The following is a 461373-nucleotide window of genomic DNA, read 5'->3' as shown; positions in this document are numbered from 1 at the left end:
AACGTTTAAAGGATAGAGAAATTGAGATTAAGGAAGTTGAAGAAAGTCTTAAAACAGCTATTGTAGAAGCTTCTAACAATCATACAAAAGCACTTCAAAAGAAAAAAGAAGTAGAAGATAAGCTAGAGACGGAATATGCTTTATTAAAACAAGCACGTCAAGCTTTAGAAGAAGTAGCAGATAAGCAATCAACAGATTATTCTGATGCTTTAAGTAAAGTAACCACTTTAGAACAAAAAGTTGAAGAATTAGAAGGTCTTAAAAATGCGTACACAACGTTAGCGGCTTCTAAAGATAGTTTTGTGCACAAGCATAACCTTACGATTAAAGTATTAACCTCTTTACGTAGTAATTTACAAACCCATCGTGCCAAATTAAAATCTGATACTGATGAGCGTCTTAAATATTACGATGGTTATGTTGTGGCTTTAAAAGCACGTACAGATCAAGAATTTGCGGCGATCTTAGAACATTTAGGTGTTAAAACCGATGAGCATATTGGAGAAACTTTAGCGGCAATGCATACGGCAAGTGCTCGTGCACGTCAAGAAATGATGGATAATATTCCAGTGCACGAAAAAGTTATGCAGGGCGTTTACGGAAGTTATGCTGAAGCTTTAAGTGAGATTCGGGAAAAGGATAAGTCTATTCAAAAGAATTTTGCTGAGCGCTATGGTATCGATATGAAAGAAATTTTTGAAGATTACTACGCAGCAGATGCAAATGCACCAACTGGTGATGGAGGAGGAGAGCCAGCAGGTGAACCAAAGCCAGATGCTGGAGATGATGATTTGTTAGGATAATTAAATGATGGCGTGTCCTACTTTTGCTTTTATTGACAAAAGTAGGTCAGGCTTTCTACTATATTTTTTTTTAGAAAAAAAAGGATGCCGTTTCAACCCTTAATACAAAAAAAACAATTTTTACTTATTTTCATTTAGTTATAGCTAAGTGTTTCAATGGAAGACTTTTTAAGAAGAATAAAATTAATTGATACTTTCTCGACTACCTTGAATGTTTCTAGGTCTGAATTTATTTCAGCTTTACGTCATAATATAGATGAAGGGGATATAGACGGTGTTTTTTCAGGCGCTTTTGAAGCTTTTACTTCGAGTAAAAATCGATATATAGGCTCTGTAGATTATCATAGTTTTAGAATTAGATTAAGAAAACGTGCTTTTCAAAGAAACTTTAGAACAATCGCATCTGGAGAACTAAAAGAAGAAGGAGATTTCTTAGTAATTAACACCAAAATCAATGCTTGGAGAAATGATTTATATGTCCTTATGGCTTTTATGGTGATATTCTATTTGTCTTTATTTACTTTTTTAATATGGAAAGGTTTTTTGAACAATTTGGGTTTCGGAATTTTTATTATGATGTTAATAATAATGCATGCTTTCTTTGTATTTGTCGTCCCATTTTTAGTGTTGCAAAAAAGTGTTAGAATGATGAAAATAGAGTTAGAAAGAGAATTTCATTATATAATAAGTAAATCTAGTTCCCTTAAATGATAGTTACACCTTTAGACTCAGCAATATTAGATTCCAAAGAACAGTATGTGTTCTATCACAAAATGATAGACTTCGCTCTAAAAGAACTTATTGTTGCTGTTCAACAAAAACAAATTCTGAGCCAACAAGAAGTGCTTCTATTTAAACAATACAGTGATTTATTATTGTATTCTATTGAAGCCATGCGTGTAAAATATATGTATGACGATGAAGAAAACATGAAGGTGGATTTAACCGATTCTAGTTTTCCTAATTATTTAGAATTCCGCTATTTATTTAATGATCTTGCCTTACGTGAAGATTATTTAGGTAAACTCACAGATGTAGATACTCTAAAAGAAGAATTTCTAGATACATTAATGCGAAAGAAAGAACCTATTACTAAGCGTAAGCTTTTTCAAGCAGCATCAATAGTATATTACACTTCAGCAAAGAAAGAATATATCTTTAATCGTTTTGTTCAAGGTAAAATTATAGCAGCACCAGAAGGTTCTGTGGCGGAGTATCTGGTAAGTTGGAGCTTTTATGATGTATCTCATAATAGGCCATTTATATGCTACATGTATTTTGATTACGACGGAAAAGATCCGTTAAAAGATCGAAGTGAAATTTATAGCGCTTTAAAAACTATTGCAGATAGAGAAATGTCATTAGACACCATGGCTTATGGCATTGATAAACGATTGCCAAAACTATTACCAAAGCTTATTAAACGTGTGGATTTAGGTCCAATTCATAATGTGTTTGCTAAAGACGAAAATAAAGTGACGCATGCGATTTTACAGAGTATAGCAAATAAAGAAATTCCGTTAGAATCCTATGCTATTTCATTTAAAATAGATGAATTACAATCCGGAAGTGAATTTAAAGAAGGTGGTTTTTTTAATAAACAAACCTACCAACGATGGGATGCGATGTTCAGACAGCGATATATTTTTGCACCACATAGAATTATACAAATGCTATACAATAAAACACCTGAAATTATGAATAAGTTGGCCCAAAGTCCTATTCAAATTTCGGAATTAAAAATCAATGCATAAAAGTAACTTTTCATAAAAAATAAATAACTACCTGTGAGCGCTTTAAGAAAACCAATTCCATTAATTAATGTGAATAAAAAATTTATTCTCTATACTAATGCAAAATGTGGTGGTACTACTTTAAAAACTTGGTTTGTTGATTCTTTAGATTTAGAGAATACCTTTTCTAATACAAACCAAATGCTTAAAAACTATGGCTTTAAATTTGGTTTTAAATGGTATAAGTCTCGCTTCTTAAATCATGATTTAGATAGAATAAAATCAACTAATTCACTCTTAAGGAAATTTATTAAGATTTATAGGAAATGTACACAAGATAAAATTAGTAATCACCTTAGAGATTCTTCATTTTATAAAATAGCAGTGATAAGAAACCCTTACGATCGTTTGGTTAGTAGCTTTGTTGATGAGTTTTGCAAAGAAGATCTTCACAGAGGTTGGGTACAAGATGTTTTAAAAGAACTCAACTCCAAGGATTCTGATGGGAATTATCAAATAACATTTTCTCAATTTGTTGATTATTTACTGAAAAAAGATTTAAGCGAGGCAAATCCACATTGGAGACATCAAACTTATATTTTAAAAGATGTTGAACTTAATGAGGTTATTCATTTAAAAGATTTGTCCGCCAAATTACCAGAACTTAGTAAAAAGTTAGGGGTTGAAACTAGTATAAATTTTTCGAAACCTAGACAGTCTAATAGTTATGCTAAAGATAAAAACTCTGAAGCCTTAAAGGAAGTCTATGATATAACTAATAATGATTTAATTGCAAATTATGAAGCCAATGGTATTTTCCCAAATAAAAAGATGTTTTATACCGACACTATAAAACAGAAAGTACATTCAATCTATAAAGAGGACTTTGAGTTTTTTAACTTTAACTAATGGCTTTTAATTTTTAATACGATTCAAGTATAATTTTGAATTATAAATAATATTATGGAACACAATTCAACATTCCCAATAAAACAAAATGAATTAGATATGCTTCGCGACGAAGCAACAACGTATCTTAAATCAATCCAATGGGAGCAAAGTCAACGTGCTAAAAACAAAGATAGTGATGCTAAAGATGAATCCATTTTATTGTATTTATCTAGAGCCAATAATGGAAGTAACGTTAATGTTACATCCGTTTCTAAAACGATATTGGCTTTAAAAAAGCGTTTATTACCAGAATCAGTAGCTCTGCCTATTTATTTAAATCAGACGTTGTACGCTGTTCAAGAAGGAATGACGTTGGGCATCTGGATTAAAGATTCGTATTATGATGCTTCAGGTTTATCGAGTTTAAGCGAGAATAAATCAGCCCTAGATAATTCAGGAAGACGCGAGTACGAAAGTAAAATGCACACATCAACAGCGTTTATGTTATTTGCGACGGCTTATAAAATTTTGCACGATTTAAAACCACATGCTTCTGATGATTTATCTGTGATGAAGCAAAAGTTTGCAGGTATTCCGGAAGTGTCGTTATTAACACCTTTAAAAGGAATTTCTTGTCAGTTGTTTTATTACGACAAATATTTAGGGCATCCTGAAATCATTAAATCAGACAAAGATGTTATCGATTTTACAGTGGTTTATTTTGAAGCTTTAATAGATGAAATTCAATTACGTAAAAGCAATTTAGAATATACAGAATCTATTGTAGATAGAACCTATAAATTAGAAAACTCGGACTTTGCTGTTTCAGGTTGGGAGAATGCTTTTTCAGGAAGTGCAAAAAGTATTGAATTCAATAAAATACAGTTCGAACAAATTGTAGGAAATAAAGATGCTAAGCATTTTGGTCGTCGTTTAACAGAGCGTTTGTTGAGTTATGATATTGAAGCCAAGAAGAATCCGTTTCAAGAATTAGGTGGATTTATGCCAGTATTTATGGGCTACGGAATTCCAGGAACAGGTAAAAGTATGCTTATTGCTGCTATTGCAACTAGACTAAAAGAACATTCCGATAATCTCGATATTCCGTTTTTATTCCATCCCATGCCAGATACGTTAATATCTACTTTTCAAGGTGGTTCTGCCGAAAAAATGGTAGAGTGGATGAAGCCTTTACAAGACCCTACTAAATTGATTTTTGCACCAATTGATGATGCCGAAAATAATTTACAAGAACGTACCGCACAAGGTGTTTCTGCAGGTGTAAAAGAAGTGATTGGTGTATTTTTAAGATATACAGAAGGAGCTTATGCTGTAAATTACGGTAACAGTTCTATTGGTTTATTTACCAATTTACCTGAAATGTTAGATAAGGCCGTAATCTCTAGAGTTCAAGGTCGATTTAAAATTGATGGAGCACGCTCCGAGCACGATTTTGTGGATCAAGATTATATTTGGTGGAAAAAGTTGCAAGACACCATGCCAGATTTTGTAAACATGAATGATCCTGAAGTCTATAAATATTTATCAGATCAAGGTTTAGCAAAGACAATGGGTGATATTCTAAATACTATAGAAAAACCAAGTGAAGCACGTGTTCACGATACATTTGAGAAGGTTGAAAAACTACATCAGAATAACGATCACATGTTCTATGCTGCATTGTATAAAGAGATTCAGAAAATATTTCCGTTTTTCTCTTCAAGAGATGTACGAAATATTCAATCTGCCATTTCATTACGATTAACCGATTTTGATTTAGAAAAAGATTGGTTTGACAATCCTGAAACGTATTTTAAAAAGGATTATGACACGAAGTTTAATATGCTTCAAGAGTTAATGAAATCGAATATGAAAGGTTTAAACTTTTCAGATATAAGACGACAAGAAGTGATTCGTTATTTGGATAATGTAGCAACGATAGCTGATACAGACTTTAAACGAAAAGTAGATTCTAGAGTGAATCAGATGAATATTGAAACAGAGGCGCGAGAGCAATTTGGGAAATAAATTTAAAAGTTAAACAGTGTAAAGTAAAACGTGTGTCGTGTTTGTCATTTCGACAGAGCGAGGCAATAGCGACGAGGAATCTCATGAACAACCTAAAAAACATAACAAAAACAACTCTTTCTCACGATTGGGCAAAATTAGATCGCATAGATTACGATTATCAATTCAGTAATGGAAAATGGAAACGTTTATCACGCGAATGTTATAATCGTGGGAATGGTGCAGCCATATTGTTATATAATCCTGAAAAACAAACGGTAATTTTAACCAAACAATTCCGAATGCCATCTTATGAGAATAATCCAGAAGAAGGTATGTCTATTGAAGCTTGTGCTGGAGCCATTGATAATAACGATGAGCCTTTAGAAACAATAATTAGAGAAACGGAAGAAGAAGTAGGTTACAAAATAAGTAATGCAAAACAAGTACTCACAGCTTATACATCACCAGGAGCGTTGACAGAGAAAATGTTTTTGTTTGTAGCAGAATATAACGATGCACAAAAAATTAATGATGGTGGTGGCTTAGAAAGTGAAGATGAAGAAATAGAAGTTTTAGAGTTGTCATTTTCTAAAGCTATAGAAATGATGAATAACGAAACCATTATTGATGCAAAAACAATTATGTTGTTGCAGTATGCACATATAAATAATTTGTTAGATTAAGATGCAAAAATTAAAGCAAGCCAACCTATATAGAAGTGATCTTATTCCCATAAGCGGAAAACTCGTTGAGCGTTATAACAAGTGCTTAAAAACCTTAGGTTTTTCAGAAACCAAGTTGACGTCGTTTTTTATTGATGGCATTGGGTGGAGTCCAGATATTGCAGAAGAAAAGAACAATATGCATTACCTTAATCATGGAGATGCAAATCCAAATGGCATTATTATTACTCCGTTACAAAAAGGAAAGCCTGTGTATTTACCGTTTCATTCTTTTGATAGAGAAATGATGCAATATGTATTTAGAACCCATGGTCAAAAAATTAATGATATTACCAGAGATTCTGCTATTTGTATCGATTTTGATCAAGATATAGATGTCTTTTATGAGCCTTTAGATGTTTTAAAATATGATAAAGTTAATATCACATTCAAGCTTATTGATAACTTAGAACAGGTTCAAAAAGAGCAATTAAGACTGGTTGATAAATTTAATACAGGCAATAATTTTATAGATGAAGGTATTCATCAACAATTACTAGATTCAGCAAAAACTTATGGGGATTTAAGAGATCGGGATCTAAGCTTGCATCCCTTACAATTTGCAACAGATTCATTTTATACAAGAGCGTTTGATGGTGTGTATTTGCTTCGCGATTTCATAAAACCAATTGTCATTTTTGAAAGTAGAGAACATTATAAGGAAGCTATAAAAGATACGATTCACGATGTTTTGATTTATCATATTGAGCAACCAGAACTCATCGATAAGTTAAAAGATCATATCATTATTGAGTGCGATTTAGAGCAGATAATAAAAACACCAAACTACGATCGCGTTAAAAAGTATGAATTAGCACAGTTTTTAAAAGAAACTGAACATCCAATTGCAGCCATTTTGAATGATAAAGTGTTATTCAAGAGTTACTTAAACAAAATAGACATCAAGGCCAGAAAGCAGGTAATGAGTGTTGAAATATATCTCGAAAAATTAGAACGCAGTAATGCCTATAAAATTGAAGATATTGTAGATCAAGATTTTTATTTCGCGTTGCATCAACCTCATTCGTCGTTATCGGCTAGACATCGCGATTTAATTCATAAGTTACTCATTAATATTGAACCAAAAGATGTATTATTCTTGTATTGGTACGATAAAGAGCAGTTTTATATTAATTATTTGACTTGGGAAGATTCCTTTAAAGATTGGGTAATTGAGCGGATTCGTAACAATATATAGAGGGTTGTAAGTTGGAAGCTTGAAGCACGAAGTTTGTTACAGGAAAATATTAAATTTATTCTAAAATTTGTAGTTATGAAATTTAAATTTGAAGGACTCTTAATTTGGCAAAAAGGAATGGATTTAGGCGAAAGCATGAATGAATTAGCTGATACTTTTCCTCAGAAAGAAATTTATAATTTATCTTCACAAGTGCGAAGAGCATCAGATTCTGTGGCTTTAAATATTTCTGAAGGATCAATTTTACAATCTGGACCTGAGTATAGAAAATTTCTCGGATATTCTATTCGTTCAGTTGCAGAAGTTGTAACTTGTTTACATAAAGCCAAAAGAAGAAAATATATAGATGAAACAACTTTTGAAAAATATTATAAAGACTGTTTCGACATAATGAACATGACAATTGCATTTAGAAATAAGATTAAATAAAAACTAAAATTTTAATTAAAGTAGTAAGTAAACTTCATGCTTCAAGCTTCGTGCTTCGTGCTTAGTTGCTTCCAACTTCTAACTTTTACAACCATGGGAATTGAACTCGTCATTTTTATAGCTGCTATTTTATTCGGAATCTTTCTGTACTGGAGAGAATCGAATAGTAATAATGTCTATCGCTTTTTAAATAAAATTGTGAATAGCAAAGAGCTACAAATGAGTCCAGATAATCCAAAAGGATTTGTTTACAAACAATCACTTTTGCCACGTATTATTTTTGTGGTAAGCTTGGTTTTAGTTTCCGCTTTAATTGTAGAGTTTTTAACACCGATTGCTGTTTTTAGCAGTTATAATGGCGTTTCGGCTTTTGCATCTTTTGCAGTTGGAACGCTCATAGGAACCTATGTGGCTGGTTTTGTCATTAAGTCCACTGAAGTTATCGAAGAACAAAGCGAATCTTTAGAAGACAAATTTGATGATGTCGTGGATAAAGGAAAAGATTTTATTGAAGACTTAAGAACTAAAGAACCAAAAGTGGTTGAGGAAGCTAAAAAAGAAATTGAAAGAGAGCCTGAAGTTGAGAAGCAAAGTGCAAGAGATCGTTTGAAAGATAAAGGATTGATGTAATCCTAAATGTCATACTGAGCGCAGTCGAAGTATCTCATTAACATTTAAATATTTATAATAATAAAGAATAGATTGCCACAGCTGACAAAAAAGTCAACTTCGCAATGATAAATAATTACCATGATAAAATCATATTGGAACAAAGGAGGTAAACAAAAACGAATCACAGTCTTCGTTATATTACTATTATTAGTGTTGTTGTTCTTTTTTAGGGACGATTATCAACCTGTTTTGCTATTTCTACGAAAGTATATTTTCGTTTTATTAGTTAGTGCATTAGTATTATTTTTCGGTTTACGAAAATTCAGAAATTCCGCTAAAGTAGGAAGTCGACTTGGAGTTTTAGCCTTACTCATTATCTTCTTTGGGGCATTGTATGTTGTGGGTTGGCATTATAAAATGTACGACTACATGAAAACATATAATGTATTCAATAGCCTTAACAAGGTTGAAATAGACGAATTGCCATTAACACAAAACGAGCGTATTCAACCTTTAAGAAACATCTTTTCAATGGCCAATGAAAGTGTAGGAGAAACTAAAGATGTATCCTTACCGCATTTAGTAAGAGTTGATGGTCAGAATAAATGGACCATGGCCATTCAACCTAGTGAAAAGTACGTTATGCAACGTATTAGTGATAATACGGAAGAAGTGTTTTCGGTAAGTAGTACCACACCATTTCCTCGATTTTCTAACGAGAATCGTATTGATGTGACCTTTTCAATTGGTGAATCATTAAAATTTAGTAGGAACACGTACAATGCCGTTGTGCAGCGTTTTAATCCTTGGATGTTGTTCAATCATGAACCTAGTGATACGTTTTACATGAAGAATGATAAAAACGAATGGGTTCAGGTCGTAAGTCTAATTAAATGGAAAGGTTTCTTTTTTCCGTATCCAAGTTTTGGTGGTGTGATGATTATAGAAAATGGAGAACACGATTTTAATGATTATATGGAGCGTATCTTAATTGGAAAAGGAACGTATGTAAGTCCTGATGACATAAAGAATTATCCGTTTTTAATGAAGCAAAATACCTTATCTGAAAAGGTGTCTCAACTTGAGGCCGAATCTTTAAAATTCTTAGGTGGCTTTAGTGATCCATTACCTTGGAACATGAAAACGGCTGTTAAAATTCCTGTGATGCCAAAAGATCAGAATCAACAACCTTATGTTACTGATTTTAATTTTTCGGGTTCTAATAGTGATGCTTACAATGGCTTATATCATTGGTTTGGACTAGAGCCAGTAGGAGATGAGCGCACCAGTTTAAGTTATAGTGTGTTTGTGCCTGCTGATGGAACTGACAAATTATATTATTATGATCATGCTACTCGAAAGCAAGGTTATGCAGGTGTTTCTGCGATGCCATTAAAAGTAAAAGAATCTAAAAAAGAATACGATTGGACAGCAAGTACACCAGTAGAATTTAGACCTTATATTAAAGATATTGCAGGAAGAAAACGTATGTTTTTCTTAGGAACGATATCTTCTATCAGTTCAACAGATGCACAGCAATTTGATGGTTCTGCAACACCAGATTTGGTCTTGATTGATAGTGAATACAGAGATGTCATTTGGATAGATGTAAAACATCCAAGTACTTGGGATCAAGAAGTTTATAATCAATTAAATGAAGCTTGGAGATCTAGTGAAGGTATTGGGTATTTTTATAATGAAAAGCCAAAAGATGAAGATATTGTGGAACAAGAAATAGATTCGTTAATGCGTATTCCAAAGGTTGAAGATAATACGGATAAGATTAATGCTTTGCAGCGTCAGCTGGATTCGTTGAAGGCTGTTGGCATTTAGAATGAAATGGTTTAAACCGGTATATATAGTATTCATTTTTGTTACCATTATATTTTTAACGTTCTTAGTTAATAGTCTTAAAGTATTTCTAATTATCTACAACTTTGAAGATTTAGCTACAACTTTTTGGATTCTAACATATAAGAGCGTTTTTACAAGTTTTTGCATTGCTTTGTTTCCGATGTTTGCAGTGTTTTTTAAACATAAAATCAGCTGGTTTACGATCTTATTATATTTTTATTTTTTAGCAGCATTTCTATTTTATATTCTTGCTTATTATTTAACACTAAATAGTTCTTTAAACATTGAAGATTCACTAATAATCATAGGTGCTTTTAGTATACCAATGATTTCAATTTATATTCTGAATAGAGCAGATACATTTTTAAAAGTGTATGCTATTAAAAGGGAAAAGCTAAGTCTTTATAACTTGATAGCATTTATTCTAGGTTGTGGTATAAGTGTAATTGTGTATATTATGCACAATCGTGGATATTATGATATATTCTAACCATTAAATCATCGATAAAAAAAATGCTATTTTCATTTTTTAATAAATCATCAAAAGAAGAACGGTTTTGGAATTGGGTTTTAAAAAATAAAACAAAACTTGAATCTTTTATTCATTCCGACTTTGAAGATTATACCGTTTATAATGGATTGAGCAACGCACTTAAAAAGTACAATCTATTATTGTTTCCTGAGATGACACTTTCTGAAAACAAAGTAGTTCTTATCATTACACCAGATGGTATGAAGGACGGGGTTCTTCCAACGCAAAAACTTTATGACTCCAAACCAAATTTAGACAATTGGATTGTTAAAAAATTTAGGCATCCAAATGACGAGATAGGGTTAAATTTTGACGGTGTAGAATATCCCAGTTCAGATATAACAATACGAACACAACTTAATGAGGAGGAAGAGAAAGTTGATTTAGAGGTTTATATTAAAAACATGAATTCGTATCCAAATAAGTCTAAGACATTAGCTTTTTTATATCTCGATCATATTTTAGGCGAGTTTAATACAATTACTAAAGTTGGATCCATTGATTTTAAACATTGGAATGATGAACTGCGTATTGATGACGGTATTTCAATTTTAGAGCTGAGAAAATTGATAGAAAAGGAATTGTATTAATAACTAATTATAGACCTGTTAGGTTTTAATAACCTGACAGGTCTTTTTATGTTTTTACATCATAATATTGTAACAAAACCTTCAGATTTCAGACCTATACTATAAAGACAATAGTATGGGTTACATGGGTTTGGGTTTGCAAAAATGGATTTACGGGATGCGTCCACGTCAACCATTTTCTATGCAGCGAAAAGGCTCATTTACTGCGGTTCCAACCTATCATAGAAAATTTAAACTTCAATACTCAAATAATAAAGGAAGCTATAATTTTGGAATCATTTTGTTTTTCGTAATGGTTTTGATAACTGCTTTATCAATTCCACGTTGGATAGAAGATTCTAGGTTACGACACAAAGAAGAATTAGCTTGGGTGATTAAAAAAGATAATATGGCATTTAACTTTTTACTAAAATCTGGTAAACAGAGATTAAACAAAGGAAGAATCTCTGGAGCATATTCAGAATTCAAACTGGCCCATGCTATTAAATCAGATAATAAAGAATTGAACGCGTTACTTTTAGAAACCTTAGAAATTCTTTGTTTAGATTGTAATAGACATTGTGATGACTTATTAAAACTAGAGTAGAAGTGTTTATTTCTTATTTCGTCTATTATAATTTTTATCACCTCTCGTTTTTGGCTTCTTGTATTTCGCGGCAATTTTAAATTTATAAGAACCACCTAAATTTTCTTTAGAGTTCTTTTCAGATTTCTCATGAAATGCTGGTCCAGGAGCATCTTCATCACGACGTTTAGTCGGATTGTTTCGCTCGCGTATTTGCGGACGCTCTTCTTCAATTAATTCAGTTGAAATTGTAACATCCTCAGGAATCTCAAGGGTTTCAATTTTCATTTGCATTAATTCCTCAATACGTTCTAGTCCTTCTTGTTCGCTTTCAGTAGAAAATAAAATAGTGTGTCCTTCTTTTTCAGCACGACCAGTTCTACCGATTCTGTGCATATAGTTTTCAGGATAATCCGGAGTGTCAAAGTTAATAACATGAGATACTCCTTCAATATCTAAACCTCTCGCCATGACGTCTGTAGCCACTAATAAGCGATTTTCACCTTCTCTAAATTGCTCAATACTACGCAACCTGTAGTTTTGGGTTTTATTTGAGTGTATAACACAGGTTTCATTAGGAAATAATTCTTCTAACTGTTCAAAAAGGCGATCTGCCATCTTCTTGTAAGCCACAAAAATTAAGACTCTTGAAAACTCGTCTTTATCGCGAAGTAAATGTTCTAATAGATTTACTTTGGTATAAAAATTAGGAACATCAAAACGTTCTTGTTTTATGTTTTCTAATGGAGTACCAGAAACTGCGATTGATATTTTTGTAGGACTTTTAAAGAAGTCTGTAATTAAATCATCAACATCTTTAGTCATCGTTGCCGAGTACATGATGTTTTGACGACGCGGAGGTAAAATATCAAATATATTAAGTAGTTGATGTCTAAAACCTAAATCTAGCATTACATCAACCTCATCAATCACTAATTTTTGAATCGATTTTAATTGTAAAACTCTACTTACTGCTAAATCATATAATCGTCCTGGAGTTGCAACAATAATATCTTGTCCTTGTGCAACGGCCTGTTTTTGTGTATTGATGTTGGTTCCACCATAAACTCCTAACACACGATTGTTAATGTATTTGGAAAGCTTTTCAATCTCACTAACCACTTGTACTACTAATTCTCGTGTGGGCACTAAAATTAATACTCTTGGATTTTCTTGCTGAGAAAACGAAAGATTTTTAAGTATAGGTAGCATGTAAGCAAAAGTCTTACCTGTACCGGTTTGTGCAATACCAACTACATCTTTACCAGCAGCCACTACATTGAAAGATTCTGCTTGGATTGGAGTAGGAGTTGTAAATCCTAAATCATCTAAAGCGTTATATAATGGTGTATTTAAATTAAGGTCGTTAAAAGTCACGTGTCTGTTTTAAGGTGCAAAGATAGTTGTAATTAGATAACTATTTCTACAACTCTAAAAAATCTGTAATTAGAGTCTCTATTTTAGTCTTCCAGTCATCGTCATATTCATCCCAATACGTATAAGAGCTATACATTGTAAATTCAGTGTTTTGATCTATTTTTTTCAGTGGTCCGACGATACCGATGTACGAAACATTTTCATTTGGATCTTCATCTATATAGTCGAATTTAACAGCGTAAAACTCTGAATCATTCTTCTTAATTTTTTTCAAAATCTTAATTTCATCCGGATAACCTCCATCTTCACCAACATAGTTGTAGAAGGAAAGCTTAGCGAATGCTTCTACTTTAAGATATTTTTTATCTACATCTTGAAGTCTGTCGATTTTATGATAAGCTTCTATGATTTCAAACCTGAAATAGAAATCTTCTAAATAGGGATTTAGTATAGCTTCCGAAATAGAATAATTGTTAAATATACGCGAAGTAATAGCTAATAATCGCAACCATCTGTCATCATCTCTGCTTAAAAGTTTAGAGGTGAAAGCATTGCTTGTACTATCGTCATATTTCACTGTATTGAGGCTATTTAAATAAGCCACCATTAAATTATAATACGTGTAGTCATAATCTTCATCGTACTCATCGCTAGGTGGAGGTATGTTGAAAAATACCTCAGCGTCAGTCGTTAAATAATTTAGAATCTTATTGTAATTTGACTTTACAATGTCATTTGTATCTAAGTCGGAGTTATGAATATCATTAGATAAATATATAATGTCATTTCTGTATTGTCTTACAGACATAAGCGATAGTAGTTTACTGTAATTTTCTATCGCATAATTTAATGAGTCATTAAAAGGTTGAAATACACTATAGTCATATGAATCCTCTTCAGTTGGTGGATTAGAAAAGAACAGTTTGCTATAAAGCGGTAAAGACTGCTCTGATTCAATAATAGGAATAGCAATAAGGATAGCCGTTTTTAAGACATCTGATGTTGATGATTTGTTGTAAAATGACTCCAAAGTTTCCAAAGATGTTTCATCATTTATTAAACTATATTCATTTATTAAACTAGCCTTAATCACATCGTTAGTGTCTTCTGAAAAACTATAGTTAAGTGCATCGTCTAAAATTGGCAAATCATCTTTATCAAATTCGTAATATTCAAAAGCTTTTAAGGCTCTATTATATACAATGGAATCAGTAGATTTTAAATCTTCAATAATGTATTTCGCTTTTGATTCGTAAACATTAATATCAGACGTAACCGGTTTTTCATTTATTGAATTAAATATTTGATCAACAATGCCAGTATTTAATTCTTCCTCATTTATAATGGCTTTAGCAATATGCATTCTGTAATTTTTATACCAAATCTGGTGGACCGTCACGCGTTGTGTATCTTCGAATAATTTATTTTTGACTGTAAACTGAATTAATGAATCACCATCTTTAACTAAAATGCGTTCATTTACAATACTATCATTATATTCTAGTGAGCCATTTTTATAGTCATCGAGAAATTTCTTGTGTGTTGGAATTCTGAAGTATTTGCCAATATTGTTATAACCATACTGGTAAATGTTACCCGTTTTAGGGTTTATGGTGGTATAATCATACGAATCAATAACATTAGAATCATTGCTATCTAGTGTGTCGATATCTTCAGTTACCCGTTCAAATAATTTTATTTTAAAATCTTTATTGGGTGATTCATAATCGGAAAGTTGAGATTCTTGGTAAGGCAGTAACTTAAAACTTTTAAAAAACAGATCGTCTACGCTCACTTTCTCTTTTTCATTAAGTTTTTGTTTCATCAAAAGGTATGTTCGGTTTCCTCTGAAATAAGCACGTACGATACAATGATATTTGTTATTTAGTAATATTTCATATTCTCGTCCTTGAATGTTATCTAAATAAATAACTTTCGGTTCTGCTAGTAATTCTGACGTTTGTGTTAATCCGTTTTCAGTTTCTTTAAATGCAATTTCAGGATTTTGAAGAAAATAGCCCATGGGTTGGTCGTTATACCGAATCAAATAATTATTTAAATTTTCAGTATCTGTAGCCATATAAAGATTAAGAAAATAAGGTTCACCTTCAGCATCAATAGGGTTGGGGTGTTCTCTAGAGACTTCCTTTGCATCCACAGGTATTTGAAGGGTAAAAGCTCCCGTTTCGCTTTTAAACTCTCGCCAACCTTTAGTTTTAATAATAGGTTCTATACCATCAATTGTAATGGAATTAAAATAACGATCAATATAATTTTCATTGATTTGTTCTTGTGGCGTTTCGACTGAGAAATAATAAAAATGGTTATGTTTAACAACAAATCTAGCTTTTACCATAACATTATTAGGCAGTTTAGCTATAATATCGTAGCCAAATTTATCGGTATCCGGAAGTTGTTCTCGACTAATAATTTCACCTTCTCTTTTTTCAATGACATTAGATACCATGTTTTCCATTAAGGTGTCAATTTGAGATTGTGTTAGCGCATAACCTGTATCAAAACCCGTAAAGAGGTAACTCGTCTTAGTAGGTATATCTCCATAACCATGAATAATAAACTTGTCGAAATCTTGTTTAATATTTGGAGATTTTGGTAATTGGAGATTAAACCCTAAATCGGTATCTGTATAGTTATACCAAATCCCTTTTGAGTTGTCTATTTTATAAGTGTCAGCTACTCCTGTAAATTTTGCTTCAACAACGCTAACGTCGTAGCCTTCGTTTATTAATAATTCAATAACATTGTTCTCACCCACTAAGTGAGCAGCACCAACTCCAGCAAACAGACTCCCTTTTTTCATGATGTCTATAATGCTGTTTTTCATTACATTATTTCTAGCAATCATAGTGCTATCAATAACATCATAATTATTTATAAACTCAGCGATTTTATTTAAATCACCTGTAGCATATAGTTTGGTCATTATTTCTTTAGTTCTATTAATGCTATCCACATCAATATCTAAATGGCTAAGAATTTCTTTTGTTTTCTTTTCATCAGAAAGATTGTCAAAATAATTCATTTGGTCTTTTACATCTTCTAAGCCAACAATCGTTTTATTCATAGTACGCGCTTGACCTAAAAGATAGAAATCAACAAATGTAGATTTGTCATCGTCCTTTTGAATATCTGGAATAAGCATACTGACTACCTGATCTGGACTCATTATTTCTGAATCTTCTAGAGAAAATTCGTTAACTTCTTCAAATCGTTTTAAAAGTCGTTTATAATCCTTAGGTTTTAGTAACGTTTTATAGTATTCACTCGCTGTAATATCATATGTCTTGCCTGTAATTGCTGTCATTAGAGAATCTGCATTAACCTCCAAAGCAAAATACTCTACACTTTCTATGGCTGGCATAACAGCATCACTAAAGTTAAATACTCTAGCGTCATCTATATGCATGGTTCCAAATAGATAAGAGGTAGACTCTAAGTTGTTTCCTTCTATTTTCCAAAGTAAACCGTACTTGTCTTTGTCTTGAGCAAATGAAAATTGCGTTAAAAAAGTAAGACATAGAAGTAGGTAAAAAGAGATGTGTTCCTTGAAGATTTGGTGGCTCATAATATGATTAATTATAATTATTGAAGCAAAATAGTATACTTTTTATATAATATGACACTTTGTGAATATAAAATGAAAACATCTATAATATTGTATACTTAAGTTTAATAAATATTGATTATAAATGGTTATGATCAATTTCAATGCTATAACTAGCGTTAAAAACAGAGTCAGATGCCAAACTTAGAATACCTTCTTTAGTTTCAATCTTTTGATCTGTAGTTTCGTGATCAGCAAAACCCAACCAAGGTTCAATACAGACATATGGTGCATTAGGTTTTGCCCAAATCCCTAAATGTTTAAAATCTTTAAAATTTACAGTTAACACATTTCCTTTGGTATTGTGTTTTAAACTTACAATTCTCGATTTTAAATCCTTGAAAACTAAAGCATCCTCATTAAATAGATCTGGACGTAAATGAATTTTGTTTCCTTCTGAAAATGCAGGTTTGGTGTCATTGGTTAACAAACCATTAGCCATATTTAATAAATATGATTGACTGTCTTCTTCTTTTTCAAATTCTAAATAATAATCGGTATAATTTTCATCTTCTGAAAGCGGACAATTAAAAGCAGGATGACCTCCTAAAGAGAAGTAAAGTGTCTTATCATCTAAATTTGTAATCGTATGAGTCACCATTAGCTTATTTTTTGAAAGTGTATAAGTAATTTCAAATTCAAATAAGAAAGGGTAATAAGAATACAGTTTTTCATTAGAAACTAGTGAAAACGTTATGCTAGAATCTGACTGATTTTTAATAGTGAAATTATCATTGTGTCTCACAAAACCATGCTTTGGCATTTGGTATGTCTTGTTATTGTAGATGTAGTGGTCATCTTTCATACACCCAATAATTGGAAATAAGTTTGGAGCATGACTTCCCCAAAACTCAGGATTAGCCTGCCACATAAATTCGGTTTTATGTTTTGCTGAAGTTATATTACATAACTCAGCTCCTTTAGATTTTATATGGATTTGTAATAGGTCGTTTTTTAAACTATACATGCGTTTTATTTTTTTTGAAATATACAATTCTAATTATTTATTCTGCAAGGTTTTTTTATTTGTAACCATGAGATTGTCCCCTTGAGGGGATTTTAGGGGTGTAATTCTAAATTTTGAACCTCCAACAAATAAAATCTACACTAAAGAAATAATTTTATTTCGGTAACTTGCAGCAATTATTTTTCTATTGAGAACAACACATCTTCACCATCCTAATAATATTGAAAACTTTAAGCAAAACCTTTTGCTTTGGAGTCAGCAATTTGATGATATCGTTTGGTTAGATTCTAATAAGCATAAGAATCAGTATAGCAATTATGATGCTGTGTTGGCTGTTGATGCTTTTACAACCATACGAACCGATTATTTTGATGCTTTTGAACGCTTGAAAGAGTATCAGACCATAACGGACGACTGGATTTTCGGTTACCTCACTTACGATCTAAAAAACACTACTGAACAGTTAAAATCTAATAATTATGATGGATTAAATTTTCCTGATTTGTATTTCTTTCAACCGAAAAAACTCTTTTTAATTAAAGGTAATCAGGTTGAAATCAAGTACCTAAAAATGGTTGATGATGAGATTGAGGATGATTTAGAAATTATAAGAAATGGTATTTCGAGTGAAAGCGAGAAATCCCCTAACGATAATTCAATAAAAATAAAACTAAGAATTCATAAAGACGACTACTTCGAGAAAGTTAATAAAATGTTAGCTCATATTCAAAGAGGCGATATTTATGAGGCTAATTTTTGTCAAGAATTTTATGCAGAAGACAGTGTTATAAATCCGGTTGAAACCTTTAACAAGCTTAATGCCATTTCAAAACCACCTTTTGCTAGCTTTTTAAAATTCGAAAACAATTATATGATGTCTGCGTCACCAGAACGTTATATTAAAAAAGATGGAACTACTGTAATTTCTCAACCTATTAAAGGAACAGCTAAACGATCTGAAAATCAAGCTGAAGATCTGAAATTAGCGGAAGACTTATCAAAAGACCAAAAAGAACGTAGTGAGAACATCATGATTGTAGATTTGGTAAGGAACGATCTATCACATACAGCCATAAAAGGTAGTGTAGAAGTAAAGGAGCTATGCAAAGTGTATTCGTTTTTGCAAGTGCATCAAATGATTTCTACGATTCAATCTGAAGTAAAATCAGAAACCAATCCTGTAGAGATTATAAAAACAACATTCCCTATGGGAAGTATGACAGGTGTTCCAAAACTCTCGGCTCTAAAAATTATTGAAAATCTCGAAGAAACCAAACGTGGTTTATACTCTGGGTCAATTGGTTATTTCACGCCACATGGTGATTTTGATTTTAATGTGATTATTAGAAGTATTCTATATAACCAATCAAAACAATACATTTCATATTCTGTAGGTGGAGCCATTACAGCAAAGAGCGATCCCTTAAAAGAATATGAAGAGTGCTTAGTTAAAGCAAAAGCTATGCGAGAAGCGTTGGAAGGATAACGTTCATTCTCAGTGAGCGGTTTCTCAAATTATATAACCTTCTATTCCAGAAATCATTTAAAATAAACGCTCTGCGCATCTTTGTGCCTTCTTTGTGCAACTTTGTGTATTAGTTTATTTATCCCAACAACCAACAACTACTACTCAATATGCCGTCTAAAAGTACGCTTAACCTTATCAAAAATATCGACCACACGTTTCTCTTCTAGTTTTTTGATTTTTGCAATCGATTCAAAATCTAACTTACCAAAAATGTACAAATCCATAATGTTAGACACATTAAAAGGTAACCAGTTATATAGTTTATCAAATACTTTTGGGGATTGTTTGGTAGATAAATCCTCAACTTCAAAAGCAGTTAAAATCGACGTTTCTTTGTCTGAATATAATTGTAACGTTTCATTTTCATTTTGATGATAAGAGATATCGTTAAGTTCTGTGTTTAAGATAAAATCAAAGTCACCATCAACAGTATAGTCTTCAGTAAGCTTAGATAATTCTTTTTTAAGTATCGCATCTGTACTAATCGTTTCTTTGTGATAAGCTTCGTTTTTAAATAGTAGATTCATATAATTATCCACTATTTTAAACAGTTCAAGTTTTATAGCTAATGGTTCTGCTTCAACGTCAAAATCAGTATCATAAAGTAAGATAATACTCTCGTCAATAATTCCGTTAGACGAAAACATATTTTTTGGTAAAATGCCTGTAGTTTCAGCAATATAGATTCTGTGTTTTACATAAGGATGTAAATGTGGTATGGCAGAAAGCACCTTTTTTTCAAAGGCATTTCGTGTCGTTTCTGATGTTAATTTTTCTGTTACACTCATGACCTAATAATTTTAAATTCTTTTAAAGTTAATTAAAAAGAATACACATCAATATGATAAAAGTCATTTTAACACCGGAGAATAAAGTTCAGTTACCCTAAAAGTTTGAGTATATGTACTTCTGAAGGAATGAATAATTTCAATACCTTTGAGTTGTGCAAAAAGACTTCAATAATCACATCGATAAAAACCTTTCTATTTTAAAAGAGGGTAGGTTACTCATTGCTATTTCGGGTGGAATAGATAGTGTTGTATTGGCATATTTATGTAAAAATTTAAATCTGAATTTTTCGCTCGCACATTGTAATTTTAATTTAAGAGCAGAAGAAAGTAATAAAGATGAAGATTTTGTACTAGAATTGGCCGAAGCGTTAGATGTCGAAGTTTTTATTCAGAATTTTGATACGCAAGCTTATGCTGATGAAAATAAGCGTTCTATTCAGATGGCTGCACGCGAATTGCGTTATGATTGGTTTAAAGAATTGGCACAACAATTAAAATTCGATTATATTTTAACTGCACATCACGCAGATGATAACCTCGAAACCTTTCTCATTAATTTTACAAGAGGAACGGGTTTAAATGGATTAACGGGTATTCCGATGGTAAATGGGAACGTGGTGAGACCTTTATTACCGTTTTCGAGATTACAAATTGAAGCGTTTGCAAAAGAACAGCAAATCAATTGGAGAGAAGATGCTAGCAATGCGTCTCGTAAATATCTGAGGAATAAGCTAAGACACGAAGTCGTGCCGATTTTAAAAGAAATCAATCCGCAATTATTAGATAGTTTTCAAAATACGTTAAGCCATCTTAATGATACCGCATTAATCTTAGACGAGCAATTAAGTGAGTTTAAAAAGCGTGCCATTGTCTCTGATGATCATTTAGGGACAACCTTTAGAGTTTCAGAATTTAAAAACACAACGAATCCTAAAGCGTATATATTCGAAACCTTCAAACATTACGGCTTTAATGAATGGAATGATATTCTCGATTTATTAGATGCAGAATCAGGCAAATTGGTAAAGTCTAATTCACATCGCTTAATCAAACATCGCGACCATTTAATCTTAGCAACGTTATCTCATGCTGAGCAAAGTGAAGTCTCTCTATATATAAAGGAATGTGACACGGCTATAAACACACCTTTTGGTAATTTGGTTATTAGCGAAGTTGATGCGATTTCTGAAACACCGAACCACATTATTTATGTTGATAAAAATCGCTTAAAATTTCCGTTAGAATTAAGACTTTGGAAAACAGAAGACCTGTTTCAGCCCTTAGGGATGACAGGTAAAAAGAAGGTCGGTAAATACCTTAAAGACGAAAAAACCTCTTTAGTAGAAAAAGAAAATACTTGGGTTTTAACTTCAGATAATAACGTAATTTGGGTTGTTGGTAAACGCGGAGATGAGCGTTTTAAAGTGAAAGCTAATACTAAAAGTATACTTAAATTTACTGTTTAAGTATTTTTATTTAAGTATTTGATAAAAGATAATATAGGTTATTAATTTATCTATTTTAATAATAAAAATAAATTGAGAAGTTTGAAAATAAAAGGAAACATTGTAGATATTGAGAATCGTAAAATCTTTAAAGGAGAAATTACAATTAAAGCTGGGAAAATTGAATCTATCGTAGAGAAAGATTGCGACGAAAATCATTTCATCTTACCTGGTTTTGTAGATGCACATATTCATATAGAAAGCTCAATGTTAGTACCAAGTGAGTTTGCTAAGATAGCTGTAAAACATGGTACAGTTTCTACAGTTTCAGATCCACATGAGATTGCCAATGTTCTTGGTGTTGCAGGTGTAGAGTTCATGATTAATAATGGAAAACAAACACCATTCAAATTTAATTTCGGTGCACCATCTTGTGTGCCAGCGACAAGTTTTGAGTCGGCAGGTGCTGTTATTGATTCGGACGCTATTAAAACCTTAATGGAGAATCCAGATATTAAGTATTTGGCTGAAATGATGAATTATCCTGGAGTCATTTACGATGATGCGGAAGTCTTAAAGAAAATAGAATGGGCAAAACATTATAATAAACCCGTCGATGGTCATGCACCAGGTTTAAGAGGTGAGGATTTGACCAAGTATATTTCGGCAGGGATTTCTACAGATCACGAGTGTTTTTCTTATGACGAAGGTTTAGAAAAACTACAAAAAGGAATGAAGGTGATTATCCGAGAGGGTAGTGCCGCCAAAAACTTTGAAGCCTTAATTGACTTGTTGGATCAACATTATGAAAATATGATGTTTTGTAGCGATGACAAACATCCAGACGATTTATTGTTAGGACACATTAATCAATTGTGTGCAAGAGCTGTTGCTAAAGGAATTGATGTATTTAAAGTTTTGCAGTCGGCTTGTGTAAACCCAGTGAAACATTACAATTTAGATGTGGGTTTGCTCAATGTAGGAGATGATGCAGATTGTATCGTTGTTGAAGATTTAAAAGATTTTAAAACGCTTGAAACTTATATTAATGGTGAGTTGGTATTTGCTAATGGAGTTTCGCATGTGAAGCATGTAGAATTTGAGAATTTAAATAATTTCAACACCGATAAAAAATACGTTTCAGATTTTAGATTTGAATCTGACGCCAAGAAAATTAGAGTGATTGAGTGTTTGGATGGGGAATTAGTAACCAATGAAATTATCGTAGATTCTAAGATTGAAAATGGGAATCTGGTGTCTAATACTGAAACAGATGTTTTAAAAATGACGGTTGTTAATCGTTATAAAAATGATAAACCTGCCATTGCATTCATTAAAAATTATGGACTGAAAGAAGGAGCTATTGCAAGTTCTGTAGGTCACGATTCTCATAATATAATTGCTATTGGTGTTTCGGACGAAGCGATTTGTAAAGCGGTAAATTTATTAGTAGAAAATGAAGGGGGAATTTGTGCAGTTAGTGATACAGAAGAAAAAGTAGTTGCACTGCCTGTTGCAGGAATAATGAGTGATAAAAATGCCGAAGTTATTGGGAAACAATATTCAGAACTCGATAAAATGGCCAAACAATTGGGAAGTAAACTTCATGCACCTTATATGAGTTTATCATTTATGGCTTTGTTGGTTATTCCGGCTTTAAAATTAAGTGATAAAGGCTTGTTTGATGGAGGAAAGTTTAAATTTACCTCAGTTGAAGCCTCTTAAATTTTAACAATTTTACCTTATTTAAGTTATTAAATTGCGCCAAAATCATCAATCATGAAACATATTCTTTTAATCATTGCCTTGTTATGTGCAGCTATTAGCAACGCACAACTAAGGACTACAAGTTACGTCACTGTCGGTGGTACTGGTGACTATACGAATCAACCGTATGTACCACAAGCAAAATTTTCGCGTACGCAGACCATTTATTATCCAGAGCAAATTAAATTTAATGGTGAGATTACTGGATTACGGTTTTTTACCGCGTTTTCAAACACAACGACGTCACCAACGCCAAATACCAATTTGATTTTTAAAATTGGTCATACAACCAAAGAAGAATTTGAATCTGGAGATGGATTTATTCCTGATGAAGATTTAACCGAAATCGGAATTACAACGTATTACGCTAATGCTTATGAGTTTATTCTCATTTTTGATGAGTCTTTTAACTACAATGGCATCGATAATTTAGTAATTGATGTTGAGGATGTAAATCCTGGACAATCTTCGAGTGCTTTATTTGGGTGGCAAGGCACGGAAAATTTTAATAATCCACCAACCCGAAGTAGAGTTAGTATTACAGAAGCTTTTGACGATGGTTCTACATCAACCTCAGTGTTGTATCAAAATTCATTCGCAAAAACGCGTTTCGATGGTAACTTGCAAGTCTGTCAAACCAGTTCTGTTGCAAGTATAGACAACGTTACAAATACCACGGCAGAATTCACGCTTAACGAAAATACAGAAGCAAATCATTACAGATATGTCATTACTGAAGCTGGTGAGGATATTCCTGAATCGTATACTGTAACCAATGATCTTACATTTTCAGTGTCTGACCTGTTGCCTTCACAAGATTATTATGTCAATGTAAAAACAGACTGTGATGCTTTTGGTGTGACGTCAGGTTACCGTAGTTATTATTTTAAAACCAGACCAAATGCCTTAAGTTTACCGTATACTATTGATTTTGAATCTGATTTTGCACGCGATTATTCAATACCGAATTACGGAGTAGAGATTAATGCAGAAGCTGCCAATGAGAGTAGTTTGGGATTAATGCTCAATGGTCCTGGTTATCCACAATTTCTGAACTATGTTGATTACGGTGATCCGTTTGAAGAAAATCAAGATTTTATCAGAACGTTTTCAATAGATGTCGATCTTACTCAAAATGCAATCCATCCTATACTTAAATTTGATATTAATCAAACTGCTGAAGCGTATTTACGCGTAAAAATAAAAGCCTATGCCGATGATAATGTTTACACAGGTGTTGCGGAAGATTTTATTTATAATGCAGCTTATGATGATAATGATTTTAAAACCGCTTCAATAGATTTGTCCCAATTTGTTGGCGAACTGATTACTATTAAGCTTGAAAATGTAAGTAAATCTACAACTAGAAAAACGTATTTAGATAATATTCAAGTATTAGAAAATGATTGCGAAGTCATCACTAATATAGCATCAGTAAGTAGTAATAATAGTATTGCGTTAAATTGGGATGCCACTGCTGTTGGCGCCTATGAAGTGGTTGCCGCAGAATTTGAAGAAAATCCCAGTGTAGATTATATGCCTGCGGATACGGAAAGCTATATGTTTTCAGAATTACCAGCAGCGACATCGTATAAGCTTTTTGTTCGTAATAGTTGTGAGACGTCCCATTCACCTTGGTCAAAAATATATGCGTCCACTGATCCTGAATATTTAGAACCAGGTTACGATAATTATTTTAATGATGAAGCCGTATTAGAAACTAACTTGTTTTCTGTAATGCATAGCGAATCTTCTAAATTAGAATTTGTAAATTATTCTGTTTATGATCGATTAGTGCTTCATCAACGCGACTCAAATGCAGAGTGGGTTGGAGGAGATGCTACAACGGAAACTCAAGCATGGAATGAGAATAAGGATTTTTTAACAGGTTTAAAGTTTAAAATCGATGGAGCTCATCTTTCCGACGGTAATGTAGATATTACATTCAATCAATTACATCATTATAGTTCTACCCCTTCAAATTCATGGTTTAGAATCCTCATTAATGGAGAACAATATGGTCCTAGTTATAATCCTACTACAAGATATCAAGATCCTTTAACTACGGTGAGTGTGGATTTAGATTCGTATTTGGGAGGTGATATAACCTTTGAGCTGCAACATGTTGGACGCACTAAAGATTATTTTTCATTCACGCCAATTGGAGGTGATGGTGCAGTAATTAATAGAATAGTGTTTACGGGAAATGCCTTGTCTATTGACGATTCAGAATATCTTTCAGTAAAGTTATATCCTAATCCTGCAACATCAGAAGTTCTTATTGAAGGATTGCAACACCATAGCGAACTTACTATTGTAGATGTAAATGGAAGAGCGCTTACATCGTTTACCTCGCGCGACACTTTTGCTTCATTAGATGTATCTGAATATAATTCGGGTTTATATTTTGTTGAAATTAAATCAGGAGAGCAATTACAAACATTAAAATTTATTAAACAATAACTAGTTGAAGTTGACATACTGGTTTGGTATAGAGTCGTTTTTTTTAAGTCATCTTTTAACCTTTAAATTATTAAACATATGATTAAGCATTGTCTTTTTATCGTCTTATTTGTCGTAGGATTATCTAGCTGTAGTGAAACCAAGCATCAAGCGATTGCAACTTCAGAAGTTGATCAATCTGAAGAGACATTTGCAAAAGATAATTATACCAAAAAAGAAGTGATGATTGGCATGCGCGATGGTATAAAACTGCACACCACCATTTATACTCCAAAAGATACCACAAAAACGTATCCAATGCTAATGATGCGAACGCCATACAGCTCTAGGCCTTACGGGGAAAATGAATTCAAAACCAAAATAGGTCCCAATAAATACCTGATGGAAGAAGGAAATATTATGGTGTATCAAGATGTGCGAGGTCGTTGGAATAGTGAAGGGGTTTACGATAACATGCGTGCATACATTCCGAATAAAACAGGAAAACAATTTGATGAGGCTAGTGATACTTACGATACTATTGAATGGTTAGTAAATAATGTAGCGCATAATAATGGTAATGTTGGGACTTACGGAATTTCGTACCCAGGATTCTATGCCACTTATTCGCTTTTAGATGCGCATCCTGCTTTAAAAGCGGTTTCGCCACAAGCCTGTATTGGCGATTTCTTTTTTGATGATTTTATTCATAATGGTGCATACATGTTAAGCTATTGGAGAGCAACCGGTTTATTTGGTAATATGAAAACGGAGCCAACTACAGAATCATGGTATACGTTACCTGATTTTGAAACCGAAGATCAACATCAGTTTTTCTTAGATCACATGCCATTAAGTAAATTAGATAAGTACTACGATAGTACCAATGTGTTTATGGAGCAACTGAAAACACATGTGACTTATGATGAATTTTGGCAATCTAGAGGCATTATTCAACATTTAAAAGACATTAAGCCAGCCACTATGATTGTCGGAGGATTATTTGATGCTGAAGATTTATATGGACCATTTAATACTTATAAAAGTATTGAAGCTAATAGCGATAATTACAATACGGTTGTATTTGGACCTTGGAGTCATGGGGATTGGGCTAGAAATAACGACAGACAAGTGGTAGGAAACATTCATTTTGGTGATAGTATTTCAGATTATTTTCAAAAAAATATTGAAACCAAATTCTTTAATCATTATTTAAAAGGTGAAGCTAATGGTGATACTAGTTTAGCTGAAGCACACATGTTTAATACAGGTACAAAAGAATGGCAGTCGTTTGAAACTTGGCCACCAGAAAACACAACAAAAGAAGATTTCTTTATGCAACCATACGAACGTTTAACAAAACAAGCGAATCGTATGCTGGCAACGTCAGATTTTATTAGCGACCCAATGAAACCAGTGCCATATACGGAAGATATAGGTGTTGGATTTACACCACGTAAATTCATGACAGACGATCAACGTTTTGCCTCAAGACGTCCAGATGTGTTAACCTTTGAAACTGAAATATTAGACGGAGATATCACGTTAACTGGTGATATTTTAGCAAAATTGAAGGTGTCAACAACAGGAACAGCAGCCGATTGGATTGTAAAAGTGATTGATGTATTTCCTGCAGATACTGAAAACACAGACGATGTTCAAGATCACTTAAAACTAAGCAATTACCACATGATGGTGCGAAGTGAAGTGCTACGAGGACGTTTTAGAAATAGTATGTCAGAACCAGAACCTTTTGTGCCAAATCAAAAAACAGCGATTAACTTAAAGTTGCAAGATGTGTTTCATACCTTTAAAAAAGGTCATAAAATTCAGGTACAAGTACAGAGTACATTCTTCCCGTATATCGATGCGAATCCACAGACGTACGTAGAGAATATTTTTGAAGCGAAGGCAAGTGATTTTCAAAAGCAAACCCATAAAGTGTATAATGACTCATCTATTGAGTTTACTGTGCTTAAATAATATATAACAATCACATCAGAGTTGTCACTTCGAGTGATTTCGAAGCATGAGAAATTGTATCGAGAAGTTTTTAGTAATTAATGCTTTAAAAAGTTCTCGATACAAAATTGAAAAAAATCAATTTCACTCGAACTGACGTTTAACATGATTACCCGATTAAAAAACTAAATACAGAATACTGAAAATGCCAGTAATAGAATCCACCTACAAACCACCATTCTGGGCAAAAAAAAGTTTTGTGTCCACCGTTTTTTCTGGTTTAGCTCGAAAAGTTGACGGAGTAGAGCAAACTAGAGAACGAATTACGCTACCAGATATCGACTTCTTAGATTTAGATTGGAGCTACGCGAAACAAAAATCGAATAAAATCATTATTCTTCTTCATGGTTTAGAAGGTAATGCGCAACGACCTTATATAACAGGAACAGCAAAAAACTTTAATAACAATGGCATCGATGCTGTTGCGGTAAATTTTAGAGGCTGTAGTGGTGATCCCAATTTGTTATTTCGGAGTTATCATTCTGGTGCAACTGAAGATTTAGATGCTACGGTAAAGCATGTGTTATCAAAAGGACAATATGATGAAATCTATATTAAAGGCATAAGCTTAGGGGCTAATATGGTTTTGAAATATGTGGGTGAAGGAAGGGAGCTTCCAACGGAATTAAAGTCTGTTATTGCGGTGTCTACACCTTGTGATTTAAAAGGATCATGTGGTGAATTATTAAGTTTAAAAAACAAACATTACGCTATTCGATTTTTAGCGCATTTAAAAGATAAGTTGAAACCGAAATTAGAGCAATTCCCTAATAATATATCAGTTGCAGACTTTGATTCAATTAAAACTTTAATAGATTTTGATCATGTATATACGTCAAAAGCACATGGATTTAAGGATGCTTTTGATTATTATGAGAAAGCGAGTTGTCTACAATTTCTTCCAAATATTAAAGTACCTTCTTTAATTATCAACGCACTTAATGATTCCTTTTTATCGGCAGAATGTTATCCTGTAAAAGAAGCGAAGCATAATCCTAACCTGTTTTTAGAAATGCCGAAGTATGGAGGTCATGTTGGGTTTATTGGGAAGGGGAATGTGTATTATAATGAACAGCGTGCTTTGGATTTTGTAGGAAATGTTAAAAAGTGTTAATTTGCCGATTATAAATTTATAATCTAGTATATGAAACAGGTTTACGTTACGGTTATTTTGGTTTTTTGTTTGCAGTTTGGCTTTGGGCAGATTGGGTTTGAGGAAATTATGATTGACGATAATTCTAATGCTATTGAACAACCTTATTCTTTAGTTTCAGCAGATATTAATGGTGATGGAAATTTGGATATGATTTCTTCATCCTATTTAGGCGAAGTTTCATGGTTTATGAACATCAACAATGACTTTCAGTTAAAAACAACTATTCTAAATTATGAAGGAGGTTCTGATCGTACATGTCTAAGCGTTAAAGATATAGATGGAGATGGAGATAGTGATTTAGTTGTTTCGTCGAGGAATAATGCTACAATTTCTTGGTACGAAAACACTGATGGTCTTGGTAGTTTTGGAAGTCAGCAGACTGTTAGTTCAGCACCTAATGTAAAATTGCTTTATACGTTTGATATAGATGATGATGGTGACGCTGATATAATCTCTGCATCTTCATCAAACGGTAAACTTAGTTGGTATGAAAATATTAATGGACTAGGTGAATTTGGATCTGAGCAAATTATTTCGATTAATTCTGGTAATGTAACTTCAATATTCTTTAGTGATATAGATAGTGATAACGATTTTGATGTTTTAACATCTTCGTCTTTAGATAATTCAATATCTTGGTATGAAAACACCAATGGTCTAGGATTATTTGGAAGTCAAAATATAATTTCAAGCAACACAAGTGCTGTTAGTTCGGTTTATGCTGCAGATATTAATAGTGATGGATTTATAGATATAGTATCAGCCTCAGAGTTTGATGATAAGTTAGCTTGGTTTGAAGGACTTGATGGTGAAGGTGATTTTGGAGATGAAATAATAATCACAAATGAAGCTGATGGCGCGATATCAGTATGTGTTATCGATGTAGATAGTGATAACGATATGGATATTTTATTGGCTACGAAAAATGATAGTAATATTTTATTATTAAAAAATATTGACGGTAATGGAATTTTTTCTTATCCGCAAATTGTTTCAGAGAATTTGACCAACATATCGCATATTGGTGTTTCTGATATTGATGACGATGGAGATTTAGACGTCTTTTCAATATCGTCAAATAAACTTTCTTGGAATGAAAATTTAAATAATTTAGAAAACTTTAGTGATGAACATTTAATTGGTGATGCATTCATTGAAACTTTTGAAAGCGAAGTATACGTTGAAGATATAAATGACGATGGTTTTTTAGATGTTGTATGTGAATATTACGGTTCTATATATTGGTACCAAAACTCAAATGGTGAGTTCTTAGGAGAGCAGAATTTTATATTTCAATTAGGTAGTACTTCTACGGAATATGATTTTGTCTTTGGCGATGTTGATACCGATGGCGATTCTGATTTAATTATTTCTCACCACAATAAAATTATTCTATTAGAAAATATTGATGGTCAAGGTACATTTGAAAATGAATCAATTATTTACACACAACAATATCACGCTGCGACATCTGTCGATTTAGCAGACTTGGATAATGATGGTGATTTAGATGTTCTTGCTAGTTTTAATAATGGTACAACTTTAAGTGGAGGTCGAAATGTATCTTGGTTCGAAAACTTAAATGCTGTCGGTACATTTGGTCCACAGCAAATTATAGGTGCATCAGATAATTATGATGGGTTCTCATTTGTATTAGCCTTTGATATAAATGGTGATGGTTATAAAGATGTTGTTTCATGTAAAGAAAATGAAATATTAGTATCTTACAATTATGAGGGAGAATTTTTGTTTTTTAATGGACCTGTTATTGAGGATTTAGATAACGATTGTAAAAATTTTGAAATTAACGATATGGATAACGATGGTGATATGGATATCATATTAGGGGATTTAAATCCTATTTGGTTAGAGAATAATTCTAATCAACCATTTTTTTGGGCAATTCATGAAATCTCTCAAGAAGGTAACAACGTAACACGTTCTATAACATCAGGGGATTTTGATAATGATGGTGATATTGATGTAGCGCTTTTAGCTGGCAACCCTTCCAATTTTGGTTGGTATGAAAATATCGATACTCAAGGAGTTTTTGGTGTGTTTCAACCAATAACAGAGAGTTTCAGTAATATTGCTTTAAGCTCCGATTTTAATAATGATGGAAATTTAGACATTTTTGTACAAGGGCATGAAAAATTCTTTTGGTTGAAGAATAATGGTTTTACAGCAAATGAAATAAACGGTTCCATGCAAATGGATGCAAATTCAGATGGTTGTTCGGAAGAGGATTCTTTTCTTAAGAATATACTTATTTCTTCATCAAGCAATGCTGAGATACTTGCAACATTTACTATTGACAACGGAAATTATCAATTGTTTCCAAGTGAGGGAGAGTATATTACTGAAGTTGCTTCAACGTTACCTAATTACTACATTTCGAATCCTGTTTCACAAGTTTCAAACTTTATAAATGTCGGCAACACTGAAATTATTAATTTCTGTATTGAACCAATTGGTGCAGTCAGCGACTTGAACATCACAATTTACCCATCACAAAACGATCCAAGACCAGGCTTCAACACCACCTACCAAATAGTTTACAATAACATAGGTACAACCCAACTAAGCGGTTCAGTTTCATTTGAGTTCGATAATTCAAAATTAAATCTCTTAAACGCAAGCGAAACCATAGAATCCCAAACAGCAAACACATTAACTTTTGATTTTAATAACCTAAATCCTTTTGAGACAAGAACCATAGATTTAGAATTCAATATTTTTGCACTACCAACCACAAACATAAATGATATACTTGTGGCAACAGCAACCATAAACCCAGTTTCTGGCGACGAAACAGAAGAAGATAATATATTCACTTTAGAGCAAACCGTTATTGGTTCTTACGATCCCAACGACATCACAGTTTTAGAAGGGGAAGAAATTACTATTGAAGAAGCAGACAAATATTTACACTATTTAATTCGTTTTCAAAATACAGGAACCGCAAGTGCTATTAATGCAAGAGTAGATCATGTATTAGATCCTAAATTAGATTGGACAACCATGCAATTGGAGAGTTTAAGTCATACAGGTCGTGTAGAGATTATGAACGAAACCGATGTGAGTTTTATATTCAATAACATTAACTTAGCAGATAGCACTAATGATGAGCCCAACTCTCATGGTTACATCGCTTACAAAATCAAGCCTAAAAGTGATGTAGAAGTTGGAGACATCATAAGTGGAACAGCAGATATATTCTTCGATTTTAATCCTGCCATAATAACAAATACAGTAAGTACGGAAATTGTAGAATCTTTAAGTGTAGATGAGTTTAATGCGCAAGCTATTCAGGTATTTCCAAATCCTGTAAAAAATAAATTAGAAATTACAGCTAGTCAAATCATTGATTTTCTGACTGTCGTAGATATTAATGGTAGAATCTTGAAAGAAATTAAATTGTCTAATTTGGAATATAGCTTAGATGTTTCAAGTTTAACTAAAGGAGTTTATTTCTTGGAAATTCAAAATGGCGATTTGAAATCGACTAAAAAGTTTATAAAGAACTAGTCTGTCATTTAGAGCACAGCGAATAATTTCATTCTCAATCAGAAAACCTTTCAAAGTTAAATTTTGAAAGGTTTTCTGTTTTATTTTAAATTAATAGACCTCAGGAGTATTTAATATCTTCGATGATGGGTATTGAAGTTTGTAATAGATAATATTTATAGTAGTTTTGAGATTCTTAAAAATCCGTTATGAAATCAAAATTACTTTTTACTGTGCTAATATTATTTAGTACATATAGTTATGCACAGTTAAACATTATTATTGATGACACATTCGGGGCTGAAAATCCATCAAAAGTGCTTGCGGCTGATTTGGATGGTGATGGATTTAAAGATGTTATTTCTTTAGCAGATGGTGTGCATTGGTATAAGAATATTGATGGTCAAGGGAAATTTGATAAGCCTCTATTAATTGAATACGTTGATATTTCTGATTTAGAATTCGATATAGATGCTGCAGATATCGATGGTGATAATGATATTGATTTAGTTTATTTTATTAAAAATCCAGCAGATCTCAATGAGCCAATTTTGGTTTGGTCAGAAAACATAGATGGCCAAGGTAATTTTGCGGCGAGTCAAACTTTAAGAGTTTTAGATAATGTATCGCGATTAAAAGTTGACCTTCTAGACGTAGATAACGATGGAGATATCGATGTCACGTATTCAGATTATACCGAAATAGGATGGCTAGAGAACACAGACGGACATGCTAATTTTACAGATCACGTTTTGTTGACATCTTCTATCAATTATGATGGGTATAGTTTTTCGAATCTTAATGGAGACAATCTAATGGATATCGTGGTAGATTACCAGAATACTCTCGATTTTTATGTGCACAATACTAATAATACGGTTACACTTACACAGAATTTAGATACTTCTTCTACTGGTAAATATGTGGTAACAGCAGATATTGATGGTGATAATGATAAAGATGTTGCTACAATCTTATTGGATGGAGCTAACAGTCAGGTTTTATGGTACGAGAACACAAATGGATTAGGGGTGTTTTCATCTAGAGTTACAATTACTAGTCTTCCTGATATGGTAGGTGCAGATATTGATAGTCTAAATGATATAGCATTTGAAGATTTGGATGGTGATAGTAATTTAGATTTACTCTTTTGCTATCAACCTACAGATATGATAGGTCTTATTTGGAGTTCTAATCCAACGAATAAAATGACTTGGTATAAAAATTTAGGTTCAGGAAATTTTGGTGCTGAACAAATAATATCGTCTTCATTATTGGGCATAAAATCATTTTTCGCAACGGATATTAATAATGATGCTAATATTGATGTGATCACATCTTCAGTTTACGATCAGCAAGTTGCTTGGTTTAAAAATGTAGATGGTCAAGGCACATTTGGTGAGCAAGAGTTAATATCGAATGCTTTATTTGGAATTCGCGGTTTAGATAAAGGAGATTTAGATAGAGATGGTGACCTAGATGTTGTCACTGTTTCGGTAGATGGAAAATTATCTCTTTTTGAAAACACGTATGGTCAAGGTAATTTTGAGGAAGGCCAAGTCATTGTTAAGAGTGTATTACAAACTCAGGGTATTGATGCTATAAATGACCTTAATGTTTCAATAAGTGATGTCGATGGAGATGAGGATTTAGATATTGTCGTTTGGGTGTTTGAAGAATTAGATTTCGTAGAAGGCAGGTTACATTTATTTACGAATGACGGAAATTTGAATTTTACTGAAAGTCTTCCAATAGAATATGAAGGTTTTAGAAACTACATAGCATATGAAGATATTGATGGTGATTACGATTTAGACATTATAGGTGTTATGGGTGATTTTTACTCTACTATTTTTTATCATAAAAACAATGGCGATGGTACTTTTGAGGCTGCACAGTCACTAGGTGATGGCTTTAATTTTGTTAGAGCATTAGATTTAGGTGATATTGATAATGATGGAGATTTAGATCTTGTCATTGCAGAAACAGGTGGTGATATATCTTGGTTTTACAACGATGGTTTAGGGAATTTTGTGCTTTCTCAAACCATAACAGACAATGGTCATTATATAACTGAAGTTACAATAGAGAATATAACAAATGATAAAAATAGAGATATTACTTTTGTTGCTAATAATAATAGTAACACTTTAAGAGAAGTAGGTTTGCTAAAAAACAATGATGGATTAGGAGCTTTTAATACTAAAGAAATTCTATTGTCTACTGATGATTATATTGATAATGTAACATTTATGGATTATGATAATGATAGAGACAAGGATATTTTAGCTGGAAGATCTAATAATTTTGGTGTAAATGATTTAGTATGGTATGAAAATATAGGTGTAATCACAAGCAATGTGTTTATCTATAATCCTTACATTACAATTTTACAAAACAGAAGGCCAAACCAATTAAATCTCTTTGATATTGATGATAATGAGACTATTGATATCGTTGGAGCTTTTACGGATAATAGTGTGATGTGGTTTGAAAATTCCTCACTCGAATGGAATGAAATGGTCGGATCCATAACATTTGCAGATGATGTACCGTGTGATGAAGATAATCCACCTTTTCAAAATATTATGGTCGTTGCGGATAGTGGTGAAAATGAATACGCTACCTTCTCACAGATTGATGGAGCGTATCAATTACTCATTGAAGAACCAGGAATATATTCAACCACACCAATAATTCCTTTTTCCGGATCTTTTACGGTTTCACCAGAAATGTATGTCTCGGATTTTGAAGACTTAGGCATTACTGAAAACCAAAGTTTTTGTGTCGTGCCCAATGGAGCATATAATGACTTAGAGCTTTCTATTTTCCCAATCACTGAAGATCCAAGACCCGGTTTTGATGCGCTTTATAGAGTTGTATTTACAAATGTTGGACCGCAAATAGAGAATGGAACTATAACATTTGAATATGATGGGACAATGATGTCATATCTTTCGGCTTCAGAAGATATCCAAAGTGTAACGTCACAAGAAGTTGTTTTTAATTTTCAGGATTTAGCACCTTTACAATCTCAATTTATTGACATCACCTTCACAATTTTACCTCCACCAACAGTAAATGGAGGTGACCTTTTAGACTTCTTTGCAACCGTTGATGGTGGAAATGAAGACCTGACTCCTTTTAATAATTCCCATGGTATAAAACAAATCGTGGTTAATTCTTATGACCCTAATGATATAAGGGTGATGGAAGGAGATGAAATTACAATTGAAGATGCAGATAAATATTTACATTATTTAATTCGTTTTCAAAATACAGGATCTGCAAGTGCTATAAATATTAACATAGAGCATGAGCTAGATGAAAAACTAGATTGGGAAACCATGAGGCTAGAGGATTTAAGCCATCCTGGTAGAGTTGAAATCATTGATGGTTCAATGGTTAATTTTATTTTCGATGATATTCATTTACCAGATAGTAACTCAAACGAGCCAGGGTCTCATGGACATATTGCATATAAAATAAAACCAAAATCAGATGTTGAAGTAGGAGATGTGTTTAGTGCAGTAGCCGATATTTATTTTGATTTTAATCCTCCAATAATAACGAATACGGCAACTACAGAAATTGTTGAGCCATTAGGTGTAGCTGAATTTGATAAGCAATCAATTAAGCTATATCCAAATCCTACAAATTATAAACTAAAAATCACATCGAATCACATAATTGATAGATTATCAGTTATAGACCTTAATGGGAGGTTATTGAATGAAATAATTGTTTCAAGTTTAGACTATGATTTAGATGTTTCAAGTTTAACTAAGGGAGTTTACTTTTTGGAAATTCAATCTGGTATCACTAAAACTGTTAAACGGTTTATTAAGAGTTGATTAGCAGGTGTAGTCATAATTAAAACCTTTCAATTTTAGTATTGAAAGGTTTTTTTGTTATATATTTTAGCATTTATTTAACAGTTTTACGACTTTGGCAGTAGTGCTGTCGTATGAATGTGAGCTCTAATTGACCTATTAAACCAATCAAATGAAGTTTTACCCATCCCTTTTTACAATACTTTTATGTATTGCAGTAACATCATTGTCATTTTCTCAAAATGTAACCATTCCTGATGCAAATTTTAAAACCGCACTTTTAAATCATGATCCTATTATTGATACTAATAGCGATGGTGAAATTCAAGTTTCCGAGGCTGAGGCTTATGCAGGAAGTTTAAATCTGGCATCATCTGATATCGCAGAACTTACAGGTATTGAGAGTTTTCTATATATTACAGCGTTAAATTGCAGTAATAATGAAATTACAGCAGTTGATTTAACTCAAAATATTGCTTTAGAAAAAATAGAAATTGCAGCCAATGAGTTGAGTGTTTTAGATATTTCTCAGAATAGTAATTTAAAGGAATTGGCTTGTAATGGTAATGATCTTGTTGAACTTTATACCGCATCAAATTTAAATTTAGAGATTTTAAATGTTTCTGCAAATTCCATTAGTGATTTAGATATCGCTTCTAATACAGCGCTAAAATCAATTGAAATAAATTTAAATCCTATTGAAAATATAGACATTTCGAATAATGTCAACCTCGAGTTATTTAGTGCCACCTATTGTTATAATTTAAATACCGTTGATTTTTCAAATAATAACACACTCGAAAATATTTTATTATGGTATACTAATCAGGAGGAGATTAATGTGTCTAATATGCCTAATTTGAGTAGTTTATATCTGCGTAATTTAAATTTAACGAGTTTAGATGTTTCAAACAACCCTAACTTATATAATTTATATGTCACGGATAATAATATTTCAGAGTTAGATGTTAGTTCTAACAGTGATTTAGCGTATTTATCAGTTGACGCTTTGTATGTGTCTACTATAGATGTTTCCAACAATCCTAATCTAGAATGGTTAGATCTTAGTGGGTTTTTGTTAGAAACTGTAAATGCTAAAAATGGTAATAATACAATTTTCACCTATTTCAATATAGATAATGCCTCGTCTTTAAGTAGTATTTGTGTGGATGATGTGACTTATGCCGATGCTAATTTTACAATACCCTCTACGAGTTATTTTACCGAAATTTGTAACCCAAATGATTGTGATGCTTTAGTAGTAAATGATACACAAGGTTTTGAAACCACTGTACAGCCACATATAGATGGTTGTTGGAGAAAATCACCGCTTAGCTCATCAACGTATTACTATGTAAAAACAATTGGTTCTGCACATACGGGTAATAATGCCGTTGGAATGCGTGTGTCGTCTAACAATGAAGCGTTTTTAATTACACCAGAATTATCAGGTTTTGATAGCTCTAAACGCGTGTCGTTTTGGTTGTATTCGCCAATTGCGAGTGGTTTAAACGTAGGGACGATTTTAGATCCCGATGATATTACAACATTTGAACCTTACCGAGATATAATTATAAATGATGGAGAGGGTTATCAATGGAGAGAAGTTCATGTCGATTTTGAAAATTACACAGGTTCAGCAAGTCATGTGGCTTTTAGAGTAAGTGGAGGGTATGCAATATCTTATATTGATGATTTTATTTATGAAGATTCACCAAATTGTATAACTCCTATAGATGTTGAAACTATAACGTATGCTACAGAAGCGTCAATAGATTGGACAAGTTTAGGTAATGCTACAAGTTGGGATATTGAATATGGTCTAGAAGACTTTACGCTTGGTACAGGTGTATTAGTGAATGCAACTTCAAAACCATTTATACTAGAGGGCTTAGAGAGTGATACTGAATATGATTTCTACATACGATCTAATTGTGGTGGAAGTGAAACTAGTGATTGGTCTCATTCAAATGAATTTACAACCGCATGTCCTGCAATTGTTGCAGATTATTCTTATGATTTTGAAGATGGATACGGTGGAGAATTTTATAGTTGTTGGGAAGCTTTAGGTAGTGGTTTTATTACACAAGATGGTAATACGACGGCATCAACAGGTGCTATTAAAATTTCAAATTACAATGAAGGAGCTGTTGTTACCCCTGAATTATTTGAGCTAAATAGTTCTAAGCGTATAAAATTTTGGTTAAAAAATGAAGAAGGTGATTCTGACCTTATCGTTGGAACACTTGCGGTTCAAAATGATATGTCAACGTTTACACCATATCAAACGATTTCTTCTGCAAATATGGAAGAAGGAATATGGGAACAAATCATTATAAATTTTGAAAATTACACTGGTAATGATCGTTTTGTGGCATTTAATCAAGTACAAATAGATAATTATGCAGATTTCTTTATCGATGAATTTGTATACCAAAACACGCCAGATTGTTTAGAACCCCAGAACTTCCATGTCACAGCACTATCAGATACTTCAACAGATTTACTTTGGACAAACACAAATGGCGTAACCGATTGGGAAATACAATACGGTGCACTTAATTTTGAATTGGGTTCTGGTACTATAATCAGTGGAACAGGAGATAGTACTACGATAAATAACCTTTACCCAGATTCAACTTACGATATTTATATCCGATCAAATTGTGGCGGAGGTAGTTACAGCGATTGGTTTAAGCTTCAGAATATTCACACAGATTGTGGGCCATTTTATGATTCATATACTCAGAATTTTGACGATAGTGAATTTGCTAATTGTTGGTCGAGATTACCTAGTGTAGATCCAGAGGTGTATAATACAAATATTGTAGATGTGTCTTATTCATATCCACTTGGAGGTAGTGGAAATACCATTAAATTCAATGATTACCAGCAAAATGGTGAGCTCTTTTTAGTGTCACCAGAGTTTAGTGATTTAAGTAATGGCAGTAAGCGTATAAAGTTTTGGCTACATCCTAGGTATAATAATGCAAACATGGTGGTTGGTACAATGACCGACCCCACTGATGCAAATACGTTCACAGTTAAAGAAACAATAGCCTATGAGGATATGATTTATAGGGACTGGAAACAGTTTACAATGAACTTCGATGATTATTCAGGGTCGGATACCTATATCGCATTCAATATGCAAATTGAAGAAAATCCAATAGGAGGGTCGTCAATCATTTATTTAGATCGTTTTGAGTATTCAGATATTCCAACCTGTCAAACACCAACCGATTTTTCAAATACCTCAATTTCAAATGGTGAAATTGAATTGTCTTGGAACGATGAGAATAATGCCTCACAATGGGAAATTCTATATGGTGAAGAAGGCTTTTGGTTTGATGATGGTACGGTTATTCAGGTAAATTCTAATCCTTTTAGTGTTTCAGATTTACCAACGGAAATCGTATACGATTTTTACGTCAGAGCTGTTTGTGATGCTAACAATAGTAGCGACTGGTCAGAAAAAATTACGGTAGATATTGGGTGTGGACAATCGTATGCAGCAGGTTACACGTATGATTTTAATAGCTCTACATTAGATGCCTGTTGGATGGCTTATGAATATTCGTCTAATAGTTATACGACCAGTTTTGAAATGGTTATCGATAATAATTTTGGTGACGATGGTTATTCGGCATATATGGAAGATACAAGTTCGTATTCTAGTTATGGTGTTATGATGGTTTCACCATTACTTACCGATTTGTCTAACGATAAAAAAATTGAATTTTACATCAGTAATTATGATGGAGGATTAAAAGTAGGAACAATCACGGATCCAGAAGATTATTCAACCTTTGAAACTTTAGAAACTATTGATGGAAGTGTAGAAGGCAATGCTTGGGAAAAGTACACCGTATTCTTAAATAATTATAATGGAACGGATAAATATATAGCCTTTAAATATCAAAGAGCGAGCTCTAATAACGGCAGCCAAGTGGTTATTGATGATTTTTCCTATCTACAATCAGTGTTGTGTGAAGTGCCTTCGGATTTAACTTTAGAGCAAGTATATGATAATAGTGTAGACTTAAGTTGGGGTGTTGGCGAGTCTAATATAGAATGGGAGCTCGAGTTTGAGAAGCTTAATACCTATAATTCTGAAGAAACGGTTATAGTTACCTCAAATAATTTCACCCTCGAGAATTTACTTGAAGGTACCGAATACGGCATAAGAGTTAGGGCTAAATGTGATGAAGGCGGATTGTATTCAGATTGGTCAGAAGCCATTACGTTTTTTACGACGTGTATGCCAGTTGAGGCTTATTACTTTGAATCTTTTGAATTTGAAAATGCAATTAGTCCATGTTGGACAAAAATCGTAGAGACGGATAATACCATTATTAATATTTATGCAGTAGAAGATTTTAATGTTAATTATAATGGTGTAAACAGAACAGTATATCCATTTACAGGAAATCAGTTTATTCGATTTTCTAATAGTTTTGATAATGCAGGAGGCGGAGCCGATAATCTAATGTTGGTTTCGAGAGAAATTTTAGATATTGATAATGAAAAAAGAATCCGACTTCAGTTAATTTCTCGTCAAGGGTCTTCAGGTTCAGATTACAATAGGTCTAGCTTACATATCGGTACAATGTCCGATCCCAATGATAGTAGCACCTTTAGTTTGGTGCAAACCATTACATCAGAAGAAATGAATGAATACAAAAGCTATGAAGAAGATGTGGTAGCATGGAAAGAGCATACTATTTATTTCAATAATTATACGGGTACTGATCATTATATTGCCATTAAGCATGGCGACGAATTTGTTGGAGGTGAATTTTTCGTAGATGATTTTACCTATGAAAGTATTCCAGATTGTACAGAGCCACTTTATCCAATAGTGTTAGATGAGCGTTATGATGCTGTAGACGTAAGTTGGGAGTCTTATGAAAATTCAAACCCTACATCATGGGAGATTGAATATGGGTTTTCTGGTTTTGAAATTGGAACCGGAACCGTTATAACGGCAAATGATAGTTCTTTTACTACGATTTCTAATCTAGTGGAAGATACAGACTATGACTATTATGTACGAGCAAATTGTGGATCAGGTTATAGTGACTGGTCAGTTAAGCAAGTGTTTACAACAAAATGTGCGGGATTCGAGGTCGGCTATCAAGAAGGTTTCGAAAATCATCCAACTGGCTTTTTAGAGCATTGTTGGACAGGATTATTGCCACAAGTAGGATCGTCTTATTGGGATGAAATAGGGCTAATTAGAGTGTATAATAATGGTGCTTATAGTACGCCAGATGCCCATACCGGTGAGCAAGCAGTTTGGTTCTTAAATGAAACAAACCATCCATTGCACGATGAGTTTTCAGAACAAAGCATTTTGGTATCACCAAGGCTCATAGATTTAGATAACTATAAAAGAGTATCCTTTTGGATGTATCCAATTTCTAGCGTGTATGCCTCACCAACCGAGATTGTTATTGGTACCATGACAGATCCAGATGATTATACAACATTTACACCGTATTATACCATTACAAATGCTGCTGAGAATGAAGATACTTGGACACAATATGAAATCGATTTGTCAAACTTCTATTTAGAGGATGAATATATAGGAATAAGGCAAGCCGCTATTAATGAGCGTCAAGTCATACTTTTTGATGATTTTGAATATAAGGAAGCTGATTGTTTAACGCCAACCAATCTTGAGGCTACGCAAACAGGGGATGGAGACATCACGTTAGTATGGCAAGATAATAATACACAGCAAGCACCTCAACATTGGGAAATTGAATATGGTTCTATAGGTTTTGAAACCGGAAGTGGAACGCTTGTGGAAGCAGATTCAAACCCGTTTATTATTAGTAATTTACCATCGTTTTCAGATTACGAATATCGAGTTAGGGCTTACTGTAGTGAAGCCTTTGGGTATAGTGACTGGAGTGTGCCTTATGCATTTACGATGACTTGTGCAGTTCAAGCTCCTTTTTATGAGAATTTTGATCAATATGATGCGGAGTACCAATACTCGTATTATCAAAATATTCCTAACTTTTGTTGGACAAGAAACGATAAGCAAGTTGCAGGGATTTTTGATTCCGAAGGCCTTGTCGTTAGTCCTAGCTCATCACCCAATGTTGGTTTTATAAACTATTACGGCTCAGAAACCTCACCGTTACCTGGTGTTATGGTGTCTCCTTATTTATCGGATTTTGATGCGAATAAAATTCTGAAAATTTGGGTTAGAAATGAAACTACGGGATCTGTTTATAATCAATCAGGAATTATTATCGGAACCATGACAAATCCATTGGATAATGAAACGTTTGTGCCGTTTACAACCATTTGGGCCGATGAGATTCCATTATTTGGAAAGGAATTTCTAATCGATTTTGCAACTTATACAGGAGATGCACACCATATTGCCATAAAGCATAATGAAGAAAATGATTATTCTTTTGTGATGTTTGATGATATAGAGTATAAAGAACGACCTAATTGCTTAGAACCTATAAGTGTCGATTTCTTATCCGTTTCAGATACAAGTGTTGTGCTTTCTTGGGAGAATTCAGATGTAGATGCCACCTTTGATGTGGAATATGGTACAGTAGGGTTTACTTTAGGAACAGGAGAGGCAGCAAGTTCTGCTACCAATCAGATAACAATTAGTGGCTTAAATACCGAAACTACTTATGAGTTTTATGTGAGAACAAATTGTAATACGTCAGGTACAAGTGAATGGGTAGGTCCAATTAACACTACTACGGCTTGTAATGTACAAAGTGTGCCATGGATCGAAAACTTTGATACTATGGATGCGTATGGACAAGGAATCTTGCCAGAGTGTTTTCAAGGTGATGATGTTTGGGTTTCTAGTAATTCTAATTTAAGCGCTTATCAAGTTGGTGATGGAGATACCGATTATCTATATGCTATTTTTGACGAATATGGTATTGAGGCGTATATGATAACTCCAATGTTTAGTATGGAAGCTGGTACAACGTATACCCTTGCTTTTAAAATAAGAAAAGAACAAGGCGACTACAGTTCTCAAAGTGTTAAGGTATGGACTGGTCAAGGAAATTCAACAGAAGCCTTAGATAATTACATTAATTATTTTTCAGAATTTAGTTATGGTTTTTATAGTTATTTCACCATTGAAACCACCTTTACGCCTGTTGTAAATGGAGATTATTCGTTTTTATTAGATTTTGGCTATTCGTCTATCATTAGTACGATTTCGGTTGATTCTTTTAGTCTAGAAGGAGAATATGAAGAACGCGTTGAGGTGCCTAATGGTTCTACAGTAAGTTATGATTTTAGTAATGATGATAATGAAGGATTAATTTTAGAGGAAACAGAAAACACACAATGTAGAATTGTAGATGACAATGGAGACAATGTCGTTATGATGACAGGTGGTTTAGATGTTGCAGCTTGGTCTAACACCGGAAACTCAGATTTAAACTGGATAGAAAATCAAAACTTCATATCTAAGGTGAATTTTGAAGTTGATGCTACTAGTATTTCAGAATTGTTCATGAACTTCGATTTAAGACAAACGTTTGTAGATTCTAGTACAGAGTCTGTATTTAGAGTTGTCGTTAATGGAGATGCATTGGTGAGTATTAATGCAGATAATGCTGATGATTATCAGAATGTAGAAGTTAATCTGTCCGCTTATGCGGGAAATACATTAAGAGTATCGTTGCAGCAACTCGGTAAAAACAGGAATGATAGTGCCTATTTAGATAATCTTTCGTTTGGAGAAGAGACGTCATTGGGTGTAGATGAGCATTTATTTTCTCAATTTTCATTCCGTCCAAATCCAGTGAATAATCAATTGTTTTTGAATAATTCTACAGCTATAGATCGTGTTTCAATTATGGATGTCACGGGTAGATTATTAAAAACCATAAATATTAATAATGAAAGTGCGACCATAGATATGGCTTATTTGCCATCAGCCATGTATTTTGTTGAGGTTGAAATAGGTGAAGCTACTAAAACTATTAAAGTTTTAAAGGACTAGATTTTATTATTTAAAGTATGAAAGCCTTTCAAGATTATATTTTGAAAGGCTTTTTTTATTACCTTGTTGGGAATTCGGTCTACACGATGTCGAATGATTTAGAAATAATTGCTTGGGTAGTATTTTGTTTTTAGTAAACCGTTAATGAAGTGTTGAAGTATTAAAGTATTCATTAACCTGTGTTCAAACCTTTGTAATCCAAATACCTTTTGTCGGGTTTTAGAGTTTAAATTAATGTTTTACTGATATATTTATAGAATTAGCAGCCTTAGAGGTTGCATCCTTTAATTCATTAAATAACCTTAGCTTTTTTAGCCTATTCTGCTCTTTTGTTTGTTTTTTATTATAAGAACTAATTAAAATCCATCCTAGAGTTACGCCAATAACACTAATTAAAAATGCTATTAATAATCCGCTTTTTTCAAAAATGTTGTAATAGTTATATTTAAAATTCAAGACAATAATCAGTGATATAATTATTGAAAAAATTATTGATGACCAACCGAAAACTTTTGAGAAGGAATCAATTTTATTTTCTTCGATTTTAGCATACTTTAAATTTTCATCTAATGATTTAATAAATTCATTCATTGAAATTATTTTCTCAATAACTAATTGAGATTTATCATTTGCATCTAATTCTATCAAGGCTTTAGATATTTCGTCTAATTTTGAAATTGCTCGATAATATTGTTGAATTAAGTAAATTGTTTCTTGTGCATCAATAAGACCATCAGTTTTTGCTTCCTTGACTAATTGAAAATAAGCCATATAAATATTTTGAGCAGAATTAAAAGTCGCTAATTTTCCCTTAATGACAAATGTTGTAATAAGTTTATCTAAAAGGTTATCATAATTACGACCACCAGAACCAGCACCAAGATGTGTATTTGTAGCACGATTAGAACCGACTCGCCTATATGGTGTAGAATGCGCATCTCCTAACAAGTGATTACTTACAGCCTTACCATAATTCCGGCCTATTTCTCTGACAAATGCTTTTGTTAAATCTTCTACCATATTTTAAATATTTAATCAGCTCGAAAGTAACTAAAAAGAAAATAAGTTGATTACGGTAATCCTTAATTTATAAATATGAATAAGGTTCTAAAAAATATTGTCCATTATTTCAAGTGAAATACTAAAATCTCAATAAAATTTAGATATTATAATCTATGTAGTTTTATTAATTACAATATATTTTGGAAATGAACAGCTACATATAAATTGGTTTTGTCATTTTAGTATTCAATATAAATACAAATTTTTAAGGCTTAATAAAATTAAAATTATAAAGGTCTTAAAAGACTAAATTACACTACATATAATATGAAAGCCTTTCAATATTAAATTTGAAAGGTTTTTTTATTGCCTTGGTTTTCTTACATTTAGAAAAACTAATCATTCATGCTTAAAAAAGTATTCGCAAGTGCTGTTTTCGGAGTGGAAGCGTCAACAATTACCGTTGAGGTTAATATTGACAAAGGTGTCGGTTATCATTTAGTAGGATTGCCAGACAATGCCATTAAGGAAAGTAACTACCGTATTGCGGCAGCACTTCAAAACAATGGTTACCGAATTCCGGGTAAAAAGATCACCATTAATATGGCACCTGCTGATTTGCGTAAAGAAGGTTCGGCTTACGATTTAACTTTGGCTGTTGGTATTTTAGCGGCATCCAATCAAATTAAAGCAGAAAACCTAGAGGATTACCTCATTATGGGAGAATTGTCTTTAGACGGCAGCTTACAGCCTTTTAAAGGAGCCTTGCCAATTGCTGTTAAAGCACGAGAGGAAGGTTTTAAAAATATCATTCTACCCATTCAAAATAGTAAAGAAGCGGCTATTGTTGATAATATCAAAGTTTTTGGAGTCGAAAACATAATGCAAGTCATTAATCATTTTGATAAGGATGAACCGCTTGAGCAAACCATCATCAATACAAGAGAAGAATTTTATAAAAGTTTAGATTTCCCGGAATTTGATTTCGCCGATGTCAAAGGGCAGGAATCCATTAAGCGCTGTATGGAAATCGCTGCTGCAGGTGGTCATAATATTATTCTCATTGGTCCTCCGGGATCCGGGAAAACCATGTTAGCAAAGCGTTTGCCGAGTATTTTGCCACCCATGACATTGCATGAAGCTTTGGAGACGACCAAAATACATTCCGTAGTTGGTCGCGTAAAAGAACATACGGGTTTAATGGCGCAACGGCCTTTTAGAAGTCCCCATCACACAATTTCAAATGTAGCCCTTGTAGGCGGTGGAAGTTACCCGCAACCAGGCGAAATTTCTCTATCGCATAATGGAGTGTTGTTTTTAGATGAATTACCAGAATTTAAACGCGAAGTTTTAGAGGTGATGCGTCAGCCTTTGGAGGATAGAGAAGTGACGATTTCTAGAGCAAAATTTACAGTAACGTATCCTTCGTCTTTTATGCTAGTGGCAAGTATGAATCCAAGTCCTAGCGGTTATTTTAACGATCCGGATGCTCCAATAACATCATCGCCTGCAGAAATGCAACGTTATATGGGAAAGATTTCCGGACCACTTTTAGATCGTATAGATATTCATATTGAAGTGACGCCTGTGCCTTTTGAAAAATTAGCAGATGAGCGGAATGGTGAATCATCAGTAGAGATTAGAAAACGAGTCACTAAAGCCAGGGAAAGGCAAACCGAGCGTTTTAAGGATTTAGAAAACATCCATTACAATGCGCAAATGAATACGAAGCAAATCCGAAAATATTGCAAATTAGATGAACCTTCAATGTTACTTTTGAAATCTGCAATGGAACGTTTAAATTTATCAGCTAGAGCTTATGATAGAATTTTAAAAGTTGGGAGAACAATCGCTGATTTAGAGGGGTCTGATAATGTTTTAGGTGCTCATATTAGTGAGGCTATTCAGTATCGTAGTTTGGATCGAGAAGGATGGTTAGGGTAATTTTTATAATAATTGTTACTGGTTTAAATACAGTAATTTAATTGCTGTTAGTTAATATTTTAATTTAAATAATAGTTTAGATATATAAATGAAAAAACAATACTTTTTAATAGTGCTTTTATTGGTTTTTAATTGTAAAAACAGCGAAGAAAAACAAGTTGAAATAAAGCGTGATGTTGTAGCCGTTGAGGTTGTTCAGCCTCCGATTCTAAATCTGGAGCAAGCTAATCGTTTAGCAAAATTACCTTTGCATTGTATGACTACCGAGTATCCAAATAAGCTAAATCAAACCATAGGTGGTGCTTCTGATTTAAAAACACCAAAAGAGTTACATCCAGCATTTTATGGTTGTTTCGATTGGCATTCTGCCGTTCATGGCCATTGGAGTTTGGTGTCGTTATTGAAAGAATTTCCTGATTTGGATAATAGAGCTGAAATCGGACAAAAACTACTTCAGAATATTTCTAAAGAAAACATAGAACAAGAATTGCTTTACTTTGAAGGTGAGTATAATACGTCTTTTGAGCGGACTTATGGCTGGGCTTGGTTGTTAAAGTTAGCGGAAGAATTACATACTTGGGATAATGATATTGCAAGAAGGCTAGAGGCTAATCTTCTCCCATTAACCAATTTAATTATTGAAAAATACTTAGAGTTTTTGCCGAAGTTAAATTATCCAATAAGAGTAGGAGAACATCCCAATACGGCTTTCGGATTAAGTTTTGCCTATGATTATGCGGTTGCAGTAGAGCATTCAGAATTAATGACCTTAATTGAAAATAGGGCTAAGGATTTTTACGAAAACGATCAAGATTGTCCATTAGAATGGGAGCCAAGCGGTTTCGATTTTCTATCTCCATGCTTAGAGGAAGCGGCTTTAATGAAACGTGTCCTGTCTGTTGAAGACTTTAAAGTATGGGTAAATGATTTTATACCAGAATTAATAAATGATGATTTTGATATCGCTGTTGGTGAGGTGTCTGATAGAACTGACGGAAAGCTGGTGCATCTTGATGGTGTCAACTTTTCTAGAGCATGGAGTCTCAATTATATTGCTCAAGATTTGCCAGAATATAAACACCTTCAAAATTTAGCCAATAAGCATATCAATTATTCGTTGCCAAGTATTGTTGGAGATAGCTACGAAGGTGGACATTGGTTAGGGAGTTTCGCTATTTATGCGTTGAATTCGATAGATAACGAATGAAGAAATTCTTCAAGAATATTGGGCCGGGACCTTTAGTTGCAGCCGCTTTTATTGGTCCTGGAACAGTGACGGTTTGCACTTTAGCGGGAGTCAATTTTGGATTCACATTATTGTGGGCCATGGCATTATCTATTTTTGCAACCGTTATATTGCAAGAAATGGCAGCGCGATTAGGAATCGTATCGCAAAAAGGCTTGTCTGAAATTATTAGAGAAGAAATAAAACACCCAATTGTAAAAGCTATTGCTGTACTTCTAATTATCAGTGCTATCGTCATTGGAAATGCAGCTTACGAAGCCGGAAACATTAGTGGCGGTGCTTTAGGAATGGAAGCCATTGTTGGAAATGTGATTTGGGAAGTCGGTCAGCTAAAACTCAATATAATGAGTTTAATCATTGGAGCAATTGCTTTTGTTTTGCTTTATATCGGAAATTATAAAGTCTTAGAAAAAACCTTTGTGTTTCTAGTGATTCTTATGAGTTTCGCTTTTATAACGACAGCGATTCTAACAAAGCCTAATCTTTTGGAAATTCTAAAAGGAATAGTGACTCCTGTAGCTCCTGAAGGTAGTATTTTAACAATTATAGCGTTGATTGGTACAACCGTTGTGCCATACAATCTCTTTTTGCATGCGTCTTTAGCGAAGACCAAATGGAAATCTAAGGATGACCTACCAATAGCTAAGAAAGACACCTTTGTTGCTGTGATTTTAGGAGGAACAGTGTCTATGTGTATCATAATTGCGGCATCAGCGATTCAAAAACAACCTATTACTAATACTTCGGATTTGGCTTTAGGATTAGAGCCTTTATTTGGGAGTTTTGCAAAATACTTTTTAGCCATCGGTTTGTTTGCTGCGGGAATTACGAGTGCGATTACGGCGCCTTTGGCTGCTGCATTTGTAGCTAGTGGGTGTTTAGGTTGGGAATCGGATTTGAAATCTAAAAAGTTTAAATCGGTTTGGATGATCATCGTGGTATTGGGCGTTGTGTTTTCAAGTATTGGGTTTAAATCTATTGAAATCATAAAATTTGCTCAAGTAGCTAATGGCTTGCTATTACCAGTTATTGCTGGGTTTTTATTGTGGGTAATGAATAAATATTCTGTTTTAGGAACGTATGTAAATTCGAAACTTCAAAATGTTTTAGGTCTTATTATTTTAGTAATCACTATCTTTTTGGGGATGAAAGGGATTTTAAGCGTTTTTAATGTCATATAAAATGGAAGATGTTGTTTGTGTAGATATTAATGCTGATGTTGGTGAGGGGGTCGGTAATGAATTGGATCTCATGCCTTTTTTGTCATCTTGTAATATTGCTTGTGGTGGACATGCTGGTGATTTCGTGAGCATGAAAACAGTAGTTAGGCTTGCTAAGAAGAATAATGTAAAAATCGGTGCCCATCCTTCGTTTCCTGATAAATTGAATTTTGGAAGAGAAATCATGAATCTCACCGATGTAGATTTATACGCGAGTTTAAAACATCAAATAGGAACCTTGCAATCGGTTTTGCACAATGAAAGTGTGTTTTTGAATCATATAAAACCTCATGGAGCACTATATAATTTGGCTGCTAAAGATGAAAAGACAGCACGAGTTGTTATTGAAGTAGTAAAGAGCCTTTCATCTCCAATTAAATTATATGCACCTTTTAATTCCGTTGTCGCCAACATTGCGAAGCAAGAAGCTGTTGAAGTCGTGTTTGAAGCATTCGCAGACCGAAATTATAATGACGATTTATCTTTAGTTTCTCGAAAAAATAAAGACGCAATTTTGCATGAAAAAGAAGCTGTTTTAAGTCATGTTTTGACTATGGTAAAACAACAAAAAGTGACGTCAATAAGTGGGGTAGATGTTCCGATAAAAGCAACGACAATTTGTGTGCATGGGGACACTGATAATGCACTTGAAATTTTGAAGTATTTATCTGGTAATTTGAAGAAAAACAATATTCAAATTCAATAAAAAATTATGAGCTATAAGCTTCGGTTTTCACAATACAATGAACGTTCAATTTTAATAGAATGGCCAGCGGATATTGATGAAAATATACTCCAAGATGTCTTAGTTTTTAAAGAAGTGATTGAAAATAATAGTCCTAAACAATCAGTTCAATTGATTTCTTCATATAGCTCAATATTAATTACTTACATAATAACTATTGACAATATCAATGATAGAATTTTGGACTTAAAGAAACTATATTCAATTCAAAGAGATGTCAAAAAAACAAATTCTAAAACATTTAGAATACCTGTTTGTTATGATGAAGAATTTGCAATGGATTTGGATGGTTTTTCTAAAGTAAAAAACCTTTCAAAAGATGCTATTGTGAGGTTGCATTCCGAGACGATTTACACAGTGTATTTCATAGGGTTTTTACCTGGGTTTTTATATTTAGGAGGACTTAATGTAGACTTACATTTAGATCGAAAAACAACACCAAATCTCAATGTAAAAAAAGGGTCTGTAGGCATCGGTGGAAAACAAACCGGAATCTATCCACAAGACAGTCCAGGTGGTTGGCATATTATTGGAAATTCCCCTATCGAATTATTCAATCCTAAACAACATCCACCATGTTTTATCAATGCAGGAGATAAGGTGAAATTTTATCCAGTTTCAAAATCAGAATTTCAAAACATTAAATCTGCAGTCAACAATTCAAATTTCGATTTCAAAACGTTAGTATTACATGATTAAGGTTTTAAAAACAGGGTTCTATTCCACGATTCAAGATCAAGGTCGTTTAGGATATTTGGATTATGGTGTTCCGTGTTCTGGTGCTATGGATTCTTATTCTAGTCAATTTGCAAATGCGCTTCTCGGAAATGATGGAGATGCTGCAGTTTTGGAAATGACAATGACAGGTGCTAATTTACTATTTTTAGAAGCCACAACGATAGCTGTTACTGGTGCTAATATGCGTCCTAAATTGAATGGTAAACCCATCGTAATGTTTAAATCTATTATTGTGAATTCGAATGATATGCTGACTTTTGGAAAATTAACTAATGGTTTTAGAACGTATTTGGCTGTAAAAGGCGGTGTTTTATCCGAAATGGCGCTAGGTAGTAGAAGTATGCTAAAAGGGATAACAGATAACTTCCGAATTCAAAAAGGGGACTATTTAGAAATCAGTAATGCTTCAAATGTTATAATTCCTAAAAACGCAAAGCTAAAGTTTGATAACTTGTATTTGGATGAGGACACTTTTGATGTTATGAAAGGTCCAGAGTTTGATCAACTCACTAAATATCAGCAAAATATACTTTTTAGTAGTACGTTTCAAGTTTCAAAATATAACAATCGTATGGCATATCAGCTAGAGCCTTTGGTTCATAATGATTTAGAATCTATATTGACATCTCCTGTATTGCCAGGAACGGTGCAGCTAACTCCATCAGGACAACTTATCGTTTTAATGCGAGATTGTCAAACCACTGGAGGTTATCCTAGAGTGTTGCAATTAACTGAAAAATCGGTCAATACGCTTAGTCAGAAAACTACTGGTAATAACCTAATACTAAGACGAAGTGGTTTCTAAAGTGTGAAAACGTTTGATATAAATTTTTTATGTTAGATAAAAGTAATAATTTACAGCCACTATTAACAAAATCAACTAATTATCATGAAAAAATTCGGATCACTTATTCTAGGGATTTTATTAGGAGCACTAGCTATGTATTATTATTTTAACAATAACCAAGATATGACAACAGAACCACCGACAATTAAGCCACCATCAGGTATAATTACACCCGAGGAAATTAAGACTTTAGACCAAGCTTACAATGAGCGTTATGAGATTATAAATGATTCGTTATTTAAAGATTCTAAAACAGGAGATAACAGGTCATCTTGGTATAAATTAGAAGACATAGAGAATTATTTAGCCTACGCTAAGCAGCAAGCTAAAGAAAATGGAAATACATTAGATGGATTACGTTTGTATTTAGGTGCGCATCCGGATACGAAAGAAGAAGAAGGTTTAACAACACTGCTTTTTGTGCCTACAGGCTACAAGAACACTTCTGAAGGAAGTTTTATATCTATGCAAGGTGGTGGGAATGACTTAGAGGATTCTGATGGTTTAAATGCAGGCAATGAAGGCATGCCACCACGCGCCAATTACCCTCAATAATATTTTTTATGGATGATTTTCTAAAAGAAAATTATAGTTTAATTACTTCTTTCGTAGAGCTATTTGCCGCAATTGTTGGTGTAATTACTTATAAGTCATACAAATTCACACCAGTTAAGTACATCATTTATTTTTTAGTGTATGCATTTTTTGTAGATTTAATTGGCGGTTATCCAAGTTACTTAAAGGATATAGGTTATTTCCATCTCATTGAAGGTACTTTGATTGAAAGTAATTATTGGTGGTACACTTTATTTTGGTGGATTGGCTTATCTAGTTTTATGTTTTCTGTTAATTATAAAATCGTTAAAACGGTTCGGTTAAAACAAATTCTGAAATATGGATATTATATCTATCTGTTACAAGTTGTATTGTATATCATATTTAAATTTGAAAATTTATTTATTTCCAATGAATTTATAAGCATTTCGAGCTTATGGATCGTGATTTTATCCATAATCATTTACTTTTTTGAGACCTTAGCATCGGAGAAAATAGTTTTGTTCTATAAATCCATGTATTTTTATTTTAATGCTACTTTTTTTATTTGGATTCTAATAATTATCCCGTTAGAGTTTTTTGAATTATACTATATAGAAGACGATTGGGATTTTGTACTTTTAAAATGGAAAATTTTCTTATCATTAAATATATTTCTTTATATAACGTTATCAGCTGCGTTACTATTTTGCAAGCCGAAGGCCCAGTAATTAGTACTCAGGCAGAACGGAATTTAATAATATATATGATTATTGTACTAATCATTATATGTTCGTTGGTTATTCTCTTTTTTGTCTTTTACCAAAAACGTAAAAATCAGCTTTTATTAAGAAATGTTGAGCAACAACAAAAATTTGATGAAGAGTTGTTAAAGACGCAACAAGAAATTCAGGAAGAAACTTTAAAACATGTCGGTAGAGAATTGCATGATAATGTTGGACAGATGTTAGTTTTGGCAACAATGCAAATGAGTGCCGTTGCAAGCAGTATTAGTGGCGAAGCTAAATCTGGTGTAGAGAATGCAGCTAAGGCTTTAAAGGATTCTTTAGAAGAAGTGAGAGCGCTATCTAAATCTCTAAATAGCGACGTCATTTTTAATTTAGGTTTTGAGGCGACCTTAAAAAATGAAGTGGCGCGTTTAAATAAGTCAGGACTGATTGATTCTACGTTATCAATAACAGGTGAGAAGGTAAATTTTGAGAATAGAAAAGATGAAATTATTTTATTTAGGATTCTTCAAGAATTTTTTTCAAATACCTTGAAGTATGCTGAAGCTGAGCATCTAAACGTTACTTTAGCTTACCAAGAACAATTATTAATAATAAAAATTGAAGATGATGGTATCGGCTACGACATTGAATCTGTAGCAAAAAGCTCTGGATTAATTAACATGAAAAAAAGAGCAGAACTGTTAAGTGCTAATTATAACCTAGAATCTCAAAAGCATAAAGGCACGACACTTACGTTGGAATATCCGTATAAAACAATTTAAATATTGCAAGCATTCCAAAGTGGGTCATTAGGTAATGGAGCTGTAATAAACACCTCTTCTTTTTTAACGGGATGGATAAAGCGTAAGGTTCTAGCATGTAAACTTATACTGGCATCTTTATTACTACGGTCAAATCCATATTTTAAATCACCTTTTATCGGACAGCCTATGGATGCTAATTGCACCCGAATTTGGTGATGCCTTCCGGTTTCTAAATCAATTTCAAGTAAATAAAAGTTATCAAGTTTTTGGATGACTTTATAATGTAGAATAGCTTTTTTGCCACTTTCGACTTCCTTTATGTATGCTGTAGATTTATTATTTTTCGGATTCTTTTTAAGCCAATGAATTAATGTGTCTTCAGTTTTTGGCGGTTGTTCTTTAACTAAAGCCCAATACGTTTTTTTCGCTGTTTTTTCTGCAAATAATTTATTAAGTCGAGGTAATGATTTACTAGTCTTTGCAAACATAACAATCCCTGTGGTTGGTCGGTCTAAGCGATGTACAACACCAAGATATACATTACCATCCTTATTATATTTATCTTTTAGATACGACTTAACCACTTCACTCAGCGGTTTATCACCTGTTTTGTCACCTTGTACAATATCTCCAGCTCTTTTATTTACAATGATGATGTGATTGTCTTCGTGGATAACTTGAAGGTTATTTTTGTTGGAAAGGATTTTCTTAGAATTATTACTCACGTATACACGAAAATTTAATTTTGCTTACTGCTTACTGCTTACTGCTTACTGCTTACTGCTTACTGCTTACTGCTTACTGCTTACTGCTTACTGCTTACTAATATTGTTCCTCATCATTTGGAAAATCTTCAGACTTAACATCATCTACATATTGACCAATAGCAGTTGTCATTTCCTCATAAAGATTCATATAACGACGTAAAAAACGTGGATTAAACTCATGCGTCATACCAAGCATATCGTGTAGAACTAAAACTTGTCCATCTACATCTGCGCCTGCACCAATACCGATTACAGGAATAGAAACGCTTTCGGCAACTTCTTTCGCTAATGCTGCAGGAATTTTTTCTAAAACAATGCCAAAACAGCCTGCTTTTTCAAGCATCAAAGCGTCGTGCTTTAATTGTTCTGCTTCTTGTTCTTCTTTGGCTCTAACCGTATAAGTTCCGAATTTATAAATGGATTGAGGTGTTAATCCTAAATGTCCCATAACAGGAATTCCGGCATGTAAAATTCGCTTTATAGATTCTTTGACTTCTTTTCCGCCTTCCATTTTAACTGCGTGTCCACCAGATTCTTTCATGATTCTAATGGCAGAACGTAAGGCTTCTTTTGGATCGCTTTGGTAACTTCCAAAAGGTAAATCAACCACCACTAATGAACGGTCTATAGCTCTCACGACAGAAGAGGCATGATAAATCATCTGATCTAATGTAATGGGTAACGTGGTTTCGTGACCTGCCATAACATTACTTGCAGAATCACCCACTAAAATGACGTCAATACCAGCACCATCCACAATTTTAGCCATGGTATAATCGTAAGCTGTTAGCATGGATATTTTTTCACCTCTAGATTTCATGTCTATAAGGCTTTTTACAGTTATTCTTTTATAGTCTTTTTTTGCTACTGACATTGTGTTATTATTAGTTGATGTAAAAATAATGAGAATTGTTAAGCTTTTGATTATTCTATGACACAAATACTATCAAAACCGTAATTTTAACGAACATTACATTGTAACCACTTGGTTGCTATTTGAGTTTTGGCAGGATAGAAAAATGAGTCATTGTGGTGTAATCCTTTTCAGTTAAGTTGAAGACCAATGAGAAATCATTTGTTTGGAAGATCGGAGGCGATGCGACGACTGTATTAATTAGCAAAGGTTGAATACCGTAATGCTATAGATCTTACCATTTTTAAAATTGATGTTATAGCCTCCATAAGCATTTAAAATGGTATATGTATGAAGATTTTGTATGCTAGTTATTATGTACTTGGAGTATAATTTTAAAAATTCAGTTTCAGTTACAGTATGATCTAAAATAGAGTTTTCGTTCAGAATAAAGATGCTATTTTCATCTAAAATAACGTCCACAATTTCTCCTAAGTTTTCTTCAATGTTAACAGCTAAGATCATGTTTTTATAATAGTAAAATGTGCTACTATAGTAAACTCCACATTCATCACTTATGCTTTCGATTTTTAAAGGTTGCCCGTAAGTGTCGATAACAGTATTTATGTCTATCATTTGTTTGTTGGTTTTTACACCCTCTATTTTAAAACTCGCATTTTCTATAAATTCGGTAACAGATTCATGTGGTAATGGATGTTCTAAACCATCAGCTAAAGTCAAATACATTTGTGTAGATGTAATCAATGCTGTATTATTAGTTTCCTTAGCGACATCGAGTAAAACAAGATAAGCAGATTTTAGATAGGCATAGCCACTATTCCAAGCTAACTCTACTAAACGTTCAGCAATTTTCAGGCGTTCATCAAAATTATCTTTTTCTATATTAGCGTAAGTCAATGCTAAAGCATCATAATCTGGACGTTCATTAATATATTTTCTTTGAATGTATCTGTTGTTAGATATATTTACCCATGCCTCTTTTTCAATCGGTATATATTTTACTGGCACAGCTTCACCCATGGTTAAGATGGCTCTAATTTCTCCAGACAAACTTGGTTTTCCTCTTGCTCTTAGAGAGGCCACAGTCACAAATAAATGATGTCCACCATAATAGGTGTCGCCATTTAAAATGGGATTATCACTGTCGTCTACTGTATTTTGACTTGAAATGGGCTTGTCGGAAAGGTATTTTGATTGCACATAACCTTTAGTGTCATTATCCGCTTTAACAAAACTCCATTCAGATGTTTGTGCAGAAAGTACTTCAACACGCGCATTGACTTTAAAATATCCTTTGAAACCTTCGCTTTCGTTAGCTTCATTATAAAGGCGTGTATCAGCGTTTAAATAGTGGTGATTTTGAGCTTGAATCACGGTTGAAACAAAAAGACATATATAAAGTATTTTTAAATTCATTAGGTTAACAATCGGTTAAATGAACCCCGACGGCCAAACCACCTTCAGAGGTTTCCTTATACTTAGAACTCATATCCTTTGCGGTTTCCCACATGGTTTGAACTACTTTATCTAATGGGACTTTTACGTTTTTGGGATCTGTATCTAAAGCTAATTCAGCGGCATTAATCGCTTTAATGGCTCCCATAGAATTGCGTTCTATACACGGTATTTGAACTAAACCACCAATAGGATCACAAGTTAAACCTAAGTGATGTTCCATAGCAATTTCTGCAGCCACTAAAACTTGTTCTGGTGTTCCTCCTAATAATTCGGTTAAAGCACCAGCTGCCATGGCAGAGGATACTCCAATTTCGGCCTGGCAGCCTCCCATAGCAGCACTAATAGTGGCATTCTTTTTAAATATGCTTCCTATTTCACTAGCCACTAAAAGGAATTTTTTAATATGTTCAAAATCCGCTTCATGATTTTCAATCACTAAGTAATACATTAATACCGATGGAATAACGCCAGCACTTCCGTTCGTAGGAGCGGTTACCACACGACCTAAAGAGGCATTAACTTCATTGACTGCTAAAGCAAAACAACTTACCCATTTTAGAATCTGACGAAATTTAACTTCCGTTTTTCTAATGGTTTCTAGCCATTCTTGAGGGTTTTCGTAAGTATTGTCTCCAATTATATTTTTGTGCATGTCAAAAGCACGGCGTCTTACATTAAGTCCACCTGGTAAATTACCTTCGGTATGGCAACCTGTATACATGCATTCTAGCATCGTATTCCAAATGCGTTTTAATTCAAAATCTATTTCAGATTCATCTCTTATCGATTTTTCATTTTCTAAAACGACTCCAGATATTGGTAGTCGTAATTGCTCGCAAAATTTTAGTAGTTCTGTCCCATAAGCGACAGGATAGGGAAAAGTACAGTAGAATATTATCTTGTTTGCTTTAGAGACTTTCCGTTCTTCTTGCACTACAAAACCGCCACCAATAGAGTAGTAGGTGTATTTGTAATTCCGGCCGTTGATTAGCGCTGTAAAAATCATTCCGTTAGAATGAAATGGTAGCGATTTTCGGTTAAAAATGATATTAGATTTAAAATCGAAAGGAATCTCACGTTCATTATTAAACATTAAAACGGAATCCGTCTTTACTTTATTAATAATGGTATCAATATCTTCAATAGGCATGCGTTCAGGATCTGCACCAGTTAAACCTAGTATTACAGCAAAATCTGTGGCATGTCCTTTGCCTGTTAAAGATAAGGAGCCAAATAAGTCTACGGTGATTTTTTCAACCTTATCAAAACGCTTTTTGTCTTTTAACTCTTTAATCCAACGCTCTGCCGCTCGCCAAGGACCCAAGGTATGAGAACTTGATGGGCCTACACCAATTTTTAGCATGTCGAAAACTGAAATACACTCCATTTACGAAATCGTTTTTGTTTAAATACAAATATAGGTAGATGTTAATTCAATGGTGTCAATTTCCGAAATAAAAAAAGCCTGAAAATTGAATCTTCAGGCTTTGTGTTTTTCTTTGAAAGTAAGTTTATAGTGTTTCAAACTCTGTTATATGAAATGCTTCTATGACACTGTCTAAGTTTGTAAAATCAATATCAAGGCTATTAACAGGATCTGCAGGTAAAATAACGATTCTAAAAACTTGGTTTTGAGTAAAACCAGCATCTAAAGTTGAAAGATTAAAGTTTCCATCTATTAACAATTTAACATCAGCAAAAGTATGATTAAATACGTATTGAATAATATCAGTGTCGTTAAGAAAGAAGTTTTGAGGAAGCGGCGACCATGCATCAGTGTCTTGTCCATCAATAGTTACTACTTCATCTAATCTATAAACTAAAACAACATCGCTATCTAGTAAGTCATAAGGCAAAGCTACAATTACTTCCTGAAGACCTGTATCGTTATCGTATTGAAAATTAATTGGCGATACCTCAAATGACTGAGCAGCATATTCATCTGCTGGTATACCTGGTGCACCATCAAAACCAGGAGGGCCTTGATCTCCTGTACAAGAGGTTAATATAAAGGTAAGGGCAAATAATAAAGAGGTTATTTTTTTCATGATGATATAAAATTTAATTAATTACTAATGTATTGCTATTTGTTATCAAACAACATGCCCTTTTAGATATTATTAAGATTTAACTTTCAAATAAAAATTGAATGGAATTATTACAATAAAAAAAGCACCTTCAATTGAAGGTGCTTTTCATGGACATAAATTAGCAGATTTATTTGATTAAAAGCTTAAAGCTTTCACCATTTTTTGTTTTCAAGATATAGGTACCAGCAGTTAAAGTTGGCAATTGAAAATCCATTGTATTTTCTTTAGACACTATTTCACGACCTTGAAGATCAAATAAAGAAACAGAAACCGTTTGATTAAAATATACCGTTTGGTTAGATTTTGAAGGATTAGGATACATTTTTAAAGCTTCAGACTGTAAAGTAAATTCATCAGCACTTAAAGTGTTATTATTAAGTGCATAGAAACTTAAAGTAGAACTTACCTCATTAGCCATAATCACTAAACCTGTATCATTTGGACTATTTTCTGGTGTCACATAGATTATGCCTTCTGGTCCTAAGTCACCACCTTCATCTTCTCCTAAGTCTCTGTTATTAATGTACTTTTCAAAAACAGCATTGTTAGGATCAGTAATGTTGTAAGTCATAAAACCACCAACACGTTCTAAAGTGATAAACGCATAAACCTGACCATCAATTTCTGTAATAGTGACACCTTCTGGCTCAGGACCTTTATTATCACTTCTGTTTTTAAAGTTGTTATTACTGTTACTAGCGTTAAATAAACCTCCATAAGTTGGGTCATTTGCAGTAATACGTTCAAAGTCATCACCACTATCAAAAACCAATGCACCTGTGGCTGTATTCCAAATACTAAAAGAACGCGATCCTAACACATGAATTTCGTCAAAATCACCATCATCATCTAAATCTCCATTTGCATTTGTTACGGTTAATCGTCCTAAGTTACTGTCTAATTGTAAGAATTCAGCATTAGGAAAAACTGTTGGATCTAAGTTTAAATCGCTTACGCGCTCTTCTTCTTCGAATGTGTCATATTCTCTTGCATCACCTTCATTAGCCGTAACTAAATAAGTCACACCTCCCACTTCGTAAGACGCCATAGCATCTGGCATGTACATTCCTTTTACAGGCCAATTCGCTAAGAAAATAAAGTCCGTATCATCAGAGGCATCTAATGTGTTTCCTGCTAAAGCATGATCTTTTAAACCTAATGGTAATATAGATGTAATACTGTTTGTTGTTAAGTCGATAACTCCAATAGCATTGTTTTCTTGAAGCGTTACATAAGCCGTTTGTGAATCACTTGAGAATGAAATGTATTCTGGTTCTAAGTCTTGAGATACTGAAGCATTTGGGCCAAATATTCTAACACCTGCAGCTTGTAATGAGGCCAATTGACTATCAAAACTGTTAAAGTTGATACTTGTAACATCCGCTTGAGAAATATTTCCTAAGCCTGCTGTAACATCTATAACGGAAATACTGCCTTCAGGATCTACAGAATAATCATCATTTGGTTGCCCTTCGTTAGCGACTAAAAGTTTTGTGCCATCAGGAGTAAATCCTACCATATCAGGTAGATTTCCAGCAATTACGGTCGATAAGATTGTGCCATCAATATCGCAAAATACAACAACACCATCTTCTAAAGGTCCTTTTGAAATCCCAAGAGCGACGATATTATTCATGTAAGCCACACTCGTTGGATCACCATAAGTTGATAAATCGATTGCACTGATTGTGGAAATGGCGTTGATATCAGAGAAGTCGATTATCTCTAATTTCTGAGCTATTGAATTTAAAACGAATAGACGTTCTGAAACCGGATCGTGAGCCACAATTTCTGCAGAACCAGCACCATCTACTAAATAACTAGATAAATAAGTAATATCTAAAAGATCAGTTGCCGCAGGTGTCGCCGTATCATTATCTATAATATAAACTCCTGTAGTTTCATAAGCACCTAAAGTACCATTAATAGGATTTGAAAGCCTTAAAATGAAAAGTTCATCCATTTCTGCTAGAGCATCATCAACAAGAGGAATTGTTATTGAAATTGCATCTGTAAAATTAGCAGGAAAATCTATGGTTTGGTTTGTAAAAGTAAAATCATCAGTTTCTGTAGCTGTTAATAATTCGGTAACTAAACTAACATCTATTGAAACGATGTTAGCTGTAGATGCAGATAACTCTATTGAAACCTCAAGGCTAGTTCCATCTTCACTAATAACATAAGTGCTTTCGGCAAAACTAATCTGTGGAGTCACATTGATAATAGGACTATAAGTTCCTGGTGAGGCAAATACGTCGTCACCTAAAGATTGACCCACTAAGTTAGTCGCAGGCAACCAGTTAGTACCTTCGTTAAAATCTCCTTCAAGATTCACTAATTCTAAAGAAGGGCCATCACCATCTGCAGTGGTTGGCCAAGGCGCATCATCACTATATTCAACTTGAGATATGACAGTGCCTTCAGAATTTTTAATTTCTAATAATTCGCCACCATTACCTAAAGCATTAGAAATAGCCTGTGGCATATCTAAAAATGTCACTCCGTAAAAGGCATCGGCAGAAGCTTTGTCAGTCGCTAGTAAAACAATGCCTTCTGAAGCTAAAGTCATTTCAGGAAATATAAAAAAGAAATTACCTTCATCATTAACCGTTATACCTCCTAAATCAATTGAAGTAGTACTATTATTATAGATTTCTAAAAACTCCAAAGCATTAGAGTTATCAGAAGGTGCATTATACATGATTTCAGTAATGATTAAACCAGAACTTAAGGAGTTGTAATAAAAATCGTCACTCACATAAGCTGTAGTTTGTGTGTTGGTAAATGCATCTTCAAGATTGTTAATGCTAACGTTATAAGCTAAACCTTCAGTTAAACCTGAATGTGTAAGAGTTGCTGTTAACGTAACGTTATCATAAACAATTGAATTCACATTAAGAGTAGGACTGAAAACATAATTAGCCATTGCTTCTGCTGTAGTTTGTGTGACCTCTTCAGTAAATACAACGTTGGTTGTGGTTTGGTTAATTGAATAAACATTAGCAACACTTGGAGGGTTTGTATCTGTCGTTGAGATTACAAACGGAGTTGTGTCAAAAGGTAGATTAGCAGCTTCTTCAAAGTTATAGTTACTCATAGTATTTAAAGCAACAATATAGCCGTTAGCTGTATAGCCTGTTCTTGGTCCATTGTAAACAGCCAAAGACGTTCCGTTAGCATACGTTAAAGCCGTAGAGCCTTCTGTAAGTCCAGTGCCAATTAAACCAGTGCCAGCACCATCATCATAGGCAGAAGATGAATTGGCAACAGCCGTAATAAAAGTTGTTGGAGTATCTATATCTATACCTTGATATACAAATACAGCTTCAGATGAGGCTGAAATTCCACCAGGTTCCCCAACTATAGTTCCATGTGATACAATTGGTATGTCACTAACAGTGTAAAATGTAATAATTGATCCGGCTGTAATTACTTCTGTACCTGTTTGCCATTCATAATTAGCTTCACCAGAATTAAATTCTGTTCCTGTCCATTCTTTGTCAGAAAAATAAATAATACTATTTGAAGGAATGTCAACAAATGTAACCATTGCAAAATCATCGTCTTCATTAGCGTGAAAAGCAGTAAATGCCATGTCACCAGTACTTAATTGAGCACTAGCAAAGCATGTAAACAAAATAAAAAATAATCGTAAAATGTGTTTCATAATTTTTGGTTGTTTTTAGTTCTTGTAAAACTATTACGCATAAGTTTCTTTTGTATTTGCTCAGTATTATTAAAGAATGAAGAATGGATGTGAGAAAGTTAAGTGGATGTATTCTTAATGTTGTGCGGCTTATGATCTCATAACAATTTAATAAAGTGACATCATGTCATATTTTTTGTCATGGCATAATCATTGACTATTAGTTATCGAGATTAAAAATTAACACACTATAATTTCCGTGTATTTGTCTAACATTAGGTGGAAGCGGAAAACTATTAACAAATAAATATTATGAGTAAGATTATTGGAATTGATTTAGGTACAACCAACTCTTGTGTTTCTGTAATGGAAGGTAATGAGCCAGTTGTAATCCCGAACGCTGAAGGTAAAAGAACAACACCTTCGGTTATCGCTTTCGTAGAAGGTGGTGAAATTAAAGTTGGAGATCCAGCAAAAAGACAAGCAGTTACTAACCCAACAAAAACGGTTTATTCGGTTAAACGTTTTATGGGTAACAAGTATTCTGAGTCTAAGAAAGAAGCTGAACGTGTACCATATAAAGTGGTAAAAGGTGACAACGATACTCCAAGAGTAGATATCGATGGTCGTTTATACACGCCTCAAGAATTATCTGCAATGGTACTTCAGAAAATGAAGAAAACTGCTGAAGATTATTTAGGACAAGATGTGTCTGAAGCTGTAATTACAGTACCAGCATATTTTAATGATGCACAACGTCAGGCTACAAAAGAAGCTGGTGAGATTGCAGGTTTAAAAGTTCGTAGAATTATAAACGAACCAACAGCTGCAGCTTTAGCTTATGGAATGGACAAAAAAGGTACTGACCAAAAAATCGTAGTATTTGATTTTGGTGGAGGAACACATGATGTATCTATTCTAGAATTAGGTGATGGTGTATTTGAAGTATTATCTACAGATGGTGATACACACTTAGGTGGTGATGATGTTGATCAACGTATTATCGATTGGTTAGCTGAAGAATTTATTGCTGATGAAAACATGGACTTACGTAAAGACCCAATGGCTTTACAACGTTTAAAAGAAGCAGCAGAAAAAGCGAAGATTGAATTATCATCTTCTGCACAAACTGAAATTAACTTACCTTACGTTACAGCAACAGCTAGTGGACCAAAGCACTTGGTACGTACATTGACACGTTCTAAATTTGAGCAATTAATTGATGATTTAATCAAACGTACTATTGAGCCTTGTCAAACAGCTCTAAAAGCAGCAGGTTTATCAAAATCTGATATTGACCAAGTTATTTTAGTAGGTGGTTCTACACGTATTCCTGCAGTTGTAAGTGCCGTTGAAGCATTTTTCGGAAAAGCACCAAGTAAAGGTGTAAATCCTGATGAAGTTGTTTCTTTAGGTGCAGCTATCCAAGGTGGTGTTTTATCTGGTGATGTAAAAGACGTTCTTTTATTAGACGTTACTCCATTATCATTAGGTATTGAAACTATGGGTAATGTAATGACAAAGTTGATTGAGTCTAACACAACGATTCCTACAAAGAAATCGCAAGTATTCTCAACAGCAGCAGACAATCAGCCATCAGTAGAAATTCACGTATTACAAGGTGAGCGTCCAATGGCAGCAGATAATAAAACAATTGGTCGTTTCCATTTAGACGGAATTCCACCATCAAGAAGAGGAACACCTCAGATTGAAGTAACGTTTGATATTGATGCCAATGGTATCATTAAAGTATCTGCTACAGATAAAGCAACAAACAAAACTCAAGATATCAGAATTGAAGCATCTTCAGGATTAACAGAAGAGGAAATCCAAAAGATGAAAGCTGATGCAGAAGCAAATGCTGAGTCAGATGCTAAAGCAAAAGAAACTGCTGATAAATTGAATGAGGCAGATGGTATGATTTTCCAAACTGAAAGTCAGTTGAAAGAATTTGGTGATAAATTATCTGATGATAAGAAAGCGCCAATTGAGTCAGCTCTTGAAGAATTGAAAGCAGCATACGAATCAAAAGATATCGCAGTTATTACACCAGCTTTAGATAAAATCAATGAAGCATGGAAAGTAGCTAGCGAAGAAATGTACAAAGCACAAGCCGAAGGTCAAGGTGGAGCTGCTGGTCCTGAAGCAGGAGCAGAGCAACCAGCTGATGAATCTAGCGATGTTGAAGATGTAGATTTCGAAGAGGTTAAGTAAGTAGAGAACCTTAATATGCTTTTGGCATATTTTGAGTGAATCACTTATGCCAACGAAGGTGGGCATCTCAGGGAATCAACTTTTGCTTTTGCGAAAGTTGTGTGAATCGCTTATCCTAAATTTGTTTTGGGATCTCAACAAAAATTAAAGTCAGAAGCTTGAAGAAGCTAAAGACTAATATTATAGAGTAAAAAACGCAACCATTAATTTGGTTGCGTTTTTTTGTTTTACATGTATTTTTAATTTTTTTTAATTTTCATCCAACCTTTTTGAATTTGAAAGCGTTTTTACTAATAGAAGCGAAAATATAACTGAGCTTCAAATAAAATCAAACATTAATTAAAAACACGTATTATGAAAAAAGTAAACTACATTATTGTTTTAGCCTTTATTTTAAGTATTAACTTAATATATGCTCAAGATGAGAAGACGGATACATCAAAATTTACTTTCAGGTTTGGTTTGAGTGAACAATTAGTCGGTAAAGATTTTGGTGAGAATTTTGAAGTAGCTTTAGGATATGCTATTAATAATGATATGGGTATTGATTTAACATTGGCAAATGCTACGATGAGAAGTAAAGAATTGGATATTAATTACAAACTAGATAAATATGCCATTCAAGTCACTTATGATTTTGGAAAGTCGGAAAATTCTAAACTCGAATCGATAGTTGGATTTTCTTATATCAATTTTGATGAAAAAATACTTGAAGATGATAATAATGGTCTAGGTATAGATATAGGAGTTCAAACCATATTTAATTTAAAAAGTAGATTCAATTATGGGTTAAGAATTGTTTCAACTTACAGTAGTTTTTCTCCTGGAGGTATTTTAAATGCAGGAGCTATATTTACATATAAAATTTAATGTGTTTTAATATTTTACAATTTGTAAAACAGTAAGTATTATTAAATAGTATTTAAGAAACCAGAAATTATTTAGAAGACAACCGTATATCAATGTCAAAACTAATATCTATAAATCAAAGTTTAAGTGAGCTGGTTGGATTGGCCCAAAAGTCCAACCAAAAAGCTCAGTTAGCACTTTATGATAAATTCTCAGGAAAGATGCTTGGTGTTTGTAGGCAGTATATTAAAGATTTACAGTTTGCAGAGGATGTAATGATAACATCATTTCATAAAGCATTTCAAAATATTAATAAATATGAACCTTATGGTAGTTTTGAAGGTTGGTTAAGACGCATTATGGTACGTGAATGTATTTCGTATTTACGAATTCAAAAGAATAAATTTAATGTCGTTGAAATTAAAGATTACTATTTTACACAACCAGCTTCAACAACTGATCTTTCGACTTCTGACATCATACAAACTGCAGTAGACCAACTTCCTATTGGTTGTAAAACAATTTTTAATCTATATGTGGTTGAAGGTTATAAGCACAGGGAAATATCAGAACTATTACATGTAAGTATAGGCACTTCAAAATCGCAATTAGCACATGCTAAAAAGCTTTTAAAAAGTAGTTTAGCGAATTTAAATAACACACACAATGGAACCCAATAATATAGAAAAATTAATCCAGGATAACTTTAAAGATAGAAGTATTGAGCCCTCTGCACAAGCTAGAGAACGCCTAATTGTAGCCTTAAGTACTAAACCCAAAAACAATAAAAAACTTTGGATACACTATGCTGCAGCTGCGTCTTTGGTTTTAGGGTTAATTTTTGTTGGCGGTAAATTTTTGTTAAATGAAGGAGTCGAAAAGCAAGCCACTGAAATCAGTTTTGAAAAAGATGTACCTAACGAAACACAGCAGCAAAACACTCCAGATTATGTAATTCAGAATAAGGCTATAGTTTTAGAAACTCAGCAAGAATCTAAACAAGAACCTGAAATAAGAAAACAGTCTAAGGTCACTTCAAACTTAAAAGAAACGGTTTCTAAAAAGATAGTTGCAAAGCAAGACATTGAAACTACTGAGGAAGTGAACTTACTATTGGAAAATTCTACAATTGTTATAGATAAAGATCTTGTAAAAGTTAAAGAATCAGAGGATATCGCAGTAATAAAGTCACCCCAACAATTTCAATATATTACAGCAGAGGAGCTTTTGGAGTCAACAGGAAAGGATCATAGTTTAAATTTAATTCAGAATAAAAAACAATTATCAGATTCTTATTTAAATGCCGACCAACTTTTACTCGAAATGGAAAAAGAACTATTCGACGAAAAAAATAAAAGCATTTTTAAGAAAGCAGGTAAGCATCTTAAGCAACTAAACGAAGCTGTTGCCAACAGAAATTACGAACACAACAATTAATCACTTTAAACTATTTAATTATGAAGCAGACCATTTTATTAGTTGCCATATTATGTTGTACACCATTTTTAAGGGCACAGACCAATACTTTTGAAGAACAAGCCGCAACTATTGCCTCGAGAATTGATTCTATCACCACCTCAGAAAAAAGTATCTTAAAAAAAGAGATTAAGAAGATTGATAAGAAGGTAGAAAAAAATGAAATCACCGCAGACACAGCTGAGGTAGAAAAAAAGAAACTAGCCGCTTACCATGCTAACCGTATTAATGATGCTGTTTTTATTGAAGAACAAAAGCTACAATTATTAATTAAAAATAAAGTTAGTGGTAAATTAGAGCGTACTGAGGAGCCAAATAAACCATTCATAAGCGTTTTTGAAGAGGAAAATTTTTATAAAGATTCTATTAGCGGTTTAGAAGTTGAAAAACGTTTCACTACTCAATTTGTATTTGCATTAGGTATAAATACCGTTTTAAATGGAGGTGATTATTATGGAGATGGTTTTAAGGTGAATCCGATAGGTTATGGTGAGTTAGGTTTTACTTTTAAATATAGACTTAAAGAAAATAAAAATCTTTGGAATCTAAAATTTGGATTATCAATGATGACAGATGAAATAAGACCAAAAGAGGATAGTGATATATTAGTTACTAATGGCAACCAAACGACGCTTGAAGATATTGGTTTTGAATTAAAAAAATCGAGATTAAATAATTTATCCTTTGGAATTCCTGTGCATATAGAATTAGATTTTTCAAAGCCACAATATCATAAAAAAACTGAACAAACTTATTTGAGATCACAACGTGGTTTTAGATTAGGACTTGGGGGATTTTTCTCAGTAAGGACCCAGACATCCCAATTTATTAAATATAAAGAAGGTGGTAAGGATATAAGGCAGACAGAAACTTACCACTTTAATATGAACAGTTTTAATTTTGGACCAAGTGTTTATTTTGGTTATAGAGATGTAAGTATTTATGCAAAATATGATATGAATCCCGTATTTAAAGATAATCCTGAAGACATAAATACACTTTCTATTGGTTTAAGGGTGGATATCAATTAGAATGTAAGTTCAATTATTTCGGGTATAAATTCAACGTAATCTCTTTAGAATTCCCTAAGTTGATTACGTTTTTTTTATGAATTTTTGAATCTTCAATTTTAGATAAAAATCAGCTCTTTGTATTGAGATTAATCCCAATTATCTTAAGTAATATGTTCAACTGAAAGCATCAATTTTCACTATTATTTATTTAAGTTTTGTACTTTCGAAGTCTAATATATAAGAATGTCTTTTTCAATCCAAATCAAAACCGATTACACCCCAAAACGATTAGCTGTAAAACTTAATGCTAAAGGAGAACAATTCGTTGTAAAAGGACATCCTTGGGTGTTTTCTAACAGTATAGTTAAGATTAACGATGAAGCAGAAACCGGTGATTTAGCTATCATTTTCAGTAAGAATAAAAATAAAGTCGTTGGTTTAGGATTGTATGATGCTGATTCTCCAATCCGTATTAAAATCATTCATAATGCCGAAACTAAAGTTGAGGTTAATGCCGATTTTTTTCAGCATAAAATTGAATTGGCTTTTGAAAAGCGTTCAGAGTTACTTTTAACAAATACCAATAGTTACCGCTTATTATTTGGTGAGAATGATGGTTTCCCAGGACTTATTGCTGATGTTTATGATTCTGTATTAGTTGTAAAAGTATATTCCGAAATTTGGTTACCTTATTTAGAACCTATTCTAGAAAGTTTACAACAAACGTCAAAAGCTGAAACCATCGTAATGCGTTTAAGTAGAAGCTTACAGAATAGTAAAAACCACTCTTTAAAAGATGGTGAAGTTATTTTTGGTACACTAGACAATGAAGTTGTAGAATTTGTAGAACATGGTGTTAATTTTTCTGCTAATGTGATAAAAGGGCATAAAACAGGTTATTTTTTAGATCATAGAGATAACAGAAGACGTGTTGGCGAATTAAGTAAAGGCAAATCAGTTTTAGATGTATTTTCTTATGCTGGTGGATTTTCAGTTCACGCTTTAGCAAAAGGTGCAACGGATGTTACAAGTTTAGACATTAGTAAGCAAGCTTTAGATATGGCTCGCGAAAATGGAAAGTTGAATGCCTATTCAGGGCAACATAAAACCATCTCAGGTGATGCATTCGCAGAAATGAAAGCTTTAATAGCAAAAGGAAAAACCTATGATGTGGTCGTTATTGATCCGCCAAGTTTTGCAAAACAACAATCTGAAATAGATTTAGCAAAAAAGAAATATGCACAATTAGCCGAATTAGGTGAGAAGTTGACAGCGAAGAATGGACTTTTAGTTTTAGCATCGTGTTCCTCTAGAGTATTGGCACAATCATTTTTCGATTTGAATTCTCAAGTCTTAAATTCTCAATCAAGACTTTTTGAAACGGAATTAAAAACCAAACACGATAGTGATCACCCAATAGCATTTCCCGAGGGAGCCTATTTAAAATGTGGCTATTATCGTTTTTTAGAGTGATATAGTTTTTTAGTTGAATTATTTTTATAGGCTAGTCTATTTGTAAAGTGTTATGCGTGCATAATAAAATTTAGTATATTTGTAGTATTAATATTCGATAAAATATGGAAACCAAACTTACTCAACTTCTCAATATAAAGCACCCAATAATACAAGCACCAATGTTTTTAGTTTCTAACGTTGCCATGGTAACAGAAGGGATGAAAGCAGGAGTTGCAGGTTGTATTCCTGCATTAAATTATAGAACGTTAGAAGAATTAAGAGCAGCTCTAAAAGAGTTAAAAGCTAATAAAGTTGAAGGCGGTTCTTTTGGTTTCAACTTAATCGTTAATAAATCTAACGTTAAGTACAAAGGTCAATTAGAAGTGATATGTGAAGAAGGTTGCGATTTTATCATTACCTCTTTGGGTAGTCCAGAAGAAACCATCAGACAAGCACATGCTTCAGGAATAAAAGTATTTTGTGATGTTACGGATTTAAGATTTGCCAAAAAAGTGGAACAATTAGGTGCAGATGCTGCAATCGCTGTAAATAATGAAGCTGGTGGTCACCGAGGAAATTTATCTCCAGAAGAATTAACAAATCTATTAAGTAAAGAATTAAGTATTCCTGTGATTTCAGCAGGTGGAGTAGGCTGCAAAGCTGATATCGATAAAATGTTGAGCTATGGTGCGGAAGGTGTTTCTGTTGGAAGTCCTTTTATTGCTTCAGTTGAAGCAGGTGTAACAGACGACTATAAACAAGCATGCGTAGATTATGGAGCAAAAGATATCATAATGACAGAGCGTATTTCAGGAACTCCATGTACGGTTATTAACACACCTTATGTTCAGAAAATAGGAACAAAAGCCACTTGGATTGAAAACTTGTTAAACAAGAATAAAAGTCTGAAAAAATGGGTGAAGATGATTCGTTTTTCAATAGGAATGAAAGCTACCGAAAACGCTGCGAAAAAAGCGACTTACAAAACGGTTTGGGTTGCTGGGCCAAGTATTGAGCATACTACTGAAATTCTACCTGTAAAAGCTATTGTAGATAATTTGGTTAATTAATGGCTTCAACTTCTAACGCTATTAAATATATTGTATTGACTATCGTAATTTTAGGTGTTCTCGTGGTGGGAATTATACTCTTTTTTGTTTTATACGAGTCTAAAAAAGATATATCCGATGAAGAACCTTATGTCTCTTTTTTAAATGAACCACAACTCGTAAAAGAAGTGAGTACTATTCGTTGGAATAAAGACAACCTACGTTTTAGTCATTATAATTTGGTAGTTAATGAAGATTCTAACTTTGATTATGAAGATATAAAGTCTGTAAAACACTACCAACCAGGTGATGTTATTACGTTTCATGCCGCAAAATCGTATTTCAGTAATCACGTTGGTGAAAGTTATTATCTTATGGCTCGCGATACTTTAGATACAGGTGAAATTATAGAATTTCAATACTATTACACACCTAATGCCTTACCTTTTAAATAATAACATACTACTTTAGAAAAAAGTCTATATATTTATTTCAAAATTTTTTTCAAGAATTGTCCTCTTTTATCTTTTGGTAAACGTCATAAGGATATAACTATTAAATTTTAAAAAATTATGAAAGATTTTATGATGATTTTCGTTGGTAAGGAGTATGTTGATTTAGGCATGTCTCCAGATGAGTTACAAAGCCGAATGGAAAAATGGTTTGCTTGGGGAGCCAAAATGGAACAAGCAGGCATTTTGAAAGGAGGCGAAGCTTTAACACCACAAATTAGACGTGTTACAGGTAAAGACAGAACCGTTACCGATTTAACCTCTGCAGAAGTTAAAGAAATAGTCGGTGGTTTTTATTTGATAAAAGCTAAGGATTTTGATGCCGTACAGGAAATTGCTAAAGATTTTCCGGATTATGATTTAGGAAATACAGTGGAAATTCGTGAAATTATGGTGTTCGACCAATAATTAATAATGGAACCAAAACTCATAGACCATCTTTTTCGCCATCACAGTGGAAAGATGGTTTCTGTTTTAACACGAATATTTGGATTGCAACATCTCGATATCATTGAAGATGCCATACAAGACACCTTTATAAAAGCCAGTTTGTCTTGGAGAAAAGAACAACCAGAATATCCTGAAGCATGGCTCACAAAAGCAGCTAAAAACAGAGTTTTAGATATTTTTAGAACTTTAAAAGCTCAAAAGAATAATAGTCTTCAAATTACTCAAGGAACAGATGCCATCGCTATAAATGAATTGTTTTTAGATTCAGAAATAGAAGACGCTCAGCTCAGAATGATATTTACAGCGTGTCATCCAAAATTAGATGCTAGAGATCGCATTTCATTTGCTTTAAAAACGGTTTCTGGATTTAGTATTAAAGAAATTGCTTCTGCATTACTCACTAAAGAAGAAACGGTAAAAAAACGATTATTACGTGCTCGCAAAGCGATTAAATCAGCTAATTTACAATTCAATATTCCACAAGGCAAAGACTTACAAGAACGGCTACATAGTGTATTGGAAGTGTTGTATCTGATTTTTAATGAAGGGTTTCATTCTAATACTAAAGACCAATTAATTAGAGAAGATTTATGTGGTGAAGCCTTACGTTTGTGTCAATTATTGCTCAACCATCAACAAACGCAATTACCAGAATGTTATGCGCTTTTTGCATTGTTTTGTTTTCATTCGGCAAGATTAGAAGCCAAAACAAACGTCAATAATGAAGTGCAAGATTTAAAACAACAAGATCGATCCTTATGGCATGTACCATTAATTGAACTTGGCAATACTATGATGTTTAAAGCTGTGGAAACAGACTATTTTTCATGTTATCATTATGAAGCTGCCATTGCTGCCGAACATTTAAAAGCTAAAACTTTTGAAGCTACCAATTGGAATAAAATTTTACAATGGTACCAAGCATTATATCGGTTACAACCCATGGCATCGCACTTGTTAACTATGGCAGTAATTTCCATGCAAACTAAGGATTACAAAACAGCGAATGCGTATTTAAAGCAACTAAAACCAGAAGAATTAGAGCAACGTGCCTATTTATATTACGCAGCAAAAGCAGATTATTATGCAGAAACTGATAATTTTGATGAAGCTTTATCACAAATTGATTTGGCTTTAAATACGGTAACTAATACTTTGGAGAAAGCGTATTTATTGAAGAAAAAAACAACTTGGACTTTATAGTTTTTACTTAAAAAAAAGAATCGATTACATGACTTACACTGAAATCATAAACGGTCTATATGACCTACAAGATAAAGATATAGTGGCATTTAAGGCAAAGAAATTCGGAGTTATCTCAAATAATTCTCTAGGCATTTATCATAAAGATTTAAAAGTAATAGCCAAGGACATTGGTTCGGATAATGAACTCGCTTTACAACTTTTTGAAAGCGGTATTTATGAAGCCCGTCTATTATGCAGTAAACTATTTAAACCCAAAGCTGTTACAGAAGACCTCATGGAAAAATGGGTAAAGACCTTTGAGAATTGGGAAATTTGCGATTCCTTTTGCATGGGATTGTTTTCAAAAAGTGACTTTGCATTAGCCAAAATATTAGAATGGTCAAAAAGAGAGCCAGAATTTGAAAAAAGGGCAGCTTTTGCCACTTTAGCATCGTATTGCATGGCAGACAAAACTTCAGATAATAAATTATTTGAGCAATTCTTTGCAATTATAAAAAGAGAAGTCAACGACGATAGAATATACGTTAAAAAAGCAGTGAATTGGGCTTTAAGAAACATCGGTAAACGCAATATCGATCTTAATAGAAAAGCCATAGAAGTAGCCAATGAAATCCTAGAATTTGAAAGTAAATCAGCCCAATGGATTGCCAAAAATGCTTTAACCGAATTACAGAAAGAAGGCATAAGAATGTCAGATTATCCGAGAGCTATTTATAGAATTCCGGTTGTTAAGGTTCACTAAATAAAACTGTTAATTAATTATTCATAATTAAAATATATGAAACTAAAACCAAAATCCATAAGACCATTTATTGGAGCTAAAGATTATAAGCTTTCAAGAGAATTTTATAAAGATTTAGGCTTTCAAGAATTTGTTATTTCTCATAACATGTCTGTATTTAAAACCGGAGAATTCACCTTTTATTTACAAGATTATTACACCAAAGATTGGATTGATAATACTATGGTTTTTCTTGAAGTAGATAATGTTCAACATCATTTAGAGCAATTGAAACAAAGTGGTTTAGTTGAACAGTATGAAAACGTGAGATGTTCAGAAATTGTCTATAACGATTGGGGAAATGAGTTTTTTCTTCATGACCCTTCGGGTATACTTTGGCATTTTAGCGAATTCAACCCATAAGTTAAATAACCGTTTTTAATAGCTTAATATTTCCATAAACTCTTGGCACTAAATTTGTTTGTAACAAAACAGTTCGTTTTACGACGTATAATGTAGAACACATGTTTAATAAAAAAGAAAAAAGTTATGATAAATAAAGGAACATTAGTATTAGGAGCATTAATTGGAGCAGCTGCGGGCGTTTTGTTAGCACCAGATAAAGGCAGTGTTACAAGAGAAAAATTAAAAAGAGAGGGTAGAGATATTAAAGATCAAATCACTAATGATTTTACAGAAGTCAAAGAAGACTTATCTAAAGCAGCATCTTCTGGTAAAGAAAAATTCAAACAAGATTTAGAAGATTTTGCTTCAAAATCGAGTTACAAAACTGAGCAGGCTATCACCTTTTTAGAAAAGCAATTAGCAATCCTCAAAGAAAAAAACAAGACACTACAAAAGCAAGTTTAAAATAAACTTTCAATCATGCAAATTCCTTAGGAATTTGCATTTTTTTATGTTGCAACTATACATTCGTCATCTATATTTAAATTGGAATCTATCTAAATTTATAAAAAAGTTGTATGTATTATGTTAGACTAGAACACTTAATAATACCAATGTTTTCGAGTTAAAAATAAAAGACTATTAAGCGTACAATTAAACAGAAGCAGGCTAAGGCCTGTTAAAATTTTTATTTTTGGTTTAACCTTCTTTATTTCATATAAATATAAATCTAATACTTCACTTAATAATGTTAAGATTTAATTGTTTTCAATTTAATATTTTTTTGTATTTTAACATTTATTATGATAATTTAAGACCCCAATTCGTATCACTTGTATTTTCTTTTTGAATAAATAGATTGTAGATTTTTTTAAATTTTCTATTTAAAAGAGAAACACCAATATTGGTGTTGTATTGTACTAATTGCAACAGGGTTTGATTTAAGGACAATAAATGAAAATATTAGAAAAATCACTTAAATATAAATACCTACTATTTGTATTTACATTTATTTTTATAATTCTTGCTATGTTATTTTTTATTCAACATAGTATTAACTCTCAAGTTTCGGATGCGCATTTAATTAATATTTCGGGACGTCAACGCATGTTAAGTCAGAACTTAACAAAATTAGCTTTTAAAATAAACTACAATGAGGCTAATAATACTAATAACAACTATATAATAACTTTAGATTCTATTTTAACAGAATGGGAAACTAGACATCGATATCTTCATTCTATAAATAACGACAAGTGGAAAAACGACGCCATAGATTCATTATTGGTGGTTAATGAAAAATATCAAGAAGAAATCTATAGCGCTGGTATGCGTATCGTAGATAATTATGGTGAACTTAATATACAGAACGATGTTGATATAATTTCTAGCTTAGAAGAACCTTACTTACTCAATACAGATATACTAGTTTTAGAATATCAAAAAGCTAACGAACACCATTTAAAAGAATTAAAAGCAAAAATTTACATATTTGTTGGTATAGCTTTACTTATAGTATTAGGTCAATTTTTATTTATGGTGATGCCTAGCACCCGAAAATTATTGGATAGAAATAAGGTTTTAAAGAGAGCTATTACATCGTTAGAGGCATCTGAAGAAAAATTATCACAGAACCTTGATGAACTTAACAAGTTACAATTGGATTTAGAATCAAGAGAAGTTTTTAATAAGACCTTTATCGAACAGATACCCACAGCGGTAGCGATGCTAGACAATGACTTGCGCTATATTTCTGTTTCAGGAGAATGGATTAATGTTTTTAAATTAGAGGATGAAGAGGTTATAGGTAGATTACATTACGATGTGTTTCCTGAAATAAGTGAAGCGTGGCGAGAAATCCATAAACGCTGCCTTAATGGAGAAACAAACCATTGTGATGAGGCCCCATTTGATAGAAAAGATGGAACAGTGCAATGGGTTTATTGGGATACATGCCCTTGGTATAATGAAGATGGTTCCATAGGAGGCATTGTTATAAGCACGGGAGATATCACAAAATTAAAAAATAAGGAAACTAAAAATAAACGCCTAAAGGATATATTATTTAAAATTAATGAAGTTGCAAGAATCGGAGCCTGGGAAGTCGATTTAGTAAATAATAAATCGTATTTAAGTGATGTTGTACGTCAGATACACGGCATATCTAAAGATTATGAAGTTAGTACCGAAAAAGGTATTTTATTTTATAAAGAAGGTGAAAGTAGGGATAAGGTTCTTAAAGCATTGGACGCTGCGGTAAATGAAGGTGAACCTTACGATTTAGAATTAGAATTGGTGAATACTAAAGGGGAGGTAATTTGGGTACGCTCTATTTGTCAAGTAGAATCTTCTAATGGAAAAAGTATTAGACTTTACGGCTTGCTGCAAGATATAAATAGTATTAAACTCTCACAGCAAGCTTTAAAGAAAGCAAATGCAGAATTAAATGCTATATTTAATTCCAAAGCGATTGGATTAGTTACTGCAGATTTAAATGGATTTATAAATAAATTTAATCCAGGAGCAGAGATACTAACAGGATATTCGTCTACAGAGATAATTGGTAAACATAGACCAACATTGTTTCATTTAGATCATGAATTGAGAGCGTTTAAAGAAGATATTGCGAAACGTTATGATAAAGACATAAAAGGCTTTAATCCGCAATTAGAAATGTCTAAGCACAATCATTTTGATATGCGCGAATGGACCTATCTTAGAAAAGATGGAAGTCTATTACCAATTCAACTCACTTTAACTTCAATAAAAGACGAAGAAGATAATCATATTGGGTATTTAGGAGTTTCAACAGATATTACAGAGAAAAAAATTGCTGAGGACGAATTATTACGAAAAAATCAATTGTTAAATTTTGCTGAAGAAATTACCTTAATGGGGAATTGGCAATGGGATACTTTAGCCAATAGCGTACAATGGTCCGATAGTTTGTATAATATTTTTCAACTCGATACAAGTATAAGAGATTTGAGCTTTGATACTTATTTTGATTTTGTACATCCTGATGATAAAGATATTGTTACTGCTTATTTTAATAATATAGAGCATGATAAACGCCTAAATGTGTTTACCCATCGTATCATTTCTGGTGATGGAAAAGTAAAATATATAGAGCTGTTAGGGGAAGTTATTACCAATGAGGATGGTGATATTGTTGAAATGATTGGAACTTGTCAAGATATTTCTGCAACAAAAGCAGCTGAGAAAAAATTATACGATGCACATACACAGCTAAAAGCTATATTCAATTCAGGACCTGTAGCAATAATGTCTTCGGATAACAATGGTATCATAAATCATTTTAATGCTGGTGCTGAATTTTTATTGGGCTATGATGCTGCAGAAATTGTAGGTAAAAAAGAACCGGAATTTTTTCACATTGAAGAAGAATTAGAACGTTTTAAAATAGACATAGCAAAAAAGTATAATAAAGCGATAGAAGGTTTTGACCCTTATAAGGAAATAGCTGAGAATAATGCCTTTGATACCAGAGAGTGGACGTTCCGGAGAAAGGATGGTTCTACATTTCCTGTAGAATTAACATTAACAGCAATTAAAAATGAAAAAGGTGAAAAAATAGGCTTTTTAGGAGTATCTACAGATATTTCTGAAAGAAAGCAATCTCAGTTGGAGCTTCTTAGAAAAAACCAATTATTAAGTTTTGCTGAAGAGTTAAACTTAATGGGAAATTGGCAAATTGATTTTGTAAATGATAGGGTTAAATACTCTAATAACCTTTATCGTATTTTAGGTTTAGCTGATAATGCAGAAGTAACCTATGATACGTATTTGAATTTTGTTCATCCAGAAGATGAAGACATGGTGAATAAACACCGTGATAAGCTTAATGAGGAAAAAATATTTGACGATATCGTTCACAGAATAAAATTAGATGATGGTACAGTAAAAATTGCACAGTTACGAGCTCAAGTAATTACTGATGGTTCTGGTGAAATTATTGAAATATTTGGTACATGCCAAGATGTTACAGCCCAAAGAATGGCAGAAAACAAGTTTAGAGGTTTGTTAGAGTCGGCACCGGATGCTATGGTAATCGTGAATGAGAAAGGAGACATACAGCTCATAAACAAGCAAGCCGAAAAGTTATTTGGCTATTCTGCGGATGATTTATTTGAGGAGTCGGTAGAAGTTCTTATTCCTAATCAGTTTGCTAGTCATTTCAGATTGCAACCAGACACAGAACTTAGCGATAGTGATATAAATGCTTTAGGAGCTGAAAAGGTTAAAGAATTTACAGGAAAAAATAAGGAAGGGAAAGACATACCAATCCAAGTGAGTTTAAGTCCACTTGAAACTGAAGAAGGTCTTTTAATTTCTGCAGCCATTAGAGATATTACCATTCAAAAATCGGCACAATTAAAAATAATCAATGCTAAAAACGATTTAGAACGATTAGCTCAAAAATTGATCATTCAAAATACGCAATTAGCAGATTTTGCACAGATTACATCCCATAATTTGCGTGCACCAGTAAGTAATCTTAATGCGCTCTTAGGGTTTTATAATGACTCAAATGATGATGAGAAAGCGATGTTGTTTAATAAATTTGAAAAAGTAACACAGCATCTTACAAATACGTTAAATATTTTAGTAGAAGCTATAAAAATTAGAAGTGATAAAACAAGACATAAAGAAGATATTAAATTTGAAGACGTCTTAAAAAACACCACTGAAATTTTAGCAGGTGAGATTATTGAAACTAACGCCATAATTAAGACTGATTTTTCAAAAGTTCCAATAATTAATTATGATAAAATTTATTTAGAAAGTATTTTTCTTAACTTGCTCAGCAATACTTTAAGATATAAAGCAAAGGACAGAAATCCTGAAGTTTATATTGAAACAGCTATAAACAACGGTCAAATTGAGTTTAAAATCCATGATAATGGTTTGGGTATTAATTTAGATAGACATGGTGAAAAAATATTTGGTTTAAACAAAGTTTTTCACAGACATCCAGATGCCAAAGGTATAGGGTTATACATGACCAAAACCCAAATTGAAGCTATGGGTGGCACAATTTCTGTTTCGAGTAAAATTAATGAAGGAACCACATTTACAATACAGTTTTAAACATGAGCAATAAATTCAATATATGTATTATTGATGATGATGACATCTACCAATTCACAATTACTAAAATTTTACAATCCCTTAAACTCAACAAAAAAATCATTGCATTTTCTGATGGGGAAGAGGCCTTAGATTTTATGATTGCCAATCTGTATAATGACGATGAATTACCAGACGTTATTTTTTTAGATATCAATATGCCTATTATGGATGGGTTTCAGTTTATGGAAGAATATGTAAAACTTAAACCAAAGTGGAATAAAAAAATAACAATATACATGGTATCGTCCTCTGTAGATCCTGTAGATATTGAAAAAGCCAACAAAATAAGTGATATTTCAGATTATATCATTAAACCTATAAAGCCAAACGAGTTAAAGTCTATAATGGCAAATCTAGAAAAAGAAAAATAGCGCTACAATTGCTATGAAACTAATGCATTGATTAAATCAACATTTACCACATGTTTCCCTTTAAATGGTATGATTGAGACACGTGAATGAAAAAGGGCTTTTGCTCGTGCTGTTTCATGTTGTATTCGGGCTTCGTCTAAATACTCGTCTTCCGTACCATATATTAATTTTACCGCTGTTTCTTTAGGTAGATATTCAAAATTTTTAGGCGTTAATTCTTTTGGTATACCGCCAGAATGTATTACTAATTGATTACATCTTAATTGTCGTTTTGCTAAATATCGCAAAGCAACACTTACACCTTGTGAATATCCTAAAACTATAAAATTAATATTTTCAGGAATTTGTTCAGCCTCTAAAACCGCATCAAAATAATTCATAATATTTTCTGTGCCAGCTTCAGTGTCAACTTTAGTGAGCCAATTGGCGCCAACATGCATTTTAGGTTGAATATAAAATTTGCTTGGAGCTTGTGGTGCAATGATATAATTCTCTTCAGCATTTAATTCATCAAAATATCTTAGAAAATAACGACTCAAATAACCCATACCATGACAAACCAACCAAATCGTTTTTGTGCGTTCATTAAATGTATTTAAAGTAGAGTAGGAGTTAGTGGCTCTATATGTGATTTCTTTCTCTTGTGGAATCATTTTTCTTAGTGGTTTCTGTATCTTTGTAATCGATTCAAAAATACTATTTTTATATGCAAATGAATAAAAAGGACTTCCTAGATAAAGCAAATAGGGCAAGCAAAAATACGCTGATGGAAACCTTAGATATTGAGATGGTGGATTTTGGAGATAATTTTTTAGTGGCCAGAATGCCAGTGACATCTAAAGTGTATCAGCCAGATGGTGTATTACATGGAGGTGCAACTGCCGCTTTAGCAGAAAGTGTTGGTAGTTTTGCATCACATATTTTTATAGATACTGAAAATATGTTTGTTCGTGGTTTAGAAATTACAGCTAATCATCTTAAAAGTGTTTCAGAAGGTTTTATTTATGCTAAAGCTACTTTTTTACATAAAGGTCGTACCACACAATTATTAGATATTAGAGTGACTGACGAAGCTGATAATTTAATTTCTATCTGTAGATTATCTACAATTTCTCTTCCCAAAAAAAAGTAAATAATGGATCAAAATTCATTTTTTGAAGCTATAGAAAATCAGTATGCTAAGCAGTTACCATTTGTAGTTTATAGTAGACCTATAAATTCTGTAATTAAGTGCTGGTTGCAAGAAGATGACACGCTTCACAATGCCGAAAATTTCAAAGAAAGTGGTTTTGTGTTTGCACCTTTTAATATCGAAGAGAAGAGTGTTCTTTTTCCCAAAGCAAATTGTACCTATTTAGAAATAGAATGCAGTGATATAGAAACTAAAACTATTATTCAAACTGAAATTCTTCCAAATGAAACCGAAAAACTTCAGCATATAGCATTAGTTTCAAAAGGAATTAACAGCATTAAAAATCACGATTTACAAAAAGTAGTATTATCGCATTGTGAAACAAAATCACTTCAAAATACAAATCCAATAACCATTTTTAAGCGCCTTTTTAGTACGTATAAAAATGCGATGGTATATTGTTGGTTTCATCCTAAAGTCGGACTTTGGATTGGTGCCACACCAGAGTTATTGTTTAAAGTTGAAGGCAAACGACTCACCACAATAGCATTAGCAGGTACACAGGCATTTAACGAAAGTGAAACCGTAAAATGGGCTAACAAAGAAATTGAAGAACAGCAAATCGTAACCGATTTTATTACAAAACAATTAGAGCCTTACACAAAAACGATGACTGTTTCTGAAGTTGAAACTGTTAAAGCAGGGAATTTATTACATCTAAAAACCAGAATAACAAGTGTTTTAAAGGATGATACTGACTTGAAATCTATTATTGGAGCTTTGCATCCAACACCAGCAGTTTGTGGGTTTCCAAAAGCTAAAGCAAAAGATTTTATCCTTCAGAATGAAAACTATAGTAGAGAATATTATACAGGGTTTTTAGGAGAATTAAACCTTAAAGAAGCTACAACACGAAACACGAATAGACGAAATATTGAGAATAATGCCTATTCTGTTGTAAAAACCCAATCTAATTTTTATGTAAATTTACGATGTATGCAACTCAAAGATTCCAGCGCAAAGATCTATGTTGGTGGTGGCATTACCAAAGATTCTATTCCTGAAATGGAATACGAAGAAACCGTAAATAAATCAAAAACAATAGGTTCGGTTTTAGAATAAAAAATATTAATTTTCAAAAAAGAAACACTTCCTTTTATCATTAGGAGGTTGAGCGTATGATATATTCAAAAATACCTTTATCACAAACCATAGTCACATTATGCAAAACGCATAATTTAAAACATATTATAATTTCTCCTGGTAGTAGAAATGCTCCTTTAACTATTGGTTTTACCAACGATGATTTTTTTAAGTGTTACAGTATCGTTGACGAGCGTTGCGCTGCATTTTTTGCTTTAGGAATTGCTCAGCAACTACAAGAACCTGTTGCTGTCGTTTGTACATCTGGTAGTGCGTTATTAAACTATTATCCGGCAGTTTCAGAAGCCTTTTATAGCAATATTCCTTTAGTTGTTATTTCTGCAGATAGACCAAAACATTTGATAGATATTGGAGATGGACAAACCATAAAACAGAAAAATGTCTATGGAGAGCATGTTTTATATAATGCCAACTTAAAGCAAGATATAAAAGAAGGTGAGAATGCTTATTTGGAAAGTGAAAGACCAATTTTAAAAAGTTTAGAGAATAAGCTTGAACGTTTTTTAGGTCTTCAAAAGGATATACAAACACATAATGAATCTGAAATTCATGATGCCCTCACGGTGTCAAAGTTAAACTTAGGACCAGTTCATATCAATTGTCCATTTGATGAACCCTTATATGAAACTACAGAAGAGTTAATTATAAATCCAAAACCTTTCAAAATTCAAAGCAGAGAGGATAAGATAGATCGTTTTGAAATAAAAAGCTTATTAGATATTTGGCATAGTGCGAAACGAAAAATGATTTTAGTTGGCGTTTTACAACCCAATTCTATTGAAGCACAATGGATTCAAGAAATAGCGGATGATGATAGCATTATTGTATTAACAGAAACGACGTCTAATTTACATCATCCTGATTTTTTTCCGGGAATAGATAAATTGATTGCACCACTAACCGAAGATGATTTTAAAGAACTTCAACCAGATGTGTTAATCACATTTGGGGGATTAATTGTCTCTAAAAAGATAAAAGCATTTTTAAGAACCTATAAACCAGAATTTCATTGCCATGTTGGTTTAACACGAGCTAATGATACTTTTTTTTGTTTAGAAAAACATATAAAATTACGTCCAAACACTTTTTTAAGTACATTTTTACCTCAAGTAACCCATCATACAAAAAGTACTTATAAAAGTTCTTGGCTTGCCATACGCCAAAAACGTAGAAAATTACAAGAGGACTATTTACAAACCCTTCCGTTCTCGGATTTTAAGGCATTTAGTTCGGTTTTAAAAAGCATTCCAAAACAGAGTCAGTTACAAGTTGGAAATAGTTCCGCAATACGATACACACAATTGTTTCAATTAGGGAAAAACATAGAAGTATTTTGTAATAGAGGCACAAGCGGAATTGATGGAAGTACAAGCACAGCAATAGGTGCTTCAACAGTATCAGAAAAGCGTACCACATTTATTACAGGCGATTTAAGTTTCTTTTACGATAGTAATGCACTTTGGAATAATCATATTCCCAAAACTTTTAGAATTATAGTAATTAACAATGAAGGTGGTGGAATTTTTAGAATTTTACCTGGTGAAAAAAACACAGAAAATTTTGATCACTTTTTTGAAACCAAACATCATTTATCGGCTAAGCAATTATGTGATATGTTCAGTTTTGAATATGCTGTAGCTAAAGATGAGAAGCAATTAGATGAACAATTAGAAACCTTTTATAAAGGCACTAAACGTCCTAAATTATTAGAGATATTTACACCATCGCGCATTAACGACAAAATTTTATTAGATTTTTTTAGATATATTAAGTAATTGGCAAAAAATAATTAAGTTGTGACTTTTTGATTTTAATTGTGTCTAAAAAGTAGTACCTTTAAGAGGTTATTTATTAAACTTTAAAACAAATAGAAAGATGAGTAAAAGAGATGATTTAATCGTAAAGTATGCGGCAGATTTAAAAGACAAATGTGGTGTTAATCCAGATATGGATTTATTAACTAAAGTAACTGTAGGTTTAGGTCCTTCAATTTACAATGCAGATTCTTCTACAGTTTCTGGTTCTGATGCGAAAGAATTAGCAACAGTAAAGAATAACTTTTTAATCAAGAAATTAGGTTTAGAAGATAGTGCTGAATTAGATAAAGCTATTGATGGAGTAATGGAAACATACGGTCGTTCTAATAGATCTAAGTATAGAGTAGTGGTTTATTATTTATTGGCTAAGCACTTTAAAAAAGAAGCTGTTTATTCTTAAATAGAATTCATATATATAATGAAGCGTTATAATTTTAAAGTTATAACGCTTTTTTTATGCTTAATATATTTCACTATCCAGTCAAATTCTTATTATATCTCGTAAAAATATATTTACCTTTGCAGTATGATACACTTAGGCGAATACAATACATTAGAAATTTTAAGAGATACAGAACCTGGACTGTTTTTAGGTGATGGTGAAGATGGTGAAGTACTTTTACCAAATAGATATGTGCCAAAAGTGTTCGAAATTGGTGATAACATTGAGGTTTTTGTTTACTTAGATAACGAAGAACGACCAGTTGCCACAACAGATCAACCTTACATTAAAAAAGGAGATTTTGCCTTGTTACGTTGTAATCAAATTACTGATTATGGAGCGTTCCTTGATTGGGGTTTGGTAAAGGAATTATTCTGTCCTTTTAGAGAGCAAGCCTTTAAAATGAAAGCTGGAGGCTGGTATTTAGTACATTGTTACTTAGATGATGAAACCGAACGTTTAGTGGCGTCTAGTAAAACGAATCGTTTTTTAGATAATAAAGAGTTGACAGTTGCTCAGTTTGACGAGGTAGATCTTATTGTTTCTCATCCTTCAGAATTAGGAATGAATGTCATTGTAAATAAAACCCATTTAGGTTTAGTTTTTAATGATGATATTTATAAAGATATTAGTGTTGGAGATAGACTAAAAGGAATTGTTAAGAAAGTCCGTGATGATAATAAATTAGATATTTCATTAAATCAAATTGGCTATAGAAATATTGAGCCTAATGCAGAGCATATCCTAAATGAGTTGCATGATAATGGTGGTTTTTTACCAGTGCATGATAAATCGAATCCAGAAAAAATTAAGGATTTACTTCAAATGAGTAAAAAGAGTTTTAAAAAGGCGATTGGTTCATTATATAAAGAGCGTCAGATAGAAATAAAAGAAGACGGTATTTATTTATTATAGATAGCGCTATTGGGATTAGCTAAAGTTTCTTCAACCCAATCCAAAGCATTTTCGAAATTGTGGAATACTTTTTTATTAAATTTAAAGAAGTGACTTTCTATTTCAATTATACGTTTAGTACGATTACTGTAAGCGACTATAGCATATGCTATTGCATTATTAAATGTTTTATTAAATAGTTCTGCATCATTAAGGTTTATTGAATATGAATTAATTCTATTTGCGATAAAACCAAATGGTTGATCTTTAAAATTTTGTTCTATAATTTGAGAAAGTTCCTTAAAATTTTCGAAATTAATATCAACACCTTCATCAAACTCGGTGACGATATAATTTTGATATAAAAATATCCGTCCTAATTTTAAATGATAAACTTTATAGTCTTTATTATAAATGTCTGGATTGTAATTCATTGTAAATTAATAGTCTGTATGCTAAACGCGTGCAAATATATTATGCTTGCATAATAAAATCAAGTAAAAATTAGAGTTTATTATATTATTATTAATTTCTTATTTTTACGGTCAAAATAGTAATAAATATGAGCCATATAGATTGGAAAGTTGCCAAGTCTTATGAAGATATAACTTATCATAAGTGCAATGGCGTTGCCAGAATTGCATTTAATAGACCCGATATTCGAAATGCCTTTCGTCCAAAAACCACTTCAGAACTTTATGATGCGTTTTATGATGCAGGTGAAGATGTCAATATTGGAGTTGTGCTTTTAAGTGCAGAAGGGCCTTCGACTAAAGATGGTATTTGGAGTTTTTGTTCTGGTGGAGACCAAAAGGCGAGAGGACATCAAGGCTATGTAGGTGAAGATGGTTACCATCGTTTAAATATATTAGAAGTTCAACGATTAATTCGTTTTATGCCAAAGGCTGTGATTGCAGTTGTGCCAGGCTGGGCTGTTGGAGGTGGACACAGTTTACATGTGGTTTGCGATTTAACATTAGCTAGTAAAGAGCACGCCATCTTTAAACAAACAGATGCCGATGTTACAAGTTTTGATGGAGGCTATGGTTCTGCCTATTTAGCAAAAATGGTTGGACAGAAAAAAGCCAGAGAAATCTTTTTTTTAGGACGCAATTATTCTGCCCAAGAAGCTTTTGATATGGGAATGGTGAATGCAGTTATTCCACACGAAGAATTAGAAGATACAGCCTATGAATGGGCACAGGAAATATTAGAAAAATCACCAACATCTATAAAAATGTTAAAGTTTGCCATGAATCTTACAGATGATGGTATGGTTGGGCAACAAGTATTTGCAGGAGAAGCCACGAGATTAGCTTACATGACAGATGAAGCTAAAGAAGGTAGAGATGCATTTTTAGAAAAAAGGAAGCCTAACTTTCCAAAAAAATGGATTCCTTAATCTAAACTAGAATTACATGGAAAAAATTAGACCATGGCTTTCTGCCATGCGATTAAGGACTTTGCCACTTTCTGTTTCTGGAATTATCCTTGGAGGATGTTTTGCTTACTATAATGGTCACTTTAATCAATGGATTTTTATTTTTGCTTTATTAACCACTATCAGTTTACAAATACTATCTAACCTAGCAAATGATTATGGCGATGGTGTGCGAGGTACAGATAATGATGAGCGCGTAGGTCCACAACGTGCCATACAAAGCGGTGCCATTACTCCAGATGAAATGATGGATGGCATAAAACTTAATGTCATTATCGTTATAATTAGTACAATGGTTCTTATTTGGAATGCATTTGCTCCTGGTAGTATTCTAAATATTTTATTGTTTTTATTGCTTGGTGGACTTTCAGTTTATGCGGCTTTAAATTATACCATGGGTAAGTCACCATACGGATACCGTGCACTTGGGGATGTTTTTGTGTTTGTGTTTTTTGGATTGGTTAGCACATTAGGGAGTTATTTCCTTTTTATGCATACTATTGACCATGTTGTTATTTTACCAGCAATCTCAATTGGTCTGTTAAGCATGGGTGTGTTAAACTTAAATAATATGAGGGACATTGAATCCGATACCAATGCCGGAAAAATTACATTAGCAATAAAATTAGGAAAAAAAGATGCTAAACGTTATCATTTTGCACTTATCATTGGTGCCATGTTAACAACAATGCTGTTTTCAATACTGTACTATGTAGAGCCTTATAACTTTCTGTATTTAGTTGCTTTTATACCTTTATTAATTCATGTTAAAAAGATTAAAGGAGCAAAGAGTGCTAATGATTTTGATAGTCAATTAAAGGTTTTAGCATTATCTACGTTCCTTATGGCAATTCTTTTAGGAGTTGGTTATATTTTATATTAGATGATTTATACGTCGTTCTTATTGGAAATAATTATAAAACTTAAGCCCGTAAATGCTTAAGTTTTTTTATTTTAACACTTTAATTAATAATTATATGAAAAACCTATTTACGTTAATCTTATTATTTGTATTTACAATTATTAATGCTCAAAACACAACCTTAAATGTCAGCGAAAGCGCAGAATACAAGGATAAAGAAAAAGCTATAGATGTATTAACGATTCATACTACTGAATATGGATTAACAGGCATCGTTAGAGAGAGTAAGCATGATATATTGTTTGATGTTTTTGACAATAACCTTAATAAAACTCATAACCTAGTAGTAAAAAGTGACAAAAAGGAAAGGTATATAGGCGAAGTTGTCTATGGAGATGAGATTAAAGTGTTTACGGTCTTCTCGCCTAAGGCAAAAGAGCGTTTGGTTTACTGTCATACATTTAATATAAAAAGTGGATCACATAGCAAAAAGAAATTATTCGAAGCTACGGTAGCAAAAAAAAGGTTCTTATTTGGCAATCGACAAGATCGTCAAACTAGTATCGATATATCCCCAAATGGAAAATATTTGGCAATGGCTACAGATAATATTTATAAAGATGTAAATGATTATGCCATAAGAGTGTTTGATGCTACAACCTTAGAGCACATATATACTAAGAGCTATCAAAAACATGAAGAAAAATACTTTCAACATAATGATATTTCTATAAATGACGAAGGCGTGGTATTTGTATTAGGAAAACTTTACGAAAATGGCAAAAGAGAAAAGAAAAAAGGAGAAGCTAACTATAGTTTTATTTTAAATAAGATTACCGAAAAAGCAAACGAAGAAGTATCTATAAGTCTGGATGATCAGCATATTAGAAACTTAAGGATTTCAATAGTTGATAATAAATTGCACCTCATTGGTTTTTATTCAGAAGAAAGAACTGGTAGGATTAAAGGAGGCTGTAACTTTATCATTGATTCTGTTAACTTCTCGGTTGCTAGTAAAAATAATTATGAGTTGCCTTTAGATGTATATGAAGATTTGTACGGAGATAAAAAAGGCTCAAGAAAAAAAGAAAAAGGAAAAGAACTGACTAATTTTTACATCGATTATGTTTTAAAAGATTCACAAGGTAACACGTATTTATTGGCAGAAGAGTTTTATATCACTCAAACTTATGTTTCTACAGGGATGAATAATGGTTATTGGCAAACCGTCTATCATTATGATGATATCCTTATTTTTAAATTTGGTGTCTCTGGAAATTTAGATTGGGGAAGAAGTATCTTCAAACGCTCTAATTCACCCTCTTATAATGCATTTTTAAAAGATGAAGAATTGCATGTTCTTTTAAATTCTGGTAAAAACCTTCTCGAAAAGAATGATGGCAGAACTAAAGTATCCAAAGGTTGGTTTGAATCGTCATCACTCTACGATATTGTTTACAACAGTACTGGAGAAGTAATATATAGCAAGATTCAAGATAATAAAGGCAAAACCTATTATCAACCTTTTTACGGAACTTATCAAGATGGAAAATTCATTATGATGAGTGATGGTCGAAAGAAAAGACAATTTATGATTTTACAATAGCGTAAATATATAATTATGAAAATTACATTCTACGGTCATGCCTCTTTAGGTATTCAAATTAAAGACATTTACATTTTAGTCGATCCTTTTATAACAGGAAATGACAAAGCCTCGGACATAGATATAGAGACATTAAAAGCGGATTATATTTTAGTCACACATGCCCATCAAGATCATATTTTAGATGTTGAAGCCATTGCGAAGCGCACAGGTGCAGTAATTGTGTCTAATTTTGAAATCGTTACATATTTTCAAAACAAAGATTTAGAAGGTCATCCTATGAATCATGGAGGCTCTTGGGATTTTGAGTTTGGGAATCTTAAATATGTTAATGCCATTCATACATCTTCTTTTCCAGATGGATCTTATGGAGGGCAACCTGGCGGATTTATTATTGAAGGAGAACATAAAACCATATACATAGCAGGTGATACAGCCTTAACTATGGACATGAAGTTAATTCCGATGCAAGTTAATCTCGATTTAGCAATTTTACCTATTGGTGATAATTTTACAATGGGTATTGATGATGCTATTCTGGCCAGTGATTTTATAGAATGTGATAAAGTTCTAGGATATCATTTTGATACTTTCGGTTATATTGAAATTAATCATGAAGAAGCCAAACGAAAATTCTTCGATAAGGGTAAGGATTTAATGTTATTAGATATTGGTGAACGAATAGAACTGTAAACGTTTTGATGTTTAGAACGATAATTATCATAACTATATTTAAAGATATTTGGCAACGTCGTTAGAAACATATCCACCAGAGTAGCTAACGTAGACATGTTCTCTTAAACCAAAAGAAAAAGTACAACACCATTCTTAGAGCGACAAAAGAGAAGGCTTAATTTGGATTTTAAATGATGGTAAAGATTAATTCTAAATCGTAATTTTTCCGTGTTGAGTTGTGAAACAAATTTAACTGTATCTTTGCAGCACTATGGAAATGAATAAACTTACAGATTGGTTACCCACAACAAACAAAGAAGTAAAAATTAGAGGTTGGAAAGAACTCGATGTTATACTTTTTAGTGGAGATGCTTATGTGGATCACCCATCATTTGGACCTGCCGTAATTGGTCGTATTTTAGAAAGTTATGGACTTAAAGTGGCTATAGTGCCACAGCCGAGCGTAAACGATAATCTACAAGATTTTACCAAGCTAGGAACCCCAAAATTGTTTTTTGGAGTTACAGGTGGTTGTATGGATCCAATGGTGAGTAATTATACAGCTAGTAAAAGACGTCGCGATAAAGATGCCTATACTCCAAATGGTGATATAGGATTTAGACCCGATTATGCGACATCTGTATATTCAAATATTCTAAAAGAAAAATTCCCAGATGTTCCAGTGTTAATTGGAGGTATTGAAGCGTCTTTACGTCGTGTAACGCATTACGATTATTGGAGTGATAAACTTATGCCATCTATTTTAGAAACTTCTAAAGCAGATATGTTGGTGTATGGAATGGGTGAACAACCTTTGCGAGAAATTGTAGAGTTATTACAAAAAGGCGTGCCTTTTTCTAGCTTAACGACTATTAAACAAACTGCTGTTTTAGTCGATAAAAATGAAGCTATTCCTAAGAATAAAAACTGGGATGATGTGGAAATTCACTCACATACTGTTTGTTTAAATGACAAGAAAAAATTTGCTTCTAACTTCAAGGTTATAGAACAAGAATCGAATAAGTTGAAAGCAAAACGAATTTTTCAAAGTATAAATGATAGAACATTAATCATTAATCCACCATTTCCAACGATGTTGGAAGAAGAGATTGATGCCTCTTTTGATTTGCCTTACACAAGATTACCGCATCCGAAATATAATAAGCGTGGACCAATTCCTGCGTTTGAAATGATTAAGTTTTCAATTAACATACATCGCGGATGTTTTGGAGGTTGTAGTTTTTGTACTATTTCTGCACATCAAGGAAAATTTATTGCAAGTCGTAGTCAAGAATCAGTATTAAGAGAAGTTGATAAAGTGGCTAATATGCCAGATTTTAAAGGCTATTTATCAGATATTGGTGGGCCTTCTGCCAATATGTATAAGATGAAAGGAAAAGTGCAATCCATTTGCGATAAGTGTGTGGCACCTTCTTGTATTTCACCTGTGATTTGTAGTAATTTAGATACATCTCATAAGCCATTAACTGAATTGTATCAGGCAGTTGACAAGCATCCTAAAATTAAAAAATCATTTATTGGTAGTGGTATTCGCCATGATATGTTGGTGCCAGAATTTAATAAGAATGCTGATCCTAAAGAATTAGACGACTATACGGAAGAAGTAATGACTAAGCATATTTCTGGTCGTTTAAAAGTCGCGCCAGAACATACTTCAGATCCTGTTTTAAAGTTGATGCGTAAACCATCGTTTAAATATTTTCATAAGTTTAAAGAACGTTTCGACAAGATTAATGTGGCGAAAAACTTAAAGCTGCAGTTGATTCCTTATTTTATTTCAAATCATCCAGCGTGTGAAGTGGAAGATATGGCAAATTTAGCTGCAGAAACTAAAGATATGGGTTTTCAATTAGAGCAAGTACAAGGGTTTACACCAACGCCAATGACGGTTGCAACAGTTATTTACTATAGTGGCTATCATCCTTATACGTTAAAACCAACAAAAACACCAAAATCTCGAAAGGAAAAAGAGGAACAACATCGCTTCTTCTTTTGGTATAAAAAAGAAAACAAAGATTGGATTAGAAAGACCTTAAATAAAGTAGGTAGAGACGATTTATTAACTGTGTTGTTGCCAGAAACTAAAGAAAAAGGCTGGAAAAGCGTTAATTTGAAAGCTGTAAAAAACACCTTTGATGATGCTATTCCATCTACGGATTCAAATTTTTCAAAAGGTTCTCGTCGAAAAAAGAAACGCAAATCAAGACCAAAAAGACGTTAAAAAAGTAGATTGTAATGTCAAACCTTGAAGTTATAGTTGAAACCAATGATCTTATAATCGTCAATAAATCAGCAGGACTTATTACTGAAAAAAGTCTTTATGAAAATAACACGGTTGAGGATCAGGTATTCAATCATCTCATTAAAAGTAAACGAAAGCCTTATGTTGGTGTTATTCATCGATTAGATCGTGTCACAAGTGGTGTGCTGATTTTTGCCAAGAAAAAAAGCATTCTAGTTGCATTTAACACGTTATTTAGCAGTCGAAAAGTTCAAAAAACGTATTTAGCAGTTGTTAAGAATAAACCTTTAAAAAGCAAAGGTAACTTGGTTAATTTTCTCGTGAAGAATAACTTAGAAAAAAGAGCAGATATTGTTCAATCAAAATCAAAAAACACTTTAGATTGTAGGCTTTCTTACAAGGTAATTGATCAAAACGATTTTGGTTACCTTTTAGAAATACAACCAAAAACGGGTCGATTTCATCAAATAAGAGCGCAATTGGCACATATTGGACTTCCTATTCTAGGAGATGAAAAATATGGATCGGATCAAAATTATTTACCATTAGCTGTTTGTCTTCACGCGTGGAAAATAACCTATAAAGATTCTGATTCTGAAGATATGAATACTTTTGTAGCACCATTACCGAATAATAAATTTTGGAAATTCAAATCCATTTAAGCCTACCTTACGTGGCTTCTCAGAATAACTTTATGTAGCAAGCGTTTCGGAAATACGGAACTTCTAAATCATTTCTCTAGTGGTTCCTTGTGTACTATGAGATGAACCAACACTATTAAAGCTTTAATGGCCAGTATAGTATAAACAAATCTTAGACAAATCTTTGTTATATTATTTTAATATTTATCATGTTGTATGTCGTTTCCTATCCATTGTTGTTTATTAATAATGAAATATGTGAATATTATCGAATAATCTATGAATATATATAAATAATATGTAGGTTTAGGATTATAATCACCTGTATGTCAAAATCTTATTTTATAGTTTACTGGTATTCTATAAAATATACTATAGAGGATTCGATTAAGATTTAGAACCTTATGAAAATTATTTTCTTTGCAAGATATTTACCGGCTGAAGGTTCTACCACCCATATATATGCATTAGCTGAGAACTTTATCAAACGAGGAAATGAAGTTTACATATTATCTAGAGGTCCTGGTCAGGATTACAATGCTCTAAAGTTATTTGAGAAAGCTAAAGTAAACGGAGTTCAATTTGTCAAAGTCCCTTTTCCTCTTTACAATAAAATTAATTATTTCACGAGATTCCAACAATTACTATCATATATCACTGCGACACCATTTGGCTTATTTCAATTATATAAAATAAAGCCTGATATTGTACATGCGCATTATCCTGTGACGACATATTTAGGTGCTATATACAGATTAATGTCTGGTAAAAAGTTTATTGTAACGCATCATAACATGAATATTCCTAAACATTTTTTAAATAAAAAAGGGGATTATGCTATAGCGATTAGTAGAGAATTAGAATCAAGTTTAGTTTCGGATTATAACTATGATAAAACTGCTGTGAAACTTATATTCAATGGTGTTAAAAATCATAAACAACCGCTTGATAGAAATGCAATTCAAAAGTTAAAAGAGCGTTACAAAATACCTGCAAATCATATTATATTTGGTTTCGTCGGAACAATCGGTAAGCGTAAAGGCATAGATATTTTAATTCATGCAATTGAACGCTGTAAACACTTAAAAATGCATCTTATTATTCTTGGAGATGGTAATATTGAATGGTTAAACAGTTTAATCAATGCGTGTGAAGTAAGACATCTAATTACGTCAATTCCTTTTAGTGATCCTTCCGATATCTATAATATTATAGATGTATTAATTCTTCCATCGAGAGTTGAAGGTTTTCCTTTAGTACCATTGGAAGCAATGATGATGAAAAAACCAGTAATTCGTTCGAATATACAAGGAGCTCTAGATCAAATTATTGAAGGAGAAACAGGCTTCCTTTTTGAGTCTGAAAATTTTCTTCAATTAGCGGATATAATTGAAGACATCACTTTAAATCCCGACGTTTTACATGGCATGGGTGAAAAAGCATATGACCATTCGGTTAATAATTTTTCAGAACATTTAATGATTGATAAATTGCTTGAAGTTTATAAGCTAACAGCTTTAAAATAATGAAAGTGCTATCATTATTGATTTTTTCTACTTAACCACTCATTACGCAAGTCATCACTAACTTTCCCACTTCCATCATGTTTCCAACCAGGTGATTTAAAGAGATAAAGCAATCTGTGTTTTAAAGACATACGTCCGGTAAACGCATCTTTCAATAATTGCCACCATTCAATAAAAGCAATCTTAATTGGGTTGTAGCTTTTAATATTTGTTACTAAACCATAGATTACTTTTTCATCGTCTAGTTCAGGTTGAAAAGTACCAAATAAGCGATCCCAAATAATTAAAATTCCGGCATGATTACGATCTAAATAAATTGGATTACTGCCATGATGCACTCTGTGGTGTGATGGGGTATTAAAAACAGCTTCAAACCATTTTGGCATTTTGTTAATGGCTTCCGTATGAATCCAAAATTGATACAATAAGCTAATAGACATTTGTAATAATATCATTGCAGGATGAAAGCCTAACAACGGTAACCACAACCAAAATATAAACGTATAAAAACCACCAGACCAAGTTTGTCTCAGAGCAGTGCTTAAATTATAATGCTCTGAAGAATGATGAACGACATGTGATGCCCAAAATAATCGACATTCATGCGATACACGGTGAAACCAATAATATGCCAAGTCATCTGCAAAGAATATGAATAAAAACGACCACCATGCTACAGGAATTGTAAACAGTCTAACGTTGTCATAAACCCAAAAGAAGACTAATATAACTAGGGCTTTACTTGCAAACCCTAAAATGACATTGCCCAATCCCATAGCAATAGATGAGAAGGAGTCTTTAGTTTCATACGTGTTAATGTGTTGTTTTGTAGTTATATATAATTCTAACAACATGGCCAATACAAAAAAGGGTATGGCATATAGAATAATATTTGGGAAATCAGGCATTAACAGTCGATATTGGATCTGTAATTTACGAAATTATTTAACTATTTTTGATATCTATGATAAATGCAACTTACCATAAGTATATTTTAGACTTTAAACGTCCAAGTGGTACATCGCGAGGTGTAATGACCACTAAAGAAACGTGGTTTATCTTATTAGAAAATGAAGATAAAAATGGAGTAGGTGAGTGTGGTATTTTAAGAGGTTTGTCGATTGACGATAGATCAGATTATGAAGCTAAATTAAAATGGACTTGCAACAATATTCAGCATGGCTTAGATAAACTTTTATTAGAATTAGTTGAATTCCCAAGTATTCAGTTTGGACTAGAAACCGCTTTTAAATCTTTAAATAGTGCAAATCAGTTTCAACTATTTCCATCTCAATTTTCAAAAGGAGAAGATAGTATTCCGATTAATGGTTTAGTTTGGATGGGTGATGACCATTTTATGCGAACCCAAATAAAGGAAAAAATTGAAACCGGATTTAATTGTATCAAATTAAAAATAGGGGCTATTGATTTTCAAACCGAATTAGACATTTTAAAATCGATACGAAAAGAGTTTTCAGTATCAGATATTGAACTAAGAGTGGATGCCAATGGTGCATTTTCACCTAATGATGCTTTAGAAAAGTTAAATCGCCTTTCAGAATACCACTTACATTCCATAGAACAACCTATAAAACCTAAGCAGTTTGAAGTGATGGCTCAACTTTGTGAAGCAACCCCTTTGCCAATTGCTTTAGATGAAGAATTGATTGGAGTGTTTTCTGAAGACCATAAACAAGAATTACTTAAAACTATAAAACCGCAATACATTATTTTAAAACCGAGCTTAGTTGGTGGTTTTAAAGGAAGTCAGCAATGGATTGACATCGCAGAAGACTTAAACATTAATTGGTGGATAACTAGTGCTTTAGAAAGTAATGTTGGATTGAATGGCATAGCACAATGGACATATACCTTAAAAAATAGCATGCCTCAAGGTTTAGGAACAGGAAGTTTATTTACTAACAATTTTCCTTCTCCATTACATGTAAAAAACGGAACTTTGCATTACGATTTAAAACAACATTGGAACTTTAATTTATAAAATGAATTATATACAACAAGCCTACAAAGGACAACGTGAACTTTGGATGTTTATCCTGACTACAATTTTAGTAGCAGGTATCTTTATTAGTAATTTTGTGTTTTATTTAGTATCAGATCCAAGTGACTTAGATGCTGCGATGGATGCCATGAAGCGTTGGAATTTACCTTCAAGTGTATTGTTAGTCGTTAACTTATTACCCTTTGTGTTTTTGTTAGGACTTTTATTTGTTTTGGTTAAATTTATTCATCAAAGAAGTCTCTTATCATTAACAACATCGAGACCTAAGGTCGATTATAAACGTATCTTATTTTCGTTTTTAATGATTACAATCTATACCATTGTTTCCTTTTTTACAATGTATACCATAGATTCATCTGAAATAGTATTTCAGTTTAACCCTAGTAAATTTGCCATTTTATTTATAATAAGTGTTCTTTTATTTCCGTTTCAAATTGGACTAGAAGAGTATCTATTTAGAGGGTATTTAATGCAACATATTGGTGTTTTAGTTAAGAATAAATGGTTTCCGTTAATTTTTACCTCGATATTATTTGGTATCGCGCATAGTGCCAACCCTGAGGTAGGCGCAATTGGTTTTTGGCAGATGATGATTTTCTATGTTGGAACAGGATTACTATTAGGAATTATGACTTTAATGGACGAAGGTTTAGAGTTAGCTCTAGGATTTCATTTAGGCAATAATTTAATTGCTTCTTTGTTAGTAACAGCAGATTGGACAGCGCTTCAAACAGATGCACTTTTTAAAGATACGTCTGAACCAGAATTAGGATCAATTTCAGAAATTATATTACCTGTTTTAATTGTTTATCCTTTAATATTGTTCATACTTTCAAAAAAATACGGATGGACCAATTGGAAAGATAAATTATTCGGAACAGTTGAGGAGCCACCAAAAGATAATTATAAAATAATCGATTAGAATATGACACCAGAATACAACAAAGTACACAACCGTTTTAAGTTTAATGGACTTCACTTTAGTCATGAAGAGCTAAAAGAAGTCGCATATAGTCTCATAAAAGAAGGGGAACCCTATGAAAAAGTAACTGGTAATTTTTTAATTGATTGGTTAAATAATAAGGATTTTTTATATGTAACAACTTCGGGTTCTACAGGTAATCCTAAAGAGATTAAATTAATGAAACAAGCTATGGTTAATTCTTCTATAGCTACAGGTAATTTTTTCGGTTTAGAGCCAGGAGATAAAGCGTTACATTGTTTACCAAGTCATTTTATTGCTGGTAAAATGATGTTTATACGTGCTTTAGTTTTGGGTCTAGAAATTGATTTTGTAGAGCCGTCTGCTCAGCCAATTTTTGATTATGAAAAGACTTATGATTTCTGTGCTATGGTGCCATTGCAGTTAAAACATACCATTAATTACATCCATAATATAAAATCGATTATTGTTGGTGGATCTAAAGTCACCAAGCCGCTTCTAGAAAGAATTAAAAACTGTGAGCCTAAGTTTTACGAAACTTATGGAATGACAGAAACCGTAACACATGTTGCCGTAAGACAGTTACAGTCTAAGTCTGTTGAAAAGGAATTGTACTTTAAAGCTTTAGAACATGTAACGTTTAAACAAGATGATAGAAATTGTTTAGTTATACACGCACCAAAACTCGTTGAAGAAGACTTAGTGACTAATGATATTGTAGAGCTAAAATCTGAAACAAGTTTTCAGTTATTTGGACGTTTTGATAATGTAATTAATTCTGGTGGAGTAAAATTGTTCCCAGAACAGATTGAAGACAAATTACAACCAGCCATTAAGCAACGTTTTATTGTCGCTGGTGAAGACGATGTGACTCTTGGAGAAAAGTTGATTCTTATTGTTGAAAACCCATCAGATTCTAAAGATGTTATTTTGAAAGCAATTAAAGATCTTAAAACTTTAGATAAGTTCGAAATTCCAAAAGAAATTTATACTATAGACAAGTTTTCAGAAACCGTAAACGGGAAAATTCAACGTAAAAAAACCTTAAAAGCTGTTTTAGGGAGTTAACTCATTCAAATAGGGAGTTTACTCATTTTGGGTTTTAATTTATTGGTTTGGCATTTAGTTTTGATTAAACTTTAAATGCCATACCAATGAAAAAATTAATCCCATTTTTACTTGTATTGATGTTATCAATTTCAAGTCAATCACAAAATTTTCCAACCGTAACATTAGAAGACAAGTCTGAATTAAAGCTTGATAAGCTGCGAATAAATGCAGAAATATCAGGGAATTATGCGACAGTAACTTACGACATGACATTTTATAATGCTCATGACAGCGTTTTAGAAGGTGAACTAGCTTTTCCATTGGCAGAAGGACAAAGTGTATCGCATTTTGCCATGGATTTAAATGGAAAATTACGATCAGCAGTTATCGTAGAAAAAGAGCTGGGAAGAGTTGCATATGAAAGTACAATTAGGCAACGTATAGACCCTGCATTGTTAGAGCAAACTCAGGGAAACAATTACAAAGCTAGAGTTTATCCAATTCCTGCAAAAGGCCATAAGAGAATCGTTATTACTTACGAGCAAAATTTATTGGTTAATGACAATCACTATCAATTTACTATTCCACTTGGATTTAGTAAGCCCTTGAATGATTTTAGCATTGACATTGTTTGTAATAATCTAGAGCAATTACCATCGGTAACTGAAAGCTTTAAAAAGGATCTTAAATTCATTAAGAAAGGAAAAAATGTTGTCGGAACATATGTGGCAAATTCTGTTGACCTAAATAGAAACTTAAAACTGTCTATACCTATAAAAGATGTATTTGCGTTACAGACTTTCGAAGCATATTTTCATATTAATAAAACCTTTGTACCGAAAAGAAGATTAAAATCAAAGGCGAAATCAATAGCAATTTTATGGGATGCATCTTATTCCATGTACTATAAAAAGTTAGAAGCAGAGTTAAACTTAATTACTAGTTATTTAAAATCCCTAGAAGATGTAAAGGTATCGTTAGTGGTGTTCAGTAATACTCTAATCAGCAATTCTACTTTTAGAATAAAAAATGGAGATAGCCAAGAGCTAATAAATACCTTAAAAATGATTACATATGATGGTGGAACATCTTATAAAGGCTTATTTATTCCAAAATCTGATGACATATTATTATTTTCGGACGGATTGCATAATCTAGGAGAATTAGAACTAAGTAGTAGTTCTAGGCTATATTGTATTAATTCAGTCAATTCAGCAAATCATCAATTACTAAATGATTTAGCGACAGAAAACGGAGGGAATTATATCAATTTGAATAGTCTCACTAATAATTCAGCGGTAGATTTGTTAAAGCATGAAGCCTTTCAATTTCTTGGTGTAAATCATGATAATTCACTATTTGAAGTGTATCCAAAACCAAAAAGTATCGTTAACGAAAACTTTAATTTAAGTGGTAAGTATGTTGAAGCGAAGTCTATTGAATTACTATTTGGTTATGGCAAGGAAATCACAGAACGCATATTTGTAGATATGACATCCTCTTCAAACTCTGAAGTATCTAAGCGTCTTTGGGCAAAAGCTAAACTTCAGCATTTGACGAAAAAGAAAGAAGAAAATAAAAATGACATTATAGAATTAGCTAAAGCTTATCATTTAATTTCTCCTTATACATCTATGATTGTATTAGATAGAATAGAAGATTATGTGCGCTACAAAATAGAACCTCCTTCAGAACTAAAAGAAGAATACAATCGTAGGTTAGCACAATTAAAATTACAACAACAGCATTCACGTGATGCGGTATTTGATAGAAGAGAAGAGCTGAAATCGGATTATGAATCAATTCGATCATGGTATGATAAAGACTTTAATCCAAAAGCGAATAAAACAGATAAGAAGGTTGCTCATACTAACCCAAATACTAGCAATACTACTGAAACAAATTCAACAAATAATAGTAATACTCAAAATACAAACGTAAGACCAGTTGTTACATTTCATATAGATTCTACTAAAGCATTTGTTAGTGGTGTTGTTACGACATCAAATGATGGTTTACCGTTACCAGGTGCTTCAGTTATTGTTAAAGGTACAAGTAGAGGAGTGCAAACTGATTTTGATGGAAAGTTTGTAATTAACGCATCTCCGAATGAAACATTAGTCTTTTCATTTGTAGGCATGACTAGTGTAGAACAGAGGTTAAGTTCCAATACCACATTAAATATGGCGTTGAATGAAGACGCGTCAACTCTAGATGAAGTTATCGTTATCGGCTATGGCACAACAACCAAGGAAGCTTTTACAGGAGCAGTAACTAGAGTAAGGTCTGAAAGTATAGAAAGTAAAGCAACGCAACTGTTATCTGGTCAAGTAGCAGGTGTCAATGTTAATACTGTAAACGGAACTACTGGATCAAATACAACCATTAAAATTAGAGGCTTTGGTACTATGAATGGAAATAGGGAACCATTATATATTGTTGATGGAGTGCCTTATATAGGTGATTTATCTATTATTAATACAGATGAAATAATTTCAACAACAGTTCTAAAGGATGCAGCTGCAACTGCAATCTATGGTTCAAGAGGATCTAACGGAATTGTTATAATTACAACAAAGAATGGTGCGGTAAACCATAAAAAAGAAATAAAAGTACTTAATGAAAAAATAGTAGAGCAATCAACATTACAAAATTGGGATAAGAATGCGTCTTATATCCAGTATTTAGAGGCACAGAATTCAGTTGAAGAAGCATATAAAGCCTATTTGAAAATTAGAGAAAATTATAGAAATACTCCTTCGTTCTTTTTAGATATAGCTGATTTCTTTGAAAGTAAAAATAGAATTGATATTGCTTTAAGAGTAGCGACCAACCTCATAGAGATTGATTTAGATAATCACGAACTCATTAGAGCCTTAGCCTATAAACTTGAGCAATATAAAAAGTATGATTTAGCTATTTATGTTTACAAAAACGTATTAGAATTACGCCCAGAACATCCACAATCCTATAGAGATTTAGCATTGGCTTATGAAGCTAATGGAGACATAGACGCTGCCATTGATTTATTATTAAAAATTGTTAATGGCCAGCTATTAGAAAAAGATGAAGACGAATTGTACTATGGTATAGAGCAAATTACCTATGTTGAGTTGTGCCATTTAGTGAATACAAACCATGGTGAAAGAGCTAAGGCATTGAGAGAAACCTACAAACCTATTGAAACGGATATTAGAGTTGTTGTCGATTGGAATCATGGTGAAACGGATTTAGATTTATATGTTAAAAATCCAGATAATGAAGAGATTTACTATGGTCATGACACTTCAAAATTTGGTGGTAGAATATCTGAAGATTTAGTTGATGGCTATGGACCAGAAAGCTATTGGATTAAAAAAGCTCAAAAAGGAAATTATGAAATTTCTGTAGACTACTATTCTGATAGTGTTCAAAAAATCATAGGTCCAGCCAGTCTAAAAGTTACTATTTATAGAAACTATGGGAAACCTAATGAAGAAAAAGTCATTAAAGTAATCCGATTAAGTGATGACGACACTAAACGTAAAGTTGAAACAATAACCATATAAAAAACAAAAACCCAATGCGTTTGCATTGGGTTTTTTATATCAAAATCTTCTAGAATTATTATTCAGTTCCTTCAGATAAATTTTTCATTTCATTTTCAACCATTTCGTAGAATTGATCAATTTTAGGCAATACAACAATACGTGTACGTCTGTTTTTTGCTCTATTTTCAGCAGTATCATTGTCTACTAATGGCACGTAAGAACTACGACCAGAAGCAATTAACTGTTGAGAATTAACCCCTAAACTTTCTAAAACTCTTACTACAGAAGTCGCACGTTTTACACTTAAATCCCAGTTGTCAACTAATGGTGGCTTGTTGTAAGGTACATTATCAGTGTGAGACTCAACCATAGCTTCAAAATCTGGTTTGCTATTAATTACTTTAGCAACCTTAGCCAAGATTTCGTTAGCTCTTGTTGTAACGTTATAGCTTCCACTTTGGAATAATAACTTATCTGCGATAGAAATAAATACCACACCTTTTTCAACATTAATCTCAATGTCTGGATCATCAATTCCAACGGCTTTTTTAAGACTGGTAACAACAGCAAGGGTTACACTATCCTTTTTAGTCAATGCATCTTGTAATCTTGTAATTTTTAAATCACGTTCTTTTAAGCTTTCTAAAGACTTTTCAAGATTTTCAGATCCTTTTTTAGTTAAGATTGTTAAATCCCCTTTGGTATCAATTAAATCTTGATTTGACTTACGTAAATCAGCCAATTGGTCTTTCATGGTTTCCACTCTTGCATTAGCTGCAGCGACATCAGATAAACAACTATTTAGTTTAACGGTTGCGGTATTTAATAAATCTTGGGTTTCTTTTTGTTGTGCTTCTAGTGCTAAATAATCTTTTTTAGACACACAAGATGCCAAAAATACCATTGAGCAAACACCTAATAACATTAATTTTTTCATAATTGAACTCTAGTTTAAATTGTTAAGTTTAACATAACAAAATTATGGAAAACAAAAGTGCGTTGGACATGGATTAACATAAATTTTAACACTTTTATAAACAATTAAAATTGTGTCCGTTTTTTTATGAAATAAGACCACACAATAGACACTGTTTCGTAATAGCTAGAACGTTGAGATAATTGTTTTCGCTGCTTTAAAAGTCTAGGTAAATTGTAATAAAACGACATATGGGCTTTTAAAATGGCTAGTAAAAATGCCGGTTTTAGTTGAAACAAGAAGCGTACACCAGCTATCCCATCTAAGCCCATTTTAAATAATACTCTAAACAATACATGAGAATCCGTATTTTTTACTAGTGTAAACAGACTATTTCTAAAATTGAGATAGGTTTTTTTAGGATTGGTATTTGTCAATGTTGCACCTCCTACATGATATACGGTTGAAGCTCCAACATATTTAGTTACATAATTAGAATTAAAAGCTCTCCAACATAAATCAATCTCTTCCATGTGAGCGAAATAAGATTCATCAAACCCCTTTAAATTTTGAAACACCTCATTTCTAGTAAAAAAACAAGCTCCTGACGCCCAAAAAATAGTTTTGGTATCGTTGTATTGCCCTTTGTCTTCTTCAATGGTGTCAAAAATTCGGCCTCTGCAATAAGGATAAGCATATTTATCGATAAAGCCACCAGCAGCTCCTGCATATTCAAAAAGAGATTTGTTTTTATAGTCTAAAATCTTTGGTTGAATAATCGCCGTAGTAGCATTACTATTAAATTCATATATGATAGGTTGAAGCCAATTTTCGGTCACTTCAATATCGCTATTCAATAAGCAGAGTAGGGGTTCTTCAATATGTTTTAAAGCATCATTATACCCTTTGGCATAGCCGCCATTTTCTGTATTCTGAATACGTTTTACTGTTGGAAAATGTTCCGTAAGAAAAGCTACAGAATCATCGGTTGAAGCATTATCAGCGACATAAATTACAGCATCATCCGAATAATTAATAATAGAAGGCAAAAACTGTTTGAGTAAGGCTTTTCCATTCCAGTTTAAAATAACAATTGCTAAGTCCTTGGTTTGTAGCATTTACTTCTGAGTATAATTAGGGATGTCTTTTAAAAACGAAAACCGTTCAGCGTCCATATCCATTTCACAATAATAATGATTTAAACCGTTAGTTACCATTAAATACGAGGCATTTAAAGCCAAGTTATAACGTGCAATTTGGTCGAAGGTGGTTTGGTCTATTTCAATGCTGTGCGATTTACATTCTACAATTAAATGAATGCTACCATCTGAATTAAAAATAACAATATCGTATCGTTTTGTTAAGCCATTTATAATCAGTTCTTTTTCAACATTTATTAATGACTTTGGGTAGTTCTTAATCGACATTAAATAATGAACACAATGTTGTCTCACCCATTCTTCGGGTTGAAGAATGATGAATTTTTTACGAATGACATCAAAAATAGAAACTTTATTTTCTGTACTTTTGAAACGGTATTCAAACTTTGGAAAGTTGAGTTCTTGCAACACTTAGAATCGCTAATTTTTTTCAAAGTTAAAGTAGAATACCACAAATCACAATTTTCGATTACCAAAATCCATATTATTTAATATAATGTTGAATACTAACCATTGGAATTTGGAATTTGGAATTTAATTTTTGGAATTTATATCAATTTTGGACGACGTAAAACAACTAGTAGCTGCAATAAAAAAGGGAGACCTTAAACCTATCTATTTTTTAATGGGAGAGGAAGCCTATTATATAGACAAGATTTCAGATTATATTGAAGACAATGTTTTGGACGACACCGAAAAAGGATTTAACCAAATGGTGCTTTATGGACGCGATGTCACAATAGATGACATTGTGAGTAATGCCAAGCGTTATCCTATGATGGCAGAACGCCAAGTTGTTATTGTAAAGGAAGCTCAAGATTTAAGCAGAACCATTGAGCAGTTAGTGCAATATGCAAATAATCCGCAACCATCAACCGTTTTAGTTCTTAATTATAAGTACAAAAAATTAGATAAGCGTAAGGCGTTGTACAAGGCGATTAATAAAAATGGAGGTATTGTTTTCGAAAGTAAGAAAATGTATGAAAACCAGGTTGCAGATTGGATTAGACGTGTTTTAGCGAGTCAGAATTATAATATTTCGCCAAAAGCGGCTCAGATGTTAGTGGAGTTTCTTGGTACCGATCTTGGTAAAATTGATAACGAGCTTAAAAAACTTAAAATTGTTTTACCCGAAGGGACACAGATTACACCAGATCATATTGAGGAAAATATTGGTATCAGTAAGGATTTCAACAATTTTGAATTGCGAAAGGCCGTTGGTCAGCGTAATGTCTTAAAAGCACATCAAATTGCGAAGTACTTTGCAGAAAACCCAAAGGATAATCCTATTGTCGTTTCAGTAGCCTTGTTGTTTAGCTTCTTTTCTCAATTATTACATCTTCATGGGATGTCGGATAGAAATCCTCGTAGTGTCGCTTCAGCATTGAAAGTGAATCCTTATTTTGTAAATGAATATTTAGATGCTGCAAGAAACTATCCGATGAAAAAAGTGAGTTATATTATAGGTTTACTTCGCGAAACAGATGTAAAAAGTAAAGGTGTTGGTGCTAATGCAATACCTCAAGGTGACTTGCTTAAAGAATTGTTAGTTAAGATTTTAGGATAAACACATTAATTAACAGACGTGCTTAATTGAATTTCATAAGCGTCGGTATATTCGTTAGAGTTTCTACCGTAGTTCATACCACTATTTACGGTTAATGTTTCCTTAGTGACTTTTATATTGTTTAATAATACCATCATCTAGCGCTTAATGAGTCGAGTTTGTTATATACTTTGTCGATAGCTGTTTTAATTTGGATTTTAAATAGTGAGATGCTTTTGGTTCATAAAACTCACTTAAAATAAACGATATAAAGATCATAAAAAAAGTTGTCGCAATTACGACGACATATTTATTCGCATCATTTCCTAAATTATCAAAAATAATATATCCAATTTTCTGGTGAATTAAATAAAGAGGATAGGTGAGCATTCCAATTTTTATAAACTTTGAAGAATTTATGTGTTTCAATTTTTGGCAAGCCACAAGCAATATGAGCACATAAAATAGAACAATTATACCACAAGCAATATAAGGGGAGAATTCGATATTAAAATGCCTCGCTTTTTTTGCAGTCTCTATAATAGTGTGCTGTATGGATAGTAACAATGTAATAAGTAACACTAATGCATATTTTAAATTCAGTTTGCTTTTATAGATCTGATAAAAAATAATTCCTGCTATAAAATAAGAACTCCAGTCTAATATAAAGAGGGATTTAGCAATCTTAAAAATAAAATATTCGCTAAAAAACAGATGTAATACGGATAGTATAAGCCAGGTATAAATTAAATAATCTAATTTTATGTCTTTAAATTTGTTTAAGACGAGATACAAGCCAATTACGAAAATATAGAATTTCATTTCTATAAATAGCGTCCAATAGACACCATCAATACTTTCGACTCCTATGTAATTGTGAAACATAGTAAGGTTATACAAGAACTGACTTAATTCGGCCGTAAATCTTGGTTCTCCAAATAATAGAACGACAATGAAGGTTATTAAAACGGAAATCCAATACATTGGATATAACCTTGAAATTCTAGAAATTATAAACTTTATAATTGATCTATCTTTAATAGAAAGTGAAATCACAAAGCCACTAATAATAAAGAAGATATTAACACCTAAGAAGCCATATTTAAAGTAATCACTGATCTCACTAAAGTTTAAATCAGACAGATTATCAGCTGAAAAACCTCTAAAAAAATAGTGATAAAGTACAACGATTAAAGCCGCAATAAACCTAAATAAGTCTAATTGATAGATTCTATTTATAACTTTAGTTTTCAACCTCAATTTTTAATTCTCGGTTAAATATAGGGAAGAATTCGACTGTAATCTTGGCTATTTGCTCAGCCGACATATCTTTGTTTCCTATTCCTTTAAAGTCATCAGATTGTATAAAACGCGTTTGTATATCAGAAATTTTCTCTACTCTAAATCTGTGATTGTCCGTCAACCCTGCAAAACTCCCTTCCATACGATCAGACCATCCAAATTCCTCCATGTCCTTATAAATAAAAACATGTGGTGTATTATATGTTTTTCCGTCTACTAAGTATGAAATCATAACTTTTCCGTTGTTATGAGTATTTCCATTAATTCCTACAAGAGAGCTGCTCCAATTCGAAATGTTATTCCAATCCGTTAAAACTTGCCATACTTTTTCAATTGGAGCATCAATTACAATATCTGTATAGGTTAGCCAATGATTAGTATTTAATTCTCTCACTTCTATATGCTCTAGCATATCTTTAGTTTTCATTTCTAGATTAATGGTGTTCTTACATGCCAAATTAAGGATTACCATAATTATCAATGTAGTGACTTTTTGCATTTTTATCAAATTGGTTACAACGGTTTTATTGTTTCCGTAACCATATCCTAATTTCTTTTCGTAATGAAACTTCAGGGTTTGGTAACGGAATTGTTTGTCCAAATTGTTTACTTCGGTTAAATTTAAAAAAGTTAGATTTATGTTTTTTCCACACGTCAGGATACAATTCCAAAAACGTATTAAAAAAACTTTGTTCATTAATTTTTCCTTCTATTTTAGAAAGTACGTCTTTAAATTTTTGTTCTTGATCTATAATCATTTTGTTATTTTATAGTAATAAATAAAACTGTACGTAATTTAGTAAATAAAACCTTAAAAGTTCATTTGACACCTCAAAATTACGCACAAAAAAGAGGGCAGAAGCCCTCTTAATATGTATGAAAAATTTAAATGTTTATTCTCCACTTTCTTCCATGGTATGATAGACGTTTTGTACATCATCATCTTCTTCTAATTTTTCTAAAAGTTTTTCAACATCTTCAGCTTGTTCAGGTGTAACTTTTTTAGTGACCTGCGGAATACGCTCAAATCCAGATGAAATAATCTCAATATTATTTTCCTCTAAATAAGACTGGATACTTCCAAAACTCTCAAACGGTGCATAAATCAATACGCTTGTATGTTCTGTTCCATCTTCATCTTCATCAGTATCTTCAAAAATTTCATCTACACCAGTGTCAATAAGCTCTAATTCTAATTCTTCTAAATCCAAATCATCACCTTTAATTTTAAAATTACAAGTATGATCAAACATAAAAACAACTGATCCCGAAGTTCCTAAACTACCATCTGTTTTGTTAAAATAAGAACGAACATTCGCCACTGTACGTGTATTATTATCCGTTGCAGTTTCAACCAATACAGCAATTCCATGTTGCGCATAGCCTTCAAAAAGAACTTCCTTATAATCTCCTTGGCCTTTTTCACTCGCTTTTTTAATAGCACGTTCTACATTGACCTTCGGCATATTTACAGCCTTTGCATTCTGAATTACAGCTCTTAAACGTGAGTTACTATCCGGATCAGGACCACCTTCTTTTACAGCCATTACAATATCTTTACCAATACGTGTAAAGGCTTTGCTCATGGCAGACCAACGTTTCATTTTTCTTGCTTTTCTAAATTCGAAAGCTCTTCCCATAGTAAAAAAAGTTATAAGTTATTAAGTATTTAAAATCCCTAAAGTTAGATAAAAGCAAATTTAAGAAAATATTGAAATTGCCGAAGTAAGATTGAAGCAAATTATGATATTATCTTAATAATAGAATAGAGTAGCGGTAATGTTTTTACATTACACTTTGTACTTAATTACTCTTCCACTTCCACAATAGCTTCAATAGCCTCTGCTAATTTAAAGTCTTTAAGTGTTACGCCATCAGCATCATGTGTAGACAACGTTATTTTTAGCACATTGTAAACGTTACTCCAATTTGGATGGTGATTTTGTGCTTCACACTCAAAAGCAATTCGGCTCATAGCACTAAAACAATCTTTAAAATTATCGAATTCAAATTCAGAATGAATGGCATTCTCGTAATAATCCCAATCTGGGAACTGTAATAACTTTTTTTCTATTGTTGTATCGTCTAGTTTCATAATATGATTATATTTTGTTTAAAATTAGTACTAATTTTATTTAAAGTATTGCAAGAGACATTGTTTATTTTTCAAGTTCCTCTAGTATTTCCTGACTTGTAATTTGAAGGTGTTTAGGGAGTTTGTTAAACTTTGGAAGTACCGCTAAATACCGATCTTCATTCGTCGTAAAAACTTGTTTGAATACTATTTTTTTATCCGTAATTAATGCCACAACATCTTTTACAAATTCATCATGATGCACTAAATCCGTACTTCCTAAATGAAAAACTCCATGTTTATTTCTATTGATAATATAATGGATTTGTTGTGTTAGTTTTTTATCTAACATCACATTCATTATTAAATTAGGGAAGATTTCAACGGCATTAGTTTCCAAAATGGACGCTTTCATTTCTGAAATTCTTGGCGAACTTGCACCAAAAACCATGGGAAGTCTAATAATAGCAACTTGCTTTTTTGCTAGGCGTAAAAGTGAATTTTCAATTTTTATCTTAAAATGACCATACACACTATGGCTTAGGGTTTTATCTAACTCGTAACTCGGAAATTTACTATAAGCATCAAAAACATTAGCCGACGATAGAAATATTATTTTACAATTAGTCGCTACGACATATTCCAAAATGTGCTGATGTGCAATAAATTGCGCGTTAAAATCGCCTCGTAATGCGGAAATTATAATAGTTGGTTTACAAGCTTCTAAAATCTCGTAAACATCATCTTCTTCTACGTTATAATGAAAGAATTGATGATTGGTTTCATAGTCTTTTTTTGGAGTTCTATAGGTTCCAAATGTTCTAAAATATGGCCCTAATTCTTTATAAATAGCATTACCAATATAACCACTGGCACCAAGTATAAGTATGCGATGTTTTTGCGATTCGACTTTCTTAATCTTCTTCATTAATCAATCTCCATTCAAAAAATTATCCTTTATAAAAAGGCGGTTTTACAACCGTAGCAGGAATCGCTTTTTTCCGCACTTGAATATATATTTTACTATCCACTTTAGAAAATACTTTTGGGACATAGCCCATACCAATGCCATATCCTAAACTCGGACTCATAGTTCCAGAAGTCACATTACCGATGGTTTTTCCGCTACTGTCTACAATATCGTAATCATGACGAGGAATACCACGTTCATCGAGTTTAAAAGCTACTAATTTGCGTTCTGGTGTATGCTCCTTTTCAGCTTTTAAGGCTTCACTATTAGTAAAGTCTTTATTGAATTTACAAACCCAACCTAAACCAGCTTCAATAGGAGACGTAGTGTCGTCAATATCATTTCCGTATAAGCAGTAACCCATTTCTAAACGCAAGGTATCTCTTGCCGCCAAACCAATGGGCTTAATTCCAAAATCTGCACCAGCTTCAAACACCTTATCCCAAACTTGTTTAACTTCAGAGTTTTTACAATAAATTTCAAATCCACCACTTCCTGTATAACCTGTAGCCGAAATAATAACATTTTCAATGCCTGCAAAATCTCCAACGATAAAATTGTAGAATTTAATGTCTGATAAATCATGACTAGATAAAGACTGCATCGCTTCAATAGCTTTTGGTCCTTGTATTGCTAATAAAGAATAATCTTCGCTTAAATCGCGCATTTCAGCACCAATATCATTTTTAGAAGCTATCCAGTTCCAATCTTTTTCAATATTACTGGCATTTACAACAAGCAAATAGGTTTCTTCTTTTAACTTGTAAATAATTAAATCATCTACAACTCCACCATCATCATTAGGTAAACAACTATATTGCGCTTTTCCAATTTCTAATTTAGAAGCATCGTTACTTGATACTTTTTGAATCAATTCTAAGGCATGTGGACCTTCAATTAAAAATTCGCCCATATGCGATACATCAAAAACTCCAACTGCTTTTCTAACCGTTTCATGTTCTGCGTTTACACCTTCGTATTGTACTGGCATATTATAACCAGCAAAAGGAACCATTTTTGCACCAAGTGCTTCGTGAGTGGAGGATAAGGCTGTATCTTTCATTAGGATGATTTTTTATAATTTTTAGATGTGCAAAACTACATAATTTTTACGATTTCCATCATAAATTAATCCTAATGAAATTGAATTTATTGAGGACGAAAACCGATACATTTAAACCTCTTAACTACTTAATAATTTATAAACTAATCATCTATATATTTGTCGTTAGAGCCGTGTATTTTAAAAATAGCACCTGTAGATTCAAAAATAACTGCTTTACTTCTGATAGTTGAATCACCTTGGTTTCTCACAATTTGTCTTTTACGTCCGATTCAGCCATTTTACATTTTTACGAAATGGGTTAATTCTTTTCCGAATCGGAATAGTCTCTTTAAAGGCGAAATTAGATATTAGTAGAAATTAATTCTAAAACAATAATTATAAAAGCGATTTATAGAGATGTGATTGAAGCCTGTCAGAAATGTATAGTGGATTGTAGAATTTGTCTAACAGAAATGGCAGGAAAAGAAAGCATGAACGATTGTCCGAAATGTTGCATACAATGTGTAGATGCTTGTGATGCATTACTAAAAATGATGACTTCTGATAGTGCATACGTTAAGCAATACGCCTTATTATGTGCCGAAATTTGTGAGTATTGTGCAGATCATTGCGAAGAACACAAACACGAACACTGCTTAGAATGCGCTAAATCGTGTAGAGCATGTGCTGAAGCTTGTAGAAAAATTGCATAATAATAGAATCAAAAATTGAAATTAAAAAATGGCCATACTAGGAAATATAATAAAAGGAGTTATTGAATTGAAGGATACGTTTACATCTGAAGTCATTCATGAAGAAGCACAAGAAAAAGTATTAAAAGATTTACTTGAGACCGCCAAGAACACGCAGTTTGGTAAGTTTTATGATTTTGAACATGTTCTAGAAACTTCTAATCCACAAAAAAGCTTTGCTAAGTCTGTACCTTATTTTGATTATAACCAAATTAATCAGAAATGGTGGCATAAGTATCATGAAGGACAAAGTGATGTGACTTGGCCAGGAAAACCATCTTATTTCGCATTGAGTTCAGGAACAACAGGAAAAACGAGTAAGCGAATTCCTGTTACGGATGATATGCTTGATGCTATAAAAAGTGCTGGAATCAAACAGGTATTTGCCTTAAAGAATTTTGACCTTCCTGCTGATTTTTTTGAAAAAGAAATTATGATGCTCGGTAGTTCTACCGATTTGGAAGAAAACAATAATCACCTTGAAGGTGAAATTAGTGGCATTAGTGCCAGTAATATTCCGTCGTGGTTTAGAGGTTATTATAAACCAGGTGAAGAAATTTCGCAAATTGAAGATTGGGACGAGCGCGTGCAGCGCATTGCAGAACGTGCAAAAGATTGGGATATTGGGGCGTTGAGTGGTATTCCATCGTGGATAGAATTGATGCTTCAAAAAGTAATAGACTATCACAATCTCAATAACATTCATGAGATTTGGCCCAACCTACAAGTCTATACCTCTGGAGGAGTAGCATTCGGCCCTTATAAGAAAAGTTTTAATGCCTTATTAGGAAAGCCAATCACAGTTATTGACACGTATTTGGCTTCCGAGGGTTATATTGCAACACAAGTACGACCTGAAACCGATGCCATGCAATTAAATACGGATAATGGCATTTATTTTGAATTTGTGCCTTTTAAACCTGAATATATTAATGAAGATGGCTCACTAAAAAATGAAGCTCCAGCGTTAACTTTAGACCAAGTAGAACTAGACCAAGATTATGTCTTAATCATTAGTACAGTTAGTGGAGCATGGCGCTATTTAATTGGAGATACTATAGAATTCACAAACATTGAGCGTGCTGAAATTAAAATTACGGGTCGAACAAAATTCTTTTTAAATACCGTTGGTTCACAATTGTCCGTTAATAAAATGGATACGGCTTTACGAGAACTAGAATCACAATTTAACACCACAATTCCTGAATATACTATTTGCGCAAAACGAGGAGATGACGATGAATTTTATCATTATTGGTATTTAGGATCGGATTTAAAAAATGCCGACGAAGATAAAGTAGCAAAAGCTTTAGACATGGCTTTAAAAACGGCTAATAAGAATTATAAAGTAGCTAGAAGTAAAGCTCTAAAAGGTGTGAAAGTGAACGTAATTGCACCAAAACGTTTTCATGATTGGAATGAAAGAAACAAAAAGAAAGGCGGCCAAGTAAAAATGGAACGCGTTATGGGAGAAGAAAAATTTGCGGATTGGGAAGCATTTATTAATGAGTCTTAAATTATGTATTATTCAAAATAAAAAACTCAATTATTATTGAGTTAAACCATGAAAATATCATCATAATTCTATTCAGAATCCCGTTCTTCTACCAAATGCATTATTTCTTCAGGCGATAAATAATATTTCTTAATCCGATCTTTATACGATTGTGTGATATCTGCATTATTCAAAATAAAGTCTTTCGTTTTTAGAATGTAGTTTTCCATGCCATGAGCTACAGCAAAAGAATCTGCGGCGCGTTCTGCCTCAACAATATGGTTTTGCGATAATAGATATTTTAGACCAAACCAAATGAGGTTCAGCTTATTTCGGTTTTGATAATCCATAATATGTCCCAATTCATGACCAATCCATCCAATGAAAATGTCGTTAGGAATATGCCGAGTTAAAAACTCTTTATCTGCAATTTGAAACTTTTCACTAATTAGAATCACATAATTTCTGTTCTTTCTACTTTTAAAGAAACTGCCAAATGTTGGTCTAGCTTGCATCGTCGATTTCTTAATATTTTTCTTAAATCGAAATTCAATATTAGTATCTCCTAATTCAGGATAATACTTTAAAGCTTTATTAACATTCGTTTTTATATCTTCAGGAATAATGTGCTGTGCACTCATAGTTTGGTTTAAGGTTATTAAGGTGATGATTATGAAGTTTTTCATACTTTTGAAAAGTAAGGTATAAACTTGATGGCATTTAAATGATATCATCAAAATATTAACCCATTTGAATTCAGACCTGTTGAAGACCATTAATAAGCTCTAATATTTTTATTGCTACAAAATGAAGCAAGGATTAGCTATTACGTGTAGTATTTTTGTGCTTAAGATTTTAACTTAAGATTTAGGAGGAAAATATTTGTCTTTTCAACGTACCCAAGAAAAATTAAAAATACTTGCAGATGCTGCAAAGTATGATGTATCGTGCTCGTCTAGCGGAAGTAAACGTGCCAATACCAATAAAGGATTAGGAGATGCTTCAGGCATGGGAATTTGTCATTCCTATACCGAAGATGGTCGCTGTGTATCTTTATTAAAAATTCTATTAACTAATCACTGCATTTTTGATTGTGCTTATTGTGTTACCCGAAAAAGTAATGATGTAAAGCGCGCTGCTTTTAAAGTGCAGGAAGTGGTGGATCTAACCATTAATTTTTATCGTAGAAATTATATTGAAGGGCTTTTTCTAAGTTCAGGTATATTTAAAAGTGCCGATTACACCATGGAACGCTTGGTGGCTGTCGCGAAGAAATTAAGATTAGAAGAAAACTTTAACGGTTATATTCATTTAAAATCTATTCCTGGAGCTTCGGATGAATTGATGCGTGAAGCCGGATTATACGCAGATCGGTTAAGTGTTAATATTGAAATTCCCACAGAAGCCGGACTCAAAAAATTAGCACCAGATAAAAAGCGTGAAGATTTTATAAAACCGATGATTAAGGTGAAAAATGAAATCATTCAATATAATGCCGAAAAGAAAATCATTAAGAGCACACCTAAATTTGCACCAGCTGGTCAAAGCACTCAGATGATTATTGGAGCGAGTGGTGAGAATGATTTTCAGATTATGCAAACGTCTAATCATTTTTATAAGAACTATAATTTAAAGCGTGTATATTATTCGGGTTACGTGCCTATAAGTTATGATAATCGTTTACCGCAAATAGGAAGCGCTGTGCCGATGCTTCGGGAAAATAGATTGTATCAAACCGATTGGTTAATGCGTTTTTATGGTTTTGATGTCAGTGAAATTTTAAACGAACAACATCAGAATTTAGATTTAGATGTAGATCCCAAATTGAGTTGGGCTTTGCGAAATCTCCATGAATTTCCTGTTGATGTGAATACCGCAGACCAGCGGATGTTAGCCCGAATTCCTGGTTTAGGCATGAAGTCCGTGTTTAAAATTATAAATGCCAGACGCTTTAGAAAATTGAATTGGGAACATCTAAAAAAAATAGGGGTTGCTTTAAATAGAGCACAATACTTTATGGTTTGTGATAGTAATCAGTTTGAAAAACGAGATTTAACCTCAGAAAAGATAAAAGGCTTAATCCTTCAGAATTCAACGAGTAAGTATCAGAAAATGTTGAGTAATCAATTAAGTTTATTTGGATAGATGCAAGCAAAAAATCTTATTTACGATGGCACTTTTGACGGCTTTTTATCAGCAGTTTTTTATGTGTTTGAATTCAAATTAAAAGGGGTAACCATTCAAAATGAATTTACCGTACAACAAGGTTTGTTTTCAGAGAATGAACGTATTATTACTGATGAAATTAAAGCTAATCGTGTATGGAATGGCATAAAATCGAAGTTGTCATCTAACGGCAGTTACCAATTATATTATGCTTTTTTAAGTGAAGTAGTAGGAGTAGAGGATTTACTTTTAGATTTTATACAGTATGCATTTTCGCAAAGGAAAAAAGTAGATAAAGATTATTCGCATCCTTCAATTTTAAAAACAGCCCAAATCGCAAAATCTGTAGGTAGAGAAAAGCATCGTATGGAAGCTTTTGTGCGCTTTCGGTTGACCAAAGATGACATCTATTTTGCGAGTATTGAACCTGATTTTAATGTCTTGCCTTTAATAGAAAAACATTTTAAAAGACGTTATGCCGATCAAAAATGGGTGATTTATGATATAAAGCGTGGCTATGGATTATTTTATGACTTAGAAAAAGTAGAACTTATAAATATGGATTTTCCTGAGAATTTCAACTTTACTAAAACCGACGATGCGTTTTTCGCCACTCAAGAATTTGAATTTCAAAAACTATGGCAAGATTATTTTAAAGCCACCAACATTGAATCGCGTAAAAACATGAAACTTCATATTAGACATATTCCAAAACGCTATTGGAAATATTTAAGTGAGAAGCAACCTAATTAGATTTTAGTTGACTTACGTAAGCTTTTGCCCAATCTTCAATACGCGGACCAAAACATTCTAAAATAGCATCGACACCAATCACGCTGCCTTTTGCTAAACGACCTAAAACAGCAATAGGAACATCGTCTTTATCTTCTGGTGTAATAACATAACCATCAGAAGTTGTTTCAATTCCTAATTTTGAATGGATAGGTTGTATCAAATCATTTTGAAGTAAATTTTTAATCAGAGGAGTGTTAACTTCAAGTAATTTTGGTGCGTCAAGAACACTATTGATCATCACAGAGCAGGTAACGGATTCGTTTTTGGAATTCGTTAAGGTCCAGCCTTCAGCTACTAAGTCTATTTTAGGATCAGTGACAAAATCTAGTGTTAAAATTTCGGCATCAATTAATGCTAAAACTTGCTGCATACTTTCAATTGGTGGTCCGTAAGAATAGCGTTTGCTACGCTCATCTAAGGCAATCACTTTTTCAATAATATCATTGTTCACCTTAGCATGCGAAAAAGCTTTGTACAACGTCGGCTGACAATGACGCCAAACTTGTCCGATACAATAATCAAGTGAAATAGGAATGGTTCCTAAAGCCATATCAATATAATTCTGAATTAGCTTATACGTGGAAATATTATAATCTTGAATTAAAGGATGACTAAAATTCTCATCAGTTAACCAACTTAAAATAATTACCTTTAATTCTGCTTTGCTTAATGAATGCGAAACACTTTTGTCTTTTAAGTTTAAATAGATGCGAGATGTGATTTTGGCAAAAGGATCTGTTAAAAAATCAATGGAATCTATTTCAGTTGATTGTTGTGAAACGGCTTCAATTTCAGATTTAAAAAATTCTAATTCTTCTTTCGTAGGTTGGTACCATAAATCAATGCTTTCGTTTAACGGTTTTGGAACTAAGGGTAAGCCGTCTAAAGAAAACGGAATTAGTTTTAAGTCTTGCACTTTACTTTTATAATAAATGGTTTCAAAAGTGTCCTTATTAATCACTTTAAAATTACCAAAATCATTAATAGTGAGATAACGCATCACGTCAACCATAGCCAAACCAAAACCTCTTAAACCTATATTGATATCCGTTTTATCTTTAACATGCTTTAGTTGGGTAATTGGGTAAGCGTTTTCATAAAGCGATAAGGATTTATAAGATGCCACATGCGATTGCCATTTTTTTAATTGGTCAGATGGCGTTGTAGATTGGTGTCCAATGGTTAGAAGTAAATCATCATATGTCCAAGCATTATTATAAGTTACAATTTCTAGTTTAGAATCTTTTAAATTAATGTTTCTAACTTCCGCTTTAATAAACTTAAAAGACTCTAATTCTTCTAAAGCAATCTCTATTGAATTGTATCTCGCATTAAGATAGTTCCCGAGTTTGTTACGTGCCGGAAAAGTATCAGGTTCATTCCTCTTTTGAGAAAATTGACACCACTCATGATAAGACGGAAACCCATCAATTATGGCATTATTATATACTATTTCAGGTCGTTTTTCAATACCAACTAAAGCACGTTCTGTTATGTTAATCCAATTAGAATCGGGTTGCGACTTATCCCATACATTTCCAGTTCCTGGGTTGCTAGAGGCATCAAAAACATGTATGCCAATATGAGAGCCGGCTTTACTCAATTCAATGAGTAAGTTCTCTAAAGCGTATAGACCTCGTGGTCCCATGCCAACGATTGCAAGTTGTTTCATAGGGATTAAAATTAATCAAAAAAACCACCTCGTAAAAGGTGGTTTTCAATATATAAATTATAACTTTTTTTTAAAATTGGTATCTAATTCCTAAAGCAATATCAAAGTCTAAATCATCATTGTAATCTCCGAAACCAAGTTCTGGTCTAAAATCTAGAGACAATAATAAAGGAAAATCAAAACTATATTCTATTCCTACATCACCTGCAACAAACACAAATGTGTCACTAAAATCATCACCATTGTTATTATCGTAGCTATAAGAACCTAAACCTCCACCAGCACCAGCGTACCAGTTAAAACCACCTTCTATATTCCAAACCCATTGGTATAATCCTGCAAGTTTAAAACCATCATAATTATTTCCGCTTCTCCAACCTAAATCTACTTCTAATCTATTGTTGTCACCAAGTGCACGTTGATATGTTACTTCCGTACCAAAGCCATCACTATCACCTAATCTTAATCCAATAGCATTGTCTGCGATCTCTTGTGCATTAGTAAAACTTGCAAATCCTATGGCAAATACACCTAATAAAAATAATTTCTTCATAATAAAATTGAGTTTAAATTCTTAGTTTTAGCAATAATTTAATTGCTTTTCATCATAACGACAAAATTATATCAAAATTGGATGACGAAGCTTATTTTTAAGACAAAATTATAACTCGTATCAATCCATTATTAACGCTTATGCATATTATCAACGTTGAAGAACTTAAAACTCTAAAATTTAACTTAGAAGGCGAGTTTCATTATGATGACTTAATGCGCAAGCTCTATGCAACGGATGCTTCGGTATATCGAAAACTACCTTTAGCTGTTGCAATTCCAAAAACTAATAAGGATTTAAAATTATTAATTGAATTCGCAAAAACCAACCAAACCTCTTTAATTCCTAGAACTGCCGGAACATCATTAGCTGGTCAATGTGTTGGAGAAGGTATTGTTGTTGATATCTCAAAACATTTCACCCGAATTATTAATATTAATGAATCTGAAAAAACCGTAACTGTTCAACCAGGAGTCGTAAGAGATGAACTTAATAATTATTTAAAACCATTCGGCTTATTTTTTGGTCCAAATACATCAACGTCTAACCGTTGTATGATTGGTGGTATGGTTGGTAATAATTCATCAGGAACCACATCTATTCAATATGGAGTAACACGAGATAAGGTTTTAAACCTAAAAACCATTTTAAGTGATGGAAGTGAGGCTGAGTTTTCGAGTATTACATCGGAAGAATTTCAGCAAAAATTAAAATTAGAGTCACTTGAAGGTGCGATTTATAGCACTATTTATAAAGAATTAAAACCTGAAAGTGTTCAAAATCAAATTCGTGATAATTTCCCTAAACCAGAAATACATCGCAGAAATACAGGCTATGCTATAGATGAATTAATTAAATCTGATGTACTTTCAAATTTGGTCACTGAGCGTGATCAAAGTGTGAATTTCAACATGTGTCAACTGTTATCAGGAAGCGAAGGCACACTAGCGTTTACAACAGAAATCACGTTGCAATTAGATGTTTTACCACCAATTGAAAGTGCAGTGGTTGCGCTTCATTTTGAAAGTATTGAATGGTGTTTAAAGGCAGTTTCCCACGTTATGAAACATAATCTTCATACCTGTGAAATGATGGATGATTCCATATTAAATCTTACGAAGCACAATAAAACACAGCAAGAAAACAGAGCTTTCATTGTAGGTAATCCTATGGCGATTTTGATGTGTGAACTTAAAGCACATACTCTTGAAGAGCTTCAATTAGCTATCGATGCTTTATTGATAACTATAAACACATTAAACCTTAGTTATGCTAACCCTGTTTTAAGAGGTGATGACATTGAGAAATCTGTAGAATTACGAAAGGCAGGCTTAGGTTTATTAGGAAACATTATTGGAGATAAAAAAGCCGTGGCTTGTATTGAAGACACAGCAGTTACTTTAAAAGATTTGGATAATTACATTTCTGAATTTACAGCACTGATGACATCCTATAATCAAAATGCGGTTTATTATGCGCATGCTGGAGCAGGTGAGTTGCACTTAAGACCAATATTAGATTTAAAACAACCTGAAGACGTTGTGTTATTCCGGAAAATCACAACAGACGTTGCACATTTAGTAAAGAAATATAAAGGCTCAATGTCTGGCGAACATGGAGATGGCATCGTTCGTGCGGAGTTTATTCCTCTAATGATTGGTGAGGCGAATTATAAAATTATTAAACGTATAAAGTCGGCTTTTGATCCTCATACTATTTTTAATCCTGGTAAAATTGTAGATGCCTATCCAATGGATCAAAATTTACGCTATAAAGTTGGGAGAAAAGAGCCTCAAATTGAAACTCTATTAGATTTTTCACGTTCTGAAGGTATTTTGCGGGAAGCTGAGAAATGTAACGGTTCAGGTGATTGTAGAAAATTACCCGAATTTGGTGGTACCATGTGTCCGAGTTATCGCGCGACTAAAAATGAAAAAGATACAACCAGAGGGCGAGCCAATGCACTTCGAGAGTTTTTGACCAACTCTGAAAAGGAAAATAAATTTGATCACAAAGAACTTAAAGCTGTTTTCGATTTATGTCTGAGTTGTAAAGCGTGTTCAAGTGAGTGTCCAAGTAGTGTAGATGTGGCCAGTTTAAAAGCCGAATTTCAATACCAATATCAGAAGGCAAATGGAGTGCCTTTACGCACCAAATTATTCGCCTATAATAATAAAATTAATGGTTATGTGAGTCGTATTCCTAAGCTCACTAATTTTATGTTTTCTAATGGATTTACAAGTGCAATTATAAAATCTGTTGGTGGTATTGCCAAAGAACGAAGTTTGCCTTTGATATCGAGTAAAAGTTTATATAAAGAATTTCAAGATTCACAAAATAAAATAGTTACAGATAATTACACTAAAGAAGTTATTTTGTTTAATGATGAATTTACAAATCATTTGGATACCGAAATAGGTAAAGATGCGATTACACTTTTAAGCCGTTTAAATTATAAAGTCACTATCATTTCACATTCAGAATCTGGTCGTGCAATGCTTTCAAAAGGCTTGCTTGCAGACGCAAAAAAAGCAGCTAATAAAAACGTTTCAAAATTAAAATATCGCATTACAGAAAGCACACCTCTAATTGGTATTGAGCCTTCTGCTATTTTAACTTTTAAAGATGAATATATTCGGTTAGCGGATGATAAAGAAGGAGCTAAATCTATTGCAAAACACACGTTTTTAATTGAAGAATTTATTCAGCAAGAAATCGAATTAGGACATATAAAGCCAGACCAATTCACTAAAGAAACAAAAAACATAAAGTTTCATGGTCATTGTCATCAAAAAGCATTGTCTAATCAAAAATCGAGTTTTGACGTTTTAAATTTACCCGAAAATTACAAAGTAACCATTATTCCTAGTGGCTGTTGTGGTATGGCTGGCAGTTTTGGTTATGAAAAAGAACATTACGATGTTAGTATGACAATTGGCGAACAAACCTTATTTCCTTCAGTTAGAAAAGCATCAAAAGAAACGCTTATTTCTGCAAATGGGACAAGTTGTAGACATCAAATAAAAGACGGAACAGGAAGAGTGGCTAAGCATCCAATAAGCATATTAAAAGACGCTCTACTTTAATCGTTATCTTTATTCTTTTTCTTTTTATCAGATTTTGGTTGTTCCACTATGGTTATGGCTGCAATTAAATCTTTAATGTCCATATCCTTAATATCTTCATCGGCATAAAAAGCGGACAATTTATCCTCGTTGTAGTTGTAGATTTTCCAACGTTTAAATTGATACTCTAGAGCAGTGAAATTTTCCACCCAATCGCCAGAATTTAAATAGGTTGTTTTGCCTTGTTTATTTTTCTTTATTAACATTTTTGGTTGGTGAATGTGTCCACAAATCACATAATCATAACCGTTTTCTATTGCTAAATCCGTGGCGACTTCTTCAAAATCACTGATATATTTTACAGCTCCTTTTACGCCGTTTTTTATCTTTTTGGATAACGAATACCGCTCTTTACCCATCTTATCTGAAAACCAATTTGTTAATTGATTAATGAGAATTAAAAAATCATAACCCCAACCACCAAGCTTAGCTAACCATTTTGCATTTTGAATTGAAATATCAAAAACATCACCATGAAAAAACCATGCACGTTTTCCGTCTAGCTCTAAAACCAATTTATTTACAATTGAAATATTTCCTATTTCAGTATCCGTAAACTTTCGTAACATTTCATCATGATTTCCAGTAATATAAATGACCTCAGTGCCATTGGCTGCAAAATCCATTATTTTCTTAATAACGCTAAGGTGTGATTTAGGAAAGTAACGTTTTTTAAATTGCCAAATATCAACTATATCACCATTGAGGATTAGTTTTTTGGGCTCAATGCTATTCAGATACGTTAATAATTGTTTGGCTTGGCAACCGTAAGTGCCAAGATGCACATCTGAAATGACTGCTATTTCTATTTTTCGTCTTATTTTCACAGGGTTTAAAATCAATTTAACAAAGAACTTTAATAAACTTAATATTTAAGTTATGCTAGAATTAACTCTCTATGAGGAAAATGTTATTATTGTATTACCTAAATATTATGAGGTTCAAAAAAAAACAATATTTAATAGTAAAAACAGGAAATACGGTAAGTCATTTTCGTTTTTATAATATTACAATTACATTAGCGTAAAATAAATTGCAATGGCAGGAAATTCATTCGGAAAATTATTTAAACTTACAACTTACGGTGAATCACACGGTAAAGCAATTGGAGGCATTATAGACGGCTGTCCATCAGGAATAAAGCTCGATTTAGAGGCTATTCAATACGAATTAGATCGCAGAAAACCTGGGCAATCTAAAATAGTTACTCAACGTAAAGAACCAGATACGGTAGAATTTTATTCAGGTGTTTTTGAAGGTTACACCACAGGAACTCCAATTGGTTTTGTAATCCACAACACCAATCAGAAATCTAAAGACTACACACATATCAAAGATGTGTACCGTCCTAGTCATGCCGATTACACCTATGATAAAAAATATGGAGTAAGAGACTATAGAGGAGGAGGACGAAGTTCTGCTCGCGAAACAGCATCACGAGTGGTTGCGGGTGCAATTGCAAAACAAATGATTAGCACTATTAAAATAAATGCATTTACCTCTTCGGTAGGTGAAATTTTTATTGATAAACCGTATCAAGATTTAGATTTTAGTAAAACTGAATCTAATGTTATTCGTTGCCCAGATGAAGCTACAGCAGAGAAAATGATTACCAAAGTAGAAGAAATTAAAAAACAAGGCGATACCATAGGAGGTACAATCACTTGCGTTATCCAAAATGTACCAATTGGTTTAGGTGAACCTGTTTTTGATAAGCTTCATGCGGAATTAGGAAAAGCCATGTTATCCATAAATGCCGTAAAAGGTTTTGAATATGGAAGTGGATTCTGTGGTGCAAAAATGAAAGGAAGTGAGCATAACGATTTGTTTAATGAAGATGGCACTACAAAAACCAATTTATCCGGTGGAGTGCAAGGTGGCATTTCTAACGGTATGGATATCTATTTTAGAGTCGCTTTTAAACCCGTGGCAACAGTTATTCAAAAACAAGATGCCTTAAATAGTGCTGGTGAAATTGTAGAAATGCAAGGTAAAGGCAGACACGATCCTTGCGTAGTGCCAAGAGCAGTACCAATTGTTGAGGCTATGGCAGCTCTAGTAATAGCAGATAATGTACTCTTGAGAAGACAAGAGTCTCGTGATTGGTAAGAAGGGTTTCAAAACCATTGAGGTCTGGGACGGGTTCGAAATATAATTAAGTTTAATTAAAAAGATTCCTGCTTTGGCAGGAAGTAAGAATGAAAAAACTAGCACTACATTGGAAGATTATTATAGGAATGGTTCTCGGAATCATTTGGGCTTTACTATCAAGCACAATGGGTTGGAGTCAATTCACTATAGATTGGATTGATCCCTTTGGAACTATTTTTATCAATCTATTAAAGCTAATTGCTGTTCCATTAGTGTTATTTTCTATAATTAGTGGTGTTGCTAATATTGGAGACCCAAAGAGTTTAGGTAGAATGGGAGGTAAGACCTTAGGCATTTACTTAATCACAACAATAATGGCGATTTCGTTAGGATTACTCTTAGTCAATGTCATTAAACCAGGTGAACTTATTGATGAACAAAGTAGAATCGATAACCGTATCAGCTATGAAATTTGGGCTGCAAGTGAAGGTCATGTTATAAAAGATGGTATAAACTATCTTCAAGATCCAGAATTTTTTGAACGCGCTCAAGAGATTTCGGAATTATCTAAAAGCGAATTAAAAGAAGCTTCTGTAGCAGATAAAATGGAAACGGTTAAAAGTCGCAAAGAAACCACACCGTTACAACCACTAGTAGATATTGTTCCTAGTAACTTTTTCCATTCGTTATCCAATAATGGGTTAATGTTACAAATTATCTTTTTTGCTATTTTCTTTGGTGTGTGTTTATTGTTTGTACCAACAGAGAAGTCACAACCTGTACTCAATTTAGTAAATGGAGTTAATGACGTCTTTCTTAAGATGGTTGATATTGTTATGCAAGGTGCTCCGTTTTTTGTATTTGCTCTGTTAGCAGGTGTTGTAAGTAAAATGGCCGGTGATGATATTGGTAAGGTCGTCGAGATTTTCAAAGGATTAAGTTGGTACTCAATTACCGTTTTAGCAGGCTTGCTTTTAATGATATTTGTAATTTATCCACTGATTTTAAAGCTTTTTGTAAAGCAAATACCCTATAAAGGCTTTTTTAAATCTATGAGTCCTGCGCAAACTTTAGCATTTTCAACATCGAGTAGTGCGGCCACACTTCCGGTAACTATGGAGTGTGTAGAAGAAAACTTAGGTGTCGATAAAAAAATAAGCAGTTTTGTACTTCCTATTGGAGCAACCGTTAATATGGATGGTACAAGTATGTATCAAGCTGTTGCAGTTATATTTTTAGCGCAAATGCATATGATAGATTTAACAATAGGGCAACAAATAACTGTAGTATTAACAGCAACTTTAGCTTCTATTGGTTCAGCAGCTGTACCAAGTGCAGGTTTAGTAATGTTGATTATTGTATTGAGTTCTGTGGGATTAAATCCTGCTTGGATTGCTATTATTTTTCCAGTAGATAGAATATTAGATATGTTTAGAACTGTGGTGAATGTTACAGGTGATGCCACGGTATGTTCCATTATTGCAGACGGTGAAAATATGTTAGATTACCATGATCATGAAAATCCAACAGAGACGTTCGATTTAGATTCTTAAGTTTCCATGTATTGAAATATGATAAATTATTTTAACTTTATACAATTCAAACTAGCAACTAAAAAATGAAATGCAATTTAGTGTGTCGTATTCAATCCCATAGATTAGATGTGTAATCAGTTGGAAATAAAACATTTAAATTCAGATTTAGTTTCGGTTGAATGGCTTCATACACACCGTGATGCTACTAATTTAATAGTGCTAGATGCCACAATTAATAAGGTGATCAGTCCTGATTCAACACGAATTCCCAATGCTAGATTTTTTGATATTAAACAAAAATTTAGTGATATTTCGGCACCTTTTCCAAGTACTTTACCTTCCAAAGAACAATTTCAAAAAGAAGCGCAGTTATTAGGAATTAATAATGATTCTGTCATTGTGGTTTATGATGATAAAGGCATTTATTCAAGTGCAAGAGTTTGGTGGTTATTTAAGGTTTTTGGTTTTAAAAATGTCGCTGTTTTAGATGGAGGCTTACTACAATGGCAACAAGAAGGTTTTCAAGTTGATAATTATGCAGATGAAGTGTATCCTTTGGGTGATTTTGTTGCAGAATTCCATGCACATTTAATGACAGACTTTAACGGTGTTAATGAATTCCGCAATGAGAAAGACACTTTAGTTGTTGATGCGCGTTCTGAAGATCGTTTTCTGTGTAAGGTAGACGAACCCAAAGAAGGCTTGCGACGAGGCACTATTCCGAATTCTAAAAATTTACCCTACACCGTATTATTTGATGGTAATACAATGAAGACAAAAGACGAACTTCAAACCATCTTTGATGATTTAGTAGAAAATGAAACTCAAATGGTTTTTAGTTGTGGCTCAGGTATTACAGCTTGTATTTTAGCGTTGGCTGCCACACTTTGTAAATATAATGAATTAATAGTCTATGATGGCTCATGGACAGAATATGGAAGTTTAACCCAAAATAAGTAATGAAAACAATAGATTGGACAAAAGACGAACTCGTCGCCTACATTTTACTATTTGCAGCTAATGCTGATTTTAAAGAAACACCTGAAGAGCGTGATTTTATTATCTCTAAGGTAGATAAAGAAACCTTTCAAGAAATTCATGAAGAGTTTAATAGAGATAACGACTACCAAGGTCTAAAGAAAATTACAACAAGTTTAGAGCAACATCTTTACGATAAGGATGATATTGACTTGCTACTAGAGGATATTAAAGTCTTATTTTTTAGTGATGATGATTTTGATATTACTGAACAAAACATGCTTAAGTCATTGACACGTTTGTTTAAAGCGAATTAAAAAAAGCCTCAAAACGAAAATAGTTTTTCTATCATAATTAATGACACTTACAGAAAGTTAGACAAGCTTCCTGTGAGAATTAAACTCATTCCCAACTAACAGAAGTTAGGGTTTAATTGATACTATTTTGCTTTGAGGCTCTGTTAAGTTATAAGTTAACGCGCTTTCCTTTCGGAAATTTTACGGAATAGGAATGTTTAACATTTTCTGTTGCACTAGATTTTAAATTAAAAGTCCACTTTAAGATACCTTTGTCTTCATCATAGCTAGAGTTTCCAGTTTCAATGTCATCAATCTTTATGGTTTTAGCCTGACTTTTAGGAATGCGATCTAAAACAGTTAATTGAATATCGGATTGTTTGTTATTTTTAATTTCAATTTCAAAAGCTTTTTGAATCACTTTATTATTTCCAATAAATGTAGTCTTTTTAAAATCATTAAGCTGCTTACGCTTCACAATAATATTAGGATCTACTCCAAGTGACACTGTTAAACTATCTGTTGTTGCGCTCGGATTAATGTTTGTTTTACCAGAATAACTCCCTTCAAAATACACATTAGCTTCTGCAGGTAATAAATTGTACTGTTCCCAATTTCCGATTTTAGCAGTTAAGAAGACATTCTCATTTAAAACAGGTGCTGCAAAATAATTATAGGTTGCAGGCACACTGAATTTATCGATTTCAATGACGGAAATATCGCCATCAGAAGGAATACTGTGTTTTTTATTAATTTCGAATCTGGTATTGGTAATGCCTGTTTCTACGACATGTCCTGTTGCTGTATAATTTACAGGTTTTACATCTTCCTCAAAGTCATCATCTATCATTAATTGGACTTTATTTATAAATCCTGGTGTTTTAAACGTTTCTTTAGTTGTTGTGCCATAACCAACCACAACAACTTCATCCAAAGTATTAACATCATCATCAAGAGTTACGTTCATAATACTAGAATGAATAGGTAATTCTTCCGTCTTCATGCCAACATAGGAATACACAATACTATTACCTGTGGTTGTTTTTAATGTGTAACGACCATCGAAATCAGTTTGTATGCCATTAGAAGTTCCTTTTTCAATGACACTAACTCCTGGTAATGGTAGACCATCAGATGAAGTCGATACTACACCAGAAACATGTTTCACCAATGGATTGTACTTATAGTTATAACTTCTGGTGGCACGTTGCGATTGGTAATTATTGTAACCACTTATAAAATTTAAATACTTAGGGTTTACAACTGGTTTTTCATTATTGGTATTAGGGTCACTTGTAGAAAGCACCAAATTAATATCAGTCCAGTCGCAACCAGAATTCTGAAAGACATGTGCTTTATATTCTAAACTAATTGGGCTATTAATTTTCTCTGCTTTTAGATCGTAAATAGGAAACCAACCTGCATTTTTGATGTTGTATTTCAGTTTTAAATTTAAAGATGTTGCGATATCACTATTCAATTTTAGTGTAATCTCACCGGTTTGTACTTTTTCATCAACGTTTAATTCTAATAATTGTTTAGTAATATCAGCCTTTGATTCTTCATGCTTTTCAATTTCGGAATTAGATTTGTTAATATCAATTTTTAACTCTGTAATTCGTGTTCTATAATAGGTAGCAAAAGTTTTAAGCTTTTCTAAACTTACGACTTCAGATGCATTACCTAATTTCTTATTATTCTGAATAAGACTTAACTCTTCGTTGTAACCAGATATTAAATTGTATTGATAAATAATTTTATCATCTAATAATTTCAATTCATTTTGTAGTGTTAAAATAGAATCGTTTTGCTTTTGTTTAGATAAATAATTGATCCCATAATTAATAGATAGAATAGAGGCGTCCTTTAATCCTGAAATTTGAATACTGCTTTCCTCAATATATGGTGATAAACCGTTAAACGTAATTTCTGATTTACCTGAATTGAGTTTTACTGAAGATTCACGGTTAATTTCAGCACCATCTAAATATACGGTAACTGTTTTAATTTTACTTGGTTGCTGAAATGCATTAGTGAATTGTACTCCTAATAAAAATATAAAAATAAGAAGTGTTTTTAAGAATTTTGGTTGTGTGATCATAAGTTAAAAAATTAATAGTTTCTCAAACTTATGGCAATCCTATGCATAGTAGAATCTTAAATGAGTGAAGTAGATGTTCTAAGAAGTAAACATAAGGGATCACTTAGTAAAACAATGACTACTTAAATGTCATTGGTGGATATAATTTGCATTTTTAAAACCTAAATCAATTTTATAGGGACTTATATCGAGTTTTTTATGCCACTTTTGTAGAAGTATATAAATTTACACCAATAAAATAATGTGCTATTAATCAATTCGTTATTACCCTCAATATGGAGTTGAAAATAACTTTTTGTTTACATTAGTTTTAAGTAAGTTGTTAATTTAACGAAGCCTTTTCACTGGTTATGAAAAGGCTTTTGTATTATGTTCCTTTTTATAAAAATTTAAGTTTTTTAAAACCGGTCTATCAAAATCTTCGTAGGTAGAGAAACAAACAATTTAAAACTTAAACGATGAAAACGAAAACATTTATTTCCACATTAACATTGACAGTTGCATTATTATTTGGAACGTCTACAATGGCTCAAAGTAAAATGGCAAAGGATACAAAAATGGTTGGTGGTGCAGAAATGTATCCTACTAAAGATATCATAACCAATGCCGTAAATTCTAAAGATCATACCACCTTAGTTGCGGCAGTAAAAGCTGCAGACTTAGTAGAAACTTTACAAGGAGATGGTCCTTTTACAGTATTTGCTCCAACTAATACAGCATTTGAAAAGCTACCAGAAGGAACAGTTGCTACATTATTGAAGCCCGAAAACAAAGGAAAACTGCAATCGGTATTAACCTACCACGTCATTGCAGGGAAGTTTAGTGGTAAAGACATTATGAAAGCCATTAAAAAAGGTGGTGGGAAAGCGACGTTTAAAACCGTAAACGGAGCTATGATCACAGCAATGATGGATGGAAAAAGTCTCATATTAAAAGATGAATCGGACAATAAATCTATGGTAACTATAACCGATGTAAATCAATCTAATGGTGTTATTCATGTTGTTGATACTGTTGTATTGCCAGGCATGTAAAAAATATAGTTTTTTGGTTGGATAAAGAATTAGTATAAGATTATTGGTTGGTGTTAATACTAATTCTTTGAAGCACAAGTTTAAACGCTTGTGCTTTTTTTTATATATTTAAGTCTCATTCCTAGACATTGTATGAATCCTAAAATAAAAACTTGTTCTGAAATAAAAGTGATTGGATTATCTTCCAATATTAAAATGAACGAACAGCATAAAATCATAGCACTTTGGAAACAGTTTATGCCAAAAAAACACGAAATAGAAAATTTGGTGTCTGAAGAATTAATAGCCATGCAAATCTTTAGTTTAGAGCAAAATGGAGACCCTAAAGAAGATTTTGAAATTTGGGCATGTGCGGAAGTAACAGATTTTAAATCCATACCCCAAAACATGAAAAGTTATACCATTCCTGCTGGTACATATGCTTTATTTCCACAAAAAGGCATGGATGCAAGTCTAACGTATCAAAAAATCATGACCAAATGGTTACCAGCATCAAGTTATGTTATAGATAATAGACCGCATTTTCAAGTGATGGGAGAAAAGTATAAAAATGGCAGTTCGGATTCTGAAGAGGATTTTTATGTGCCGGTAAAAGCGAGATTATGATAAAATTATGTTATGTTTTAATCCTTTTTTAAATTTATATAAGTTATGAATGTTGAAAAAAATGTTTCTAGACTAATAATTATCTTATGTTTAGTTCTTTCTTTTCTGTCCTGTAAAAAATCAGCTGCTCATATAAAATTTATTACTGTACCTAATGATAGTATAATTGGCCAAGCAATTATAGGTGAAAGTTTAAGGTCTGTAGATTATTCTCCAAAAGGTAAGTTTATTAAAATTATTTATCCTGATTCAGGACTTTGGAAAAGAATTAAGATAAAAGGATCTAATAAAATACTAAGTTCAAAATTATTTTTTGATGATAATGATTTGATACGTAGTAATATATATGATGATTTACATTATGGAGAGTATCAAATCTCATATGTGTCAAGTTTTAATGATACAATCGATGAGAAATTAAGCTTTTATGATAATATAGAATTAATGCTTCCTAAAAAACTATCTAAGTTTTACAGTGAGGTATCTATTGATGATTTATATATCAATAATCTCAAGCAGAACGATACTTTGCAATTATTATATCAAAATTATGGGTGTTTAGGTAATTCTGAAACACTCACGGAATTTATATATACAGATGATAAAATCATTCAAAGATTATATGAAAAATCTAATAACAATTGGATATACGTAGCAAATAAGCATATTAAACAAAATCTAATTAGTTTTGTATCTAAAGCAAAAAAACTAAATAAGCGTAACGTAGATTTATGCTCATCTGACGAAATGTATATTTTTAGAAAAAAGAACACTAACAAAATTTCAATTATAAATGATAAATCTTGTGAATTAATAGAAGACATTGAGCACATTTTATACCCTAAACAATCTAATTAATTGTTCTTAAAACCCAACCCTAAAATCACAACCACTCTTATAATTACTACAGCCAAAAGCCGTTTTGCCTTTTAAAACTTGTCCTGTTTTACACTTAGGACATGCATCTCCAGCCTTAAGTGTTGGCTTTTTAATGGTTTGCTTAGGCTCAAATTTCAGTTTAAAGTTCTCATTAAAACGCAGCAAACCTTCCTGTAAATTCCCTTTTACGTTAAAGCCTTTTAAATTGACTGTAGAACCTTTGGTTATTAATCTAATATATTGCTTTTCAGATATTTTCTTTCCGCCTAAACTAAACGGTAAGGTGAAATCACAGGATTTACCATAAAGACTACAACCATAAGCCGATTTACCTTTTACAAGTGAACCCGTTTTACATTTAGGACAAGCACTTCCAACTAAAGCTTTGGTTTGTGTTTTCGACTTCGCTTTTGGTTTGGATTTAGAGTTTCCGGCAGGTTTGTTATTTACTGCCGAGATTCGGGTTTGTACCTTTTCACTACGTACTTCGTAAACTAAAGCATCAACCATGCGTTTCATACCCCTTATAAAAGCACTTGCTGTGTAATCTCCTTTTTCAATATCTTTTAATTGCTTTTCCCAAGTACCAGTGAGTTCCGCAGATTTTAAGAGTTCATTCTGTATGGTATCAATCAGTTGAATACCTGTAACCGTAGGTAAGATCTGTTTTTTGTTTCGTTTGATGTATTTACGTCTAAACAATGTTTCAATAATATTGGCACGTGTAGACGGACGACCAATACCATTCTCCTTCATTAAATCTCTTAATTCATCATCTTCAACTTGTTTACCTGCTGTCTCCATGGCACGTAAAAGAGTCGCTTCCGTATAATAATTTGGTGCTTTTGTCTGTTTTTCTAAAAACGATGGTTCGTGTGGTCCTTTTTCTCCTTTTACAAAAGTTGGTAATAAATTATCTTTTGAAGAATTCGTTGTTGTCGAATTGTCTTTCTTCTCAAAAACCACTCTCCAACCTTTAGATAAAATTTCCTTTCCTGTCGTTTTAAAATTTACATCTGCCGCTTTTCCAATGACTGTGGTATTCGACACTTTACAATCATCATAAAAAACAGCAATAAAACGTTTTACAATAATATCATAAACTTGCTGCTCATTGTATTGCAAGTGTGTTTGCATTCCGGTTGGAATGATGGCATGGTGATCGGTTACTTTTTTATCGTTAAAAACTCGCGCTGACTTCTTAATCTTTTTACTTAAAATAGGTGTCGTAAGACTCGAATAATCAGTTAATTTAGATAAGATGTCTTTTACTTTTGGGTAGACATCATTTGGTAAAAATGTGGTATCTACTCTTGGGTAAGTCACTGCTTTTTTCTCGTATAATTTCTGTGCTATTTTAAGGGTGTCATCTGCTGAAAATCCAAATTTCGTGTTACAGTAAACTTGCAATCCTGTTAAATCGAATAATTTTGGTGCATACTCCGTTCCTTTCTTTTTAGTAATAGAAACGATTTCAAAGTCGTGTTCTTTTACTTTTTTTGCTAAAATCTCTCCATCTTCCATTTTGAGAAAACGACCTTCTTCATAACTAAAAAGTGTATCTCTATAAAGGGTTTGTAATTCCCAATAAGGCTGTGGTACAAAGTTTTCAATTTCTTTAAAACGATTTACAAGCATGGCAAGGGTAGGAGTTTGAACACGTCCTACAGATAATACCTGTTTGTAGCCACCATGTTTAACCGTATATAATCGTGTGGCATTAATTCCTAAAAGCCAATCACCAATAGAGCGCGAAAAGCCAGCGTAATAAAGATTATCGTAATTTTTGGAAGGTTTTAAATTCTTGAAGCCTTCTTTTATCGCTTCAGTCGTTAAAGACGAAATCCATAAGCGTTGCACTTCGCCTTTATAATTCGCTTTGTTAATCACCCAACGTTGAATCAACTCTCCTTCTTGGCCAGCATCACCACAGTTAATGACAACATCTGCTTTATCAAACAAACTTTTAACAATCTTGAATTGCTTCTTAATTCCATCATTATTAGCCACCTTAACTTCAAATTTTTCCGGAAGCATAGGTAAGTTGTTTAAATCCCAACTTTTCCAATACGGTTTATAATCAGCAGGTTCAAATAAAGTACAAAGATGTCCAAATGTGTAAGTTACCGCATAACCATTGCCTTCATAGTAGCCATCACGCTTGGTGGTAGCTCCTAATACAGAGGCAATTTCTCTAGCAACACTGGGTTTTTCGGCAATACAGACTTTCAAATTGGCTTGATTATTTTTGAAGGTGCAAAGTACTGAATTTTCAAAATATTAAACCAGAAATAAAGGAATTGATTATCGTAATGTCGTTTATATTATGAATAAAAATGACGGAAAAGATCGAGTCACATTCAAGATAAAAATAAATTCTTTTTTCAGCTAGTCAGAATCAAGTCTTTGGTCTTGACTCTATAAGAGCAACGTTCTGTTGTCTTTTTTTAAAACTCTAAAAGTAATTTTTGACCAATTTTTAATGGAGACGATTGTTTAATCGCATTGGTTGTGCAAAGTCTTGAAATAGACATATTATTACGTCGCGATATGGCGTAAAGCGTATCTCCTTTTTGTACCACATATAGTTTAGGTTGCTTGGCTAAACTTGCTAAAGCCGCTTCCTCAGCGGATTTAATCACCTTAACTTTACTGACTTGTCTTGAGTTGTGATACCTAGCATGTGTCCATTGTTGTGTTACCCAAACTTGCTCGGATCTGATAGCATTTTTAGATGAAAAATCGAAAAGATATTCTGGGTGAATATGTTCTCCTTTATAACTCAATTCTAAATGAAGATGACTACCTCTAGAATTTCCAGTATTGCCTCCTTTACCTAAATATTGCCCTTTTGCGATGGTGTCATTTGCGGTAACTCCGATATGTGATAAATGGGCGTACGTAGATTCTAAACCATTGTAATGACGCACAACAACCGTATTCCCAAACCCATTTACATATTTTGCGATACGCACAATACCGTCTAGTATCGTAACGACAGTATCACCAGTAACTAAATCAATATCAATACCGTTATGAGGTCTGCCTCTTCGCCATCCATAACGCGATGTAACCACTTTAGTATGTGGAACAGGTGACGCATAAGTGCTGTCTGTAAAATTTAATTCTAATGGAAATTGTTGAACCGTATCAACGTATGGATTATATAATGTGTTATCCCAATGATCGGCTTTAATATCTATTTCTATAGCTTTTTTTGTTATCAGTGGAATCTCAACAGTTTTAATAATAGTACCTCTGTTGATTTTATAGGTTTGTAATTCAATTTTTAAAGAATTGGGAAGCGAATCATTTTGAGTGAATCCTAATAATGAACCACACAAAAAAGCAATACTAATAAAAATGTATTTCATAGAGGGAAAAATAATCTAATAAGCTTTTGAAACGTAAATATATAATAATTATTGTTTAGTCATAACAATCAATGCTAAAGCTAATTACAGGTATTTGTTTATTACGTTTTTATATGGGTTAGAACTACTTGTAAATGAGTTAAGTTAGAGTGTTAAGTTCACTTAATTTTGACCTATTGCAACAAGGGATTTTTTGTAAGATTAAGAAAGATTAAGAAAGTTCAAGGCGTTTAGTTTGACGTTTTGGTTAGGTTGGAAAAGGCATCAATTTACTTGATGCCTTTTTTTGTGTGACAAAGTGTTGTAAATTTGCAACTTCTAAAGATAATCCGAAATAAAATTTATGTCTCAAACAAATCAAGCTGTTCAAGAAAAAAAAACCGATAAAGAATTATATGACTACCAACAAGGTGCCATAAGTCAGATTTTCGAAAAGTTTGATTCGGAACGCGACGATTATCACTTATTATATCAGTTACCAACAGGTGGTGGAAAAACGGTTATCTTCTCAGAAATGGTGCGTCAGTACTTGAAAAACCATAATAAAAAGGTTTTAATAATGACACACAGAGTGGAGCTTTGTAACCAAACGTCTAAAATGCTAGATGGGTTTGGTGTGACCAATAAAGTGATTAATAGTAAGGCAAATTTAGATGATCAAGCAGACTATTCTTGTTTTGTTGCCATGGTTGAAACTCTAAATAATCGATTAAATGAAGATTTATTAGATATTTCAGATGTTGGTTTGGTAATTATTGATGAAGCGCATTATAATTCATTTACTAAGCTTTTTAAGTTTTTCGAGAAATCTTTTATTCTTGGAGTAACAGCAACACCTTTAAGTTCTAATAAAGAGTTACCAATGAAGGATAACTACGACGAACTTATTACCGGTGAAACCATTGAGAGCCTTATTGAAAATGAGTTTTTAGCACGAGCAGAAACGTATGCTTATGACATGGGTTTAACGTCTTTAGAAGTCGGTTCTAATGGTGATTATACCGTAAAATCGTCTGAAGATTTATATTCTAGTCCAGCAATGCTTCAAAAATTAGTAGATGCATACAAAAAGCATTCACTAGGGAAAAAGGCTTTGATCTTTAATAATGGTATTAATACATCAATCAGTGTGTATTATGCTTTTAAGGAAGCAGATTTGCCAATTATGCACTTAGATAATACGGCAACAAAGAAACAACGAAAGCAGATTTTACAGTGGTTTCATGAAACTCCAGATGCTATTTTAACGTCTGTAAGTATCTTAACGACTGGTTTTGATGAACCAACCATTGATACCATTATATTAAATAGAGCAACAAAATCTTTAACCTTATATTACCAAATGATTGGTCGTGGGTCTCGTATTTTGAATAATAAATCGAAATTTACAACCATTGATTTAGGAAACAATTTATATAGATTTGGACCTTGGGGAGCCGATTTAGACTGGCAATTAATCTTTAAGTCTCCAAATTGGTATGCGGACAGAATAAAGGATGATGATGCTATTGAATCTACTTTTAAACACGATTTATCAGATGAAGTTAAAGAAGAATTCTCTAAGTCTGAAGAAACCTATTTTGACATTAAGCAAACTTACAAAGATGCTGTAGATAGTGGAGAATCTTCAAAAGTGGTATTAGAACGTTCTATAGAACAGCATGCCAAAATTTGTATAGAAAATAGCGAAGATGTTTATGATGCATTAGCCTTAGCTAAATTGTTAAAAGACGATATCAATCAACGTATTGAAACGTATGCAAAATGTATTAGTAGAAGTACTTATAATTTCTTAAAATGGTTAAAAGATGATTATCAGAAAAAATTAAATTCGTATTTACGAACTAATTTTGATGAGAAATTTGAGGAAATTCACGGGTTTCCGCCTGAAGATTAAAGGTTTATAATAAAAGGTATTAAATAGATTTTGTATTGTAAAATAGCGTAATTTTGCGCCTTATTTTAAAATACTAAAAATGAAACGCATTAGTCAATACAAAAAGCTTTTTTCTATAGAAGATTCAATTAATCTTAAAGATTTAAAAAAGACCTATAGAAACTTAGTAAAAGAATGGCATCCAGATAAATTTCAAGATGGAGATGCTGGACAAGAAGAAGCAGAATTAAAGAGTGTTGAAATCATTGATGGTTATCATTTTTTAGTGAGTATTGCTCCAGAAACAAAAGCGGCTAACCTTGAAGAGTACACTGATACTATAACGAATTCTACGATTTTAGATTTTCAACATAAAGGATTGCTTTTAGAAATTACATTTCAAGATGGTGCAACTTATGAGTATTTTGGAGTGCCTAAAGGTGTATTTATCAAATTTTTAAATTCAGATAAACAAATGCGTTTTGCAAGACGAAGCATCTTTAATTCGTATACGTATAGAAAGTCGAAGAAAGAACTTCAAGACGCATAATATAGAGTAGAAGTAGAGTAGCATTAGTTATGAGTAACGATAATTCCGATAAATCAGAAGATATCTCTATAAACGAGATTGAAAAATGTATTGCCATTTTAGAACGGTTAGTTACTGATACAGATCAAATATTCGAAATCCCAAAGCCACAGCGAACCGCTTTAATTAAAGCTTCAGGACAATTATCGCGTCCTAGTCGTGAGGAATTTTCGCGTCGCAAGAAGGATGCTAAAAAAGCTGAAAAGCGAAAGAAAGCGGCTAGAGATAAAAATGCGAGAAAAGTAACAGGAATTCGAAGCGCAAGAGAAGCACATATTTTTGTAGCGCCTAAATTATTACCAGAAGCCGATCTAAAAGCCAAAGAACAATTAGAGTTAGAATCTCCAAGAAACTGCTACGTTTGTAAAACATTATTCACAAAATTGCATCATTTTTATGATACCATGTGTGAAGAATGTGGTGATTTTAATTATGCTAAACGTTTTCAAACGGCTGATGTTAAAGGTCAAGTGGCTGTCATCACAGGGTCTCGATTAAAGATTGGTTATCATATCACTCTTATGTTATTACGTGGAGGAGCTACGGTTATCGCGACTACGCGTTTTCCTGTCGATTCTGCGTTGCGTTTTTCTAAAGAAGAAGATTTTACAGAATGGGGACATCGCTTAAAAATTCATGGACTTGATTTAAGACATATCCCAAGTGTAGAAATCTTCTGTAATTTTATAGAACAACGTTACGAAAAGCTTGATATCCTTATCAATAATGCCGCACAAACGGTAAGACGTCCAGCTGGTTTTTATAGCCATTTAATGCCAAACGAAGAACGACCAATAGAAGAGTTGCCTAAGTTTGCACGCGATTTACTAAACGATCACTCAGAATGTCTAACAGAGTTACAACAGTTAACGTCTACCGCATCTCCGAATAAAAATATGCCTGTAACTTGGCATGGACCTGAACCAGGAATTGGATTACGTTCATCAGCTAAATTATCACAGATTCCTTATAGTTTTGATAATACGTTGGTGTCTCAAGAAGTTTTTCCTGAAGGAAAATTAGATGCCGATTTACAACAAGTAGATTTACGAAAAACCAACAGTTGGAGATTAAAGCTTGGTGAAATTGAAACCACAGAAATGATTGAGGTTCAACTCGTAAATTCTGTAGCACCATTTGTATTGTGTAATCGCTTGTCTGAAGTGATGAAAAAAGACCACACCGGACAAAAGCACATCATTAATGTATCTGCCATGGAAGGAAAGTTCCACTCGTTTTTTAAGGAAGACCGTCATCCGCATACCAACATGGCAAAAGCCGCTTTAAATATGTTAACGCATACAGCAGCAGGTAGTTTAGCAAAAGAAGGAATTTATATGAATGCCGTTGATACTGGTTGGGTTACCGACGAAGATCCTGCAGAATTAGCAAAACGCAAACAAGACTTACACGATTTCCAACCACCTTTAGATATCGTCGATGGTGCTGCGCGTGTTATGGATCCATTATTTGATGGAATTAATACGGGTAAACATTGGTCTGGTAAATTTTTGAAGGATTACCGACCTATTAGTTGGTAGGTGAAATTGAAACAGAATTCGAAATTGAATTCGAAAACATCTCTCTCTGTCAGGCTGAGCGCAGTCGAAGCTCTTATAAGACACTTTTTATTTCGTAAACACTTCGACTGCGCTCAGTGTGACACATTTTAAATTACCTTTGCAACATAATAAAAATACTATGGCATCATTTTCAGAATTAGGAATACATAAGAATTATATCAAAGGCTTAAAAGAGCTTAATATTATAAATCCAACCGAAATACAAGAAACCGTTATTCCTACATTATTAAAATCGAAAACAGATTTAATAGGCTTAGCGCAAACAGGAACAGGGAAAACGGCGGCTTTTGGCTTACCTGTTTTACATGCTATTGACACGAATAATTCTGATGTACAAGCCTTAATTATTGCTCCAACACGAGAATTGGTGCAACAAATACAAAAGCAACTCTTCCGATTTACGAAGTATATAGATCAGAAGATTTTCTCTGAAGGGGTTTATGGTGGTGAAAAGATTGACCGTCAGATTAAAAACCTAACCAGAACAACGCATATTGTAGTGGCTACACCAGGACGTTTACTCGATTTAGTTGAACGTGGTGCAGTAGATATTTCAAACGTAAAAATCTTAGTTTTAGATGAAGCCGATGAAATGCTAAGTATGGGTTTTAAAGAAGACTTAACCAAGATCTTACAATACAATACTAAGAAAAGAAACACCTGGTTGTTTTCTGCAACAATGCCAGACGAAATTAAAAACATTGTTAAAAACTACATGGCTAAAGATGCGATTCGTGTTGAAGTGAACAAAAATACTTTGGTCAACGAAAACATTTCACATCACTTTATTCATACCTCTATTAAAGACAAAGTGAATTTGATTACCCGCATCCTAGACAGTCGTCAAGATGAAAGAGGTATCATTTTCTGTAAAACAAAGGCTGGCACACAGGCTTTGGCACATCAATTACAAAAAGAAGGTTTTGCTGTCGGCGCTTTAGAAGGTGACATGCAACAAAAGGAACGTGATAAAGTAATGCGTGCTTTTAAAAATGAAAGTTTACAAGTTTTAATTTCTACAGATGTTTCTGCACGCGGTATTGATGTTAATAATCTGGCTTTTATATTACACCACCAATTACCAGAACACTTAGAGTATTATACCCATAGAAGTGGAAGAACTGCAAGAGCTGGTAAAACAGGTCAATCTATTGCATTAATCATCCCTGGGGAGATGCAAAAGGTGTTGGATCTTCAGAAGGCTTTAGGGATAAGCTTTAAAGAAATTTCTCTTTAACACTATTATTAAATAGTTGTGATTCTGTTCTATAGTGGATTCCTGCCTTCGCAGGAATGACAATCTGCAGTATTTTCTAGAATTTTGTATCGAGGAGCATGTGTTTACACGAGGTTCTCTATATAATTTTCATGCTCTAAGATTACTCAATTTCACGTTTTGAATATAAAGCGTTTTCAATATGACATTATTCTCTGAAAAATGGATAAAAATATCCTTGAGTTAGCGAAATTCTTCAAACATCGTCGTACCACATTTTCATTAATTAGTATTATCTTGTGTCATTATTAATTAATAGACAATATTACACCATGATATCATTCTCAATTGAAGACATTAATGCCTTTATAAATGGCGAAGTTGTAGGTTCAACTACAAATAAAATCACAGGATTAGAACAAATTCAGAAAGCAAACGAAAATCAAGCCACCTTTATTGGAAACCGCAAATTTGCAGGTTTATGGAAGGATTCAAAAGCCAGTTTAGCGATTGTTAATGATAATATTGATATTGAACCCGGAGAGAATCGTGTGTTTATTAAGGTAAAGAATGCTGATTTGGCCATGGCTAATTTATTAGAATCATTTGTGCCGAAACCTCCTCATTTTGAAACTGATATTCATCCGTCTGCTATCATAGATCCTTCTGCACAGATAGGTAAGGGCAGTAGAGTTGGAGCAGGCTCTTATATTGGTAAGGATGTAGTATTAGGCGAAAATGTTACTATCTATCCGAATGTGACCATTTTAGATGAAACTACAATTGGGGATCAAACCGTTATTTGGTCTGGTACTGTAATTAGAGAACGTTCAGTTATTGGTAGCCATTGTATTTTTCATAATAATGTGAGTATTGGTGCTGATGGTTTTGGCTATCGTCCTAGTGATGATGGTAGAGGCTTAGTTAAGATTCCACATATTGGGAATGTAGTGATTGGAAATGCTGTAGAAATAGGAGCCAACTCTTGTGTAGATCGTGGTAAATTCAGTTCTACTATTCTTGGTGACGGTTGTAAGATTGATAATCTCGTTCAAATAGCACATAACTGTGTACTTGGCCGTTCTTGTATCATGGCAGGAAGTTCTGGCCTTGCAGGTTCTGTAACTTTAGGTGATGGTGTTGTTATTGGCGGTTCTGCGTCTATAAAAGATCATACCACCATTCATTCTGGGGCTACTGTTGGTGCAGGTTCTGGAGTAATGGGAGATGTAGCTGCAGGAAAAACAGTATTGGGTTATCCTGCGGTTGACTCTAGAGAAATGTTGAAGCAATGGGTGGCGCTTAGAAAACTGGCGAGGTAATTAGCTATTAGTAGTTATCTTTTAGTTGTTCTCGGATATGCATAATATCAGCACAAAATAAGAGTACTTATATTAAAACAAGCATATTGACGTCACTTCGAGTTCGATTTCTTTTTAGAGATTTCACTCAAAGTGACGTTGTATTATATAAATAAACTTAAGCTGATTTCTGTTCTACATTTTGCTTTAAATGCAATAAACCAGCTACCATACCATCTAACTCATGTTCTAAGAAGGTAGCGTTTCTTTTACTAAACCCTTTAATGCTATTGGCATAGAGTTCTACACCACAATGTTTTATGCTTACACTATACGTGTCATTTTCTGCATCTAATTGCACTGAAGTTCTGTAATCGCTTGATACTAATAACCAGTAACATAAACTATTAATCTGGTTAAACAATGAGAATTTTGTTTCCATAATATTTAGATTTAATAGATAGAGGGAGATCTGTGGACAAAGTTATACGTCAATGGCTTTGCTGTGAAACTTGTTTGTTGTAGGCCTATGTTTTTCCGACAAGCTGTTTTTAAACGCTTAAAAATCGGATGATTAACGTTATATTATTTGTGGCATCATATTTGAATACTACTAAGTAATTATTAAAATTTAAATATAATACAATGAGTAAAGGAACAGTAAAATTCTTCAACGATGCTAAAGGCTTCGGATTTATTACAGAAGAAGGTTCAAACCAAGAACATTTTGTCCACATTTCTGGATTAATCGATGAGATTCGTGAAGGCGATACCGTTGAATTTGATCTTACAGAAGGCAAAAAAGGATTAAACGCCATAAACGTAAAAGTTATTTAATATATCGCTTAACCTCAGTTATGAAAGCCCATCACATTAGTGATGGGCTTTTTTTATTCCTTTAAAATTACGTTTTAAGTATTAACCAATCATGATGGATTTTGCATTTACAAATTCTTTCATGCCAAAGCCTCCATGTTCTCTACCAAACCCAGAATCTTTTACACCACCAAATGGCATGTTAGGATAGGCTGTACCGAATTTATTTATAAAGACCATTCCTGTATCGAAATGCTTTTCGGCGAGTTCTATAGCATGCTCTACGTTCTTTGAGAAAATCCCTCCACCCAATCCAAAACGGCTATCGTTAGCAATACGCATGGCATCATTTTCATCTTTAGCTTTAATTAATGCTGCTACAGGTCCGAATAACTCATCATCGTAAGCGGGTTGTCCTGGGTTTACATTTTCTAATACGGTAGCAGGATAGAAGAAACCTTCTCCCTCTGGTACGGTTCCTCCGCACAATAATTTTGCACCATTGTCAATACTTTTTTCCACTTGTTCGTGTAGTGTTTCTCTTAGATCTTCTCTAGCAATTGGTCCTAATTTGGTGTCCTTATTCATGGGATTGCCCATTTTAAGATCTTTCATGGCATTTACAAAAGCTTCTTTAAATTGGTCATATACCGCTTCAACCACCACAAAGCGTTTAGCTGCAATACAGGTTTCACCATTGTTATAGATTCTTCCCATAACAGACGTCTTAACCGCCAATTCAATATCGGCATCTTCTAAAACAATGTAAGCATCGTTACTTCCTAGCTCTAGAACTGATTTCTTTAAGGCTTTTCCTGCTTTTTCACCGATAATCTCGCCTGCTTTAGGACTTCCTGTTAAGGTGATACCTCTTACGAGTTTATGGTTGATAACCACATCGGATTGGTCGTGATCTATTAATAAGACGCTAAACAAATCCTTTGGTAATCCTGCCGCTATGAAAATAGATTCTAAAAGTTTTGCTGTTCCTGTGACGTTGGCAGCATGTTTTAAAAGCACGCTGTTTCCTGCCATAAGGTTGGTAATGGTATAACGAATTACTTGATATGATGGATAGTTCCATGGTTGAATACCATAAATGACACCCATAGGAGCGTAGGTAATGATTCCTTTACTACCATCTTGTAATTCGCGTTCTTCATTTTTTAGGAATTCTGAAGCATTATCTGCGGAATACTCACAAATACCAGCACATAAATCGACTTCTTGCTGACTCTGTTTTAAGAGTTTCCCCATTTCATTAGTCATTAGTTCTGCCAATTCAGGTTTATAATTGAGTAACTCTTTTCCTATGGATTTAATAATCTTTCCACGGTCTTCAAACGACTTGGTTTTCCAAGCTTTAAAGGCGTCGTGCGAATTTTTAATGGTGGATGCAATCTCTTCATCCGTCATGTAGCCATATGACTTAAGCGTTTTACCGGTTGTAGGGTTTATTGTTGTTATATCTTTTTTTACTGTTGTCGTTTTCATGTGTCGCTATTTTTTATGATTTCTCTCAAAGATGCGATTCTATCTGAGGTATGATTAACGGTATTCTTAAAAATATTGACCTATATAATAGTAGTTGATTAACGACGCTGCTTACTATAGGATTTAGCTTTAGCATTAATAGAATTTGCAAACGCGATAATGATACGGTAACACAATATGTAATTTAGAGCATTCCGATATTGGAATTACAATTAAAATTATTAAAAAGACCACGCTATGTTAAAACCAAGACAGAAAACACCCGATTTAACTATAAATTTAACCAACGGTACGGAATGGACGTTGAGCAAACAAGATCCAGAAGCGTTTACACTCATTATTGTATATAGAGGGCTCCATTGTCCGGTGTGTAAAACATACTTAGAAGAATTACAAACCAAATTATCTAAATTTGAAAACCTAGGAGTTAATGTCATAGCTATTAGTAGTGAAACAAAAGCATTAGCCATGAAGACTACAGAAGAATGGGAGATAGGCGACGTGCCTTTGGGTTATGAGTTTCCAATAGAAGATGCAAGAGAATGGGGTTTATTTATTTCTAAAGGGATTAAGGATGAGCCAGATACCTTTATAGAACCAGGATTGTTTGTGATACGACCAAATCAGGAATTGTATTGTGCATCTATACAAACGATGCCATTTGCTAGACCAGGATTAGATGATGTTATTGGTGCTATAAAATTTGTATTGAGCAAAGATTATCCGGCTAGAGGAGAGGCTTAATCAATAGGTATTAGGTATTAGGTATTAGGTATTAGGTATTAGGTAAAAGAACAACATCCTATTTAATGAGCGAAACACATCCATTTAAAATTAAACACTTACCACGATTACTGGCTGATGCTGGTAAATCGTGGTTTAACAGTGAACCATTTCAGCGTAGTGCTATTGTGGCTTATTATGCTGTATTGTCCTTACCAGCTTTAGTAATTATTATTCTAAAAGTGGTAGGAGGTGTTTGGGGAGAGGATATTGTAAGAGGAGAATTACTAGGGGAAATATCTAGTGCTATTGGTGCCGATGCTGCAGATGCTATAAGAACCATGATTGAAAACCAAAGTGGAGAAACGACCTCTGTATTTGCTACAATCATTGGTATAGGAACCTTACTCTATGGTTCTACTGGTGTGTTTTTTCAGTTGCAATCTGCATTAGACACTATTTGGGAGCAGGAGCCAGCGTATAAAAATGACGTAGTGGCAACGCTTATGAGTCGTGTGAAGAGTTTTGGATTTATCTTGATTTTAGGGTTTTTACTATTAACGAGTTTTGTATTAACCTCATTACTCAGTACATTTAGTCGACAACTTAACCGGTTTTTGCCCGATGATTTGTTTGATTATTTGTTTGTGGTGGACTTTTTAGTGTCCTTAACTTTTATCTATGTGCTGTTTGCGACCATGTTTAAGTATTTACCATCCGCTAAAATATCTTGGAAATCGGTACGTGTTGGTGCTGCTTTAACCACGTTTATGTTTTTGATTGGTAAGTATCTCTTGGCGTTATACTTTAATAAAATGGAACCCGGATCCACGTATGGTGCGGCAGGTTCTATTATTTTAATTATGCTCTGGGTGTCATATTCGAGCTTAATATTGCTGTATGGTGCGCATTTTACCAAGCAATACGCCAATAAGTACGTTAAGAATGATCACATATCATAATATAATTAGGGTAATACCATAATCTAGAAATTCTATAAAAAAGCTTATCAACATAATGATAAGCTTTTTTTTGTATTTTAATCCCATGAAATTCTTTAACAAATCTAGATTTAAGATGTTACAAGGGAAACGATTATCTAATTACATCGTTTATGCCTTAGGTGAAATTATACTTGTGGTTATCGGTATTCTTATTGCCTTATGGATTAATAATTGGAATAAGGAGCAACAAATAGCAACTGCCAATAACGATCTTCAAGAAAAGGTTTTAGCCCAGTTGGAGCGTGATATAAATGCAATTGACGACTTCAGTAAGGAATTAAATATTCTGGATCAATACTTTTTAAAACTATTAAAACGAGCGCATGACAGTACATTGGTTAATGAAAACAAAATGATTTCGGCTGTGCTGTTTGATGTTAAAGATTTAGGTCTAAGCAAGCAGAGTGTCAATTGGATTGATGCTGCACAATTAGATAATAGTAAAGCGTCTGAAATGCTTGTTAATGTTAGTCAGATGTATAAATTGTATTTTAAAAATATTGATGATATTGAAACCTTTATCTATAAAAAGACCACTTCAAATCTTGAATATTTAGAAGCTACACAATCTTGGTATACGGCATTAATTACGGACTTAAACTGTAATGCCGATTGTTCGGACTATTTGTTAAATGATCCTTCTCATCACGCCAGAATAGCCTCTCTTAGGTTATTATACATTGATAATTATGCTGAATTGGTTCGTGCGTTTTATTTTGACCTCAAACATTATAAAGAACAACTAGAGACGTCTTTATAGCATTACAAATAAACAGCATCGAATGAAGTTATTTAATACATTTAGATTTAAAATGATAGAAGGGAAGCGCTTAAAGAATTATCTCTTCTATGCTATTGGAGAAATCATATTAGTGGTTATTGGTATTTTGGTAGCTGTTAGCATTAATAATTTTAATGAAGCTACAAAAGCTGAAGAAGAACTAGTAAAGGTTGCTGTGCAACTACAGCAAAAGCTAATTACTGATCTAGCGATTGTTAAAGAGACGCGCGCTGAGATTAATGAGAATTTAAAGTTGTATAATTTGTATCTTAAACAGAATAAAACGGATTCGGAACGCATTGCAATTGCGCTACAAGCTCCGTTTTTAGTGACACTTAATATTCAGTTTTTACCTGTGAATCCAATATTCTATTTTACATAATATAAATTATAGGACAAATGCTATTATTGGTTATTTACTAAGAACATACCATTAGTCAACTATAATGATATTATGTAAAATACCCAGAAACATACGTTTTCATTACAATAAACAGAATTTGGGTCATTAATCTTTATCCTTTAATATATTTTACATTTTAGAATTGATTGAACATTGGTCCTATAATTTGTCGTTATGTCAAATGTCCGCTGTCAAACGCTCGATTGCTTTATAAAATCAAATTGCTCTGGCAATTTATTTTGTACACAATTATCCAACGCTTGCCAGCCGCACAATAAAAGCTAGCTTTTTACTTCTTTTAAAAATCGCGTAAACGATAAAATGTACTTGATAAAAAATTTTAGACGATTCTAGTGGATTGCCACAAGAGCATAAATTTTGAAAAAAACAAAATTCTATGCACTTGTTATATGTAGAATTCCAAACTGGCTTTTTTTAAGTTTCTATATCTTTTGTCTTGAAACAAAAGAAACAAAAATTCAAGGCGGCATATAATTTTGGAAACAATTAACGGCTCATTCGCTATATTTTAGGAAACTTCTGAATTGATTGAGATTGCTTTTGAAGTCCCATTTATAGTTAGACTTCTTTACTTTATGTATTACTAAACCCCTAAAATATGTACGCTCATTTCGCCTATTGTTTTAACCAAAATTTTATGAGGCCGAGCTAAACATTGATATTATATTTTACATAATTTTAATGATTACATTTCTACAGGAATAACTTTTTCAAACAAATCAGAAATTAAATACTGAAGCGAATCTGAGTTAACCTCTCTAAAATAACCTAATAAGTCTTGCGTTGTTGCATATCTATCTGTATCCATTTTTAATTTACCGTTTGTGGTATTCCAATCTTCAAGAAAACATCTCAACGCCTTATTGACGTTCTCCTCTCCTATTGCTTTTTGAAACTCATACATATTAATCGCTCCTTTAGCATAATAGATGTAGTCTTGATCTTCTACCAATGCCAATGATGGTTCTTTTGCATCTTCTCTATCTTTCCCTTTTTTATAATCCTCTTTTTGCGTTTCTAAAAATTGTAATACTTTTTCTTCAGAATAGTGTTGCTTTAATACCATAACTGCTGCGTATTGTGACAAAGTTTCTAGTATGGTTAATCGTCCTTTAACATTTGCTGCTTCTACTTGCATGCCAAACCATTGGTGCGCAATTTCGTGTGCTGTGACATAAAATGCCATGTCAACATCTTTTTTATCATCAATGTCTAACACAAAACCGATAGCTTCTGAAAATGGAATGGTTCCAGGGAATGATTGTGCAAATTCGGCATAACGCGGAAATTCCATAATACGCAATTGCTCGTATTGATAAGGACTAAAATTATGACTAAAATATGCTAACGACGCTTTCATAGACGTCATCATTCTGTCAATATTGTAATCGTGTGCTTTATGATAATAAATTTCAAGATCCACAGGTTTTGCTACAGAATCTTGATTTGTTATCCATTGGTCTTTCTTTATTTCATATTCAGCTGAAACGATGGAATAAAAATTAATGATTGGTTGATTCATTTTATAATGAAAATAGTTGCGGTTATTTTCTGTCCATTTTCTCAATAAATTTCCTGGTACTAAAGCAGTTTGGTCTTTTGAAGTACCAATAATCATCTCAAAATTAATGCCATCAGAATCACTTCCTGACCTTGCATTTTTGAGCTCATTGGCATCATCTCTATCTGCTGTACGAATTCTTATAGGCAAACCATAATCTTTGCGTTCATCAGCATCGTTTAGTTCATATTTTCTATTATAGCCTATTGTTGGTAAATCTGTATTATTAAAAAATGTACCGTTATTATTGATGTTTACATTAGAGTTTCCAGATTCAAATCCTCTTGTGGTAAAGCTTTGCTTGAAATGCATTTTTATAGCATCTCCAGGTTTTAAAGCTGTATTTAGATTAAAAATTGAATAATCAAACTTTTTATATTGCTTATCGGTTGTAAACTCGTCTTCAAAAGAGATACTATCTAAAGTAATATTCTCTTCCAGAAGTTTTTGAATGTGAATGGATTTGACGTCTTCTGTAGTAGTGTTTTTCAACATATAGTAACCTTCTACTGTATAATCTCGTGTTGTAGGATATAGTTCTACTCGCAAGTTGATATCTATTATTTTTGGTTGTAGTATATATTCAAACTGTTTGAGTTCTTTCTCATAAGCGACTCTAAAGTCTGTCGCTTCAGAATTTGTCCAGTAAGTGTTTAAAATATTAGTATTATAAAAGATAAAGCTTCCGATAGTTATAAATAGTAAACAGACCATAGCTGTTAGTTTTAAAAGTGGCTTGCTTAATCTGTATTTACTTGCTTTTATACGGTTCCAAAAATTGGTTTCTGTACCTCTAATGTTTACTAATGAGCCTATAATTAGCAAAAGCAATCCGAAAAGAAACCAGTACGATTTAATAATGAGATATGGTTTTAAAAAATGGCCATAACCATTCATATCTGAATAGGCTCCTAAAGCGCTTCCGCCAAAGAAATATAAATCGTGGTCGAACCCAAATAAGCCTAAAGCGGTATTGCTAATAAAAAATACAATCACCAACATAACACCTACAAACTTATGATTTGCAATAGATTGAATAAAAAATGCAATGTATGTGTATAAGGCTAAAAACGGTAAAATTTCTAAAAAGAAACCAGATAAATAAATCTGAAATTCATATTTATAATAGCCACTTAATGTTTGAAATATAATTCCTGAACAAATTAAAGTAAGCATTAATACCACGTAAATTAAATTCAATCCAATATATTTACCTAGCAACTTTAAAAAGCTAGACATTGGTGTTGCATCATAAATTAAATCTAGTTTGGCACCTCGCTCTTTCCATACCAATTCACCTGAATAAAACACTAAAAGGATAATAAAGAAATACATGGATGTTTCTTTAAGCTCTTCTACCATAAAATAGGTTGCTGGATAACTATCCACTCCATATACAGTTCCAAGATTAACTGAATTAATAAGGATAATAATCATACCACAAATAACAATGCCCCAAAATGATGCTTGCTTAAAAATACCTATGAAATAAAACCAAGTGAACTGTTTTAATTGGTTCCATTTTGATTGTAAACCATAGTGTTTTTTAGCTTTTGGAATCATGACATCATTACCGTCTTTGGTAATCTTATGAGTTACTATTTGTGATTTCTTTCTCTTAAAACGCTTTTCTTTAACTACATTAAAATTGAATTTTTTATAGCCATAAATCATTGCGATGATTCCAAGAGCTACCCAAAATAGTTTGTTATATAGCAATGCGCCAAAAAACGGAAGATCTTGTGTACTCTTTTCTAAAGCAGACCAAGATTTTGTTACAAAAGTGGTTGTTGTTAGTGAAAATGGATCTAGTATGGCTTGCCAAAACTCATTAGTAACGGCTTTGGTTAGCATAAAAATTACAAAAATAATAATACCTTGTGTATATACAACCACTAGGTTTCTAGTTAATGCACCAGTGACAAAAAATAGCAATGCACCAAAAAATAAGGTTGGCAAGGTTATCATCATAAATGTCTTTATATATAGCATGGCATTAAATGCTAATAGATTTTCTGGATTATGCCATGGCATAAATTCACCCAGCATCATACCAAACAAAATCCCCGTAAATGCAAATAATAACACTGTAAACGCTCCTAAAAACCGACCTAATAAATAATCTTTTTTGTTGATTGGTGTGGTAAACATTAAGGATTCTATATTGTATTCAAAATCTCTTAAGACTGACACACCCATAATCATGGATGCCAAAATCATAAATAGTCCTGTGATAGCTCCCATCGTCTTGGCAATCACTATAGGTGAGTTTTTTTTCATGAATCCAATATCAGATCCTTGAAAAATAAAGTCTACACCAACAATTGAAAATAAAAAGAGAAATAGAAAGAACACATAGGTGTCTGCACGTTTAATGCGATATTGTATTTCGAACTTAAAAATATTGTACCACATAATTATATAGATTTAGCGTTCGTATTATTAAATATTTCAGAGAAATACACATCTTCTAATTCGGCATTAATAAGCGAAAAGCCATCTCCAGGGTTCACATCGCTTAAAATGTGAATGGTTGGTTTTCCTAGAAACAGCTTTTCACTAATGACTAAATAATTTTGCTTGTATGCTTTTAATTCTGACTTTTCGATTGTTTTTTTATAGACTCTGTCTTTTAGGTTTTCTAGTATTTGTAATGGATTTCCCTTTAAGCAAACTTGGCCTTGATTAATGATTGCCATGTTGGTACAAAGCTCTTTAACATCATCAACAATATGAGTAGATAAGATCACAACTGTGTGTTCTCCTAATTCGCTTAACACATTATAAAATCGATTACGTTCTACAGGATCTAATCCTGCCGTTGGTTCATCGACAATAAGTAGTTTAGGATCATTAAGTAAGGCTTGTGCAATGCCAAAGCGTTGCTTCATTCCACCAGAATAGCCTTTAAGATTTTGTTTTCTAACGTCGTATAAATTGGTTTTATGCAAAAGCGCATCTACCAAGTCTTTACGCTCACCATTATGAGTGATCCCTTTTAGAACCGCAAAATGATTGAGTAATACTTCCGCAGATATTTTAGGATACAACCCAAATTGCTGTGGTAAGTATCCTAAAACTTGTCTCAACTCGTTTTTTTGTCTTAACACATCGATGTCTCCAAGTGTAATAGAGCCATTGTCTGCTTCTTGTAATGTTGCAATGGTTCTCATTAAAGTAGATTTACCAGCACCATTTGGGCCTAATAAGCCAAACATTCCTGTTGGGATTTTTAATGAAATATTTTGCAATGCTTTAACACCATTAGAGTAGGTTTTAGATAAATTGTCAATAATGAGTTCCATAAGTGTTCGTTTTTTGATTGATTGACACAAACATATATGTGATTTTAGCCTATATAAAATGTTAGTGACACAAGTATAGGTTTTAGTGATAAACAGATTAATCTATGTTATAAAGGCTTCTTAAAACACCTTTAAGATTGTTTGTCACTGATTAGATACTGTTTGTCAACTAATTTGTTTGAGGTGTTTTATTTAATTAATATTGATTTATGAAGTTGAATATATCAGACAGAAAAAAGAAAATTATAACGCGATTTTATAAAATAGCGATTGTTATTATAGGCTTAGTCATCGTAATTTTTAATGATACTTTTGGCAGATTAGAAGGGTTTGTAGAATTTATTGCTTTCTATTTTATACTTGTTTTTATTACCATTTCACATTGGCTTTTTAAACAAATCAAATCTATTATTAGATTAAAGAATGAAAAAGCAAAAACAGAATTATTACATTTAAAAAGTCAGGTTAACCCTCATTTCTTTTTTAATATGCTTAATAACCTTTATGGTTTGGTAGATAAAGATTCAAAGAAAGCTCAAGAACTCATCCTAAAACTTTCTGATATGATGCGTTATAGTATTTATGAAGGAGATAAGGACACTGTTTTATTGTCTGAAGAGATTACTTATCTACAAAACTATATTGAACTTCATAAAATGCGTTATCATAAGGTTATTGACGTGCAATTTAATATTGATGTAAAGAACAATGATTATGAAATAATGCCTCTTCTATTTATTATTCTTTTAGAGAATGCATTTAAACATGGTGTAGAAAATCTAAGAGCGCATGCTTATGTGCATATAAATTTAGAAGCACAGAGTAATGACGTGAATTTTGAAATTGAGAATAATTTTGATGTATCACAAGACAATCATGAAGTTGGAATTGGCTTAAATAATTTAAGACGACGATTAGAGTTGGTCTATCCAAAAAGTCATACTTTAACAATAGATAAAACTGATAACATATATAATGCTAAATTGACTATAAAAAAATTATGATTACATATATAATAATAGATGACGAGCATATCGCACACGATATTATAAAAGGCTATTGTGATATGTTGCCAAATTTAGAATTTAAAGCAGATTGTTACGACGCCATTGAAGCTATTGATTATTTATGCAAATATGAAGTAGATCTCATATTTTTAGATTTAAACATGCCCAAATTAAAAGGGTTTGAATTTTTAAAAACCTTATCATCTCCTCCAAAAGTTATTGTAACCACAGCATATAGTGAGTTTGCTATTGAAGGCTACGAATTAAATGTGATCGACTATTTATTAAAACCATTTAGTTTTGAGCGCTTTTTAAGTGCTATTAATAAAGTGACATCTTCTAATACAAGTACAGTAAAAAAGCAAACTATTACAAACCAAGAACCCGAAGAAAAACATATTTTTTTAAAACAAAATAATATTCATATTCAAGTAGATTTAGACTCCATATTGTTTGTTGAAGCCTCTGGGAACTACACAAAAGTCGTTACGACAAAAGATATTATAACTATCCGCGAAAAAATATCTGACACCATACAGTTACTTTCGGATACAGATTTTATTCAAGTTCACAAATCATTTGCGGTTGCAAAAAAGCATATCAAGAGCATAGAAGGGAATAGAATACATATTTCAGATCATATTGTACCAATAGGAAAACTTTACAAAGCAAATATCAACCAACTTTTTAAATAAACTTGAATTGATTATAACTATTTCATTCCATACACATTTTCATCCACTACTACACCCTAACGAAAAAGAGTATTCCATTAACTAAGTAAAGAAAGTTATAGATTAAATTTTTTTTAGAAACATGAGTGCTAACATGCGCTTTTAACCAAAGCCCATGTTGTACATAACGCAAGTACATTATAGGACAAATGCTATTCTTGGTTATTTGATAAGAACATACCATTAGTCAACTATAATGATATTATGTAAAATACCCAGAAACACTTGTTTTCATTACAATAAACGGAACTTGGGTCATTAATCTTTATCCTTTAATATATTTTACATTTTAGAATTGATTGAACATTGGTCCTATAATTTGTCGTTATGTCAAATGTCCGCTGTCAAACGCATATTGCGTTGATAAAATCAAATTACTATTGTAATTTATTTTATATGCAATTTCCAGCCGCTTGCCAGCCGCACAATAAAAGCTAGCTTTTTACTTCTTTTAAAAATCGCCTAAACGACAAAATGTACGCGATAAAAAATTTTAGACGATTCTCGTGGATTGCCACAAGAGCATAAATTTTGAGAAATCGAGTTTTTACGAGATTCACGAACTCAATTAAAGTTTTCGCAAATAATAAAATACGTGAGTAAAAACAAAATTCTATGCACTTGTTATATTTAGAATTCCAAATTGGCTTTTTTTTAGTTTACAATAATAAGTAAAGTCCAAATCCAATTTGACCTATTAAATGGTTTAAATATTAACCAAAATTTTATGATGCTACTTCGACACTATGGCTTTCGTTAATAGCAGTATCTTCCTGGTATTCATTTATATAATAATCCTTCATTGTTTTTAAAATTTCTTGGACTACTGTTACTACAACTGCATTTCCTAATTGCTTATATGCTTGTGCATTTGAAACTGGAAATTTAAAATCATCAGGAAAGCCTTGTATTCTAGCTGCTTCTTTAACAGAAAGTTTCCTTCCAATATCCCAAAGTTTTGGGACTCTGTTCGCTATTATTGTGCATGCATAAGTATCTAAACAGGAATAAAATGCTTCCTGAATTTGAGTTTTAGATCTATCACCAACATGAAATCTTAAAGAACCATCTGGCTTTTGAAATGAAAAAACACCATGCTTCCCTTTTTTAGTATTTGGATTGTATTTTGAACTATCATGTTTCACTCTGATCTCTTCTGCATTATTAAAATGATATTTTATTCTTTCTAATTCAAAATCAGTAATATTTAAAGACTCATCATTAATGTTTACATCAATAATTTCTCTTAATGTTGAGCCCTTCTTATTGCCTACAGGAAACTTAAAATCAATAGTTTTATCAAAACCAACACAATACCATCTTTCTCTTTTTTGTGGAACACCAAAATCATGACTATTAAGAATTTTCCAATGGATGTCATATCCAAGGTCAATTAAACTATTCTCAATAACTTTTAAAGTTTCACCACCATTATGTGATTTTAGTCCCTTAACATTCTCTAATAAGAACATTTTTGGTCTTTTATTTTTTAAAATCCTTAAAATATCAAAAAATAACGTTCCTCTAGTTTTATCTTCAAATCCCTCATTTCTTCCAGAATAACTAAAAGGTTGACATGGAAATCCACCTAATAAAATATCAAAATCTGGCACATCATTTTCAGATATTTTTGTGATATCTCCTTCTGGGTAATCTCCAAAATTTTCTTTATAAGTTTCACGAGCAAATTTATCAATATCAGAAGAAAACACACACTCACCTCCTACTGCTTCCATAGCTTTCCTAAAACCTCCAATACCACAAAATAAATCTATATACCTCATTTAAATTTTTCCTTATTACAAATATTTCTAAAATAGCAAATTTATTAAGTATATAATAAACATTTAGTTATTTTTTGAATCAAGTTTTTATTTCTTTCAAATAATTCCATACTCATATCAATAGAAATTAAAAAAAACTGAATATCATTACCTTTTAACTCCAACTTGATCGAATCAAAATTTTCAGAAGTAGGATAAATCAATCCACAAACACCACAATTTAATTGTTGTGCATAAAAAATCATTTGATATATATCTGCTACACTCACTGAATCACTCAAACTACCATGTTTAGGACTAAAATTTTTGTTTTTAACATCAAAAACAGCTCTAGCTATACCACCTATATAATCAATTATAATATCAGGAGCATAAGATTTTACACCAATTTGTGCATTATATTTTAACTGAGCAAATTCGACTGGTTTTGCCCATTTTGTAACTTTACTATCTAATTCTCTTTCTAAAATAGTTCTAACATATTTTTCAAATATATCATTAGAATTCTCAAGAAATGCATTCCATTGCGTTTCTCCTTCAGAATCATATCCCAATTTGTAATCTAAAAGAATTTTGAATGCATATTCTAAACAAAGTGGGTAGTATTTATTAGTGCTAAAAAAACTATCAATGTCTCTCTTTATATTATCATATGAGGAGGTATATTCTTTAATGTTTTGGAAATTTGATAGTATCGAAGAAAGCCTATAACTATATTCACGATTTAAAAACTTATAATCTTTTATTTTAATTAATGCAGCTTTTAGTATTTGATTTGCATTATTATTTAGATTATAAATATCAATTTCAGTTTTTATACCTTGAAAAGGAATCAATTTTTTATTATAATCTGAAACTATTAATTTTCCTGATGGTTTGAAACTGTTTGTCTTTTCAGTATGAAATGTCCCAGTCATTCCATATTTAATTAGCTCTTCACAAATATTTATATAATTTTCAACTAATGCTTGTATGCCAAAACTTTGATTGAATTTATTCGAAGAAGAAACAAGATTTTGAGATTTTATTTTACCAATAAAAAGTAGCATCTCAAAAAAATGAGATAGATTTAAAGCGTCATGCCTAGGTATTATTCTAAATAATTTATCTTTTAGCTGAATTTCACCAATAATATAATCATTGCAAATAAGCTTGGATTCTGTAATTTCGAAAGGTAAATCAGGAAATTTGTTTTTAATTTGTTCGAGTTCTATCAGGTCATTCTCGTCTAAACTAATAATATTATTCTCTACAATTTCAATTATTTTCATGCTAAATAATTCCTGAATGATTCAATAAACTCTTCTCCAGTTAATCTTTTCGATAATTCAATCCCTATTACATCTTCAATTTTGTTAATTTCGTTACTACAATAATCTTCAATTATTGGTAATATTTTATAATTGAATAAGTCTTCGAGCCCATTATTACTCCATTCATAAATATCAGTATTTAAATAATTCTCATTATAAAAAATTGATTGCCCTATAATTAATTCATTATTTTTAAGTGTGCTTTTTAGGTTTGTATTTATTTTTTTTAAAAAATCACAAAGTGAAAGACCACATTCCAATTTGGTTTTATATATTAATTCAGCTTCATTAGCGCCAAAATAAACATCTGAAAACCTTCTTCTTAAAGCAAAATCCATTACACCTAAAGTTCGATCTGACGTATTCATTGTAGCAATAATCAATAAATTTTTTGGTATACTAATTTCTTCTTCTTTTCCACCTAATATTAGTTTAGTTGAATAGTTTCTATCTAAACACTGTATTGTTTCGCCAAAAACACTACTAACATTTGCTCTATTTATTTCATCAATTATTAATAAAAATGGTGTATCAACCTTTTTTGCATTATCTATAAAGTTCAAAAAAACACCTCTATTAATTTCAACTTTGTCCCCTTTAACGATAAATCCACCTATAAAATCTTGATACGAATATTGAGGATGAAACTGTATTTTCATCACAGAACTAGGTCCATTTTCGTCAGATAATTGATTTCCGATTTGGTCAGCAATATATGACTTTGAAGTTCCAGGAGGTCCCGATAAAATTATTTGATAATTATCCTTCAATAGTTGATTTATCTTTTCAATTGATGGAATCTTTGATGCTTTCATAAAAATAAATTTGGATGATTGAATTGTATAGTCTGATTTAGGCTCGCTTAATGTAATATTTTTTGTTGATTCTATCCAATTATCTGGAGCTTTAGGATGTATTCCAATTTGATTTCTTATTTCTTTATAATCATGAATGCTACTTGCAAACTCTAAATTGAAATTAATTGTACTATCAAATAATAATCCCAATTCTAAATCATTTAAATAAAATATGTTTTTAAAAGATTCAATTAACTCTTGTGGTGTACATTCTCTATCAAATTGCATAAAACGATTATACCAAATAACTAATGGCCATAATTTTACTTTAATATTTGGGACAGTTAAATCCTTTATCTCTTGAACATAATTATATGTGAATTTAATCTCGTTACTATATATGTCTTCATTAATAATTTTTCTCCAAGTAGTTGCTCCACCTATAATATTATTTTTTATTCTTGATGAAACCCACTTTTTCAAAGCTTCTGAAGGTGCTTGACCTGCCCATTCCTTCATACTAAAAGGGTTAATAAACTCATATTTTTCTGGTTTATTTTCATCCATACCAAATAACATGCTCAAATTGACAGCTATAGGATAACCATCCTCGGAAATCACATCTATTGGTTTAAAATTCATATTATTAATGCCACAACCTTTTAATATTAAAAAAATGTGAAGAACACTTGAGTTTTTCACCTCATGACTAATTAAAGATTGATAAGCCTTTTTAATAGTTTCTGTGCTTAAGAATACCATATATCTTTTGAATGTGTATATTTTGTTATTGATGCATTTAGGATTACTAAAATAAAATAATGTAATCAATTTATAGATGATTATTTCTTGTTTTATTAAATCATTCCACACACATTTTCTACAACTCCTCTGCCCTTTCTTAAAAAGAGTATTCCATTAACTAAGTAAAGAAAGTTATAGATTAAATTTTTTTAGAAACATGAGTGCTAACATGCGCTTTTAACCAAAGCCCATGTTGTACATAACGCAAGTACATTATAGGACAATTATAGTCAATTAAGAAATAGGGCATTTTATAGGTCCATACCGTAATATATACCGTTAATGATGCTATGCACGATCCATGTGCATTACGAACACTATTGTATTTATTTACGATGAACCTTCGGCGAAATTGATATGACGTTTACCCGAATCAGACCCGGCTTTCATACGGAGTTAACCCGAGGTTACTATGGGTGAACCTCTTATTAGATGTCCTTGATTATGGTTTGTGGTATACTGTTCTGTACTTTGATATGCTTGGCTTGTATGGGTTTTTAGCATGGTCATTTTGATATTATGGTGTTTAAACGTCTTAAATCGTTAAATTTGTCCTGTGTTTTATTCTTTAATACTTACCAAAATACTTAGCAAACTACTTAGCAATGACTGATTCCATACCTCACATCAATGTTTTAGATTTGGACGGTGTTCCTGTAGATTTAATGGAACTTTATAAGGACAAGATTCTGCTGCTTATTATCTATAACAACGATTGTTTGGGTTGTACAGGTCGTGCGATTCCTTTGGCTTATGAGTTTCAGCAGGAATTTCCTCGTATACACGTGGTTGGTATTCATGCGGATTTTGTAGGTCGGACTGGTGATAAAGCTACTATTAAAGCCATTTTTACTAGTGGTGAGCTTCCTTTTCCGATTTATATAGATCGTGATCACCAGGTTTATGATCAGTTTGCGTCTGAAGGGACTCCGCAATGGGTGTTGCTTGCTGCTGATGGAACGGTTTTTCGTTCTGTATTTGGTTCTCAGGCGAATGCCAAAAATCGTTTGTATTATGCTCTAGAAAGTTTAATTACCAACGATACTCCGACTTAATGTCTTTTGTTTAAATCACCGCGATACATTCCATAGCTTGTGCTGTTTTTAAAATCCCCAACGCGTTATGCTGCTGTTTTAGATATGTGATGCCTAACCAGATGGTTTGTGCCACATTTGTTGGTGTGTTATTTGGATTTGGACTTTGCAATTGCAGACTGATATTGTGATATTCTATTTTACATAATAACGGTTGACTTTCCACAGCAATCCCTAATGCGTTTTCGTTTTGATATTCTGTAATGTATTCATTTTTATCGGATTGCCATGTGCTATTTGAAACGGTACTTAAGGCTGCTGTTAATTGAAAATGTGTCGCGTTTTCTGGGGTTTGATTGTGGTTATACTGTTCGCTTTTAGGGATATTGATTGTGATGATGCTTCGGTTGGTGTTTGAATTCACCACTGCTTTTGCGGTATAGATTTGCTGAAATGGAAGGTCTTTTTTTAGTGGAAACCCGATGATAGCGTTCGGGTTATTAAACAGATTGGCCTCTCGTTCTCCAAGGTCACCACTCCCCTTTTGGATGATTTTACGGCAACGGCCCGTTAACCGACTTGCCATATACGTATCTTGAAATGCTTTACCTGTAGCTCCTAAGCCTCGTCTTATGGCTTTAGATAGTTGTGTTGCGGCTGTGAACTCTTGGTTATTCGCCTTTACGTTTACAAAGGCAGGATCTGTATTAATACGTTCTCTAGATGGGCCTACGGCTTTGCGCACCACATATTCTCCATTGAGTTGGTAATAGCATTGGCCTTGTAATGTGCCTTTGAATTTGAATATGCCTTCTTGTTTAGGCATTTGATTTTGTGTTGGTTATGGGTTTAAAGTTAGTAAAAAAAAGTTATCTGATGCTGTTAATTTGTTTAAAGTTAGGGTTTTAGGTGTGTGATTGTAAAATGTATTTTTAATATTTTTTCATTATAATGATTGGGTTGTATCGGTTATAACGTTGTTCTCTCTATTTCCATAGCGTGTTGTATCCAAATACAATCATCCACAGGATAATTGCATTTTGATAGCTATCGTTTTCGCCAAAATGATATGAGGCTGGGCTAAACATTGAAGGTTCTATTCTTACAAGCCGCATTCACTGGCAGGTCTAAATAATTGATGTCACAATCAATTATAATATTGTTCTCACTATATCTTTTGTCTTGAAACAAAAGAAACAAAAATTCAAGGCAGCATATAATTTTGGAAACGATTACGGTTCTTTTCGCTATATTTTAAGAAACATGAGAACTCCTTAAGATTGCTTTGATATTCAATTAAAATTTGGAACTCTTAAGATTATGCACTACTCGCTCCTTAAAATATGGACGCTGCATTCACCTATCGTTCTCGCCAAAATGATATGAGGCTGGGTTAAACATTGGAACTTTATTTTTCATTACAACGATTGGGTTGTATCGGTTAAAACGTTGTTCTCTCTATTTCCGTAACGTGTTGTATCCAAATACAATCATCCACAGGGTAATTGCATTTTGATAGCTATCGTTTTCGCCAAAATGATATGAGGCTGGGTTAAACATTGGAACTTTATTTTTCATTATGATGATTGGGTTTGTATCGTTTATAAAATTGTTCTTCTATATCTTTTTTTCTTGATAAAAAAAGACATCGAAGATTCACGAACACTTAAACCATATTAACGCGTGAGCTAAACAAAAAAATCAAGTAGGTATTTTAAAAAATTGATACTTAATCAATTCTTTAAAATAGTATATAATTTTGGAAACGATTACGGTTCATTTCGCTATGTTTTAGACTATTTGGCGTTAAGAAAATGTCTAGTAGACATTTTTAGCTAAATACGATTTGAAACAAACATTTAGTAACATGCTGTATCCAAATACAATCATCCACAGGATAATTGCATTTTGATAGCTATCGTTTTCGCCAAAATGATATGAGGCCGGGCTAAACATTGGAACTTTATTTTTCATTATGATGATTGTATAAAGTTGTTCTCTCTATATCTTTTATCTTGAAACACTAATCATTAGCGGTGTCTAGTAGATATTTTAACACTGTGTTATTTGCTTTGTTCGATCTTGTTTTTTCTAAGGTCTTTAATAAAATAGCCCAACATAATAATGATAAAAAAGGCAAATGGTAATGAGGTTATAATTAACAGTCGCTGCACGGCTTCTAAAACATTAATATTTGCTTTTACATTACCTAACAACACTAAAGCTATTGTGGCTAATAAAATGAAAATAGACCAAATGACGCGGTGCGTTTTGCTCGGGTTTTTAGCGCCATTATCCGTAAACATACTTAACACAAATACGGCAGAATCTACAGAAGTAATTAAAAAACTGATTAATAAGATAACGGATGTGATGTTTAAAAAGGTGGCATAAGGATAGTGCTCAAAAAAGGTAAATATGGAAGAAAATACGTTACCGAATTCATTGTTATAGACTCCCCATTCTTCAATTAAATTAAAAGCAGCGGTGCCAAACACTGAAAACCAAAAGAAGGTTCCTAAGCAAGGAATAATTAAGACACCTAATAGCAATTGTCGTATGGTACGTCCTTTTGAAATACGTGCAATAAAAATGCCTGTAAAAGGTGCCCAAGCCAGCCAGAATGCCCAATAATAGAACGTCCACCCTGTTAAAAACTCCATTCCAGGATTATAATTTCCAATGGCTAGGCTCATTGGTATAAAGTCTATGATATAATGAAACGTCGCTGTGGCAAATGCCGTTAGGATAGCACTCATATCGCTAGTGACAAATACAAATATTAGGATCGCCAACGTGGTTATGATATTGAATTTAGAAAATATTTGAATTCCTTTGTTTACGCCTTGCCAAGCCGAATAACAGGCTACAGCCGAAATGAGTACGCAAAGTAAAATGGTTGCAGTTAACCCGAAGTCAGCTCCCGTTATATGATTAATACCGCCTTTGATTTGGGTTGTTCCCAAGCCTATGGCCGCAATTAGTCCAAAAATGGTTGTTATAATGGTGATGATATCTACTGCATTTCTGGCCGTTTTACTTTTTATGTGATCCTCTATGGTGGCACTAATCCTCACTTTCTTTTTTCTGAGGTATAAGCCATAAGCAATAATTAAGGCAAAAAGGCCATAAAACGCCCAAGCAGTTAATCCCCATTGGTAAAACGTAAACTCTAATGCTAGGGTATCTGCTGGCAAATTAGACGCATAAGGCGGATTCTGTTGCATAAAAACAGGCTCTTGCACGGCACGCAATAAAATGCCAGATCCCATACCGGCACTATATAGCATGGCCGTCCATGCCCAAAGGGAATATTCAGGTTTGGCTGATGGTTTGCCTAGTTTGATGTTTCCATAACGCGAATATGCTATCGCCAATACTGCTAAAACACAAGCAAACCCTAAATAGAGATAGAAATACCCAAAATAATTGCGCACCCATAATGACGCTTTATCAATGACGTTATAACTTGTTTCGGTAGCAAAAAAGACCAGTATGGTACAGCTGAAAATGATGGCCACAGAAATGGATAATATGGCATGTTTCTGAATGTATTTGAACATTAAGATGGGTTCTGTTTTTACAAAAGTAAGGATTAGAATATAAATCTTAATTTCTAAAGCTATTGTTGTGTTGGTTTAGTGAGTGAAAAGGTAAACCTTGGAACTTTATTTTTTATTATGATGATTGCGTTTGTATCGTTTATAAAATTGTTCTCTTTATATCTTTTTTTCTTGAAACAAAAGACATCGAAGATTCACGAACACTTAAACCCTATTAACGCGTGAGCTAAACAAAATTAAGAGTTAAGAATAAAGTATAAAGAACCAAAACGTTTATGAAGACTTATGATATACCATCGCTTTTATGACTTATTTAACAGGTTAATGCTTCGTGTGTTACAGTGGTTTTTGTAACTTATGGTTTATAATTTGTAATCCTTATTAATCTTAAAAATTAACGTATTATGGACTATTATTTTAGCAAAATCTTAAAAGGTAATTTTAACGATATCGTAGAAAAGGTTACCGCTGCACTTAAAACGGAACAGTTTGGTGTATTAACGGAAATCGATATTAAAGCCACGCTTAAAAAGAAGCTGGATGTGAATTTTAATAATTATAAAATCTTAGGGGCGTGTAATCCTCCGTATGCTCATAAAGCTTTATTAGCGGAGAATAAAATTGGCACCATGCTGCCTTGTAATGTTATTGTTCAGGAATTAGATTCTGGTGACATTGAAGTGGCTGCTGTTAACCCTATGGCTTCTATGCAAGCGGTGGAAAATGACGCTTTGAAAGGGATTGCTGAGGAGATTACTGTGAAGCTTAAGGGGGTTGTTGAGGGGTTGTAGAAGTGTGAAGTGTGGAGTTTGAAGTGTAAAGTGTTAAGTGTGGAGTTTGAAGTGTTCAGTGTTCAGTGTTCAGTTTTCAGTGTAAAGCATTAATTTTAAGGTGGTTGGTTGGTGGTTTGTGGTGGTTTTTTGTAAGCGACTGCGTTTAATAATACAATCTAAAATCCAATACTTTGCAGGCGTTATAATGTCTTTGGTGCAACTCTTCTACAACGGCTAACATATCATCATCTTCTTTAAATAAATTAAAGAAAGCTTCATCTAGTTTTGTACTCGCTATGCCATTATAGGCATGACCATAACCAGAAATGGCTTTTGCTCCCGTAATATCTAAAAAATACTGTGCTTCTTCTTCGTCTAAATCTAGAATTTTTGCATTTGAAAAATGTAAAATCTTTCCGTCTAACCGGCCTTCAAAAAGTTCTGCGATTTCCTGTAAACTATAGTAGTAGTCATTTAAACATATATTATTGGCTTCTCCCCTCATCACCAAATAGATGATTTCATAATCCTTAAAGTTATGATCATCTACTACCAATGCGTTTAAGCTCTCTTCTAGGCCTTCAATGGTGTCGCAGGTTTTATAAATACTTGCTATGCCATAGTTTAGGGCCAATTGCTCTAAGTTTTGTTGTGCTTCGGTTACCGTGTTGGCGTCTACATCATCGACTCCTTCTAAGCAATAAATAAAGTAATCTACTTCTGTGATCTGTTCTTGGGGTACTTGTGGTCTTTTTTCTAGCAAGCTTCTTAATTTATGCAATGTTTGTACAGTGCGAAATTAATAGAATGGTTTTGATTTTTTTAGGGGTTTGGGGTGGAATTTTATGAGGTCTTATATCAACAATAATAATTGCTTATTGTTGATGCTATTGCCGATTATGTGAAAGTGTCTAGAAGTACACTGAACCGTAGTATTTGTTTGATGAGTTGAAGGAACGGTATCGGGTTTAGGAGAGATTATTTGTTAAGTGGTTTAATTATAAAAAATCAAAGTATTTTAAAATTGAATTAGGTCGATATTTATAATCACTAATGATATTATTACATTCTTTTTTGATAAGTAATTTATCCGATTCATCAAAATCAGTAAGTATATTATTTGTATTCTCAATACTGGTAATCCGTCTATACATAATATTTTCTTCAATATATGTAATAGTCATTAGGATCTTCTTTGTAAAATCTCTAGGGATATTTCCTTTATTGATTTCATACGCATCAATAATCAACATTTTTAATAGATGCGAACTAATTGGTATAGAATATTCTTTTTTCCATTTTTTTAATGCGATTAATAGTTTTTGTTGAATTGTAGTTAATTTAATACTCTTTAAACTAATAATATCAGTTTTTGTGTAACTATCTTTTTTAAAGAACGAATTATTATTGACATACAAATAACCAGCTGTTTTATTATTAATAGTTTTACTTAGTTTATAAGGAACAACATCAATCTTATAATCCTCTCCATTAATTCGATAAATTATACCTATTGATTTTTTTTGCTTTCTAAGTCTAATAAAATCTTTATCTGAATAATTTTCGTCAAAATACTCATATAATGTATGATACATTTCAGAAGTTGAATTAAAACTATTAGAACTAAAAGGCACACTTATATCGATATCAAAAGAATCTGAAAGCGATGTTCCCTCTTCAGTAGAACCTATTTTTAGTGGTGAGCCACCCAAACTGTTATTAAAGTATATTTCTAAATCATTTATAATGCGATTAGCTTTTATAGACAGTTTTTTATAAATAGAATTGTTTTTATCTAATCTAATATTTGAAACAACAGTTGATAATATTGCACTTGTATTTAGACGTTCTTTTTTAGCGTTGTTAGAATCTACTATTCCACCAATAAAAGCGCCCCCTACTCCACCTAATAGCGCACCTTTACCTCCTGCTTTTAATAATTCTGACCAATCAAAGTTTTGCTCAGGAATTTCTTTGATAGAATTTATTTGCTGAATTGCATTTATAAAAGCATTAGTCAATCCAAAAATAACTACTCCATTCTTACTATATTTAATGAGCTTCTTATTCATTATCTTTAAATTTCTTCATCAATATCAAAATTAATAGCTTTTGCATATTCAGATAAATCAATAGCAGCGACTGTTCCAATACTTTGTTGTAAATATCTTGTTAGCTGTAAAAAAAATGTAACTAAGGAATTGTTTTTTTTACTGAATTCTATGTTATTTACATTTCTATTTTCGTAAAATTTTGTTATTAAATCATTATGCTCTTTAAAAGTTAAGTTTGCATCTTTATCAAGATTAAAAATGCTATCATCTTTGTTATAATTAACATAAAAACTTTTGTCTTTCACAGCACATCCAATGTCAATAGATTTGAGACCTTTCAAACTTTTTAAATGCTTTTCAATAGTAGGTTCTTTTATTTCAGTTTCTATAGTCAAGATACCACCTAAGATTTTAGTTAAAGCTCTTGGATTAAAAGGTCTACCTCTATCAATTATTTTTGTTGATGTCCTTTGTAATTTTCTAACGCTTTCGATTTTATCTCCTGCATAAATTATATTGCCCTTATCAAGATCTGGCTTTACTTCGAAAACAGCATAGACTCCTTCTGCTGGTATATAAAAAATCCCATTTTGCTTAAAAACAAAAGGTGTATATGTTTGGTCATAAATCACTAAATCAATTTGATGACTTAATTGTCCTTTTGAATCTATAACAATAGCTTTATCAACACAGTATCTATTAGGTAAATATGTTCTTAACCATTCAATCCAAGTATTTTCTAAAGAATCTCCTTTAGAACCAGGATGTTCTATAAATTCTCTATTAGTATTTAATTGGGCAATCATTTGTGCTTGTAAGCCTCCAAATAATTTCCTTAAATTAATTTTATCACTCATATTTTTTTAAATTTTTATTATCATATATATATAAATCTTTACCAAAAGAGATATTGTCAACCTCTGCAATCATTAATAGAGGTTTATCAATATTTATGTTTTTATCCTTAGCAATTTCTTGCATCGCATTTATATCTGTTCGACTAGGAGTTGTTGGCCCATTAGGATGAGAATGCCATTCTCCTAAATATTCAATTTCACCATTAGTCATTTTATGAATTTCACTCAACCTTTCGTTTAAAGTTCCTGGTTCTCTAATAAAAATAGTTTGCCCATTTTTATAATGATCAGGTATTAATATATCAGTAATTATAAAGTGTAAATCTGACTTATAACCTATAAAAACTCCTCCAAACTCTTTTGGATAGTGAAACTTGGTTTCTTCTTCTATTCTCTTTAAAACACTTTTAGATATGTGTATAGCACTATTAATATTATTAAGAATATAATATTCATACTCTTTAATATCTATTATTAATTCATCTCCAAAATCTGGTTGAATAATAAAGGACGCATGTTCTATTCTTTTGGAATAATTATTATTTATAACTTTTACACCAACATTCAGTAAGGCATTTATGTCATTATAATTAGCCTCAAAAGTTGGATATCCACATCCTGTTCCTTCAAAATAAGAAGGCTCTTCATTTTCGACAAATTCAAAAATAGTTTTAGCTTGTTTTGTTAAATTTTTACCTGTTATTGAAACAAATGATTTTGCATTATTAGTTATGGCAAGACTAAATGTTTTTCCACTAAAATTGAGTTTATCAATTATATATGTAACTTCTGTATCTGTAGAACAATCAAAAATAATATCAACATTATTATTAAAAACCTCTTTTATTTTTTCAATATCATAATTGTTAAGTTTAACAGATATTGTTTTTATATTTACAAAAGGAGATATAGCTTTTAGTCTTTTAGTTAAACTATTAGTTTTATGAAAGACCATATCATTTAAATCATAATTTGCTCTACATAAATTACCACCTTTAATGGTATCAAAATCTTCAAGAACTATATTCTTTGCACCTCCTCTTACCAATATTTCTGCTAATGAACTTCCTAAAGCACCACAACCAATAATTAAAATATTTGAGCTTGTGATTTTGTTATCTAATTTTCCTCGACCAAAAAATCGACTATAATCAATGTTTTCAGTTGTTCCCCAATTGATTTTATTTCTTTTTAGGGTATGCTTAAATCTTTTGTTTGAATTCTGTTGTTCGTTTTTAGGTATTCTATTATAATCAATAGGAATATTTTTTTTTGGTATCCTTATTAAATCCCAATGCTCTTCATAAGTTTCATTATTAGGGATTTTATATCCAATTATTAAGAATAAGCTGTTTTCGTGATAGTAATTATTATTAAATTCTCTTTTTAAGCCTTTATATAAATACTCAATAAATTCATCTGACAGATAATCTTTTAGTTCGTTCCAATTTTCTATACCTTTTCTTCCAACATTATTCTTTCTTAAAGGTTCTTCTTCAATAAAATAATACAATCCTTTTTTGTAGGTTTTACTTTTTAATTCTTCAACAAAAGTATGCGACCAAGTATCATTTTTACCATCTTCAAAACCTAACCTGAATAATTTCTTTATAGCGAATTTTTCAGTTCCAAATCTCTCGTCTGAGAATATGGAGTATCTAAATGTACCAAACGTATTTTTACGAAAATTGTTAACTGTATTAGTAATGTATAGTTTGTCAATACGATCACTTTCTGTATCATGAATTAAGTAAGAGTAATTATCATCTTCTTTTTTGTAAATGTAATAGTCTTTAATCCACTGTTTTAAGCATTTAATCTCATAAAGAAGTTTCCTATCAAAATTATCATCTTTATTAGGATGAAAACATACTGAGCCATCAGGGTTTATATGAGAAAGGCCTATATAATCCCTGTTTTTGAAAATAATAGATATGTTATCAGAATTTGGATGAGTTAAAGGATAGTTGTTAGGAATAGCAAAATTAAAGCTCAACTTTTCATTTAGATAGTTTACCTCAATTTTACCTTTATAATAGTTATTCACTTTTTTAATCGTATCAACAATTACTAAATCTTTATCTTTTTTTAATAGACTGTATATTTTTCTTATTGTGTTATCCTCTTCTTTCAAACTATCCGAATTTACTTGTACTTAAAACTGAAGCCTTAGAAGAACTATTAGAATTTGAGTTATCTTCATTATCGAACTCATCATTTATTGGGAAATATTCTTTTATTTTATCAGAATCGTTCTCTATATCTTTAAGCGTGTTTTTCATGTCACGTTTAGTTTGAGTCTTAGCTGTATCACTCATTGAATCTGAAATAATATTACTTGAATTTGCAGGATCTACTAAATCAGTTGTTTCAATATTATCAATGATATGATTCATAACCAACTTAGTTTTTTCCCAAAGTCCACTTGGTATCTCATCTGTATTATCAAAAGCTTCTTTAGTATAGAGTTCCATCATAAATGATTTTATAAGTTTACCTCCATTTTTGTTTTTTCGTTCAGTCTTCCAAACTTTGAGAAGTTTTGTTACTTTTCTTTCGTGAGTTCTATCTGCTCCATTTAATAACCCAATGTGAGTTTTAATGTTTGTTTTTATTCTAGTTTTGCCTTCATCCTCCTCTTTTTTTGATCTGTTAGAAGGATTTATATATAAACTTAAATCAGTATTGCTGTCATTATAATCATTATTGTTTGGTCTCTCTCTTCCAGGAACAACATCCATATCAAACTCTTCTCCATCAATATCAAATTTCAAACCTATTGATACCTTTTGTTTCCTTACATTGTCTTTACTTAAATCATTATCTTCTTCAGTATATTCATTTTTTAAATATTTATATACTTCATCAAACATTTCACTTAAACTTTCAAAACCTTTTTCATCATTGTTTCCAGGTGTTTTCTTTTTAAACGGAATACAGCAATCTATATCAAATTTTGTATTAATAGCTGTGTTCTTTGCATACGATCCTGAATCTATAGAATTAGAAGCTTTTTGGTCTGAAAACTTTTTGTTTAAAGCATCTTTAACTTTATTTTTCTTTTCAATGAACTTAATTAAATGTTCTACTTTATTTATATCGTGAGTATCAAGTACCTTTTTAAGATGTTCGTTTTTGTTTGTTGCCATAATTATCGTTTTTTTTATAGTTTGTAAATTCAAACTATTTAACGTTACAAATAAACAACCACATAGCGCACTCTATTTGCGTGATAAAAAAACAATTCAAATTTTAATATTTTTCAAGGGTATTATTAAGCATTTCTTTGATTTTTGAACGAAGACTTTCAGGTTCTAAAACCTTAACAGAGCTTCCATAGCTTAATATCTTGGAGTGTAATTCATGAAATGGAACTACTTTAAAAGAAAAAGTCAATTTACCGTTTTCTTCTTTTATTAATTCTTGTGATTTATGAATTGGGGATGAAAGCAAGTATTTGCCTCTCCAAGCATCAAATTCCAATATAACATCCTCCACTTCTCCGTCAGGTACTGAAATACCAAAGGCATGATTAAAGTATTTATCAGAATCAAAGCCTGTTATTTCTTCACAATCGACGTCAGTCAATTCAAAATTTATTATTCTATCAAGGGCAAAAATTGTTACAAATTCTTTTCCTTCTATTTTACCTATTAAGTACCACAAGTGGTCATACTCCTTTAATAAAATGGGGGTTACTGTATGATTCTTTATTTCTTCTGAATTATGCTTTTTATAATCAAAATTGAATTTAAAATTAGTGTCAAAACCAGCTATAATTTCTGGGATTAATTCACTTCCTTGAAATTTGGGAAAGTTTTCAGGTTGTATAATTATTCTCTTAGATGCCTTTTGTTGACTAGCTTCAATCTTAACTGCATCTATGACCTTATCTATTGCATTTGTGAAATCCTTAAAAATTCCTATATCTTTATAATGTGCTATATTCTTTGTATAAAATAATAAAGCGTTTAGTTCATCACTTTTTAATTCTATAGCTGGAAATATATCGTCGACATCATCTGGATAATAATATGCTTTTTTTTGATTAGAATATTTGATTGGTGCATGTAATTCCAATTGCATATCTCTTATATCTTTATTAATTGTAGTAGATCCAACTGAAATATCGTGTCTTTCATAAAGTCTATCAATTATGTCATTAGTCTTAACATAATCCTTATCTCTTAATAGGCTATCAATAAGTCGATGTCTTATATAAGCATTTTTATTTCTAGGCATAAACTAATTCTTTAAAGTGTTCATAAACCATTACCATAGCTAAAGTATCCAACTCACAATATTTTAATAAAGCAGCACTCAATTCGTCGATTTCTATTTGAGTCATATCTGTATATTGCATCTTGCTATATGTGGTCATTGCTGTACCACCATCAGCTATTCCATCAATTTCAGAAAGAGTATTCTCAATTTCTTCTTCAGTCCAGTTTTCAAAAACCGGAGGTAGTAATTTGTATGGGTTCAATATCTTCTCCTTTTCTTGCTTTAGCCAAACATGGTCATCAGTAAAGTTTTTACTAGTTAAATTTATTTGACCTATAGGTTGAGAATACTTATTTAATAAAAAAGGACTAGAATTGATTGAAGCTGGCAAAACATCTTTTAAAGAATTAGAACCTTTTGTTAGAGGATTGTAATAATAACGTTTTTCAATATCCCATAAATCCACCATATCTCTTTCTCCAGTCCATTTAATTACACTGTCTCTTTTGGAATGTGAAATTGTTTTAATGAAATTCATTAAATCTTCCTTATCATCTTCATTGGAAGCTAATAACTGTATATAAATAGCATTCAAAATTGTATTTTCATGATGAGAGTATCTAAAAATGGTACCTTTATCACTACTCAAGGCATTCCTTAATTCTCTAATAAATTTATAGTTAGGGAACTCACCAATTGTATTATTTATATATTCATTAGCATGTTCAATTTTACCATTTTCATAATAAATATGGTGAGAAAATTGGAATGCTACTTGTTCATATGGCTTCAGTCCTTTATTAAATGGCAATGCGGACATGCTCGTTTCAAAATCAATAAAATGCAAAGGATATACCCACTTTTCAAATTCACATTTTAGCCCTTCCTTATCTACATATATTGCAGAATCGCTATTTATTTCCTTTTCTATTTGCAGCCATTGTCTGTTCGAAGTTGTAAGTTTTTCAACTTCTATCTTTAAATCTATGTTGTCCTCTGTCAAATCCTTTTTAAAAATAATACCTTCTTGAAAGAGTTTATTGCCTTTTCTGAAATCATAAATATCAAAAATATTAGGTTGATTGAATTCATTTTCCTCCCATTTATGTTGTTTAAAAAAACATTCTTTGAAGCCTGACTTTAAATTAGTATCAGATTTATAGGTTAATTTAAACTCACATTTCTTGCAAGAACTATATGAAGTTGGCCAATTAGCATAAGTATTATTTACATACAAATCTTTGAATAATTCAATAGATTCTTGAAAGGTTAAATTTGCGTGGTACCGATATTTATTCGACTCAATTTCATCTATAATTTGTGTAACATTTTTTCTTCCTAAAACTGAGTTCCCTATTTCTTCTATTTTATCAATTTTGTTAATTATACCAGTTCGATTATTTCCTTTTTTAGTAATCCTAAACGATTGGTTTAATCCATCAATACTTGCTGTTTTGGATTTATCAGCCATCATTATAAAAGAATTTATTTTCCAGTTAGGATAACATAGTTGCATAACATTCTTTTGAAATGCAACATCAAATAAATAAGGTTTCCAACCTCCGACCATTCCTCCTCTTTTACCAATAAATAGATAATCATCATCTGGTAAAAATGATTTAGACTTTACTTCAATTAATTCAATAACATCTCCTTTTTTTACTAGAATATCTGTTTTTATATATAATCCTTCAAATAAAAAGGCAGCTTCATAAATTATTATGTTCTCTTGTGTTAAAAGATTTTGAGTTAGATTCCATGCTTTTTCATACTCCCAAGTGTCTTCATCTATCAGTATGCCACCTGGGAAATGCATCCTTGCAAGTTCCTCAACTTGAAAACCGCCTTGAGCTAATGCTTCTAAAAAGGTGTCTTCATTTTTAACATTAGCATATTCTTTATTACCAGTGTAAAAAAGTTTATTAGGACATTCTAGCCCAAGTTTGAATCTTGATTTTGATAATACTCTCATAATTTTGAATACAGATAACTGGCATTTTCTAGACAATATGTAAGTTATGCACTTTAATAAAGGGGAGTATTCAAATATAATATAATTTGTAGTAAGTAACTTTATGGGAAACCGTAAACGATTGAAAATAAGTCAATATAAAAGCCTTTCCACATTTTTATATGGTTCTCGATACATCCCGACGAAAAAGTCGGGACACTCGAACTGACGTCAACGGTTTTGATGTGTTTGTTATTGGTTTTAATTTGACATAGTGGATTCCTGCCTTCGCAGGAATGACAGATTTACATTCGTGATACTATTTTCATTAATACTTCCAACATTGCAATTCAAAAATGCTATTTATTTGGTTCTCGATACATTCTGACGAAAAATGATTGGGACACTTGAACTGACGGTTGGGGCTTTAATGATTACTAAATTTTGTTATTGAGAGTTCTCGATACATTTCTTAATGCTTCGTTGTACTTCTCATTAAGAAACACTCGAACTGACGTGAAGGTTCTCGATACATCCCGACCAGAAAAGGTCGGGTCACGCGAACTGACGGCTGGTTTTATAAACTCTTAAGGTTTCGGCACCTTTAACTCACTCAACTTTCTTAAGCGCTCTAATTCAAAAATCAAGGCTAATTTATAAGCACTATCTCTAAATCCAGCAAAGCGTCCGGATCCGCCACCATGACCATTTGCAAAGTCGGTTTTTAGTAAGAGGATGTTATCATCTGTTTTAGTCGCTCTTAGTTTTGCGACCATTTTCGCTGGTTCCCAATACCCTACTCTGGTATCATTGAGACCAGTGAAAAACAATAGATTAGGATAGTCTTGTGCTTTAACGTTATCATAAGGACTGTACGACTTGATGTATTGGTAAGCTTTTTTGTCTTTTGGGTTTCCCCATTCTTCAAATTCGCCAACGGTAAGCGGTAGATTTTCATCTAACATGGTGTTAATGACATCTACAAAGGGGACGTCTAAGATAACGGTGTTAAAAAGTTCTGGTCGCTCATTAATTACGGCTCCCATGAGCAAACCGCCAGCGCTTCCGCCTTGGGCTACAATGCTACCTTTGGCGGCATAATTTTCTGCAATGAGGTAGTCTGCACAGGCTATAAAATCGGTGAAGGTATTTTTCTTATTGAATAGTTTACCATCTTCGTACCATTCGTTTCCTTTATCATTGCCACCTCTAACATGTGCAATGGCATAGACGTAACCTGCGTTAACCAACTGATGAACGGATGCGCCACCAGGAATGCCTTGTCCGGAACCATAAGAACCATACGATGTGAGGTAGACTTTGTGGTTTTTTCCTTTGTTGGTTCGCCATTTGTGTCTGATGAGCGTTAAGGGAATTAGTTGTCCGTCTTTAGCGGTCACCCATTTGCGTTCTACCACATATTTGTAATACGGATGCGTGAGGGGTTTGCTGTGTTGTTTTACCAGGCGTTTCTTTTTGGTGGCCATGTGGTATTTATAGGTGGTTGTTGGCGTTTCAAAGGAACTATATGAAAACTGTAAACTATCTGTGGCAAACTCTGGATTATAACCCATACCGATGTTGTAAAAGTCTTCTTTGAATTTAATAATATGGCTTTTTTGTGTGGTTTGGTCAATGATTTTGAGTCGTGCTTGTGCGTTTTCTTTTTCATTAATGACGACAAACTTATCGAAGACCGCAAAATTTTGAATTAGTACGCCTTTTTGATGTGGTATGATATCGGTCCATGTTCCTGATTCGACGTCATTAACAGGCACAGTGGCTATTTTATAGTTGAGCGCGTTTTTATTGGTGAGGATATAGAATAGGTCCTTATGATGTGCGATGGCATAGATATGATTCGTTTCACGTGGACGAATGATTTTAAATTCGCCCATGGGGTTATCTGTTTTTAGATACCAATTTTCGGAAGACGTGCTACTTGATGTATTTAAGAAAATATAGTCTTTAGATTTTGATTTGCCGATGGATACACTAAATTTTGGATCTTTTTCTTCGTAGATGATGGCATCGGTATTTGGATGGGTCCCTAAGATGTGACGTTTTACTTGAGACGAACGGTAGGTGCCTTTTTCTACATCTACATATAAAAAGGCAGTGTTATCTAACCAAACGGTGCCACCTACGCTATTAATAGAATCGTTTAAAAACGTTTTGTTGTTAAGGTCTTTTATTTTGAGCATGTAGGCATCTGTACCTGTAGTGTTTTCGTAAACGGTGATGAATTGATTGTTGGGACTTACCGAACCAGGACTAGCGGTGTAGTAATCTTTCCCTTTAGCCATTTCATTGACATCTAATAAGACTTCGGTAAGGGTATCTTTGGCGAGGCTTTTTCTGTAATAGATGGGATATTCATCATCTTCGGTATAGCTACTGTAATAGCTGTATCCATTTTTTGCAACAGGCAGTGAACTGGTATTCTTCTCGACGGTTTGTACCAAATTTTTGTAAATGATACGTTGCGCTTTTTTGAGTGGAATGATATAGTTTTCGGTGTATTTGTTTTCTTTACGCAGGTATTCCATAATTGGTTGATTGTGTTGTGGAGCTTTGGTATCTTTTAGCCAAGCGTAATTATCGGTATAGGTTTCCCCATGGATTTTAAAACTAGAGCTTATGATATTAGCTTTAGGCTGTGGCATAGCATCATTACGAATGTGTTTATCTCTAAATTGTTGTTCTAAAGGTTTCTCAAACTCCATATCCTTTCTAATAGTCGCATCAATGGTGGCTACTGGATTTTTAAGGGTATAATTTTGCCAGTATGCCGTATCGTAGTCTAATGGAAACTCGTATAAGTGATTGGACATGGTGTTAGCGAAATTATCTTCTTTAGGGAATTTCTTGACGTTTGTGGTGTTGATTTTAGAGGTCTTAAATTCGGATATTGCCGAATAATAGGTTGTGGTTTGGTTGGTACTGTCTTTATAGATGAATTCGTCTTCATGTCGCACATTATCAATGTAATACGTTGCTCCTTCTTTCTTGAAGCGTACATCGAGTTTGTAATCGAAATGCTTGACTTGGTTGTATTTGTAGCCGCAGAAGTATTCTTTGAGTTCGTTAGGTACCATGCACTCGTAACGAACCACAGCGTAATTCTCTGGATTGATATAGATTTTACCTTTGAGTAATTTACGGTTGTTGGCCTTGCGCCATTGTTTTCTACTTCTTGAGTTGGGAGACGCTAAATCATCAAGTTCGTCTTTAGTGGTTTTGGTTTGAAATTCTAAGACATATACCCAATTGCCTGAGTCGTCTAGTTCTTCGGAAATGGTATAGTTGAAATCTCGCGTCGCCTTTTTACCCAGAAAACTCTCTTGGTATTTTACGCGATTTCTGCCGAATAATCCTAAGGGGCCACCTTCAATATTACCGTGAAATTCGCGTTTGCTCAAACTCGCACTAGATCTAGAATCTATAATGTTGACTTGTTCATCTTTCAACGTTTTATAGTGAAAATGAATACGATGTAAGGAGCTCGCATCGTAGCTAAAGGTACCAGCACTTACGGAAAAATCGTAAGGATTTTGGTAATCTCTCCATTTGTACTTCTTTTTACGGTAAGGCGCTTCATAATACTCACAAGCGGCATCGGTGTATTTGATGTATTCCCCATTTTCTTTCATGGTTTCTCGGTAATAGCCTGTAACGAGGCTTGGAGTATTGGAATAATTAGAGGGTATGTTTTTAATCACTTTTCTCAGTAACGACTTGGCGCTAGGTAGTTTTTCTTTTTTCTCTTCTACAAAGACTTCATCTAGAGACACCGATTCTGGAGTCATGTTAAAGGTGGTACCGTTTAGTGCTTTGAAATCTGAGATGTTAAGTTTTAAATCTTCAAAGCCTAAATAGCTGATAGTAATGGTGTAGGTATCGTATTTTTTTGGAATGGTAATTTGAAATTTACCATCACCTTCTGTTACCGTACCTAAACCTACTTTATCTATTTTTAAATAGGCATAAGGCAATGGAGTGCCATCGGTTTTATCAACGACGGTGCCTTTGATTGTTTCTGATGAAATGGTGTTTGTTTGATTGTTTTGGGCTTTTGCAAAGGACATTAGTAAGCATAGCAAAAGTAAGAGCGGTTTAGTTGGCATGGCTGATTGATTGTTTTTTGTTGATGATTGACTTACAAGGGTTTGATTTTGTAATAATAGGGTCTTAACATTGACCTTGGTTTATAAATAACATTTTTTTAGGAAAAAAAGTATGTTTTTGGTTGGGTTGTTAGACTATTGGATTGTTAGACTAAGTTAGATTGTTAGACTATTAGATTGTTAGATCGTTTTCGATACAGTTCTTAAGTCTCCGTTGCACTTCGAATTAAGAACCACTCGAACTGACGGACGATTGCGGTTCTCGATACATCCCGACGAAATGGTCGGGACACTCGAACTGACGTCAACGGTTTTGATGTGTTTGTTAGATTGTTAGACTATTAGACTATTAGATTGTTAGATGATTAGACTAAGTTAGATTGTTAGACTATTGGATTGTTAGATCGTTCTCGATATACTTCTTAAGTCGTCGTTGCACTTTGAATTAAGAACCACTCGAACTGACGGACGATTGCGGTTCTCGATACATCCCGACTGAAAATGGTCGGGACACTCGAACTGACGTTAATGGTTTTGAGGTATTTGTTAGATTGTTAGACTATTGGATTGTTAGACTAAGTTAGATTGTTAGATCGTTCTCGATACAGTTCTTAATTCGTCGTTGCACTTTGAATTAAAAAACACTCGAACTGACGGTTGGAGTTCTCGATACATCCCGACGAAAGGGTCGGGACACTCGAACTGACGTCAGCGGTTTTGAAGTTTATAGATGAGATCTATATCTTGTATGACATTACTCTTTTAGCAAGTCTACCACCTTTTGTATATTTTCTTTGGATGCTAAATTGGTGCCGCCTGTCATGGTGGTTGCAACACCGCAGATAACACCCCATTTTAGAATGTTGGCAGGAGATAAGTTATGTGTTATGGCATAAATTAAGCCCGCTACCATACTATCGCCAGCACCAATGGTACTCTTTACTTTTACGGAAGGTGTATTTTGGTATACGATACCGTTTGTTGAGGCTAAAAAAGCACCACGAGCACCTAAGGAAACCACCACATATTGTGCCTGTTTGTTATGGATGAGTTGCATGGCAAATGCCTCTTGTTCGGTTTTTGTTAAAAAGTCTTTGCCAGCTAATTGGGCAAGTTCTCCTTGGTTGGGTTTCATTAGAAATACCGGTTTTTGGAGGCTTGCTTTTAAAGCTTCGCCAGAGGTATCTACGATGATTTTGACGTTTTTAGCGGTGAGGCTATCTATGAGTTGGATGTAAAAGTCTGGTGCCATGGTATCTGGAACGCTACCACTCATAATAAGTATAGTGTCTTCTGTAACTAACTTATTTATAGTGCTTTTAAGGTTTTCTATTTCAGTAGTACTTAAGCCTTGTCCTGGCATTCCGAAACGGTATTGTAATTCGGTTTTAGCATCTACAACAGCTAGGTTTTCACGTGTCCACGCTTCTACAGGTATTGGTGTGATGTTAAGTTGTTCTTCTTCTAATAAGCGTTTTAAGGTTTGGCCTGTATCGCCACCGCAGGTAAACATACAGTTATTTTTAACGCCTAAAGTATGCAGGACTCTTGAAATATTCACTCCGCCTCCACCCGCTTGAAATTCGATAGCGTGGCATTTTAGTTTTTGTTCAGGGACTAAATGGTTTATGGTGGCGCTTTTGTCTAATGCGGGATTTATGGTGAGGGTAATGATATTCATGGCAGTGTTATGTTGGTTTTTAGTTCATGCTTTTTAATATGGTATCTCGATACATCCCGACGAAATGGTTGGGACACTCCAACTGACGTCAACGGTTTTATTACGATCCGGATTTAGGTAAGGTAAAATAAAAGGTGGTGCCACTACCCTCTTCGCTTTCTAGCCATATGCTGCCTTTGTAGAAGGTGATGATTTTTTTTACGATAGAGAGCCCGATGCCCGAAGACGAGCTGCTACTTTCTAATTTGGTAAAGACCTTGAAGATTCTTTCGAAATAATTGGGTTTAATACCCACTCCGTTGTCTTTTACAAAGAACTGAAATAGATGGTCTTGCTCTGTATAGCCAATTTCTATGGTGCCTTGGTCTTTATCACTATATTTAATAGCATTTTGAATAAGGTTTTGGAAGACTTGTTTGAATCTCCAGGTATTGCCATAAATGTCTGGAAGGTTATCTTGTACGGTAATGCTGATGTGTGTAGGGATGAGCAAGGTTTGCAAGACCTCTGTGACGAGTGTATTAAAGTTGACCTGTTTGTCTTGTTGTTCTAATTTATCGATAGTAGAATAATCTAGAATACCTTTGATGAGGAAGTCCATTTTCTCAACATTAAACAACACCTGATGCAAGGGTACTAGGTCTTTTTCAGTAAAGGCGGCTTTATGATCGTCCATAAACCAACTGATTAAGGTGTGGATATTGATGAGTGGAGCTTTAAGATCGTGAGACACCACGTGGGCGTATTCGTTAAGCTCTTCGTTTTGCAAGGATAAGTTTTTTAGGAGCTCTTCCTTTTTCTTTTCTTGTGCTTTAATGTGTTCTTCATTCTCTTTACGCTTAATGACATTGACGAGCATATTGGCGTATACGAAAAGAATGTCTTTTTCGTTTTCGGTGTATTTGTTTAGCTTTTTAACGGCATCGAAACCAATGAAACCGATGAGTTCACCGTTTTTAATTTTTGGGATGGTGATAAGACTTTTAATGCCTTGTGGCTCTAGTACGGCTCTTAGGCCTAGTTCGCCATCTTCGGGTAACTGACTGACATCTTCTACATAAAAAGCTTTTCCGTTTTTGTGTGCTTCAATCCATTGCGGAATGTAATCGATAGGCACGTTTTGAAGGTTGTGAATTTCGGGCTCTATATCTGCAGCGCACCACTCGTAGGTATTAGAGGTGGTGTTGTCTTTAAAATTATAGGTAAAAATATAGCTTCTATCGGATTCTACGAATTCTCCAATTTGTTGCAGCGAGGTGCGGATTAGTGTATCGACATCTGATAAATCGGCATTGATATAGGTGGTAGAAATGCTTATAAGTAAGTCTTGAAAGCGCAGCTGTCTTTCTATAATTTTATCTTTTTCTAATTGTGTTTGCTTTTCTGTTTCAGAACAGGTGCTGTGTATGGGGTCGTTTGGATTCATGCGGTTTATTAGATTATAAAATTTAGATTTAGGGCCTTAGGTTTGCACTAAGATACTCGATACACATTTATTAAAAAAATGCGACGGCTAAATTGCGGTTTATTACTATTGCATGAGATGGTTTTAGTTGGGGTTTGGGTACTACCTTTCTTTGCTTATATCGTTGCCTCCACAATTGTGCGCAATGGCATAGACATTGCCCGAGTTGACTAACATGTGTGGCGTTGCTCCACCAGGTCTGCCTTGGCCAGAGGTGTAAGATCTGTACGACGTGAGGTAGCCTTTGTGATGGTTGGTGATATTGCCGTTGGTGTTAAATACAACGAACTGCTATTTTAACCATTAATTAAAACCTAATTTTAGCGCTTGTAATATTACTAATTCTTTTGAGTATGCATGTCGTCTTCTAAAAAACATATTGCCATTATTACAGGTGTCCTCTTTTTAATTACTGCCTCAGTTAATTTAGAAATGCCACTATTTAGAATCTATACCGAAAATGAACATTTTGGCGTGGGCATGGTCGGTTTTGCTTTTGCCTCTTATATCGGAGGGCTTTTGCCTACAGCTTTACTTTTTGGAGGACTTTCGGATAAAATAGGTAAGAAAAAAGTGCTTATTATAGCGCTGTTACTCTCTACGCTTTCCGTTTTAATTATTAGTCTTTATCCTAATTTGTATGTGTTGTTTGTCTCACGCGTGTTAGTGGGTTGTGCCGTGGCTTTGTCTATTGCAACAGGCAGTAGTTTTCTTTCGGATTTGTTTACCACGCATAAGGCGACTAAATCTTCTAATATTGTAGCTTTATCTACCGCTTTAGGCTTTGGGAGTGGTGCTTTATTCACAGGAATTTACTTGGCTTATTATACCACTTTAGTACCGCTTACCTATTGGGTTGTGCTTGTGGCTTCTGTTGTTTGGTTATTGATCTCCATGACATTGCCAGAGTCTAAGTTTGATGTTAAGAAAAAAATGATAAAACTTCCTTTATTTCCCAAGGGAGCGCTTAAGTATAATATTTCCGTGGCTTTATTTTGGGCTGCGACTGGAGTTGTGATTTCGATTATACCCACACAAATATCAAAGTTTGATTTGGGAGGTTGGAGCGGTTTGTCTTTATTTTTAATTAACGGTACAGGAGCTTTATTCCTGCCGATTGCCAAACGTTTTTCGGTGCGACATTGTATGACTATTTCTTATATTTTATTACCCATTGGTTTTACATCTTTAACCTATGGTAGTCTCAATGGTTATTTACCATTTGTACTGGCTGGTTGCGCTATTGTGGGTATGGTGGCCTATGGTTTTGGCTATTTTGGAACCCTTAAAGGAGTCTCTGAACTGAATCCTAAAGAAAAGCCTAGAGTTGTGTCCGGTTACTTATTATATGGTTACTTAGGATTTGGAGTTCCGAGTATTGTTTTGGGCTTAAGTTCGGAAAGCTTTGGTATTGAAAACTCCCTTCTCAGTTATTTGAGCTTTACCATAGCTGTGATAGGCGCCTTACTTTTTTATCATTTTAAGAAGGAGACATCAGCTGCGGTGAAGCTCTAGATTAAAAACAATCTGTTTTAGTATGTTCCATTTGAAGAAAGCCCTACTATTCGATGAACTACAGGTCACTTTTCGATGAACGACACGTAATTGATGCTTAAAATGTTATTTTTGTTATACTTAACCTACAAATAATATTTTATGGAAATTAAAAAACTACTATTTAGTTTCGTTGTTTGCTATTCGTTTTTCAATGTTAGCACTCCTCTAAACGCACAGTCTGACCCCGTAAATCCCACAGCAGCAGCCACAAATTTTAATGTATTTACCTCTGGTGATGCCATTGCTATTAAAACAGAATCTGAAGGCTCTTGGGCCGTTGGAGGCAATTTAACATTAGATGGTACGCTGAATATCTTTGGTGGCAACACTTATTATAATGGAGATTCACAACCGACCGCATTGGTCGTAAACGGTAAAGTCAATTATGTTTCTGGTCGGCTACAAGTTTTAGAAAACAATTATATTAAGATAGGCGATTTATCAACAAGTACTATTTTTGAAGTAGACCAAAACAATGTAATTAGCAATACACGAATTACACCATTAGGAGGTCATTTTGATAGTACGCCAAGCATCGCCCTTTCCACTCCACAGTCCTCTACTTCTATTGCTGCAGATCCTCAAATAGATTTTACAGCGGCATTTAACCAGTTTACTGCGGTTTCAGATTATTTAAGTACACTATCTACCAATGTCTCTTGGAATTCTAATGAATTTAGTCAAGGTAAATTATGGGTTGATTTAATACCGAATGCTACTAACGTTATTAATTTGACTGTTGATGAATTTAATGGTTTTAGTGAAATCAAGTTTAATGGCTTAGTGCCTTCAGAAACAACTCCATTTATTGTTAATATTACCGCTGTTAGTTCAGATTCGGATGTGGTTACGTTACACAGTTGGCCAAATATTGTAGGAGGCCCTTTATCGTATGCCCCTTATATTTTGTACAATTTTGCAGATGTAAGCTCAACGCTTAACTACACAGGAGGCGCACAAATTTATGGTACTATCTATGCGCCAAACGCTCAATTTAATAATCGAAGTAATTTTAATATTGATGGGCAAATTATTGTGGAAGCTTTTGAGCAGAACTCAGGAGAAGTTCACCCTTATTTATTTGATGCCACTATAGATTTTCCACCAACAAGCTCTGAAGAACTTTGTGATGGTATTGATAACAACGGAGACGGTGTTATAGATGAAGGCTTTGCAGACACTGATGGAGATGGTGTTGCGGATTGTGTAGATAATTGTCCTGAAGTTGCTAATGCAGATCAAGCCGATTTAGATGGCAATGGTATTGGTGATGTATGTGATGAACCAGAAATAGAAGAAGTTTGTGATGGCATTGATAATAATGGAGATGGTGTTATAGACGAAGGCTTTGCGGACACTGATGGTGATGGTGTTGCGGATTGTGTAGATAACTGTCCTGAAGTTGCTAATGCCGATCAAGCCGATTTAGATGGCAATGGTATTGGAGATGTTTGTGACGAAGCAGAAATAGAAGAAATTTGTGATGGTATTGATAATAATGGAGATGGTGTCATAGACGAAGGTTTTGCGGACATTGATGGAGATGGCGTTGCGGATTGTGTAGATAACTGTCCTGAAGTTGCTAATGCAGATCAAGCCGATTTAGATGGCAATGGTATTGGTGATGTATGTGATGAACCAGAAATAGAAGAAGTTTGTGATGGCATTGATAATAATGGAGATGGTGTCATAGACGAAGGCTTTGCGGACACTGATGGTGATGGTGTTGCGGATTGTGTAGATAACTGTCCTGAAGTTGCTAATGCCGATCAAGCCGATTTAGATGGTAATGGTATTGGTGATGTTTGTGATGAAGTAGAAATCGAAGAAGTTTGTGATGGTATTGATAACAACGGAGACGGTGTTATAGATGAAGGCTTTGCGGACACTGATGGAGATGGTGTTGCGGATTGTGTAGATAATTGTCCTGAAGTTGCTAATGCAGATCAAGCCGATTTAGATGGCAATGGTATTGGAGATGTTTGTGATGAACCAGAAATAGAAGAAGTTTGTGATGGCATTGATAATAATGGAGATGGTGTTATAGACGAAGGTTTTACAGATACTGATGGTGATGGTGTTGCGGATTGTGTAGATAACTGTATTTATGCTTATAATCCTGATCAGACGGATTCTGATGGGAATGGTTTAGGAGATGCCTGTGATGGCTCTGCGGCATCAGGCCCTTTTTACAGAAGCAATTTTGAATTAGAAACTTACCCTGTTCCGTTTAATGGGACGTTGAATTTAAAATACAGCACTACTCTAGATGCTAATGCCACTATTGAAGTCGTTGATATTAGCGGCCGTTTATTAAAACGCCTAACACATACGGTTAGTAAAGACGATGACAATTCGGTTATCACCGTTGATTTATCGACCGTGTCTCAAAATAATAAGATCCTATTTATACGCTTTATAACTAGTGAAGGCACTATTGTAAAACGCGTTATGTCTAAATAATAGTACGTTTTACTTTATACATTTAAAAAGCCAGATGAATCGTATTCATCTGGCTTTATTATTTACTTATCATGCTCATTTCCTATCGTGAAGCCCTCGAAGAGACAACATGCTTTGTGATGTATTATTTAGGGATGGGTTGGATACATGCCGATAAAACTACGGCTTTTAGTGCTCTTATAAAAAAGAAAAAAGCTTTAAGAAACACCTTAAAGCTTTTAATAATTGAATTGCTATTAATCAACTATTTATCACAAAACGTACTATTTAGGGTTCATAAATTTTGCGATATCTTCTTGGGATATTTTTGGGTTTGCCCCCTCACTACCAGCAACAAGTGCACCAAGGGCACAGGCAAAGTTTATGGCTTTTTGAGGGTTTTCATCAGTAATCAATTTACTAATTAAGGAGGCTAAAAACGAGTCGCCAGCACCTACGGTATCTACCACATCGATATGGTAACCACTATTGTAATAAAACGTATCATTATAATACAAAATAGCACCATGACGCCCTTTAGTGACACAAATGGTTTTTGTATTGGTATGTTGAGCAATGAATTGCATATTTTCCTCTAAGCCGTTAGTTTTAGAGTTTAACTTTTCTCCAATTTCAAAGATTTCGTCGTCATTGAATTTAATAAAATCGGCTTCCTTCATTAAATGATTTAAAACCTCAATGGTATAATAAGGTTCTCTTAGATTGACATCGAAAATTTTATATTTCGCCACTTTTAAGAGTTCATATAAGGTGTGTCTTGATGTATCATCTCTAGCTATTAAACTCCCATAAACAAAGGCATCAGCTAGTTCTGTTGTTTTCTTAGCACCTGCTGTTAACTGAATATTGTCCCATGCTCTTGGATACATAATATTATAGGATGCTGACCCTTTTTGATTGAGCATCACTTTAACTTTTCCTGTTTTAAAGGTCTCGTCAATTTGCAGATTATCCGTATTTACGCCATGATCTTGAACATATGTCTTAATTTTTTTTCCTTTTTTGTCTGTTCCTATGCTACTAATTATAGAAACCTTGTTGCCCAAGGATTGCAAGCGTAACGCCACGTTTAAAGGTGCACCGCCAATTTTTTTATGGGTTGGGAACACATCCCATAACACCTCGCCAAAACAAACTATATTTTTCATTTAAATTTCGTTTAAAACATTACTATTAATATCCTTAACTGATTTTTCAATACCATTACTCATAATATTTTGATAGGCATTGTTATAAGCCTTTACAAAGGTTGGGTTGCCTTTCAGTGTTCCGAATATGACTTCTATTTCTAGAAAGGCTTCAGGGTTTGATCTGGATGCGATAGCTTTTTGGTTTAAAATAGGTTCCATAGCGTCTTTAATGATGAGTTGTGTTCCAAATTCATTGACACCAACACTATAAATGGCAAAGGCAGCGATTATGAATGCGGCATGCTCTATAGCGCCCTTTGTCTGTAATTGAGCATTGATAGTCGGCAAAATAAATATGGGAATCTTAGCAGAACTCTGTGAACAAATACGATCAATTTGATCTTTTATATAGGTATTTCCAAAGCGTTGTATTAAAGAGAATTTATAATTTTTTAAGTTCACACCTTCTAAATTACCTAAAGTTGGTGTGACTTCGTTGCCCATATAGATTCTTAAAAACGAGCTAATATCGGCATTTCCAACCGCTTCATCTATGGTGGAGTAGCCATATAATGCTCCAAGAATTCCCAATACAGAATGGCCTGCATTAAGTAGGGTTAATTTCATTTTTTCGTAAGGCACTACATCGTCTACAAATTGAGCACCAACGGTTTCCCAAGCTGGTCGTCCTGCTATAAAATCGTCTTCAATCACCCATTGTTTAAATGGTTCGCAAACGACTGGCCAGGCATCATCGATACCTGATGTTTCTTTTAATAATTCAATATCTAAAGTTGATGTTGCAGGTGTAATTCTATCGACCATCGCATTAGGAAACGAAACGTTGGCTTCGATCCATGAGACTAATTCAGGTTCAGCAGTTGTCACATAACTAAGCAACATTCTTTTGGTCATGTGTCCGTTACCTTGAATATTATCGCAAGATTGGATGGTACAGCCTTTTAATCCACGTTCTTTTCTCAGTTTTAAGGCTTGGGTGAGATAGCCAAAAATTGTTTTTGGAGCTTTAGGCTGTTCTAAATCATGCTGGATTAATGGATTGCTAAAATCGAATTCTTTTGTTGCTTCATTATAATTGTAACCCCCTTCTGTAATGGTTAATGATATAATTTTCACCTCTGGACTCGCCATTTTTTCAATGACTTTGATGGGGTCTTCAGGAGCAAATAAGCATTCTGTTATCGCTCCAATAACACGTTTGGTAAGCGTACCATCGAGTTCTTTAATGATTAAGGTATATAAGCCGTCTTGTTCTTTTAAGGTGTTGTATATTTTGGTGTCAAAATCTAATAAAGCCACACCACAGATTCCCCAATCTTTAATAGATTCATTGTGTAATAATTCATCCGTATAAAAAGCTTCATGCGCTCTATGAAATCCGCCAATACCCACGTGTACAATCCCTGTTTTTAGGTTACTTCTATCATACGTTGGACAAGGCATTCGCTTTGCGATTTCTGCTAAATTCTTTTGATTAAGTTTGATTACGTTTTCCATGATGTTTAAGTGTTTTTGATTTTTCCACGTTTAAGTGCCCAATAGGCCGTAACAAAATATGTTAATGTACAGATGAAGGCATATTTATAAAATACCTCTCTGTTTTGTGTGTATATCTCTTCGTCTGCACTACCAAATAAAACATTACAAGCTAAGGCTACTGTGATGAGCAATACTAATAAAGAAATGCTTCTTAATACTTTAGTGAATACTGAGGTGTCTTTAATAATGACCTGCTCTGCTTCTGCTTTTTGGTCTTGAAATTTTGAGATGTTTATGTTGCGTATTCTTTCTTTTTCTTCAGCTTCTGGATATGTGTCTTTAGCACCGTATTTTCCGGCTAAAAATGTATAAACGATGATAGTGAAAATCCACGTTGGTATAAACAGGTAAAAGAAGGACATCACATCTAATGCGTTTAGTCCAAAACCGAACACAAGACCGAGTGCCCAAGAAGCGATTGCAGGCTTGCTCACGGTTAATTGGCGGTAATGTAACCAATAGCGTGTGTAACCAATACGAGGGAATATTTGGTGTTCTGCAAAGACAATCGCTCCAACAGGGACTACTAATAGGCCAGCATAAGTAAGTAAGGGTAATATTTGAGAGAACACGAAAGGAAAACAAGCCACTGCCATAGTCACTAAACCGACGGCTATCGTTGTTTTTTTACGCGACTTATTTTTAAAAATTGCCTGCGCTGCCAAACCCGCTCTATAGAGATTTGCCACCGCTGTGGTCCAACCTGCAACAATAACGATTACAAAACCTGACCATCCGAGCGCATAAAAAGCCACATCACCTGGGTCTAGTTCTACGATAGATTTCCCGATGATTACGGCGGCACCAGCTCCCATAATTCCGGCAGAAATCCAAGCGACATAATGACCAAACATCATCCCTGTACCTGTTGTTAGTCCGTACGATTTCTTTTTAGCAAAGCGAAACAACGCCATGTCTATAAGTCCAAAGTGTGTAATGGTATTCGCAGCCCAAGCAAAGCCAATGACTTCAGCTAAGCCGATACCAGGCTCACCGTCGCTATTCACTCCTGTCCAAATGGATTGGTCACCTAAGCTCATAAGATCGTTCCATCCACTAGGAATGGTTTTCCCTAATACTTCTAATGATAAGGCCGGTAACAGCACAAAAGCGCCACAAGTAAACATGACAAATAACCATGGAGCACAAATTCCTGCAAACTCAGAAACAGCTTTAAAACCGTAAATAGCAATGGATACGACAACGCTTCCTACAATTAGCACAATGAGCACAAACCAAGAATTGGTTGGATACCAATTTAATTGCGGAGGAATATTAAATGCAAACCGAACTGCTGTGGCTGATACAGTTATCATAGCCGCAGATATCACTGTAAAGATGATGACATTAGCCCAATTGTATAGCTTGGTCATGGAATCGCCAGCAATTTTATTGAGGTATGTGTATAAGCTTAATCGTGTTTCAACTGCAATGGGAGATGTTATTAAGGTCCAGCTTAGAACGGCTAATATATTTCCAATCAGCAAGCCTAATATAATATCTTTGGTTGTTGCGCCTAATGCTACAAAGGTTGCACCAATAACAAACTCAGTTGCTGCGACATGCTCAGCAGCGTATATACCAGCAAAATGCGTCCAATTGTGTAATTTATGTTTTGCAATTGGTAGCTGTTCGTCTTCTAAGTTTTCGAACTGCTGAAAGTTATTAGTTGCGTCCATGATTTATGTTTTAATTGAAATTAATCTTTAGCTATTTGTCACTACAATAAGTTTTGAATTATCCTCCTTGAAATTATTCATCATTCTGTATGTTTCAGAATTATATTTTTGCACTATTTACAAACGTCATTATTACGTTTATTTTTCAAATGTATTGCAAAAAAATTATAAAATCCAAATTAAAACGAAAAAATGTATGTTAATTTATTCGTTATGTATGCTATATTGATAATTATAATGCTAATTTTGGCATCATTAAAGCCTTGAGCTATTAGTGTAAATATGACGTTTAATATTATTTTTTATATATTAGATGTTCATAAAACAAAGTGTTATTTTTAATTTAATGAGCTTATGAAACCAGAATTAATATTGAATATATCAGTTGATTGTGTTGTATTTGGATATGATATAAGTACTAAATCTTTGAATGTATTATTGATTAAACGCTTCCTAGAATCTGAAACTAAACAAGAGGTTTTAGTTGATGACTATGTTTTAACAGGCTACCATGTTTATACTAATGAAACTTTAGATGACACTGCCACACGCGTCTTAAAAGAATTAACCGGTTTAACAGGTCAATATAAAAAGCAATTTAAAGCCTTTGGTAATCCGGATCGATTACTAAACCCTAAAGATTTGATTTGGATAAAAAATGCTGAATTTCATGAAAGAACTACAACAATCGCCTATTATTTTTTATTAAAAACCGAAGAAGTCGATTTAAAAAACAATACCTCACAAGCGCAATGGTTTCCTGTAGATGCGTTGCCTGAGTTGGGATTTGATCATAAACAAATTATACTAGAAGCTTATGAAGACTTAAAAGCAAAGTGTTTATCTGAGCCTATTATATTTGAATTGCTTCCCGATAAATTTACTATAAATGAGGTACAAGATTTGTATCAATCGATATTGGGAATAGACATTGATAATCGGAATTTTAGACGCAAATTGATTAATAAAAAATACATTATTGCCTTAGACGAAAAGCAAGTTGGAGTGTCTAAAAAGCCAGCACAACTTTATATGTTTAGTAAAGAGGTATATGATAAGGTATTTCAAAAAAATTATTTAATTAGTATTTAATTGGTTTTTCAGTGTTATCACATAAAGTGATTCAATTTCTTAATTTATACGAGTGCTCGCTTAGATTATAAGATAAGGAACAATTGGTCGTCATTCAACTGATTTAACACTTCTAGTCCTTATACAGATACGAGGTTATGCATAAATAAATAATTTAAACAATATGAATAATTAAGTTAAGCTTAACATCAAAAAAAAAATTAATAAAGTACCTTTGTAGTCATTATATCTTGAAGTCCAAATCTTCAATTATTTCAACAAAAAATCTTCAATTATGAAACATTCAATTACAGTACTTTTAGCATTAATGCTATGTACAACGACTTATGCACAATTTCAAGTTTCTGCCAGTGGTGGTTATGCCGTAGGTAGTGCTGGAATGAAAATTGGTGAAATACAATCTGTAAATCAAACCGAAAACACCTATGGTAGTTACGGTGAAGGTCTAAATACTCAAATAAGAGGAACGTACTTCTTTAATGATACTTTTGGTGCCGATTTAAGTTTAGGGTATTTACATGGCTCCGATCAAACCGTATCCGAAATTAATCTACCAGGTGTTGAGGTAGATGCTGTTGCCAGAGCGCGTGCTTTTGGTGCTGCTGTATCTTTAGTTTACAAATTTAACAATAATGTATATGGCCGTTTAGGTGCCTTAGTAAAGTTAGGTGGAAAAACGGAAGCTGTTGCCTATCAAAATATGGTAATGTCTGATGAGCAAGCTGCAGGATTATCAGCAGCTTATGGGACTGATATTCCTTCTGGTTCTAGTTTTGAAACGAATTTTGTAGAAGACTACCACGGTCAATTCCCTTTAGGATTTGTAGCTGCTATTGGTTATGAATATCCTATAAGCGCTAATTTTAGTGTTTTTGCTGAAGCGGAATATTATGGTATTAGTTTGAAACGTAAAGATTCTGAAATCGTAGAATTTGATACTAGCATTATAAGACCAGACGGCTCAGTGGCGGTTTCTGGCTTTTATTCTTTAGATAACTTACCCGAAGGCACTAATAAAACGACCACTTATGTGGATGAATTGCCTAGTGATAATACGGATTCCTCTAAGGAATTAGCTGTAAAAGTACCGTATTCTTCATTCGGGATTAACTTTGGAATTACTTATAAATTTAAGAAATCTAGTGCAGACACTACGAGATAATACGCTTAAATAATATTTTTTAATGAACTCCTATTATATGTTATACTAGGAGTTTTTTTGTGCGTCATTTTTAATTTAACTCATCCATAATTTCGGCAAACAATTTATAAGACCGAATTCTATCGTTTATATCATATAAATGTGTCACTGCAATAAGTTCGTCTGCTTTGGTTTGTTCTAAAAATTCTTTAACCTGCGCTTTCACTTTAGATTTACTCCCAATAAAAGAATACTTCAACATTTGGTGGACTTGCGGATTTCGCATAATATCTCTTAAGTCTTCCGTCATGTCTGTTGGAGGTTGTACTTTTGCACGTCTGCCTGTAAAAATGCCCACAATCATACGTATTAATGAGGTGGCTAAGCGATCGGCTTCTTCATCGGTTTCGGCTATAATGATATTAACCCCAGCCATTACATATGGTTTTTCTAAAGCTTCTGAGGGTTGAAATTCTTTGCGATAAATTGCCATTGCATCCCATAAATGAGTTGTTGCAAAATGACTTGCAAAGGCATAAGGCAATCCTTTTTTTGCTGCCAAATGTGCACTATCTGTGCTAGATCCTAAAATATAAATTGGCACCTCTACTCCTTCCGCAACCGTAGCCCTAACTTGTGCATCTTCATTCTCTATAGAAAAGTAGGTTTGTATTTTCTCAACTTCCTTCGGAAACGACTGAGCCGCTTGCATAAAATCTGTTCGAATGGCTTCGGCTGTTTCTTTGTCTGTCCCTGGAGCTCTTCCTAAACCTAAATCAATACGGTTGGGATATAAGGTTCCTAATGTACCGAATTGTTCGGCGATAATTAAAGGAGAATGGTTAGGTAACATAATACCACCAGAACCCACTTTAATTGACTTTGTGCCATCTGCGACATAACCAATTAATACCGAAGTTGCTGTACTTGCTATATTTTCTGCATTATGATGTTCTGCTAACCAATAGCGTTTATAACCATAATCTTCAGCATGTTGTGCTAATTTTAAGGCATTATTAAAGGTTTGTTTTAGACTGTGATTTTCAGAGACTAAGGCTAAATCTAATATAGAATATGCTACAGGTTTAGGGATCATAAAATATTCAGTTATAACATTTGGGTTAGAAACGTAAATTTATAACAATGTAGTCGTTTTTATGGCGTCCTATTTACAAAGTTTTTGAAGTAATTTCTCTTAACATTTTTTAAAGGCATCGTAATTAAATAGTTTAGTCTATCACACCTTTCTTAAATTCTTCATTTAGAAACTTTTCCTGCTGTTCTAACTCTTGTTTAGCTTTAAAAATATAGTTGTCGCCTCTATTAGGTTCACCTGCTAAGCGTCTTAAACTTTCTTCGTCATATTTAATGAAACTCTCTACTTGTTTTTTCAAGGTTTCCTTTTTAAAACCAACTTTAGCAAGTACATCGCTAGCCATTGTTAAGGATGTTTCTAAAGTTTCTCTATAGATATTGTCCATACCTAAATTCACTAAATCGTAGGCCTCATACCTATTTCTGGCTCTAATCATGAGTTCTACATGTGGATATTTCTCTTTTACAATGCGCGTTATTTGTTTGGTCGCATCAGGATTATCAATTGCGCAGATTAAAATTTTGGCATTCGCAATGCCTGCGGCTTCTAGTAAATCGAGACGTGTGGCATCTCCATAATACACTTCAAATCCCATTTTTCTTAGAAAATCGACACGGTTGGAGTCATGATCTAAAATCGTTGCATGTACATCATGTGATCTTAAAAAACGACCAATCGTATTTCCAAAACTTCCAAAACCTACGAGTATAATTTTTTCAGATTTTCTGTGATCGGTATCCATTGGTCTTTCAACAGATTCTTTAGTCCCTATTTTAGGTAATAATAAACGTTCATTAATCATCCCTATAATTGGTGTAATTGCCATGGTTAATGCCGTAATCACCAACATAATATCCAAATGCTCTTGTTCTAAAATTTGAGATTGAAACGCAAACGATAATACGACAAAAGCAAATTCTCCGATTTGCGATAAACTGAAAGTTAATATTAAGTTTTGATCAATTTTTAGTTTAAAAATAAGTCCTGTAATAAATAACACCAATGCTTTTATGGTAATTACAGCAAGCAATATACCGCCAATAGTTAAGGGGCTATTCGCAATGACAATAAAGTTAATGGACGCACCGACAGCTAAAAAGAATAAACCTAGCATTAAATTTTTAAAGGGCTCTAAGGTGCTTTCTAATTCGTGTTTAAACTCACTGTTTGACAATACGACTCCACCTAAAAATGCTCCCAAAGCCGGACTTAATCCAACGTACTCCATTAAAAATGAAATACTGAAAACAATTAAAAAAGCTGCCGCGATTAAAAGCTCTCTTACTCCAGATTTCACAACTTTACGTAACATAGGAACTATTAAATAGCGACCTGCAACAATGATTAAAACTACAGATAAAATAATAGCAAGCGTCTGTAATCCTATTGGTAAACCGTCCAATAAATTTACATGTTCGCCATGATGATCGCTTGTGGTTACTGTCTCTGATGCGGATAGCAGCGGAATTGCACCGATCATAAAAATGACTATAATATCTTGAAATAATAAAATTGAAAATGCCGATGTACCAGCTGTTGTGGTCATTAAGCCTTTTTCCTTAATGGTTTGCAATACTATTGCCGTAGATGATAATGCTACAGCCATAGAAATTACGAGAGCTACCGTGGATTCATAACCAAAAGATGTAAATAGTAGATAGGATAATACCATGGTTACAGCCACTTGAATACCTCCCATTCCTATAATGGTTTTACGCATGTTCCAGAAATTCTTTGGCTCAATTTCTAATCCGATTAAAAATAGCATTATAACCACACCAAATTCTGCAAAGTGCATAATGTCTTGCCCTTCTTCACCAATAATCCCTAACATGTATGGACCAACAAGCACGCCTGCTAATAAATAGCCTAGCACAGAACTTAAACCTAAGCGCTTGGCTATAGCAACACAAATTACGGCTGCGGCTAATAACACAATGGCTACAAAAAGTAAGCTTCCGGTCATATATTATTAATGATTATATTGATTCTTAATTATTCATGTAAAAGTAAAATAATTGATAGAATTACTTAAATTTTAGAATACATATTGAATAAAGCTTAAAGTTATTGATGAAACGTTTTTATAACCTCATTAAAAACAACTAAGGAAAGTCATCAAATCATTGCATACATCTATTTGTGGATAGCTATGACTTCAGCATTGAATGCCTTATAAATAAACAATTTAATCAACTATTTATTTTAAACGTTTTAATTCAGGAAGCATGGCTTCATTTTTATTTTGAAACGATTCTTCGTTGCGTAATACTTCGTTTAAAAACTGAATCACTTCAAGTATATATGGCCCTTTATTGAGCATTATGCATTCAGCTTTTAAGGCATTGTTAATATCAGACATCTCTGAACGGGATGGAATACCTTTTTTTGCTAAATTCTCTAGTACTTGAGTTGCCCAAATGACAGGAGTATGAGCAGCAGTACACATACGCAGAATTTCGTTTTGAACCCGACCAATATTTTGCCAGCCTACTTCTATAGCTAAATCGCCTCGTGCAATCATAACCCCAAAAGCATTGGTTTTAGTTTTGGTGGTTAACAGAATATCCTTTAGATTATTATAAGCTTGTTTGGTTTCTATTTTTAGTATCACACCCAAATTATTGGCATTATGAAATTCCATAAGTTGGAATAAATCCTCTAAATCTTCTGTGGTATTCACAAAACTAAAATTGACGATATCAGCATATTTAGCAATGACGGCGAAATCCATTTTGTCTTTTGGTGTCAAACCTGCAATTCCCAAATTAGATTCTGGTAAATTAATACCTTTATCGGTCTTTAGTTTTTCACCATTTATTTTGCATCGCTTAATGTTGATTCCTATTTTTTTTGCGTCCACACTTGTAATCGTACCTTCAATTTTTCCATCATCAAAATAGATATGTTCTCCTAGTTTTACTTTTGAAATGATATCTGGAAAACTACATCGCAATTGTTTTTCTATATTTAAAATTGGCTCACTATCATCTATAATCTCAATGTAGTCCCCTTCATTTATAGTCATATACTTAAGGTTTTCAGAACCTAAAACTGTTCTAATTTTAGGTCCACTTAAGTCCATTGCGATAGTTACAAAACGATTATGTTTTAGGGCTGCTTTCCGAATATGTTCCACCATTGAAATCCACTCGGTTTCCGTATCATGAGCACAATTTATGCGTGCACAGTTCATACCTTGTACGACGAAATCCTCAATCATTTGGTAGTTGTTTGCCGCTTCAGATGGCATGGTGACCATGAGTCTCACACGCTTAACTCTAGACTTTCTCCCAAGAAGCCTTTTGGTGTTTTTATTCAATTTTTTTTTCGGCACGTGCAATGGTAATCCGTTTTTGCTTCTTTAAATGGTCTGGCACATTTAACAAACCGCAGACCAAACGGTGTAAAAGGTAGAGTGATTGCAGCATATGGTCTTCCGAACGCGCCAAACGCGATGCTCCTATTTTTTTTAGTTGTTTTTGAAGTCCACTGACATCAATCTTTCGAATCGCTATATAATGCAACAGATTTTGAGCACTTGCTCGTTTTCTTTCAATAGGTTTTAGGTCACTAGGCAATACAACTTGTTCGAGAAGTGTAATGATTGTCTCGAGTTCTTTTTTTAGTTCGTTGAGTTGTTTTGTTTTCATAATAATTGCCACATTTAAGTTACCGTATTACACTTGATTTCACAATTGTGATTCTTAATTTAAATGCTAAAAAATGATCTCGCAATCAAAACAATCAATTAATCATCAAATAAATACAAATGATTGACTTGCGTTATTTAGTGTCTTTTATCTTTATTCTAAAAGTAGTAAACTTTATACGTTTTTAAGATGTTATGTTGTTATTTTTATGTAAAATAAAGCTGTATTCTACTATTTTCTAAATAAGAAAAAACCGTTGAAAAAGTTGGGTTATTCTATGCTGTTTTTTGCATTATCAGTATCTTTGTTAGTGTCTGATCTCACTAAGAAATAGACGACCTTTTATATCCTTTATAATGAAAAATTACAAACCCAAAAATAGATTAACTGCACAAGCTTATATTAATGGTATATTAGATGGAGATCGCGTTTTATTATCTAGGGCTATTACTATTATTGAAAGTAATTTAGAAAGTGATAAAATCTTAGCGAAAGACATTGTTCAGGCTATATTACCGAGTTCAGGACAATCTATTCGTATTGGTATTACAGGAGTTCCTGGAGTTGGAAAAAGTACATTTATTGAGGCTTTTGGGTTGTATCTTGTAAAAGAAGGTCACAAGGTTGCTATTTTATCGATAGACCCAAGTAGTCAGCGCACTAAAGGTAGTATTCTAGGTGACAAAACTAGAATGGAAGAATTGGCCAATTTGGAAGAGGCCTATATTAGACCATCCTCTTCTGGAGATACTTTAGGTGGTGTTGCCAATAAAACGGGTGAAACTATGTTATTGTGTGAAGCTGCTGGTTATGATGTTATTTTAATTGAAACTGTTGGTGTAGGTCAATCCGAAACCGCAGTTCACGGCATGACGGATTTCTTCTTACTCTTAATGCTGTCTGGTGCTGGTGATGAGTTACAAGGCATTAAAAAAGGGATTATGGAAATGGCAGATATGCTTGTTATTAATAAAGCAGATGGTGATAATATTACAAATAGTAAAATAGCGAAACGGCAATACCAAAATGCGTTACATATATTTCCGTTGTCTGAATCTGGATGGAGTCCTGTAGTGAGTACCGCTTCTTCCACAAAAAATATTGGGATTTCTAATGTTTGGGATCAGGTTTTAAAATATAAAGCACTTGTTGATGCCAATGGTTATTTTGTAAAAAACAGAAATCATCAACAAATTAAATGGATGTACAACAACATCAATGAAGAATTAAAACATATGTTTTATGGTTCTAAACATATAAAGACGGAACTCTCACAATTAGAAAAAGATATAGTGTCGTCTGAAATTTCACCAGTAAAAGCAGCCCTACAGGTTATTGAAAAATTTAAAAAGTCCTTTTAGAATGCATCTCAATTAAATGTTTAAATATTACTAATGATGGCATCTCATAATTATTTTGACAAGCAGTTTGAATTGCGCTATTTTGAAATGAATGAATTAGGCCTAGCCACACCTGCCATAATGTTAGCGTTATTAGAAGAAACTGCTGCAGATCATTGTTATTCCATAGACCATAGTTTGTTTGATTTGTTTAAGGAGAATATAGGTTGGGTCTTATTTTCTGGTGTTTTACAAATGGATCGGTACCCCAATTACAAAGAAAAAATAACGATTAGAACATGGCTATCAAGCTACTCCTCTATTAAAGGATATAGAGAGAACCTCATTTTTGATGAAAATGAAAACATTATCGGTCGTGCTAAAGGCTTATGGGTATTCTTTGATATCGAAAAACGACGACCAACACCGATTTACGAGGATATTAAAGAGAAATGGTCTTATTGTAATGAAACGTCTATTGCTATAAATATTAAGAAGAAAATTAATGCTGTGGAATATGCCGATTATCTGGGAAAATTTAAAGTAAATCGGTTTGATACAGATATGAATAAGCACGTCAATAATATTCGATATTTGCAATGGGTTATTGAATCTATTCCAGAGGAGATTGTCAATACGCATTTTCTACATGTTATTGATGGCCGATTTATTGCTGAAGCACAATTTGGAGATAATGTGCTTTCATTAACCAAAGAACTTGAGACAAAAAATACTTTTCAGCATACGATAAAGGTTGAAGGCAGTGCTAAAGTTTGTGCTACTGCGACTACTGTTTGGAAAGCTTATTGAAAATTTTCTAGATACACACAGATTTTAACTTGCTTTATGTTAAATGATTTTATAAAAAAAGCCCGAACAATTCATGTTCGGGCGTTTTCACTAACAAATTAACGAGGTTCTCTAATCCTGCGCTAAATATTTTTCCATAATTGTAATAGCTGATTCTGAAATCACTGTTCCAGGACCAAAAATAGCTACTACTTTACGTTCTAATAAAAAGTCATAATCTTGAGCAGGAATTACTCCACCTGCAAAGACCATAATATCTGGTCGGCCTAACTTTTCTAATTCTCCTATTAACTGCGGAATTAAAGTTTTGTGACCTGCAGCTAAACTTGAAGCTCCAACAAAATGTACATCATTTTCAATAGCTTGTTTTGCGACTTCTTCTGGAGTTTGGAATAAAGATCCCATATCCACATCAAAACCTAGATCAGCAAAACTAGACGCGACCACTTTAGCACCTCTATCGTGTCCATCTTGACCCATTTTTGCAATCATTACCCTTGGTCTTCGACCTTCAATTTCAGCAAATTTATCTGCTAATTTTTGAGCTTTTACATAGGTGCTGTCATTATTCACTTCTTTTCCGTAAACACCACTTATTAATTTAGTAGCCGCTTTATGTCTTCCAAAGTGCACTTCTAATGCATCTGAAATTTCACCTAAAGTAGCAAAGTTTTCAGCAGCTTCAACTGCTAATTCTAATAAGTTACCTTCACCTCCACCAGCACAATTTTCTAAAGCTTTTAAATTAGCAGCAACAAGTTCTGAATTTCGTTCCGCTTTCATTTTATTTAAACGTGCAATTTGAGATTCTCTTACAGCGGTATTGTCAATATCTAAGATTTCAATATTTGATTTTTCAGTGGTTTTAAATTTATTAACACCAACCAAAATATCTTGTGCAGAATCTAAACGCGCTTGTTTTCGTGCAGACGCTTCTTCAATACGTAATTTAGGAACTCCGGTTTCAATAGCTTTTGCCATACCACCAAGTTCTTCAACTTCTTCAATGAGTTTCCACGCTTTCTTAGCAATCTCTTGCGTTAAATACTCTACATAATACGAACCAGCCCAGGGATCTACAGATTTGGTCATCTGCGTTTCATCTTGAATAAAAATCTGTGTGTTTCGTGCAATCCTTGCTGAGAAATCTGTTGGTAACGCAATCGCTTCATCTAAAGCGTTGGTGTGTAAGGATTGTGTGCCTCCTAAAGTTGCAGCCATGGCTTCAATACACGTTCTCGCGACATTATTAAAAGGATCTTGCTCACTTAGACTCCAACCCGATGTTTGACTATGCGTACGCAATGCCATTGATTTTGGATTGGTTGGATTGAATGATTTTATGATTTTAGCCCAAAGCATACGTGCTGCACGCATTTTTGCAATTTCCATAAAATGATTCATTCCTACTGCCCAGAAGAATGATAATCGCGGTGCGAATTCATCAATTTTTAGATCAGATTTTAATCCGGTTCTAATGTATTCCATACCATCAGCTAAGGTATAAGCTAACTCAATATCTGCTGTAGCACCTGCTTCTTGCATGTGATACCCACTAATAGAAATAGAGTTGAACTTCGGCATATTTTTAGTTGTGTAATCGAAGATATCACCAATAATCTTCATAGAAGGTAAAGGTGGATATATATACGTATTACGCACCATAAATTCTTTTAAGATGTCATTCTGAATCGTTCCAGAAAGTTGATTTAATGGCACACCTTGTTTTTTTGCTGCTGCAATATAGAAAGCCATAATTGGTAAAACCGCTCCATTCATGGTCATAGATACCGACATTTTATCTAATGGAATCTGATCGAACAAAATTTCCATATCCAAAATAGAATCGATTGCCACACCAGCTTTACCAACATCACCAGTAACACGTGGGTGATCGGAATCGTAACCACGGTGTGTTGCTAAATCGAATGCTACAGACAGTCCTTTTTGACCTGCCGCTAAGTTTCTTCTGTAAAATGCATTAGATTCTTCTGCTGTTGAAAAACCAGCATATTGACGAATGGTCCATGGTCGCATCGCATACATAGCGCTATAAGGCCCTCTTAAAAAAGGTGGCACACCAGCTGTAAAATTTAAATGTTCAGCTTCTGAAATATCGTCTTTTGTAAAATGTTTTTTTACAGGAATACCTTCAGGTGTATTCCAAATGTCTTTACTCTCTGAAGGAGCAACTGTTTGCTTAACAGCTGTGTTTAGTGTTATATCTGAAAAATCGGGTTTCATGTGTTTTTATTTAAAGATTTCAATAGTTTAATGGCATCGCCAAAGCGATTTCATACTTCTAAAGATTTAAAGGTTTTTTGGATTTTTTCCTGAATAGCAGCTAGTGTCACAAGAACATCAGTTCTCATGTTAACCACACCATCTAAACCAGCTTCAGTTAATTCGTCCATATTTTTAGGTGCTCCTGCTAGTAACAACACTTTGTCTTTACTAAGCGCTCTAAAGGTGTTTATAAAGTCGAGTGCAGTAGCATCGTAATCGTCATCGGAACTACAAATAACCACCACATGTGAATTTGATTTTGCACTTTCATAAGCCGCTATAGTAGCCGTTTCAAAACTTTCTTCTTGATGTACATCAAAACCACTAACACCAATAAAATCGTAAGCAAATGCTGCTCTCGCTTTTCGCATCGTTAAATTACCATAGCTGGCTAATTGAACAATTGGACGCACATTCGTTTCAGCCACTAATTCTTCAGTGACACGTCTCATAGCTTCAATTTCTAAAGACGCACGACGTGGTGTTAATACTTTTGGGTTTGAATCTTTACTTGTAGATAATAAATTTTTATCTACCGTTTCCATTAAGTTAGGATATTTATTAATCCCAACCATCGCTGTACGACGTTGGCTTAATAATTTCAGTTTTTTCAAACGAATTTCAGCAATTTGTTGTTGAATGGTTTCGTTTTCAAAAGCTGTAAAGAAACCACCTTCACTTTCAATGGTTTTAAATAACTCTAAAGCTTTTTCCGCGATTTTAGAACTTACTTCTTCAATATAATAAGAGCCATCAACAGGATTAGAAACTTTTCCGAAATAAGATTCTTCTCTTAAAATGGTAGTAATGTTTCCTGCAATACGACTTGAAAAATCGGATGCGCTTTTAAATTCCTTATCGTAAGCATCAATTAACACACCATCTACATTACCTAATATAGCAGACATGGCTTCTGTAGTACAACGCAATAAATTCGTTTCGGCATCAGTAATAGATTTACTCCAAATTGATGTCTTAGCCGTTATGGTATTAGAAAAATCTGAAATACCATATTTAGCAGCTACTTCAGCTAATAAATTATTGAAGGCTCTAAACTTTCCTATTTCAACAAAATATTCTAAACCGATAGCGAGTAGCACATTTAAGTTGTTAAAAACATCTTGAACAGCAATACCTTTTGCTTTTAGTTTTTCGGTTAAGAATACTAATGCATTTAAAGTATAAGCAATCTCTTGAACTTGGTTAGCACCTGAATCTAAAAATTCAGTTCCAGAAATGGTGAGCGCTTTAAAATCTGGGAAGTCTGCTGTTAATTTTATTAATTCTGCAGCGTTATCAATTTGAGTATCATCAAATGATCCTGTGGTGACATAGTTAGAAATGATTCTGGTGTTAATGTAGCCTTTTAAGTCTTTGCCTTTAGCATATTGAACTAAGTCTTTAGTAAAAGGGATAACATTATTATACAATTCAAAAGACACTGTAATAGTACTTAAGTCAATATCTTTTAAAAGTTCTTCGACTTTGACTTCACTTATAATTTGAAAAATGATACCGTTGATGCCTTCTTCAATGGCTTTTTTAGCGGCATCATTTCCTGTTTCAGAACAGCAAACGGCAACGGTTCTATAATTGACCAATGTTTGAGAATTTTCTCCTGTATTTTTAAGCTGTGTGATTTTAGTTTCACTATTATAACACGGTTGAATATTGATACCATTTAAGTTTTTCCAAACTAGTTTTTTATCAAAATCCGCACCTTTTAAATCGGCTGTAACTCTTTCCATCCACTGTTCTGTTGACACTGGTGGGAATTCTGAAAAGAGCGGTTTATTTTTAGTATTCATATTAATTATTTGAATTTATTAATTATCCGTATAATTTATAAAGCTATTATTTGCATTGTGTAAACCTGTTGAATTTATGGAATCCTTTTCCATTTGTTTCCGGCTTATTTTTACTGATGTACACAGATATGTTGCTATATACCGAAGACGGATTTACTAATTTATTATATCATTAAACTGCTTCCGAATCTTTCGAAAATAGCTTTATCTAATTCTTCTCTGCTATTAGGATGTGCAATATCTCTTAAGGATTGTGCACGTTCTTTTAAGCTTTTACCAAATAATTCGGCAATACCATATTCTGTAGCTACATATCTTGCATGTGCTCTGGTAGTTACAACTCCTGAACCTGGTTTTAACAAAGATACTATTTTTGAAACACCTTTTGAAGTCATTGATGTAATAGCTATAATAGGTTTTCCTCCTTTAGATAAAGCAGCACCACGCATAAAATCCATTTGTCCACCAACACCCGAAAACATTCGTGTTCCGATAGAATCTGCACAAACTTGACCTGTTAAATCAATTTCTATGGCTGAATTAATTGCTGTTACTTTGGGGTTTTGTCGAATTATAGAGGTGTCATTCACATACGCAATATCATTCATTTCAATTTCTGGATTATCATCCATAAAATCATACAAACGACGTGTTCCCATTGCAAAACCAGATATTATTTTATAAGGATTTACTTTTTTATGAGAGCCATTAACGATGCCTTTTTCAACTAAATCTACAATACCTTCCGAGAACATTTCGGTATGAATTCCTAAATTTTTATGGTTGTGTAAAAAGGTTAAAACAGCGTTTGGAATACCTCCAATTCCCATTTGAAGTGTTGCTCCATCTTCTATAATACCTGCGATATTTCTACCAATCGCTTCTTCTTCTGCAGAAGGTGCAACAAATTTCATTTCATAAATGTCTTCATCAACTAAAACACAAGCATTAAATTTGTTTAAATGCACTAAGGCATCTCCAAATGTACGTGGCATTTTAGGGTTGATTTGCGCGATTATTGTCTTCCCTTTTTCGATAGCAGAAATTACAATATCAACAGATACTCCTAAAGAACAAAAACCATGTTTATCTGGTGGAGACACGTTGACTAAAACGACATCTAAGTTCATGTAACCTTCGCGGAACAAACTTGGAATATCACTTAAAAAAATAGGAATATAATCAACTGTATTACCTACCATTTTTCTAACATTTCCACCTATGAAAAAAGCTTTTGTATGAAAACTTTCTCTCAAATCGGGATTCGTATAACCACTTTCACCTTCGGTATGTAAATGAACGATTTCAACATTTTTTAATTCCGGAGCACGATCTACCATAGCTTTCACTAAGGTTTGTGGTGTGGCAGAACCACCTTGTATTAATACACGATCGTTTGATTTTATGAGCTTAACAGCTTCAGTAGCTGTCATTATATTAGGTATTTTCATGCTGAAAAAATTTAAATAATTATAGTTGTTTATGCCAAGAAGCTTAAAATGATACCAGCTGCGATGGCAGAACCAATAACACCAGAAACATTAGGTGCCATGGCATGCATTAGTAAATAATTAGTTGGATCTGATTTTAACCCTTCATGATGTACTACTCTCGCACTATCTGGCACGGCAGAAACTCCTGCTGCACCAATTAATGGGTTTATTTTATTGTCTCCTTTTAAGAATAGATTCATGAATTTTGCAAATAGTAATCCTCCCATTGTAGCGATGACAAATGATATGGCGCCAAGTCCAAAGATTAACATAGAATCTTTAGTGATAAAAATATCGGCTTGTGTTGACGCACCAACTGTTACACCTAATAGAATGGTGACGATGTCAATTAATTTTGTTCTTGCAGTATCTGCTAAACGTTCTGTTCTACCAGATTCTTTTAACAAGTTTCCAAAGAATAACATCCCCAATAATGGTAATGCACTAGGTGAAATGAATAACGTTAGAATCATAGCGACTACTGGGAAAATCATTTTCTCCTTTTGAGTTACCGCTCTTGGTGGTTTCATTTTGATTTTTCTATCTTTTTTTGAAATCAACAAGCGCATTAAAGGTGGCTGAATTACAGGAACCAATGCCATATAAGAATACGCAGCAATTGCGATTGGGCCAATTAAGTTTTTAACTGTTGTACCATCTGGAAGTAGGTTAACACCGTTTGCTAATTTAGACGAAAGGAAAATGGCTGTTGGTCCATCTGCACCTCCAATGATTCCAATAGCACCAGCTTCAGGAAGGGCAAAACCTAGGTACAAAGCTCCCATAAACGTAGCGAATACACCGATTTGTGCCGCACCTCCTAAAAGCATTAATTTAGGATTGGCGATTAGTGATGAAAAGTCGGTCATAGCACCAATGCCTAAGAAAATTAATGGTGGATATATCCCTTTTACAACACCAAAGTAGAGGTAATTTAAAACTGATCCGGTTTCATAAATACCGGTTTGGTTTCCGGCAACAAAAGGAATATTTCCTAAAATCACACCTGCTCCAATAGGGATTAGTAGTAAAGGTTCGTAATTGTATTTAATACCTAAATAGATAAAAACGATTCCTATAAAAATCATAATGACGTTACCTGAGGACGAATTTGCAAATCCTGTATAACTATAAAATGATTTTATACCATCAACGGCTTCGGTGATAATACTTTCTTCTTCATTATCGTCAACTTGTGTTGTAGATATTGAAGAATTAGAGGCTGAGTTTATATTTTCGCCTAATCCCAATACTGGTCTAAGAAAAACGAGCAAAGCTATAGAGCTAAATATTATAATTAATTTCTTCATTTTTTAATTTTAAATAATGATTAGTATACTTTATTGAATAACGTTACTACGGCTATTCGAGTTCTATCAATATGGCATCTTGCAACACTTGTTGTCCTACTACAACTTTTATAGAAGCTACAACACCAGCTTTTTCGGCAACGATGTTATTCTCCATTTTCATAGCTTCAAGAACTAATAATAAATCGTTTTCCTTAATCGTATCTCCAACTTTTACATTTAGAGATAGAATAACTCCTGGAATAGGTGCTACAATATTAGTTTTTTGAGACTTTGGTGTGGTTTGTAAAGGTGCGGCTGGTTGTTTTGAAGCCGATCGCACCAAAGTAGGAGTCTTCGTTTTTTTAATCTCAGTACTCATAATTACATCATAAGAAGTGCCATTAACTTCTAAGTTAATGATATTATCTTCGTGTGATTTTACATTAACGGTGTAGCCGTTTTCGTTGACTTTGAATTTATATGTTTTCATGTATCTTAGTATTTATAGTGTTTTTCAGTGTACTCATGCTGTTCGCTATTTATCATTTCTTTGAGTGAAAAATTTTGAATCAGCGCGCTTCATATGTTATAATCTATTTTGAGTTCCATAAATTTTTGAACTCCAAGGCGAATATGTTTTCTTGACTTGTTTTATAGTTAAGATGCCACTTTCTACATCATGTTGTTCACTTAAGTACATATGAACCGAAGCACCAATTACAGCAGAAAGTTCTCCTGTAAAATCACTATCACGTTTAACTTTAATTTCACTAATCTTTTTGTCTTTTCCTTTCGTTATTATTTTGTAGATATATAACATTACGGGCAATCCGTAATTAAAGAAAAGTGCTAGTGTGACTAAAGCCCCAAAAACAATTAATAATCCTGTAATTAGAATAACATAGCCTTCACTAATGGGATCTGTATATAATAGTATCTGTGTCATTATAGTGGGATATTTGAGTGTTTTTTAGGTGGATTGACGTCTTTTTTATTTTGAAGCAATTCTAATGCTCTAATGATTCTGAAACGTGTATTTCTTGGTTCAATAACATCATCAATAAATCCATATTTAGCAGCTTGATATGGGTTAGCGAATCGCTCTGTATATTCATCTTCTTTTTGCTGTATATAATCTAGTTTTTCGTCAGCATCTTCTATTTTTCTAATATTAGAACCTTCTAAAACTTCAACAGCTCCCTTCGCTCCCATTACCGCAATTTCTGCAGTTGGCCATGCATAATTTAAATCGCCTCGTAATTGTTTACAACTCATTACATCGTGTGCTCCACCATATGACTTTCTTAGGGTAATAGTGACTTTAGGTACGGTCGCTTCACCATATGCAAATAATAATTTGGCTCCGTGCAATATGATTCCTCCATACTCTTGTCCCGTTCCTGGTAAGAATCCTGGTACATCAACTAAGGTTACGATTGGAATATTGAAGGCATCACAAAAACGAACAAATCGTGCTGCTTTACGAGAGGCATCAATATCCAAAACACCTGCATAATATTTAGGTTGGTTAGCTACAATACCAACAGGTCGTCCATTAAATCTGGCAAAACCTACACAAATATTTCTGGCATAATTTCTATGCACTTCAGTAAACTCTCCATTATCAGCAAGGATTGATATTACATCTACAATATCATAAGGTTGATTAGGATTTTCTGGAATAATTTCATTTAAGGCATCTTCTAATCTATCAATAGGATCATTACAAGAAATTATAGGAGCTTCTTCTAAATTATTAGAAGGCATATAACTCAATATTTTACGAATAAGCATTAAATTTTCTTCGTCATTTTCTGCTAAAAAGTGAGATACACCAGATCGTGTAGAATGAATTTTAGCACCACCTAATTGTTCTGCCGTAACAACTTCACCTGTCACCGATTTCACAACTTTGGGGCCTGTAACAAACATATAGCTTGTTTCTTCAGTCATAATTGTAAAGTCCGTTAATGCTGGAGAATACACAGCTCCACCTGCACAAGGTCCTAAAATTGAAGAAATTTGAGGAATAACACCAGAAGCCATAATATTTCGCTGAAAAATTTCAGCATAACCAGCTAAGGATCTAACCCCTTCTTGAATACGTGCACCACCAGAATCATTTAATCCGATAACAGGCACTCCAATCTTCATGGCCATATCCATCACCTTACATATTTTTAAAGCGTAAGTTTCTGATAATGATCCACCGAAAACGGTAAAATCTTGCGCAAATAAATACACTATTCTTCCGTCAATAGTTCCGTGACCTGTAACAACACCATCCGATAGATAAATTTGTTTATCTAATCCGAAAGATTTTGTTCTGTGTGTTACAAACATGTCGAATTCTTCAAAACTATCGTCGTCTAAAAGAATGTCTATACGCTCGCGAGCCGTTAATTTACCTTTAGCATGTTGAGAGTCGATACGTTTCTCTCCTCCACCCAACTTTGCTTTTACTCTTTTTTCTATGAGCTCGTTAATTTTATCTTGATTTGCCATAATTTCTTTTCTTATCTAAATATTATATCAAATTATTCTGGTTTTGAACACAGTTCTGTAAGTACCCCTAAAGTTGATTTTGGATGTAAGAATCCAATCTCTAAGCCTTCGGCTCCTTTTCTAGAGGTTTTATCAATTAGAGTTACACCTCTTTCTTCGGCAGTTTTGAGAGCTTCGGTAGTATTATCTACAGCAAATGCAATATGATGTATACCTTGTCCTTTTTTAGCAATAAACTTTCCGATTGGTCCATCAGGCGACGTGCTTTCTAGTAATTCAATTTTTGTATTACCTACCAAAAAAAAGGCTGTCTTTACCTTTTGGTCGACAACCTCCTCTATAGAATAGCATTTCATTCCTAAAACCTGTTCATAGTACTTTATCGCTTCATCTAAATTTTCTACTGCAATTCCTAAATGCTCTATGTGTGATATATTCATAATGATAATTTTATTTCTTGTACAAATTTACTTTAGGACTGTTTTCTGTTTTATGACAGAAATCATATTATAAAAACTATAATTCTTCAATTTATCGTGTAATAGAAACACTAAAGCTTGGAGAGTTGCGTAGTTATTGACGTACAAGAAATATTGATATCGGAGAGTTGTGTTTAATTGAAAAAATAAGAACTAAAGATTTATGATATTCTTATTTTAAGAGCGCTATATTTAGTGATAACACAAAAATAATAAGGTTATTTTATTAAATTTGAAGTGGTTTTAATCCGTAATTAGGATAAATACGATAAAGGGTATGAAATTCTTAATATCTTTTTAAAAACTACTGCGCTACAAGTAGTTACGAAAACGTTATCGTAATTTTTGACGCTAGAATTTTATCATATTGGCAATTATAATTTGATAAATTAACTTAATTCATCAAAAATTAAGGAATCGATAATTGATATTTATTTTGAAAGTTCAACTTGAGAACCTGTTTTTGAAATCGATTGAAGATGGCATACTATCGCAAAAAATTGAAGAGGTTTAATGATTTAAATTGCGATTAAATTAAATGAGATTTTAATCCCTTGAATAATCATACCCGTACCTATAATTGCTATAATCAATCCCATTATTTTTCCAATCACAGAGATGACGTTATGACCAACTATTTTAACAATCAGGTCGCTTATTCTAAACGTGAAATACGTCAATAAACTCATTGATCCAAATATCGCAATGACTAAGATTATATGTATGGGTTCTACGTTAGCTACAAAATTCATGGCAGTAACAATAGTGCCAGGACCTGCTAAAATAGGAATAGCTAATGGTGAGACCGCAATATTTTCATCAATATGAACGTGTTCAAGACTTTTAACATTGGATTGTTTTGATTGCAGCATATCAAACCCAATAAAAAAGATTAAAATACCACCTGTAATTTTAAAGGCTGGAATACTGATATTAAATAATTCAAAAATATATTTTCCTAAAAGCACAAAAACGGCCACAATAACAAATGCTATAATATTGGCTCGTTTATTTATATCATGCTTTGTTTTCTTATTTGCACCTTGTGTTAAAGACACAAAAACCGTCATGTTTGATATAGGATTCGTTATCGCAAAAAAGGCAGTAAATACGGTAATTGAAAATGTAATTAAGTTATCCATCAATTAAGAAATTTTAAAAATAATAGGTATTACATTGGCTTTGAATTCCTTTAGCACTTATTTGTTTTTTTTTCCGCTTCAGAATGCCCTTCTACCAATTGGCAAAAGTATAATTTGTTAATTGAATATATTGTACTTTTTATACATTTTATTTTAGTTTTTAATAATAGAAAAAGCCACACTATTTTAGTGGCTTCTTCTAGCTATGGATCAATATTAAGGGACTATAAATTCATACTTAAATCAACTTACAGAAACTTCTTTAGCAAAGGATTTGAATCTGAAAAAGCAAAACTATTTTTTACAGGCTTATTATCACTGTATTTAATTTCATTCTATGCTTAGCATGTTCATCGTCATTATGCAGCAATCCTTTTATAACCAAGCCACGATAGGTTACATTGTATATACGTGATGGTGAGCAAAACTATTTATATCAGAGTAAAAATTTCGTTTTCTGATAATCTAGATTTTGGTGTTTTTTCTGTTGAATTAAAGTCAGATTCCGCTCTATAACCTATAGATACAGCCACTAAGGACGTGAATCCTTTTTCTCTTAATCCGAATTCTTCATCTAATGCTTTTACATCAATACCTTCCATGGGTGTAGCATCAATACCTAAACTAGCAACTCCTAATAAAAAGCTTCCGATGTTAAGGTATACTTGCTTTTCCATCCAATGTTGTAGATCTTTTAAGTCATATTTATGAATACCAGCAAAAGCCTTCACGGCTCCTAAAAATCCGTTTTTAATATCTTCATTTGGAAACCTTCCACTTTTATCTTCTGTATCTGCAATATGCTTCATATAGTCTTCATCTGCATCCGTTTTTGAACAAAACAAGACTACAGCAGACGCATTCGTTACTTTTGGTTCATTAAAGCTAAAGAAGCCTTGAGTTCCTTTGGCTATACGCGCTTTTCCTTCTGCCGTTTCAGCTACTATGAAATGCCATGGTTGAAGGTTGACACTTGAAGGGCTCATTCTTAATAAATTTTTGACTTCAGCCATATCTGCTTCAGATATTTTTTTGGTTGGATTATATTCTTTTGTTGTGTACCTCCAGTTTAATAATTCTGTTAAATTCATTTTTATAGTTTAAGTTGATTTTATAGTTATACTATCAAAAGTATAGTGACAAAACTAGGTATCGATATCGAATCACGCAATAACGGTCAAAAAGGATAGTATAAAATCTTCAACTCAAACACCACCTAAAAAAACTGCTGTTCAATTGTTTATGTAATTTGTTAAAATTACTATAAAAAGTATAGTTGTATAAGAAATGATAGTATGTTATCTTTGTTTAAATCATTAGCTATTAAATGCGCTATTATGTATAAATTTAAAGGAAAAGAATATCCATGTTGTGCTAGTTTAACTATGGGTATCATTGGTGGTAAATGGAAAACGGTAATTTTATTTCATTTACGGGATCAACCACTTCGATACAGCGCTTTAAGAAAGGAAATGCCAACGGTTACAGAGCGTACCTTAAGCTTACAGCTTAAAACCTTAGAAGAAGATGGGGTTATAAAGCGAAAGGTTTACACTTCTAAGCCTCCTTTAAAAGTAGAATATTCTTTAACTGATTTTGGTAAAACGTTAATTCCTGTAGTGCAATCTATTGCGGATTGGGGTGTGTATGCGGTTTCAGAACAAGTTGTAAAGACTTCCTAAAGTTATTGTTTCCTTTTATGCCGTAATCATTGGAATGGTAAATATTTAGAGTAGCATTGTTAGTTCATACTCTTTTCTGTTTTTTGTAGCCAATGGTTTAATTAATATTGTTTCAACATAAAATGATACCATTCCTCCCTTTTTTTATAAATGAAGCTATTCCTACTGAAGCTATAAAAAGCCGTATATAGATTGATTCTAAGCACTTTAATTCCATTTTAAAGACACTAATTAAGTATATTTGGTTTTACGACAGCAACTATTATTTCATTTTAATGACTAAAAAAATAGAGGACTATTCGCATTTCTTTAAAAAGTCAGCTTTTATTGGTAGCTTGTTTTATCTGTCATTTATAGCAACTATAGTTGTAAGTATATATTTGGATAGAACGCAATTGATCTATGTATTACCGATAGTGATTCTTTCCATTTTTTTCGATTACATCAACATCACAAAAAAGAAAGCAAATCCCCTTTTTATAATTGCTTTAATAGCCATATTAGCGTCTGATGTGCTATCTTTTTATTGTTTTGATACCTGCTTTGTTTGGATCTCTACTTTGACATCTGTCTACCTATTATGCTGCACGCTTAGTCTTAAGAAGTATTTACAGAAAGGTACATTAAAATCGGTATTATCATTTTCAGTTTTAGTGAGTACCTTATTGGTTTCTTATATTCTTTATGCGATTGTTGATTTACTGATTATTTTTCTACCAGATAATCAATTATTTTTTGTTTTTCTATGCGCGTTTAGCTTAATCATTTACATTATTACATTGGCTATTATATATTTACATGACAATTACCATAATAGTGCGATTTTATTAGCTTCAGGTATTTTTACTTTTTTTCAAATTACATTAATAGCGATTAATGAGTTTTTATATTACGACAGAACTTTTACGGTATTAATCGTTATCTGTCATGTTATGGCTATTTATCTATTTATGAATTTTATTGCCAAAACAGAGGTTTTAAATCCAGCAGATATAACGGAAAAATTTATTTAGAAGCGCTCAATATTTAGTTTTAAGTCATAATCATCTATAACACATTTTTGTTATTCACTGCAAATTAGGGATTTGTATGTAAACTTAAACCTTTGTTAAAAAAAGAATGAACGTTCATTTTTAATGTATATTTGTTCCATAATTAAATACAATGGCAAAGCTTCAAAAAAGTATAGATAAACGTAACGCACTGGTTAGAGCAACAATAGAGCTCGTAAATAACAATGGATTTCATGCGACTCCTATGAGTAAGATTGCTAAAATGGCTAATGTATCTCCTGCTACTATTTACTTATATTTTGAAAACAAGCAAGACTTAGTTAACCAAACGTATATTGAAGTTAAAGCAGAATACACTAAATATGCTTTTGCTAATTACGAAGCTAATATGCCTATTGAGGAGGGATTTGAATTAATTTGGAAACGCATCGCCGATTTTAAACTCAATGAATGCGAGCATGCTATGTTTTTAGCACAGTGCGATAATACTCCAATGATAGACGAAGAAAGTAGACAAGAAGGTATTAAACACCTACAACCACTACTCGATCTTTGGGAACGTGGTAAAAAAGAAGGTGTTATAAAACCACTTTCTGATTACATATTGTATGCCTATGCTATTAACCCATTATCTTTTTTAATGATGACTCAAAAACGAGGTGCATTTACCTTAGATAAAACACATTTAGAAGAAGCTTACCAATCTGCTTGGAGCAGCATAAAAATGTGTCAATAACATGAAAAAAACAGCAATCATATTAGGGGCTTCTGGTTTAACTGGAGGTTTAGTGCTTCAAAAATTAATTAAAGACGAACGTTACGATAGCATTAAATTGTTTTCACGTTCAAAGATTGAAGGTTTACCAAATAAAGTCAAACAGTTTATTGGAAATCTTTTAGAACTCAATCAATTTAAGGATGACTTTACAGCAGACGAAGTGTATTGCTGCATTGGCACAACAGCCAAAAAGACACCAAACAAAACGCTTTATAAAAAAATAGATTGTGGCATTCCGGTTGCTGCTGCAAAGCTTTCAAAAGCCAACAACATTCCAACCTTTTTAGTCATCTCTGCAATGGGAGCCAATAAAAATAGTAACGTTTTTTACAATAAGACAAAAGGAGAAATGGAACACAAGGTCTTACAGCAACAGCTTAAAAAGACATTTGTATTGAGACCATCCTTAATTGGAGGTGATAGACAAGAATCTAGACTATTAGAAAAAATAGGATTGGTGATTTTCAAAGTGATTCAACCATTATTCATAGGCAAATTAAAAAAGTATAAAATAGTAAATGCTGAAACCATAGCTGAAGCCATGATACATTTAGCAAATACAAATGAGTATTCTGATGTGATTATATCTTCAGAAGACATTAATAAATTAGGAAACAACGCTTAAAAAAATTATAGATATGGAATTATTAGATAAATTAAAATGGAGATATGCTGCAAAAGCCATGAATGGAAACGTAGTACCAGAAGAAAAAATAGAACGCATTTTAGAAGCCGCGCGCTTAGCGCCAACATCAAGTGGTTTACAACCTTTTGAAATATTTGTAATTAAAAATCAAGAGATTAAAGAAAAGATAAAACCAGTAGCTTGGAACCAATCGGTAATTACAGATTGCTCTCACCTACTCGTTTTCGCGGCTTGGGACACCTACACAGCAGATCGCATTAACTATATGTTTGATTTAACCAACGAGGTTCGTGGTTTTAAAAATGAAGGCTGGGAAAATTACCGTCAGATGTTATTAAACTTATATCCTCAAAAAGATCCTGAAGAAAACTTTAACCATGCCGCCAAACAAGCCTATATCGCTTTTGCTGAAGCAATAACAGCTGCTGCTTTTGAAGAGGTTGATGCAACACCTTTAGAAGGCTTTGAGCCAGATGCTGTAGACCAAATCTTGGGACTTCGTGAAAAAGGGTTACGCAGCGCTGTTATGTTGCCAATAGGCTACAGAAAAGAAGATGAAGATTGGTTAGTAAATCTCGTTAAGGTGAGAAAACCTATGGAAGATTTAGTAACTGTAATAGACTAATAAAAAATTAAGAATCATGACAAAGACAATTCTATTGAAAAATAGACCTGAAGGAAAACCTTCAATGTCAGATTTCGAATTTATAACTGAGGAATCTGAAAATACAATTAGTAAAGGTGAAATACTATTGGAAACCAAATACGTTTCTGTAGATCCTTATTTAAGAGGCAGAATGAGTGATGCCAAATCATATGTACCACCATTTCAACTTAACAAACCAATTCAATCTGGCGTTATCGCAAAAGTATTAGAATCTAAAAATGAAAAGTTTGCAGAAGGTGACTATGTTTCTGGTATGCTTAATTGGCAAACAAAACAAGTCTCTAAAGCTGAAGGGTTAACTAAAGTTGATCCGTCTAAAGCGCCATTGTCAGCATATTTAGGTATTCTAGGCATGACAGGTTTAACAGCTTATACAGGCTTAACTGAAATAGGAAAACCTAAAGCGGGAGAAACCTTAGTAGTTTCTGGAGCAGCTGGTGCTGTAGGATCTGTTGTGGGACAAATTGGAAAAATACTTGGACTTAGAGTAATTGGTATTGCCGGAACAGATGAAAAAATAGAGCTTCTAAAAAGCAAATTCGGTTTCGATGTTGGTATTAATTATAAGACCACCAAAGATATGAAATCAGCGATTGCTGAAGCAGCACCAAATGGTGTAGATATCTATTTCGATAATGTTGGAGGTCCAATATCAGATGCTGTATTAGTGAATATTAATAGATTAGCACGAATCATCGTATGCGGAGCCATTTCGGTTTACAACAATACAGAAGCACCTAAAAGTTTAAGCGTACAACCCTTCTTAGTAAAAAATAGTGCGTTAATGCAAGGATTTATTGTTTCTAATTATGCTGAGAAATTTCCCGAAGCTATAAAGCAATTAGCAACTTGGTTATCCGAAGGTAAACTCACGTACTCAGAAACCATCGTTAAAGGTTTTGACAATATTCCAAAAGCTTTTATCGACCTTTTCGAAGGTAAAAACAAAGGGAAAATGATCGTTGAATTATAAATAATAAAAAAGAAAAAGACAATGAACAATTTTGAATTTAAAAATCCGACCAAAATAATTTTTGGAAAGAACACTATAGAAAAACTAGCAAACGAAATTCCTAAAGATGCTAAAGTATTATTGCTTTACGGTGGAGGAAGTATTAAGAAAAACGGTATTTACGATCAGGTAAAAACAGCATTATCTAATGTTGATGTTGTTGAGTTTGGAGGCATTCCTGCAAACCCAGAATATGCGAAATTAATGGAGGCTTTAAAAGTCATTAAAGATGAAAACATCACGTATTTATTAGCCGTTGGTGGTGGATCAGTGATCGATGGCACTAAATTTTTATCCGCTGCAGCACTTTATGATGGTGATACGCCTTGGGATATTTTAACTCAAAACATTAGAACTGAAAAAGGTATGCCTTTCGGTACCGTTCTAACGTTACCAGCTACAGGATCTGAAATGAATTCTGGTGCGGTAATTACAAGAGCAGAAACTAAAGAGAAACGCACTATGGGTGGACCTGGCTTATTTCCTGAGTTCTCCATATTAGATCCTCAAGTCATTGCATCCATTCCACAACGTCAATTAGCAAATGGATTAATGGATTCATTTACTCACGTGTTAGAGCAATACATGACGTATCCGATTGGTGCCTTGTTACAAGATCGTTTTGCGGAAAGCATCTTACAAACCATTATTGAAATCGCACCAAAAGTATTGAAAGATCCAACGGATTATAAAGCAGCCTCTAACTTTATGTGGAGTTGTACTATGGCCTTAAACGGATTAATACAAAAAGGAGTACCAAACGATTGGGCAGTTCATGCGATGGGTCACGAGTTAACAGCGTTATTTGGTATCGATCATGCACGTACGCTAGCTATTATTGCACCAAGCCATTACAAGTTTAATTTTGAAGCAAAGAAAGAAAAACTAGCACAGTATGCAGAACGTGTTTGGAATATTACCGAAGGTAGCACAGACGATAAAGCTTATGCAGCTATCGAAAAAACAACTGCGTTTTTCCATGAATTAGGTATTAAGACGAAATTATCGGAGTATACAGAAGATTATGAAGGTACAGCTGAAGAAATAGCGAAACGTTTTACAGATCGTGGTTGGAAAACCTTAGGTGAGCACCAAACCTTATCACCAGATAAAGTAGAGAAAATCGTAAAGATGGCGTATTAATTTAAAACGAAGTGTCAGTTCGAGTGTCCCGACTTTTCCGTCGGGATGTATCGAGAACAGTTTTTTCAATAGTAAAACTGGTAATAGAAATTATAAAAATGAAGACACTACAAACCATAGTAGTAATTCTATCATTAATTACAGCGTTAAGTTGTAAAGAACATAACGTTTCTGAAACGGTTTCAGAAGGACAAAAAGAATTAAAAAAAGAAAAGAAAATGAAGGTATTATTTGTATTAACATCTCACGATAAATTAGGAGATACAGGAAAAAAAACAGGATTTTGGGTTGAAGAATTCGCAAGTCCTTATTACACCTTATTAGATAAAGGAGCGACCATTACATTGGCAACACCAAAAGGAGGTGCTGCACCAATAGATCCGGCTAGTGATGGACCAGATGCAGCTACTGCAGCCACTGAGCGTTTCAATAAGGATACAGAAGCAAAAGATAAAATAGCAAATACTAAGAAATTATCGGATATCAACGCTGATGATTTTGATGCCGTATTTTATCCAGGAGGTCATGGACCATTATGGGATTTAGCAAATGACAGCACTTCTATTGCTTTAATCGAAAAGTTTAATGATCAGAAAAAACCAATCGCTTTTGTATGTCATGCTCCTGCGGCTTTAAAAGATGTCAAAAATGCTGATGGCACAAGACTTGTTAAAGGCAAAAAAGTCACTGGTTTTTCTAATTTAGAAGAAACACAAGTGGGTTTAACTGAGGTAGTACCAATCTTAGTAGAAGATATGCTTATTGAAAACGGTGCGTTTTATTCTAACGCAGACGCTTGGGCAGCTTATGCTATTGATGATGGAAATTTAATTACGGGTCAAAACCCAGCATCTTCAGAATTAGTAGCAGAAAAGTTATTGGAAGCACTAAAATAGTCAATTCCCTAAGTTGATTAATAGCGAAAAGCCTGTATAACATTATGTTTGCAGGCTTTTTTATTGGTCTTAAAATCCCAATACTAAGTATTTAAATTAAAGAACACACGATTTCAATACCTTATTCATCAACTACACCATTAAACATTTGTATTTTTGCGCCGCATTTGATGAGAAGGCTTAATATTAAGACACCACAACATGATTATATCTAAACTACATTATATATCTCAAGGAAACACTCCTGAAGCACATTTAGAAAACATTCAAAAAGCGTGTACATCTGGTGTCGAATTAGTACAATTACACCTTTCAGGTATTTCGGAGGCTAAATATTTAGAGATTGCTAAAGCTGCTAGAGATATCACGTTTCATTTTCAAACACGATTAATCATCAATGGGAACTATAAAATAGCAAAAGAAGTTAAAGCTGAAGGTGTACATTTAGAAAAAACAGACGTCTGCTCAACGGTTGCAAGACCACATTTATACAGCTGGCAAATTATTGGTGGCACAGCAAACAGCTTAGAAGATTGTGAAGCTTTACTTGCTAAAGACATCGATTATATTAAGTTAGAACCTTTTAGAACACCAACCAACGATAGTTCAAGTATAGCTTTAGGTTTGGACGGCTACACATCTATTAGTAATGCTTTAATAACAGAAAAACCAATTATTGGTTTTGGTGATATCAATACAAATGATGTCACAGATATATTAGAAACAGGTATTTCTGGAATTGCCGTATCTGATGCAATCACTGAAAATTTTGACAACATAAAAACATTCAATCAGTTGTTGAAAGCATCTGCAACGGGTGAAATTCGTCATACGTTTAAGTAGATAAATCTTAATGCTTCACAACAATTCATCACTTAAATTAATAGCCCAATATGTGGATGTATTTAGGCTTACTAGCCGCACTCTTTTTAGGATTACACAACTTATGTAAAAAACATGCCGTACAAGGAAACGAAGTATTTCCTGTGCTTTTAGGAACGGTATCTAGTGGTTTTTTATTTGTCGCTACGTTTTATGGTTTGTCTATCTTTTATCCAGATTACGCGCTTGAGCATGGTTATAACTTTCAAAAGATTTCGTGGCAAACTCATGGTTTTATTCTTATAAAATCAGCCATCATGGCGAGTTCATGGATTTTAGCGTATCAAGCTTTAAAACATTTGCCTATTACGATTGTGACTCCCATTCGTTCTGCAGGACCATTTTTCACCTTTATTGGTGCCATTTTAATTTATCAAGAAAAACCAAACACCTTACAATGGATTGGTTTTTTCCTCATCATTTTTTCAGTAATGCTTTATTCTAGAATAGGAAAAAAAGAAGGCATTAATTTCAAACGCAATAAATGGATTTTCGCCATTATCGGAGCCACATTTCTAGGAGCTTCAAGTGGTTTGTACGACAAATTCTTAATCCAAAACCTGAGCCTTAACCCACAAACCTTACAATTCTGGTTTTGCCTATACACCATATTAATTTTACTAGTCATCTTAACCATCACATGGTTTCCGCATGCTGAAAAACGAAAAGCCTTTAAATTCCGTTGGTCTATCATTGCAGTCGGTATATTACTGCAAGCCGCAGATTACTTCTACTTTAAAGCCTTACAAGATCCGGATGCTTTAATTATGCTCTTATCAGCCATAAAACGAAGTCAAATTTTAATAGCTGTAGTAGTTGGAGGTTTAGTCTTTAAAGAACAAAACAAACGTAAAAAATTAGTGCCTTTAGCAGGCATTATGATGGGAGTTTTTCTCATTTTATATTCCAATTAGATAAAAACCGATCCAATGTCATTTTTATGTTTCGGTCTTTTAAAAACAAACAACGTCATTAGCGACACATTATAATAAGTTTTAGAACGACAACCTATTTAGAAATACCAATTTAAAACTTAACTTGCTCTAATTTTTCAAAAGAAGTACAGCATATGAATTCAGATTACAGTCAGATTATAGAAAACGCATACAAGTTTACAAAATCCCTTAAAAATCAAGGTAAATTAGCCACATACATACCCGAATTAGCAAACGTCGATCCCGATAAGTTTGGAGTACATATGACGAAACTAGATGGAGATAATTTCGGAATTGGAGACCATTTAGAGAAATTTTCTATTCAGAGTATTGCTAAAGTATTGTCACTCTCTTTAGCTGTTAAATTTCTTGGAGAACGTATTTGGACACGTATTGATGTTGAACCTTCGGGAACTAAATTTGATTCACTTCTTTTACTAGAAACATATAAAGGTATTCCTCGTAATCCCTTTGTGAACTCTGGTGCTATTGTTATTTGCGACATCTTAATCTCGCATCTAGAAAATGCAAGGGAAGAGTTTCTAGAATTTGTCAGAGACCTCAGTGATATTCCCGATTTGAACTACTCTGATAAAATAGCTGATTCTGAAAAAGCAACTGGATTCCGAAATGTTGCCTTATGTAATTTTATAAAATCTTTGGGCAATATTAAAAACGATCCTGCCGAAGTATTAGATTTTTATTTCGATATGTGTTCTTTAGAAATGAATTGCGAGCAATTATCGCGTACCTTTTCGTTTTTAGCCAATGGAGGCAAAAAATTAAACGATGGCAAAAAGATTTTAACAAGCAGCCAAACTAAACGTATTAATGCTTTAATGCTTACGTGTGGCTTCTATGATGAGTCTGGTGAATTTGCATTTAAAGTCGGATTGCCAGGAAAAAGTGGTGTTGGCGGAGGTATTGTCGCCTTGTATCCTAATAACTTTACGATTGCGGTTTGGAGTCCTAAGTTAAATCCCAACGGAAACTCATTTAAAGGTATGAAATTGCTAGAAACGGTGACTACACATTCAGAAATGAGTATTTTTTAGCCATTTTAATTACGATTTTAAAAACCATTTCTACTTTTGATTGGATTAATCCAAAAAAATTAACAATCGTTTGGTTTCCATATTAGGTTTAGGTAAAATACCTTATTTTGCATAGACATTAGATGTTTTCATTCTATTGTGCTACTAAATTTATATATCAACCAATACTATGGCATTAAAAATTGTAATATCTCATAAGACTACGTACAAATATGATCGTAAAGTATCCTTGTCTCCGCATGTTTTTAGATTACGACCAGCTCCACACTCTAGAACTCCAATTGAATCCTATTCAATAAAGATTACTCCAGAAAATCAATTTTTCAATTGGCAACAAGATCCATTTGGAAATTATGTGGCGCGTTTGGTTTTTCCTGAGAAAACGGATGAGTTGTCTGTGGACGTTGAGATTATTGCCGATTTACAAACGATTAATCCTTTCGATTTTTTTATAGAGGAATATGCTGAAGAATTTCCATTTAAATATACCGAAACGGTAAAAAAAGAATTACAGCCCTATTTAGAAATTACAGATGATGGTGAATTACTAAATGAATTTTTAGAAACCTTAGATTATACTCCAAGAAAAACCATCTATTTTCTTATTCATGTCAATCAAATGATTTATGAATATCTCAGTTATAATATCAGAATGGATCCTGGTGTTCAAACCTGTGAAGATACCTTAGAAACAAAAAAAGGGTCTTGTAGAGATTACGCCTGGTTATTTGTACAAGCCTTAAGACATTTAGGTTTTGGAGCACGATTTGTTTCGGGTTATTTGGTGCAACTAAGATCGGATGAAAAGTCATTAGATGGCCCTTCTGGTCCTGAAGAGGATTTTACCGATTTACACGCTTGGGCAGAAGTGTATTTACCTGGTGCTGGTTGGATTGGTTTTGATGCCACCTCTGGCCTATTAGCTGGAGAAGGTCATATTCCTTTAGCCTGTACTCCATCTTTTGAGAGTGCGGCTCCGGTTTCGGGAATGACCGACAAATGTGAAACAGAGTTCTTCTTTGAAAATAAAGTCACACGAATTTTTGAATCACCACGAGTCACAAAGCCATATACCGAAGACCAATGGAAAGCCATTGATAAATTAGGGCATAAAGTAGAACGGCAATTACAAAAGAATGATGTGCGCTTAACCATGGGTGGCGAACCGACCTTTATTTCTATTGATGATTTAGAGTCTCCGGAATGGAATACAGATGCCGATGGACCTCACAAACAAAAACTTGCCAAAGAATTATCGAAACGCTTACATCACGAATTTGGTAAAGGCGGTGTGTTACATCATGCTCAGGGTAAATGGTATCCAGGCGAACCTTTACCAAGATGGCAAATAGAAATTTGTTGGCGAAAAGATCAAAGACCAATTTGGTATAACAAAAGATATCTCGGTACGTATGTTGACAATTATACAGTACCACCAGATTACGATAAATTATTTTTAGAAACCTTAACGGCGTATTTAGGGGTTTCTACACAGCATATAATACCAGGTTTTGAAGATGCCTTCTATTTTTTATGGGAACACGGGAATCTCCCTATAGATGTAGATCCTACAAAAGATAGAGACAATACGTTAGTCAAAAATAAACTTAAAGATATTTTAGAAAAAGGCACGTCCACTCCTGTGGGCTATTTATTACCCTTAAATAGTACCGATGGAAAATGGTTTACAAGTCAATGGGAATTTAGAAGACAACACTTATTTCTAACTCCAGGTAATTCTCCAATGGGACTTAGATTACCATTAAGTTCTTTATTAGAAAAACCAGATAATGAAGTGTTTCCTGTATATGAACCCGATTTGTTCTCTCAAAAGAAACGTTTACCAAGCTTTAGAGATTCCGTTAAAAGACGCCATAAAGATTTTATAGAGAATGGATACGATAGCAATCAGCCTAATTATTTTGTTAGAACCGCTATTTGTTCAGAAATACGAGATGGCAAATTATATTTATTCTTACCTCCATTAGATACAGCTGAAAACTTTTTAGATCTAATTGCAGCTATCGAATTTACAGCAAAAGCACTAAAAGTGCCTGTCATTATGGAAGGTTACGATCCTCCTAAAGACAACCGATTAGAATCGTTAAAAATCACTCCAGATCCTGGTGTTATTGAAGTTAACGTCCATCCTGTAACCAATTGGACCGATTTAGTCAACAATACACTCACCTTTTACGAGCAAGCCAAACTATCGCGTTTAGGGACTGAAAAATTTATGTTAGATGGTAAACATACAGGCACAGGAGGTGGCAATCACGTGACATTAGGAGGCACAAGTCCTGCGGATAGTCCGCTATTAAGAAAGCCTAGTTTACTGAGAAGTTTATTAACCTTTTGGCAGCATCATCCTGGATTAAGTTACTTGTTTTCTGGTTCGTTTGTTGGGCCTACAAGTCAGGCTCCAAGGATAGATGAAGCACGACAAGATAATTTATATGAACTCGAAATTGCTTTTAGTCAAATTCCAAAAGATGGTGAAGTCCCATTTTGGTTAACCGATCGTTTATTTAGACATTTACTCACCGATTTAACAGGAAACACGCACAGAGCAGAATTCTGTATCGATAAATTATACTCTCCAGATTCGTCAACCGGACGCTTAGGAATTTTAGAATTGCGTGGTTTTGATATGCCACCACATCCTAAAATGAGTTTGGTACAAATGTTATTGGTAAGAACCTTAGTCTCTTGGTTCTGGAAAAAACCGTACGAACACAATTTAGTGCGTTGGGGAACAGAGTTGCATGATAAATTCTTAATTGAACATTATGTAAGAGAAGATATTAAAGACATTGTGGATCAATTAAACAAAGCAGGTTATCAATTTGAAGAAGATTGGTTCAATCCCTTTTTCGAATTTAGATTTCCACTGCATGGCATGTTAGAAATTAACAATATTCATCTCGAATTACGAGCAGGTATTGAACCTTGGAATGTTTTAGGCGAAGAAATGACAGGTGGTGGAACCGCAAGATATGTCGATTCATCTTTAGAACGTTTACAAGTAAAAGTGTCCAATTTTGTGGATGAGCGTTTTGTATTAACCTGTAACGGAGTTAAAGTACAATTGAAAAATACAGGTGTAAAAGGGGAATATGTTGCTGGTATTCGCTACAAAGCTTGGAACCCCTATTCTGCATTGCACCCAACCATTGAAGCAGATACTCCATTGGTTTTTGATATTGTAGATACTTGGAACAAACGCTCTATTGGAGGTTGCACCTATTTTGTAGCGCATCCTGGTGGACGTTCTTATGATGTACATCCTGTAAATAGCTTTGAAGCTGAATCGCGACGCATTAACCGTTTTTGGGAATTTGGCCATACACAAGGTGAAATTAGTCCATTTGAAAACATGACTTTTGATACCGAACCAACCTTAAGAAATGTTGAAGAAAAAAGTAGCTCAAAACGTTTTTCTTATAAGGAATTACCAGTTAATTTTGAATTTCCTTATACTCTAGATTTACGTAAAAAATAAAAAGCGTTGTTGTTCATTATATGAAGACCCTAACAAAGACATTATTTGAAAATTATTTTTCAGCATCACCTGGCTACGATGAGTTGCTCACGTCTAAAATGAGCATTAAAGACAATTGGAAAGTATTGTCTAAAAACTTATTAAATATTGGTTCAAAACAGCTTGCTTCAAAGCAGACAGAAATCAATTGGTTGTTAGCGGAAAACGGTGTAACCTATAATGTTTATAACGATCCAAAAGGATTAAATAGACCTTGGGATCTCAATGTAGTACCCTTTATTATTCATCAAAAGGAATGGAGTGAGGTTGAAAAGGGAATTCAGCAACGTGCCGAACTATTAAATCTTGTTTTAAAGGATTTATATGGAAAACGAGACCTGCTTAAAAATGGTATTATTCCACCGGAAGTCATTTATGCACACAGCGGTTTTTTAAGAGCTTGCGATCAAATTCAATATAAAAATGCAAAACAACTTTCGGTTTACGCAGCAGATTTGGCGCGAGGACCAGATGGACGAATGTGGGTGGTGAACGACCGCACCCAAGCACCTTCTGGTATGGGCTATGCACTAGAAAACCGATTCTCTACCAGTAAAATTAGTCCTGAATTATTCAAAAATATAAACGTCACACAACCGTCTAATTTCTTTAATGATTTTAATGCCTTATTATTAAATTCGGCATCGACTAAAGTAGAACGGCCAATGGTGGTTATTTTAACACCAGGACCACATAACGAAACCTATTTTGAACATGCGTATTTATCGTCCTTTTTAGGGTATCCATTGGTAAAAGGAAACGATTTAGTGGTGCGCCATGGTAAAGTATGGTTAAAATCTTTAAAAGGTTTAAAACAAGTTGATGTCATATTACGACGTATCGATGATACCTTTATGGATCCTCTAGAATTACGTGAGGATTCTTATTTAGGTGTGGCTGGCTTATTAGAAGCGGTACGTTTACAAAACGTTACAGTTGTCAATCCTATAGGAAGTGGTGTTTTAGAGAATCCTGCTTTGATTCCGTTTATGGAAAATATTTCTAAGTACTTTTTAAAGGAAGACTTAATCTTACCACAAATTGCCTCTTGGTGGTGTGGTCAAGAAAAAGAACGAAAGCACGTCCTTGCAGATTTATCGGCATTTGTTTTGAAACGCATCGATAGATCCAACAGAGAAAACATCTATTTCTGTGAATTTCTCGATAAAAAAGCTATTGAACAGCTTAAAAAAGAAATATTAGAACATCCGCATAAATTCGTAGCTCAAGAAAAAATATCCTTTTCTACAGCACCAAATTTTGTCAGCCATCACTTGGAACCTCGTAAAATTTCTTGTCGTACGTTCGCCATTGCAAAAGGTGACGGTTATAGTGTAATGCCTGGTGGTTTAGTACGTGTGGCGCCAGAACGCGAAGAGTTATTTGTGTCCAATCAACGTGGTGGTACGAGTAAAGATTTTTGGGTGGTAAATGATGCTCCGCAACCCACACTTCAAAATTATGCGTGGAATAAAACCAATTCTAGTCGCTCTACAGACATCAATGATGTACCGAGTAATACCGCAGAAAATTTATTTTGGTCGGGTAGATATATCGGTAGAGCTTTAGTGACTGCGCGCTATTTAAGAATGGTGCTCAGTCAAATGACACATGCGCAATACAACGACCGAAAACCAGAATCTGAAAGTTTAAAAATACTCTTTCAATCCATTACAAAAATCACGTCTACCTTCCCTGGTTTTATGGCCGAAGATGAAGAGGTGTTAAACAATCCTTTAATTGAGATAAAAGATATCATTTTAGACGAAACCAAAATTGGAAGTTTTGCCCAATCCATGCAAAGTTTTAGTTCGTCTTACTATGCCTTACGAAATTTATGGTCTAGGGATATGTGGCGCGTTTTTGATGGTATTCAGAAACATATAAAAAACTTAAAAAAGGAAGAGGATTACACCGTTTACAAACTGACTAATTTTTTCGATAAGATCATTACAAGGCTCATCGCTTTTATGACGCTTACTGAAGAAAGTATTCTCGTTCGTCAAGGACTCCTACTCTATTTTATTGGTTTGCAGCTCGAAATTGGTGCTATGAATATTGAAAAATTCAGAGCCTTGTTAATTGTAAATCACGATGAAGAATTAGAATATGAAATTTTAGAATCCTTATTAAATAGTCATGAAAGCTTAAATATTTACCGATATAGTTACAACTCGTATTTAAGTTTAGAGAACGTCTTGAATTTGATTATTTTAGATAAGGAATATTCGAGGTCCTTAACTTATCAAATGTACCGCTTAAAGAAAGATATTGATAAGTTACCAAATACAAATGAAAACGCACAACTTACCGTGTGTCAGGAAAACATCAATACGGTCATTTCTAAAATTGACAGTTTAAACGTTGCAGAACTTTTAGTTGTAGATCCTAAATCTAATATGCGAGAAAACATGGATAAGGTATTGTCAGATTTAAGTGATTTATTACATGTCACATCCTTATCTATTTCAGATACTTATTTTAATCATTCGCAACCCCAAAAACAGTTGGTTAACCGAAATATCACGACATAATATGATTTTTGATCTTTGGCATAAAACGAAATACACATACGAACATGGCGCTTCGTTCTGTCATAATTTAACCACATTAAAACCTAAGAGTTTTCCAGGACAAACGCTTTTGGATTATAATTTAGAAATTACACCTACTCCAACCGATATTACTGAACGCTTAGATTTCTTTGGAAATGCTGTAACACGATTTTCAATACAACAGCATCATAAGGAGTTAATTGTTATTGCACGTAGTAAAGTAGAGCGAGATTATAGTAAACAGTTTGATGAAAGCCTTTTTTTACAAGCTAAAAAAGTCACTGTAGAAGAAACAAAAGTACACTTAAAAGGTACAGAATCAGACCTTATTGACGCCAGACAATTTGTAATGCCTTCGCCACTAATATCAACATCTAGTGAAGACATCAAAGCCTATGCAGCGCTATCATTTAAGCCTGAACGTTCTCTTTACGAAGCTACTTATGAGCTAATGCAACGTATTTATACGGATTTTGATTTTGTACCAGGCTTCACCAATATCGCTACACCTTTAGAAGCTGTTATGAGTGCCAAAAAAGGGGTTTGTCAAGATTTTGCACAAATCGCAATTGCCTGCGTGCGTTCTATGGGTTTACCAGCTAAATATGTGAGTGGTTATATTGAAACGGTTCCACCGAAAGGTAAAGAAAAACTCATAGGAACCGATGCTTCTCACGCGTGGTTTTCCGTTTACATTCCAACCTACGGTTGGGTAGATTTTGATCCTACAAATAATCAAATACCAAAAAACCAACACATCGTTGTCGCACATGGTAGAGATTATTATGATGTGCCTCCTTTAAAAGGAGTGATCTATAGTATGGGTAAAAATACCATGGAAGTGTCTGTAGATTTAAGACCTGCTGTTTCAGACCTTAATCAAATGCAGAGTCAATCGCAACAACAATAATCATTTAATATTGACTTACATTAATTACGCTTAAACAGGAGTAACCGATGAATAAATTTCAATTTCTCAATTATTGGTGGCGAAATCACAAACGGATAAACATCCGGAATTCCCATTGCTCTATTGATACTATTTACAGCTAAGGACAACGGAACACACTTTCTTAAAATGATATCAAAATTCGTTTTCGTATAAGGATCAAAGGACACTTTTGTTTTTAAGGCCTTAGATTTAAATTTCGGATTTACATTCAAGCGAAAAAAATAGGCGGTTTCTACCATATCCATAATATGTAAATAATGCGCCCAAGTTTCAGCCCAATCTTCCCACGGATGCGAAGTCGCATACGCACTAATAAATGATTTTTGCCAATCTTTTGGTGCACCTTCTTTATAATAGCTTTGAAGCGCTTCAGAATAATCTTGGCTTTCATCACCAAAAACAGCTCTGTATTCAGCTAAAACTTTCGCATCATCTCGTACTAATACATTCCAAAAATAATGCCCAACTTCGTGTCGTAAATGTCCAACTAATGTTCTGTAAGGTTCTATCATCTCCTTTCTAGCTTGCTCTCTCAAAACAGAATTGCCTTCTCTAATTAGTATTGTGATGACTCCATCTGCATGACCAGTCATTAATTTAGGATTGTTTAATTTTTCTACGAAATCGAAACACAAGCCATGTTCATGCTTAAGCTTACTCGCTAATGGCAAACCTATTTTCTGTAATTGATAAACTAAGCGATGCTTAGCAATTTCAAGATGTTGCCAGTTTTCAAAGTTATCGGAATCGGTTATAGATAAATTAGGTATCGTTCTGTTGAGTTGGCAGGCACTACAATAATCTTCAGGATCATCCTTCTCTAGCACCCAATTGCAAACCTTGTAGGTATTATTCTTGCAATACTTATATTCATCATGTTCTCTTTCTGAAATAAGTGCGGCTATATCTGGAGAAAAAGCAAGCATTTTACGATCTGTTGCTCTATAGCCTGTTAAATGACCACAGGTGTCGCAACTGTAGTTTTCAAAAAACACAGAAGCATTACAATTTCCACATTGAAATATTTTCATGACGAATCAAAATTATTTAATCTTGCAAAGAACGGTTATTTTATGAATCGATTTCAAAATTTTATGAACTGTATCACTTTTACAATGGCAATCCTAAGTTATAATGTTTCGATGGATAAATTGGTCTTTAATGTGGAATTAGCGCTACCACGTATACCGCCTGAAACTGGCATGGTTTGCTCAAAATAGGCACTTGAAGCGATAGGAAAATGCGTGTTTCCGGTTAACATACCATGACTAGGATCCAAGCCAATCCAGCCCGTTCCAGGTAAAAAGACTTCTACCCAAGCGTGTAATTCGTATTCTGGTTGAAGCATGTCGAAGTAATAGTAGCCACTTACAAAGCGCGCTGCAAAACCTTGCTGTCGTAATAAATGAATTTGCATCCAAGACAAATCACGACACGACCCTCTTTTTAGTTGAAATGTGATATCTGGAGCTAAAGGTGACCCTACTTCTCTATATTCCACTATAAAATCATCATGCAATTGTTTGGTAAGATGTCTTAAATAGGGAATGGTCTTGCACTGCGAACCTTCCATAATTGCAGCTCCATAATCCAATAACTCTTGCGAAATAAGCTGACCTTCTAAAGCTGAAAACAATATTTTTTTCTGAAGCGCATTATATTGAAACGGCAATTGATTAAACGCCAAAGGATACACCAGAAATTCAAACGGGTTAAAGTCTTTAGTTTCCAAAATACTGGTGGCTGTAATCTGAAGTTGATTCGTCATACCTTCATACCAACAGAAGTTAATGCTATTGTGGTCTTCATCTAAAATCACTTTATGACCTATTGGCTGCGGTGAAATTTCTAATGAAAAATTTGTTACATCGAGATAAGCAGTAGCTCTTGGTCTGAATCTTAAATAATGAGGTTCCAAAAACACGTCTGAATCAAATGTATAATGGGTTTGATGTGTGATTTTGAATGTCATTAATTAACGGCGTTTAAAATTTAACTTATTTCAATAAAAAGTAAGACCAACAACGAATAGCCAAGAGCTAAAGGTTTACAAACTAATCACTATAGCTGACTCTGCGACTGCTGCTGAATATAAGGTTCTATAGAAAAGAACGAATTATAAATAGCAGATGAAATGTCGTTCAGCTTACCCTGAATATCATCTAAATACTCATGCATACCTTCGGCAATTATATCATTAATATCGGCATATTCTAACTGTGATTTTAAAACACCTAGTTTCTTTTGTGCGATGTTGCTAAACCCTACAGAACTGCCTGATAAGGTAATTAAACAACGTTCGGCACTCAGTAAACACGCTAATATTGATCTTGGAAATTCTGTGTCTAAAATCAAGAATTCAGCAATGCCTGAAGAGGTTAGTTTTCCATTCTTTTTTCTGTACATATCATAAGCACTCACCGATTTTAAAAGGGCGGCCCATTGAATTAAATCTAAAGACGATCCCACTAATTTTGGGGATTTTAATAATAAATGATATTTAGCATCTAACACACGAGAGGTTTTATCGGCACGTTCAATTAATTGACCCAATTTGGCAAAATGCCAACCATCGTTACGAGATATAGTCGCATAATACATTCCATACACCAACTGACAACCATTTTTTATATCTGTAAAAAACCGTCTTAATTCTTTATCGGTTTGATTCTTTTTAGCTGCGGCACCTTTAACTAAATAATAAAGCGCATTAATTTGTTCCCACACCTCTTTTGTAATTTCGGCACGGACAGCTCTAGCATTTTCTCTTGCGTTAGAAATACAATTAAAAATTGAGTTCGGGTTCTCTTTATCGAAGGTTAAAAAATAAATCACCTTGCTTTTCTCAACTTTAGGGTATAACGATTCATAGAGTTCCCAATCTCCTGTTATTAAAACAAGCGGTTGCCACTGCTCTACTTCATTAGGTGGTAACTCTAATGATAAATTATAATTCACATCCATAAAACGCGCATAGTTTTCTGCACGTTCAAGATATCTGTTCATCCAATATATGGTATTTGCGACTCTGCCTAACATAATTTTCTTTTTAACTGTTTAAAACCCAAGTATCTTTACTGCCTCCTCCTTGTGATGAGTTCACCACAATAGAGCCTTTTTCTAAAGCCACACGTGTTAATGCGCCTGGAATAATTTTAATACCTTCATCTCCATACAAAGCATAAGGTCTTAAATCCACATGGCGACCTTCTATAGTATTATCCGCAATAGTTGGTACGCGAGACAAATTAATCATAGGCTGTGCAATGTAGTTTCTTGGCTTCGCTTTAATTTTGGCAATAAATTCTTCTTGTTCTTTTTTAGTGGATTTAGGACCAATCAGCATGCCATAACCACCAGAAGCATCGGTTTGCTTCACGACCAATTTATCAATGTTTTCAATGACATATTTACGATCAGATTCTTCATCACAGATATAAGTTTTTACATTTGGTAAAATCATATCTTCACCTAAGTAATACTTAATAATTCTTGGAATGTAAGCATAAACAGCTTTATCATCTACCACTCCTGTGCCTGGTGCGTTAACCAAAACCACATTACCTTTAAGATAGGCTCTAAAAAGTCCTGGTGTTCCTAGTAGTGATTTCTTATTAAAGACTTCTGGATCTATAAAATCATCATCCACACGACGGTAAATAACATCCACCCGTTTTAGACCATTGGTGGTAATCATATAAACGATATCATTTTTCACAACCAAATCACGACCTTCTACTAACTCTGCTCCCATTTGTTGGGCCAAATACGAATGTTCAAAATAAGCTGAATTATACATTCCAGGAGTCATCACTACAACTGTTGGTTTGTCTATATCAACCAGTGATTCTAAAGTATCTCTTAAGGTATGCGTGTAATTATAAACAGGTTTGACATCGAGTTGTTCAAATAACTCAGGAAATGTGCGTTTTAAGATTTCGCGATTTTCAAGCATATAGGATACGCCAGATGGACATCTTAGATTGTCCTCAAGAACATAATACTGACCATCACCACCTTTTATTAAGTCAGACCCCGTAATATGACACCAAATATCTTTTGGTGGTTTAAAACCTTCCAACTCCTTTAAATAAGAGGCACTCGATAAAATCATTTCCTTAGGAATAATTTTGTCCTTAATAACTTTTTGATCATTATAGATATCTTGAATAAAAAGGTTAAGCGCTTTGATACGTTGTTGTAACCCTTTTTCGAGTTGCGTCCATTCGTCACTGCCAATAATTCTGGGGATAATATCTAAATGAAGAATCCGCTCTACTCCTTGATTATCACTGTAAACATTAAATGTCATTCCTAAAGAAAGCTGAGCGCGATCTGTAGCATGTTGCAGTGTATTTAACTTCTTCTGACTTAAACTTTGCAAGCGTTCGGCAAATAGTTTGTAATTAGGTCTAACGTTATTGTTTTCATCAAACATTTCGTCATAAAAACCTTTAGTGTCATAAGCGGAGAAATCTAGTTTTGGCATAGGCGGTTTAAGTATTTGTTAGTTTTTAAAATCGTCTTTTATTTAGCACTTACGAAGCTGAAAAGCTCAATCAATTTTAGTACCGAATTCAATATATAAATTGTCGTGATCAGGCCTTATGAGGGATTGCACCCCAACAAAGTACAACAAATATTGACTAGAATCTAATAACTACTTTCACTTTACGATTCCGATAATTATCAAGAAGGAAAAATATTAATACAGAAATTTAGTATTCCCATAATTGAGATTTCCTAAAAATATTCATTCAGATAGCGCCTTCTAAAGTCTCGTAGACCATGCTCTCAAAGCATTAATAGAATCGCAACTTTCTAAAATAATAAACTTGTAATCATTAAAACCATCAAGATTTTAATCTTATAAGTCAATAGACTAGGTAACTTAATTTTAAATTTGGATAGACTTAAAAAATAAAATAGATATGAAAAGCGAAGACAAAAAAGCAGAGTACAATTCAGATATTACCAAAGAAGATGAAAAGATGTTAGGAGATAAAGCTGGAAACTTAAGACAAGATAATGGAGATGACGAAATACTTAAAAAGCGTGAAAATGAGCCTGATTTCGCAGCAAAAAATCTAGATATCCCAGGAGGTAGAAATGCAAGACCATTAACTAATGAGAGATATCCAGATGAAGAAAATAGACATCACAGCTTAGGGAGTGAACATAATGAAAATTTAGAGCTAGATATTGAAAACACTAAAGACAATTAGTTTAAAGCTGTACTTAAATCGTCGTACGTTTAAGCACTATATAGAATAAATACAATCAAAACCACAATAGTAGCAGGTATAATAAGCGCTGTTTTGGGTTTTGATTTTTTTGTTTAATCTATGTGATGGTGAAGTAGCAAAGTTAAAAATTTGTGAAGCTAAAAGAGACATCAAGAAACAAACAAAAACAAACAGCAAGCAAACAATCAACACCCAAATTCCGACAGCGTCGGAACCAACGATTTTCAGAAATAATGAGCTAAGAATAGAGTTAATTTACAATATCAAGTATTGAAAATATAGGTCTAAAAAAAACTTAAAATATTAATGCCTCAGCGAATGGCGCGTAGACAAATGCGATAGCATTCACGAATTCCAAACCTAAACAATAGAAACCCATGAGTAATTTCCTAACAAATCGTTTTGATCTTTTGGTTCGTTTTGCATCAAGGCAAAATGAACAAATAAAAAAAGGCATCGCAAAACAAAAGCTCTACAATGCCAATTCTTATATCAAAACAAACCACAATTACTCAGTAGCAAACGGATAATCCGTATACCCCTTTTTACCAGGAGTATAAAACGTACCCTTATCCCAATCCGCTAATTCTAAATGCTTCTCAAAACGCTCTACCAAATCCGGATTAGAAATAAAAGGCTTTCCATAAGCCACTAAATCCGCATCACCATCAGCAATAACTTTGTTACCTTTCTCTTGATCAAAATTAGTATTAATCATCAATGTCCCATTATACAACGGACGAAAATGCTTCGCAATATCAGTAACAGTAAACGGCACATCAGAGACATCGGTGAACGGTTCTGACAAATGCACATAAGCCAAATTATAGTCATTCAGTTTTTTTATAATATATTCAAACGTCGGAATGGTCTCTTCATCTACCGTAATTCCAAATAAACCGTTTAACGACGGATTAAAACGTACTCCAATTTTTTCTTGAGGAATCACCGTTTTCATAGCGTCTAGCACCTCAAAAAAGAAACGCGCTCTGTTTGTAATAGAGCCACCATATTCATCTGTTCTGATGTTAGAACAACCATTAAAAAACTGCTGAAATAAATACCCATTAGACGAATGTAATTCAATACCATCAAATCCGGCTTCCACAGCATTGGCAGCCGCATTTTTAAAATCATTAACGGTGCGTTTAATATCACCAGCAGTCATCGCTTTTGGAGTTACCGTATCCTTAAAGCCGTTGGGAGTAAATGACTGCGCATTTGGGTTAATAGCAGAAGCAGATACAGGCAACGCTCCATCGTGAAAATCGGGATGCGAAATTCGGCCAACATGCCAAAGTTGAATAAAAATAGTACCTCCTTTGTCGTGAACACGTTTGGTAACCGTTTTCCACCCTTCCACTTGCGCTTTAGAATGAATACCAGGAGTATTAATATAACCTACAGCTTCCTTGGAAACCTGAGAACCTTCTGTAATAATTAAACCGGCCGAAGCACGCTGTTCGTAATACAAACCTTGCAAGTCATCTGTAGGTACTTTCTCGTTGTTATCCGCACGACTGCGCGTCATCGGTGCCATAACAACACGGTTTTTTAAAGTAATATTTTTATGATAGGGAGTTAATAAATGTTGTGTTTGCATAATGTTTTATTCGAATTAATTTGAAGTATAAAGTTACGATTTTCATGTACAAATTTGGTAGATATAAATCAATTAAGATAGATTTAACCTTTCTTAAAAGCATCAAGACTTTGTTGTTTTAAGTCAAGACCAACAGGCTGTAATCCTTACATTTGAGTTGATTTTATGATTAATAATCATGAAAAGATTAATTTAAAATAGAAGTTATGAAAACATTAAAATTTATGTCAATACTATGTTGTTTGTCACTATTATTTTCAGCCTGCAAGGATGATGATAAAAACAATTTAAGTAATAATAATTCTCCAAATACAGAAGGTATTGGATACGTAGAAACTGATGCGTCTCCTTCCGATATTTACGACAACATTATATCTCAGTTAAATAGTAATGAGAACATTAGTATTATCGCAGAAGTTAATCATTCTGAAAACGCTCAGAACGTCGGCTTAGAATTAGATTTTACACGTACCGTATACTTTGGGAATCCAACATTAGGAACGCCACTATTGCAAAATAACAGTTCTGCAGGATTAGACTTACCGCAACGCATTACCGTATTTACTGATGATAATGGAGATACTATTGTGGCATATAATTCTATCGACTACTTAGTTAACAGACATGGTTTAAGTAATGTTTCAACAACAGATATGATAGCCAATGCACTTGTTACCATTGTAAATAACGCAACAGATAAAGATGTTGTTATAAATTCATCGCCTCCCATATTAAACGACGGAATTATTTCTGTGACGAGTACGAACGACTTCAATACAACCTATAATTTAATTTTAGATACCTTAAACAGTTTAGACGCAGTGTCAGTTATTGCAGAGTTAGATCACCAAGCTAATGCTCAAAGTGTTGCTATGGAGTTACTACCTACCAAATTAATAATTTTCGGAAATCCGGCAGTAGGAACACCATTAATGTCAGAATCAAGAACTACAGCTTTAGACTTACCCCAAAAAATGTTGATTTATGAAAATAGTGATGGTGATGTCAACATTATATATAATAATCCATTTTATATAGGGGAAAGACATGGTATAACTGAAAATAACGACACTTTAGAAATGATGTCTCAAGCGCTGCAAACCATATCAGCTTCTGGGACTTCAGAGAACTAAAATATAGGTGAGCTAAAACCCTCATTTTGGTAAGTATTGTGAAAAGCTTATAAATAATTTATTTATGAGCTTTTTGCTTTCATAACATGAACTCTTTTAATAATCATTTTTTTGTGGAATTTTATGATTTAAAAAAAAGTTTAATATTTTTATATTTACAGAGCTAAATTCGAACGCAGAAAAGACAAAAGAGCTGCAGCCACCAAAATATTAAGTAACTATTAAATTATCCTCTCCTCTATTGTTTCTTCTCACTATTATTAAGACCTTCGTAGAAAACCAAAAATGACAATATTCGTAGACATGGACGACGTCCTCGCAGACACTTACGGTAAACACATAGAATTATACAATAAAGAGCATCAACAAGAATTATGTATTTCTCAAATTTCTTCTGGCGAAATGTGGCATAATGTCCCAAAAGTACATCAAGAAAGTATTAGACAACACGCCTTGCAACCTGGTTTTTTTAGAGACTTAAAACCTATTAAAGACAGTATATTAGTTATGGAAGCGCTCTATAATAGACATGAAGTCTACATTGCAACAGCAGCAACTCAATTTCCGAATTCACTATTTGAGAAAAGCGAGTGGTTAGATGAGCATATGCCTTTCATTACATGGCAGCATCGTATTATGTGCGGTGATAAATTTATATTAAATGGAGATGTCCTTATTGATGACAGATCATATAATTTAGAAAAGTTTCAAGGAGACACTTTATTGTTCAATTCCCCTCATAACGTAAATGATACAGGATACAATAGAGTGGCCACTTGGGAAGATATTGCCAAACTTTTGCTTTAAAGAAACACATACATAGTTTCAATCTTACAAAAAATCGAATTAAGTTGGCAAGGCGACTTGCTTAAGTCGCTTCCGGATATTAAAAATGCGTTCGTCGCTAGGTAATGCATCCGCTCTCACCTTAATATTTTGAATTAATGAAAACTTAAGTTGATCTATGCCATGCAATAACGCTAATACAATATTGGCATTACAAGCCTCAAATCTAATAGAATGTTGATTTTGGCCTTCAAATTTAGCGTTTAATACACAACAAATGCTGTGCAATTTATTTACGGAATTAATAACATACGATAGATGAACATTTATAATAGTGATATTGTATATATAATGCTCTAATCTATATGCAATTAGACCTGTAAAATAAGTTACGTCTTTTTCAGTAATATGTATGGTTTGATTAGAGGTAAGTTGAGTAGTATTAAATTGAATTCTCATGATCCTATATGTTTTAAAATGTTAAATTTTAAGTACTATTTTAATGGAGTCGGAGATATTACATTCAAAGCCATACTAAAATAGTGATGGACTTTTTTGATAATTAAACTTGATTTTGGGCATCATAGGTTTGGGGTTTGGTTAAACTTATTGATTTTGGGGTACAATACTTGAACTACTTATAATGTAGTGTTTTACTTACATATATGCAATAAATTGAGGTTAAGCTTATGTTAAACAACACCAAATACGCTATTACCTAATTATTGTTGTCATTGTAGTAAGTCTAATTAAATTAAATACCATCAGTTTCTTAGAGAAGCACGGGAACACGCTGAATAGCTGTGGTCTGGAGCGCAGAAAATCCTGAGTTAATCAGGATTTTCTGTTGTTTTAAAACGAGGGAGTTTTAAAACTTTAAATCATTTAAGAAGCTATTGACGTTCTCTTTTGTTTCGCCTGTTTTCTTTTGAATACGGCCAACAACTTCGTCCTCCTTACCTTCTTGGTAATCTAGATCGTCATCTGTGAGCTCTCCCCACTTTTGTTTTAATTTTCCTTTTGCAATATTCCAATTGCCTTTTGCTTTATCTTGCCATGGTTTAGACATAATTTCTATATTTTTAAGTTAATAAAGTACATCACTTTGATCTACTATTGTAAATTTACAGGAAGTATTGAACACAGATTAACACAATCCATAGATAAATTAATGCAAAACATAAAAGCAAGCGAAAACGCATGATTTACACCATTATTGATGTTGAAACCACAGGACAGAGCAATCGCATGACTGAGATTTCAATTTTTAAATTTAACGGAGATACCGTAATAGATGAGTTTACATCATTAATAAATCCGGAAACTTACATCCCTCAACACATTACCGCACTCACCGGAATCGATGACCATATGGTTGCTGACGCTCCGCGGTTTGCAGAAGTTGCAGAAGACATTCTAAACATTACAGAAGGTGCCATATTTGTGGCGCACAACGTTAATTTCGATTATAAAGTCATTAGTGGAGAATTTAGCAGAATCGGTTTAGAATTCACTAGAAAGAAACTTTGTACTGTCCGTTTATCGCGTCGCTTATTACCAGGACATCGATCTTACAGTCTCGGGAAGCTATGCAGCGCTTTAGAGATTAATTTAGTGGGAAGACACAGAGCCAGAGGCGATGCAGAAGCCACAACCATTCTATTTGAATTACTATTACAACAACCCGAAGCTTCAGATGTTTTTAAGGAGTTTTTAAATAAGAATTCTAAAGAAGCGACCTTACCTCCTAACCTACCTAAAGAAACGTTTGAAGCTTTGCCAGATACCGCAGGTATATATTACTTTAAGGATAAAAAGGGAGTTGTTATTTATGTAGGCAAAGCTATTAACATCAAAAAAAGAGTGCTCAGCCATTTTTATAGTAAAACAAAAAAGGCACAAGATATGGTGAGAGAAACGCGCGATATTGATTTTGAAAGTTCGGGTAGCGAATTAATAGCACTTCTTATGGAAGATGCAGCCATTAAGCACCACTTTCCAATATATAATAAAGTAGCAAAGCGAACCGTTCAAACCGTTGCAATTTTTTCTTATGAAGATCGAAGTGGCATTTTGCACTTAGCGAGTAATAAAGGACGATTAACACCAAATCCCATTATTACCTTTTTTAACGTGAGAGATGTACGCTCTTATATGGAAAAGATATGTGAGAAACATAATTTGTGTCCTAAATATTGTCATTTGCAGGAAGCCGTTGCCGAATGTTCACATTACAGCATTAAAAACTGTAAAGGCGTGTGTAGAAACGAAGAATCTGTTGAAGCTTATAACAATAGAGTTCTTGAAGCCATACATGATATGTCTAATCAGAAGGAAGATTTTATATTGAGAGAAAAAGGTAGAAATCCGAATGAAGAGGCCTTCGTTATGATTAAAGATGGAGATTATCTGGGCTATGGATTTGTAGATAAAGATTCACAGATTAATCATATGGATGACTTGAATGCCTTTCTCATTCCGCAGAAAAACAGTGTTGATATTCAAAAAATCTTACGCCCCTACATTCTAAACATATAAAATGAGGTATTAAGAATATACTACGACTAACTATTAAATGAAGAAAACAGCACTATACGTGCTGTTTTCTATTTAGAAAAAAAAATATAAAATACTAAATGGTTAGGGAAATAGATTTTTGCTTATTCTCCTTTTTTAAATTGATAGTATAAGTGATTTCCGATCCGCTATGATGATCATAACGAACATTACATTTGCTATTCTTAAACGCCCATCCTGGATAATCTTTTGCTAATTGACGGCTAAGTGTTAATGGGATTCTCACATCCTCATAATATTCTTCCGAACTCAGAATAATACCTTTAGTGTCATAAATTGCGGTTATATGATTGTCATTAGACTGAAAATTAACCGTATAAGTAATCGCTTTATTTTTGCTGTACACAGGATCTTTGGTGACATCAAAATTTGCTGCTGTTTTTTGTAATTTCTTAATACTAACAGCCAAAGGTTGTGCGGCTTCTAGTTCTAAATTTAAGTAGTTTTCATTCTGAATAGCAATCGTGCGCGGTGCGAATTTGTCGTCATCAAATTGAGACGTTTCCATTGCTAATTCATTTTGTGCAGAGCCAAAGGTGGTGAGTCCTAAAAATAGTAGACCAAATAGACATGTTTTCATGAGTGATACGGTTTTAGAGTTATACTGATGTAATTAAAATGGTTTAAGCTTTTTTCTACAGAAATACGTGGTTTAAGTAGAACACTGCTAAAGTATAATCTAAGACGTCTATTACCATAAAATCGGTATAGACCACTGATGTACAAGCGATAGACATTTAATAGACACTCTCACAAAGAGATACTCAAAACACTAATAAACAGTGGTTTATATATTTTGAATAAAGAAATCCAGATCGGTGTCTTCGGAGAGGTTTAATTTTTTTCTTAAGCGATAACGACTGGTATTTAGGGATGCCAAGGTTATATTTTGAAGGGTAGCGATACGTCGACTTTCAATTTTTAAACGAATTAAAGAGCAAAGTCTAATCTCGTTTTTACTCAAATTAGGATAACGCTTCATAAGTTGACTATAAAACGCATCACTTAATTTATCCAAACGTTCAAAAAATTCTTGAGTATCACTATCAACACTTATTTTATTTGAAATCGCTACATCGAGGTCATTAATCAATTTTGGACGCTCTTGGGAGTTGGCTTGCTTAATCACCTCTAATTGTTCAGCGAGTTCTTTGGCCCAATCTTGATCTTGCGTCAGTTTAATCGCAAAATCAGACAGATCGCGTTCTTTAGATTGTATTTCAGAATTAAGTTGCTCTACTTTTAATGCCGAATTTTCAAGCTGCTGTTCCGCAAGTAATTGCTTGTTCTTAGCATTGATAAGATGTTGTCTTCTACTGATAATAAGTGCCACTAAAATAATAATAAAAATAGACGACAAAAGCCCAATAAACCAAAGCTTAGCGCGCTGATTTTTAATCATATTCTCTTTTTGAATACGGTCTATTTTAAAATTTAATTCAATTTTATCTATGGTAATATCATTCAATTCTTCCTGCCACTTTTTGTCGGCATGATTGGCAAGGGCTTGAAGACTATCAGATACATGCGCTATTTGTTTTGCAGTGATATAGGCTTCCGAAATATTATTCTGAGTACGTAATAACAACTCTTTTGCACTTAAAAACTCTAATTTAGAGCTTGTAGATAAATTATGAGTTGTCTCGTCTAATTTTACAACAGATTCTAAATCGTTAAAAATGTGTTGGGCAGCTTCTAACCGATTTAAATGCGTGTTAGCTGTTATGAGTTGGGTGCCCGCACTAATTAATCGTGGTATATCTTTGGTTAACGTTTCTTCATTAATAGCCGTTTTATAAAACTTAAAATTCTGCGCATATAAAGGTTGAGCTTTGTCATACGCCTGCTGTTCCATATAAATATCAGCAATATTATCGCGTATACTTCCATTTAAAGTATGCTTGGGGAATTTAGCTTGTGTAAGTGCATAAGCACGCTCAAAATAATACATCGCAGAATCGAGGTCCTTTTTGTGCCAATAAAAAAAGAGCCCATAGTTATTTATAGAAGACGGATGATAGATATAATTTAGGTTCTTAGAAAATGCCATATTGATTTTATGCCGACTAGTAGCATTATCTAACAAGCCTAATTTGGCATAGTTTTCAGCAAGTATACTTCCAGCATAACTGCGCATTTCCTTAAATTTATCGCGTTCATCGAAAGTTAATAGATGTTCATGTGCTTCGTAATATGTAAAAAAATCGAGATAAGATTTTATAGATTCCTTCGGAAAGCCAACTTCCCTAAACCAATTTCCCGAATGCAAATAACTGTCTAAAACAAATTTTGTATGTCCTTCAATATGCTTTAAGACATCTAAACACTTAAAATGTAATGATAAATACCATTGCATTTCAGCATCAGAAAAGGAAACACGTCGGTACGTTTTAATATCATTCTCAGGGAAAACAGAGGCCATAGAATCACTAATCTGTTCGTACTGCCTAAAATAGGTTTCAGTAGTAAGCGCAGTACTTTGAGTCCACAATGGGAGAATTGTTACCGCGACAATAAATAAGAATGACGTATAATACTTAAGCATTAATTATCAATAGGTTGGATCGGTCTAAAGATACTTATTTTTTAAGAACCTATAAGAGATCTTTTATTGAAGCCAACCCCTAAAAAAAAAGATAGGATACGCACACTCGGGTCATAAGCGTATCTTAAGCGGGTGATAAGCGGGTCATAAGCGGGTTTGCTATTGAAAATTCCTACATCAAATAAAAAGGGCTACGTTGAGCTTACAGATTATGGTTAAAATGGCATTAGGCTTCTTTCCGCAGCACAGCCAAAGGAGAACTTTGCAACACAGATCGTATATTACTCAAACCAATTCCTAAAACCAACAGAGTAATACCTGGTAAAAACACTAAAAACGGAATCAATGACGGTGTAAAAGGTTCTTTAAATAATAAAAGTGCCAAACAAAGACTACTCACTAAGGCTAATAAAATCCCAACCAAACTACCTAATAAGCCTAAAAACAAATATTCTAAAGCTGAAATTTTTAGAATCTGCGCATTTTTAGCACCAAGGGTTCGTAAGAGTACACTTTCTTTAATGCGTTGGTATTTACTAGTCCGAACAGAGCCTATCAATACAATTATCCCAGTAATAATACTGAAGAAGGCCATAAAATTAATGACCCAAGACACTTTATCTAAGATGTCCTCGATAATGGTGTAAACCTGTCGTAAATCTATTATAGAAACATTCGGGAATTCTGCTACTAAATCGCGCTGCAATGCCGCAGAAGCTTTGTCGTCATCGGCATACGTAGAAATCACACGAAATTGTGGTGCCTGCTCTAAAGCGCCTACTGGAAACACAAAATTAAAGTTAGGTTGCAATTGTCTCCAATCTACTTTCCGTATACTACCAACCTTAGTTTCCATAAGTACACCTTGAACATTAAATGTAATGGCATCACCAATGTTAATACCGTCTTCTACAAGGTTGTCTGCAATAGAAACTAGTATTGGAGCATTAGGAGTGGTATGTGTTGTCCACTCACCTTCTAAAAGTTCTTCGGAATCAATCATCTCACCGCGATACGTACTCCTAAATTCGTGATTAAGGATCCAATTACGCATTTGTTTTGTCGTGTCTTGGCGTAGTTCATTGGCCAATTGACCTTTTATTTTATGAATGCGCATCGTAACAATAGGGATACTATTCACAATAGGCAAACCTTTTGCTTTTATGCGTTGTTCTATGGCGTCTTGCTGATCCGTTTGTACATCTAAAATGATAATATTGGCATTGTCATCACTCTGAGCTACTTCTGTTTTGGCTAACAAAATGTCTTTCGTAAAATACAACGTACTGATTAAACAGGTTCCTAAACCAATAGCGACCACCAAAACAACGGTTTGATTGTTAGGTCTAAATAAGTTCAATAAGCTCTGGCGTGCTGTAAAACCCCAACGTTTCGGAAAATAGGTTTTTATGCCTTTAATGAACAGTAAAGCAACACCTGTTAAAACAGCAAAAGCGACTAATGTAGCCAACATAAAACCTAAGGCATAAACGGCGTCATTCAACAACCAAAACGAAAATAAAAACAGAAATAACAACACGGCTCCTATCACTGCTACTCGCACTTTAAGTGGTTCTTGCGCTCCGTTTTCATCTACACGCAAAACATCTAGCGGCGAAACGTACCATGTTCTAAGCAATGGTAATAACGCGAATAAAACAGACATAAATAAGCCAAGAAAGACACCAATAAGTATCGGTTGTAGCGAGATGGAAATTTCAACAGAAAAGGGTAAGAAATCCTTTAATAAATACGGAAATAATTCTTGAACTCCAACACCAATCAATGATCCAACTAAGCCACCAACAATACCGATACCTGCAATTTGAATCAGAAAAATGAGAAAACTTTGCAAGCGAGAAGCTCCCATACATTTTAAAACTGCAATGGCTTTTAGTTTTTCTTTAATATAAATATGAACCGAGCTTGCAATCCCAATACACCCTAATAATAAGGCAATAAAAGCAGCCAAATTAAGAAATTTACCTACATTATCATAACGTCTTCCCAAACGTTCACTCGTGCTTGTATGCGTATCTAAATCGGCTTCTTCGGCTTTTAATTGTGGATCTATAATTTCTTCAAACGCTTCTAAATCGAGAGTTTCTGGCGTTTTAAAGAAATACTGATACTCTTTACGACTACCAAATTGTAAGAGTCCTGTGTCTTCAATAAATCGATAAGGAATAATGATTGGAGGTGCTACAGAAGTAGAAATAGCAGTACTTCCAGGAATCGCTTTTAGAGCCCCTAAAATAGGAAGTGTTAAGGCTCCTACTTTAATAGAATCCCCTTCTTTTACATCAAATTGAAGCATTAAAGTCGCATCAACTAATGCTCCACCTAAATCTTGGTAAGTACCTGCTGCAGAACTAGGTTGAGTGTCTATAGTTCCGTAAAAAGGAAAGTCGCCATCCAAGCCTCGAACTTTAACTAATTTGGTGCCTCCATTCTTAGGAAAAGCAATCATAGATACAAAGTTAATTTCCTTAGCATCGGGTTGTAAGGAATCTATAATGGCTTGTGCGCGTTCTGTAGGTTGTTGCTTTGTATCAATGGTATAATCGGCGCCCATTAAGGCTTTAGATTGCAACTTTATATTGTCTTTAAGATTAGAGCTAAATAATTGTATAGATACTACAGCTGCAATACCTAAAATTATAGACGCCATAAATAGCAACAAACGTACTCTACTCGCTTTGGCATCTCTCCAAGCCATTTTAAAAAGCCAGGTTGTATTTTGATTCATGTTTTGTGAAATGTTTACAGTACTGCAGTACGTTCGTTGGTTAAAATTCGGCCACCTTTAAGTCGTAATATTTGTTGCGTTCGGTTGGCTAAATCCAAATCGTGTGTAATAATCACCAAAGTCGTTCCGGCTTCTTTATTCAGCTCAAATAAGAGTTGAATCACTTTTTCTCCTGTTTCTTCATCTAAATTCCCTGTTGGTTCATCGGCAAATAAAATGGAAGGTGCATTAGCAAAAGCTCTCGCTAAAGCCACCCGTTGTTGCTCTCCACCAGATAACTGTGACGGGTAATGATGCACACGATCTGCTAAACCGACTTTCTCTAGTAGCGCTAAACTCTTTTTAACAGCGTCTTTATTACCTTGAAGTTCTAAAGGCACACTCACATTCTCAAGAGCTGTTAGGGTTGGTAATAACTGAAAATTCTGAAATATAAAGCCCACATTCTTATTTCTTAGTTGTGCGCGTTGGTCTTCATTTAGGTTTTTTAAGTCTTGTCCACAAAGTTCTATCGTACCAGAATTAGGTTGGTCTAAACCTGCACATAAGCCTAATAAGGTCGTTTTTCCACTTCCCGATGGTCCAACAATAGAAAAAGTTTGTCCTGTTTCTACTTCAAACGAAATGTTTTGTAAGACTGTTAATTGTTTGTTACCGCTAGAATATGTCTTTTCTAGACCATTAATCTTTAATATATTTGGCATACTAATTTTAATTTATAAGACCATTTATGTCGAAGGCTCAAAATACTCATTTGCATTTAATTTCACCAATATCTACGCCATCTAAACTCTTAAAGTTTTGTTATATTATAACTGCCTTTTTATTGGTGGCTTGTGGTAATAATAAAACAGAGAAAACAACAGAAAACCAGTCTGAGACACAAACAGAAGAAACTGTAACAACGGAAATCAATACTAAAACCATTCTATGCTTTGGCGACAGTATTACAGCTGGCTACGGATTAGATGACACAAACGATGCATTTCCTGGTGTTTTACAACAGAAAATTGATTCCTTAGACTTAAATTATACTATTGTTAATTCTGGAGTCAGTGGAGAAACTACAGCCGGAGGAAAAGGAAGAATTGATTGGATTTTAAACCAAGACATTGATATCTTTCTATTAGAATTAGGCGCTAACGATGGCCTACGTGGTGTTAACCTTGTAGAAACGGCCACAAACCTTCAATCTATTATAGATGCTGTAAAATCTAAAAGTCCTAAAACTAAAATTATACTAGCAGGTATGCAATTACCTCCAAATATGGGACAAGAATACACAAGAGATTTTAAACAAGTCTTTATGAATATAGCCGAAAAAAATGACTTAGCATTTATTCCATTTATATTAAAAGATGTTGGAGGCATTAAAGAACTCAACCAAAATGATGGTATTCATCCTACGGTTGAAGGTCATAAAATACTAGCCAATACCGTTTGGGAGGTTTTAGAACCATTGCTTCAATCTTAGATAATAGTCACGCGAACTTTCTTTTTCTTTAAACGTGTATTATTCAATTTAGCAACCAATTCATCAGCAATACTAACAGGTACGGCAACAAAAGCACAGTCTTGTTTCAATTCTATAACACCTAACTGATCTTTAGAGATTTCACCTTGTTTAAAAAATAAACCTGCAATATCTCCTTTAGAGATTTTATCTTTTCGTCCTCCTGAAATAAATAAAGTGGTCCAAAACGGAGGTTTTATCTCGCCAGAAGCATTTATTCTAATCGTTTTAGAGTTTTCAATAAACTCAGGAAACACTTCTCTATCGCCTTTTATAAGATAAGCTGTGCCTTTAGAGTTTACACGTGCAGTTCTACCATTTCTATGAGTATATTCTTGATATGCATCCGGAATTTCATAGTGAATAATATAACTCATTTCAGGAATATCAATTCCTCGTGATGCTAGATCACTAGCAATAAGTATAGACACACTTCCGTTTCTTAATTTTATTAAAGCACGTTCGCGATCGTGTTGTTCCATACCTCCATAAAAACAGGTATGCGCAATGTTCTTTTTATCTAAAAAACGACTTAAATCTTCGAGACGTTCTTTTTTATTACAAAACACAATTCCAGGCTCATTGCCCACGTGATGTAATAAGTCGACCAAAGTATTATGCTTGTTTGCCGATGGTGAAACCACCGTTTTAATTTCGAGTTTAGAACTTGGTTTCTCCGTTAAGAAATTTAAGGTCTTAGCTCCATCCATTTTTAAATACTTAGGAATAGAAGCTCCTTGAGTGGCAGAGGTCAGAATTCGCTTAGTAACATTGGCCAAATAACTCATGATATCTTTCATCTCACCTCCTGCTCCAACTTCAATTGAAATATCAAACTCATCGATAACCAAAGTTTTAATAAATTCAGTCGTAAAACGAGCTTGTTCAAAATGATCGGCTAAACGTCCTGGAGTCCCAATTAAAATAGCAGGAGTGTGTTTTAGTTCTATTTTATCCTTTGAAATAGCACGACCTCCATAGATAGCATTGGCTTTATAACCAGAACCCATATTACGAATTACCGTTTCAATTTGAATCGCCAATTCTCTAGAAGGCACAATGATTAAGGCTTGTACTTCCTCACATTCAGGATTTAAGGTTTCTAAAAGTGGTAATAAGAATGCTAAGGTTTTACCTGTTCCTGTGGGAGATAATAAAATAGTTTTTTCATTAGCCTCAATAGACGCCAAAGCAGACTCTTGCATTGGATTGAGCGCATAGATATTTAATTTTTCGAGAATATCTTGCTGTGCTTTGATGTTATTTGCCATAACTATTTTTTCTTTTTCTTAGGTTTAGAATCGTCTGATTTTTGAGATCCTAATGACGTTTGTGCCAACTGATTTGCCAATACTTTTTCGATCAATTCTTCTTTAGTTAAATGATGAAATACCGTTCTGACGTCTTTTCTTAAGTGTTCAGAAATGGTACGATTGGGTTTGGTCTTAAATATTTTTTTTGCCCATAATAGGGCTTTATTTTCTTCTATGCTTTGGGTGTCTGCTTTTTTGTATTCCTTAAATGATATACCTAATTCATCTTCAAAATCTGCAATATCAATGACTTCTTCTTGTTGCAGAATAGTTAAAGCTAAACCCTTTGCTCCTGCTCTAGCTGTTCTACCACTTCTATGTACATAGGCATCGTAAGTATCTGGCAAGTGGTAATTAATTACAAATTCTACAGCTTTAATATCTAGTCCACGAGACGCTAAATCTGTTGCCACTAAAATATCAATATGGCCTTCTCTAAATTGTCCCATAATCCGATCGCGAATACCTTGCGTTAAACTACCGTGAATCGCACCAGAAGAGAATTTATTAATCGCTAAATTCTTAGCCAATTTATTGACGGCCGCTTTCGTTTTACAGAATATAATACCGCGTTGGCCTGCTTTTGAATTTAAGAAATGCAATAAAACATCTAATTTTTCAATAGGTTCTACCACCACAAACTGGTGATCGATACCTTGATGTCCAACAGTTGCCATATCTGCTTCAATATGCACGACATGTTTAGACATGTAATTTTGAACCAATTGTTTTATAGTTCCTGGCATCGTCGCTGTAAACAATAACGTACGTCTCTTTTTTGGGATTTCTGTTATTATAGCATCAAGACCATCTTTTAAAGCACTGACCATTTCATCGGCTTCATCTAAAATAAAATAAGCGATGTTTGAGATATCAACGGCTTGTCTTTTTACTAAATCGGCCAAACGACCAGGAGTTGCGACTACGATATGGGTGGTGTTTTGTAAACGTTCAATTTGTGGTTTTATAGGAATACCTCCACAAACTGTCGCTATTGAAACTTCTGGACTATATTTTCCAAACGCTGATAAATTAGCACTTATTTGTTGTCCTAACTCACGTGTTGGTGCTAGGATAACGGCTTGTATATTTGGATTGTCGACGTCTATTAATTGCAATAATGGAAGTCCAAAAGCCGCAGTTTTTCCTGTTCCCGTTTTAGCCAAAGCCACCACATCTTCTGTTTGATGCAATACTGCAGGAATTGTTTTTTCTTGAATATCGGTTGGAACAGAAATTTGTAAATCAGCTAAACCTTTTTGTAGCTGCTCATTAATTCCTAAATCGGAAAAACGTTTGGACATAAAAAATAATTTTTGCAAAGGTAGGCATACCGTTCTTGGTAATGGATAAAATAGTTATCATTCCTACAAAGACATCATACTATTAGTTATGAAATTAGATTCCTGATTTAAAAGGAACGTAATGTGGTTAAGAATTTGATAGCAAAATGGCCATCAACAAAATTACTATTAAAGTTGGTGTGCTATTTATTTTTTTATCACACGAACATTGGTAGCAATTGGGCCTTTTTCACCTTTTTCGATATTGAAAGTCACTTTATTCTTTTCTCTAATCTTATCAATTAGGTTGGTTGTATGAACAAAAATCTCTTCTTCGGAATCTATTATGGTTATAAATCCAAAGCCTTTTTTCGCGTTAAAAAATTTCACGGTTCCTTCTTTCGTCTCGCTTACTTTGTTAAGATTAAACAATTTGTTTATGAAACTTCTAATCATCTTTCTGTTTTAATTTTGATTTATAATGTTGAAAAAGTAATAATTATTAATAGCACTACTTTTTTATTTAACGCTACAAAAATAGTATAAATAATAGAGTTTGTAAGTAAGACTTCATATATAGTTGATTAGTATTGTTTTTCATCGTAAAGATTATATGAATTTATATCTTTGCATTTTTGTTAATTAGCCCTTAGAAAAACGTGGAACAAATAAAAGCACACTTAGATCAAATAGCGACAATATCGCAATCGGATTGGGACTTTTTTACGTCTAAATTACAGCGACGCGTGATTAAAAAGAAGAGCATTTTTCTAAAAGTTAATGACATAGAAAACCATATTTCCTTTATTGAGTCTGGTGTAGTTCGCTTATTTATTCCCAAGGATAATCCAGATAAAGAAATTACTTTTGGCTTTAGTTTTAAAAATCAGTTTGTTAGTGCCTATGATTCTTTCTTAACACAGACACCTTCAGCATATCAATTACAAGCCCTTTCAGAAACAACCTTGTTGAGTATGACATATTCCGATTTACAAGATGTTTACAAAACTACTCAAATCGGAAATTTAATAGGTAGATTAACAGCAGAACGCCTCTTTCTATTAAAATCTAGTCGTGAACAAAACCTTTTAAACCTTACAGCCGAAGAACGTTATTTAAAATTATTTAAAGAGCGACCAGAGCTTTTAAAGATTATTCCACTCAAATACATTAGTTCTTACATTGGTATAACTGCACAAGCCTTAAGTAGAATTAGGAAACGTGTTTAATTTTAGTAAATTCCTTTTTGTAAGCAGATATATTTATTTACGTCAAACTTAAAAACAAACAAGCTTTTATTGATTTAGATTCATTGTTTGGCACGTATTGTGCACTTATCTTTGCAAAAAAACTACTATGATTATAATTCTTTTTGTATTAATACTTTGGTATGGAGGCCTGTTTTTTCAGTCTTTCTTTTTGCATCGCTATGCAGCACACCAAGTATTTACCATGTCTAAAACCATGGAGCGTATCACTTTTATTTTAACATGGATTTTTCAAGGGTCTAGTTATTTAAGTGCTTATGGTTACGGAATTATGCATCGTATGCACCATGCGTATACAGATACAGAAAAGGATCCACATTCTCCGTCGTATGATGCTAATGTTTTTGCTATGATGTGGAAAACAAAAACCATCTATCAAGATATTAATCAACAGCGAATTACTGTAGACCAACGTTTTACTAAAAATGTACCACAATGGAAATCTTTTGATAGTTTCGCTAGCTCTCGATTCTCAAGATTATTATGGATTTCATTGTATATTTTATTCTTTGCGCTCTTTGTAACCTCTTGGTGGCAATGGTTATTATTACCAATTACGTTTTTAATGGCACCAATACATGGAGTTATTATTAATTGGTTTGGTCATATTTATGGTTATGTGAATTTCAAAATGAAAAACACGAGTAAAAACTTATTCCGATTTGATTTTTTAATGATGGGAGAAGGTTATCACAATAATCATCATAAGTATGCTAGTAGAGCTAACTTTGGTGTAAAATGGTATGAAATAGATGTAACTTACGTCATTATAAAATTACTAGATGCAGTTGGTGTTATTAAGCTAAAACCTATTAAAATTAAAAGTTAATAGAACGTTTATATTCTTAAAAAATACAAAATAAAAAAGCCCATCAAAATTTGATGGGCTTTTTTGTAAAACTTTGAAGTATATGTATTAGATAACTTTTACGTTTACTGCGTTTAATCCTTTTTTACCTTCTTCAAGATCGAATTCAACTTCATCGCCTTCGCGAATCTCGTCTACTAATCCAGAAATGTGTACGAAATGATCTTTGTCAACTCCTTCTTCAGTGATAAATCCAAATCCTTTGGCATCATTGAAAAACTTTACTGTTCCTTTACTCATTGTAATGTAATTTATTTTATTATAACTTTTAAGGTACAAAGATGATGCCATTTTTTTAACATTCAACGTTTTAATCCACTTATTTTAATTTATAATTCAATTCGGCTTCGTACAATGCAGTATTACAAGCTTTTCTTTGCTTTATATTGTTTATTTATAGAGATCTTATCTTTAGTATTCTCATTTTTAAAATGAAATAATTTTTATATTTAATTTTATAATGCCACTTAAGGTTCATATTAATTAGTCAACTTTAAATTATAATACAACTTAAAAATCAGTCAGATTACTCATGAAAAAGAACTTAAAACATGATATATCTCATAACATTACATTTCAAAAGCATTAATTTTGCACATGATTTTACACGTATCATAATACATATATCAACATAAATGAATAAAAAAGCGACCAACAAAGCCATTTATATTGCCACTACAGAACCTAATAGTGGAAAATCTATAATCTCACTTGGATTAATGCAATTATTACTTGGAAAGGCGGCTAAAGTAGGCTACTTCAGACCTATTGTAGATGATTTTAAAGCTGGGGAAATCGATAATCATATTAACACTGTAATTACTTATTTTAATCTCGATTTAAAGTTTGAAGATGCTTATGCATTTACAAGAAGTGAAGTCATTAAAATGAAAAATGAGGATAACGATGATAAAATTATTAGTAAAATTATTGATAAATATAAAGACATCGAAGAACGTTTTGATTTTGTATTAGTCGAAGGCAGTAGTTTTGTTGGTGAAGGTTCTATTATTGAGTTTGATATTAATGTTTTAATAGCTAAAAACTTAGGTGTCCCAGCGATAATAATTGCTAATGGCCGTGGTAAAACTATCGAAGAATTGGTTGGTAATTTGCATATGGCATTTGACTCATTTAAAGATAAAGGTGTCGAAGTATTATCTGTTATAGCCAATAAAGTAGATGAAGATCAACAAGCTTTAATAGTTTCAGAAATAGAAAAGAACTTACCATCTGGTACCATTGTTAATGCTATTCCTTTAAACCCTACACTGGCAAATCCATCTATAAAAGAAATTGTTGAAGTGCTTAATGCTGAGGTGCTTTTTGGTGAGGAACACATTAACAACCAAGCCGGTAATTATAGTGTTGGTGCTATGCAGTTGCCCAATTATCTAACACATTTAAAAGATAACGCTTTAGTAATTACTCCTGGTGACAGAGCTGATATTGTTTTAGGAGCTTTACAAGCTAATATTTCAGATAACTACCCTTCTATTTCTGGTATTGTACTAACAGGTGGTTTAAAACCTGAAGATTCAATTATTAAACTTATTGAAGGACTTTCAGATGTTGTTCCAATTATTTCTGCAAAAAGAGGTACATTTTCAGTAACCAATTGTATTGGTACTATTAAGTCTCAAATTTATGCTGAAAACACACAAAAGATTCTAACGTCTATAAAAGATTTTGAAAAACATGTAAAATCAGATGCGCTTGTTGAACGTCTAATTACATTTGAAACCAACGGAGTGACTCCAAGAATGTTTCAATATAACTTATTAAAACGTGCGCGCTTAAATAAAAAACACATTGTTTTACCAGAAGGTTTAGATGAACGTATTTTAAGAGCTACAAAACAATTAATTGATGTAGATGCCGTAAATATTACGTTACTTGGTGACAAAAAACAAATTGAAGACAAACTATTAGCTTTAGATATTGAGTTAGATTTAAATCGAGTTAGCATCATTAATCCTATTGAATCAGAACATTTTGAAGCTTATGCCAATACACTATATGAGCTTAGAAAACATAAAAATGTAAATTTAGCTATGGCTAAAGATTTAATGGAAGACGTCTCATATTTTGGCACTATGATGGTGCATAAAGGTGATGCAGACGGTATGGTTTCTGGTGCAGTGCATACCACACAACACACCATTCTTCCTGCGCTTCAATTTATAAAAACAAGACCCGAAACTTCTATTGTGTCTTCTATATTCTTTATGTGTTTAGAAGATCGTGTTTCTGTTTATGGTGATTGTGCTATTAATCCTAATCCTAATTCAGAACAACTAGCGGAAATTGCTATTTCGTCTGCAGCAACAAGTATAGCCTTTGGCATAGAACCAAAAATAGCTATGTTGTCTTATTCTTCTGGTTCTTCTGGAGTCGGTGAAGATGTAGAACGTGTGCGAAAGGCGACAGAAATTATAAAATCTAAACGTTCCGATTTAAAAGTGGAAGGGCCAATTCAATACGATGCAGCTGTTGATATAAAAGTAGGGAAAACTAAACTTCCTAATTCGGAAGTTGCAGGGCAAGCAAATGTCTTTATTTTTCCTGACCTAAACACAGGAAATAACACTTACAAAGCAGTGCAACGTGAAACTAAAGCACTAGCTATTGGGCCAATAATTCAAGGTTTAAATAAACCAGTAAACGATTTAAGTCGTGGTTGTACAACAGATGATATTTTTAACACGGTTATTGTTACTGTAATTCAAGCACAAGGTCTTTAAAACATAGATAGAATGAACATATTAGTTATAAACTCAGGAAGCTCTTCCATAAAATTTCAATTAATAGAAATGCCTTCTGAAACCTTAGTTTGTAGTGGTTTAGTGGAACGTATTGGAGAAAATGATGCGATTCTTAATTATAAAACACAACAAGTAGATATTAAGCAAGTTGAAAGTATAAAAGATCATAATCAAGGCCTAAAAAAAATTGAAGATTTATTATTGGATCCAGAAAAAGGTGTCATAAAAAATGCCGATGAAATTGTTATTATTGGACATCGTGTGGTTCATGGTGGTAACTCATTTTCAAATACAACTTTAATTACTGAAGCTGTAAAACAAGATATAAAAAACTATAGTTCTTTAGCTCCTCTACATAATCCGAATAATCTTGAAGGAATTATTGTTGCTGAACAATTATTTCCTAATGCTAAACAAGTTGCTGTTTTTGACACTGCGTTTTTTCAAAGTTTGCCTGAAAAAGTAAAAAAATATGCGATACCTAATGCGCTTTATAATGAACATGAAATTCAAGTTTATGGTTTTCATGGTACAAGTCATAAATATGTTACCGAAAAAGCACTCGACTATTTACAACTGAAAACGTCTAAAATTATCACTATTCACTTAGGTAATGGTTGTAGTATGACAGCAGTTGTTAATGGTAAAAGTGTGGATCATAGTTTAGGGTTTACACCATCTAATGGTCTTATTATGGGAACAAGAGCTGGAGATATTGACCATGCTGTGATATTTTATTTAGTGAATAACTTAGGTTATACTTTAGAAGAAGTGAGTACATTGTTGAATAAACAAAGTGGTATGCTTGGTTTAACGGGTTATGCTGATTTAAGAGATATAGAACGAGAAGCCGAGAATGGAAACGAAGAATGCAAATTAGCATTAGCAATTAATACCTCTCGCATTAAAAAATTTATTGGCGCATATACTGCTGCAATGAATGGCTTAGATGCTATTGTTTTTACAGCAGGAATTGGTGAGAATTCTGATGTTATTAGACAATTAGTTTGTGAGGATATGGACTTCTTCGGAATTGAACTAGATGCTTCTAAAAATGAGGTTAGATCAAAAATACTACGAGAAATTAATACGGAAACGTCTCGGACTAAAATTCTAATTATTCCAACTAATGAAGAATTAGAAATTGCGAAACAATCCTATCAACTTTTAAATTAAATTCTGTTCGTTGAGGGTGAATGGAATGTATTCAGAATTATAGCAAAAAAAAAGCGTCCTAAATAATCTTTAGGACGCTTTTATATAAGTGTTAGTATATTTAAGATTTCGCTAAAGTCTCATTATCTTTTAAAGTGATATTACGTTCTGCAACTAAAATACCATCTTCTGTTTTTAATTTTAAAATTCGAGATGTATCTCCTTTTTTAGCCATACGCTTTCTACATGTTTTTGTTAATAACGGATCTTCATCAAATAAAAACGATTCTAGAACATACTCTTGCTTTGATGGCTCTTTTACAAGTGGAAAGATTTGCTGCATTTGGTTGTATCTTCTATCTCCCCCAGGAACAAACGTATATAAAGTATAGCGTCCATCAGCATCGGTTTTAATCCAACTTCTATGAAAAACATAACGCTCATCTCCTGTGTTTCTTAAATCAAAATCACCATCTTCATCGGGTTGCTCAATAAATAGAATAACGTCTTTTGCTGGTGTTACACCATCACTTTGATATATAATACCAGTTAACTTTAGTTTATTTGTTTTAGATCTAAAATCAGGAATCGTGTCTGTATTACGTAACTGATCTTCTGCTCGATCATATATAGGACTATTAAAATCTAGAATAGAATTTGATTCTTGTGCAACAACGCTATTAAAAGCGTTAGAGAAACATACAATACAAAACAAAGTTATTAGGTTTTTCATGAGAATAAGCTTTTGGGTTACACCAAAATTGATGCTTTTATATCCTAATACCTTAAAAATCACATCAATGCTCCATTTTTACGATAAACCGAAAAAAAGAGCCAAAATTTCCGATGAAATACGATTATTTGATTAAAAAATTAACCTCAACAAAAAGCCGGTAATACTATTAAATTTCAACCTTAAAACTAGCTTAAATAATGATTTAAAAAACAGAAATACTAAGCTGTACTGTGTCTTAAAAATGTTGAGTTTTAATAGGTATTATGATTACAGAATCATTTATTTTTTAATTCCAAAAGGAACTTGATATAATAAGATTAAAGTGCCATTATTTATCAAAAATTAGTGTTTCTAAGTTGAAAATCCCTAAAAAACAGCTAGCGTATTTCGTCGGTAATTTTTACGTTTAATCCACTAATAATGCAGTTTAACCCTGAAATACGTATTTTATAAGTAAAAATCTTTTATGAAAAATGCTTAAATAATGTTGTTTTATTTAATTAATTGTATAGATTTGTTGCACTAAGATTAACTAAAAGCGTGAATATGAAAACCAAATCTACTTTATTTTGTGCTCTATTTTTTCTAATGATTAGTATGAGTTTTGCTCAAAAAAAAGAGGAATCTCAAAGCATCATTAGTGGCAAAGTAAACATCTCAAAATACCACAGTCGCGAAGATCTAAAACAGATGAAAAAAGGCGACTTACTTGTTCTTTATATAGAACGAATCGAAGTTATTGTAAATATACTTCCAAATATTGCATTTGCAACCAAGCCAGGAGTTACCATGGAAAATCTTGGAATACCAGATACAAAAGATAATAGAAAAGCTTTAGAAGAAAATATCGAAGCTTCTGTCTCTTATTTTGATAGTACTATTGAATTTCAAAAAAAGATATTACCCTACTCTGATACTACAGATTTAATTGCGGCAATTCTTTTTTATGAATCAACTTTAAAAGCATTACATACCTACGAAGATTTTAAAAAGGATTAGTTAGTTTTTTGATTATTACATGTGTTTTAAAATCCTTGATCATAACTGGTCAAGGTTTTTTTATTCTATTGATTCTAAAAATAAATTGAAGACAATTTTAAATACGCTTATTTATCCGACAAAAAGCGTTATTTTGTAGTATAAATGGTACAATAGCAATTTAACAGTGTATTTTATCGATATTATTTGTGTTTCATGGAATATATTTATATGTTTGATGATAATTGTATTTAAAGCCCTTAAATCTAAATATAAAATTTACCTACTATGAAAAAAATTACTCTTACTTCACTTTTCTTTCTTTTAGTGTTTGGTAATTTATTTGCTCAACAAGAAAAAGGAATTACTGGCTATAATAACTGGCTTGATTCATGGACGGACTTTCAACCTAATAAAGCTAACTATGAAGAACCGACACAAATATTGTCTGGAAACATTTCAGAAGATATAACATTAAACAAAAGGAACACCTATCTTTTACTAGGTGAAGTTTTCGTAACAGATAGTACTACTTTAACTATACAACCTGGTACAATAATACTAGGCGATTTTAAAACTAAAGGATCCTTAATTATTGGAAACGGATCTAAGATTATTGCAGAAGGTACACCAACTGACCCAATTATCTTCACCTCTAATAGAACAGATAAAAAACCTGGAGATTGGGGCGGAATTTTTTTACTTGGTGATGCACCGATTAACATATTTGGTAAAATTGCTTCTCTTAACTATGGCTTAAACCCATCTTCAACTGAAAGTATTAGTTATGGAGGTGATAACAGTGAAAGCAACTCTGGTATATTAGATTATGTTAGAATTGAATACGCTGGAAAGAAATCTAAAGGATTTGAAAATTTTAGTGGACTTACACTTGCAGGCGTTGGATCACAAACAGCTATAAGCAATGTTATGGTTAGTTACTGTGAAGGTAATTCTTTTAATATTTTAGGAGGCGAAGTTAATTTGACAAAAACGGTGTCTTTCAGATCAAATAAAAACGATTATAATTTTAACACAGGTACACAATCCAATATTAAAAATGCCCTAGCGGTGAGATCACCTTATATCTCAAGTGCTGATGGATCAAGATGTATGTCTGTTCGCTCTTATGATATTAAGGAAAATGCAGATACAACTAAAAAGCAAACTTTTGTAAATGCAGAAAACCTTACTCTAGTTAATGTAAGTAATGATTTAAAATCAGATATTAAAGTTGGCTTGGTACAAGAAGCTATTTCTATTGGACCAGACGTATCGTTTCATATTGATAAAAGTGTGATTTCCGGTTTTAAGCCAGCAATACTTTTAGACGAGCGTATTGAAATAAACAGTGAAAATTTAGACATGGTAAAAATTACCCGTTCATATTTCAATAACTGTAAAGGAAATATTTTCAAAAAGTATGCTTCTAATAACGATGATTTAGAGAGCTGGTATGGCAGTAGAGCTTTTGATAATGTTTATTCAAAAGGTCCAGATCATGAAACTTTTATCGATTCTGATAATAGTAGAACTCCAGATTTTAGATTAAGAATAAACAAAATTATAGCCTCAAATGATTTATTTGACGATGATGAGGATGAATAAAATTATTATCCAATTATAGACGTTACGACACTGATAAAACCCTAAAGCAGCTTATTGACTAAAAACTACAATTCCCAAACTAATGCTTAAACCTACTTACCTAAAACAATTCTTATATGGAATTTGCTTATGTCTCGTTATTATGTCACAACGAGCTAATGCACAAGTAGTCATTGGTACGCCAAATTTAGGCTTTAGTCAAGCTTGTGCAAGTGATTCTTTTAATACCTATAATACTACATTTATTTTTTCACCAGAATCTGCATTAAACGCATCAAATCAATTTACTATTGAAATGTCTGATGCTGATGGTGAATTTACAGACCCTACAATTGTACATACTACAGCTGCAGGATCTGTTACTGTTTCACCAGCAACAATAGCTTTTTCTATTCCAGAAACAACAGCCGGCGAAAATTACCGTATTAGAATTAAGAGTAGTGCGCCTGCGGCCACAAGTTCTAGATCAGTTCCATTTGCGGCTTATTTTAAAATTCAAGATTCACCATTTACCATTAATAACTTAGTATCAACAGGAGCCTATTGTTCTGGAGGTAGCTATTTATTATCTATTGATAATCCAGGAAATGGAAATAACGATTCTCCCCTTCAATACCCTAGCCTTACATTTAAATGGTACAAGGAAACTAGCCCAACAACATTTGCTTTTGTTGCCGATGGTCCAACCTTAACAGTAGATACAGAAGGCACCTATTTTGTGAGAACAAACTATGGAACGTGTACTTCAGATTCCTTTTCTAATAGAGTTACCATAAGTGAAGCCGTATCAGGAGAAGCCAATGCTACTATTGTTTCAAGCTTAGGGAATCCGTATTGTCCAGAACAAGGTCTTACCTCATTAAGCACAATTAGTGGTGTTTCATACCAATGGTATAAAGATGGTAATATAATAGAAGGTGCTACAACCCAAATGTATCAAACAAATGAATCTGGTACGTTTTCAGTGCAAGTAGATTTAGGTGACTGTTCTGCTTCTGGATCTATAGATTTAATAAGTGAATTATTTGATAGCTCTATTAATATCCCTGAATTTAATGAAATGTCAGCAGAGGATTCATTACTGGTTACAGTAACCTCAACGGCAATAAATCCAGAATTCACATGGTACTTAAATGGTAATATTATCGCAAGCGCAACGGAAGCTTCATTTGAAGCTACTGAATTTGGTGATTATGTAGTAAGCATTACGCAAACTACGGGTTGTACAACATCTGTTGAATATTTGTTTTCAATTGAAGAAGAATTAGATCTTTTTCCTGAAGTTATAAATATTCCAAATCTGATCAGTCCAAATGGAGATCAAATTAACGATACCTGGATTATACCAACGCAATATGTTAGTGGTACAGATACCGAAGTAATTATAATGAACAGCCAAGGAAAAGTAGTTCTACAAACCAAAGATTACTTAAACAATTGGCCAGAAAACGATTTAAAATTAACAAGCATTAACCAAGTCTATTATTACATCATTACAACATCTGATAATAAAACAAAAAAAGGTTCAATAACCGTAGTGAAATAACATGAAAGCACATTTCTTACTTCTTATATTATGTTTCTGTTCTGTACAGACATTCTACGCTCAAGAAGATGACGGAGTGGTTTCGCTTGCCATACCAACACGAAATTCTTTAACCTTTAATCGGTATACCATAAACCCAACATTTAGTTTTGTGAGGGAACAAACTAAATACATCAGTATCTATAACAAAAGAGAATGGGTACAATTTGAAAACGCACCACTCACCTATTTAGCAAGTTATTCTGGGCGATTTGGTGAAAATATTGGAGCTGGACTAGGCCTTTTTCAACAAAACTATGGAGTACTAACCACCTTTGGTGGTATTTTGAATTTTGCTTATAATGCACAATTAGGCTACGATAGTAATCTAACATTTGGACTAAATATCGGAGCTTATAAAAGTGGAGTTAACACGGCAAACGTAGTAACTAATTTTGATGATCCTTCGTTACAAAATGTCCCAGAAAACTTTTTGTTAACCATTAATCCGGGAATAAATTATGGAACTGAGTTTTTAGATTTTGGATTATCCATAAATAACTTGGCTTTATATAATTTTGAATCTTCAGCACTTATTGAAGATAATCCACAACAAAGTATTCAGGCTCACCTAATGTACACAGGCTACATGGATAGCAGAGGCTTTTTTGACGAAAGTAAATTTACTGGATTATTACGATCTGAATTTCAAAAAGAGGAAACCATTATATCTGCAGTCGCAATGGTAACTGTACCTAAAGGGATTTGGGCACAAGCTGGTTATAATACACTTTATGGAGCTTCTGGCGGAGTTGGATTAAACATTACAACACAAATAGCAATTGAGTATAATTTTGAAACTGCTTTTGATGATTTAAGCAATTATGGTCCTTCACATGAAATAACTTTAGCTTACCGATTTAAAAACGATAATTATTATGATTACAGTCGTGAGGATGAAGTGAGTGGTATTCTGTCATCAAATGGAACTAAAAGACGTCGTGTAGTTAAAACTTCAAAACCAAATACTACAAGAGCCAAATCTACGAATAATGTAGAAGCGAAAGCAGAAGCAGATGCTGAAGCTAAATTAGTCGCAGAGCAAAATGCTAAAGCAAAACTTGAAGCTGATAAACAAGCTGAAATCATAGCTGCACAGGAAAAAGAACAAAAAGAAGCTGAAGCTCAAGCTAAATTAATAGAAGATCAAAAAATAAAAGAATTAGCGGAAGCACAAGCCAAAACAGATAAAATTGAAGCCGATAAGAAAGCTGCTGAAAGAGCAGAAACTAGAGCAAAATTACAAGCAGAACAAAAAGCTAAAGAGGAAGTTGCTGCTCAAGCTAAACTAATAGCAGAGCAAAAAGCTAAAGAAGAAGCTGATGCTCAAGCTGCGTTATTAGCTGAACAAAAAGCTAAAGAAGAGGCTGCCGCTCAAGCTACATTATTAGCAGAACAGAAAGCTAAAGAAGAAGCTGATGCTCAAGCTACATTATTAGCTGAGCAAAAAGCAAAAGAGGAAGCTGATGCTCAAGCTACATTATTAGCAGAACAAAAAGCTAAAGAAGAAGCTGATGCTCAAGCTAAACTTATAGCTGAACAAAAAGCTAAAGTAGAAGCTGCTGCTCAAGCTAAATTATTAGCAGAACAGAAAGCTAAAGAAGAAGCTGATGCTCAAGCTGCATTATTAGCAGAGCAAAAAGCAAAAGAGGAAGCTGATGCTCAAGCTGCATTATTAGCAGAGCAAAAAGCAAAAGAGGAAGCTGATGCTCAAGCTACATTATTAGCTGAGCAAAAAGCAAAAGAAGAAGCTGATGCACAAGCTGCATTATTAGCAGAACAAAAGGCTAAAGAAGAAGCTGATGCTCAAGCTAAACTTTTAGAAGAAGAAAAATTAAAAGAAGAAGAAGCTGCGAAAGAAAATGCTATTTCAAATCCAACAGATGCACTTGCGGTGTCAATGCAAACGATATCCAAATCAACAGAAGCATCTAAAACAGTTCAAAATGAATTATTAAAACAATTCGATGATATTGTTGCTATTAAAGATCAAGATCTTAAGGATATGAAAGAAGAAAATGATTTAAGCGATCAAGGTATTACCGTTCAGCCAAAACCATTTAAAAGTGTGACTGCTGAAAACAATAAACTAAGAGCAATTAAGTCAGATCTAGACAATGTTATAAAAACACGTAGTGAAAAGATTGATGAATTAAATAAACTTTATGAAGAACGTGTTGCTATAGGTTCTTTAGCATTAGATGAAGTTACGTTATTCTATAAAAAGGAAATTAAAAGATTAGAGTCAGAACAATTAAAAGCAAACGAAGTGAAATCTCAATTAGACACAAAATTAGAAGCGATACAAGTTGCTACTGAGGTTGAGAAAAGAAGACGAATTAAGCGTGCCGCATTTAATAGTGAAGACGATAGATACAGCCAAGATAGAGCTATGTTAAAGAACTTAAGGGAAACCACTAAATTAACAGAAACTCCTTTAAGAGCTGAAGATTTTGATTTTGGAGAAGCACAAGGAAATAGTATTAAAATATTAAAGAATATCAATCATATTGAAAGTGGTTTCTATCTTATAATTGCAGTTCATGGAGATGTGAAAAGTAGAGATGAATTTTTAACCAAAGTCATCGCTTCTGGAAGAACTAATGTCGATTTCTTTCATGATGTAACGACAAGTAAATATTACATTTACTATGATAAAGTTGATAATATCTCAAGTGCTAATAGAGCTTTAGAAGCTAAAGGAAATAGACCATATAATGGAAAAATGTCAATAGTAAAAATAGAAAACCAATAATAGTTAAGCCACCTGTCGCTTTCTTCTTTGCCCCAAGAAATGAAGTGACGAAATAAAATAAATTATCATGAAAAAACCTACTTTTTCTAGAATAGCCATAATTGCCCTTACACTTATTTTGGGACAATTAACCTTCGCTCAAAATTATGAGCCCTTTACTCCTCGTTTTAATGAGGATTTAAAAGGAGATATTGTTCTTATTGGGAATAATATTCTCGGACCAGACAATAACGCCTTCAACAATAATTCAGTATATAATCATCAGGTGAACATGACCTATATTGATATTGATAGTGATGCGTCTACGTTTAGTTCTTCTAGTGCAGATTTAACAATTCCAAATCCTAATTGCTATAGAATTATATATGCAGGTTTATATTGGGGTGCTGTTAATCCTGGAGATGAGCCAATAACAGATGTAAAATTTAAAGGACCATCTGGAGGTTATAATGATATTCAGGGTACTATTATTTATGAAGCAGGAAGTAATACAGTAGATGGTGGAGACAGTTTTTCTTATGCTTGTTTTGCAGATGTAACATCAATAGTGACTAGTTATGGTTCTGGTGCTGACTTAGGAACATATACTGTTGCAAATGTATCTTCGGATGAAGGTAGAACGGCATCTTTTAGTCCATATAACGGAACAGGTCAATCAGCTGGTTGGTCCTTGTTTGTGGTTTATGAAGACCCTACATTACCAGGGAAATCAATTACTAGTTTTGATGGTTTTAGTGCAATTAGTGTTGCTGGAGGTAATCCTACATTAGATATTCCTGTTGATGGTTTTAGAACTGTTCCTGCTCCTGCTCCAGTAAGAGCAAACTTTGCTTTTGCAACTTTAGAGGGTGATAGTCCTATTTTAGGTGATCGATTAAGATTAAATGGAGTTAGTTTATCTACTGCAGATCGTCCAGTTGCCAATTTTTTCAATAGTTCAGTTACACAATTAGATGCAACCCCTGTTAATGATAGAGTCCCAAATAGTACAAATACCTTAGGATTTGATACTGGTGTTATTGCCATACCTAATCCAGGAAACTCAGTAATTGCAAATGATGCAACTGCTGGGACCATTCGTTTAGAAACAAGTGGTGATACCTATTTCCCCTATTTCTTTGCATTTGCAGTCGAAATTATAGAACCTAATATTGTACTAACCAAAATTGTAGAAGATGATGCAGGTAATGATATTGGTGATCAATATGTTGGTCTTGGAGCTTCTTTAAATTATGTCATCGGTTTTCAAAATACAGGAAATGATAATGCTACTAGTTTTCAAATTAGAGATGTTCTTCCGGTAAATATTATTTTTAATTATCCTGATGATTTAGTATTACCAACAGGGGTTTCTGTTGTAAGTTACAATGCTGCGACGAGAGAAATTATTTTTGCAATAGATGACTCTTTAGTTGAAGAAAATGATCCTGTTTACGAAATTCGTATCGAGGTACAAGTTGTTGAATCTTGTAATCTATTAATTAATGCTTGTGCTAATATTATAAGTAATCAGGCTTTTGCGAGTTACAATGGCTATTATAACCCTAATTTCCATATTACAGATGATCCAAGTTTAAGTACTAATACGGGCTGTTTACTATCTCCAAGAGCAACCAACTTTTTGGCAGATTTAAATTGTACATTTTCCCAAGATATTATTTTATGTGGGGAAAGTGTTGACCTAACAGCAGCAGATGGTTATGATTCTTATGCTTGGTCTACTAGTCCGACAGGAACACCTGTCATTGGAAATGGGCAAACCTTTACAGCTACCGCATCAGGCTCCTATTACTCTTTTAACACAGCTGTTGCTCCATGTCAGTCTATTATTCAAGAGTTTCATGTTGAGATTTTTGGTTCTAATACAACAAACCCTGTTATACCATATGCAGATGAAGTAGTGACATGTCCTAATGATGGAAAATTATTGCCAAACATCTTTTTATGTGGTGCTGAAGATTCAAAATTAATTGAAACTAACATTGCCAACTCTACCTCAGTTATATGGGAAAAATTAGATGAATCAAGCTGTTCCGCTGTTTCGAATACAGATTGTGCAAATGAAGATGCCTCTTGTACTTGGGATGAAGTTGGTACAGGTCCAAACTTTTTAGCAGATACTTCAGGACAATTCAGGTTAACAATTAATTATCCTGGTGGCTGTTTTGTTCAGTTTTATTTCAATATTTATGAAAACGTATTAAATGCGACTGTTAACGCTACAGATATTATATGTACAACACCTGGAAGTATTACTGTAAATGGTGTCCCTTCTGGATATGAGTATAGTTTAGATGGTATTACTTTTCAAGATAGTAACGTATTTACTGTAAATACTGCTGGCACCTATTCAACTTATATTAGACAAGTTGGTGTAGCAACAAACCCTTGTGTATTTACGGTTCCAGATGTACAAATTAGAGATCGCGAATTTTCAGGGTCAACTATAGTAACACAGCCTTATTGTCATGATGATAAAGGAACAATTTATTTAGCTGCGAATGATGTAGATCCACAATATTCATTTACACTACATCAAGCTGGTACTTTAGTAAATAGTGTTGGACCAATAATGGATAACACGCATACGTTTCAAAACCTAAACCCAGGAACATATACAGCAACAATTACTTCTGAAAATGGCTGTACATTTACTGAGGATATTACAATTACAGAACCACCTCTTTTGACCGCTACCGTAGCTTTAACAAGCCCTTTAAACTGTACTGATGGTGAAATTACAGTTTATCCTGTAGGTGGAACACCTCCTTATTTTTACTTTGTCAACGGATCTGTAGATTTTCAGTCTGTACCAGAGGTTATTGTAACTTCAGCTGGCATTTATAATATTACCGTTACGGATTCTAATAATTGTAGTACAGATGTAACGATTTCAGTTGCCGCTATTCCAGAGCCTGACTTTAATATAGACATTACTGATATTGCTTGTGCAGATTCCAGTGATTCTGGATCTTTATCGATCAATGTAACTAACGCCAATGGTAACAGTATTGAATATAGTATTGATGGTGGTACTACTTTTGTAAACTCAAATGTATTTACAGGATTAGCTGTTGGAAATTACGATGTTGTATTACAATATACGTCAGGTTCTGATGTTTGTGAAACGAGTCCACAGACTGTTGCTATAAATTCAGCAACTGTGATTACGGGTACTGCAGAATTAACAGCACCTTTTACATGTGTTTCAGATGGAACGATTACAGTAACAGGAGTTACTGGAGGAGCTGCTCCTTATACATATAGTATTGATGGTGTAACGTTTCAGAGTAGTAATAGCTTTAATAATTTATCAGCAGGAACATATACAGTAATTGTAAAAGATGCAAGTGGCTGTTCTTCTGCAATGAACCAAATAACAGTTGAAGCTTTAAATCCTCCAACGGATTTAACTTTTGATAATTCACCTGTTACTTGTCCTACTAATACGTCTACAATTTCTATAACTGGAACGACGGGTGGAACAGGAACATTAGAATATCAAATTACAGCGCCTGCTTCGGCAGCTACTGCTTATCAAACATCAACAGATTTTTCAGGTTTAGAGCCTGGAACTTATACGTTCCAAGTAAAAGATGAAAATGAATGTGTATATAGCGAATCCTATACCGTAAGTCCTATTCCTACTCCAACCTTATCTGTTGTTTTGACTGACGATTTGGATTGTACTGCTTCGCCAGATGCAGTAATAACAGGAACTATTTCTGGACCTGCACCTTACACCTATTCAGTATCAATAAATGGTGCAGCTTATGCATCTTTAGGAGTTACAGGAACACCTTTTACATATTCGACAACAAATGCAGGAACGTATCAATTTGAAATTACTGATGCTAATGGTTGTTCTGCAACATCATCACTACTTACTGTGAACCCATTATCGTTACCAGCTTTAAGTTTAGTGGCGCAAACACAACCAATTCTTTGTAATGGAGATACTAATGGAGCGATTGATGTTACTATCGATACTTCGGTTGGCACACCTCCTTTCACTATTAATGTAAATAACGATACAACAGGAACAAATTACGGAACACAAACGTCTAGCTTACCAGCAGGACTATATACAGTAACGCTTACAGATTCAAAAATGTGTACAACAACTGAAACTGTAACTATTGATCAACCAGACGCTATAGTTGTAGATTATGATGCTATAGATATCACATGTGGTGCAGGTGGAGTTTCTCAAGGTTCAGTAATTGTAAATTCAGTTACAGGAGGAACACCTCCATATAACTATTTTGTAACAGGTACAAATGGCTATTCAAATTCTGAACTTAATAATATAGGTTCAACATCGGTTAGTTTTGATGTGGTTGATTTTGGGTTATATCAAATTAATGTGGTTGATGCTAATGGTTGTTCTATTTTAGTTCAAGATGTATTGGTGGCGTCGCCTCCAACAGATTTAGATATTGATATTACGGCTACTGTTAATTGTGCAACAGGTGGTGAAGCTGAAGTAAGCATAGGTTCAACGCTTACAAGTGCAGGGCCATTCTTCTTTAGTATATACGAAGGTCCAGGTTTTGAATATCCAACAGGAACTTGGCTAGCAGAAGATACTCCTGGCAGTGAATCTGCAACATTTACAGGATTAATTCCTGGTGTAGTATACACATTTATTGTATTTGATCAATCTACAAACTGTAGTTATTACGAGCCTGCAACGGTTCCTATTCCAACAAATTCAACATTAACCGCATCAGCAGTTAGTGCTAATAATATTACATGTACAGGTAGTGCAGATGGTAACGTATCATTTACAGTTAATAGCGTTTATGGAAGTGCTGTTTCTGTAAATTATGAAGTTTTTAATTCTTTAAGTTTAGCGACAACAGGTATTACTGGTTCAGGGTCTGTACCAGCAAATGGTTCGTTGAGCGTTACGGAATTAGGACCATTACCTTTTGGAAACTATTTTGTTTCAATTAGTGAAACTTCAGGACCAAATGCTGGTTGTGGTGTTGTTACGGTACCTTTTAATATTACAGAATCCGCTTTCTTATTAGAGTTAGCAGTTTCAATTGATCAGAATGCAAATTGTAATCCTAACTCAGGAATCATAAGTGCTATCGGTTCAAACGGAACACCTCCTTATCAATATCAAATTACGACAACACCTGCTGCTCCATTAGCGACAGATGCTGCTTGGGATGCTTCAAGCACATTTAATATGGATGCTGGTAGTTATTATGTTCATGTAATTGATGCTTATCACTGTATTGTTACGAGCCCTATTCAAGTTTTAAATGGAGATCCAACTCCAGTGATTTCAGCAACCTTAACGAATCAATGTACCGTTGCAGAAGGCGAATATGAAATTGATGTTACATTAGACACACCTGGTATGTCACCTTATAGCGTGAGTATTAATGGAGGAGCATTTCAATCACAAACATTCCCTTTCACACTTTCAAATTTATATTCAGGAACACATACCATAGAAATTCAAGATGTTAATGGTTGTGGTAATACCGTGTCAATAGATGTTGTTGCTCCAATCTTAATAACACCAGAAGTAACTGCTTTTCCATCTTGTAATGATGATGATGGTGAAATTACAGTAACAGGTTCTGGAGGATCTGGATCATATGCTTATAGCATTTTACCAAGTCCGGCTTCAATAAGTCTAACAGGAAATGTGTTTTCTGGAGTGCCTTCAGGAAGTTATACAATTACAATTACAGACACCGTTACCTTATGTACTGAAGAAGTGTCTGTTTCAGTTTCTCAAGCCATACTTCCAACGTTCACATTAACTCCATATGAAATCACTTGTTTTGGTGATAATTCTGGATCCTTTGAAATAAATATAGCCAACTATTCTGGCGCTTATACCTATGAAGTATTTGATAATTTAGGAACTTCTATAACAGGAATTGTAAATGCTAATACCTCAACTAATCCTGAACTAGTAACAGGAATGGAAGCTGGAACGTTTTCAGTAGTCATTACTGAAACTGATATTCCATTCTGTTCAGCAACAGCAAATGTCATTATTGCATCTCCATTAGATGGCATGACACTTAATGTTTCAGAAACGTCGAATGTAACCTGTAATGATAATGAAGGTACAATTACAGCCATCGCCACTGGTGGTTGGGGAGATTATGAATACGAATTAACTGGTGCTGCAACTGTAGCTTATTCTTCTAACGGTTCTTTTTCAGAATTGTCTGCAGGAACATATACTGTAAATGTTAGAGATGCAGGTGGCTGTATCGTTTCTGAAAGTATAACTTTAGAGACTCCTACTCCAATTGCTGCGACATTTACGCCAAACACCACTGTTCTATCTTGTTTTGGAGATCAAGATGCTAGTATTACCATTACGAATGTTACTGGTGGTCAAGGTTCAAATTATAGTTATACTTTAAATACGGTTTCACCAACACCAAGTGTTTCTGGACCACAAACTTCAAATGTCTTTGAAAACTTAGGACCTGGAACTTATTTTGTAAGAATTACAGATGGATATGGTTGTGAGTTTTCTTCTGTAAATATGGTGATTACTGAACCTACACCAATTGAATCTAGTTTGGTAAGAACAACGACACAAACCTGTTTAACGGAATCTACGTTAACATTAAGTGCCACTGGTGGAACAGGATTATATTCTTATAGTGATAATCCATCATTTTCGCCAATCATAGGAACGTTTACAACATCAACAACATTCAGTGTTTCAGATGGAACGTATTCATATTACGTAAGAGATGCCAATGGCTGTGTAACTAATGTTTCTAACGAAATTACAGTAGATCCTTTACCGACTTTAGAAGTGACTTTAGAATCTACCAATCCAATAATTAATTGTGCAGGAGATAATAATGGAACCATTTTAGCAACTGCTATTGGTGGATTAGGAAATTACACCTACACGTTACAAGATAATTTAGGTAATGATGTAATTGCAACAGAACTCACACCTGGTTATTTCACAGATCTTTTTGCAGGCGATTATATTGTACTTGTTGAAAGTGGAGATTGTAACGCAACGTCTGCATCGATCAGTATTACTGAACCAGATGCTCCACTCGATGCTTCAATAGTAGTTAATAATGTAAGTTGTGCAGGAAACAATAATGGATCGGTTGAAATTACAGCGTCAGGTGGTACCGGAATTATTAAATATGCCATTTCACCTCAACTCAATCAATTTTTTGAAACCAGTACATTTGAAGATTTAGAGCCTGGAGATTACAATATTATTGTACAAGATGAATTGGGTTGTTATTTAACTTTCAATTTCACGATAACAGAACCAACTCCTGTAATATTAAGCATTGTTGCAGATTCATTCTTCCCAGAAGTTTGTGCAGGAGATGTTGATGGCGAATTTAGTATTGCTATTTCTGGTGGTACACTGCCTTATAGTGTGAGTTTAGATGATTACGATGGCGTTTACACGACAGGAAGTGCAGCACAAACTGAATTTGACTTTTCAAATTTAACAGGTGGTGATCATACGGTGTTTGTAAGAGATGCAGAAGGATGTGAGTCGGAATGGAACATTACTTTCCCTGAATCTGTAAGCATACAACCAGAAATTTTAATTGAATCTGTCTGTGATAATAATTTACAAGGAAACATCGTAACTGTTACAGTAGATGCTTCAATTGATGATTTAGATCAACTTGATTATTCATTAAATGGTGGGCCTTATCAATCTGATAACAAATTTATAAATGTACCAGTAGGAACGAATCATTTTATAGATGTTAGACATACAAATGGATGTATTCAAACAACTGACTTTTTTGATATTGAAATGGCTGACCCAGTAACCTTGGATTTAGCAGAAGGTGATCTAAATGAATACATAGCAAACGCGGCAGGTGGTACAGGTGATTATCAATTTACCATCAACGATGAGGATTATGGCTATGAAAACTCATTTATCATTTATGAATCCGGATTATATACTATTACGGTAACGGATAGTAGTGGCTGTTTTGCAACCATACAAGTAGAATTAGAGTTTCAAGACATTTGTATTCCTAATTGGTTTACACCAAATAATGATGATAAATTTGATACTTGGGCACCAGGATGTACCGAAAATTATCCAAATCTAACCTTCGATATATTTGATCGCTATGGTCGTAAAATAGCAACCTATCGTGTTGGTGAAGCTTGGGATGGTAAATACATGGGTAATGAATTGCCTACTGGTGATTATTGGTTTGTTGTTAAAACGAATGATTCTACACACGACAAAGAATTTGTTGGACATTTTACACTTTATAGATAATTGCTAAGAACTTTATAAGATAACATCATGAAAAAATTTCCCCTTTATATTCTTTTTTTGGTCTTTGCTCAGAGTTATGGTCAAGAATTAAACTTACCTGTATGGACACAATATTTGGCCGATAACGATTTTGTTATTTCACCTACTTATGCAGGAATTGGCGATAATTTAAAAATTAGAGCCAACGGATTAACGCAGTGGGTTGGTATAAAAAATGCACCAGATAATCAATCTGTATATGCTGATTTTAGAATCGCTGATCGTTCAGGAATTGGAATATCTGCATATAATGATAAGAATGGTAACACACGTCAAAAAGGAGTTAAGTTTTCTTTTGCTCATCATTTGACTTTAGATTATAAAACGAAGCAGTTCTTATCCTTTGGTTTATCTTATAATATTAATAGTTTTAGAGTTGAAATAGAGAATTTTAATACCACCTATGACATTCCTATTTTAGATCCAGCTATTACGGATGATAGAGGAATATCTAACAACAACTTTGACGCCGGAATTTTATACCGTTGGAAAGCCTTTTATTTAAGCTTTAATGCTAATAACTTTTTAAACAAAGATATTGACCAATATTTAGGTGTTGAACCAAGTAAGTTATTGAATTATCAATTTTATACAGGTGTAGTAATTAAAAGTCGAAATAATAAAGATGTAGAATTTGAGCCATCTGTATTTGTACAAATGTTTGATAGCGATAAACGATCTAGTACCGATATCAACTTTAAATACAGAAAATTTAATAGAAAAGGAGATTATTATTTTGTAGGAGGATCTTACCGTTTTTTAAATGATCAATTCATGAAGCCTTTAAACATTGGTCCAATGGCAGGTATAACTTTCAATCAATTCTTTTTTGCATATTCATATCAACTAACAATGAACGATTTATCTGGTTTTAATTCTGGAACACATATGATAACAATTGGATTAGACTTTTTACAAGGAGCAAGTAATTGTGCCTGTACTAAAGGAACTAGTCAGAGTTACTATAGATAGGTTTTTGTTATTATTAGATAGCACCAATACAACTTCAAGAACACGCAAAACCCATAATGGATTTTGCGTTTTTTTATTCCATATATTTCAAGTTTTAAAGGCTATACTACCTCAATGAAGAAATCCATGAGATCTTCCTTTAAATCATAATGCATTTTTATGTACGTCCGCATATCTTCTTTTAAAGTATGCTGTTCATTTTGAAGTCGACCATCTATAGCTTCATTAAAATCTGAAGTATTGATTGTTGCCATTTTATTTCTACATCTGTGCATTAATTTTTTAATGGCATCTTTTTCTATCATTATTCGATTTTGAAAAACTTCTAATTTCTTAAATCCAAATGAATCATCTAGACGAGGGACTAATTCTTCTAACTTTTCCTGAAACGTATCCATTTCATTAAAATGAAACCGTAATTCACGTTTCCATGTTTCTATATTAAACTTTAAATCGCTTAAATACAATATTTTACTTTGCATAACTTTAATGTTTTAAGTGGTTACTAATTCTTGTTCTTTTACTAATTGTTTCTGAATATGACTTGGTACAGTATTATAACCATCAAAACTTGAACTATAGGTAGCTCTACCCTGTGTTAATGAGCGTAACTGACTAGAAAAATCTGTTAATTCAGAAGCCGGCATGGTACATTTTAGTATCTGATAATTTGCTTCATTCTCTATACCTTGAATGATAGCACGTCTGCTTTGCAATTCTGTCATTACGTTACCAACCATTTCTCCTGGCACAGTCAGTTTCATTTTTTCAATAGGCTCTAATAATTTAGGGTTTGCATTTAAAAAGGCAGCTTTAAAAGCATATGCACCAGCAATTTTAAACGAGATATCATTAGAATCAACAGCATGCATTTTTCCATCGTAAACCATAACTCTAATATCTCTAATATAAGAGTCAGTTAACGGTCCAGATTCCATAACATCTAAAATCCCCTTCATTACAGAAGGTAAATAGCGTTGGTCTATTACACCACCAACAATACAATTATAGAATACTAATTTTCCACCCCAAGGTAAGTCCACTACCTCTTTTCCTCTTAGAGAAAAACCTTCTGGTTCTGGCATACCTTCATAATAAGGTTCAATTTTTAAATGCACCTGACCAAATTGTCCGGATCCTCCACTCTGCTTTTTGTGCCTGTAATTTGCTGTTGCACTCCGTTGAATGGTTTCACGATATGAAATTTTAGGAGCTTCAAAACGTGCTTTTACATCATAAATATTCTCCAATATCCAGACTATAGTTGCTAAATGCAGTTCACCTTGTGTTCCAATTAACGTTTGATGTGTCTCATCGTTATAACTTAAATCAATCGTTAAATCTTGACTATGCATTCGTCTTAATGCATCGCTAAGTTTCTCTTCTTCAGTAGTGCTTTCTGCAAAAACGGCCTTTACCAATCTTGGTTGAGGGAAATTAATTGGTTTTATAGTTCCTGCTTCTACTTTGGTCGCTAAAGTGTCGTTAGTTTCAGTAAACTTTAATTTTGTTGTGGCTCCAATATCACCAACGGTTAGTTTCTGAACAGAGTGCTTCTGCTTTCCATCCATAATATAAAGTTGATTTATAGCCTCTAACTCACCAGTTCTTGTATTAAAAAGCTTATCGTTAATCTTAACTTCACCAGACATAACTTTAAAAAACGTAATCTGTCCTAAATTGGGTTGATGAATATTTTTAAATACAAAAAGGGATGTATCTGCATTTAATTCGGGTTTTATAAGTTTACCTTCAATAGTTTGTTCTGGATTTAAATCAGCTGCTGCTGGAGCAACATTATCAATAAAGCCCATTAAACGGCCTGTCCCCATATCTTTTAATGCAGATACACAAAATATAGGAAAGATATCATGATTTAACATGCCTAGTTTTATACCTTCTCTTAATTCGTTTTCGTTAAGTGTTCCTTTATCAAAATAACGTTCCATAAGATCTTCATCATTTTCAGCCGCTTTTTCTACGAGTTCATTATGAAGTTGGTCTGCATATACTTTTTGATCTTCAGGAATTGCTAACTTTTCAGGCTTCCCTCCTTCGGGTCCAAATTTGTAGCATTTCATTTTAAGCACATCAATAATACATTGTGCTCTATCAATTTTAATTGGGTATTGCATTAAAACAGCATTGTTACCTACTAATTCTTTTAAGCTATTGAGACTCAATTCAAAATTAGCCTTTTCACTATCAATTTTATTGATTACAAAAAGTGTTGGTTTGTGATATTTATCGACGTAATTCCAAATAATTTCTGTGCCTATATCAACACCATGCTTTGCATTGATAACCGTTACAATGGTATCAGCAACACGAATAGAAGACATTATTTCTCCTATAAAATCATCTAAACCTGGTGTATCGATAATATTAATTTTATAGTTCCTCCATTCTGTATGCAAAGGTGTTGCAAAAACAGAAGCACCGCGTTGGTGCTCAAATTCATGGTAATCCGATATGGTATTTTGCTGTTCTACTGTGCCACGTCTGTTAATTAGACCTGCTTCAAATAACATGGTCTCAGACAATGTGGTTTTACCAGCACGATGCGTACCAACAAACGCCACATTTTTAATATGTTTATCATCAAATACTTTCATAAGCTATGTGATTTTTAGAGAGTTAGATATTGTTTAAAATATGATATGACTAAAGATACTTTTTGTTTGAAATAAAAAATATGACTTTCGTTAGGTTTTCGGATTTTATTCCAATGCTCTATAACACTACTATTTAATACCATATGTTATTACGTTAAAATCGATTTGATATCAGTTAAGTAATCAGATGAGATTTGAATAATTTTAACCTTAATTAAAATAACAGAACTTATGGATATTATATTTGAATACCACGATATAGAGACAAGTGATCGCTTAGAAGCACATGCTACGGAAAAATTAGAAACAGTATTTACACGTTACAACTTTGTGATTAGAGCCGATGTATTTTTTAAAACGGAAAATACTAGTGATGATGAAACTGGTAAAATATGTAGTATAAGATTGAGTGCTCCCGGTCCGCGATTATTTGCAGAATCATCGCATGATAATTTTTATGATGCTATTTCAGAAACGGTTAATGACTTGCTGCGTCAATTAGAGAAACGTAAAGATAAAATGAAAACGTATTAATATATGGGAGTAATTAGTAGAGATAAAAATCAAATAAATTGCATTTATGCAAGTGATTCAGACTTTGGAAATCAACTTGAAGGGTATTTAAAAGCTTCAGGGAAAAAAATTTTAATGATTAACCTTAATGATACAATGCCAACGCCTACACAATGGCAAGAATTGGCTACTGATCTTAATGTTGGAATTAATAAATTTATAGATTTTTCTAAAATAAAAAATATAGATGATGATTCTAATTTTGATACCAATGATTATGTAACCATTTTAATAAATAATCCAAAAGCTTTTAGAGGCGCTATTATATTAAATGGTGACAAAACCGAACATATTACAACGGTTACAGAAGTCCTTAAATATTTTGAAATTGATAGTTCTGATATAAAGCATCTTTAAAATAAAGTGTTCTAAAAGAGTATAACAATAATGCTTAAGACAAGTATTGTTTTGATAAAATAGTTATACTTTTAATCCTCTATGGATCAAAGCACTTTATTACGTTATAATGGGTACGTAAAAACTCCTTCATTATTTAAAATTAGTAGTTTACCTCATATAGGATTGACCGAACTCAGTTCTAAAATTGAACTTGAAGTTGATGATTTCGCCTTTAAAAATCAGCGTTTAGGTAAACTAGTAGAGGAATTTGTGTTTTACCAATTACAACAAAATAAGTCCGTAAAATGGATTTCAGAAAATTTACAAATCCAAAAAGATCGTAAGACCATTGGGGAGTTAGATGGGCTATATATTTTAAATGACACGCCTATTCATCTTGAAGTGGTTTATAAATTCTATCTATATGATACGTTAGAATCTTACAGCGAGCCTCTCTCCTATTGGATTGGACCTAATAGAAACGATTCGCTTTGTTATAAACTAGATAAACTTAAAAATAAACAGTTTCCGCTTCTCTATAATAATGAGACTAGCAAACAACTTGCTCAATATAATATTGATATCGCAAATGTTTCACAGCAGCTTTGTTTTAAAGCGCAATTGTTCCTACCCTATTATGATTCAAAAGTTAAATTTGAGGCGCTAAACGAAAATTGTGTTTCTGGTTTTTATCTGTCTTTTGAATCTATTTCTATTTTTAAGGAATTGAAATTTTATATCCCTCAAAAATTAGATTGGCTTATTGCACCTCATAATGACGTGATTTGGCAGGATTACGATACTATTAAAATGAAGATTCAAAGAGATATTGAAGCTAAACGTTCACCATTAGTCTGGTTAAAATATAATGAGACAAAACTCGTAAAATGTTTTATAACCTTTTGGTAAGTATGAAAGAACACAGCTACTTTAAATTATACAAACCTTATGGCTATTTAAGTCAATTTGTAAATCACCAAACGAAGCGTAAATCTAAAAAACTTTTAGGCGAACTCAATGATTTTCCAAATGAAACTATGGCTGTTGGCCGATTAGATGAAAAATCTGAAGGTTTATTGTTGTTAACTACAGATGGCAAATTCAGTAATTACATTACAAGTTCTGCAATAGAAAAAGAATACCATGTGATGGTCGATGGACTAATAATACCCGAAATTATTTCAGAATTAGAAAATGGTGTTGAAATTTCTGTTGAAGGAAAAGCGTATAAAACGAAACCTTGTGAGGCCAAAATTTTAACCGATACATCACATGTTTTTGAACGTTTTGTCCGAGATCAACGTCATGGCATTACATCATGGCTCTCCATTACTATAACGGAAGGAAAGTTTAGACAGGTCCGAAAAATGACAGCCAAAGTTGGTTTGCCAACATTACGGTTAGTAAGAGTTCGGATTGGTGACTATAAATTAGGAGTAATGAAACCTGCTGAGGTTTTACCAATCAGTTACTAGACGTTTCTTCAGTTGTACTAGCTGTTTTTTCCGTAATAACTACTTTTTCGTTTTGAAAAATAATTGTTGCTTTTACACCAGTCAATAAGTTCCATTCTTTAGAAGAAATCACATTACCTTTATCATCATAAACCACAAATTCAGCTGTATTTGGACCAGATTCACCTTGATTTAAAGCCACGATATCAACTGTGTTTTTTCCTTCTGCTAAGTTAACTTCTACTCGTCTATAGCTACCCGTAAGTAACAAATTATGTTTAACAATGCTTCCATTCAATAAAATTTGAACACGGTCACCATCAGGATATTGATGATCTCTACAAACAATATTTACAAATTTGGTATCTACTTTATGTTCACCTAAAAACTGATCAGACATAGTTCTAACTATGCCACCTTTTACAGCTTCTTTATTCCAACGCTTTTCATAAATTTCACCAGGACTTTTTAAACCATCGTTCTCAGTCATAGAAAATGGTTTCTCGGTTTCTCTAATTACAAATTTTTCTTCGTTGTCCTTTGAAGTACCATTAGACTTTTCTTCTTCCTTTTTTAAAATTGGTGCGACCTTGACTTTAACTAAAGCGGAATCTTTTTTCTTCTTAGATTCTTCTGCAGGTATACGAATAGATTTAGTTTCTTTATCCTTTATAACTTGGCCAAATACAGTTGTACTGCAAAAAATGCAGAATAAAAATGCTATGATATAACTCGTTTTCACTTTTATATTATTGATTTAAAGTATATGCTTGTTAAATTACAAAAATCGTACCTATTTCAAATTAAAGGTATAAATTCAGAAATCTTTACAAAAAAAAGTTAAAACTTCCCATTAAAGCTAATTCTTAACTTTCTATTATATTCTTCAAATAGCCATTCTTTGTAGTTTTGAGTACTGTTCATTATGCAATAGCAGTATTGTTTTATTCTAAAGGCAATTTCATCTTGAAGCTCTTTAGTTAAATCTCTAGCATCATAAACATCTTCGCTATTATCAATACATATTTGTGAATGTTGCGCAATGGAACGCTCAATTACTGTAAACGACTTTTTGCCTTCGTTAATAACGTTTTTATACTCTGCCTTCACATCAAAATTTAAGGTATATGATTTTTTAAATTTCACCTTTAATGAATCTGGCATCGTATAAACAAAATCACGCTCTAGTAAATCGTCTTCTACAATATTTTCTAAATAATAATCTGGATGTTTAAAAATATGTTGCCAATCTACAGGCTGATCCCAAGGCCCAAAACGAGCTTCATTATTTCCTAAATCTATGACCTGAAACGTATTTCTATCTTTGTAAATTCGGCTACCACGACCAATCATTTGAAAGTATAACGTTAACGACCGTGTGGCTCTATTTAAAATTATAGATTCCACAGAGGGCTCATCAAAACCAGTAGTTAATATACTTACAGAAGACAAAACAGCATCTGGTGTCTTTTTAAACCATTTTAAAATGTCTTTACGATCTTGCTTATTCGCTGTATTATCTAAATGCCTAACGTTATAACCAGCCTTTTTAAATGTATGATAAACTTCTTTAGATGTATAAATACCATTATTAAAAATAAGTGTTTTTTTGCCTTTTGCCATTTCCTCATAAGCCATTAATAGCTTGGATTGCATTAAGCTATTAGTATATAAAGCTTCTGAAGATTTAACGGTATAATCACCGTTAATGCCAATTTTTAAAGAGGTTAATCCAACATCATAATTAGAAACTTCTGCTTTAGCCAAAAATCCATTTTTAATTAAAGTCGAAATATCATCACCAACAATTAACTTGTTGTAATTATCTTTCATTGGTAATTTGATATTACTACTCAATGGCGTGGCTGTAACACCTAGTATAAAACAATTTTCGAAAAACTTAAATAGTTTTCTGAATGAATTATAATGAGCTTCATCAATAATTACTAAACCAATATTTTTTAACTCAAAATCATTGTCAGACAAGCGATTATTTAAGGTTTCAACCATAGCTACAAAGCACTGATACTCATCTTGATCAGGAAGTGTTTTTACCTTACTATTAATAACTTTATTCTTAACATTAAAACCAGACAATACATTAGAAGTCTGCTTACAAAGCTCAATTCTATGTGTTAAAATAACTACTTTTTTCTGATGTTGCTCAGCATAACGTCTAACGATTTCAGAAAAAATAACGGTTTTACCACCTCCTGTTGGTAATTGATATAAGAGATTAAAATCATCAGACTCATCTCGCATTACATCAAAAATGCGATTAAGGTCCTTGATCTGATAATCATAGAGGCTTTTCTCAGTTGCATTTTGTGGAATGATTTCGGTTTCTGACGACATAAACTAATTTTTGCACTTGATTAATTTCGCAAAAATAGCACATTGTAAAGGTTTACGGAATGAATTGTTAACAAGATTTAAAAAGATTGGTACTGTTATTGTATTTAAGATTTCATTAACATTTAAATATATAATATTATGAAATCATTTAAAAGACATTCTGTATCGGTTAATGCAGGATCTATGGCAGACATTGCTTTTTTGTTACTCATTTTCTTTTTAGTAACAACCACAATTTCTGCAGACAAAGGTATTTTGCGAAAGTTACCTCCTATTTGTGATACTCCAGACTGCACAGCAGATATTCCTGATCGGAATTTATTGCAAATTTCCATGAACGACAATCAACAAATTATGATTGACACGGACATTGTAAAATTAGAAGAGGTAAAAGACATTGTTGAAGCCTTTATTGATAATAATGGCAGCGATTCTTGTGATTTTTGTGAGGGTGCACAATCTAAAGACTCATCTGATCATCCTAAAGTGGCTGTAATTTCCTTAAGTCATGATGCTTTAACTAAATATGATTTATTCATTTCTGTGCAAGATGAAATCACAAGAGCTTATTATGATTTAAGAACACGCTATACTAAAGAAATTTTTAAAAAAACTCCTGATCAACTAACAAAAGGTGAATTAGTTGCGGTTCAGAAAGCCTATCCTTTTATAGTTTCGGAAATTATGGTAAAACGTTCTAATTAGTTATTGAATCTTTTGGTTGAATACAATATTCAATAACAACTTTCTTTTTGCCCCATTTTATTGCTTTTATCACATCATTGTCCATATAAATATCAATGCGTTTTCGATAGCGACGATTCATTTTATCTTTAACGGTGAATAAACTATCAAAGCCTTGAATTTTCACCTTGGTGTTATGTATTAAACCAGAATCTAGTAAATCGCGAGATACAGCAATGTATCGTAAGCCAGGTTTTAAACTATCACCAAACGCAGTGATATTTGGATTAGAATTGGTTTGGTATGCTAATGAGTTGTAGGCTGTGGCTGTAACTTGAAATGTATTTTTTATACAATTGTCTTTTGTATGATTACTGCAATTACTTAAGCTAATACAGCCCAGTGCTATAACATAGTGACTTAATTTCATACTTATAAAGATACAATGAAAATTGTTAAATTTTGTTAAAATTGTATTATGTTATACATAGTACTGTAACATATTTAAAGTTTCATAGTCTAACTAGTATAACCAATTAAAAAACATAAATTATGAGAACTTTAAACAACAATCAATTATCGAGTACGTCAACTGAAACAAAAAGTTTTAACTGGAATAAAAAAAGACGTTATAGATAATAGCCTACAATTTCATCAATCAATCAATCAATCAATCAATCAATCAATCAATAGTTATGAGAGTATTATCAAGAATCGTCAACACATCTAACAGTTTAGATGATGACTTAAAAACCATTAGACTTTAACTGAGAATAAATCTTATTTTAAGTTTAATAAAAAAGTCAGTTTCCTGTAAAAGAAACTGACTTTTTTTTATAGATTCTGTTTTAGAACTTAATTTTTAATAAGTTTTTTAGTTATAGAAGTCGTACTTGTAGATAATTTTATAAAATAAATACCACTTTGATAGTGTGATATATTCATAGTATGAGTTTCATTACTTCTCAAATTCCCTTTACTTATCTTCTTACCTAGAGTATCAAATATTTCAAAACTTACGTCTTCATTCAAATTATTTAAATCAATATTTAAGTTGTGGTTAACAGGATTAGGATATAAACTTATTAAATTTTCTATGCTAAATTCATTAACACTTAATGGATCTTGCACACTAAATGTAACAGATTCTTGACCACTAAATTCACCACCTGAAATTATTTCATTTTCATTTTCATCGTTCAAACTATAAGAGCCATCACCATAGAAGCAACATACACCATCATTTTCATCGTCGAAAATTGTAAACGTGTAACATTCATTATAAGTTGGAATCGTTATAATTTCTTGATATGATGTTGCGTCGTCGTAGGGAAAAATTGGTCCACTACTCACAACTATACCAGAACTATTTACAAGAGTCCAAGAGGTTTCTTCCCCATAATTGTCAGTTAAAAGGTCGAAAGTAATAGTCGTAGTAGCAAAGGTTGGTGAAACTTCAAAGTTAAAAGCAAAAGTATCATTAGATATATTTTCGTCTGCTATTCCATTAGGGTTAGAGACATTAATGGTAAACGAGTGGCTACCAGATCCTAAATTAGAATATGTTGGTGTATCCACTACGACACTTTCACCACTAAGTAAATTGCCTGTCCAGCTTATAGGTGTACTTGTCTCAGCATCTATAAAATAAGATATATCTGCCGAAGTTAAAGGTAAATCTCCTGAGTTAATCAATGTAACTTGAGGTGTAAAATCTGCTCCACAAAGTTCTACTACATTACCAGATCCTGCGCTGGCCCTTGCATCATTATTATATGTCTGTAAAGAAGGATATTGATCTACCATCTCGGCACCAGAATTAGAAGGATCCAACCAATCACTAAGTCTTGTTGATGCAGTAGTACCAAAATCCCAAGCGACACCGAAACGTCCATAGATATCATACCCGCCGTTGTCAACCGTACCAGAACATGCTGCGGTTCCTGCTGATAGCATACCTATTAAATGACCGGTTTCATTAAATAGACCAGAGCCTGAAGATCCCCCTTCTGTTACGCCCAATTCCCAGTCATTAATTCTCCACATTTGAGCTGTAGTATTTCCATTAAAACTTGTTGTAAACCTAATTGCCCCTTCATCATTTCTAGAAACTTTCTGAATATCTCCACTTGGATGATGAATACCAAAACTCATCGCAGGAGTTTCAGTTGTAGAATTATTCCAGCCAGCCCAAACCACATCTGGATTATTATTAAAGAAACTAGTATCAGTAATTTCAACTAATTCCATATCAGATTTTGAACTATTAGCTCTTACTACCGATCCACTAACCGTTTGGTTATAGCTACCATTAGTACTATTTGTTGTTGTTCCACAAGAAGGGTTAGGACTTCTCCAGTTAAAGCGAAATGCCCAACTACCTTCTCCTCCACTACAATGATTAGCGGTTAAAAAATATGGTGTTTCGTCATTATTAGTATTATTTACTAATGTTCCAGAACAAAATCCACCACCTGAAACTAACATGGCTACTGCCTTTTTAACTTCTTCTTTTCTAGTATTTATCTCATAAGGATCTGATGCAGGTGTAATATCACAATCCACATCTTGATTACAAGAACCAGAATCATTCAATGATTTTTGGTAACTTTCTGCTGTACGATAGCCATGTACAACTGAACCTAATGTTATTTTAGCTTCACCAACAACATTCGCAGGCTGATAATATTCTATATAGGCAACACTCCCCTCTACTAACCAAGTTCCTAACACTTCTTCAGGATTGTTATTGTGATATGTAAACGGTCTTAATAAATCTGTCTTTTCCTTATTATATACATAGAGTTTTGCTCCTTCAGGAATTTTAAACACATCAAACATAAAATTTAATGAATATGCTCCTTTAGACGAATACGCCATTCTCCAAATGCGGTCTCCATTTTCTAAAGTTGTCCACTCACCTACGTCATTAAAGTTATGATCTACGTATATATCATGGCCAAACCTCCATGGTTTAGATTTGTTTTGGTCATTAATAAGATCTTCATCTTGTAATGCTTTTAAATCGAAAGTTGGAAGTTTAAAAGGTGTCAAATCAGACACATTATTTTGACTCCAACTTGGTGGTTTTATGTTTTCAGGTATTTGTTGTGCAAAAGATAATGTGCAAGTAATAACAAGCACCAATAGTAATTTAATTTTCATATTTTAATTTTACAGGGTTAATCAATCTTAAAATAATTATAACACATCAAATTAAGACATTAATAGATTCAGTTAAAAATTTAATATACTTAAACTTTATTTTTATCTACGTAACACTATTATCAATCTACCAAAATGAGATTCTCTAATAGGTTAATAGCTGTTTCAAAGCATCTTCAAACTTTCCTTTAGCCATATACTGTTTTTCCAATTGTCCAATAAATGGAATTGGGGTTTCCATACTTGCCACACGTTTTACTGGCGCATCCAAATACTCGAAGCAGTCTTCCATTAGGAGTGCTGAAATATCACTAGCAATACCTCCAAATAAAGAATCCTCTTGAAGAATAATAGCGCGTCCTGTCTTTTTAACTGAATTAATAATAGCATCTTTATCTAAAGGTTGAAGGGTTCTTAAATCAATTAAATCTGCTGAAATATCCGAATTCTTGTCTAACGTTTCTAAAGCCCAATGTACACCTGCTCCATAAGTGATAACGGTTACAGCGTTACCTTCTTTTAAAAATGCTGCTTTACCAAATGGAATTGTAAAATAATCCGTTGGTACATCTTGTCGAATACTTCTATACAAGGCCTTATGCTCAAAGAATAAAACAGGATTGGGATCATTAATAGCTGTTGCTAATAAGCCTTTAGCATCATAAGGAAAGGCTGGATATACTACTTTTAAACCTGGTGTTTTGGTAAACCATGCTTCATTAGTTTGCGAATGAAATGGACCTGCAGCTACACCTCCACCACAAGGCATTCTGACTACAACGTCAGCTTGTTGTTGCCATCTATAATGCGATTTTGCTAAATAATTTACCACAGGATTGAAGCCCGAAGTCACAAAATCCGCAAATTGCATTTCTACAACCGATTTTATACCTGAGATAGATAATCCCATGGCAGTTTCAATAATTGCAGATTCACAAATAGGAGTGTTTCTAACCCTATCTTTTCCAAACTCTTCTAAGAAGCCTTCTGTGATTTTAAAAACTCCACCATATTCTGCAATATCTTGTCCCATAATTACAAGATTTTTATGTTTTTCCATAGATTGTTTCAAACCTTCGGAAATAGCATCGATTAAACGTAATTCTTTTGTGTCTTTATTTGGCGTATAGTCTTTATATATAAATGATTTATATACATCATTTAATTCAGCGGTTTCGCTTGGTATAATATCAGGTTCAGCATAAGCTGTATCTAAAGATGTGTCTATTGCTGTCTTAATTTCAGCATTATAAGCTTCATCAATTTGTGCTGTGAGAATCTTTTTACTAAATAAAAAGCTTCTAAAGTTTTCTATCGGATCTTTAGCTTCCCATTCCTCTATCAACTCCTTAGGCACATATTTTGTACCACTTGCTTCTTCATGACCTCTTCGTCTAAAAGTTTTAAATTCTATTAAAATTGGACGTGGCCTTTTTCTAATACTTTCAGCTAATTTCTGGACTTTTGTATAGGTTTCAATAATATTATTGCCATCTAAAATAAAAGATTCAATACCATAACCTTTTCCTCTATCCGCTATATGCTTGCAATTGTATTGTTCGTTTGTTGGAGTAGAAAGTCCGTAACCATTATTCTCAACACAAAAAATCACAGGTAAACTCCAAACAGAAGCTACGTTTAGCGCTTCATGAAAATCACCTTCACTAGTACCTCCTTCTCCTGAAAAAACAGCTGTAAGGTTTCCGTTTTTCTTCAAAAGATTCGCTAAGGCTATACCATCTGCAACTCCTAATTGAGGACCTAAATGTGATATCATCCCAACAATATTATATTCTTGAGTCCCAAAATGAAAGGAACGATCTCTACCTTTTGTAAATCCACTAGCCTTTCCTTGCCATTGACAAAATAAGCGATGTAAAGGAATCTCACGTGTCGTAAAAACACCAAGATTTCTATGCATTGGAAGAATATATTCGCTTGGTTTTAATGCCATGGTTACACCAACAGAAATGGCTTCTTGTCCAATTCCCGAAAACCATTTTGACACTTTTCCTTGACGTAAAAGAATGAGCATTTTCTCTTCGATTAGCCGCGGTTTCAGCATATTATAGTAAAGCTTCAATAACGTTTGGTCATTTAAACTTCGCTTATCGTAGGCTATGTTACTCTTTGTGATTGTTGGCATGGAATGTTGTTTCAGTAATGTTTTATATGCTTATATTTATTGGTTTCAATGGTCACATAAAACATCAAAATTAATCACTTCCTTTTGTCTAAAGGTTTAGATATAGATATTTCAAATGTAAATAAAATTGCTTCAATAATTCAAATTAGACTTCAAATTGTCAATAAATCCTATCTGATTTTTTAGCACTATTATCGTTACATTTGTATATTGACAAAAATTTAAACACAAATCCCATGGATAGAATACCTAGTGTAGATTTAAAGGATTTCATTTCTGAAGATCCTAAACGAAAACAAAAGTTTATAAACGATATAGGAAAAGCATACGAAGACATTGGTTTTGTAGCTTTAAAAGGGCATTTTTTAGATGATGCTTTAGTAGATAATTTATATGGTGAGGTTAAGAACTTTTTCAACTTACCCTTAGACGTAAAAGAAAGTTACGAGGTTCCAGGAATTGGAGGTCAACGTGGTTATGTTTCTTTTGGTAAAGAAAGTGCTAAAGGGAAAAAGGAAGGTGATTTAAAAGAATTCTGGCATTTTGGTCAATACGTAGAAGATGATGCTGAGCGTAGAAAAGAATATCCTGAGAATGTTGAAGTCAAAGAATTAGACGATTTTAATAAAGTAGGAAAGCAAACCTACCAAATGCTCGAAAAAACAGCTAAATATGTCTTACGTGCTTTAGCGCTTTATTTAGATTTAGAAGAGACCTATTTTGATAATTATATTCATAACGGTAATTCTATTTTAAGACCAATTCATTATCCTCCAATTACATCGGAACCTAAAAATGCTGTAAGAGCAGCTGCACACGGAGACATTAACCTTATTACTTTGTTAATGGGAGCCCAAGGTAGAGGTTTACAGGTACAACGTAATGATGGAGAATGGATTGATGCTATTGCAGAGCCTGACGAGTTAATGATTAATGTTGGAGATATGTTATCTAGACATTCTAATAACAAATTAAAATCTACCATTCACCGCGTTATAAATCCTCCAAGAGAACTTTGGGGAACATCGCGCTATTCTATGCCATTTTTTATGCATCCTGTTAGCGAAATGAAATTAGATGTTTTAGAGAGCTGTATTGATGACGAAAATCCAAAACAATTTGAAGACATCACTGCAGGCGAATTTTTAAACGAACGTTTAATCGAACTAGGACTTATTAAAAAATAGTAGGTAGTATGCAGAGGTCAGTTAGCGGTCCACTAATAATAAGTGAAATACTGAGAACTGAACACTGCATACTGAACACTGCATATTGAACACTAAAACATGGATTTACAAGATCAATTAAAAAATCTATTCCCAGACCATACTCCAGAACCTACAGATAACACTGACGACTCTAAGGATAATTTATGGTTACAAGACGATCCCATAATTTGTAAATACGAAAAACGAAAGGGCAAACCAATCACTATTCTTGAAGGTTATACAGGAGCTTCAGAAGATTTTAAAAAATTAGCTAAAGAGCTAAAAACTAAACTTAGTGTTGGTGGAAGTTTTAAGGATGATAAAATAATTATTCAAGGAGATTATAGAGATAAAATTATGGCGATGCTGAAAGAAAAAGGATTTAATGTAAAACGCGTTGGTGGTTAATACATATGATTAAAAATTGTTTACATATTACAAATGGTAATAACCTCACGGATTATTTAAGAGATTTAGATTTTAAAGAAGATATTGTTACTTGGCAAGAGATGCTTTGCGAAGGCCCAACGATTCCGGCTATAAACTCGAGAGAATTTTTAAAACTTCGTGCTAAGTTTCTCAAAGATTATTACGAGATAGAAGTTAATACACGAGAAATTCTATCAGAATTATCTAAACTCGATGACTCTGATAAGTACACAGAAATAAACCTTTGGTTTGAGTATGATTTGTTCTGCCATATTAATTTGCTAGGTGTAATTAATCTATTACATCAAAAAGAAATTAAAAAGCCACTTTATCTCATTTGTAGTGGTCGTGTGGAAGGTGAAAAACGCTTAAAAGCTTTAAATGAACTTAATCCAAAACAATTAAAAGCACACTATAAAGATAGAATTCGATTAACAAAAGACGATATTGATTTAGCAATCGCGTTATGGAGAACCTATTGTGGTAAAGATCATAATATATTAAAACCTTATATTGTTAAAAAGTCGAGTTTTAAATATATGAGTAATTGCCTAAGAGCACATTTAGAACGCTTTCCATACCAACAAAGTGGTCTTAGTGTTTTAGAGGCTAATATTCTCACTATTGTAAAAGATAATTTTATAAAATCTAAAAATCATCTTTTAGGTTATTGTCTCAATTATCAAGGTTACTACGGATTTGGAGATATACAGTTTGCACGCATCATAGATAAATTAGATTTGTTTTTTCAGGAAGATGAAAATGGTATTATCCTCAATAGAAAAGGCCACGAAGCCATTTTAAAACAACATAATTTTGCAAAAGAAATAAATAATCACATGGTTTATGGCGGTGTAAATCGCTTAAGCTTTCAATTCAATATCAAACAGAATAAACTTATAAAAACCATATTTAATGGCAATTAAAGACTCAGAACTTATTTTAAACCCTGATGGTAGTGTTTACCATCTTAATTTAAAACCAGAAAATATATCGGACACTATTATTTTTGTCGGTGACCAAGATCGTGTTGAGAAAATCACAAAGCATTTTGATAGTATAGAATTTAGCACTCAAAAGCGTGAATTTAAAACGCAAACAGGTTATTATCAAGACAAACGATTAACGGTTATTTCAACAGGAATTGGTCCAGATAATATAGATATTGTCCTAAATGAATTGGATGCTTTAGTAAATATCAATTTAAAAACTAGAGAAGTAAAAACAGAATTGACAAGTCTAAATATTATTAGAATTGGAACTTCAGGATCTTTACAGAATGATATTCCCGTGGATGAATTTTTAGTAAGCACCCATGCTTTAGATATTAATGGTATGTTACATTTTTATCAAATTGAAGGTATTAGTAATTCTGAAGTAGAAGACGAATTTATCAAACATACAAATTGGGACATCAAAAAAGCTAGACCAATTGTTATTAAGAATAGTAAGTATTTAGAAAAGTATTTTGAAGGAGATAAAACGCACAAAGGGATGACAGCCACTGCTGGTGGGTTTTATGGTCCTCAAGGGCGTGTTTTACGATTACCGCTGAAGGACGCTGGCTTAAATGAAAAATTAGATAGCTTCAACTGTAAAGATATTAGAGTTACAAACTTAGAAATGGAAACTTCCGTAATTTATGGACTTTCAAAATTATTAGGTCATGAGGCTATATCTCTAAATGCTATTATTGCAAATAGAGCAAATGGTGATTTTAGTAAAGACCCTAAAAAAGTGGTAGAAAAATTAATATTATTTGCTTTAGAGCGTATTGTAAATATTTAATATACGCCTCACTGAGCGCAGTTAAAGTGCTAATTTAATACAAAATAATAAATCTTGTTTAGTTTTAATAGACACTAAAACAAGTTCGGCATAAAATGAAAAAAGTAAATATTGGTGGTGTACCAGAACACTTTAATTTAGCATGGTATTTAACGCTAAAAAATGGAGAATATAAAGATCAAGACATCAATTTAAGATGGCATGATTATTATGGCGGCACTGGCGCCATGACTAAAGCATTACGCTCTGGTGAGATTGATATGGCTGTTATATTAACCGAAGGTATAGTTAAAGATATTATTGAGGGTAATCCTTCTAAAATAGTTCAAACCTTTGTTGAAACTCCTTTGATTTGGGGGATTCATGTTGCAGCTGATTCAGAATTTAATACTGTTGAAGACATAAAAGGCACTAGAGCTGCTATTAGCAGATTTGGTTCTGGTTCACATCTTATGGCATACATCAATGCTAAAAATAATAATTGGGATTTAGAGAATGACTTAAAATTTGAGGTCATTAAAAATTTAGAAGGAGCTATTAAAGGTTTAACGGATGGCGATGCTGATTATTTTATGTGGGAGAAATTTACCACTAAACCTATTGTAGATAACGGAGTATTTAGACGAATAGATAATTGTCCATCACCATGGCCATGTTTTGTGATTGCTGTTAGACAAGACTTTATTGATAATAATGAAGACGATTTAAAAATCATTTTAGATATTATTAATGAGACAACGTCAGAATTTAAATCCATACCAAGTATTGATAAAACCATTGCTAATCGTTACGAACAAGAATTAGAAGATGTGCAAGAATGGCTTTCGCTAACTGAATGGTCGCAAAGTGTTATGGATAAAAAGACTCTAGATAAGGTACAAGAGCAACTTCATGATTTAAAAATCATTGACAAAAAAGTAGATTATTCAAAATTAATTCATAAAATATAATTTCAATTGTTAATAAGAATCAAAAATGATAGACTAGTAAAGAGTTGCGAAAGGAATCAAGTCCTTATAAGAATCTGAATAATATCGGGTTGTATTTCAAATTAAAATGAAACTGTTGTTAATTGTGAAAATTTTAACTACATTTGTTTCACTACGTTAATGCTATTAATAACCCAAACAGATAAATATGATTGTAAACATTATTCTGATTTTATCCTGCTTAGTTGTGCTTAACTTTTTATTATTAATCTTTAGTTGCAACAAAACAAGCAAAAAAGTAAAAGATAAAGTTCCTTCATTTACTAAAGTTGAAGAAAAATCAACTATTGTAGTTTCCAATCAATTACAGACTCACCACCTTGCTCCAACTGGGAGTTAGTTTTACTAAAATTTTTATTACCAAACCAATAGCCTCTATTTGCACTTAATGGTGAAGGATGACCACTTTCTAAAACGGTATGTTTAGATACATCTATTAATTTCTTTTTCTTTTTAGCAAATCCTCCCCAAAGTAAAAAAACAACATTTGTCTTCTCATTACTAATCGTTTTAATCACAACATCAGTAAACTGTTCCCAACCTTTCTTTTGATGACTTCCTGGTTTATGTGCTCTAACCGTTAATGTAGCATTTAAAAGCAATACTCCTTGATTAGCCCACGGCATTAAATTACCACTTTTAGGATAGGGAATTCCAAGATCAGTTTCAAGTTCCTTAAAAATATTAACTAAGGAAGGTGGATGTTTGATGCCATCATTCACAGAAAAACATAATCCATTTGCTTGGCCAATATCATGATATGGATCTTGGCCAATGATTACCACTTTTAAGTCTTCAAAATGACAATGATTTAAGGCATTAAAGATTTCTGATTTAGGAGGAAAACATTGATGGTTCTGATATTCATGCTCTACAAAAGCAATCAAATCTTTAAAGTAAGGTTTTTCAAATTCTGTATAGAGCTCTTTTTTCCAGCTTTTATCTATATTTAGAGTCATATTTTAAAAAGATTATATAATTTAAAACTTAAATTTACCGCTAATCCGTTAAGAATGAAAAAAATAAAATTCCCATCTGCACAAACCATATTATTTATCATTGCAGGTTTGGTAACACTACTAACTTGGTTTGTTCCAGCAGGAAAATATGATACGTTAAGCTATAATGCGGATACAGACAAATTTACACGTTTAAGTCTAGATAAAGAAATAAGCCTATCTGCATCACAAGCATCTCTTAATGATTTAAATATTAAAATCCCTATTGAAAAGTTCACTAATGGTGATATTTACAAACCCATCAATATCCCTGGAACTTATAATAAGCTAGAAGCTAAACCGCAAAGTTTTTTTGATTTTGTAAAATCTCCTATAAAAGGTATTATTGAAGCTTCAGATATTATTTTTCTTGTATTAATAATTGGTGGTTTAATTGGTGTTTTAAATAAATCAGGAGCTTTTGATGCTGCTATTGCACAACTTGCCATTGTCTTAGAAGGTAGAGAATCCTTACTTATTATATTAGTAACTACTTTAGTCGCTTTAGGAGGAACCACCTTTGGTTTTGCGGAAGAAACCATTGCCTTCTTCCCTATTTTAATTCCTGTTTTTTTGGCTGCAAAATATGATGCTTTGGTCGGTGTCGCCTGTATTTTTCTTGGATCATCCATAGGTGGCATGTGCTCTACTATCAATCCGTTTTCTACAATTATTGCTAGTGATGCTGCTGGTATCAATTGGACGACGGGTTTATATGGAAGAATCTTCATGCTCGTTCTTTGCTTAACTATTACTATAGTGTACATTATGCGCTATGCAAAACGTGTTAAAAACGACCCAAGTAAATCACTCATTTACGACCAAAGAGATCAAATCGCTCAGTTGTTTACATTAAAAGATGCCACTCATATTAATTTTAATTGGAGGCTAAAATTAGCCTTATTTGTTTTTACAAGTAGCTTTGTTATTATGATTATCGGTGTATCTATGCTAGATTGGTGGTTTGTAGAAATGACAACCGTATTCTTAGTTGGAGCAATACTAATTGGTTTTATTATTCAGATTAGCGAAACCGATTTTATAGAAACCTTTGTAAAAGGAGCGAGCGATTTACTTGGTGTGGCTTTAATTATAGGAATTGCAAGAGGTGTCACCGTATTAATGACAGATGGCTTAATTAGTGATACCTTATTATACTATGCTAGCGATATTACCACAGGAATGAATAAAGGAGTCTTCTCTAGTGTCATGACTATGATTTATTCCGGATTATCGTTTTTTATACCAAGCTCTTCTGGAATGGCTGTTTTGACCATGCCAATTATGGCACCTTTAGCAGATACCGTTGGGGTTGGACGTGAAGTGGTTGTTAATACCTACCAATATGGATTAGGCTTATTTTATCTTATAAATCCTACGGGTTTAATTCTAGCATCACTTGCTGTTGCGAAGATTAACTTTAGTAAATGGTTAAAATTTATTTTCCCATTATTTATTATTTTAATAATTGTAACCTTAATCGTATTAGCCGTGTCTTCTTACTTATAATCGTGTATAATATTATAAATTTGTATTTCTAAAAACGGACTCTATTACATGATAAATATTCATGAAAAAACCTTAAAAGACCTTGAGTTTTCTACGGTTTTAAATCAAGTTAGTACACATGCCATTACAGCTTTAGGTAAACAAGCTATTTTAAATATTCTTCCTTTTACGGAGGAAGAACAATTGATGCGCGAGCTTATTTACGTCAATGAATACTTAGCCTCTTTTGAAAATGATAACCGCATTCCAAATCATGGTTTTGAAACCATTGCTAAAGAGTTAAAACTTCTTAAGATTGAAAACACCTATTTAGAAGTTTCAAGTTTACAGAAGTTAGTAAGCATGTCATTGACTGTAAATACCATTTTAAAATTTTTAAAGAAATTTGAAGAGTACTACCCTCAACTTCAACAATTCAGTAATCATATTGAAATAAATACTGGTATTATTGAACAAGTAGATGCTGTGGTCGATCGTTTTGGAGACATTAAAGACGATGCTTCACCGCTACTTTCAAACTTGCGTAAATCTATTAATATACTTAAAGGCAAAATAAATAGTAGTTTTTCTTCAGCATTAAATACCTATCACAATTTAGATTATTTAGATGATATTAGAGAATCTGTTGTTGAAAACAAGCGTGTATTAGCTGTAAAAGCCATGTATCGTAGAAAAGTTAGAGGCGCGATAATGGGAGGCAGTAAAACCGGAAGTATAGTCTACATTGAACCCGAAACAACTTTACAATACACTAGAGAACTCAATAATTTAGAATACGAGGAAAAAGAAGAAGTCATAAAAATATTAAAAGAACTTACAGATTATATTCGAGAATTCTTACCGCTTCTTAGAGATTATCAAGAGTTTTTAACGCAATTAGACGTTATTTCTGCCAAAGCAAAATATGCGCAAAGCATGAATGCTATATTACCAGAATTCTCAAAAGAACGTCGTATGCATTTGCGAGATGCCTACCATCCACTACTCTATTTGAATAATAAAGAAAAAGGAGAGCACACTTTCCCACAGACCATAGGTTTAGAAAAAGACAGTAGAATTATTGTGATTTCTGGTCCTAATGCAGGTGGAAAAAGTATCACTTTAAAAACTGTCGGTTTACTTCAAGTTATGCTTCAAAGTGGTATGTTAATTCCGGTTCATGAGCGTAGTTATGTCTGTTTATTTGATAGAATTCTGAGTGATATTGGAGATAACCAATCCATAGAAAATCATTTAAGCACCTATAGCTATCGTCTTAAACAGATGAATTATTTCTTAAAAAAGTGTAATAATAAAACCTTATTCTTAATCGATGAATTTGGAACAGGAAGTGATCCAGAATTAGGTGGTGCTTTAGCCGAAACGTTTTTAGAAGTGTTTTATGAACGTGAAGCCTTCGGAATTATAACGACGCATTATTCCAATTTAAAACTTTTGGCCAACGAATTACCACATATAAAAAATGCGAATATGCTTTTTAACGAGCGAACTTTAGAACCAATGTATAAGTTGGTGGTTGGACAAGCCGGAAGTTCTTTCACGTTTGAAGTCGCTCAAAAAAATGGCATTCCGTATAGTTTAATCAACAAATCTAAAAAGAAGATTGAACGTGGCAAAGTGCGCTTTGATGCTACTATTGCGAAGCTTCAAAAAGAACGAAGCAAATTAGAACGCACAGAACGCTCATTAAAAGAAAACGAAAAAAAGAAGATTTCAGAAGCCGATAAATTGGAAGAAGTGAACGCTAAAGTTCAGAAGAAATTAGAAAGTTTTCAAGAATTATATGATTCTAACCAACGTTTGATTTATTTAGGTCAAAAGGTTAACGATATTTCTGAAAAGTACTTTGAAGACAAGAAGAAACGCGAATTGATGGCAGAATTATTCCGTTTGGTACAAATAGAAAATTCAAAACGTAAAAAAGTTTCTGCAAAAGTAAAACGTGCCGAAAAGCATAAAGAAAAACAGGTAAAACAAGAAGCTGAAAAGAAAGTTGAAGTTATCCGTAAAAAGAAAAAAGAAGCTAAAAAGAAAGCTATCCCTGTAGAAAAGCCAAAACCTATTTTAAGAATTGGCGACAGAGTACGACTACAAGATGGTAGAGCCGTTGGTAGTATCGATTCTATTGAGAAAAACAAAGCCAATGTAAATTATGGCATGTTTACTACTAACGTGAGTTTGGATCAATTAGAATTGGTAGAAGCGGTTAAAAAGTAGGTATTAAAATAGTCTTCTGTTTACAGTCAATGATTAGCTTCAAAATATTATAAGTAATTGAATTGAAAATAAGCTTGACATGAATTTCACGAATTTTCGCAGATGCTGTTCCTAACGACTACTTTGATTATAACAAATAATAATGAGTCTCAAAGCCTTCATAACTTAATTTTAAATTTCTAAATAAATAAAAACGAAGATTTATTAACTTTATAACATGAAAAAAATCCCACATACGAAGCAACTAATTCTCTTTGACGGAGTTTGTAATCTGTGCAACAGCAGTGTTTTGTATGTGATAAAACGGGATAAAAAAGACCAATTCTTATTTGCACCTTTGCAAAGTGACATTGGCAAAACTATCATTACAAAGTTTGATATAGATACAGACAAAACAGATTCTATTTTGCTTTATAATTCTAAAAAAGATAGTTTAACTTATAAATCTACGGCAGCATTGTTAATAGCAAAACGCTTAGGATTTCCAACAAATGTATTGGTCATTTTCTTAATTGTACCCGCATTCATTAGAAACTGGGTGTACAATTATATTGCGAAAAACCGTTATCAATGGTATGGCAAAAAGGAAGCTTGTATGATTCCTACTCCCGAATTAAAATCTAAATTTTTAGTATAGAAAAAGATCATTCCTAATGCTTCTTCAGGCTTTTAAAATGCTAAAATAGAAGTATTTAAGATGCGATTAATAGGTGTCAATAAAGTAGAATTCTTTATTTTTAGACTAGCTAGAACTCTTTACTTAAACATAACTTTTTGTCTTGTTTAGGAACAATCTAAAATTTAAGGCACAAAAAAAAGCCACTATCAAAAATAATGGCTTTCTATTTTATTTATAACCAAACGGTTATGCTTGCTTTACTCGGACTGCATTCATACCACGTTGCCCTTTCTCTAATTCGAAAGTAACTTTGTCATTTTCTGCAATCTCGTCAATAATACCACTGACATGTGTAAAATGCTTTTCATTTGTTTCTGTATCAATAATAAAACCAAATCCTTTGGAGTTATCATAAAAAGAAACTTTTCCATTTCTAATTGGATCAAACGGCTCTTCGTCTGATTCTTCTTTTGTAGGTATCCCAAGAACAATGTTCTCAGCCTTTACCTTCACCTTCATTGTTGGATCTGGAGGAGTATCCGTAAGATTACCATTATGATCTACATAAGCAATCGGGATTCCTTCTGAACCATTTTCATCTTTGTTGAGTTTACGCGCTTCCATTTTCTTGCGCTTATCTTCTCGTTTTTTTAATCGTTTTTTTTCTTTTTCACTTTTACTAAAAGTCTGTTGTGATTTAGCCATTCGTAGTTTTAAAAATTAATATGTGTGTGTGCTTTTGAAAATATTTATAATGCAAACAAGTTAATCAACTTAACAATGAATAGTATTAAAATCTAGTATAATAACTTTAAGAATAATGTTATTTGAGTAGTATATCTTCAATGAACCGATGACAAAGATACAATATCTATACCAAATATTAAATTTTAAAGCTTATAAACATACTATTCACTTATAGTTTAGACTAATTTCACGCATAGGTTACCTCTAAAGTCGCTAATTGAATATCAATTTTATCGTTGGTACATCTTATTGAAGTTACTAAACAAACACGTGATATTCTTTTATTTATAGTTTAACTAATTTACCTGTATATAATAATTCAGAACTACCTTTTCCTGTTAAGGTTAAAAAAGCATTACCATTTGGCTTTACTTCAATAATCATTTCATAAGCCGCAGTCTTTATAGCAATTGAAATTTGTTGGTTGTCATCATTAAATGACGTATCAATTTTACTATTGTTGTCTTTTAAGATATGAATAACCCTATCTTTAGAAAATCCATTTAATTGTCCTGATACTTCTGACTTATTAATGCGTATTTCGTTTATAGCTCCATCTAGAATTTCTCTTTCTTGACTATTATGTATTACATTCGCTACAAATTGATAATGCTGTGATTTAACTGTCGTTTTGGATTTATGATATGTTGTTGCTAACATTTCCTTTTGACTTCTTTTAGTTTGTGCTGTCACAAAAGTTGAAGCAGAAAGACTAAAAAGTAGGGCTAATAAAATTATTTTTTTCATAGTTTTTAATTTTTATTTTGGGTCTATAATAGTATTTATGCGTTCTATTGCATCTTTATAATGGTATGTAGTTTCGGTGTTAACGTTTGTTCTCAATGCTGTATTGAGCATCTGTTTAACTCTGTTTAATTCGCCTCTAACCAAAGCTCTAACATCGGACTGATTAACATTAAAATACTGTTGACTTCGTTTTGGATCTAAATCTTCTGTCATTAAATTAAACATAGCATCTAAATAAACACGTTGCAAATTACGTCTATAAATTGAAACATTGGCACCTAATTTCGTTTCAGACCAAATCCCAGTCCTTACATCACTTAATAATTCTAATACGGAATACGTTTTAGAATCTAAAGCATTGTGGTCTATAAGCCGACCCAAACGCTCAAAACTCAATATATTATTTAAATGTCTTGCCTGTAAACTCCGAATACGATCAGTATACCCAGCGTAATTTATATTTTGAAGAATAGATTTATCTATTAACCAATTTGGTGTTTCAAAAGCATTTTCTTGCAACCAACTTAATGCTAATTTCTGATCTAATTTAGAAACCGGACTAAAAATAGCACCTTCTTGAGATGGGTTTTTAGTCTCTTCCACTACTCCACCAATATGAGTAACCACATGACCTACATAACGACTCCAAACGCTGAGTAATTCGCCATAAAGTTCTTCTAAGTCCTCATAATTATCAGTTTGATCACTTGTCCAACTTGGTAAATTTTTAACTACTATTTTTAAGTTTTTTAATCCATATGTACTCGCTTTTATACTATTATTGCCTATGTCTTCAGTTTGTGCTGTAGGATCATAACTACCACGACCTCCAAATTTGTATATAGGATCACCTGCCTTTTCCGTAATCCAACTATTTAGGATTTCTTTCTCGTCGTCTGCCGATTTTACGCCGTCAATATATCTATATCCAAAATTGATGGCATATGCATCATAAGGTCCTAATTGCCTAATGAATCTAATATTTTCATCACCTGGTTGAGCAATATAATTGTAACGTGCATAATCCATAATGGTTGCAGCAATTCCATATTTTTGTGTAAAGTCACCATCTCTATAACTTTCAACATCATAAGCATAACTAGCACTCATATTATGTGGCAAACCTAAGGTGTGTCCAACTTCGTGTGCAATGACCATTTTCATCATTTCACCAATCTCTTCATCTGGAGTATTTAAAGTCCTAGCGGAAGGATTTGCAGCTCCTGTTTCTAATAAATAGCGATTACGATACGAGCGTAAATGGTTATGATACCAAATTATATCACTTTCAATAATTTCGCCACTTCTAGGATCAGAAACACTTGGCCCTGTTGCATTTCTTGTGGTACTTGCAACATATCTCACCACTGAATATCTAATATCTTCAGGACTAAAATCTGGATCTTCTTCTTTCGTTGGAGGCTCTTTTGCGATGATAGCATTTTTAAATCCAGCTGCCTCAAACGCTTTTTGCCAAAGCTCTATACCTTCTTTCATATACGATCGAAACTTCATTGGTGTGGCAGGATCTAAATAATAAATGATAGGTTTTATAGGTTCTACAAGCTCCCCTCTATTATAAGCTCCGATATCTTTTGGAATTAATTTCCAACGTCTTAAATACGTTTTTCTATCCGATTTTAATTCTTCACTACTATAATCATATTTACTCAATGTAAACCAACCGACGCGCTCATCATAAAGACGAGGTTGCATTAATGTTTTAGGTAATAAAATCATCGATTGATTCATTTGGACACTAATGGTTTCATCACCAGTATTTACAGGAGGACTAGATGCATTATAAGTAAAATCTTGAATCACTTCAATATTCTCAGGGAAGCTTTTAACGGAATTGATAAAACTTCTCGATTTGTCTAAATTTTTCACTTTATAGGTTGAACGCAATCTTGAAGATAAGCCACTAATCGCTTTTACATCCGAACCATAAAAACTAGTTACATCAATAACTACAGCAGACGAATCTTTAGAAAATGCAGCAATATCAAAAGCGTATAAAGTGGGTTCGTAATTATTCGATTTTACAGAAACATTAATGGGTAAAGTATCAGTAGCCACTGCACTTGACGATTTCTCTTTAATGAGAATCTTGTCTTTAAAACGTTCCCAATTAATCATTCGGGTATTGGTTTTTGTCCCAGCGTTTACATAACCACCACCCAAATTTGAAGGTAATTTAGCAAAACGACTCACCAATAACATATCGGTATTCAGATGCACTATTGGAATTTCAAAATAATACTTATCACCAACCGAATGCACATCAAACAAACCGCTATCAGAAATGGCTTCTTTAGTAATGACTTTATCGTAGTCTTTAATTTTACTATTTGTCTTTTTAGAAACCTGTGGTTTTACTTTTGTGGTTTGATTATTCGCTTTATTCTTACCTGCAGATTGTGCCGTGGAGCACGATAATAATATGAAAGAACAGATGGTGAGTACTAGGATTTTTCTCATGAACTAAATGCCTATTAATTAAAAAATACTGCTAAATATAAATAATAGAATTTTAGTTTTTAGTAATTTCTTAAAAGCTGTTAAAATCTGCTCTTATTCACTTATTCTAAAGTACTTTTGCACAAAATTTAATACTATGCCAAAATTATTACCTTTTTTTAGGATTATAGCGTTGCTAGAAGGTGTTTCTTACATCTTGTTACTGTTTATAGCAACACCAATTAAATATTTATATGAAGATCCTCAATATGTGAAATTATTAGGAATGCCACATGGTCTTTTATTTATGGCTTATGTTGTGATTGCAGTATTAATTAGCACAGACATGAAATGGCCAACCCGTACTCTTTGGATTGTTTTATTGGCTTCTATAATTCCTTTTGGTACATTTTATATTGATAAAAAATACTTAACAAAATCACGTCGTGCTTAACATAAGACATACATTTTATAATTTTCTAATAGAAAAAGGCATAACAGAAGACACAGCTATATATCTTAATATGCTTGGGCTTCTCTTGGCTTTAATTGTAATTGCATTTATAGTAGATTATATTACTAAACGTTTTCTTTGGAGGTTTTCTGCAAGTGTTGCCAAACGAACCAAAACGGATTTTGATAACATTCTTGTTACCAACAAACTACCAAGAAACATTGCTCATATTATACCGCTTTTAATTCTAATAGAGTTTGTGCCTCAAGTTTTTGTGGATTTTGAAATTGCTCAGAATATTATAGAAAAAACACTACAAGTTATCACCATTGTCCTTACGCTTCAAATTATTAGAAGTTTTTTAAGATCTATAAAAGATTACCTAAAAACTCTAAACAGATACAAAGACAAACCCGTTGATAGCTACGTGCAAGTTTTTATGATTTTTGCCTGGTTACTTGGATTATTCTCAATCTTAGCTATTATAACAGGAGTTTCATTCCTTAAATTTGCTACGACTTTAGGTGCCGCTTCAGCGGTTATTATTTTAATATTTAAGGATACAATCCTAGGTTTTGTAGCCAGTATTCAAGTCTCCATTAACGATATGGTAAGAATTGGAGATTGGATCACTTTTGAAAAATATGGTGCAGATGGTGATGTAATTGAAATAAATTTAGCAACTGTAAAAGTTCAGAATTGGGATAAAACGATTACTACGATTCCTACGTATGCTTTAATTTCCGATTCGTTTAAGAACTGGAGAGGTATGATGGATTCTGGCGGACGACGTATAAAACGGTCTGTTATTGTTAAAACCTCTACAATCAATTTTTTAACTACTGAAGATATTGAACGGTTAAGCAAAATTCAATTGGTATCCGAGTACTTAAAAACACGTGCTACCGAAATTGAAACTTACAATACACAACACAATATTGACAAATCTGTTTTAATTAACGGAAGAAATCTAACCAACTTTGGTGTGTTTAGAAAATACCTTCAAACGTATATTGAAAACCATTCTGCCATAAATAAAGATATGACTTTAATGGTGCGTCAATTAGAACCAACTGCACAAGGTATTCCATTGGAAATATATGCGTTTAGTAGTGACCAACGTTGGAAAAATTATGAATATATTTTGGGCGATATCTTCGATCACGTTTTAGCTTCCGTAAAATATTTTGATTTAGAAATCTACGAACTAGCTTTAGGCAATAAAGATTAGTAATCCTTTAATCTGTCTTTAACAAACTCTACTTCTGTTTTACCATGAGGTTGTGGTTTTCCGTCTGGACCTAAATTAACCATAACGATATTTTCTACTGAGAGTATCGTTTCTCTAGTCATTTTATTTCTGGCTTCACATTTTAAAGCTATTGAGGATTTCCCGAATTTTTTTACTAGAATTCCTATCTCTACAATATCTCCTTGTTTTGCTGATGCCATAAAATTTATTTCAGACATGTATTTGGTGACTATCTTTGAATTTTCGAGTTGTATAACAGTATAAAGCGCTACCTCTTCATCTATCCAAGCCAAAAGTTGACCACCAAACAATGTACCATTAGGATTTAAATCTTCGGGTTTAACCCATTTTCTTGTATGAAATCTCATTCTATATTTTATGTTTTTTATATGATATAAAGATAATATTTACTAACTACTCTGAATATAAAAATGCATTTGATTTATGAATGTTAATATGTAGAATGTTAATAAGAGCGTTAACAAGATATTACGACTATAAATTGAAGTGCTTTCTATTTCCTTAATTTTAATTCCGAATTAATCCTTAATCATAATATTATGACGACTAGATTTAACAACCTACTTTCCATCAGACCCGAAATTTTATCTGCTAAAATTTATAATGGTACTAGTGCAGATGAAGCTTTTCAAAACAAAACCTTACGACCAATAATTAAATTACAGCATGATTTACTTATTGCTGTTTTCAATAATTATATTGTAAAACACAAAAATGTTTTTTACAATTTGAATTTAGATGAACAACTCAACTATATTTCAAATGCGATACAAAAGGATATTAAATTCAGGAATTCTTTAAAAGGAATGATTATAGGCCAATTTACAGTTGAAGAGTACGAACGTTATATTCAAAACTCATCTGCTTTAAACAAACGAATGATGGCTATTGTAAAAGAGCGCTTAATTCAAAGTATTCAATTATTTGCACAACCAAAAATTCATCAAAACGTTTAGCTAATCTTTTAATGACTATAAAGACACAACTTTTAGAACTTTGTACTAAATATGCTGATAAACGTGTATTAGGTTACAAAAACGAAATAGAATTAATAAAAGAATCTATTGAAAACAATGATAAAGTAAGTAATGAAGAAGATGATTCTGGTAATTCTAAATTGTTAGATGATTTAGAAAAAAATATGAATTACCTTAACGATGCCAACAAAATGCGTGAGCAATTAAAATTGGTTCGTCCTAATTTAGTTTCGGATAATGTTGTTTTAGGTAGTTTAGTTAAAACAGATAGTATAACTTTCTATATAGCTTTGAGCTTGGGAAAAGTTGAATTAGAGGATTCAGAATATTATATTATTTCTCTGGCATCCCCTTTGGGTCAACTTCTAAAGAATCGCAAAAAAGGTGATCAGTTTAAGTTTAATGAAAAGAGCTATTTAATAAAAGACGTGCTATAATAAAGACTCACCATTTAAGTTCGTAGTGAGCACATCACTCATGTAATTAAAAAAGGGTCTTATATTTTTAAAGGATTCATTAACCTCTTTTAGAAAATCGTCTGCTAAAACCTCTTTATCAGAATATTTTTTTACGAAGATAAATTGCTTTCTTCGTATTAAATCTATTGAAGGATGTTCTTTATCAAAGCCTTTAGGAGCCGTTTTTAATTCATCGCCTGTAAAATTGCCCCAAGTTGCTTTAAAAGTTTTGTCTTTTAAAATAGCTCTCATTTCGCTATCATCCATTTCAAATTCCTTTCTAATGCGTAACAAGTCTTCTTTGCTTGGATCCCAAAATCCGGTTGCAATAAATGATTCGTCATTTGGTTGAATATGTAAATAATAACCACCTCTAAGCTCCGGTTTTTTTCTCGCAAACGAACCACCAAAATGTGTTTTGTAAGGCAATTTATTTTTAGAAAAGCGTACATCTCTATAAATTCTAAAAATCTTTATTTTTTCTATTTGATCGTGAGCGCTCATCAATTCACCTAAGTAATTATAAGCAGATTTCACCTTTGCCTCTATAGCTTTAAATTCTGGCTTATGGTCATTAAACCACTCGCGATCATTATTTTTTTCTAGTTTTTTAAAAAACGTGAATAGCTCTTTTGATATCGTATGACTCATAGCAGTTGATTTTTTTATAAAAATAAAAAAAAGCCATCGTAACGATGGCTTTTATGATAATATTATAATCTTATATTAGTTGTCGTCAACGGCATCTTCGACATCATCGGCTGCATCTTCAAATGCATCTCCTGCATCGTCAACGGCATCTTCTATTTTATCACCTGTATCTTTCTGTTCTCTGCAACTGGTGGTCATTAAACTTAAACTAAATAATGCTATAAATAAATAACTAAATTTTTTCATTGTTTTTTGGTTTTACGGGTTATTGTTATTACAAATATCGGAATGTACATATGATATAATTTGCTCTAACCGATTGACTTTTGACTCAAATGATAACGTTACTAAAATCGTATTCTAATTATTGTTAATTGATTCCCTTAAGTTGGAAGCCTTTACATCTAGCTTGTTATCAAACTGCAAGGTTCTGATTGGAAAAGGAATATTTATACCTTCTTTATCATACGCCTTTTTAATTTCAATAATTGCAGTTGTTTTTGCTCTTAATTTTTCCAACATACTTTCTGCATCTATCCAAAATCGACATAAATAATTAATAGAACTATCACCAAATTCGGTATAGTAAAACTCAACGTCTTCAGCAGATTTTACTTGCTCAAAATTATTAGCAATAACGTCTTTTGTTAATTGCTTAACTTTTTCTAAATCGGACTCATAACCTACTCCACACTCAATAAAAATCCTCATTTTGGTAGTTAAAGAATAGTTTTTTAAAGGATTATCTAAAATCGTTTTATTTGGAATAATCACGATATTGTTATCCGCCTCTTTTAACGTAAAATCTTTAAGGTTTATATCCATAACTTCACCTGAAAACCCTGTGGTTTCAACCCAATGTCCAATTTGAATTTTTTTTCTAAAGGATAAAATAAGACCTGCAAAAGTATTTGCTAAAGTACCTTGTAATGCTAAACCAATAGCTAAACCAACAACACCAGCACCTGCAAGCAAAGATGTTAATGCTTTGCCTAAATTTAAAACACCTAGTGCTATAAATAATCCTAAAGCAACAACCACAACAGCAGTTACACGAGCAATAGCACTTTTAATAGAGTCTTGTTTAACTCTTTTATCTACTATTTTAACAACTAACCTACTTACATATTTAGCAGAAAAATAGGCTGCTACCATTACTAAAATGGCTAGTATTAAATTTGGTATACTTTCTATTATTGTATTAAACCAACCAATTAGTTTGTCCGTTAAATTTCCAAAAGCTGTGTTAAATTGTTCCTTCATTGAGTTATTAAGTTTATCAATGACAAATATCGGAAGTACAGCGCTGTATTATTTGCTCGTATCCAAAGAGTCTTAACTCTATTAAAATATGACTGAGGACCTAAAAAATTCAAGCTTAATTCATCAATTTTAAGTGTAGATATCTCAGAAATATCTAGAGGCTTTTTCAATGAAAACTCTCCGACTTAAATTGTTTTAATATTAAAGTTAATTGTCTTAATAATTGTTTTGGAATAAACTTGTGAGTTCTTATAATTTTCCCTATTATGCACTACTTTTAAAAACAGACAATATATTTATGGGTAGACCAGCAACAAGACCAACAGCACTAAAGGATGGTTTCTATATTGAGATTAGAAACAAAGGCTCAAAATCAGGTGTAAAACTATACAGTGGAACCAAATTACAGATGCATCGTGCTATCAAAATGTACGAGCGCTCAAAAGAAGTTATCATTTTAGGTGAATCTGTCAATGGAAAATTTGTAGACAAAGAGCCTAAAGTGCACGTAGCAGATTAAATATTTAGAGTTTGTTTATTCGTTAATTTCATGTAGAAATTAACATCTTACTATTTATTTTACATGGAAAAATAAATAAGCACTATATGTACTTATTTCATGTAATATAAACGGAAAATAAATCTCTTTATTTAAAATGCTAAGATTTTTGAATTTGGATAACTATATGTTATCAATTCAAGATAATAAAGCAAAACCAACCAATTATAAAAGGTATTAGTTCAATAGAATTAATACCTTTTTTTATTCAAAATTAACGGAATGTAGAATTAAACCAGAAGCTGGTGCAATATAATCCATCACTTCCGTACTTTCCATTTTCAAAGTATCTTCTATATAACCTAAAGTAACGTCTCCTCTTCCTAATTTAATTAAGCAGCCAACCATTAATCGGATTTGGTTTCGCATAAAACCTTTACCTACAACTTTTAACACATAAGATTTCTCAGGGAAAAAATTGGCTGTATATATATCGTTGTCTACAATTTCTGAATATTCAATGGTCCTTATATATTGTCCTTTATCTGTAGCGCGATAGCAATAGGTTCTAAAATTATGATGACCTTCAAATAATTTAGCACCTTGTTTCATTAAATCAACATTAAGCGGCTCAAGAATTGTAGTTAAAATTGGTGCACAAAATGGGTGATTTTTTTGACCTTCTGAAAATACATAGTGGTATTCCTTTAATTTGGAGTCTTGAATAATATTAAATTGCTTATCAACTTCTTCAATAGATAAAGCTCTAATATCTTGAGGCAAATTAAGATTGAATAAATCCAAAAATGCATCGAAATCTTGAAGTGGCTCGTTATATACAAATAACTCTAAAGCGGCTTCATTTGCAGACACCATGGCATCTGTTCTGCCAGCACCTAAAGTTTTAAACCGCGTATCTTGAAAAATAAATTTTAAAGTACGATCTATCATTAGATGTACCGTTTTAACATCAGGTTGCTTTTGCCAACCATGAAAACGATAACCTAAATATTGAATTTTTATAAGATAATAGTAGCGTTTATCAAACATAATGACAAGAACGTAATTTTATTGACGATTCCAAAAGCAATGCTTATATTTATGATTATTATAATCATATGAGATGTAATTTAATCGTATTATTCATTTTCTTTAGCTTAATGAATTGCGAAAAGGAAAAGGTTAAAATAAAAAAAGGTCAAATTGAAATTGAAGAGTTATACATCAAATATAAACCTGAAGAATTCAACCTTAATCGAAGTTATATCATAGAATCCATTGACGACTCTGAAATTTATAATTATAAGCGCCTAACAGATTCTAATTTTAAACTACCTTTTGGACCTTACAAATTGGTTTATTCTACATTTTACAAACAAGAAAACAACATTGACTTTACAATAAATAGTAAAAATACTAAAGTCATTTTTTATCAAGATTCATTAGATTATTCTTTAATTAAAGACACCAAATGTTGTTTGCTTATCGATGCATTAAAAGAAAATGAAATACTTAATCTTTACACAAATAGCTCTGGCTGTTTCTTATCTTATAGTACAAAATTAGAATTATATAAAAAAGAATCTGAATATTACATCAACACAAATTATCACAAGAATAAAAAACTGAATGCCAATCAAGTTAGACGTTTACGCGAGTTTGAATTTGAAGTTTACAACCTAGACTTAAGCGACTATTATTGTACTACTACTGAAAATTATTTATTTTTAAATTCAACTAGTAATGAGTTTGTAAGTGCCAACAATGGTTCTTGTCGTTACTATGGTTATCATTATTTAATGAAAAGCTTAGAAGAATAAAACCTATGAAATATCCGTTTGATCCTTTAATTAAACACCATGTGATAATTAGTTTACTATTGGCAATTTGGGTATTTGTATTTTTATACTTCACAGAACCGCTCGACGTCAATCAATTGTCTACTAATGAAAAACTTATTTACTTACCTGGCTACGGTTTAGTTGCCGGCTTTTGTTATTTGCTCTTTTTACCATTTCAAACCTATTTATATCAGAGGTTGAAAAAGCAATGGATGGTTTTAAGCGAACTTGTTTTTATACTCACCTTTTCAATAGTATCTATCCTAATTGCACGCTGTTATTATTTATATATAGTGGTAGCTAATGAACCTAACCCCTACACTTTAGGATATATGCTTACTGCAATTTTACTACCTGCAGTAGCTACAATTTTGCCAATTATATTAATTGGACGTTTTAGTTTCGGAAAATATTATGAAAAGCAAATAGACGATCAAAAAATTGAAATTAAAGGAGAAGGTAATTATGAAGGATTACGTTTACAATTAAATGACGTGATTAGCATTCAATCGTCAGACAATTATATTGAAGTTTTTCACCTCTCAGGCCCTAGCTTAAAGAAAACATTAATTAGAAATAAGCTATCAGTTATTGCAGAGGAATTTCCAGAATTACTTCGTGCACATCGCTCTTATCTTATTAATCCTTTTCATTTTCAACGTTGGAAAACTGAAAATGGAAAGCTTTTGGTAATCCTTAATCATCATGTAGAGGTACCCATCTCCAAAACGTATAAGACTCATATAAAAACGATGATTAATTCCACCACAAACTAAGGTCATTTCACCCCAAACACCTATTAATACTGTATTAATAGCATTTTCAAATGTAAGTTTGCTTCAAGAAAGTTTAACACTAAAACGCATTAACTATGAGAACGCTATTCACTTTAATCATCGTATTATTTATTTCAACATTAAATGGAAACGCTCAAGAAGCTCAAAAAGAAATCTTAATTGTAGGCACCATGCATACGGTTCCAAATATTGTAAAGAACAGTTACAAACCCATGTTAAGACGTGCTAAAAAATATAATCCTACAGCCATCTATGTTGAAAGTCCACAAGGTAATGACACCTTGAGTTGGGACTATTTAAAAGAGGGTTGGTCTAAAAACTACAAAGCCTTTTATTATTTATCAGATTCTATTCAACAGGTTTTTACTCCAAATATTGAAAAATACAATGCTATTTTAGAAAAATCATTTTCCGATATGACTTCTGAAGATTTAGATTTTATGATTACATCTTTTGCTTACCATAGAGATAATGCCAATCATGAATTCTACACTTATATTAAAAAGTATGGTATAGACGGCTCTAAAAAACCAACACGATATGAAGACGGAGACTTAACTTTTAAACTCGCCTTAAATAAAGAGATAAAACGACTGACTTCAATGGACGACCAACAAACCAATGGTGAATATCATGATGCTTGGTCTAAATGCAGCAAAGAAGGACAATCAAACGGTAATAATGCTATTAATGTTAAACTAAATAAGAAGGCTTACAATTCTGCTATTATTCCTGCCATTTTTAGAGGATTAGGAAAACATACCAATAAAATAAAATCCTTAGAACAATTACATAAATCGAGTTCTTTTACATACGTTACAGTTCAAACTGAAGGTTGTACTGAAGGCGAAATTTATTGGAACGAACGCAACATGCGAATGGCAAAAAACATAGGAGAACAAGTTATGGCATCAGATTCAGAACGAAATATTGTTATTGTTGGAGCCTCTCATGTTATCGGATTACAAAAGGAATTACAAGCTAATTATCCTGAATTAAAAATTGTGCTTGCTGGTGAATAAACTTTCTTAAAATTACCGCAAAAACAAAACAGCCATAATTATTAAATTATGGCTGTTTCTAATTAAAGTAGTTTTTTTTCCAGATATAAGAATTATCTAATTATTAATTTTTCTATGCGTCTTTCATTTGTATTATTATCTAACTCTACAATATATACACCAGAGCTTAATTGACTAACATCGATAGATTGAGTTGCGTTATTGGTATTCAAAACATTAGTTAGAACAAGACGACCGTTAGTATCAAATAATTTTGCTACAGTTTTGTTATGCAATTGACCCTCTATATTAATTGTCCTTGTCGCATTGTTAGTATAAATTTTCACTAACTCAACATCTACATCAATAGTACTAAGTGTGGTAGTTTCAAATCTAAGATAGAATCGTCCAGTTCCGCTTAAATCATTAACAGGAGTAAATATGTAGTCCGTTGTATTTAATAATGTTACCGTTTCATTTACTGTATCTTCTAAATACATATTAGTACTATCCGACATATCGCTTTCTACAATACTAAATGTTAGCTCTTCTCCTTGATTCGCATTTACTCCCAATGGAACTACAACGTTACTCATAGAATCATTATTTAATGCTTGAATAGCTAAAGCGAGATTTGCATCACCTTCAATCAAATTAGAATAAATTGAAAATACAGGCGGGTTTGTTCCAAATATACCAGCATCGTAACCTGGATCTAAACCGTCCGAAGCATTACTGTTGAAATAAAAATCGGTATTATAATTAGAACTACTAGAGCTTAATTTCAATTTTATATGTCCATAGTGTGATGATGATGTTGAAGACCTACCAGCAATAAAATCATCTGTAGATCCTGTACGGCGCATGGAAGTTGTAAAATCTATAAGTCCACCACCTATTTTCGCTTTTACAAAGAATCCTTGACCAGGAGCAATTAATTCAGAAATTTCTGAAGCTGCTATTGTTGCAGAATTCCAAACAGCCCAACCATCAGAAGCATCACCATCATACCCATAAATTGCTTTTTGATTAGCGTCTAATTGTGAAACATTCTCAATAAAAAATGCTTCAGCATCAATATAAGAAGGATATGGGTTACCTATAAGGTTCCAGGCGTCACCCGATACAGCGTCTGAAAGTACAATACCTGTAACATCGCCAGTTTCTGCTATACCTGTAAATTTCAAGAAATCTCCTCCAGGAGTTAATGTTGCGGCTCTATACCCTTTACCAGTTTCTATTGTAGTTAAGGCATTGACTAATATATCATAATTCTCATAAGCTCCAGCCATTGTATTGTAAGGTGCAAAAGCTCTTAAATCATTAGAGAATGGTAGCGTTAATATATTGGTAGCTGCAAAAGCAGGAAATAATTCACCTGAAACAGGTGATGAGACTAAATCATTTGTACCAATTTCCTCAGTAAAACGGTTATAAGTTACAACAGGATCACCTACAATTGTTCCATTTGAAATAAAACTGGAATACATATTAGATTGAGAATTCATTATAACTGCAGCTACAGTTAAAGTTACCCCTACATCTATAGTTAAAGATGCTCCTGCACTTACCGTAATTTGATCACATATAGTATTCGCAGACACTACCAAATCCCCATTTAAAATTAAAATGTGTCTAGTATCTAAGTGAGCTACTGAACCAATAGGATTTAATCCATCAACCCAACCATTATCATAAGTAAAAATACTCGGGTCATCTACATATGTAGCATTGAGTAATTCATTGTTTGATATAACATTTATTGCTGATGTTACTTTTAAGTTTTCATGTGCTTTGGATAAATTAAAAACACTTAGAAATAATAAAATAACTAAAGTAGGTTTAGATTTTTTCATGAGATTTGGTCTTTTTGTTCAGTTAATGATGGACCAAATTTATGTATAATAAAAAATTATAACCGATTAAAAGTCAATATATTCGACGAAATTCACCATTTGTAATACTGCCCCTACTTTTAAAAAACACGACATACTTTTCGTCTAAGAAATGGTTACTTTCGTCTATTGAGCACAGACACCACATTTTTCAATTTGAACCCTTTTGCCTGTAAAAGCATCAAATAATGGAACAATAAATCGGCACTTTCTTCTAAAAACAAGTCATCATTATCATCTTTTGCCTCTATAACAACTTCAACAGCCTCTTCTCCAACTTTTTGAGCCACTTTATTAATTCCTTTGGCAAATAATGATGCGACATATGATTTTTCAGAATCACCTTCTTTTATTCTAGAAGCTATGGTCTCCTCAAGCATTGAAATAAAACCATAAGTTTCTTCGTTAGTTTCATTCCAACACGTATCTGTTCCTTTGTGACATGTTGGACCTTCTGGACTCACTTTAATTAATAACGAGTCGCTATCACAATCCAACTTAATGTCTACCAAGTTTAAAACATTTCCACTCTCTTCACCTTTTGTCCAAAGTCGTTGTTTGGTTCTACTAAAAAAAGTAACTAATTTAGTATCAATAGTTTTATTTAAAGCTTCAGCATTCATATAACCTAACATTAATACTTTGTTAGTATTATTATCTTGAATAATTGCTGGCACAAGACCATCTGAGTTTTTATTGAAATCTACGTTCATAATATTTTTTTGCCATTCCTGTGAAAGCAGGAATCTATTTTTATTAATACTCTATTTTTGATTCCTGTCTGTACAGGAATGACATTTATAATCTTACAGGTATATCCTGTTTATTTAATGCTTCTTTTAAATCTAAAATCGGAATTTCACCAAAATGAAAAACACTTGCTGCTAATGCTGCATCTGCTTTTCCTATTTTAAATGTATCGACGAAATGCTGAATTGATCCTGCTCCACCTGAAGCAATAATAGGAATATTCACTAATTCTGATAATTTAGCCAAAGCTTTATTTGCAAAACCAGCTTTTGTACCATCATGGTTCATGGATGTAAAGAGAATTTCACCCGCTCCTCGCTCTTCTACTTCTTTCGCCCACTCGAATAATTTAATTTCAGTTGGAATGGTTCCACCTGCTAAATGGACGAGCCATTCCCCATCAACTTCTTTAGCATCAATAGCAACAACTACACATTGACTTCCAAATTTATCTGAAAGTTCATTAATAAGTTCTGGTCGTTTTACAGCAGATGAATTAATAGATACTTTATCCGCACCACAATGTAATAAGTCATCCACATCTTCAACTGATGAAATTCCACCACCAACTGTAAAGGGAATATTGACTTGTTCTGCCACTTTTAAAACCATATCGTGCATTGTTTTACGGTTTTCTAGAGTCGCTGCAATATCTAAGAATACTAATTCGTCTGCACCTAAATCAGCATATTGTTTAGCCAATACAACAGGATCACCTGCATCTCTTAAATCTACGAAATTGACACCTTTTACGGTTCTACCGTTTTTGATGTCTAGGCATGGGACTATCCTTTTTGTTAACATATTTTAGGTTTTAGGAATGAGCCTTTAGATATTAGCTAAAAGCTAACAACAAAAGACCAATTGCTATTTTATATAAATCGTTCCAGTTCCTTTAAACTTATCCTATTCTCGTAAATCGCTTTTCCGATAATAACACCTTCACAACCAATAGTTTTTAGGTCTTCTAAATCTTGAATTCCCGAAACACCTCCGGATGCAATAAGTTTAATAGATTGACTTGAACTATTATTGCTACAGTCTTTAATAATCGTTTTATACAATTCAAGTGAAGGTCCTTCGAGCATGCCATCTTTTGAAATATCTGTACAAATCACATATTGAACACTTTTTTTCTGGTAGTTTTTAATAAAAGAAATTACCTCTTCATTACTTTCTTCCTGCCAACCATTAATCGCGATTTTACCGTCATTACTATCCGCTCCTAATATGATTTTTTGTGGTCCGTATTTTGACAACCATCCTTCAAATGTTTCCATATCACTAACCGCAATACTACCACCTGTAATTTGTTTGGCTCCACAATTAAACGCAATATTCAAATCTTCATTAGATTTTAATCCACCTCCAAAATCAATTTTCAAATTTGTTTTTGACGCGATTAATTCTAAAATTTTATAATTGACAATATGTTTGGCTTTAGCGCCATCTAAATCTACGAGATGTAAATATTCAATGCCTGAATCTTCAAACGCCTTAGCGACTTCTAACGGATTCTCGTTGTAAATTTTTTTAGTGTTATAGTCTCCTTTTGTTAGACGAACACATTTTCCTTCTATAATGTCTATGGCTGGTATTATTCTCATGTATATGGCTTTTAACCTTTGGCATTTAGCTATTAGCTGAGGACTAATAGTTAAAACAAAAAGTCTTCTTATAATTTTAAAAAATTCTTCAATAATTGTTCTCCGGCTTTACTACTTTTTTCCGGATGAAATTGCACTCCATAAAAATTGTTATTTTCTAATGCAGAAGCATATTCAAATTCGTAATCTGAAGTTGCAATAGCTTCATCACACTGTTCTGCGTAATAACTATGCACAAGGTACATGTATTCTTCTTCTTTTATATCTTTAAATAAATCTGACTTAAGATTAGAGATGGTGTTCCATCCCATTTGTGGCACTTTTACCTTATTAGAGAATCGTTTTACATTCACATCAAAGATTCCTAACCCCTTTGTATTACCCTCATCTGTATGTTTGCACATTAATTGCATACCTAAACAAATGCCCAAAACGGGTTGTTTTAAAGTTGGAATTAGTAGATCTAAACCGCTTTGTTTTAGTTTTATCATTGCCGAATTTGCTTCACCAACTCCCGGAAAAATCACTTTATCAGATGTCATAATTTCCTCTGGGTTATCAGTTAATACCGCTTCGTATCCTAAACGCTGAAAAGCGAATTGAATGCTTTTAATATTTCCTGCTCCGTAATTTACTATTGATAGTTTCATTTTTCTGCTTTTAGCTTTTGGCTTTTGGCTATTAGTAAATGGCTAACAGCTAAAGGCTTTACAGCATTCCTTTTGTCGATGGTAAAATCATTTTTTCAACATTTTGTTTTACCGCCATTTTAATCGCTTTTGCAAACGCTTTAAAAATGGCTTCAATTTTGTGATGTTCGTTAGTACCTTCAACTTTTATGTTTAAGTTACATTTTGCTCCATCTGTAAATGATTTAAAGAAATGATAAAACATTTCAGTTGGCATTTTTCCAATCATTTCACGTTTAAATTCGGCTTCCCAAACGAGCCAATTTCTCCCTCCAAAGTCAATACCGACTTGCGCTAAACAATCATCCATTGGCAATGAAAATCCATAACGTTCTATACCTAATTTATTTCCTAATGTTGTCGCAAACACTTCACCTAAAGCTATTGCTGTATCTTCAATAGTATGGTGCTCATCAACCTCTAAATCACCATCAACCTTTATATTTAAATCTATCTGACCATGACGCGCAATTTGATCTAACATATGATCAAAAAAAGCGATTCCAGTATCGATGTCGCTTTTTCCTGTACCGTCTAAATTTAAATCAATTTTAATTTTTGTTTCGTTGGTGTTACGCTCAATACTTCCGACACGTTCCGTTGTTTTCAAAAATTCATAAATCACTTCCCAATCATTGGTTTCTAAAGCAATGTAATCTTTAAGTTCAGTATTACTTATGGTAACTTCATCGGTTCCTAAATTGGTGTTATCGTTTATGAAAATTCCTTTTGCACCAAGATTTTTTGCTAATTCAATATCTGTTAGTCGATCTCCAATGACAAAAGAATTCTCTAAATCATAAGGTTCAGAAAAATATTTGGTTAACAAACCCGTATTTGGTTTACGAGTTGGTGCATTGTCTTTTGCAAAAGTCCGGTCTATAAATTGCTCTTTAAAAACAACACCTTCAGCTTTAAAAGTTTTTAGCACAAAATTATGAACAGGCCAAAACGTGGTTTCAGGATAGACATCTGTTCCTAAACCATCTTGGTTGGTAATCATTACAATTTCGAAATTCAATTCTTTAGCAATTTTGCTTAAAAATTGAAACACTTTTGGGTAGAATTCTAATTTTTCAAACGAATCTATTTGTTCATCTGCTGGTTCCTTTATTAGTGTACCGTCTCTGTCTATGAATAATACTGGTTTCATATGTTACTGTCATTCCTGCGCAGGCAGGAATCTAATTTTAGATTAATAATATATTTGTGGATTCCGCATCAAGTACGGAAAGACCAACATTATGATAATTGAATTAATGTCTGAATTAACTTTTCATTTTCTTCTTTTGTGCCTACTGAAAACCGTAAACAATTTTCACACAAAGGTTGATTGGTTCTATTTCTAACCACAATTCCTTTTTCAATCAATTGCTGATAGCGTTGATTAGCATCATCTACTTTTGCCAGAATAAAATTAGCATCCGAAGGAAATACATTTTGTACAAAAGTAATTGACGTCAAAGCTTTACTCAGTTTTTCCCTTTCATAAATTATGCTTTTCACTTCATTATGAACAGAATCTATATCATTTAAACGATCCAAAGCTTTAGCTTGAGTCAATTGATTGATATTATATGGTGGTTTTATTTTATTTAAAATTGAAATTATATCCTTAGAAGCATAACAGATTCCCAATCGAATTCCGGCTAAACCATATGCTTTAGATAAGGTTTGCGTAATTATCAAATTTGGAAATTCATCCAAGCGACTTAACCAACTTTCTTTTGTTGAAAAATCAATATATGCTTCGTCAATAACCACAATACCTTGAAATTCATTAATCAATTCCTCTATCTTTATAGCATCAAAACTATTGGCTGTTGGGTTATTAGGGGAACATAAAAATAAGAGCTTTGTATGTGTGTGCGCCGCTCTTAGAATTTCATCTGTATTAGGCTGAAAATCCGATTCTAATTCAATTTCAATATTTTCTACTGCATTTAGATTTGCCAAAACATCATACATGCCGTAGGTTGGAGGAAGCGTAATTATATTATCTTTTTTAGGCTCACAGAATACTCTAAATATTAAATCTAAGACTTCGTCGCTTCCATTACCTAAAAGGATTTGGTTGCTCGAAATTCCTTTTAATTCAGACAAACGTGCTTTAACATTGGTTTGCTGAGGATCTGGATACCGATTCACATTGGTGTTAAATGGATTCTCGTTAGCATCAATAAAAACCATACCTTCGGTGATATCCTTATATTCATCTCTTGCTGAGGAATAGGGTTTAATGGATTTTATGTTCTCTCTTATGAGATAATTTAGGTTGAAATTTTTCTTCATTATAATTGCTTCTCGATACAATTTCTCGTTCCTCGAAATCACTCGAAGTGACGACATTACTCGTTCAATAAATCTATTAATCTTAAGCTTACTGCATTTTTATGTGCTTGTAAACCTTCGGCTTCTGCCATCAATTCTATAGCATATCCTATATTCTGAATACCTGTTTTTGATATTTTTTGAAACGTCATACTTTTTTGAAAACTATCTAAATTAACTCCAGAATACGCTTTAGAAAAACCATTTGTTGGCAATGTATGATTGGTTCCAGAAGCATAATCACCAGCGCTTTCAGGTGTATAATTACCAATAAAAATAGAACCTGCATTACTAATATATTCTACAAAGAAATCATTGTTTTGTGTTGCAACAATAAAATGCTCAGGACCATATTCATTAATAAGTTCAATGGCTATTTCATTAGAATCTACAATAATAGATTTAGAATTGGCTATGGCTTTCTCAGCCATGGCTTTTCTAGGCAAAGCTTGTAATTGCTTTTCCACTTCTTTAGAAACACCATCTGCAAAATCTTGAGACGTCGTTACCAAAATCACTTGACTATCACTACCATGTTCCGCCTGACTCAATAAATCTGAAGCTACAAAAGCTGCATTTGCAGAATCATCTGCCATCACTAAAAGCTCACTAGGACCCGCAGGCATATCAATAGCAACTCCATATTTTGTCGCTAACTGCTTGGCAACCGTTACAAACTGATTACCTGGGCCGAATATTTTATAGACTTGCGGAATTGTATCGGTTCCGAAAGTTAATCCTGCAATTGCTTGGATACCTCCTACTTTTATAATTTTAGTGACACCACAAAGATTAGCAGCATATAAAATCTCATTAGCAATTTTCCCTTCTTTATTTGGTGGTGAACACAATACGATGTCTTTACAACCTGCTATTTGAGCTGGAACTGCCAACATTAAAACCGTTGAAAATAATGGAGCTGTTCCGCCTGGAATATATAAGCCTACTTTTTGAATAGGTCGTTTTTCTTGCCAACACAATACACCTGGTACAGTTTCAACTTCTACTTTTCCTGTTTTTTGAGCTTTATGGAATTTTTCAATATTCTCTTTAGCTAATACAATAGCTTCTTTTAAATCTTCACTGACTAACTGTGAAGCCTCTTCAATAGCTTGTTTAGAAACGAGATTAGATTCTAACGCAACACCATCAAATTTTTGAGTGTACTTTTTAATGGCGTTATCTCCTTCACGTTGAACCTCATCAAAAATTTGATTGACAGTCGCTTCAATCACTTCAACAGATTGCGTAGGACGTTGAAGCAATGTTGACCAAGTTGATTTTTCTGGATTACGATATAATTTCATATTTAAAGTACCATATTTTCGATAGGACAAACTAAAATACCTTCTGCTCCATTCGCTTTTAATTCATCAATAATATTCCAAAAATCATTCTTGTCTAAAACTGAGTGCACCGAACTCCAGCCTTCTTTGGCTAAAGGTAAAATAGAAGGACTATTCATTCCTGGAAGGATTTTTATGATATCGTCTAATTTATCATTTGGCGCATTAAGCAGTACATATTTACTTTCTCTTCCTTTTAAAACAGACTTTAATCGAAATTGAAGTTTATCAATTAAAGCTTGATTTTCTTCAGAAATTTTAGGTGATGTTGCTAAAACTGCTTCTGATTTTAGAAGCACTTCTACTTCTTTTAGTCCGTTTTTAAAAAGCGTACTTCCACTAGATACGATATCGCAAATCGCATCTGCAAGACCAATATTTGGCGCTATTTCAACAGAACCATTAATGATGTGTAAATTGGCTTTAAGTCCTTCTTTTTCTAAAAATTGATTCACCGTATTAGGATACGATGTGGCGATTCGTTTTCCGTCTAAATCTTTTAAACTTTTCGCTTTTGATGATTTTGGAACCGCAATAGAAACTTTACATTTTGAAAATCCTAAACGTTCTACAATCTTTAAATCATTTCCTTTTTCTATTAAGACATTTTCACCTATTATGGCTGCATCTACGACTCCATCTCTAAGATATTGTGGAATATCACCATTTCTTAAATAGAAAACTTCTAGTGGAAAATTACGCGCTGAAGCTTTAAGTTGATCTTTACCATTATCAACAGAAATTCCAATTTCTTTTAGAATTTTCATGGAATCTTCATTAAGTCGACCCGATTTTTGTACGGCAATTTTTAATTTACTCATTTTTAAATTTTGATTATGTCTAAGATTTCAGCATGAGATTATAAAACAAAAAACCCATCTGATTTCTCAAACGGGTTTTAAAATATATTTTGAACTTATTCAATACAGATTCACCTCGCTTGATTGCTAGTATGAAAATGATGATGAAATTGAATAGTTGTCATGTTTCTTATTGTTACTACAAATATTGTTAATTTAATTTTAGTAATCCTAATTTTAATTCAAAGAAAACAAATTTTTAACATATTAATAGAATTTGCATCTTCAATTATTGATTTCCTAAGATAATTGGTAATCCACTATCTCCAGAACCAATAATAATGGTTTTGCTATTTGGCGATTCAGAAAGTTTTACTGTCGCTTCAATTCCTTTATCTTGAAGAATCTTATCTGTTAAAGATGCACTTAAAATTCGGTTAGCGTCAGCTTTACCTTGTGCGTCGATAATTACTTTTTCAGCTTCTTTTCTAGCACTTTCAAGTCTAAATTCATACTCTAATGATTCTTGCTCTTGTTTCAATTTACGCTCAATTGCTTCTTTAATTGTCGGAGGTAAAGTAACATCTCTAATTAAAATATCGTTTAATTGAATAAACTGTGGTTCTACTATTTTTTTAGTTTCCTCATAGATTTCCTCTTGAATCGCATCTCTTTTACTAGAGTACAACTGCTCTGGTGTATATCTACCAACAACACTTCTTGCCGCACTTCTAATCGCTGGTTGAAGTACACGACTTAAATAATCTTCACCTTTTTGGTTGTGTAATTTTCCTAAACTTTTAACATCTGGTTGATACAGAATAGATGCGTCTAGTTTAATATCCAAACCATTAGACGATAATACCGCCATTTTTTCTGCAACTTCTTGCTGACGCGTTTCATAATCGATGACTCTATTCCATGGCGCAATAACATGAAATCCTGGACCTAATGGTGCTTTATCTGGATTTACACCTCCACTAAGTGTTTCGTATAGTACACCTGCATGACCAGAGTCTAAAGTAACAGCAGACTTTGCTAAAACGATAATTAAAAGCACAACTCCGATTAAAATCGGTAATCCAATCTTTGGTAATTTCTCCATTTTATTCTTTTTAAATTAATCCGTTATATTTTCTAATAAACCACTCAATAAAAAGGCTTAACGCGATCAAACCAAGTAGATATTTCCAATCTATCAAAGGTACGATATTTTTAGTGCTTTTTTGTATTGTTTTATAGCGATTATCACTTAATAACCTGTTTATTAATTCAGTTGTTTGTGACGGAAAATATGCACTACCATTGCTATTAGCTGCAATTGATTTTAATTTAGTGATATCCGCATTTAAAAATTGCTGTTCTACATTATATTCTAAAATTTGAAAGCTTCCAGAGGCAGATATGGATTCCGAATTATGCTTAATCGTAAAATCATATAAGCCTGCATTGATGCCGCTTAAATCGACTGTGTAATTACCATTATTTAATAAAAGTGGCACTTCTCTTATACTTTCGTCATCCTTGTTATTTAAAACAATACTTAATGAAGCCGAATTATCAAACTCGAAAGTTTTGTTGAAATACTGAGCTGAAATTATAACGTCATCATTACCATTATAGAAGGATTTGTAATCGATATTGATCCGCTTTCGCTTCTTGTTTGAACTTAAATACTGAACTAATTTATTGATAAATTCATCAAAATTATTGAAACTATTCGTATTTATAAATGATTGTGCTCTCCACCTCCAAATGTCTTCTCCATTTAAAATGGCGTGTTTTGTGCCATCAGCTTCAAAGGTTGCTAACAATATGTCTTCGGTTGTAATTCCGTTAACGCTTTTATACAATAGCGTTTCATGCGGAACTAAAATATCAAGTGCTCCAAACTCAGATTTCAATGGCGGAAAACTATTGAAATCTAAATTTTCGACAATGAAGGTTCCGTAGTTTCTGTTTAAACTTGGTTGAAAATTTTCGGTTTGATTGGTAATGGTTTGTTTAAAATAGTCTCGTGTTTGATTAAGCAGATTCCAGCTTGTGGTTTCCCCTGAAATGATAAATGTATTGATTTTTTGTTCCTTGATTTCTTTTAAAACAGAATTGAAGTTATTATTTGGCTGATACAATATAACTAATTGAAAATCATTAATTTTATTTATTACATCTTTTGGCTTTAATATAGAAACACTACGTTGCTCGTTACTTTCAATTGCTTTTTTAAAGGCGCCTAAATCAGGGTGCAAACGATCATAAACTAAAGCAATATTTGTTTTCTGGTCAATGACTTCTACTCCAAAATTCTTAACGTTATTGACTTTGTTTTTTTCATTTTCTAAAGCGACCAACTCAACACGATACGTTTTAACACCAACACTATTCGCCATTAAAGCAGTTGAAATAATTTCGGAAGATTTTAACGCATCAAGCTGAAGTACTTTTCTAAAAACGACAACATTACCAGACCATATTTTTAGTTCTGTATTTATGGGTTCATTACCTCTATAATTCGCGATAATTTCAACAGGAAACTTATTCTTGAGATACACATAGCGATTTACATTCAGTTGTTTGATACTTAAATCGGAATGTACTGTAGAATCCCCTAAAATTATAGGATAGATAGGTTGCTTAACTCCTTTGGCTATATAACTATAATCTGAACCATAGGTTTGATTCCCATCACTCAAAACTATAATTGGAGCGGTTTGATTGGCATACACCTCACCAAATTGCTTTAGAGCCAATGCTAAATTTGATTGGCGCTCATTAAAATTTAAACTATCTAGAGTGGAAACTGATTTTCCAAAACTATAAGCCTGAATATCAAAACGATCTTTTAATTCTGAATTAGTCTGTAACGCAGCAACCACTTCCCTAGCCTTTTCATCTTGTTTTAAATAAGAAACAGATTCCGAATCATCAACAGCAACAACTAATGTTGGTTTTTCATCGAAATAGGTAAAAGATTCAAACTTTGGATTAATGAGTAATAGTAAAATACAAAAGATTGAAATTGTTCTTAATCCTGTAAGTACATATTTAAGATTCGATTTTAATTTTGACTTATACAAATACTGAAACAGCGCTAATAAAAGCGCTGTAATTGCAGCAAGTGTTATGTATATAATTGTTAGTTTATCCATTAAAATCTCACAAATAGCATAAGATTCCTGCCTTCGCAGAAATAAAAGTTTAAGTCAACATTCCACCATCAACATTAAGTGTCTGTCCTGTAATATAGGCACTTAAGTCACTTGCTAAAAACACACAAGCATTAGCAATATCTTCTGGTGTACCTCCTCTTTTAAGTGGAATACCAGCTCTCCAACCTTTAACGGTTGCTTCGTCTAATTTTGCTGTCATTTCAGTTTCAATAAATCCCGGAGCGATGACGTTGCTTCTAATGTTACGCGATCCCAACTCTAATGCTACTGACTTTGAGAAACCAATGATTCCGGCTTTAGAAGCCGCATAATTTGTTTGTCCGGCGTTACCTTTTACGCCAACCACAGAACTCATGTTAATTATAGATCCTTTACGTTGTTTCAACATGGTTCGTTGTACCGCTTTAGTCATGTTAAAAACCGATTTAAGGTTAACCTCAATGACTTTGTCAAAATCGGCTTCTCCCATTCGCATTAAGAGATTATCTTTTGTAATACCTGCATTATTTACCAGGATATCAATAGCACCAAATTCGGCTAAAACATCTTCAGCTAACTTTTGAGATTCGTCAAAATTTGCAGCATTACTTTGATAGCCTTTAGCTTTAATTCCTTTGGCATTTAATTCTTTTTCTAATTCGTTTGCTGCTTCAACTGAAGAGCTATATGTAAACGCAACATTTGCACCATGGTCTGCAAATACTTCTGCTATTCCTTTTCCGATTCCTCTACTTGCGCCTGTAATAATGGCTGTTTTTCCTTCTAAAAGTTTCATGATAAATTTATGATTGGTTAGTGTTACTCTATATTATATAAATAAGGTTTCAAGCAATTCTGAATCTTAAGACCTCAATTCAAAGATAACAATTACAATTTGCACGAAATAAAAAAACCTCACAAGATTTTGTAAGGTTTTTAACAGTTTATGCCGAATAAGATTCAGCATCTATATTTATTAAATAGGTTGTTGATTAGCCTAAAACTTCAGCTACTTTCTTTCCTATCTCAGCAGGAGAATCCACAACGTGAATTCCACATTCTCTCATTATTGCTTTTTTAGCTTGTGCAGTATCATCGCTTCCACCTACAATAGCACCAGCATGTCCCATTGTACGACCAGCAGGAGCCGTTTCACCAGCAATAAAACCAATTACAGGTTTTTTACTTCCACTTGCCTTGTACCAATGTGCAGCATCAGCTTCTAATTGACCTCCTATTTCCCCAATCATAACCACAGCTTCTGTTTCTGGGTCATTGATTAATAATTCAACAGCTTCTTTAGTTGTTGTTCCAATAATTGGATCTCCACCAATACCAATTGCTGTAGTAATACCTAAACCTTGTTTTACAACTTGGTCAGCAGCTTCGTATGTTAAAGTTCCAGATTTAGAAACAATACCAACATTACCTTTTTTGAATACAAAACCTGGCATAATACCAACTTTAGCTTCACCAGGCGTAATTACACCAGGACAGTTAGGACCAATTAAACGACACGCTTTATCTTTGATATAGTTTGACGCTTTAATCATATCTGCAACAGGAATTCCTTCCGTAATTGTGATGATTACTTTAATGCCAGCATCAGCAGCTTCCATAATGGCATCTGCAGCGAAAGCTGGTGGTACAAAAATAATTGTGGTATCAGCACCTACTTTTTCAACAGCTTCTGAAACTGTATTAAAAACTGGTTTGTCTAAATGTGTTTGACCTCCTTTTCCTGGAGTTACACCTCCAACGACATTTGTACCATATTCAATCATTTGTTCAGCGTGAAAAGTACCTTCACTACCTGTAAAACCTTGAACTATTATCTTAGAATTCTTATTAACTAAAACGCTCATTTGATATTGTTGATTTTAAGTTTTATGTATTTCGTTATGCAAAAATAAGAGATTTTAACGCAAAAGCGACCTCTTTTATATATTTATTTCTTCGTATGATTTCATGGTTTTTTTATCGTTTTCATCGGCTTGTTGACTGATTTCAAAACCACAATATAATTTTCCATCTCTTACTTCCCAAAGGGTTGAATAATGAGCTAGAATGGGTTCTGAATATGGATGTTCAATAGTAGTACCAAAAACGGTATGTCTTGTGCCTTCAAAAAACGCTTCGATATCTTTATAATTTAGAAGCGTAAACCCTTGGCTACTTGCCCAATGTAAGTCACTATCTTTATGGAAATATTTAGGAACCATATTAGCATCATTAACTAAATTTGATTCGTAAAAGGCCTTCACAACATCTATAGCTGACATTATAAATTCTTTAATTTTTGAAGTATTTCAGGAATTTTTTTCACATAAGCAAGGTCTTTAAATGAAACTCTAGCTTCTTGAGCAGGAGTACCAAAATATGTTTTGCCTTCTTCCGTAGAATTATTCAATCCAGCTTGTGCATAGATGATTGTTCCTTCTGATATTTTAATGCCACTTTTAATACCAACTTGCCCCCAAATAGTAACATTATCCTCAACCACTACACAACCTGCAATTCCTGTTTGTGATGCAATTAAACACTTTTTACCTATTAGGGTATCATGACCTATTTGGATTTGATTATCTAATTTAGAACCCTCACCAATAGTTGTATCTCCGGTAACCCCTCTATCAATAGTACAAAGCGCTCCTATATCTACATTATCTTTTATAATAACACGACCACCAGATTTTAACTGATCGTAACCTTCCGGTCTATTTTTATAATAAAACGCACTTGCTCCTAAAACTGTTCCTGCATGAATAGTAACATTATCACCTATAATAGCATCATCATAAATACTCACATTCGAATGAATAACACAATTTTTACCAATAGTAACATTATTTCCTATAAAACAATTGGGTTGAATTATAGTACCTTCGCCAATAACGGCATCACTAGCAATAGCACTGTTTGAAGCTTTAAACGGTTTAAAATGGGATGTGATTTTATTAAAATCCCGAAATGGATCATCAGAAATTAAAAGGGCTTTTCCTTCAGGGCAGGCAACATCTTTATTAATTAAAACGATAGTTGCTGCTGACTCTAAAGCCTTATCGTAATATTTAGGATGATCTACAAAAACAATATCACCGGGTTCTACAACATGAATTTCATTAATGCCTAAGATTTCAAAATCTTCTGAACCTCTATATTCACAATCAATTAAGGTTGCAATTTGTTTTAAAGTATGTGACTTCGGGAATTTCATCTGTCTGTATTCAGTATGCAGTATGCAGTCATCAGTATGCCGTTTTTAGTAATTTACAGCAAACTGAGGACTGTGTACTGCTAACTCATTTATTCTTTAATACGTTCTTTATAAGTTCCTTTGTCTGTCTCAACTTTAATCTTATCACCTTCGTTGATAAATAATGGGACATTAACTTCTGCACCAGATTCAACTGTTGCCGGTTTAGTAGCGTTTGTTGCAGTATTTCCTTTGACTCCTGGTTCTGTAGCAGTAACCTCTAATATTACAGAAGCTGGTAAATCTACAGAAAGTGGCATATTATCTTCAGTATTAATTTGAATGGTAACCACTTCTCCTTCTTTCATTAAATCCGTTCTATCAATTGCAGATTCTAATAATCTAATTTGAGTGTAATCTGCTTCATTCATAAAATGATAAAATTCTCCATCATTATATAAATATTGAAATTTATGAGTTTCAACACGAACATCTTCAATTTTATGTCCTGCCGAAAACGTATTATCTAACACTTTACCATTAGTAACACTTTTCATTTTTGTTCTTACAAAAGCTGGTCCTTTTCCTGGTTTTACATGAAGAAACTCTACTATCTTATAGATATCGTTGTTGTATCTTATGCATAATCCGTTTCTAATATCTGATGTACTTGCCATAATATTGCCCACAACAGTGGGTATCTTTTAATTGTTTATAAATTAGATGTTGATTACTTAATAATAACACCCCTAAAGTCCCTTTAAGGGGACATCACTCAGTTCTGATTACTCAAAACCTTAAGTTTATCTAAACTTATTTTTTTGATCTATTTTTTTTTCTAAAACCTAATTCGATTTGAAATACCCTTTCATAATTCCTCGATGCGAATTCTTTATAAACTGCAAAATCTCATCGCGTTCTGGAGTGGCTTCCATTTCTGCTTCAATTAAATCTGAAGCCTGTGTATTATTATAATTTTTTTGATAGAGCATTCTGTAAATATTCTGAATCTCTCTTATTTTTTCTGAAGCATAACCTCTACGTCTTAATCCAACAGAATTAATTCCAACATAAGATAAAGGCTCTCTACCAGCTTTTACAAAAGGAGGTACATCTTTACGCACTAGAGAACCACCAGTTACAAAAGCATGATTTCCTATTGAACAAAATTGATGAACAGCTGTCATACCTGCTAAAATTACATAATCACCCACAGTGATATGTCCGGCTAGTGTACTATTGTTTGAGAAAATACAGTTGTTACCCACAATACAATCGTGAGCAATATGACAATACGCCATAATTAGACAATTGTTACCAATTACGGTTTTCATTTTATCGCTCGTACCACGATTAATAGTAACACACTCTCTAATAGTAACATTGTCACCAATCTCTACGGTTGTGTCTTCATCATTGTATTTCAAATCTTGTGGAACTGCTGAAATAACAGCGCCTGGGAAAATACTACAATTTTTACCTATTCGAGCACCTTCCATAATGGTTACATTACTTCCAATCCAAGTCCCTTCACCAATTTTTACATTATTATGTATCGTTGTAAAAGGCTCTATAACGACATTTTTGGCGATTTTCGCACCAGGATGCACGTATGCTAACGGTTGGTTCATTTTGATATATGTTTTGTTGTTGAGTTATTTGTTGTTGAGTTGGTCGACTTAACGACTAAATAACCCACAGCTTAACTTTAATTCAACGTGTTTTTATTTCACTTTTGATATTTGCGCCATTAATTCAGCTTCTGCACATAACTTACCGTTGGCATAAGCATAACCTTGCATATGACAAATTCCTCTTCGTATTGGTGTAATTAATGAGCATTTGAAAATTAATGTGTCTCCAGGTACTACTTTTTGTTTGAATTTTACTTTATCCATTTTCATGAAAAAAGTTAAATAATTTTCTGGATCTGGAACCGTACTTAATACTAAAATTCCACCTGTTTGTGCCATAGCTTCAACAATTAATACTCCTGGCATTACTGGTGCTCCTGGAAAATGACCTCTAAAGAACTCTTCGTTCATAGTCACATTCTTCATTCCAATAACATGGTTATCGGTTAACTCATAAACTCTATCTATTAACAAGAACGGTTGTCTGTGTGGCAACATATCCATAATTTGATTCACATCCATTAAAGGAACAGAATTCAAATCGACTTGGGGAACATTGTTACGTCTTTCATTCTTTATTAATTTAGACATTTTTTTAGCAAACTGTGTGTTTACAAAATGCCCTGGCTTATTAGCGATAACCTTACCTCTAATACGTGTTCCTATTAATGCTAAATCACCCAACACATCTAATAGTTTATGACGTGCTGCTTCATTTGGATGATGCAAAGTTAGGTTATCTAAAATACCATTTGGTTTAACTGCAATATTGTCTTTATTGAAAGCGATTCTTAATTTTTCCATAGTTTCACTAGATAATTCCTTATCTACATAAACTATAGCATTGTTTAAATCACCTCCTTTTATTAAGCCATGCTCTAAAAGCATTTCAATCTCATGCAAAAAACTAAAGGTTCTGGCATCTGCAATTTCAGTTTTAAAATCCGATACCTTATTAAGAGTTGCATTTTGAGTCCCTAAAACTTTGGTCCCAAAATCTACCATTGTTGTAATTTGGTAGGTGCTTGATGGCATTAAAATTATTTCGCTTCCAGTTTCTTCATCTGTATATGAAACCACTTGCGTAATCTCATATTCCTCACGAAACGCGTCCTGCTCTATAATACCTGCTTTTTCTATTGCTTCTACAAAGAATTTAGACGACCCATCCATAATAGGGGGTTCTGAAGAATCTAATTCTATTAACGCATTATCTATATCTAAACCGACTAAAGCTGCCAATACATGTTCGCAAGTTTGAATGGTTACTCCATTCTTCTCCATACAAGTACCACGTTGTGTACTTGTAACGTAATTAGCATCTGCTTCAATTTTTGGTGAACCTTCTAAATCTGTACGTTGAAATACAAATCCTGTATTTTCCGCAGCAGGTTTAAACACCAATTTTACATTTGCACCAGTATGAAGTCCTACACCTGTAAGGGTAACTTCTTTTTCAATGGTTTTTTGTTTCGTTTCCGTTTTAATTATTGCCATCTACTTTTTTTTCTAATTCATTAATTGTTTTTGCAAGCTTAGGTAAGTTTTTAAAATAAACATACGATTTATTCCAATCACTATACCCAAAAGAAGGAGAACCTTGTAAGACTTCATTATCTTTTACATTTCTTCCTATTCCAGATTGTGCCTGGACTTTCACATTATTCCCTATAACTAAATGACCAGCAATACCTACTTGGCCACCTATTTGGCAATGTTCTCCTATTTTAGTAGAACCAGCAACACCAGACTGTGCTGCAATCACCGTATTTTTACCAATTTCTACATTGTGAGCAATCTGAATTTGATTATCTAGTTTTACACCAAATCTTAAAATTGTTGACCCCATTGTAGCGCGATCTATAGTTGTACCTGCTCCTATATCTACTTCGTCTTCTAAAATCACATTTCCTATTTGAGGAATTTTAGAATAACTTCCATTTTTATTAGGCGCAAAACCAAAACCGTCAGCTCCCACTATAACTCCAGAATTTATAACGCACTTTTTTCCTATAACACAATCCGAATACACTTTAGCACCTGGATAAATTGTAGTATCATCTCCAATGATAACATTATCCCCTACATATGCATTTGGATGAATTTTAACATTTTCTCCAATTGTAACATTATTACCAATGTATGCAAATGCACCTATATATACAGAGTCTGGAACCTTTACTGTTTCTGCAATAAAACACGGTTGTTCTATTCCTGATTTAAGAGATTTAATCCTATCGTAATATTCCATCAACTTTGAGAATCCTTCATAAGCATCCTCAACTTTTATAAGTGTTGTGGAAATCGGTTTCTCTGGCTCAAAACTAGAATTTACAATAGTTATAGACGCTTCTGTAGTATATATATAGTGTGTATACTTTAGATTAGATAGAAATGTTAACGAACCTTGAGTGCCTTCTTCTATTTTAGAAAGTTTAAACACTTCAATATTGGGGTCGCCAACAACTATTCCTTCTAAAATATCTGCGATTTTTTCTGCTGTAAATTTCAATGACAAGATTTTAATACTTTAGTTGCTCTCCGCAAAAATAGAAAAAAAGGATTACATATTCTTTTTAGGATAGCACATATAATATTTAGTGATTGGTTTGCTAAGTGCTTTTAAGTTTAATTGATCAGATGCTTTAACGATATCTTTTATTTTTCCTGACTTAAATAAAACGTTGATTTTTTGATAATTATTCTGATATGCTTGATTTATTAACTCCCCTTGAAACACAAAATAATCGGCTTCATGCTGGGATATTTTATAATTTTTAATTAATGCTTCAGAATGCATTTTTAATTCTGAAGATTTAATAGGCTTATTTTTCAGCTTTACTTTAAGCAAGTTTCTATCTAATATCATTTGACAAAGGTTGCTCAACACAAAATCATCGTGATTTTGCCAATCCTTTAATGCCGCAACAATATCATAATCATCTAATTTTGAAAAAACAGCTAAGGTTTCAGTATTAAAATTTTCAGCATTGATTTCAGAAAACAAGAAATAAAATAAGGCTTCGCTACAATTTAGCTTTACACCTTGCTGCACTAATTCTTTTGCTCTTTTTAATGTGCCCATTAATAATTGCTCTGCCACAACACCCGTTTTGTGCATATACACTTGCCAATACATAAAGCGTCTTGCAATTAAAAATTTCTCAACGCTTAAAATACCTTTTTCTTCAACCAATAATTGGTCATCTACCACATTGAGCATGGTAATTAATCGTTCACTATTAATGTTACCTTCCGCAACTCCGGTATAAAAACTATCGCGTTTTAAATAATCGGCTCTATCCATATCTAACTGACTAGAAATGAGCTCGCACATAAACTGACGCGGATATTCTTTCTTGAAAATAGAAATAGCTAACGTTAAACTTCCGTTAAACTCTATATTGAGTTCTTCCATAAAACGCAACGATATTTCCTCGTGAGAAACGTTATTTACAATACTATGTTCCATAGCATGCGAAAAAGGACCATGACCAATATCGTGCAGGAGTATAGCGATTAACAACCCGTTTTCTTCCTCAACAGAGATCGTAACTCCCTTAAAACGAAGAACATTAATAGACTTCTGCATTAAATGCATACAACCTAATGCATGATGAAAACGCGTATGATGCGCTCCTGGATAAACTAAATAAGATAATCCCATTTGACTAATACGTCGTAATCTCTGAAAGTACTTATGTTGAATAATATCGAATATTAACGAATTCGGAATAGTAATAAATCCGTAAATTGGATCGTTAAATATTTTAAGCTTATTATTTGTAGGCAAAATTTTAAAATTCATTAATTAAGAAACAAATATACCACAACATGATAAATATTCTTTGGGTTGACGATGAAATCGATTTACTAAAACCACATATTATTTTTTTAGAACAAAAAGGATATCAGGTTACCAAATGCCAAAGTGGTACTGAAGCTCTGGAAATTATTACGGATACTAATTTTGATATCGTCTTTTTAGATGAAAATATGCCAGGATTAACCGGACTAGAAACTTTGAATGAAATAAAGGAACGTCGCGCCAATTTACCTGTTGTAATGATTACAAAAAGTGAAGAGGAGTATATAATGGAAGAAGCCATTGGTAATAAAATTGCCGATTATTTAATAAAACCTGTAAATCCGCATCAGATTTTATTGAGTTTGAAAAAGAATTTGGACCATTCGCGATTAGTATCTGAAAAAACGACATCTAATTACCAGCAAGAATTCAGAAAGATAGCCATGGATTTGTCTATGGTAAACTCTTATGAAGAATGGGTAGAATTATATCAGAAATTAATTTATTGGGAATTACAACTTGAAAGTATTGAAGACATTGGAATGACCGATATTTTAGAGTCTCAGAAAACCGAAGCCAATATGCAATTTGGTAAGTTTATTGAGAAAAATTACGCAGATTGGTTTCAACCAAAAACAGATGCTCCCATAATGTCACACACCTTATTTAAAGATAAAGTGGTGCCAGAATTAAGCGATAAACAACCTACCGTTCTAGTGGTTATTGATAATTTGCGTTATGACCAATGGAAAGCCTTTGAGCCTATCGTTAATAATTATTATAAAAAAGCATCCGAATTAGCCTTTTATAGTATTCTACCAACAGCTACACAATATGCACGTAATGCCATATTTTCTGGATTAATGCCTGCAGATATGGAAAGTCTATTTCCTCAGTATTGGAAAAACGACACAGACGAAGGCGGAAAAAACATGCATGAAGGTGATTTTTTAAGAGAACAGTTAAAACGTTTAGGATTAGGTCATTTAAAACATGAATACCATAAAATCACCAATTTAAAAGCTGGAAAAAAATTAGTCGAGAATTTTAGATCTCTAAAAAACAACGATCTTAATGTCATTGTTTACAATTTTGTAGATATGCTATCACATTCAAAAACAGAAATGGAAGTGGTTAAAGAATTAGCGTCTAATGATAAAGCTTATCGTTCGCTTACAGTTAGTTGGTTTAAGAATTCGCCTTTATTAGAAATGATTCAACTATCCCAACAACTTGGTTTTAAATTAATATTAACGACAGATCATGGTACTATAAATGTAAAAGCACCAACTAAAGTAATTGGAGATAGAGACACAAGTTTAAATCTACGTTATAAAACAGGTAGAAGTCTAACGTATCAAGATAAAGATGTATTGGCCATTAAGAATCCTAAGTCCATTCATCTACCTGCTTTAACAATGAGCAGCTCCTTTATTTTTGCGAAAGGAGATTTATTTTTAGCGTACCCAAACAACTTTAATCATTACGTAAGTTATTACAGGAACACCTACCAACACGGAGGTGTTTCTTTAGAGGAAATGATTATACCTTTTGTTGTAATGGATCCAAAATAGATGATTTATATTATTTATTGAAATTAATTAAAAATGATGCTGAATATAATTTAGCATCATTTTTTTTAGAAATATTTTTAAGACAACTAATTTACTGTTTATTACCATTTAGCAATAGGAAATAATCTTTAAAAGGTTCAAAAAATCCGACGAAATACATTTTTCTTTAGGTTATCTCAAATAATATTACTACTATTGCATACCTAAAATGCTTGATTAAAACTGTGCAAACAATTGAATTTACATATCATTTAAAAGATATAGATGCTATTGCATCTCGTGTTTTAAAATATTTAAACACAAAAACAGTACTCTTTAATGGGAAGATGGGAGCTGGTAAAACTACTTTTGTAAATGCGCTTTTAAAAGCATTGCAAAGTAATGATGTTGCCACTAGCCCAACATTTTCTATAGTGAATGAATATAGTTTACCTAATGATAAAATCTATCATTTTGACTTTTATAGAGTAGAATCTATAGAAGAAGCCTATAATTTTGGAATTGAAGATTATTTAAGCAGTAAACATTGGTTATTCATGGAATGGGCAGAACGCATTGAGGAACTTATTCCGATTGACGCGCAAACCATTACCATTACTGACCTAGACAACAATAAAAGATCCCTCAAATTAACAATAAACACAAAAAAATTTAATCGAAAAAATAGCTATAAATGAACAGAAATTTTAGATAAAATTTTAATACTTTTCCTACAAGATTAGACTAGAGTTGCGGAAAAACCGTAATTATCAACTCATGTTTTTTGGATTTTAACAATTTCTGATTTGTAAGGACTTGATTATGAACTTACTTTTGATGTAATTAATTAATTAAATCCCTTAAATTATGAAAACTAAAAAAAATTTAGTCCTAGCTATTGCAATCTTCGGAGGAGTGTTATTTACTGTACAAGCAACTAACCTTATCGACTTAGATGGACAAACAACCACAAAAATTGAAAAGAAAAAATTTAAGAAACCAAGAAGCTTATAAATCTAGTTTCAAAAAAGGTGCTTTACTTGCTATCATTATAGCTAGTGTACCTTTACTATTTTCTTTACATGAAAGTATTCCAAACAGTAAAATTTGGAGTACTTTTTTGTTTACATACGACAGTAAAGTATGGGAAGATGCAAACTTGGTGATGTGGATCTTTACGGGTAAAGCCATCCCTTTATTACTTTTACTCATTTGGTTTTTCACATGTAGGCATTGGTGGTACCACTCGTTGCTAGTACCAATTATAATGTACACATATCAGATTTTTGATTTATTTAATGAAGATCAAGGTTATTTTGACGAGTATCAAATCGTTGCTTTACTGCCGATAATGGCTTTTATAGTTCCATCAATTTATTTAATAAGAGCTAAGGCATTTAACAAAATTAATACTGCAGATAAAACACTTGAAGAACTTGAGGAGGAGTTTATGATTAAACCCAAAGGAGTTTGGGGTAAGATCAAACAGTATTTTTAGATTGACCATTTAACTTTCAAAATTATTATTACTTTAAGTTATTTTAATATTAACTATTGTTTAGTGATATTCGCTATATTGCAAAGACAATACTAAAGTAATTGACTTAATGAGTTCATCACTATCACCATTTACCAAAGCCCAATTATTACCACAAGAAGAAACCTTAGAAATTCATAAACAAAAAGGAGAACTCTTTATTGGCATTCCAAAAGAAACACATTTTCAAGAGCGTCGTGTTTGTTTAACTCCAGATGCCGTTTCGGCATTAACAGCCAACGGTCACCGCGTATTATTTGAGTCTGGCGCAGGCGAGGGTGCTAATTTTAAAGATAAAACTTATAGTGAAGCTGGTGCAGAAGTTACCAAGGATACAGCGAAAGTGTACTCCTGCCCTATTATTCTTAAAGTAGAACCGCCTTCTTTAGATGAAATAAAACTTATCAACCCACAAACCTTATTAATTTCTGCGCTTCAAATAAAAACTCAAAACAAATCTTATTTTGAAGCTTTAGCTAAAAAACGAATTACAGCTTTAGCTTTCGAATATATAAAAGATGACGATGGTCAATACCCTGCAGTAAGCTCATTAAGCGAAATTGCTGGCACAGCTTCTATTTTAATTGCATCAGAGCTTCTCTCTAATGTAAATGGTGGTAATGGTCTAATGATGGGGAACATAAATGGTGTACCACCTACAGAAGTTTTAATATTAGGAGCTGGAACTGTTGGCGAATTTGCCGCACGTTCTGCTATAGGTTTAGGAGCAAACGTCAAGGTCTTCGATAGTTCAATAACCAGACTGCGTCGCCTTCAAAATAATTTGGGTCGTACTATATATACTTCAACTATGCAACCCAAAAATCTATTAAAAGCCTTAAAACGATGCGATGTTGCCATTGGAGCAGTTAGAGGAACCAATCGCGCTCCTGTGATTGTTACTGAAAGTATGGTCGCGAACATGAAATCCGGATCCGTTGTGATTGATGTTAGTATTGATATGGGTGGCTGTTTTGAAACAAGCGAAGTCACTACTCACGACCGTCCTACATTTGAGCATAATGGGGTAATTCATTATTGTGTACCTAATATTCCTGCACGTTATTCTAGAACCGCTTCAGTATCCATTAGCAATATCTTTACGCCTTACCTTTTAGAAATCGGTGAATATGGTGGTATAGAAAATGCGCTTCGTTTTGATCGTGGTTTAAAAAATGGGTTGTATTTTTACCACGGTATTTTAACTAATAAATCCGTTGCTGAATGGTTTGGATTAGAATATAGTGATGCCAACTTATTAATTTTTTAATCTGTACATAACGATTTATCGTCTTAACAGAAATTTTTCACTACTATGAAATTTATACACCGCTTTGCCTATTATTTAGGCGGTTTTGTCATTGGATTAATGCTTCTTATGTTTTTTTTAAACGGAAAAAATGCGTCTTGTGATTATGGTCCTAATGCCAGAACAGTTAAAAATATTAGTTCTAAACCTTTTCAATATTCTGATAAAGCGTCACGTTTTATAACAGAACATTCTATGGATTCTACTGTAGTTATCAACTTAGTTAAATTTGGGAATGTGAATTTTTCAGAGAGCAAAAAGGAAATTGATTCTTGTAAAATCTACCTTATAGAAAATAGTTACAAGGAACAAAATTTAGAATTAATGGTGAAGAATTGTGATAAATTAGCGACAATCCTCGAGATTAATTATACAAACAACTAATAAATTGAAATTGTTTCATTTAAAATTTAATAGTTACAATCTAAATTTTAATATTTGAAATACCATTTAATTAAATTATCTACAATATGAAAGTACTAGTAACAGGAGCAGCAGGTTTTATTGGGTTTTATACTTCTAAAATCCTCCTATCTAAAGGTCATCAAGTAGTTGGACTAGACAATATAAATGACTACTATGATATTAACTTAAAATATTCTAGACTTAATGAATTAGGTATAGATAAGACTGAAGCAAGTGAATTTAATTCGCTTTGTAAAAGTAAATCTGAAGACTTTACCTTTGTAAGAATGAACCTTGAAGACAGGGAGGAATTACCAAAGCTATTCAAAAATGAAAAATTTGATATTGTTTGTAATCTTGCTGCTCAAGCAGGAGTACGCTTTAGTATTGAAAACCCTGAAACATATGTAGATTCTAATTTAGTTGGTTTTCTAAATATTTTAGAATGCTGCAGAAATAATGTTATAAAACATTTAGTTTACGCGAGTAGCTCAAGTGTTTATGGAATGAACAAAAAAATACCATTTTCTACTGACGATAACGTAGATCATCCAATTAGTTTATACGCAGCCACTAAGAAGAGTAATGAACTCATGGCACATACTTACAGTCATTTATTTAAAATTCCAACCACCGGCTTAAGATTCTTTACAGTCTATGGACCTTGGGGAAGGCCAGATATGGCCATGTTTTTATTTACAGATGCCATTGTAAACGACAGACCTATTAAAGTATTTAACCACGGTAACATGGAGCGTGATTTTACTTATATTGATGATATTGTAGAAGGTGTTGTCCGAATTATTGAAAAGGCACCAATCAAACGCATAGAATCCAATGAGTTTTACAAAATTTATAATATTGGAAACAACAACTCGGTTAAATTATTAGATTTCATAAAGGAAATAGAATTAAATCTAGATAAGGTAGCACAAAAAGACATGATGGAAATGCAGCCAGGTGATGTAGAACGCACTTGGGCAGATGTAGATGAGTTGATAAAAGATTATGATTATAAACCTAATACCTCAATAAAACACGGTGTAAAATCTTTCATAGACTGGTATAAAGAATATTACAATTAATCTCTTAAATTTGAACAAAATTTAAATTTGCGACACTTTTATTAGAATCTTATCGTAAAAAGAAGTCGTTTGTATAAAAAATTATTTGAATTAAATAAAAAAAAGTCAAATTTGCACACATTTTAAAATTTAGACTCAAATCGAAATAAACTTAAAAGCATGAAAATTACAAAGATTTGCTGTATTGGAGCTGGTTATGTTGGTGGACCAACAATGGCTGTAATAGCAAAAAAGAATCCAAACATAAAAGTTACAATTGTTGATATTAACGAAGAGCGTATTGCTGCTTGGAATGATGAAGATTTATCGAAATTACCTATTTACGAACCTGGATTAGCTGAAATTGTTGCAGAAACAAGAGGGAAGAATCTATTTTTCTCTACAGCAATAGATGATACAATCAAAGAATCAGAAATGATTTTTATCTCAGTAAATACCCCAACCAAAACTTATGGCAAAGGAAAAGGTATGGCTGCAGATTTGAAGTACGTAGAATTATGTGCTAGAAATATTGCAGAAGTTGCAACAACAGATAAAATAGTTGTAGAAAAATCAACTTTACCTGTTAGAACAGCCCAAGCTATAAAAAGTATTTTACACAATACAGGTAAAGATGTAAAGTTTGAAATCTTATCTAACCCTGAATTTTTAGCAGAAGGAACAGCAATCCAAGACTTATTAAATCCTGATCGTGTTCTAATTGGTGGAGAGTCAGAAGACGCTATTGAAAGCTTAGCGAATGTATATGGAAGTTGGGTACCACAAGAACGAATACTAAGAACGAATGTTTGGTCTTCTGAGTTATCAAAATTAACTGCTAATGCCTTTTTAGCACAGCGAATTTCTTCAATTAATGCTATATCAGAATTATGTGAGCATACTGAAGCTAATGTAAATGAAGTTGCTAAAGCTATCGGAATGGATTCTAGAATTGGTCCTAAATTCTTAAATGCTTCAATTGGTTTTGGTGGTTCTTGTTTTCAAAAAGATATTTTAAATCTTGTTTATATCGCTAGAAGTTATAATCTTAATGCGGTCGCAGACTATTGGGAACAAGTTATTATTTTAAATGATCATCAAAAACGACGTTTTTCAGATCATCTAATCAGCACATTATATAACACTGTTTCGGGTAAGAAAATTGCTATGCTAGGTTGGGCCTTTAAAAAAGACACTAACGACACAAGAGAATCGGCTGCCATATATGTTGCTGACCATTTATTAAATGAACAAGCAAATATTGCAGTTTATGATCCTAAAGTAAATAGTAAAAAAACACAAGCAGACCTTAACTACCTTAACACAAGATCAGAAGAAGAAAATAAAGAGCTTGTGACTTCATTTGACGAACCGTATGCAACAACTAAAGATGCCCATGCCATTGCAATCATGACAGAGTGGGATGAATTTAAGACCTACGATTGGCAAAAAATATATGACAATATGAAAAAGCCTGCATTTATCTTTGATGGTAGAAATATATTGGATAAAAATGAAATGGAAGCTATTGGATTTGAATACTCTTCTATAGGTAAGTAAATAATCTAAGTTAATTATTCTTACTAGTTTAGTTTCATTAACTTGAATATACTATTAGTTTGCTAACCTATTTTGAATGAAACTTAAACCTTAAACCCAATGGGAGTTTTAAGTGCAGTTAGCATATTGCTAGTTGCACTTAGATACTCTTTTTCATCTTACTGATGGAGCTAGATTGTAATCAAATATTTTAAAAATAGTATATTGGCACTATATTGTTTATTAACCATTAGCACGTTTAGATTTTCTAGTTTCTTTTTGTTAGTTAGATTACGCGAGCAAAACTCATCAAGTGGTTCAAGTGCTTTCAAAGATAATGTACTTTATTTTTTTTCTAATTCATTTAGTTTTAATTAGTGCTTTTATTATGCACAGGATTTATTTGAAAATAAATTGATATCAATCGCTTTTAAGAAATATATTCTATTTAACATTCATTAGGCTTTAAAGCTTGTTTTTGGATTCTTAAATTTAGCTATTTATCAGTTAAAAAAAATAATTAATAAAATTAGTCCAACTATTAGGTTTATAAAACTTACAAATTATTAAATTTACCTTATTTAACAACTTGTTTGTAGGTGTATTTTATTTTTGTAGCTATTTTTTTACAAAACCTATGAGTTATTATTAGTAATTCAATAGTATTCATTATTTAAATAATTTTAGACCATATAATTATGAATTTTGAATAGAGACATAAACTTATTGGGGAGAAATAAAGTTAACTAGAATGATCACTAAAAAAAAGAAAATAGCATTTGTTATTGGTGGTTTAACACCTGGTGGTGCTGAGCGAGTCATAACTAATTTAAGTAATAGTTTGTCGGAAGATTTTGATGTGATCATAATTACTTTTATTGAGTCAGATCCCTTCTATACTTTAAATAATTCCGTTAAGGTAATTTCTTGCTTTAAAGAATTGTCAAGGCCAAAATCTTTTGTTGATTCAATAAAATTAAATTATGCCATTCTCAAAAGCGTAAGTAAAATTACAAAAAACGAGAAAATTGATTTACTGATTGGTTTTATTACTCAAGCCAATATAAAAGCTGTATTAGCTTCTAAACTGAATAGAATTCCTTGTTTAATAAGTGAGCGTAATGACCCTTTAAAGAGTGATATTCCAAAATTATGGATAATACTCCGAAAATACATATATCCAAGAGCCAATTGTTTAATTGTACAAACTAAAAAAGTAAAACAGGTATATGAGGGTATGATTAAAACAAAGGAAATGGTAGTTCTACCTAATCCTATATCTTCAGAACTTTCTCAACTTAGGAAAGCTTACAATACTAATAGAGAGAAAATTATTTTATCCGTTGGGACTTTTAATGATGACAAAAGACAAGAAAAAATTATTTCCGCTTTTCATGAGCTTCAATTGAGAGACTGGAAATTGTTGTTAATTGGTGATGGTCCAAATACATCTAAATTAAAATCATTGATTAAAGAATTGAATCTGTCGCATAAAGTTAAAATCTTACCTAAAGTTAAGAACGTGCATGATTATTACAACAAAGCTTCAATTTTTGCATTTGCATCTAAGGCAGAAGGATTCCCAAATGTTTTATTGGAAGCTATGCACTTTGGATTACCTTCATTATCTACGGATTGTAATTATGGCCCATCAGAGCTAATCAATAATGGAGAAAATGGCTTTTTAGTACCTGTAGATAACCAATCTATGTTTGTTAAAAAGTTAGGTGAATTGGTAGGTAATGATGATTTAAAGATGTCATTTTCAATTAAATCTAAAGAATCTACAGAAAACTTTCTAGACACTTATGTTAGTTCAAGTTGGAAAAATTTAATTTTAAGATATTTAACTTAAATGAAAAAATTCTTAAAACAGATTGTTTATGGATTGTTCTTCTTTGTGTTAATCAATTTGATTATACTCGTAATTTATGAGTATCCTGCATATAAAGCTATTAAAAATAAAACACACAAGAACTATCTGAAATGGAACGATATCCATACCAATAAAAATAAATACGATTTAATTATACTTGGTTCAAGTAGAATGTACTCTGCATTTAACCCTGAAATAATAGATAAACATTCAAATTTAAATTCCTATAATATGGGGACGTCAGCTCAAGATATAGCTGAGTCTTACTATTCTTTAAAAGAAATTTTAGATTATCAAAGTCCAAAATATGTGGTCTTAGAATTGTACTTTGAGACATCCGATGATATTCATGATTTCTATCAAATATTTTCTAATGCATCTTTTTTTAATTCTACTAAAAACAAGTATGATTTGGTAACGGACGGATATGGAGAAAAAGGCATCGTCAATTACGTATTACCATTATTAAAATTCAATAATTATATCAAACAAGATTTTATATCTCTAGTTTCTAATAAAAAGGAGAAAAGGACATCAGAGAAATGGATTAAAGGATATTTCTATGATACAACTACAGTAACAATACAACAAATAAAATCTTTTAAACCTATAGGGAATAAAGAAACTACAACATTTAATGAAGAACGATTTGAAAAATACTTTTCAAAATTTGAAAAATTAGCTAAAGCTAATAATATTAAAATAATCTATATTAGAACCCCTTATCCCCCAACTCGCATAGCAATAACCTCTAAAACTGATGAAAGAGATTATTATAAAAAATTTTCAGATATAAAAAAAATACGATATTACGATTTAAATACATATCTAAATTGGAAATATTTAGATACCGATTTCTCTAATTATCATCACGCAAACTATAAAGGTGCAGAAAAGGCAAGTAAACAACTTATTGAAACCATTAAAGAAAATTAGATCTCATGCTTTTTAATTCAATCGAATTTTTTCTGTTTTTACCTATCGTCTTTGCGTTGTATTGGCTTATTGGTAGTAAACGAATTAAAAGTCAAAATCTTCTAATCGCTATTTCGAGTTATGTTTTTTATGGTTGGTGGGATTGGCGCTTTTTATTTTTAATACTATTCAGCTCTGTGGTAGACTATACCATGGGTTTGTTATTAAATTCGACCAAAGATGAATCTAGGCGTAAACTGTATTTATGGATTAGTATTTGTGTTAATCTTGGGTTCTTGGGGTTTTTTAAATATTACAATTTTTTTATTGATAGTCTTGTTGATTCGTTTACCTTTTTTGGAACTAAACTGAGTATTAATACACTCAACATTATTTTACCTGTAGGTATTAGTTTTTATACCTTTCAAACCTTAAGTTATACTATTGATGTATATCGTAAAAAGTTAGAGCCTACTAAAGACTTTATTGGCTTTATGGCTTTTGTTAGCTTTTTCCCTCAATTAGTAGCAGGACCAATTGAGAGAGCGACTAATTTATTACCACAATTTCATAAAAAAAGAGAATTTATTTATAGTAACGCGGTAGATGGTTTACGCCAAGTACTTTGGGGTCTGTTTAAAAAAGTAGTGATTGCTGATAACTGCGCAAAGTATGCAAATATCATCTTTAACAATTATGAAGACTACTCAGGTAGTACATTATTGTTAGGAGCATTTTTCTTTGCTTTTCAGATCTATGGTGACTTTTCAGGATATTCTGATATTGCTATTGGTGTTTCTAGATTATTTGGATTTGATTTAAAACGGAATTTCGCTTTTCCCTATTTTTCGAGAGATATAGCTGAGTTTTGGAGGCGTTGGCATATTTCTTTATCTACATGGTTTAGAGATTATCTTTACATTCCTTTAGGTGGCAGCAGAGGTGGTTTAAAAATGAAGATTAGAAATACATTCATAATTTTTATTGTTAGTGGCTTCTGGCATGGTGCTAATTGGACCTTTGTCGTTTGGGGAGCTCTAAACGCTATATATTTTCTACCTCTACTATTACTTAATAAAAACAGAGTTAATACAGATATAGTTGCACAAGGCAAGTACCTCCCAAGTCTAAGAGAACTTTGGCAAATGAGCATCACTTTTTTTATAACTTTAATTGCGTGGGTGTTCTTCAGAGCTGATAATGTAACTCATGCTTTTCTGTACTTGAAAAGTATGTTTACAAGTACAATATTCTCTAAAGCTGACGTATTTTCGAATTCTTTATTTGCTTTATTAGCATTCTTTATATGTGTTGAATGGTTAGGAAGATCTGGTGAGTATGCTATAAATAAAATAGATGCTTTTAATAAACCATTACGATGGTCGTTTTATTTTTTAATAATCATTTTAATCTTTAGTTTTACTGGAGAACAACAAGAATTTATTTATTTTCAGTTTTAATATAACGTAAAACACAAACTAAAGTGAAAATTTTAAGATATATAACTTTCGGATTGGTTATATTAAATATACCTTCAACAGCCTTATCTGCATATGGACCTACCATTGGTGGGCTATTAAGTTATATCACTATTGGATTATTAGCATTATACTATTTTTTAGAGAAAAAAACCATACCCAATTGGTGGCTAATAATAATTTCTATTCTTTTTTTTATGATAGGTGCCTTACAATATAAAGGACCTACCATGCTGTTTATTATGGAAATTATAAAATATTTTATTTATCTTATTTCCGCCTACGAATTAGCTAAACATATAAATACATCTGAGTATAGTTTTTTCTTGTTGATAGGTTCTTCAACCATTATTTTAGAAGCATTATTATTTACTAGTAAATTTGGTCGATATAGTGGGTTTTATATGGCACCGAATGAGGCGGGTTTCATCTGTATTGTAGGTTATGCTACTACATACGGGCTAAAGAACAAAAAAGCAAAATTGTTAGGGCAATTTATATTTACTCTAGCAGGCTTATTAACTTTTTCAAGGACTTTTATTGTTATTTGGTTATTAATCAATGTCATCTCTTTAAAAATAAGCTTTAAAAACATCAGAATATTCGGCCTTGGATTTCTTATTATAAGTAGCTTATTCTTTATAGATAGCGTTGTTGGTTTAAACAATCCAAGGTTTGAACAGATGAAAAGTATTATAAGTAATGATGGATCTGTATCATCTGAAGAATTAAATGAGGATTCAAGAGCAGACACTTGGGCTATATTTTATGATCAGATTTTAGATTCCCCATTGATTGGAAATGGCTATGGTACTTTTTCTGGTAAAGGGGGATATATTGGAGTCCATAACACCTATTTAGCTGTGCTTGGTGAGGCCGGTATTCTACCATTTATATTATTTGTCTTATACATGGGGTACCTAATATCCATGAGTATTATCTATTTTAATAAAAAGCCTAATTTAATTATGCAAATGATAGGCTTATCCTTATTTCTAATGGCTAATCATAATTTTTTTACGTTTTATTATGTTTCATTTGCTGCTATTTGGATACAGTATCAGCTTTATAAGCTAAGAAACAATGATAATGATAATGCAATTGACGTTTTGAAGAATACACTTTCATAGAAATCCTTAATTATACATTTCAATAAAAAAACCAATTCTTGTGACTAAGTCAAGTGTAAATAATCACAATTAGAAACGTGTTTTCAAGACTCGTCTAAATTATAATAGAATAAATTAAAGGATTATATTTGAATAAAATAGGAGAAATAGTTATGTTTAATCAGTTTATTTTTGAAATAAAACAGTAGCATTAATCTCTTTCTCTCTACCTATAAGATTAAGCCAATTAATCTAACCTAAATCATTTTTTAAAACACGATAGAATTCATATGTAAATAAAAAATCATATTCGTAGATTCACTTGTTAAGTTAATATTTATCAGTCGATTGTATCATCTTAATAAACATAAAAAAGACGTTTTTATTATTTGCAATTGAGTTAATTTAATTTACTATTAGTTTTTTAGTAATAACTCTATCTTTATCTATAAGCTTAACGAAATACACACCAGATTGAAGGGTACTTATACCTATTTGAGTGGTAGTAGTATAACTTAAATTTTCATTAGAGACTTTTGAGTTCTTAATTAACTTTCCTGTTACATCATAAATATTTATATCTGAAACATTTAATGTTCCTGATATTTTCACATTAACAATACCTGATGCTGGATTAGGATAAATATCAAACTCAAGCTCTGTATCTTCGTCCTCAATCGGGTTAATTGAATCAACAGTACAATTTGCATCTACTTCTACTCTAACTGTTGCCTCATCAAAATCTAAGGCATTAAATACCGTAACGGTATAATCTGTTGTTTCTATAGGAGATACTGTAATTGTAGGAGTTGTCTCACCAGTACTCCAAACATAATCATCTCCTCCACTAGCGGTTAAGGTTGTAAGATCTTCTAAACAAATTAATACATCTTCACCAGCATCTGCTACAACTGGCTGTAATACATTAACAGTAACTTGTTTATCATCATAACACTGTCCAATAAACCCTTTTACTTCATACGTTGTGGTGATAGATGGACTTACAGCAATATTAGGCTGAGAAGCTCCATTATTCCATTCGTATGTATTTGCACCAGAAACAGATAAGGTAACAAAATCACCATTTAAAATATCAACACTATCGCCATTTGCAATAACTACATTTGGACTAGGATCTACATAAACCATGACATCGTCAGTAGCTGTTTGTTCTCCTGAAGTAACCGTAACGGAATAGGTAGCTGTAGATAACGGACTAACCACAATGCTTTGAGTTATTTCACCAGTACTCCACAAATAACTATCACCTTGGGTTGCTGTTAAAACTACTTCATAGTTCTGATTATCACAGACACGTTCATCAGTTCCTGCTGACGCTATAAATAATGGAATTACTGTTACAGTTACTTCTTTCTCCTCACTACTACAAGTATTAGTAATACCGACTACGTTATAAGTTGTAGTTTGAGCAGGGCTAACTGAAATAGAACTAGTCGTAGCACCTGTATTCCATAAATAAGTTTCAGCTCCATTAACGGATAAGTTAGTGCTTTCCCCTTGAATTATTGTGATATTTTCACTTACAGTTATAATCGGCAATTCATTAACAGTAACCGTTACACTATCTGAATCAGAGCTTCCGAAATTATCAGATACGGTTACAGTATATGTTTCAGTTTCTGTTGGATTAACTATAATTGACGCACTAGTCTCACCAGTACTCCATGAATAATTAATACCACCTGAAGCGGTCAATGTTACACTTTCACCATTACAAATAGAAGTGTCATTACCTGCATCTGCATTAATCTCTGGGATTACTGTAACTGTAACTTCACCTGTGCTTTCACATCCACTTTCTGAATATCCTATAACAGAATAAGTTGTTGTCTCTAATGGACTAACAAAAATTGCACTTGCAGTTTCACCTGTATTCCATAAATATGAACTTGCACCATTTACAGTTAAATTAGTACTTTCTCCTTCAAATATTGTTATATCTTGACTAAGCGTTATAATAGGTGAATCATTAACAGTAACTGTTACACTATCTGAATCCGAGCTTCCGAATGTATCAGATACGGTTACAGTATATGTTTCAGTTTCTATTGGATTAACTATAATTGATGCACTAGTCTCACCAGTACTCCATGAATAATTAATACCACCTGAAGCGGTCAATGTTATACCTTCACCATTACAAATAGAAGTGTCATTACCAGCATCTGCATTAATCTCTGGGATTACTGTAACTGTAACTTCACTTGTGCTTTCACATCCACTTTCTGAATATCCTATAACAGAATAAGTAGTTGTCTCTAACGGACTAACAGAAATTGCACTTGCAGTTTCACCTGTATTCCATAAATATGAACTTGCTCCATTTACAGTTAAATTAGTACTTTCACCTTCAAATATTGTTATATCTTGACTAAGCGTTATTATAGGTAAATCATTAACAGTCACTGTTACACTATCTGAATCCGAGCTTCCGAATGTATCAGATACGGTTACAGTATATGTTTCAGTTTCTATTGGATTAACTATAATTGATGCACTAGTCTCACCAGTACTCCATGAATAATTAATACCACCTGAAGCGGTCAATGTTATACCTTCACCATTACAAATAGAAGTGTCATTACCAGCATCTGCATTAATCTCTGGGATTACTGTAACTGTAACTTCACTTGTGCTTTCACATCCACTTTCTGAATATCCTATAACAGAATAAGTAGTTGTCTCTAACGGACTAACAGAAATTGCACTTGCAGTTTCACCTGTATTCCATAAATATGAACTTGCTCCATTTACAGTTAAATTAGTACTTTCACCTTCAAATATTGTTATATCTTGACTAAGCGTTATTATAGGTAAATCATTAACAGTCACTGTTACACTATCTGAATCCGAGCTTCCGAATGTATCAGATACGGTTACAGTATATGTTTCAGTTTCTATTGGATTAACTATAATTGATGCACTAGTCTCACCAGTACTCCATGAATAATTAATACCACCTGAAGCGGTCAATGTTATACTTTCACCATTACAAATAGAAGTGTCATTACCAGCATCGGCATTAATCTCTGGGATTACTGTAACTGTAACTTCACCTGTACCTTCACATCCGCTTTCTGAATATCCAGTAACCGTATAAGTTGTTGTTTCTGTTGGATTAACTACTATAGAATTAGATATTTCACCTGTGCTCCATAAATAAGAATTCGCGCCAGAAACTTCAAGGGAGGTAGAATTACCTATCACAATTATAATATCATCACTAAGTGTTAATTCTGGCGTCGGTAATACAAATACACTAACGTCATCAGTATCTGAACATGAACCTACAAAAGCTTCAACAGTATAAATTGTATCTACATTTGGGTTTACAACAATTGTATCAGTAGTCTCACCTGTACTCCATAAATATGTGTCACCTCCTTCAGCAGTTAGAACTGCAGATTCACTTTGGCATAACGTCTGGTCTTCACCTGCATTAGCAATTGGTGCAGGATTTACAGTAATCGTAACATCATCCGTATCCGAATTTCCAAAGCCATCAGTTACCGTAACAGTATATGTTGTATTCTCTGTTGGTGTAAATGTTGGGGTTGCTCCTGTTTCACCAGTATTCCAAGTATAAGAAATACCACCTGATGCGTTTAAAGTGACACTTTCACCTAGACATATTGTAGCATCTTCTCCGGCATTAGCGATCAATTCTTCAACTACATTAACAATAACTTCCTCAATACTTTGACAACCATTTTCTGAAAACCCTGTAACGGTATATGTTGTTGTTACATCTGGGCTTACACTAATTTCTGAAGTCGTTTCACCTGTATTCCAAGAATATGTACTTCCTCCATTGGCTGTTAGTGTAACAGAACTGCCAATCATAATGAAAACATCATCATTAACAGTAATACTTGGTGCTTCATTTACAAAAACAGTGATTTCATCTGTATCTGTATTACCATAATCATCTTCAACTGTAACAGTATAAGTAGTTGTTTCTATTGGTGACACTGTTAATTCAGGTCCTAAATCTCCAGTATCCCAAGTATAATTTGATCCACCCAAAGCTGTCAAAGTAATAGTCTCACCGCTACAAATGGTTTCATCGTCCCCAGCATTGGCAATAATTTCTGGTATTACAGTCACTGTAACTTCTGCATAACTTACACAACCATTTGGCCCGATTGAATTCACAGTGTAAGCAGTTGTAATTAATGGGATTACAGTAATAGACTCTGTCGTTTCGCCAGTGCTCCATTCATAAGTATCACTTCCACTGACCGTAAGTGTTGCGGATTCACCTTCAAAAATTACAATATCCTCAGAAATAATAATTTCTGGCGCTGCATTTACAAAAACAGTTACACTGTCTGAGCTTGAACAGTTATTATCACTTACTTCTACGGTATAAATGCTTTCTTCAGTCGGACTTACCTCAATTGAAGCAGTAGTCTCACCTGTACTCCATAAGTATGAAACTCCTCCGGTAGCGGTTAATGTTGTTGAACTACCTTCACATATTGATTGATCCTCACCTGCGTTTGCTACTGGTAAGGCATTAACAGTAACGGTAACATTGGCTTCTTCGGATTGTCCATTATCATCAGATACTGTAACTGTATAAGTCGTTGTTATATCAGGTGTCACTTCGATACTGTCGGCTGTTTCACCTGTGCTCCAGACATAATTTGTCCCTCCACTTGCGTTAAGGATTGTACTTTCTCCTTCACAAATCTGTTGGTCATCACCTGCGCTCGCATTGAGCGCCTCAGGAAAAACCGTTATTTCGGAGGTGCCTGAGAATCCACCATCAGAAGCAGTGAATGTTATTATTACTTGACCTAAAGAAACTGGTGTTACAATACCATTTTCATCTACTGTTGCAATGGATTCGTCACTTGAAGTCCATACTCCGTTTTGGTTTGTTGCATTATCAGGTGTAAAAGTCGCTGTTAGTTGAAGTGTATCTGTTATTTGTAATTCAGCAATGCTAGGTAACACCTCTACTCCTTCTAAACTAATTACGGTAATATCAAAATCTACTTGATTTGCATATTCTTCTAACAAAGTATAACCTGAAGGCTGAATTTGATTATGAATAGTTGAGTTTCCTATTATTCCTCTGCTTAATAAATAAGATTCAGGTATATGATCGTTACTATTGTAAAAGTCATTAGGTCTAGTGTTAGATGTTTGAGATATATCAAAACCAGGTCTATCACTAGGTAATCTTTCATCATCTCTATGAATGCCAGCAACTAAATCATTTATATATCTTGTATCTATTTCATCCCTATAAAAAACTACTTGTCCATTATTATCTATGTATTTGCTAGCTCCTACTTCTGGTAATAATTCTGTTTTTAAATCAGAACTATTTAAAATAGGAATTGCTCTTCCATTTAACGAACGAGGTGTATTAACAAACCAATTTGAAGGAACTTCTATAGCAGAATCTTGAAAAGGCAACCAATCTGATTGAGGGTCTGTACCATAATCTCCTATGCCATAGTCTTGAAATTCTGGCGCATAGTAATTATCATCTTGATATATTTTTGCTCCTATACTAGGGTCATTTACCCAAACTCTATGTACATCATTACCATTAAAACTAGGGTGACCCGAATGATAACCTGTACTATAACTATTTCCTATGTGGTTTAAGTAAAATGCCTGATTATCAAATCTCATCATTCTTGCACCATATTGCGCTTGGATACTTTCAATGAAATTATTAATAACATCAACTTCTCCATCACCACCATGTTTTAAAGGTGTTCTATATGAAGTGTTTGTATAAACATTTCTAAGTAAAGAAACCTCCCCAAATGGAGCTAAACTACTTGTTGATGTATTACCAATATTAGATGCCCTTCCGATATGTGAAAGAAAACAGTTTTGAAGAGTTATACCTGTTGGCGTCCAACTATTTCCATCTAAATTATGATCGGTAACACTACATAGATTCAACCCCGTTGAATCAAAAGCACTCCAAGCAAAAGAACAATGATCCATAATTACTTCATCACAATAGCGCATATTTAAAAAACCATTCTCACCTGATCCTCTAAATTTTATATAACGAAAAATTATATTATGCATATTTGTTGGTTCCCAATATGTAACAGAAGTATCTATAGTAATCCCTGGAAAGGGAGCAGTTTGACCCAGAATAGATATATTAGTCATTGTTTTTTGTTCAAGGTTGTTTGTATGATCTATAAACCACCTTCCCGTTTCGTTAGGCTGTATAGTAATCACTCCGCTTATATCAAACACTATTGTACCACCGTTATTAGCGCTAGCTTGTTCAAAAGCCCACTTAAAAGAACCTTCATTATCATTAAAATCTGTGGTCGTAACATGGTAAACTGTTTGCCCTCTACCACCAGAAACATAAGCACCTGCACCATAGGCAGTTGGAAACGCTAACTGCTGCTGTGCACTAATAGATAGTAAGCTAAAATTTAGAAATAAAATTAATAATAGGTTTTTAGTATACTTAGGTAAATTTACTAGGGGCATAATGGTTTATTTGTTCAGTTAGATTTATTAGGGTATGTACAATAAAATGAAAATATTTCGATTAGAAGCACAAAACGCAATATAATTCGATGTAACGCACTTCAATGTAAGAATAAACTTGTTAATCGGTTTTATTTGCATTTAACACTTATATTTACGCTATTGAACGACATAAAGACTATATCAATATCAACTTTAACTAATTACATTTTTTTCTTACAGAACAAAATATAGAAGTCAATAAAATATTATTAAAGAAGCATCAAATAATAAAATTTAACTCCAAAAAAATACAAAGTTGTTCTTTCGACGGCTAAAAATGTTAATTGACAAAAAAATACAGAATTATAGTTTCATTTTTTAATATTAGCCAACTAATTAACTGTATAAAAAAAACAATACAATTAATTTTTTCATAGTGCGTTGAAAAAAAAAAAAGATAAAATGTCTAGAGTCTCCAAATCTTTAAAAAATGCGAAAGTTGGTGTGTTCTTTTTCACCATTTCTATTTTTATACAGTTTTTTTCAAGAAAATTTTTCTTAGATGAACTTGGTGACGACTTTATTGGTTTAGAGTCAACACTGAGAAGTATTCTCGGGTTTTTAAACTTAACAGAATTAGGTATTGGAACAGCTATAGGTTTTACATTATATAAACCACTTTATACCAATAACCAAAAAGAAATAAATAAAATAATAGCTTTATTAGGTGTACTCTACAAAAAAATTGGAATAGCTATACTAGTTATAGGTATAATTATCTCGCTGTTTTTTCCAATTATATTTTCTAATACTCAGTTTTCATTATTCCTAATTTACTTTGTGTTTTACACTTTAATGTGCTCTACTCTATTAGCTTATTTTGTAAACTATCATGCAAGTTTATTTGGTGCTGATCAGAAAGGATATATAATTCAAAAGTACTTTCAAAGCTTTCATATCATCCGTGTATTTCTGCAAATTATTGTTGTTATATATTATAAAAATTACTACCTATATATAATTTTAGAACTCTTATTTAGCATTATTTATAGTATTATTCTAAGAAAAAAAATTAGGCAAATTTATCCTTGGCTTATAATTAATTACAAGAAAAAAACATCAGTAATTCAAGAATACCCTGAAATCATCAAAAAGATAAAACAAGTATTCTTTCATAAAATAAGCGAATTTGTAAAAGGTGGTACAGATAATTTATTAATATATGGTTTAATAAATCTGCAAAGCGTTGCGCTTTTTGGTAATTATTTTTTGGTGTTTTCAAAATTAAATAGTCTTATTATGATGGCTTTTGCTGGAACTGGTTCTGCAGTTGGAAATCTAATTGCGGAAAATGATAAGAAAAATGTAAATAAAGTGTTTTGGGAGTTGGTTTCAATACAATTTTTTATTGCTGGTTTCTTTAGCTTAACCTTATATTATACTTTAGACCATCTAATTTTACTGTGGCTGGGTGAAAAATACGTACTTTCAAAAATTATACTTATTTTATTCATAGTTAATTTTTTTATGACGCAAATTACTGCGACCATAAATCGCTTTAAAAATGCTTATGGTTTGTATTCTGATATTTGGGCTGCAATATCTGAAGCACTAATAAACTTGGTGGTTTCTTTTACTCTTGGTAGCCTCTACGGTATCTCTGGAATTGTGGCTGGGACAGTAGGTAGTCTTTTTATTATAGGTGTTCTATGGAAACCTTATTATTTATTTAAATATGGGTTTGAAAAAAGTGTATTCGTCTATTGGAAAGGATTAACTCCAATACTAATAAGCTTTGCGTTATCATGTTTATTAGTTAATTTTTGTATTGATCTTTTTTTATCCACTAATAATGATATGAGCTTTATAAATTGGTTTTTTTATAGCTGTAAAGTAAGTTTATTAATTATTTTTATATATGGTACGCTTTTATACATTTTTAATAAAAGTTTTAGAATATTTTGGACACGTATTAAAACCTTATTAAAAACGACCTTTAAACTAAATTAGTTTAAATTTAAATTAATGATGAATAAAATAAATGATACAAAATAAGATTGATTATATTAATTATTTGGAACGTGACCGTATTGCTTTAGAGATATATAACGTTACTATTTTGAATAAACTAAAGAACTTCCTTTTTCCAAATCCAATTTGGAAATTTCAAAGATTAATGAGAAAGTTAGAGTATAATTTTAATTGTAAAAATAAAGGCATAAACAAACTCTATATTAATTATTTAAAATATAAATACAGAAAATTATCAATAAAATTAAATTTTTCCATACCCATTAATGTTTTTGGGCCGGGACTTTCTATAGTGCATTACGGAACAATTATAATTAATTATACTACCAGGATTGGTGCTAATTGCAGAATGCATGCTTGCGTCAATATTGGTGCTTCTGGTGGTGAAATTCAAGGTCCAATTTTGGGTAACAATGTATACATAGCACCAGGCGCTAAAATATTTGGAAATATTAAAATACCTAATAATACAGCTATAGGGGCTAATGCTGTAGTAAATAAGTCTTTTGAAGAAGAAAATACAATAATAGCTGGGATACCAGCTAAAGTATTAGGCAGTGTAGACATAACAAAATTAATAAGGCATGAGCTATTTAGAGAAAAAAACCTTGAGAAGTAGAATTTCAAATTTATATAGGAATTCTGATTTGGGTTATAATATACTGAGACCTTTCTTTAAGGTATATGAATTTGGAATTAAGCTTATCCCAGACAAGCTATTTATAAAATGGTATTTTAAAAGATATATGGGGTACTCTATCGATATAAACCATCCGCAGACTTTGAATGAAAAAATAACTTGGTTAAAACTATATGATAGAACAGACCTACACACCCAAGTTGCAGACAAATATACAGTGCGGTCCTATATAGCTAAAAAAATTGGTGAAGAATATTTAATTCCTCTATTATATCATACAAAAAACGCATCTGATTTAACCTTTGAAAATTTACCTGATTCTAGCTTTATCATTAAAAACAATCATGACAGCGGAGGCTATTTAATAGTTAAAGATAAATCTACTATAGATTGGCCTAAGATACAAAAAGGGTTTAAGCGCAGTTTGAAAGAAAATTTTTACTATTCAACTAGAGAATGGCAATATAAAAATATAGAGCCTAGAATTATAGTTGAAGAACTTTTAACAACAGAAAATGACGAAATTCCTAACGATTATAAATTCCATTGTTTTAATGGTAAATTAGCATTTGTTCATGTTGATATCGCTCGTTTTGGTGAGCGTAGAAGAAATTTATATGATTCTAATTGGGACTTTATTCCTTGCGTTTGGCAATATGAGAATGGCGAGATTGAAAAGAAACCTGAATTGTTTGAAAAAATGAAAAGTTTAGCTGAAACTATAGCTAAAGACTTTATTTATGCAAGAGTCGATTTTTATGCAGTAAAAGGGAAAGTATATTTTGGTGAAATTACGTTTCACCATCACTCTGGTACTCAGAAATTTAAAACTAAAGGATGTGATCTTAAATTTGGACAGCTACTTGATTTACCTAATAATAGATAAAATATAATTCATGGATTCGAAAATAAATATTCTAGTAGCCATACCAAAACTAACTGCTGGTGGCGCAGAACGCGTACTTTCATTCCTTGCTCAAAATCTAAATGAGAATAATTTCAAAATAACTTTTCTAATTGTTGGATTTGAAAAAGACAACAAATATGATGTTTCATGCACAAACACCATATATCTCAATAAAAATAGAGTTCGATATGCTATTTTTTCTATTGTAAAAACTATAAAAAAAGTAAAACCACAGATTGTATTGAGTTCTATTTCAGATCTAAATATACTTATGGGCTATATATCTTTCTTATTTCCATCCATAACATTTATTGGCAGACATACTTTCATAATAAGTGACAACCATAAAGTTTCAACACAGAAGAAATACATCAACTTTGACTTTAAGTTATTTGGGCTAAACAAATTAGACTTTTTCATATGCCAATCATTAGATATGAAACTTAGCATTATTAAATACTATGGCTTAGAAAGTTGTAAATTAAAAGTAATAAATAACCCTATTACCAACCTTAATTACATAAAAAACGATAAAAAAATCACCAAGGTTAAAAAATATATTACCATTGGTAGATTAAGTAAATTAAAGGGGCATATTCGAATCCTAAACATTTTAAATAAAATTAATCATCCTTTTGAATTTACTATAATTGGGTCTGGAAGCTTTAAAGATGAAATTTTTAAAGAAGTTGACAAATTGAATTTAAGAGATAAAATTAATTATGTTGAATACACCAATAATGTTTATGAGTACTTGGTCGAAAATGATGTATTTTTACAAGGGTCTTATTCTGAAGGCTTTCCAAATGCGCTTTTAGAAAGTTGTGCTGTTGGTGTTCCTGCAATTGCTTTTGACGTACCAGGTGGAACAAAAGAAATAATTAGCAACCACATCAATGGTTATTTAGTCAATAGCGAAGATGAGTTCATTGAAAGACTCAATGAGAAAAAAATCTGGAACCATAACGATGTTAAAGAAAGTGTAAAGAACAAATTTAGTCAAAATATTATATTAAAAGAATATGAAGACTTCTTTACTAATATCATCAGGAAATAGTTTAGTATTCGATACTAAGAATAAAACCTTTTAATTCTATTTATAATCAGTAAAGATAAATATGAAAGAACTAGCCAAATCCATCATAGAAAAGTCCAAAAGTTTTGTTTATCACATAGAGCAAAATGATACAGCTTTAAAAATTTTAAAAGTAGTAGAAAATCAGAACGGAAAATTAAGCGCTAAAAACAGAAAACTATGCAAAGAGTATGCATTAGATGTTTTTGGTCATAAAAGATATGCCCCATGGTTAATGACCTATTGCTCTTATACAAATGAATTTAAAGAAGGTTGGATTCCTGATAATTACTATGGGGAATATGTTGTGTCAAATTACAAAGGCGATTACGGAAAGATTTGTGATCGTTCTGCAGTCATAAATCAAGTTTTAAAAGATAAGCATTCATCGGACATTGGTTATTTTATAAATGGTTTATTTCTTGACAAGAATAATAAGGTACTTAATACAAAAGAATTTAAAGAATATCTTTTTAAAGATAAAGAAAAAGTTGTTTATAAAATTGAAAATTCAAATCAAGGCAAGGGAATTTATTTTTTGGATAAGAGTTCTTTTAAATTAAATGATGTCAAAAAACTTGGAAATGGTGTATTTCAGAAATTCATAGTTCAACATCCCTTTTTTAATCAATTTAATGATTCTGCTGTAGCCACAATTAGACTTACATCAGTGTGTAAAGATAATGGTGAAATTGAAGTTAGAGCTGGATATTTTAGATTTGGACGTACAGGTGATACACATGTTGTTTCTTCTCGTCAAATGCGCATTCCTATAAATATCGAAAATGGTTGTTTGTGGCAAACAAATTTGGCTTTTTATCCCGATCCCGAGTGTAAATTTACGAAGCAACTTCCAGATAATGATATTAATTATTCTGGAATGAAGTTACCTTTTTTTGATAAATGTATATCAGAAATTAAAAGAATGCATGGCTATATCCCTTACATACGCTCAATAGGTTGGGATTTAATTATAGATGAGAATGATAATTTAAAAATAATTGAATTAAATGGAGGGCATAACGGTATTACATTTAATGAAATGGTTCAAGGTCCTTGCTTTAAGGGATTAGGTTGGGAGAAATTGCGTAAAAATTGATTTAATATTTTATTCTTCCATCAGACTAAAGCTATGCATTATAATTTCTTTTAACATTTTAAACTTACAATTATTGAAAAATAGCAATAGTTAAAAAGTTGGTTATTATGTTTAATTCTAAACATACATTATAATCAATTAAATATTTTATTTTATGTCCCCAAAAATTAAACAAAATATAACCATTCTTAGTATTACATTAGGAAGTGGCGGTGCTGAAAAAGTAATTAGCTTACTGCTAAAAAAACTCGTTATAGATTACAATGTAACACTCGTCTTATTTTATAATACGATTCACTTTCCTATACCCGAAGGTGTTAATATCGTTATACTTTCTAAAAAAGGGGCAAATCGTTCTTTTTTATCAAAAACATTAGATAGTCTAAGTTTTATTATGAAATATAATCGTATTATAAAAAAAGAGCATATAAATATCTCAATATCATTTTTAGCATTTCCTAACCTGATAAATGGAATTATTTCCAGTATGAATAAATCTGTAAAAACGATTATTAGCGAACGCGGATTTCCTTCCGATAATGTAACGAGTAAGCTTTCATTGTTTATTTCTAAAATATTCTATCCTATTTTTTATAATAGATGTGACAAATTATTTTCTAATTCTGTACACATTAATAAGGATTTAAAAGATAACTTTGGTGTTAAAATCCCAATGGAAGTTATTTATAATCCAATAGAAATACCAAGTTTAGTTATAGATTCTAAAAAACTAAATACTTCTATAGATACATTAAAGGTAATTACAGCAGGAAGTTTAATAAAAAGGAAAAATCAAATAATGACCATTCTTGCAATAATGGTGTCTAAATTAAAATATGAATTTTCTATTTTAGGAGCTGGGGATTTACATGACTATTTAAAAGATGAAATTGACAAAAATCAGTTAAGTGATAGTGTTTTTCTAAAAGGGAAAGTAAAAAAGGTAAATGAGCATTTATTAAATAGTCAATGTTTTGTGCTTTCTTCTTTCACAGAAGGATTTCCAAATGCGTTAATTGAAGCCATGGCAATTGGTCTTCCTAGTATATCAACTAATTGTTTGTCTGGTCCACTAGAACTGTTAAATGAAAACAACGAAGTAAACATTAAAGGTGGTGAATTCTTTATTGCCAAATATGGATTATTAGTCAACAATGATGATCATATTGGATTAAGCAAAGCATTAGATTATTTTCATAATAATCCAGAAGAGAGAGAAAAATTCAGCAAATTGAGCATACAACGCTCAAAAGAATATCAGTTAAAAAGTATTTACAAAAAATTTAATTACTTTATACAGAATTAACAATAGAATACATGTGTGGAATTAACGGCATCATTGCCAAGACAAATAGAAATAAAGACGACATAGCCACTATTCTCAATACAATGAATAATCTTATTATTCACAGAGGTCCAGATGAAGATGGCTTATTCTGCGAAGAAAATGACCAATTCATAGTTGGTATGGCAATGCGTAGGTTATCTATTATAGATCTATCTTCAGGAAAACAACCTATTTTTTCAGATGATAAAAAAATAGTCATTGTATTCAATGGTGAAATATATAATTACAAAGTCTTAAAATCTAAATTAGAATCTGAAGGTGTTACTTTTAAAACATCTAGTGATACTGAAGTCATCTTAAAAGCCTACGAAAAATATGGGGTTGAATCTTTTCAATGGTTAGATGGCATGTATGGATTTAGCATTTATGATAAAAACATCAATAAGCTATTTATTGCTCGTGACTTCTTTGGTGAAAAACCACTTTACTACACGCATACTGATAAAGAATTTATTTGGGCTTCAGAATTAAAATCGATTATCAATACGATAGATTTCACTCCTAACATTTCAAAAAAAGGCTTAAATCTTTATTTTAGGTTAACTTATATTCCAGCACCACATACTATTTACGAGAATATATTTAAGCTTGAAGCAAATCATTTTATAGAATATGATTTGCCTTCACATAATACCACAATTCATAAAATAAACGCTGAACCTAAACCAAAAGCATCGAATATTTCTTTTGAAGATGCTAAAGCAAAAACTAAAGATCTAGTTTATAAGAGTGTAGATACTAGATCAATTGCAGATGTAGGTTTGGGTACCTTTTTATCCGGAGGTGTAGATTCATCCATTATTTCACTATGTTTAGCACAAACTACTGATAAAAAAATAGATACATTTTCTATAGGATTTAAAAAAGCGTCTTACGACGAGACTGATAAATCTAGAATAGTTGCAAAACAATTAAATAGTAATCATCATGAGTTTATAATTGATGAAAATGATCTTAAAAATAACATTCACGAAATTTTAATCAATTTCGATGAGCCTTTCTCAGATACTGCAGCACTACCCACTCACCTACTCTCCGAAAAAACACGAGAGCATGTTACAGTTGCTTTAACAGGAGATGGTGGAGATGAAGTATTTGGTGGATACAACAAATACTACATTGGTAAAATGAACAAAAAATATACTAGTGTTGTACCAAAAGGGCTTCATAAATCTATCGCTAGTTTAAGCAATAAATACCTTATCAATAAGGATGATACGCGTGGCAGAAAATTTCAGATTAATAAGTTATTAAATGCTATTGACTATGAAGGTGATTTTTATTGGGATATCATTTCCTTAGCCAATACAAGCAATCAACTAGCTGAGATTATGGCACCTGAATATTATGATCCCAATATTTTTCAGGAATACAAAGATGTTTTAGGAAAACAAAAAATTGAAACCCTAACGGATTTTAGGCTTGTAGATAAAATTTTAAGTTTAGAAGGTGGCATGCTAGCCAAAGTTGATAGAACTAGTATGATGACATCCCTAGAATGTAGAGCTCCTTTCTTAAACAGAGAGTTGTGGGAATTTGCCAATACCCTACCTGAAAGCTATTTAATGAAAGGGTGGAACAAAAAGCATATTTTAAAAGAAGCATTTAGAGATCAGTTTCCAGATGAATTTTTAGAAAAAGGAAAAAGCGGATTTGGCAGTCCTACTGGAGATTGGTTAAGACAAAGTCTCAGAAAAGAATTAGAAAGCTATATTGAACCTAGTTTGCTTAAATCACAAGGTCTATTTAATGCAGATGTAATTACCAAATTAGTTACAGACCATTTAGAAAGCAAAAAAGATAGTACTTTTAGAGTATGGTCTTATTACTGTTTCCAGAAATGGTACAAATTTAATTTTCTAAAACAAGCCTAGTTAGCGATGGATAAAAAAAGAATATTGCTTATAGCATCTCTATCTGGTTCTTTAATAAATTTTAGAGGAGATTTTATTAAGAGTTTAATAGAAAATGGGTTTCAGGTTTTTGCCGCTGCTCCAGAACATCCTGATGATATACATGCTAAATTAGAAACGTTGGGTGCAACTCCATTAGAATTTAGTTTAAACAGAACTGGCCTCAACCCTATTAAAGATCTACAATCGATAAATGAATTGAAAGGACTTATAAGAGATAATAATATAGATCTCGTATTCCCTTACACCGTTAAACCGGTTATTTACGGTTCAATTGCCGCAAATCAATGTAAAGTACCCGTGATTTCTTTAATTACTGGTTTAGGTTATGCATTTACAGGCTTATCTACCAAAGCGAGACTGCTACAACGATTCAATGAAATATTATATAAATTATCTATTCGAAAAAATAAAGTTATCGTTTTTCAAAATAGAGATGACTACCAATTGTTCTTAGATAGAAAAGTTATTTCTAAGAAGCAAAACGTGGATTTTGTTAGTGGCTCAGGCGTTAATCTTAACCAATTTAGCTTTAAAGAAAAAAATCCTTCCGAAAATGTTAGTTTCCTTTTAGTTGCTAGATTAATTAAAGAAAAAGGTATTGAATTATACCTGGAAGCTGCCAAGATATTGAAAGCTAAATACCCAAAAGCAGAGTTTCATTTAATTGGCTCACCTGAAACCTCACCATCTGCAATAAGTGAGGACGAACTAAACCAATTACACAAAGAAAAAGTTATAGTATTTCATGGTGAACAACAAAATATACCAGAGCACCTTCATCAAAATGATGTTTTTGTATTACCTAGCTACTACAGAGAAGGGCTACCAAGAACTACTTTAGAAGCTTGTGCTTGTGGTAATCCCATTATTACAACAGATTCAGTTGGATGTAGAGAATCTGTAAAGGAGGGTTACAACGGCTTTTTAATTGAGCCTCAAAACTTGGATGCTTTAATTGAACCAATGGAGTATTTTATTACACACCCAGAAAAAATCAAAGAAATGGGAATTAATAGTAGAAAATATGCAGAAGAACGTTTTGATGTTAATATTATAAACAATGATTTAGTTCAATTGATAACTGGTGTACTCAAAGCATAAGATAATATGAATATATATACGAAATTTATAAAACGTATTTTTGATTTTTTAGCCGCTTTTGTTGGACTTTTAATTATTTCCCCAATATTTATATTTCTCATTATTAGCTTATTCATACTTAATAATGGTAAACCTTTTTTCTATCAATTGCGTGCTGGAAAAAACGGCAAGCTTTTTACAATTATTAAGTTTAAAACCATGACAGATAAAACAGATCAAGATGGTAATTTATTACCTGCTATGGATCGTGTCACCAAAGTTGGAAGTATTTGTAGAAAATTATCATTAGATGAATTACCCCAACTCATCAACATTATTAAAGGTGATATGAGCTTAATTGGTCCACGTCCATTATTACCAATATACCTCGAACGATATAGTCAAAAACAGAATAGAAGACACGAAGTATTACCAGGAATTACGGGTTGGGCTCAAGTCAACGGAAGAAATGCAATTAGTTGGGAACAAAAATTCGAATATGACGTCCATTACGTAGAAAATCAATCGTTTACTTTAGATTTTAGTATTATTTTAAAAACAATAGATAAAGTTATTAATAGAAAAGATATTAATAATTCCGACAACATGGATATGCCTGAATTTAAAGGCTCTCAAGAAGTTTAGATATTATATGATTTTAAAATCCTTAAAATCAATTATAAATTGTTGAGGTAAATTCTGAAACTCCATATACTTATGAGATTCAAAATGGATATTTTTACCATTATCTACTAAAGCTACGCTTTTCCAACCTAAAGTATTAGGTGCAACGAAATCTTTCTTTAAATTATCGGCTATGTAATAATAGGTTGTTCCCGCTAGCGCCTTTTCAACAGCTATAAAATTAGCTGAATTTGGTTTTTCAGTTCCAATTTCTTCAGAAATAATAATTTTATCTAAATAATTCAAAACACCTAAATTCTCTAACTTAGCTCTTTGCGTTTTCGATCTACCATCGGTAACAATCGCTATTTTACCATTTTTAGATTTAATAGCATCAAAAACCTCTAAAACACCATCAAATAATTGAATGCTTGGTTTATGACTTCTATACATCTCAACCAATAAACTTATTTCTATTTTATAGGTATTAGCAACAAATTCAAAAACATTAACCTTGCACCTGTATAATGAAAACATCTTTGAATACAAGGCTTTCCAATCGTTTGGCTCTACGAATATCGCAATAGACTTATAAGCCGATTTTAAGAAATCTAACTCATTATATAATGTATCATCTAAATCAAAGACTATAACTGTAGTATTATCAACCTTTATATCCATGTACTAAAATTTCATCATCATAACGAATCATTAATAAGTCCTTTTCCCACACATCAAATTTTTCTTCAATGGTTTTTCCATGTAAGTATTCGTCAATAATCCATTTTGTGAAATTAGCACCAGACAGATAAGATAATGGATAGCCACCTCCAAATCGCGGGTTTATCTCAATAGCATAAATTTTTTGATCATCACGTCTATTTACAAAAAACTGAGCTGTAAGACAACCAACAGCCCCTTCGATATAGTTTAAGTTTTTCTTTATATAAGGCACCAAACTATTATTGACTGTCAAAGCCTTATAAACTTCTCCGTCTCTAACCTCGATCCTCTTTCTAGGCACAGCACATTTTAATTTATGGTCTTTACCAAAATATAAATCACATGTAAACTCATCAAAATCATCATGGTCCAAATACTCTAAAAACATTAATTTTTCATTACTAAAATGATAATCAGTAAACTCTTCTTGCGTTTTTATTAAAAATGTATCTACACTTCTACTCCCATCTATCGGCTTAATAAAAAGTGGTAATTCATAATTATCTTTAGTAAATTCTTTTGCGACATTTACGTTGTGTGCTTCAAAAAACTCATGTATTACTCTTTTATTTCTACATTTAGAAACAAAATCAACGGATGATATCACAACCTCAATGCCTTCTTTCTTAAATTTTTCTTTGTTTTTCGCCAATTCAAGCAGTTCTGTGTCTATAGTTGGTACAATTAGGTGAATATCATTAATTTTACAAAATTCAATCAAAACAGCTATATAATCTGATTCATCTAGCCTTGGCACTTTAAAAAAGCCATCTGCAATTTGGCATGCTGCAGATAAAATAGGCTCAGCATCTGAAGCAAAAACTTTAGAGTTTGGGTTCGACTTTATTATTTCTTTTTGAAATGATCTTACTAAAGAAACTCGTCTTCCTGCCGAAGTAATTAAGATATTCATTTTGTCTATTTAGATTAAACTTTTTTAAACAATTTTAAAAGTTGATAAATATAATATAGTTAGTACTATCTTTGTAAAAAAAAGATATAAAGTACTAAATTACATGTAAACTTACAAATCTAATTTTTTAAAAAAGTTAATTAAATGTAATGTTTCGTGACAAGTATAAGTTTAAGATATGGGGTACACTAATTGAAATTTCAAATTGATAGTTTTATTAAAATAATGAACGTAATTATTTACTGTTTGTCGTTTTAATTTGGGTTAAATCAAGATAATAACGCATATTTACACTATTGAATTAGATCGTGTCCCAGATCCCTCTATTGACATGAAATTGAATAGTAATATAATAATTACTTAACAATTTTTACATATGAAACCTAAAATATGGCTTTCCTCACCACACATGAGTGGTAATGAATTACCTTTTATTATAGAAGCTTTTGACACTAATTGGGTCGCGCCATTAGGGCCAAATGTTAATGGCTTTGAAAACGATATACAATCTTACCTTAATGAAGACAAACATGTTGCTGCATTAGCATCTGGCACTTCCGCTTTGCATCTAAGTCTTATATTATTAGGGGTTGGCCAAGGAGATGAAGTGATTTGTCAAAGCAAAACATTTTCAGCATCTGCTAATCCTATAGTTTACCAAGGAGCTTCTCCTGTTTTTGTAGATAGTGAAAGAGAGACCTGGAATATGTGTCCTGTACAATTAGAAATTGCAATTAAAGACAGAATTGCTAAAGGACATGTACCAAAAGCGATTATTACAGTACACTTATATGGAATGCCATATAAAGTGGATGAAATTAACAAAATTGCATTAAAATATAATATTCCTATAGTAGAAGACAGTGCTGAATCATTGGGAAGCCAATTTAAAGGGAGAAACTGTGGAACTTTCGGAGATTTTTCTATCTTATCTTTTAACGGTAATAAAATTATTACAACATCAGGTGGTGGTGCTATAGTTACTAGCACTTTAAAACTTAAAGAAAAAGCAGTTTTCTTAGCAACACAAGCTAGAGACAATGCTCCTCATTACTTGCACTCTGAAATTGGATACAACTATAGAATGTCTAACATCGTTGCTGGTATTGGTCGTGGACAAATGACAACCCTAGATAACCATGTCGCAAAACGTCGCTCTAACCATCAATTCTATTTCGATTCATTGAAAAATATAGATACAATTACTTTTCTCAAAGAACCAGATGGTTATTTCTCTAACCGTTGGCTATCTTGTATTCTTTTAGATTCTAAAGAGACTCGAGAAGGCTTAAGATTAGCATTGGAAAAAGAAAATATTGAATCTAGACCATTATGGAAACCGATGCACCAACAGCCTGTTTTCAAGAAATATCCTAGTTACCTTAATGGTGTTTCTGATGATTTATTTAATAGAGGATTATGCTTACCAAGTGGTTCAAATCTTACTGATAATGAATTAGAAAGAGTTATTTCTGCAATAAATGCGTATTTTGTAACATGCTAATTAATTTTCTAAATAAAATATCGAAAAAATATGCTTCAAAATGGCTTGTTCTATTATTTGATATAATAATTGTAATAGCGTCATTCTTCCTAGCGTATCTAATTCGATATAATTTTCAAATTGATTTTGATTTTATCAATCTATTAAACCAAATTCCATATGTAGCCATCGCTGCAGCAATTAGTTTTATTTCTGTTGGCTCATATAAAGGTGTTGTTAGATTTACTGGGTTTAAAGACATTATAAATATTATTATTGGAGCTAATATTTTAGCGACAATTCTGATCTTTTGTACATTTTTGAGCAGAAGAGCGTTAGGAGAAGACAGTATATTTAATGTCTCTGGTTCTATCATTTACATAAACTTACTACTAAACATCTTATTTCTTATTGGTGCAAAACTGTTTATAAAATCTATTTATAACCACATCACTCAAGATTTTCAATCTATTTCTAATGTTTTAATTTTTGGAGCGGGTAATTCTGGAATGTTAACCTATGATGCCATTCAGAATGACACTAAAAGCGGGTTTGATGTTGTTGGTTTTATCGATGACGATGAACGTAAAATAGGAAAAAAAATAAACCTTTTAAAAGTTTATAGCATAGATTCTATTGATGAAGACTTCATTCAAAAATATAATGTTGAGGATGTTATAATTTCAATTCAAAATATAGATCCTACTAGGTTACTTCAAATAACTGGCAGCCTTTTTTCACTAGGTCTTAAAGTAAAAATAGTCCCTCCTGTTCAAAGTTGGATAGATGGCGACTTAAGTGTTGGTCAAATTAAAGAAGTTAAAATTGAAGACCTTTTAGGGAGAGATCCTATTAATATAAAAAATCCTGATTTAGAGGAACAATACGATAATAAAGTTATTTTAGTAACAGGAGCAGCAGGTTCTATAGGAAGTGAAATTTGTAGAAAAATCAGCCTGTATAACTATAAGAAATTAATCTTAGTCGATAATGCAGAGTCTGCACTTTATGATATTCAGCAAGAATTTAGACAACAAGGCTTAGAAAATATTGACGCTATAGTGGCTGATGTTCGTAATAGAACTAGAATTGATCAAATATTCAACCTATATAAACCTAAAATAATTTTTCATGCGGCCGCATATAAACACGTACCTTTAATGGAAAATAATCCATTTGAAGCAGTAAGTGTGAATATTGGTGGCACAAAAAATGTTGCAGATATCGCTGTCAAACACAGTGTTGATAAATTTGTTTTAATTTCAACAGATAAAGCTGTTAACCCTACAAACGTAATGGGTGCAACCAAACGAATTGCAGAGCTTTATGTAAGCTGCTTAAAAGGAAAAGGACATACGAAATTTATAACAACTAGATTCGGAAATGTTTTAGGCTCAAACGGATCTGTTATTCCTTTATTTAAAAAACAAATAGAAAAAGGAGGTCCGCTAACTGTAACTCACAAAGATATAACTCGTTATTTTATGACGATCCCTGAAGCTTGTCAATTAGTCTTAGAAGCCGCAGCCATGGGTAACGGTGGTGAAATTTTTGTGTTTGACATGGGAGAACCTATTAAGATTTTCAACCTTGCTACTAACATGATTATTTTATCTGGCTTAAGATACCCAGAAGACATTGATATAAAAATAACAGGCTTAAGACCTGGAGAAAAAATTTATGAGGAACTTTTAGCTGATGGTGAAAACACAAAAAAAACCTATCACGAAAAGATTATGATTGCAAAATCAAGACACGTTGATATTAGTAATGTCGAAAAACAAATTAACAAACTAACGGCTATAAATTCATTAACACAACCGTTAGAAATAGTATCTTTTATAAAGTATTTAATACCAGAATATATTTCAAATAATTCAACTTACGAAGTGTTAGATATTAAAAAATAATTCACACTTTAAAGCAAACCTAGAACAATCACTCAAATGAAAACACGTATTCTTATAATTTCCATATTAGCGATAATTACAGCAACATCTTGTGGATCTCGAAAAGATTTCATCTACTTTCAAGACGAGGCACTTTCAGAAGGACAGCTTTCCTCTGAACCTACTGAACTAAGATACAAGCCAGACGATATTTTAACAATTAACGTAACAGCTTTAGACCCAGCTACTGTTAGTCCGTTTAATTTACCAGTGGTTTCTCACAACACTACAAATTTAACAAGTGCCCAAGGCAGCTTAACCCAACAAACCTATTTGATTGATTACAATGGTAATATTCAGTTTCCCGTCTTTGGAACTCTAAAAGTTGAAGGCCTAACCCGATCTGAATTAACCAATCTTTTAGTTGAGCGTATTAGCACAATGGCAACAGATCCAATTGTCAATGTTAGGTTAGCAAATTTTACGATTACCGTTATCGGAGAAGTTTCTAGGCCAGGAACTTTTACGATGCAAGATGAAAGAGTGACTATTTTAGAAGCGCTTGGTTATGCTAGTGATTTAACAATATTTGGAAAACGAAAAAACGTAAAATTGATAAGAGAAATCGACGGGAAAAAAAAGTTTGCAAATATTGACTTAACATCAATTAATTCAGTTAATTCACCCTTATATTACTTACAACAAAACGATGTCATATATGTAGAACCAAATAACGCCAAAATACGCTCTTCAACATATAACCAAAATAATAGTGTCTTAATTTCTGCCATAGGCACTTTAACAACGGTTATAGCTGTATTCCTAATAAAATAATTTAAGCTTTTACAATCTAGTATTATATGGAATCTAAAAACATAATATCTACTAAAGCCATAAAAAAAACGCTAAGTCTATACCTTTCTAGATGGAAGTTAATTTCATTTTTTGTAATTATAGCATTAGCACTAGCTTTCCTTCACTTGAGATATTCAACTAATCAATATGAGGCTTCTGCTACGATTAGAATAAAAGACGATAAAGAATCTCAAAAACTACCTAGTTTAGCTGAACTTAGTGGAAGTAGTCTTTTATCTGGTAAATCGAATGCAATAAAAGATGAGATTGCAGTTATGACATCGAGAACTTTAATTTCTAATATTGTCAAGGCTTTAAAACTCAATATTACGTATTATAAACAAGGTAAAATAAAGGAACAAGAGATCTATGAAAATCCCCCAATAAAAATAAATTTTTTTGCCCATGATTCTATTATCCATAAAATAGACACTACACTTTTTATTAAGATAAAATCCCCATCAGAGTTTTTAATGTTTAAAGATGATGGAAAATCACTTATAAACCGTGATGACGCTTTAGGTAAATCTTTCTTATTCGGTGACCGAATAAAAACAGGATTTGGAGATATTGTCATTGTTCCTAATAGTGGAAAATACAGTCCGAAAACAGGGAGTAACTTAAGAGTATCAATCAATCGCATTTCTTCAACAATAAGTCGGTATAGTAAAAAACTTTCTATATCAACAGGAGACGAATCTAGTGTTGTAAAATTAGGCCTTGAGGATAACATACCAAAAAGAGCAATAAATTTTTTAAACCATCTAATAAAAGAATACAACAACGATGTTATTATGGATAAAGAAGAGGTCGTTCAAGTAACTTCTGACTTCATAAATAATCGGCTAGAATTAGTATTTAAAGAATTGGAAGAAGTTGACTTTACCGCTGAACAACTTCAAAAACGAAATAATTTAACAGCCCTTGGTGCTCAAGCGGATATTTACTTACAAAGCGAAAGGCAAAATGAATCGCAAATAAATAGCACGACTAATAATATTCAATTAATTGACTACTTACAGCAAGAAATCCAAGAAAAGAATAAAAATTCTGACCTCCTACCTTCTATAGGGATTTCTGACGGAAACGTAGGTCAAGTCACTCAAACTCACAATGAATTAGTTGCGGAGCGCGATAAACTTTTGAAAAATTCTTCTGAAAGTAATCCAGTGGTAATTAATTTAAACAATCAAATCAATTCTTTAAAGGAAAACTTATCGAGTTCACTTGAAAGCATGAAAAAATCAAGTGAAATTACCCTTAACAGTCTTAATCAAGAAGAAGCAAGAATTAGAGGACAACTGTATTCTGCTCCAACTAAGCAAAAACAACTTAGAGGTATAGAACGCCAACAAAGCATTAAAGAATCACTTTACTTATATTTATTAGAAAAACGGGAAGAGTCAGCTATTACACTTGGAATGTTCACATCCAATGCTAAAGTTATTGACAATGCCTATTCGTCATATACGCCTGTATCACCTAATAAAATGATAACATATTTAGCTGCTCTAATCTTAGGTTTGATGATTCCTATTGGCATTATCTACATGAAGGACTTATTAGATACAAAAATTTATGATAAAGACGACCTTTTAGAGGTTCTTAATATCCCGTATATCGGTGATATTCCGTTAACAAGCAAAAAGACCAAGCTAGTTTCTAAAGTTGATTATTCACCGAAAGCTGAAGCTTTTAGAATTATCAGATCTAACATAGATTTTTTATTAAAAAACAATAGCTCTAATACTAAAAAAATATTTATTACATCCACAAGAGCTCAAGAAGGCAAATCACACACTAGCACTAACTTAGCGTCATCTATTTCATTTTCAGAAAAAACAGTGTTACTAATTGAAATGGATATTAGAGTTCCTAAGATTATGAAATATCTTAACGAGAAACCGACTACTGAAGTTGGCTTATCAGATTATATTGCGAATAAATCAATAAAACCAAATGAAATTATAAATAAATTAAAGAGCAATGCGTATTTAGATGTTATTTCCTCTGGAACAATACCTCCTAACCCTTCTGAATTATTGATGAGTGATAGAGTTAAAGATTTATTTGATTATTTTGAAGATAAATATGATTATATTATCGTAGATACTTCAGCTGTAGGCTTGGTAAGCGATACAATGTTAATCTCAAAATTTGCAGACATATTTATTTATGTTGTTAGTGCAAATAATGTTGACAAAAGACAATTATCTGCAGTAGCTAAACCGCTTTATAAAGATAACAGGTTGCCAAATATGAATCTGCTTTTAAACGGAACTAATTTTGATAAAAAAGGCTATGGTTATGGCTATGGTTATGGCAATAATCCTCAAAGGAAGAAAAAATGGTATAGCTTTTTTTCAAAATCAAAGTAAACTAAAAAAAACACTATTTATGAAAACCTTAATGCTACACAGTATTGGTTGTGAAAAAGAAAATTGGTATAGAAAATGGCTTTCTATTTCTATTATTCATTTTGAGAATTTCTGCAAGTATTTAGTTGATAATAACTATGAAACTGTATTTCTTGACTCTTGGGAAAAAGACTCAAATTCTAAAAAGAAAATAGTACTTACTTTTGATGATGGTTATCTAGATAATTGGGTATATGCTTTTCCAATACTTAAAAAATATGGTTTGAAAGGCACCATCTTTGTTAACCCAGAATTTATTCCTGATGGTACTGAAATTAGACCAAATCTAGAAGATGTTTGGAATAATAAAATTAAAAAATCCAAACTTCAACCACTTGGATTTCTAAATTGGGTAGAATTGAATGCTATGCAAAGCTCCGGTGTGATTGATATCCAATCTCACAGCATGAGTCATAACTTTTATTCTTATTCAAATAAAATAACAGATATTTATACTGGTCAACCGAAATACAATTGGTTACCATGGTTATCACAACCAAAAAGAAAACCGTATTATATCAATGAAGACCAATCAAAATTTGCTGAACATGGCACTCCCATTTTTGAATATGATAGGGCTTTAAAAGTTCGAAAGTATATCCCCAATGAAAAATTTATCGAATATTCCATTAATGAATATTCAAAAGCAGGAGGTGTAACTAACAAGAAAGACTTTATTAAAAAATTAAACAAAAAGCTCAACGAGATTCCTGGACAATTTGAATCAGATGAAGACATGAGAGATCGCTATACCTATGAGTTATTGGAAAGCAAAAGAATTATTCAACAAAAACTCAATAAACCCGTAGATTTTATTTGCTGGCCGGGTGGTGGTTTTAATCAATTGAGTATTGATATCGCTAAAGAAGCTGGTTATAAAGCTATGACTGCTTCAACAAAAAAAGTGAAATTTTTAAATACAGTTGGTATACAGAATATCAGTAGAAATGCAATGACTTCTTTTATACAGACCCCAAAGCGAGATCATTTCATCAAAAACCCTCAATTCTTAGTGAATCTATTTAAATACCATGATGGAAATAGTATTAGCAAATACAAATATCGATTCCGAAAACTAATTCTTATAATTCTAGATAAATTCCATTAAGATTTTTAATTTTTTGTCCTTTTATTCTGTCGTAAGAGAAAAGAATATCAATTGGGAAAATCTTAATTGAAATACTCATTACTTTTCAATTTATATAAAAATAAAAGCCACTAAATTACATTAGTGGCTTTTATTTTATACTTAAGTTACGGTTAAATTCTTACAACTTACGTCTCCGCTTCTCCGCCTTCAACAAAGTTAACTCACGACTAGTCTGACCTGCAACAGATGTATTCTCCTCTGCCCTTCTAATTAAATACGGCATCACATCCTTTACTGGACCAAACGGAATGTACTTCGCTACATTATAACCTTGAGCAGCCAAATTAAAGCTAATATGATCACTCATACCATATAATTGTCCAAACCAAACGTTATTATCTTCCTTAGATATATTAAGAGTTTCCATAAGTTCCATAGCCAAAAAACAGCTTGCTTCATTATGTGTCCCTATAAAAACTGAGACACCCTCTAAATTGTTAAGTATATAATTCAGTGTTTCATTAAAATTATCGTCAGTAGCTTTTTTATTTTCACAGATTGGAGAGTCATATCCTTTTTCTAAAGCACGTTCGCGTTCTTTTTCCATATAAGCACCACGAACAATCTTCATACCAATTTTAAATCCATTGTATTTGGCACGTTGGAGTAACGCTTTTAAATAGTCTAAACGATCCCAACGATACAATTGCAAGGTGTTATAAACTATAGTAACATCTTTATTATAGCGAAGCATCATTTCTTCTACTAAATCATCTGCAGCATCCTGCATCCAACTTTCTTCACCATCAATTAAAACTTCGACATCTTTTTCTTTTGCGAGTTTACAAACGGTATCAAAACGGTTTACTATTCTTCCCCATTCTGCTTCTTCTTCAGCAGACAACTCTACTCCTTCTGTCTTCTTTTGGTATAATTTAAAACGTCCAAAACCAGAGGGCTTAAAAACCACAATTGGCATTGCCTCTCTATCATCACAAAAACGAATGATTTTTAATATTTTCTCTAACGCATTATCAAATTGATTTTCTTCGGCTTTACCTTCAACCGAATAATCCAAAACGGAACTCACTCCTTCTGTATATAATTTATCTATAACCGGTAAACAATCTTCTTCATTCACACCACCACAGAAATGATCAAAGACTGTTGCTCTTATCAACTTTTCTACTGGCAAATGTGCTTTTAGTGCAAAATTGGTTGCTACCGTACCAATCCGAACCAAAGGCTCAGAGGAAATCATTTTGAATAAAAAATACGCTCGTTCTAATTCTGAATCAGATTTTAAAGTAAACGCCGTACCTGTGTCCTCAAAGAGTGATCTATTTATCATGAGCTAAAAGAATATAAATGCAAATATATTTATTATAGTCTTACATTTTTTTCTAAAAAGGAAGTATTTTCACGTCATATTTGCACTTAATTTATCATATGGAATCTATTTCGACAAAAAACGCCGTAGTACACTTTAATTCTGAGGTTTACACCAACCTAAATAACTATATAAAAACAGTCAACCCTTCTAAGATATTTATTCTTGTTGATACAAACACACACGATTATTGTTTAGCTAAGTTCTTAGAGCGCATTGAATCTGGAGAAATAACTGTTGAAGTTATGGAAATGCCAAATGGAGAAGAACACAAATCCATTGATATTTGTACTGGTGTTTGGGAAGCTCTATCAGAATACAATGCTGATCGAAAAAGTTTGTTAATCAATTTAGGAGGTGGAGTCGTTACGGATTTAGGAGGATTTGTGGCGAGTACTTATATGCGCGGCATAACTTACATCAATATTCCAACGTCATTATTAGCTATGGTTGATGCCTCTGTTGGTGGAAAAACCGGTGTTGACTTAGGATCTCTAAAAAATCAAGTTGGCGTTATTAATGAAGGTGAAATGGTTGGCGTAGATACATCTTTCCTAGATACACTTCCGCAAAACGAAATGGTTTCTGGTTTTGCTGAAATGCTAAAACATGGTTTAATTTTTGACGAAACCTATTGGAATACCTTAACCCATCTCGAAAATTTAAATCTTTCTGACTTAGATCGACTTATTTACGACTCAATTGTTATTAAAAACACTGTTGTAACATCTGATCCAACCGAACAAGGCTTAAGGAAAATTTTAAATTTTGGACATACATTAGGTCATGCCATAGAAAGTTATTTCATGGAAAATGCTGACAAAAATCCTTTGCTTCATGGTGAAGCTATCGCCATAGGCATGATTTTAGAAACCTATTTATCCACTAAAGTTTGCGCATTAAGTAATGAGGACTTGGAAATAATCACAAACGGTATTTTAAAAACATTCTCCAAGGTTGAAATCACTAAAGCTGATCAACAACATATCATCGAATTATTAAAATATGACAAGAAGAACAGTCATGGTGTTGTGAAATTCGTACTTCTCGAAGCTATTGGAAAACCAAAACTAGATTGCGTAATTAGTAATGACTTAATTTTAGAAGCCTTTGATTATTATGCTAATTAGAGATAACGCTCTTTTATAATTTTTACGTGATGATTTTCATGTCCCATAATTATATAACCTATTGCTCTAACTGAAATAGGAAACCCAGAAGCTTCACCTACAAGAGGTAATACATCTGTGTCGAATGAACTAAATAATGTAATTGTTGCTTGTCGCACCGCTCTATATTCTTCTAATAAACTTTCTATAGATCGATTTGCTGCAAATGCATAGTCAACATAATCGTTTTGCTCAAAACCTGCTAAAGGTGTTTTATCCTGCCTAGCTATTCTTAATGCGCGATAAGCAAAAACACGTTCAGTATCTATAGTATGTAGTAATACATCCTTTATAGTCCACTTTCCTTCTGCGTAAGCATAATTATGCTTTTCCTGTGGAATATTTGAATAAAAAGAAACCAAATCATCTAAATTTTGTTTCAATCCGTCCACAATACCTATATCTTTATTGAGAGCATCAATATAAGGTTTATAATAAGAATTGTACTCTGAGGTCTTCATGGTATTCAAATTTATATAATTTCTAATAAAAAAAGCCCCAAGTCAAAATAACTAAGGGCTTTTGTTAAACTATTCTATTTTGACTACAACTCATTAAAAATGGTATGCATCAAACGTTTTTTATCGTTAAGACTCTCTTCTAAAGAAATCATTGTTTCCGTTCTATAAACACCATCAATATCATCTAACATAAAGATAATATCCTTTGCATGCATCGTATCCTTAGCTCTAATTTTACAGAAAATATTAAATTTTCCTGTTGTAATATGTGCTACCGTTACATAAGGTATATCTGAAATTCGCTCTAAAACAAATTTCGTTTGCGATGTATTTTGTAGAAAAACACCAACATAAGCAATGAATGAATAATCCAGCTTTTGGTAATCTAATGTTAATGAGGAACCCATTATAATTCCTGCTTCCTCCATTTTCTTTACGCGTACATGAACAGTACCTGCAGAAATCAATAATTTCTTTGCTATATCTGTAAAAGGAATACGCGTATTATCGATCAACATATCGAGAATCTGGTGATCTACTTCATCTAATTTAAACTTTGCCATAATTATATAATCTTTAAACTAAACGCAAAAATAGAACATTTACATTAACAATTATGCATTATAAGTGAATATTTTTACGGTTTTAATGAGATTCTTTCATTATTTATCATTACGAAATCGATTTCGGAACCTATAATGAGACCAGAATTCGTTATTGTTTTAACCAAAAACTGATTGGCTTCTATTTCTTTATGACCAAACTTGGTGTTTAATATCGAGATTTCTTCAATTATTGGAATAAATTCTAATTTTCCGTCTTTTAATACCTCTTTATATTGAATTGCTATATCAACAAGACCGTTCTCATTTTCACTCTTTGCATTTCTTATAATAATATCATAGAAGCATTTTGCATTTTCTGGAATATCAAAATAAGCTTTATACGCATCAATATTAACTCCATTTATAATAGCATCGAGTCCTTTTAAAATAGCAACAAACATTAAACGTCTCACTACTTCTCTATCGTAATCATTTTTATAATGTCCTGCCTCATACAATAGCGTTGGCACTCCAAAATTCTGAAACGTATCTCCAACACAATTCAAATTAAAACCATCATCGTAACGTCCTATACTATTTGGGATCTCAACTTGTAACAATTCATTAATTCTCGCAATAATCACCATAGCTGCTTTTCTATTAGCTGTTAACTGCCGCTCTCGGTCTTGTGCTGGCGATAAAAATGACAGTGTAGCAACGTTATCGGTTTCACCAGCACTAAAAATAGTTCGTTGCCCATGTAAGTTAAAACAATAATCGGGCTTAAAGTCTATATATATTTGACGTAACACTTTACTTTCTGGCTGAGACAAATCTTGAGCATCTCTATTTAAATCAACTTTATTTGCATTGACTCGTGTATATCGTTCAGCTCCGTCAGGATTTAAAATAGGAATAACCATTAAAGTACATTGTTCTAAAATCTTTTTTGAAAAACCTTGTTCAGTTTCAAAAAGATTAAAACAATCAAAAAGTGCTTTTGTTGAAGTTGATTCATTGCCGTGCATTTGAGACCACAATAAAATCTTAATAGGTCCACTACCAAATTTCAAACTATATATTGGCCGCTTTTCAACAGAATATCCAATAGTAGAAACTTGAGGTTTTGATAAATTTTCTAAACATTTTTCTATATCAGAATTAGTAATATATCGACCATAAAGTTCTGGTGTTTTAACCTCAGAAAATTGGTGATTTAAAAATTGTAAATTCATATGACTAAATTAATGGTTACAAATGTAATCATTTGATTTATTACATTTGTAAACAACAATATTGCAGGTATTTGTTACATTAGTAAACATTAACTTCAGCAAAATGATTTTCCTAAACCAAACATATTGAAAATTATTTAACACAAAAACAAATACACATTGAAAATTATTGTTTTCAGTGTTTTAAGGACAAAAATCAAACCTAAAATTTAAGTTGTTTAAAATTATTTCACCCTAATTAACATTTGTAAAAATACTATTGTTTACATTTGTATCATTACATTTACCAAACTCAAGTTTACAATGATAAACTCTACCGATTTCACTAAACGTTTACAAAAGGTCATCGATTTCTATGGTGAATCTGCCTCAAGTTTCGCAGAAAAAATCGGTGTACAACGCTCTAGTATTTCACACATTTTAAGTGGCAGAAACAAGCCTAGTTTAGATTTCGTAATGAAGGTATTACACTCCTATCCTGAAGTTGAATTATATTGGTTAATGAACGGCAAAGGGAATTTTCCGAGCACGACTAAAATATCTGAATCACCAAACTCAAACCTACCAGAAACAAACACCAAGCCTCAACTCCCTAATTTAAACACTGTTTCAGATTCGAATTCTGAAATCGATAAAATTGTAATCTTTTATAAAAATGGTACTTTTAAAAGCTACAAGCCTTAATACTAATTACACTATTCATTATCTTTGCAAAAAGGATTTATATGAAGTTTTTTCTTTCAATACTACTACTAACACTACTAACGAGTTGTTACTCAATAGAACGCGATTGTTCTGATTTTAAAACGGGTACTTTTGAATTTACATACATTATTGATGGCACTGAGCAAACCTCGCGATTTAGGCGTACTGAGGATTTCAATATTGATTACCATGAAGAAAAAGCAGATTCATCATCTATCCGCTGGATTAATGATTGTGAGTTTATATTAAAAAAACTACACCCAATCAGCAATTCCGAAAAAGAGGCTATTCACATGAAGATCCTATCTACAACTGAAGATTCTTATACTTTTGAATATAAACTCGCCGTTAAAAGACCGAATAAGCCTTCACGAGTCGAAAAAGGTACCGCAATAAAAATAGAATAACATTATGCTCGATTTCTTACTGACTTCCGATGCCATAATGGCATTACTAACTTTAACGTTTCTAGAAATCATCCTTGGCATAGATAATATTGTATTTATATCTATTGCAGCAAATAAATTACCAGAACACCAACGAAGTAAAGCTACCCGAATAGGACTATTACTAGCCTTAGTACAACGTATTATCCTACTCTTCTTTGTTTCCTTTTTAATTGGCCTTAGCAAACCCTTTTACACCATAGAAACCAGCTGGTTATCCATAGGAATTAGCTGGCAAGCCATAATTTTATTTGCAGGAGGCTTATTTTTAATATACAAAAGCACCTCTGAAATACGAGAAAAGGTTGAAAACCCATCTCACGATGAAGACACAGCAAAATCTAAAGCCATAAAATCACTTAGCAATGCTATTGTTCAAATAGTAATTCTTGATTTTATTTTCTCAATAGACTCTATCCTAACAGCTGTTGGCATGACCAATGGACTACATCCCAATCACAACTACACGTTAATCTTAATGATTATTGCCGTTACGATTTCCATTGGTATTATGATAGGTTTTGCGAATCCGATTCGAAAGTTCATTGACAAACACCCTAGCATTCAAATTTTAGGGCTTGCTTTTCTAATTCTAATAGGGTTTATGCTAATCACAGAAGCAGCACATTTATCACATACTGAATTCTTCGGAAATACAGTTGGAGCAATACCTAAAGGCTATTTGTATTTTGCTATAGCATTTTCGCTCTTTGTAGAATTCTTAAACTTTAAGGCGGTTAAAAAGAAAAAATAGCAAATGGCATATCTATTCTGTCCGTTTAGATCCACTAAAAAAGCGTCACTTGCCCCTTCTCATCCATCCCTAAATCATCATCACTATCATCATCAGATGAACTATCAGATTTCGATTCATTTTCAGATTTTACAGTCTTAACTGTTTCCTCATCCACAACCTCTATCTCATCCGCAGGCACTTCTTCTGCCTCCTCATAAGGTAATGATTCCAATAAATTAATCTGATTTATTTTATCTTTAGTGAGTTGATTTCCAAGAGCAGTAATCCCTTTTACTGAAATAAATTCTTCAAGATTCACTTCCATGTTCGGTTTCCGTTCTTTACCACGTTCTTTCGTGAATTCTACATCTACCATTGGTCTCCAATCGGTTGAAACAATCTCTAACTGTGAGTCTGGATGATCTGAAATAAAATCCTCTTCCTTGCCTTCATGCTCAATAACAAAACGTTTTACATAATAGCGTTCTTTTTCACCATCAAAGTAAATTGCCGAAATTGGCTTTTTAGGGATCCATTTCTCCATAACAATCATATCACTGTCAAAATGCGTCGTCAATTCTGGTATAATTGTTTTTACAACTCCAGACTGATTAATAATAAGTAATCTATCCTCGCCCCTAAATTCACCAATTAACTCACCTCTATTATCAACGTTCAAACGCTGAACGGTGTCATCAAACCATATTCTACGAGGTTTTAAAGTAGACACACCTCTTTCTTTTAATTCCACGCGCTTAATTGCGTATTTAGTAACAACATTACCTTTAGAAGCTCTACCTTTTATTAAAACATCGGCGAAATCTAAATCCCACTTTAACTTCTTAATACTACCAACTTGGCGCAACATAATAGTCACCACCTCAGCTTCACCATTAGGATTTGCGGAGAAATACCATAACGCAGAGCCTTTATTCCCGTTGGTTAAATCATACTCACGATCTCGTGTCATACTCGTTACAGCGAATCGTTTCACATAAGATGGACCACCTTTACCATCACGATAAATCATATTGTAAATGGTACGTTTGTCTTTTTTCTTAAATACAGCAACATGAATAATATTCTTACCTATAAAAGTTTTAGAATCTACTTTAGTCACCATCATTGTGCCTTGATTCGTGAACACAATAATATCATCGATATCACTACAGTCACAAACATACTCATCGCGTTTTAATGCTGTACCAATAAACCCTTCTGCTCTATTAACATAGAGTTTTGTGTTTCTAATCACCACTTTTGTCGCATCTACATCATCAAAGATTCTGATTTCGGTTTTGCGCTCTTTTCCTTCTCCGTATTCCTTTTTTAATCTTTCGAAATACGCTATAGCATAATCAATTAGATTGGCTAAGTGATGTTTTACTTCAGCTATTTGATCCTCTAGAGCATCTATCTTTTGTTGTGCTTTATCGATATCAAATTTAGAAATACGCTTAATTCTAATTTCTGTTAAACGCGTAATATCTTCAACCGTGATAGCGCGTTTTAAGTGTTTTATATGTGGCTGAAGCCCTTTGTCAATAGCACCAATAACTCCATCCCACGTTTCCTCTTCTTCAATATCGCGATAAATACGTTTTTCAATAAAAATACGCTCAAGGGACGCAAAATGCCATTGCTCTTGAAACTCTCCTAATCGTATTTCTAATTCACTCTTTAAAAGCTGAACTGTATTATCTGTAGAACGACGTAACATTTCGGTGACACCAACAAAATAAGGCTTATTATCCTCAATCACACAGCCCAATGGAGAAATAGACGATTCACAACTTGTAAATGCATAAAGCGCATCAATCGTTTTATCTGGTGACAAGCCTGGAGGCAAATGAATTAAAATCTCTACTTCAGCCGCCGTATTATCTTCAATCTTTTTAATTTTTATTTTCCCTTTATCATTCGCTTTAAGAATAGAATCAATTAATGACGATGTTGTTGTACCAAAAGGAATTTCGGTAATCATTAATGTATTCTTATCGCGTTGTGAAATCAAAGCCCTAACACGAACCTTTCCTCCTCTTAATCCATCATTATAGTTGGTGAAATCTGCAATACCTGCAGTTGGGAAATCTGGAAGAATTGTAAATCGCTTTCCTTTTAAGTGTTTTACAGAAGCGTCAATCAGTTCAATAAAATTGTGTGGTAAAATTTTCGTAGACAAGCCAACCGCAATCCCTTCGCCACCTTGTGCTAATAACAAAGGAAACATTACAGGAAGGTTTATAGGTTCCTTACGTCTGCCATCATAAGAGGACTGCCAGTCTGTGATTTTTGGATTATAAACAACATCTAAAGCAAACTTAGAAAGTCGTGCTTCAATATAACGCGATGCTGCAGCACGATCACCTGTTAATATATTTCCCCAGTTTCCTTGGGTATCAATTAACAAATCTTTTTGTCCTATCTGCACCATAGCATCTGCTATACTCGCGTCACCATGTGGATGATATTGCATTGTATGACCAACAATATTCGCTACTTTGTTATAACGTCCATCATCTAAATCTTTCATAGAATGCATTATACGACGTTGCACCGGCTTAAATCCATCTTCAATCGCTGGTACAGCACGCTCTAGAATTACGTAGGATGCATAATCTAAGAACCATTCTTTATACATTCCGGTAACCTTAGTTATTGTCTCTTGGCTACCATCGTCTTCATTTAACAACTCGTCATGTTCTTCTATCATCTATTTCTACAACTTTTTGCTTTTATTTTCCTTGATAATCTTTTTTAGAGACTGCCTTACATATTTTACTTTTTTATTTTTTAAAAGTGTAATATTAAAACGCTCCCTTGTCACTTTCCCATTACTTTGCGTTGTGTAAACAATTAAACTCTTATAAAAATAATAATTGACTATTCTGTACCCCGTAATTTTATGTCTGGCGACCTCTACTTTATTTTCTCTGTAGTTAAAATGATCTGTAAGTATTAATCCACTATTAGTAATAATAACATTTGCGCCATCGCTATCATACTCAAAGAATCGTGCTACAAAATGCACTATAATTACAGTGACTAGCAATCCTATTAATACATATATTGAACTTCCTTCTACTAAATTATAAGACTGAAAAACCGTAGCCAATAAAACGGCCGCGATAATTAATATAAAATAAATAGAAATTATGGTGTTTTTTATATCTCTATTATCTGTTCTCATGCAATTACTTTCATTATTTACCTTTAATTTTATCTTTCTCTACTCTATCTTTTAAACCATCATCTGCTTGATCATATTCATTATACCAAATATCGACCACTCTAACTCCCATATACCTATCTTTTAAATCGCAAAAAAGCCTAACCTCAGAAGGGGCATCTAATTTATCAAAATTAGCACTATAACGATATACTAAATAACCATTATTTGAAATAAGTTTTTCTTTGAGTTTTAGGTTTTCAAAACCTCCTAACTTTGAATAAATAGAATCTCGCTCATTAACTATACTTGAGGTCCAAGACTTAACTTTTTTAGGATAAGCTAACAGCTCCGGCTTAATGTAGTTTAAAAAAGAAGAATCTTTATATTTATAATTACTTAACACAAAATCTTTATGTTGCGCTAAAATAGTATTAGATGAATCTTCAACGGGCGCTCTCTGAAGATCTTCATCACTAAAAAAATTAAATTTTTCATCCCAATCTATGAGATAATGCATCCAATGCACTTTATTTTCCTCATTAAAAACTACTCGGAAATCAATAGCTCTATCAAATTCGGCATAGTTAGCTTTATACCTAAAGTGTTTTCGACCTAAACTATCAATAACAACATTTTTTAGTTTAACATTTTTCACCTTTCCAAATCTCTCAAAAAACCAATCACACATATTATAAATTCTTTGAGGGATAAACCTACTCAAAAAACGACTAGTCGCCTGGCTTTCATCTAGTTTAGGAAAATCGCTTAACTCACAATAATTCAGTGCTCCAAAAACATATTTAAAAGCATTTTCCCTTAATTCATAATCTATACTAACTATTGGGATTTCTCTATTCTGCCCCTCTATACTATTTGAAAAATAAAAAAACACGAATAGTATAGAAATAAATCTCAAATTAAATAATTTAAACATCTTCCTCAACAACATCTAATTCAACTTTAAGATTGTCAATAATAAATTCTTGACGCGTTGGTGTGTTTTTACCCATATAAAAGGACAGTAACTCTTCAATAGACATGTCTTTGTCTAACATTACAGGATCTAAACGAATATCTTCACCTATAAAATGCACAAATTCATCTGGTGAAATTTCACCTAAACCTTTAAATCGGGTAATTTCTGGTTTTGGTTTTAATTTTTCCATAGCATCACGTCGTTCGTCTTCGGAATAACAATAAATCGTTTCCTTTTTATTTCGAACTCTAAATAAAGGGGTTTGCAAAATATACAAATGCCCTTCTTTTATAACTTCTGGAAAGAATTGCAAAAAGAATGTTATTAATAACAAACGAATGTGCATACCATCAACATCGGCATCCGTTGCTATGACAACATTGTTATAACGCAAATCCTCAAGTGATTCTTCAATATTTAGAGCGGCTTGCAAAAGATTAAACTCTTCATTCTCGTATACAATCTTTTTACTTAAGCCATAACAGTTTAGAGGCTTTCCTTTTAAACTAAAAACGGCTTGTGTATTCACGTCGCGCGACTTTGTAATACTTCCAGAGGCAGAATCACCCTCTGTAATAAATAAAGTCGATTCTAAATTCCGGTCGTGTTTTGTATCCCCAAAATGCACTCTACAGTCGCGTAATTTTTTATTATGAAGACTCGCTTTCTTAGCTCTGTCTTTGGCTAACTTTCTAATACCCGACAATTCTTTACGCTCACGCTCAGCTTGAAGAATTTTACGTTGAATTTTCTCAGCCGTATCCGGATTTTTATGTAAAAAGTTATCTAAATAGGTTTTTACAAAATCATTAATATAGGTTCTAACCGTTGGCAATTCGCCACCCATATCTGTAGAACCTAATTTTGTTTTTGTCTGACTTTCAAAAACAGGCTCCATTACTTTTATGGCAATTGCCGTAACAACAGATTTCCTAATATCAGATGCCTCGTAACTTTTTCCATAAAACTCTCTTATAGTTTTAACTATAGATTCTCTATACGCAGCTAAATGCGTTCCACCTTGAGTTGTATTTTGCCCATTAACAAAAGAGTGATACTCTTCACTGTATTGTGTTTTACTATGTGTGATAGCGATTTCTATATCATCCCCTTTAAGATGAATGATTGGATATAGCATATCTGACTCGTTAATGTTCTCAGACAGTAAATCTTTCAATCCATTTTCACTATAAAACTTTTCGCCATTAAAAACAATGGTTAATCCTGGATTTAGATACACATAGTTTTTAAGCATCTTAACCACATATTCGCTTCGATACTTGTAATTTTTGAATATAATTTCATCAGGAATAAAAGACACTTTCGTTCCTTTTCTTCGAGAGGTATCATCTAAAAGTTCTTGATTGGTAAGATTTCCCTGTTCAAATTCTGCTGAAGCCGACTTACTATCTCTCGTTGATTCTACTCTAAAATAAGACGATAATGCATTTACAGCTTTAGTACCAACACCATTTAAACCTACAGATTTCTTGAAGGCTTTAGAATCATACTTACCACCAGTATTCATTTTAGACACAACGTCTACCACTTTTCCTAATGGAATACCACGACCATAATCGCGGACAATAACACGTTCACCTTGAATGGAAATTTCAATCGTTTTACCTGCTCCCATCACATACTCATCAATGGAATTATCTAAAACCTCTTTTAGAAGAATATAAATACCATCATCAGGAGACGAGCCATCACCTAATTTACCGATATACATACCAGGTCGCATTCGGATGTGTTCTTTCCAATCGAGTGAGCGTATGTTATCTTCGGTATAGCTAGTCTGGTCTGACATAAAAGTGGGCAAAATTTAGATGAAAGGCTAAATATAATACTATAGCTTAAAACATGAAATAAGGAGGCGGTAAAGTAATTAACAAAACAGCATTAATATGTTGAGAACATTGGAGTTTTTTAAATTTCATCTCTAAAACGAGACCTTTTTACATTACACCCCCTAATCTTACGTCTTATTTGATATAATTATGCTCAATTATTCTTTTTTATATAACGACATAAAAACACCTAACTGAGAATAACTTTTAATCAATTTCCAATTTGTCATAATTTCATTTAACTCATCATCTTTGGTCTGATTATCTATATTAGAAAGCATTATGAATTGATTTGTTTCAATATTAAAATCTGTATAACGCTCTGCTTCTGTCAGCACTTTAAATTCCGAATTATCCCGCTCATTAAACCGAATTCGTGTTCCTATTTCAGAAGGCTTTATCCCAACTGAATCTATATAATATTCCATTTGCTCTTCAACGGTATAACTATTTAAATATGCTAATGAGCTATCCCAAGATTGAGAAAGAGTCGCAGGATAAATCCAGAAATGACCAGAAATAAACATCAACACAATAGCCACATACATTAATGGTTTTTTAGACAGGTTGTAATGTGTTATTAAATTAATGAGCAAAATAACTGCCAATAAATAACAAATCATAAAATACCGATCACCAATTGGGTTTGAAAATGGCACCATACCTATAAAAAAGATAAAGGCAAACACAAAAAACGCAATGGCTATTCTATCAATTCTAACACTCCTATTCGACTTATCTCTTATGTATTTCACTAATAAAGGCAATAGAAATAACACAATAATAAAGCGCCCGAATTCTAAAAAGCTTTTCGCATAGACAATACTATTTATGAGCACTTGTTTTAACCCTACCGATTGTCTTTGCGCATTATAGTTTTCTTTCTGAGTGATTAAAAACCAACCTAATTTTTCATATTGAAAATAACAAAACATAGCAAAACTCAATAGCGCAACAACATAACCTAAATAGATCGGTTTTCTGTTTTTAATTAATTTGAACCGCGTGTAAATGACATGAATTAAAACTATAGATATAACAATATAAATACCTCTGAGATTGGTAAATAATAAACCCGACAATGCTAAAGCAAAAAGTACCGGTTTCGATTTAATGAGCGCATTTAGTCCAAGAAGCGTAAAAAACAACAGCAACATATCGTTGTTTAAATTAGTGGTTTGCGCTATAAATGTGGGTTCTAAAAACACCAATAAAACGGCAGAAGCTGAAACCAATTTTACAAAATTATTCTTACAAAGTAGTACTAGCTGCCAAACGACACCAATATTAACAATCAATAATAACAATCGTGACGACCAAAGTGCTTTTTCAAAAATAGTCCAGAAAACAGCCAATAAGGTAATCCACAATGGTGGATGCCCAGAATTACGTTCAGTAGGCACAATAAATTCTGTAAGTCCATTGGCATAAATCCAACTGGCACGCGACGATTTACTAATACCATCCCAAAAAAAAGGTGTCTGTTTTAGCAGTAGAAACTCTACAACTAACACACACACCAAAAAAAATAAAATCTGTTTAAAACTTATCTTTTTTAAATACTCTATCATTTGTGCAAGTTACACATTAAACAAGAAATGCATTACATCTCCATCTTTAACAATATAATTCTTTCCTTCTACTTTCATTTTTCCTGCTTCCTTTACTTTAGCTTCACTTCCGTATTCTACAAAATCATTATAAGCAATAACTTCTGCTCTAATAAATCCTTTTTCAAAATCGGTATGAATTACACCAGCTGCTTGTGGTCCGGTTGCACCAATATTTACAGTCCAAGCTCTTACTTCTTTAACACCAGCCGTAAAATAGGTCTGTTGCTTTAACAGCTTGTAAGCTGATCTAATTAATTTTGCAGAACCAGGTTCTTCTAATCCTATATCTGCTAAGAACATTTGGCGCTCTTCGTAATCGTCTAATTCATTAATATCTGCTTCTGTACCTACAGCCAATACTAAGACCTCAGCATTTTCATCTTTAACCGCTTCTTTAACTTTATCTACATAAGCGTTTCCTGTATTTGCTGCGCTTTCGTCCACGTTACAAACATACATTACCGGCTTATCTGTAATAAACTGAGACGGAACAACGAAATCTTCGTAATCTTCTTCAGAAAATTCTAAAGCTCTAACAGAAACACCTGCTTCTAAGCCTGCTTTTATTTTTAAAAGCACTGCTTCTTCTTTCTGCGCTTCCTTATTACCAGTTTTTGCAGCACGCTTAACTTTATCTAATTTCTTATCTACAGTATCTAAATCTTTTAACTGTAATTCCATATCAATAGTTTCCTTATCTCTAATAGGATCTACAGAACCATCAACATGAATAATATTAGGATCGTCAAAACAACGTAATACATGTAAAATAGCATCGGTTTCTCTAATGTTAGCTAAAAACTGATTTCCTAAACCTTCACCTTTAGAAGCTCCTTTTACTAAACCTGCAATATCAACAATCTCTACAGTTGCTGGTAGTACACGTTCTGGATTAACCAATTCTTCTAATTTCTCTAATCTTGGATCTGGTACATTTACCACACCGATATTAGGTTCTATAGTACAAAACGGAAAGTTAGCACTTTGCGCTTTGGCATTAGATAAACAGTTAAATAAGGTTGACTTTCCTACGTTTGGTAATCCTACAATTCCAGCTTTCATCGAAAAACTTGTTTTTCGTTCCCACAAATGTGGGAAACTTGTTAATTTTTAATCGCAAATTTTGCGATTGCAAATGTAGTTAATTAGTGGAATAGTTAGATTATATTTTTTTGAAATGATTAAGACTTAGTTTTTCGGTTCAATTCTTATAAAAAAAACAAATATGTTGGATGTATCTTCCATAAGGCCAATGTAAAACTCCCCGTAGAATAGACAATAATTCTATATCCTAATTACAATAAATAGAAACTTAGTTATAACGCTGTTTAACAAACAGCAGGCTACTTATTAAACAAGACACAATTAAGTCGTTTTTAATTTAATAATTAATCTTTTATTTTTTGCGTTTTTCACCTGTTCATTTAATAATTTCAAGTCTTCAAATTTTTCGCTAGGAATTGTACTCTTAAAGATATTGTAATAGGAATCCACCTTAAGTTGGTTATCCTGATTCTTTTTTAGCTTAAATGTATATTCCCCAATATCAGCATTATAATTAATATTACTATCCTCTATACCCAATACTTCAATTGCGCATGGGAATTTTAAGTTAAATATTAAGATATCAGAATAACTAAAATCTAAAAAATAACTTAAATCAGAAGTTTTAGAACTACTTTCTAACGTTTTGTGATTGATTAATTTATCAATAGAAAGACTCACTAAACTATCATTAATAAAAGTCACCACATTATTCAATGTACCTTCTCCATTAATTGTATAAGCAAACGGCTTATCTCTATTTAATGTTCTACTAAAGACTGTATCGATCTGTATGGTATTATCCTCTCCTTCAAACTCGGTTAAAGAATCATAAAAATCACTTATTTCTTCATTTTGATCAAGCATACTAAAAAAGGATCTTAACTCAGTAGATGGCCCTCCCGAAACTCTAAATCGGTATTTAAAAGAGGTCGTTTTCTGCTCAATATCCACAGTACCATAAATTGTTTGATTGATTGTGTTGTGATTTGAATTCATTTCTGGTAAATCTATAACACTTACAGACACAGAATCAACTTCTGCTAGTTCTAAATCTCTATCAATAAACTTGTCCTTTCTTTTCTTCTTACCATTATAGTATGGCTTAACTAACACGGCCTCTGTGCTATATAGTTCAGTTGGAATTTCATTAATTTGATACATATAAAAATCTTCATGTGGATACAAAAATTTTAAATGACCATTTTCATTTTCGAAGGCAAAAAATATATGTGCGAATTCTCCCTTTCTAATTAAGTGCTTATCTATTGGTCCCAAACGTTTTTCTCTTCCGAACACAGCCCAATAGTCAATTTCTAAATCTTCTAATAACTGTCTGTAAAAACGTCTAATACTAAAGGGATCGAATCTTTGTTCCTTTAAAAAGTAACCATTAGATTTTATAAACTCATCTTCATTAGTCGGTTGCATCGTAAAGTTATTTAATACTTCATTATGCAATAAATTAAACTTATAGTATTTAGAACTATCTTGAGCAGTTCCAAGCACTCTACGTTTCCATCTTTTATAATACGATGACCTATCAGAATCTAAGGCCATTGGTTGCGTTAGAAAATTAAACTCTATATTATAGACATCTTTCCAAGTTTTTAGTTCACTGTCTTTGTTTTCTAATGCGTAATAAAAGTATGGCTTTTCACATGGCAAACAGTACAAATCATTAACTACAATACCTTCAATTTTATCTTTTGAAAATTGTAAATACACCATTGAGTCATTTACAACTATTTTGGGCTTTGGGAAATCGTTATACACTTTATAACGTACCGTCATATCTCGAGCCGTTTTTACTGAGTATTGCGAATTCATACTCGGCAAGTCTGAATATAAATTTACATAATTTAACAACTCTGACTCTTTCAGATTTTTATAATACACATACGAAGTCTCTATAGTATCTCCAGGTTCTACTGCAGGCACAGGATAGCTTATATCACCAAATCTTTCTTTTTTAGAACTTCGTTTAAAGACCAAACTAGAATCTAACTCCACAACAGAACCATCTGCCTTTAAAGTTCTAATTTTAATGGACTTTAAATGATTACTAACATATTCATCTAAATTTAAAAAAGCATAATCTTCTACTCCTTTTGTAGTATTAACAACTAATTTGTTATTGACAGAGACATACATTTTGTATCTCATCCAGTTTTTTCCATAAGTAACATCTTTGTAAGAATGTAAATAATAAGCATCTGAGTTTTTACAAAGCTCCGTAAATGGATCTTCTGTTTTAAATTCTAAAGGTTTAAGACTCATAAAAAGAAGACTTAAACTTATAAAAATTACACTAATCTTTAAGTTTCTTAAGAACAATCGGTTCATTAATTATTGTTTTAAATGAATTCAATATTTTATTAATTGGATCGACATTTTCCTCTTCCACAAAAATATGATTAAGGCTAAAATCGTAATAACACTCAATTTCTAGATTAGAAATAGCACTAATAGTAAGTCGCAATAACATCCCTTCTTCCTCGTAATTATACGCTATAGGTTCAAATAAGTCTATAGCCTCGTTTAATTTTATTTTTGCAGTGACAATTTTATTAAAGGTATTATTTAAATACGTTCCCTCTATTAATGTTTCTCTACTTTCTGAATCTATAAGTCTTGGCAGAAAATCAATAAACAAATACCTATTCATGCCATCGCTAAACGTTTTTCCATTAATAGAAATATCACTTTTAAAATCTAATTCCTTTGGCACATCTGAGATAACCAAATTAGATAGTTTTTGATTTCCTAAAATCTCTTCAAAAAACGTATTACTAAATGTAGCAAAATCCTTTTGATCTTCATAATCTTGAATACGTCTTAAATAATTTCCTGAAACACCTGTATAATCTATTTGAACTGTCCCTTCAATTAAATCATTAGTAGGATTAATTTTCAAATTTAACTGGTACTTAATTTTGTTCTCTTCTGGTTTAAAACGCTCAACTTTATAAAAATCACCACCCTCTGCATTCACAATTAAAATGGTACGATCTTGCAAGCTTTGTACTGGTGTACCTTGCACATGAATAGGGTCTGTGGGATCTAACAATAGTTTTTCATCATTAATATACGCTACACAAATCACATGATTAGCAGAGCTTAGCGAAGGAAAGTCACAATCACTAATATGATCAAAAGTTGCAGCCAAAGCCAAATCGCAATGAATACCTTTATAACGTAATGCTTCTGATAAAAAGTTTGAAAGATCCTTACAATCACCTTCTTTGTTAGAAAAAACAGTATTGCTATGCGTCGGAATAAATGCTCCCATCCCTATTTCTATAGCTACATATTTAAAATTAGTCCTCACGTAATCGTAAATGATACTAACCACTTCTAACGAATCTGAAACATTATAGGTTAATTCATCTAATTTTTGTCTCACCGCTGTATTTAAACCTTTTTGTGGTAGAACATTTTTAAAATACCAATCGTTCATATATTTAGTAGACTGGTTTTCGTATGATTTTGGCATAACTAAAACCCGCATTAATGGTACTTTCATATTTTTATAAATCCCAAAAAACTGCAAAGGGTCTGGCTCCACTTTCATAGGTGACACCTTGACTTTCCATTGATAACCATGCTCAGAATGAATAGAATCTATAGAATGAGATGTTATTAGGTCTTTATGAATAGTATTATGGCTTAGCACAAACTCATTAGGAACATCTATCTCATAATTTAAGGTGTCAATCTGATTATATGAAAACAACGGCAAACTAGAAAAATACATAAGTTCCCTGCAGGATACCTTATAAATTAACTGTACTTCTGTTTCTGCTGGAATAAAAACAGATTTCACCTTTTGACTCGTTATATAATCTAAATTAACTTGCTCTTCTTTAATCTTTTTTAAAGTTATTTTTTTTAAGCGCCTTCCTTTGATTTCAAAAAGCTGAATATCTGAAACTTTTTCTAACTCTGTATCGTAGAAAATTGGATACAACCGTGGTTCATCGCTATATGGAAAATGAATCGTAATCTGATTTGTAAAAGATGAATCTTTAAGAATCTGAATGTGTTCTGACTTCGATTTTATATGAATATCTTGAGTAAAACCAAGGGAATACATACACATTAAAAGAATTAATACAGATACCCTAAACATAGAATTCATAAAAGAGACAGACATTTTAGTAAACTTACTTCATCCTGCAATATATATTTAATTTGTTTCTTTATAAAACTTACTAAATTATAATTTAAACAGAATCAAAACATTGTTTACCCATACATTAAGCATAAGAACGCAATTAAAAACCCCAAGTCTAAGACTCAGGGTTAAAAATTTAGAAGCATCATAAAACCTACATGCGGTAGTCATTCTGAGGTCAGAGAAATCTCATCACCATAATCAATTCTAATGTGGTGATTACTCAAAGACCTACATATTGTCAAACAAAATCTAACTTTTTTTATGCTAGCTATGCTTATGATTTTACATTAATTATATTCAAATTTATATATTTCCATCAGGCGTAATCCAATCTGCATTTCTTACAAAAAATACATATTGCGCATAATCTGTGGTTGCTGTACCCTCTAAAATATCATATCCGTCCCAAATAATAATGAGCTTCTTAACCTTCGTTCCTCGGGTAGAATTTAAGTACGGTGAATCTTTAGCGTCTAATTTTAATAAGCTTATAGAATTTGGTTCCGTTACTCGTTTATAATCCGCTATACCTTGAATATACATGAACAATCGATTATCTTGCGAATACTTAAATCGTGTAAAATCCTGACCTTTATCTTGCATGAATTTTGGCAATGCTCTGCTATCTACTGTTAATTTAGAATCTACATATAAGGCATTCATGCTTACCATTTTATTATGATATGGCATCGTAGTATCCTTTTTTATTTTCCCTGCTAACATATAATCATAGGCTTGTAAAGTGTGTGCAAATCCAAAACCACCATAAATATTTTCATCTTTCCAATGGTTTTGTGTGTAATATCTTTTGAAATTCTGATACATGAATTGATCTCTAGACCTTATTCTCTTATGGTTCGCTAAATTAAACTGAATGTTCTTAAGAAGGTTAGCATCCTCTGATGTTAGCTTTGATTCTTCTGACGCTATGATGGGAATTAACTCCTGTTCTGACCAAGATATTAATTCATCATCATCTGTTGGAATTGTTGATTGATATGCTACTGGTAATTTCTCTTTTAGTAATTGTCTTAAAAGATTGAAATCTGAAATTTTATCGATAGCCACAAGCTGAAATTTAGAAGCTTCTGGAAGTGTAGTATAGTACGCTCGCATTTTCACCCATTTGTTTCGGTATTGCTCAGAGATGCTTCCGATATAAACTACCCATTCTTTAAGGATATCTTTTAATTCATGTTCATCGGATCCTTCTAAATACTTCTGAAGATAATAACCTTGAGCAATATCCATCTCCGCTAAGTAAATGTCTATGTTTACTTTCTCGTTAAGTTGCGTGAACATGGCATAATCAATTCGTGGTGATGATGCTACTTCGTGAACCTCTCCTACAAAAAAGAGTTTATTATTATAAAAGTCATCATCTAAGGAATTAAATTGAAGCGTGTCTGCCATTTCTACAACTTCGGTATGGTCTTTTAAATAGTTAACATATTTGTGCGAAGAACAGCTCGTTAATACTACGATTAAAATTGTAAAGCTTAAGATTTTGAAATTTTTCATTGGTGTTGTTTTTAATGTTCCCTACAAATAGAACGCATAAAAACCACTAAAAAAAAAGAGTGTGATGAACCTGAGGTTTTTGTGTCGAAAATGAAACTTCAGGGCTAATCTTGAAGGTCTTGGGACGAATTTGAAAGCCGCTTAAACAAGGCCGCATAGTACTTCTGGGAAATTGGAATGCTATCTTCGATATGAGAAATTTTCATGAAACGCTTTCTAGCATTTCCTTCTACAGCCGTTAAATAATCTAAATTCACTAAATACGAACGGTGAACTTGCCATGCATTTGGTAATTGTTTTATAATGTTAGAAAGTGTACTTCTAAACATTTTTTGTTGCACCCCATCTTTTGTGAGATAAAAGACTTCAACATAATTTTGCTGGGATTGCGCATAGATAAAATCCGACTCTAAAATAGTGAGGGTTTCAGATTTACTTTCGCCTTGAATCGTTATGCTTTTTTCTACTATGACATTCTTTTTATCTTGAAGTGGCACTTCAATTACGCCATACTTTGAACGCAGATACAACCACAAAGGCACAATGATTGGTGTAAACGGCAATCCGAACGTTCCAATAAAACCCCAGATATAAGATGTGTTTAAAGTAGAAGCTCCACTAACCACATAAAAGTGATAGAAAAAACAACATACAAATATTAAGAATAGTGTAACGAGTATATAAAGGAATTCACTTAGCACAAACCAACGATTCACTTGCCGCTTATATACATAATTTTCAAATGGGTGAACTACGAGAATAGGCAGTACAATACAAATCGCATAACCTGCTAACCTTAAGTGTTTATAAGAAAAACTATTACTGGTATCAAAAGGCTCTAAAGTAATAAGTAATAATGGGAGAATTGCACCAACTAATAAAGCGATCCACAAGGTGTGTTTCCATGTTTTAGTGTAAGCAATGGTTTTATTAAATGCTATCATCTGCACTTTGTCAATAGTTTTGTGTGCAGTAAAAATAACAAAACCTAACCAAGGTTAAAAATTAGAAATGATAAGGCTAGTCCCCTAACCTTGTATTATATTTTTAAACGTTGGAGATCCTTCTACAATACTACCGACTCCTTTTTTATTCACTTTAAACGTGACATCTTTTGTCGTCGTAAAAAGTAACACAGATAGAAATGACGTTTTTAAATGTTGATTAATAATAGGTAATGCAGATTCTAAGCTCATCTCCTCCTCTATATCTTCAACCTCTCTTGGTCTGAAACTGTATTTTAGCATTACTCTAAAATCATCTTTAGCATAGATGGGCCTTAGAAAAATATTCTTTAGCTCAGGTTTCCCAATGGTTTTAGCCATAGTTAATTTAGCAAAAGTACCTTCATCAATACTTGCTTTTACCTGTTCCCAAAATTCTATAAATACATCTTGATACGTCATACATTTAAAACAATAATATCGGTAGATTCTTATTCGCGATCTAAAAGCTTTTTAGACACTTTATAAGTCGCAGCATACACTAATCCTTCTTGGCGTTTCTTAAAATCTGAAAATGCTTTGGTGTACCATTTTGGATCTGTGGCTTTCTTTTTAAAAGCATCATGATTGGCAATCTCGAAGGCTTTACCGTCTAAAGAAGGTTCAATTTTATAGATACTAAGTCCAAAATGTTCTGCTCTTTTTAAAACGATAGCAAAATCGGATTCCGAAAAATAGTGAATAGATTCGTCGTCAAATCCATCATTCTCATTTTTTAAATCGATAAATATATGTTTTTCTAAAAATTCTGATTGATCCATAGTTTTTATAATTAAATTACTTGGTTTAAATCGTTGCTACAAGTAAGGTACAAAGTTAGTTGTTCTGTCATATAAATGAGTCCGTAGTATCATTTATATTTAACAAAATAAATCCCAAGCCAAAAACTCAGGATTTCTATTTAACAGAGAGGTTTATTAGTAATAAATGTCAATGCTATTTCAAAATCAAAGGCGAATGATGTTCTCCTACAATTTTCCATCCATTAGTCGTCTTCACAAACAATAGAGATAATTGATCATTAACAACTACCAATTTTTCTCCGAACATAAGCTGAAAATCAGTATGCATGGTCACATTAGCAACATCCCCATACACTGCGATATGCATATCATTAGCATCAAATTTCACCACTTCCGTGACAGCACTAAACGTAGTGCGTTCAAAGTCTTCATTTTCTTTACTACCATTACGAGGCTCACCATTCTTAAACTCAGTAAACTTTGGACTGTAAGCATGAAAATCAATTAGCTTATCCATATCACCATCTTTTAGACTTTGAACGATACCCTCCCAAGTTTCCTTAATTTCTTTTTCTGCTTCAGGAAACTCGTCGTTAATTAAATCAATTTCTACTTTTTCGATTTCAACTTTGGTTTCTTTAACCTCTAGTTCTTTACATCCTGTAATTACAATTCCAAGAATAATAAACAATGTGATTGTTAATTTTGATTTCATAGTTATATATAGTTGATTAATAATAAGTTAAAGATACACAAAATATAACACCTTTATATACGCAAACTTACGTACACCTCTAAAAATCAATCGTTAAACAAAAAATATCCCAAGCCAAAGTCTCAGGATGCAATACTACAAACCGTATATATTATTTAGCGTAAGCACCAGAAGAATAGGTTAACTCGTAACTGTGCGTGTAGATCTCGAAAACTATTCCAAAAGGATCTTGAACGCACACTAAACTTTCGCTAAAAATTTTAATAAAATTATCGAATTTCGTTTAAAATTATAAAAAATAAAAAGAGGATAGCTCTAGAACTACCCTCTTTTCAACAATCAACCAATCAATCTAATTTAACTCTCGTATTATGATTATTCAACATCAATGATACCAACCACTTCATAAGCTCTTGTACCATCTACTTGTACTTTTTCATATAATATATTGGCATACTCATAGTATGTTTGTCCATCTATAGTTACTTTTTCATAATCATCTGGCAATTCATACACGACCGTTCCGATTTCTGGATCCACAACTTCATATTCATTATTAATGTATAGATAAAACGTACCGCTAACATTATAATAATTATGTGTATTAAAACGTACGCGTTTATAATTTGTTGGTAGTGATTTTATTCTAAATCCTACTTTTGGTGCAATTACAATATAACGTCCTCGAGACTGTGTATAAAACTTATTATTTCCGTAATAGTAATTCTGTCCTTTATGAGTAATAACCGTTCTATTAGGAACTGTTCTAACAGAGACTACTTTTTTTGTCGGTTTTTTGTAAACTACTTTTTTACTAGATATTCTATTATTGTTTGTTGAAGTTCTAGTTGTTGTAGAAACCGTTCTTGTCGTTTCAACTTTCTTTGTTGCATTAGTTCTTTTTGTTTGTGCAGAACCTTGAGATGCAACTGCCATGATAAATAAAGACGGCAAAACAAATGCTTTTATAAATACTTTCATAATTTTAAAATTTTAGTGATTAAACTTTTTCGATCAATACTAAGACTTCATTTAACATTGATAGTTTAAAGGTATCTGTATTAATACTGATATAAAAAGTAAATAGACGATTCCATTTATTGTATCTACCAACAGGATCATTTTATAGATATTACTCTTTAAGTATTAACCATTTTTAAAATTCAAGATAAAAAAAAGGCATACTATAAATAGTACACCTCTTTCAGCTATTAATCTAGGGGTAATTATTTTAGTAAACTCAATAATCCTGTTAATTCAGTAAGATTTAAGCTTGAATTGCTATCCGTATCTAGCACATTAAAATTATCAGCAACAGAACCAATCGCTTCTGTAGAGCTAATAGCCTCATCATTATTAGTGTCTAATAGACTAAAAAGACTAGTAATTTGTTGAACAGTTGAATTAGAGCTCAATGAGCTTAATAAAGTTGCTGCTTGAGATACTGTTGAAGTATTAACGTCTTTTACGCTACCACAACTAAACATAGTAATTACTACGGCTAATGACAGAACTATTTTTTTCATAATATGTGTTTTAATTTTTTAAGCTGCACAAATGTAGCTCTGTTTAACTGTGTAGTAAAGTAAAATAGACGAACAAGGCCTTTTCATCTCTAAATCAAGGAAATGTCTAGACGAAAGAAAATCACAACACCTACAAAGAGTTATTATTGATAAACTCCAAGAATTTTGACTTGTATTGTTCTGATACAGTGACACGTTGGTTATTAATAATTATTTGACTACGCTCAATAACATCAATATTATTTAGCGACACAATAAACGATCGATGGACACGCATAAATTGCGTTTCAGGAAGCTCTTCTTCTAATGATTTTAGACTCATTAGTGTCAAAATAGGTTTTGGATTGTCCTTTAACCATATTTTAATGTAATCCTTAAGACCTTCAAAATACAAGACATCGGCTAGTTTAATACGTAATTGCTTGTACTCAGACTTCACAAACAAAAACTCTTTTTCTTCAGATAATACGCTTTGACGTTTTCCTCTTACCAATTCAAACCACGTATTGGCTTTATTCGCAGCGGCTAGGAATTCGGCATAATCAAATGGTTTTAGCAAGTAGTCTATCGCCTCGACCTTAAAACCTTCTAAGGCATAATGATCAAAAGCTGTTGTAAAAATAACACGTGTTTCTTTGGGCAACATTTTTGAAAACTCTATACCTGTTAAATCTGGCATCTGAATATCTAAAAATAATAAGTCTACTGGGTTTGATTTTATAAACTCCATAGCCTCAAGCGCACTACTACATTTTTTCTTTAGGTCTAAAAAGGGTGTTTTTTCCGCATAACTTTCTACTAAATTGAGCGCCATAGGCTCATCGTCTACAATAACACATGTAATTTTAAGATTGCTCATAATTTAGTTGTCTCTAGTTTAAAATAATTAAATGGTTTTACTACGCTATTTATTGTACCGTATATCGAACAATAACTTCATTATCCAGGATAACATTAGTTGACCATATAAATTTTGCATCTGCGGTACTATTATCAAAAACATCGATAAAGTTAGTGTATGCTGGTTTATTATCCACACCAATCGTTTTATTTGTATACTCTGTAGCATTAGGCCAGTCCATATCATTAAAGTCTGCTGATTGCCAATTCGTAGGTGTTTTCCAATGCAAAGCATAATATGAGGTTCCATCATTAGAATCTTCAACACTACAATTATTGCTTAATCTTAAAGTCCCTTCTTCTGCTGCACAGGATACATCTTTTAAAGGTGCTGTATAAAATGTCTGAGCTTTCCAATCGGAATTTGTTGTAGCAACTATATGGTCTTTAGCATCTTTAAAAACCGCTACCATACCACCATCTCCAGGATGAAAGGCTTGTCCTCTATTGGCTTCAGACCCTAAACCGCTATTTTCTTCCCAATCGACTAACTTCATAGCAATGGTAAACGGTGTATTCACCTTGAAGCGCACAATATTAGAATTAAACGGCGTAAAAGGCACATTATCTTTACCTACTGGTACTCCGTTGATGTATATTTCAAAATAATTATCGGCAAATACATAAGCCGTAATGACGTCTCCATCCGCATCAACTTCTATAATATCTGTACCATCTAAAGCGGCTAAAGCTTCATCTGCGGATGCATATTCTACTTTAGTACATGGATTAAATAAATCTGAAGCCATAGGAAAACGGTCATCTGTGAAATTTACCTCAGCAGGAACCGTCCAGTTAGTACCATCGGTTGCTGTAGATACACCTATTGGAGCTTTTCTACCTCTATCGCATTCAAAAATATTTTCAGTGATTACTTTTGCAGGGCCTAGAGATATAGAAGCAGTACCACTATATGTTTGCGTTATGGTTTTAACGGTATTGTTACTGTTTTTACAAGCTAGACAACATATAAATAATAAGAGTACTAAAAGTTTTGACTGTTTCATTATGGTTTAGGTTTATAGTTTTCTACTATTATTGTGCCATCAGGGTTTATAAATTCATAGGTGTAATTATAATTACTATCCCAATGGTATTTTATGATATATTCTTTTGAATCTAAACGGTATGTTAATGCATAGGCATTGGTTCCCAAGTTTTTAAAATCCATAATTTCTGCACCTCGTAAAGGTCGTAATGCTGGTCGTAATTCTTGTGTTCTGGGTTGCGGATACACTTGATTTTCTGGGGCTTCTGTTTTAGGATCTAATACAACTTCGCCTCGCATACCAGCAATAAAATAAGGATAGTCTTTAATAGTATGGTATTGGTAAGAACCATCAACATTCATTTTACCAAAGTATGCGTCTAAGGCATCTGTTGTTTCTCCGTATACCGGAAACCCATCCACAGCATAAGCTACCGGATTCCCTGCACCCACTTGATCTTGTAAGTGTAATGGTGGTAAATGGTAATGGTAATCGTCTGCACGCCCACAATGTCCTCCCCATTTATCGAGTTCACCAATGGCATTAGCATCTTCACCTCTATTGTTTAAAGGATTAAAAATAGGAATACCATTAACCGCTACAGCAATGGCGCCTTTAAGTAAATTGGTTTTTGTAGATAATGGATTTTCTGCAAGTTTTGGTTTTAAAGGAATTGCCCAACTATTATTTCCTGTATAATTTTGTTGAATAGGCACTTGTTGTTGCCAGTTTGTGATACCTACCATCATCTCATGATCCGGTAAGCCGTTTGATGACACATAAAGAAAGTTGTCATCTGAATGTGTTGTGACTCCATCAAATTTATCGAAAAACGTTTGCATCAAAGCTACCTTATTTTGCGGTACTTGCTCCGTACTTGTTGTAGTCGTATTAGTGTTTTTGCACGACACCATTACGATGACTCCTAAGCCTAGCACTCCATGAGATAGGTACACTACTTTTTTTCGTTTTATCAGTTTAAAAACAGAAAAGAACAAAAGAAAGCCTCCTAAACCCACAAGTACACTATTAAAATAGGATACTGATGGCGCATCAGTTTCAATAATGACATGACTATTTAACGCTCGTACGAACTCGCTTTTAGTTTTAATATAGTGTTGATCTTCATTAGAAAAATCTGAAATCGGATAGCTTTTAACGGTATGGTCCGCATCTCTAAGCCAAACATTGTTATCTTCATATGTAATAAAATCGGCTTGTATTATGTCATTGCTGGTTGTTATTTTCCATTCCTTTAAAACTGCACCATGTCCGCCTTCATGGGCAAAAAGATTAATGTTAACAAACAATAAAATGCAAATTATAACCGACGTTTTGATGTGCTTCATTTTAATTATTCATTAGTGCTTTCATTTTTTTGCATAGTAAAACAGGTATGCGTATAAATATTTTTTTTTGTATCGTTAACTTAGTTGGTTTCAATTTCTAAAACAGCTACAAAACGATTCTCTTTAACTTGGGTTGTAAAACTACTCTTATTAAGGTATAATAATTCTAAACGTTTTTCAATATTGTGAAGTCCTATTCCAGAACCACTTTTATCGTCAGTCTTTTTTGGAAGATTATCATTTTCAATAGTAAACACCACAGTTTTTTCATTCACCGTCATATTTATCTGAATGGAGCTTTGTTTACTTGCTGACACTCCATGTTTAAATGCGTTTTCAATTAATGAAATGAAAAGTAAAGGTGCGATTTTGATACCTGTTTCTTCCGAAGGAAAACTATAATTAACTACAGTTTTGCCAGAGACGCGTAATTTCATTAAGTCGATATACTTTGTCATGAAATCTATTTCTTTTGAAAGTAGAACCAATTCCTCGTTTGTGTCATACAACATATAACGCATCAGTTTACTTAAACTATGAATGGATGTTTTGGCTTGATCTGGTGAAATATCCACCATGGCATAAATATTATTTAACGAATTAAAAAAGAAATGTGGTTGTAACTGGTAATGTAAATGTTGCAACTCGGACTTCAATTTAATATGAGCCGCTTCTTTTCGTTCGCTCTCCGTTTGTATCCAACGCTTGGTCGTTTTTATAGCTATAGAAAATAGTAAAGGCGCCATATACGATAGCATTTGGATATATAGAAACATTTTAAACGGAGGACCATTACCATCATCGTTAACAGGTTTCTTTAATAAGCTTGCAAAGAAATTATTTTCTATTTGTTCTTTTAAAGTAATAAATACGGCTATCATTGCGATATTAACAACTACAAATTGCCACATTTTTTTAGTAAATAAAAACCGATCTATTAGTACAAAGTAATTGGTATAGAAAATGACAGCATAAAACACTATAGGAATCCAGAAATGTGCTACAATCCTATTTATTTCTTGCGATTGCCCATAAGATAATACGTAAGGCATACTGAACAATACTAGCCATACTAATAAGTGTGAGAATACCGTAATTTTATTGTTTTTATACATTAGGTCTTATTTAATCGTAGCAAAAGCTATTACAAAGTTATTTTAATCTGTGATCGTTATTTTTTGGCAGCAATAGTTTCAAAAGTAAGGTTTATTGAAAAATTTCAAATAAAATTATTGATTTCATTCTAAATTCAATTAGCATTTCTCACTCTATATTCCTGACTAAGCGCACATAATTATAATAACGTTCTCCTCCTTCACTTGCAGGTCCATTTTCGTGTTTGGTATCAAAACGTACTGCGCCTGCCCCATGAAAATCTAAACCTTCATTGTTTACGGCACGTCCAAATGCCACATACCACGCATAATAATAGGGTTTTTCTTTTTGAAATCGGGCTGAAGTACTTGACCAGAAATAGGGATAATCTATTTCATTATTCTCGTTGGTGATTTCTGAAGTTTTAAATATTGGATCTATCGCAGGACCATCTTTTGATGTGTCTTTTGCTCCAGGTGCAAAATCATAATCCACAATACCCTGTAATTCTTTGATATTCGGTAAACGCCAATCTGAATAGCCTGCCAATTCGGAACCTTCGGCATAGATTAAGGCTGCTTTCCAATCGAGACCTTTTTGACTATCATTTTTAGACCACATTAACCCTGTAGCCTTGTCTGTGATGGTTTCATTTCCATTATCTTCAAAATCATTGGTTCCATAAACAGCACCACGAACAGCTCGTACATGTTTTAACATCGGATTTCCAGTTGGGCGCTCTCCATTACCTGGAGGTGGTGGTCGATTGTCATCTTTTTGCTCTCCTTGTTGCCCTTGTGGGTTTTGAATTCTTGGAGGTGGACCTTTACGGTCTCCTCTATCTTCAGGCTCCTCTCCAGGATAAGCTTTAATATGCCCTGTGGCATGATTGACTCCAAAAGCAGCTATATACCCACCTTCTTCAGTATGACCAACGTATGGATTATCTGCCCAATATTGTTCGCTCTTATCGACATGTTCATTATTAACTAACGAAAAATAAGCGGTATCTAAGTACGGCCAACCTTCGCTAAAATCGCTAATAGAAAATAATTCTTTTAAGGTTGGCATTCTCCAATCATCATAGCCTCCTAATTCTAAATTTTCGACATAATCTTTTGCTCCTTGCCAATCAAATCCTTCTGTGGCAGGCACTTCTTGCCACATTAATCCTGAATTTAAATCTGAAATTGTTCCGTCTTCATTTTTTTGAAAAGACATTTCATGCCCTTTTAAATAATTAGCATCTTGTCCGTAGAGAGAATCTCCAGGTTTTAAATCATTTAAAATCTCACCATCTTCTCCATAGGCTACAACTTGTCCTGTAGCTATTTGCGTATAGTTACGTTCTGTAACTGCAACATTAGTGGAATTCGTTTTTTTGTCATTGCATGATGCCATTGAAATCAAAAGAAATAGCAAAAATGCAGCTTTTAACATCGTTCTATTGATAAGAGTTTTCATTTTATTAAATATAATAATTAAACTAGTTTTTTATTCGTAACGCAATGCTGTTATAGGATCTAATGCCGAAGCCTTTCTTGCAGGGTACCATCCAAAAAAGATTCCCGTGACTGCACATACTGCAAAGGATATCACAATAGAATACAGTGCTACGCTGGTGGGCCAATTCAAAAATTCTTCAATAAAAACTGTTGCTCCGAGGCCTAAAACAACCCCTAAAACACCACCTGTAATACTAATTAAAATGGCTTCTATTAAGAACTGCATTAAGATGTCTGAACCTTTTCCTCCGACAGCCATACGCAGTCCGATTTCTTTTGTACGCTCCTTAACAGAAACATACATAATATTCATAATACCAATACCACCAATTAATAATGATATACTTGCAACTGCCACTAAAAGAATGGTTAACATTTCACTAGTAGAACTAAAAGTAGAAATTAACTCTTCCATGGAACGCACTGTAAAATCATCATCTTCACTGTCCATTAATTTATGTTCTGCACGTAAAATGGAAGTGACTTGCTCTACAGCTTCTGGTGCATCATCTTCACTAATTGCAGAGGCCATTACTTGATTTAAATAATCAATAGCTAAAATTCGTTTTTGAACTGTAGTATATGGAGCAATGACCACATCATCTTGATCTTGTCCAAAGGTGTTTTCACCCTTTTCCTCTAAAACACCAATCACCTTAAAAGGAATATTATTAAAACGAATCATTTGCCCTACAGGATCTTGCCCTTCGGTAAACACATTATCGACAACGGTTTGCCCGACAACGACAACTTTTGAAGCCGATTGTACTTCAGCATTAGTAAACATACTGCCGCTTTGTAAATCCACGACTTTAATCTTTAAATAATCAGGATTTACACCATAAATAGTACTTGGCCAGTTGTTAGAACCGTTAATAACTTGCCCACTTCCATTGACAACAGGAGTTATATAACTTAGTAAATCTGCTTGTTCTTTAATCACTTCGTAATTTTGAAGTGTTAATGTTTGAACATTTCCTCCACTTCCTCTAGCTGGACCTCTATCATCAGCACCAGGTCTAATGGTAATCATGTTAGATCCCATTGCCGAAATAGTGGTTCTGATACTTTCTTTTGAACCTTCACCTATAGCCAGCATAGCAATTACAGATGCCACACCAATGATGATTCCTAACATAGTTAATAATGTTCTTGTCTTATTAAGAATGATAGCTTTTGTTGCGATTTTAAATAAATTTAATAGTCTCATCTGTTTATAATTATTTTGATTTTAAGATCATATAGAATACCACAATTACATATAAGTTCATATTGAAGTTTTAATATGGCATTCCATAATTAATCGTCTTGTTTAGGTAATTTGGCTAGCTCTTCTACTGCTGACTGTACCTTATGGTTTTTATAATCTTGCATTATACTCCCATCCTTCAACACAATAGTTCTACTGCTAAACGTGGCAATATCTGGCTCGTGAGTTACAAATGTGATGGTAATGCCTTTTTTGTTTAGCTCTTGAAACAAGGACATAATCTCATAAGAGGTTCGCGTATCTAAGTTTCCTGTGGCTTCATCAGCAAGAATCATTACCGGATTATTAACTAAGGATCTTGCAATAGCCACACGTTGTTGTTGTCCTCCTGAAAGTTGCGAAGGTGTGTGATGCAATCTGTCACCTAAACCAACCATTTCTAAGGCTTTGATTGCTCGCTCCCTTCGCTCTTCAGAAGTTACTTTGCTATTATATAATAAGGGTAATTCTACGTTCTCAATCGCTGATGTTCTCGCTAATAAGTTGTAAGATTGAAAAATAAACCCAATCTTTTCATTTCTTATGGTTGCCAGCTGATTACGACTTAAATCTTTTACACTAACTCCATCAATTTCATACAGTCCAGATGTCGGTTGATCTAAGCATCCTAGAATATTCAGCATCGTACTTTTTCCCGATCCACTAGAACCCATGATGGTAACAAACTCACCTTCATGTATGGTAAATGAAATTCCCCCAAGGGCATGAACCGTTTCGGTGCCCATGGTAAACTCTCGTTTTAAATCTTCTATTTTAATGATTTCTTTACTCATGGCTTTTTACTTCTTTTTGTTTCCTCCTGGACGTTGTGGCATAAATGGACTTTCGTTTGTTCCTGAAGGACTAGCCTCAGATTTAGCAACACCTTTTAAACTGTATACTAATTTGTCACCTTCTGAAATACCGCTTAGGACTTGTATGTTTACTCCATCACTTGCTCCAAGAATTACAGGTTTTTGTGTAATGCCGCCATTTTTATTTACCACCCAAAGTGAGGTTTCGTCAATGCTACTATCTTCTGTATTATTTGGCAGATTGTGCTGTGTATTATAAGCTTCCATAAGGGCAGCTTCTGGCTTAAAGTTGATGGCTTTGGCTTCTGCTGTTAACACATCATTTAATTCTAAAGTATAAATTGAAATGGTTGCTGTTAAACCAGGTTTTAATTTTAAATCTTCATTTTCAGCTTTGATAACTACGGTATAGGTTACAACGTTTGACGTCACTGTTGGATCTAAACGCACCTGAGTTACAACTCCGTTAAATATTTCACCGATGTAAGCATCTACAGTAAACTCTACACGTTGTCCTTCTTTAACTTGTCCTATATCCGCCTCATCAACATCTGCTTCGACTTGCATTTCTTTTAAATCTTGAGCGATGGTAAATAAGGTTGGGGTACTATAACTCGCTGCAACCGTTTGGCCTTCATCAATAGCTCTAGACAAAACAACTCCATCAATAGGTGAATAGATATTAGCATACTCTAAATTGGTTCTGGCCGATTGTAAGTCTGAATATCGTTGTGTTACTGTACCTTTCGCTGTTTGTAAATTGTAAAGGGCATCATCGTAATCCGATCTACTAATGACCTGATTTTCAAAAAGCGTCTTTTGTCTATCAAAAATAGTTTGCAGGTAATTTCTTTGACTTACGGCATTGTCATAAGCCGCTTGCATTTGTGTGAGTGATGCTTTAAGATTTGTTTTATCTAACTCCGCAATAAGTTGTCCTTCTTTTACTTCACTATTGTAATCCACATATATTTTTTCTACCACACCAGAAACTTGTGTTCCAACTTCTACTTGTGTAATGGGCTCCATGGTACCAGTAGCCGTTACCATTGTGGTGACATTCGCTTTTTTGGCTGTAATGGTTTTTGCTTCTATTACTATAGCTTCATCTCCATTTAGAAAAATGTAGCCTACAACAGCTAATACTGCCGCAACTATGATGATGATGATTATGTTTTTTTTATTTTTCATGATGTTTCTATTTGTTGATTAAAGTGTAATTGCGTTTCCTTGATAAAATTGTAATAATTGATGGTATAAAATGCTCAAATATTTAGCTTGTAAATAATTTTGTTGTGCGTTAGTGTATGTGTTTTGACTAATCACTAAATCCGTTGTGCTTAAACCACCTAATTCATATTTCTTTTGTGCGAGTTTATATGATTGTTCTGCTGCTGATTGTGATGCTTCTGCCGCAATAAGTTGTTCTTGTGTTGATACGGCATTTTGGTAAGCTGTCTCTACTTTTTTATACACTTCCTTTTCCGTAAGTTGTTGTGAGATTTGTGCTTTTTCTATATTAATTTGTGCAGATTGAACCGCTGCTTTAGTCTGATTTCTATTAAAAATTGGAATATTTAAAGACAGACCTAAACGTTGATTGAAATTAACATTAAACTGATCCGAAAAATTATTATCATTTACACTTGTATAACCAGAACCTAAACTACTTACTAATGTTAAGGTTGGTAGATAAGCTCCTTTCGCAATCTCTAAATCCTTTGCACTAACCTCTACTCCAATTTTACTCGCGTTAATTTCTGGAAGAATACCTAAGGCATTATTATAGATTGCCATTTTATCGAGTTGAATAGTGACATAATCAATATCTGTACTTAATGTTTCGATTTCAATATCTTGCGTAGGATCTAATTCTAATAATTGCTTTAAGGCAATAATGTATTGTTGATAAGTGTTTTTAGCCGTTATGATAGCATACTTATTAGTTGCAGCTTGACTCTGTGCTTCCGTGTAATCACTCAATGCAATAGTACCTGCATCTAATCTTGCTTTAGCTCTTTCAACCTCCTTTTCTGAGGCGCTTAAATTGTTTTCAGCAATGGTGATCCCTTCTTTAGCATATAGAATTTGTAAATAATTCTCTAAAATACTTATGATGATATTGTTTTTAGTTTCTTCCTCTAAGAAGACACTTTGGTTTAATAACAATTCATTTTGAGCGATTTGATTATTAATTTGATTCCCTTGAAACAAGGTCATAGAACTATTAAGACTGACATTAGTACTATAAATTTGATCAGTAACATAATCACTAGTAATAGGATCAATAGAATTACCGTTAGAAAACGTTTCAGAAGCTGTTCCATAAAGATTTGGTAGTCTAGAAGACTTAGCTTTGCTGTAATCTACTTCGGCTTGTTTATTATTTAAAGCAGCATCTTTTATGGTGATGTTGTTTTCTAAAGCATATTCTAAACAATCATCTAAAGTCCACAATTTTGAAGTTTCAGTATTTGTTTCTTGCGATATACTGACCTGAAATACCAGAAGTGCTATTATGATAAAAAATCGTTTCATTTTTGAGCGTTTTTAATTTTACACTACAAAGATGAAGCGATATCCTATTTATATAAAGTCTAATAGATGTTTGAGTTAATTGACTATACTAAAGCCAATATTTTATAGATGAGATTTTTTGTAATTAGGGAACCCAGACCTTATTACTGTAGACAAAAAACAGTTTTAATTCAAATAAAGTGGATAAAAAATCACTATGTTTTATTTCTAAAAAATTTAAATCAACTGAAGATAATATTGTCGATGAATTCTGAATATGCTCAATAAAATTGACTTAGAATTTCACTATCCTAGTTTTAGCAATAGTATCCATATTCTTCTGTATAGATTTGGAAAACGGAAATCCATCTAAATCAAACTTAGTAACAGTCTCATAATAATCAATACCATTTTTAAAATATTGTTTCTCCCTTGTCTCGTACAAATTCTTGCTATCCCATGAATACGTCTTAACCGTTTTCATATAATCAAACTCATCTTCAAAATGATTTCTAGCTTCACTAAACCTTTTTATTAATTGATTTTTAGAATTGTAATGAAACTTTACGTTTTCAATACAAGTAGTATCTAGTTTGTGTTTTACCGTTCTTGAAATTAGACGCTCATCTTCAATTTTATAGAAATATATTAGAGTATTATTAAAGTTGTCTTTTTCTGTAACAATTATTTGGTTATCAACCATTTGATAATCCATTGCATAATCTGTTTCGTAATCGAAAAAGGTGTTCTTCGCAATCAAAAAACCTAAAGAGTCATATTTAAAAGCAAAACTGCAACACATAAAACTCTTCAATTTCTGTCTGATAACGTTCTCTTTATTTGAAGTATAAACATTTACAGTATCACCTTTATTCGCAGAAGCATATTTGCCATAAGTAATAATCTCAAAAACAGAATCAAGGTTCATTTGATGCATCAAAAAAGAAACATTATCAATGTTATCAATTTTTAATGGTGCTAACGAGTGGTTTTCTTTCCGTTGACATGAAACGATTGAAAAACCAATTATTACAATTAACAAATATTTCATATTTCAATTTTACAAAAAAAAATCCCAAGCCAAAGACTCAGGATTTAATTAAAATAAAATATTGATTATTTATGCTGAATTAATTTCAGTACAGACTTAACCATCAGGATGCATAAACTTCTGTTTTCCTAATAAAACTTCTTCAGTTTCCACATGGTCCTCATCTGGCACACAACAATCTACAGGGCAAACCGCTGCACATTGAGGCTCTTCATGAAAACCAACACATTCCGTACATTTATCTGGTGAGATATAATATACCTCATCGCTTATTGGCTCTTGTGTTTCGTCTGCGTCTACTTCTTTTCCATTAGGTAAAACTAATTTACCTTTTAAACTTGTACCATCAGAATAGCGCCAATCGTCAGCACCTTCGTAAATAGCAGTATTTGGACATTCTGGCTCACATGCTCCACAATTAATACATTCGTCCGTGATTATAATTGCCATAATAATTTCTGTTTTTATTGATCATTTAAAATGAGCTATACTTATTTCTGAAAATTTAATTTATTATCAAAATCAAAGCTTTTCTTGCTCATTTGCTTTGCTTAAATTTGCAGTTGCAAAAATAAAGCCAAAACATCGCATAACCAAACCCATTATGGATTTACAACAAAGAATTAACGCATTTGTAAAATTAGGCGCCTTTTTAAATCAATTTAAAGAAAACGAAGTTATTAAAAATGATACTATCGAAGCTAATGATTTGTTTTTTGATGGCTTTAAACACCAATTAAAACTAGCACAAGAACATAACGGGTGGTTTACAAAACAGAATATTACATTTACCCTAAAAAATTGGTCTAATGCCTTGACTAACAAGAACATTAACCAATGGGTAGAACAGTATAACTTTAACACTTTAAATCCACAAACGATTGCCATTATTATGGCAGGAAATATTCCTTTAGTTGGTTTTCATGACTTTTTGAGTGTCCTTATATCGGGACATAATGTACTTGTAAAACAATCGTCTAACGACAAGCACCTCCTTCCCTTTTTAGCGAAGTATTTAGAAGTTGTAGAACCTGGTTTTAAAGGTAAAATTAAGTTTACTGAAGAAAAACTAGAAAACTTCGATGCCGTTATTGCAACAGGAAGTGATAATACAGCGCGTTATTTTGAATATTACTTTAAAAACAAACCTTCTATTATCAGAAAAAACAGAAATTCAGTTGCTGTATTAACAGGAAACGAAACTAAAGAAGAACTCGAAGCTTTATCTGATGATATTTTTAGGTATTATGGTTTAGGCTGTAGAAATGTGTCTAAATTCTTTATACCAAAGGATTATAATTTTGATGCCTTTTTTAATGCCGTTTATAAATGGCATCCTATTATCAATGAATCCAAGTACGCTAACAACTACGATTATAATAAAGCGGTTTATTTAATGAGTGAGTTTGATATGTTAGAAAATGGATTCCTTATGATAAAAGAAGACGGCAGCTACGCCTCACCTATTGCTACGTTGTTTTATGAAAAATATAATGATATTTCAGAATTGCAACAAAAATTAGCAACGGATTCAGACAAAATACAATGTATAGTAGCTAATGGATTCGCTAATAATGAAATTACTTTTGGAAATACTCAAAATCCTCAACTTTGGGATTATGCAGACAATGTAGATACTGTTGAGTTTTTATTAGAAATATAAGATAAAAATTATCATTTTCGTAACATAATTTAAGCAATTAATTAGCACCTTTGTAGCTGTTTAAAAATTAATAGATTCAGAATTTATATGTTAAGATTCTGAACTAAATTCATAATACAATGAAAAAACATAATTTTAGTGCAGGACCATGTGTACTACCAAAATCGGTAATGGAACAAGCAGCAGCAGCAGTTTTAAACTTTGATGACGGACTTTCTCTATTAGAGATTTCTCACCGAAGCAAACCTTTTGTAGATGTTATGGAAAATGCACGATCCTTAGCATTAGAGCTGTTAGGACTAGAAGGTAAAGGTTATAAAGCTCTCTTCCTTCAAGGTGGTGCGAGTACACAATTTTTAATGGTAGCTTTAAACCTATTAGAAAAAAGAGCTGGTTATTTAAACTCTGGTACTTGGGCTGACAAATCTATTAAGGAGGCTAAAATCTATGATGACATATATGAAGTAGGGTCTTCAAAAAGTGCAAATTACAACTACATTCCAAAAGGTTACGATATTCCAGAAGATTACGATTACTTTCACTGTACTTCCAATAATACTATTTTTGGCACTCAGATGAAAAGTTTTCCAACTTCTCCAATTCCTATGGTGTGTGATATGAGTAGTGATATTTTTTCGCGTCAGTTAGATTTTTCAAAATTTGATTTGATTTATGCTGGTGCTCAAAAAAATATGGGACCTGCAGGAACAACTCTAGTGGTTATAAAAGAAGATATTTTAGGAAAGGTATCGCGTAAAATTCCATCAATGATGGATTATAAAACACACATCAGCAAAGGAAGTATGTTTAATACGCCTCCTGTATTTGCTGTTTATGTTTCTATGTTAACTTTAGAATGGTTAAAGAACTTAGGAGGTATCAAAGCAATTGAAAAGGAAAACGAAAAGAAAGCGAGTTTAATCTATTCTGAAATTGATTTAAACCCATTATTTAAAGGCTATGCTGTTAAAGAAGATCGTTCTTTAATGAATGCTACGTTCACTTTAGAAAACGAAAACCTAAAGGAAACTTTTGAAGCTATGGTAAAAGAAGCTGGTATTAATGGGATCAATGGTCACAGAAGTGTTGGAGGCTACAGAGCATCAATGTATAACGCTTTGTCTTTAGATAGTGTAAAAGCGCTAGTTGAAGTTATGAGCGAATTAGAAAGTAAAGCTTAAATTTTAGTTGTCAGTAGGCAGTATTCAGTATTCACCTAGACATCATAAAAAGAGCGTTTTTTAAAACAAAATAATAAAATTTAATATTAACTATAAAATTACCCGAATCAGTTCTCTTTCTTTAAGAAAGAGATAGGGATAGGAAAATGAAAGTATTAGCAAACGACGGAGTTTCTCAAAGTGGAATTAATGCATTAGAAGCTGCTGGTTACGAAGTTATCACAACAACAGTTGCACAAGAACAATTAGAAAACTACATCAACAAAAATGACATTTCTGTTTTATTAGTTAGAAGCGCAACAACAGTACGAAAGGATTTAATTGACAACTGCCCTAGCCTAAAAATTATAGGCCGTGGTGGAGTTGGTATGGATAATATTGATGTGGATTATGCACGCGGCAAAGGCTTAAGTGTTATCAATACGCCTGCTGCATCGTCACATTCAGTAGCAGAATTAGTATTTGGACATTTTTATGGTTTAGCGCGTTATTTACATAACTCTAATCGCGATATGCCATTAGAAGGTGATTCTAAATTTAAAAACTTAAAGAAAGCTTATGCTAAAGGCACTGAACTTAAAGGTAAAACTTTAGGTGTTTTAGGTTTTGGTCGTATAGGTCAGGCTACAGCTAAAGTGGCAATTGGAGCTGGAATGAAAGTTGTTGCTTTTGATCCATTTTTAGAAAAAGCGAATTTAGAATTAGAGTTCTTTGATGGTCAGAAATTAAATTTTGAAATTGAAACCATTTCAAAAGAAGACGTTTTGAAACAAGCTGATTTTTTAACACTTCACGTACCAGCACAGAAAGACTATGTTATTGACGAAGCTGAATTCAAACAAATGAAAGATGGTGTTATTATCGCTAATGCTGCACGTGGTGGAGTTGTTAACGAAATTGCTCTTGTTAAAGCCATAGAAAGCGGTAAAGTTTCTAGAGCTGCTTTAGATGTTTTTGAGAAAGAGCCACAACCAGAAATTCAATTACTAATGAATCCTGCATTATCATTAACTCCGCATACAGGAGCAGCAACGAATGAAGCACAAGATAGAATTGGTACTGAATTAGCTGAGCAAATCATAACTATTTTAGGTTAACATTATAAATGTGACCAAATCAAATAAAATGAGTCCTACTAACGTGGGACTTTTTTTGTACCTTCAAATGCTTAAATTTTATTAACCTTAATTATATACAAAATGGCAGGAATTTTAGACTTATTAAACAGTGATATCGGAAAATCAATTATTAGTGGTGTTTCTGGTTCTACAGGAACAGATCAAGATAAAACAAGTAGCGTATTAACAATGGCGTTACCTGTACTTATGAAAGCAATGGAGCGTAATGCTTCTACCCCAGAAGGAGCAGCAGGACTTATGAGCGCTTTAAGCAGCAAGCATGACGGAAGTATCTTAGATAACCTTGGCGGTTTATTTGGTGGTGGCGTTGATGATAACGTAAAAGATGATGGAGCTAAAATCCTTAGCCATGTATTAGGTAGTAAGCAACAAGGTGTAGAACAAGTTATTGGTCAAAAATCTGGTTTAGATGCTGGTTCAGTCGCTAATATTTTAAAAGTAGCAGCTCCAATTTTAATGGGTGTTTTAGGAAAACAAGCGAGCCAAAGTAATGCAAGTTCTCAGTCTGACATAAGTGGTCTTTTAGGTGGTTTATTAGGCGGTAATGATACTGCTAATGAACAAAGCTTTTTAGAAAAAATATTGGATGCCGATGGTGACGGTAGCGTTATCGATGATGTCGCTGGTATGGTTTTAGGTGGCGACAACAAAAGCTCAGGAGGTATTGGTGGTCTTTTAGGAGGTATATTCGGAAAATAATAGTTCCCATCCTTATTATATACAAAAGCAGTTCTAACGAGCTGCTTTTTTTGTTACTAAAAATTTAGCCTTTTAAAAACCGTAGTTTCACGCATTGAAACCCATAGTTTACATATTGGTAATTGTAATTCTCTTTAATATCATGTTGATTTGTAGTGTTAAAATGAAGTAAAACATTAATCACTCAAACATTTTTTTAATACCTTTAATTATTATGAATATGAAAAAAATTATCCCATTTATTATTGTCCTAATTCTAATTGCTAGTTGTAAATCTTACAACACCAATCCAGTCATCAATAATGAAAACAAGCACAGCTTAGTACAAAGTGACACTGTTTCTATTAGTAGCGATGAAAACGATTATGAAATCATAATTATAGAACCTGGATTTAATTCATGGTTACTAAGTACTGCAAGACCAGAAGGCTATCATTCTCAGCAATGGTTAGAGTCTCGGAATGCTATTTTAGTGCAAGCCTGGAACCAGAGAAACTTACAACCGCAGTCGTATGACCCTAATCTATATGAAGTTAGAATAGATTATGACACGCGTACAGATTATGGGTATGAGGTAAATTATAAACTATACAATTACTTTCTCTATTTTCAAATAACATACAACCAACGCCTATCTTCTTTTGCTCCTAGAATTTAGTATAGAAAGACATCTTAATTTATTAAATTTGCAGCACTGAAAACGTGCTATGGAAAAATTTAAAAAACAGTGGGAAATTCAACACAATTGGCAGTTGTTATTTCCCTTTTTTGGTTTGCTTATTTTAGGATATTCGGCTTTTAAAATATCGAATGCTATATTTCCAGATTATAATTTGGTTTTAAAAATCATAGAATCAATAGTTGTCTTTTATCTTTTATTAAAGTTAACCTTATTCATATTCAAAAAACTCGAAAAGAAATGGGTTCTCGATTATAAATGGGAAATGATTCGGGTTTTTATGGTGTTTGCATTTACAGGGACATCATCTTTATTTGTTGGCAGACCGATTATAAAACTCATAGGAATTACTAAAGAAAACTTAAACCCTATTCTTTACTGGTTTTTATTCATTATCATTGGGCTTATTTTCTATCAGATTCTTTTAGTTTCCTTTGGATGGCTTTTTGGGCAATTCAAGTTTTTCTGGGAATTTGAAAAGAAAATGTTAAGTAGATTTGGATTAAAACGTTTTTTAGATTGAATTTTAAAACCGCAATAACATCACTATTTAGAACATTAGCAATTATGCTAGTGCTAGCTGTGTTGTTACCTTCTGCTGTTAAATTGAATCATGTATTTTCACATCACACTCATGAAGTTTGCGAAAACGACAAGTCTTCAGATACACATTTTCATGATGCTGATATTGAATGTAATTTTTATAAATTCAAACTCTCCAATAATCTATTTATAGTTTTTAACAACTATGAATTAGCTTTAACAAAAACAGCTGTTACGCAGCTGCCTTCATATTATATTTCTTTAAAAAATTATCAGCATTCAATAGGCTTTGTTAGAGGACCTCCTTCGGTTAGTTAGAATTATAAATTTCTAATACTCTAATAAATCTATTTGAATGAAACGATTAATTATTTGCTTAGTTATAGCTATTTCTAGCTTTAGCTACAGTCAAAATTGCAATTATATTTTTTTAGGCGAAATCAAAGATTTTCATGACGGAACACCAATAGAATCTGCTACTGTTCACATTATAGAAAGTGATAAGTATTTAATTTCAGATTTTGATGGGAAATTCAAAATTGAAAATTTATGTACTGGCACCTTAACATTGACGATATCTCATATTGGATGCGAAACAAAAACAGTCTCGTACACAATTGAAAATGACGTTTTTAAAGTTATTTCCTTAGAGCATCATTTAGAAGAACTCAATGAAGTTGTGGTAAGTTCTCACTTAAAAACAGAAGGTACTAGCATTGAGCAATCTTTAAATAAAGCTGACTTAGAAAAATACACCGATAAATCATTAGGTGATGCGCTAAATTCTGTGAGTGGCGTATCGTCATTAAATACAGGAAATACGATTGTAAAACCAATGATTCACGGTTTGCATAGTAGTCGTTTGTTAATCATTAATAACAATGTGCGTATGTTCGACCAAGAATGGGGAGACGAACACGCACCAAATATTGATATTAATGCGAGCAACAAGGTCGAAGTCATTAAGGGAGCAAATACTTTAAAATATGGAAGTGATGCTATTGGAGGATTAATTCTTATACAGCCTAAACGCTATGTGGCTCAAGATAGTTTATTTGGTAGCACTATGTTATCGTTAAATTCAAATGGACGTGGTGGTAATATTAATTCTGAACTTATTAAAACCTATAAATCTGGGTTTTATGGTAGAATCCAAACAAGCTACAAACAATTTGGAGATTTTAAAGCACCTGATTATTATTTAACCAATAGCGGTTTAAAAAATCTCAACGCTTCTGCTAGAGTTGGTTATAGAACTTTTGAAAAAGGGTTTGACGCCTACTATAGCGTTGTGAGTAATGAGTTTGCTATTTTACAAGCATCACATATTGGTAATGTCGGAGATTTGGTTGCTGCCATAAATAGTAGAGAACCTCGTGTCATTGAAGATTTCTCATATACTATAGATTATCCTAAACAAAATATTTTGCATCATTTAGCTAAGATTGAAGCCTATAAACGGTTTAAAAATCTAGGAAAGCTAACCGTTCAGTACGATATGCAAATTAATAGACGAAAAGAATTCGATTTAAGAAGAGGTGATTTAGCAGACACGCCTGTTATAGATCTTAGATTATTTACAAATTCTTTACAATCTAATTTGTTAATAGATTATATAGAAAATTTAAAACTAGATGCAGGTGTATTGGTTCGTTATCAGCAAAACGATGCCGTTTCGGGTACAGGTGTAAGTCCTTTAATTCCAGATTTTGATAAGTATGACGCGAGTGTTTATCTTATAGGAAATTATGATTTAAATGACTCTTCTGAAATAAGTGCTGGAGCACGTTATGATTATACGAGAATTGAAGCTGAAAAGCGGTACAATCTAACAGATTGGAATGACACGTATAACTACGATGAATTATTTCCACAGTTTGAAACTAATGACATCGATAATTCTAAGATTTTAACACGTCCTGAATTTACATTTCATAACATTTCTGCTAACTTAGGGTATTCAAAGCAATTTAATAATGACCTATCGTTATTTGTTAATTATGGTTTAGCAACCCGAGTCCCTAATCCTTCAGAATTGTTCAGCGATGGTTTGCATCATAGTGCCGCAAGAATTGAAACCGGATTATTAACGTTAAACAAAGAGGTTGCTAATAAATTTGCCGTGTCTTTTGAGCATAATAATCAAGATTTTGGATTTTCAATTAGTCCTTATTTTAAATCCATTAATGATTATATCCAACTTATTCCTGTTGGTATAACCACTACAATAAGAGGTGCATTTCCGGTTTGGGAATACAATCAGATTAACGCACAAATATTTGGTGTTGATATTGATATCAATAAAAAAATCACCAATAGATTTAATTACAAAGGCAATTTGAGCCTTTTAAAAGGTGATAACCTTTCAGAAGACATACCACTCATTCATATGCCTTCAACAAATTTTACAAATAGTATATCCTATTATAATAATGAATTGAACCAATTATCAATTAGTTTAACTCACAAAACTGTATTACAACAAAACAAATATCCAGATTACAACTTTTATACATTCGATCCTGTATTACAAGAGGATGTATATGTAGACATTAGCTCTACACCTGCTGCTTATTCTCTATTGAGTTTTAATAGCACCGTTAGTTTTAAAGCATTTAAAACCGGATCATTGAAACTAGAACTTAATATCGAAAATTTATTTAATACGAATTACAATGAGTATTTAAATAGGCAACGTTATTTCTCTGAAGAATTAGGCAGAAATATTAACTTAAAAATAAAAATCAATTATTAATACAAAAAATTAAAATTATGAAAAATATCAAATCAATTAAAACAATTAAATTATTAGCCGTGCTTTTTATGTCAAGTATCGCTTTTGTAAGCTGCTCTAGTGATGATGACGACCACGATAATCATGACCATGAAGAAGAACTTATAACTACCGTTAAGTACACGCTTACTAACGGAGTAGATTTTGTGACTTTAGAGTTTCAAGATTTAGATGGTGAAGGTGGTGCAGACGGAACTTATGATATTTCTGGTCCATTAACCGCAAATACAACATATACTGGAACCATTCAATTATTGAATGAAACTGAAAGTCCTGCTGATAATATCACATTAGAAGTACAAGAAGAAGGTGACGAACATGAGTTCTTTTACACGCCATCAATCTCAGATATCACTATTACAAAAGATGATTCAGATGTTGACGGTAATCCAATAGGCATTCTAACAACACTAACTACAGGTAATGCTGGAACTGGTTCTCTTACTATAGAGTTGATCCACGAACCAACAAAACCTAATGACGGAACATCTGCAAATGCTGGTGGTAGCACAGATGTACAAGTTACATTTGCTGTAGAAGTTCAGTAATTGTTTTTTGTAATACAGTTAAAAAAAGCACTCAATTTGAGTGCTTTTTTTATGCTTTATTTTCAATAGTCTCCTTTTTAAAAACATAGGTATAAAACCACATTAAAGTAAATGTTGGTATCACATCAAAGCCAGGCAATCCTTCCTCTATTAAAGAAATGACTCCTGCTACTTTACCTGCTTTTCCTTTATATAATTTAGTCATTAACCAACCCGATATTGGTGCCCAAATAATATCTGAGAACTCACCGATTCCTGGGATTATAAATGAGACTAGGCCCAAAGCATCTAAAAGAAGACCAAATACTAATTTTTTGTATTTATTCATGTAAGTGTATTAATTACTTTAAGTGAATCAATTATTATTCCAAATAAATTTCGGCTGTCATTTTAGCATTTAAGCAATAATTTTTATGCGAGTTTGACAATTTATAGACCGTAGTAAATTTAAGCATATTCTTATAATTAATAAATCTACCTATTAGTATTGTACATTAATCCATTAAGTATTAATTTCACATCGTATGAGTAAAACTGTTATTTCCGCAAAGCAAATTAAGAAAGCCTATAAAGATCTTCAAGTCTTAAAAGGTGTTGACTTAACCATTTTAGAAGGTGAAATTATTTCTATCGTTGGAGCTTCTGGTGCTGGTAAAACCACCCTACTTCAAATTTTAGGAACCTTAGACAAACCCGATTATAAGTCAGACACTGAATTAATTATAAACGATCAATCCATTAAAACTTTAAATGATAAAGCTTTAGCAAAGTTTAGAAATAAGAATATTGGTTTTATATTTCAGTTTCATCAGTTGTTACCAGAATTTACGGCTTTAGAAAACGTCTGCATTCCTGCTTTTATTCACAACACACCAAAAGCTGATGCCGAAAAACGCGCAAAAGAATTACTAGATTATTTAGGTTTAAGTGAACGCATCCATCATAAACCTAATAGCATGTCTGGAGGCGAACAACAACGTGTTGCTGTCGCAAGAGCTTTAATAAACAATCCAAATATTATTTTTGCTGATGAACCGTCTGGAAATTTAGATAGCGAATCGGCAGATCAATTACACAACTTATTCTTTAAATTAAGGGATGAGTTTAATCAGACCTTTGTCATCGTTACGCATAACCAAGAATTAGCTGCTATGGCAGACCGAAAGTTAACAATGGTTGATGGGAAGATTGTAGATTAATATTTTTTAGTGTTATAATTAATGAGTCCGAAAAATGAAACTGAATTAATAAAGCAAGAGAAATCAATAAAGAGGGCTTTAGCTTTAGTTTTTATTCCAATACTCATAATAATTATAACCATTTCATTAATTCAAAATAATTCATTGAGTTTTCTGGAAAAAAAATACAAAAGCATACACAACTCATACTACTCAGGAAAAATTACGAATTTATTTTTAAATACAAATAACGGTAGAACGAGAACTATTAGGATAGATAATAAATGGAATAAAGAAATTCCTTTTTTTATTCATAATAAGTTAAACATAGGAGATTCACTTTTTAAAACAACAGAATCTGATTTTGAATATTATATTACAAAATATAATCAGGACACTATTAGTAGAGATGTAAACAAATTTTATAGAACTAAATACTTTGATAAACTTAATAAATAACAAACCCTAACTCTTCCTCATCATCCCCAAAGTAAAGCCTCCAAGAATTAAAATAACGACACCAATTACACCCCAAAGCCAATAGCTATTTTCAAATAGCGGTTTCACTTTTGGCTGTTCTAGTTTCTCAATAATTTCCTCGTTTCCAATACTTAAAGCATCCAAAGAATTTGGAATTTTACTGGTAAATTTAGCAATATCATAATTTGGTTTTCTAACGGAAGAATTCCCATAAACCAACATATAATCTGCAGGCTCAGTAAACCTAGCAATTAACTGATGTTCATAACCTTTTATAGAAACCTTACCAATAGACAACGGTTGATTATCACTATTGTAAATAATTAACTTTAAGTGCTTTGCAATGGTGTTATCAAAATTAAAACTATTCGCTTCAAGCGAATTTAAGGTGCCATTTGTTATGGTTTTATAATAGTAATTCCATCCTTTTTCTGTTTTAACACTATCATTCCGGTACTCGATTTTTAGTGGTCTGTAATAATCAAACGTGTTACTCACGTCAATTTGTATTTGACTTATCGAAACGGGTTGGTCTAACTCTAAATTAATTTCCGTGGTTTTAATTTTCTTAACATCATTAGTCTCAAACTTTTTGATATGATGTTCAATAAAACTTCCACCTGAAATTTCATGTTCAGCTAATTGCGCAGACACCAATTCTGGTTGCTCGTTGTGTTTCACTATAAGCCTAAAAAAACTGTATTTAGCATCAGGAAAAACAAGTTTTGTGAATTTATAATCGGTTGTTTCGTTTTTAATTGATAGAATTCGGTAATCCTCAAGTAATGTAAACCATTCTTGTTGGTCCTGACTACCCTGAAGTTCAATTTTCCAATCAAAATTTTGCTCTTTAAAATTTAAATTGATTTGATTGATTGTTGCTTCGGAATGCAACTGAAATGTAAAATAATAACCATTACTCCCTTTTGATTTGTTGATTATATCAAATGGAATCGTTTTATGAATTATTTTATCAGAAAAAATCTTTAATAAATATGGTGCTTCAACGGTATCATTTACCGTTGTTCCATAAATCCGAAGATCTGACAAATCAGATTTCACCTTTCCAAATACGGCATCTGGCAACGTGAGTTTGTGCCACTCATCAGTTACATCATCTAAAGTTCTTTTATAGTTATAAGTTGCCATCTGCGCTGTGCAAAAGGTAGAACAACCAATAAGAAAACCAATGAATAGTCTAGTCGTTAACGTCATCTGTAATCTGGTTTTTGTATTTATTGTATAAAAATGAAATGATTAAAAGTAGCACACCAAGCGATACAAACACAATGGTTTTTGAAATGGTATTAAGATGCACAATATCGTAAAAGAAGAGTTTTATTAAGGTAATTCCAAAGAAAATCATACCTCCAATTCGTAAGTAAGCTTTGTCTTTCCATATACCAAAAGCAATTAAAAGGAATGAATATACTCCCCAAAGTATGCTTAATCCTAGTTTGTAAGACTGCGTGGATTCCGATATATCCATCCAATGAATAAGCTCACTACTCAACACCCAAATAATGGATATATGCAATAAAACATCGTACCCAATTTTGAATGCTTTAGAAATGCCTTCACGTTTTATAAACTTGTAACACGTAAATAATGCTATAGCTAAAAAGATAAACGACACATAGCGAATCCATAAATAAAAACTGCTTTGCGCAAAATATTCTGAAGAGTCTAAATAGCTTTCTCTCAAATCACTTAAAGCTAATAAACCTTGAATTAAGAACACAAATATGCTCATTACAGTGAAGCCTAAAATGATTTTCTCTAATAAGGTGTTTTTTATCAACTTGAAATTTATAAACGACAACAAAGCCACAAATAATAACGAATAATTGAGAATCCAAACGGTTTTAAAATCCCTTAAATCATAATTAAAGATAGACTTATCATAAGTATCCTCAGAAGGTATTATAATTTTAGTCGTATGATACAATTGATCCCAATACAGTTCAATTTCTAATCTAAAGGCATAATAAGCACTAAATACTAATATAGAGGGAATGACATAGGTTAACAAACGAGACCAATTTGAAGTTGGCTTTAAAGCTGAAGTATATTCGTCTCTAAGTGACAACCAAACTATAACTCCAAATGCAGAAACGAATAATAACGAGGTCAAAAAATGAATGTTAAAAACCGTAGTTATTTGATCCTCCACATCTAAGCCATAATAAGCACTGTATGCAAAAGACCAATCTTGTAGAAGACTTAAAAATGCTAAAATCATTAAGGGATACGATAATTTCTCGTACACTTTAATGCCTTTTGTTCGTCCTAGCCAGAACAATAAAGCGGCTTCACTTACCCAAAGTAACGTCACCCAATTGCCATCTAACTGCACAGGAATTGTAATGGTAATAAATACCAAAACCATAGCTGAAGCTAAATAAAACAAGTTCTTATCTCCTAATTTCATTTTATAGAAAATTACACTTACTATAAAATGGGTAACCGCATTTCCAAGTGTAAATAACCCTAATAAATGTGTACCTGTTTCATGGTTATCTAAAATCGCAAAACCAAAGCCATAAAATAAAAATGAATTAAGAAGCAGCAGCACCACATCACTCGATTGAAACACTTCTTTTTTCAACATTTTATAGGCTAAAAATGTCATATAAAATATAATAAAAAATATAGTTAAAAAGCTTAATGCCAAACTAAATTGTTCATCTTCAAAGTATTCGGAAAAGAACCAAGATCCAAAAATTAGCCATGTAAAAACAAAGGCTGAATAGTACAGTGATTTCCAATATTTTTTGAATGAAATAATTAAAATGCCGATATTAACAATAGCCGTATAACTGAACAATACTTCTATGCGTCCAGAGCCATCACTCAACAAAAACGGAACGGCATAAGCACCAACCAAACCAATATGAGCAATAACTTGTCGGTTATAACTTATGGCTGCAACAACTGTGAATGCTGTAAAAATCACCATGAGCGCAAACGTAGGCATCTGCGGAATTAAATCGTAAAAGTTATAAGCGAAAAATGTAATAAAATATAAGATTACAATTGAGCCACTCACTAAAACAGCACTGTACGCTTCATATTTCTTTTTGAGTTTGATGCCAAAACCAAGTAAGCCTATAGCAGTAAAATAGCCTAGAATAATTCGTGTTAATGGGCTAATTAAATCATTTTCAATGGAGTATTTTGCACCAATAGCAACACCAATAATTGTGATAACAATGCCTATTTTGTTCAGAATGTTTTCACCAATAAACTTCTCTAAACTCGATTTTGCTTTAGGTTTTTCATTAGCTACACTGTCTTGTTCTGTCTCAACAAACTCAGATTTAACTTCTGGCTCTGAAATGGGCTCTATAGTGGATTTGACATGTTCCTGAATCTCTATTATAGGTTCAGATTCGATTTCAATTTCAGGCTCAACAATACTGTTTTCTTTAACCGGAACTATTTCTTCTTCAATCGTACCGGATTTTAAGTGGTACAATTCAGCTTTTAAACTTTCAATTTCGGACGAAAACTCAGCTTGCTTTTTAAACAATAATTCTAATTTTTCAATTAGTTTATCAATAAGCTCTTGATTTGTTGCCATATAGATTGGATTTGGTCATCTTTTCATAAAAAAAGACGCGACTAAAATAGTTTATATTATTAGAATCGACTATTTCATATTGAGAAGTTAGGTTTAAAGCTAATTATTTCTATTTCAAATTTAACATATAAATTAATCTATCATTAAAACATTATTAACATCTGTTTAAATTTTTATGGCAATTAATACCATAAAATAGTACATTCGCTATGCCTAAATTAAAACAAATGACAGTGACGGAGTTCGAACCTATAATAGAAATACTAGAAGAAGCTTACGAAATACCACACCTTAATGCTACGCGTAAAATCTCAGCATTATTACCGCATGATTACTATGAAACTGAAAAACGCTATCCTGTACTCTACTTACAAGATGGCCAAAACTTATTTAATCCTGCTGCACCATTTGGTGATTGGGCTATTGATAAATCAATGGCACAATTGGCAGAACAAGGTTTTGGTGATCTTATAATAATTGCTGTAGACCATGGAAACGAGGAACGTATCAGCGAATATTTACCTTATTATCACCCTCGTTTTGGAGAAGGCAAAGGGAATTTTTACATTCAATTTATGATTGAAAAACTCATTCCTTACATCAATAGCCACTATAGAACCTTAACCGATTTTAATAATACAGGTATTGGAGGGAGCTCTATGGGAGGTTTAATTAGTTTACATGCAGGTCTAAAAAATCCTGGTGTTTTTGGTAAAATGATGATTTTCTCCCCTAGCCTATGGCTTTCTAATAAAATTTTCAAAAGCACTAAATCTTTTGAGCCACTACAAAAATCAAAATTGTATTTATATTCAGGTGGACAAGAAAGTGCAGAGCATTTACCAAATGCCCATCGATTAGGAGGCATTATCCAAGAAAAAATGATTAATGGTTATCAGATTGATTTTCATTTTTCAATTAATGAACACGGGAACCATTCTGAAGCCCATTGGAGAGAAGAATTTCCAAAAGCCGTAAAATGGCTCTATTTTAATTCATAGTTATGACTTACAAACACACCAAAACATTAGATACCTCAAAGGACTTTATTCTACCTTGTAGAAAAGACAATCTTGATGCTATAAAAGAATTTTTACCTATCGCTAAACCCGATTTTGACGGTAGCTTTTCTACCTATCAACTACTTTATGGAAAAGACGGTAACAGAATATACCTCATAGGTTTAGGAGAAGAAAAACATAGTGCTAAAATAGAAAATACATTTCAAAAATTAGCGTTCGAAACACAGAAGCATTGGGATAAAACGATTCAGGTTTACGCTGAGCATTTAAGTGACGAGGAGACCAAAAAAGCAGTCATTGGAATTGAAATGACGCAATATGAAATTGGTGAATTCAAATCAACAAAAGAGAAATCAAATAAAACAGCGATTTCATTTGCTTCAACTAAAACGCTTAAAACTATTTTAGACGAAGGACAATATACAGGAGAAACCATCAACAAAATAAAAGCCTTAGTTGATGCACCTCCAAATATTAAAACACCTGAATTCTTAGGGAAATGGGCAGAAAAATCAGCAAAAAAAGCAGATTATAAATGTACAGTCTTAAAACACAAAGAGCTCAAAAAACAAGGCTTCGATGCCGTTTTATCTGTTGGAAAAGGTAGCATTAATAAACCTGTCGTAATAATTACAGAGTACACTCCAAAACCAAGTAAAAAAATTGACATTGCCTTAGTTGGCAAAGGGATTACTTTCGATTCTGGTGGATTATCCATTAAGCCTTCAACCAACCTACATTACATGAAAAGTGATATGGGAGGAGCGGCTGTCGTTTTAGGTGTTGTAGAATTGGTTGCTAAATTAAATCTTGACATTAATATTGTTGGTATTGTGTGTTCTGCAGAAAATGCTGTGGATGCAGAAAGCTACAGACCTGGAGATGTAATTGACTCCTACTCTGGTAAAACCATTGAAATTATTGATACAGACGCCGAAGGTCGTTTAGTATTAGCAGACGGCTTAAGTTATGCTGTTAAAAACATAAAACCAGAATATCTTATTGATTTAGCCACCTTAACAGGAAGCGTTGTAAGAACCTTAGGCTATGAAGCTGCAGGCATGTTTACGCATAACCAAGACATGGCAAGGACGATGTCTGATATTGGTTATAAAGTCCACGAGCGGGTTTGGCAATTGCCAATGTTTGAAGAATACAAAAGTGACTTACATAGTGATATTGCTGACTTAAGAAATTTCAGCGGTAAACCGTTGACAGGAGCGACAAATGCTGCACAATTTTTAGAATCGTTTACAGAAGAGCATAAAAATTGGATGCATTTAGATATTGCTGGTGTGTCTTTTGGAAGCTCTCCTTATGCAAAAATGAAAAGTGCTTCAGGTTATGGCATTCAATTAATTACAGAATTTATTAAGAAAAAAGCTTCAAAATAATTATCAGTTTCGTAAATTGTTTGTTCATTATAATTATCAACCAATCAAACTGTGGCATTACTATAATAAGCAAAGCCATAGAGATTCTAACTAAGAAAACATGTCCAAACAACCATTAAATTTCCTTTGTATTTCCACCTATTTTAAAGGTGAAGATTTTCTAAAAAGCGTTAAAACTGAAGGTAATAATGTCTATTTATTAACTAAAAAGAAGTTAGATAAAGAACCTTGGCCATGGGAATCTATAGATGACACTTTCTATATTGAAAAATGGAATCATGAAGACGTGGTTAAAGGAATCGCTTATAAATCGAGAACCATAAAATTTGATCGCTTTGTAGCACTCGATGATTTTGATGTTGAAAAAGTAGCACTACTTCGAGAGCATTTTAGAATGCCTGGCATGGGTAGAACGACGGCACATTATTTTAGAGATAAACTCGCTATGCGAATGAAAGCTTTAGAAGAAGGCGTCAACGTCCCAGAATTTACAGACTTATTTAATAACGATTCTATTAATGACTATGCGGATCGCGTCAGTCCTCCATGGTTAATAAAACCAAGAATGGAAGCCTCTGCTACTGGTATTAAAAAAATTCATTCTAAAGATGAATTGTGGCATGTTGTTAATGAACTTGGTGATGAACGTGATAATTACCTCGTTGAGAAATTTGCTCCAGGTGATGTGTATCATGTTGATGGTTTAAATGTAGACGGAAAAGTTGCTTTCGCCAGAGTGAGTAAATATTTAGACACCCCTTTTGAAGTCGCGCATGGTGGTGGTATTTTTAGATCGGCAAGTTCCAAAATTGGTTCTAAAGAAGAAAAAGGCTTACAAAAAATGAATGCTCAAGTGATGAAAGCCTTCGGTATGCAATTTGGTGCGTCTCATACAGAGTTTATACAATCTAAAGCTACAGGCGAATTGTTCTTTTTAGAAACCTCTTCTAGAGTTGGTGGAGCTAATTTGGCCGAAATGGTAGAAGCAGCATCAGGAGTTAATCTTTGGGGAGAATGGGCAAAAATTGAAGCTGCAAATCTTAGAAAAAACGTTTACAAACTTCCAAAAATCAATAATAAATATGCAGGCATCGTAGTGTCTTTAAGTCGCTTCGAACATCCTGACACGTCTAGTTTCACCGACAAAGAGATCGTTTGGAGAATGACCAAAGCGTGGCATATCGGATTAATTGTAGTTTCTGATTCTAGTGAACGTGTTTTAGAATTATTAGATCAATATACGGAACGTATTGGTAAAGAATTTCATGCGAGTTTGCCTGCACCTGATAAGTCGGAATAATAGACACTCTTATCTAATATAATTTACATTCCTAAATAATTTAGCCCTTGTTAATCTTAAATTAACAAGGGCTAAAATTTAATCACAAAAACTATGTTTTAGTCCATTGATAAAGCTCTAAATTCACCATTTTCTATTGAAATGGTTGTATCGTCGTCATTTGTTATTGTTGCAGTAAAAGTTCCTTCAACATATTCACCAGTTGATTGTGTAACTGTAATTGTACCGCTTTCTGCAAAATCGAAATCGAAATTTAAAGACTCAGAAGTGAATGATATTTGGTATTCTGCATCGAAACCTGGCTCAACATCAAAACTACCATTAGTAATACCTAAAGGTAACCAAAGTGCAATTTGAGTATCACCTGCATCTGAAAGACCTTCACCATTATTACCATTAAATGTAATAGAATTTGATTCTGCACTAACTATATCAACAAAACTATAGTCCTCACTATCAATTGTAAATGTTATAAAAGTATCAGCTTCTAAATCCCCAGAAGAAGAACTATCATCATCAGAACTACAAGACGTAAATGAAAGGCCACAAATAACAATAAGGCTCAGTAATTTGAATTTTAAATTTTTCATAATAATTAAGGTTTAATAACATAACCAACATATCCTTATATTTTAATATGTTCTAGTTAAGATTTGGTTTTTAAATATCTAGATTTTTTCTAGTCGATAAATATAGTGTAAATTTTAAAAGAACTGATTTATTAATATATATATGGTAATCTGTTTTAAATATTAATAATTTCGGACTTTTCAAAGTAAAAAAAATTTATTCTTACTGCTAGTGAAAGTTTGACTTCGACTTCGCTCAGCCATAAAAGAATATTTACGAGGTAAAAACTATCCCTCAAAAAAGCCAGTACTACCACCAACCCAAGTTTTGTCCTTGTTATACTTTACTCCAACCATTTCGCCTTTACTTAAGCGCATCAAATTACTTACAATTTCGGTTTTGTTGGTTTTAGAATTATGAAGTAGCATCATTCTAATTTCACATTTCGCTGGCTCATCCATAGTTTCAATAACTGGTGCATAAGCCACTTTTTCTTGGAGTAAATAGTTAGCTTTGTTTGTAATCTTATCAATCATGTTTTTAGTGACATGAATCTCTACTCCTGCGCCTGCAAATGAATATAAAGGTTTAAGAACGTAATTCTCTAAATCCTCAGGAATGCTTTCTAGTTGATCTAAATAATAAGATTTAGGAACATAATCCCCTTTTAACAAAGGCATAGTGTATTTACTTATTCGGTAAAACCAGTTCGGATGCCCAATCCATTCAGCATCAATGTCATCTTGAAAACTGAATGCTGTCTTCAAATCTGTACGTTGGTGTAATTCATCAAAAATAATACGGTTGTATATTTTTAAGACTTCAACTTCATCTCCATTATTATCTAAATAAAAGAGTGTTTTTCCTCTCTTTTTCAAATCAGTAATACAAAGCACTTTAATCCCAAGCTTAGCTGCAGTGGCATAAAAATCTATGGCTGTTGCTTGTTGTTCTGGTTCTATTTCTAAAAGAATAACCTGTTTTGGGTCAGTGTCACCAACAATTTCTTGCTGTAACAAATTAATATAATCGTTGGTTGTCATACCATTAAGATGCTGTGAAAAATCACTTGGAATAGCATCACCAAAATGCTCACGATATTTACCTCCAATAAGTTCTTGAAAAAAATACAACGACGGGAATCCCTGTAATTCAATTAGTTTAGGAGTCAATTCTCCATTGTCATCTTTACAAATACCGAAATCTAATTGGATAAATTTTGAATGTTCATCTTCATTTGGCACTATTGTATTAGCATCGAAAAATGCACCATCTGTTAACTCTTTAAAGTTAGGCTTATTAATAACAGCCATAATATCGTGACAAGCTTCAACCAATTTTTCTTTTAAATCCTTCGGAATAAAAACTGGTGTTTCTGCAATTTTGAAATTAACCTTAAAATTAAATAACGTATCAATATCATTTATGAACGTTTGATAGGTTTCTTCAGAAAACTTGGCATTATAAGCGTCGCGGATATTCTTTATCATTTTCAATTAAGACATTACAGGTTGATTAACTTTACTAATGGCATTTCTAATAAACTTTGGTAAAATCGTATTGTAAGTTAACTCAATTTTTTCAGGATCATCAATACGATCCATCATTTGGTTGTACTTCTCTACTCCAAAACTATCTATAACTTTCTTCTTATTTTCTGCTAAACCAAAATACGCTTCCATACTCACAGGTTCGGCTTCTGGGTGAAATTGTGTTCCTACAAACTCATCAGAAAAACGAACAGCCATAATAGCACGTTCTAATTCTACATGCGTTCTAATTTTTTCTAAACTCAAAATAGTAGATCCATGGTTTTTAAATACCGTTAGGCGCGGCTGAACAAGTTGCCAATCGCGAGAATCTACTGCATAAAACGGATCACTCAACCCTTCAAAAATAAGATCATTATGTCCTTTTTTTGTTTTATGCATACGCAAAATTCCAAAAGAAGTACTGCGTCTAGGTTTTAACTCTCCTAATTGAAAATAATGACACATCACCTGAAACGAATAACAGATAAAGAATACAGATTTCTTTTGTTCAGAAGATGTTTTATTAAAATCCCAAAGGTCTTGCATTAATTGTAGATACGGTTTCCTCCATTCCCCATCATCTAAAGGACTTCCTGGTCCTCCACTAGAAATATAAATATCGAATGATGTATCTGGCAATTCATTTTTTGCTCTGACATTGAATATTTGATACTCTAAGTCGTCATTAAAAGTACTCACTATCTCAGTGATACAACGCAACCCTTGATTGGGTTCATCGTTGTTCATATCTAAAATTGCTAGTTTTAATTTATCTTTTTTCATATTCATTTGCTGTCTTTCGACTTACTTTGTAATCTATCTTCGTATGAAATATATTTCTTACTCAATAATGCTCAAGATAAACTTCAGCGGTAATCTAATACGTAGGGTTTATTTTTATAATCCTGAAATAGTTTGATCTATAATATAATCAACTACTTTAGTCAGGTCTTTTGTTTGTTTAAATATTTCTAATTGACGGTCTGCTCCTGTTCCGTTCTTAAGCATTTGGTGGATGTACTCAATTTCTTTTCTCGAGCCTAAATCATCCACAACATCATCAATAAAATCTAGTAATTCTAACATCAAAAGTCTGGTTTCCACTTCAGACTCTTTACCAAAATCTATCATTTTACCATCAATTCCATAGCGACTTGCTCTCCATTTATTTTCGTTAATCAATGCACGATGGTAATTCATAAAATTAAGATTATGTTTTCTTAAGTCATATAATTTAGCCACTAATGCTTGAATAATTGCGGTAATACATATGGTTTCATCAACGGTTAATGGCACATCACAAATCCTAACTTCCAAAGTTGGAAAAAATGGATGCACTCTAATATCCCACCAAATTTTCTTTGGATTATCTATACAATTGGTTTTCACTAAAAGATTTACATAATGCTCATAATGCGCATAATTTTCGAAAACTCCTGGAATACCTGTTCTTGGAAATTTATCGAACACTTTAGATCGAAATGACTTAAAACCTGTATTTCTACCTTCCCAAAACGGAGAATTGGTTGATAATGCATATAAATGCGGTAAAAAATAGCGCATGGCATTTACTAAATGTATAGCCATTTCTTTATCTGCCATTCCCACATGAACGTGCAATCCAAAAATTAAATTAGAACGTGCCGTATCTTGCAACTCCGTAATAATCTCATCATAACGTGGATTTGGTGTAATCAATTGATGTTCCCATTTTGAAAAAGGGTGTGTCCCAGCAGCACCAATTTTAAAACCTAAATCACCTGCGATTCCAGAAATAGATTTTCTAAGAAATGATATTTGCGATCTTGCATCTGTAATATCTTCACAAATATTAGTACCAACTTCTACAACCGCTTGATGCATTTCTGCCTTCACTTGGTCGTTAAGATATTTGGCAGCCTCAGTTACAATTTTCTGATCGTGAGAAATTAATTCGCGAGAAATAGGATCAATAATTTGATACTCTTCTTCAATACCTAATGTGAACTTCATATAGAACGAGGGTTAAATTAAACCTGATTATTAAAAACAATCAGGTTTATGTGCAATTCTATTTTTTAGCAGTTTTTGACTTAGTTGCCGCTTTTTTAACTGGTGCTTTCTTTTTAGCGACTTTCGTTGCTGTGGCTTTTGGTGTCGCTACTTTTTCTTCTACTTTTTTTACTGGAGCTTTCTTAACTCCTACTTTTGCAGTAGCTTTAGCTGGCGCTTTCTTTACTCTAGCGTTTGTTGCTGTAGACTTTTTACGCCCTGCAGCTTTAGCTGGAGCTTTTTTTGCTACTGCTTTTTTTGCAGATGCTTTCTTTATTGGAGCCTTTTTCTTTGGTGCTTTTGGAGCTTCAATTTGATCTTTTACAAAAGTTCCCCAAGTAAGATTCATTTGTCCTTTCTTGTATTTCTTTGCTTTTGCAATGGCCATATCAGCTGCATTTTCTACAATCCAATCAAAATTTTCCTGTCCTACAGAATTAATATCAGCATCTGGAGCAGGATTACAAAAATCAATAGCATAAGGAATACCATCTCTTACAGCAAATTCAACCGTATTAAAATCATAACCTAATGCGGTGTTTAATTTAATACAATACGCTTCAACTAAGTCCAAAAGTTTTTGATCTACAGGAGGTCCATCAATGACATAACGCAAGTGATGTGGATTTCTAGGTTCATATTGCATAATATGTATTTGATCCGTACCTAAAGCGTAACATCTAAAATAATGTGTAAAGTTAATCTCCTCTTGCAACATCATCACTAAATTCTCAGTTTCTCCATGCTTTTCCCATAAATCCTCAGGACTTTCTACACGATAAACACTTTTCCAACCTCCACCATCATGTGGTTTCATATATGCAGGAAAACCAATAGTAGCAAACATTTTCTCCCAATCGAAAGGGAATTTCATATTTCTAAAAGAATTGGCATCGGTATCAGGCGGACGATGAGATGATGGTAAAATAAACGTTTTAGGCACTGGTACCCCAATAGTTTCAGCAAGTGCATTATTAAAAAACTTTTCGTCTGCACTCCACCAAAATGGATTATTTATTACAGCCGTTCCGGTAATAGCTGCATTTTTTAAATACGCCCTATAAAATGGAACATCTTGAGAAATTCTATCTATAATAACAGCATATTCATCAGATTTTGCCTGTTCTACAGTATCAATCGATACCGCTTCTGCAACCATATCTTTTATACCTTGTGCTTTAATTTTTTCGTTAACTCTGTCAATAAATGCCCAAGGGAAGGTGTCTTCTTGACCAAATAAAATACCTATTTTTTTCATGTTAAAAGTAAATTTGATGGTTTAATTAATTCGTTAGTTTATAGTTTTGATAAATAATGTGGAAACATTCTATTCCACAATGGCCAATCGTGTTCTGCCCATTTATGTTCATCATACCAGAAAGGTATGTTTTTTTCAGTTAAAATACTAGCTAATCTCTTATTGGCGTCTAAACAAATATCCCACTCACCTACTCCAAGAACAATTTTCATATTCCACAATTCTGGATGGTTAGCTCCTGGAAGAAAATCTACAGGATTGTTAAAAAATACATTATCGTCATAATGGCCGTCGACGAAAGATTTGATATCAAAAGATCCACTCATACTAAACATATGGCTAACACGTTCTGGATGTCTAAAAGCGAAATTCGCCGCTTGATACCCTCCAAAACTTGGGCCAGCAACAGCTAATTTACTTATGCCTCTATCATGACATATTTTATTAACCAACTCGTTCATTATAAACTCATCATACCATGCATGATTTTTAGCACGCTCTGCAGGATGAATATTCTTATTATACCAGCTTAATTCGTTAATGCTATCTGGGCAATAAATTTGAACCAAGCCTTGCTCAACAAACCACCTTGCAGATTCCACAAGTTTCATGTCTCTACATTCATTATGTTTTCCCATGGTTGTAGGAAATAGAATTAATGGATAACCAGCATGTCCAAAAACAAGCATCTCAATATCCTTGCTTAAGGTTGGGGAGTACCATTTAAAATGTTCTTCTTTCATGTGTATTTTCTATTGTTTTATAAGTGTCACATGGAACATCTTTATCAATGCTAGTTCTAATTGATTAGCCTTTAGAAGCAGATGTTTCAATTGTTTAGTTTTAAGTCAGTTAATTAAAAATTAAAGTCGGCAAAAATAAGCTATTTGTATCAATATTTAATTCATTATTGTTGAAAACTAAACAGTTAATCAAACACTTAATATAAAGACGTTTTTAAATATCGCTATTTAAATTGTAAATCGGTTAACTATAACAATTGTTTTTATATCTTTTTAATAATTATACATTTCCAGCAGTTTAAAATTGCTAAATCTGCAAAAGTTAAAATACAACTATTTTAATCAAAAATAAATCTAATACTTATTAACTATTTTAGTTAAAACCTGTTCAAATAAAACCTCCTTTTAAATCAATTAAAACTTACAAAACCGTTAAATTTGTAGTACATCAAATATTAGTACACATGAATTACAGAATAGAAAAAGACACCATGGGTGAGGTTAAAGTACCTGCCAACAAACTTTGGGGAGCACAAACAGAACGCTCTCGTAATAATTTTAAAATTGGAGCATCTGCATCAATGCCTTTAGAAATCGTTTATGGTTTTGCTTATCTTAAAAAAGCAGCAGCTTATACCAACTGTGAATTAGAAGTGTTATCTAAAGAAAAACGCGATTTAATTGCACAAGTTTGTGATGAAATATTAGAAGGTAAACACAATGATCAATTTCCTTTAGTGATTTGGCAAACAGGTTCTGGTACGCAGAGTAACATGAACGTTAATGAAGTGGTCGCTAACCGAGCACATCAAATTGCAGGACAAGTGGTTGGTGAAGGAGAAAAAACAATTCAACCAAATGATGACGTTAATAAATCACAGTCATCTAATGATACTTTTCCAACCGGAATGCACATTGCAGCTTATAAAAAAGTTGTAGAAACTACAATTCCAGGAATTATTCAATTACGAAATACATTACATAAAAAATCTTTAGAATTTAAAACCGTTGTTAAGATTGGTCGTACACATCTAATGGATGCGACTCCATTAACTTTAGGTCAGGAATTTTCTGGTTATGTGTCTCAATTAGATCATGGACTAAAAGCATTACAACATACGTTACATCATTTAAGTGAACTCGCTTTAGGTGGTACTGCTGTAGGAACAGGAATGAATACACCAGAAGGTTATGATGTTTTAGTCGCCAAATACATTGCTGAATTTACAGGTTTACCTTTTGTTACTGCCGAGAATAAATTTGAAGCTTTAGCAGCACATGACGCTATTGTAGAAACACATGGAGCTTTAAAATTATTAGCAGTGTCATTAAACAAAATAGCCAACGATATTAGAATGATGGCTTCTGGTCCTCGTTCTGGAATCGGTGAAATTATAATTCCGGCAAACGAACCAGGTAGTTCAATAATGCCAGGGAAAGTAAATCCAACACAATGTGAAGCATTAACTATGGTGTGTGCACAAGTTATGGGTAACGATGTTGCTATTTCAGTTGGTGGAACGCAAGGCCATTATGAGCTTAACGTTTTTAAACCAATGATGGCTGCAAACATTTTACAATCGGCGCAGTTAATTGGTGATGCTTGTGTAAGTTTTGAAGAACATTGCGTAAGTGGAATCGAACCAAACCACCAAGTCATTAAAGAGTTATTAAACAACTCATTAATGTTAGTAACAGCTTTAAATACTAAAATAGGTTATTATAAAGCGGCTGAAATTGCAAATACAGCACATAAAAACGGCACGACTCTAAAAGAAGAAGCTGTAAACTTAGGCTATGTTTCTGCTGAAGATTATGACGAATGGGTAAAACCAGAAAATATGGTAGGAACTCTTAAATAACGTCTAAACGACTAAAAAATCGACGAAATACACATTTCGTCGATTTTTTAGTATATTAGCATATCTAAACTAAAATGATTATGAAACAAAAACTACTCGTATTTTTAATTTTTGCTATTAGCTGCAATCTAAATTACGCTCAAGACTGGGTTTTAACTAATGTGGATCCGGACACTGGAGATGAACCTTATGAAATTGAAACAGGCGATATTAATGGCGATGGATATATAGATATTGTAATGGCTACCTATGACTACAATGGTGGTACTCCAAACCAAGATTATATTAAATGCTATTTGAATGATGGAATCGGTAATTTCTCAACTGAAATCACCGTGTCATCAACCATTCAATGGGTAGATGGATTAACATTAGCCGATATTAATGAAGATGGTGCTATGGATATAATAGCCACTTCGGTGAACCAAAATAAATTAGTCTATTATCTAAGTGCTACAAGCATGGATGGTACCTATAGCTATACTGAAGTTTCTGTAGATAGTGCCATTAGTGGCCCAGGACAAGTAGTTGCTGGAGACATAAATAATGATGGGCATATTGACCTCGTAGCTCCTTCTTATGATAACAATAGAACGCAATGGTATTCTGGTGATGGTTCTGGTAATTTTACGGCAGAATCTGATGTAGAAAATGGTTCTACAAATTATCCTTACTACGTAGACATTGCTGACTTTGATGCTGATGGTGATTTAGATGTGTTAGTCGGTTTTTTTGCCGGTAACATAGAAATTTATTATAATCAATATGATGGCACAGATCCTGATCCTAGCTCTACAGTTTCTTGGATTAAAGATACACAGTCTGTTGATACTGGCAATGGTTACTTATATGCTGTAAAATTCGCAGATGTGAATAACGATGGAAATATGGATGCCGTAAAATTAGATTATTATGGTGATGTGGAATGGTTTGATAAAGTCGTAAATGGAACATCTACAGGAACAATTATCTCTAACTCCAGTATCATATCCAATCCTGCAGCGATGATTATAGCCGATATGGATGAAGATGGATTAAATGATGTTATAGTAACAGATTATGGCAATGCTGATGATGCTATTATATGGTTTAAAGGAGCAGCGAATGCTTCACCAAGTACAACAAATCAATTAATAATTGATAATGGTAGTCAAATGCTAGATATCGCTGTGGCAGATTTTGATGGTGATTCCGATATCGATATTGCTGTTGTCGGTAATCAATCAGATACTGTTGATTGGATAGAAAATAAACTTAATGCATTAAGCATTAGTGAGTCTGAATTATCAACTCTAAGTATGTATCCAAATCCTGCAACAGATCAATTACATATTAATGGTTATAATTCTGAAAGTATAGAAGTCGTTGTTTATGATACTATTGGAAAAATAGTATTAGAAAATACATTATTACATGGAGAGTCATTAAATGTTTCAACATTAGCAAGTGGTTTATACACGATTAAATTGAATAATAAAATAACCTCAAAATTCATAAAAGAATAAAAAATTACGCTTTAAAATATCTAAAACGCTTGTATATTTATACTAGCGTTTTTTTTTGTTTAAAAAAATCGCAATATTTACAAAAATAGCAACTCATATGTCTCTACTAATTACTAATATTAAACAACTCATTCAAGTTCATGAACATAATACTACTATCCTAAAAGGTAGTGATATGAACAATTTACCTGTCATAGAAAACGCGTACCTCTACATAGAAAATGATACTATTATTGAATATGGCAACATGACTGATTGTGAAGGGTTTGATGCCGAAACTATTATTGATGCAACCAGTAAATTAGTTTTACCGTCCTGGTGCGATTCACATACACATATTGTGTATGCTGGTGATAGAACGTCGGAATTTGTAGATAGAATAAATGGCTTATCCTATGCAGATATCGCTAATAAAGGTGGTGGTATTTTAAATTCGGCCAAAAAACTTCAAGACACTTCTGAAGACGAGCTATTTGAACAATCTATAAAAAGATTAAATGAACTTATAGCTATGGGAACCGGAGCTGTTGAAATTAAAACAGGTTACGGACTAACGGTTGAAGCTGAATTAAAAATGCTCAGGGTTATAAAACGTATGAAACAGGAAAGTTTAGCGATAATCATTCCAACATTATTGGCTGCTCATGCTATTCCCGAAGAATATAAATCAAATAAGCAAGATTACATTAACTATATCACAGAAGAATTAATTCCGAAAGCTGCAGAACTACATATCACGAATTTTGTAGATGTGTTTTGTGAAGAAGGCTATTTTGACATTAAAGATACCGATGCGATTTTAGAAGCTGGAAAGAAATTCAATTTACAACCCAAAATTCACGTTAATCAATTTAATATTTTAGGAGGTATAGCGCTTGGTGTAAAACACAATGCTTTATCTGTGGATCACTTAGAAGAAATAAACGATGAGGATATTAAAGCATTAAAAGGAAGTAACACGATTCCTGTTGCCTTACCAGGTTGTTCCTATTTTTTAAGTATTCCGTATACACAAGCTCGTAAAATTATTGACGCAGGTTTGCCTTTAGCCATTGCAACTGATTATAATCCTGGTTCTGCACCAAGTGGAAATATGAATTTTATAGTGAGTGCTGCTTGTGTAAAATTAAAACTAACTCCTGAAGAAGCGATAAACGCTGCAACTGTAAATGGCGCCTATGCCATGGGAATTAGTAATATGTACGGAAGTATTACCCGTGGAAAAAAAGCAAATATTATTATCACAAAACCTATGAATCATTATAGTGAAATACCCTATGCATTTGCTCATAACCCTATTGAACAAGTGATTGTTAATGGTCAATTATTATAATAAAAAAATCCAGAAGTTTGCTTCTGGATTTTTTTATTATGGATTAATATAATGTTTCTTATTTACTTCAATTCAAATTCAGAAGAAGAAACCAACGCTTTATCACTAAATACATTAACTTTATAACGTCCTTTCTCAAATTTTGAATCTTTCAATTCGTTTATATATTCACAAATATTTAAGTTTCTATTTTCATAATTAAATCTACTAATTAAACTATAGTTTAATACTTCTTCATTTTCAAATTCAATCTGATCATTAGAGCCTAATACATTATTCTTAGGGTCAATAACTTGAACGTATAGCTCTTTATCACCAGCTTCTGCTAACATATTTTTAGCGACAGTAAAGCAAACTTTAATCTTATCACTTCGGGTAGCACGCTCAGTTGGTATTTGTTTACCACTATTTCTTTCAATGACACCCATTCCTACTAAACCAACAGCCTGTAATGCAGCAGCATCTCTAACAACAGTAGATAATTGTGTGTTTTGAACTAATAATGAATCGGTAAACATAGTACGTTCAGCTAATTGAACTTGTGTACTATCTAAAGAAGAGGCTAAGTATTGATTCTCCCCTTTTAAACGATCATTTTCTGTTAATAAAACGTCCATTTCTTCTTGTAACGCCATATATTTCTTTTTGTAGTTCCATAAACTACCAACGCTATTTTGAGATATTTTTAAAGAATCCATTAAACCTTGAATACGCTCTCTTGCAGCAATTAAATCTTGATTTTTAACCTCACTTTCAGCAATAGCTTCATCGTAATCTTTTGCCATGTTATTAAGATCGTTCATGACTTGATTCTTTTCACTCACTAATAATTTTTCATTCTCTTGCTTTTCACTGTAAAGTTTAGAGGTGTAGAAAGCGGTTACTAAAAATAATACTAATAATATGCCTAATCCTACTTTTAATCCTGTGCTTGATTTTTTTGAACCTTCCATAAGTTATTTGGTTTTAAGTATTGTTAATTCTTGTTTTATTAATCGTTATATGAGGCCAAAGTAATTAAATAAAAATGTACTTTTAATCTATTATTCTAATTATTTATCCAAATGGAGCATCTCATAGTATTTACAGAAAAAGAAAAACAACAACTTTTAACGAAACGTAAAGGTGAAACAAAATTTGGAGAACATATTCAGCTAATCCCTAACCTCACTAAGATATACGATGATATTGTTAATTTAGATGTTGACTATGTTGTATTTGGAATTAAGGAGGATATTGGAATCACAGCAAACTACGGGAAATCAGGATCTTACAAAGCTTGGGATGCTACTCTAAAAGTTTTGTTAAATATACAGAGTAATGAGTTTACATCTGCAAAACGGGTTTTAGTACTTGGACAGTTAGATTATACTGAGCAGCGCAACGCTTTAGTTGATGTAGATCTATCAAAAAAGAAACAAATATCCAAAATTAGAAATCTTGTAGGAATTATAGATAAAGATGTCACCTATCTAGTTTCGTCTATTATTAAAGCAGGGAAAACTCCTATTATTATAGGAGGTGGTCACAACAATGCTTATGGTAATATTAAAGGCTGTGCTTTAGCAAACAACGGCAAAATAAATGTTGTTAATTTTGATGCACATTCTGATTTTAGAGCAGAAGAAGGTAGACATAGTGGCAACGGATTTAGTTATGCTTTTGCTGAAGGGTTTTTGAAAAACTATTTCATTTTTGGATTGCACGAAAATTATACTTCTGAAACGTTATTAAAAAAGATGAAGAAGGTAAAAACTATAAAACACAATACTTACGAGGCTATTGAAGTTAGAAATGAACTCGACTTTTCATCTGAAATAAAATATGCATTAGATTATGTTTCTAATAGAAAATTTGGAATCGAAATTGATTGTGATGCCATCAGAAACATACCAAGCAGTGCTATGACACCAAGTGGATTTAGTGTAACCCAAGCAAGGCAATTTGTAAATGGTTTAGGTAAACATTCTAATGCAAGCTATTTACATATATGTGAAGCTGCACCTACTGAAAAAACCGAAATTCAAATTGGGAAATTAGTCACCTATTTGATTACTGATTTTATTCGTGCTCATAAACCTAAGTAATCACCAATTTTATGGTTTAAAATCTTCAAATGACGTTTAACAACAAGGAGATTGATTATATCCTATTTAACCTTCCAATTCTAAAATTATTTTTTAACTTTCTACTTTGAAATATGACAGAATTCATATTTACCTTAGACTAGCGCTTTTTAGCAAATGGTTTTAGACTACTATTGATTAAAAATAAAAACCCTAATCAAATTAATGAAAAGGGTTTTAAATACTTCAAGCACATGCAGGATCGCATTTTATTTGAACATAAAATCTATGACCCTAACCTCATAGTTAATCCTGCATTTGTACTTGATTTTCGACAATATCTTTAATAGGAACAATAAGTTTTCCTTTTGAATTTTTTAGTATTACTGAAATACTTTGTACAGCCTCTACTGTATATATGTCATCATTAAAAACAATCTTTTGCCCTACTTCATAAATCTTACGAGCATAAAACGTATTCAATAACTTACCTACCACTTCCCTCGCTCCTAAACCAAACGCAATAGCGAAAGCAAGTAAAAAAGCAGCGATAATCATATTAATATTATTACTTATAATTTCTGTATCTATTCCTGCTTGATTTAATGCTGTAACAGAAATAAATGTCAGCAATAAGAAAAACACGACTTGACTGATGGCTTTACCACCAGACATATCCATAGATTCAAATAGTGATTTTAAACCATTTTTTACAAAATTTGCAAAAAGCAAACCAAAAACAAATACTAATACAGCTGAAATTAACTTTGGTGCATAAGAAATTAAATCACTGATTTGATTTGATATGATCTCTAAGCCCAATGTTTCAGAAGCTATCATTATTAAAAGAACATATAAAATGTATTTAATAAAGGTTGAAATAATTTTAATTGAATCGATTTTCAATTTTTTACCTTCTATTATTTCTATATCGTTTAGCTTAGCGTCTAACCTATAAATTTTAGCCAAATTTAAAAGCTTTATGATTATTTTAACGATCACTTTTATGAGATATAACGCCACAATTACACCAATAAAACCAAACACAATTTTTAATAAAATTGGCCAAGATGATGACAAAATATCTGTTATAAATTCTTTAGAATCTTCCATTTATAATAAGGTTTATTTTAGGGTTTTATAAATATTAGTTTACTTTTTTCTTTTACTACTTACACTTTCAATTATATAACTTAGATTATACGAAAATAGCTCAGCTAACTCCATAAATAGCTTAGCCATAGCAATATCATGCATAACTTTGCTTTTCAGTTCCGCCGGAACTTCCTTTAAAGGTTGATCTATTTGCTTAAATGGATTCTCCATCTTTCGTATAATTTGTGTACTTAAGTACAAGTTTATCTTTTGCTCTTTTTAATCGCATTTTTACTGCGCTTTCTCCGATATCTAAAGCTTCAGCTAATTCTTTTATTGATAAATTATCTTGATATTTTAATAATAAAATCATTTTTTCGTCTGGAGAAATTAACTCCATAACCTTTTTTAATTGCTCTACCCTCATGTTTTTAAATTCATGAGTAGAATCAATATCTTCACCTATATTCTCAATGTCTATAATTTCAGAGCTAATAGATTTTTTCTCAAACTTCTTCGCTGTATTTCTGGTGACATAATTTACACAATGATTATAAGTAAATGCGTATAACCATGTTGAGAATTTAGAATTTCCTTTAAAACTTCCTAATTTCACAAAAACTCTTAAAAAAACATCTTGAGTTAAATCTTTCGCTTCATCCACACCATTAGCAAACCCATAACATTTGTTATAGACCATACTCGCATATCTGTCGTACAGCACCTCAAACAACATAGTGTCGTTGGTTTTTACGATAGCTTCTACAAGCGCTTCATCGGTTAGGTTATGAATAGCGTCTTTAGTCAAGGTAATTTTTTAATCTATTATTAATTGGTTATTGGTCTTAAGACACTCCTTTTTTTAAGAGGTCACATTATTATTAAATAAAATTCCTACTTTTTTAAATGATCTTCAATGTCACCTAAATGATGTTGTAAGGCTTTAGCTGAAATTTGGATTTCCCATATTAAAAACAATAGTGATAAAATGAGGAGTAATAGACCTAAACCAAAAGACCAAACTGCAACAATATGGTAATTTATGTAAATTAAAAACATAGTTAAAACACAAAACAACAAACTACTAATACCTGCGATTTGCATATATCGCGTTAATTTTACTCTTAATTTTAAATTTTTAATTTGTCTAAGAATAGAAGCGTCTTGATGTTTTAGGTACTTTTCACTAAGATCTCGAATTATAGCAGCATAAGCTAAAAACCGGTTAGTGTAAGCAAGCATTATTAACGAAATTGCTGAGAATAAAAGTGCTGGTGTTGTTAGCGTTAATTCTTCCATAAATCAATTTTTACAAAATTACAGAATAAAAACACTACAAATAAAAAAAGCGAACTTTATTAAGTTCACTTTTTACAAATAATTATGAGTAGAAAATTAGTCGTTCACTTTGTCTTTTAAATTCGATCGTAATATTAAAATACCAATTCTAGCAATAACGAATGAAAACAAACCAAATGTTGCAGTTAATAAAGATACTTTTAATCCTCCTGCAAAAATTGCTGGATCAGGATTTCCCATAGCCTCAACAGAATCAAAAGCGGTTATTAAACCAATAACGGAACCTAAAAAACCTAAGACCAAACCTAACAAACTAGAGTCTACAGTTAGTTTCAGCATTTTTTCGGATTGTTCTTTGTGCTTTTTTAGATTGGCAAAACCTTTTATTAAAAGAAAAATAGACAATAAAAGACAGATTAAAATTAGAGACATAAAGAAAGGGCCTCCTTCGTTAAATCGATCTACAAATGGATTCGATAATATTAAATAATTTGAAACTAATAGGTCGTTCATGATTGATGATATTAAATTAAACATAGGTCAAACTTAAATTATAAAAGCACTCAATAATTACAATTGCGACGAATAACCGTTTTAACGCGCGATTAAACCTATGGCTAAATCCATGACTAAATCCGTCATTCGTCTATAAACGCTTTATGCAGCACAAAAATGCAGTATTATTGTATTAAGATTATTGTAAATGCCTCAAAAGGAATTCATTTTAGAAAAAATTGGTCAAGGATTACTCCATGTTCTGTTTTGGTGTGCTGTGCTCCTATTTTACACCTATTTTTTTGGTGTTGGCAGCAATAGTTTTAACGATACGCTTATATTCTCATTGTTTTTAATGCCTATTACTATAGCCACAACTTATGTTTCTATTTATAAATTAATACCAGATTACCTCATTACAAAACGGTATTGGCTATTTGTTCTTTATAGTCTGTACACCCTGATTATTTCGGCCTATTTGGTAATGGTTTCTATCTTTTTTAGTCTGATTTATATTTCTAATTTCGACTACAATGAGATGAATCCATTGACTAGAAATATTCTATTCGTAATGACAGGTATCTATCTTGTAACCTTTATCGTAAGCGCTTTTAAGCTTATGAAGCTAAACATAGAAGCATCTAAAAAAACCAAAAACCTTGAAACTAAAATTCTTGAAACACAACTCAAATTAAAAGAACAAGAACTCAAGTATTTAAAAATGCAAATCCATCCGCATTTTTTATTTAACACACTTAATACCATGTATGGCTTTGCTTTAAAAAAAGCAGATGAAACACCAGAAATGATATTAAAACTATCTAATTTATTAGACTACCTTTTATATCAAGTAGATAAACCTTTGGTAAGTTTAAATGATGAAATAAATCATATTGAAGATTATATTAGTCTAGAGCAAATGCGATTTAATGATACTTTGAATGTGCAATTCTCAAAGAATATACATTCAGAAACTATTGAAATTGCTCCAATGCTGTTAATTCCCTTTGTTGAAAACAGCTTTAAACATGGCAAAATTAAGAATGGCAGTTTAAATATTGCTATTAGTATAGAAGCGAATGCTGATGACATAACATTCATCATTAAAAACAGTTACACTAAAGCATCAAGCTCTGGCGATGGTATTGGTTTAGAGAATATAAAAAAACGTTTAGAATTATTATACCCAAATCAGCACCAACTAAATATTAATCTACATGAAAATGATTTTGTTGTGTCATTAACAGTAAACCCAAAATTAAAACGAGATGATGCCTAAATCTATTACGTCCATAATTGTTGATGACGAAATTATAGCAAGAGAGATTATCGCTTCTCATTTGTCTAAAATTGAAAACATAGAAGTTATTGCACAATGCAAAAATGCTATTGAAGCTTTTAATTTTATCAGTAATAATAAGGTAGACTTAATATTTTTAGATATTAATATGCCTGAGATTTCAGGAATAGCTTTCGCAAAAGCTATAAACAAAGACATTAAAATCATTTTCACCACAGCCTATAGAGATTACGCTGTAGAAGGTTTTGATTTACAAGCTGTAGATTATCTTTTAAAACCAATTGCTTTTGACCGTATATTACAAGCCGTAAATCGTTTTTTTGAAGTCGCGTCCGCATCAATTGATAATGCTTTAACCATTACAGAATCTAACGACTTTATATTTGTTCGCTCAGATAGACGTATGATAAAGGTAGACTTTGTTGCTATCTTTTATGTTGAAAGTTATAGTGATTATATAAAAATCCATCTTCAAGATGAAACGATAATTACTAGAGAAACCATAACTGCTATAGAAGCTAAATTACCTAAAACTCAATTTTTAAGAATTCATAGATCTTATATTATTTGTATTGCTAAAATTCAATCATTTACAAATGAACATCTTACAGTTAATCGGAAAGCGCTTTCCATTAGTCGAAGTTATAAGAAAGAAGTTTTGAAACGTCTAGAAAATTTTTAACTTTAAACCTGAGTTCGATATAAGATTTAATTTCCAGAACCCTAAAAAAAGGTGAGATTTGAAGTATAAAATTTAAAGTAATATCGAGATATTTCAATAATTTTATACGAATAGATTGCATTTTTTTAGGTTTTCCACAGGATTTGATGAATTTTTTCCAATACTTGACATGATTTTTTTAAATTAACGAGTTAGTCCTTCAAAAATATATCTGCGAATTGAATAAAAATTCATTCAAACTGAAAACAAATATTATATCAAACTCAGGTTTTAAGAAATAAATACCCAAATCCTAACGTTACATAGCAACGGCTTTTGTATTGAAAAACACTAAATGAACGATTACCTACACAACACTATTCCTAATTTAAAACCATTTAATTATGACCATCATCACGATGCTCATTTTATAAACAAGCCTTGGGTATTAGTGAATGGCATTTCTAAAAAGAAATCGATTTATACATTTAAAGCCGATAATGTTCTTGAAATTTCAAGGAAAGACAATGTCATTAAAACGACTTGGAACATTAATATTCAGAATAGCTTTTCTATTGAAACTGAAGACGGAAAAATAACGGTAAAAGCGTTTTTTAAAGATGATGATATCTTGGTGCTTAATAATGAAAACAAGGAAGAATTCGCTATGTATATCAACGTTTCCAACTACGACGATGACATTAATTCGGTTGAAGATATTCAAGACTTCTTAAAAGAGAAATATAAAAAGAAAGTGAGCACTATTATCTATGATCACGAATTCTACTACATCGAAAAATCTAAAGAGTTTGGCCCATATAAAGTTGAAGTTTTAGCAGAAAAAGTAAACGCAGGCGACATAAGTGCGTATTGCTTTGTAAGAGATGTTAATGAGCACGATTACAGTAACCGCATGAGGATTGAGGATTTGCTACACGAATTATAATCCTTATTTTTTATATAAATCATATTTTGCAAGTTCAATTTCTACAATGGCTTCCCAATGTTCTTGAGTTTCTTTTTTATCACCATATTTGGTTTCATTGTCATATCTATTTTGACGTTCATTCAATTCGTTAAAAACCTTATCAAATATGGCCTTAGCTCGCACAAGATTCTCACTAGTTACCTTAGCATCTATTAACTCTTTTCTTAATTTCCGAGTATAAATTTCGGTAATATCAAAGTGAATTTGCTCATGTCTCAAAACATAGTCATTTCGTCCATTAGAAACCACCCAACTCTCATGGGTACTAAATACGCTTTGAACAAAAATTTGACCTTCCTTAAATAAATTAATACCAGATTCGTAACCAAAACCAGAACGCGTTAATGCTAAAGTGTTGGGATTATTAATGACATCTGGCTCACCTTTAAAATCATCCCAAGTTAATTTTCTATTTGCACTCCATTCGATTTCAGTTTCATAAATCTTCGGATTTGCAACCTTATAAATGGTTGCGCGTAAACGATGACATGTGCTCCAATTATCAGGAGTTTTATATTGCGTTATTTTTATAAGATTGGCACCAGCTGCTCTTGCCATGTTCTTAAGGTTAAGAATATTCTCATAATAGGTGCAATTCACTGCTAAACCTCCGTCTTTAGCTTGTACAACCCCAATAAGGTCTCCAATAATTGCTTGACCATCGTGTATATCTAAAACAACCACTAATTCATCCTCAGAAAGTGGAGGATAATTTTTATCTATTTTACTCTTTAACTTAGGTGAACAAGTAATAAAAATCACAAATAAAAAGTAGAAGAATTTCTTTTTCATTACAACGTAATTAAATTAAAAAAGCGAACTCAATAAGTTCGCTTTTCAAATAAGATTATGTTAAGCTTGCAATCCAGGAATCGCAACCATTTCATCCACATCTTTATCATAATCGACACCTTCAACATCGAAACCAAAGAGATTAAAGAAATCCGTTTTATAACCCTCTAAATCACCAATTTCCGGTAAGGTTTCAGTAGTCGCTTCTTTCCAGAGCTCTAATACTTTTGCTTGAATATCATCGCGCATTTCCCAATCGTCCACACGGATTCTACCTTGCGCATCTAATTGTAAATCTTCAGCATATAAACGTTCGTTAAATAAACGTTCTATTTGCTCTATACAACCCTCGTGAATGCCTTCTTCTTTCATCACCTTATACAACAATGAAATGTATAATGGAATGACCGGAATTGCAGAACTCGCCTGCGTTACTAAAGCCTTATTTACAGACACATAACCTTTTCCGTTAATGTCTTTTAATGAATCCGTAATTTTAAAAGCGGTTGCTTCTAAATGATCTTTGGCACGACCAATCGTTCCTTTTCTATAAACAGCTTCGGTTAATGAAGGGCCAATATAAGAGTAAGCAACCGTTTTAAAATCTTCAGATAATACATCAGCCGATTTTAAAAGGTCAATCCACATTTGCCAATCTTCACCTCCCATTACGGCAATCGTATTGTCAATATCATCACCTGAACATGGTTCTATGGATATTTCTTTCACGACTCCTGTATGAAAATCAACCGTATTATTAGTAAATGTTTCTCCAATAGGTTTCAAAACAGATTTAAAACGCTCTCCGGTATCTGGATGCGTTCTTACTGGTGACGCCAAACTGTAAATCAACATATCAATCTTCCCTAAGTCGTCTTGAATCAATTTTAAAGTTTGTGCTTTAATTTCATTTGAAAATGCATCACCATTAATACTCTTAGCATACAAGCCATCTTTATGTGCTTGCGTTTCAAAAGCAGCACTGTTATACCAACCTGGTGACGCTGGACGCCCTTCAGTAGGTGGCTTTTCAAAAAACACTCCAATGGTTGAAGCGTTAGAGCCGTAAGCACTTGTAATTCTTGATGCTAAGCCAAAGCCTGTTGATGCTCCAATAACTAAGACCTTTTTAGGCCCATTAGTTGTTAGGTTTGATTTTATATAGTCTATCTGATCTAATACATTTTTTTCACATCCCGTTGGGTGCGATGTTAAACATATAAACCCTCTAGTTCTTGGTTCTATTATCATATATTATAGTCTAAACGTGTAATGCTCTATCGTCTGTTGCTGCTAAAGCGGCTTCTTTTACAGCTTCTGCAAATGTTGGGTGTGCATGAGACATGCGTGAAATATCTTCTGCGGATGCTCTAAATTCCATAGCGGTTACAGCTTCTGCAATTAAATCGGCACAACGTGCACCAATCATATGAACTCCTAAAACTTCATCTGTGGTTTTATCGGCTAAGATTTTTACAAAGCCATCGATATCTCCACTGGCTCTTGCACGACCTAAAGCTCTAAATGGAAACTGCCCCACTTTATACTCTACATTATCTGCTTTTAATTGGTCTTCTGTTTTACCAACAGCAGCCACTTCTGGCCATGTATAAACCACTCCTGGAATTAAATTATAATCGATATGTGGTTTTTGTCCTGCCATCGTTTCAGCTACAAAAACACCTTCTTCTTCCGCTTTGTGTGCTAACATCGCTCCTTTAATAACATCACCAATCGCATAAATATTTGATGCAGATGTTTGTAAATGTTCGTTTACTTCAACTTGACCTCTATCATTTAATTTTACACCTGCAGCTTCAGCATTTAAGCCAGCGGTATATGGTTTACGACCAACAGACACTAAACAGTAATCGCCTTTAAATTCTACAACCTCACCTTTTTTGTTTTCAGCTTTTACAATAACCTCATCTCCATTGCGCTCTACAGACTGCACTTTATGAGACAACATCATTTTGCATTTGGCTTTCTTAAAGACTTTATTTAATTCTTTAGACAAACCAGCATCCATCGTTGGTAAAATTCGGTCCATATATTCAATAACAGTCACCTCAGCACCTAAACGACGATACACTTGTCCTAGCTCTAAACCAATAACTCCACCACCAATGATAATGAGATGTTTTGGAATTTCTTTTAATTTTAAAGCTTCCGTTGATGTTATGACGCGTTCTTTATCTAAAGTAATAAAAGGTAATGTTGAAGGTTTAGATCCAGTTGCAATAATGATCTTTTTTGCTTCAATCTCTTGCGCATCCTTCCCTTCTATCTTAATATGTGTCGCATCTATAAAAGATCCTAAGCCTTCAAAAACATCGATGTTATTTTTCTTCATTAAGAAATCAATACCTCCAGTCGTTTGGTCTACAACGGCTTGCTTACGACCAATCATCTTTTCGAGATTCACTTTGATCTCGCCAGGAATTTCGATACCATGATCTTCAAAATGTTTAGTAGCTTCTTCGTAATGATGTGAAGAACTTAATAAGGCTTTACTTGGAATACAACCTACGTTTAAGCACGTACCACCAAGTGTTGAATATTTTTCAATAATCGCTGTTTTCATGCCTAATTGTGCGCAACGAATGGCTGCTACATAACCTCCAGGTCCAGAACCAATTATGGCTACATCGTATGATTTCATAAAGAATTGTGTTTATCTGATTAAATATAATGCCTGCAAAAGTACAATTTTGATTAATGATTTACGAATTTTAAATCTCATTATTGAAGCCTACTATTTATGCTTTTCTTCTATATCTTCCAAAATCCATTCTAATTCTGGATCAACGGATTGCAAGCGATCCTTATAACTTGGCAAAATTTCTACATCTGGTTTTACACCATAACCGTCAATCGGAGTTTGATTATTAGGCCCCATATATACTAGAGGTATTCTAGCTCGTACTTTAGTATGTGGTAAATTATAAAATTTATACATACCAGCAACTGTGCCGTTGTAAGCTCCCCCTGTTTCTTCACCTACAAAAGTAGCGCGTTTTTTGCCATGCAATTTAGCTGACAAGACAGCGGATGCAGAAAACGAATTCCCATTAATTAAGACATAGATTTTACCTTTAAAATTTAAAGGTTTGGGCTCTTGCTCTTTAGAAGATCTAAGCTTGTAATATAGAACACCCTCTTTTTTTTCTGTTCTAAGAACTTCTAAAGTCGCAATTACAGGTGCCGCTAAAACAAAAACACCTTTAATCACGTTAGGTGAATTACTAATCATACTTTTTAGAAATGGAGTTCTTGAATTCACTTCACTTGGATTAATCATCTTAAAATTGTCATCGGTGAGGTATGAATATAAATAAGTGATTTGATCTAAACCTCCACCAAAATTGTTTCGTAAATCAATAATTAAGGTTTCCGTTTTTAGTGAATCTATGGTTTTAAAAGTCTCATCGTAAAAAGCTTTATAGTTGCCATATGTAAATCCTCTAATTTTCAATAAGGCGACTGTACTATCCTTACCTATAAAGTCTAAATTACGCGCATATTCATCTTTAACACGGTCATATCCGTATATTTGATTATATTTTTTTCGAGCTTTATTTTCTGTTTTTTTTGCTTTACGTTCAGCTTTAGTAAGCTTCGGTTTTGGCGTTAAAGAATCTGATGTAATCATATCTTTCTTAAGTGCAGTAGTATCCTTTACTAAAACACGTTTATACATTTTCACGAATGTAGAATCCAAATTTCTTAAGGTAAACGTAAGGCTATCAAAACGACCTTTATCTTTTACATATAACGACATAAAACGCGTCCCAGTGTATCTATTATAGAAGGTGGTATTGTAACCGTCAGAAGCTATAATTTTTTTATAACGATCAATTAAATCCTTAGCCTTTTCGTCTTCAATTTTTAAAACTTCGGCATTATCATAAATAGAGTCATTACCTCTAGCGTTAACAATAATGAGTTTATCATCTACGGATTCAAAATTTAAATTATTAATATCAAATTTAGATTTATTTAATGCTTGACGTTCTTTTTTAGTAAACTTAATACTTGGTGGAGATAATGACAAATGGCCTTGACCAACATATTTAGTTACAGCTGCTAATTGTTTGTAAAGTGTCCTACTATCCATTGGTTCATCAATGGCTTTTTTTAAGCTATCAAATTTATAATCTAAAACCTCCTTAGATGTAAACTGGTACAAATGCGGATGGTGACGTTGCAGTTGCTCATAAACCTTGTCTATGTCTTCGTGTAAATCTTCTACTGGATGTAATGTTGTAACTTGTATATTGTGTTTTTTTACACTAGCACATGATGCTAATAATAAGGTAATACAGAATGTAAGTAAAATTTTCTTGCTCATGATTCGGTGTTTGATTTTAGAAATTGATAGATGTTAAATTACACCCTTTACCTGAATAGACGCAAAAATAGTAAGAATGGTTGCTTTTAAAATAAATAAAAGATAGACATCCTCATATTTCTTTAATTTAAAGTAGGCCATAATTAAGTAACGACATTTATCGACGTGCAATGTTATAAACCACAATCTTGTATATGAAATAGGCCCAAACTTTTAATTGTTAGTACAATTAAAAAAATGGACCTATTTTCCCCTTGATTTATAGCTCTACAAAATTGCATATTAATATATGACTTGGCAATACTTAAATTAAGTATTTTTCGCTTTTATAACAGAAATTGATTCATCTTTAACATACCAATGAGTTCGCCAGTCGATGAAATATTAAGTTTCTTCAATATATTTCTTCGGTGAGTATTTACCGTATGTGGACTAATACTCAGCTTTTTAGAGATTTCTTTACTGGATTGATTTAACACGAGTAACCTAATAATATCGCGCTCTCTATTACTAATGCCGTCATTCAATAATTTCTGCGAAAAGTTATCAAAAAATAAGGTTTCATATTCATTATTAGCATTTAGCATTTTAGCTGATGCGGTTATTTCCATTTTTATATGAGGATCTAAAACCGTGTAATGGGCTAATCCAATGATAGGTTTACCATCAGTATCAAAGACTAATGGTGTGGTATTCTGAATGATATTAACATAAACATCATCACTGTTTTTTAGTCTAAAATTCCAAGTGTAATTGGCGTCCTTTCGCTTTTCTTCAGGAATCTCACCAAGTGTAAACTCCATTAAGCGGTTTAGCGCATTTAACCAAGCATCTATATCTTCTGGGTGAATTCTACTCCATAAGTAACGCATACCCATGGTCTTTAAATCATTAACATCAAGACCTAAGCAGGTTGTAAAATTTTTACTAATATATTCAAAGGTTAAATCTTGTGTATTAGTGACACAAAAAAACGTAGAGCTATAAGGCAAATATTCGTCGAGCTCCATAAACTTTTCAATGTGCTCTTTTAGAAATGGCTTGTCATAGGATTTAAAAATATACTTATACAAATCCTTTATTTCAGTGTATTTCATAGTGTAAAATTAGAAAATTTAAATAAATACATTCTCTAACTTTTTAACAAAAACGACTCCAAAACGGAAATAAATAACGCAACTAACACATTATAAATGCTTTTAAGCTTAAAATTATTGTGAAAAACAAAATTGAAACACGCTCAAAATGCAACGAATTACGCCTAATTTTAAAGTGAAATCGCTGTGGTATGCTTCACTTCATTAATCATAAACATACTATGGGTACTCCCAATGTGGTTGATCTTTGTTAATTTCTCAACCATAAACTCCCTAAACGCTTTCATGTCTTTTACTAAAACTTTGAGCAGATAATCATAATCACCACTAAGATGATAGCATTCTAAAACCTCGTTAAGTTGATTCACTTCACGCTCAAACATCACCACATACTCTTGTGAATGTTGCACCAATTTCACATGGCAAAAAGCAACAAAATCCTTTTGCACTTTACTTTTATCTACCAAAGCAACATACTGCTTTACAATGCCGCTCTTTTCAAGTTTTCTAATGCGCTCATAAACAGCAGTTACAGATAAATCTAACTGAAGTGATAACGCTTTATTGGTTTGTTTACTATCCGCTTGAAGTAAAGAAAGAAGTTTTCGGTCTGTGGTATCAAAAATCATAAGTGCTGTTTTTTCGGAAATAATGACACAATACTCAAATTTAGCGATAATAAATCTATTAAAATTAACTTATGTAGATTATTAAACCATAAATCAAAGCACCTATTGATTAATCATCTAAATATATCGAGATTTGAAATACATAAACACTTAATAAAATTATTATGACACGAGCATATTCAAAATCTTATCGCCTTAAAAGAGATGGTAAATAGCGAATTGCATGTGACCATTAAAAACAATAAAAATAAACACATGACTTTTAAACCTGCAAACAATATACAAGACCTACAATACTTTGGAGAATTTGGTGGTGTCAACCCATCCATTTCAGATTCATCAACCTATACCTTTTTATCGGCAAAAACCATGTTCGACACCTTTGAAGGGAATGCAGATGGTTGTTATTTATACTCACGTCATTCCTCACCGTCTAACTTATACTTAGGCGAAGCCTTAGCGGCTATGGAAGGTACAGAAACAGCAACAGTAACCGCCTCTGGAATGGGAGCCATTACACCTGTCATTTTGCAACTTTGTGATGCTGGAGACCATGTCGTAAGCAGCAGAACCATTTACGGAGGAACCTATGCCTTCTTAAAGAACTTTACACCGCGTTTGGGTATCAACACCACGTTTGTTGACATCACGAAGTTAGAAACTGTTGAAGCCGCTATTACCCCAAAAACAAAAGTGCTGTATTGCGAGTCTGTTAGTAACCCATTATTAGAAGTGGCAGACATCAAGGGTTTGGCTGAATTAGCAAAAAAACACAACCTTAAATTAGTGGTGGACAATACCTTTTCTCCATTATCCATTTCACCAATTAATTTGGGTGCCGATATTGTTGTACACAGTTTAACCAAATTCATCAATGGCTCGTCAGATACCGTTGGCGGAGTGGTTTGTGGTACGCAAGAACTCATAGACGATTTACGAAACGTCAACAGTGGTGCTGCCATGCTATTAGGATCGACGATGGATAGTCTGCGTTCGGCTTCGGTTTTAAAAAATCTAAGAACCTTGCATATTAGAATGATGCAACACAGTTATAATGCGACCTATTTAGCTGAACGATTTGAAAAGGACGGTTTAAAAACGGTATATCCAGGTTTAGCCTCTCACCCATCGCATAACTTATTCAAATCCATGATGAATGAAAAATATGGTTTTGGTGGTATGATGACCATTGATGTAGGCACATTAGAGAAGGCCAATGCCTTAATGGAACTCATGCAAGAACGTAACCTAGGCTATTTAGCCGTGAGTTTAGGCTTCTACAAAACCTTATTCAGCGCACCAGGAAGTTCTACCTCTTCCGAAATCCCTGATGAGGAACAAGAAGCCATGGGCTTAAGCGATGGTTTAATTCGATTTTCAATTGGTTTAGATGCCGATATTGAACGCACTTATAAAACCATGAAAGCCTGCATGGAAGAATTAAATATTCCCTAAGCTAAAATCACACGTATTTTATTAAAGGTTAGATGCTTATATAACAGTAAGCGTCTAACCTTTTTTTGGCGTCATATTCTATCATTTGTATTGCATTTGCATTTGGCTTAACAAAATCGTAACATTACGACACTAAACCGAACGAAAATGCAAGAAAACGACGAACTAAGTGAGATTCAAATAGAAGATCAAAAAATTATAAATAATAAAGAACTTAGTTTTCTTGAAGCTTTAATACCGGTTGTCATTTTAGTTGGACTATTAGCTTATAACATATTTTTCGTTGAAGACCAAGAATGGTTTGGCGCCTATACCAATCAAATTATTTTAGTATTAGGTGGTGGTATTGCTGCTGTGGTCGGCCTTTATAATAAAGTGACGTTTAAGACCATGCTCAAAGAGATTTGGGAAAACTTGAGAAGTGTTTTTGTACCTATCATGATTCTATTCTTAGTCGGAGCCTTAGCCGGCACTTGGCTCGTTAGTGGAGTAATTCCAGCTATGGTCTATTATGGCTTGCAAGTGTTAAGTCCCGAAATATTCTTACCCGCTTCCGTGATTATAGCAGCTGTCATCTCCATTGCCACAGGAAGTTCGTGGACCACCTCGGCAACCGTTGGTATTGCCCTAGTGGGTATCGGAACCGCTTTAGGCATTAATCCGGGGATGATTGCCGGAGCCGTGATTTCTGGTGCCTATTTTGGAGATAAAATGTCTCCTTTAAGTGACACCACCAATTTAGCTCCTGCTATGGCAGGTACCGATTTATTTACGCATATTAAATATATGGCCATTACAACGGTGCCAACGATTATAATTACCTTAATTGTTTTTGGAATTATTAGTTTTAATATTGATCCCACAGGAAGTGCAGATATCAGTAACCTCCTCGCTTCTATAGACAGCACCTTTAATATCTCTCCTTGGTTATTTCTAGTTCCTATTGCTGTTGTGGCTTTAATACTATTAAAAACAAAACCGTTATTAGCCTTAGCATCTGGAATTGTATTAGCGATTATTTTCGCTTTCGTTTTTCAAGCTCCTATTCTAGAAGGGCTGTCCGATTCTAAATTTACAGCCATTATAAATTCAATCCTCACAGATACAGCTATTGTTACAGACAACGAAAAATTAAATGATCTCTTCTCTGCTGGTGGTATGGAAGGCATGCTTTGGACCATCTACTTAATCATTTGTGCCATGATTTTTGGTGGCATCATGGATGGCATCGGAGCTCTAGCCCGAATCACAAAAGCCTTATTATCTATAGCAACGTCTATTTTTGGATTATTTGCAAGTACCGTGTTAAGTTGTATAGGACTTAATATTGTCGCTTCAGATCAATATTTAGCGATTGTTATTCCAGGAAAAATGTTTAAACAAGCCTATGAGGATAAAGGCTTAGCTCCTGAAAACTTAAGTCGTACACTCGAAGATTCTGGAACCGTAACCTCTGTCCTCATTCCTTGGAATACCTGTGGTGCTTACCAAAGTGGTGTTCTTGGTGTCGGTGTGGGCGAATACATTGGCTATGCTATTTTTAACTACTTAAGTCCATTCACCACATTAGTATTTGCAGCCTTAAATCTTAAAATTAAGATGCTAAAGAATAAATAGTTTTTAATTATTACAATCAAAATACATCATAGTCAAAAACTATTGCTTTATTAAAAATTAAAATTTGCTTAACGTATTAATTCACTAATGAAAAGTATCTTTGTAGTCGAAAATTAATAACCAATTTTAAAACTATAAAAACATGGCATTAGTAGGAAGACAATTTCCAGATTTAAACGTAAACGCAATGAATGATATGGGCGACACTTTTAAAGTGAACGTTCTTGAAGAAGCAAAAAACAACAACAAAAAAGTAGTATTATTCTGGTACCCAAAAGATTTCACTTTTGTATGTCCAACAGAATTACATGCTTTTCAAGCGGCTTTAGGTGAATTCGAAAAAAGAAACACCATCGTAATCGGTGCATCTTGTGATACAGCCGAAGTACACTTTGCTTGGTTAAGCACGTCTAAAGATAATGGTGGAATTGAAGGGGTAACCTACCCAATCTTAGCAGATTCTAACCGTAACTTAGCTTCAGCTTTAGGGATCTTAGATATCTTCAACGAACAATTTGATGAAGAAACAGGATTGGTAACAGTTGAAGGTGATAACGTTACGTACAGAGCAACATACATCATTGACGAAGAAGGAACCATCCAACACGAAAGCGTTAACAACATGCCATTAGGTAGAAACGTTAACGAATACTTGAGAATCATTGATGCCTTAACACACGTACAAGAAAAAGGTGAAGTTTGTCCTGCAAACTGGGAAGAAGGTAAAGACGCCATGCAAGCCAATGCTAAAGGGACTGCTGCTTATTTAGCGACTCATTAATATCTAATATTTAGACCTGACAGGTTTCAAACACCTGTCAGGTCTATTTAAAATTCAAGAATTATGATACAAGAATTAGATCAAGATAACCTACAAGACATCATCAATGGTAACGATACCGTAATCGTACAGTATTCAGCAACATGGTGTGGCAATTGTAGAATCATGAAACCAAAATTCAAGAAATTAGCTACAGAACATACAGGAGCAACCTTTGTGATCGCTGATGCTGAAAAATTTCCTGAAAGTAGAAAACTAGCAACCGTTGATAATTTACCAACATTTGCAACATTTAAGAACGGTGAATTTAAAGGCCAGACACAAACCAATAAGTTTGATGTGTTAAAAGAATTGGTAGACGACGCCGTATAACACAAAACACCACTAGCACATGAAACTACCCGTAATAAAACACCTAACGCAATTCATTGAAGACAATGACGAAGATTATATCATTGAAACCATTGAAACCTTAGAAGCCTTAACAGAAGTCCCATCGCTTAAAGATGAAGACCTCGACGTTATTGGAGAATTAATCTCTAATATGTACGGTGCCATTGAAGTAAATAAAATGATTAAAGAAGGCACGCCTAAAAAAGAAGCCGTTAACGGATTTATGAAACGCGTTTTAGGTTCTATTGACAAATAAGAGAAAAAGAAAAATTAGTATTCTTTAAAACCACTTGGCGAAAGCTTGGTGGTTTTTGCGTTTCTTACAGTTTCATAGCTAAAATTTTCAGCTATCTTCGTAAAACAGCTACGTTGATTAAAAACACACCCATGAAAAACTTACACCACTATATCCAATCACGATGTAACCTATCCCAAACCGATAGCCGTTTAGTGGAAACCTATTTTACCTCCCAAAATGTACCAGCCAACACCCTACTCTTAGAAGCCGGAAAAACAGAACGCTATGTGTATTTTCTAAGCGAAGGTATTGTAAAAGGCTATCAAAATGTAGATGGTAAAATTGTAGTGCAACATTTAGTCGCCGAGCACGATTTCTTCACCTCCCTAGAGAGTTTTATGAGCGAAACTCCAGCACCTGACTATTACGAAACCATTACCGACTGTAAATTGCTTAAAATCTCTAAACCAGATTTCGAGCTCATCCAAGCGCAATCCACCTTTTGGAGTGACTTCATAAAAACAGTCACCAACGAGCACCTCAATTGCAAAATAGAACGGGTCAAAGATTTCCAGGTATTATCAGCAAAAGAACGCTATCTAAAGTTTATAACACAACAGCCCAACCTAGCCCTAAACGTTTCTGTAGACAATATCGCATCCTTCTTAGGTATGGAACCACAATCCTTAAGCCGAATTAGAAAACAGATCACTATCTAACATTTGTTATTTTTCAACGCGGCATTACGGCAGACCTTTACGCAAACAAAAAACAATAGTGATGAGTAAAGACTTAGCCTTAGTAACCGGTGGCAACGGCCATTTAGCAAACAATCTAATCCGTTTGTTGCTATCCAAAAACCAAAACGTAAGAACAACCGTTAGAGATTTAAATAACACCGCACCGTTTAAAGGTTTAGATGTCGAGTTGGTACAAGCAGATCTTCTAGACAAAGTAGCCCTAAGAAAAGCATGTAAAGACGTCACGCATATCTATGCCGTTGCCGCCAATTTTAGCATGTGGGCAAAAGACCCAAAAACGGAGATTTACGACAACAACCTAAAAGGCACCCAAAACCTATTTGATAGCGCCAAAGCATGTGGCATTAAAAACATCGTCTATGTAAGTTCTGTAGCCGCTTTAGACTTTAATACCTTACCAGCCAACGTAGATAATGGTTATAATACAGACCGAAGAAACTGGTATTACAATTCTAAAAACGATTCTGATAAACTGGCTTTAGCCTTAGGAGAAACATATAACATCAGAACCGTTCTCATTTTACCATCGGCAATGATTGGCAGCCAGGCCCACAAACTCAGTTATTCTAACAACTTAGTCTATCAAATTTTAAAAGGCGAAATCCCTGTAGACACCAACGTCACCTTAAACTGGGTAGATGTAAAAGATGTGGCTTTTGGCGCTTACCAAGCTATGCTAATAGGCAAAGACCAAGAACGCTATATCCTTTCTAACCCAACACACACCACCTTACAAGACAGTGTAAACATAGCCGCAAAGCTATATCCAGAATTACAATTAAAAACCCCTAAAAAAGTACCCAAATGCTTATTGTACACGGTGGCAGGTCTCATGGAATTCAGCAGTAAACTCACAGGAAAAGAACCCTTATTGCAACGCCATTATTTAGATATGTTTTATGGACTTAAACAAGATTATGACATTAGCAAATCTAAAGAAGAACTCAACTTTAATCCTAAACCATCAAAACAAGCTTTAGAAGAGGCACTGACCTACTTAAAAACGGAATGGAAAGCGCAGTAGATGTAATCCATAATTATAATATATAGGGATATAAAACCACTTGGCGAATGCTTGGTGGTTTTTGTGTTTTATAGAGTTTTACTTTGCTATTACGGTTTACCGTAAGTAATTTAGAATAGAAGGTTTTAACTTAGCTTTTGACGAAGAGAAGCTGTACGTAACTTTACGTATAGTTTTTATAAGAAATTGAATTAACTCTGGGACTCATGACTTTAAATATTTAAAACACTGGATATTACGCGGCTAATTTGTGGGATATGAGTGATAAAATTTTTGATATAACAAATTACCTGCAAGCTGAAAAAAATCAGAACTATAAATGAAAACAAACGGATATTACATAAAAGCTAGGTTGTTTCCGACAATATTAACCTCAATTCCTATTCTCAGCTTATATTATTTTGGCTTCAGCGAAAAATTAATAGAATTTATGACTTTTTTAGAAGGTTATAAGTGGGCTAGTGACATTACTCTTTCGATTGCAATAATTTATTTCCTTGCTCAAATTAATAGATTCATTTCAAAAGAATTATTCCAAAATCTATTTTTCAAGGAAGAATTGAATATGCCAACAACTAATCTTCTTCTTAATTCTGACACTACTATGGCTAAATCAATAAAATCTCAAATAGTCCAAAAAATAGCTGCAGACTTTAATATTCTATTGCTAGATTCAAATTCTGAAAACCACAATGGAGAAGAAGCTAGAAAAACTATTTCAAGCGCTGTAGCACAAGTCCGGAATGCAACTAGAGATAATTCAATGCTTCTGCAGCACAATATTGAATATGGATTTGTGAGGAATCTAATTGGAGGAAGCGTTTTAGCTGCCATTACTTCAGTTTTTAATATATTTTTATTTCAATATACTTTTTCAAATCCTTTTGCCTTTAAACTTAATTTAGTCCTATTAGGTATCTACATTTTACCAATCCTATTGAGCAAGTTTTTAATTAGCAGATATAGTAAATACTATGCAAAAATTTTATTCGAACAATATTTAAAAAAATAAAGAAAATGGATTTCAGTATCGATATGTTATCTCTTGGTAATGCAGATTGTAATATTATATGGACAAAAGCAGATGGCTCTGACCTTGTTACGATAATAGACGGTGGCAACCCTAAAGATGCCAAAACCATAATAGCGCATTATGAAAGTTATATAAAGCCAAATATTGCTTCAAATAGCCCAATTCTGATTATTAATACTCATCCTCATTCTGACCATATAGGAGGTTTAATAGATTTAGTGCATTATTTCAAAAATCAAATTCAAAGATTCTATTACAACGACCCAACTGATTATATTGAGGAAGCCAAAAGAAATGAAATAAAAAGTTTGAATGAATCATTTTTGTATTCAAATAAAAGAGTCCAAAAACTTTTTGCTTCATTACAACAATCGGATAATCTAAGTGATGTTCTAGATCAGTATGGTATTTCTAAATTAGAGGCATTTTCAGATAGTCGATTAGACCACAATTTATTTGAATTTGTAGGACCATCAAGAACATTTTATCTCGAGCAACTTGCTTATTTCACAAATATTGACAATCTAAAAATCTCAGGTTCAAACATCCAACCTGAAAGCGAAATTAATGAAGTCCAAGAAGGTCTAAATTCTTGTGTAATAGTTGACGAAAAGAATGATGCGTCTGCAGAGAATCTGACATCTGTTTTAACAAAATTTGTTGATTCTAATAATCGTAAGTACTTGTTTACAGCAGATGCTGGAGTTGATTCTTTTGAATCAGCAGAAAATAATGGTTTTGACATTAGAGATTTACATATTTGTCAATTGCCTCATCACGGTAGTAGAAGAAATATAAGTACAAACTGGATTAGTAATTTTAATCCTAAACAATTTTGGGTTTCCGCAAATGGAAGTAAAAAGCATCCTAGAAAAGCTGTAATTAGTTGTATCAAGAAAAATCTTCCTGACTGTAATACTTACAGCACGCATAAAGGAGGAAATAAGCATATTAATTCTAAATCCAATCTTTTTCCAGAGAGAAATTGGAGCTCAGCAGAACCGCTATAAAAAAAAAGCCAGCAGGTAACACCGTATAAAATTTATTGCTAGTTCTAGCCTTCTTACGAAAATCCTTGCAGATTTTCTATTCGGTTTTTATTTGCTAAATTACGTGCTTAACCACGTAACAAACCATATACAAACACGTTGGCATTAATATAAATGAACGAAGATATAACCGAAAGAATTGAGCAGTATCTATATCTTGATACTAATTACGCCATAATCATAAATGGAGATTATGGAATTGGTAAAACTCATTACATTAAAAATGACCTATTCCCTAAAGTTAAAGAACTAAATGTTCCGTATACTGACAAGGACGAAAAGTTTTTGCCAATATTGATTTCACTTTTTGGAGCTAAATCTATTGAAGAAATTCAAAATCAAATATTTCTAGAATTATACCCAATTTTAAAATCAAAAGGAGTAAAAATCGCTGCTGGTTTAACAAATAGTGTTTTGAAATATTTAGGTAACGACCTAAAAGACATTTTATCTGAAACAGGTGCATCTGGAAATAACTTAAGCGACTATAGTAGAATTTTAATCTGTATAGATGATATAGATAGAAAATCAAAAGAATTAGACCTAAAAGAAGTTTTTGGATTTGTAAACAATCTTGTAGAAAATTTTGGTGCAAAAATCATTTTAATTGCAAATGAAGATGAACTTCGAAAAGAAATAAATATTGACAGAGATAATTATTCTTTGCTAAGAGAAAAAGTAATCGGAATTTCTGTAAGTTTTAGTGCAAATGTTTCTAAAATTTACGATGAAATTATACAATCGAAATACAAAGAGAAAAACGAACCATATTACAAATTCTTAGATTCGGAGAAAAAAAATATCACTTCAAGAATACTTCAAAATAACAGTAATCTCAGAAACTTACTATTTTTCCTAGAGCACTTCAAGATTATATTTAATGGCATTAATGCCTTTTTTGAAAAGGATGAGATATTAAAAGACTTCCATTCAGAAATATGGACCCAAATTTTAGACTTTACTTTGCCTATTGCAATCGAGTACAAGTCTGGAGTTCTCAAACCAGAATTATTTGATGATATTCAAAATTTATATAAAGGTGGATTATTTGATATTTCAGCCTTTTTGAGTGATGGAAATAAACTACAAGTAAAATCTGAAGAAGAAAAAGTCAAAACATATTCAGAAATATATGAAGAGAAATATTTAGACAAGTCAAGTCAAAAGAAAACACTTTATTTCGATTCAATTTTCAACTATATAACTGGAATTTCATCATTCAATATTGACGAACTAATTTCAGAGGTTAACAATAAGTATCAAGTAGAAGACAGCAAGATTCCTGAGAGAGAAAAAATAATGCAAAAACTATCTTATTGGCAATGTATCGACCTTCCTTTAAAAGATTACAGAAAATTGACAAGTCAATTAATAACCTTTGTTGACAAAGGAGAATATAAACTTGACCAATATCCATCTATATTTCATCTTGCAACTCGATTTGATAATATTTTGAACTTTAATTTAGTTAATCTAAAAAAACGATTCAAAAGAGGGATTAGCAAAGGAGAATTTGAGTACAAGCATAATCTAAGTTTCTATTTTTCTATAAGTAGCGATAGTGAGTTTTATGAGGATTTAAAGGAAATTGGAGAATATTGTATAGAAATTAATAAACAAATAAAAGTCAATTCAGAAAAAGAGGAAGTAAAATCACTGTTTGAACTATTCAAAAGTGACTTTAAAGCATTTTTGGAAAAAGTTAATGAACCAAACACTCAATTAAGATATTCACCTATTTTTTCAGAATTTAATTTTAATAAGTTTTGGAGAGCATTTAAAAAGGCGAAAAACACAGAACTGATAGAATTCGGATTTGATTTAAAAAGACGTTACACGAAATATGTTTATCCAGACTTAAACCCGGAAAAGGAATTTTTAGAAAACCTAAAAGCAAAACTTGAAATTGAAATTTCTAAGCCAAAAACAAGAAAATTGGACAAAATTACATTTGAATTTCTAGTAAAGAATATAAACGAGTCAATTGAAAATTTCGCATAAATACTAATGCCAACACCTATATAATTTATTGCTGGCTTCTCGCCTACTTACGAAAGTCCTCACGGACTTTCTTGGTAGGTAATTATTTACTAAATTAGTTGCTTAAACCACGCAACAAACCATATACAAACACGTTAGCAAAGATTTTGGTGCTTACCAACAATTTCAAGGCTACTAATAACATATTATTTATTAATAACAATAACATACTTATAAAAACCTTGTAATGTTTTTTAATAACTGGTTCAATGTGCTCTATTCTTTTCAAATATGATTCACTAAATTTGGAGCTTTACAAAAGCAACACGTTCTAAACCAACCCACACAAAAAAAATGAATATCAAATTAATAACAATTCTTTTCTTTGTATTGCTAACATCTTGTAATTCAAATAAAATAACAAGCATAGATTTTCATTACACGGAACCAGGAATATCATCACCTTCCCAGACTTCTTGCAGTAGTAATCTATTTGTAGACTTGGAAAATATACGTTACAAAAAAATCACCAATGAAAACTTTTTAAATAAGTTTGAACAACAACTGAATAAATTAAAAAAATCAGACGAATTTTCTATTAACAGTAGAATATTCGCGCTGATAAATTATAAAGATAAAAACTTAGATACGCTCTGTATTGGAGAATATAGAGGAATATGTTTGAATGGAAACATTTTATCCCATAATGACGATTTTCATAATCTCATAATGGATGAAATTGATTTTTATGACAAGAAATTATACGATAAATTACGTAGGAATTAAAAAGTTCGCAATTATAGCAAACTGAATATAGCCTTTTGCCAACATCATGTATAATTAATCGCCTAGCCCTAGCCCACTTCAAAAAATCCTCACAGATTTTCTATTCTAGTCATATGTGCTCTATTCCATTCGAAATTTATTCACTAAATTAGAAGCTCAAACACCCAAAGCACAACCACATGAAAAAAATCATCCTCTTACTTTTAATTTGTTGCGCATTTCAAGCCATTGCACAACAAAAACTAGAAATCGAAATCGACAACCCAGAACCCAGAGTTGGACAAAAAGTGACCTTATCCATTAACATGGACTTTTTAAATGAGTACTTAAAAAAAGAATTAGGAAAGAACATCAATGTCACGGGTTCACCCTCAATTTTCGGGATGTCATCAGAAGATTTTCAAAGAATCATTATTTTCGATAAAGCAAAAACATATAACATCGGACCATTCGATTTTGAATTTAATGGTAAAAAATATACCACGGATACTATGGAGGTCAATGTGCTTCCTAAATTACCCATCGAAAATGGCCTTTGGCTAAGACAAACAGAATTTGAAGGGCAACATTACCTAATTCTTGAACAGCTCATCAGCAACACATCTAATAAAACAGAAAATGAAAATGGTAGCTATTCGCATACCATTGGCGGAGTAATGCCAGAAGGCAAAGAATTTGCGGAGTTAAATGAGGACTTAACACAAGGCATTCAATTAAGCAATTACAGCTCTGCCACGAACTCTGTAACGCCTGACGATGGTGAATTGTTTGGTGTTGGTTTTTCGTATTCAATTAAAAAGTATAAAATAACATTTGACGAAGATTATAAAGGAGAATACCTCATTTCGGAATCAGACTTTAATAATCTACCTACAAAATTTGATATCGGAAATATTAAATTAAATAAATAATATGAAAAATACATTACTAATTCTAGTCTTACTGTTTATAAACTTAAGCCATGCACAAGAAGATTATGAAGTTGAAATTAACGGCAAAACCTATGATATAGCTTTAGATAAAAATTACGAGTTAGATTTAAACGGAACCAAAATTAAACTTAACGTAAAGCAAAAAGATACTTTAGTATACACAGACCCCTATTTTAACTTTAAATATCCAAAGGACTATAAAGTAGGAAAAAAAATTATTGATAGTGAAATTGAACAATTAATGCTAATGACAGCGGAAGGTTCAGGATTTATTATTCAAACATATTCTGGTATTAATCCCACCATGTTAAATGAATTAATGATTAATGAAGTCACAAAAGAAAGTGTTAATTACGGATTTAACTTGGTAAGAGAAGATTACGAAAGAACCTTAGATTCTGGTTTAAAAATAAACGTGAACAAAGCTATATTAACGTATAAAAACGAAATAAATATTTACGAAGTTGCTTCTGTCGGTAAAAAGGACTCAGGACTAATACTCATGTCTATGGAAATGAGCGATATGGAAAACTCTATAGGCAAAAACCTGATTAATATGATATGGAATACCCTGGAGATAAAATAAACAGTTTACGGAATGAAATACAGTAGCACAAAACAGACGCGCAATATACATTGGGGAAATAAATCTTGTAGTATTGGCTTAATAAAAGTTAAACCATATATAGGTTTCTAATAAATTTAAACAGTTGTACTTAAAACAATAAATGATAATTACTAATATAAAACACCAATTCTAAAATGAGAAAAATTCTACTTTTTAATGCTTTGCTATTCTTTATTAACTTTGCATTTGGACAAATAAATTTTGAAGATAAAGTCAATATTTATGATTATGATTCTTTAAGTGTTCATATCATTTATGATGATTTCGATTATGACGGTGATTTAGATATCATAAAACATGGTATCTCAAATTCAGGCAATGTTTTACTTCAAAAAAATGAAAATGGTGATTTTAATACTAAACCATCATCTTTAGTATCTACTGAAAAGAGTCTACTTATATCTCTAGACTTAAATAATGATAATTTTCCAGATTTAATAACGTATCAATTCGGGTCTTTAGGCGTGATGTATAATTTACAAAATGATACGTTTAGTGAAGTGGAAGCGCTTCAAAGTAATCTTGGCTTCTACTCTATTCGCCCTTTTAAGTTTGATTACAATAGTGATGGCTTTATGGATTTAATTGTAGTAAACAATAGCAATGATGCATATGTAATGCTAAATGATCAAATAGGAGGATTAGAGCCTGTTACCTTTTTAATGTCTGTAGGCAGTTTTAACCACATTTATAAAATAGATGATTTTAATAATGACGGTAATTCCGATATTTATATAAGGGATGGTAATCAATTAAAAATTTACTTGTACGATGTAGATCATGATGAAAATGATGATTCTGATGATTTTGTTCAACCTTATATTTTACAAGCAGATTCTTCGCTTATTTCCTATGGAATATTAGATCTAGATGGCAATGGATTTCAAGATATATTATACCTCAAAAACGGAGCAATATGGGCGAAATATTTCGACTTTAATGAGAGCCTAAGTCAATATACAGTATTAAATGACGTCATGGTTGTAGATAATATTCCATTATATTCGAATTACGGAAATGATCGTTCTATTCATATTGAAAATGAAAATAATGAAACTTATGCCGTATACGTTGCATTAGAAACTTCAGAAAATCAACAAGACATATACAAATTTAGTATTCTAGACAATGTATTTAGTACCGCTCAAATAATATTACCAAATTTTCAGATTAATACATTTGGTACAGACCAATTTAATTTTTTAGACCTTAATAATGACGATAATTTAGATTTTTGTTTTACTTCAAACTTTAATGAAAACAAAATGATTTTCATAAATAATGATATAAATGATCCAAACGACAAAACCATTTGTATTCAACAAGTTATTAAGCCAAGCACGTTTTCTGTTATAGATATGAATGGGGACGGTGTTGAAGATATTTGTGTAGGTACTCAAAATGGATTGGGATTTTTTGAAAAAACACCTAATAATGAATTAAGTGATTTAAGACCTTTAATTGGTGTAATGTCCAATCCTAACGCTTCCGTATATACCATTAACCATATTGCTGACATTAATAATGATGGCTTAGGGGATGTTATTGATTTTAAGAATTCTGGGGATTATATCAAAATATATAAGAATTTAGGAAATGACGATTTTGAATTTATTCAGTCTGTCCCACTTTCTAATATCCTTTTGGCTTCTAACATAGCTTTTGTAGACATAAATAATAATGGTTACAAGGACATAGTGTTTTCCTATACTGTTGATTCTCCATGGAGTACTAGTATTGAATTTCATTGGATAAAAAATAATAATGGAATTAATTTCGATAATCCACAACCATTAATTGTAAATAATGTTGACAACATCTTACCAAATTCAATAGCCTATGATGATTTTAATAATGATAATCAAACTGACATATTAGTTTTAAGTTCTTATTATGAAAATAATCAACTGGTTAATGAAGTAAATTTATTAGAGAATAATAACGGTCAATTTAACGGAAATAGTATTGCTACGTTCAGCGGCGATTACGGTAGAGGTCATATAAAAATAAATGATTTTGATCAAGATGGTGATTTAGATTTTTTTGTATACAATATAAATACAAATCAATATTATGATTATAACTTTTTATTTTTTAAAAATAATGGACAAAATAGTTTCGAATCAATTTCGATTGAAAATCTGAATATTGAAGATATAGAGTTTTACGATAATGATGGTGATGGCATTAATGAAATATATGCATGGAATCATGATGCTTCTTCTTTTACAAACAATATTTTTTATTATTCAACAACTGACTATATAAACTTTACTAAGGTTCAAATCGATTCTTATTCAGCTTCATATGATG

General features: G+C 32.8%; 381 protein-coding genes and 3 pseudogenes (2 of these 384 cut by a window edge). 210 read left to right on the top strand and 174 right to left on the bottom strand.

Annotated elements, in window-relative coordinates; genetic code table 11:
* From HM992_RS13585 to HM992_RS13530, 12 genes are all read left to right on the top strand, one after another.
* Positions 1-803: the 3' portion of a coiled-coil domain-containing protein gene (locus tag HM992_RS13585; RefSeq protein WP_179320061.1), read on the top strand. Its footprint begins 544 nt before the window's first position; 803 of the gene's 1347 nt are visible here — the last part of the coding sequence; the start codon falls outside the window, past its left edge; it ends in the stop codon at positions 801-803.
* A gap of 156 nt (positions 804-959) precedes the next feature.
* Positions 960-1514 carry a hypothetical protein gene (locus tag HM992_RS13580; protein ID WP_178985511.1) on the top strand — a complete coding sequence of 185 codons (555 nt, stop codon included), beginning with the start codon at positions 960-962 and terminating at the stop codon, positions 1512-1514.
* Positions 1511-2557, top strand: a complete 1047-nt coding sequence (locus HM992_RS13575; RefSeq protein WP_178985510.1) for a hypothetical protein — start codon at positions 1511-1513, stop codon at positions 2555-2557. Before HM992_RS13580 ends, HM992_RS13575 begins: the two co-directional genes overlap by 4 nt.
* A 33-nt stretch (positions 2558-2590) precedes the next feature.
* Entirely contained in the window at positions 2591-3445 is an 855-nt protein-coding gene (locus tag HM992_RS13570) for a sulfotransferase family 2 domain-containing protein (protein ID WP_179320060.1), read from the top strand.
* A 54-nt stretch (positions 3446-3499) separates the two neighbouring features.
* Positions 3500-5455 carry an AAA family ATPase gene (locus HM992_RS13565; protein WP_179320059.1) on the top strand — a complete coding sequence of 652 codons (1956 nt, stop codon included), beginning with the start codon at positions 3500-3502 and terminating at the stop codon, positions 5453-5455.
* Between the two features lie 83 nt (positions 5456-5538).
* Entirely contained in the window at positions 5539-6120 is a 582-nt protein-coding gene (locus HM992_RS13560; RefSeq protein WP_179320058.1) for an NUDIX domain-containing protein, read from the top strand.
* A 1-nt stretch (position 6121) separates the two neighbouring features.
* Complete coding sequence (locus HM992_RS13555; RefSeq protein WP_179320057.1) at positions 6122-7357, top strand: DUF6638 family protein; 1236 nt, start codon at positions 6122-6124, stop codon at positions 7355-7357.
* Positions 7358-7432: 75 nt separating this feature from the next.
* Positions 7433-7786 (top strand): four helix bundle protein, encoded by a 354-nt coding sequence (locus tag HM992_RS13550; protein ID WP_179320056.1) that lies wholly within the window; start codon positions 7433-7435, stop codon positions 7784-7786.
* Between the two features lie 93 nt (positions 7787-7879).
* Positions 7880-8416 carry a hypothetical protein gene (locus HM992_RS13545; protein WP_179320055.1) on the top strand — a complete coding sequence of 179 codons (537 nt, stop codon included), beginning with the start codon at positions 7880-7882 and terminating at the stop codon, positions 8414-8416.
* A gap of 120 nt (positions 8417-8536) precedes the next feature.
* Positions 8537-10231 carry a hypothetical protein gene (locus tag HM992_RS13540; protein WP_179320054.1) on the top strand — a complete coding sequence of 565 codons (1695 nt, stop codon included), beginning with the start codon at positions 8537-8539 and terminating at the stop codon, positions 10229-10231.
* A 534-nt stretch (positions 10232-10765) separates the two neighbouring features.
* Entirely contained in the window at positions 10766-11374 is a 609-nt protein-coding gene (locus tag HM992_RS13535; protein ID WP_179320053.1) for a hypothetical protein, read from the top strand.
* A 115-nt stretch (positions 11375-11489) separates the two neighbouring features.
* The gene (locus HM992_RS13530) at positions 11490-11960 is read left to right on the top strand and encodes a hypothetical protein (protein WP_229720498.1); all 471 of its coding nucleotides are present in this window, start codon (positions 11490-11492) and stop codon (positions 11958-11960) included.
* Positions 11961-11966: 6 nt separating this feature from the next.
* Here the strand turns inward: HM992_RS13530 and HM992_RS13525 are convergent, their stop codons facing one another.
* From HM992_RS13525 to HM992_RS13515, 3 genes are all read right to left on the bottom strand, one after another.
* Positions 11967-13316 carry a DEAD/DEAH box helicase gene (locus HM992_RS13525; RefSeq protein ID WP_178985501.1) on the bottom strand — a complete coding sequence of 450 codons (1350 nt, stop codon included), beginning with the start codon at positions 13314-13316 and terminating at the stop codon, positions 11967-11969.
* Positions 13317-13362: 46 nt separating this feature from the next.
* Complete coding sequence (locus HM992_RS13520) at positions 13363-16902, bottom strand: TraB/GumN family protein (protein ID WP_179320051.1); 3540 nt, start codon at positions 16900-16902, stop codon at positions 13363-13365.
* Between the two features lie 118 nt (positions 16903-17020).
* On the bottom strand, positions 17021-17908 hold the full coding sequence (locus tag HM992_RS13515; protein ID WP_179320050.1) for an aldose 1-epimerase family protein: 888 nt from the start codon (positions 17906-17908) through the stop codon (positions 17021-17023).
* Between the two features lie 187 nt (positions 17909-18095).
* On the opposite strand from HM992_RS13515, the gene HM992_RS13510 reads away from it, so the two are divergent.
* Positions 18096-19394 carry an anthranilate synthase component I family protein gene (locus HM992_RS13510; protein ID WP_179320049.1) on the top strand — a complete coding sequence of 433 codons (1299 nt, stop codon included), beginning with the start codon at positions 18096-18098 and terminating at the stop codon, positions 19392-19394.
* Positions 19395-19534: 140 nt separating this feature from the next.
* Here the strand turns inward: HM992_RS13510 and HM992_RS13505 are convergent, their stop codons facing one another.
* A complete protein-coding gene (locus HM992_RS13505; protein ID WP_179320048.1) occupies positions 19535-20224 on the bottom strand; it encodes a hypothetical protein in 690 nt (229 codons plus the stop codon).
* 155 nt (positions 20225-20379) lie between these two features.
* On the opposite strand from HM992_RS13505, the gene tilS reads away from it, so the two are divergent.
* The 8 genes from tilS to HM992_RS13465 all read left to right on the top strand — a co-directional run bounded on the left by tilS (position 20380) and on the right by HM992_RS13465 (position 44410).
* Complete coding sequence (tilS, locus tag HM992_RS13500) at positions 20380-21693, top strand: tRNA lysidine(34) synthetase TilS (protein ID WP_179320047.1); 1314 nt, start codon at positions 20380-20382, stop codon at positions 21691-21693.
* Positions 21694-21774: 81 nt separating this feature from the next.
* Positions 21775-23397: an adenine deaminase gene (ade, locus tag HM992_RS13495; protein ID WP_179320046.1), complete on the top strand. Its 1623-nt coding sequence runs from the start codon at positions 21775-21777 to the stop codon at positions 23395-23397.
* 54 nt (positions 23398-23451) lie between these two features.
* Entirely contained in the window at positions 23452-25902 is a 2451-nt protein-coding gene (locus tag HM992_RS13490; RefSeq protein WP_179320045.1) for a T9SS type A sorting domain-containing protein, read from the top strand.
* Positions 25903-25980: 78 nt separating this feature from the next.
* Positions 25981-27864, top strand: a complete 1884-nt coding sequence (locus HM992_RS13485; RefSeq protein WP_179320044.1) for a CocE/NonD family hydrolase — start codon at positions 25981-25983, stop codon at positions 27862-27864.
* Positions 27865-28048: 184 nt separating this feature from the next.
* Entirely contained in the window at positions 28049-29017 is a 969-nt protein-coding gene (locus HM992_RS13480; protein ID WP_179320043.1) for a YheT family hydrolase, read from the top strand.
* A gap of 30 nt (positions 29018-29047) precedes the next feature.
* Positions 29048-32587, top strand: coding sequence for a T9SS type A sorting domain-containing protein (locus tag HM992_RS13475; RefSeq protein ID WP_179320042.1), 3540 nt, complete (start codon positions 29048-29050; stop codon positions 32585-32587).
* 188 nt (positions 32588-32775) lie between these two features.
* On the top strand, positions 32776-36420 hold the full coding sequence (locus HM992_RS13470; protein ID WP_179320041.1) for a T9SS type A sorting domain-containing protein: 3645 nt from the start codon (positions 32776-32778) through the stop codon (positions 36418-36420).
* Between the two features lie 151 nt (positions 36421-36571).
* The gene (locus HM992_RS13465; RefSeq protein WP_179320040.1) at positions 36572-44410 is read left to right on the top strand and encodes a T9SS-dependent choice-of-anchor J family protein; all 7839 of its coding nucleotides are present in this window, start codon (positions 36572-36574) and stop codon (positions 44408-44410) included.
* 231 nt (positions 44411-44641) lie between these two features.
* Here HM992_RS13465 and HM992_RS13460 read toward each other — a convergent pair whose 3' ends face one another.
* On the bottom strand, positions 44642-45430 hold the full coding sequence (locus HM992_RS13460; RefSeq protein WP_178985488.1) for a hypothetical protein: 789 nt from the start codon (positions 45428-45430) through the stop codon (positions 44642-44644).
* Positions 45431-45817: 387 nt separating this feature from the next.
* On the opposite strand from HM992_RS13460, the gene HM992_RS13455 reads away from it, so the two are divergent.
* The 9 genes from HM992_RS13455 (at position 45818) to HM992_RS13415 (ending at position 54199) form a co-directional block, all read left to right on the top strand.
* Positions 45818-47356: a YifB family Mg chelatase-like AAA ATPase gene (locus HM992_RS13455; RefSeq protein ID WP_179320039.1), complete on the top strand. Its 1539-nt coding sequence runs from the start codon at positions 45818-45820 to the stop codon at positions 47354-47356.
* An 88-nt stretch (positions 47357-47444) separates the two neighbouring features.
* Positions 47445-48563 carry a DUF2891 domain-containing protein gene (locus HM992_RS13450; RefSeq protein ID WP_179320038.1) on the top strand — a complete coding sequence of 373 codons (1119 nt, stop codon included), beginning with the start codon at positions 47445-47447 and terminating at the stop codon, positions 48561-48563.
* Positions 48560-49783 (top strand): Nramp family divalent metal transporter, encoded by a 1224-nt coding sequence (locus HM992_RS13445; RefSeq protein WP_179320037.1) that lies wholly within the window; start codon positions 48560-48562, stop codon positions 49781-49783. The genes HM992_RS13450 and HM992_RS13445 overlap by 4 nt, the downstream gene beginning before the upstream one ends.
* On the top strand, positions 49773-50528 hold the full coding sequence (gene pxpA, locus HM992_RS13440) for a 5-oxoprolinase subunit PxpA (RefSeq protein WP_229720497.1): 756 nt from the start codon (positions 49773-49775) through the stop codon (positions 50526-50528). Before HM992_RS13445 ends, pxpA begins: the two co-directional genes overlap by 11 nt.
* A 6-nt stretch (positions 50529-50534) precedes the next feature.
* A complete protein-coding gene (pxpB, locus tag HM992_RS13435; RefSeq protein WP_179320036.1) occupies positions 50535-51266 on the top strand; it encodes a 5-oxoprolinase subunit PxpB in 732 nt (243 codons plus the stop codon).
* On the top strand, positions 51259-52110 hold the full coding sequence (locus tag HM992_RS13430) for a 5-oxoprolinase subunit C family protein (RefSeq protein ID WP_179320035.1): 852 nt from the start codon (positions 51259-51261) through the stop codon (positions 52108-52110). The genes pxpB and HM992_RS13430 overlap by 8 nt, the downstream gene beginning before the upstream one ends.
* Before the next feature lie 84 nt (positions 52111-52194).
* Entirely contained in the window at positions 52195-52707 is a 513-nt protein-coding gene (locus HM992_RS13425; RefSeq protein WP_178985481.1) for a hypothetical protein, read from the top strand.
* Positions 52708-52715: 8 nt separating this feature from the next.
* Positions 52716-53417 (top strand): hypothetical protein, encoded by a 702-nt coding sequence (locus tag HM992_RS13420; protein WP_179320034.1) that lies wholly within the window; start codon positions 52716-52718, stop codon positions 53415-53417.
* The gene (locus HM992_RS13415) at positions 53333-54199 is read left to right on the top strand and encodes a sensor histidine kinase (RefSeq protein WP_229720496.1); all 867 of its coding nucleotides are present in this window, start codon (positions 53333-53335) and stop codon (positions 54197-54199) included. Before HM992_RS13420 ends, HM992_RS13415 begins: the two co-directional genes overlap by 85 nt.
* Here the strand turns inward: HM992_RS13415 and HM992_RS13410 are convergent.
* The 6 genes from HM992_RS13410 to HM992_RS13385 form a co-directional block, all read right to left on the bottom strand.
* Complete coding sequence (locus HM992_RS13410; RefSeq protein WP_179320033.1) at positions 54196-54906, bottom strand: RluA family pseudouridine synthase; 711 nt, start codon at positions 54904-54906, stop codon at positions 54196-54198. The two genes, HM992_RS13415 and HM992_RS13410, sit on opposite strands and share 4 nt — an antisense overlap.
* A gap of 97 nt (positions 54907-55003) precedes the next feature.
* Complete coding sequence (panB, locus tag HM992_RS13405; protein WP_179320032.1) at positions 55004-55822, bottom strand: 3-methyl-2-oxobutanoate hydroxymethyltransferase; 819 nt, start codon at positions 55820-55822, stop codon at positions 55004-55006.
* A 240-nt stretch (positions 55823-56062) separates the two neighbouring features.
* On the bottom strand, positions 56063-57238 hold the full coding sequence (locus HM992_RS13400; protein WP_179320031.1) for an SH3 domain-containing protein: 1176 nt from the start codon (positions 57236-57238) through the stop codon (positions 56063-56065).
* A gap of 4 nt (positions 57239-57242) precedes the next feature.
* Positions 57243-58667, bottom strand: coding sequence for an L-serine ammonia-lyase (locus HM992_RS13395; protein ID WP_179320030.1), 1425 nt, complete (start codon positions 58665-58667; stop codon positions 57243-57245).
* Positions 58668-58791: 124 nt separating this feature from the next.
* Positions 58792-59328, bottom strand: coding sequence for a collagen-like protein (locus tag HM992_RS13390; protein ID WP_179320029.1), 537 nt, complete (start codon positions 59326-59328; stop codon positions 58792-58794).
* Positions 59329-59497: 169 nt separating this feature from the next.
* Positions 59498-63037, bottom strand: coding sequence for a choice-of-anchor I family protein (locus HM992_RS13385; protein ID WP_179320028.1), 3540 nt, complete (start codon positions 63035-63037; stop codon positions 59498-59500).
* A 291-nt stretch (positions 63038-63328) separates the two neighbouring features.
* On the opposite strand from HM992_RS13385, the gene dnaK reads away from it, so the two are divergent.
* From dnaK to HM992_RS13310, 15 genes are all read left to right on the top strand, one after another.
* Positions 63329-65230: a molecular chaperone DnaK gene (gene dnaK, locus HM992_RS13380; protein ID WP_178985473.1), complete on the top strand. Its 1902-nt coding sequence runs from the start codon at positions 63329-63331 to the stop codon at positions 65228-65230.
* A gap of 354 nt (positions 65231-65584) precedes the next feature.
* Complete coding sequence (locus tag HM992_RS13375) at positions 65585-66100, top strand: outer membrane beta-barrel protein (RefSeq protein ID WP_179320027.1); 516 nt, start codon at positions 65585-65587, stop codon at positions 66098-66100.
* Positions 66101-66192: 92 nt separating this feature from the next.
* Positions 66193-66759 carry an RNA polymerase sigma factor gene (locus HM992_RS13370; protein WP_179320026.1) on the top strand — a complete coding sequence of 189 codons (567 nt, stop codon included), beginning with the start codon at positions 66193-66195 and terminating at the stop codon, positions 66757-66759.
* A complete protein-coding gene (locus HM992_RS13365) occupies positions 66746-67516 on the top strand; it encodes a hypothetical protein (protein WP_179320025.1) in 771 nt (256 codons plus the stop codon). The genes HM992_RS13370 and HM992_RS13365 overlap by 14 nt, the downstream gene beginning before the upstream one ends.
* Before the next feature lie 20 nt (positions 67517-67536).
* Positions 67537-68586, top strand: a complete 1050-nt coding sequence (locus HM992_RS13360) for a hypothetical protein (protein WP_179320024.1) — start codon at positions 67537-67539, stop codon at positions 68584-68586.
* A 225-nt stretch (positions 68587-68811) separates the two neighbouring features.
* Positions 68812-70041, top strand: coding sequence for a class I SAM-dependent rRNA methyltransferase (locus tag HM992_RS13355; RefSeq protein ID WP_179320023.1), 1230 nt, complete (start codon positions 68812-68814; stop codon positions 70039-70041).
* Between the two features lie 104 nt (positions 70042-70145).
* Positions 70146-71093 (top strand): NAD(P)H-dependent flavin oxidoreductase, encoded by a 948-nt coding sequence (locus HM992_RS13350; protein WP_179320022.1) that lies wholly within the window; start codon positions 70146-70148, stop codon positions 71091-71093.
* Positions 71093-71527: a hypothetical protein gene (locus HM992_RS13345; RefSeq protein ID WP_179320021.1), complete on the top strand. Its 435-nt coding sequence runs from the start codon at positions 71093-71095 to the stop codon at positions 71525-71527. The genes HM992_RS13350 and HM992_RS13345 overlap by 1 nt, the downstream gene beginning before the upstream one ends.
* Positions 71528-71644: 117 nt before the next feature.
* On the top strand, positions 71645-71992 hold the full coding sequence (locus HM992_RS13340; protein ID WP_178985465.1) for a YciI family protein: 348 nt from the start codon (positions 71645-71647) through the stop codon (positions 71990-71992).
* Positions 71993-71998: 6 nt separating this feature from the next.
* A complete protein-coding gene (locus HM992_RS13335; protein WP_179320020.1) occupies positions 71999-73237 on the top strand; it encodes an RNA polymerase sigma factor in 1239 nt (412 codons plus the stop codon).
* 28 nt (positions 73238-73265) lie between these two features.
* Entirely contained in the window at positions 73266-73982 is a 717-nt protein-coding gene (locus HM992_RS13330; RefSeq protein WP_179320019.1) for a DNA alkylation repair protein, read from the top strand.
* Positions 73983-74018: 36 nt separating this feature from the next.
* Entirely contained in the window at positions 74019-74384 is a 366-nt protein-coding gene (locus HM992_RS13325; RefSeq protein ID WP_179320018.1) for a VOC family protein, read from the top strand.
* A gap of 126 nt (positions 74385-74510) precedes the next feature.
* Entirely contained in the window at positions 74511-74831 is a 321-nt protein-coding gene (locus HM992_RS13320) for a YtxH domain-containing protein (protein WP_179320017.1), read from the top strand.
* Positions 74832-75320: 489 nt separating this feature from the next.
* Entirely contained in the window at positions 75321-79478 is a 4158-nt protein-coding gene (locus tag HM992_RS13315; protein ID WP_179320016.1) for a PAS domain S-box protein, read from the top strand.
* A gap of 2 nt (positions 79479-79480) precedes the next feature.
* A complete protein-coding gene (locus HM992_RS13310; protein ID WP_178985459.1) occupies positions 79481-79891 on the top strand; it encodes a response regulator in 411 nt (136 codons plus the stop codon).
* Positions 79892-79902: 11 nt separating this feature from the next.
* Here the strand turns inward: HM992_RS13310 and HM992_RS13305 are convergent, their stop codons facing one another.
* Positions 79903-80544, bottom strand: a complete 642-nt coding sequence (locus tag HM992_RS13305) for an alpha/beta hydrolase (RefSeq protein WP_179320015.1) — start codon at positions 80542-80544, stop codon at positions 79903-79905.
* 53 nt (positions 80545-80597) lie between these two features.
* Between HM992_RS13305 and HM992_RS13300 the strand changes: the two genes are divergently transcribed.
* The 5 genes from HM992_RS13300 to HM992_RS13280 all read left to right on the top strand — a co-directional run bounded on the left by HM992_RS13300 (position 80598) and on the right by HM992_RS13280 (position 85361).
* Positions 80598-81023 (top strand): PaaI family thioesterase, encoded by a 426-nt coding sequence (locus tag HM992_RS13300; RefSeq protein WP_179320014.1) that lies wholly within the window; start codon positions 80598-80600, stop codon positions 81021-81023.
* A 3-nt stretch (positions 81024-81026) separates the two neighbouring features.
* Positions 81027-82145: a chorismate-binding protein gene (locus HM992_RS13295; RefSeq protein WP_179320013.1), complete on the top strand. Its 1119-nt coding sequence runs from the start codon at positions 81027-81029 to the stop codon at positions 82143-82145.
* 56 nt (positions 82146-82201) lie between these two features.
* Complete coding sequence (gene menD, locus HM992_RS13290; RefSeq protein WP_179320012.1) at positions 82202-83962, top strand: 2-succinyl-5-enolpyruvyl-6-hydroxy-3-cyclohexene-1-carboxylic-acid synthase; 1761 nt, start codon at positions 82202-82204, stop codon at positions 83960-83962.
* Between the two features lie 100 nt (positions 83963-84062).
* Positions 84063-84404 carry a DUF2853 family protein gene (locus HM992_RS13285; protein WP_178985454.1) on the top strand — a complete coding sequence of 114 codons (342 nt, stop codon included), beginning with the start codon at positions 84063-84065 and terminating at the stop codon, positions 84402-84404.
* A 126-nt stretch (positions 84405-84530) separates the two neighbouring features.
* Positions 84531-85361: a CvfB family protein gene (locus HM992_RS13280; protein ID WP_178985453.1), complete on the top strand. Its 831-nt coding sequence runs from the start codon at positions 84531-84533 to the stop codon at positions 85359-85361.
* On the opposite strand, the gene HM992_RS13275 is transcribed toward HM992_RS13280, so the two are convergent.
* A complete protein-coding gene (locus HM992_RS13275; protein ID WP_178985452.1) occupies positions 85349-85774 on the bottom strand; it encodes a hypothetical protein in 426 nt (141 codons plus the stop codon). The two genes, HM992_RS13280 and HM992_RS13275, sit on opposite strands and share 13 nt — an antisense overlap.
* Before the next feature lie 128 nt (positions 85775-85902).
* On the opposite strand from HM992_RS13275, the gene HM992_RS13270 reads away from it, so the two are divergent.
* From HM992_RS13270 to HM992_RS13240, 7 genes are all read left to right on the top strand, one after another.
* Positions 85903-86742 (top strand): 1,4-dihydroxy-2-naphthoyl-CoA synthase, encoded by an 840-nt coding sequence (locus HM992_RS13270; RefSeq protein ID WP_179320011.1) that lies wholly within the window; start codon positions 85903-85905, stop codon positions 86740-86742.
* A gap of 16 nt (positions 86743-86758) precedes the next feature.
* Complete coding sequence (gene menA / locus HM992_RS13265) at positions 86759-87664, top strand: 1,4-dihydroxy-2-naphthoate octaprenyltransferase (RefSeq protein ID WP_179320010.1); 906 nt, start codon at positions 86759-86761, stop codon at positions 87662-87664.
* Positions 87665-87758: 94 nt separating this feature from the next.
* Complete coding sequence (locus HM992_RS13260) at positions 87759-89249, top strand: hypothetical protein (protein ID WP_179320009.1); 1491 nt, start codon at positions 87759-87761, stop codon at positions 89247-89249.
* A gap of 15 nt (positions 89250-89264) precedes the next feature.
* The gene (locus HM992_RS13255; protein ID WP_178985448.1) at positions 89265-89942 is read left to right on the top strand and encodes a metal-dependent hydrolase; all 678 of its coding nucleotides are present in this window, start codon (positions 89265-89267) and stop codon (positions 89940-89942) included.
* Between the two features lie 253 nt (positions 89943-90195).
* Positions 90196-92166 (top strand): YgiQ family radical SAM protein, encoded by a 1971-nt coding sequence (locus tag HM992_RS13250; protein WP_178985447.1) that lies wholly within the window; start codon positions 90196-90198, stop codon positions 92164-92166.
* A gap of 14 nt (positions 92167-92180) precedes the next feature.
* Positions 92181-92849: an RluA family pseudouridine synthase gene (locus HM992_RS13245; protein ID WP_179320008.1), complete on the top strand. Its 669-nt coding sequence runs from the start codon at positions 92181-92183 to the stop codon at positions 92847-92849.
* A 383-nt stretch (positions 92850-93232) separates the two neighbouring features.
* Complete coding sequence (locus HM992_RS13240) at positions 93233-94354, top strand: glycosyltransferase family 4 protein (protein ID WP_179320007.1); 1122 nt, start codon at positions 93233-93235, stop codon at positions 94352-94354.
* Between the two features lie 14 nt (positions 94355-94368).
* On the opposite strand, the gene HM992_RS13235 is transcribed toward HM992_RS13240, so the two are convergent.
* Positions 94369-95262 (bottom strand): sterol desaturase family protein, encoded by an 894-nt coding sequence (locus HM992_RS13235; protein ID WP_179320006.1) that lies wholly within the window; start codon positions 95260-95262, stop codon positions 94369-94371.
* A 59-nt stretch (positions 95263-95321) separates the two neighbouring features.
* On the opposite strand from HM992_RS13235, the gene HM992_RS13230 reads away from it, so the two are divergent.
* The 4 genes from HM992_RS13230 (at position 95322) to HM992_RS13215 (ending at position 101918) form a co-directional block, all read left to right on the top strand.
* Positions 95322-96356, top strand: coding sequence for an o-succinylbenzoate synthase (locus tag HM992_RS13230; protein WP_179321087.1), 1035 nt, complete (start codon positions 95322-95324; stop codon positions 96354-96356).
* Between the two features lies 1 nt (position 96357).
* The gene (locus HM992_RS13225) at positions 96358-97299 is read left to right on the top strand and encodes a CPBP family intramembrane glutamic endopeptidase (RefSeq protein ID WP_179320005.1); all 942 of its coding nucleotides are present in this window, start codon (positions 96358-96360) and stop codon (positions 97297-97299) included.
* Positions 97300-97302: 3 nt separating this feature from the next.
* A complete protein-coding gene (locus HM992_RS13220) occupies positions 97303-98388 on the top strand; it encodes an AMP-binding protein (protein WP_178985442.1) in 1086 nt (361 codons plus the stop codon).
* Between the two features lie 86 nt (positions 98389-98474).
* Positions 98475-101918, top strand: coding sequence for a VIT domain-containing protein (locus tag HM992_RS13215; protein ID WP_179320004.1), 3444 nt, complete (start codon positions 98475-98477; stop codon positions 101916-101918).
* Between the two features lie 58 nt (positions 101919-101976).
* Here the strand turns inward: HM992_RS13215 and HM992_RS13210 are convergent, their stop codons facing one another.
* From HM992_RS13210 to HM992_RS13200, 3 genes are all read right to left on the bottom strand, one after another.
* Positions 101977-102837, bottom strand: coding sequence for an OmpA/MotB family protein (locus HM992_RS13210; protein WP_178985440.1), 861 nt, complete (start codon positions 102835-102837; stop codon positions 101977-101979).
* A gap of 104 nt (positions 102838-102941) precedes the next feature.
* Positions 102942-103934, bottom strand: a complete 993-nt coding sequence (locus tag HM992_RS13205; RefSeq protein WP_179320003.1) for a glycosyltransferase family 2 protein — start codon at positions 103932-103934, stop codon at positions 102942-102944.
* A complete protein-coding gene (locus HM992_RS13200) occupies positions 103935-104384 on the bottom strand; it encodes a type I restriction enzyme HsdR N-terminal domain-containing protein (protein WP_179320002.1) in 450 nt (149 codons plus the stop codon).
* A gap of 151 nt (positions 104385-104535) precedes the next feature.
* On the opposite strand from HM992_RS13200, the gene holA reads away from it, so the two are divergent.
* On the top strand, positions 104536-105543 hold the full coding sequence (gene holA / locus HM992_RS13195; protein ID WP_179320001.1) for a DNA polymerase III subunit delta: 1008 nt from the start codon (positions 104536-104538) through the stop codon (positions 105541-105543).
* A gap of 5 nt (positions 105544-105548) precedes the next feature.
* On the opposite strand, the gene HM992_RS19885 is transcribed toward holA, so the two are convergent.
* From HM992_RS19885 to gcvT, 7 genes are all read right to left on the bottom strand, one after another.
* Positions 105549-105680 (bottom strand): hypothetical protein, encoded by a 132-nt coding sequence (locus HM992_RS19885; RefSeq protein WP_262890890.1) that lies wholly within the window; start codon positions 105678-105680, stop codon positions 105549-105551.
* Between the two features lie 7 nt (positions 105681-105687).
* Complete coding sequence (locus HM992_RS13190; protein ID WP_179320000.1) at positions 105688-106776, bottom strand: acyltransferase family protein; 1089 nt, start codon at positions 106774-106776, stop codon at positions 105688-105690.
* Entirely contained in the window at positions 106766-107425 is a 660-nt protein-coding gene (locus HM992_RS13185) for an SRPBCC family protein (protein ID WP_179319999.1), read from the bottom strand. The genes HM992_RS13190 and HM992_RS13185 overlap by 11 nt, the downstream gene beginning before the upstream one ends.
* A 292-nt stretch (positions 107426-107717) precedes the next feature.
* Positions 107718-108464, bottom strand: coding sequence for a YebC/PmpR family DNA-binding transcriptional regulator (locus HM992_RS13180; protein ID WP_178985434.1), 747 nt, complete (start codon positions 108462-108464; stop codon positions 107718-107720).
* A gap of 167 nt (positions 108465-108631) precedes the next feature.
* Complete coding sequence (locus HM992_RS13175) at positions 108632-108919, bottom strand: 4a-hydroxytetrahydrobiopterin dehydratase (RefSeq protein ID WP_179319998.1); 288 nt, start codon at positions 108917-108919, stop codon at positions 108632-108634.
* Between the two features lie 64 nt (positions 108920-108983).
* Positions 108984-109826 (bottom strand): sugar nucleotide-binding protein, encoded by an 843-nt coding sequence (locus tag HM992_RS13170; protein WP_179319997.1) that lies wholly within the window; start codon positions 109824-109826, stop codon positions 108984-108986.
* Positions 109827-109848: 22 nt separating this feature from the next.
* Complete coding sequence (gene gcvT, locus HM992_RS13165; protein ID WP_179319996.1) at positions 109849-110931, bottom strand: glycine cleavage system aminomethyltransferase GcvT; 1083 nt, start codon at positions 110929-110931, stop codon at positions 109849-109851.
* Positions 110932-111386: 455 nt separating this feature from the next.
* Here gcvT and HM992_RS13160 point away from each other — a divergent pair, with 455 nt between their 5' ends.
* The gene (locus HM992_RS13160; RefSeq protein ID WP_179319995.1) at positions 111387-111626 is read left to right on the top strand and encodes a four-helix bundle copper-binding protein; all 240 of its coding nucleotides are present in this window, start codon (positions 111387-111389) and stop codon (positions 111624-111626) included.
* A gap of 28 nt (positions 111627-111654) precedes the next feature.
* The gene (locus tag HM992_RS13155; RefSeq protein ID WP_179319994.1) at positions 111655-113181 is read left to right on the top strand and encodes a GH3 family domain-containing protein; all 1527 of its coding nucleotides are present in this window, start codon (positions 111655-111657) and stop codon (positions 113179-113181) included.
* Positions 113182-113249: 68 nt separating this feature from the next.
* On the opposite strand, the gene HM992_RS13150 is transcribed toward HM992_RS13155, so the two are convergent.
* Entirely contained in the window at positions 113250-113846 is a 597-nt protein-coding gene (locus HM992_RS13150) for a hypothetical protein (RefSeq protein WP_229720495.1), read from the bottom strand.
* A 196-nt stretch (positions 113847-114042) separates the two neighbouring features.
* Here HM992_RS13150 and HM992_RS13145 point away from each other — a divergent pair, with 196 nt between their 5' ends.
* Positions 114043-115305: a putative DNA modification/repair radical SAM protein gene (locus tag HM992_RS13145; RefSeq protein ID WP_179319993.1), complete on the top strand. Its 1263-nt coding sequence runs from the start codon at positions 114043-114045 to the stop codon at positions 115303-115305.
* Positions 115306-116079, top strand: a complete 774-nt coding sequence (locus tag HM992_RS13140; RefSeq protein WP_179319992.1) for a TIGR03915 family putative DNA repair protein — start codon at positions 115306-115308, stop codon at positions 116077-116079.
* On the opposite strand, the gene HM992_RS13135 is transcribed toward HM992_RS13140, so the two are convergent.
* Both HM992_RS13135 and HM992_RS13130 read right to left on the bottom strand, forming a co-directional pair.
* Entirely contained in the window at positions 116072-117793 is a 1722-nt protein-coding gene (locus tag HM992_RS13135; protein ID WP_179319991.1) for an FAD/NAD(P)-binding protein, read from the bottom strand. The two genes, HM992_RS13140 and HM992_RS13135, sit on opposite strands and share 8 nt — an antisense overlap.
* A gap of 70 nt (positions 117794-117863) precedes the next feature.
* Entirely contained in the window at positions 117864-118346 is a 483-nt protein-coding gene (locus tag HM992_RS13130; protein WP_178985425.1) for a hypothetical protein, read from the bottom strand.
* A 140-nt stretch (positions 118347-118486) separates the two neighbouring features.
* Between HM992_RS13130 and HM992_RS13125 the strand changes: the two genes are divergently transcribed.
* Positions 118487-121432: an FAD-binding and (Fe-S)-binding domain-containing protein gene (locus HM992_RS13125; protein ID WP_179319990.1), complete on the top strand. Its 2946-nt coding sequence runs from the start codon at positions 118487-118489 to the stop codon at positions 121430-121432.
* On the opposite strand, the gene HM992_RS13120 is transcribed toward HM992_RS13125, so the two are convergent.
* Positions 121429-122298, bottom strand: a complete 870-nt coding sequence (locus HM992_RS13120) for a UDP-2,3-diacylglucosamine diphosphatase (RefSeq protein WP_178985423.1) — start codon at positions 122296-122298, stop codon at positions 121429-121431. The two genes, HM992_RS13125 and HM992_RS13120, sit on opposite strands and share 4 nt — an antisense overlap.
* 211 nt (positions 122299-122509) lie before the next feature.
* On the opposite strand from HM992_RS13120, the gene aroC reads away from it, so the two are divergent.
* The 4 genes from aroC (at position 122510) to HM992_RS13100 (ending at position 126392) form a co-directional block, all read left to right on the top strand.
* Positions 122510-123580, top strand: coding sequence for a chorismate synthase (aroC, locus tag HM992_RS13115; protein WP_179319989.1), 1071 nt, complete (start codon positions 122510-122512; stop codon positions 123578-123580).
* An 89-nt stretch (positions 123581-123669) separates the two neighbouring features.
* Positions 123670-125115, top strand: coding sequence for a dicarboxylate/amino acid:cation symporter (locus HM992_RS13110; protein ID WP_178985421.1), 1446 nt, complete (start codon positions 123670-123672; stop codon positions 125113-125115).
* Positions 125116-125235: 120 nt separating this feature from the next.
* A complete protein-coding gene (locus tag HM992_RS13105) occupies positions 125236-126057 on the top strand; it encodes a sulfurtransferase (RefSeq protein ID WP_229720494.1) in 822 nt (273 codons plus the stop codon).
* The gene (locus HM992_RS13100; RefSeq protein WP_178985419.1) at positions 126057-126392 is read left to right on the top strand and encodes a hypothetical protein; all 336 of its coding nucleotides are present in this window, start codon (positions 126057-126059) and stop codon (positions 126390-126392) included. The genes HM992_RS13105 and HM992_RS13100 overlap by 1 nt, the downstream gene beginning before the upstream one ends.
* Positions 126393-126540: 148 nt before the next feature.
* Here HM992_RS13100 and HM992_RS13095 read toward each other — a convergent pair whose 3' ends face one another.
* Positions 126541-128472: a DUF4139 domain-containing protein gene (locus HM992_RS13095; RefSeq protein ID WP_179319987.1), complete on the bottom strand. Its 1932-nt coding sequence runs from the start codon at positions 128470-128472 to the stop codon at positions 126541-126543.
* 458 nt (positions 128473-128930) lie between these two features.
* Here HM992_RS13095 and HM992_RS13090 point away from each other — a divergent pair, with 458 nt between their 5' ends.
* The 3 genes from HM992_RS13090 to HM992_RS13080 all read left to right on the top strand — a co-directional run bounded on the left by HM992_RS13090 (position 128931) and on the right by HM992_RS13080 (position 130970).
* Positions 128931-129506 (top strand): fasciclin domain-containing protein, encoded by a 576-nt coding sequence (locus HM992_RS13090; protein WP_179319986.1) that lies wholly within the window; start codon positions 128931-128933, stop codon positions 129504-129506.
* A gap of 132 nt (positions 129507-129638) precedes the next feature.
* Positions 129639-130112, top strand: coding sequence for a GyrI-like domain-containing protein (locus HM992_RS13085; protein WP_179319985.1), 474 nt, complete (start codon positions 129639-129641; stop codon positions 130110-130112).
* Positions 130113-130157: 45 nt separating this feature from the next.
* Positions 130158-130970, top strand: a complete 813-nt coding sequence (locus HM992_RS13080) for a hypothetical protein (RefSeq protein WP_179319984.1) — start codon at positions 130158-130160, stop codon at positions 130968-130970.
* A 6-nt stretch (positions 130971-130976) separates the two neighbouring features.
* Here the strand turns inward: HM992_RS13080 and HM992_RS13075 are convergent, their stop codons facing one another.
* The gene (locus tag HM992_RS13075) at positions 130977-133223 is read right to left on the bottom strand and encodes a type IA DNA topoisomerase (RefSeq protein ID WP_179319983.1); all 2247 of its coding nucleotides are present in this window, start codon (positions 133221-133223) and stop codon (positions 130977-130979) included.
* 215 nt (positions 133224-133438) lie between these two features.
* Positions 133439-134365 carry a M23 family metallopeptidase gene (locus tag HM992_RS13070; RefSeq protein WP_179319982.1) on the bottom strand — a complete coding sequence of 309 codons (927 nt, stop codon included), beginning with the start codon at positions 134363-134365 and terminating at the stop codon, positions 133439-133441.
* Positions 134366-134708: 343 nt separating this feature from the next.
* Here HM992_RS13070 and HM992_RS13065 point away from each other — a divergent pair, with 343 nt between their 5' ends.
* The 5 genes from HM992_RS13065 to lpxD (HM992_RS13045) all read left to right on the top strand — a co-directional run bounded on the left by HM992_RS13065 (position 134709) and on the right by lpxD (HM992_RS13045) (position 140951).
* Entirely contained in the window at positions 134709-136262 is a 1554-nt protein-coding gene (locus HM992_RS13065) for a DEAD/DEAH box helicase (RefSeq protein WP_178985412.1), read from the top strand.
* A 79-nt stretch (positions 136263-136341) separates the two neighbouring features.
* The gene (locus HM992_RS13060) at positions 136342-136791 is read left to right on the top strand and encodes a KTSC domain-containing protein (protein WP_179319981.1); all 450 of its coding nucleotides are present in this window, start codon (positions 136342-136344) and stop codon (positions 136789-136791) included.
* Positions 136792-136820: 29 nt separating this feature from the next.
* The gene (locus tag HM992_RS13055) at positions 136821-138371 is read left to right on the top strand and encodes an SDR family NAD(P)-dependent oxidoreductase (protein ID WP_179319980.1); all 1551 of its coding nucleotides are present in this window, start codon (positions 136821-136823) and stop codon (positions 138369-138371) included.
* A gap of 160 nt (positions 138372-138531) precedes the next feature.
* Positions 138532-139650, top strand: a complete 1119-nt coding sequence (locus HM992_RS13050; protein ID WP_179319979.1) for a DEAD/DEAH box helicase — start codon at positions 138532-138534, stop codon at positions 139648-139650.
* A 311-nt stretch (positions 139651-139961) separates the two neighbouring features.
* Positions 139962-140951: a UDP-3-O-(3-hydroxymyristoyl)glucosamine N-acyltransferase gene (gene lpxD / locus HM992_RS13045; protein ID WP_179319978.1), complete on the top strand. Its 990-nt coding sequence runs from the start codon at positions 139962-139964 to the stop codon at positions 140949-140951.
* A gap of 157 nt (positions 140952-141108) precedes the next feature.
* Here the strand turns inward: lpxD (HM992_RS13045) and HM992_RS13040 are convergent, their stop codons facing one another.
* Positions 141109-141372 (bottom strand): hypothetical protein, encoded by a 264-nt coding sequence (locus HM992_RS13040; protein ID WP_178985407.1) that lies wholly within the window; start codon positions 141370-141372, stop codon positions 141109-141111.
* A gap of 203 nt (positions 141373-141575) precedes the next feature.
* Between HM992_RS13040 and HM992_RS13035 the strand changes: the two genes are divergently transcribed.
* Positions 141576-141767, top strand: a complete 192-nt coding sequence (locus HM992_RS13035) for a cold-shock protein (RefSeq protein ID WP_178985406.1) — start codon at positions 141576-141578, stop codon at positions 141765-141767.
* An 81-nt stretch (positions 141768-141848) separates the two neighbouring features.
* Here HM992_RS13035 and HM992_RS13030 read toward each other — a convergent pair whose 3' ends face one another.
* Positions 141849-143240 (bottom strand): NAD-dependent succinate-semialdehyde dehydrogenase, encoded by a 1392-nt coding sequence (locus tag HM992_RS13030; protein WP_179319977.1) that lies wholly within the window; start codon positions 143238-143240, stop codon positions 141849-141851.
* Positions 143241-143477: 237 nt separating this feature from the next.
* Here HM992_RS13030 and HM992_RS13025 point away from each other — a divergent pair, with 237 nt between their 5' ends.
* The 4 genes from HM992_RS13025 to HM992_RS13010 all read left to right on the top strand — a co-directional run bounded on the left by HM992_RS13025 (position 143478) and on the right by HM992_RS13010 (position 146130).
* Complete coding sequence (locus HM992_RS13025; protein ID WP_179319976.1) at positions 143478-143984, top strand: redoxin domain-containing protein; 507 nt, start codon at positions 143478-143480, stop codon at positions 143982-143984.
* A gap of 65 nt (positions 143985-144049) precedes the next feature.
* On the top strand, positions 144050-144925 hold the full coding sequence (locus tag HM992_RS13020) for a YihY/virulence factor BrkB family protein (RefSeq protein WP_179319975.1): 876 nt from the start codon (positions 144050-144052) through the stop codon (positions 144923-144925).
* A gap of 85 nt (positions 144926-145010) precedes the next feature.
* The gene (locus tag HM992_RS13015) at positions 145011-145727 is read left to right on the top strand and encodes a hypothetical protein (RefSeq protein WP_179318027.1); all 717 of its coding nucleotides are present in this window, start codon (positions 145011-145013) and stop codon (positions 145725-145727) included.
* Positions 145728-145749: 22 nt separating this feature from the next.
* A complete protein-coding gene (locus HM992_RS13010; protein ID WP_179319974.1) occupies positions 145750-146130 on the top strand; it encodes a DUF6090 family protein in 381 nt (126 codons plus the stop codon).
* Positions 146131-146857: 727 nt separating this feature from the next.
* On the opposite strand, the gene HM992_RS13005 is transcribed toward HM992_RS13010, so the two are convergent.
* Positions 146858-150148: an ABC transporter permease/M1 family aminopeptidase gene (locus HM992_RS13005; protein ID WP_179319973.1), complete on the bottom strand. Its 3291-nt coding sequence runs from the start codon at positions 150146-150148 to the stop codon at positions 146858-146860.
* Positions 150149-150150: 2 nt separating this feature from the next.
* Positions 150151-151038, bottom strand: coding sequence for an ABC transporter ATP-binding protein (locus HM992_RS13000; RefSeq protein WP_178985400.1), 888 nt, complete (start codon positions 151036-151038; stop codon positions 150151-150153).
* Between the two features lie 209 nt (positions 151039-151247).
* On the opposite strand from HM992_RS13000, the gene HM992_RS12995 reads away from it, so the two are divergent.
* Together HM992_RS12995 and HM992_RS12990 are read left to right on the top strand one after the other, a co-directional pair.
* Complete coding sequence (locus HM992_RS12995; RefSeq protein ID WP_179319972.1) at positions 151248-152042, top strand: sensor histidine kinase; 795 nt, start codon at positions 151248-151250, stop codon at positions 152040-152042.
* Complete coding sequence (locus HM992_RS12990) at positions 152039-152740, top strand: LytR/AlgR family response regulator transcription factor (protein WP_178985398.1); 702 nt, start codon at positions 152039-152041, stop codon at positions 152738-152740. The genes HM992_RS12995 and HM992_RS12990 overlap by 4 nt, the downstream gene beginning before the upstream one ends.
* 764 nt (positions 152741-153504) lie before the next feature.
* Here the strand turns inward: HM992_RS12990 and dcm are convergent.
* Genes dcm through HM992_RS12975 form a run of 3 tightly spaced genes read right to left on the bottom strand, consistent with a single transcriptional unit; the run spans position 153505 to position 157504 of the window.
* On the bottom strand, positions 153505-154563 hold the full coding sequence (gene dcm, locus HM992_RS12985; protein ID WP_179319971.1) for a DNA (cytosine-5-)-methyltransferase: 1059 nt from the start codon (positions 154561-154563) through the stop codon (positions 153505-153507).
* Positions 154564-154607: 44 nt separating this feature from the next.
* The gene (locus tag HM992_RS12980) at positions 154608-155834 is read right to left on the bottom strand and encodes a 5-methylcytosine restriction system specificity protein McrC (protein ID WP_179319970.1); all 1227 of its coding nucleotides are present in this window, start codon (positions 155832-155834) and stop codon (positions 154608-154610) included.
* Positions 155831-157504 carry an McrB family protein gene (locus HM992_RS12975; protein WP_179319969.1) on the bottom strand — a complete coding sequence of 558 codons (1674 nt, stop codon included), beginning with the start codon at positions 157502-157504 and terminating at the stop codon, positions 155831-155833. The genes HM992_RS12980 and HM992_RS12975 overlap by 4 nt, the downstream gene beginning before the upstream one ends.
* 578 nt (positions 157505-158082) lie before the next feature.
* On the opposite strand from HM992_RS12975, the gene HM992_RS12970 reads away from it, so the two are divergent.
* Complete coding sequence (locus HM992_RS12970) at positions 158083-158532, top strand: TlpA family protein disulfide reductase (protein WP_178985397.1); 450 nt, start codon at positions 158083-158085, stop codon at positions 158530-158532.
* A 10-nt stretch (positions 158533-158542) separates the two neighbouring features.
* On the opposite strand, the gene HM992_RS12965 is transcribed toward HM992_RS12970, so the two are convergent.
* Together HM992_RS12965 and HM992_RS12960 are read right to left on the bottom strand one after the other, a co-directional pair.
* Complete coding sequence (locus HM992_RS12965; protein ID WP_179319968.1) at positions 158543-159337, bottom strand: hypothetical protein; 795 nt, start codon at positions 159335-159337, stop codon at positions 158543-158545.
* A gap of 1237 nt (positions 159338-160574) precedes the next feature.
* Positions 160575-162074, bottom strand: coding sequence for a BCCT family transporter (locus HM992_RS12960; RefSeq protein ID WP_179319967.1), 1500 nt, complete (start codon positions 162072-162074; stop codon positions 160575-160577).
* A 404-nt stretch (positions 162075-162478) separates the two neighbouring features.
* On the opposite strand from HM992_RS12960, the gene HM992_RS12955 reads away from it, so the two are divergent.
* A complete protein-coding gene (locus tag HM992_RS12955; RefSeq protein WP_179319966.1) occupies positions 162479-162865 on the top strand; it encodes a DUF302 domain-containing protein in 387 nt (128 codons plus the stop codon).
* A gap of 145 nt (positions 162866-163010) precedes the next feature.
* Here HM992_RS12955 and HM992_RS12950 read toward each other — a convergent pair whose 3' ends face one another.
* The 10 genes from HM992_RS12950 to HM992_RS12905 form a co-directional block, all read right to left on the bottom strand.
* Entirely contained in the window at positions 163011-163610 is a 600-nt protein-coding gene (locus HM992_RS12950) for a DUF6642 family protein (RefSeq protein ID WP_179319965.1), read from the bottom strand.
* Positions 163611-163845: 235 nt separating this feature from the next.
* Positions 163846-164919: a hypothetical protein gene (locus HM992_RS12945; protein ID WP_179319964.1), complete on the bottom strand. Its 1074-nt coding sequence runs from the start codon at positions 164917-164919 to the stop codon at positions 163846-163848.
* Between the two features lie 5 nt (positions 164920-164924).
* Positions 164925-165758 (bottom strand): DUF6602 domain-containing protein, encoded by an 834-nt coding sequence (locus HM992_RS12940; protein WP_179319963.1) that lies wholly within the window; start codon positions 165756-165758, stop codon positions 164925-164927.
* Complete coding sequence (locus HM992_RS12935; protein WP_179319962.1) at positions 165751-167892, bottom strand: ThiF family adenylyltransferase; 2142 nt, start codon at positions 167890-167892, stop codon at positions 165751-165753. The genes HM992_RS12940 and HM992_RS12935 overlap by 8 nt, the downstream gene beginning before the upstream one ends.
* Position 167893: 1 nt before the next feature.
* Complete coding sequence (locus HM992_RS12930; RefSeq protein ID WP_179319961.1) at positions 167894-168907, bottom strand: SMODS domain-containing nucleotidyltransferase; 1014 nt, start codon at positions 168905-168907, stop codon at positions 167894-167896.
* Between the two features lie 103 nt (positions 168908-169010).
* Positions 169011-170000 (bottom strand): helix-turn-helix transcriptional regulator, encoded by a 990-nt coding sequence (locus HM992_RS12925; RefSeq protein ID WP_179319960.1) that lies wholly within the window; start codon positions 169998-170000, stop codon positions 169011-169013.
* Positions 169993-171954 (bottom strand): DUF2779 domain-containing protein, encoded by a 1962-nt coding sequence (locus tag HM992_RS12920; protein ID WP_179319959.1) that lies wholly within the window; start codon positions 171952-171954, stop codon positions 169993-169995. The genes HM992_RS12925 and HM992_RS12920 overlap by 8 nt, the downstream gene beginning before the upstream one ends.
* 566 nt (positions 171955-172520) lie before the next feature.
* The gene (locus HM992_RS12915) at positions 172521-176060 is read right to left on the bottom strand and encodes a prolyl oligopeptidase family serine peptidase (protein WP_179319958.1); all 3540 of its coding nucleotides are present in this window, start codon (positions 176058-176060) and stop codon (positions 172521-172523) included.
* A 754-nt stretch (positions 176061-176814) separates the two neighbouring features.
* Entirely contained in the window at positions 176815-177741 is a 927-nt protein-coding gene (locus tag HM992_RS12910) for a 1-phosphofructokinase family hexose kinase (RefSeq protein ID WP_179319957.1), read from the bottom strand.
* Between the two features lie 100 nt (positions 177742-177841).
* On the bottom strand, positions 177842-179167 hold the full coding sequence (locus HM992_RS12905; RefSeq protein WP_179319956.1) for a sensor histidine kinase: 1326 nt from the start codon (positions 179165-179167) through the stop codon (positions 177842-177844).
* Between the two features lie 396 nt (positions 179168-179563).
* Here HM992_RS12905 and HM992_RS12900 point away from each other — a divergent pair, with 396 nt between their 5' ends.
* A complete protein-coding gene (locus tag HM992_RS12900) occupies positions 179564-180721 on the top strand; it encodes an MFS transporter (protein WP_179319955.1) in 1158 nt (385 codons plus the stop codon).
* A gap of 141 nt (positions 180722-180862) precedes the next feature.
* Positions 180863-183226, top strand: a complete 2364-nt coding sequence (locus HM992_RS12895) for a collagen-binding domain-containing protein (RefSeq protein ID WP_179319954.1) — start codon at positions 180863-180865, stop codon at positions 183224-183226.
* 263 nt (positions 183227-183489) lie between these two features.
* Here HM992_RS12895 and HM992_RS12890 read toward each other — a convergent pair whose 3' ends face one another.
* Genes HM992_RS12890 through HM992_RS12880 form a run of 3 tightly spaced genes read right to left on the bottom strand, consistent with a single transcriptional unit; the run spans position 183490 to position 187595 of the window.
* Positions 183490-184374 (bottom strand): carbohydrate kinase family protein, encoded by an 885-nt coding sequence (locus HM992_RS12890; RefSeq protein WP_179319953.1) that lies wholly within the window; start codon positions 184372-184374, stop codon positions 183490-183492.
* Positions 184375-185874 (bottom strand): mannitol dehydrogenase family protein, encoded by a 1500-nt coding sequence (locus tag HM992_RS12885; protein ID WP_179319952.1) that lies wholly within the window; start codon positions 185872-185874, stop codon positions 184375-184377.
* A gap of 5 nt (positions 185875-185879) precedes the next feature.
* Positions 185880-187595 carry a purine-cytosine permease family protein gene (locus HM992_RS12880; protein WP_179319951.1) on the bottom strand — a complete coding sequence of 572 codons (1716 nt, stop codon included), beginning with the start codon at positions 187593-187595 and terminating at the stop codon, positions 185880-185882.
* Positions 187596-187949: 354 nt separating this feature from the next.
* On the opposite strand from HM992_RS12880, the gene HM992_RS12875 reads away from it, so the two are divergent.
* Together HM992_RS12875 and HM992_RS12870 are read left to right on the top strand one after the other, a co-directional pair.
* Entirely contained in the window at positions 187950-188687 is a 738-nt protein-coding gene (locus HM992_RS12875; RefSeq protein WP_178985377.1) for an NUDIX hydrolase, read from the top strand.
* A 274-nt stretch (positions 188688-188961) separates the two neighbouring features.
* Entirely contained in the window at positions 188962-189849 is an 888-nt protein-coding gene (locus HM992_RS12870; protein ID WP_179319950.1) for an outer membrane beta-barrel protein, read from the top strand.
* Between the two features lie 70 nt (positions 189850-189919).
* Here the strand turns inward: HM992_RS12870 and HM992_RS12865 are convergent, their stop codons facing one another.
* From HM992_RS12865 to HM992_RS12850, 4 genes are all read right to left on the bottom strand, one after another.
* On the bottom strand, positions 189920-190924 hold the full coding sequence (locus HM992_RS12865) for an LLM class flavin-dependent oxidoreductase (protein WP_179319949.1): 1005 nt from the start codon (positions 190922-190924) through the stop codon (positions 189920-189922).
* 133 nt (positions 190925-191057) lie between these two features.
* On the bottom strand, positions 191058-192890 hold the full coding sequence (locus tag HM992_RS12860) for a cation:proton antiporter domain-containing protein (protein WP_179319948.1): 1833 nt from the start codon (positions 192888-192890) through the stop codon (positions 191058-191060).
* 234 nt (positions 192891-193124) lie between these two features.
* Positions 193125-194246, bottom strand: coding sequence for a pyruvate kinase (locus HM992_RS12855; RefSeq protein WP_179319947.1), 1122 nt, complete (start codon positions 194244-194246; stop codon positions 193125-193127).
* Positions 194239-194577 (bottom strand): hypothetical protein, encoded by a 339-nt coding sequence (locus HM992_RS12850; RefSeq protein ID WP_179319946.1) that lies wholly within the window; start codon positions 194575-194577, stop codon positions 194239-194241. Before HM992_RS12850 ends, HM992_RS12855 begins: the two co-directional genes overlap by 8 nt.
* 356 nt (positions 194578-194933) lie before the next feature.
* Between HM992_RS12850 and meaB the strand changes: the two genes are divergently transcribed.
* Complete coding sequence (meaB, locus tag HM992_RS12845; protein ID WP_178985372.1) at positions 194934-195938, top strand: methylmalonyl Co-A mutase-associated GTPase MeaB; 1005 nt, start codon at positions 194934-194936, stop codon at positions 195936-195938.
* Positions 195939-195971: 33 nt separating this feature from the next.
* Positions 195972-196727, top strand: coding sequence for an acyl-[acyl-carrier-protein] thioesterase (locus HM992_RS12840; RefSeq protein ID WP_229720493.1), 756 nt, complete (start codon positions 195972-195974; stop codon positions 196725-196727).
* A gap of 111 nt (positions 196728-196838) precedes the next feature.
* Here HM992_RS12840 and scpA read toward each other — a convergent pair whose 3' ends face one another.
* The 11 genes and pseudogenes from scpA to nfsB all read right to left on the bottom strand — a co-directional run bounded on the left by scpA (position 196839) and on the right by nfsB (position 208823).
* A complete protein-coding gene (scpA, locus tag HM992_RS12835; protein WP_179319945.1) occupies positions 196839-198971 on the bottom strand; it encodes a methylmalonyl-CoA mutase in 2133 nt (710 codons plus the stop codon).
* A 50-nt stretch (positions 198972-199021) separates the two neighbouring features.
* Entirely contained in the window at positions 199022-200821 is a 1800-nt protein-coding gene (locus HM992_RS12830) for a methylmalonyl-CoA mutase family protein (RefSeq protein WP_179319944.1), read from the bottom strand.
* A 164-nt stretch (positions 200822-200985) separates the two neighbouring features.
* Positions 200986-202272, bottom strand: coding sequence for an acetyl-CoA hydrolase/transferase family protein (locus tag HM992_RS12825; protein WP_179319943.1), 1287 nt, complete (start codon positions 202270-202272; stop codon positions 200986-200988).
* A 29-nt stretch (positions 202273-202301) separates the two neighbouring features.
* Positions 202302-203624 carry a sodium ion-translocating decarboxylase subunit beta gene (locus tag HM992_RS12820; RefSeq protein ID WP_229720492.1) on the bottom strand — a complete coding sequence of 441 codons (1323 nt, stop codon included), beginning with the start codon at positions 203622-203624 and terminating at the stop codon, positions 202302-202304.
* A gap of 52 nt (positions 203625-203676) precedes the next feature.
* The gene (locus HM992_RS12815) at positions 203677-204096 is read right to left on the bottom strand and encodes a biotin/lipoyl-containing protein (protein WP_178985368.1); all 420 of its coding nucleotides are present in this window, start codon (positions 204094-204096) and stop codon (positions 203677-203679) included.
* A 96-nt stretch (positions 204097-204192) separates the two neighbouring features.
* Positions 204193-204552 (bottom strand): OadG family protein, encoded by a 360-nt coding sequence (locus tag HM992_RS12810; protein WP_178985367.1) that lies wholly within the window; start codon positions 204550-204552, stop codon positions 204193-204195.
* The gene (locus HM992_RS12805; RefSeq protein ID WP_178985366.1) at positions 204552-206111 is read right to left on the bottom strand and encodes an acyl-CoA carboxylase subunit beta; all 1560 of its coding nucleotides are present in this window, start codon (positions 206109-206111) and stop codon (positions 204552-204554) included. The genes HM992_RS12810 and HM992_RS12805 overlap by 1 nt, the downstream gene beginning before the upstream one ends.
* Before the next feature lie 32 nt (positions 206112-206143).
* Positions 206144-206551: a methylmalonyl-CoA epimerase gene (mce, locus tag HM992_RS12800; protein WP_178985365.1), complete on the bottom strand. Its 408-nt coding sequence runs from the start codon at positions 206549-206551 to the stop codon at positions 206144-206146.
* A 557-nt stretch (positions 206552-207108) separates the two neighbouring features.
* The gene (locus HM992_RS12795; protein ID WP_178985364.1) at positions 207109-207732 is read right to left on the bottom strand and encodes a MarC family protein; all 624 of its coding nucleotides are present in this window, start codon (positions 207730-207732) and stop codon (positions 207109-207111) included.
* Between the two features lie 301 nt (positions 207733-208033).
* A pseudogene (locus HM992_RS12790) lies at positions 208034-208147 on the bottom strand (DUF4437 domain-containing protein); the annotation flags it as partial.
* A 16-nt stretch (positions 208148-208163) separates the two neighbouring features.
* Positions 208164-208823 carry an oxygen-insensitive NAD(P)H nitroreductase gene (gene nfsB / locus HM992_RS12785; RefSeq protein ID WP_179319942.1) on the bottom strand — a complete coding sequence of 220 codons (660 nt, stop codon included), beginning with the start codon at positions 208821-208823 and terminating at the stop codon, positions 208164-208166.
* A 246-nt stretch (positions 208824-209069) separates the two neighbouring features.
* Between nfsB and HM992_RS12780 the strand changes: the two genes are divergently transcribed.
* The 14 genes from HM992_RS12780 to HM992_RS12715 all read left to right on the top strand — a co-directional run bounded on the left by HM992_RS12780 (position 209070) and on the right by HM992_RS12715 (position 225447).
* Positions 209070-209414, top strand: coding sequence for a winged helix-turn-helix transcriptional regulator (locus tag HM992_RS12780; protein WP_178985362.1), 345 nt, complete (start codon positions 209070-209072; stop codon positions 209412-209414).
* Positions 209415-209689: 275 nt separating this feature from the next.
* Positions 209690-210427, top strand: coding sequence for a hypothetical protein (locus tag HM992_RS12775; RefSeq protein WP_179319941.1), 738 nt, complete (start codon positions 209690-209692; stop codon positions 210425-210427).
* A 151-nt stretch (positions 210428-210578) separates the two neighbouring features.
* Positions 210579-211163, top strand: coding sequence for a TetR/AcrR family transcriptional regulator (locus HM992_RS12770; RefSeq protein ID WP_179319940.1), 585 nt, complete (start codon positions 210579-210581; stop codon positions 211161-211163).
* Position 211164: 1 nt separating this feature from the next.
* A complete protein-coding gene (locus tag HM992_RS12765) occupies positions 211165-211830 on the top strand; it encodes an NAD(P)H-binding protein (protein WP_179319939.1) in 666 nt (221 codons plus the stop codon).
* Positions 211831-211843: 13 nt separating this feature from the next.
* Positions 211844-212476 (top strand): nitroreductase family protein, encoded by a 633-nt coding sequence (locus tag HM992_RS12760; RefSeq protein WP_179319938.1) that lies wholly within the window; start codon positions 211844-211846, stop codon positions 212474-212476.
* A 16-nt stretch (positions 212477-212492) separates the two neighbouring features.
* Positions 212493-213491 (top strand): NADP-dependent oxidoreductase, encoded by a 999-nt coding sequence (locus HM992_RS12755; protein WP_179319937.1) that lies wholly within the window; start codon positions 212493-212495, stop codon positions 213489-213491.
* 21 nt (positions 213492-213512) lie between these two features.
* Positions 213513-214673, top strand: a complete 1161-nt coding sequence (locus HM992_RS12750; protein WP_179319936.1) for an iron-containing alcohol dehydrogenase — start codon at positions 213513-213515, stop codon at positions 214671-214673.
* Positions 214674-214771: 98 nt separating this feature from the next.
* Entirely contained in the window at positions 214772-215569 is a 798-nt protein-coding gene (locus tag HM992_RS12745; RefSeq protein WP_179319935.1) for a type 1 glutamine amidotransferase domain-containing protein, read from the top strand.
* Between the two features lie 201 nt (positions 215570-215770).
* Positions 215771-216412: a thiamine phosphate synthase gene (locus HM992_RS12740; RefSeq protein ID WP_179319934.1), complete on the top strand. Its 642-nt coding sequence runs from the start codon at positions 215771-215773 to the stop codon at positions 216410-216412.
* 50 nt (positions 216413-216462) lie between these two features.
* Complete coding sequence (locus HM992_RS12735; RefSeq protein WP_179319933.1) at positions 216463-217365, top strand: EamA family transporter; 903 nt, start codon at positions 216463-216465, stop codon at positions 217363-217365.
* Between the two features lie 155 nt (positions 217366-217520).
* Complete coding sequence (locus HM992_RS12730) at positions 217521-218441, top strand: glutaminase (protein ID WP_179319932.1); 921 nt, start codon at positions 217521-217523, stop codon at positions 218439-218441.
* A 169-nt stretch (positions 218442-218610) separates the two neighbouring features.
* On the top strand, positions 218611-221943 hold the full coding sequence (locus tag HM992_RS12725; protein ID WP_179319931.1) for a transglutaminase family protein: 3333 nt from the start codon (positions 218611-218613) through the stop codon (positions 221941-221943).
* Between the two features lie 20 nt (positions 221944-221963).
* Positions 221964-224516: a circularly permuted type 2 ATP-grasp protein gene (locus HM992_RS12720; RefSeq protein WP_179319930.1), complete on the top strand. Its 2553-nt coding sequence runs from the start codon at positions 221964-221966 to the stop codon at positions 224514-224516.
* Between the two features lies 1 nt (position 224517).
* Positions 224518-225447 carry a transglutaminase family protein gene (locus HM992_RS12715; protein ID WP_179319929.1) on the top strand — a complete coding sequence of 310 codons (930 nt, stop codon included), beginning with the start codon at positions 224518-224520 and terminating at the stop codon, positions 225445-225447.
* 20 nt (positions 225448-225467) lie between these two features.
* On the opposite strand, the gene HM992_RS12710 is transcribed toward HM992_RS12715, so the two are convergent.
* The 4 genes from HM992_RS12710 to HM992_RS12695 all read right to left on the bottom strand — a co-directional run bounded on the left by HM992_RS12710 (position 225468) and on the right by HM992_RS12695 (position 229978).
* Positions 225468-226520 carry a zinc-binding metallopeptidase family protein gene (locus tag HM992_RS12710; protein ID WP_179319928.1) on the bottom strand — a complete coding sequence of 351 codons (1053 nt, stop codon included), beginning with the start codon at positions 226518-226520 and terminating at the stop codon, positions 225468-225470.
* Positions 226521-226618: 98 nt separating this feature from the next.
* On the bottom strand, positions 226619-227461 hold the full coding sequence (locus HM992_RS12705; RefSeq protein WP_179319927.1) for a transglutaminase family protein: 843 nt from the start codon (positions 227459-227461) through the stop codon (positions 226619-226621).
* A gap of 89 nt (positions 227462-227550) precedes the next feature.
* Complete coding sequence (locus tag HM992_RS12700) at positions 227551-228528, bottom strand: alpha-E domain-containing protein (RefSeq protein ID WP_179319926.1); 978 nt, start codon at positions 228526-228528, stop codon at positions 227551-227553.
* A 10-nt stretch (positions 228529-228538) separates the two neighbouring features.
* Complete coding sequence (locus HM992_RS12695) at positions 228539-229978, bottom strand: circularly permuted type 2 ATP-grasp protein (protein ID WP_178985345.1); 1440 nt, start codon at positions 229976-229978, stop codon at positions 228539-228541.
* Positions 229979-230420: 442 nt separating this feature from the next.
* Between HM992_RS12695 and HM992_RS12690 the strand changes: the two genes are divergently transcribed.
* Entirely contained in the window at positions 230421-230714 is a 294-nt protein-coding gene (locus HM992_RS12690) for a hypothetical protein (protein WP_179319925.1), read from the top strand.
* Between the two features lie 398 nt (positions 230715-231112).
* Positions 231113-231265: a hypothetical protein gene (locus tag HM992_RS12685; protein ID WP_178985343.1), complete on the top strand. Its 153-nt coding sequence runs from the start codon at positions 231113-231115 to the stop codon at positions 231263-231265.
* Here the strand turns inward: HM992_RS12685 and HM992_RS12680 are convergent.
* Positions 231244-232338 carry an alkene reductase gene (locus HM992_RS12680; RefSeq protein WP_179319924.1) on the bottom strand — a complete coding sequence of 365 codons (1095 nt, stop codon included), beginning with the start codon at positions 232336-232338 and terminating at the stop codon, positions 231244-231246. The two genes, HM992_RS12685 and HM992_RS12680, sit on opposite strands and share 22 nt — an antisense overlap.
* A gap of 206 nt (positions 232339-232544) precedes the next feature.
* Here HM992_RS12680 and HM992_RS12675 point away from each other — a divergent pair, with 206 nt between their 5' ends.
* Both HM992_RS12675 and HM992_RS12670 read left to right on the top strand, forming a co-directional pair.
* Positions 232545-233471, top strand: coding sequence for a DUF302 domain-containing protein (locus tag HM992_RS12675; protein ID WP_179319923.1), 927 nt, complete (start codon positions 232545-232547; stop codon positions 233469-233471).
* A 285-nt stretch (positions 233472-233756) separates the two neighbouring features.
* Positions 233757-234278 (top strand): 5' nucleotidase, NT5C type, encoded by a 522-nt coding sequence (locus HM992_RS12670; RefSeq protein ID WP_179319922.1) that lies wholly within the window; start codon positions 233757-233759, stop codon positions 234276-234278.
* Positions 234279-234317: 39 nt separating this feature from the next.
* On the opposite strand, the gene HM992_RS12665 is transcribed toward HM992_RS12670, so the two are convergent.
* Positions 234318-234716, bottom strand: a complete 399-nt coding sequence (locus tag HM992_RS12665; RefSeq protein WP_178985339.1) for a hypothetical protein — start codon at positions 234714-234716, stop codon at positions 234318-234320.
* A gap of 409 nt (positions 234717-235125) precedes the next feature.
* Positions 235126-235326, bottom strand: a complete 201-nt coding sequence (locus tag HM992_RS12660) for a CsbD family protein (RefSeq protein ID WP_092467835.1) — start codon at positions 235324-235326, stop codon at positions 235126-235128.
* Positions 235327-235457: 131 nt separating this feature from the next.
* Here HM992_RS12660 and HM992_RS12655 point away from each other — a divergent pair, with 131 nt between their 5' ends.
* A complete protein-coding gene (locus tag HM992_RS12655) occupies positions 235458-236795 on the top strand; it encodes an exonuclease domain-containing protein (protein WP_179319921.1) in 1338 nt (445 codons plus the stop codon).
* A 94-nt stretch (positions 236796-236889) separates the two neighbouring features.
* Here HM992_RS12655 and HM992_RS12650 read toward each other — a convergent pair whose 3' ends face one another.
* The 4 genes from HM992_RS12650 to HM992_RS12635 form a co-directional block, all read right to left on the bottom strand.
* On the bottom strand, positions 236890-237414 hold the full coding sequence (locus HM992_RS12650) for a hypothetical protein (protein WP_179319920.1): 525 nt from the start codon (positions 237412-237414) through the stop codon (positions 236890-236892).
* A 207-nt stretch (positions 237415-237621) separates the two neighbouring features.
* Complete coding sequence (locus HM992_RS12645) at positions 237622-239379, bottom strand: helix-turn-helix transcriptional regulator (RefSeq protein ID WP_179319919.1); 1758 nt, start codon at positions 239377-239379, stop codon at positions 237622-237624.
* Positions 239380-239605: 226 nt separating this feature from the next.
* A complete protein-coding gene (locus HM992_RS12640) occupies positions 239606-242098 on the bottom strand; it encodes an ABC transporter permease (RefSeq protein WP_179321083.1) in 2493 nt (830 codons plus the stop codon).
* Positions 242099-242142: 44 nt separating this feature from the next.
* Positions 242143-242832, bottom strand: a complete 690-nt coding sequence (locus tag HM992_RS12635; RefSeq protein ID WP_179319918.1) for an ABC transporter ATP-binding protein — start codon at positions 242830-242832, stop codon at positions 242143-242145.
* A 26-nt stretch (positions 242833-242858) separates the two neighbouring features.
* Here HM992_RS12635 and HM992_RS12630 point away from each other — a divergent pair, with 26 nt between their 5' ends.
* Positions 242859-243602 (top strand): arylesterase, encoded by a 744-nt coding sequence (locus HM992_RS12630; protein WP_179319917.1) that lies wholly within the window; start codon positions 242859-242861, stop codon positions 243600-243602.
* Here HM992_RS12630 and HM992_RS12625 read toward each other — a convergent pair.
* The 3 genes from HM992_RS12625 to HM992_RS12615 all read right to left on the bottom strand — a co-directional run bounded on the left by HM992_RS12625 (position 243599) and on the right by HM992_RS12615 (position 246693).
* Positions 243599-244912, bottom strand: a complete 1314-nt coding sequence (locus HM992_RS12625) for a DEAD/DEAH box helicase (RefSeq protein ID WP_179319916.1) — start codon at positions 244910-244912, stop codon at positions 243599-243601. The two genes, HM992_RS12630 and HM992_RS12625, sit on opposite strands and share 4 nt — an antisense overlap.
* Positions 244913-244914: 2 nt before the next feature.
* The gene (locus HM992_RS12620) at positions 244915-246258 is read right to left on the bottom strand and encodes a DEAD/DEAH box helicase (protein ID WP_179319915.1); all 1344 of its coding nucleotides are present in this window, start codon (positions 246256-246258) and stop codon (positions 244915-244917) included.
* Between the two features lie 186 nt (positions 246259-246444).
* Positions 246445-246693, bottom strand: a complete 249-nt coding sequence (locus HM992_RS12615; RefSeq protein ID WP_179319914.1) for a cold-shock protein — start codon at positions 246691-246693, stop codon at positions 246445-246447.
* 203 nt (positions 246694-246896) lie between these two features.
* On the opposite strand from HM992_RS12615, the gene HM992_RS12610 reads away from it, so the two are divergent.
* Together HM992_RS12610 and HM992_RS12605 are read left to right on the top strand one after the other, a co-directional pair.
* Positions 246897-247466, top strand: a complete 570-nt coding sequence (locus HM992_RS12610) for a Crp/Fnr family transcriptional regulator (RefSeq protein ID WP_178985330.1) — start codon at positions 246897-246899, stop codon at positions 247464-247466.
* Between the two features lie 127 nt (positions 247467-247593).
* Positions 247594-248334 carry an acyl-CoA desaturase gene (locus HM992_RS12605; RefSeq protein ID WP_178985329.1) on the top strand — a complete coding sequence of 247 codons (741 nt, stop codon included), beginning with the start codon at positions 247594-247596 and terminating at the stop codon, positions 248332-248334.
* A gap of 87 nt (positions 248335-248421) precedes the next feature.
* Here HM992_RS12605 and HM992_RS12600 read toward each other — a convergent pair whose 3' ends face one another.
* On the bottom strand, positions 248422-248613 hold the full coding sequence (locus HM992_RS12600; protein WP_092467858.1) for a cold-shock protein: 192 nt from the start codon (positions 248611-248613) through the stop codon (positions 248422-248424).
* A gap of 395 nt (positions 248614-249008) precedes the next feature.
* Between HM992_RS12600 and pta the strand changes: the two genes are divergently transcribed.
* Both pta and HM992_RS12590 read left to right on the top strand, forming a co-directional pair.
* The gene (gene pta / locus HM992_RS12595) at positions 249009-251117 is read left to right on the top strand and encodes a phosphate acetyltransferase (protein WP_178985328.1); all 2109 of its coding nucleotides are present in this window, start codon (positions 249009-249011) and stop codon (positions 251115-251117) included.
* Positions 251118-251129: 12 nt separating this feature from the next.
* Positions 251130-252314, top strand: coding sequence for an acetate/propionate family kinase (locus HM992_RS12590; RefSeq protein WP_179319913.1), 1185 nt, complete (start codon positions 251130-251132; stop codon positions 252312-252314).
* Between the two features lie 100 nt (positions 252315-252414).
* Here the strand turns inward: HM992_RS12590 and HM992_RS12585 are convergent, their stop codons facing one another.
* Positions 252415-253026, bottom strand: coding sequence for a peptidase associated/transthyretin-like domain-containing protein (locus HM992_RS12585; RefSeq protein WP_179319912.1), 612 nt, complete (start codon positions 253024-253026; stop codon positions 252415-252417).
* Positions 253027-253575: 549 nt separating this feature from the next.
* Between HM992_RS12585 and HM992_RS12580 the strand changes: the two genes are divergently transcribed.
* From HM992_RS12580 to HM992_RS12555, 6 genes are all read left to right on the top strand, one after another.
* Positions 253576-254028: a hypothetical protein gene (locus HM992_RS12580; protein WP_178985325.1), complete on the top strand. Its 453-nt coding sequence runs from the start codon at positions 253576-253578 to the stop codon at positions 254026-254028.
* A 267-nt stretch (positions 254029-254295) separates the two neighbouring features.
* On the top strand, positions 254296-255615 hold the full coding sequence (locus HM992_RS12575) for a hypothetical protein (protein WP_179319911.1): 1320 nt from the start codon (positions 254296-254298) through the stop codon (positions 255613-255615).
* Between the two features lie 142 nt (positions 255616-255757).
* Entirely contained in the window at positions 255758-257161 is a 1404-nt protein-coding gene (locus HM992_RS12570) for a T9SS type B sorting domain-containing protein (protein ID WP_229720491.1), read from the top strand.
* A 1-nt stretch (position 257162) separates the two neighbouring features.
* The gene (locus tag HM992_RS12565) at positions 257163-259955 is read left to right on the top strand and encodes a PorP/SprF family type IX secretion system membrane protein (protein ID WP_179319909.1); all 2793 of its coding nucleotides are present in this window, start codon (positions 257163-257165) and stop codon (positions 259953-259955) included.
* 67 nt (positions 259956-260022) lie between these two features.
* Positions 260023-268236, top strand: coding sequence for a T9SS type B sorting domain-containing protein (locus HM992_RS12560; RefSeq protein ID WP_179319908.1), 8214 nt, complete (start codon positions 260023-260025; stop codon positions 268234-268236).
* Positions 268237-268263: 27 nt separating this feature from the next.
* Entirely contained in the window at positions 268264-269247 is a 984-nt protein-coding gene (locus HM992_RS12555) for a PorP/SprF family type IX secretion system membrane protein (RefSeq protein WP_178985320.1), read from the top strand.
* A gap of 101 nt (positions 269248-269348) precedes the next feature.
* On the opposite strand, the gene HM992_RS12550 is transcribed toward HM992_RS12555, so the two are convergent.
* Both HM992_RS12550 and HM992_RS12545 read right to left on the bottom strand, forming a co-directional pair.
* A complete protein-coding gene (locus tag HM992_RS12550) occupies positions 269349-269729 on the bottom strand; it encodes a hypothetical protein (RefSeq protein WP_179319907.1) in 381 nt (126 codons plus the stop codon).
* A gap of 12 nt (positions 269730-269741) precedes the next feature.
* Complete coding sequence (locus tag HM992_RS12545; RefSeq protein ID WP_179319906.1) at positions 269742-271862, bottom strand: elongation factor G; 2121 nt, start codon at positions 271860-271862, stop codon at positions 269742-269744.
* A 231-nt stretch (positions 271863-272093) separates the two neighbouring features.
* On the opposite strand from HM992_RS12545, the gene hpf reads away from it, so the two are divergent.
* From hpf to HM992_RS12525, 4 genes are all read left to right on the top strand, one after another.
* Positions 272094-272396 (top strand): ribosome hibernation-promoting factor, HPF/YfiA family, encoded by a 303-nt coding sequence (hpf, locus tag HM992_RS12540; protein WP_179319905.1) that lies wholly within the window; start codon positions 272094-272096, stop codon positions 272394-272396.
* A 3-nt stretch (positions 272397-272399) separates the two neighbouring features.
* Complete coding sequence (locus HM992_RS12535; RefSeq protein ID WP_179319904.1) at positions 272400-272792, top strand: hypothetical protein; 393 nt, start codon at positions 272400-272402, stop codon at positions 272790-272792.
* Positions 272793-272873: 81 nt separating this feature from the next.
* Positions 272874-273683, top strand: coding sequence for a DUF1853 family protein (locus tag HM992_RS12530; RefSeq protein ID WP_179319903.1), 810 nt, complete (start codon positions 272874-272876; stop codon positions 273681-273683).
* Positions 273684-273685: 2 nt separating this feature from the next.
* Positions 273686-274249 (top strand): pseudouridine synthase, encoded by a 564-nt coding sequence (locus HM992_RS12525; RefSeq protein ID WP_179319902.1) that lies wholly within the window; start codon positions 273686-273688, stop codon positions 274247-274249.
* Here the strand turns inward: HM992_RS12525 and HM992_RS12520 are convergent.
* Positions 274239-274970, bottom strand: coding sequence for a hypothetical protein (locus HM992_RS12520; RefSeq protein WP_178985313.1), 732 nt, complete (start codon positions 274968-274970; stop codon positions 274239-274241). The genes HM992_RS12525 and HM992_RS12520 overlap by 11 nt on opposite strands.
* A gap of 98 nt (positions 274971-275068) precedes the next feature.
* The gene (locus HM992_RS12515) at positions 275069-276583 is read right to left on the bottom strand and encodes a DEAD/DEAH box helicase (RefSeq protein ID WP_178985312.1); all 1515 of its coding nucleotides are present in this window, start codon (positions 276581-276583) and stop codon (positions 275069-275071) included.
* Between the two features lie 138 nt (positions 276584-276721).
* On the opposite strand from HM992_RS12515, the gene HM992_RS12510 reads away from it, so the two are divergent.
* Positions 276722-277288, top strand: a complete 567-nt coding sequence (locus HM992_RS12510; RefSeq protein WP_179319901.1) for an ExbD/TolR family protein — start codon at positions 276722-276724, stop codon at positions 277286-277288.
* On the opposite strand, the gene HM992_RS12505 is transcribed toward HM992_RS12510, so the two are convergent.
* From HM992_RS12505 to HM992_RS12495, 3 genes are all read right to left on the bottom strand, one after another.
* The gene (locus tag HM992_RS12505) at positions 277281-277697 is read right to left on the bottom strand and encodes a 3D domain-containing protein (protein WP_179319900.1); all 417 of its coding nucleotides are present in this window, start codon (positions 277695-277697) and stop codon (positions 277281-277283) included. The two genes, HM992_RS12510 and HM992_RS12505, sit on opposite strands and share 8 nt — an antisense overlap.
* 425 nt (positions 277698-278122) lie before the next feature.
* Positions 278123-280432, bottom strand: a complete 2310-nt coding sequence (locus tag HM992_RS12500) for a T9SS type A sorting domain-containing protein (protein WP_179319899.1) — start codon at positions 280430-280432, stop codon at positions 278123-278125.
* A 145-nt stretch (positions 280433-280577) separates the two neighbouring features.
* Complete coding sequence (locus HM992_RS12495) at positions 280578-282578, bottom strand: alpha-ketoacid dehydrogenase subunit alpha/beta (protein ID WP_179319898.1); 2001 nt, start codon at positions 282576-282578, stop codon at positions 280578-280580.
* A 236-nt stretch (positions 282579-282814) separates the two neighbouring features.
* Here HM992_RS12495 and HM992_RS12490 point away from each other — a divergent pair, with 236 nt between their 5' ends.
* The 5 genes from HM992_RS12490 (at position 282815) to HM992_RS12470 (ending at position 286953) form a co-directional block, all read left to right on the top strand.
* Positions 282815-283765 carry an isopenicillin N synthase family dioxygenase gene (locus HM992_RS12490; RefSeq protein ID WP_178985307.1) on the top strand — a complete coding sequence of 317 codons (951 nt, stop codon included), beginning with the start codon at positions 282815-282817 and terminating at the stop codon, positions 283763-283765.
* 99 nt (positions 283766-283864) lie between these two features.
* Positions 283865-284194, top strand: coding sequence for a translation initiation factor (locus HM992_RS12485; protein WP_178985306.1), 330 nt, complete (start codon positions 283865-283867; stop codon positions 284192-284194).
* Between the two features lie 5 nt (positions 284195-284199).
* Entirely contained in the window at positions 284200-285141 is a 942-nt protein-coding gene (locus HM992_RS12480; RefSeq protein WP_179319897.1) for a DUF1835 domain-containing protein, read from the top strand.
* On the top strand, positions 285131-286003 hold the full coding sequence (locus tag HM992_RS12475) for a nucleoside phosphorylase (RefSeq protein WP_179319896.1): 873 nt from the start codon (positions 285131-285133) through the stop codon (positions 286001-286003). The genes HM992_RS12480 and HM992_RS12475 overlap by 11 nt, the downstream gene beginning before the upstream one ends.
* Before the next feature lie 95 nt (positions 286004-286098).
* Complete coding sequence (locus HM992_RS12470) at positions 286099-286953, top strand: substrate-binding domain-containing protein (protein WP_178985303.1); 855 nt, start codon at positions 286099-286101, stop codon at positions 286951-286953.
* Positions 286954-287276: 323 nt separating this feature from the next.
* Here HM992_RS12470 and HM992_RS12465 read toward each other — a convergent pair whose 3' ends face one another.
* A complete protein-coding gene (locus tag HM992_RS12465; RefSeq protein WP_179319895.1) occupies positions 287277-287951 on the bottom strand; it encodes a uracil-DNA glycosylase in 675 nt (224 codons plus the stop codon).
* A gap of 54 nt (positions 287952-288005) precedes the next feature.
* On the opposite strand from HM992_RS12465, the gene HM992_RS12460 reads away from it, so the two are divergent.
* The 3 genes from HM992_RS12460 to HM992_RS12450 all read left to right on the top strand — a co-directional run bounded on the left by HM992_RS12460 (position 288006) and on the right by HM992_RS12450 (position 292353).
* On the top strand, positions 288006-289499 hold the full coding sequence (locus HM992_RS12460; RefSeq protein WP_179319894.1) for a YfcC family protein: 1494 nt from the start codon (positions 288006-288008) through the stop codon (positions 289497-289499).
* 48 nt (positions 289500-289547) lie between these two features.
* Entirely contained in the window at positions 289548-291716 is a 2169-nt protein-coding gene (locus HM992_RS12455) for an endonuclease MutS2 (protein ID WP_179319893.1), read from the top strand.
* 217 nt (positions 291717-291933) lie between these two features.
* The gene (locus HM992_RS12450) at positions 291934-292353 is read left to right on the top strand and encodes a thiol-disulfide oxidoreductase DCC family protein (protein ID WP_178985299.1); all 420 of its coding nucleotides are present in this window, start codon (positions 291934-291936) and stop codon (positions 292351-292353) included.
* 228 nt (positions 292354-292581) lie between these two features.
* Here HM992_RS12450 and HM992_RS19780 read toward each other — a convergent pair whose 3' ends face one another.
* The 3 genes from HM992_RS19780 to HM992_RS12435 all read right to left on the bottom strand — a co-directional run bounded on the left by HM992_RS19780 (position 292582) and on the right by HM992_RS12435 (position 296310).
* Complete coding sequence (locus HM992_RS19780) at positions 292582-293040, bottom strand: cold-shock protein (protein ID WP_195806622.1); 459 nt, start codon at positions 293038-293040, stop codon at positions 292582-292584.
* Between the two features lie 327 nt (positions 293041-293367).
* Entirely contained in the window at positions 293368-293829 is a 462-nt protein-coding gene (locus tag HM992_RS12440; RefSeq protein ID WP_178985298.1) for a hypothetical protein, read from the bottom strand.
* 12 nt (positions 293830-293841) lie between these two features.
* Positions 293842-296310 carry a zinc-dependent metalloprotease gene (locus tag HM992_RS12435; RefSeq protein WP_179319892.1) on the bottom strand — a complete coding sequence of 823 codons (2469 nt, stop codon included), beginning with the start codon at positions 296308-296310 and terminating at the stop codon, positions 293842-293844.
* A gap of 136 nt (positions 296311-296446) precedes the next feature.
* Here HM992_RS12435 and HM992_RS12430 point away from each other — a divergent pair, with 136 nt between their 5' ends.
* Together HM992_RS12430 and HM992_RS12425 are read left to right on the top strand one after the other, a co-directional pair.
* Positions 296447-296743, top strand: a complete 297-nt coding sequence (locus HM992_RS12430; protein WP_178985296.1) for a DUF3817 domain-containing protein — start codon at positions 296447-296449, stop codon at positions 296741-296743.
* Positions 296736-297974, top strand: a complete 1239-nt coding sequence (locus tag HM992_RS12425) for a mechanosensitive ion channel family protein (protein ID WP_178985295.1) — start codon at positions 296736-296738, stop codon at positions 297972-297974. The genes HM992_RS12430 and HM992_RS12425 overlap by 8 nt, the downstream gene beginning before the upstream one ends.
* Here the strand turns inward: HM992_RS12425 and HM992_RS12420 are convergent.
* A complete protein-coding gene (locus HM992_RS12420) occupies positions 297971-298363 on the bottom strand; it encodes an acyl-CoA thioesterase (protein ID WP_178985294.1) in 393 nt (130 codons plus the stop codon). The genes HM992_RS12425 and HM992_RS12420 overlap by 4 nt on opposite strands.
* A gap of 192 nt (positions 298364-298555) precedes the next feature.
* On the opposite strand from HM992_RS12420, the gene HM992_RS12415 reads away from it, so the two are divergent.
* Entirely contained in the window at positions 298556-298972 is a 417-nt protein-coding gene (locus HM992_RS12415) for a glyoxalase (protein ID WP_179319891.1), read from the top strand.
* An 11-nt stretch (positions 298973-298983) separates the two neighbouring features.
* The gene (locus tag HM992_RS12410) at positions 298984-299430 is read left to right on the top strand and encodes a hypothetical protein (RefSeq protein ID WP_179319890.1); all 447 of its coding nucleotides are present in this window, start codon (positions 298984-298986) and stop codon (positions 299428-299430) included.
* Here the strand turns inward: HM992_RS12410 and HM992_RS12405 are convergent.
* The 3 genes from HM992_RS12405 to HM992_RS12395 all read right to left on the bottom strand — a co-directional run bounded on the left by HM992_RS12405 (position 299425) and on the right by HM992_RS12395 (position 301365).
* Entirely contained in the window at positions 299425-300102 is a 678-nt protein-coding gene (locus tag HM992_RS12405) for a DUF2461 domain-containing protein (protein ID WP_179319889.1), read from the bottom strand. The genes HM992_RS12410 and HM992_RS12405 overlap by 6 nt on opposite strands.
* 75 nt (positions 300103-300177) lie before the next feature.
* A complete protein-coding gene (locus HM992_RS12400; RefSeq protein ID WP_178985290.1) occupies positions 300178-300348 on the bottom strand; it encodes a hypothetical protein in 171 nt (56 codons plus the stop codon).
* A gap of 114 nt (positions 300349-300462) precedes the next feature.
* Entirely contained in the window at positions 300463-301365 is a 903-nt protein-coding gene (locus HM992_RS12395; RefSeq protein WP_179319888.1) for a mechanosensitive ion channel family protein, read from the bottom strand.
* A gap of 298 nt (positions 301366-301663) precedes the next feature.
* Between HM992_RS12395 and HM992_RS12390 the strand changes: the two genes are divergently transcribed.
* Complete coding sequence (locus tag HM992_RS12390; protein ID WP_115808801.1) at positions 301664-301885, top strand: hypothetical protein; 222 nt, start codon at positions 301664-301666, stop codon at positions 301883-301885.
* A 243-nt stretch (positions 301886-302128) separates the two neighbouring features.
* Here the strand turns inward: HM992_RS12390 and HM992_RS12385 are convergent, their stop codons facing one another.
* Positions 302129-302914, bottom strand: a complete 786-nt coding sequence (locus HM992_RS12385) for a tRNA pseudouridine synthase A (RefSeq protein WP_179319887.1) — start codon at positions 302912-302914, stop codon at positions 302129-302131.
* A 110-nt stretch (positions 302915-303024) separates the two neighbouring features.
* Here HM992_RS12385 and HM992_RS12380 point away from each other — a divergent pair, with 110 nt between their 5' ends.
* The 3 genes from HM992_RS12380 to HM992_RS12370 all read left to right on the top strand — a co-directional run bounded on the left by HM992_RS12380 (position 303025) and on the right by HM992_RS12370 (position 305524).
* Entirely contained in the window at positions 303025-303684 is a 660-nt protein-coding gene (locus tag HM992_RS12380; protein WP_179319886.1) for a hypothetical protein, read from the top strand.
* A 5-nt stretch (positions 303685-303689) separates the two neighbouring features.
* A complete protein-coding gene (locus HM992_RS12375) occupies positions 303690-304481 on the top strand; it encodes a LytTR family DNA-binding domain-containing protein (protein WP_179319885.1) in 792 nt (263 codons plus the stop codon).
* Between the two features lie 95 nt (positions 304482-304576).
* A complete protein-coding gene (locus tag HM992_RS12370; protein WP_179319884.1) occupies positions 304577-305524 on the top strand; it encodes a DUF5694 domain-containing protein in 948 nt (315 codons plus the stop codon).
* A 92-nt stretch (positions 305525-305616) separates the two neighbouring features.
* Here HM992_RS12370 and HM992_RS12365 read toward each other — a convergent pair whose 3' ends face one another.
* The 20 genes from HM992_RS12365 to HM992_RS12270 all read right to left on the bottom strand — a co-directional run bounded on the left by HM992_RS12365 (position 305617) and on the right by HM992_RS12270 (position 326693).
* Positions 305617-307359 carry a T9SS type A sorting domain-containing protein gene (locus HM992_RS12365; protein WP_179319883.1) on the bottom strand — a complete coding sequence of 581 codons (1743 nt, stop codon included), beginning with the start codon at positions 307357-307359 and terminating at the stop codon, positions 305617-305619.
* A 155-nt stretch (positions 307360-307514) separates the two neighbouring features.
* On the bottom strand, positions 307515-308111 hold the full coding sequence (hisIE, locus tag HM992_RS12360; protein ID WP_179319882.1) for a bifunctional phosphoribosyl-AMP cyclohydrolase/phosphoribosyl-ATP diphosphatase HisIE: 597 nt from the start codon (positions 308109-308111) through the stop codon (positions 307515-307517).
* Between the two features lie 85 nt (positions 308112-308196).
* Positions 308197-308952, bottom strand: a complete 756-nt coding sequence (gene hisF / locus HM992_RS12355; RefSeq protein ID WP_179319881.1) for an imidazole glycerol phosphate synthase subunit HisF — start codon at positions 308950-308952, stop codon at positions 308197-308199.
* A 68-nt stretch (positions 308953-309020) separates the two neighbouring features.
* Positions 309021-309755: a 1-(5-phosphoribosyl)-5-[(5-phosphoribosylamino)methylideneamino]imidazole-4-carboxamide isomerase gene (hisA, locus tag HM992_RS12350; RefSeq protein WP_179319880.1), complete on the bottom strand. Its 735-nt coding sequence runs from the start codon at positions 309753-309755 to the stop codon at positions 309021-309023.
* A 68-nt stretch (positions 309756-309823) separates the two neighbouring features.
* Positions 309824-310405: an imidazole glycerol phosphate synthase subunit HisH gene (gene hisH, locus HM992_RS12345; protein ID WP_178985280.1), complete on the bottom strand. Its 582-nt coding sequence runs from the start codon at positions 310403-310405 to the stop codon at positions 309824-309826.
* A gap of 58 nt (positions 310406-310463) precedes the next feature.
* Positions 310464-311597 (bottom strand): bifunctional histidinol-phosphatase/imidazoleglycerol-phosphate dehydratase HisB, encoded by a 1134-nt coding sequence (gene hisB / locus HM992_RS12340; protein ID WP_179319879.1) that lies wholly within the window; start codon positions 311595-311597, stop codon positions 310464-310466.
* Between the two features lie 89 nt (positions 311598-311686).
* Positions 311687-312736: a histidinol-phosphate transaminase gene (hisC, locus tag HM992_RS12335; protein ID WP_178985278.1), complete on the bottom strand. Its 1050-nt coding sequence runs from the start codon at positions 312734-312736 to the stop codon at positions 311687-311689.
* Between the two features lie 56 nt (positions 312737-312792).
* Positions 312793-314082: a histidinol dehydrogenase gene (hisD, locus tag HM992_RS12330; RefSeq protein ID WP_179319878.1), complete on the bottom strand. Its 1290-nt coding sequence runs from the start codon at positions 314080-314082 to the stop codon at positions 312793-312795.
* A 2-nt stretch (positions 314083-314084) separates the two neighbouring features.
* On the bottom strand, positions 314085-314942 hold the full coding sequence (hisG, locus tag HM992_RS12325) for an ATP phosphoribosyltransferase (RefSeq protein WP_178985276.1): 858 nt from the start codon (positions 314940-314942) through the stop codon (positions 314085-314087).
* Between the two features lie 268 nt (positions 314943-315210).
* Positions 315211-316026, bottom strand: a complete 816-nt coding sequence (locus HM992_RS12320) for a prohibitin family protein (protein WP_178985275.1) — start codon at positions 316024-316026, stop codon at positions 315211-315213.
* 10 nt (positions 316027-316036) lie between these two features.
* On the bottom strand, positions 316037-318070 hold the full coding sequence (locus HM992_RS12315; protein ID WP_179319877.1) for a vWA domain-containing protein: 2034 nt from the start codon (positions 318068-318070) through the stop codon (positions 316037-316039).
* Between the two features lie 49 nt (positions 318071-318119).
* Positions 318120-318866: a 3-oxoacyl-[acyl-carrier-protein] reductase gene (fabG, locus tag HM992_RS12310; RefSeq protein ID WP_178985273.1), complete on the bottom strand. Its 747-nt coding sequence runs from the start codon at positions 318864-318866 to the stop codon at positions 318120-318122.
* 196 nt (positions 318867-319062) lie between these two features.
* Positions 319063-319935 (bottom strand): succinate--CoA ligase subunit alpha, encoded by an 873-nt coding sequence (gene sucD, locus HM992_RS12305; RefSeq protein ID WP_178985272.1) that lies wholly within the window; start codon positions 319933-319935, stop codon positions 319063-319065.
* 75 nt (positions 319936-320010) lie between these two features.
* Positions 320011-320352: a nuclear transport factor 2 family protein gene (locus HM992_RS12300; RefSeq protein WP_179319876.1), complete on the bottom strand. Its 342-nt coding sequence runs from the start codon at positions 320350-320352 to the stop codon at positions 320011-320013.
* The gene (locus HM992_RS12295) at positions 320352-321287 is read right to left on the bottom strand and encodes a UDP-3-O-(3-hydroxymyristoyl)glucosamine N-acyltransferase (RefSeq protein WP_179319875.1); all 936 of its coding nucleotides are present in this window, start codon (positions 321285-321287) and stop codon (positions 320352-320354) included. Before HM992_RS12295 ends, HM992_RS12300 begins: the two co-directional genes overlap by 1 nt.
* 89 nt (positions 321288-321376) lie before the next feature.
* A complete protein-coding gene (gene efp, locus HM992_RS12290) occupies positions 321377-321943 on the bottom strand; it encodes an elongation factor P (RefSeq protein WP_178985270.1) in 567 nt (188 codons plus the stop codon).
* Between the two features lie 168 nt (positions 321944-322111).
* A complete protein-coding gene (gene lpxA, locus HM992_RS12285; protein WP_178985269.1) occupies positions 322112-322897 on the bottom strand; it encodes an acyl-ACP--UDP-N-acetylglucosamine O-acyltransferase in 786 nt (261 codons plus the stop codon).
* A 93-nt stretch (positions 322898-322990) separates the two neighbouring features.
* Positions 322991-324397 (bottom strand): bifunctional UDP-3-O-[3-hydroxymyristoyl] N-acetylglucosamine deacetylase/3-hydroxyacyl-ACP dehydratase, encoded by a 1407-nt coding sequence (locus tag HM992_RS12280; protein ID WP_178985268.1) that lies wholly within the window; start codon positions 324395-324397, stop codon positions 322991-322993.
* Positions 324384-325412, bottom strand: a complete 1029-nt coding sequence (gene lpxD, locus HM992_RS12275) for a UDP-3-O-(3-hydroxymyristoyl)glucosamine N-acyltransferase (protein WP_178985267.1) — start codon at positions 325410-325412, stop codon at positions 324384-324386. The genes HM992_RS12280 and lpxD (HM992_RS12275) overlap by 14 nt, the downstream gene beginning before the upstream one ends.
* 51 nt (positions 325413-325463) lie before the next feature.
* Positions 325464-326693 (bottom strand): HD domain-containing protein, encoded by a 1230-nt coding sequence (locus tag HM992_RS12270; protein WP_178986923.1) that lies wholly within the window; start codon positions 326691-326693, stop codon positions 325464-325466.
* Positions 326694-326734: 41 nt separating this feature from the next.
* On the opposite strand from HM992_RS12270, the gene porX reads away from it, so the two are divergent.
* The 12 genes from porX to HM992_RS19930 all read left to right on the top strand — a co-directional run bounded on the left by porX (position 326735) and on the right by HM992_RS19930 (position 339514).
* Positions 326735-328282 carry a T9SS response regulator signal transducer PorX gene (porX, locus tag HM992_RS12265; protein WP_179319874.1) on the top strand — a complete coding sequence of 516 codons (1548 nt, stop codon included), beginning with the start codon at positions 326735-326737 and terminating at the stop codon, positions 328280-328282.
* A gap of 224 nt (positions 328283-328506) precedes the next feature.
* Complete coding sequence (gene tsaE, locus HM992_RS12260; protein WP_179319873.1) at positions 328507-328959, top strand: tRNA (adenosine(37)-N6)-threonylcarbamoyltransferase complex ATPase subunit type 1 TsaE; 453 nt, start codon at positions 328507-328509, stop codon at positions 328957-328959.
* 169 nt (positions 328960-329128) lie between these two features.
* Complete coding sequence (locus tag HM992_RS12255) at positions 329129-329275, top strand: hypothetical protein (RefSeq protein ID WP_178985265.1); 147 nt, start codon at positions 329129-329131, stop codon at positions 329273-329275.
* A complete protein-coding gene (locus HM992_RS12250) occupies positions 329238-329759 on the top strand; it encodes a hypothetical protein (protein WP_229720490.1) in 522 nt (173 codons plus the stop codon). Before HM992_RS12255 ends, HM992_RS12250 begins: the two co-directional genes overlap by 38 nt.
* Before the next feature lie 109 nt (positions 329760-329868).
* Positions 329869-331068, top strand: coding sequence for an alanine dehydrogenase (locus tag HM992_RS12245; protein WP_179319872.1), 1200 nt, complete (start codon positions 329869-329871; stop codon positions 331066-331068).
* Positions 331069-331113: 45 nt separating this feature from the next.
* Positions 331114-331491, top strand: a complete 378-nt coding sequence (locus tag HM992_RS12240) for a hypothetical protein (protein WP_178985262.1) — start codon at positions 331114-331116, stop codon at positions 331489-331491.
* Positions 331492-331577: 86 nt separating this feature from the next.
* Positions 331578-332597 carry an NAD-dependent epimerase gene (locus HM992_RS12235; RefSeq protein WP_179319871.1) on the top strand — a complete coding sequence of 340 codons (1020 nt, stop codon included), beginning with the start codon at positions 331578-331580 and terminating at the stop codon, positions 332595-332597.
* Positions 332598-332756: 159 nt separating this feature from the next.
* On the top strand, positions 332757-334136 hold the full coding sequence (locus HM992_RS12230) for a nucleotide sugar dehydrogenase (RefSeq protein ID WP_179319870.1): 1380 nt from the start codon (positions 332757-332759) through the stop codon (positions 334134-334136).
* A gap of 730 nt (positions 334137-334866) precedes the next feature.
* Complete coding sequence (locus tag HM992_RS12225; protein WP_179319869.1) at positions 334867-335970, top strand: glycosyltransferase family 4 protein; 1104 nt, start codon at positions 334867-334869, stop codon at positions 335968-335970.
* The gene (locus tag HM992_RS12220; RefSeq protein WP_179319868.1) at positions 335971-336927 is read left to right on the top strand and encodes a hypothetical protein; all 957 of its coding nucleotides are present in this window, start codon (positions 335971-335973) and stop codon (positions 336925-336927) included.
* Between the two features lie 5 nt (positions 336928-336932).
* A complete protein-coding gene (locus HM992_RS12215) occupies positions 336933-338366 on the top strand; it encodes an MBOAT family O-acyltransferase (protein WP_179319867.1) in 1434 nt (477 codons plus the stop codon).
* 23 nt (positions 338367-338389) lie between these two features.
* On the top strand, positions 338390-339514 hold the full coding sequence (locus tag HM992_RS19930) for an O-antigen ligase family protein (protein ID WP_179319866.1): 1125 nt from the start codon (positions 338390-338392) through the stop codon (positions 339512-339514).
* A gap of 384 nt (positions 339515-339898) precedes the next feature.
* Here HM992_RS19930 and HM992_RS12205 read toward each other — a convergent pair whose 3' ends face one another.
* Positions 339899-346000 carry a T9SS type A sorting domain-containing protein gene (locus tag HM992_RS12205; RefSeq protein ID WP_179319865.1) on the bottom strand — a complete coding sequence of 2034 codons (6102 nt, stop codon included), beginning with the start codon at positions 345998-346000 and terminating at the stop codon, positions 339899-339901.
* Positions 346001-346444: 444 nt separating this feature from the next.
* Here HM992_RS12205 and HM992_RS12200 point away from each other — a divergent pair, with 444 nt between their 5' ends.
* The 9 genes from HM992_RS12200 to HM992_RS12160 all read left to right on the top strand — a co-directional run bounded on the left by HM992_RS12200 (position 346445) and on the right by HM992_RS12160 (position 356723).
* Entirely contained in the window at positions 346445-347992 is a 1548-nt protein-coding gene (locus HM992_RS12200) for a lipopolysaccharide biosynthesis protein (protein ID WP_179319864.1), read from the top strand.
* Positions 347993-348023: 31 nt separating this feature from the next.
* Complete coding sequence (locus HM992_RS12195) at positions 348024-348632, top strand: serine O-acetyltransferase (RefSeq protein WP_179319863.1); 609 nt, start codon at positions 348024-348026, stop codon at positions 348630-348632.
* Entirely contained in the window at positions 348598-349539 is a 942-nt protein-coding gene (locus HM992_RS12190) for an ATP-grasp fold amidoligase family protein (RefSeq protein ID WP_179319862.1), read from the top strand. Before HM992_RS12195 ends, HM992_RS12190 begins: the two co-directional genes overlap by 35 nt.
* A gap of 10 nt (positions 349540-349549) precedes the next feature.
* Positions 349550-350617 (top strand): glycosyltransferase, encoded by a 1068-nt coding sequence (locus tag HM992_RS12185; RefSeq protein ID WP_179319861.1) that lies wholly within the window; start codon positions 349550-349552, stop codon positions 350615-350617.
* 61 nt (positions 350618-350678) lie between these two features.
* Complete coding sequence (locus tag HM992_RS12180) at positions 350679-351734, top strand: sugar-transfer associated ATP-grasp domain-containing protein (RefSeq protein ID WP_179319860.1); 1056 nt, start codon at positions 350679-350681, stop codon at positions 351732-351734.
* A gap of 154 nt (positions 351735-351888) precedes the next feature.
* The gene (locus tag HM992_RS12175) at positions 351889-353040 is read left to right on the top strand and encodes a glycosyltransferase (RefSeq protein WP_179319859.1); all 1152 of its coding nucleotides are present in this window, start codon (positions 351889-351891) and stop codon (positions 353038-353040) included.
* An 11-nt stretch (positions 353041-353051) separates the two neighbouring features.
* Positions 353052-354956: an asparagine synthase (glutamine-hydrolyzing) gene (gene asnB, locus HM992_RS12170; RefSeq protein WP_179319858.1), complete on the top strand. Its 1905-nt coding sequence runs from the start codon at positions 353052-353054 to the stop codon at positions 354954-354956.
* Positions 354957-354962: 6 nt separating this feature from the next.
* Positions 354963-356099, top strand: a complete 1137-nt coding sequence (locus HM992_RS12165; protein WP_179319857.1) for a glycosyltransferase family 4 protein — start codon at positions 354963-354965, stop codon at positions 356097-356099.
* Positions 356100-356111: 12 nt separating this feature from the next.
* On the top strand, positions 356112-356723 hold the full coding sequence (locus tag HM992_RS12160) for a sugar transferase (RefSeq protein WP_178986921.1): 612 nt from the start codon (positions 356112-356114) through the stop codon (positions 356721-356723).
* A gap of 3 nt (positions 356724-356726) precedes the next feature.
* Here HM992_RS12160 and HM992_RS12155 read toward each other — a convergent pair whose 3' ends face one another.
* On the bottom strand, positions 356727-357383 hold the full coding sequence (locus HM992_RS12155; protein ID WP_179319856.1) for an HAD family hydrolase: 657 nt from the start codon (positions 357381-357383) through the stop codon (positions 356727-356729).
* Positions 357367-358338, bottom strand: a complete 972-nt coding sequence (locus HM992_RS12150; protein WP_179319855.1) for an ATP-grasp domain-containing protein — start codon at positions 358336-358338, stop codon at positions 357367-357369. Before HM992_RS12150 ends, HM992_RS12155 begins: the two co-directional genes overlap by 17 nt.
* Before the next feature lie 376 nt (positions 358339-358714).
* On the opposite strand from HM992_RS12150, the gene HM992_RS12145 reads away from it, so the two are divergent.
* Genes HM992_RS12145 through HM992_RS12125 form a run of 5 tightly spaced genes read left to right on the top strand, consistent with a single transcriptional unit; the run spans position 358715 to position 366090 of the window.
* Positions 358715-359842 carry a DegT/DnrJ/EryC1/StrS family aminotransferase gene (locus HM992_RS12145; RefSeq protein ID WP_178985247.1) on the top strand — a complete coding sequence of 376 codons (1128 nt, stop codon included), beginning with the start codon at positions 358715-358717 and terminating at the stop codon, positions 359840-359842.
* A complete protein-coding gene (locus tag HM992_RS12140) occupies positions 359836-361731 on the top strand; it encodes a polysaccharide biosynthesis protein (RefSeq protein ID WP_179319854.1) in 1896 nt (631 codons plus the stop codon). Before HM992_RS12145 ends, HM992_RS12140 begins: the two co-directional genes overlap by 7 nt.
* A 36-nt stretch (positions 361732-361767) precedes the next feature.
* Positions 361768-362544, top strand: a complete 777-nt coding sequence (locus HM992_RS12135) for a polysaccharide biosynthesis/export family protein (RefSeq protein ID WP_179319853.1) — start codon at positions 361768-361770, stop codon at positions 362542-362544.
* 26 nt (positions 362545-362570) lie between these two features.
* Positions 362571-364943, top strand: coding sequence for a GumC family protein (locus HM992_RS12130; RefSeq protein ID WP_179319852.1), 2373 nt, complete (start codon positions 362571-362573; stop codon positions 364941-364943).
* Positions 364944-364962: 19 nt separating this feature from the next.
* Positions 364963-366090, top strand: coding sequence for a polysaccharide deacetylase family protein (locus HM992_RS12125; RefSeq protein WP_179319851.1), 1128 nt, complete (start codon positions 364963-364965; stop codon positions 366088-366090).
* Positions 366091-366250: 160 nt separating this feature from the next.
* Here the strand turns inward: HM992_RS12125 and HM992_RS12120 are convergent, their stop codons facing one another.
* The gene (locus tag HM992_RS12120; protein WP_179319850.1) at positions 366251-367423 is read right to left on the bottom strand and encodes a proline dehydrogenase family protein; all 1173 of its coding nucleotides are present in this window, start codon (positions 367421-367423) and stop codon (positions 366251-366253) included.
* Positions 367424-367521: 98 nt separating this feature from the next.
* Between HM992_RS12120 and aroB the strand changes: the two genes are divergently transcribed.
* Entirely contained in the window at positions 367522-368592 is a 1071-nt protein-coding gene (gene aroB, locus HM992_RS12115) for a 3-dehydroquinate synthase (protein WP_179319849.1), read from the top strand.
* Here aroB and HM992_RS12110 read toward each other — a convergent pair.
* The 3 genes from HM992_RS12110 to HM992_RS12100 form a co-directional block, all read right to left on the bottom strand.
* Positions 368589-369092 (bottom strand): DinB family protein, encoded by a 504-nt coding sequence (locus HM992_RS12110; RefSeq protein WP_195806619.1) that lies wholly within the window; start codon positions 369090-369092, stop codon positions 368589-368591. The genes aroB and HM992_RS12110 overlap by 4 nt on opposite strands.
* A gap of 83 nt (positions 369093-369175) precedes the next feature.
* Complete coding sequence (locus tag HM992_RS12105; protein WP_092443151.1) at positions 369176-369655, bottom strand: Lrp/AsnC family transcriptional regulator; 480 nt, start codon at positions 369653-369655, stop codon at positions 369176-369178.
* Between the two features lie 74 nt (positions 369656-369729).
* Positions 369730-370872: a M14 family metallopeptidase gene (locus HM992_RS12100; RefSeq protein ID WP_178985240.1), complete on the bottom strand. Its 1143-nt coding sequence runs from the start codon at positions 370870-370872 to the stop codon at positions 369730-369732.
* 303 nt (positions 370873-371175) lie between these two features.
* On the opposite strand from HM992_RS12100, the gene HM992_RS12095 reads away from it, so the two are divergent.
* The 3 genes from HM992_RS12095 to HM992_RS12085 are packed head-to-tail and all read left to right on the top strand — an operon-like array spanning position 371176 to position 372777.
* Entirely contained in the window at positions 371176-371556 is a 381-nt protein-coding gene (locus HM992_RS12095) for a helix-turn-helix domain-containing protein (RefSeq protein ID WP_178985239.1), read from the top strand.
* 41 nt (positions 371557-371597) lie between these two features.
* Positions 371598-371984: a hypothetical protein gene (locus tag HM992_RS12090; protein WP_179319848.1), complete on the top strand. Its 387-nt coding sequence runs from the start codon at positions 371598-371600 to the stop codon at positions 371982-371984.
* Between the two features lie 4 nt (positions 371985-371988).
* Positions 371989-372777: a TerC family protein gene (locus tag HM992_RS12085; protein WP_179319847.1), complete on the top strand. Its 789-nt coding sequence runs from the start codon at positions 371989-371991 to the stop codon at positions 372775-372777.
* A 34-nt stretch (positions 372778-372811) separates the two neighbouring features.
* On the opposite strand, the gene HM992_RS12080 is transcribed toward HM992_RS12085, so the two are convergent.
* The 27 genes and pseudogenes from HM992_RS12080 to HM992_RS11955 form a co-directional block, all read right to left on the bottom strand.
* Entirely contained in the window at positions 372812-375472 is a 2661-nt protein-coding gene (locus HM992_RS12080) for a DNA gyrase/topoisomerase IV subunit A (RefSeq protein ID WP_179319846.1), read from the bottom strand.
* Positions 375473-375478: 6 nt separating this feature from the next.
* Positions 375479-375949 carry a hypothetical protein gene (locus HM992_RS12075; protein WP_178985235.1) on the bottom strand — a complete coding sequence of 157 codons (471 nt, stop codon included), beginning with the start codon at positions 375947-375949 and terminating at the stop codon, positions 375479-375481.
* 13 nt (positions 375950-375962) lie between these two features.
* Positions 375963-376847: a hypothetical protein gene (locus HM992_RS12070; protein WP_179319845.1), complete on the bottom strand. Its 885-nt coding sequence runs from the start codon at positions 376845-376847 to the stop codon at positions 375963-375965.
* 10 nt (positions 376848-376857) lie between these two features.
* Entirely contained in the window at positions 376858-378717 is a 1860-nt protein-coding gene (locus tag HM992_RS12065) for a DNA topoisomerase IV subunit B (RefSeq protein ID WP_178985233.1), read from the bottom strand.
* A gap of 198 nt (positions 378718-378915) precedes the next feature.
* Positions 378916-380328, bottom strand: coding sequence for a glycosyltransferase family 39 protein (locus tag HM992_RS12060; RefSeq protein ID WP_179319844.1), 1413 nt, complete (start codon positions 380326-380328; stop codon positions 378916-378918).
* A 9-nt stretch (positions 380329-380337) separates the two neighbouring features.
* Positions 380338-381432: a redox-regulated ATPase YchF gene (gene ychF, locus HM992_RS12055; protein ID WP_178985231.1), complete on the bottom strand. Its 1095-nt coding sequence runs from the start codon at positions 381430-381432 to the stop codon at positions 380338-380340.
* A gap of 303 nt (positions 381433-381735) precedes the next feature.
* Positions 381736-383694, bottom strand: a complete 1959-nt coding sequence (locus HM992_RS12050; RefSeq protein ID WP_229720489.1) for a DUF3857 domain-containing protein — start codon at positions 383692-383694, stop codon at positions 381736-381738.
* Between the two features lie 31 nt (positions 383695-383725).
* Positions 383726-385555, bottom strand: coding sequence for a transglutaminase-like domain-containing protein (locus tag HM992_RS12045; RefSeq protein WP_179319842.1), 1830 nt, complete (start codon positions 385553-385555; stop codon positions 383726-383728).
* Between the two features lie 342 nt (positions 385556-385897).
* Positions 385898-387115, bottom strand: coding sequence for a hypothetical protein (locus HM992_RS12040; RefSeq protein WP_179319841.1), 1218 nt, complete (start codon positions 387113-387115; stop codon positions 385898-385900).
* A 104-nt stretch (positions 387116-387219) separates the two neighbouring features.
* Positions 387220-388059: a LytTR family DNA-binding domain-containing protein gene (locus HM992_RS12035; protein ID WP_179319840.1), complete on the bottom strand. Its 840-nt coding sequence runs from the start codon at positions 388057-388059 to the stop codon at positions 387220-387222.
* Between the two features lie 84 nt (positions 388060-388143).
* Positions 388144-388521 (bottom strand): hypothetical protein, encoded by a 378-nt coding sequence (locus HM992_RS12030; protein WP_179319839.1) that lies wholly within the window; start codon positions 388519-388521, stop codon positions 388144-388146.
* Between the two features lie 29 nt (positions 388522-388550).
* On the bottom strand, positions 388551-388880 hold the full coding sequence (locus tag HM992_RS12025) for a hypothetical protein (protein ID WP_179319838.1): 330 nt from the start codon (positions 388878-388880) through the stop codon (positions 388551-388553).
* 175 nt (positions 388881-389055) lie between these two features.
* The gene (locus tag HM992_RS12020; RefSeq protein ID WP_179319837.1) at positions 389056-389577 is read right to left on the bottom strand and encodes a YybH family protein; all 522 of its coding nucleotides are present in this window, start codon (positions 389575-389577) and stop codon (positions 389056-389058) included.
* 151 nt (positions 389578-389728) lie between these two features.
* Positions 389729-389812, bottom strand: a pseudogene (locus HM992_RS19850) (glyoxalase); the annotation flags it as partial.
* A gap of 140 nt (positions 389813-389952) precedes the next feature.
* Positions 389953-390558 (bottom strand): DUF6515 family protein, encoded by a 606-nt coding sequence (locus HM992_RS12015; RefSeq protein ID WP_178985224.1) that lies wholly within the window; start codon positions 390556-390558, stop codon positions 389953-389955.
* Positions 390559-390803: 245 nt separating this feature from the next.
* A complete protein-coding gene (locus HM992_RS12010; RefSeq protein ID WP_178985223.1) occupies positions 390804-391103 on the bottom strand; it encodes a hypothetical protein in 300 nt (99 codons plus the stop codon).
* A gap of 130 nt (positions 391104-391233) precedes the next feature.
* Positions 391234-391962, bottom strand: coding sequence for a LytR/AlgR family response regulator transcription factor (locus tag HM992_RS12005; protein WP_179319836.1), 729 nt, complete (start codon positions 391960-391962; stop codon positions 391234-391236).
* 49 nt (positions 391963-392011) lie between these two features.
* Entirely contained in the window at positions 392012-393010 is a 999-nt protein-coding gene (locus HM992_RS12000) for a hypothetical protein (RefSeq protein WP_179319835.1), read from the bottom strand.
* Entirely contained in the window at positions 393010-394341 is a 1332-nt protein-coding gene (locus HM992_RS11995) for a YHYH protein (protein ID WP_179319834.1), read from the bottom strand. Before HM992_RS11995 ends, HM992_RS12000 begins: the two co-directional genes overlap by 1 nt.
* 80 nt (positions 394342-394421) lie before the next feature.
* Complete coding sequence (locus HM992_RS11990; protein ID WP_178985219.1) at positions 394422-395456, bottom strand: sensor histidine kinase; 1035 nt, start codon at positions 395454-395456, stop codon at positions 394422-394424.
* 148 nt (positions 395457-395604) lie between these two features.
* Positions 395605-396900, bottom strand: a complete 1296-nt coding sequence (locus HM992_RS11985) for an Lcl C-terminal domain-containing protein (protein ID WP_179319833.1) — start codon at positions 396898-396900, stop codon at positions 395605-395607.
* Between the two features lie 30 nt (positions 396901-396930).
* Positions 396931-398151 (bottom strand): ABC transporter permease, encoded by a 1221-nt coding sequence (locus HM992_RS11980; protein ID WP_179319832.1) that lies wholly within the window; start codon positions 398149-398151, stop codon positions 396931-396933.
* An 89-nt stretch (positions 398152-398240) separates the two neighbouring features.
* Positions 398241-398984, bottom strand: coding sequence for an ABC transporter ATP-binding protein (locus HM992_RS11975; protein WP_179319831.1), 744 nt, complete (start codon positions 398982-398984; stop codon positions 398241-398243).
* Positions 398985-398990: 6 nt separating this feature from the next.
* The gene (locus HM992_RS11970; RefSeq protein ID WP_179319830.1) at positions 398991-400196 is read right to left on the bottom strand and encodes an efflux RND transporter periplasmic adaptor subunit; all 1206 of its coding nucleotides are present in this window, start codon (positions 400194-400196) and stop codon (positions 398991-398993) included.
* Between the two features lie 18 nt (positions 400197-400214).
* On the bottom strand, positions 400215-401543 hold the full coding sequence (locus HM992_RS11965) for a TolC family protein (RefSeq protein ID WP_179319829.1): 1329 nt from the start codon (positions 401541-401543) through the stop codon (positions 400215-400217).
* Positions 401544-401817: 274 nt separating this feature from the next.
* A complete protein-coding gene (locus HM992_RS11960) occupies positions 401818-402573 on the bottom strand; it encodes a hypothetical protein (protein ID WP_179319828.1) in 756 nt (251 codons plus the stop codon).
* Between the two features lie 96 nt (positions 402574-402669).
* Positions 402670-403023 (bottom strand): 4Fe-4S dicluster domain-containing protein, encoded by a 354-nt coding sequence (locus HM992_RS11955; protein ID WP_179319827.1) that lies wholly within the window; start codon positions 403021-403023, stop codon positions 402670-402672.
* Positions 403024-403177: 154 nt separating this feature from the next.
* Here HM992_RS11955 and HM992_RS11950 point away from each other — a divergent pair, with 154 nt between their 5' ends.
* The 9 genes from HM992_RS11950 to HM992_RS11910 all read left to right on the top strand — a co-directional run bounded on the left by HM992_RS11950 (position 403178) and on the right by HM992_RS11910 (position 411819).
* Positions 403178-404236, top strand: coding sequence for an acyl-CoA reductase (locus HM992_RS11950; RefSeq protein ID WP_179319826.1), 1059 nt, complete (start codon positions 403178-403180; stop codon positions 404234-404236).
* Between the two features lie 119 nt (positions 404237-404355).
* The gene (gene serC, locus HM992_RS11945; protein WP_178985212.1) at positions 404356-405417 is read left to right on the top strand and encodes a 3-phosphoserine/phosphohydroxythreonine transaminase; all 1062 of its coding nucleotides are present in this window, start codon (positions 404356-404358) and stop codon (positions 405415-405417) included.
* A gap of 146 nt (positions 405418-405563) precedes the next feature.
* On the top strand, positions 405564-406514 hold the full coding sequence (locus tag HM992_RS11940; RefSeq protein ID WP_178985211.1) for a D-2-hydroxyacid dehydrogenase: 951 nt from the start codon (positions 405564-405566) through the stop codon (positions 406512-406514).
* Between the two features lie 102 nt (positions 406515-406616).
* Complete coding sequence (locus HM992_RS11935; protein WP_179319825.1) at positions 406617-407255, top strand: DUF937 domain-containing protein; 639 nt, start codon at positions 406617-406619, stop codon at positions 407253-407255.
* 220 nt (positions 407256-407475) lie between these two features.
* Positions 407476-407913, top strand: a complete 438-nt coding sequence (locus HM992_RS11930) for a DUF6146 family protein (RefSeq protein WP_178985209.1) — start codon at positions 407476-407478, stop codon at positions 407911-407913.
* A gap of 49 nt (positions 407914-407962) precedes the next feature.
* On the top strand, positions 407963-408457 hold the full coding sequence (locus HM992_RS11925; protein ID WP_178985208.1) for a DUF6787 family protein: 495 nt from the start codon (positions 407963-407965) through the stop codon (positions 408455-408457).
* 44 nt (positions 408458-408501) lie between these two features.
* Positions 408502-408795 carry a hypothetical protein gene (locus HM992_RS11920; protein WP_179319824.1) on the top strand — a complete coding sequence of 98 codons (294 nt, stop codon included), beginning with the start codon at positions 408502-408504 and terminating at the stop codon, positions 408793-408795.
* A 37-nt stretch (positions 408796-408832) separates the two neighbouring features.
* Positions 408833-411232, top strand: a complete 2400-nt coding sequence (locus HM992_RS11915; RefSeq protein WP_179319823.1) for a TonB-dependent receptor — start codon at positions 408833-408835, stop codon at positions 411230-411232.
* A 17-nt stretch (positions 411233-411249) separates the two neighbouring features.
* The gene (locus HM992_RS11910; RefSeq protein WP_179319822.1) at positions 411250-411819 is read left to right on the top strand and encodes a type 1 periplasmic binding fold superfamily protein; all 570 of its coding nucleotides are present in this window, start codon (positions 411250-411252) and stop codon (positions 411817-411819) included.
* 49 nt (positions 411820-411868) lie between these two features.
* On the opposite strand, the gene HM992_RS11905 is transcribed toward HM992_RS11910, so the two are convergent.
* Positions 411869-412147: a hypothetical protein gene (locus HM992_RS11905; protein ID WP_179319821.1), complete on the bottom strand. Its 279-nt coding sequence runs from the start codon at positions 412145-412147 to the stop codon at positions 411869-411871.
* A gap of 196 nt (positions 412148-412343) precedes the next feature.
* Here HM992_RS11905 and HM992_RS11900 point away from each other — a divergent pair, with 196 nt between their 5' ends.
* Both HM992_RS11900 and HM992_RS11895 read left to right on the top strand, forming a co-directional pair.
* Positions 412344-413018, top strand: coding sequence for an ABC transporter ATP-binding protein (locus tag HM992_RS11900; RefSeq protein WP_179319820.1), 675 nt, complete (start codon positions 412344-412346; stop codon positions 413016-413018).
* Positions 413019-413039: 21 nt separating this feature from the next.
* A complete protein-coding gene (locus tag HM992_RS11895; protein WP_179319819.1) occupies positions 413040-413456 on the top strand; it encodes a hypothetical protein in 417 nt (138 codons plus the stop codon).
* 6 nt (positions 413457-413462) lie between these two features.
* Here HM992_RS11895 and HM992_RS11890 read toward each other — a convergent pair whose 3' ends face one another.
* Both HM992_RS11890 and HM992_RS11885 read right to left on the bottom strand, forming a co-directional pair.
* Positions 413463-414692, bottom strand: coding sequence for a DUF3999 family protein (locus HM992_RS11890; protein WP_179319818.1), 1230 nt, complete (start codon positions 414690-414692; stop codon positions 413463-413465).
* Positions 414676-417060 carry a DUF2339 domain-containing protein gene (locus HM992_RS11885; RefSeq protein WP_179319817.1) on the bottom strand — a complete coding sequence of 795 codons (2385 nt, stop codon included), beginning with the start codon at positions 417058-417060 and terminating at the stop codon, positions 414676-414678. Before HM992_RS11885 ends, HM992_RS11890 begins: the two co-directional genes overlap by 17 nt.
* A gap of 209 nt (positions 417061-417269) precedes the next feature.
* Here HM992_RS11885 and HM992_RS11880 point away from each other — a divergent pair, with 209 nt between their 5' ends.
* From HM992_RS11880 to HM992_RS11870, 3 genes are all read left to right on the top strand, one after another.
* Complete coding sequence (locus tag HM992_RS11880) at positions 417270-418061, top strand: alpha/beta hydrolase (protein WP_178985199.1); 792 nt, start codon at positions 417270-417272, stop codon at positions 418059-418061.
* A gap of 2 nt (positions 418062-418063) precedes the next feature.
* Complete coding sequence (locus HM992_RS11875; protein ID WP_179319816.1) at positions 418064-419476, top strand: leucyl aminopeptidase family protein; 1413 nt, start codon at positions 418064-418066, stop codon at positions 419474-419476.
* Between the two features lie 100 nt (positions 419477-419576).
* A complete protein-coding gene (locus tag HM992_RS11870) occupies positions 419577-420776 on the top strand; it encodes an ATP-grasp domain-containing protein (RefSeq protein WP_179319815.1) in 1200 nt (399 codons plus the stop codon).
* 98 nt (positions 420777-420874) lie between these two features.
* Here the strand turns inward: HM992_RS11870 and HM992_RS11865 are convergent, their stop codons facing one another.
* The 6 genes and pseudogenes from HM992_RS11865 to HM992_RS11840 all read right to left on the bottom strand — a co-directional run bounded on the left by HM992_RS11865 (position 420875) and on the right by HM992_RS11840 (position 426910).
* The gene (locus HM992_RS11865) at positions 420875-421366 is read right to left on the bottom strand and encodes a hypothetical protein (RefSeq protein WP_178985196.1); all 492 of its coding nucleotides are present in this window, start codon (positions 421364-421366) and stop codon (positions 420875-420877) included.
* Between the two features lie 267 nt (positions 421367-421633).
* Positions 421634-422836 carry a hypothetical protein gene (locus tag HM992_RS11860; RefSeq protein ID WP_179319814.1) on the bottom strand — a complete coding sequence of 401 codons (1203 nt, stop codon included), beginning with the start codon at positions 422834-422836 and terminating at the stop codon, positions 421634-421636.
* 6 nt (positions 422837-422842) lie between these two features.
* A complete protein-coding gene (locus HM992_RS11855; protein WP_178985194.1) occupies positions 422843-423661 on the bottom strand; it encodes a type 1 glutamine amidotransferase in 819 nt (272 codons plus the stop codon).
* Positions 423662-423775: 114 nt separating this feature from the next.
* Entirely contained in the window at positions 423776-424870 is a 1095-nt protein-coding gene (locus tag HM992_RS11850) for a carboxylate-amine ligase (RefSeq protein ID WP_178985193.1), read from the bottom strand.
* 346 nt (positions 424871-425216) lie between these two features.
* Positions 425217-426167, bottom strand: a pseudogene (locus HM992_RS11845) (ATP-grasp domain-containing protein); the annotation flags it as partial.
* Positions 426168-426205: 38 nt separating this feature from the next.
* Complete coding sequence (locus HM992_RS11840; RefSeq protein ID WP_179319813.1) at positions 426206-426910, bottom strand: alpha/beta fold hydrolase; 705 nt, start codon at positions 426908-426910, stop codon at positions 426206-426208.
* Positions 426911-427374: 464 nt separating this feature from the next.
* Between HM992_RS11840 and fumC the strand changes: the two genes are divergently transcribed.
* The 3 genes from fumC to hutI all read left to right on the top strand — a co-directional run bounded on the left by fumC (position 427375) and on the right by hutI (position 431610).
* Positions 427375-428772 carry a class II fumarate hydratase gene (fumC, locus tag HM992_RS11835; protein ID WP_179319812.1) on the top strand — a complete coding sequence of 466 codons (1398 nt, stop codon included), beginning with the start codon at positions 427375-427377 and terminating at the stop codon, positions 428770-428772.
* 80 nt (positions 428773-428852) lie between these two features.
* Positions 428853-430277, top strand: coding sequence for a T9SS type A sorting domain-containing protein (locus HM992_RS11830; protein ID WP_179319811.1), 1425 nt, complete (start codon positions 428853-428855; stop codon positions 430275-430277).
* Positions 430278-430374: 97 nt separating this feature from the next.
* Complete coding sequence (gene hutI, locus HM992_RS11825; RefSeq protein WP_179319810.1) at positions 430375-431610, top strand: imidazolonepropionase; 1236 nt, start codon at positions 430375-430377, stop codon at positions 431608-431610.
* A 62-nt stretch (positions 431611-431672) separates the two neighbouring features.
* Here the strand turns inward: hutI and HM992_RS11820 are convergent, their stop codons facing one another.
* Positions 431673-432563, bottom strand: coding sequence for a chromosome partitioning protein ParA (locus HM992_RS11820; RefSeq protein WP_178985187.1), 891 nt, complete (start codon positions 432561-432563; stop codon positions 431673-431675).
* Positions 432564-432674: 111 nt separating this feature from the next.
* Between HM992_RS11820 and HM992_RS11815 the strand changes: the two genes are divergently transcribed.
* Positions 432675-433697, top strand: coding sequence for a formimidoylglutamase (locus HM992_RS11815; protein ID WP_179319809.1), 1023 nt, complete (start codon positions 432675-432677; stop codon positions 433695-433697).
* Between the two features lie 285 nt (positions 433698-433982).
* Here the strand turns inward: HM992_RS11815 and HM992_RS11810 are convergent, their stop codons facing one another.
* From HM992_RS11810 to HM992_RS11795, 4 genes are all read right to left on the bottom strand, one after another.
* Positions 433983-434789: a mechanosensitive ion channel family protein gene (locus tag HM992_RS11810; protein ID WP_178985185.1), complete on the bottom strand. Its 807-nt coding sequence runs from the start codon at positions 434787-434789 to the stop codon at positions 433983-433985.
* 196 nt (positions 434790-434985) lie between these two features.
* Positions 434986-435579, bottom strand: coding sequence for an RNA polymerase sigma factor (locus tag HM992_RS11805; protein ID WP_178985183.1), 594 nt, complete (start codon positions 435577-435579; stop codon positions 434986-434988).
* 86 nt (positions 435580-435665) lie between these two features.
* Positions 435666-436070, bottom strand: coding sequence for a DUF2721 domain-containing protein (locus HM992_RS11800; protein WP_178985182.1), 405 nt, complete (start codon positions 436068-436070; stop codon positions 435666-435668).
* Positions 436071-436166: 96 nt separating this feature from the next.
* The gene (locus HM992_RS11795; protein WP_229720488.1) at positions 436167-436583 is read right to left on the bottom strand and encodes a MotA/TolQ/ExbB proton channel family protein; all 417 of its coding nucleotides are present in this window, start codon (positions 436581-436583) and stop codon (positions 436167-436169) included.
* Between the two features lie 190 nt (positions 436584-436773).
* Between HM992_RS11795 and HM992_RS11790 the strand changes: the two genes are divergently transcribed.
* From HM992_RS11790 to HM992_RS11780, 3 genes are all read left to right on the top strand, one after another.
* On the top strand, positions 436774-437844 hold the full coding sequence (locus HM992_RS11790; RefSeq protein WP_179319808.1) for a sensor histidine kinase: 1071 nt from the start codon (positions 436774-436776) through the stop codon (positions 437842-437844).
* The gene (locus tag HM992_RS11785) at positions 437834-438547 is read left to right on the top strand and encodes a LytR/AlgR family response regulator transcription factor (protein WP_449658195.1); all 714 of its coding nucleotides are present in this window, start codon (positions 437834-437836) and stop codon (positions 438545-438547) included. Before HM992_RS11790 ends, HM992_RS11785 begins: the two co-directional genes overlap by 11 nt.
* A gap of 334 nt (positions 438548-438881) precedes the next feature.
* On the top strand, positions 438882-439472 hold the full coding sequence (locus HM992_RS11780; RefSeq protein WP_179319807.1) for a hypothetical protein: 591 nt from the start codon (positions 438882-438884) through the stop codon (positions 439470-439472).
* 3 nt (positions 439473-439475) lie between these two features.
* Here the strand turns inward: HM992_RS11780 and HM992_RS11775 are convergent, their stop codons facing one another.
* The 6 genes from HM992_RS11775 to HM992_RS11750 all read right to left on the bottom strand — a co-directional run bounded on the left by HM992_RS11775 (position 439476) and on the right by HM992_RS11750 (position 446383).
* Complete coding sequence (locus HM992_RS11775; RefSeq protein WP_179319806.1) at positions 439476-440306, bottom strand: DUF922 domain-containing protein; 831 nt, start codon at positions 440304-440306, stop codon at positions 439476-439478.
* 60 nt (positions 440307-440366) lie between these two features.
* Positions 440367-441557 (bottom strand): enoyl-ACP reductase FabV, encoded by a 1191-nt coding sequence (gene fabV, locus HM992_RS11770; protein WP_179319805.1) that lies wholly within the window; start codon positions 441555-441557, stop codon positions 440367-440369.
* A 10-nt stretch (positions 441558-441567) separates the two neighbouring features.
* Entirely contained in the window at positions 441568-442968 is a 1401-nt protein-coding gene (lpdA, locus tag HM992_RS11765) for a dihydrolipoyl dehydrogenase (RefSeq protein ID WP_179319804.1), read from the bottom strand.
* A gap of 93 nt (positions 442969-443061) precedes the next feature.
* Positions 443062-444657, bottom strand: coding sequence for a S41 family peptidase (locus HM992_RS11760; RefSeq protein ID WP_179319803.1), 1596 nt, complete (start codon positions 444655-444657; stop codon positions 443062-443064).
* A 326-nt stretch (positions 444658-444983) separates the two neighbouring features.
* Positions 444984-445754: a LuxR C-terminal-related transcriptional regulator gene (locus HM992_RS11755; protein WP_179319802.1), complete on the bottom strand. Its 771-nt coding sequence runs from the start codon at positions 445752-445754 to the stop codon at positions 444984-444986.
* Between the two features lie 170 nt (positions 445755-445924).
* Positions 445925-446383, bottom strand: a complete 459-nt coding sequence (locus HM992_RS11750; RefSeq protein ID WP_178985174.1) for an Lrp/AsnC family transcriptional regulator — start codon at positions 446381-446383, stop codon at positions 445925-445927.
* Between the two features lie 255 nt (positions 446384-446638).
* Here HM992_RS11750 and HM992_RS11745 point away from each other — a divergent pair, with 255 nt between their 5' ends.
* The 14 genes from HM992_RS11745 to HM992_RS11680 all read left to right on the top strand — a co-directional run.
* Positions 446639-447838 carry an aminotransferase class I/II-fold pyridoxal phosphate-dependent enzyme gene (locus HM992_RS11745; protein WP_179319801.1) on the top strand — a complete coding sequence of 400 codons (1200 nt, stop codon included), beginning with the start codon at positions 446639-446641 and terminating at the stop codon, positions 447836-447838.
* A gap of 147 nt (positions 447839-447985) precedes the next feature.
* Positions 447986-449455 carry a Na+/H+ antiporter NhaC gene (gene nhaC, locus HM992_RS11740; protein WP_178985172.1) on the top strand — a complete coding sequence of 490 codons (1470 nt, stop codon included), beginning with the start codon at positions 447986-447988 and terminating at the stop codon, positions 449453-449455.
* 142 nt (positions 449456-449597) lie between these two features.
* A complete protein-coding gene (locus tag HM992_RS11735; RefSeq protein WP_115816840.1) occupies positions 449598-450236 on the top strand; it encodes a peroxiredoxin in 639 nt (212 codons plus the stop codon).
* A 63-nt stretch (positions 450237-450299) separates the two neighbouring features.
* Positions 450300-450608, top strand: coding sequence for a thioredoxin family protein (locus tag HM992_RS11730; RefSeq protein ID WP_179319800.1), 309 nt, complete (start codon positions 450300-450302; stop codon positions 450606-450608).
* Positions 450609-450627: 19 nt separating this feature from the next.
* Complete coding sequence (locus HM992_RS11725; protein WP_179319799.1) at positions 450628-450885, top strand: DUF6952 family protein; 258 nt, start codon at positions 450628-450630, stop codon at positions 450883-450885.
* 131 nt (positions 450886-451016) lie between these two features.
* Positions 451017-451586, top strand: a complete 570-nt coding sequence (locus tag HM992_RS11720; RefSeq protein WP_179319798.1) for a Crp/Fnr family transcriptional regulator — start codon at positions 451017-451019, stop codon at positions 451584-451586.
* A gap of 61 nt (positions 451587-451647) precedes the next feature.
* Positions 451648-452652, top strand: coding sequence for an NAD-dependent epimerase/dehydratase family protein (locus tag HM992_RS11715; protein WP_179319797.1), 1005 nt, complete (start codon positions 451648-451650; stop codon positions 452650-452652).
* A 319-nt stretch (positions 452653-452971) separates the two neighbouring features.
* Entirely contained in the window at positions 452972-453664 is a 693-nt protein-coding gene (locus tag HM992_RS11710) for a hypothetical protein (protein ID WP_179319796.1), read from the top strand.
* 5 nt (positions 453665-453669) lie between these two features.
* Positions 453670-454695 (top strand): MBL fold metallo-hydrolase, encoded by a 1026-nt coding sequence (locus HM992_RS11705; protein WP_179319795.1) that lies wholly within the window; start codon positions 453670-453672, stop codon positions 454693-454695.
* Positions 454696-454848: 153 nt separating this feature from the next.
* Complete coding sequence (locus HM992_RS11700) at positions 454849-456735, top strand: P-loop NTPase family protein (RefSeq protein WP_179319794.1); 1887 nt, start codon at positions 454849-454851, stop codon at positions 456733-456735.
* A 480-nt stretch (positions 456736-457215) separates the two neighbouring features.
* Positions 457216-457500 carry a hypothetical protein gene (locus HM992_RS11695; protein WP_179319793.1) on the top strand — a complete coding sequence of 95 codons (285 nt, stop codon included), beginning with the start codon at positions 457216-457218 and terminating at the stop codon, positions 457498-457500.
* A gap of 179 nt (positions 457501-457679) precedes the next feature.
* Positions 457680-458411, top strand: a complete 732-nt coding sequence (locus HM992_RS11690; protein ID WP_179319792.1) for a hypothetical protein — start codon at positions 457680-457682, stop codon at positions 458409-458411.
* A gap of 1 nt (position 458412) precedes the next feature.
* Positions 458413-459018, top strand: a complete 606-nt coding sequence (locus HM992_RS11685; RefSeq protein WP_179319791.1) for a hypothetical protein — start codon at positions 458413-458415, stop codon at positions 459016-459018.
* 176 nt (positions 459019-459194) lie between these two features.
* On the top strand, positions 459195-461373 hold the 5' portion of the coding sequence (locus HM992_RS11680) for a T9SS type A sorting domain-containing protein (protein WP_179319790.1). 398 nt of this gene lie beyond the right edge of the window; 2179 of the gene's 2577 nt are visible here — the first part of the coding sequence; its start codon is at positions 459195-459197; the stop codon falls past the right edge of the window.

This window comes from Winogradskyella helgolandensis (assembly GCF_013404085.1).
Taxonomy (GTDB): domain Bacteria; phylum Bacteroidota; class Bacteroidia; order Flavobacteriales; family Flavobacteriaceae; genus Winogradskyella; species Winogradskyella helgolandensis.
The sequence above is the reverse complement of the archived record's forward strand: the minus strand, read 5'-3'. Positions and strand labels throughout refer to the sequence as shown.

What these genes read in the sequence shown, in the direction of transcription:
- HM992_RS12230 (WP_179319870.1), top strand. Translation starts at nt 332,757, where the DNA reads ATGAAAATTACAAAGATTTGCTGTATTGGAGCTGGTTATGTTGGTGGA.
- HM992_RS12680 (WP_179319924.1), bottom strand. Translation starts at nt 232,338, where the DNA reads ATGCAAACACAACATTTATTAACTCCCTATCATAAAAATATTACTTTA.
- scpA (WP_179319945.1), bottom strand. Translation starts at nt 198,971, where the DNA reads ATGAAACCCGATTTTTCAGATATAACACTAAACACAGCTGTTAAGCAA.
- HM992_RS12505 (WP_179319900.1), bottom strand. Translation starts at nt 277,697, where the DNA reads ATGAAATTAAGTCACTATGTTATAGCACTGGGCTGTATTAGCTTAAGT.
- HM992_RS13050 (WP_179319979.1), top strand. Translation starts at nt 138,532, where the DNA reads ATGGCATCATTTTCAGAATTAGGAATACATAAGAATTATATCAAAGGC.
- HM992_RS13015 (WP_179318027.1), top strand. Translation starts at nt 145,011, where the DNA reads ATGAAATTCTTTAACAAATCTAGATTTAAGATGTTACAAGGGAAACGA.
- pta (WP_178985328.1), top strand. Translation starts at nt 249,009, where the DNA reads ATGAATAAAAAAGCGACCAACAAAGCCATTTATATTGCCACTACAGAA.
- HM992_RS12690 (WP_179319925.1), top strand. Translation starts at nt 230,421, where the DNA reads ATGAAAAGCGAAGACAAAAAAGCAGAGTACAATTCAGATATTACCAAA.
- HM992_RS11865 (WP_178985196.1), bottom strand. Translation starts at nt 421,366, where the DNA reads ATGAAAAATTTAAAATTCAAATTACTGAGCCTTATTGTTATTTGTGGC.
- HM992_RS12665 (WP_178985339.1), bottom strand. Translation starts at nt 234,716, where the DNA reads ATGAGAATTCAATTTAATACTACTCAACTTACCTCTAATCAAACCATA.
- HM992_RS11875 (WP_179319816.1), top strand. Translation starts at nt 418,064, where the DNA reads ATGACTTACAAACACACCAAAACATTAGATACCTCAAAGGACTTTATT.
- HM992_RS12220 (WP_179319868.1), top strand. Translation starts at nt 335,971, where the DNA reads ATGAAAAAATTCTTAAAACAGATTGTTTATGGATTGTTCTTCTTTGTG.
- HM992_RS12945 (WP_179319964.1), bottom strand. Translation starts at nt 164,919, where the DNA reads ATGAATAAGAAGCTCATTAAATATAGTAAGAATGGAGTAGTTATTTTT.
- menA (WP_179320010.1), top strand. Translation starts at nt 86,759, where the DNA reads ATGGAAAAAATTAGACCATGGCTTTCTGCCATGCGATTAAGGACTTTG.
- HM992_RS13295 (WP_179320013.1), top strand. Translation starts at nt 81,027, where the DNA reads ATGGATCAAAATTCATTTTTTGAAGCTATAGAAAATCAGTATGCTAAG.
- HM992_RS13240 (WP_179320007.1), top strand. Translation starts at nt 93,233, where the DNA reads ATGAAAATTATTTTCTTTGCAAGATATTTACCGGCTGAAGGTTCTACC.
- HM992_RS12035 (WP_179319840.1), bottom strand. Translation starts at nt 388,059, where the DNA reads ATGATAGCATTTAATAAAACCATTGCTTACACTAAAACATGGAAACAC.
- HM992_RS13540 (WP_179320054.1), top strand. Translation starts at nt 8,537, where the DNA reads ATGATAAAATCATATTGGAACAAAGGAGGTAAACAAAAACGAATCACA.
- HM992_RS12525 (WP_179319902.1), top strand. Translation starts at nt 273,686, where the DNA reads ATGAAAGAACACAGCTACTTTAAATTATACAAACCTTATGGCTATTTA.
- HM992_RS12460 (WP_179319894.1), top strand. Translation starts at nt 288,006, where the DNA reads ATGAAAAAAATAAAATTCCCATCTGCACAAACCATATTATTTATCATT.
- HM992_RS12180 (WP_179319860.1), top strand. Translation starts at nt 350,679, where the DNA reads ATGAAAGAACTAGCCAAATCCATCATAGAAAAGTCCAAAAGTTTTGTT.
- HM992_RS12570 (WP_229720491.1), top strand. Translation starts at nt 255,758, where the DNA reads ATGTCACAACGAGCTAATGCACAAGTAGTCATTGGTACGCCAAATTTA.
- HM992_RS12640 (WP_179321083.1), bottom strand. Translation starts at nt 242,098, where the DNA reads ATGGCTTGGAGAGATGCCAAAGCGAGTAGAGTACGTTTGTTGCTATTT.
- HM992_RS12225 (WP_179319869.1), top strand. Translation starts at nt 334,867, where the DNA reads ATGATCACTAAAAAAAAGAAAATAGCATTTGTTATTGGTGGTTTAACA.
- HM992_RS12375 (WP_179319885.1), top strand. Translation starts at nt 303,690, where the DNA reads ATGAAATATCCGTTTGATCCTTTAATTAAACACCATGTGATAATTAGT.
- HM992_RS13095 (WP_179319987.1), bottom strand. Translation starts at nt 128,472, where the DNA reads ATGATCACACAACCAAAATTCTTAAAAACACTTCTTATTTTTATATTT.
- HM992_RS12000 (WP_179319835.1), bottom strand. Translation starts at nt 393,010, where the DNA reads ATGAAACAGTCAAAACTTTTAGTACTCTTATTATTTATATGTTGTCTA.
- HM992_RS12970 (WP_178985397.1), top strand. Translation starts at nt 158,083, where the DNA reads ATGACTGATTCCATACCTCACATCAATGTTTTAGATTTGGACGGTGTT.
- HM992_RS12915 (WP_179319958.1), bottom strand. Translation starts at nt 176,060, where the DNA reads ATGCCAACTAAACCGCTCTTACTTTTGCTATGCTTACTAATGTCCTTT.
- HM992_RS13385 (WP_179320028.1), bottom strand. Translation starts at nt 63,037, where the DNA reads ATGAAACACATTTTACGATTATTTTTTATTTTGTTTACATGCTTTGCT.
- hisC (WP_178985278.1), bottom strand. Translation starts at nt 312,736, where the DNA reads ATGAAGAAAAATTTCAACCTAAATTATCTCATAAGAGAGAACATAAAA.
- HM992_RS13305 (WP_179320015.1), bottom strand. Translation starts at nt 80,544, where the DNA reads ATGATTCCACAAGAGAAAGAAATCACATATAGAGCCACTAACTCCTAC.
- nhaC (WP_178985172.1), top strand. Translation starts at nt 447,986, where the DNA reads ATGCAAGAAAACGACGAACTAAGTGAGATTCAAATAGAAGATCAAAAA.
- HM992_RS12075 (WP_178985235.1), bottom strand. Translation starts at nt 375,949, where the DNA reads ATGAGAACAGATAATAGAGATATAAAAAACACCATAATTTCTATTTAT.
- HM992_RS12030 (WP_179319839.1), bottom strand. Translation starts at nt 388,521, where the DNA reads ATGACGTATCAAGATGTATTTATAGAATTTTGGGAACAGGTAAAAGCA.
- gcvT (WP_179319996.1), bottom strand. Translation starts at nt 110,931, where the DNA reads ATGAAAGATACAGCCTTATCCTCCACTCACGAAGCACTTGGTGCAAAA.
- hpf (WP_179319905.1), top strand. Translation starts at nt 272,094, where the DNA reads ATGGATATTATATTTGAATACCACGATATAGAGACAAGTGATCGCTTA.
- HM992_RS12430 (WP_178985296.1), top strand. Translation starts at nt 296,447, where the DNA reads ATGCCAAAATTATTACCTTTTTTTAGGATTATAGCGTTGCTAGAAGGT.
- HM992_RS12205 (WP_179319865.1), bottom strand. Translation starts at nt 346,000, where the DNA reads ATGCCCCTAGTAAATTTACCTAAGTATACTAAAAACCTATTATTAATT.
- HM992_RS12875 (WP_178985377.1), top strand. Translation starts at nt 187,950, where the DNA reads ATGAAACCAGAATTAATATTGAATATATCAGTTGATTGTGTTGTATTT.
- HM992_RS12490 (WP_178985307.1), top strand. Translation starts at nt 282,815, where the DNA reads ATGGATAGAATACCTAGTGTAGATTTAAAGGATTTCATTTCTGAAGAT.
- HM992_RS12280 (WP_178985268.1), bottom strand. Translation starts at nt 324,397, where the DNA reads ATGGCAATAATTAAAACGGAAACGAAACAAAAAACCATTGAAAAAGAA.
- HM992_RS12465 (WP_179319895.1), bottom strand. Translation starts at nt 287,951, where the DNA reads ATGACTCTAAATATAGATAAAAGCTGGAAAAAAGAGCTCTATACAGAA.
- HM992_RS13430 (WP_179320035.1), top strand. Translation starts at nt 51,259, where the DNA reads ATGATTAAGGTTTTAAAAACAGGGTTCTATTCCACGATTCAAGATCAA.
- HM992_RS13140 (WP_179319992.1), top strand. Translation starts at nt 115,306, where the DNA reads ATGCAAGCAAAAAATCTTATTTACGATGGCACTTTTGACGGCTTTTTA.
- HM992_RS12630 (WP_179319917.1), top strand. Translation starts at nt 242,859, where the DNA reads ATGTCGAAGGCTCAAAATACTCATTTGCATTTAATTTCACCAATATCT.
- HM992_RS13340 (WP_178985465.1), top strand. Translation starts at nt 71,645, where the DNA reads ATGAAAGATTTTATGATGATTTTCGTTGGTAAGGAGTATGTTGATTTA.
- HM992_RS12510 (WP_179319901.1), top strand. Translation starts at nt 276,722, where the DNA reads ATGAAATCATTTAAAAGACATTCTGTATCGGTTAATGCAGGATCTATG.
- HM992_RS11790 (WP_179319808.1), top strand. Translation starts at nt 436,774, where the DNA reads ATGCCTCAAAAGGAATTCATTTTAGAAAAAATTGGTCAAGGATTACTC.
- HM992_RS12605 (WP_178985329.1), top strand. Translation starts at nt 247,594, where the DNA reads ATGATTATAATTCTTTTTGTATTAATACTTTGGTATGGAGGCCTGTTT.
- HM992_RS11705 (WP_179319795.1), top strand. Translation starts at nt 453,670, where the DNA reads ATGGATTTCAGTATCGATATGTTATCTCTTGGTAATGCAGATTGTAAT.
- pxpA (WP_229720497.1), top strand. Translation starts at nt 49,773, where the DNA reads ATGTCATATAAAATGGAAGATGTTGTTTGTGTAGATATTAATGCTGAT.
- HM992_RS13220 (WP_178985442.1), top strand. Translation starts at nt 97,303, where the DNA reads ATGACACCAGAATACAACAAAGTACACAACCGTTTTAAGTTTAATGGA.
- hisH (WP_178985280.1), bottom strand. Translation starts at nt 310,405, where the DNA reads ATGAAACTATCAATAGTAAATTACGGAGCAGGAAATATTAAAAGCATT.
- HM992_RS13375 (WP_179320027.1), top strand. Translation starts at nt 65,585, where the DNA reads ATGAAAAAAGTAAACTACATTATTGTTTTAGCCTTTATTTTAAGTATT.
- HM992_RS12440 (WP_178985298.1), bottom strand. Translation starts at nt 293,829, where the DNA reads ATGAAAAAAATAATTTTATTAGCCCTACTTTTTAGTCTTTCTGCTTCA.
- nfsB (WP_179319942.1), bottom strand. Translation starts at nt 208,823, where the DNA reads ATGAATTTAACAGAATTATTAAACTGGAGGTACACAACAAAAGAATAT.
- HM992_RS12480 (WP_179319897.1), top strand. Translation starts at nt 284,200, where the DNA reads ATGATTAAAAATTGTTTACATATTACAAATGGTAATAACCTCACGGAT.
- HM992_RS13155 (WP_179319994.1), top strand. Translation starts at nt 111,655, where the DNA reads ATGGCCATACTAGGAAATATAATAAAAGGAGTTATTGAATTGAAGGAT.
- HM992_RS12295 (WP_179319875.1), bottom strand. Translation starts at nt 321,287, where the DNA reads ATGAAATTCCCGAAGTCACATACTTTAAAACAAATTGCAACCTTAATT.
- HM992_RS13235 (WP_179320006.1), bottom strand. Translation starts at nt 95,262, where the DNA reads ATGCCTGATTTCCCAAATATTATTCTATATGCCATACCCTTTTTTGTA.
- HM992_RS12990 (WP_178985398.1), top strand. Translation starts at nt 152,039, where the DNA reads ATGATTACATATATAATAATAGATGACGAGCATATCGCACACGATATT.
- HM992_RS13300 (WP_179320014.1), top strand. Translation starts at nt 80,598, where the DNA reads ATGCAAATGAATAAAAAGGACTTCCTAGATAAAGCAAATAGGGCAAGC.
- HM992_RS12600 (WP_092467858.1), bottom strand. Translation starts at nt 248,613, where the DNA reads ATGAGTAAAGGAACAGTAAAGTTTTTCAATGATGCCAAAGGATTTGGA.
- HM992_RS12670 (WP_179319922.1), top strand. Translation starts at nt 233,757, where the DNA reads ATGACAATATTCGTAGACATGGACGACGTCCTCGCAGACACTTACGGT.
- HM992_RS12825 (WP_179319943.1), bottom strand. Translation starts at nt 202,272, where the DNA reads ATGAAAATACCTAATATAATGACAGCTACTGAAGCTGTTAAGCTCATA.
- HM992_RS12500 (WP_179319899.1), bottom strand. Translation starts at nt 280,432, where the DNA reads ATGAAAATTAAATTACTATTGGTGCTTGTTATTACTTGCACATTATCT.
- HM992_RS11980 (WP_179319832.1), bottom strand. Translation starts at nt 398,151, where the DNA reads ATGAGACTATTAAATTTATTTAAAATCGCAACAAAAGCTATCATTCTT.
- HM992_RS13470 (WP_179320041.1), top strand. Translation starts at nt 32,776, where the DNA reads ATGAAATCAAAATTACTTTTTACTGTGCTAATATTATTTAGTACATAT.
- HM992_RS13520 (WP_179320051.1), bottom strand. Translation starts at nt 16,902, where the DNA reads ATGAGCCACCAAATCTTCAAGGAACACATCTCTTTTTACCTACTTCTA.
- fumC (WP_179319812.1), top strand. Translation starts at nt 427,375, where the DNA reads ATGAATTACAGAATAGAAAAAGACACCATGGGTGAGGTTAAAGTACCT.
- HM992_RS12495 (WP_179319898.1), bottom strand. Translation starts at nt 282,578, where the DNA reads ATGCCAACAATCACAAAGAGTAACATAGCCTACGATAAGCGAAGTTTA.
- HM992_RS11970 (WP_179319830.1), bottom strand. Translation starts at nt 400,196, where the DNA reads ATGAAAAATAAAAAAAACATAATCATCATCATCATAGTTGCGGCAGTA.
- HM992_RS12770 (WP_179319940.1), top strand. Translation starts at nt 210,579, where the DNA reads ATGGCAAAGCTTCAAAAAAGTATAGATAAACGTAACGCACTGGTTAGA.
- dnaK (WP_178985473.1), top strand. Translation starts at nt 63,329, where the DNA reads ATGAGTAAGATTATTGGAATTGATTTAGGTACAACCAACTCTTGTGTT.
- HM992_RS12965 (WP_179319968.1), bottom strand. Translation starts at nt 159,337, where the DNA reads ATGCCTAAACAAGAAGGCATATTCAAATTCAAAGGCACATTACAAGGC.
- HM992_RS12410 (WP_179319890.1), top strand. Translation starts at nt 298,984, where the DNA reads ATGACTATAAAGACACAACTTTTAGAACTTTGTACTAAATATGCTGAT.
- sucD (WP_178985272.1), bottom strand. Translation starts at nt 319,935, where the DNA reads ATGAGCGTTTTAGTTAATAAGAATTCTAAGATAATAGTTCAAGGTTTT.
- HM992_RS12405 (WP_179319889.1), bottom strand. Translation starts at nt 300,102, where the DNA reads ATGAGTCATACGATATCAAAAGAGCTATTCACGTTTTTTAAAAAACTA.
- HM992_RS11730 (WP_179319800.1), top strand. Translation starts at nt 450,300, where the DNA reads ATGATACAAGAATTAGATCAAGATAACCTACAAGACATCATCAATGGT.
- HM992_RS12420 (WP_178985294.1), bottom strand. Translation starts at nt 298,363, where the DNA reads ATGAGATTTCATACAAGAAAATGGGTTAAACCCGAAGATTTAAATCCT.
- HM992_RS13150 (WP_229720495.1), bottom strand. Translation starts at nt 113,846, where the DNA reads ATGAAAAACTTCATAATCATCACCTTAATAACCTTAAACCAAACTATG.
- HM992_RS11880 (WP_178985199.1), top strand. Translation starts at nt 417,270, where the DNA reads ATGCCTAAATTAAAACAAATGACAGTGACGGAGTTCGAACCTATAATA.
- HM992_RS12165 (WP_179319857.1), top strand. Translation starts at nt 354,963, where the DNA reads ATGGATAAAAAAAGAATATTGCTTATAGCATCTCTATCTGGTTCTTTA.
- HM992_RS13270 (WP_179320011.1), top strand. Translation starts at nt 85,903, where the DNA reads ATGAGCCATATAGATTGGAAAGTTGCCAAGTCTTATGAAGATATAACT.
- HM992_RS12830 (WP_179319944.1), bottom strand. Translation starts at nt 200,821, where the DNA reads ATGAATACTAAAAATAAACCGCTCTTTTCAGAATTCCCACCAGTGTCA.
- HM992_RS11890 (WP_179319818.1), bottom strand. Translation starts at nt 414,692, where the DNA reads ATGACGTTAACGACTAGACTATTCATTGGTTTTCTTATTGGTTGTTCT.
- HM992_RS12745 (WP_179319935.1), top strand. Translation starts at nt 214,772, where the DNA reads ATGAAGACACTACAAACCATAGTAGTAATTCTATCATTAATTACAGCG.
- HM992_RS11735 (WP_115816840.1), top strand. Translation starts at nt 449,598, where the DNA reads ATGGCATTAGTAGGAAGACAATTTCCAGATTTAAACGTAAACGCAATG.
- HM992_RS11715 (WP_179319797.1), top strand. Translation starts at nt 451,648, where the DNA reads ATGAGTAAAGACTTAGCCTTAGTAACCGGTGGCAACGGCCATTTAGCA.
- HM992_RS13040 (WP_178985407.1), bottom strand. Translation starts at nt 141,372, where the DNA reads ATGGAAACAAAATTCTCATTGTTTAACCAGATTAATAGTTTATGTTAC.
- HM992_RS13350 (WP_179320022.1), top strand. Translation starts at nt 70,146, where the DNA reads ATGGAAACCAAACTTACTCAACTTCTCAATATAAAGCACCCAATAATA.
- HM992_RS12120 (WP_179319850.1), bottom strand. Translation starts at nt 367,423, where the DNA reads ATGATAAATAGATCACTCTTTGAGGACACAGGTACGGCGTTTACTTTA.
- HM992_RS12940 (WP_179319963.1), bottom strand. Translation starts at nt 165,758, where the DNA reads ATGAGTGATAAAATTAATTTAAGGAAATTATTTGGAGGCTTACAAGCA.
- HM992_RS13035 (WP_178985406.1), top strand. Translation starts at nt 141,576, where the DNA reads ATGAGTAAAGGAACAGTAAAATTCTTCAACGATGCTAAAGGCTTCGGA.
- HM992_RS13065 (WP_178985412.1), top strand. Translation starts at nt 134,709, where the DNA reads ATGTCTCAAACAAATCAAGCTGTTCAAGAAAAAAAAACCGATAAAGAA.
- HM992_RS11985 (WP_179319833.1), bottom strand. Translation starts at nt 396,900, where the DNA reads ATGAAAACTCTTATCAATAGAACGATGTTAAAAGCTGCATTTTTGCTA.
- lpxA (WP_178985269.1), bottom strand. Translation starts at nt 322,897, where the DNA reads ATGAACCAACCGTTAGCATACGTGCATCCTGGTGCGAAAATCGCCAAA.
- HM992_RS11685 (WP_179319791.1), top strand. Translation starts at nt 458,413, where the DNA reads ATGAAAAATACATTACTAATTCTAGTCTTACTGTTTATAAACTTAAGC.
- HM992_RS12995 (WP_179319972.1), top strand. Translation starts at nt 151,248, where the DNA reads ATGAAGTTGAATATATCAGACAGAAAAAAGAAAATTATAACGCGATTT.
- HM992_RS11745 (WP_179319801.1), top strand. Translation starts at nt 446,639, where the DNA reads ATGACTTTTAAACCTGCAAACAATATACAAGACCTACAATACTTTGGA.
- HM992_RS13445 (WP_179320037.1), top strand. Translation starts at nt 48,560, where the DNA reads ATGAAGAAATTCTTCAAGAATATTGGGCCGGGACCTTTAGTTGCAGCC.
- HM992_RS12370 (WP_179319884.1), top strand. Translation starts at nt 304,577, where the DNA reads ATGAGAACGCTATTCACTTTAATCATCGTATTATTTATTTCAACATTA.
- HM992_RS12025 (WP_179319838.1), bottom strand. Translation starts at nt 388,880, where the DNA reads ATGGATCAATCAGAATTTTTAGAAAAACATATATTTATCGATTTAAAA.
- HM992_RS13100 (WP_178985419.1), top strand. Translation starts at nt 126,057, where the DNA reads ATGAAAACAATAGATTGGACAAAAGACGAACTCGTCGCCTACATTTTA.
- HM992_RS12890 (WP_179319953.1), bottom strand. Translation starts at nt 184,374, where the DNA reads ATGAAAAATATAGTTTGTTTTGGCGAGGTGTTATGGGATGTGTTCCCA.
- HM992_RS13575 (WP_178985510.1), top strand. Translation starts at nt 1,511, where the DNA reads ATGATAGTTACACCTTTAGACTCAGCAATATTAGATTCCAAAGAACAG.
- HM992_RS12065 (WP_178985233.1), bottom strand. Translation starts at nt 378,717, where the DNA reads ATGTCAGACCAGACTAGCTATACCGAAGATAACATACGCTCACTCGAT.
- HM992_RS11950 (WP_179319826.1), top strand. Translation starts at nt 403,178, where the DNA reads ATGGATTTACAACAAAGAATTAACGCATTTGTAAAATTAGGCGCCTTT.
- HM992_RS11720 (WP_179319798.1), top strand. Translation starts at nt 451,017, where the DNA reads ATGAAAAACTTACACCACTATATCCAATCACGATGTAACCTATCCCAA.
- HM992_RS12760 (WP_179319938.1), top strand. Translation starts at nt 211,844, where the DNA reads ATGGAATTATTAGATAAATTAAAATGGAGATATGCTGCAAAAGCCATG.
- HM992_RS13125 (WP_179319990.1), top strand. Translation starts at nt 118,487, where the DNA reads ATGCATATTATCAACGTTGAAGAACTTAAAACTCTAAAATTTAACTTA.
- HM992_RS13275 (WP_178985452.1), bottom strand. Translation starts at nt 85,774, where the DNA reads ATGAATTACAATCCAGACATTTATAATAAAGACTATAAAGTTTATCAT.
- HM992_RS12710 (WP_179319928.1), bottom strand. Translation starts at nt 226,520, where the DNA reads ATGAAAATATTTCAATGTGGAAATTGTAATGCTTCTGTGTTTTTTGAA.
- HM992_RS12125 (WP_179319851.1), top strand. Translation starts at nt 364,963, where the DNA reads ATGAAAACCTTAATGCTACACAGTATTGGTTGTGAAAAAGAAAATTGG.
- HM992_RS12560 (WP_179319908.1), top strand. Translation starts at nt 260,023, where the DNA reads ATGAAAAAACCTACTTTTTCTAGAATAGCCATAATTGCCCTTACACTT.
- HM992_RS11785 (WP_449658195.1), top strand. Translation starts at nt 437,834, where the DNA reads ATGATGCCTAAATCTATTACGTCCATAATTGTTGATGACGAAATTATA.
- HM992_RS12200 (WP_179319864.1), top strand. Translation starts at nt 346,445, where the DNA reads ATGTCTAGAGTCTCCAAATCTTTAAAAAATGCGAAAGTTGGTGTGTTC.
- HM992_RS12815 (WP_178985368.1), bottom strand. Translation starts at nt 204,096, where the DNA reads ATGAAAACATATAAATTCAAAGTCAACGAAAACGGCTACACCGTTAAT.
- HM992_RS11965 (WP_179319829.1), bottom strand. Translation starts at nt 401,543, where the DNA reads ATGAAACGATTTTTTATCATAATAGCACTTCTGGTATTTCAGGTCAGT.
- HM992_RS13390 (WP_179320029.1), bottom strand. Translation starts at nt 59,328, where the DNA reads ATGAAAAAAATAACCTCTTTATTATTTGCCCTTACCTTTATATTAACC.
- HM992_RS13545 (WP_179320055.1), top strand. Translation starts at nt 7,880, where the DNA reads ATGGGAATTGAACTCGTCATTTTTATAGCTGCTATTTTATTCGGAATC.
- HM992_RS12020 (WP_179319837.1), bottom strand. Translation starts at nt 389,577, where the DNA reads ATGAAATCAAAATTAACAATCACATTGTTTATTATTCTTGGAATTGTA.
- HM992_RS12620 (WP_179319915.1), bottom strand. Translation starts at nt 246,258, where the DNA reads ATGTCCAAACGTTTTTCCGATTTAGGAATTAATGAGCAGCTACAAAAA.
- HM992_RS13365 (WP_179320025.1), top strand. Translation starts at nt 66,746, where the DNA reads ATGGAACCCAATAATATAGAAAAATTAATCCAGGATAACTTTAAAGAT.
- HM992_RS13225 (WP_179320005.1), top strand. Translation starts at nt 96,358, where the DNA reads ATGAATTATATACAACAAGCCTACAAAGGACAACGTGAACTTTGGATG.
- HM992_RS12040 (WP_179319841.1), bottom strand. Translation starts at nt 387,115, where the DNA reads ATGAAAAATTTCAAAATCTTAAGCTTTACAATTTTAATCGTAGTATTA.
- HM992_RS13330 (WP_179320019.1), top strand. Translation starts at nt 73,266, where the DNA reads ATGACTTACACTGAAATCATAAACGGTCTATATGACCTACAAGATAAA.
- HM992_RS13460 (WP_178985488.1), bottom strand. Translation starts at nt 45,430, where the DNA reads ATGGTAGAAGATTTAACAAAAGCATTTGTCAGAGAAATAGGCCGGAAT.
- HM992_RS13355 (WP_179320023.1), top strand. Translation starts at nt 68,812, where the DNA reads ATGTCTTTTTCAATCCAAATCAAAACCGATTACACCCCAAAACGATTA.
- HM992_RS12550 (WP_179319907.1), bottom strand. Translation starts at nt 269,729, where the DNA reads ATGCAAAGTAAAATATTGTATTTAAGCGATTTAAAGTTTAATATAGAA.
- HM992_RS11930 (WP_178985209.1), top strand. Translation starts at nt 407,476, where the DNA reads ATGAAAAAAATTATCCCATTTATTATTGTCCTAATTCTAATTGCTAGT.
- HM992_RS13215 (WP_179320004.1), top strand. Translation starts at nt 98,475, where the DNA reads ATGAAAAAATTAATCCCATTTTTACTTGTATTGATGTTATCAATTTCA.
- HM992_RS13320 (WP_179320017.1), top strand. Translation starts at nt 74,511, where the DNA reads ATGATAAATAAAGGAACATTAGTATTAGGAGCATTAATTGGAGCAGCT.
- HM992_RS13530 (WP_229720498.1), top strand. Translation starts at nt 11,490, where the DNA reads ATGGGTTACATGGGTTTGGGTTTGCAAAAATGGATTTACGGGATGCGT.
- HM992_RS13260 (WP_179320009.1), top strand. Translation starts at nt 87,759, where the DNA reads ATGAAAAACCTATTTACGTTAATCTTATTATTTGTATTTACAATTATT.
- HM992_RS11925 (WP_178985208.1), top strand. Translation starts at nt 407,963, where the DNA reads ATGGAAAAATTTAAAAAACAGTGGGAAATTCAACACAATTGGCAGTTG.
- HM992_RS13205 (WP_179320003.1), bottom strand. Translation starts at nt 103,934, where the DNA reads ATGCTACAAACCAAGGACTTAGCAATTGTTATTTTAAACTGGAATGGA.
- HM992_RS12730 (WP_179319932.1), top strand. Translation starts at nt 217,521, where the DNA reads ATGAATTCAGATTACAGTCAGATTATAGAAAACGCATACAAGTTTACA.
- HM992_RS12850 (WP_179319946.1), bottom strand. Translation starts at nt 194,577, where the DNA reads ATGAAAACAAAACAACTCAACGAACTAAAAAAAGAACTCGAGACAATC.
- HM992_RS12190 (WP_179319862.1), top strand. Translation starts at nt 348,598, where the DNA reads ATGAGCTATTTAGAGAAAAAAACCTTGAGAAGTAGAATTTCAAATTTA.
- HM992_RS12590 (WP_179319913.1), top strand. Translation starts at nt 251,130, where the DNA reads ATGAACATATTAGTTATAAACTCAGGAAGCTCTTCCATAAAATTTCAA.
- pxpB (WP_179320036.1), top strand. Translation starts at nt 50,535, where the DNA reads ATGAGCTATAAGCTTCGGTTTTCACAATACAATGAACGTTCAATTTTA.
- HM992_RS11840 (WP_179319813.1), bottom strand. Translation starts at nt 426,910, where the DNA reads ATGAAAGAAGAACATTTTAAATGGTACTCCCCAACCTTAAGCAAGGAT.
- HM992_RS12925 (WP_179319960.1), bottom strand. Translation starts at nt 170,000, where the DNA reads ATGCCTAGAAATAAAAATGCTTATATAAGACATCGACTTATTGATAGC.
- panB (WP_179320032.1), bottom strand. Translation starts at nt 55,822, where the DNA reads ATGTCAGTAGCAAAAAAAGACTATAAAAGAATAACTGTAAAAAGCCTT.
- HM992_RS12130 (WP_179319852.1), top strand. Translation starts at nt 362,571, where the DNA reads ATGGAATCTAAAAACATAATATCTACTAAAGCCATAAAAAAAACGCTA.
- HM992_RS12385 (WP_179319887.1), bottom strand. Translation starts at nt 302,914, where the DNA reads ATGTTTGATAAACGCTACTATTATCTTATAAAAATTCAATATTTAGGT.
- HM992_RS12895 (WP_179319954.1), top strand. Translation starts at nt 180,863, where the DNA reads ATGGAAATTAAAAAACTACTATTTAGTTTCGTTGTTTGCTATTCGTTT.
- HM992_RS13560 (WP_179320058.1), top strand. Translation starts at nt 5,539, where the DNA reads ATGAACAACCTAAAAAACATAACAAAAACAACTCTTTCTCACGATTGG.
- HM992_RS12980 (WP_179319970.1), bottom strand. Translation starts at nt 155,834, where the DNA reads ATGAAAATAATTGAAATTGTAGAGAATAATATTATTAGTTTAGACGAG.
- HM992_RS13280 (WP_178985453.1), top strand. Translation starts at nt 84,531, where the DNA reads ATGATACACTTAGGCGAATACAATACATTAGAAATTTTAAGAGATACA.
- HM992_RS12095 (WP_178985239.1), top strand. Translation starts at nt 371,176, where the DNA reads ATGATAAACTCTACCGATTTCACTAAACGTTTACAAAAGGTCATCGAT.
- HM992_RS13055 (WP_179319980.1), top strand. Translation starts at nt 136,821, where the DNA reads ATGAGTAACGATAATTCCGATAAATCAGAAGATATCTCTATAAACGAG.
- HM992_RS12645 (WP_179319919.1), bottom strand. Translation starts at nt 239,379, where the DNA reads ATGCTTAAGTATTATACGTCATTCTTATTTATTGTCGCGGTAACAATT.
- HM992_RS12840 (WP_229720493.1), top strand. Translation starts at nt 195,972, where the DNA reads ATGATGGCATCTCATAATTATTTTGACAAGCAGTTTGAATTGCGCTAT.
- HM992_RS11940 (WP_178985211.1), top strand. Translation starts at nt 405,564, where the DNA reads ATGAAAGTATTAGCAAACGACGGAGTTTCTCAAAGTGGAATTAATGCA.
- HM992_RS12365 (WP_179319883.1), bottom strand. Translation starts at nt 307,359, where the DNA reads ATGAAAAAATCTAAACCTACTTTAGTTATTTTATTATTTCTAAGTGTT.
- HM992_RS12015 (WP_178985224.1), bottom strand. Translation starts at nt 390,558, where the DNA reads ATGAAAGTATTTATAAAAGCATTTGTTTTGCCGTCTTTATTTATCATG.
- HM992_RS13425 (WP_178985481.1), top strand. Translation starts at nt 52,195, where the DNA reads ATGAAAAAATTCGGATCACTTATTCTAGGGATTTTATTAGGAGCACTA.
- HM992_RS11885 (WP_179319817.1), bottom strand. Translation starts at nt 417,060, where the DNA reads ATGGCAACAAATCAAGAGCTTATTGATAAACTAATTGAAAAATTAGAA.
- HM992_RS12435 (WP_179319892.1), bottom strand. Translation starts at nt 296,310, where the DNA reads ATGAGAAAAATCCTAGTACTCACCATCTGTTCTTTCATATTATTATCG.
- HM992_RS12685 (WP_178985343.1), top strand. Translation starts at nt 231,113, where the DNA reads ATGAGTAATTTCCTAACAAATCGTTTTGATCTTTTGGTTCGTTTTGCA.
- HM992_RS12615 (WP_179319914.1), bottom strand. Translation starts at nt 246,693, where the DNA reads ATGATTAGAAGTTTCATAAACAAATTGTTTAATCTTAACAAAGTAAGC.
- HM992_RS13415 (WP_229720496.1), top strand. Translation starts at nt 53,333, where the DNA reads ATGGAAAATTTTCTTATCATTAAATATATTTCTTTATATAACGTTATC.
- HM992_RS13465 (WP_179320040.1), top strand. Translation starts at nt 36,572, where the DNA reads ATGAAGTTTTACCCATCCCTTTTTACAATACTTTTATGTATTGCAGTA.
- HM992_RS12185 (WP_179319861.1), top strand. Translation starts at nt 349,550, where the DNA reads ATGGATTCGAAAATAAATATTCTAGTAGCCATACCAAAACTAACTGCT.
- HM992_RS12195 (WP_179319863.1), top strand. Translation starts at nt 348,024, where the DNA reads ATGATACAAAATAAGATTGATTATATTAATTATTTGGAACGTGACCGT.
- HM992_RS12085 (WP_179319847.1), top strand. Translation starts at nt 371,989, where the DNA reads ATGCTCGATTTCTTACTGACTTCCGATGCCATAATGGCATTACTAACT.
- HM992_RS11755 (WP_179319802.1), bottom strand. Translation starts at nt 445,754, where the DNA reads ATGAAATACACTGAAATAAAGGATTTGTATAAGTATATTTTTAAATCC.
- HM992_RS12750 (WP_179319936.1), top strand. Translation starts at nt 213,513, where the DNA reads ATGAACAATTTTGAATTTAAAAATCCGACCAAAATAATTTTTGGAAAG.
- HM992_RS12140 (WP_179319854.1), top strand. Translation starts at nt 359,836, where the DNA reads ATGCTAATTAATTTTCTAAATAAAATATCGAAAAAATATGCTTCAAAA.
- HM992_RS12700 (WP_179319926.1), bottom strand. Translation starts at nt 228,528, where the DNA reads ATGTTAGGCAGAGTCGCAAATACCATATATTGGATGAACAGATATCTT.
- lpxD (WP_179319978.1), top strand. Translation starts at nt 139,962, where the DNA reads ATGATATCATTCTCAATTGAAGACATTAATGCCTTTATAAATGGCGAA.
- HM992_RS12860 (WP_179319948.1), bottom strand. Translation starts at nt 192,890, where the DNA reads ATGACCGGAAGCTTACTTTTTGTAGCCATTGTGTTATTAGCCGCAGCC.
- HM992_RS12635 (WP_179319918.1), bottom strand. Translation starts at nt 242,832, where the DNA reads ATGCCAAATATATTAAAGATTAATGGTCTAGAAAAGACATATTCTAGC.
- porX (WP_179319874.1), top strand. Translation starts at nt 326,735, where the DNA reads ATGATAAATATTCTTTGGGTTGACGATGAAATCGATTTACTAAAACCA.
- HM992_RS13175 (WP_179319998.1), bottom strand. Translation starts at nt 108,919, where the DNA reads ATGAAACTAGACGATACAACAATAGAAAAAAAGTTATTACAGTTCCCA.
- HM992_RS13030 (WP_179319977.1), bottom strand. Translation starts at nt 143,240, where the DNA reads ATGAAAACGACAACAGTAAAAAAAGATATAACAACAATAAACCCTACA.
- HM992_RS11995 (WP_179319834.1), bottom strand. Translation starts at nt 394,341, where the DNA reads ATGAAGCACATCAAAACGTCGGTTATAATTTGCATTTTATTGTTTGTT.
- HM992_RS12315 (WP_179319877.1), bottom strand. Translation starts at nt 318,070, where the DNA reads ATGGATAAACTAACAATTATATACATAACACTTGCTGCAATTACAGCG.
- HM992_RS12900 (WP_179319955.1), top strand. Translation starts at nt 179,564, where the DNA reads ATGTCGTCTTCTAAAAAACATATTGCCATTATTACAGGTGTCCTCTTT.
- hisB (WP_179319879.1), bottom strand. Translation starts at nt 311,597, where the DNA reads ATGAAACCAGTATTATTCATAGACAGAGACGGTACACTAATAAAGGAA.
- HM992_RS13505 (WP_179320048.1), bottom strand. Translation starts at nt 20,224, where the DNA reads ATGAGTGTAACAGAAAAATTAACATCAGAAACGACACGAAATGCCTTT.
- HM992_RS13455 (WP_179320039.1), top strand. Translation starts at nt 45,818, where the DNA reads ATGCTTAAAAAAGTATTCGCAAGTGCTGTTTTCGGAGTGGAAGCGTCA.
- HM992_RS13480 (WP_179320043.1), top strand. Translation starts at nt 28,049, where the DNA reads ATGCCAGTAATAGAATCCACCTACAAACCACCATTCTGGGCAAAAAAA.
- HM992_RS12810 (WP_178985367.1), bottom strand. Translation starts at nt 204,552, where the DNA reads ATGACACAGATACTATTATATACAGATCCCATTAGTGAAGGCTATGTT.
- HM992_RS11775 (WP_179319806.1), bottom strand. Translation starts at nt 440,306, where the DNA reads ATGAAAAAGAAATTCTTCTACTTTTTATTTGTGATTTTTATTACTTGT.
- HM992_RS13285 (WP_178985454.1), top strand. Translation starts at nt 84,063, where the DNA reads ATGAGTAAAAGAGATGATTTAATCGTAAAGTATGCGGCAGATTTAAAA.
- HM992_RS12545 (WP_179319906.1), bottom strand. Translation starts at nt 271,862, where the DNA reads ATGAAAGTATTTGATGATAAACATATTAAAAATGTGGCGTTTGTTGGT.
- HM992_RS11975 (WP_179319831.1), bottom strand. Translation starts at nt 398,984, where the DNA reads ATGAGTAAAGAAATCATTAAAATAGAAGATTTAAAACGAGAGTTTACC.
- HM992_RS12740 (WP_179319934.1), top strand. Translation starts at nt 215,771, where the DNA reads ATGATTATATCTAAACTACATTATATATCTCAAGGAAACACTCCTGAA.
- HM992_RS12765 (WP_179319939.1), top strand. Translation starts at nt 211,165, where the DNA reads ATGAAAAAAACAGCAATCATATTAGGGGCTTCTGGTTTAACTGGAGGT.
- hisD (WP_179319878.1), bottom strand. Translation starts at nt 314,082, where the DNA reads ATGAAATTATATCGTAATCCAGAAAAATCAACTTGGTCAACATTGCTT.
- menD (WP_179320012.1), top strand. Translation starts at nt 82,202, where the DNA reads ATGATATATTCAAAAATACCTTTATCACAAACCATAGTCACATTATGC.
- HM992_RS12080 (WP_179319846.1), bottom strand. Translation starts at nt 375,472, where the DNA reads ATGATAGAAGAACATGACGAGTTGTTAAATGAAGACGATGGTAGCCAA.
- HM992_RS12920 (WP_179319959.1), bottom strand. Translation starts at nt 171,954, where the DNA reads ATGAGAGTATTATCAAAATCAAGATTCAAACTTGGGCTAGAATGTCCT.
- HM992_RS13485 (WP_179320044.1), top strand. Translation starts at nt 25,981, where the DNA reads ATGATTAAGCATTGTCTTTTTATCGTCTTATTTGTCGTAGGATTATCT.
- HM992_RS13315 (WP_179320016.1), top strand. Translation starts at nt 75,321, where the DNA reads ATGAAAATATTAGAAAAATCACTTAAATATAAATACCTACTATTTGTA.
- HM992_RS12415 (WP_179319891.1), top strand. Translation starts at nt 298,556, where the DNA reads ATGACGACTAGATTTAACAACCTACTTTCCATCAGACCCGAAATTTTA.
- meaB (WP_178985372.1), top strand. Translation starts at nt 194,934, where the DNA reads ATGAAAAATTACAAACCCAAAAATAGATTAACTGCACAAGCTTATATT.
- HM992_RS12380 (WP_179319886.1), top strand. Translation starts at nt 303,025, where the DNA reads ATGAATTGCGAAAAGGAAAAGGTTAAAATAAAAAAAGGTCAAATTGAA.
- HM992_RS13555 (WP_179320057.1), top strand. Translation starts at nt 6,122, where the DNA reads ATGCAAAAATTAAAGCAAGCCAACCTATATAGAAGTGATCTTATTCCC.
- HM992_RS12530 (WP_179319903.1), top strand. Translation starts at nt 272,874, where the DNA reads ATGGATCAAAGCACTTTATTACGTTATAATGGGTACGTAAAAACTCCT.
- HM992_RS11725 (WP_179319799.1), top strand. Translation starts at nt 450,628, where the DNA reads ATGAAACTACCCGTAATAAAACACCTAACGCAATTCATTGAAGACAAT.
- HM992_RS11910 (WP_179319822.1), top strand. Translation starts at nt 411,250, where the DNA reads ATGAAAAATATCAAATCAATTAAAACAATTAAATTATTAGCCGTGCTT.
- HM992_RS13090 (WP_179319986.1), top strand. Translation starts at nt 128,931, where the DNA reads ATGAAAACGAAAACATTTATTTCCACATTAACATTGACAGTTGCATTA.
- HM992_RS12515 (WP_178985312.1), bottom strand. Translation starts at nt 276,583, where the DNA reads ATGTCGTCAGAAACCGAAATCATTCCACAAAATGCAACTGAGAAAAGC.
- HM992_RS11935 (WP_179319825.1), top strand. Translation starts at nt 406,617, where the DNA reads ATGGCAGGAATTTTAGACTTATTAAACAGTGATATCGGAAAATCAATT.
- HM992_RS12655 (WP_179319921.1), top strand. Translation starts at nt 235,458, where the DNA reads ATGATTTACACCATTATTGATGTTGAAACCACAGGACAGAGCAATCGC.
- HM992_RS12005 (WP_179319836.1), bottom strand. Translation starts at nt 391,962, where the DNA reads ATGAGCAATCTTAAAATTACATGTGTTATTGTAGACGATGAGCCTATG.
- HM992_RS12905 (WP_179319956.1), bottom strand. Translation starts at nt 179,167, where the DNA reads ATGAATCCAAACGACCCCATACACAGCACCTGTTCTGAAACAGAAAAG.
- HM992_RS13420 (WP_179320034.1), top strand. Translation starts at nt 52,716, where the DNA reads ATGGATGATTTTCTAAAAGAAAATTATAGTTTAATTACTTCTTTCGTA.
- HM992_RS13110 (WP_178985421.1), top strand. Translation starts at nt 123,670, where the DNA reads ATGAAAAAACTAGCACTACATTGGAAGATTATTATAGGAATGGTTCTC.
- HM992_RS12215 (WP_179319867.1), top strand. Translation starts at nt 336,933, where the DNA reads ATGCTTTTTAATTCAATCGAATTTTTTCTGTTTTTACCTATCGTCTTT.
- ychF (WP_178985231.1), bottom strand. Translation starts at nt 381,432, where the DNA reads ATGAAAGCTGGAATTGTAGGATTACCAAACGTAGGAAAGTCAACCTTA.
- HM992_RS13325 (WP_179320018.1), top strand. Translation starts at nt 74,019, where the DNA reads ATGAAACTAAAACCAAAATCCATAAGACCATTTATTGGAGCTAAAGAT.
- HM992_RS12755 (WP_179319937.1), top strand. Translation starts at nt 212,493, where the DNA reads ATGACAAAGACAATTCTATTGAAAAATAGACCTGAAGGAAAACCTTCA.
- HM992_RS12105 (WP_092443151.1), bottom strand. Translation starts at nt 369,655, where the DNA reads ATGGCAAAGTTTAAATTAGATGAAGTAGATCACCAGATTCTCGATATG.
- HM992_RS11860 (WP_179319814.1), bottom strand. Translation starts at nt 422,836, where the DNA reads ATGATAAAGAATATCCGCGACGCTTATAATGCCAAGTTTTCTGAAGAA.
- HM992_RS13180 (WP_178985434.1), bottom strand. Translation starts at nt 108,464, where the DNA reads ATGGGAAGAGCTTTCGAATTTAGAAAAGCAAGAAAAATGAAACGTTGG.
- HM992_RS12090 (WP_179319848.1), top strand. Translation starts at nt 371,598, where the DNA reads ATGAAGTTTTTTCTTTCAATACTACTACTAACACTACTAACGAGTTGT.
- HM992_RS12725 (WP_179319931.1), top strand. Translation starts at nt 218,611, where the DNA reads ATGGCATTAAAAATTGTAATATCTCATAAGACTACGTACAAATATGAT.
- HM992_RS13335 (WP_179320020.1), top strand. Translation starts at nt 71,999, where the DNA reads ATGGAACCAAAACTCATAGACCATCTTTTTCGCCATCACAGTGGAAAG.
- HM992_RS13245 (WP_179320008.1), top strand. Translation starts at nt 92,181, where the DNA reads ATGTCAAACCTTGAAGTTATAGTTGAAACCAATGATCTTATAATCGTC.
- dcm (WP_179319971.1), bottom strand. Translation starts at nt 154,563, where the DNA reads ATGAGGTATATAGATTTATTTTGTGGTATTGGAGGTTTTAGGAAAGCT.
- HM992_RS11990 (WP_178985219.1), bottom strand. Translation starts at nt 395,456, where the DNA reads ATGTATAAAAACAATAAAATTACGGTATTCTCACACTTATTAGTATGG.
- asnB (WP_179319858.1), top strand. Translation starts at nt 353,052, where the DNA reads ATGTGTGGAATTAACGGCATCATTGCCAAGACAAATAGAAATAAAGAC.
- HM992_RS13080 (WP_179319984.1), top strand. Translation starts at nt 130,158, where the DNA reads ATGAATGTTGAAAAAAATGTTTCTAGACTAATAATTATCTTATGTTTA.
- HM992_RS12010 (WP_178985223.1), bottom strand. Translation starts at nt 391,103, where the DNA reads ATGAAAAAAATAGTTCTGTCATTAGCCGTAGTAATTACTATGTTTAGT.
- mce (WP_178985365.1), bottom strand. Translation starts at nt 206,551, where the DNA reads ATGAATATATCACACATAGAGCATTTAGGAATTGCAGTAGAAAATTTA.
- HM992_RS11795 (WP_229720488.1), bottom strand. Translation starts at nt 436,583, where the DNA reads ATGAACGACCTATTAGTTTCAAATTATTTAATATTATCGAATCCATTT.
- serC (WP_178985212.1), top strand. Translation starts at nt 404,356, where the DNA reads ATGAAAAAACATAATTTTAGTGCAGGACCATGTGTACTACCAAAATCG.
- HM992_RS13515 (WP_179320050.1), bottom strand. Translation starts at nt 17,908, where the DNA reads ATGTATAGTTTAAAAAACGACCTATTACAAATCCATATAAAATCTAAA.
- HM992_RS12145 (WP_178985247.1), top strand. Translation starts at nt 358,715, where the DNA reads ATGAAACCTAAAATATGGCTTTCCTCACCACACATGAGTGGTAATGAA.
- HM992_RS13130 (WP_178985425.1), bottom strand. Translation starts at nt 118,346, where the DNA reads ATGAAGAAATTATTTTTATTAGGTGTATTTGCCATAGGATTTGCAAGT.
- HM992_RS11850 (WP_178985193.1), bottom strand. Translation starts at nt 424,870, where the DNA reads ATGAAGTTCACATTAGGTATTGAAGAAGAGTATCAAATTATTGATCCT.
- HM992_RS11780 (WP_179319807.1), top strand. Translation starts at nt 438,882, where the DNA reads ATGAACGATTACCTACACAACACTATTCCTAATTTAAAACCATTTAAT.
- HM992_RS11870 (WP_179319815.1), top strand. Translation starts at nt 419,577, where the DNA reads ATGTCCAAACAACCATTAAATTTCCTTTGTATTTCCACCTATTTTAAA.
- HM992_RS13255 (WP_178985448.1), top strand. Translation starts at nt 89,265, where the DNA reads ATGAAAATTACATTCTACGGTCATGCCTCTTTAGGTATTCAAATTAAA.
- HM992_RS13000 (WP_178985400.1), bottom strand. Translation starts at nt 151,038, where the DNA reads ATGGAACTCATTATTGACAATTTATCTAAAACCTACTCTAATGGTGTT.
- HM992_RS12555 (WP_178985320.1), top strand. Translation starts at nt 268,264, where the DNA reads ATGAAAAAATTTCCCCTTTATATTCTTTTTTTGGTCTTTGCTCAGAGT.
- HM992_RS12880 (WP_179319951.1), bottom strand. Translation starts at nt 187,595, where the DNA reads ATGGACGCAACTAATAACTTTCAGCAGTTCGAAAACTTAGAAGACGAA.
- efp (WP_178985270.1), bottom strand. Translation starts at nt 321,943, where the DNA reads ATGGCAAGTACATCAGATATTAGAAACGGATTATGCATAAGATACAAC.
- HM992_RS12955 (WP_179319966.1), top strand. Translation starts at nt 162,479, where the DNA reads ATGGACTATTATTTTAGCAAAATCTTAAAAGGTAATTTTAACGATATC.
- HM992_RS12320 (WP_178985275.1), bottom strand. Translation starts at nt 316,026, where the DNA reads ATGGAGAAATTACCAAAGATTGGATTACCGATTTTAATCGGAGTTGTG.
- HM992_RS11900 (WP_179319820.1), top strand. Translation starts at nt 412,344, where the DNA reads ATGAGTAAAACTGTTATTTCCGCAAAGCAAATTAAGAAAGCCTATAAA.
- HM992_RS12625 (WP_179319916.1), bottom strand. Translation starts at nt 244,912, where the DNA reads ATGGCAAATAACATCAAAGCACAGCAAGATATTCTCGAAAAATTAAAT.
- HM992_RS12455 (WP_179319893.1), top strand. Translation starts at nt 289,548, where the DNA reads ATGATAAATATTCATGAAAAAACCTTAAAAGACCTTGAGTTTTCTACG.
- HM992_RS11810 (WP_178985185.1), bottom strand. Translation starts at nt 434,789, where the DNA reads ATGGAAGATTCTAAAGAATTTATAACAGATATTTTGTCATCATCTTGG.
- HM992_RS12820 (WP_229720492.1), bottom strand. Translation starts at nt 203,624, where the DNA reads ATGAAGAAATTAATTATAATATTTAGCTCTATAGCTTTGCTCGTTTTT.
- HM992_RS11915 (WP_179319823.1), top strand. Translation starts at nt 408,833, where the DNA reads ATGAAACGATTAATTATTTGCTTAGTTATAGCTATTTCTAGCTTTAGC.
- HM992_RS12805 (WP_178985366.1), bottom strand. Translation starts at nt 206,111, where the DNA reads ATGGCAAATCAAGATAAAATTAACGAGCTCATAGAAAAAAGAGTAAAA.
- HM992_RS12150 (WP_179319855.1), bottom strand. Translation starts at nt 358,338, where the DNA reads ATGAATATCTTAATTACTTCGGCAGGAAGACGAGTTTCTTTAGTAAGA.
- HM992_RS12705 (WP_179319927.1), bottom strand. Translation starts at nt 227,461, where the DNA reads ATGACATTCAAAATCACACATCAAACCCATTATACATTTGATTCAGAC.
- HM992_RS11855 (WP_178985194.1), bottom strand. Translation starts at nt 423,661, where the DNA reads ATGAAAAAAGATAAATTAAAACTAGCAATTTTAGATATGAACAACGAT.
- HM992_RS12780 (WP_178985362.1), top strand. Translation starts at nt 209,070, where the DNA reads ATGTATAAATTTAAAGGAAAAGAATATCCATGTTGTGCTAGTTTAACT.
- lpdA (WP_179319804.1), bottom strand. Translation starts at nt 442,968, where the DNA reads ATGAAATCATACGATGTAGCCATAATTGGTTCTGGACCTGGAGGTTAT.
- HM992_RS13450 (WP_179320038.1), top strand. Translation starts at nt 47,445, where the DNA reads ATGAAAAAACAATACTTTTTAATAGTGCTTTTATTGGTTTTTAATTGT.
- fabV (WP_179319805.1), bottom strand. Translation starts at nt 441,557, where the DNA reads ATGATAATAGAACCAAGAACTAGAGGGTTTATATGTTTAACATCGCAC.
- HM992_RS11820 (WP_178985187.1), bottom strand. Translation starts at nt 432,563, where the DNA reads ATGGAAGGTTCAAAAAAATCAAGCACAGGATTAAAAGTAGGATTAGGC.
- HM992_RS12110 (WP_195806619.1), bottom strand. Translation starts at nt 369,092, where the DNA reads ATGAAGACCTCAGAGTACAATTCTTATTATAAACCTTATATTGATGCT.
- HM992_RS13170 (WP_179319997.1), bottom strand. Translation starts at nt 109,826, where the DNA reads ATGAAGAAGATTAAGAAAGTCGAATCGCAAAAACATCGCATACTTATA.
- HM992_RS13250 (WP_178985447.1), top strand. Translation starts at nt 90,196, where the DNA reads ATGGAAATGAATAAACTTACAGATTGGTTACCCACAACAAACAAAGAA.
- HM992_RS13565 (WP_179320059.1), top strand. Translation starts at nt 3,500, where the DNA reads ATGGAACACAATTCAACATTCCCAATAAAACAAAATGAATTAGATATG.
- HM992_RS12235 (WP_179319871.1), top strand. Translation starts at nt 331,578, where the DNA reads ATGAAAGTACTAGTAACAGGAGCAGCAGGTTTTATTGGGTTTTATACT.
- HM992_RS13085 (WP_179319985.1), top strand. Translation starts at nt 129,639, where the DNA reads ATGAATCCTAAAATAAAAACTTGTTCTGAAATAAAAGTGATTGGATTA.
- HM992_RS12695 (WP_178985345.1), bottom strand. Translation starts at nt 229,978, where the DNA reads ATGCCAAAACTAGATTTCTCCGCTTATGACACTAAAGGTTTTTATGAC.
- HM992_RS13020 (WP_179319975.1), top strand. Translation starts at nt 144,050, where the DNA reads ATGAGCGAAACACATCCATTTAAAATTAAACACTTACCACGATTACTG.
- fabG (WP_178985273.1), bottom strand. Translation starts at nt 318,866, where the DNA reads ATGAAACTTTTAGAAGGAAAAACAGCCATTATTACAGGCGCAAGTAGA.
- HM992_RS12155 (WP_179319856.1), bottom strand. Translation starts at nt 357,383, where the DNA reads ATGGATATAAAGGTTGATAATACTACAGTTATAGTCTTTGATTTAGAT.
- HM992_RS12580 (WP_178985325.1), top strand. Translation starts at nt 253,576, where the DNA reads ATGAAAACCAAATCTACTTTATTTTGTGCTCTATTTTTTCTAATGATT.
- HM992_RS13010 (WP_179319974.1), top strand. Translation starts at nt 145,750, where the DNA reads ATGAAGTTATTTAATACATTTAGATTTAAAATGATAGAAGGGAAGCGC.
- HM992_RS13210 (WP_178985440.1), bottom strand. Translation starts at nt 102,837, where the DNA reads ATGAAAAAATTAATGTTATTAGGTGTTTGCTCAATGGTATTTTTGGCA.
- HM992_RS12240 (WP_178985262.1), top strand. Translation starts at nt 331,114, where the DNA reads ATGAAATTTATACACCGCTTTGCCTATTATTTAGGCGGTTTTGTCATT.
- HM992_RS13060 (WP_179319981.1), top strand. Translation starts at nt 136,342, where the DNA reads ATGAAACGCATTAGTCAATACAAAAAGCTTTTTTCTATAGAAGATTCA.
- HM992_RS11710 (WP_179319796.1), top strand. Translation starts at nt 452,972, where the DNA reads ATGAAAACAAACGGATATTACATAAAAGCTAGGTTGTTTCCGACAATA.
- HM992_RS12660 (WP_092467835.1), bottom strand. Translation starts at nt 235,326, where the DNA reads ATGTCTAAACCATGGCAAGATAAAGCAAAAGGCAATTGGAATATTGCA.
- HM992_RS11815 (WP_179319809.1), top strand. Translation starts at nt 432,675, where the DNA reads ATGGAGCATCTCATAGTATTTACAGAAAAAGAAAAACAACAACTTTTA.
- HM992_RS12050 (WP_229720489.1), bottom strand. Translation starts at nt 383,694, where the DNA reads ATGAGTCTTAAACCTTTAGAATTTAAAACAGAAGATCCATTTACGGAG.
- HM992_RS12885 (WP_179319952.1), bottom strand. Translation starts at nt 185,874, where the DNA reads ATGGAAAACGTAATCAAACTTAATCAAAAGAATTTAGCAGAAATCGCA.
- HM992_RS12675 (WP_179319923.1), top strand. Translation starts at nt 232,545, where the DNA reads ATGAAAACATTAAAATTTATGTCAATACTATGTTGTTTGTCACTATTA.
- HM992_RS12735 (WP_179319933.1), top strand. Translation starts at nt 216,463, where the DNA reads ATGTGGATGTATTTAGGCTTACTAGCCGCACTCTTTTTAGGATTACAC.
- HM992_RS12135 (WP_179319853.1), top strand. Translation starts at nt 361,768, where the DNA reads ATGAAAACACGTATTCTTATAATTTCCATATTAGCGATAATTACAGCA.
- HM992_RS13160 (WP_179319995.1), top strand. Translation starts at nt 111,387, where the DNA reads ATGGCAGGAAAAGAAAGCATGAACGATTGTCCGAAATGTTGCATACAA.
- HM992_RS19885 (WP_262890890.1), bottom strand. Translation starts at nt 105,680, where the DNA reads ATGATGGTATTATTAAACAATATAAAAGTCACTAAGGAAACATTAACC.
- HM992_RS11895 (WP_179319819.1), top strand. Translation starts at nt 413,040, where the DNA reads ATGAGTCCGAAAAATGAAACTGAATTAATAAAGCAAGAGAAATCAATA.
- HM992_RS13070 (WP_179319982.1), bottom strand. Translation starts at nt 134,365, where the DNA reads ATGAAATACATTTTTATTAGTATTGCTTTTTTGTGTGGTTCATTATTA.
- HM992_RS13475 (WP_179320042.1), top strand. Translation starts at nt 29,048, where the DNA reads ATGAAACAGGTTTACGTTACGGTTATTTTGGTTTTTTGTTTGCAGTTT.
- HM992_RS12470 (WP_178985303.1), top strand. Translation starts at nt 286,099, where the DNA reads ATGAAAAAAGTAAATATTGGTGGTGTACCAGAACACTTTAATTTAGCA.
- aroC (WP_179319989.1), top strand. Translation starts at nt 122,510, where the DNA reads ATGGCAGGAAATTCATTCGGAAAATTATTTAAACTTACAACTTACGGT.
- HM992_RS13345 (WP_179320021.1), top strand. Translation starts at nt 71,093, where the DNA reads ATGGCTTCAACTTCTAACGCTATTAAATATATTGTATTGACTATCGTA.
- HM992_RS12045 (WP_179319842.1), bottom strand. Translation starts at nt 385,555, where the DNA reads ATGAATTCTATGTTTAGGGTATCTGTATTAATTCTTTTAATGTGTATG.
- HM992_RS11830 (WP_179319811.1), top strand. Translation starts at nt 428,853, where the DNA reads ATGAAACAAAAACTACTCGTATTTTTAATTTTTGCTATTAGCTGCAAT.
- HM992_RS12450 (WP_178985299.1), top strand. Translation starts at nt 291,934, where the DNA reads ATGAAAAAAATCCCACATACGAAGCAACTAATTCTCTTTGACGGAGTT.
- hutI (WP_179319810.1), top strand. Translation starts at nt 430,375, where the DNA reads ATGTCTCTACTAATTACTAATATTAAACAACTCATTCAAGTTCATGAA.
- HM992_RS13400 (WP_179320031.1), bottom strand. Translation starts at nt 57,238, where the DNA reads ATGAATTTAAAAATACTTTATATATGTCTTTTTGTTTCAACCGTGATT.
- HM992_RS13490 (WP_179320045.1), top strand. Translation starts at nt 23,452, where the DNA reads ATGAAACATATTCTTTTAATCATTGCCTTGTTATGTGCAGCTATTAGC.
- HM992_RS13360 (WP_179320024.1), top strand. Translation starts at nt 67,537, where the DNA reads ATGAAGCAGACCATTTTATTAGTTGCCATATTATGTTGTACACCATTT.
- HM992_RS12650 (WP_179319920.1), bottom strand. Translation starts at nt 237,414, where the DNA reads ATGAAAACATGTCTATTTGGTCTACTATTTTTAGGACTCACCACCTTT.
- HM992_RS11920 (WP_179319824.1), top strand. Translation starts at nt 408,502, where the DNA reads ATGCTAGTGCTAGCTGTGTTGTTACCTTCTGCTGTTAAATTGAATCAT.
- HM992_RS12565 (WP_179319909.1), top strand. Translation starts at nt 257,163, where the DNA reads ATGAAAGCACATTTCTTACTTCTTATATTATGTTTCTGTTCTGTACAG.
- hisIE (WP_179319882.1), bottom strand. Translation starts at nt 308,111, where the DNA reads ATGAACGTAGATTTCAATAAAAACTCAGATGGTCTTGTGCCAGCAATT.
- HM992_RS12930 (WP_179319961.1), bottom strand. Translation starts at nt 168,907, where the DNA reads ATGGCAACAAACAAAAACGAACATCTTAAAAAGGTACTTGATACTCAC.
- HM992_RS12395 (WP_179319888.1), bottom strand. Translation starts at nt 301,365, where the DNA reads ATGAAGGAACAATTTAACACAGCTTTTGGAAATTTAACGGACAAACTA.
- HM992_RS11905 (WP_179319821.1), bottom strand. Translation starts at nt 412,147, where the DNA reads ATGAATAAATACAAAAAATTAGTATTTGGTCTTCTTTTAGATGCTTTG.
- HM992_RS13135 (WP_179319991.1), bottom strand. Translation starts at nt 117,793, where the DNA reads ATGAAACAACTTGCAATCGTTGGCATGGGACCACGAGGTCTATACGCT.
- hisA (WP_179319880.1), bottom strand. Translation starts at nt 309,755, where the DNA reads ATGAGAATAATACCAGCCATAGACATTATAGAAGGAAAATGTGTTCGT.
- HM992_RS13025 (WP_179319976.1), top strand. Translation starts at nt 143,478, where the DNA reads ATGTTAAAACCAAGACAGAAAACACCCGATTTAACTATAAATTTAACC.
- HM992_RS12960 (WP_179319967.1), bottom strand. Translation starts at nt 162,074, where the DNA reads ATGTTCAAATACATTCAGAAACATGCCATATTATCCATTTCTGTGGCC.
- HM992_RS12390 (WP_115808801.1), top strand. Translation starts at nt 301,664, where the DNA reads ATGGGTAGACCAGCAACAAGACCAACAGCACTAAAGGATGGTTTCTAT.
- HM992_RS11750 (WP_178985174.1), bottom strand. Translation starts at nt 446,383, where the DNA reads ATGATTTTTGATACCACAGACCGAAAACTTCTTTCTTTACTTCAAGCG.
- hisG (WP_178985276.1), bottom strand. Translation starts at nt 314,942, where the DNA reads ATGAGTAAATTAAAAATTGCCGTACAAAAATCGGGTCGACTTAATGAA.
- HM992_RS13580 (WP_178985511.1), top strand. Translation starts at nt 960, where the DNA reads ATGGAAGACTTTTTAAGAAGAATAAAATTAATTGATACTTTCTCGACT.
- HM992_RS13005 (WP_179319973.1), bottom strand. Translation starts at nt 150,148, where the DNA reads ATGTGGTACAATATTTTTAAGTTCGAAATACAATATCGCATTAAACGT.
- HM992_RS12865 (WP_179319949.1), bottom strand. Translation starts at nt 190,924, where the DNA reads ATGATCCCTAAACCTGTAGCATATTCTATATTAGATTTAGCCTTAGTC.
- HM992_RS12255 (WP_178985265.1), top strand. Translation starts at nt 329,129, where the DNA reads ATGAAAACTAAAAAAAATTTAGTCCTAGCTATTGCAATCTTCGGAGGA.
- HM992_RS12100 (WP_178985240.1), bottom strand. Translation starts at nt 370,872, where the DNA reads ATGAATTTACAATTTTTAAATCACCAATTTTCTGAGGTTAAAACACCA.
- HM992_RS12585 (WP_179319912.1), bottom strand. Translation starts at nt 253,026, where the DNA reads ATGAAAAACCTAATAACTTTGTTTTGTATTGTATGTTTCTCTAACGCT.
- HM992_RS11800 (WP_178985182.1), bottom strand. Translation starts at nt 436,070, where the DNA reads ATGGAAGAATTAACGCTAACAACACCAGCACTTTTATTCTCAGCAATT.
- HM992_RS12870 (WP_179319950.1), top strand. Translation starts at nt 188,962, where the DNA reads ATGAAACATTCAATTACAGTACTTTTAGCATTAATGCTATGTACAACG.
- HM992_RS12715 (WP_179319929.1), top strand. Translation starts at nt 224,518, where the DNA reads ATGATTTTTGATCTTTGGCATAAAACGAAATACACATACGAACATGGC.
- HM992_RS11700 (WP_179319794.1), top strand. Translation starts at nt 454,849, where the DNA reads ATGAACGAAGATATAACCGAAAGAATTGAGCAGTATCTATATCTTGAT.
- HM992_RS12485 (WP_178985306.1), top strand. Translation starts at nt 283,865, where the DNA reads ATGGATTTACAAGATCAATTAAAAAATCTATTCCCAGACCATACTCCA.
- HM992_RS13370 (WP_179320026.1), top strand. Translation starts at nt 66,193, where the DNA reads ATGTCAAAACTAATATCTATAAATCAAAGTTTAAGTGAGCTGGTTGGA.
- HM992_RS12720 (WP_179319930.1), top strand. Translation starts at nt 221,964, where the DNA reads ATGAAGACCCTAACAAAGACATTATTTGAAAATTATTTTTCAGCATCA.
- HM992_RS13310 (WP_178985459.1), top strand. Translation starts at nt 79,481, where the DNA reads ATGAGCAATAAATTCAATATATGTATTATTGATGATGATGACATCTAC.
- HM992_RS12775 (WP_179319941.1), top strand. Translation starts at nt 209,690, where the DNA reads ATGACTAAAAAAATAGAGGACTATTCGCATTTCTTTAAAAAGTCAGCT.
- HM992_RS13550 (WP_179320056.1), top strand. Translation starts at nt 7,433, where the DNA reads ATGAAATTTAAATTTGAAGGACTCTTAATTTGGCAAAAAGGAATGGAT.
- HM992_RS12400 (WP_178985290.1), bottom strand. Translation starts at nt 300,348, where the DNA reads ATGAAAAAATTTAGTTATTTATTTATAGCATTATTTAGTTTAAGTTTA.
- HM992_RS11960 (WP_179319828.1), bottom strand. Translation starts at nt 402,573, where the DNA reads ATGAAATATTTGTTAATTGTAATAATTGGTTTTTCAATCGTTTCATGT.
- HM992_RS13395 (WP_179320030.1), bottom strand. Translation starts at nt 58,667, where the DNA reads ATGGAGTGTATTTCAGTTTTCGACATGCTAAAAATTGGTGTAGGCCCA.
- HM992_RS12535 (WP_179319904.1), top strand. Translation starts at nt 272,400, where the DNA reads ATGGGAGTAATTAGTAGAGATAAAAATCAAATAAATTGCATTTATGCA.
- HM992_RS19780 (WP_195806622.1), bottom strand. Translation starts at nt 293,040, where the DNA reads ATGGCTAAATCACAACAGACTTTTAGTAAAAGTGAAAAAGAAAAAAAA.
- hisF (WP_179319881.1), bottom strand. Translation starts at nt 308,952, where the DNA reads ATGTTAACAAAAAGGATAGTCCCATGCCTAGACATCAAAAACGGTAGA.
- HM992_RS13535 (WP_179320053.1), top strand. Translation starts at nt 10,766, where the DNA reads ATGCTATTTTCATTTTTTAATAAATCATCAAAAGAAGAACGGTTTTGG.
- HM992_RS11690 (WP_179319792.1), top strand. Translation starts at nt 457,680, where the DNA reads ATGAAAAAAATCATCCTCTTACTTTTAATTTGTTGCGCATTTCAAGCC.
- aroB (WP_179319849.1), top strand. Translation starts at nt 367,522, where the DNA reads ATGGAATCTATTTCGACAAAAAACGCCGTAGTACACTTTAATTCTGAG.
- HM992_RS12060 (WP_179319844.1), bottom strand. Translation starts at nt 380,328, where the DNA reads ATGATAGAGTATTTAAAAAAGATAAGTTTTAAACAGATTTTATTTTTT.
- HM992_RS11760 (WP_179319803.1), bottom strand. Translation starts at nt 444,657, where the DNA reads ATGAGCAAGAAAATTTTACTTACATTCTGTATTACCTTATTATTAGCA.
- HM992_RS12300 (WP_179319876.1), bottom strand. Translation starts at nt 320,352, where the DNA reads ATGTCAGCTATAGATGTTGTGAAGGCCTTTTACGAATCAAATTTAGTT.
- HM992_RS12575 (WP_179319911.1), top strand. Translation starts at nt 254,296, where the DNA reads ATGAAAAAAATTACTCTTACTTCACTTTTCTTTCTTTTAGTGTTTGGT.
- HM992_RS12475 (WP_179319896.1), top strand. Translation starts at nt 285,131, where the DNA reads ATGGCAATTAAAGACTCAGAACTTATTTTAAACCCTGATGGTAGTGTT.
- HM992_RS12245 (WP_179319872.1), top strand. Translation starts at nt 329,869, where the DNA reads ATGAGTTCATCACTATCACCATTTACCAAAGCCCAATTATTACCACAA.
- HM992_RS12175 (WP_179319859.1), top strand. Translation starts at nt 351,889, where the DNA reads ATGTCCCCAAAAATTAAACAAAATATAACCATTCTTAGTATTACATTA.
- HM992_RS11955 (WP_179319827.1), bottom strand. Translation starts at nt 403,023, where the DNA reads ATGGCAATTATAATCACGGACGAATGTATTAATTGTGGAGCATGTGAG.
- HM992_RS12910 (WP_179319957.1), bottom strand. Translation starts at nt 177,741, where the DNA reads ATGAATATCATTACCCTCACCATAAATCCCGCATTAGACAAAAGCGCC.
- HM992_RS12795 (WP_178985364.1), bottom strand. Translation starts at nt 207,732, where the DNA reads ATGGATAACTTAATTACATTTTCAATTACCGTATTTACTGCCTTTTTT.